We start from the raw sequence: 457,476 nt of genomic DNA, 5'->3' as shown, positions 1-457,476 counted from the left end.
TATAGTTGTTGACCAGCACGGCCATCAAAATGACGATGCCGAGGAAGACCTTGAACCAGTCGGTGTCGATGCCGGTGTAGAAGATGCCCATCTGCACCAGGCCGAAGATCAGCGCGCCGAACAGCACGCCATAGACGGTGCCGTAGCCGCCGGTGAGCAGCACGCCGCCGATGACCGCGGCGATGATCGCCTCGAATTCCTTGAGCAGGCCGCGCGTGGTGTCGGCGGAGCCGGCCTCCATCACCTGGATGGTGGCAAGCAAGGTCGCGGCACAGGCGGTGTAGATGAACAGCGCGATCTTAACCCGGTCGACCGGCACGCCGACATTGCGGGCGGCATTGAGGTCGCCGCCGGTGGCGAAGATCCAGTTGCCGTATTTGGTCTGGGTCAAGACATAGCCGGCAAGCGCTGTCAGTCCGAGCCACCAGACGATCGACATCGGAATGCCGACGACGAAGGGAATGCCGTCGGTGCGGGTGGCGATCCAACCTTGCGTGCCCATCCATTGGAAGAAGCCGGTCAGGAGATGGCCGTTGAACAGGCCCGCGGTTGCCGGGTCCGGCGCGCCGTCGAGTATATAGGGGATCTGCGTGCGGCCGGTGACGGCGCGGGTGATGCCGATCGACAGGCCGCGCAGGATGTAGAGCGACGCCAGCGTCACGATGAAGGAGGGCAGGCGGGTCTTCACAACGATCAGGCCGTTGACGTAGCCGGTGAGGATGGCGACAGCGAAGGCGCAGGCGATGCCGCCCCACAGCGGCAGGCCCCAGTATTTCACCGTCAGCCCGATGACGACGCCGGCGAAGCCGACCATCGAGCCGACCGAGAGATCGAACTCGCCGGCGATGATGAGAAGGGCTGCGGCAGTGGCGATGATGCCGAGTTCGGCCGCCAGCGTCAGGAAGGTCATCGACCCCTGCAGCGAATAGAGGTTCGCTGCACCCGGCAGCAGGGCGAAGATGATGATGGTGGCGATAAGGCCGCCGGCGGCACCGGCTTCGGGCCGGCGCAGCCATTGAGTCAGCCGGCCGGTGCTGGCCAGCCGCTCGTCAGCGCCGGCCGCCCGTTTCGACGTCATGCCGAAACGGTCCTTGCCCAGTACCCCGGGGGCCGGCGCTTCTGGAGGTATCGCCTTGTCTTCCACAACAGCCATTAGGCTCCCCAATCGCTCACTTCGCAATCTCGACCAGAGACGGGGAGCGCATGGCGGCTCCCCGATCCGTTTTGGTCTTGCCTTAGCGGATGCCGTCCTTGGCGAGCGCCAGGATCGCCTTGGCCTTGTCGGGCGAGTCGATGAACAGCGGCCCGGTGTAGGCGTTGTTCTGCGGCCAGAAGCCATGTGTGGCATGCTCGACCAGATAGATCACCGGCAGGTATCCCATCAGATATTGCTGGGCGTCCATGCCGAAGCCCATTTCGCCGGCGACGACGGAATCCAGGACTTCGGGGCTGATGTCGAAGGTGTAGAGCTTGATCTTGCCGAACAGTTCCTTCTGCCGGAAGAACGGGATCAGCGGATTGGCGGCGGTGGCGCCGAGCGCAAACACCGCCTGGGTGTCGGGATGCGCCGACAGATAGGCCTCGGTGCGGCGCTGGATGTCGGCCGGATCGGGCGACACGGTAAGCACCTCGGTGCCGCCGCCTGACGGCTTCAGCCCGTCATTCAACCCCTGGCAGCGCTGGTCGAGGCTGACATTGCCGACCTCGTGGTTGATGCAGACGACTTTGAGCGTGCCTTCCTTGGCCAGCCGCTCGCCGGCCTTCTTGCCGGAATCATATTCGGAGACTGTGCCGACGTAGAGAGAGGTGCCGAGTTCGGCGCCTTCCTTCTCGCCGGAATCCAGAACGACCATCGGAATGTTGGCGGCAAGTCCGGCCTTGACCGATTTACCAAGCGCATTGGCGTCGGCAATGGAGACGGCGATGCCGTCTGGATTGGTGGCGATGGCCGCGTCGAGCAGGCGAGCCTGCTCGACCACGTCGAACACTTGCGGCGCATAATATTCGACCTTGGCGCCGGTGAGCGCCGCCGCATCGTCGACGCCGCGCTTGACCACCGACCAGTAGGGATCGGAGGCCGAGCCATGCACCACGAAGGTGATGCGGACATCCTTCGGGTCCTTCAGGCCCGCGGCTTGCACGACATCCGCCAGCATACTCATCGAGACAAGCGCGCCGAGCGCCAGTTTCAGAACAGTCTTCATGTCATTCTCCCATTGTCGTTGCAGTTCCAATTCCCTCTTTGCGCCTCGGCCGACCGGATCGGCTTACGGTGCTGCCCGGGTGGCCGCTTTGCGGGCCTTTGCCGGTGTCGATGCCCCGAGCCGTGCACGAAGCTCCTCGCGCAGCGGCTTCATGCCGATGATGTCGATGTCCTGCACGCCGAGCCAGTCGCGAAAACCCTGGTCCCGGAAGAGTTCATATTCCTCGGTGCGGACATAGGCGGAGCGCGGCTCGATCAGTTCGAGCTCGCCCGGCGCGTTGAAGTGCAGGCAAAAGAAGGTCAGGCCTTCGCGCACCCCTTCGACCAATGCCTTGTAGGCGGGCTCTATCGGCTTGGAGCGTGGACGGCCCCAGGTCGTCTGAATGGCGGCGTCGAAGATGACAAAGCCCTTAGCGCGGGCTTCAGTGACGCCGCGCTGGAACGCCGCTTCGGTGACGCCGACGAGATTGTCATTGGGCGAATAGGCCGACAGCGTTTTGGTCAACAGCACCGGCAGCCGATATTCCAGGCCGAGCTTGATGTAGACGTCGCAAAACTCGGGCGACAGCGCTGCCCCCATATGGGCGTCAAGATGAGTGACGTCGATGCCGGCGCGGTAGGCGGTGTCGATCTGGGCGCGAAGCTCGGTTTCCACCGCTTGCGGTGCTGCCTTGCGGCGGGTGGTCGCGACATCGGGCCAGAAATAGCCGAACTCGTCCGTCAGGCCGGCCGCGCGCGACGGCGACGTCAGCGGCCGCCATTTGTAGTGCTGCTTTTCGCTGTTCAGCGTCAGGTGGACGCCGAGATCGAGCCGGGGATTGGCGGCTGCCGCTTCGGCCATCTCAGGGAACCATGGGCACGGCACCATCACGGCGCCGGAGCTGCAGGCGCCCAATGCGGTCAGTTCGAGGAAGGCGCTGTTGGCGCCATGGCACATGCCGACATCGTCTTCATGCAGGACGAGCTGTCGCGTCATGGACGGCCACCGTTTTGCCGGCCACCATCTTGCCGGCCACCATCTTGCCGGCACGCCGGTTTCGAGGGTCTTCCAAAGTGTGTCCCGTGCTGCATGGAACCGACCGTTTGCCCAACTGGACGCGATGGAACGCCCAATGCGGGCTTTCCGACAGGGCCACTTCAGCGAATTCGGATGGGTACGATTTTTCCGCGGGCCTGCGTTCTGGAATGCCGATTTCATTCGCTATGCCCACATTCGGCGTCAAACCCGGCCATCAAGCAACCGGGATGGCTTGGTCAGATCGCAGCGGAGTGGTTCTTTCAAACAGCGGCCGCAGGCGTACTGCTTTCATACCATCAGCGATGTGGAGACTTGCCATGTACACTGCCGGCGAAGAAGAGATCGAAGCCATTGCCAGGGTGATCCGCTCGGGTGCGCTGTTTCGCTATGGCGAGAACAGCGAGTGCAACCGCTTCGAGGCCCGCTATGCCAGGCATCTCGGCGTCGAGCATTTTGCGCTGGCCGCCAGCGGCACCTATGGGCTCGCCGCCGGCCTGATCGGCCTCGGCATCGGCCCGGGCGATGAGGTGCTGGTGCCGGCGCACACCTATATGGCGACTGCCACAGCAGTGCTGTCGGTCGGCGCCATTCCGGTCATTGTCGATATCGACGAGAGCCTGACCATCGACCCGGCCGCTCTGCGCGACGCCGTCGGCCCGCGCACCAAGGCGGTCATCCCGGTACATATGTGGGGTGCGGCCTGCAACATGAACGCCATCATGGACATCGCTAAAAAACGCGGTCTGCTCGTGCTGGAAGATGTCTGCCAGGGCATTGGCGGCGGCTATGAGGGCAAGAAGCTCGGCTCCATCGGCCATGCCGGCGCCTACTCCTTCAACTACTTCAAGAACATCACGTCGGGCGAGGGCGGCGGCATCGCCACCAGCGATCCGAAAGTGGCCGAGCGCGCGCGCTGCGCCATCGACCCCTGCCACTTCTACTGGCAGGGCCGCAGCGACAGCATCAAGCCGTTCGCCGGCATCGGGGCGCGCGCCTCGGAATTGATGGGCGCGATGCTCAATGTCCAGCTCGACCGTCTGGACGGCATCATCGAGGCGATGCGGGCGGAGAAGAAGAAGGTGCTGGCCGGCACGCGCCATCTCGGCAATCTCGGCCTGACGGTGTCGCCGATGAACAGCCCCGACGGCGATTGCGCGGCACAGGTAATGTATCTGCTGCCCAGCGAACAGGCGGCGCAGACTTTTTCGAAGACCATTCCGAGCGTCATTGCCGGCAAGACCGGCCGCCACAATTTCACCCAGTGGGACCAGGTGCTGATGCATGAGGGCGCGCATCATCCGGCGCTCAATCCGTACACGCTGCCGGAAAACAAGGGCCTGCGGCTGACCTATGCCGACGACCTCGGCAAGGGTTCTCTCGACATCCTCAACCGCACGGTGATGATCGCGATGAATCCGGCGCATGGCGACGCCGACATCGCCGACATGATCCATAACATCGATGCGGCGGCCCGTGTGGCACTGGAGAATGCTTCGCTGGACGATGTCGAGGTGCGCAAGGCAGCGCCCGTCGATCTGCAGAAATTCGATAGTGTGAATTGAAGCGCTCAGGATCGGCCTATTGCCGGTCCAGCCGCATGAAGGCAGCGCGCAACGCCAGCACCGCGCGCAGGATCTGGCGTTCGTCCATCGCGGCGTAGCCAAGCAGCAGGCCGTGTTCCGGCTCGCTCGAATGGTAGTTGATCGAGATGCCCTGCACGTCGAGGCCCTCCTTGACGGCGGCGGCGACGACGTCGCTGTCCTTGTAGGGTCGGACAAAACTGGCCAGCAGTTGCATGCCGGAATCGTTCTCGGTCACCGTCAGCCATTCGGCCAGATGCTCCTGGCACAGCTTGACGAAATTGGCTTGCCGGCGCGCATAAAGGCGGCGCATGCGTTTCAGATGTGTGGCGAAATAGCCTTGCGTGATGAAGTCGTTGACCGTCGCCTGCAGGATCAGCGGCGCGAACTGGCCGGTGATCGAGACGGCACGGTCGAAGGGCACGGACAGTTCGCGGGGTACGATGAGATAGCCGATGCGCAGCGCCGGGATCAGCGTCTTGCCGAAGGAACCAATATAGACGACGCGGTCGGCATGATCGAGGCCGCGCAGCGCCGGCACCGGCCGGCCGCGATAACGATATTCGCCGTCATAATCGTCCTCGACGATCCAGGCGCCGTGGCGTTCCGCGATGTCAAGCAGCTGCAGTCGTTCCTCGATGCGCATGATGGTGCCGAACGGCCACTGGCAGGATGGCGTCACATAGATCAGGCGCGGCGGCGGCAGCTCTGGGTCTGCGAGATGCCATCCAAGGCGATCGACCTTCAAGGGCGCAAGCTGCGCGCCGCTGGCGAGAAAGGCGCTCTTGGCGCCGAGATAGCCGGGCTCCTCCATCCAGACATGGTCGCCTTCGTCCATCAGCACGCGCGAAGCGAGGTCGAGTGCTGCCTGCGCGCCGGTGACGATGATGACCTGGTCGGCGGTGCAATTGATGCCGCGCGACAGGCTTATGGTCGAGGCGATGGCCTGGCGCAGGCCGGGATGGCCGGCAAAGGAGATATAGCCGAGCAAATTCTCATCGCGGCTGCGCGCATTGCGCACCAGAAGGCTCGACCAGATGGTGAAGGGAAAGGATGCCGATTCCGGCACGCCCGGATGGAAGTTGATGACGCCGGCATTGCGTGGCGGCTGCGGGCCGTTGACGATGGTCTGACCGCGCCGCGAGAGTTTTTGCGGGGCGGCGAGGCCGGCGCGCAGCGCGGCCGGCGGGCGTTTCTGCTGGATCGGCGCCACCCAGGTGCCGGACCCGGCGCGCGCCTCTATAAACCCTTCGGCGAGCAGCTGGTCGTAGGCGGCGATCACCGTGTTGCGGCCGACCTTGAGATCCTCGGCCAGCGAGCGTGTCGAAGGAAGCAGCGTGTTCTGCTGGATCTGGCCGTCGAGGATGAAGCGCCGCAAGGCGCCGTAGATCTGCCGGTGCATCGGTTCGTCCGAGCCGCGGTCGACCGACATGATGTCGAGGGAAAGGCGCATATGGTCGGCCAAGCTAGTCTCCGACCAACCTGGCGGCGCGGGCGATCTTCTCTTCGTTAAGCAGGCAGACAGTCTCCAGCACCAGCCGTCTGGTTTCGGGACGGACCTCGCGGCTGTTCTTCAGCGCGCGGTGAACGGTTGCCGCGCCGAGTTCCGCCTTCTCGGCGATCTCACGGATGGTGCAAAGCCGTTCCATGCCGAGTGCCGCCTCGAATGCCATGTCGCTCCTCCATCTGCATCAAGGCATGCCTCGTCCCCAGCCTCAAGCTGGAAACGCCGGGCCGGCAACTCGGGGGCAAAAATTTCGATGCCAAGAACTGTGCGATCCGCGCCGCCAAGGGAGGGCGGCGGCGCGGATCGCCGGGCGCTTTCGCGTCGCTACCCCTACCGAGGCGCGCGCCCAACCGGCCCAACCACCAGCCCCCCGGCGGTGGTTAGGCCATGTCTCGTATTGCCACGTCGAACCCGGCCGCGCAGGCCGTTTTGAGAAGCGAAGCGTAACCTTTCGTGGCATAGGTCAAGGGGTGTGCCTTGGCCGGATCCTGCTCGGCCTCGACGACGATCCAGCCTTCGAAGCCATGGCTGGCCAGAGGCTGCAGCAGCGACAGGAAATCGACGGAGCCATCGCCGGGCACGGTGAAGATTCCTTCCATCACTGCCGCCATGAAACTCATGTCCTCGCGCCGTGCCTTCTCCAGCACGGCCGCGCGGACGTCCTTGCAATGGAAATGCACGATGCGGTCGAGATGCCGGTTCAGGAGGGAGGCCGGGTCGCCGCCTGAGAACAGACAATGGCCGGTATCGAACAGCAGGCCGACGCTCTTGCCGGTTGCGGCCATCAGCCTGTCGACCTCGTCATCGCTCTCGACGATCGTGCCCATATGGTGATGGAAAGCCATGCCGACGCCGAAGGCAGCCATGCGGTCGGCGAGTTCGGTCAGCTTCTCGCCATAGGCGGTCCATTCGCCGTCAGCGAGGCGCGGACGCTGTGAGATCGGCGCGAAAATGCCGTCATGACGGCCGCGCGAGGTGTCGGCATAGACGACGACCTTGGCGCCGAGGTCGCGCAGCAGGGTCAGATGCGAGGTGAGGGCGGCGAATTCCTCGTCGACCGTGCGGTCCAGAATGCGGCCGTCATACCAGCCGGAGACGAGTTCCAGTCCGTAAGAAGACAGGATCGGTCCAAGCTCGTCGCTTCGCCTGGGGAATTTGCCGCCGAGTTCGGTGCCGCGATAGCCGGCCTGCCTGGTTTCCGACAGGCATGTCGCGAGCGGCGTATCGCCGCCGAGTGCGGGAACATCGTCATTGCTCCAGGTGATGGGATTGATGCCGATCTTGACCGTCATGCCGCTACTTCAAAGGGCTCGGGGAAACACAAAGCCGAGGCCGCAAACTGAGGGGAAAGAGGACCTGTCACTAGGTCCAGTTGAGGTGAATTTGGTAGAGCCAATCGGGAGCGCTAAAGCGCGTCCCGTTTGAACGGACTAAGTCGACGCGCTTAGGTCTTTGCATGTCGTTGTCTCAAAACCGGCGCCACTTTTGAGCGACATGCATTAATCCTGCTGCGGCCTTCCGAAGGCCGCGCGCAGTTCGTCCTTGGCGTCCTCGAGCACTTTCCGGCGCGCCTGCGGCAGGTTCTTGCCGGCGCGGTTGATGTAGAAATTCAGCATCGACATGGCCGACTGAAACGGCTCGGCCTTGCGGCGGTCGCTGTGCTCGGCCGAGCGCTTGAGCGAGGCCGCGATCTTCCTGGCGTCGTCGGCTTCGAAGATGTGGTCCTCGAGGTCCATCGCATCGCTGTGCTCGGTCACCTCGGCCGACCATTTCTTTTTCGCGGTCATGACAAACTCCTTCCTGTCGCAAAAACTCGAGCAGGCCGCCGCCGGTTCCCGAGAAAGTCGCCGGGCCGCTGGAGCCACGGATCATGGCCCTGTGGCGCTGCCCGTCGCGGTGAATGCGCCGATAGTGGCGACACAACGGTCGACTTCCCAGGACCGTAAACAGGAAACGCCTTGACCCCGATCGTCGCCAATCAGGCGGATAGCCCCGGCATCGACAGCAGCTACGCCTGGATGCGGCTTGCCATCTCCATGCTGCTGGCGACGATCGGTGCGGTCGGCATGTGGGCCGTCGTCGTCGTGCTGCCGGCCGTGCAGGCCGAGTTCGGCGTTGACCGCGCCGCGGCATCGATGCCCTACACCGCAACCATGGTCGGCTTCGCCGCCGGCAATGTGCTGGTTGGCCGCGCGGTCGATCGCATGGGGTATTGGATCCCGGCACTGCTATCCTCGGTGGCTCTCGCCGCCGGCCTGCTGCTCGCCGCGCTGTCGACCTCTATCCTGCAATTCACCCTTGCCCAGGGCGTGCTGATTGGTGTCGGCACATCGGTGATCTTCGGGCCGCTGATCGCCGACATCTCGCACTGGTTCAACCGTCGGCGCGGCGTCGCCGTCACAGCTGCGGCGGCTGGCAACTATCTCGCCGGAGCGCTCTGGCCAACCATCATGCCGACACTGATCAAGGCGGAAGGCTGGCGCTTCACCTATACCGGCATCGGTGTCTTCTGCCTGGTCACCATGGTGCCACTGGTGCTGTTGTTGCGGCGCGCTGCTCCGGCGGCGGCTGCCGCCGGTTCACCCGGAAGCCGGACAGTGCAGTCGATTTCGCTGTCTCCGGCGGCGTTACAAGTGCTGCTGATCGTTGCCGGTCTCGGCTGCTGCGTGGCGATGTCGATGCCGCAGGTGCACATCGTCGCCTATTGCATGGATCTTGGCTACGGCATTGCGCATGGCGCCGACATGCTGTCGATCATGATGGCGGCGGGCGTCGTCAGCCGGCTCGCCTCCGGCTTTGTCGCCGACCGCATCGGCGGCGTGAAAACCCTGCTTATCGGTTCCGTGCTGCAATGCCTGTCGCTTTTGTTTTACATCCCGTTCGACGGGCTTGCCTCGCTCTATGTCGTGTCGCTGGTGTTCGGCCTGTCGCAAGGCGGCATCGTGCCTTGCTATGCCATCATCGTGCGCGAATACCTGCCCGCCAGGGAGGCCGGCCAGCGTATCGGCATCGTCATGATGGCGACCATCTTCGGTATGGCGATCGGTGGCTGGATGTCGGGCTGGATCTACGACCTGACCGGCTCTTACGCCGCCGCGTTCCTCAACGGGATCGCGTGGAACTTGCTGAACATAGTGGCGATCGGGCTGCTGCTGTGGAAAGCAAAACGCAGTGCTGCCCTGATGGCTTAGGAAGGCAGGATTGCCCTGTTGCTTGACAAGGGCGATTGGCTGCGCGACGCCAGCAGGCGAGTGGGTGCGGCAGCAGCCGGTTGGCATGGTGGCGGTGGAAAAGCTGAACATGGTTTCGCAAGGGCGCAGCGGCCGGGGCCCGGCACGTGGAGGATGTCCATGACCAAGCCGCGCTCGCGTCGTGGGGGCGGCCGCCCGACCCTATCAGATGTGGCGCGCAAGGCCGGCGTCGGCGCCATCACCGTGTCGCGGGCGCTGCGCGAACCGGAACGCGTCAGCCAAGATCTGCGGCGCCAGATCCAGGCCGCCGTCGATGAACTCGGTTATGTCCCGGATCCCAATGCACGGGCGCTGGCCTCGGCGCGCGCCGATGTGTTCGGCGTGCTGGTGCCGTCGCTGACCAACAACGTCTTCGCAGAAGTGGTGCGCGGCATCTATGACAGCCTGTCGGACGGCCCGTTCCGCGTCCAGCTCGGCAACACCCATTATTCCGGCCTCGAGGAGGAGCGCCTGCTGCAGGTGTTCGCACCGCAGCGCCCGGCGGCGCTGATCGTGGCCGGCATCGACCAGACGCCGACCTCGCGAAAGCTGCTGGAGAGCGCGGGCTGCCCGGTGGTGCAGGTGATGGAGACCGGGTCCGATCCGGTCGACATGCTGGTCGGCTTCTCGCATTTTGACGGCGGCCGCACCGCGACCGAGCATCTGATCGAGGCCGGCTACCGGCGGATCGGCTTCATCGGCGCACGCATGGACCCGCGCTCGCAGCGGCGGCTTGCCGGCTATCGCGCGGCAATGGAGAAGGCCGGCCTGTTCGACCCGCGGCTGGTCACCACCACGCCGCTACTGTCCAGCGTGACGCTCGGCCGCGAGCTGCTTCGCGATGCGCTGGCCAAGATGCCGGCGCTCGACGGCGTCTTCTGCAACAATGACGACATCGCGCTCGGCGTTTTGTTCGAATGCCATAGCGCCGCGCTCAACGTGCCGAAAACAATCGGCATTGTCGGCTTCAACGACCTCGAAATGATGCAGGCGGCGTTCCCGCCGCTCACCAGTATCCGCACCCCTCGCTATGAAATCGGCCGTCGGTCTGTTGCCATGGCGCTGGCGGCGATCGCAGGACGAAGGCCTGAGCAGCGGGTCGTCGATCTTGGTTTCGAACTCAAGCCCCGCGAGAGCACCGCACGCTGAACACGCTTTGGCCGGCCTCAGCAAATGGTGCTTTACACAACGTCATGGTAGCGCTACCATTTTCGTCGGGCAGACGTTTTGATGAGAGGCCGTGCCTGTTTATTATACATAAGCAACAGCTCATGCTTGTTTATTATGTATAATATGCTAGTTTCGTTTCTCGCCTGTGAAGCGGCGAGGGGGAGGGGATCGGGCCGGCTTCGGCCCTTGAGACGCGGCGCCGGCCAGGCTGGAGGGCCTTCGGCAGGCGTGGAAAACACACCACGACAAACAGCATCAAATTAACAAGCTGCAGCAAATAAAACTACAACTGGGAGGAAATCGATGATCAAGTCACTTGTTGGTGGCATCGTTGCCGCCACTGCATTCGTCATGCTGAGTTCGTCGGCCATGGCCGACCCGGAAGTTGTCAAGGGCCCGTCGGCTGAGCCGGATTGCTTTGCGCCTTGGGCGGCTGATACGCAGTTCTTCAAGTTCCCCAAGAAAGACGGCCCATACCGCATCGCGCTCGCCAATGGCTATATCGCCAACACCTGGCGCATCCAGATGGTGCAGACCGCCAAGGCCTATGCGGCCCAGCCGGAGGTCGCCGCGAAACTGAAGGAATTCAAGGTCGTCTCGACCGGCGAGGACGTGCCGGCTCAGATTTCGGCAATCAACAACTTCATCGATTCCGGCTATGACGCGATCGTCGTCAACGCCCAGAACCCGACCGCTTTCGGGCCGGTCATCAAGCGCGCCAAGGAAGCTGGCGTCATCCTCGTCGCCTTCGACAATATTCTCGACACCAAGGACGCCATCAACGTCAATGTCGACCAGAAGGGCCTTGGCGAATTGTGGGGCAAATGGCTGGTCGGCCATGTGCCGAATGGCGGCAAGGTGCTCGAAGTGCGCGGCGTTGCCGGAACTTCCGTCGACACCGACCGTCACAACGGCATCCATGAAGCGCTCGATGCCTCCGGCAAGAAATGGGACGTCACCGAGGTGGTCGGCAAATGGGACGACGGCGTGGCGCAGAAGGCCACGGCCGACGCCATTGCCACCAACGGTCCGTTCGACGGAATCACCGGGCAAGGCGGCGACACCGGCATCGTGCAGGCGATGATCGATGCCAAGCATGCTTTCGTGCCGTTCGGCGGGGAGACCGAGAACGGTTTCCGCAAGTTCTGCGCGGCACATGCCGGCGACGGGCTGAAATGCTCATCGGCCGGCACCGGTCCGGCGCAGGTCGCGGTCGCCATCAAGACGGCGATTGCCGCGCTCGAAGGCAACGTCGTTCCGCAAGCGGTGAAACTGCCACTGGCGATCGTCGAGGATCCGAACTTCAAGGCCGGTCAGGATTTCTTCCCCGACCAGTCCGACAATTTCTTCGTCGGCAATTCCTTCCCGACCTGCGGCATCAATTTCACCGCGCAGGAAATTATGGGCCAGACCAAAGCTGACCAATAGGGGCTGACCAATAGGCGGCATATCCGGCGCCGCGGGATCTCCGCGGCGCCGGCCACTCGATATCCCTTGAAGTCAAACTGCCTCGGGAGGGCCGATGGACGGTGCGGTTCCGCTCTTCCGGATGGAAGGCATATCCAAGCGCTATGGTGGTGTGCGGGCGCTGGAAAAGGCCGAGCTTTCGGTCTCGTCCGGTAGCATCCACGCCATTCTCGGCGAAAACGGCGCCGGCAAATCGACGCTGATCAAGGTCATGGCGGGCGTCGTCGCGCCCGACGAAGGCCGCATGATGCTGAACGGCAGCGAGGTGACGTTCGCTTCCCCTGCTGCTGCAAACAAGTCCGGCATCGTCTGCATCTTCCAGGAGCTGTCGCTGGTTCCCGAACTCAGCGTTGCCGACAACATCGTCATCTCCGATCCGCCGAAGCGTTTCGGCATGATCGACCGCAAGGCGCAGCGCCGCATTGCCGAGGATGCGCTGGCACGCGCAGGTGCGGCCGATATCCATCCATTGGCGCTGGTCAAGGATCTTCCGCTTTCAAGAAGACAGATGGTCGAGATTGCCAAGGCATTGGCCAGGAAGCCGCGCATCCTGATCCTCGACGAGGCGACCTCGGCGCTGACCGCGACGGACGTCGCCAGGATATTCAGCGTGCTCAAGCGGTTGCGCTCGGAAGGGTTGGCGCTGCTTTACATTTCGCACCGCATGAACGAGATCGCCGAGCTTGCCGACCACTGCACGGTGTTTCGCAACGGCCGCAATGTCGCCAGCTACAAGGCAGGCACAAAGAGCGACAACGAAGTCGTCGAACTGATGATCGGGCGCGAATACAGCCATATTTTCCCGCCCAAACCCGCGCGCACCGCAGCCGCCGCCGTTCCTGTGCTGGAGGCGCGCAAGCTGTCCTGGACGGACCGGCTGGACAATGTCTCGCTGACGGTCGGGGCAGGCGAGGTCGTCGGCCTTGGCGGCCTGGACGGCCAGGGCCAGCGCGAATTGCTGCTTGCCTTTTTCGGTGTGCTGCGCGGCCTCGGCGGCCAGATCCTTATCGACGGCAAGCCTGTTTCGATCGCCAGCCCCCAAGCGGCGCGCGACGACCGCATCGGCATGGCGCTGATCCCGGAGGACCGCAAGACCGAAGGCCTGATGCTGCCGATGACGGTGCGCGAGAACCTCTCCTTTGCCGCCCTAGACCGGCTGTCCAAGGCCGGCATCATCGACCGCGCCGCCGAACAGCGGCTGATCGACGACATGGTCGGGCTGCTGGCGATCAAGACGGGCGGCCTCGACATTCCGGTCGGTGCGCTGTCGGGGGGCAACCAGCAGAAGGTGGTCATCGCCAAATGGCTGATGCGCCAGCCGCGTATCATCCTGCTCAACGATCCGACGCGCGGCATCGACGTCGGCACCAAGCAGGAACTCTATCAACTGATGCGCAAGCTGGCGGATGCGGGGGCGGCGATCCTGTTCTATTCGACCGACTATGACGAACTGATCGGCTGCTGCGACCGCGTGCTGGTGCTCTATGACGGCGCGGTCAAGCGCGAGCTGGTCGGGGCCGAGATCACCGAGCGGGCGCTCATTGCAAGCGCGCTCAACATCCACGGCGATGACGGCGCGAGAGACGATGCCGGCGCAAGACAGGGAGCGGACGCGTGAAAGAGTGGCGCTACTGGCTGGCCGAGCAGCGCGGAACACTGATGGCACTCGGCATATTCATTGTCATGTTCGTCATCTACACCTCGAACCATCCGGCGGGCTTCACCGCCAATGTCGTGCAGACGGCGTCCAACAAGGGCGTGCTGCTCGCCTTCGTCGCCATGGCGCAGACACTGGTCGTGATCACCGCCGGCATCGACCTCTCCGTCGGCATGATCTTCACGCTGACCAATTGCCTCGCCTCCTGGCTAGTCATCGGCACCGGCCTCGAGACCGCTTTCGGCGTCATCGCCGTGCTCGGCACCGGGTTCCTGTGCGGGGCGATCAACGGCGCCATCGTCATCTACGGCCGCCTGCAGCCGATCGTCGCCACGATCGCCACGGGTGCGGTCTATTTCGGCATCGCGCTGCTGCTGAGGCCGTTTCCCGGCGGTTCGGTCAACGAAGGTCTCGCCGACGCGCTGACCGGACGCCTGTTGGGCGTGGTGCCGGCGAGCCTGGTCGTGCTGCTCGCCGTCGTGCTCGTGGTCTGGGTACCGTTCAGCCGCTCGGTGCTCGGGCGCGCGGCCTATGCGGCCGGATCCTCGGAGACGGCGGCCTACATGTCCGGTGTGCCGATAAGGCGCGGCAAGTTCGCTGCCTACGCGCTCGCAGGCCTGTTGGCCGCGATCGGCGGACTGTTCCTGACCTTCTTCACCTATACCGGCGATGCAGCCTATGCCAGTGGCAACGCCTATACGCTGTTTTCGATTGCCGCGGTGGTGCTGGGCGGCGTCTCGCTGTTCGGCGGCAAAGGCAGCGCCATCGGCGCCATCTTCGGCGCGCTGGCCTTCCGCACCATCGGCGACCTGTTGTTCGTGTTCGATTTCGACCCGCTATGGCAGCCACTGTTCCAGGGCGTTATCCTGCTGGTTGCGGTCAGCCTTGGCGCGTTTGCGCTGTTTCGGGTCCGCAACCGGCTGGAGTGGTTCCTGTGAGCGAAACGACATTGGGCGGTATCGCCGGCCGCGTGCCGAAATTCATCCGCCGCGCCGATCCGGCGGTGCTGACGGCCTTCGCCTGCATCGTGCTGTTGCTGTTCCTAGGCAGCCTCTATTCCAGGAGCTTTCTGTCGCCTGAATATCTCTTGCAGCAGCTCAAGGTGGCCTCGTTCCTCGGCGTCATCGCCACAGGCATGATGCTGGTCATCCTGCTAGGCCAAATCGACCTGTCGGTGCCGTGGGCGGTGGCGGCGGGCGCGATGATGGCGTGTGCGGCTGCGGCCTATGGCCCGATCGGTGTGGCGCTGGCCATCCCGTTCGGCATCTTTTGCGGGGTGCTGATCGGCATCGTCAACGGCTTTGGCGTCGCCTATCTGCGCATACCCTCGATGATCATCACGCTCGCAACCAACGCTGTCGCGCAAGGGCTCATGGTCGTTTATACCGGCGGCTACTCGCCACAGGATTCGGCCACCGGCGCCATGCGCTATCTTGCGACAGGTTTTACCATTCCTGGCGTGCCTAACGCCGTCATCATCTGGGCGCTGATTGGTGCCGCGATGGTGTTCGTGCTGTCCCGCACCAGCTTCGGCCGCACCGTCTACGGCATCGGCAACCGCGAGCGTGCCGCCTATCTCTCCGGCATCGATACAAGGCGCGTGGTGATGATCGCCTTCGCTATCTCAGGCGGGCTGTCCGCCTTTGGCGGGGTGCTTCTCGCCGGCTATGCCTCCAAGGCGGCGCAATCGATGGGGGATGCCTATCTCCTGCCGTCGATCGCCGCCGTGGTTCTGGGCGGCACCTCCATCCTGGGTGGCCGCGGCTCCTATCTCGGCACCGTCGCCGGTGTCATTCTGATCACGCTCCTGCAGTCCATCCTCTCGGTCATGCAGATGCCGGAGGCGGGGCGGCAGATCGTCTATGGCCTGGTCATCGTTGCCATGCTCCTGCTCTACGGCCGCGCGCCGGCAAGCCGCTGACCGTGGACGAAAAGACGGCACAGGCGCCAATGGGCGCTACCGGCTCAGTGCCTCGGGCCATTGTGGTGATGGGCGTCGCCGGCTGCGGAAAGTCGGCTGTCGGCAAAGCATTGGCAGCAGAGGAAGGGGCCGTCTTTGTCGAAGGCGACAGGCTGCACCCGCCCGAAAACGTCGCCCGCATGGCGAGCGGTGAGCCGCTCACAGATCAACTGCGTGAGGGCTGGCTCGATGCCATCGGCGAGCGGATCGCCGACCTGACCGGCAGCGGCCAGAGCGTGGTTGCCGCCTGCTCGGCGCTGAAGCGCAGCTACCGCGATCGTCTGCGTGGCTTCCGCCGGGATATCGTTTTCATCTATCTGAAGATCGATCCCGCAACCGCCAAGCAGCGTGTCGCCAGCCGCAAGGGGCATTTCATGCCGGCAAGCCTGGTCGAAAGCCAGTTCGCCATCCTTGAACCGCCTGGCGCCGACGAGCGGGCGCTGACGGCCGACGCCACACTTCCAGTGGCTGAAATCGTCACCGCCGCTGCCAGCCTGCTGGCCGGCGCAAAATCATGAACCACCCTCGTCGGGCAAGGCGGTTTCCGGCCGTTCGGTGAACCGGTCGGCGCCGGACCAGACCATCATTTGCTCGGGATAGAGTTTCAGCGCCTCCAGCAAGCGGTCGCGCTTGAGCAATATGTACTCGGCCTGCAGCGCCATGTTCTTGGCGCTGGCTCTGGCCGCGCGCTCGCCGGCCTCTGCCGGGGCCGGCACCAGTTCGGGACTTAGGACGGCGCGGTATTGGCGGAACGGATCGGTCTCAAAGGTCGACATGGAAAACAGCGCCGCCTTGCCTCTGGCAGCGAAATTCGTCGGCGCCGAAGCCAGGTGGGTCCAGCCGCTCTCGCCAAGGCCGACTTCGGTGAATGTCGAGCCGGCATGCACCGTGTTGGTCACCAACACCACGCCGTTGCTGCCAAGGATCTTCTGGATCCGGCCGGTGACCTGGTAGGCGTCGTTGCGGTCGAACACGATCCGGCTTTTCAGGAAACGGTTCTCGACCCGAACCATCGGCGGGTTCAGGAAGCGCAAGCCGAAGGTCGAATCGGATATGCCGTGAGCCCTGACGCTGAGCTGGTGTGTCTCGATGCCGGCTTCATGGAGAGCGCGTTTGCCGATGATGGTCTGGGTCGTGAACTGATCGCACCAGATGATAGCGCCGTGGCCGCGCTTCAGCGCCGCTTGCAGGCCTTCCCGGCCCTCCAGCCGGATATTAGGTGACCAGCGGCGGCCGATGAGATGCGCGGCAAGCAGCAGACGCCGGCGGTGGTTGGCGCAGAGCAAGGCCCTGAACTGCCTTTGCGCATCGATGCCATTGCCGAGCACGGCGCGCGTCGCGGCGGCGTAGCGCACGAAATCCTTGCGGATATGGCGCTTGAGGCGCAGCCCCGATACGCGGCTGCAGATCGCGGCCCACCAATCGACCGGCAGCAATGCCGCGACCCCGAGATAGAAGGCGGCCAGCAGCAGCTCGCGGAAATCCCTGTTGTTGAAGGTGCGCAACTTGCCGGCGCGAACCTGCTTGCGGCTGAAGAAGCGGACATGCTCGGCGCGTTCGGGCACCAGGATGTCGGCGATGATTTCCGTATGATAGATGACGGCGGAAGATGGTGTCCGGTCGGCTTTCCGGGATTTTCCCAACCACGGCAGCCTCATCCGATCGGTGTCCACCTGTTCTTGCGTGCGTCCGGAAATCGCTTTACTGCGTCTGCCACGGGCGCGCAATCGGCGCCGGCAAGGCCATGGTGAACGCCATTCAGGGTTCGAACTTGAAACAGGCCCTATCGGTAGCACTTCCCCAACGGGCGCCCTGGCGGCCGGCTGCGGTGGCGCTGATGGCGCCGGACCGGCCGTCCCTGAGCTTTGCCGGCCTCGCCAATCTTGTCGACAAGCTCTGCGGCGATCTCGCCAGGCGTGGCGTTCGCCGCGGCACGGCCGTCGGCATCGTCTTGCCCAATGGCCCGGAAATGGCGGCCTGTTTCCTGGCTGTCTCGGCGCTAGCGACGGCTGCGCCGCTCAATCCGGCTTACGGCGAAGACGAATTCCGCTTCTATCTCGGCGATCTCGATGTGAAGCTGCTGCTGTGCGGACAAGGCATGGGCGATGCCGCGCGCAACGCCGCAAAGGGGCTCGGCATTGCGGTGCTCGACGTCGTCGTGACCGACGGCGCCAAGGCCGGCGAGTTTCTGCTGGCGGGCGACGCCGAGGTGGAGGCTGCCAGCGAGGCTCGCCTCGACGATATGCAGCTCAACGGACCCGACGATTTCACGCTGGTCCTGCACACGTCGGGAACCACGGCGCGGCCGAAGATCGTCGGCTTGCGGCAGCGCAATCTGCAGGCATCGATGGCCAACATCGCCAGCACCCTGGCGCTGTCGGCAAACGATATCTGTCTCAACGTGATGCCGCTGTTCCATATTCACGGGCTGATGGCGGCGCTCAGCGCGCAGCTGGCAGTCGGCGGCGCTGTTGTCTGCACGCCGGGCTTCAACCCGCTCAAATTCTACGGCTGGCTGGGCGACTTCAGGCCGAGCTGGTACAGCGCGGTGCCGACCATGCATCAGGCGATCCTGGCGCGCGCCGCGCGCAATGGCGACACCATCGCGGCTGCGAGGTTGCGCTTCATCCGCTCGTCTTCGGCCGCACTTCCCGACACCGTGTTCCGCGACCTCGAGCGCGTCTTCGGCTGTCCGGTGGTCGAGGCCTATGGCATGACCGAGGCGGCGCACCAGATGACATCCAATGGCTTGCCGCCGGCGCGCCGCAAGCCAGGCTCGGTCGGCCTGCCTGCGGGTCCGCAGGTGACGATCCTGGACGACAAGGGGACGATCCTTCCGGCGGGTGAAAAGGGCGAGATCGCGGTGCGCGGCGCCAACATTCATGATGGCTATCTCGACAATCCGGTGGCCAATGAAGCTGCCTTCAGCGATGGCTGGTTCCGCACCGGCGACCAGGGTCTGATCGACGAGGATGGCGATCTGAAGATCACCGGGCGGCTGAAGGAGATCATCAACCGCGGCGGCGAAAAGATCTCGCCGCTCGAGGTCGACAATGTGCTGCTCGATCATCCGCTGGTGGCGCAGGCGGTGACCTTCGCCGTGCCGCATGCCATGCTCGGCGAGGAGGTGGGTGCGGCTATCGTGCTGGCCGAGGGCGCCATCGCCGACGCCGATGAGATACGCGATTTCGCGCGCAGCCGCATCGTCGAGTTCAAGGTGCCGCGCCACATCTTGTTTCTTCAGGAGATACCCAAGGGTCCCACAGGCAAGATCCAGCGCGTCGGCCTGGCCGGCAAGCTCGGCCTGGTCTGAGCACTCTCATTTGAGCATGATCTTGTCCGAAAACCGGTTCCCACTTTTCGGGACCATGCTCTAATTTAGATCTGCGATGTCAGCTCGACCGGAAAATCATCATTGTCGGCGTCGCGCATGGCGGCGAGGCTGCGATTGTCCAGCACTTCGGCGATCGCCTGGCGCACTTCCAGCATCATGTGCCGGACCTGGCAGGTCGCCTCGTCGCAATCCTCGCAGCGCTGGTATCGCGTGCGGCTGGCGCAGGGTATGGGAGCGAGCGGGCCGTCCAGCACGCGCACGACGTGGCCGATCTTGATTTCGGAAGCCGGCCGGGCGAGGCGATAACCGCCTTCCTTGCCCTTGCGACTGAGGACGAAACCGGCATTGCGCAGCTCGCCCAGAATGGCATCCAGAAATTTCTTCGGGATGTTGTTGGCGATCGCGATGTCGTTGACGAATGCAAGCTGGCCGACCGGCAGGCCGGAAAGATGCACGAGGGCCTTGAGGCCGTATTTGCCTTTTTTGGTAAGCATGCCCGCTTCAGTTCATGAAAACCCCAACCACCCGCATCTGGCGGTTGTTTGTGTGCAAATCATGACGTTTCGCCTGAACAACCCGGTTTCGCGTAGAACAAGCCGCCCGGTTGAGACGTTAGGCACAAAGGCGTTGATTCTTTGTAACGTTTTCGCCGATCGCGACAGATTCCGCCTGAAAGCCGTTTGTCGGCGCGCGAAATCGAAAAAGCCGGCAAAGCGCCGGCTTTCTTGTGAGGTGAGGTCGAACGCTGCTGATATCAGCGGCTGCCATAGGTCTGGTCGAGCAGACCGCCGGCGGCGAAGTGCTCCTTCTGTACCTTGTCCCAGCCGCCAAAGACGTCTTCCACCGTCAGCAGGCGGACATCGGGGAAGTCGGCCTTGTATTTTGCCGCGACTTCAGCGTTGCGGGCGCGCAGGCCATTTTCAGCCGCGATGGTCTGGCCCTCGGGCGTGTAGAGGAAGTCGAGATAGGTCTTGGCGAGGTCACGGCTGCCGTGCTCGTCGGCGACCTTGTCGACGATCGCCACCGGGAATTCGGCGAGCAGGCTGACCGTTGGCGTGACCTGTTCGAACTTGTCGTTGCCATACTCCTTGCGGATGCCGCGCGTTTCCGACTCGAAGGTGATCAGCACGTCGCCGATCTCGCGTTGCACGAAGGTGGTGGTGGCGGCGCGCCCGCCGGTGTCGAAGATCGGCACGTTGTTGAACAGCTTGGTGACGAACTCCTTCACCTTGGCGTCGTCGCCCTTGAAGGCTTCCTTGGCGTAGGCGGTTGCGGCCAGATAGGTGTAGCGCGCATTGCCCGAGGTCTTGGGGTTGGGGAAGATCACCTGCACGTCGTCGCGCACGAGGTCGTTCCAGTCCTTGATGTGCTTGGGGTTGCCCGCGCGGACGAGAAAGGATGGGAGCGAATAGAAGGGCGAGGCGTTGTCGGGGAAATCCTTCTGCCAGTCGGCGGCGACGAGGCCTTTCTTGACCAGAAAGTCGATGTCGGTGACCTGGTTGAAGGTGACGACATCGGCGCCGAGGCCTTCGGCAATGGCGCGCGCCTGCGCCGAGGTGCCGGCGTGCGACTGGTCGACGGTGACGCCCGGATGGCCGGCGACGAAAGCCTTGTTCACCTGGGCGAACAATTCGCGGCCGACATCATAGGAAGCGTTGAGCAATTTGTCGGCCGACCAGGCCTGCGAACAGGCGAGGATCAGGCCGGCGACAGTGGCGACGCTGAGCAAAAAACGCTTCATGAAAACAGGCTCCGATGTGCAATGCGTTGCCAGAACATAGCCGGGCCGGAGGGTGTACTGCGAGGCACACGGGGCAGACGTATGGCGTTGCAGCGAGAAAGAAATCGCTGAAGCAGGTTATCGGCGAAAATTCATTCCAGCCGAAATGCCGGTGCGTTGGGGTTTTCTGTGGGTTTGCAATTCGAAGCCGAGTGGCATATACAAATGGCATATACAAGTGGAACAGACAGGGGAGGCTGCCATGCCGCGGCACCGTCACTCAATACCACCGCCCAGGGAGGCGAAGTTGTTTCGCAACAACCGCAGTCAGGCGGTTCGCATTCCTGTCGAGTTCGAGCTGCCTGGGGAGAAGGTCCTGATCAGCCGCGATGGCGACCGGCTGATCATCGAGCCGGTCCGTAAACCGGGACTTGTCGCGCTGCTTGCCCAATGGGCGAAAGAGCCGCCGCTTGGTCCTGAAGACGACTTTCCCGAGATCCATGATGCGCCCGTGGGACCCGAGGATATCTTCTGATGCGGTTCATGCTGGACACCAACATTCTCAGCGACATGATCCGAAACCCTGCTGGCAAGGCTGCCAGTACGGCGGTTTGCGCGGGAGACGGTGCCCTCTGCACCAGCATCGTTGTCGCCTCGGAGTTGCGTTATGGCTGCGCCCGCAAGGGATCGGCCAAGCTGCTAGCCAAGGTCGAGCAATTGCTCGCCGAGTTACCTGTGCTGCCGCTCGACGTGCCGGTGGATGCCGAATACGGCGCACTTCGTGCCGAACTGGAAGCAAGGAGCCAGGTCATCGGCCACAATGACCTTTTCATTGCTGCCCACGCCTGCGCGCTGGGGACGACGCTGGTTACGGCCAACACCGGTGAGTTCAGCCGGATCAAGGGCCTGAAGGTCGAGAACTGGCTGGAGTAGCGCCGGCTCAGGTCGCCGGGAAAAGCTTCCAGCGCCTTGGCCTGAACGCCACCCGGCTCTTCTGCGCCGCAGGATGGTCCACAGGCAGTTCGATCTCGACGCGCTGGCGCTCGCCGCCGATTTCCAGTTCGACGCGTCTTGTGCCGGCGACGCGGCGGCTGGCGGCGACCGTGCCGGCGATGCAGCCGCTGCAGCCGTCGAGCAGTTCGATATCGTGCGGGCGGAAGTACAGCGTCGCATCGCCCTCGGGTGCGTGCGGCGCCGACACGCCGATCGGACGGTCGGCGAGCCAGATCTCGCCATTCTCAACCTTGACCGGCAGCATGCTCGATTCACCGATGAAGGAGTAGACGAAGGGCGAGTTCGGCGTGTCGTAGATCTCGTCGGCGGAGCCGACCTGCTCGATGCGGCCCTGGCTCATCACCACGACGCGGTCGGCAAGCTCGAGCGCCTCTTCCTGGTCGTGGGTGACGAAGACGGTGGTGTGGCCGGTACGGTCATGGATCTCGCGCAGCCAGCGGCGCAGTTCCCGGCGCACCTGCGCATCGAGCGCGCCGAACGGCTCGTCGAGCAACAGCACCTTGGGCTCGATGGCCATGGCCCGGGCGAGCGCCACGCGCTGGCGCTGGCCACCCGAAAGTTGCGCCGGATAGCGCTTTTCCAGGCCGGAAAGCTGAACGAGATCGAGCAGTTCGGAGGCGCGTCGGCGGATTTCGGCCGCCGGTGGTCGCGACGGTCCATGCCGCACCTTGAGGCCGAAGCCGATATTGTCGGCGACCGTCATGTGCCGGAAGAGCGCATAGTGCTGGAAGACGAAGCCGACATTGCGCTCCTGGATCGAGCGGTGCGAGGCGTCCTCGTCGCCGAAGAAGATCTTTCCGCGCGTCGGCCGCTCCAGGCCGGCGATAAGCCTCAGCAGCGTCGTCTTGCCGGAGCCGGATGGCCCAAGCAGCGCGATCAGCTCACCCGACTTGATGTCAAGCGATACGTCATGGAGGGCCGGAAACCGGTCAAACTCCTTGCGTACGTTGGCAACGCGAACTTCCATGTAGATCCCTCAGTAATTTGGTGCATGTCGTTGTCGCAAAACCGGTTCCCAGTCTTGGGCGACATGCATTTAGTCAGTGCCCGCGCGTCGCGGCGATCTCGGCGCCGTAGCGCATCTCTAGAAGTGTTTTCAAGACCAGCGTGACCAGCGCCAGGCCGGCAAGCAGCGAAGCGACGGCAAAAGCGCCGACGGCGTTGTACTCGTTGTAGAGGATTTCGACATGCAACGGCATGGTGTTGGTCAGCCCGCGTATGTGGCCCGACACGACCGAGACCGCGCCGAATTCGCCCATCGAGCGGGCGTTGCATAAAAGCACGCCGTAGAGCAATCCCCATTTGACGTTGGGCAGCGTCACGTACCAGAAGGTCTGCCAGCCATTGGCGCCCAGAGAGAGCGCGGCTTCCTCGTCGCCGTTGCCCTGTTCCTGCATCAGCGGGATCAGTTCGCGGGCAACGAAGGGGAAGGTGACGAAGATGGTCGCGAGCACGATGCCGGGCACGGCGAACAAGATCTGGATGCCGTGCGCCTTCAGCCATTCACCGAACAGTCCCTGAGCGCCAAACAAAAGCACATAGACCAGGCCGGAAATGACCGGCGAGACCGAGAAGGGCAGGTCGATCAGCGTGGTTAGAAAAGCCTTGCCCTTGAACTCGAACTTGGCGATCGCCCAGGCAGCCGAAATGCCGAAGACGACGTTGAGCGGAACGGCGATCACCGCCACCAGCAGCGTCAGCCGGATCGCCGAGCGCGTATCGGGATTGGAGAGCGATTCCGTGTAGGCGCCAATGCCTTTCGCCAGCGCCTCGTGGAAGACGATGATCAGCGGCAGCAGCAGGAAGATGGCGAGGAAGGCGAAGGCCACCGCCATCAGCAGCAGCCGCACCGGCCGGCTTTCGGTCACCGCCGCCGACCGGCTCTCGTGATGCGGTTCGTAGGATTTGATCTCGGGGTCAGCCATAGCGCTTGCGACTCCATGACTGCGCCAGGTTGATGACCAGCAGCATCACGAACGACAGCAAAAGCATGATCGCCGCGATCGCGGTGGCCGCCGGATAATTGTACTCCTCGAGCCGGATGACGATCAGAAGCGGTGCGATCTCCGACTTGTAGGGAAGGTTGCCGGCGATGAAGATGACCGAGCCGTATTCGCCGACGCCGCGCGCGAAGGCGAGTGAGAAGCCGGTGATGATGGCCGGCGCCAGGCCGGGAAACAGGATGCGGGTGATGATCTGGAAGCGGTTGGCGCCGAGCGTCGCGGCGGCTTCCTCCACTTCCTTGTCGATCTCCTCCATGATCGGCTGCACCGTGCGCACGACAAACGGCAGGCCGATGAAGACAAGCGCCACGACAATGCCGAGCGGCGTGTAGGCGACCTTGATGCCGAGCGGCGCCAGGAGATGGCCGATCCAGCCATTGGGCGCATAAAGAGTGGTCAGCGCAATGCCCGCGACCGCAGTCGGCAGCGCGAAGGGCAGGTCGACCATGGCGTCGACGACGCGGCGGCCGGGGAAGCGGTAGCGCACCAGCACCCAGGCGACGAGCGTGCCGAAGACGACGTTGACGGCGGCTGCGATGAAGGCTGTGCCGAAGCTGATTTCGAGTGCGTTGATGGTCCGGCGGTCGGTGGCGATCGCCCAGAAATCGGTCCAGCCGAGGGCTGCCGAGCGCCAGATCAGGCCCGACAGGGGGATGAGGATGATGAGCGTGAGGTAGGCAAGCGAGAAGCCGAGCGTCAATCCGAAACCCGGAATGACACTCGGCTGTCTGAATCGCCACCCCGCCTTGGCGGGTGCTATGGTCATGTCGTCCTGATCTAAATCCTACTGGGCCGGCTTGTAGATCTGGTCGAATATACCACCATCGCCGAAATGATAAGGCTGTGCCTTCTTCCAGCCGCCAAAAAGCGGATCGTCGATGGAGATCAGCTTGATTTCGGGCGTCTTCGGAATGTCAGCCGCATCCACCAGCTCGGGCTTGGCCGGACGATAGTGGTTCTTGGCGATGATCGTCTGGGCTTCCTTGGAATAGAGCCAGCCGAGATAGGCTTCGGCGACCTTGCGGGTGCCCTTGGCATCGACATTGGCGTCGACGATCGCCACCGGCGGCTCGGCCAGGATCGAGGTCGGGGGATAGACGATCTCGAAATTGTCGGCTCCGAATTCATTGAGCGCCAGATAGGCGTCGTTTTCCCAGCCGATCAGCACGTCGCCGATGCCCTTTTGCGCGAAGGTGACCGTCGAGCCGCGCGCACCGGTGTCGAGCACCGGAGCATTGGCGTAGAGCTTGCCGACGAATTCCTTGTTCTTGGCCTCGTCGCCGCCATCATTGGCGTTGGCATAGGCCCAGGCGGCAAGGTAGTTCCAGCGGGCGCCACCCGACGTCTTCGGGTTCGGCGTGATCACCTGGACACCGTCCTTGACCAGATCGCTCCAGTCGTGGATGCCCTTCGGGTTGCCCTTGCGGACCAGGAAGATGATGGTCGAGGTGTAAGGCGCCGAATTGTTCTCGAACTTCTTGCGCCAGTCCGGGTTGATCTTCTTCGACTTGGTGACGATGGCGTTGATGTCGCCTTCGAGCGCCAGCGTCACCACATCGGCATCGAGGCCGTCGATCACGGCGCGGGCCTGGGCGCCGGAGCCGCCATGCGATTGCTGGATGGTGACCGTCTCGCCGGTCTCGGCCTTCCAGTGTGCGACGAAGGCTTCGTCATAGGCCTTGTAGAGTTCGCGTGTCGGGTCGTAGGACACGTTCAGAATGGTCGTATCGGCAAACGCGAAACCGAGCGTTCCGAACTGGATCGATGTGGCGACCAGTGCGCCGAGCAGTTTCTTGAAATGAGGTTTGGTCATTCCCGCCTCCGTTGATGACGGCTGAACTCTATCGAATTGATAGAAATTAGATGCATTCAACGTTGCCTTTTTTGTCCATTCGAAGGAAATTTTCGCCGATATTGGGGTTTCGGAAGGAAATATTTTCCTCATATTGGTCTAACCCAAATCCGCCGGTTTGACGCTATCTAGGAGCCGACACCGCAGAAGCAAGGCCGAGCGAGGGAAGGCTCGGTGTTGCACCGGGCGGTTCAGCCCGCAGTGATAGGAAAATCGAAGCGCAGCTTTGGAAACGGCTCATCCCGAAGCGTGTAGTGCCACCACTCTCGCGCATAATTCTTGAAGCCGCCGGCGCGCATGGCGTCGAGCAGCCTTTTGCGGTTTGCCGCCGCTTCTGCCGCCAATGGGCGATGTGCGGTTTCGCTTGCCGGGTCGAAACAGTCGAAGCTGGTGCCGAAATCGAGCGTGCCGGCGCCGGCCGCGCCGCAAGCGGCGGATGACTTATTCTTGCCGTCGCTGCGGGCGATGGCGATATCGACGGTCGAGCCGCGCGAATGGGTGGACAATTCGCCGATATAGCCCTTGGCGATGAGGTCGCCGCGCTGCACCTGAGGGTACCATTGCGGATCGGGCGGGCCGCCCTCTCTGGTCCATTTGCCCATGTCGGCAACGGCGCGGGCCGGGCGGTAGCAGTCGAAGACGACCAGCGTCAGGCCATCGGCGGCGAGCGCTTTCTGGACACCGGACAGCGCTTGCGCAGCTTGCTTCGTGAGGATGCAGATTGGGGCGTCGTAGCCATCGGCCTTGCGATGCAGGAAATTTTCCAGGCCGGCATAGCGGATGTCCTGGCGGATCGAGGGATCGACATCGGCCAAGCGGACGAAGCCGGCGGGCAGGGGATCGGCGTCGGCGGGGGAGCAAGTCGAAACGAACATGGATAGGGCTAAGGCCAATCCTCGATGCAAGCGCTTCGGCACACCCCCCTCTGGCCTGCCGGCCATTGGCCGGCAGGCCAGAGGGGGGTGCCTCGCGCCGGGTTTCAGGCGAAGAAGCCCAATCCCCTGAATCGCTTGGCGCCATCTATTCAACGAACACCTTCACGCTTGCCGCGCGTCCCACGGCGTCGATTACGGTGAGCGTTGAATAGCCGGCGCCGTCGGGCAGCCAGGTCGCGCTGCGGCGGCGGTCGATGCCGACGAGCGGCTTGCCATTGGCCAGCCAGCGGAACGGCGCGCGGCCGCCTTGCAGTTTCAGCACCAGCGGCGAGGCCTCGGCGGAATTGGTGGCGAGATCGACGCGGGCGCCGTTGGGCGGGAAAATGATCGTTGGCGCCGGTTCCGTCGGGCCTGCCTGCACCAGTCCGTCGGCGCCGGCGCCGAAGCGCCCCAATGTCACCGGCAGGTCTTCGCGCCTGGCCTTGAGGACACCGGCCGGCTGGCTGGGCAACGGGACGGCGGTGAGGCCGGAGCGGACGAAGCCCTCGAACAGGATGGGGGCGGCCGAGACATAGCCGGACAGGCCGGGCACCGCACCGGCATCGGCGCGGCCGACCCACACACCCAGCACGTAGCGGCCGTCGAAGCCGACCGACCAGGCGTCGCGGTAGCCGTAGGACGTCCCAGTCTTGTAGGCGATGCCGCGCTGCAAGGCGCCCTCGGGCGGCTTTACGCCCGACAATATGTCGGTGATCTGCCAGTTCGCCTGGGCGTCGAGGATCGTGGCGGTGGTGCGCTCGGCATTGGCCGGCTCGGTGCCGTCATGCAGCGTGTTTGCCTTGCCGCCATTGGCGAGGCCGGTATAGAGCTGGACGAGATCGCGCAGCGTTACGCCGACGCCTCCGAGGCCGATGGCGAGGCCCGGCGCCTCGTTGACCGGTAGCACCGGGCTGACGCCGGCCTGGCGGAAGCGCGCCATCAGCCGTGCCGGGCCGACCGAGTCGAGCACGCGGATCGCCGGAACGTTGAGCGACAGCTGCAGCGCCTGGCGGATCGAGACATCCCCCTGATAGCCCATGTCGAAATTCTTTGGCCGGTAGCCGCCGAAATCGACCGGACTGTCCTCGATCAGCATTTCCTGCGCCACCAGCCCTTGCTCGAAGGCGAGGCCATAGATGAACGGCTTCAGCGTCGAACCGGGCGAACGCACGATCCTGGTCATGTCGATCCAGCCGGAGCGGCTGGCATCGAAGAAATCGGCCGAGCCGACTTCGCCAAGAATGTCGCCAGTGCGTGCGTCCGCCATCACCATGGCGACCGACAGGCGCGGGCCAAGCTTGATCGCGGCATCGCGCGCCACCTGTTCCAGCCCTTGCTGGACGCTTTTGCGGATCGTAAGCTGCAGTGGCTTGCCGGGCACGGCCTTGGGCAGCATGGCGTAGGCGGCGTGCGGCGCCAGCGCCGGCAATTTGCGGCGCAGGCCCGAGACATCGTCGAGGGCGGCGCGCGCGGCCTCGCGCTCGCCAAGCAGGCCTGCCGAAACCATGCGGGTCAGCACGCGGTCGCGGGCGGCATGAGCGATGGTGAGATTGCGGTCGGGCCGGCGCTTTTCCGGCAATTGCGGCAAGGCGACGAGCAGTGCTGCTTCCGAGACCGTCAGCCGCTTCGGCTCTTTGCCGAAATAGGCGAGCGAGGCGGCGCGCACACCTTCAAGATTGCCGCCATAGGGCGCCAAGGTCAGGTAGCGTTCGAGGATCTCCTGCTTGGACAGCCGCCGCTCGATCTGGATGGCACGCAGCATCTGCTTGATCTTCGAGCCGAGGCTGCGGTTTTCGCGTGGCTCGATCAGCCGGGCAAGCTGCATCGACAGGGTCGAGCCGCCGGAGACGATACGGCCGCTGGTGGCGAACTGGCCGGCGGCGCGCGCCAGCGCCAGCACATCGACGCCATCATGGTCCCAGAAGCGCTTGTCTTCATAGGTGACCAGCATGTTGACGAACTGCTTGTCGACCTGGTCGAGATGAGTGTCGAGCCGCCAGTAACCGTCCGGCGTGGCGAAGGCGCGCAACAGCTGGCCGTCGCGGTCCTGGACCTCGGTGGAGACGGTGAGCCTTCCGGGCAGCGGCGGCGGAAAAGCGCGGTCGAGTTCCCAGAGAGAAGCGGCAGCGATCGCCGCAAAGCCGACGAGGGAGGCGGCGGCGATGCCTGTTCGACGGAGAAATTTTCTGGAGAGCATGGTGGTGCCCTTCATCCGCCTGCCGGCTCCTTCTCTCCGCATAGCGGGGAGAAGGAGATGGTCGCGGACATCGGCGTGTTCATCTTCGTCAAGGCGCCTTACGGCGCCTTGATCTCCATCATACCGGTGGCGGTGCGGGCCGAATATTGCGGCCGGTACATGTCCTCCACCGTGGCCGCCGGATGGGCGTAGGTGCCCGGCGTCACCGCACGCACGACATAGGCCAGCATGATGTTGCGGTCGCCATCGCCGTCATTGGGATTGAATGCCGCGACGAAACGGTCGTCGCGGAATTCGAGATGGGCGGCGTCGGTTTGCGCCAGCCAGGTGAAGTTCGACAGCTGGGCGCTGGAAACAAGGCCCGGATTGTCGATCTCGAAGCCGGCCGGCAACAGGTCGGTGATCAGCAGGCGCGAAGGCCAGCGGTTCTGCTCGTAAACCTTGAGCACGACCACGTAGCGTTCGTTCTGCGTCGCCTCGGTGACGTTGGCTTCGGTGCCATCGAGCTTGTAGTAGGTGCGGTCGATGGTGAAGCCGTCGCCGCCGGCCGGCAAGGGCTCTACCGGCGAGGCGACCGTGGTGACGACCGCCTGCAGCGGCGTGGCGCCGGTGTTGGCGATGGTCAGCGGGCTGTCGGCAATGTCGGTGCCGCTGAGGTGGTTGGAATACCCACCGGCATGCGGCGCGCCGTTGACCGAGAGCGTGATCGAGTCGTTGCCCGACTTCAGCGCGCGGGCCGCCAGAAGCATCCAGGACTCGTCCTGCGTGCTGGTCCAGCGGGCATCGGCGCGTTCCCTTGCCACCAGCCGGATCAGCTCCGGCACGATGGTCGGCACCGGCCTCGATTCGGCGGCGAGCGCCAGGATCGCGGCGCCATCACGCAGCCGCGAGCCATAGTCGGACCGGTAGTAGTCGTATTCGGTGGTCGACTTGGCCAGCTGCAGCGCCGTCTGGAAGGTTGCTTCCGAACGCTGCGCGTCGCCGTAGAGCGCCAGGCTCGCCGCCAACTGGGCGACGGCCATCGGGCTCGAGAAGGCTTCGAGCTTGGTGTCGGCGTAGTAGCGCAGATCGCCGACCGAGGCCTTCTTGTTGCGGGCCAGAACATAGAGCGCGTAGGCGATTTCGCTGCCGCGATCCTGGACGTCCTGGTCGTAACCGACCGAGTTTTGCAGATTGCTCAGCGCCTGGCTCATCGCCAGGGCCGGCACGTTGTAGTTCTGCTCGCGCGCCCGGGTCAGGAAGTCGGTGACGTAAGAGTCGAGCCACAGATCGCCGGAGCCCGGACCCCACAGGCCGAAGCTGCCGGCCGAAGCCTGGTAGCTCAGCACCTTGTAGATGGCGGCCTGCACGCGGCCGTGCAGTTCGGGATCGCTTTGCATGCCAACGCCGGACGCCAGATCGTTGACGTAGAGAAGCGGCATGGCGCGGCTGGTGGTNATCGCTTTGCATGCCAACGCCGGACGCCAGATCGTTGACGTAGAGAAGCGGCATGGCGCGGCTGGTGGTCTGCTCGGCGCAACCATAGGGGTAGCGGTCGAGCGTCATCAGCAGCGACGGCACGTCGAAGGCGGCAGCCTGTGAAACGCCGACACTGATCGAGGCGCCGTCGAGCAGGCTTGCCGCGAGCAGCTCCTTGTCGACGCGCAGCGAGCCGCCACTGCCCTTGAGGTCGACGACCAGACGGTTGGTGACCGGCAATTGCGCCGGACGCACCGGAACATACAGCGTCTGCTCGACGGAGGTGCCGTCGCCATGGGCGAGCTTGATGGTGATCGAGGCATTACCCGCCGTCTGTGCAATCAGCGGCACGGTCAGCGTCTGGCGCTTGCCCTTGGCGAGAGTCAGCTTTTCGGGCAACGGCTTGTCGCCGGTCGAGAGGTCGCCGGTCGTGGCGATCGACAGGGCATAGTCGCCCTCCGGACCGTCGGTGTCGGCGACATCGAGCCGCATGATCGCTGCATCTCCAGGCGCCAGGAAGCGGGGCAGGCCGGCGGTGATCACCACCGGATCGCGCACGATGACATCGGTCGTGGCATGGCCGACGGCCTCCTTGGTCCAGGCGACGGCCATGACGCGCACGGTGCCGTTGAACTGCGGGATGTCGAAGTCGATCCTCGCCTTGCCGTCGGCGTCGAGCTGGACCGGGCCGGAGAAGAAGGCGACCAGCTTTTCGGTCGGCGGACTGCCTTGCGGCTGCATCGAGGCGCCGTCGCCGCCGGTCCTGAGCTTGCCGGTGGTGCCGAGCGAGCCGTCGATGAGACGGCCATAGATGTCGCGGACTTCGAGCCCGAGCATGCGCTGGCCGAAATACCAGCCCTCCGGATCCGGCGCCTTGTAGTTGGTGAGGTTCAAAATGCCGACATCGACGGCAGCGACCGTGACATAGGCATTGCTGCCCGGCGCTACGCCGGCGACCGAAACCGGGATCGACAGCTGCTGGCGCGGCATCGTCTTGTCCGGCGGCGTCAGGGTGACGGCGAGCTTTTTCGAGCCTGGGTCGACCGTCAGCCATTTTACGCCGATGGCGCGCGCCGGCATGCGGGTTTCCTGCGCATCGCCGGGCCGGAACAGGGTTGCGGTGATGTAGGCGCCGGCGCCCCAGTCGTCACCGACCGGGATGTCGACCGTGCTGCCGCCGGCCGGCATGGTTGCCGTGACGGTCTTGAGCAGCTTGTCGGCGCCGATGGTGACCAGCAGTTCGCCGGCAAAATGCGGCGACACTTTCAGCTTGGCCACGTCGCCGACGGCATAGCTGTCCTTGTCGAGAGCGATCTCGAGCCCGTCAGGCGTTTCGGTGGAGGTCGAGGAGACATACCAGCCGGCGTCGAACTCATAGCTGGTCGCCGGGCCTTCGGGGTCGGTAGTCTCGATCTCGAGCCGGTACTGGCCCCAGTCGACCGGCATCGTCACGGTCGCCTCGGCATCGGCGCTGAGATCGACCTGGCCGTTGGCGATCGACTTGGTGAAGGTGACCGGTTCGTAGTTCCACGAGTTGTTGTTGCGGTACCACTGGTAATTGCGTTCGACCTTGACCAGCGACCACTGCGCGCCCTTCAGCGTCTCGCGCTTGCCGTCGGGGTCGACCGCGATGAGGCTGAACTTGGCGGTGCCGCCCTGCGGCACCTCATTGTCGGCGAAATCCGGACGAATGCCGATCATGTGGCCTTGCGGGCGGATGCCGATGTTGAGCGAGCGCTCGATGGCGCGGCCTCCGGTTTCGCGCATGCGAACCGTGACCTTGGCGTCGACCAGCTTGGTGGTCGCGGGCAATTGGTCGACCGTGACCGGGAAGGTCGCCTTGCCGTCGTCGCCGACCACCGGCAGACCGGTGAACGGGGTGACCGAAGGCTCGGCCGACTGCTCGTCGGCAAGGCCGAACGAATAGCCGGCGAAACGGTCCCAGTCGCGCGCCGTCGACAGCGTCAGCTCGCCTTCGAGCGCGAGGCCGGCGGCCGGCGCGCCATAGAGGAAGCGGCCGTCAATGTCGATGTTGGCGGTTTCGCCCTGTGCGATCTCCTGCTTGTCGGACTTCATGTCGAACTCGATGCGATCCGGCACGAAGTCTTCGACCAGGAACATCTGGCTGGAAACGGCCGCCTGCTTGGGATCGGTATAGATCGACACCGTCCAGGTGCCGCGCATGGCGTTGGCTTCCAGCGGCAGGTCGACGGCATAGCCGCCGGCCGAGACGCCATCGGCAACGATGCGGCGGTTCTCGACGCCGTCGGGACGGGTGAAGATGAAGGTCAGCGGCAGGTTTTCCACCGCTTTGGAGGCGCCGTCGCGGGCAAGGGCTGCGACATGCACATCCTCGCCGGCGCGGTAGATGCCGCGTTCGGTCCAGGCATAGACATCGAGCGCGCCCGGTGCGGCGCGTCCGGCGACGCCGCGATCGGACAAATCGAAGCCGGCGCGGCCCATGTCGAGGAAGACGAAATCGTTGTCGCCCTGCTTGGCCATCAGAACGGCCGGCACCATGCCGCCGTCGCCGCGCGTCAGGCCGGGGTTGAAGACAGCATGGCCTTCGGCGTCCGACGTGGCTGTGCCGAGGATTTCATTGTTCCTGGCCAGCAGCGTCAGTTCGGCGCCGGCGATCGGCTTGGCGGTTCCAAGCGAGCGGGCAAAGACATTGAGGCCATCCTGGCCGGTATAGGTCGACAGGCCGATGTCGGAGACGACGAACCACTGCGTGGCAAGCGAATTGTAATTGTCCTCGTCGTTTTCGTTTACCGCTTGCGCGGTCAGCACGTAGACGCCGGGCTTGCGCTGCGGCAAAGCTTCGTCGACCGGGAACGACGTCGTGACGTCCTTGTTGAGGTCGTTGGCGATGTCGAGCTGGCCCTGCCAGACCGGCTCACCCATCTGGTCGGAAATGCTGGAGATATCATAGCCGTCGAGCTGCTTCAGGAACTGATAGCCGGACAGAAGCTGCGCCAGCGAACGATCGCCGATGCGGTAGAGCTTCATCTGTGCGGCATTCATGTTGACGGTGACGACCGGGATGCCGCGGCGGGCGCCGGCGGGCAGCACGAAGCTGTCGCCGGTGAAGCGGGCGGACGGCGCGCGGTCCTGCACATAGATCGACAGCACGACCGGAGCGGCGGTGACCTCGCCAATGGCGGCCGGCAGACCGGCGCGGAAGGTCACTTCGTAATGTTGGCCGTGCTCCAGGCCTTCGACGCAGATCTGCTTGTCCTTGGCCTCGACGCCCTTGGGCGGCTGGTTGTCGACGGTGACGAACTGGGCGTAGTCGACGCCGGTCTTCACCAGCTCCTCGGAAAACTGCGCGCAAATGCGCGGCGCGCTGGTGTCGGCGTCGATCGAGTGATCGATGACGCGGAAGCCCTTGCGGGCCTTGAGATCCTCATATTCGGCCTTGACCGCCGGCGAACTGACCAGCGCGAGGCTGGCTTCATAAGCCTGCAGGGCCGGACGGTAGAGATCGCGGCGGTCGAGGCCGTTGCCGAGCAGCGCCAGCACTTCGGCGCGGGTCTTGGTGGTGCGCAGCAATTTGTAGGCGTTGATGGCGGCGGAGGTGCCTTTGACCGGCAGATTGTAGGATTCGGAGGTGCCGCTGGCCGGCTGTATGGCAAGCGTTTCACGCGCCAGACCGAGCCAAAGCTGGCCGTCGTCAGGCAGGACCGAGACCGCGGCCTCGTATTTGTTCATGGCCTGGCCATGGTCGCCGGTCAGTGCAGCCTGTTCGGCGGCGGCGCGGAGTGATTCCAGCCCGTCGGTCGGCTTGTCATAGGCCGGATCGGTCAGCTTGTTGCGGTATTGCTGGGCCTGGTCGGCCATCCAGTTGGGGAAGAAGGCGAGTTCCGGCGGGGCGCCGATATCGGGGTCGCCATCGACATTGACGACCTTGCCCGCGACCGCGCCGCTGAAGGGTTTCAACTGGTTATAGTCGGATTTTAGGAAGCACCATTTGGCCTTGTTGTTGTAAGTAAAGGCGCGGCAGGCGGGGTCGCCGAGGCATGTCGTCTTGCACTGATCGAGGCTGACATTCTGGTCCGATCTGAGATCGAAGCCGAAATAGTCGGAATTATTTGAGGTCACCACCCGGCGGGCTTCGGCCGCTTGCGCTACAGACCCCCAGGCGAAAATGAGAAGAATCAAGATCGACAGACCACGAGCCGCCGCGCGCATCGCCATAACACCCTCCAGACACTGCTACGTCCGCGGCATGTTCAAGCTTCAGTCAAGCTTGTCAACACGAGGACGGGCAGGTTTCCGCCCGCCAACGGTTCCCAAACCGGCCAATGACCGGTATGCCGATAGTTCATCCACGGGAAAGGGATCACGCTTTCTTGCGAAAACGCAGAAGGTGTGAATTCCAAGCCCTGCCTATTTCAGACAATTGGATTGTGGCCCCTTTACGAGCGCTTCAAAACTTCATTCCAATTTTAGTTTTGTAACCTAGGTTGTCCTGATGCCGGCGTATGAAGCGCAGATGTCGAAGGTAAGTGCGCCACGGCGCACGCTTTCGCGCGCGCTGATTGTGGCGTTGGCGTGCTCGACCGTGCTCGTTGCCGAATCGGGGTCGGCGGCCGCCTTCGAGCTCTTCGGCATCAAATTGTGGGGCTCTTCGAATGACGAGGACGCCGATATCGTCGACCCGCTGCGCTATGCGGTGACCATCGAAGCGCCCGATGCCGACAAGGACTTGGTTAAGAAGCTCGAAAACGCCTCGTCGCTGAAATCCGACGAGGACCGCCCGGTTTCCGGCTCGCTCGGCCTTTTGGCCAAGGCGCGTAGCGACCGCGAACAGCTGGTCGCCGCGCTTTATGCCGACGCCCGTTATGAAGGCGTCGTCACCATCACCATCCAGGGCAAGGCGCTGGACGATTTGCCGCCCGATGCCGAATTTACGGGTCCGCAGCCGATCCCGGTGGTGATCAGCATCTCGAGCGGGCCCAAATTCACGCTCGGCAATATTCGGCTGGAGGGCGATGCCGCCGGGCTGGCGAGCGCCGATTTCGGCCTGATAGCCGGCGGCGATGCCGGCTCGGGCGCCGTGCTCAAGGCCGAGGCGCTGATCGTGCGGGCGCTGAAGCAGGAGGGCCGGCCGCTGGCCCGGATCACCGACAGGCAGGTCGTGGCCGAGCACACCACCTCGACGCTAGACGTGACGCTGACGGTGGCCGCCGGGCCGGTTGCCGGTTATGGCGACACCACCGTCGATGGCACCGAGAAGGTCAATCGCGAGTTCACTGAATATATGACCGGGCTGAAACGCGGCCGGCAATATTCGCCCGACGAGATCGACGATGCCCGCGACCGGCTGCTGAGGCTCGAAGTGTTCAACAGCGTGACGCTGAAGGAAGCCGACAGTCTCGACGCCGACGGCAACATTCCGATCGGCGTTCAGGTCAGCGAGCGCAAACCACGCTATTTCGGCGTCGGCGGCACTTTCTCCAACACCGAAGGGCTAGGCCTGGAAGGCTATTGGGGCCACCGAAATCTGTTCGGCCGGGCCGAAAAGCTGCGCATCGAGGGCAAGATCAGCGGCATCGGCAGCAACGATCTCAGCGAGCTCAACTACAATGCCGGCATCATGTTCGAGAAGCCGGGCGTGATCGGGCCGGCTTCGAAATTCATCGCCAGCGTCAAGACCGTCCTCGAACATCCCGATGCCTACGACCATTTCTCGGTCAAGGGCAGCACCGGCCTGTCCTATGAGATCGACAAGAAGCAGACGGTTTCGGCTGAAATCGCGCTGGACTATTCCAGGATCACCGACGCCTTCGGCAAGCACAAATACCTGATCGCCAGCATTCCGCTGCAATATGTCTATGACAACAGGGACAACCGGCTCAACCCGACCAGCGGCTTCAGGGTTCTGGCCTATGCCGAACCGAGCTACGACATTCTGAGCGGCGCCGCCTTCCTCAAGCTCAGGGGCGAGGGGTCGGCCTATCAGTCGCTCGACACGGCCTCGAAATTCGTGCTTGCCGAACGCGTCGCGCTGGGTTCGATCGTCGGCACCGGCCTTCAGAACGTTCCAGCCGACAGGCGCTTCTATTCCGGCGGTGGCGGCTCGGTGCGGGGCTATGCCTATCAGGGCATCGGACCGAAGGACATCGACAACCAGCCGATCGGCGGGCTTTCCTTCTTCGAAACATCGGTCGAAATGCGCATTGCGCTGACCGACACGATCGGCATCGTGCCGTTCGTCGACGCTGGCACTGTCTCGACCACAGCGACGCCGGACTTTTCCGACGTGAAGGTCGGCGCGGGCGTTGGCCTGCGCTACATCACGCCGTTCGGGCCGCTGCGCATCGACGCCGCCGTGCCGCTCAACCGCGACCGTGGCGACCCGCGTTTCGGCATCTATGCCGGGATCGGACAGGCGTTCTGACGATGAAGATTTTGAAACGCATCCTTCGCCTGTTTTTCTACACGCTGCTGATCGTGGCGGCGGCGGGCATCGGCGCGCTGGTCGTGCTGACCAAGACCGAGCGCGGCCGCGAAAATCTCGCCGGCATCATCTCTGACATGGCCTCGTCAAGGGACAGCAAAGTCACGGTCAGCGGCATTAACGGTATCTGGTCCGGCGCGCTGACGGTCGACCATGTCGTGCTGGAAGACCGCGAGGGCGCCTGGCTGGTGGCCCGCAAGGTGGCCATCGACTGGTCGCCGCTGGCGCTGCTGTCGAAGAATTTCAGCGCCGACCGCATAGCGGCCGAACGGATAGAATTGGCACGGCTGCCTGTGGCGAGCACCGAGCCGAGCAAGAGCGGGTCGGGCGGCCTGCCGGTTTCGCTTGATATCAGAGCGATCGATTTGCCGGAGATCGCGCTCGGCCAGCAACTTGCCGGCAGCGGCATTGCCGAACTTGCGGCCAAGGGATCGGCCAAGGTCGATGCGTCGCCACTGGCGATCCAGACGGTGCTCAACGTTACCCGCCATGACGGCAAGCAAGGCAATGTCGACGCCAACATCCACTTCGCGCCGGATGAAAACAAGCTCGACCTCGATCTCAAGGCTTCCGAGCCGGCCGGCGGCATCATCGCCAACCTGCTCAAGCTACCCGGCGCGCCGCCGGTCAACATCGTCGTCTCGGGCACCGGGCCGCTGGCCAACTGGAGCGGCATCGGCACCTTCATGGTCGACGGTCAGATCGTTACCCAGCTCACCGGCCGGCACCAGCTCACCGACAAGGGCAACCGGATCGAGGCCAAGGGCGACGGTTCGTTCGAAGGCTTCCTGCCGGAACGGTTCAAGTCGCTGTTTGCCGGCAAGACCAGCTTCGACCTAGCCGGCACCGCGACCGCGGCCGGCGGCGTCGACATCGAGCGCGCTGCGATCGAGAGCGACGCAGTTCATGGTACCGCTGCCGGCATGGTCGACCCCAACGGCGCCAGCGACCTTTCGGTCGAACTCGTGGTCAAAGCCAAGCCGGTCACGGTCAATGCCGGTACCCAGGCGCAGCCGATCATGGTGGCCATCAACAATGTGACCGCGCGCGCCTTCGGTGACGGCAAGGCGCCGATGATTGACGCCAGCGCTTCGCTCGTCTCGGTGGTTGCGGGCGGTTCTCAGGTGAACAATCTCGATGCGCGGATCCATTCCGACGGTTTCGACATCGAGAACCGCAGCGGCCCGGTCAGCGTGTCGCTGGCGGCGGCCGGGCTGAAGACCGACGTCGCGACGCTGGCCCCGCTGGTCACCGGCAAGCTGACGGCCTCTCTTTCCGGCTCGATCAGCAAGGATGAGATCTCGCTCGATGAGGGTACGCTGCGCAGCGATGCGCTCAATGCCGGGCTGACGGCCAAGGTGGCGCTGGCCGACCTCGCCATGACGCTCAAGATGAATGCCGATGCGGTGTCGACGGCGCTGCCGCCGCAGATCAGTTCACTGCTTGGCGAACGGGTCAAATTCTCGGCGACCGCGACGCGCGATCCGCAGGGCTCTTTCGCCGCCAACTCGATCGAACTCACTTCCGGTTCGCTGAGCGCCAGCGGCACCGCCAGCGCGCAAGGCAGCGATATCCAGGCCGACATCAAGGGCAAGCTCGGCGACGTCTCGGTGCTGTCTTCGCTGGTCGGCGTGCCGATCGCCGGCGGGGTCGATTTCGCGCTGACGGCAAGCGGCGCGCGCAACGCACCGGATTTCTCGGTTTCGGCCGACAGTGCCAGCCTGACGGCCTCCGGCCGCACCGTCAAGGACATCAAGCTGACCGCATCGGGCAAGGCCGACATTGTGAGCCCGGCCGCAGATGTCTCGCTGACCGGCGCGGTCGACGAACAGCCGCTCGCCATCAAGGCGGCGCTGGTGACGAGCGATGGCAAGCGCTCCATCAAGGGGCTCAGCGTAGCGCTGGGCGACAACAAGGTGTCGGGCGACCTCACGCTCGATGAAAAATTCCTGCCGCTGGGGACGCTGACGATCTCCGCCCCCGATATCGCGCCGCTGGCGTCGCTGGCCGGGCAGACGGCGGCCGGCGATATCGGCGGCACCGTGGTGTTCGCCAAAGACGGCGAGGCTCCCACTGTCACCATCAATGCAGCCAGCGTGTCGATCGCGCGCGGTGATGTGGCAGCCAAGGCAGTCACCGTCAGCGCACTGATCGCCAACTATCTCAACAGCCCTGCGATCTCCGGCACGATCAAGGCCGAGAGCGTGACCTCGGGAACGACCGTCGTCAGTGGCATCGGCGTCGACCTCAAGCGTGACGGCGACTGGACGAATTTCACCGGCGGCGCAACCATATCAGGCATTCCGGCGACAGCTGCCGGGCGGGCGAAGATTGCCGGGGGCGCGACCAGCGTCGAGATCGCGTCCGGCGAGGCGACGGTGCGCGGCATCAAGGTGGCGATCGCCGAGCCGTCGAGCCTGACCATTGCCGATGGCATAACCAACATTCAAAGGCTGGTAGTCGATCTCGGCGGCGGCTCGGTGACGCTGTCGGGCACGGTGGGCCAGACGCTCGATCTGGCGGCGACCTTCTCGGCGCTGCCGGCTGCGCTTGCCAATGGCTTTTCGCCCGGCCTCGATGCCGCGGGCACGCTCGACGGCACGGCGCAAATCACCGGGCCGTCAGCAAATCCCGACATTCGCTTTAATGCAAAACTGGCCGGCGCCGAGACCAGCCAGACCCGTCAGGCCGGGCTCGGACCGCTCGATGTCGATGCGGCCGGCAGCTATTCGACGGCCGGCGGCGTCGTGCTGGATCAGGCGACGCTGTCGGGCCAAAAAATCTCCGGCAAGGCCGCCGGCACCGTCAACCCGAACGGCGCCAGCGATTTCGCGCTCGATCTGACATCGTCCGGTCCGAGCCTGCCGTTGACGCTGGGCAGCGCGGAAAGCCCGATCAAGCTCGAATTGCAGGCGCTGTCGGTGAAGGCGGCCGGGCAGGCTGCGCAAGCCAAGCTCGACATCTCGGCGGTACTGCCTTCGGTGGCGACGGATGACGCCAAGGTCGAGGGCATTGCGCTTGCGCTGCATTCCGATGCATTTGATCTGAGAAGCCGCACCGGTCCGATCTCGGGCACGGTGACGGCGGACAAGATCGGTCTGGACAATCCGACCATCGCACCGCTGATCGCCGGCAAAGTCACCGCCAAGGTCGCGGGCAGCCTGGCGGCCGATGCGATCACCATCGACAGCGGCTCGGTGCAGGGCGATGCGCTGGGCAGCGCCTTCAATGGCCGTGTCGGCTTTGCCGATGGAGCAATCGACCTCAACCTCAACGCCGACGTGCTGTCGGCGGCGTTGCCGGCGGCGGCGCGCAGCGTGCTGGCAGAGCGCACGCAGCTCAGCGCCACGCTGAAGCGGGATGCCAATGGCAATGTCAGCGCCAATCCGGTCACGCTGGCGTCGGGCGCACTGACCGCGGACGGTCAGGCCAGCCTCGCCGACAACAAGCTTAGCGCAAATATCAAGGGTGCACTGGCCGACATCTCGCTGTTGTCGAAAGATGCCAAAGGCGCGATCAGCTTTGCACTCAACGCGCAGGGGCCCAGCCTGGCCCCGGATCTGTCGCTGACGGTCAGCAGCGACCGGCTTCTCGTGGCGGAACGCGAAATCACCGGGTTGAAGCTGACCGCCACCGGCAAGGCCGATGCCGCCAATCCGGCGGCCAATGTGCAACTGACCGGCAATGTTGCTGGGCAGGCGCTGCAAGGCAGCGCGGTGCTGGCGACGGCGGACGGCAAGAGCGCCATCAACGGCCTGCTGCTGTCGCTCGGCAAGAACAAGATTTCCGGCGACCTTGCGCTCGACGAGGCTTTCGTGCCGGTCGGCACCATCGCGCTCGACCTGCCGGATATCGGGCCCCTGGCGGCGCTGGTGCTGGAAAAGGCCGAAGGCGACGTGCGCGGCACCATCGCCTTCTCAAAGACCGCGGATGGCCCGAACGTCGCCGTCAAGGCTGCGACCGCTTCGATTACGCGCGGCGACCTGCAGGCGAAGACGGTGTCGATCGATGCGCTGGTCGCCAACTATCTCGCCGCGCCGGTCATCTCGGGCAAAATTCGCGCCGACAGCGTCATTTCCGGCGGCACCGCCATCAGCGGCATCGATGTCGATTTGAAGCGCGACGGCGACTGGACCGGGTTTTCCGGCGGCGCCACCGTCAAGGGCATTCCGGCGAAGGCTGCGGGCAGGATAAAGGTGGCTGGCGGCACCACCACCATCGAACTCGCTTCCGGCCAGGCCACGGTGCAGGGCATCAAGGCGGCCATCGCCCAGGCCTCGACCGTCAGCATCGCCAACGGCACAACGACGCTGGACAAGCTGGTGCTCAATCTCGGTGGCGGCACGGCGACGGTGACCGGCAAGGTCGGGCAGGCACTCGACATCAGTGCCGCGCTGTCGAAGGTGCCGGCTTCGCTGGCCAACAGTTTTTCGCCGGGCCTCCAGGCCGCCGGTTCGATTTCAGGGACTGTGAAGGTGACGGGCGCGTTGGGCAATCCGGCTGTCGCCTTCGATATCGATGCCGGCGGGGTGCAGACCTCGCAGACGCGCAGCGCCGGTCTTGGCGGCATGAATATCTCTTCGTCGGGAACATTTGCCGGCAAGAAGCTCACCTTCAACGCCGACATCAGCGACGGCGCCGGGCTTGGCCTCAAGGGCGGCGGTACGGTGACGACGGCCGGCACACCAGCGCTGGTGCTCGACTTCAACGGCAAGGTGCCATTTTCCTTCCTGGCCGCCAAGCTTGCGGCGCAAGGCCTGTCGCTCAGCGGCACCGCCAACGTCAATATCCAGATGCGCGGCCCGGCGGCGTCGCCGGTGATCGGCGGCACGGTCAGCACGTCGGGCGCCCGCCTGGTCGACGCGCGCTCCGGCCTTGCCGTCAACGACATTGCCGCCGACATTTCGATCGGCAACGGCGTTGCCCGGATCAACCGGCTGACCGGCACGCTGTCGACACGCGGCAGCCTGTCGGCCTCCGGCACCCTCGGCATCAATCCGGCGCAAGGTTTCCCAGCCGATTTGTCTATCAAGCTGGTTGACGGCCGCTATACCGACGGCAGGGTGGTGACAGCCAATCTCGGCGGCGACCTGACCATCAAGGGGCCGCTCACCTCGGCGCCGGTGATTTCGGGCACCGTCAATCTGGCCAAGACCGTCATCACCGTTCCCGATAAGCTGCCGGGCTCGCTGGCAGCGCTCGGTGTCAAGCACAAGAACGCGCCCGCCTCCGTGCGGGCGCAGGACAAGGCCTTGCGACCGGCGGCGGCCAGCGGTGGTGGCGGCAGTGGGCTTGTCCTCGACGTCACGGTCAATGCGCCGAACCAGATCTTCATCCAGGGCAGGGGCGTCGATGCCGAGTTCGGCGGTTCGCTGAGGCTGACCGGCCCGGCGGCTTCGCCGCAGGCGGTCGGCACCTTCACCTTGCAGCGTGGGCGGCTGTCGATCCTCGGCAAGCGGCTGACCTTTACCGAAGGCACGGTCGGCTTTTCGGGCTCGCTGGTGCCCTACCTCAACTTGACCGCGACATCGACCACGACCAGCGCCACCGTCACCATCGTCGTCTCGGGCGAAGCGACCAATCCGAAATTCGACTTCTCATCGGTGCCGGCGCTGCCCGAGGACGAGGTGCTGGCGCAGCTGATTTTCGGCCGCTCTATGTCGAACCTGTCGCCGCTGCAGATCGCGCAGCTGGCCGAGGCCGCCGGCCAACTGGCCGGCGTCGGCGGCTCGACCTCGCTGCTCGAAAACCTGCGCAGTGCAATCGGCGTCGACGACCTGGATGTGACCACCGATGACCAGGGCGGCACCGCCGTGTCGGCGGGCAAGTACCTCAATGACCGCACCTATGTGACGATCCAGAAAGGCGACAGGCCAGGGTCGGGCAAGGCGACGATCGACCTCAATGTCGGACGCGGCGTCAAGCTGCGCGGCGAGGCCAATGATGGCGGCGAGGCCAAGGGCGGCATATTCTACGAAAAGGAATATTGAGTTCCTGGCCCTTACCGCCACCGGAACTGGCGCTGTCTCAACCCGCCCAAATGTATCAATTACTCGCCTAAGCAGATTCCGGCGGAATCTGGGCGCGCTAGCACTTTTGCGCCAAGTCTGTCGTTATCACGCGAACCGCTCCCTTTTCAAAGTTGCACATTCCCTAACAGGTTCCGTAGCCATGCCGTCTTTGACATCACGGCAGGGATGCGGAATGTTAAAAGGCGGAAAGCCAACAATGGGAGTTAAGGTATGACAAATTACAAGAGTAATGGCGATCGCGTTCCCGATCACATCCTGGCCATGGCCGAAGAAGCCAAGGCAGGCAAAGTCGATCGCCGCGAGTTCCTCGCCATGGCGAGCGTGTTCGGCGCGTCGACTGCGATGGCCTACGGCATGCTCGGCGTAGCCGTGCCGACCCAAGCCAGGGCCGAAGAGGTGCAGGGCAAGAAGGGCGGCATCCTTAAAGTCGCGCAATGGGTCAAGGATCCCAAGGATCCGCGCAAGGCCGACTGGTCGGAAATCGCCAATGCCGAGCGTCAGGCGCTTGAGCCGCTGGTCAAGTACACCAGCGAATACACGTTCCGCCCGTACCTTCTGGAGAGCTGGGAGGTCAACGACGACGCCACCGAGTACACGTTGCATGTGCGCAAGGGTGTGACCTGGTCGAATGGCGATGCCTTCACCGCCGATGACGTCATCTTCAATCTCAAGCGCTGGGCCGACAAGAAGGCCGAGGGCAATTCCATGCCTGGCCGTCTCGGCACGCTGGTCAAGGACGACAAGCTCGACGAAAGCGCCGTGACCAAGGTTGACGACCACACCGTCAAGCTGAAGCTCGGCAAGGCTGACATCGCGCTCATTCCGAACATGTGCGACTATCCCGGCCTCATCGTGCACAAGAGCTTCGACGAGAAGGGCGGCGACTTCAAAGCCTGCCCGATCGGTACCGGCCCGTTCGAGCTCGTCTCCTACGATGTCGGCCAGAAGGTGGTCTACAAGCGCCGCGAGGACAACAAGTGGTGGGACGGCGAGGTGTTCCTCGACGGCATCGAATTCGTCGACTACGGCACCGATCCGGCAGCCATGGTCAGTGCCTTCGAGGCCGGCGAAGTCCATACCAATTTCGAGACCTCGGCCGACTATGTGTCGATCCTCGACGGACTGGACCTGGTCAAGTCCGAAATCGTCACCGCGTCGACCATCGTGTGCCGCACCAACATCAACAACAAGCCTTACGGCGACCAGAAGGTACGCAACGCGCTGCAACTCGCGGTCGACAACAATGTCGTCCTGCAGCTTGGCTACGGAAATGCCGGCACGGTGGCTGAAAACCACCATGTCTGCCAAATCCACCCGGAATATTACGAGCTGCCCAAAGTCGCTCGCGATCCGGCCAAGGCCAAGGCGCTGATGGCGGAAGCCGGCCAGGCCGACTTCGAGCATGAGCTGATCACGGTCGACGAAGACTGGCACAAGAATACCGGCGACGCCATCGCCGCGCAGATGCGCGACGCCGGCCTCAAGGTAAAGCGCACGGTGCTGCCGGGCTCGACGTTCTGGAACGACTGGACCAAGTATCCGCTGTCGATGACCAACTGGAACATGCGCCCGCTCGGCGTCCAGGTTCTGGCGATCGGCTACCGCACCGGCGAGGCGTGGAACGAGTCGGCCTATTCCAACCCCGAATGGGATGCCAAGCTCAATGCAGCATTGGCCGTTGCCGATGCGGCCAAGCGCAAGGAGATGATGAAGGACATCGAGCAGATCCTGCAGGATTCCGGCATCATGATCCAGCCATACTGGCGCAAGCTCTACAGCCACTCGGTCAAGGCGGTGCAGAATTACAAGATGCATCCGACCTTCGAGCGCGACTACGGCAAGGTCTGGCTCGACCAGGCGTGATTGGAACGTCAGGGAAGGGGCGCTTCGCTCCTTCCCGTCACGCCTCGCATGGCCCAGAACCGGAAGCCGCCGCAGCAAAAAGTTGCGGACTCTCCTGAAAGACCGTTCAATAAACTGGGTTGATTGCATCCGAGTGCCGATTTGACGGCCAACTCTGCCGGCAACGGCAAAGCTGGTTTTTCGAACTGGCTCCAACCCCAACCAGACCGGCAGGGGACCGCCATGCTTTCTTTCGTAATCCGGCGTCTCGGCACCATGGCATTGACGATGCTGTGCCTGACGATGATCGTCTTCTTCCTGATCAACCTCGAGCCGAATTTGAAGAAGCTGGCGATCAGCCAGACCGAAATGCACACATCGGCCGAACAGCTCGAAAGCTGGCTGGTCAACCATGGCTACCGGCAGAACTTCTTCGTGCGCTACGGGCAATGGCTGGGCGTCGTCCCGAAGCAACCGGTGACCGATCCGGCGACCGGCAAGCCGACGCAGCGTTTCTCCTTCTGCAACGAACCGCTGGAGCCGAAATTCTCCGGCATCCTGGAAGGTGATTTCGGCTGCTCGACCAAGTTCAAAACCTCCGTTGCGTCAAAGCTCTTCCCCGCACTCGCCGCCACCGGTATCCTGATGCTCTGCGTGCTGTTGGTGATGGTGCCGATTTCGCTGCTGATCGGCATCCTGGCCGGCATGCGCGAGGGCTCGCGAACGGACCGAACGCTGTCCGTCGCATCGATCGCGTCGACGGCGACGCCCGAATATGTGTCGGGCGTCATCTTCACCGTCATCTTCGCCTCCTGGCTCGGCTGGCTGAACGGTTCGGCCGCCTCGGCAAGCCAGGGCATCACCTTCTACAATTTCACCCTGCCGGTGATGACGCTGGCGATCTACGGCATCGGCTACATCGCCCGCATGACGCGCGCCTCGATGGTCGAGGTGATGACGCAGCAATATATCCGCACCGCCCGGCTGAAGGGGCTTTCCTTCGGCAGCGTCGTCGTCAAGCACGCGCTGCGCAATGCGCTGATTGCGCCCTTCACCGTCATCATGCTGCAATTTCCCTGGCTGCTTACCGGCGTCGTCATCGTCGAGGTGATGTTCCGCTACCAGGGCTTTGGCTACACGCTGGTCGAGGCCGCCGGCAACAACGACATCGATCTGCTGCTTGGCTGTTCACTGGTCTCGGTGTTCATCGTGCTGATCACGCAGCTCATCTCGGATGTCGGCTACGCGTTCCTCAATCCGCGTATCAGAGTTCAATAGGGGGCTGGGGCAGATGCAGGTCGAATATATCGGTGCCTTCAATGTCGTGCTCGGCGTGATTGGGCGTTTCTGGCCGGTCTGGTTAGGGCTTGCCCTGGTGATGGGGGTGAGCTTCACCTACAAGAAAAGGCTCGGCCTCTACGGCCAGTTGTTCGATAGCGGCGTCGGCATAGTCGGTGTCGGCATCTGCCTGTTCTGGCTGTTCACGGCAATCTTCGCGTCGACCGTCGCGCCCTTCGATCCGCTCGCCCAGGTCCCGATCATGAAGGATGCGCTGCCGGGCGCGCTCGAGCCGGTATCGAAACTCATCTACTATTTCGGCGGCGACAAGCTCGCCCGCGACGTCTTTTCGCGCATGGTCTATGGCAGCCAGATCGTGCTGATCATCGCACCGGCTGCGACCGGTTTCGCGCTGATGGTCGGCATCACGCTCGGTCTGCCCGCCGGTTACTATGGCGGCCGGATCGACACCGTGCTGTCCTTCCTGGCCAATCTGGTGCTGGCCTTCCCGGTGATCCTGCTGTTTTACCTGCTGGTGACGCCGGGCATCATGGATACGCCGATCCCCTACGCCATGGCCGGGCTGTTCTTCCTGTTCCCGATCATCTTCTTTTCGGTGCTGTTCTGGACGCGCTACAAGAACCGGCCGGACCGACTCTATATATTGCTCGGGCTGACGCTGATCATCGGCGGCTGGGTCTATGCCGGCCTGGTGTTCGACGCCGATCCGTTCAAGATCATCCACATCGATCCCAACCAGCTCAACATCTTCGTGGCGGTGGTGTTCGCCTCCAGCCCCGGCGTATTCCGCATCGTGCGCGGCCTGGTGATGGACATCAAGACGCGCGACTATGTGGCGGCGGCGCAGACGCGCGGTGAATCGCCCTGGTACATCATGCTGTGGGAGATCCTGCCCAATGCGCGCGGACCGCTGATCGTCGATGCCTGCCTGCGCATCGGCTACACCACGATCCTGCTCGGCACGCTCGGCTATTTCGGGCTGGGCCTGGCGCCGGAGAGCCCGGATTGGGGCACCGCGATCAAGGACGCCAGCCGCCTGCTGCGCTCATTCATCCACCCGGCGCTGCCGCCGACAATCGCGCTGATGTCGTTCGTGCTGGGCTTGAACCTGCTTGCCGACTCGCTGCGCGAACAATCGATGAAAGACTGATCTGCGGGTTTCGGCGCCGCGAGCATGAAAATAGGATTGGAGCGACCCATGAATGAGGCAGTTCGAAATCCCGGCAACCCGACCCTTGGGCCAAGCGCTGCGCCGATCATCGAGATCGAGAACCTGTCGATCTCCTTCTTCACCCGCAAGGGTGAGATCCCTGCCGTCATGGACTTTTCCTGCACGGTGATGCCGGGCGAAGCCATGGGCATCGTCGGCGAGTCCGGCTGCGGCAAGTCGACCGTGTCGCTCGGCATCATGCGCGACCTCTCCAACATCGGAAAGATCGTCGGCGGCAAGATCAAGTTCCAGGGCAAGGACATGGGCGAGCTGTCCGACGAGGAGTTGCGCTCCATCCGCGGCAACAAGATCGCCATGATCTACCAGGAGCCGATGGCGAGCCTCAATCCGGCGATGAAGGTCGGCCAGCAATTGATGGAAGTGCCGCTGATCCACGACAAGGTGTCGAAGGAAGAGGCTTACAAAAGGGCGCTCGAAATGGTGCGCTCGGTGAGATTGCCCGATCCCGAACGCATGATGCGTTCCTATCCGCACCAGCTGTCCGGCGGCCAGCAGCAGCGCATCGTCATTGCCATGGCGCTGCTGTCGAAGCCGGCGCTGCTTCTGCTCGACGAACCGACGACGGCGCTCGACGTGACGGTGGAGGCCGGCATCGTCGAACTGGTCAAGGGGCTGGGCGAGAAGTTCGGCACGTCGATGATCTTCGTGTCGCACAATCTGGGCCTCATCCTCGAGACCTGCGACCGCATCACGGTGATGTATTCGGGCGAAGCGGTCGAGACCGGCAAGATCAAGGACGTGTTCGACCGGATGCGTCACCCCTATACGCAAGGGCTGTTCCGCTCGATTCCGCTGCCGGGCGCCGACAAGAATTCGCGGCCGCTGATCTCTATCCCCGGCCAGTTGCCGCTGCCGCATGAGCGGCCCAAGGGCTGCAATTTCGGCCCGCGCTGCCACCATTTCGTTGAGGGCGTCTGCAATGCCGCCGAAATCCCGATGATCGAGGTCGCCGGTCACGAAGGGCATTTCTCGCGCTGCGTGCGCTTCAACGAGATCGACTGGGAAGCGCTGCCTCCCGGCGCCAAGAAGGTCAATGAGAAGGTTGTGCCCGGCGCGCCGGTGCTCAAGATCGAGGATTTGAGAAAATACTACAAGGTCGGCGGCAGCGAAGTGTTCGGCTCCAGCGAAGGCCGCGTCGTCAAGGCCAATGAGACGATCTCGTTTATGGCCCGCGAATCCGAGACCGTCGCCATCGTCGGCGAGTCCGGCTGCGGAAAGTCGACGCTGGCCAAGGTCCTGCTCGGGCTGGAGACGGCAAGTGCCGGCACAGTGACGCTGGGCAACAAGGAGATCCAGTCGACCGGCATCGAGAAGCGCAGTGTCGAAACGGTGTCATCGATCCAGATGGTGTTCCAGAACCCGTTCGATACGCTCAATCCCAGCCACTCCGTCGGTTCGCAGATCATCCGCACGCTGGAAAAATTCAAAGTCGGCAACAATGTCGCGGAGCGGCGCAAGCGCATGCTGGAGCTGCTTGACCTGGTGAAGCTGCCGCGGGCCTTCGAGACGCGCAAGCCGCGTCAGCTCTCAGGCGGCCAGAAGCAGCGCATCGGCGTGGCGCGTGCCTTTGCCGGCGATGCCAAGGTGGTGGTGGCCGACGAGCCGGTGTCGGCACTCGACGTCTCGGTGCAGGCGGCGGTGACCGAGCTCCTGATGGACATCCAGCGCAAGAACAAGACGACGATGCTGTTCATCAGTCACGATCTGTCCGTCGTGCGCTACATCGCCGACCGGGTCGTCGTCATGTATCTCGGCTACATCGTCGAGCAGGGTACGACCGACCAGATCTTCGCGCCGCCCTACCACCCCTACACCGAGGCGCTTCTGTCGGCGATCCCGATCGCCGACACCAGCGTGGTCAAACGGCACATCGTGCTCGAAGGCGACATCCCGTCGGCGATGAACCCGCCGAGCGGCTGCCCGTTCCAGACGCGCTGCGGCTACAAGAGGCTGGTGCCGGACAATCTGTGCGAGACCAAGGTGCCGCCGGTGAAGCATCTCGGCGATGGCCATATGAGCCTGTGCTGGCTGTCGGACGATGTGCTGGCGACGATGGAGCCGGTGATCAAGTTCGACAGGGAACACGCAGCGCATGAGGGCGTGCCGGAAGACGCACCGGATGGGATCGGCCCCGGTTTCGCCGGCGAACCGCCGAAGCGCCCGCATGGCAAGAAGCCGAGCTGACCAGCCATAGAGGCAATGCCGCTCGTTGGCGCATTGCCGCAGCGTCGCCATAGCTCAAGGAACGACAGGCTACGTTCGCTTGAATATTGCTGTCCATTGCTTTATGTGATGCGTGATGTTTGATGCGCGATAGGGAGCATATTGTGAGAACCACACTTGCAATCGATGACGATGTCCTACTTGCGGCCAAGGCCATGGCGCGACAGCAGGATCGCAGCGTTGGCGATGTCATTTCCGATCTGGCTCGCCGCTCACTGCGCAGGCCACCGACCGGCGGTGAACGCAACGGCATCCCCTTGCTTGCATCGCGGCCCGACGGCCCGATGGTCGATCTCGAAATGGTCAATGCGCTTCGCGACGAATTGCCGTGACCTTCCTGCTCGACGTCAATGTCTTGATTGCGTTGATCGATCCGGCTCACGTCGCGCATGAAGATGCCCATCGGTGGTTTCAATCCACCGGGCATTTATCATGGGCAACATGTCCCATTACCGAGAATGGCGTCATCAGGATTGTAAGCAACCCGAAATACCCCAATTCTCCGGGTTCGCCCGCCGTGGTGGCGCAGATTGTCGGCAAGCTGCATGCCCTTTCAGGACATCAGTTCTGGCCTGACGAGATCAGCCTTGTCGGTTCCAACGACATCGATGCAGCCAGGATCCTCACCCCGGCACAGGTAACGGATAGCTATTTGTTGGGACTCGCCAAGGCGCGTGACGGCCAATTGGCGACGTTTGACCGAAAGCTGTCGACGGCAGCGGTAAAGGGAGGGAGGTCGATCCTCCACCTGATCCCAAGCGAATGAATGGCTGAGTTCTGCTTCGATCGCAAACTGCGTGGCTGCAAGACCGCTTGGCAACGTCAGCTGCCGCATTGCTGCAGCTGTTCGGCATAGTCGCGGGCCATCTTTTCGGTCGCCCTGGCATAGCCCTGCACGCCGGCATCGCCACGGTTGCCGCGGCCGTAGGCGGTCCAGCCGAGATAGTAGGCGAGATAGAGATTGTAGGTGTCGTTGCGGGCGACGCCGAACGTGTCTGATGTCTTGGAATGATACCAGCCGACGAAATCGACGGCATCGGCAAACTTGGTCCGCCGCGCCGCCCAGCTGCCGGTTTCGCTCTGATATTGCGACCAGGTGCCGTCGAGCGCCTGCGAGAAACCGGTGGCCGACGAGACATGTTTCCACGGAATGAAGCCGAGCAGTTTGGTACGCGGCGGCCTGGCATTGCTCTTGAAACCGGATTCCTTGCGCACCGTCGCCATCAGCACGGGGACAGGGACGCCGTATTTCTGCGAGGCGCGCTCGGCGGCCGACTGCCAGTTGTCGAACCAGCCGTCGTTCTGGTCGAAGACGGCGCAGACATTGTTGATATGGTTGGGCGGCGTCGCGCAGGCCGGCAAAGCCAGCAGCACGCCAACCGCTACAATTTTACTCAAATTCGAACTACGCATGGAAGACGGATAGGCTGAAATCATAAAGGGAATCTTGCGGCGTTTCTTAACGGCTTGCCGGCCCGGCTCCGCTGAGTGGGACCTGTATCATTATTCCGACCTTTTGCGTCGCCTCTGTCTCCATACGAATTCAAAAATGCCGCCTTGGCTAAAATCACGCCCGCGAAGGGCGGATTTCTGACAGCGATATCCGGATGCCGGCGCTCTGATGCCAGGCATGAATGAACCAAGACGAAAGCGCGGCGCGGAGCGAACCAGCAACCGGGGGCCCGCCGCCATCCCGCAACTTCCACTGCGGCGGGTGACCAATCCCTATCCGCCGATGGCGATGCTCTCAGTCGACCAGGTCGAAACGATCCACCAGGCGTCGATGCATATTCTGGAAAATTTCGGCATCGAGGTGATGTCTCAGCGGGCGCTGGCGCTGTTCGAGAAGGCGGGCGCAAAAGTCGACCATGCGACCGCGAATGTCCGCATCGACCGGGGCCTTGTCGCCGAGGCGCTGAAGACCACGCAGTCCAGCTATCGGCTGACGCCGCGCAACCCCGCCAACACCATTCATCTCGGCGGCAACACGATCAATTTCACCCTCGTCGCCGGGCCGCCCAATGTGCACGACATGGAGCGCGGCCGGCGCGCTGGAAACTTGCACGACTATGCCGATCTGACCCGGCTGGCTCAGCATTTCAACTGCATCCACATGCTCGGCAACCAGGTCTGCGCGCCGGTGGAACTGCCGGCGAACACCAGGCACATGGATACCTATTTCAACAATCTGACGCTGACCGACAAATCTTTCCATGTCTCGGCGATCGGACGAGGCCGGGCGCTGGACGGCATCGAGATGATGGCAATCGCGCGCGGGCTGACGCTGGACGAGATGCGCGATGATCCCGGCATTGCCACCATCATCTCGGTCAACTCGCCGCGGCGTTTCGACGAGATGATGGCCGAAGGGCTGATGACCATGGCTGAGTTCGGCCAGTCGGTGGCGGTGACGCCGTTCACGCTGATGGGCGCGATGAGCCCGGTGACGCTCGCCGGCGCCCTGGCGCAACAGAATGCCGAAGCACTGTTCGGCGTGGTGCTGACGCAACTGGTGCGCCCCGGCGCGCCGGTGATGTACGGCGCCTTCACCTCCAACGTCGACATGAAGTCGGGCGCGCCGGCCTTCGGAACGCCGGAGAACACCAAGGCCAACATCGCCTCGGGGCAATTGGCGCGGCGCTACAATCTGCCCTACCGCACGACACCGGGGTCGGCATCGAATGCGGCGGACGCGCAAGGCGCCTACGAGACGCTGATGGCGCTGTGGGGCGCTGTGCTTGGCCACGGCAACCTCGTCTATCATGCCGCCGGCTGGCAGGAAGGCGGGCTGACGGCATCGTTCGAAAAGCTCATCATCGATGTCGAGATGATCCAGCACATGATGGAATTCCTGCGCCCGATCGTCGTCGACGAGGCGGAGCTTGCTGTCGAGGCGCTGGGCGCGGTGCCGACCGGCGGCCATTTCTTCGGCGAACCGCACACGCTGGAACGCTATGCCACGGCCTTCTACCAGCCGATGCTGTCCAACTGGCAGAATTACGAGGCCTGGCAGGAAGCCGGCGGCCTCGACACCACGGCGCGCGCGACGCGGCTGTGGAAGAAGGCGCTGGAAGATTATGTCGAGCCGGTAATGGATATCGCCGTGCGCGAGGCGCTGGAGGCGTATGTGGCCAGGCGCAAGGAAGCGATCGGGCAGGGCGAGCCGTGACTTTTTCAGCGTCGGCGCGCGGCGCTGCCTTTCTGATTCACCTTATCTCCTCAACTCATTGATAACAGAGCAAAACTCATGAAATCGCATGCAAAGGTCGTGGTCATTGGCGGTGGCGTCGTCGGGTGTTCGGTGCTGTTCCATCTGGCCCGCCATGGCTGGACCGATGTCGTGCTGCTGGAGCGCGACGAGCTGACCTCGGGCTCGACCTGGCATGCGGCCGGCGGCATGCACACGATCAATGGCGACCCCAACGTCGCCAAGCTGCAGAAATACACGATCTCGCTCTACAAGGACATCGAGGAGCTGTCGGGACAGGCGACCGGCGTACATCTGACGGGCGGCGTGCTTCTGGCGGCGACCGAGGCGCGGCACGACTGGCTGCGCGGCGTCGTCGCCAAAGGGCGTTACCTCGGCATCGAGCTCGAAGAAATATCGGCCAATGAAGCGGCCGAGCTGATGCCGCTGCTCGACCCGAAACAATTCGTCGGCGCCGTCCGCAACAAGGAGGACGGCCATCTCGATCCCTCCGGCGTGACCCATGCCTATGCCAAGGCCGCGCGGAAACTGGGCGCCGAGGTCGAGCGCTTCACCAAGGTCGAGGACATTGTGCGCCGGCCCGACGGCATGTGGCGCGTCGTCACCAACAAGGGCGAAGTGGTGGCCGAGCATGTCGTCAATGCCGGCGGGTTATGGGCGCGCGAGGTCGGCCGCATGGTCGGGCTGGAGCTGCCGGTGCTGGCAATGGAGCACATGTACCTGATCACCGAGGATATGCCCGAGGTGGCGGCGTGGAACGCCAAGACCGGGACCGAGATCATCCATGCCGTCGATTTCGATGGTGAGCTGTACCTGCGCCAGGAGCGCGGCGGCATGCTGATGGGCACGTACGAGAAGGCCAATAAGGTCTGGTCCGAATTCCAGACGCCGTGGAATTTCGGCCATGAATTGCTGGAGCCGGACATCGACCGCATCGCGCCGTCGCTCGAAGTCGGCTTCAGGCATTTCCCGGCCTTCGAGAGGACCGGCATCAAGCAGATCATCAACGGGCCCTTCACCTTCGCGCCGGACGGCAATCCGCTGGTTGGGCCGGTGCGTGGCCTTCCCGGCTTCTGGGTCGCCTGCGGCGTCATGGCGGGCTTTTCACAAGGCGGCGGCGTCGGCCTGGCGCTGTCCAACTGGATGATCGAGGGCGATCCCGGCGCCGACATCTGGGCGATGGATGTCGCGCGCTACGGCGACTGGGCGACGATGGCCTACACCAACGCCAAGGTGCGCGAGAACTACTCGCGCCGCTTCTCGATCCGTTTCCCCAATGAGGAGCTGCCCGCCGGGCGGCAGCTGAAGACGACGCCGATCTACGATTTGCTGTCGGCCAAGGGCGCGCAATGGGGCGTGTCCTATGGGCTGGAAGTGCCGCTCTGGTTTGCGCCCGAGGGTGTCAAGGACGAGTTCTCGTGGCGGCGGTCCAGCGATTTTTCCCATGTCGCCAATGAGGTCGCGACGGTTCGTGAGAGCGTCGGCCTGGCGGAGATTTCGAACTTCGCCAAATACAAGGTGACGGGAGAAGGGGCGGCCGCTTGGCTCGACCGGATCTTCGCCTGCAAGTTGCCCAAGCCAGGCCGCATGACGCTGGCGCCGATGCTGAAGGATGACGGCAAGCTCATCGGCGATTTCACGCTGGCCAATATCGGTGCCCCCAATTCCAACGGGACCGAGTGGTTCATCGCCGGCTCCGGTATCGCCGAGCAGTATCATATGCGCTGGTTCGAGGCGCATTTACCTGCGGATAGCTCAGTGCGCATGGAGGCGCTGGGGCAGAAACTGACCGGTCTGGCGATCGCCGGACCCAAGGCGAGGGAGGTGCTGGCGAAGGTCAGCCGCGCGGATATCTCCAATGCAGCGTTCCCCTTCATGGCGGTCGCAAAAATGGACATCGGCGCGGCGCCATGCCTGGTCGACCGCGTCAGCTACACCGGCGATCTCGGCTACGAGATCTGGGTGGCGCCGGAATATCAGCGCGCTGCTTTCCAGGCGTTGATGGCGGCAGGCGCGGAATTCGGCCTCGGCCTGTTCGGCTCGCGCGCGCTCAATGCGCTGCGGCTGGAGAAAAACTACGGCTCATGGGCGCGCGAATACCGGCCGATCTACGGGCCGCTGGAGGCCGGGCTCGACCGTTTCGTCGCCTATGGCAAGGATGCCGATTTCATCGGCAAAACCGGCGCTCTTGCCGAGCGCAAGCAGGGCGGCAAGCTCAGGCTGCGCACATTTATCCTCGATGCCGACGATGCCGATGTCATCGGCGACGAGCCGATCTGGTACGATGGCGCGGTGCGCGGCTGGGTGACGTCGGGCGGCTATGCGCATCACTCGAAGAAATCCGTCGCCATCGGCTATGTGCCGAAGGAGATCGCAGACAAGAGCGACGGCTTCGAAATCGAACTTTTGGGCAAGCGCCACGCGGCGCGCGTTCAGGCAGCGCCGCTCTTTGACGCGAACTTCGAGCGAATGCGCGCCTGAAGCGCTTCGGCTTCGCCGAGGCGCTTCAGATTCTTGTTTTGTGCAAGTCGTTATCCCAAAACCGCTGCGCACTTTTGGGCGACATGCATCAGGCGCGTCAGGTGCTGCGGCGGTTGTCGAGCGCGAAGGCGCCGGCGCCGGCAAACACCAGATAGAGGAAGATGAAGCAGAAGGAGATTGCCGCGTCGCCGCTGTTGTTGACCGGGAAGAAGTCGCGCGGGTAGTGCGCCATGAAATAGGCGATGGCCATCTCGCCGGCCAGCAGGAACGCGACCGGGCGGGTCAACAGACCGAGCGCCAGCAAGATGCCACCGGCGAATTCCAGGATGCCTGCCGTCGCCGTCAGGCCGCTAAGAGCGTGAGGCTCGGCGCTGACCGGAAAATTGAACAGTTTCTGCGAGCCATGCTCGAGGAACTGCAGGGCCGTCATGATGCGCAGGACGCCGAGTGCCTGCGGCTGAAATCTGGCGAGACCGTCAAAAAGCTTCATCTAAACTCCATTTTTCCAACCATGTGGCCCGGCCATAAATCATCACCCGGCGCTGGACCATTCACTTCCCATGGCCTGTCATCAACAATCGGTGATTGCAATTATTTCCAGTCTGACTTCGAAATTTGCTCTCGTTATGGTTGCATACATCTCGTTGAGGTTGTATATCTGCGTGTAGACACTCCAAACCATTCGGGTTCCTTCGCCATGAAAAAAGTCGCCATCAGCCTGTTCGCAATCCTCGCAAGCACCAGTTTCGCCATGGCCGCTGATGCTGGCTGCGATGCCTTCAAATGGCCGGTGACACGCGAGCAGGAACTGTTTCCGGCAGCGCCCGCCGCGCAGTCCGGTGCCTCTCTTGCTTTCGGCGAAGCCGCGGATATGGCGCTGGAGCCGGTCGATGCGGTCAGCTTCACGGTCTCACCGCAACGCGCGCCGGCAGCCGGCACGTTCGGCGCGACGGCAAACGTGGCCGTGCCAACGGAAGGAGAGCTCCAGATCAGCCTGTCCGATGAGGCCTGGGTCGACGTCATTCAGGATGGCCAGGCCGTGAAATCAGCCGGTTTCAGCGGCGTGAAGACCTGCCCCGGCATCCGCAAGAGTGTGCGCTTCAAGCTGACGCCTGGCGCAGCCACGATCCAGCTCAGCGGCGCCAGGAAAGAGAACCTCAAGGTTGCGGTGCTGGCGCCAGAGTGACCGCGCCCCGACGCGCCTCTCATCGGGGCGGCGCGATGAGAGCAGTTCCGTGCAGGCGAGTACCGGAGGGGATCAGCGGCCCGGCGCGATCAGCGCGAAATAAGCGCCTTGCGGATCGGTGAACTGGGCAATCCATTGGCCGGTCGGCACCGGCATCGGACCCATGACAATTTTGCCGCCATTGTCGGTGACGCGTTTGGCGGCTGCGTCGATGGCGTCGACATTGAAGTAGAACAGCCAGACCGGCACCGGCAGCTGTTGCGGCTTGTTCATGATGCCGCCGCCAGATTCAGGGCCGGCCGAGAAGGTCTGATAGATGCCCATCTCGCCGACGTCCATGCTACCGGCATCGGTCCAGCCGAACTGGCTTGAATAGAAATCGAAGGCCTTCTGGCGGTCGGCCGCATAAAGCTCGTGCCAGCCGACATGGCCCGGCGTCGTTGCCGGAAGGACGGGCTGGTCGGGACCATTGGGCTGCAGGAACATGAAGGCGGCGCCTTGCGGGTCGGCGACGACGGAGAAACGGCCGACGCCGGGAATGTCGTCGGGTTCGCGGTGAACAGCCCCGCCGGCGGCTTTCAGTGCCTCGGTCGAGGCATCGGTATCGCTGGTGTGGATATAGCCGAACCAGGCCGGCTTCAGACCCGTCCTGGCTGCTTCCTCGGGCAGGGTCATCAGCCCGCCGACGCCACGCTCGGCGGAGTTCACCACGATATAGCGCGGCATGCCGGGCGCCTTGTCGAAGGGCTCGGCCCGCCAGCCGACCACGGTGGTGTAAAATGCTTGCGCCGCATCGAGGTCGCTGGTCATCAACTCGTACCAGAAGAAGGGCATTGGGGATTTCGGCATTTTCGGTCTCCTCACCTTCATGCATAGATCGTCGTCCGATCCATCAAAGGACGTTTTCAGCGACGCAAATCCGACAGCGAAGCGGAGAAAGTTCAACGGCTGCGTTGACACGTCGTTCCGCACTTCGGCCCACCGGCGGCTTGCACATGCGGCGGTTTTCGACTTTCCTTGGGCAAACGAGGGGTAGTCGTTTCATGCGCCTTATGTCGCTCACGCCTGAGCTTGTGTCACTGTGTCATCGCGAAGAGGTCGATCCCGGACCCGACTGCAGTTGGACGCAGCTGAACGATGAGGATTACCGGACCTTGGCCTTGCGGCTGTCTGAAGAAGCAGACGAGGGGCCTTTGTGGGTGTTCGCCTATGGCTCGCTGATCTGGAAGCCGGCTTTCGAATTCGTCGAACGCCAGCGCGCCACTGCTTTCGGCTGGCACCGCTCCTTCTGCCTCGACATGGTGCGCTGGCGCGGCAGCGTCGCGCAGCCGGGGCTGATGATGGCGCTCGAACGCGGTGGCCGATGCGACGGCGTCATCTACCGCCTGCCCGACGGCGACAAGCCGCAGCAGATCGAAAGACTGCTGCGGCGCGAGATCGACGATCATGAGAGTGTCAGCTCGGTCCGGTGGGTTCCCGTGCGCACCCAGCAGGGCCGGATACGGGCGCTCGGCTTCTGGGTCGGGGTGACGGGCAGGGGAACCTCGCTCGGGCAGCCGCTGGACACGGTGGCGGGGGTGCTTGCCAGAGCCTGCGGCCATGTCGGCTCAGGCGCGGAATATCTCTACAACACCGTCAGCCACCTCGAGGAATTCGGCATCCGCGACCGCAATCTGTGGCGGCTGCAGCAACTGGTTGCCGACGAGATCCGGTCGATCCATGGCCGCTACGAGCTCCGGCCTTTCGCCCGTGCCATAGGCTGAAAGCCATAACATGAGTAGTCAAATCATATTATGAGCTAGTCTTTTCAATGGCTTGCGGCGAAAATTGACCAATTGATAAAAAAATAAAACGTGCTAGCCTTCCCCAAAACGAAAACGTGGGGAACTGACGATGCCAGAAGGCCAGTTCAAGGACGGCATTGCCGGCGGCCGGCTTGCCGCCGACCAGTACGCCGAGAATTTTTCCGACCTGCATCCGCCGCTCGATCACCACGAGGCGCTGGTCGAATCCGACCGCTGCTATTTCTGCTACGATGCGCCGTGCATGAATGCGTGCCCGACCTCGATCGACATTCCGCTGTTCATCCGCCAGATCTCGACCGGCAACCCGATCGGTTCGGCCAAGACGATTTTCGACCAGAACATATTGGGTGGCATGTGCGCCCGCGTCTGCCCGACCGAGACGCTGTGCGAAGAGGTCTGCGTGCGCGAGGTGGCGGAAGGCAAGCCGGTGCAGATCGGCCGCCTGCAGCGCTACGCCACCGATGTCGCCATGGCCGAGCACAAGCAGTTTTATCCGCGCGCTGAAACAACCGGCAAGTCGGTCGCCGTGGTCGGCGCCGGGCCGGCCGGCCTCGCCGCCGCGCACCGGCTCGCTCGCCACGGCCATGACGTTACCATTCTGGAAGCCCGCCCGAAGGCCGGCGGCCTCAATGAATATGGCATCGCCGCCTACAAGAGCATCGACAATTTCGCCCAGGCCGAGGTCGACTATGTCACGGGGATCGGCGGCATCGATATCCATAACGGCAAGGCGCTCGGCCGCGACTACCAGCTGTCGGATCTGATCCTGAATTACGATGCCGTCTTCCTCGGCATGGGGCTTGGCGGCGTGAATGCGTTGCGCACGGATGGCGAGGACGCCGATGGCGTTGTCAATGCAGTCGAATTCATCGCCGAACTGCGCCAGGCCAGCGATCTCTCGAGCCTGCCAATCGGCCGGCGCGTCGTCGTCATCGGCGGCGGCATGACGGCGATCGACGCCGCCGTGCAATCGAAGCTGCTCGGCGCCGAGGAGGTGACGATCTGCTACCGGCGCGGCCAGGAACACATGAACGCTTCCGAGTTCGAGCAGGATCTGGCTGCCGCCAACGGCGTCACCATCCGCCACTGGCTGCAGCCGAAGCGGGTCATCACTGAGGCCGGCAAAGTGTCGGGCATCGAACTCGAATACACCGCGATGAACGGCGACAGGCTTGCCGGCACCGGCGAGCGGCTTACGCTGGCCGCCGACCAGGTGTTCAAGGCGATCGGCCAGAGCTTTGTGCCGGCGGCACTTAACGGCAGCGGTGCTGCGATCGAACTCGAAGCCGGCCGCATCAAGGTCGACGCAGAAGGGCGCACCTCGCTCGCCAATGTCTGGGCCGGCGGCGACTGCATTTTTCGCGGCGACGATTTGACGGTATCGGCCGTCGCGCAAGGCCGCGATGCGGCGGAGAGCATCAACCGGAGTCTGGCACAGGGATAGAGATCATGGCCTCAGTGGAATCAGGCATCGCGCGTCACTACGACGTCTCGGATCTTGAGCAGCACATTCTTGCCGTGCTCGCCGATACCGGCGTGGAAATTGCCCATCTACGCGCTGGCGATCTCGAAGCGGTCGACGAGTTCCACATTGGCGGTATCGCCGCCACCAGGGAACTCATCGGCCAGATGGGTTTGAAGCCGGGGGCCAGGCTGCTCGACATTGGTTCCGGCGTGGGTGGTCCAGCCCGCTTCGCCGCCAACAATGCCGGCGCCGATGTCACCGGCATTGATCTGACGCAAAGCTATGTCGACATCGCGACCAGCCTGTCGAAGCGGGTGGGAATGGCCGACAAAGTCCGGTTCGTGCAGGGCAGCGCGCTGGACATGCCGTTCAGCAACAAAAGCTTTGATACGGCCATGATCCTGCATGTCGGCATGAATCTTCCCGACAAGAAAAAGCTGATGAGCGAGGCGGCGCGTGTGCTCAAGCCGGGCGGCGTCTTTGCCGTCTACGATGTGATGCGGCTCAAGGCAGGTGCGCTGACGTATCCGCTGCCATGGGCATCCGACGAGAGCATGTCCTTCGTCGCCACGCCCGACGACTATCGTTCGGCTGCCGCTGCCGCGGGGTTCTCTGTAACCGCCGAGCGCCCTCGTGGCGCCTTCGCCATCGAATTTTTCGACACGATACGGGCGCGCATGGCTGCGGCGCAGGCGGAAGGAAAAAAGCCGCCGCCTGGCGTTAATCTTATCATGGGCGAGAACGCCGGCACCAAGATCGGCAATCTCACCCCCGCGCTTAAAGGCGGCATTCTCGCACCCGTGGAAATGCTCCTTCGTCTCGGTTAAAAGGGACCTGTCATGGCAGACATCCGCAACAATTTCGTCGGCATCAAATCGCCCAATCCGTTCTGGCTGGCTTCGGCGCCGCCGACCGACAAGGCCTACAATGTCATCCGCGCCTTCAAGGCGGGCTGGGGCGGTGTCGTGTGGAAGACGCTGGGCGAAGAAGGCCCGCCGGTGGTCAACGTCAACGGCCCGCGCTATGGCGCCATCTGGGGCGCCGACCGCCGCCTGCTCGGGCTCAACAATATCGAGCTGATCACCGACCGCGATTTGCAGGTCAACCTGCGCGAGATCAAGCAGGTCAAGAAGGACTGGCCCGACCGCGCCATCGTCGTCTCGCTGATGGTGCCATGCGTCGAGGAAAGCTGGAAGGCGATCCTGCCGGTGGTCGAGGAGACCGAAGCCGACGGCATCGAGCTCAATTTCGGCTGCCCGCACGGCATGTCGGAACGCGGCATGGGCGCGGCTGTCGGCCAGGTGCCGGAATACATCGAAATGGTGGTGCGCTGGTGCAAGGCCAACACCCGCATGCCTGTCATCACCAAGCTGACGCCGAATATCACCGATGTGCGCAAGCCGGCGCGCGCCGCGCACGCCGGCGGCACCGATGCGGTGTCGCTGATCAACACCATCAACTCGATCACCGGCGTCAATCTCGACAGCTTTGCGCCAGAGCCCACTATCGACGGCAAGGGTTCGCATGGCGGCTATTGCGGCCCGGCGGTGAAGCCGATCGCCATGAACATGGTGGCCGAGATCGCCCGCGACCCCGAGACCCACGGCCTGCCGATCTCCGGCATTGGCGGCATCACCACCTGGCGCGACGCCGCCGAGTTCATGGCGCTCGGCGCCGGCAATGTGCAGGTGTGCACCGCGGCGATGACCTACGGCTTCAAGATCGTGCAGGAAATGATCGCCGGTCTCGAAAACTGGATGGACGAGAAGGGTCATGCCTCGCTCGACGATATTGTCGGTCGCGCCACGCCCAACGTCACCGACTGGCAGTATCTCAATCTCAATTACATCGCCAAGGCGCATATCGACCAGGACGCCTGCATCAAATGCGGCCGCTGCCACATCGCCTGCGAAGACACCTCACACCAGGCGATCACCAACATGGTCGACGGGGTCAGGCATTTCGAGGTGATCGAGGCCGAATGCGTCGGCTGCAATCTGTGCGTCAATGTCTGCCCGGTCGAGAACTGCATCACCATGGAGCCGCTGGCCGCCGGCGTCATGGACCAGCGCACCGGCAAGCCGGTGTCGCCGGTCTACGCCAATTGGACGACGCACCCGAACAACCCGATGGCCAAGGTGGCCGCGGAGTAGGGGACGGGTCGAAGAAAAAACCGGCGCTTTCGAGCGCCGTTTTTCATTTTCCTATTGCAGATAAAATTTATCTAGGATAAAAGATATCCATGAATAGGAGCGCAACATCGTGAAGCTGGGCGAGGGTGTAGAAGCGGCCATCCATTGCGCGGCCACACTGGCCAGCGTGGAGGGCAACAGCACGATACCGGGTGCTGCTTTGGCAGAGTCCTTCGGCCTGTCGCCGAGCTATCTGCTGAAACATCTGAACCAGCTGACTGCTGCGCGCATCCTGGAATCGGTGCCGGGACCGGCGGGCGGCTACCGGCTGGCGCGTCCGGCCGAGCGCATCACGCTGCTCGATATCGTGCTTGCGGTCGAGGGTCGCGAGCCGGCCTTCCGCTGCGGCGAGATCCGCCAGCGCGGCCCGGTCAAGATCGATGCTTCGGCCTATGTGAAGCCGTGCGGCATCAATGCCGCGATGCTGAAAGCCGAGCGTGCCTATCGTGCCGCTCTCGCGGAAACCCGGTTGTCCGACATCGTGGCTGACTACAAGGCCGAAGGCGATCCGCGATCGTTTGCCGCCAGCTGTGCCTTTGTGGCGCGCCATCAGCGGCCGCAGAAACCCGCTTCGACCAAACAGATTTAATCCCCCGCCAAACAGATGTGAAAGGAAAGACGATGAAACAGAGACTGCAATTCTTCGCCAAGGCGCCTGAGATCATGAAAGCCGTGTCGGCGCTTAACAAGGCGGTCGACGAATGCGGGCTTGAAGTGAGCCTGCTGCATTTGATCAAGCTCCGCGCCTCGCAGATCAATGGCTGCTCCTACTGCGTCGAGATGCATAGCCGCGAGGCGAGGCGCGATGGCGAAACCGAGACACGGCTCTATCTGGTTTCGGCCTGGAAGGAATCGCCGCTGTTTTCCGAGCGCGAACGCGCGGCGCTTGCTTGGACCGAGGCAACGACCCTGATCGCCAACAATGGCGTTTCGGACGAACTCTATGCCCGCACGCTAGAGCACTTCTCGGAAGAGGAACTGGTCAAGCTGTCGGTCGCGATCGGCATGATCAACACCTGGAACCGGCTCTGCATCCCGTTCCACGCCATTCACCCGATGCCGGCTGCCAAAGCAGCCTGACCGTCCGGTTAGTCATGGAGCGCCGTGGAAAGGGCGGCGCTCCACCTGTTTCATGCTTAAGTACGGGGAAGATTTCATGCCTGTCGATTTGCCTTCGACCTTTTTGTTTCTCGGCCGCCTGTTGCTCGGCGGCGCCTTCGTTTTCGCCGGCCTGCGCAATGTTCAGAACGAGGCGTTCCTGACCGGGCTGATGGCCGCGCGCGGCGTGCCGCAGGCGAGATTGGCGTTGTGGGCCGGCATCGTCCTACAGACCGTTGCCGGGGCGCTGGTGATGGCCGGCCTGTGGACCGCGATCGCCAGTGCTGTGCTGGTGCTGTTTCTCATTGTCGCGACGCCGGTGTTCCACAATTTCTGGGACCATCAGGGCCCGGACCGGGCCTCGCGCATCAACGGCTTCGTCGGCAACGTCGCCCTGGCCGGAGGCTTTCTCACGCTGATCGCACAGTCGCTGTAAGGTCACGCCGCGAAGCGCAAACCGCCATCGCAGGTCAGCACCTGGCCGGTCATGAAGCCGTTGGAGACGAGGAACGCGATTGCGCCGGCGACGTCTTCGGCCTGGCCGATCCTGCCCACCGGGGTTTTGCCGGCATATTCGCTGAATACCGCCTGCCGCTGGTCTTCGGCCAGAAAATCCCACCATGGCGTGTCGATGACGCCGGGCGCCACGACGTTCACGCGCAGAGGCTTCAGTTCGACCGCCAGGATCGGCACCACCGTCAGCAGCATGCCGTTGACGGCGGCAATGCCAGCCACGCCGGGCGCCGACAATTGTGCCGACACCGCCGAGATGAAAGTGACCGATCCCGATCTGTCGAGCGTCGGCAAGGCTGCCTGCAGGCAGGACAGCTGCGGCCGGACTTTCTCGTCGACCCCGCCGGCGATGTCTGAGAGGTCGAGGGTTTCGAACGGCCCAAGTGCCTTGCCGCCGCTGGCAGCCAGCACGAGGTGATCGAACGGTCCGAGTTCCCCAAAGAACTGGCGGACTTCGTCCGGCTTCGAAGCATCGAAGGCAGCTTTTTCGGCGGCGCCGCCGAGGCTCTTCCAGGCGCTGGTGAGCTTGTCCTGATTTCGTCCGGTGATGGTCACCTTCATGCCTGGGCCCAGCAGTTTTCGCGCCGTTGCCAAGCCGATGCCGGATGAGCCGCCGATGACGACCGTGTGTTCGATCTTGCCGGTCATGAATGCTGTTCCTTCGATTGTGGGGAAGCCTGGCCGACGAAGTCGAGGCTCAGGGTTCGCAATTGCTGTCTGGCCTTGGCGTCATAGGCTTGTGCGTTGGCGCGGGATTCCTTTTGGCCATCGAAATAGAGGCCACTGCGGCCCTCCAGGGCGGGCGATGTCGCGAGGTTGAGAATGGCGTCGGCGCCGGTCTCGACCGAACTCCATGGCGTCACGCCGGCCCGGCGGACCATGGTGGTGTTCATGTAGCTCGCCGGATGCAGAGCGTTGACGGTGACGCCGCTGCCTTTCAACTCTCCGGCCAGGTCGATGGTGAACAGGATCTGCGCCAGCTTGCTCTGGCAATAGGCGCGCACGCCGTCATAGGAACGTGTCAGCATGACATCGCCGAAATCGATCGCCTGCTGGCCGGCCGAAGCGACGTTGATGATGCGCGCCGGCGAACTCGCCTTGAGCAGCGGCAGCAGTTCCGAGGTCAGCAGGAAACCGGCGAGATAGTTGACCGCAAAGCGCAGTTCGAAGCCTTCGGCGCTGAGCTGTCGCTTGGCGCCGGCCGTGCCGATGCCGGCATTGTTGATGAGGATGTCGAGCCGGTCGGTTTTTGCGCGTACGGCCTCGGCAAGGCGGCGGACCTCGGCTAGCGAGGCGAGGTCGGCGGCGAGGAACTCGGCTTTGCCGCCGGCGGATTCGATTTCTGCGACGGTTGCCTTGCCGCGAGCCGCGTCACGGCCATGCACCAGCACGCGCGCGCCGCCGGCGCCCAGCCTTTGCGCGACGACACGGCCGACGCCGTCGGTCGAACCGGTGATGAGGATTGTCTTGTCTTTCAGATCCATATTCAGAGCCTCCATCTCTCTGGATGGAAGATGGGGCGCCTGACCCAGCCCAAACAGTTCAAACTTTATCCTGGTATCAATACTGCTATAATAGCTCTCATGGATGCTCCCACGCACTCCGCTGAAGACAGCCGCCGGCGCGAGCTTGGCGCCTTCCTGCGCTCGCGCCGCGAAAGATTGACGCCGTCCGCCACCGGCATCGCGACCGGCCTGCGGAGACGCACGCCAGGCTTGCGTCGCGAGGAAGTGGCGATGATCGCCGGCGTCGGCACCACCTGGTACACATGGCTAGAGCAGGGGCGCGAGGTCAGACCCTCGGTGGAGGTGCTAGCGGCGCTCAGCGAAGCGCTGCGCCTCGACGCCGTTGAAAGGCGGCATCTGTTCATCCTGGCAGGCCGCCAGCAGCCGGAGAACCGCGTGGCTGCGCCGGAAAAGGTCGATGGCCCGCTGATGCATATGCTGGAGAGCCTGGTGCTGCAGCCGGCCTATGTCGTCGGGCGGCGCTGGGACGTGCTGGCCTGGAATCCGGCGGCGGTAGCGGTGTTCGGTGATTATGGCCTGCTAGAGGGCGACGCCCGCAACATCGTCCATATGGTGTTCACCAATCCGCATCACCGGCGCCTGCTGGTTGACTGGGAGCAATTGGCGCGCACCGTGCTGGCCTCGTTCCGGGCGGAAAGCGCCCGCTATGTGGGCGATGCGGATTTCGAGCGGCTGATCGTGCTTATGACGCGCTCAAGTCCGGAGTTTCGCGACTGGTGGCCGCAACGCGACGTGGCACGCCGATTGTCGGGGGTGAAACATGTCCGACATCCGAGAGCCGGCGCCATGACGTTCGAGCATATGAGCCTGTCGATCGACGACGGCTCGGACATGAAGCTGATCGTCTACACGCCGCTGGCCGAACAGAATTCGATCGAGAAGCTGCAGAATTTGCTTGAGGCGATGCCGGCGGAGCGCCGCAGCGCCTGACGCCCAAGGTCAGCCCTTCGGCTTCAGCCCATCAATGAACAACTGCTCCAGAAACCGCGCCGCATCCTCGAAGCGGCCGTCGCCGCCGCGATCGGCGCCGAGCACGGCACGGACCTGGACATCGAAATCGGCATAGTGCTGCGTCGTCGCCCAGATCGAAAAGATCAGGTGCCAGGGATCGGTGCGGGCGATTTTTCCCGCGCGCATCCAGCCCTTGATGACGTTGGCCTTCTCGTCGACCAGTGTCTTCAGTTCACCCGCCAGCAGCGGCATGATGCGTGGCGCGCCTTGCAGGATCTCGTTGGCGAACAGCCGGCTCTCCCTAGGAAAATCACGCGCCATTTCGAGCTTGCGCCTGATGTAGCTCCTGAGCTCGGTCAGGGGATCGCCGATATCGTCGAGTTCGCGCAGCGGCGCCAGCCAGGTCGCCAGCAGCCGCTCCATCAGTGTCTCGTGAATGTCTTCCTTGCGGCGGAAATAATAGAGCAGGTTCGGCTTCGACATCCCGGCGGCCTCGGCGATCTGGTCGATGGTCGAACCGCGAAAGCCGTTGGCGGAGAAGACTTCGAGGGCTGCCTCCAGGATCAGTTCGCGCTTTTCCTGCTGGATGCGGGTGCGGCGAGGGGCTGAGCCTTCCATGGCGCCGCTCACCCCTGCAAGCCTTGGCTGAGCGGGTCATCTGGACCAATTCTCTGGACCAGTTTTTCTCTTACCCGTGGAGCGCACTTCGCAGGCCGCATTTCCGCTAGTAATCCCTTGACCGCCGACAGGGCGGTGCTAACGTTTGTCCAATCGGTCAAAAATTTGCGTAGCATGAAAACGCAGCAAAGACCAAGCTTTGGAAAGACCAAGCGTTAGCCGCACCGAAACAGGTTACAAGGGGAAGTCTTGGTCATGTCCAACCGGCTGAAAGTCACGCCGAACGATCTCAGCGCATTCTGGATGCCGTTCACCGCGAACCGGCAGTTCAAACAGGCGCCACGCATGTTCGTGTCCGCCAAGGACATGCACTACACCACCAGCGACGGCCGCAAGGTGCTCGACGGCACCGCCGGCCTGTGGTGCGTCAATGCCGGCCATTGCCGTCCCAAGATCACGGAAGCGATCCAGCATCAGGCGGCCGAACTCGACTATGCGCCGGCCTTCCAGATGGGACACCCGATCGTGTTCGAACTGGCAAACCGCCTGGTCGATCTCGCGCCCAAGGGCATGGACCATGTCTTCTTCACCAATTCCGGTTCGGAATCGGTCGAAACGGCGCTGAAGATGGCGATCGCCTATCACCGTGTGAAGGGCGAGGGCGCGCGCACCCGCCTGATCGGCCGCGAACGCGGCTATCACGGCGTCAATTTCGGCGGCATCTCGGTCGGCGGCATCGTCACCAACCGCAAGATGTTCGGCACGCTGCTCGGCGGCGTCGACCACATGCCGCACACGCATCTGCCGGAAAAGAACGCCTTCTCCAAGGGCGTGCCGGAATATGGCGCGGAACTCGCCAACGAGCTGGAGCGCATCGTTGCCCTGCATGACGCCTCGACCATCGCCGCCGTCATCGTCGAACCGGTCGCCGGCTCCACCGGCGTCATCCTGCCGCCGAAGGGCTATCTGCAGAAACTGCGCGAGATCTGCACCAAGCACGGCATTTTGCTGATCTTCGACGAGGTCATCACCGGTTTCGGCCGTCTCGGCGCGCCGTTCGCAGCGGATTATTTCGGCGTCACGCCCGACATCATGACCACCGCCAAGGGCGTCTCCAACGGCGTCATCCCGATGGGCGCGGTGTTCGTGAAGAAGGAAATCCACGACGTCTTCATGACCGGCCCCGAGCACATGATCGAGTTCTTCCACGGCTACACCTATTCGGGCAATCCGATCGCCTGTGCCGCCGCACTCGGCACGCTCGACACCTACAAGGAAGAGGGCCTGCTCACCCGTGGCGAGGAACTGGCGCCGTACTGGGAAGATGCGCTGCATTCGCTGAAGGGCGAGCCGCATGTCATCGACATCCGGAATATCGGCCTGATCGGCGCGATCGAACTGGCGCCGATCGCCGGCAGCCCGACCAAGCGGGCCTTCTCGGCCTTCGTCAAGGCGTTCGAGCGCGGCGCGCTGATCCGCACCACCGGCGACATCATCGCGCTGTCGCCACCACTGATCATCACCAAGGGCCAGATCAACGAATTGATCGACCATGTCAGAGAAGTGCTGAGGGCGATCGATTGACAAACCGGGCGCGGATATCCCTCCCCCTCGAGGGGAGGGTGGCCGCGAAGCGGTCGGGTGGGGTCGGTGCGACCGGACGCCGACCTGCTCTTTTGTTCCAAGGCCGCTCCTGATGCCCCGTACCCGCGTGAGCTTCGAAATGCGCCAAAAGGCGCGAGCGCTTCGAGTTCACGCGACCAAGGGAGAATCGCTGCTGTGGTATGAACTGCGGGACCTGAAATCAGCCGGCATCAAGTTTCGCCGTCAGTGCCCGATTGGGCCGTACATCGTGGATTTTGCCTGCTTGGCGGTGAAGCTGATCGTTGAGGTCGATGGCGACATGCACGAACACGACAGGGGTATGCGGCACGATGCCGTTCGCGATGCTTATCTGCGATCGCTCGGATTTGAAGTCTTCCGTGTTGACGAGCCCGATGTCATAAACAGCGCTTGGCACGTCGCGCAGGTGGTCAAAGAGAAGGTCGCGCGCGTCGCGGGCGACCCCACCCGACCGCTTCGCGGCCACCCTCCCCTCGAGGGGGAGGGGGACGCCGCCGCCCCGCAACCGATGAGGTTCTAGAGCATGGCCGCCCCAGGCGAGAATCTGCGAATCAATTCAGACCGTTTGTGGGATTCCATCATGGAGATGGCGAAGATCGGCCCCGGTATTGCCGGCGGCAACAATCGCCAGACCGTGACCGACGAGGACGGCGAGGGACGGCATCTGTTCAAGCGCTGGTGCGAGGCGGCCGGGCTCGAAATGGGGCTCGACGAAATGGGCACCATGTTTGCCCGGCGGGAAGGTGCTGATCCCAGCTTGCCGCCGGTTTATGTCGGCAGTCATCTCGACACGCAGCCGACCGGCGGCAAATATGACGGCGTGCTCGGCGTGCTCGGCGGGCTGGAGATTATGCGCTCGCTTAACGATCTCGGCATCCAGACCAGGCATCCGATCGTCGTCACCAACTGGACCAATGAGGAAGGCTCGCGCTTTGCCCCGGCGATGATGGCGTCCGGCGTGTTCGCCGGTGTGCTCGAGCAGGCGGACGTGTATCAGCACACTGATAAACAGGGGAAAAAGTTCGGCGAGGAGCTGGAGCGCATCGGCTGGAAGGGAACCGAGAAGGTCGGCGGTCGCAAGATCCACGCCTTCTTCGAACTGCATATTGAGCAGGGGCCGATCCTCGAGGATGAAGGCATCGATATTGGCGTCGTCACCCACGGCCAGGGCCTGAAATGGCTGCAGGTAACGCTGACCGGCAAGGAGGCGCATACCGGCTCGACTCCGATGCCCAAGCGCCGTAATGCCGGTCTAGGCATGGCGCGCGTGATCGAGCTGGTGCATGAGATCGCCATGGACTACCAGCCCGACGCCGTCGGCGCGGTCGGCCACATGGAGGTGTTTCCGAACTCGCGCAACATCATTGCGGGACGCACCGTCTTCACCATCGACATCCGTTCGCCCGAGAAGGAAGTGCTGGACGCGATGGATGGGCGCATACGCGAAGGCATCGACACGATCTGTGAGGCGCTCGACATCCAGTACAAGGTCGAGCAGGTCGGCGCTTTCGATCCGGTCACCTTCGATGCCGGCTGCGTCAAGGCGATCCGCGACGCCGCCGAGCGGCTCGGCTATTCCCACCGCAACCTCGTATCCGGCGCCGGCCACGACGCCTGCTGGATCAACCGCGTCGCGCCGACCGCCATGGTGATGTGCCCCTGCGTTGACGGGTTGTCACACAACGAGGCCGAGGAAATCACCAAGGAATGGGCCGGCGCCGGCGCCGACGTGCTGTTCCATGCGGTGGTAGAGACAGCGGGGATCGTGGCGTGAACTAAGATCTGTATTCAAAACGACGCTCACAAGAAGCGCGAAGAGAACAAGGGAACACGACAATGACCAAAGTCATCCGAAACGGCACCATCGTCACCGCCGACCGCACCTGGAAGGCCGATGTGCTGATGCAGCACGGCAAGATCGTCGCCATTGGCTCGAACCTGCATGGCGACCATGAGTTCGACGCCAGCGGCTGTTACGTCATGCCGGGCGGCATCGATCCGCACACCCATCTCGAAATGCCGTTCATGGGCACCTATTCGGCCGACGATTTCGAGTCCGGGACGCGTGCGGCCCTTTCCGGTGGCACCACGATGGTGGTCGATTTCTGCCTGCCGGCGCCGCAGCAATCGCTGCTGGAAGCGTTGCAGATGTGGGACAACAAGACCTCGAAGGCTGCCTGCGACTACTCCTTCCACATGGCGATCACCTGGTGGGGCAAGCAGGTGTTCGACGAGATGGCCACCGTCGTCGACAGGGGCATTACCTCGTTCAAGCATTTCATGGCCTACAAGGGCGCGCTGATGGTGGACGACGACGAGATGTACGCGTCGTTCCAGCGCTGCGCCGATCTCGGCGCGCTGCCGCTCGTTCATGCCGAGAATGGCGACGTGGTTGCGGCGCTGTCGCAAAAGCTGCTCGCAGCCGGCAATAATGGCCCCGAGGGACACGCCTATTCGCGGCCGCCGGAAGTGGAGGGCGAGGCGACCAACCGCGCCATCATGATCGCCGACATGGCCGGCGTGCCGCTCTATGTCGTGCATGTGTCCTGCGAGCAGAGCCACGAAGCCATCCGCCGCGCCCGCCAGAAGGGCATTCGGGTTTTCGGCGAGCCGCTGATCCAGCATCTGACGCTGGATGAAAGCGAGTATTTCGACAAGGATTGGGACCATGCGGCGCGCCGCGTCATGAGTCCGCCCTTCCGCAACAAGCTGCACCAGGATTCGCTGTGGGCCGGCCTGCAGGCGGGATCGCTGCAGGTGGTGGCGACCGACCACTGCGCCTTCACCACCAAGCAGAAGCGCAACGGCGTCGGCGATTTCACCAAGATCCCGAACGGCACTGGCGGGCTTGAAGACCGCTTGCCCGTGCTGTGGACGACGGGCGTCAACACCGGGCGGCTGACGATGAACGAGTTCGTCGCGGTGACTTCGACCAACATCGCCAAGATCCTCAACATGTATCCTAGGAAGGGCGCCATCGTCGAAGGCGCGGACGCCGACATCGTGGTGTGGGACCCCAGCGCCAAGAAGACCATCACCTCGAAGAAGCAGCAATCGGTGATCGACTACAACGTCTTCGAAGGTTTTGAGGTGACCGGCCTGCCGCGCTTCGTCTTTTCGCGCGGCGAATTGTCGGTCGAGGAAGCGGAGGTCAAGGCCAAGCCCGGCCATGGCGAATTCGTCGCCCGCGAGCCGAACGCGGCGGTCAACCGGGCTCTGTCGACCTGGAAGGACATTACCGCGCCGCGCAAGGTGGAACGCACCGGCATTCCGGCGACAGGCGTTTGACGTTGCGGAGCCCGGGGGCGCTCATTTCACTGGTCGTGGCGTTGGTCGCTGGTCCGGCAACAGGGGCCGAGAGGCTGGCCGGCTCCTGGGGCAACGATACCGGCTGTGTCTTTGCAAAGGCCGGTTTTCAGGGCCGGGACGATTATATCGTGCTGACCGCCGAAGGCATCGAGACCTATGGGAGCGGCTGCCGGTTCGCGCAGCAATTGACGTGGGCGCCGGGCACGCAATCGCTTGATGCGACCTGTTCCGCCGAAGGCGAGGCGGGGACGACGGCTGAAACCGTTGTGGTCACCAACAAGGGCGAGGGTGGGTTCTTCGTGACCATTCCCGGTCTTGAAGAAATGGGGCCGTTGCAACCGTGTTCGTGACGTTGGAGCTGGGGGAATGAGCGCGCGCGGTTTGGGGCCGTCTGTTGCGATGGTAGTCGTTCTGGCTGCGGGTCAGGCCCTTGCGGCAGGCATCGACCTGACGAAACCCTATGGGGACAAATATGGCTGCATCAACCGCAACGGCCAGGAAGTCGCCGCCGATCGGATGCTGCTTTTGACCGACGAGGCATTGATCACCGCCGCCAGCGCCTGCACCTTCACGGACAAGCAGGCGCAGGCTGATGGGTCGCTGGTGGTGACGGCAACACGCGAGGCGGAAGGCGAAGAAGGACAGGAGCCGACCAAATTCACCATCAAGCGCAGCGCCAAGAACGCCAAGAAGCTGACGGTCGCCGACGACGACGGCAATGTCATGGGCGAAGTGGCGCGGTGCAAATGACGGCAGTCCCGTCAGCGTCAGGCCACCAGCGCATCCAGTTCCGGCAACAGGACGACGCTTTCCTGTTCGTTGGGATCGGTGCGGGCGATGACGGCCGAGGACGGGGCGTTGCTCAGATTGGCCGGCAGATGCGGTACGCCGGCCGGGATGTAGAAGAGGTCGCCGGCCTTGACGACGATGTGGTTCTCGAGCCTGTCGCCATACCATGTGTGGACCTCGCCCGAGAGCACATAGATCGCCGTCTCATGGCTTTCATGCAGATGCGCCTTGGCGCGGGCGCCGGGCGGCAGGGTGAGCAGATGCATGCAGATGCCCGACGAGCCGACCGTCTCGGCTGCAATGCCGGCAAAATAGGTCAATCCCTGCTTGCCTTCATAAGTGCTTTCAGGACGGATAAGGTGACAAGTGGGTTTGGGCGACATCGGCAAGGCTCCGGGCGTCGATTGGGTGGGATTGGACGAGTGGAAAGCAACATCAACGCGAATGCAACGGCATTTCATCCTGGGCGGCTGCGAGAGGCAGGCAGCAAGCGATGACGGGACAATCGCCAGCCGTCGTCTCGGCAAGCAGACTTGGCCTTACCTTTCAGACCAATGACGGTCCGGTAGAGGCGCTCTCCAAAGTCGACCTGACCATCGGCAGGGGCGAGTTCGTCTCCTTCATCGGCCCATCTGGCTGCGGCAAGACCACCTTGCTGCGCGTCATCGCCGATCTGGAAAAACCGACATCGGGCACGATCTCGGTCAACGGCATGACGCCGGAACAGGCGCGCGAGAAACGCGCTTATGGCTACGTCTTCCAGGCGGCAGCCCTTTTCCCGTGGCGTACGATCGAGCGTAACGTGGCGCTGCCGCTGGAGATCATCGGCCTTTCGAGAGCGGAGCAGGCCGAGCGCATCAAGCGCACGATGGAGCTCGTCAACCTCTCCGGCTTCGAGAAGAAATACCCCTGGCAGCTTTCCGGCGGCATGCAGCAGCGCGCTTCGATCGCCCGCGCGCTCGCCTTCGACGCCGACCTGTTGCTGATGGACGAGCCCTTCGGCGCGCTGGACGAGATCGTGCGCGACCATCTCAATGAACAGCTTCTGGAATTGTGGGCGCGCACCAACAAGACGATCTGCTTCGTCACCCATTCCATCCCCGAGGCGGTGTATCTGTCGACGCGCATCGTCGTCATGTCGCCGCGCCCAGGTCGGGTTACCGACATCATCGAATCGACGCTGCCAAAGGAGCGGCCACTGGACATCCGCGAGACGCCGGAATTTTTGGCGATCGCGGCCAGGGTACGCGATGGCTTGAGGGCAGGGCACAGCTATGATGATTGAGGGGGCGAACGACCGGCTGGCTCCTCTCCCCAACGGGGAGAGGGTGGCCGGAGCGAAGCGGAGGTCGGGTGAGGGGGCGGCGCCGACGGATCCGACCAAGAGAAATGTCGGGGCAACCGCTCGCGCCCGAAAGCTGCGGTTTGACGAGACCGAAGCTGAATACCGGCTTTGGGGGGAATTGAGAGGACGTCATCTCAACGGCTACAAATTTGTGCGGCAAGTGCCGCTCGGACCTTTCATCGCGGACTTCGTCTGCCGCGAGCAGGGGCTGATTGTCGAACTTGATGGCAGCCAACACGCGGATTCACTGACCGATCCCGCCAGGACAGCCTGGCTGAACGGACAAGGTTATTCGGTTCTGCGCTTCTGGAATCACGAAGTTTTGGCTGAGCGCCGAGCGGTCCTGGATACGATCTTGGCTTGTCTCGACGGAAAGATTTCTACCCCCTCACCCGACCTCCGCTTCGCTCCGGCCACCCTCTCCCCGTTGGGGAGAGGAGGGCGCCCCGCTGGCGAGGCGCGCTAGATGGACACCTTCCGCGAAAAATTCATCCCCGTGACCTCCATCCTCCTCGGCGTGGTGGTGCTCTGGTATGTCTTCGCCGTCATCCTAAACGCGCCCTTCCAGCGCGACCTCGACCGGCGCGCCGGCGAAACCCATACCTTGAGCGAATTCATCGGCAAGACGCTGTCGCAGCCCAAGCCGACGCTGCCGGCGCCGCATCAGGTGGCGGTGAACTTCTTCGAGAACACCTTCCTGCGGCCCATCACATCGAGCCGAAGCCTCGTCTACAATGCTTGGGTGACCCTGTCGTCGACGTTGCTCGGCTTTGCCTTCGGCACGGCGCTCGGCATCGTCATCGCGGTTGGCATCGTGCATGTGGCGACGCTCGACCGCAGCCTGATGCCGTGGATCATCGCCTCCCAGACGATTCCCATTCTGGCGGTGGCGCCGATGATCATCGTCGTGCTGGGGGCGATCGGCATCAGCGGTCTGATCCCAAAGGCGATGATCTCGACCTACCTGTCGTTCTTCCCGGTGACGGTTGGCATGGTGAAGGGCCTGCGCTCGCCCGAACTCATGCATCTCGACCTGATGCACACCTACAATGCCAGTGTCTCGCAGACCTTCTGGAAGCTGCGGGTGCCGGCCTCGGTGCCGTTCCTGTTCACCTCGATGAAGGTGGCGGTGGCGGCGAGCCTGGTCGGCGCCATTGTCGGCGAACTGCCGACCGGTGCTGTCGCCGGCATCGGCGCCAAGCTTTTGGCAGGCGCCTATTACAGCCAGTCCATCGACATCTGGTCCGCCCTTGTGGCGGGCTCGGTGGTGGCGGCCCTTCTGGTCATGGTGGTCGGCATAGCCGGGCGCCTCGTTGACCGCGCGATGGGCGGGAGGCCGGCATGAACTGGCTGAAGCCCTCCTGGCAAGCCGTGCTGGCCATTGCGCTGTGCCTCGTCGCCGTCGCGCTCGGCGCGATGTCGAAGCCGGAAGCGGCCACCCTTGCAGACCCGACGGCAAGTTTCGACTACCCCTATTTCGGTATAAAGACCCCGATGATCGGCCTGGCCGTGCTGGCGGGGCTGATCTCGATGATCAGAATTTCGGCGGTAGCCGAGGCTGCGGTGCTGTTTATCGGCGCTCACCTTGTCGCCTGGATGCTGATCTCGGGCATTACAGGGTTCGAAGGCACGGCAATGGCGCCTTATTTCCTGCTGCTCGCGGCTGCCTGGCTGCTGGCCTGGCGCTGCGTGGCGGTGCTGTCGGGGCTTCGGCCTATGGCAAAAGGGGCGCGGATGGCGCTGCGCCTCATCATCCCGGCGATCTTCGGCGCCTGGATCCTGATCATATGGGAAGCGGTGACGCGTGGCGCCGACATTCCCTTCATCCTTTTGCCGCCGCCGAGCGCCATCGGTGTGCGCATCGCCAGTTCCCTGCCGGTGCTCGGCGCCGATATCAGGCAGACCATCTTCAAGGCGGTGATCTTCGGCTACATCGTCGGGAGCGGCGCCGGCTTCCTGGTGGCCATCGCCGCGGACCGGGTGCCGTTCCTGCGCCGCGGTCTGCTGCCGATCGGCAATATGGTCTCGGCGCTGCCGATCATCGGTGTGGCGCCGATCATGGTGATGTGGTTCGGCTTCGACTGGCCGTCCAAGGCCGCGGTCGTCATCATCATGACCTTCTTCCCAATGCTGGTGAACACGGTTGCCGGTCTTGCCGCCTCCGGCCATATGGAGCGCGATTTGATGCGCACCTATGCGTCGGGCTACTGGCCAACACTCTTGAAGCTCAGACTGCCGGCGGCAGCGCCCTTCATCTTCAACGCGCTCAAGATCAACTCGACGCTGGCGCTGATCGGCGCCATCGTCGCCGAGTTCTTCGGCACGCCTGTGGTCGGCATGGGCTTTCGCATCTCGACCGAGGTCGGGCGGATGAACATCGACATGGTCTGGGCCGAAATCGCAGTTGCAGCACTGGCGGGTTCGGTCTTTTATGGCGTGGTCGCTCTCGTCGAGAGAGCCGTCACGTTTTGGCATCCCTCTGTCCGTGGTGGATAGGGCGGTGGGTTCGGGTGTTAACTTCAGAGGGTAAAAACATGAAAAGACTGATCATTCCGATGCTGGCCGGCGCGATGTCGCTGGCCGCGTTCCAGGCAATGGCCGCCGACAAGGTGACCTTGCAGCTGAAATGGGTCACGCAGGCGCAGTTTGCCGGCTACTATGTCGCCAAGGCCAAGGGTTTTTATGAAGCCGAAGGCCTCGACGTCGACATCAAGCCGGGCGGTCCCGATATCGCACCCGAGCAGGTGATCGCCGGCGGTGGCGCCGACGTCATCGTCGACTGGATGGGCGGGGCACTCGCCGCGCGCGAAAAGGGCGTGCCGCTGGTCAACATCGCCCAGCCGTTCAAGAAGGCCGGTATGGAGCTGGTCTGCCCGAAGGATGGCCCGATCAAGACCGAAGCCGATTTCAAGGGTCACACGCTCGGCGTCTGGTTCTTCGGCAACGAATATCCTTTCTACGCCTGGATGAACAAGCTCGGCCTGAAGACCGAAGGCGGCCCGGATGGCGTCACGGTTTTGAAGCAGAGCTTCGACGTGCAGCCGCTGATCCAGAAGCAGGCGGATTGCATTTCGGTCATGACCTACAACGAGTACTGGCAGCTGATCGATGCCGGCTACAAGCCGGACCAGCTCACCGTGTTCAACTACTCGGCGATGGGCAACGACCTGCTTGAGGACGGGCTCTATGCCTCGGAAGACAAGCTCAAGGATCCGGCTTTCGAAGACAAGATGGTGCGTTTCGTGCGCGCCTCGATGAAGGGCTGGAAATATGCCATCGACAACAATGACGAGGCCGCGGGCATTGTCATGGACGGCGGTGGCCAGGACGAAAACCACCAGAAGCGGATGATGAGCGAAGTCGCCAAGCTGATCGACAATGCCGACGGCAAGCTCGACCCGGCGACCTACGAGCGCACCGCCAAGGCGCTGCTCGACCAGAAGATCATCACCAAGGCGCCGACCGGCGCCTACACCACGGCCATCACCGACAAGGCGATCAAATAAGCCTGGCCAGGCAATTTCGACCTCGAGAGCGGCGCCTTTGACCAAATGTCAGAGGCGCCGTTCCTTTATGGTGTTCATGACGAAGCTGGTCTCGATCGAAGCGACGCATTTCAGCCGCGCGATCTTTTCCTTGATGAAGCGCTCGTACTGTTCGAGGCTGCCGGTCACCACCTTCAGCACATAGTCGCGCGAACCGGTGACGAGGTGGCATTCCAGCACCTCCTCCCACCCGCGGATGGCGTCCTCGAACATGACGATCTCGTCCTCGTTCTGGCGGCTGAGCCGAACGGTGGCGATGGCGACCATGTTCCAGCCGAAGGCGGCCGGGTCGACCAGCGTGGTATAGCCCCGGATAATGCCGGCCTCCTCCAGCCGGCGTACCCTCCTCAAACATGGCGACGGCGACAGGCCGATGCGCTCCGCAAGCTCATTGTTGGTGATGCGGGCGTCGGCCTGCAGCTCGCGCAGGATCTTGCGGTCGAAATCGTCGGCTATCTTCTGCTGCACTTTTGCTCTCGCTCGGCAATTTGTTGCCGGGATGCAGCCATGCGAGGCCGAAAATAGCAAGGACTGGTGGACCGGGATCGCATAAATTGCTGCACGAGACTCCTCCAGATGCAGGAAAAGCCATGACCGCGCCGCGCCCGTCGAAAACCCACATCGGCAACCACAAGCTCCATCCGGAAACGTTGATGTTGAGCTATGGCTTCGATCCGCAGCTGTCGGAGGGCGCCGTCAAGCCGCCGGTGTTCCTGACCTCGACCTTCGTGTTCAAATCGGCGGAGGAGGGGCGCGACTTCTTCGACTACACATCCGGCCGCAAGGAGCCGCCGAGCGGCACGGCGTCCGGCCTGGTCTATTCGCGCTTCAATCACCCCAACTCGGAGATCGTCGAGGACCGGCTGGCGGTCTATGAGGGAACGGACGCCTGCATCCTGTTCTCGTCGGGCATGTCGGCGATCGCCACGACGCTGCTCGCCTATGCCCGCCCGGGCGATGTCATCCTGCATTCGCAGCCGCTTTACGGCGGCACCGAGACGCTCTTGACGCGCACGCTGTCCGGCTTCGGCATCGGCGCTGTCGGCTTTGCCGACGGCGTCGACGAGAAGGCGGTGCGCTCGGCTGCGGATGCTGCGGTGGCAAAGGGGCGTGTCTCGGTCATCCTCATCGAGACGCCGTCAAATCCGACCAACAGCCTGGTCGATATCGCGCTGATCAGGAAGATTGCCGACGAGATCGGCGCAAGCCAAGGATCAACGCCGATCATCGTCTGCGACAACACGCTGCTCGGCCCGGTGTTCCAGCGGCCGATCGAACATGGCGCCGATGTCTCCGTCTATTCGCTGACCAAATATGTCGGCGGCCATTCCGACCTGATCGCCGGGGCGGCCATGGGCAGCAAGGCGGTGACCAAGCCGATCAAGGCGCTGCGCGGCGCCATCGGCACGCAACTCGACCCGCATTCCTGCTGGATGCTCGGCCGCTCGCTGGAGACGCTGTCCATCCGCATGGAGCGCGCCAACGACAATGCGCGGCTCGTGGCCGAATTCCTGCGCGATCACGCCAAGGTCGAGAAGGTGCATTACCTGCCGTTCCTGGGCGAGGATACGGCAGCGGGACGGGCCTACAAGGCGCAATGCAGCGGCGCCGGGTCGACATTTTCTTTCGATATCAAAGGCGGAGAGAAGGCGGCCTTCGCATTTCTCAACGGGCTGCAAATATTCAAGCTGGCGGTGAGCCTCGGCGGCACGGAGTCACTCGCCAGCCACCCGGCCGCGATGACGCACTCCGGCATCCCCTTCGACGTGCGCCAGCGCATCGGCGTGCTGGACACGACGGTCAGGCTGTCGATCGGCGTCGAGCATCCGGACGATCTTATCGCCGACCTGACGCAGGCGCTGGCAGCGGTCTGATAGCTCGCTTGTAGATATCAGGAAAGGGGCGATCGCCTTGGCAGCGTCGGCGGGACAGCACCCCCCTCTGGCCTGCCGGCCATCTCCCCCGCAAGGAGGGAGATTGGCAGCTTGACCGCCGGCCCTCATCTTCAACGTTGGTGATTGGCAAAGGCCGATGTGACTTCTGATCTCCCCCCTTGCGGGGGAGATGTCCGGCAGGACAGAGGGGGGTGTGACGAACTCGGCTTTCGCTACGAAGTTCTTAGGCCTTGTCGCGGATCTGCGTCATCGTCCGCGTCGGCGTGATCGCCTCGGGATCGAGCCTTATCTCGACGATCGCCGGCTTGCCGCTGGCGCGGGCACGCTCGAAGGCAGGGGCAAAATCTGCCGTGTTCTCGACCGTCTCGCCGTGGCCGCCATAGGCGCGGGCAAGAGCGGCAAAGTCAGGGTTCTTCAGATCGGTGGCGACGACGCGGCCGGGATAGTCGCGCTCCTGGTGCATGCGGATGGTGCCGTAGATGCCGTTGTTGACGACGATGACGATGATCGGCAGGTCGTATTGCACGGCGGTAGCGAATTCCTGTCCGTTCATCAGGAAGCAGCCGTCGCCGGCAAAGGCGATCACGGTGCGGTCGGGATGGAGCGCCTTGGCGGCGACCGCGGCCGGGGTGCCGTAACCCATCGAACCGGAGGTCGGCGCGCCTTGGGTGGCGAAGCGGCGGAAGCGGTGGAAGCGGTGCACCCAGGTGGCGTAATTGCCGGCGCCGTTGGTGAAAATGGCGTCATCGGGCAAAATCTTTTCCAGATAGTTCATGATCGGCCCCATCTGGACCGTGCCGGGGCCGGTCTCAGGAGGCGTCGACCAGTCGAGGTAGGCAGCGTGTGCTTTCGCTGTCTCATCCGCCCAGGCTGGCGTGGACGTTGGCTTGCGCTTGGCGAAGGCTTCGACGAAGGCTGACGGCGCAGCGTTGATCGCCAGGGTCGGCCGGTAGACACGGCCGAGTTCGCCGGCATCGGCATGGACATGGACCAGCGTCTGGTCGGGGTAAGGGCTCTTCAGCAGCGTATAGTCGGAGGACGGCATCTCGCCCATGCGGCCGCCGATCAGCAGCACCAGGTCGGCCTGCTTGATGGCGGTGGCCAGCTTCGGATTGATGCCGATGCCGACATCGCCGGCATAGTTCGGGTGCAGATGGTCGAACAGCATCTGGCGGCGGAAGGAGCAGCCGATCGGCAGCGACCAGGCCTCGGCAATGGTGCGCATGCGCGCCACCGCTTCCTCGTCCCAGCGTGTGCCGCCGAGGATGACGAAGGGACGCTTGGCCTTGGCCAGAAGCTTTTCCAAAGCATCGAGTTCGGCTCCGCCGGGGCGGGTTTCGACCGGCGTGTGCGGCAAGGCCGCAGGCGCGTCGACCAGGCTGGTCAGCATGTCCTCCGGCAGCGAGATGACCACGGGGCCGGGGCGGCCCGATGTCGCGACGGCGAAGGCGCGGGTGACGAGTTCGGGGATGCGCGCGGCATCGTCGATCTCCACCACCCATTTGGCGATGTCGCCGAAGAAGCGCTTGTAGTCGACCTCCTGGAAAGCCTCGCGCTCCTTGGCGTGGCTGGCGACTTGGCCGATGAACAGGATGACGGGTATCGAATCCTGCATGGCAATGTGAATGCCGGCCGATGCATTGGTGGCGCCGGGGCCGCGGGTGACGAAGCAGATGCCTGGCCGGCCGGTCAGCCGCCCCTGGCAGTCGGCCATCATGGCGGCGCCGCCTTCCTGTCGGCAGACAATGGTGCGGATGGGCGAGTCATGCAGCGCGTCCAGCACAGCGAGATAGGATTCGCCAGGCACGCAGAAGATGCGGTCGGTGCCGTTCGCCTCGAGTGCGTCGACAATCAGTTGTCCACCGGTCTTCATCGTCCAGACTTCTCCAGTTCGGCAAGGATTTCTTCGGTATGTTCGCCAAGGCGAGGCGAGGGACGCTCATAGATGAGCGGCGTGCCCGACATCACCATCGGCGCGCGTACCGAGGGCAGACGATTGCCATGGCCATCGTCGAGGTCGAGGCGCATGCCGCGTGCGATCGTCTGCGGGTCGGCAAACATCTGGCCGATATTGTTGATCGGGCTCGCCGGCACGCTTGCCGCTTCGAGCTTGGCCAGCAACGGGTCTCGGTCCCAGTTCTTCAGCGTCTCGATCATGTGCTCGCGCAATTTCACCCGGTTGGCGACGCGGGCCGGATTGGTGGCGAAATCGGGATTCGCTGAGAGATGGTCGAGCCCGACGGCGGCGCAGAATTTGGCGAACTGGCCGTCATTGCCGACCGCCAGGATTATGTGACCGTCCCTGACCGGGACAACCTCATAGGGCGCAATGTTCATATGCGCATTGCCCATCTGCACCGGCGCCTTGCCGGAGACGAGATAGTTGAGGTTCTGGTTGCCGAGTGCGGAAATCTGCGTGTCGAACAGGGCCATGTCGATATGCTGGCCTTCGCCGGTCTTTTCGGCATGGCTAAGCGCTGCCTGGATGGCGATCACCGAATAGAGGCCGGTGAAGATGTCCGATATGGCGACGCCAGCCTTTTGCGGCTCGCGCCCGACCTCGCCGGTGATCGACATCATGCCGGCCATGGCCTGGATGATGAAATCATAGCCGGCGCGTGGGGCGTAAGGCCCGTCCTGGCCGAAGCCGGTGATCGAGCAGTAGACGAGCTTTGGATTGATCGCCTTCAGGCTCTCGTAATCGAGCCCGTATTTCTTCAGGCCGCCGAGCTTGAAGTTCTCGATCAGAACGTCGGCCGTGGCAACCAGCCGGCGCACCGTCTCGGCCCCTTCGGGCGTCGAGAAATCGACCGCGATGGAGCGCTTGCCGCGATTGCAGGAGTGGTAATAGGCGGCCGACAGGTTCTCGCCATCATGGCTCATGACGAAGGGCGGACCCCATTTGCGGGTATCGTCGCCGCCATCTGGGCTCTCGACCTTGATAACATCGGCGCCGAGATCGGCCAGCAATTGTCCTGCCCACGGGCCGGCCAGGATGCGGGCGAGTTCGACGACGCGGACGCCTTTCAGCGGAGGTTCAGCCATAAATCACCAAAAACGGGTCGGAACCGCAGCCTCTATCAACCCGGGATGCCGCTGTCACGGGCCTTGCGGTGGGCCAGCGATGTCAGCGTTTCAACACACCATCGGCCCACGCGGCAAAATCGGTCATGACGGAGTCGCGGTTCACCTCGTTCAAGCTTTCGTGGCGGGCGTCGGCGTAAACCTTTGAAACCAGATTCGAAAAGCCCATCGCGCGCATGCGCTTGGCGAGATGGTCGATGCCCTTGCCATAGTCGGAGGCCGGATCCTTCTCGCCGCCGACGATGCTGACGGGCAGGTCGCGCCTGATGCCGGCAAAGCCCGCATCCTTGCCGCCTTTCTGCGCCATCTCCACGACATCGCGCCACATCGAGATCGAGGCATCCCAGCCGCACAGCGGGTCGGCAATGTATTTCGCCACTTCTGCCTCGTCGCGCGACAGCCAGTCGAAGAGCGTCTTGTGGCTGGGCACCGCCTTGCCCCAGGCCTGGAAGGTCAGCCTGGGCAAGATGCGTGAGGGGACATCGGAGCCGAGCCTGAAGCGCTCATAAGCGAGGATGGCGAGCGCAAGCCGGCCGAGCAAGCCTTGTGAGAAATTGCCGTTCCAGATCGCCGCGGCGTGGACGCGCGGCGAGTGCGCCAGGAGGTAGTTGAGCGCCACCGACGCACCCATCGAATGGCCGAACAGGATGACCGGCAGGCCGGGCTGCTCCTTCGCAATCAAATCGTGGACTGCGTCGACATCGGAGATCACCTTGGCCGGGCCGCCTGTGCCGGCGAACCTGCCGAGCGGGGCATCGGGCGCCTTGGTCGCGCCATGGCCGCGATGGTCGTGGACGTAGACGTGAAAACCGCGGGTGCTGAGGTAATCCGCGAAGCGGGCATAGCGCGCGGCGTGTTCGGCCAAGCCATGGTTAATCTGGACGACGGCCCGTGGAGAGCCGCTCGCGTGCTTCACATAGAGGTTGAGCGTGGCCCCGGTCGGTGAGGCCAGCGTCGTCTGCTTGTCAAATGCCATGTCTCGCTCCCTCGGCGACTGTTGAGCGACGCGGGACCGACGTCAAGGGGAGGTCGAAATCAGCCGGGGCAACTATTGACAGCTTGCTGTCAATTTGGCTATATGACAGCATACTGTCAATTGGATCGGAGCATGACCATGAAAACCGTTTCGCGCCGCGCGTTTCTGCTGGCGAGCCTTTCATCCGCAATGCTCCTGCCCGGCATTGCTTCCAGCCAAACCAGGGAGATGACCATGAAGACCATTGCCGGCCCGCAGGGCCAGCTTGCCGGCTACCACATCAAATCCGGCGACGGCCTGCCGATCCTGTTCGCGCATGGTGATTGCAGCCGCGCCACACAGTGGAACCGGGTGATGCAGCTCACCGCAGGTGGCCGTGAGGCGGTCGCCTTCGATTTTCGCGGCCATGGCGCATCGGCGCCTGCAACTGATGCCGACTACGGCTATGACGGCCGTGCCGACGATATTGGTGCGATGGCCGATGCGTTCGGCCTGAAGCGGTTTGTCCTCGTTGCACATAGCGGCGGCAGTGGGGCCGCGCTCGCCTATGCCGCCGGCCATGCCGACCGTGTTGCCGGCATCCTGCTGGTCGATCCGGCGACCGATCCGCGCGCCCTGCCCAAAGAGATTCGCGACGGGTTCGTGCGCGATCTGGTGGGGCCAAACGGCGGCGGTGTCCTGAGCGCTTATTACACCTCGATCGCCGGCTCCAATGAAGATGTCCGCAAACAGGTCCTCGCCGATGCGGCGGTGGTCGATCCGGCGGCTCGGGCAGGCGTCGGCAAGGCGCTGGCGGAATGGAATCCCGAACCGACGCTCGATGCCTATCACGGGCCGATCTTCGTGCTGGCCACGGAGGCCAATGACAATGCGGCGGCCCTGTTTCGGCTGCGCAGCGGAATTGGCCACAGAACCGTCGCCGGTTCCGGCCACTGGGTGATGCTTGACAAGCCGGAGGCGGTGGCTGAAGCCGTCAACACTTTCGTTTCCACCATCGAGGCCGGCCAGAAATGACAAGCAGGACCGAAGCCGGAGATGTGCTCACCGAACTGGTGCTTGCCGTGTTCCGGCTGAATGGCGGGTTTCTCGACGCGGCCGACCGGCTGGCCGAGCCTGCCGGGTTGACGGCGGCGCGCTGGCAGGTTCTGGGCGCGGTGCTGAAGGAGCCGAAATCGGTGGCCGACATTGCCCGCGACATGGGGCTTGCCCGCCAGAGCGTGCAGCGCCTTGCCGACATTCTGGCCGCCGAAGGGCTTGCCGCCTATGCGGACAACCCGGCGCACCGCCGCGCGAAGCTCCTGGCGATGACCGATGCCGGCCGGGCCGCGATCCGGGATATCGGCACGCGCCAGCATGTCTGGGCCAACCGCATCAGCGAGGGCATCGAGGCTCGCGCGCTCGAGACAGCGCTTGATCTGCTGCGTATGTTGACGAAGCGGGTCGAGGAGGGCGGGGTCTGATCGACCGAGCGATTGTTTTTTGCGGCGGACGAAAGAAATCGTAATTCTGACATGTCACACGTTTCTAGCTTGCGCTATGAAACGCTAGGAGTGCTGGAATGCGGATATCGGCGATATGGGGTGCGGTGTTGGTGGCGCTGGCCGGTGTCGGCCTAGCGCGTGCCGATGTGAAGATGAGCGGCTCCTTCGTGGCCGATGCCGCCTGTCCAGCAACGCAGGCGATCAAGAGCGGCAAGAACCCCGGCAATATCGCGACAACGGCTGGACAGAGCTACGATCTCCTGGCCGGCAACAAGGATGCGCCGACGCATTACCTCATCCGCGTGCCGGGCGCCGATCCTGAGCGCCGTTGGGTCAAGATCAGCTGCGGCCATGTCTCAGGCGGCAGCGCGTCGACTGAGCCGGCCGCGCCCGCCGATCAGGGCAAGCCTGCGGCGCCGGCTTCAGGAAAACCCGAATATGTTTTCGCGCTGAGCTGGCAGCCGGCCTTCTGCGAAACCAAGTCGAGCAAGCCCGAATGCCAGGCGCAGACGGCGGGCGGCTTCGACGCGTCGCATTTCACGTTGCATGGGCTCTGGCCGCAGCCGAATGGCAATTTCTATTGCCAGGTGCCGGCGAGCGACAAGGCCAATGACAATCCGGCCCATTGGGCAGACCTGCCGCCGGTCAACCTCGATGCCAATACGCGCGCCGAGCTCGACCAGGTTATGCCGGGCACCGCCTCCAAGCTCGAACGGCATGAATGGATCAAGCACGGCACCTGCTACGGCAAGAGCCAGCAGGAGTATTTTGCCGAGGCGCTGAACCTGATGCGGGCGGTGAATGCCTCGCCGGTGCGCGAGCTCTTCACCAGGAATGTCGGCAAGCAGCTGACTTCGGACCAGATCCGCAGCGCCTTCGACAGCGCCTTCGGCGCCGGGTCGGGCGCGCGGGTGCGTGTCTCCTGCCTGGTCGATCCGTCGAGCGGCAGGCGGCTGATCGGCGAGCTGACGCTCGGCCTGACCGGCCCGATCGGCCCCGACAGTTCGCTGAGCACTCTCATGCTCGCCTCGGCGCCGACGACCAAGGCGGGCTGTCCTAAGGGCTCGGTCGATGCGGCCGGGTTCCAGTAGGATATCCGTCTGTCGCTTGGCAGTGACGCGGTGATATGGTCTGGATGTGTTTCATTCGGCGGGGGTGGCGATGAGTGGCATGACATCAGGCGCGCTGGCGCGGCTGGCTTTCTGGGCCAGGGGGATGACCGCCATTAAAGACGGCCGCATGGAATGGCCGGGCTTTTCCTATACCGATGCCGAGTGGGCGCGCATGCGCGTGCTTGCCGCGCCGATCGGGGCAAGCCGCTACCAGCTGTTCACTTGGGTCAATGCCGCGATCTTCATCGCCATTGCCGCGCTCGGCATCGTCTGTGTCTTCCTGCCGCTGGCGACACTTTTGTTTCCGGTGCCGGCCGACACCAGCGCGCTCAAATTCTCGGCTCTGCTGGCGGCGTGTGCCTTCCTCATAATCGGGCTCGGCTTGCCGATCTCCATGCGCCTGTCGAGCGCGTTGGCCATCTCTCGGGAGATGCGCGCCGGTCTTGTCGGCGAAGCCGGTGACGAAGCGCTGGCAGCAAAAGTGTCTTGGCAGATCAACCGCATCATGCTGGTCATGTGCGGCCTGCTGGTGCCCGGCATTCTGTTGTTCATCGCTTATGACATCGATGCCAGTCCGATCATCACCGTGCTGAAATGGCTGGCCATCGCGCTGATAGCCGTTTCAGTTGCGGTCGGCGCGTTGCAGCAGCGCAAGCGGAGCTGACAGCCTTATCCGCTGACGCCACGCGTGGGCAATGTCCACGCAGTTAGGTCTTCGGCATCGTCATGCGCTTCGCCGACGACGCGGTCACGCCCGGTGGACTTGGCCCTGTAGAGACGCTCGTCGGCAAGGGCGAAGAGATCGGCAAGCGAGCCTACGGTCTCATCGACAGTGGCGATGCCGGCGCTGACGCTGATGTCGAACCGGTTTACGCACGCTTTGACGGCCTGGCGGAGGTTTTCTCCGAGCAACCTGGCGACCGCATGCGGCTGCGAGCAAAGGATGGCGAACTCCTCGCCGCCGATCCTGAAAACCTGATCGTGTGCGCCGGCCGCCTGGGTCAGCACCTGGGCGATCGATCTCAGCACCCTGTCGCCCTCGGCATGGCCGAAGCGATCGTTGATCGACTTGAAATGGTCGACGTCGACGATCAGCAGGCTGAGCGGTTGGGCCGTGCGCAGGCTGACGGCAACCAGACGTTCGCCGTCGCTGTCAAAGCGTCCCCTGTGCAACAGGCCGGTGAGGCCGTCGCGGCCGACATGTTCGACCAGGGCTTCGTAGCGCTCGCGATAGGTCAAGGTGTTGAAGACGTCGGACAGCCCGCGCGGTGCCACGACCTGACGCGTTTCGAACCATCTGAGGTAGGCGACAAGCATGGCGCTGTAGGCAAAAGCGGCACCCATCTTCGCGAACCAGCCGCCGAAGAAGACCGCGATCGGTGCGCCGGCGACGAAATGCAGGGCGGTGAAAAATCCGGCCTGGTCGAAGGTGAGCACGCAGGCGACGCAAATCAGGATGCGGGAGAACGGCGCCTTGCGCAGATAACGCCCGAGCTTTTCGTAAAGCAGGATGATCAGGATGGCGTCGATGAAGAGCAGCGTCGTGCCCCATACCATCAACCAGCCCATCTGGTCGATGAAGCCGATATCGGGAAGCTTGCCGTCGGAAAGAGCTGAAATATCGTGCAGGCGCAGGATCAGGACCAGCCCGATCATCAAGGCGTTGCCGAGCAGCAGGCCATAGATCGGCTGGCGCACCGTGGCCGCATCTTCCTTCATGTAGAGCAGAAGCAGCATCACCAGCTTGCCGGAAAACAGCACCGCCGAGCCTGGCGAGACCATGCCGAAGGGCAGGGCGACATAGAAGACGCTGGCGAGATAGGTTTCGAGGAAATGCATGGCGCCCAGCGCGCAGACGAAGACGCCGAGGCCGATGCGATCCCTGAAGCGGAACAGCGTGACCATGACGCTGAAGTAGACGACCGCTTCGGCAAGGAGCAGGAAACTGTTCAGCACTACCTTCGGTCCGATCTTTACTTTCGATCGCGACAGGCCAGCGATCGATCCTGTTTTGACGCTGAAGGGTTAACCGGGGATTTCAACGCTCCCCACAACCGGCGGAAAACATAACGTGCGGTGTACACCCGGCTTGAAATGGCAAAAGCGATTGCCGTTCGGCCCGGCATCGCCTACATAGCGGCCAACCTCCATTCAATCCGACATTTTCGGTCAATCATCAAGGAAAGCGCGCGTGGCACGCCAGTTCATCTATCACATGGCCGGCCTCAACAAGGCCTATGGCACCAAGAAGGTGCTTGAGAATGTCCATCTCTCCTTCTATCCCGACGCCAAGATCGGCATCCTCGGCCCCAACGGCTCGGGCAAGTCGACGATCCTCAAGATCATGGCCGGGCTCGACAAGGAGTGGAACGGCGAAGCTTGGCTCGCCGAAGGCGCCACCGTCGGCTATCTCGCGCAGGAGCCGGCGCTCGATGCCAACAAGACGGTGTTCGAGAACATCATGGAAGGTGTCGCCGCCAAGACCGCCATCATCGAGCGCTACAACGAATTGATGATGAACTACTCCGACGAGACGGCCGATGAGTCCGCCAAGCTCCAGGACGAGATGGACCGGCTCAATTTGTGGGATCTCGAACAGCAGGTCGAGATGGCGATGGAAGCGCTGGGCTGCCCGCCCAAGGATTCCGAAGTCACCAAGCTTTCGGGCGGTGAGCGCCGCCGCGTCGCGCTCTGCCAGCTGCTGCTGCGTCAGCCCGACCTCTTGCTGCTCGACGAACCGACCAACCATCTCGACGCCGAAACCACGGCGTGGCTCGAAAAGCATCTGCGCGCCTATCCGGGCGCCGTGATGATCATCACCCACGATCGCTACTTCCTCGACAATGTCACGGGATGGATCCTCGAGCTCGATCGCGGCCGCGGCATTCCCTATGAGGGCAACTACACCAAATACCTCGAAGCCAAGGCCAAGCGCCTCAAGCAGGAAGGCCGCGAGGACGACGCCCGCCAGCGTGCTATCGGTCGCGAACGCGAGTGGATCCAGTCCAGCCCGAAAGCTCGCCAGACCAAGTCCAAGGCGCGTATCCAGGCGTTCCAGGAGCTGCTGGATGCAGCCGACAAGCGGCGTCCGAGCGATACGCAGATCGTCATTCCGCATGGCGAGCGGCTCGGCAACGTGGTGATCGAGGCGGAAGGCTTGTCGAAGGGCTTTGGCGACACGCTGTTGATCGAAGGCCTGGAATTCAAGCTGCCGCCAGGCGGCATCGTCGGCGTCATCGGCCCGAACGGCGCCGGCAAGACGACGCTGTTCCGCATGATCACCGGCCAGGAAACGCCGGATGCCGGCTCTGTCCGCATCGGCGAAACGGTGAAGCTCGGCTATGTCGATCAGAGCCGCGATGCGCTCGATCCGTCAAAGACCGTCTGGGAAGAAATCTCGGGCGGCGCCGAAGTGGTCAAGCTCGGCAAGTTCGAAGCCAACACGCGCGCCTATTGCGCGTCGTTCAACTTCCGTGGCGGCGACCAGCAGCAGAAGGTCGGCAACCTCTCCGGCGGCCAGCGCAACCGCGTGCATCTGGCAAAAATGCTGAAGACCGGCGGCAATGTGCTGCTGCTCGACGAACCGACCAACGATCTCGACACCGAAACGCTGGCGGCGCTCGAAGACGCGCTGGAAAACTTTGGCGGCTGCGCCGTCATCATCTCGCACGATCGTATGTTCCTCGACCGTCTGGCCACCCACATCCTGGCCTTTGAAGGTGACAGTCATGTCGAATGGTTCGAGGGCAATTTCGAGGATTATGAGCAGGACAAGATCCGCCGGCTCGGCCCCGAAGCCGTCAACCCGCACAGGATGACCTACAAGAGGCTGACGCGGTAAGGGAGCAACCGGGGCGGCGAATTTCTCAACTGATACGAGGAAAGCTTGAATGACCGACTGGTCAGCCGCCCAATATCTGAAATTCGAGGATGAGCGCACGCGGCCCGCGCGCGATCTTGTTGCGCAGGTGCCGGTGGATTTCCCGCGCCGGGTGGTCGACATCGGCTGCGGCCCGGGCAACTCGACCGAGCTGCTGGTCGAGCGCTGGCCGGATGCTGAGGTCATCGGTTTCGATACCTCTCCCGACATGATCGAAAAGGCGAGGGCGCGCCTGCCCAGCGTCAATTTCGACCTCGCCGATGCCTCGACATGGCGGCCTGCCGAGCCGGTCAACGTCATCTTCGCCAATGCGGTGTTCCAATGGCTGCCCACCCACCCGGTAGTGTTCCAGCGGCTGATGGGCTTTCTCGCGCCGGGCGGTGCGCTCGCCGTCCAGATGCCCGACAATCTGCTTGAGCCGTCGCATCGGCTGATGCGCGAGACGGCCGCCGAAATGCCGTTCGCCGCCAAGATGGCAGGTGCTGCGCGCGGACCGCTGCCGGCGGTGTCGTTCTATTATGATCTCTTGTCGCCGCTCTCCATCCGGGTGGATATCTGGCATACGGCCTACAATCAGCCGCTGACCGACGCCGAGGTGATCGTCGAATGGGTGAAGTCGACGGGGCTGAAGCCGTTTCTCGATCCGCTCGACGCCGGCGAGCGCAAGATATTCCTCGACAATTACACGGCCAAAATTGCCAAGGCCTATCCGAAGACCGCAAACGGCAAGGTGCTGCTGCGCTTCCCGCGTATCTTCATCGTCGCCAAGCGGGCCGGCTAGCACTCCCGATGACATCCCGCCACAGCCTAGGGTTTAAGCCGGCGTAAACCGGTGGGGTGAGAAAAGTGTTGTGTCGCGCCCCCTCGTCGTTCACATGAGAACGACAACGCCTGCGCATGGACGGACTGGATATGCATCGCGTCATCATCAGCGGCATTGGCGTTGAAATCCCTGAAGCCAAGATCACCAATGAAGAACTGGTCGCCAGCTTCAATGCCTGGGTCGACACCGAGAATGCGCGCCGGCAAGGCACGGATGAGACGCTGCTGCAGAAATCCGACAGCGCCTTCATCGTCCATGCCTCGGGCGTCCAGACCCGCCATGTGATCGAGCGCGAAGGCATTCTCGATCCGACCCGCATGGCGCCGCGCATTCCGGCGCGGCCCGATGACGCGCTGTCGCTGCAGGCCGAGTTTGGCGTGGCCGCGGCCCGGAAGGCGCTCGACTATGCCGGCCTGAAGCCGTCCGACATTGACCTGGTGATCTGCTCGGCCTCGCACCAGCAGCGGCCTTATCCGGCGATCGCCATCGAAATGCAGGAGGCGCTGGGCACCAAGGGCGCCGGCTTCGACATGGGGCTTGGTTGTTCATCGGCCGCGGCCGCCTTGCACATTGCGGCCAATCTGGTGCGGGCGGGTGGGCACAAACGCGTGCTAGATCGGAAGAGCACACGTCTGANGGTTGTTCATCGGCCGCGGCCGCCTTGCACATTGCGGCCAATCTGGTGCGGGCGGGTGGGCACAAACGCGTGCTGGTGGTCACGCCGGAGATCATCACCGGCCATCTCAATTTCCGCGACCGGCAGACGCATTTCATCTTCGGCGATGCTTCGGTGGCGATGGTGGTCGAGGGGCTGGCCAAGGGCGAGAAGCGGCCGGGGCGCTTCGAGGTGCTGGACACGCGCACCTGGACGCAGATGTCGAACAATATCCGCACCAATCTGGGCTATCACACCCGCACCGCCCAGGACGATCCTTACATGATTAACCTTGAGGGCAATCTGATCAAACAGGTCGGCAACAAGGTGTTCAAGGAAGTCACCGTCGCCGGCCACAAATTCATTGTCGAATTCCTCGCCGAGCACGGGCTGACGCCGCAAGCCATCAGGCGCTTCTGGCTGCATCAGGCCAATGCGCGCATGAACGCCATGATCCTGAAACTGGCCTTCGGCCACGAGGTCGACCACGACCGCGCGCCGATGGTGCTGGAGCGGCTCGGCAACACCGCCGGCGCTGGCGCCATCATCGCGCTGTCGGAAAACCACGCCGACATGAAGCCCGGCGATTTCGGCGTGCTGTGCGCCTTCGGCGCCGGCTATTCGATCGGCGGCGCGCTTTTGCGGATGCTGTAATCAGGCCGGCATGAACGGCACCAGCATCGGTACGCTGCGGGCATAATCGTCATAGGCGTCGCCGAGTTCGCCGCGCAGAAAGCGCTCCTCCAGCCTTGCCTTCATGACGATGCCGATTGACGCCATCAGCCGGTTTGATCGAATCATCATCGCTTTCGACTGGACCCGAGCCCACGGCTACGGCTATTTGCGACGTCATCCTGCAGAAGGAACGAAGCCATGCTGGACCTCTTCCCGGAGTCTGAGAAGCCGGTCGACATCATCCCCGCCAGGAAGCTGTCCGCCAAAGTGGCCGCTTTGTACGTCGCACCGTCGAATCACTTCCAGACGCGCCCGGTGGAAGCATTGCAGCTCGGTTTCGAAGGCATCGACGGCGACTTCCACGCCGGCGCCACCCGTCGTTCGGGCGGTCGCGAACCCTGGTATCCGCGCGGCACCGAAATCCGCAACGAGCGGCAGATATCAATCGTAGCAGCGGATGAACTCGCCGTCATTGCCGAGCGGATGGGGCTGGCCGAGATCAAGCCGGAATGGATCGGCGCCAATCTGCTGATCGAAGGCGTGCCGCATCTCTCGATGCTGCCGTCAGGCACGCTGCTGTTCTTTAGAGGTGGCGTGACGATCAAGGTCGATGCGCAGAACGGGCCTTGCCGGCTTGCTGGACGTTCGATCGCCGAAAACGCCGGGATGGCCGATCGGGAGGCCGGCGCGCTGGCCTTCCCGAAGGCGGCGAAACAGCTGCGCGGCCTCGTTGCCTGGGTCGAGAAACCGGGTCGTATGACAACAGGGGAAGAGATCTCGGTGCGCGTGCCCGAGCAGTGGATTTATCGATCCTAGTACCGGGCTAGGGCACGGGCTGCGCCGCCGGGGCGACGCAGCCGAATTTCAAGACGCGCTCAGGCCGCCTTGCGGTTCTTCTTAGCGCCCTGCGCCTCGACGGAAACGTGGTCCCACTTTTCCCAAAGCGCGATGCGGTTGGCGTATTCCTGCTTGATCATCGGCAGGCCGCCATCGCCGAAGAAGACGCGCAGCGGCGGCTCGGCCGCGTCGACGATTTCAAGCATCGCCGGTCCGGTGGCCTCGGGGTCGCCGGCGACCGAGTTGGCGCGGCGTTCCGCCATCTTGGCGCGGGCCGGCGCGTAAGCCTCGATTGCTTTGGAGACCTTGGCCGAGGCGCCGGACCAATCGGTGGAGAAGCCGCCCGGTTCGACAAGCGTCACATGGATGCCGAATTCGGCGACCTCGATGCTGAGCGACTGGCTGAAGGCTTCGAGCGCCCATTTCGAGGCATGGTAAAGGCCGAGCGAGGCAAAGGCGTTGACGCCGCCGATCGACGAGATCTGGATGATATGGCCGGAGCCCTGCGCCCGCATGATCGGCAAAGCCGCCTGGGTGACCCAGAGCGCGCCGAACACATTGGTTTCGATCTGGTCGCGGGCTTCCTGTTCGCTGACTTCCTCGATGGCGCCGAAATGGCCATAGCCGGCATTGTTGATGACGACGTCGAGCCGGCCAAAGCGCTTGTGCGCCTCGGCGATGGCCGCATCGACAGCCTTCTTGTCGGTGACGTCGAGCTTGATCGCGGCGACATTATCGCCGTATTTCGCGACGAGATCGGCGAGCGTGCCGGCATCGCGCGCGGTTGCGGCGACACGGTCGCCGCGAGCGAGTGCGGCCTCGGCCCAGACTCGGCCAAAGCCTTTCGACGATCCGGTGATGAACCAAACCTTGCTTGTCATGACGTGGAATCCTTGCCCATGCGCGCCGTGAACTGGGAAGCGGAGGCTTCTCCGCTTCCGCGATATACGGTGCGTCGAGCGATTTTCCAGAGGCGAGGGGGAATCTTTTTGGTCACGACATCGTGTGGAGCAGGACCTTCGCCGGTCAGGGATAGCGCACCGGGCTCGACCAGGCCGGGTCGTCATGCTTTTGCCAGTAGAGCGCCATCAAGCGCTTTGTGATCGCGCCTATCTTGCCGTCAGCGACAGCAGCGCCGTCGATCACTGTCACAGGCATGATGCCGCCGGCGGTGGAAGTGATGAAGACTTCGTCGGCAGCCTTCAGCGCGGCAACGCTGACGTCGACGGCCGTGGTGGGAAGCGCTGCTTCGGCGCAGAGGTCGAAGACGGTGCGCCTGGTGATGCCGGGCAGCACGCCGGCGGCTGGCGTCGACAGCCTGCCGTCCTTGACGCAGAACACGTTGAAGCCGGGGCCTTCGGCGACATTGCCGTTGAAGTCGAGAATCAATGCGGTTTCGGCCCCACGGTCATAAGCGTCGTAGAGGCCGCGCACGAGGTCGAGCCAGTGGTAGTTCTTGATCGCCGGATCGATCGAGACCGGCGGAATGCGCACCTTGTCGCTAATGGCGACATGCAGGCCGCGCCGCAACTGCTCGGCATTGGCGACCGAGCCGAAGGGAACTGCGAAGGCCATGAAGCGGTTGACCGCCTGGCGCGGATCGCGGCTGAAGGTCGGCGAGGCGCCGCGTGTGCACAGCATTTCGACATAGGCGGCGCGATGGCCTGACAGCGCCACGCAATTGTGCAGAATCTCGGCCACACCATCGCGGTCGGACGGGATCGTCATGCGCAGTTTTTGCAAGCCGGCGAAGAAGCGGTCGAGATGCAGGTCGAGTCGGAAGAAGCTCCCGTCCCAGACATGCACGGTGTCGTAGGTGGCGTCGGAATGCAGAAAGCCCCAATCCAGCACCGAGATCTTGGCCTGCGACATCGGCAGATACTGGCCGTCGAGGAAGGCGATGCCGTCGGGATAGGAATGCGGATCGATGTGGCGGTCGGACATGGAAGGCAATGGCACGATGCTACCCGCTGCTGAGCTTCGGTTCATGGCGATTGGTCCCTTCGGCTTGATACGGCAGAGTCAAGCTAATGGTCCCCTGCAGGCGGCATAGGGCCACCCAACCATCGCTGTTTGTCCTAGGTAGCACATTCGATATGCCCTATGGTCCGGCTTGAAAATATCCGGCCGGGAGGGGCAAAATGGGCAGATCTTTTCGGACCATCAGCTTTGCAATTTTCCTCGTCTTCGTCACTGGCCATGCCTTCGCGCAATGCGCTCGCGAGGGCGAGGCGCTGTGCCAGAACGGCCAGACCTATCGTTGCGAGAAGACGGGCAGCGAGCTGACGCCGATCTTTCAGAACGTGCCTTGCGTGGTCAACGCGGCGGGGCTCAACGGCGTCTGGACCGGCAGCGGTCATCAAAGTCCGGCCGGTGCTGCCGGCGCCGATTGGGCGATCGCAATGACAATCGGCGATGGCGCCGCGTCGATCGACTATCCGTCGCTCGGCTGCGGCGGATCGTTGACCCAGATTTCTCGCGACGACAGTTCGGCGGAATACCGGGAAAACATCAGCTACGGCCAGGACAAGTGCATCGACGGTGGCGGCATCACCGTCCGATTTTTCAAAGGGAACCTGTCCTGGACCTGGGTTGGCCAGGCCGACGGCCAGCCCTACAATGCGGTTGCCGTATTGAAGCGACGGTAGCTGAAGTTATTCCTCTTCGTCCTCTGCATCGAGCAGGCGCGTGGCGCGCCAACGGGTCAGCACCATGTTTGTTTGCTCGATGACGAAGAACCGCGCCGAGTCGCGGTCATAGCCCTCGGCCAGCAGCTTTTCATAGTCGGTATGGCCGTGCCTGATATGGGCGATCGTCGCCAGCCAGACCGCGATGCCCGGCGGCAGCGTCTTCATGTGCACGGCGCCGGCCTCGGTGCGGATTTTCTCCATATCGGCATAGGGCGCCAGGGGCAGCAGTGCGGTCAGCGCCTTGGCGATGGCGCGGCGGCGGCCGGTGGGCGCGCTCATTTTTCGTCACGCCCGGCAATGGTCGCCTCGGGAAAGGCGTCGGTCGAGGCGAAATAGGGCTTGATGTCGATCACCGGGGTGCCGTCGAGCACATCGATGGCGTCGATGGCGATGCGGCCGTGGTCGATGTCGACGGCGATCAGGCCGGCGATATGCAGCCCGACTGGGTTCGGCCGGGCAGGGGAGCGCAGCGAGAAAACGCCTTTCGGCTCAGCCGCATGGCGGGGTCTCTGGACAATCAGTGCCCGCGGCGCGTGATGCAGCCAGGACAGGATGACGATGTGGCTGGCCCGCTCCAGCGCAAGCAGGCCGTCGCGATAGGCAGGGTCGATGAGAACCGTGGCCGCCTGTCCGGCCTCGCGCGCCGCGCGCATGTTCTTTGGGCAGGTTTGCCTGGATGTCCATGGCGAGGCGATGCGGCCGATGAACACGATATGGCCATCCGCCGGCATGTCAGCCGGGTCAGTCTGCAGGAGCTTTTCGCCGTCGCGCTTCTCGAACATGGCTTTCGCCCTAGCACAAGTTTCCAGCCGATCGTCAGGGAAAAGCGGTTCTCTCAGGCGGGGATCATGTGTGCGGCATTTTCTTGTCAGGAAGCGACATAGGCCTTGCCATGTCGTCAAAGCTGACATAAACATATGTTTATATCTTTTTCAACGAGAACGCGCCGATGCATGTTTCGCTCGATACGATGGTTGATACGTTGAAGGCTGCGGCCGAATCGAGCCGGCTCCGCATCCTGGCGCTGCTGTCGCGCGGCGATCTCACCGTGTCCGACCTCACCGAGATCCTCAGCCAGTCGCAACCGCGGGTGTCGCGGCATTTGAAGCTGCTGCTGGAGGCCGGGTTGATCGGCCGCTACCAGGAGGGCTCGTGGGCCTTCTTCCGGCTGTCGGATACGGATTCCGCGCGCGACTTCGTCATGGGGCTGGTCTCGGGCATTCGCGGCGCCGATCCACAGGTCGAGCGCGATCTCGAGCGGTTGGCATCGGTCAAGCGCAAGCGCCAGGACCGTGCCGCCGAGTATTTCTCCGAGAACGCCGCCAGCTGGGATCACATCCGCTCGCTGCATGTGCCGGACCGCGCGGTGGAAGCCGCACTCCTCAAGCTGGTCGGGAAGCGGCCATTCCAGTCGATGCTAGACCTCGGCACCGGTACCGGGCGGCTGCTGGAGATATTTTCGCCGCTCTACCGGCGCGGTGTCGGCATCGACATGTCGCGCGAAATGCTGACGGTGGCGCGGGCCAATCTCGACAAGGCAGGCATCGCCAATGCCCAGGTCCGCCAAGGCGACATTTTCGCGCCGCCGGTCGAGCGCGACGCCTTCGACCTCGTCACCATCCATCAGGTGCTGCACTATCTGGACGATCCCGCCCGCGCCATCCGCGAGGCGGCAAGGCTGCTGCGCCCGTCGGGCCGGCTGGTGATCGTCGATTTCGCGCCGCATGCACTGGAATTCCTGCGCGACCAGCATGCGCATGTCAGGCTGGGCTTTTCCGACCGCCAGATCTCCGAATGGTTTGCCGATGCCGGGCTCGATCTCGAGGATGCCCAGGAATTCGAGCCGCGCGGCGGCAACGAAGCCAGGCTCACCGTCAAGCTGTGGCTCGGCCGCGACCGCCGCATGCTGATCGCCGAGCCTTCAAATGACACCCAACCCACCACAGCGTACCCTATGGGGGAAATCGCCTGATGAACCAGTTCCGCTTTTCCCGCCGTCCCGACATTGGCGACAAGGTCCGCGTCTCCTTCGAGTTCTTCCCGCCGAAGACCGACGAGATGGAAGCCAGGCTCTGGGACACCGTCACCAGGCTGGAGCCGCTGAAGCCGAGATTCGTCTCGGTGACCTATGGCGCCGGCGGCTCGACGCGGGAGCGCACGGCGCGCACGGTCAAGCGCATCCTGAACGAGACGGCGCTGACGCCGGCGGCGCACATGACCTGCGTCGACGCCGCCCGCCATGAGGTCGACGCCGTGGTCCGCGAATTCGCCGATATGGGCGTGAAGCGCTTCGTCGCCTTGCGTGGCGATCCGGCGGCGGGTGTCGGCACCGCCTACCGGCCGCATCCCGATGGCTATGCCAATGGCGCCGAACTTGTCGGAGCGCTGAAGGACGCCGGCGATTTCGACATCTCGGTCTCGGCCTATCCCGAAAAGCATCCGGAAAGCCCCGACTTCGCCACCGACTTCGACATGCTGAAGCGCAAGGCCGACAATGGCGCGACGCGGGCGATCACCCAGTTCTTCTTCGACAACGATCTCTACGAGCGTTATGTCGAGAAGGCGCGCCGTGCCGGCATCTACATCCCGATCGTGCCTGGCATCCTGCCGGTGCACAATTTCACCCAGGTCGCCAATTTCTCGGCACGCTGCGGCGCGCTGGTGCCGGCATGGCTGGCCGAGCGTTTCGAAGGGCTGCACAACGATCCGCAGACGCATGCGCTCGTGGCGTCTGCCGTGGCGGCCGAGCAGGTGCTCGATCTCGTCGAGCGCGGCGTCAGCGACTTCCATTTCTACACCATGAACCGGGCCGACCTGGTGTTTGCCATCTGCCATATGATCGGCATCCGCTCCCACGAAACAGGGGCAGCTGGATCCGCCGCCGCCTGAGCTTCATCGTGGTATGAAATCTGAAATGCAAAAGGCCGGGCGAAACACCCGGCCTTTCGAATTTGTGGGCTATTGCTGCTGTTTTCTTCCGCTCCGGCGGTTACGGAAGAACACCTATGATAAGGGCGCCAATGAAGGCAAATGCAGCACAGATCATCAATGCGTTGATTGGCCTCGTAAGTCCCATGTCATAGTCTCCTTCTTCAAGAGCTATGGGTGGGAGTCTAGGGGCATTTGTGCCACAGGCAAGCGGAAAATATGCTGCAATGCGACGCGATTGTGGAATTTGCGACCTGCCACCTGTCGTTAGGCATTGAAACTCTTCGGCAAAAGCCGCTGGCAGCCTGTGAATAAATTGTGACGCGGCCGTGGCGAAAGCGAGGCATGGCAGCGCTACCGTCTGAACAGCCGGCCATCGATCGTCACCAGGCCAAGCGCGATCAGTGCCATGCCGCAGAACTCGAACAGAGCGAGCCGCTCGCCGAGGAACAGGAGGCCGAGCAGGATGGCGCTGGCCGGGACGATGAGCGTGACCAGCGAGGCGTTGGTGGCGCCGGCCGAGGCGACGAGGTTGAAATAGAGGATGTAGGCGAAGGCGGTGGAGAGCAGCGCCAGCGCCAGCACCGCCGTCCAGACCGGCGGCGAGGCCGAGAACAGGCCGGCCGGGCCATAGGTGAGCAGCACCACCGGGATCATGATGATGGTCGACGCCGTCAATTGTCCGGTGGCGATGACCGGCGAGGGCACGCCCTTGAAGCGGCGGGCAATCATCAGCGCGACGGCGTAAGACAGCGAGGCGCCGATCAGCGCGAATTTCGCCCAGACCGGGCCGCCGAGCCCGGCCAGCAGGCCGGGGCCGATCATGACAGCGGTGCCGGCGATGCCGAGCCCGATGCCGGCAAGCTTGTTCCAGGAGAGCTTTTCGTCCGCTGTCAGCGCGTTGGCGAGGATCAGCGTCCAGAACGGCGTCGTCGCATTGAGCACCGAGGCGACGCCGGCGCCAAGCGCGGTCTGGCCGGCAAAGATAAGCGAGAACGGGACGACATTGTTGGCGAGCGCCAAAAGGAAAAACAGGCCGGCATGCGGGAACGCGAGGCGGAAGGACGGACCGCGAATGCCGAGATAGAGCTGCAGTGCAATGGCCGCAATGGCAACGCGAAACAGCACCAGCACCAGCGGGTGCATTTCGGCAACGGCGATGCGGGCAAAGAAGAACGAGCCGCCCCAGATGGCGCCGAGCAGCAGAAGCTGTCCCCAATCTTTTGCCGTCATCGGCCCGCGCTGCACGGCTGTCGTGGCTATTGCCATCGTGAACGTCCTCCCCCGCGGCATCAATGCCAGCCACTCAGGCAGAAGGCATATCGGGTCCGGCGACAAGAGCCACCCGAAACCTGATTGCTGGCAACAGTGCTGCCAGAAGGGTGCGCCGCTGGGTCAGTGCCCGCCAGACACAGAATTGTTTTCTTTGGCCGCCAGCTTGGATTAATTGTGCGCAGCCGAGAAGTCAGGGGATTCGTCCATGCAGCGATTCGAGAATGCCCGCGAGGCGGCGCTGGCGCTTCGGCCGGACGATCCGGTCTACTGCTTTCGCCCGCAGGTGCTGAAGGCGGATGCCAAACAGTTCATGGGCATGTTTCCCGGCAAGACAGCCTACGCAGTCAAGACCAATGGCGAGCAGATCGTGCTGAAGGCGCTGGTCGAAGCCGGCGTCACCGCCTTCGATGTGGCCTCGCCCGGCGAGTTCGCCGCAGTGCGCGCCGTCTCACCCGACGCCGAGATGCTCTACATGCATCCGGTCAAGGCGCAGTCGGACATCAAGCTTGCGCTGGAAAAATACGCCATCCGCGTCATTTCGCTCGACCATGAGGACGAGATCACCAAGCTGACGCGGGTGGTGCGGGCGCTTGACATCGATCCGGGCTCCATCAGCGTGTTCGTGCGAATCCAGACCAAGGGTTCGGCGGCCTATGAACTGTCGAAGAAATTCGGCGCCGGGCCGGCCTATGCGGTGGAACTCGCCGAGCGGCTCAACCGCACCGGCTACAAGGTCGGCCTATGCTTCCATGTCGGCAGCCAGATCGAGGATCCCGACACCTATGAACGGGCGCTGGCCTCCGCCGATTGGGTGCGCAACCGGCTGACCTTCGACATTGCGGGGCTCGATGTCGGCGGCGGCTTTCCCGCCGAGTACGGCCATGACCCCAATCGCAAGCAGATCGAGATGCCGTCGCTCGGCCAGATCATGTCGCGGCTGTCGGGCGACCTCAGGGAATACCAGTTCGACCAGATCCCGTTGGTGGCCGAGCCCGGCCGGGTGATCGTGGCGCGCTGCCTCTCGCTGATCGTGCGGGTGCTGCTGCGCAAGGGCAAGCGGCTCTACATCAATGACGGCATCTGGGCGTCGCTGTCGGATTCTTGGACCGGCAAGATCACACTGCCGGCCCGCTTCATCCCCGATCCGGCGATCCGCTCGCGCAATGGCGAGGAGAAGAACATCGTGCCGTTCAAGGTCTGCGGCGCGACCTGCGATTCCGTCGACATCCTGTCGCGGCCGTTCTGGCTGCCGGAAACCGTCGACACCGGCGACTGGATCGAGATCGGCCATATCGGTGCCTATTCGCTGTCGCTGAGAACCCGCTTCAACGGCTTTTATCCCGATACCTTCGTCGAGGTGACGACACCCTTCGATGAAGGCGATGCGCCGCAGGGATTCGCGAGTTTGGAGACGATGGCGGATTAGGTTTCTTCCTTCTCCGCTTCAGCGGACGAAAAGCCAATTGCTTGGCTTTTCGAGCCTTCGACGCCCTGAGCTATGCGAAGGGCCGGGGTGGTGGCCGATCCACCTGCCGGGTCCCGCTGCTTCGCAGCGTCCCGGCGTTCGCCAGCCTTCATGCCGATGAATTCGCTCCGCGAAACCGGCTGCTCACCCCACAAGGGGAGAAGGCAAGGAGCGCTACAGTTTCCCCAAAAGCTCCGGCGTCGGCCAGCCGTCTACCGGCATGCCGAGCCGCATCTGTTCCTTGCGGATGGCTTCGCGGGTGTTGGTGCCCAGAATGCCGTCGACGGTGCCGACGTCATAGCCCCTGGCTTCGAGCTTGGTCTGCAATTCCTTCATCTGGTCGCCATTGAGCCCGGTTTCGGGATTGCGCGGGTCGAACTGCTTTGCCCCGGCCAGCCGGCTGGCGAAGTTGGCGGCGGTTAGCGCGTAGGTGAAGGACTGGTTCCATTCGAGATAGACGTCGAAATTGTCGTAGGCGAGGAAGGCCGGACCTTTGCGGCCCATCGGCAGCGCCAGGCCGGCCTTCAGGCCATTGTCGATCAGCGGCGTGCCATCGGGATTGGTGACGCCCCAGGCGGCCCATTGCGACAGCGGCAACTTGTTGGTGCGGCCGGTCTGCTCCCAGGGCATGTCCTCGGGCACGCGCACTTCCTCGATCCAGGGCTGGTCGCGTTTCCAGCCGCGCGACAGCACCTTGTTGGCCGTGGTCATGATCACGTCGGGTACGCTGCGCCTGAGGTCGACGATGCCGTCGCCGTCGCCGTCGACTCCGCGCGCGAGATAATCGGAAGGCAGGATCTGGGTCTGGCCGATCTCGCCGGCCCAGGCGCCGGTGACGTCGGCCGGAACGACGCCGCGATCGATCAGCGTCAACAGCGGCACCAGTTGCGGCCGAAACAGCTGCGGGCGGCGGCAGTCATGCGACAGCGTCACCAAGGCGCTCAGCGTGTGGAAATCGCCCTGTACGGCGCCGAAATCGGTCTCCAGCCCCCAGAAGGCGGTGATGATCGGCGCCTGGACACCGAACTGCTGGTCGGCGCGCGCAAAGATTTCGGCGTATTTCTTCAGGTTGGCCGCGCCCTGCTTCAGCCGGTAGGCCGAGATCATGCGGTTGGAGAACTGGATGAAGGTCTGGGCGAAGACGCCCTGGGCGCGGTCACGCGCCAGCACCTTGTCGTCGATGGCGGCGGCTTCCAGCGCGTCAAGGCCGACAGCGCCGACACCGGCCGCCTTGGCTTCCGCCGCCACGCCTTGCTTCCAGGTTTCGAAGTCGCCGCCGCATTCCTGCGCCGCCGCCGGCACGACCGCGGCGCCGAGCAGCAGGGCCGCGAGCAGCCCGGAGCGCAGGCGGCTCTTCGACTGTTTCCGGCGTGGATATCCCAGTGGTTGCAGGTAGGTGCGCATGGGACGTCGAAAAGCAGGCGGCAGAGCCGGTGTCAACGGGTGTTCTGCCGCAGCCACTTTTTCCAGGCTGCCTCAGTGCCGTTGAAGACGTTGATATCGGACTTGCCGGTCATGCCGGGAACGATACCGGTTCCGGTGTATTGCCAGAAGGTGAAAGGGTGGCTGCCGTACTTCTGGCGGGGGTGGCCGGCCACCGAGCGCAGCCAGTAGGGATAGCCGCGGAAGGTCGAAAGGTCGTTATCGTCGAAGAAGTCGACCGAGGTGTAGATGATCGGCTTCTTGCCATAGTGCCGCTCGATCATCTCGAGAAAGGTGGTCATTTCGGCCCGCACCGTCGCCGAATCCGGGCGCAGCCGGCAGGTCGGCGATTGCGGGTTCCACTCCATGTCGAGCACCGGCGGCATGGCCGAGCGGTCGACGGGCACGTTCTGGATGAACCAGCGCGCCTGGGTGGCGGCCGGCGTGCAGAAATAGAAGAAATGGTAGGCCGCGCGCGGAATGCCATTGGCCTTGGTGCGCGACCAATGCTCGTTGAAATACTCGTCGAAACGGTCGCCGCCCTCGGTCGCCTTGATGAAGGCGAAGGAGATGCCACTGGCCTTGGCCGTCGGCCAGTCGACCGAGGTCTGGTATTTGGAGACGTCGGTGCCGTGAACGGCATAGTTCCAAGGAGCCCCGCTATCCCATTCATGCGGCTTGGAATCTTCGAAACGCGGTGCGCGCACGGCAACCGTCGGGCTGCTGGATGGCGACATCGAGGGCACGAGATCGCCGGCGGTCGAGCAGGCGGCCAGCAGCGTCAACGTGATGAGGGCCGCGAAACGGCGCATCGCATTTCCCGAGCCGGAATCAGCCGGTCGCTGTTGGGTTGTCGTTGCAGGTGCCCCTCAGGCGATCGCCCCACAGCATCGCCTGATACGCTATTTTCGTGCATGTCGTTGTTCCAAAACCGCTGCGCACTTTTGGGCGACATGCACCAGTGATCGCCGATCATGGTTGATAACAGGTTGACGGCGCTCGACAAGAACACCGATTTTGCGGAAGCAATGGCGGCAAATCGATGACATAAATCGGGCCGCAAGCCACGGGCAGCGGAAAAGCAGGGACGGAAAGATGCGGATCGCCCTGAAGATCATCAAATGGCTGCTCGGCCTGGTCGTGCTGGCGATAGCCGCGCTGTTTGCCTGGCTCTACATCGCTCCGCCCGACCTGATCCGCGTCGGTTCCGGCTATTCCGCCAAGATCGTCTGCTCGAATGTTTTTATCGCCGGCCGTGATCCCAATGAGGTGCTTGCCATCGACGTGCAGGCGCCCGGCCATCCGCTGCTCAGGCTGATGAAGGTGTCGGTCGACAAGAACAGGGGGACCGTCTCGGCCGGGCTGCTTGGCTTCCTCGGCAAGAGCGTTGCCGTTGCGCGCGCCGGCCTGGGTTGCGCCTCGGTTCCCGATGGCGACGTCGGCAAGGCACGGCGCACGTCAATCCCTGCCGAGGCGTCGGCGGCCACCAAGGGCGATCTGTGGCCCGAGGGAGATCGAGTCGATGCCTCGCAAAATCCCGAAATCAACAAGATCCTCGACGGTGCGGCGATGACCGGCATCGGCATGCGCGCCGTGGTGGTGGTCAAAAATGGCCGCATTGTTGCGGAGCGTTATGGCGACGGCTTTTCGGCGAAAACGCCGCTGCTGGGCTGGTCGATGACCAAGACAGTCAACGCCGCGCTCGTCGGCACGCTGGTCAAGGACGGCAAGATGGCGGTGACCAATCAGGGCCTGTTCGGCTCATGGAAGGCGGACGGCCGCGCCGCCATCAGCCTTGCCGATATGATGGCGATGTCGAGCGGACTCGAGTTCAACGAGGATTATGGCGACGTTGCCGATGTGACGCGCATGCTCTACCTCGAACCGGATATGGCGGGCTTCGCCGAGGCCAAGCCGCTGACCGGCGACGTCGGCAAGGTCTTTTCCTATTCGAGCGGCACGGCGGTGATGCTGTCGCGGCTGTGGCAGGATGCAATCGGCGACAAGGACAAGGCGCTGATGTGGCCAAGGACAGCGCTGTTCGGGCCGCTCGGCATGCAAAGCGCGGTGCTCGAAACCGACGAGGAGGGTACCTTTGTCGGCTCATCCTACCTCTATGCCACGGGGCATGACTGGGCGCGGTTCGGCCAATTCCTGCTGCAGGGCGGCGTCTGGAACGGCAACCAGATCCTGCCGGCCGGTTTCGTCGACTGGATGCGCGAACCGGCACCGGCCTCGAAAGTCTACGGCAAGGGGCAACTTTGGATCGAAGCCCCGGGGGACGAAGGAAATCCCGGCGCCGGCGTCGCCGCCGGCCTGCCCAACGATACCTACTGGATGGAGGGCCATGACGGCCAGACGGTCGCCATCATCCCGTCGGAGCAACTGGTGGTGGTGCGGCTGGGGTTGACGCCGGCCAAGCTCGGCTACCGGCCGCAGGTGGTGGTCGGCGCGCTGATGAAGGCACTGCGCTAGCTCCCTTTACCCTCCCCTTGATGGCGAGGGTCGGCGCTTAGCGCCGGGGCGGGGTGCCTGGCCACCCGCGCCTTCGGCGCGACCTCCCCCATCGAGGGGGAGGTAAGAGTGCGCGATCTTGACGACCGCCAGCCAGGCATAGCCGCGATAAAGGGCGCGGAAACAGAAGCTTGCGCCGGTTCGCCGAGATTCCGATTCCAAGACTTCGCGCAATGATTCACGTGGCGTGACATGGAATTTCTTGAGCCAGCCGCGCAGCAATGTCCGGAACCAGTTGGGCAAGCCTTCCTGCTGGCCGAAATCGACGACATGCAGCGAGCCGCCGGGCGCGAGTGCCGCAAGGGCTGCCGAAACCGTCTTTTCCCAACCGGGGATCATCGACAGCGAATAGGACACGAAGATGCGGTCGAAGCGCTCGACGCCGAACAGCGTCTTGGCGTCGAAATCGGTGGCGTCGCCGCGCGCCAGCACGGCGCGGCCGGACAGGCCGTCGCGGCCGATCGCCTTGCTCGCCGTCTCCAGCATCTCGGCCGAGATGTCGAGGCCGTAGAGGCGGGCGTCGGGATAGCGGCGGGCGGCAAGCGCGATGTTGCGGCCGGTGCCGCAGCCAAGTTCGAGCACTCTGCCATTCGCCGGCACATCCAGCCCGACTATCATCTGGTCGCGGCCAAGCAGATAGTATTTGCGGGTCAGGTCGTAGATATGGCGTTGCCAGCGATAGACGCCGTCCATCAGTTCGGCATGGTCGGCCGGCAGCTCGCTCGCGCTCATGCCGCGCGCTTCACATAGAGGTGGAAGCCGCCATAGATGGCCGAGCGGTCGCGGGCCGAACAGTCGCGCGAGGCCTCGTCCTCGTAGGTCCACTGGTCGAGCAGCGAGATCGAGACGCGGCCCGGCAGCAGGCTGGGCTCGGCGGCGGTACGGAAGATGGCTCGGGCGCCGACCGAGGCGGTGCGGGTGATCTCCGACCAAAGGGCATTGAGCTGGTCGTTCGTCATCCAGTCCTGCGCGTCGAGCAGGACGAAACGGTCGACGGTGCCTGCGTCCTTGCCGGCCAGAAATTCGATCAGATTGGCGTGGTGGATGCCGACGCGATCGACATTGTTGCGGATCGCCTTGTAGTTGGCCTCTTCTAGATAGGCGGGCAGGGCGGCCTCACCCGGATTGGGATAGCGACGGGCGAAGGCTTGCCAAGCGAAGTAGTTGTTCTTCAGCGGAAAATCGCAAGCGAGCTTTTCCAGCCGGGCCTTCAGCACGCTGGCCATCGAACCATCGCCCGAGGTGATCAGCGAATCGTACTGCGCCGGCGGAATGCCGAGGCCGAACAGCGAAGCCTTGCGCGAGGTAGCCCAGCGCAACAGCTTCTTGTCGAAGACCGGCGCCAGCTCTTCGTTGAAGAAGCGGCGCTGGTCGGCGAGGCTCTTCGACGCCATGATACCGGCGGGATCGACGCCGAAGAATTTGGCGATGCGGTGGCCCATGGCGATGAACAGGCCGAGCAGGCCGGTCTGGTAGAAATTGCGGTCGAAGACGGTGATGCGCCGGCGGCCGCGCCAGCTGCGACGCTCCCAATAGTGGCGGCTGACCGGGTCGAGATGCGGCGCGATGAAGCGGTCATAGGCTTGCGAATTGTGGTTGGTGTCGGCGGCGCCGAAGAAACGGAACAGATCGCCCTGCGAGGGCAGATGCCGCACCGCCTCCAGCTTCATCCGGTTCAAGGCGATGTGGGCGGCGTTGAGGTCGACCGCATCGACGCGTTCAGGCGAGCGGGTGAGGTAGGCGAGGATGTTGCAGCCGCCCGACGCTATGGTGACGACGCGGTGGCCCTGGCCAAGCTGCATGGCCTCCATGTCGACTTCAGGGTCTTCCCAGATCTGCGGATAGACAAGGCCGGAAAACAGCAGCGCAAACAGTCGTTCGGAAAGGCCGGCCTGCGAAAGCGGGCGGTTCTGGTAGACGGCCTTTCCAACTTCCTTGCCGCGGCGAAAAACGAGATCCGAGGAGACGTCCGTCATGGCAAAGTGATTCCCCATTTGCTTTGCCGCAAGCGGGTAACTCAGGGGCATGACAGGCGGGTGACAGGCTGTTGACGCGAGTTCAGGCCTTGCCAAATCCCCCCGGCGTCGGCGTTGTCAGGATGACGGCGTCGCCGGCGTCGAGCACGGTCTGGTCGCAGGCCTTCAGCGTCTCGACGCTGCCGTCGTTGCGGCGGACCTTGGTCGAGCCGACCTCGCCGTCACTGCCGCCATCGAGGCCTTGCGGCGGGCGGTTGCGGTGCGAGGACAGGATGGCGCATTCCATCTTTTCGAGGAAACGGATCGTCCGCCTGGTGCCGTCGCCGGCGCTCCATTTGCCTTTGCCGCCGGAGCCATCGCGAATGTGGAAATCCTCGAGCAAAACGGGAAAGCGCAATTCCAGCACCTCCGGGTCGGTCAGGCGCGAATTGGTCATGTGGGTGTGGACGCCGGATGTCCCGGCAAAGCCGCGGCCGGAGTTCATCCGGCCTGCCGGCGAGCCGGAGCAGATGGTCTCGTAATACTGGTACTGCTTGTTGCCGAAGGTCAGGTTGTTCATCGTGCCTTGCGCATTGGCCATGGCACCCATGGCGCCGAACAGGGCGTTGGTGACATGCTGCGAGGTCTCGACATTGCCGGCGACGACGGCGGCGGGGTAGGCGGGCTTCAGCATCGAGCCGTCGGGGATGATGATGTTGATCGGCCGCAGGCAGCCGGCATTCATCGGGATCATGTCCTCGACCATGACACGGAAGGCATAGAGCACGGCTGCGCGGGCGACGGGCTCGGGCGCATTGAAATTGTTCTTCTCGACCTTCGACGTGCCGGTGAAGTCGACGGTCGCCTCGCGCTTTTGCCGATCGACGGTAATCTTCACCTTGATCACCTGGCCGGTGTCGGTCGGGTATTCGTACTCAGAACTATCGGGCAGCCGCTCCAGCACGCGGCGCACGCTTTCGGCGGCGTTGTCCTGGACATGACCCATATAGGCTTCGACGACGTCGAGGCCGAAATGGGTGACCATCTTGCGCAATTCCGCCACGCCCTTTTCGTTGGCGGCGATCTGCGCCTTTAGGTCGGCGATGTTCTGATGCGGGTTGCGGGCGGGATAGGGGTGGTCGGTGAGCAGCGTTTGCAACTCCGCCTCGCGGAATTTTCCACGATCGACAACCCGGAAATTGTCGAACAGCACGCCTTCCTCGTCGACCGTGGTGGCAAGCGGCGTCATCGAGCCCGGTGCCGTGCCGCCAATATCGGCATGATGGCCGCGTGAGGCTACGTAGAAGATTACTTCCTCCCCCCTTGAGGGGGAGGTGGCGGCGGAGCCGCCGGAGGGGGTCGTTGCGGCAGTGCTCGACGCTCTTGTGGTGCCTTCTGAGAGGACCCCACCCGGCCGCTGCGCGGCCACCCTCCCCTCAAGGGGGAGGGAAAACACCGGCGTCACCACGGTGATATCAGGCAAATGCGTGCCGCCATTGTAAGGGGCGTTCAGCGCAAAGACGTCGCCGGGATGGATGTCGCCGGAGTTCAGCCGGATGATGGTTTCGACCGAGCGGTCCATGGAGCCGAGATGCACCGGCATGTGCGGCGCGTTGGCGACCAGCGCGCCGTGGCGGTCGAAGACGGCGCAGGAGAAATCCAGCCTTTCCTTGATGTTGACGGAATAGGCGGTGTTCTGCAGCGTAACGCCCATCTGTTCGGCGATCGACATGAAGAGGTTGTTGAAGACCTCCAGCATCACCGGATCGGCTTCGGTACCGAGGGCAGCCGTGCGAACTTTCCGTTCGGTGCGGCGGATGACGACGTGATTGAGGTTGGTGATTTCGGCCCGCCAGCCCGGCTCGACGACGATGGTCTGGTTCGGCTCGATGATCAAAGCGGGGCCTGCGACCAGGTTGGATGGGCGCAGATTTTCGCGACGATGGATGCCGGCTTCGAGCCACCGGCCCTCGGTGTAGATGCGCCGCGTTCCAGACGCGCTGGCCTCAGCCCTTGCCGGTCCGGCGGGAGCATAGGCTTCGGCCCTGGTCTCGACGATCTCGGCGCCTTCCACGGCAACGGTCTCGACGATCATCGGCTTGTCGTCATAGACGAAACCGAACTGCGCCTTGTGGGCCAATTCGAAATCGCGCCTGGCCTGGAAGATAGAGTCCTGTTCGAAATTCACCGGCAGCGTGGTGTCGGTGCCGTCATAGCGGATGTGCAGCACCGGCTTTGCCGCAATCTTGTCCTCGGCGATGCCTTGCGCTGCCAATTCGGCGATGACGGCTTTTTTCAACGTGCCGATGAGGCTGGCGATCTCGGTCCTGGATTCTTCGGCAAGCGGCTTCAGGAGTGCCTGCTGGCGCGACGCGAAAACCGACGACAGGCCGATACCATAGGCTGAGAGCAGACCGGAGAAGGGGTGGATCAGTACCGCCTCCATGCCGAGCGCGTCGGCAACCAGGCAGGCATGCTGGCCGCCGGCGCCGCCAAAACAGTTCAAGAGATATTCGGTGACATCGTAGCCGCGCTGCACGGAAATCTTCTTGATGGCGTTTGCCATGTTTTCCACCGCGATGGTAACGAACCCTTCGGCGACGGCTTCCGGCGTGCGGCCATCGCCGATTTCGGCGGCCAGCGCAGCGAATTTTTTATGCACGGCGGCGACGTCCAGCGGCTGGTCCTGGCCGGGTCCGAAAATCGCCGGAAAGAAATCGGGCTGCAGCTTGCCCAGCATGACATTGGCGTCGGTGACGGCAAGCGGGCCGCCGCGCCGGTAGGCGGCGGGGCCGGGATTGGCGCCGGCGGAATCCGGGCCGGCGCGGAAACGGCCGGCTTCGTAATGCAGGATCGAGCCGCCGCCGGCAGCGACGGTATGGATGCGCATCATCGGCGCACGGATGCGCACCCCGGCAACCTCGGTGTCGAAGGCGCGCTCATACTCGCCGTCAAAATGGGCGACATCGGTGGAGGTGCCGCCCATGTCGAAGCCGATGACTTTCTCGAAACCGGCGAGTTTCGCCGTTTCGACCATGCCGACGACACCGCCAGCCGGGCCGGACAGCAGCGCGTCCTTGCCCTGAAACATGTCGGCGGCGGTGAGCCCGCCCGACGACATCATGAACATCAGGCGAGGGTTTTCCCTCCCCCTCGAGGGGAGGGTGGCGGCGAAGCCGCCGGGTGGGGTTGGATCCGGGCTCAGCGCATTGGCGGTGCCTTCCGAGAGGACCCCCCCTGGCCGCTTTGCGGACTGCCCTTCGCTATGGCTCCGGGCGTTCGTCGCTGAAAAAGCCAAATCGTTGGCTTTTCCTCGGCCTTTGGCCGACCGCTCCTCACCCCCCACAAGTGGGGAGATTGGCGTCGCGCCCAGTTCTCCCGCCACCCTTTGCACATAGCGCGACAGGATCGGCGACAGATAAGCATCGACCACGGTAGTGTCGCCGCGGCCGACCAGCTTGATCAGCGGCGAGACCTCATGGCTGACCGAGACTTGGCTGAACCCGATCTTGCGGCAGACTTTCGCCACCGCCTTCTCGTGGTCGGGATATTTCCAGGCATGCATGAAGACGATGGCCGCCGCATCGATCCCGTCAGCCTTCGCCTGTTCGATGGCGGGGCGGCAGGCGGCGATGTCGAGCAAGCGCTCGACCTCGCCATTGGCGCGCACGCGTTCGTCGATCTCGATGACCCGCTCGTAGAGCTGTTCCGGAAGGATGATCTCCTTGGCGAAGATGTCTGGCCGCGCCTGATAGGCGATCTTCAGCGCATCGCGAAAGCCCTTGGTGATGAGCAAAAGCACACGGTCGCCCTTGCGCTCCAGCAGCGCATTCGTGGCAACGGTGGTACCCATCTTGACGTCACCGACCAGGCCCGGAGGAATAGCGGTGCCGGATTTCAGCCCCAGAAGCTCGCGGATGCCGGCTATGGCCGCGTCGGGATAGGCTTCGGGATTTTCCGACAGGAATTTCCTGGGATGCAAACCGCCTTGCGGATCACGTCCGATCACGTCGGTGAAGGTGCCGCCGCGGTCGATCCAAAAATCCCATTTCTTGTCCACGCAGAACTCCGGCATTGCATTTGGGTCCAGACTGTTAGTTCGGCATCGCCCGGCCCGCAATCGGTAGTGCGCGGATGTTACATCAGGAAACGCAACGTTACGAAACTCATGGCCGTTTGATGCATTTTGCCTTCGACCGTTCACCGCAACGTGAGCGTGTGTTGAAGGAGAGATGTCATGAAAAAGCTCATTCTTGCTTCCGTTTCCGCCCTGGCCCTGTTCGGCGTTGCCGCCTGCAGCGACAGCGGTACGGATAACACCACCACCCAGAGCACCAATCCGCCAGCCGCCGAGCCCATGAAGCCGGCGACGCCGGATGCACCGAAGCCTGCAGAACCGGCTCCGGCAACACCTGCTCCTGCCCCCGCGCAGTAGCAGCAGTCCCGGTCACTTTGACGTGACGAGAGAGGAGGCCGGCTCCGCGCCGGCCTTCCTGCGTTTAGGTCGATTCGGGGCTCAAGGGCCTTGAACCGGCTCTTTTCTACGGTTTGGGATCTGGCGCGTCGGTTGCTTGCGCAAATCGATCCACTCTGCGGCGCTGTCTTGGCTTGATAGCAATGGCCGGCGGCCCTAATAAGCGCTCATGTCGATTTGGGATCGCCTCGGCGACTTCATCAACCGCGTTTCATCTTCAGCCACGTCCGGTGTAGCCGATGTGGTCGAGGCCGTGCGCACGGTTTTCTCCGGTGACGCTGATCTGCGCCGGCGCGTCGCCTTCTCTGTGGCGATGATTGCGCTGTCGGCCAAGATGGCCAAGGCCGATGGCATCGTCACCCAGGACGAGGTTCGCGCGTTCCAGGAAATATTTGAGGTGCCGCGAGAACAGACCCGCAATGTGGCGCGGCTTTACGATCTGGCCAAGCGCGACGTCGCCGGGTTCGAGACCTATGCCGAGAGTATGGCGCAGATGTGCGGCTCGGGCCATTCGAACTGCGTCATGCTGGAAGACATACTCGACGGTCTGTTCCATATCGCCAAGGCGGACGGGCTGGTGCATGAGCGCGAAGGGATTTTCCTGCACCGTATTGCCGAGATTTTCCGCATCGACGAGGTGCACTACGAGGCCATCATGGCCAGGCACGTCAATCTCGGCGCCGGCGATCCCTATATCGTGCTCGGCATTGAGCGCGGCAAACCGTTCGAGGAGGTCAGGAAGCGATACCGCAAGCTGGTCTCCGACAATCATCCGGACCGGCTGATCGCGCGCGGCCTGCCGCAGGAATTCATCAAGATTGCAACGACCAGGGTCGCGGCGATCAACGCGGCCTATGAAATGATCGAGCGGGGCCTCAGGCACGCATGAGCGGCTTCCCGCCCGACGAGCCAAGCGCGGAGGTCAGGGTATCGCCGAATTTCGGCCCGCGGCGCGAAACGCTCAGGCCCGACATGATCGTGCTGCACTATACCGGCATGGCGACGGGTGCTGCCGCCGAAGCCTGGTTGTGCGACCCCGCAAGCGAAGTCTCGTCGCACTACCTCGTCCATGAGGATGGCCGCATCATCCAAATGGTGCGCGAAAGCGACCGCGCCTGGCACGCCGGTGCAAGTTCCTGGTTCGGTCGTCGCGACATCAACTCCTGTTCGGTCGGCATCGAAATCGTCAATCCCGGCCATTCGCTCGGCTATTCGGCCTTTCCCAAGCGGCAGGTGGAAGCGGTGATCGGGCTTTGCCTTGGTATCATCGAACGCCATTCCATTGCGGCGCAAAGGGTGCTTGCCCATTCCGACATCGCGCCGGGGCGCAAGATCGACCCGGGCGAGAAATTCCCCTGGAAGGCGCTGTTTGCGGCCGGGGTCGGCCATCTCGTGCCTGCGGCGCCGGTCCGGCGCGGCGCGGCGCTGAAAGCCGGCGATACCGGCGCCGATGTCGAGACACTGCAGTCGATGCTGGCGCTCTATGGCTATGGCGTCGAGATATCAGGTGTCTTCGACCGCCAGACCGAAATCGTCGTCGAAGCTTTTCAGCGGCATTTCCGACCGCGCCTGGTGGATGGTGTCGCCGACGGCTCTACGTCTAGCACGCTGCAAAGCCTGCTGACTTCCCTTACGTCAGTTGCCTCTAAATAATCTTTTTCTGATATTCAAGTTACAGCCTGTCACTGAAAGTGAATTGCCTCGCCTTGTTCGACACAAATTCCGCCCTCAAAGGCGGTTCGTGCAAGTTATCGGACCTCCAGCCCCCCGGATGCTCCGATATTGATTAGGCGTTGCTGCGTGAAGATCTTCGCGCGGCCAAACAGAACGGGACCACATGCAGAAATTGACCGTTGTAACGGCAGCTATTGCTGCCGGCGTAATGACTTTTACCTTCAGCACGGCCGATGCCGCACCACTGAGCCAGAGGGCAGACCAGGGCTTCATCGCCGCACCCGCCAAGGCCACCATGACGAAAGCAAACCCGAAAGCAAAAAGAGCAACCACCGCGAATGTGCGCAAAGCAGCCGTGGTGAAGGCCAGAAAAGCCACGGCCAAGAGGCATTTTAAGCGCAACAGGAAGAGCGTCGACCTGACGACGACCGCATCGATCCGCCCAAGCACCGCTGCGGAGTCGACTGCGGCAGCCGCGCTTGGCGACCAGTATTCGGCAATCATTGCCCGCTATGCTGCGGCCGAAGGCGTGCCGGTGTCGCTGGCCCAGGCGGTCATCAAGATCGAGAGCAACTACCGGCCGAACATCGTCGGCAGCGCGGGTGAAATCGGCCTGATGCAGATCAAGCCGGCAACGGCGCGGATGATGGGGTATAGCGGCTCGGCCAAGGGTCTATTCGATCCCGACACCAACATCAAATACGGCATGAAGTACCTTGCCATGGCGCGCAATCTCGGCGGCGGCACCACCTGCGGCACGATCCTGAAATACAATGCCGGCCATGCCGCGACGCGGATGAACCCGGTGTCGGCGGCCTATTGTGGCAAGGTCAAGGTGCAGTTGGCGGCATTGGGATCGCCGGCATAAGTCTGCTTTTTCATTTGCGTTTTGGAACGTGAACCCCTTTATACGCTCTGCCAGCTGGCCGGGCGGCCGCACCCGCAAAGCCGAAAGGCTGCGGGTGAGGAAAGTCCGGGCTCCATGGAGACACGGTGCCGGTTAATGGCCGGCGGGGGCGACCCCAGGGAAAGTGCCACAGAAAGCAAACCGCCACGATTTATCGGGGCAAGGGTGAAAGGGTGGGGTAAGAGCCCACCGCGCGACTGGCAACAGGAGCGGCACGGTAAACCCCACCGGGAGCAAGACCGAATAGGGACGGTGCGAGGGGAAACCTTCGAGGGCTGTTTCCGGCTCACCGTCCGGGTAGGTTGCGTGAGGCGCATGGCAACATGCGCCCAAGATGAATGGCCGCCACGTTCTCGCCCCGAAAGGGGCGAGGGCCATACAAAACCCGGCTTACAGGCCAGCTGGCAATTTCTCCCCCATATCGCGATTAATCCTTTGGATCAGCAGTCTGCGCCTTCGGGCGCAGCTGGCGATTCAGGTGCTTGAGCGATTGAATCAAGTACGCATGCTGGGGTCGAGACAAACGCATCCTTGAAGCTGGTACGATTTAATCGTACCATGATTGTCATGGTTTGATCAGGAGCGCATCATGGGTCACGTCGACAAACGCAGTATCACGCTTTCGCCGGAACTGGCGGCGGCGGTCGACGATGTCGTGGCCGCCGGCGAATATGCCTCGGCCAGCGAAGTCATCCGTGATGCGCTGCGGCAATGGAAAGACCGCCGCGATCTTCTCGGCTACACGGTCGAGGAATTGCGCAGGCTGGTTCAGGAGGGGATCGACAGCGGACCGGCGGTGGACGGCCAGCCCTTCATGGACCGGCTGCGAGCCAAATATCAGAGGATGTCGGAAGCTGCAGGCTCGGAAGAGTGAAATATCGGCTGCTTCCTCAGGCGATATCAGATGTCGAAGGCATCGGTGACTACATTGCGGAACATAGCCCAAAGGGAGCCATGCGCCTTGTGGACGCTTTGGAGAGGCGCTGGACACTGCTCACCTTGCACCCGTTCTCAGGTGCGCCGCGCGATGATATCGCGCCCGGCATTCGTCATCTGATCGTCGGCGAATATGTCACTCTGTATCGCATGGGCGAAGACGCGATCGAGATCGTCCGCGTTTTGCACGGCAGGCGCGATATTGGCGCCGACGACTTGGTGACCTAACCGCCAGCTCAGATGCCGATGTTGTCCAGCGATGCCTCGATCGCCTGCCAGAGTTCTTCCACCGGCTCGCAGCCCACCGACAGGCGCACGAAGCCGGGCGGAACCGAATCTCCTCGCTTGGCCCGCCGCTCGGCGGAGGTGTGGACACCCCCGAACGACGTTGCCGCCTGCATCAGCGTGCAGTTGTTGATGAAATCCTCGGCCTTTTCCTGGGAGAGGAGTTCGAAGGACATGAGGAAGCCGAAGCGCTCCATCTGCGCCCGGGCGAGGTTGTGCGACGGGTCGCCCTCCAGCCCGGGGTAGCGCAAGCCGCTAACGGCGCGATGGTTTTTCAGGCGCTTCGCGATCACCTCGGCAGAAGAACACATGCGGTCGAAGCGTACCTCCAGCGTCTCCAGGCCGCGATGCACCAGCCAAGCCTCGAACGGGCCGGGAATGCCGCCCGCGGTCTCGCGCCAGCCGGTGACGTCCGCGATGATGTCTGGATTGCGGCTGGCGACATGGCCGAACAGCACGTCGGAATGCCCGTTGGCCGCCTTGGTGTCGGCAGCAACGACGATGTCGGCGCCGAGATCGAGCGGGCGCTGGCCGAACGGCGTCATCGTGGTGTTGTCGACGACGACGATCGCACCCGCTTGGTGCGCGACTTCGGCGACGGCTGTGATGTCGCAAATGTCCAAGCGCGGATTTGACGGGGTTTCAACGTAGACAAGGCGGTAGCCGTCGAAGCCGCCGTCGAGGAATGTAGATGTCGGCCGCAGATCATAGGCGACGCCGAAGGGCTTGAGGAAACGTTCGGCCAGCGCGCGTGTGGCATGGTAGCCGTCCGAAGGCAAAAGCACGCGGTCGCCGGATTTCAACAGGCCGAAAAACACCGCCGAGATTGCCGCCATTCCGGATGGGAAGCTGACGCATGGCGCGTCTTCGAGATGCGCCAGCATGTGCTCGACTGCATCCCAGGTGGCGTTGCTGTAACGGCCGTACTGACTGTAGCCGGCGCCGTCGCCCGGGTTGTGGAAAATAGCGGCCATGGTCAGCGGCAATGGGATGGGGTCGCCTTTGGCAAGTCCGTCGCGCCGCAGATGGGCAAGGGAGGCCGCGCGGGACCTGGCTGTTTCGGGCATGGATTTCTGACCTTGTTGCTCAGCGAAAAGACTGACGACGCTATTCGCGGCAGTGATGCGCGGCAAGCCGCTTCCGCTTGGGCCAGCCCGCTCTAAACGGTTCGTTAGGCTTAATGGGAGATAAAGACGGGAGTGTTGTCAGAGCTGCTCTCACCGGTTGTGGCGCGCGCGTTTGTGAAGCCTGTTCCCGTTGACGCCCATAGTGCCCCATGATATCCCATTTCGATACCAAAGCCTTCGTTCCGCGTCAGGGTAAAGCGTACGCCAATCGGGCAGCTGCGGCGGCTGTGCGTTTGCGGGGTTTTGCCGCTGGGATCGAAGCGGATTTTCGGCAGGGGACGCGCTTCGGCGCGGACGAAAACATGGAGAGGGGTGCGGCGGCGGAAGCGGCTGCAGCGTGTCATGGACCGGTTTCTGTCAAGCGCGGTGAACAGGATCGATGCGAAGGGGCGGGTCTCCGTTCCGGCGCATTTCCGCGCGGTCGTGCAGAAGCGCGGCTATTCGGAGCTCTACGCGCTGCGCGGACTGGACGTGCCTGCGATGGATGTCGGCGGGCTCGATCTGCTCGACCGCTACGAGCAGCGCATCGCGCTGGAAGACCCTTTTTTGCAGACGGCGGACGATATGTCGTTCTTCTGCCATGGCGACGGGACGTTCCTGAAGCTCGATCAGGATGGCCGCATCACGATGAGCGATTTCATCCGCGAGCATACGGGCATCACGAGCGAAGTGGCCTTTGTCGGCCGCGGCAATTTCTTTCAAGTTTGGGAGCCTGGACGGCTGGCCGCCTATGGGGCGCAGGCGCGAGCCAGACTTTTGCAGCTTCGGCAGGGGACGAAGGCTCACGAGGGCAAGGCTGGGGAGCGACCGGAGTGATGGCGGATCACGGCGATGATCTCAGCGCCGTTGGCGGACCGGTCCGCCACATTCCGGTCCTCCTTGCCGAAGTGTTGGAAGCGCTCTCGCCCAAAGCCGGCGATGTGATCGTCGACGGCACGTTCGGCGCTGGCGGCTACACCAAGGCGATCCTGGCGAGCGGCGCCTCGGTGGTGGCGATCGATCGCGATCCCGATGCGATTGCCGCCGGGCGCGGCCTGGAACAGCAATCCGGCGGCAGGCTAAGGCTGGTGCAGGCGCCGTTCTCGACGCTGGACGAGCAGGTCGAAAGCGCCGACGGCGTTGTGCTCGACATCGGCATTTCCTCCATGCAGGTCGACCAGCCCGAGCGCGGCTTTTCGTTCCGCACGGACGGGCCGCTCGACATGCGCATGGCGCAGGCGGGCTTGAGTGCTGCCGACGTCGTCAATTCGTTCAAGATAGGCGACCTTGCCCGCATCTTCGGCTTCCTCGGCGAAGAGCGGAATGCCGGGCGCATCGCCCGCATGATCGAGTCACGCCGCGAAAAACGCCCGTTCGAGCGCACGCTCGATCTCGCCGACGCCATCGAAACGCATATCGGCCGCGCGCCGAAGGACAAGATTCATCCGGCCACCCGCGTCTTCCAGGCGCTGCGCATTTTCGTCAATGACGAGCTGGGCGAATTGGCCAAGGCTCTGGTGGCGTCCGAGCGGGTATTGAAGCCCGGCGGGCGGCTTGCCGTGGTGACGTTCCATTCGTTGGAAGACCGCATCGTCAAGCGCTTCATCGCCGACCGCGCCGACGTCGCCACCGGCTCACGTCATTTGCCCGAGGCGCACGCGCGCACCGCGACCTTCCGCAAGGCCGGTGGCGGCGTGACGGCAGGCGATGCGGAAGTCGCTGCCAATCCGCGGGCGCGCTCGGCCAGGCTGCGTGCCGCCATCCGCACCGAGGCGCCAGCGCGCGCCGGTGATCTCACCATTTTCGGACTTCCAAAACTTCCCGGCATCCAGGCGCCGCGAGAGAGGTGAATACGTGTTTCGAACCAGCGACATAGTCCTGATCGCCGTCATGGTCTCGGCCGCGGCCCTGACCTACAAGGCCAAGCGTGAGGCCGAGGAACAGCTGGCTTCGGTGCAGAAGATCGAGGCGCAGATCCGCTATGAGGAGGACACGATCGACCTGCTCAAGGCCGACTGGAGCCTGCTGACCCAGCCGTCACGCCTGCAGAAGCTGGCTGAAATCTACAAATCGCAGCTCGCACTCGAGCCGGTCAATGCGCGGCAGATCGTCGGGCTCGACGACCTGCCGGCAAAACCGCTCAACATCGAGGACCTGTCGTCGCAGCGGCTTGGCGGCATGGCCGACAATTCCGGCAAAGGACCAGCCGACAAGGATCCCGTGGTGACCGGAGCCATCGTCCAATGATCGCTGGATTTCCAATGCGCGCCAAACTTCCGTCGGTCGGCAAATTGCTGAAGCGCCGCGCACGGACCGGCGAGGACGGCTCCATCGTGGTCGAAGGCGCGCGCAAGGCGACCGGCGGCAAGGCCAAGACCCGCATCGTGATGACGATGGCGGTGTTCTTCGGCATTTATTCGACCATCGCCGGGCGGCTGGTCTATCTCGGTTTCCAGTCCCCCGACATGTCGAATGGGCCGCAAAGCCGGGTGACGGCGTCGCGTCCCGACATCGTCGACCGCAACGGCGAGGTGCTGGCGACCGACATCAAGACGGCATCGCTGTTTGCCGAGCCGCGCCGCGTCGTCGATGCCGACGAGGCGATCGAAAAGCTGTCGACCATTCTGCCAGATATCGACCCCGAGCAGACCTATCACAAGCTGAAAAGCGGCGCCGGCTTCGTCTGGCTGCAGCGGCAGCTGACGCCCAAGCAGCAGGCCGACATCATGCAGCTCGGCATTCCCGGAATCGGCTTTCGCACCGAAAAGCGCCGCTTCTATCCTGCCGGCGTGACCTCGTCCTACATTGTCGGCCTCACCAACATCGACAATCAGGGCATCTCCGGCATGGAGAAGTACATTGACGAGCAGGGCCTGAGCGACCTGCAGGCCTCAGGCTTGGCGATCGCCAAGGACCTGAAGCCGGTTCAGCTGTCGATCGACCTGCGCGTCCAGCATGTGGTGCGCGACGAGATTGCCGCCGGCCTCGAGCGCTATCGCGCCATGGGCGCCGGCGCCGTCGTGCTCAACATCAAGACCGGCGAAGTGGTGGCGATGGCCTCGGTGCCGGATTTCGATCCGAACAATCCCTTCAATGCGCAGGACAAGGATCGGCTGAACCGCATGTCGGCCGGCCTCTACGAGATGGGATCGACCTTCAAGAGCTTCACCTCGGCCATGGCACTCGATTCCGGCAAAGCGAATATGAACAGCCGTTTCGACGCCTCGCACCCAATCCGGGTCGGCCATCAGGCCATCCACGATTTCCACGGCAAGAACCGCGTGCTGTCATTGCCGGAGGTGTTCCTTTACTCCTCCAATATCGGATCGGCCCGTGAGGCCGAAATGGTCGGCATCGAGGGGCACCGCGAATTCCTGCATCGTCTTGGCCTTCTGGACAGGATGCAGACCGAACTGCCTGAAGTCGCCCGCCCGACCGAACCGAAGGTCTGGAAGCAGGTTAACTCCTTCACCATCGCCTTCGGCCATGGCGTGTCGACGACGCCGCTGCAGGCGGCCGTCGGCTGCGCGGCGCTGATGCAGGGCTACCTGATCCCGCCGACTTTCCTGGTCCGCAGCGAGCAGGATGCCATGGCGGTGGCCAAGAGAGTGGTCAGCGAAAAGACTGTGGAGGGCATGCGCTACCTCTATACGCTCAATGCCGAGAAGGGCTCGGCCAGAAACGCCAGGGCCCCCGGCTACCGCGTTGGCGGCAAGACCGGAACCGCCGAGAAGGTGATCAATGGCCGCTACTCGAAGGAACTGAATTTCAACACCTTCGTCGCTGCCTTCCCGATGGACGATCCGCAATATCTGGTGTTTACGATCGCTGACGCTCCGCACCCGGAAAAGCCCGGGATGACCGACGTTGCCGCCAACAATGCGGGTGTCATGGCCGGAAACATCATCAGGCGGGCAGCCGCCATGCTTGGCGTGAAGCCAGATTTCAGCCATGAAAATGGCGCAACGCTGGTTTCCTATCAGTGATTCTTAGGGCGCGCCGGCAACTGCGCGCCATTTTGTTGAGATAAACGGGGTTCGATGCACCTGAGAGATTTAGCCGGTGTCCTGCCTGTCGAGGGAACATCTTCCCGCGATGTGGAGGTAACCGGGATTTCGTCGGATTCCCGCACGGTCAAGACCGGCGTGGTCTTTTTCGCGCTCGCCGGCAGCAAGGCGGATGGTTCGGCCTATGCCGCCGATGCGGCAAAGCGCGGCGCAGCGGCGGTTGTCGTGGGCAAGGCCAGCGCCGTTTCCGGCCTGTCCGTCCCGGTGCTCAGCGTCGACGACCCACGCCTGGCGCTGGCGCTGAGCGCGGCACGTTTCTTCGGCAGCCAGCCGGAGACCATGGTCGCGGTTACCGGCACCGCAGGCAAGACCTCGGTCGCCGCCTTCACCAGGCAGATCTGGGAGCAGGCCGGCTTTGCCGCCGCGTCCATCGGCACCACCGGCGTGGTGGCGCCGGGCCGCAACGATTACGGTTCGTTGACCACACCCGATCCAGTGGCTTTGCACCAGTTGCTCAAGGAATTGGCGGAGGCCGGCGTCACACACGCCTCGATGGAGGCTTCCAGCCATGGTCTCGACCAGCGCCGTCTCGATGGCGTCAAGCTCGCCGCGGGCGGTTTCACCAATCTCGGCCGCGACCATATGGACTATCATCCGACGGTCGAGGACTACCATCGCGCCAAATTGCGCCTGTTCGACACGCTGCTGCCGAAAGGCGCGCCGGCGGTCATCTTTGCCGACGATCCGTGGTCGGCGCCGACCATCCAGGCTGCGCAGGCCGCGGGGCTCAATGTGCTGACTGTCGGCCGCCATGGCGATTTCCTGCGCCTGAAGCGGGTCGAGCACGAGCGCCACCGCCAGCGCGCCGAGGTCGAAGCCGACGGCGTGCTCTACGAGATCGACCTGCCGCTCGCCGGCGACTTCCAGATCGCCAACGCCCTGGTTTCGGCCGGGCTGGCCATTTCCACTGGAACGCCGGTCGCCAAAGCTTTGATGGCATTAGAGAAACTTCAGGGGGCACCGGGACGGCTCGACCTTGTCGGCGCCACCGCCAATGGCGCGCCCGTCTATGTCGACTATGCCCACAAGCCGGATGCGCTGGAAAATGTGCTGGCCGCCGTGCGCCCGTTCACCACCGGCCGCGTCATCGTCGTGTTCGGCTGCGGCGGCGACCGCGACCGGGGCAAGCGGCCGATCATGGGCGAGATCGCCACGCGGCTCGCCGATGTCGTCATCGTCACCGACGACAATCCGCGCTCGGAAGTGCCGGAAACGATTCGTGCCGCGATCCTGGCAGCCGCACCCGGCGCCATTGAAATCGGCGACCGCCGCAAGGCGATCCACGAAGCGGTCGCCATGCTCAAAGCGGGCGATACGCTGATCGTTGCCGGCAAGGGCCATGAAGAGGGCCAGACCATCGGCGCCGAGACGTTTCCGTTCTCCGACCACGAAGAAGTCCGCTCGGCGCTGCGGGAGCGGGCCGCATGAGCGTGCTCTGGACTTCCGAGGCGCTGGTCGACGCCATGGGCGGTCGGCCGCTTGGGCCGATGCCGGAGGGAATTTCGGGGATCTCGATCGACAGCCGCAGCCTGCAGCCGGGCGACGCCTTCTTCGCCATCAAGGGCGAGGCGATGGACGGCCATGACTTCGCGACCGCGGCGATCAAGGCCGGCGCCGGCGTTCTGGTCGTCGCCGAAGGCAAATTGCCGTCGCTTGGGCGGCTGACGGCGCCGATGATCGTCGTGCAGGATGTGCTGGCAGCACTGGAGAAACTCGGTGTTGCCGCCCGCGCCCGTTCCAACGCAAAAATCATCGCGGTGACCGGATCGGCCGGCAAGACCACCACCAAGGAGGCGCTGCGTCATGTGCTGTCGGCCGTCGGCACGGTGCATGCTTCGGCGCAGTCCTTCAACAATCATTGGGGCGTGCCGCTGACGCTGGCGCGCATGCCGGATGATTGCAACTATGCTGTGTTCGAGATCGGCATGAACCATCCCGGCGAGATCCGGCCGTTGGTCAAGATGGTCCGGCCGCATGTCGCCATCGTCACGATGATTGCCGCGGCGCATCTCGGCTTCTTCAGAAATCTCGACGAGATCGCCAAGGCCAAGGCCGAGATTTTCGAAGGCATCGAGCCCGGCGGTGCGGCCTTGCTCAACCGCGACGATGCGCGCTGGAAGCTGCTCGACAAGATGGCGCGGGCCGCCGGCGTCGAACATGTCTTTGGCTTCGGTGAGAACGCCCGCTCGACCTACAAGCTCACCAAATGCGAGCTGCATGCTGATCATTCCGACATTGCCGCCAGGATCGGCGGGCAGGATGTCGTTGCCCGGATCGGCGCGCCCGGCCGCCACATGGTACAGAATGTGCTCGCCGTTCTTGGCGCGGCGTATCTCGTTGAAGCTGACATCGCAAAGGTGGCAGAAGCGCTGGCCGATCTCTCTGCGGAGCGTGGCCGCGGCAAGCGCCATGTGCTGCGCCATCCCAAGGGACCGATCACACTGATCGACGAGAGCTACAACGCCAATCCGGCCTCGATGGCTGCTGCCATGGCGCTGCTCAATGCGACGCCTGTCACGGGCGAGGGCCGGCGCATCGCCGTGCTCGGCGACATGCTCGAACTCGGCGACCATTCGGCCAAGCTGCATGCAGCCCTGGCCGAGTTGATCGTCGGGACCGGCACGCACACGGTCTTTCTCGGCGGCCCGGAAATGCGGGCGCTGGCAGACATCCTGCCCGACGAGATCAAAACGGAATACCGCGCCGGCGCCGAGGAATTGAAGCCGCTGCTGCTGTCGACGCTGGAGGCCGGCGACGTGGTGATGATCAAATCGTCGAAAGGCATCGGCTTTTCAAAGCTGGTCGAGGCCTTGCTCGGCAAATATCCGGCGGAAGCCGCAGGCACGAAACAGAACTAGTCCGGGGAACGGAATCGTATGTTTACATTGCTCGTCGATTTTGCGGACAAGGTCTCGGTCTTCAATGTCTTCCGCTACATTACCTTCCGCACCGGCGGTGCGCTGATCACCTCGGCGTTGATCGTCTTCATCTTCGGGCCGACCATCATCAATTCGCTGAGGCTGCGGCAAGGCAAGGGCCAGCCGATCCGTGCCGATGGCCCGCAGACGCATTTCAAGAAGGCCGGCACGCCGACCATGGGCGGGCTGATGATCCTGTGCGGCATCGTCGGCTCGTCGCTTCTATGGGCGAACCTCTCCTCGATCTATGTCTGGGTGGTGCTCTTGGTGACGCTGGGCTTCGGTTCGATCGGCTTTTACGACGACTATCTCAAGGTAACCAAGCAGTCGCATCTCGGCTTTTCCGGCAAGGCGCGGCTGGCGTTGGAATTCGTCATCGCCGGCATCGCCGCCTGGGCGATCATGCATAATGGCCAGGCGCCGTTCTCGTCGTCGCTGACCTTCCCCTTCGCCAAGGAATTCATCATCAATCTCGGCTGGTTCTTCGTGCCGTTCTCCTGCTTCGTCATCGTCGGCGCCGGCAATGCGGTGAATTTGACCGATGGCCTCGACGGGCTGGCGATCGTGCCGATCATGATTGCGGCGGCATCCTTCGGCGTCATCGCCTACCTCTCCGGCAATGCGGTGTTCGCCGAATACCTGCAGATCCATTTCGTGCCCGGCACCGGCGAGCTGGCCGTCGTGCTCGGCGCCGTCATCGGCGCCGGCCTCGGCTTCCTCTGGTTCAACGCGCCACCGGCGGCGATCTTCATGGGCGACACCGGTTCGCTGGCCATGGGCGGCCTGATCGGCACGGTCGCGGTCGCTACCAAGCACGAGATCGTGCTGGTCATCGTCGGCGGATTGTTTGTCGTGGAAATCCTGTCGGTCATCATCCAGGTCGGCTACTTCAAGATGACCGGCAAGCGCGTGTTCCTGATGGCGCCGATCCATCATCATTTCGAAAAGCTCGGCTGGACCGAAAGCCAGGTGGTGATCCGCTTCTGGATCATCGCCGTCATCCTGGCGCTGGTCGGCCTGTCGACCCTCAAGCTGAGATAGGAACCCGCTTGATTCCCGCCGCATCCTTTTCGGGCAAACGCGTTTCGCTCTTCGGGCTCGGTGGCTCGGGGATCGCCACGGCGCGCGCGCTGATCGAGGGCGGCGCCGACGTGTTGGCGTGGGACGACAATCCCGATAGCGTCGCCAAGGCCGCTGACCAAGGCATTGCGACCGCCGATCTGCGCGGCGCCGACTGGTCGAAATTCTCGGCCTTCGTGCTCTCGCCCGGCGTGCCGCTGACGCATCCCAAGCCGCACTGGACGGTGGAGTTGGCGCGTGGTTCCGGCGTCGAGGTGATCGGCGATATCGAATTGTTCTGCCGCGAGCGGATTGCGCGCGCGCCTGATGCGCCGTTCATCGCTATCACCGGCACCAACGGCAAGTCGACGACCACGGCGCTGACCGCGCATATCCTCAAATCGGCAGGGCGCGACACGCAGATGGGCGGCAATATCGGCCGGGCCATCATGACGCTCGATCCACCGCAGGCTGACCGGGACTATGTCGTCGAGTGTTCGTCCTACCAGATCGATCTCGCGCCCTCGATCAACCCGACGGCCGGCATCCTGCTCAACCTGACGCCCGACCATCTCGACCGCCACGGCACCATGCAGCATTACGCTTCGATCAAGGAGCGGCTGGTTGCCGGCAGCGAGACGGCGATCGTCGGCGTTGACGATTCCTGGTGCGCGCAAATCGCCGACCGGCTGGAGAGGGCGGGCCGGGAGGTGATCCGCATCTCCAAGCGGCTGCCGCTGACCGACGGTTATTTCGCAGACGGTTCCGATCTGATGGAAGCCGTCCATGGCCGCTACAGCCGCGTCGCCTTCCTCGAAGGCATCGGTTCGTTGCGCGGCCAGCACAATGCGCAGAACGCGCTTGCCGCTGTTGCCGCCTGCCTCAGGGTCGGCTTGAGCCTGGGCGAGATCCAGGCGGGACTGGAGAGCTTTCCAGGCCTCGCGCATCGCATGGAGCAGGTCGGACGCAAGGACCACGTGCTGTTCGTCAACGATTCCAAGGCGACCAATGCCGATGCGGCGGCACCCGCGCTGTCGAGTTTTTCGCGCATTTACTGGATCGCCGGCGGACTGCCCAAGGAAGGCGGCATCGAGCCGCTGCGCGGTTTTTTCCCACGCATCGCCAAGGCCTATCTGATCGGCGAGGCGGCGCCCGCGTTCTCGGCGACGCTCGGCGAAGCCGTGCCCTATGAAATCTCGGGCACCCTGGCCGCCGCGGTCGACCATGCCGCGAAAGACGCGGCCAAGGATGACAGCGGCGAGGCGGTGGTGCTGCTGTCGCCGGCCTGCGCCAGTTTCGACCAGTTCAAGAATTTCGAAGTTCGCGGCGAAGCCTTCAGGCAAGCTGCGAATGCTATCGAGGGTGTCAAACCCATCGGAGGGGCACGATAATGCAAAGCCGTCTCGACAAAAGCCCGGTTGCAACCTGGTGGTGGACGATCGATCGCTGGTTCCTGGCGGCGTTCCTGTCGCTGATGGGGCTTGGCATCGTCTTGTCCTTTGCGGCAAGCCCGGCGGTGGCCGAACGCATCGGCCTCGATAGTTTCCACTTTGCCACCAGGCAGATCATCTTCACCGTGCCGGCGCTCGGCGTGATGCTGGCAGTGTCCTTCCTGGAATCGCGGCAGATCCGGCGCATGGCGCTGATCATCCTGGGCATCATGCTGGTGCTGATGGTGGCCGTGCTCTATATCGGCGTCGAGGTGAAAGGCGCTCGGCGCTGGGTGTCGTTTGTCGGCATGTCGATCCAGCCGTCGGAATTCCTGAAACCCGCCTTCGTCATCGTCTGCGCCTGGCTGTTCGCCGAACACAAGCGCCAGCCCGACATCCCGGGCAATTTGTTTGCCATGCTGCTGCTGATCCTGGTCATCTCGCTTCTGGTGGCGCAGCCCGATCTCGGCCAGACCATGCTGGTGACCGGCACCTGGGGCGTCATGTTCTTCATGGCCGGCCTGCCATGGCTATGGATCATCGCGCTTGGCGCCACCGGCGCCGGCGGCCTATTTGCCGCCTATACGGTGTTCCCGCACGTCGCCGCCCGCATCGACAAATTCCTGACCGGCGAAGGCGACACGTTCCAGGTCGACATGGGCCGCGAGGCGCTGATCAACGGCCACTGGTTCGGCGTCGGCCCGGGCGAGGGCACGGTCAAGCGCGTCATCCCCGACGCGCATGCCGACTTCGTCTTTTCGGTCGCCGGCGAAGAGTTCGGGCTGATCATGTGCTTCTTCATCATGTCGATCTTCGCCTTCATCGTGCTGCGCGGCCTCAGCACGGCGCTGAAGGAACATGATGATTTCACCCGCTACGCCGTCGGCGGTCTCGTCACCGTGTTCGGCCTGCAGTCGGTCATCAACATGTGCGTCAACCTGCAGCTGATGCCGGCCAAGGGCATGACGCTGCCTTTCATCTCCTATGGCGGCTCCTCGCAGATCGCCATTGCCATCTCGATGGGCATGGTGCTGGCGCTGACCCGCAAGCGACCGGAAAAGCGCAAGCAGATGGGCTTTGCCCTGTCGCAGCGCGCCCTGCCGGCGGAGTGATATGGCGCGGGGTGTGATCCTTCTCGCGGCTGGCGGAACCGGTGGACATCTGTTTCCGGCCGAGGCGCTGGCGCATGAGCTGATCGAGCGCGGCTGGGGCGTGCATCTGGCGACCGACGACCGCGCCGAGCGCTTTGCCGGCCATTTCCCGGCCGCCGCCATCCATCCGATCCAGTCGGCGACGATGGGCTCGAAAAACCCTGTCGCGCTGCTTGGCGCGTTCTGGAAGATCTGGCGCGGCGTGCGCCAGGCCTCCGCCGTCATCGCCAGGATCAAGCCTGATGCGGTCGTCGGCTTTGGCGGTTATCCGACCTTGCCGCCGCTCTATGCCGCGACGCGGCGCAAGCTGCCGACGCTGATCCATGAGCAGAACGCAGTGATGGGCCGCGCCAACCGGGCGCTGTCCGGGCGCGTCGATGCCATTGCCGGCGGCTTCCTGCCGCAAGATGAAAGCGCCACAGGCGCCAAGACTGTGACGACCGGCAATCCGGTCAGGCCGCCAATCCTGGAGGCGGCAAAGACGCCCTATAAGGCGTCCCAAGGGGCGGATCCGTTCAGGCTCCTGGTGTTCGGCGGCAGCCAGGGCGCGCAGTTCTTTTCCGATGCCATGCCGGCGGCGATCGCACTTCTGCCGGAGGCGCAGCGCAAGCGGCTGGTGATCACCCAGCAGGCCCGCGCCGACGACGTGGCGCGGGTGAAGGCTGGCTATGCGGCACTCGGCGTCCATGTCGAGGTCTCGCCCTTCTTCACCGATATGGCACAGCGCATGGGCGCGGCGCATCTGGTGATCTCGCGCTCCGGCGCCTCGACGGTTTCGGAGATCGCCGTCATCGGCCGGCCGGCGCTGCTGGTGCCTTATCCCTATGCGCTGGATCACGATCAGGCGGCGAACGCAGCCGCCCTTGCCGCGGCGGGCGGCGGCGAGGTGCATCCGCAATCGTCACTGTCGCCGGAGCGCATCGCGGCTCTCATTGGCGGGCTGATGGACACTCCCGAGCGGCTGACGGCCATGGCTGCCGGAGCGAAGTCGGCTGGCCGGCCGAACGCGGCACGGTTGCTCGCTGATCTCACAGAGGCTATTGCGTCCAGAAAAACCGTTTCGGATTTCAGGAAAGGGACGCATTGATGAAGATGCCGCAGACCATCGGCCTTGTGCATTTCATCGGCATTGGCGGCATCGGCATGAGCGGCATCGCCGAGGTTCTGCACAATCTCGGCTACAAGGTGCAGGGTTCGGACCAGGCCGACAGCGCCAATGTCCAGCGGCTGCGCGACAAGGGCATCGAATGCTTTGTCGGCCACAAGGCCGAGAATATCGGCGCGGCCGAAGTGGTGGTCGTCTCCACCGCGATCAAGAAATCCAATCCCGAGCTGAAGGCCGCGCGGGAGAAGTTGCTCCCAATTGTCCGCCGGGCCGAGATGCTGGCCGAACTGATGCGCTTCCGCCAGGCGGTCGCGATCGGTGGCACGCATGGCAAGACAACAACCACGTCGATGGTGGCGACGCTGCTCGATGCCGGCGGGCTCGACCCGACGGTGATCAATGGCGGCATCATCAATGCCTATGGCACCAATGCCCGTATGGGCGATGGCGAGTGGATGGTGGTCGAAGCCGACGAAAGCGACGGCACCTTCCTCAAGCTGCCGGCCGAGATCGCCGTCGTCACCAACATCGATCCCGAGCATCTGGACCATTATGGCAGTTTCGACAAGGTGCGCGAGGCGTTCCGGCAATTCGTCGAGAACGTGCCGTTCTACGGTTTTGGCGTGATGTGCACCGACCATCCGGAAGTACAGGCGCTGGTCAGCCGCATCGAGGACCGCCGCGTCATCACCTATGGCGAGAACGCGCAGGCCGATGTGCGTTTCACCAACCACCGCATGGCCGGTGCCGTCTCGGCATTCGACGTGGTGATCCGCGACCGCAAGACCGGCGGCCAGACGACGATATCTGATCTGCGGCTGCCGATGCCCGGCCGCCACAACGTCTCCAACGCCACCGCCGCAATCGCGGTCGCGCATGAACTCGGCCTGTCGGCCGAAGCGATCAAGAAAGGGCTGTCGTCCTTTGCCGGCGTCAAGCGGCGCTTCACCCACACCGGCTCGTGGAACGGCGTCGACATCTTCGACGATTACGGCCACCACCCGGTCGAGATCACGGCGGTGTTGAAAGCGGCGCGCAGCGCCACCAAGGGCCGCGTCATCGCCATTGCGCAGCCGCACCGCTTCACCCGGCTGCACGATCTGTTCGACGAGTTTTCGGTCTGTTTCAACGATGCCGACACGGTGATGGTGGCGCCGGTCTATGCGGCGGGCGAGGAGCCGATCGACGGCGTGACCTCGGAGGCGCTGGTGTCGCGCATCCGCTCCGGCGGCCATCGCGATGCGCGCTACGTCGAAACCCCTGCCGCGATTTCGCCCGTCATTCGCGCGTTGGCGAAACCGGGCGACTTCGTCATCTTCCTGGGCGCCGGCAACATCACCCAATGGGCCTATGCGCTGCCTGGGGAACTCGGCGGTACCGTCTCATGATGCGCGGCCAGGACCTGCTCGACAAACTTGGCGACCGGCTTGCCGGCCTGCGCGGCCGCATCACGCCCAATGCCGAGATGGACAAGATCACCTGGTTCCGCGCCGGCGGTCTGGCGGACGCCCTGTTCCAGCCGGCCGACGAGGAGGATCTGGCTGCCTTCCTGCGCGCCGTGCCGGAGGACATCCCGCTCACCATCGTCGGTATCGGCTCCAACCTCCTGGTGCGCGACGGCGGCATTCCGGGTTTCGTCATCCGGCTTTCGGCAAAGGGCTTTGGCGAGGCCGAGGTGGTTTCGCCGACCGTCATCAAGGCCGGTGCTGCGACGCCCGACAAGCGCGTCGCGGCCGTCGCTTATGAGGCCGGTATTGGCGGCTTTCATTTCTATCACGGCATTCCCGGCGCCATCGGCGGGGCGCTGAGGATGAATGCCGGCGCCAATGGCGTCGAGACGCGGGAACGTGTCGTCGAGGTGCGGGCGCTCGACCGCAAGGGCAATCTCCACACACTCAGCAATGAAGACATGGGCTATGCCTATCGTCACTCGGCCGCACCTGCCGGGCTGATCTTCACCTCCGCCGTTTTCGAAGGTGTTCTGGAAGACCCAGAGGCGATCAAGGCGGCCATGGACGCCGTCCAGACGCATCGCGAGACGGTGCAGCCGATCCGCGAGAAGACCGGCGGCTCAACCTTCAAGAATCCGGAAGGCACCTCGGCCTGGAAGGAAATCGACAAGGCGGGCTGCCGCGGTTTGATGATCGGCGGCGCGCAGATGTCGCCGATGCACTGCAACTTCATGATCAACACCGGAACAGCGACCGGTTACGATCTCGAATATCTCGGCGAGACGGTGCGCGCTCGCGTGCTTGAAAAATCGGGCATCCGCCTGCAGTGGGAAATCAAGCGCCTCGGCAATTTCCGCCCCGGCCATGCCGTGCAGGAATTCCTCGGACAGCTTCTTTAGCGCAAGCTGAAGTTCATGTGATGCTTGAACTTCAAAGGTCTGAAACAACAGCGCCACCGTTGCTCCAAAGACTCACAACACGCTTTTTCCGGCCGTTTTCGCGGAAAGTGAATCTGTCGGAATCATAAGCACTTGCCAGCGAATCAACTCTCTGATTCTCTGCCTTAAAGCGTTTCCTGATTTGAGTCGTTCGACGCGTCGACCGCGTTTTCCGTCTGGGGGGGCAACCTGCCGGGAGACTCGGACTCAATCTGGTCGCTGAATGCGTGGTTGCGGGCCCGCCGTGAGAGGGATGACGGGATATGAAGAACAAGCATGTGGCTGTCCTCCTGGGCGGATTCTCGTCCGAGCGGCCCGTGTCTCTGTCTTCGGGAAAGGCGTGTGCGGATGCGCTTGAGAATGAAGGCTACCAGGTTACCCGCGTCGATGTTGCGCGCGATGTCGGCGCCGTGCTCACCGAACTCAAGCCCGATGTCGTCTTCAACGCACTGCACGGCCCGTTCGGTGAAGACGGCACCATCCAGGGCATCCTCGAATATCTGGCCATTCCCTACACCCATTCGGGCGTGCTCGCCTCGGCGCTCGCCATGAACAAGGAGCAAGCCAAGAAGGTCGCCAAGGCTGCCGGCATCGCGGTGGCGGAATCGAAGGTTGCCAGCCGCTTTGCCATCCAGAACAAGCATCCGATGAAGCCGCCCTACGTGGTCAAGCCGGTCAATGAAGGCTCAAGCTTCGGCGTCGTCATCGTGCATGAAGGGCAGTCGCATCCGCCGCAGGTCATCGGCTCGTCCGAATGGAAATATGGCGAGACCGTCATGGTCGAGCGCTACATCCATGGGCGCGAGCTGACCTGCGCCGTCATGGGCGACGTGGCGCTCGGCGTCTGCGAGATCATTCCGACCGGCCATTCCTTCTACGACTATGATTCAAAATACGTCGCCGGCGGATCAAAACACGAAATCCCTGCTAAAATTTCATCAAATATTTACCAAAAAATACAGACACTGGCGCTCAAGGCACATCTGGCTATCGGCTGCCGGGGCGTTTCCCGATCGGACTTCCGCTATGACGACCGTCACTCCGAAAACGGCGAGATTGTCTGGCTCGAGATCAACACTCAGCCGGGCATGACGCCGACGTCTTTGGTGCCTGAAATCGCCGCCCAGGCCGGGCACTCGTTTGGCGAATTGTTGAGTTGGATGGTGGAGGACGCTTCGTGTCTGCGTTGAAATGGGGGCAGGACAAGGGCAGGGGCGGCGCCGGGCCGGCGCTGTTCGGCATGCCGTTGTCGTTCGACCATTTCGTGCTGCCGCGCGTGCTGCGCCGGCCGGTGCGCGTGCTGGCGCGCCTGGGCGGCGGCGACTTCGTCGCGCCGCGCTTTTCCGCGGCCATCCTGTCGGCTTCGCTCATTGCATCAAGCAGCCTCTATGGCGCCATTCTCGGCGGTCATGCCGACGACATCGTCCAGAGCATCACCGCCCGGACCGGCTTTGCCGTCGACCAGATCAAGGTGGTCGGCAACCGCCAGACTTCGGAGATCGACATACTGGACCGGCTCGAGCTCGACGGCTGGACGTCACTGATCGGCTTCGATGCCGAGGCCGCGCGTGAACGTATTGATACCTTGCCCTGGGTCGAAGTGGCGGCGGTGCGCAAGGTCTATCCACATACGCTGGAAGTGCGTGTCGAGGAGCGCGAGCCCTTCGCGCTCTGGCAGCAGGGCGCGGAGCTTTCGGTCATCGAACGCTCCGGCGCGGTGATCGCGCCGTTCTCCGGCGGCAAGCAGGCGCTGCTGCCGCTGATCATCGGCACCGGCGCGCCGGCCAAGGCCCCCGACTTCGTGGCCAAGATCAACAAATTTCCCGAGCTCGCGGCTCGGGTCAAAGGCTATATCCGCATCGGCGAACGGCGCTGGGACCTTAAGCTGGAAAACGGCATCACGATCAAGCTGCCCGAGGATGGCGAGGATCAGGCGATCGCCGATCTGGTTCGGATGGACCACGACAACGGGCTTCTGACGCGGGACATCGCCGCCGTCGACATGCGCATCTCCGATCGCCTGGTGGTGCAGCTGACGCCGGAAGCGGCGACGCAGCGCCAGGCCGCGCTCAATGAAAAGCCGCAAAATCTGAAGCGCAAGTCGGGGACGAAGATATGAGCTGGCTTGGCGGCAACAGCGATGCCTCTTCGCGGCGTTCCGGCACGCTCACCGTGCTGGATGTCGGCTCAAGCAAGGTTTGCTGCGTGGTGGCGAAACTGAAGCCGCGCGAGGACGGCAAGCTGTTGCGCGGCCGCTCGCACCGCATCCAGGTGATCGGCATCGGCCACCAGAAATCGCACGGCGTGAAGTCGGGCGTGGTCGTCGATCTCGACCGCGCGGAGCACGCCATTCGCCTGTCCGTCGACGCAGCCGAACGCATGGCGGGACTGACCGTGGATTCGCTGATCGTCAACATGACGGCCGGCCGGCTGAAGAGCGAAACCTATTCGGCCACCATCAATCTCGGTGGCCATCAGGCCGACGAAGCCGACATCAAGCGCGTGCTTGCCGCCGGCGCCAAGCAGGCGCTCAAGGCCGAACGCGACGTGATCCATTCGCTGCCCGTCGGCTTTTCGCTGGACGCCGAGCGCGGCGTGCGCGATCCGCGCGGCATGGTCGGCGACCAGCTCGGCGTCGATATGCATGTGCTGACGGGCGATGCCGCGCCGCTGCGCAATCTGGAGCTCTGCATCAACCGCTCGCATCTTTCGGTCGAGCGCATGGTGGCGACGCCCTATGCCAGCGGGCTTGCGGCCCTGGTCGACGACGAACTGGAAATGGGTGCGGCCTGCATCGACATGGGCGGCGGCACGACGACCATCTCGGTGTTTTCGGAAGGCAAATTCGTCCACGCCGATGCCATTGCCATCGGCGGCAATCATGTGACGCTCGATATGGCCAAGGGCCTGTCGACCTCGCTCGACGCCGCGGAGCGGCTGAAGGTGATGCATGGTTCGGCGCTGCCTGGCAGTGCCGACGATCGCGACCTGGTCTCGATCCAGCCGATCGGCGAAGACGGCGAGATGCCGCTGCAGATCCCGCGCTCGGTGATGACGCGCGTCATCCGCGCCCGCATCGACGAGACGCTGGAACTGTTGCGCGACCGGCTGAACAAGTCGGGCTACGGCAATGCCGTGGGAAAACGCGTCGTGCTGACCGGCGGCGCCAGCCAGCTTGCGGGTCTCCCCGAGGCGGCGCGCCGCATTCTGGGACGCAATGTGCGCATCGGACGCCCGCTCGGCGTGGCGGGCCTGCCGGAAGCTGCCAAGGGGCCGGCTTTCTCGACGGCGGTCGGGCTGCTGATCTATCCGCAGATGGCGAGCTTCGAGAGCCATCCGGCGAAAGGAATTTCCGGTCTCAGGATGACCGGGACGGGCGGAAAACTGCATCGCATGAGTCAGTGGTTGAGAGACAGTTTCTAATTGACGGGGACAGCCCCATAGGCGGCCGCGGCGGCGAAGCGGCGGGAAAGGCAAAGGACGGAGACAATGACGATCAATCTGCAAAAGCCGGACATCACCGAGCTCAAGCCGCGGATCACCGTATTCGGTGTCGGCGGCGGCGGCGGCAATGCCGTCAACAACATGATCACCGCGGGCTTGCGCGGTGTCGAGTTCGTCGTGGCCAACACCGATGCACAGGCGCTGACCATGTCGAAGGCCGAGCGGCTGATCCAGCTCGGCGCGCATGTCACCGAGGGGCTCGGCGCCGGCTCGCAGCCTGAAGTGGGCCGTGCGGCGGCGGAAGAGTGCATCGATGAGATCATCGATCATCTCTCCAACACCCATATGTGCTTCGTCACCGCCGGTATGGGTGGCGGCACCGGAACCGGTGCGGCTCCCGTGGTTGCCCGCGCGGCGCGCGAACGGGGTATCCTCACCGTCGGCGTCGTCACCAAGCCGTTCCATTTCGAAGGCCAGCGCCGCATGAAGACGGCGGATCTCGGCATCGAGGAGCTGCAGAAATGTGTCGATACCCTGATCGTCATCCCCAACCAGAACCTGTTCCGGCTGGCCAATGACAAGACCACCTTTGCCGACGCCTTCGCCATGGCCGACCAGGTGCTCTACTCCGGTGTTGCCTGCATCACCGACCTGATGGTCAAGGAAGGTCTGATCAATCTCGACTTCGCCGACGTGCGTTCGGTGATGCGCGAAATGGGCAAGGCGATGATGGGCACCGGCGAAGCTTCGGGCGAGGGCCGCGCGATGGCCGCCGCCGAGGCGGCGATCGCCAATCCGTTGCTCGACGAGACCTCGATGAGGGGCGCCAAGGGCCTGCTGATCTCGATCACCGGCGGCCGCGACCTAACCCTGTTCGAAGTCGACGAGGCCGCGACCCGCATCCGCGAGGAAGTCGATCAGGACGCCAACATCATCCTCGGCGCCACCTTCGACGAGGAACTCGAAGGCGTCATCCGCGTCTCGGTGGTCGCCACCGGCATCGACAAATCGGCAGCTGAAATTGCCGCGGCGCCGATCTCGATCCGGGCCGTACCGCCGCAGCAGAAGCCGGTCAGCCGCCCAGCGGCTCCGGGGGCGGAAGGCCGTCCGGCACCGGTCCAGCAGCAGACCTATGAGCAGCGCGCGGCCGATCCGGTGGCCGAGGCGATCCAGCTTGCCGAGGCCAATGCGGCGGCAATGGCTCGTCCGGCGCCGATGGCCCAGGCGGAAGATTTCCGCCCGCAGAGCAAGATCTTCCAAGCCCCGCCTGCCCAGCCGCAGCCTGTCGTGCAGCAGGTGATGCAACCGGCGCCGATGCGGGAAATGCCGCAGCCGGTGGCTGCCGCACCGCAGCGCATGCCGCGGGTGGAGGATTTTCCGCCGGTGGTGCGGGCCGAGGTGGAAGCCAAGGGCCGTCCGGCCGACCATGAAAACAGCGGGCCGATGGGGCTGCTCAAGCGGCTGACCAACGGGCTGACGCGCCGCGAAGAAGAGCCGGCCCGGTTGCAGCCGGCTCAGCCGCGCGAACCGAAACTGCGCCAGGCGGCGCCGGAAATGCGCCGCCTTGCCAGCCAGGATCCGCAGCTTTACGCGCCGCGCCGCGGCCAGCTCGACGATCAGGGCCGGTTGACGCCGCAGACCAGGTCGACCCAGGAAGACGACCAGCTGGAGATACCGGCTTTCCTGCGCCGCCAGGCCAACTGAGCCGTTAACGGTATGTAACACTTGTTAACAGGCAGACGAGAGATTGTCTGCCTGTTAACATTTAAAGTGGTTTAATAACAAGGCGTTACGATGTGACGCTCAAGGTCTGTCGCGGTTACACAGAGTAAGAAACCGTGATTTGGAGTCTCCCTGACAGACCATTATCTTTGCCGCAGCACTTTCGGTGTGCTGGGATTCGGGGAAGTGGCCCTGCCTGCCGATAAAAAAGAGCCGCGCCTTTTGGGTTAAAGCGGACTTAGGCGTTTGGGCTATGGGGTTTGTCTTGCAAGACTATCAGACGACACTGAAATCGCGTGCAACGCTGATCGGTACCGGCGTTCACAGCGGCAAACCGGTCACCGTCAATTTCCTCCCTGCGGACGCCGACACCGGCGTGCTCTTCCACCTTTCGAACGGAAGCGAGAGCCGCGAGTTCCGCGCGCTGGTTGCTGAAGTCGGCGCGACCGATCTCTGCACCATGCTCGGCGATCCGGCAGGCGAGCATATCGCCACCGTCGAACATCTGATGGCGACGCTTTTCGGGCTCGGCATCGACAACATCGTCATCGAGATCGACGGTCATGAGGTTCCGATCCTCGATGGCAGTGCGGTGGCGTTCGTGGAAGCCATCGACCAAGCCGGCATCGAGACGCTGGCGGTCAAGCGCCGCTACATCAGGGTGGTCAAGCCCGTCCGCATCGAGAATGGCGCGTCCTGGGCCGAGTTCAGGCCCTATAGCGGCACGCGCTTCGAGGTCGAGATCGATTTCGAAAGCCCGGCGATCGGCCGCCAGCTATTCGCCTCCGACATCAACCCCGACATCTTTCGCCAGGATATCGCGCGCGCCCGCACCTTCGGCTTCATGAAGGATGTCGAGCGGCTGTGGGCGGCCGGCTATGCGCTGGGCTCCTCGCTGGAGAACTCGCTGGTGATCGGCGACGACAACCGGGTGATCAACATGGGTGGCCTGCGCTATCCCAATGAGTTCGCTCGCCACAAGACGATGGACGCGATGGGCGACCTGGCGCTGGCCGGCGCCCGTTTCATCGGTTGCTTCCGCTCCTATCGCGGCGGTCACCGGATGAATGCGGCTGCTTTGCGGCGACTTCTGTCCGACCGTTCGGCCTTCGAGGTCGTCGAGACCACGCGCCGCGAGCGCGGCCGCACCGCCGAGATGAGCGCCGTCACCGGCCCTGTCTTTGCACCCTGGGTGATCTGATTCTTAACGTATTTCTGGCTTTCTGAACGCTGGCCGGTGTTGCACGGATGCATCACCGGCGGTGAAAGTGCATAGCTTTCCGGGCAACACCAAGCCGCCACAAAAATGTGCGATTGGCTAGACATAGCGTTGCTGGGCAAGGCAGTTATGGTTTATGGCTGCTGCCGTCTGTTAGGCGCATGTCGCTCAAAAGTGGGGATCAGTTTTGAGGGAACGCCATGCGAAAGGCATTGAACTAACGCCGAAAGGGCGCAATCCAATCATGTTCTTCAAGCGAGTTGGTCAATCGAAAGCGCCGTATCGGGCTGTTTTCCTGGCGCTTTCGGTGGTTGTGCCATCGCTGTTCCTCTCGGCCTGCATGTCGTCCGAGAAAGACGTCGACCTGTCGACCTATGTCGACCAGACCGAACCGGCCGACGTCCTTTACAATCAAGGCCTTGCCAATCTCAATGCCGGCCGCCTGGATGAGGCGAGCAAGAAGTTCGACGCCGTCGACCGCCAGCACCCCTATTCGGAATTCGCCCGCAAGTCGATGGTGATGGGCGCCTTCGCCGACTACCGCGCCGGCCGTTATGACGAAGCGATCGGCTCGGCAAAGCGCTATCTGACGCTTTATCCGTCGACCGACGACGCGGCTTACGCCCAGTATATTATCGGGCTGAGCTACTACAAGCAGATCAAGGACGTCACCCAGGATCAGAAGGAAGCACGCCAGACCGTGCAGACGATGCAGGATCTGGTGACGCGCTGGCCGACGTCGGAATATGTCGACGACGCCAAGGAAAAGATCCGTTTCGCCAACGACCAGCTGGCCGGCAAAGAGATGCAGATCGGCCGCTATTATCTCGAGCGGCGCGAATACATTGCTGCCGTCAAGCGCTTCCGCAACGTGGTCGAGAACTATTCCAACACCCGCCATGTCGAAGAGGCGCTGGCGCGTCTGGCCGAAAGCTATTACGCCATGGGCTTGACCTCGGAAGCGCAAACCGCCGCTGCTGTGCTCGGCACCAATTATCCCGACAGCCAATGGTACAAGGATACCTACAAGCTGTTGCAGAGCAACGGGCTTGAGCCGCGCGAGAATGCCGGATCGTGGATATCCAAGGCCGGCAAGCTGATCACCGGCGCCTGACGCCCGAGCATCGACTGAGGCGGAACGCGCTTTTCGGATTGATCCGACGCTCAAACAAAAAGATAGTGCGGCGCTGCGACTCCATCGGTCGCATGCCGCTTCACAGCGGTTCAGCGGTTTGATTGAGGCGCTGAACCGTCCTAACTTTTTGTTCTACGCAATTCCGGACGGAAAACCGCTACGCACTTTTCCTGGAATTGCTTGAGGTCCGGGTTCTGATGCTTTCCAGACTGTCGATCCGCGATATCGTCCTGATCGAGAAGCTGGATATCGACTTCCAGCCCGGCCTTTCCGTGCTGACCGGTGAAACCGGCGCCGGCAAGTCCATCCTGCTCGACGCGCTGTCGCTGGCGCTTGGCGCGCGCGGCGACGCCTCGCTGGTGCGCCACGGCGCGGCTCAAGGCCAGGTCATTGCCGTCTTCGATGTGCCGCGCAACCACCCGGTGCGCGCGCTGCTGGCCGAAAACGCCATCGAGGATGACGGCGACATCATCCTGCGCCGGCTGCAGACCGCGGATGGCCGCACCCGCGTCTTCGTCAACGACCAGCCGTCCAGCGTCACCCTGATGCGCGACATCGGCCATGCGTTGGTCGAGATCCACGGCCAGCATGACGAGCGGGCTCTGGTCGACCCCGGCGCGCATCGCGAATTGCTGGACAGTTTTGGCGGCCATCTGGGCGCTGCCCGCGCGACCGGCGAGGCGTGGCGCTACTGGCGTGGCGCCGAGCAGGAGTTCGTCAGGCACCGCGCCAAGGTCGAGGCAGCGGCGCGTGAGGCCGATTACCTCAGGGCCTCGGTGGCGGAACTGGCAAAGCTCGATCCGCAGCCCGGCGAAGATACGCAACTGGCGGAGTTGCGTGCAACGATGATGCGGGCGGAAAAGATCGCCTCGGAAATACACGACGCACAGGATGTGCTGTCAGGCCCGTCCTCGCCGCTGCCGCAACTGGCCAGCCTGTTGAGGCGCCTGCAGCGCAAGGCCAGCGAAGCGCCGGGACTGCTCGAGGATGTGGTGAAGTCGCTGGACGAGGCGATGCTGTCGCTGGATGCGGCGCAATCGGGCGTCGAGGCGGCACTGCGCGCTACCGAATACGACCCGCAGCGGCTGGAGAAGGCGGAGGAGCGGCTGTTTTCGCTGCGTGCGGCCTCACGCAAGCACAGTGTGGCCGTCGACGATCTGGCGCAACTGCGCGACACCATGTCCGCCGATCTCGCCGATCTTGATGCCGGCGAGGGGCGCCTGCATCTCTTGGAAAAGCAGGCCTCAGCGGCGCGCGAAGCCTACGATATTTCCGCAGCCCAGCTCTCCGCCCTTCGCCATGCGGCCGCGGTCGGCCTGACCAAGGCTGTGATGGCCGAATTGCCGGCGCTGAAGCTGGAACGGGCTGAGTTCATCGTCGAACTGGCCAGCGATGGCGAGAACCGCATGGAAGAAGGCATCGACCAGGTCGAGTTCTGGGTGCGCACCAATCCCGGCACCAGGCCTGGGCCGATGATGAAGGTCGCCTCCGGCGGCGAGCTGTCGCGCTTCCTGCTGGCGCTCAAGGTGGCGCTGGCCGACCGTGGCTCGGCGCCGACATTGGTCTTCGACGAGATCGACACCGGCGTCGGCGGCGCCGTGGCCGATGCGATCGGCCAAAGGCTGGCCAGGCTGTCGAAGCGCGTGCAGGTGCTGTCGGTCACGCATGCTCCGCAAGTGGCGGCACGTGCTGCGACGCATTTCCTGATCTCCAAATCCGGCGGCTCGGACAGGGTCGCCACCGGCATCGCCGAAATGGACCGGGCGGCGCGCCAGGAAGAGATTGCGCGCATGCTGGCCGGCGCCACCATCACCGAAGAGGCGCGCGCAGCCGCCGAACGGCTGCTACGCGAGAATATTGCTGCAGCGTAGTCGTCGCAAGGCTTTCGGACAGAGTCAGTAGATGGCTCCATCCCGCTGTTCAGGAATGATTTTTCCGAAATCCTGATTTATGGTGTCGCGCCACTGTCCAGGGACCGCTGCATGTCTGAAAAACCAGTCGAATCGTTGAGCGAAAGCGAAGCCGCGGATGAGCTCCAGCGGCTGGCCGAGGAGATCGCCGGTCATGACAGGCGCTATCATGCCGAGGACGCGCCGACGATTACGGACGCGGAATATGACGCGCTGCGGCGGCGCAATCTTGCCATCGAGGAGCGGTTTCCCGGTCTGGTGCGCGAGGATTCGCCCTCGCTGCGGGTCGGCGCCGCGCCGGCGGAAGGCTTTGCCAAGGTGCGCCATGCGGTGCCGATGCTCAGCCTCGCCAAGGCCTACACAGACGAGGACGTCACCGATTTCATCGAGCGTGGCCGGCGCTTCTTCGACCGCGACAAGGATCTCGACATCGCGTTTACGGCCGAGCCGAAGATCGACGGCCTGTCGGCGTCGCTGCGCTATGAACGCGGTGTGTTCGTGCAGGGTGCTACGCGCGGCGACGGCACTGTCGGCGAGGACATCACCGCCAATCTCAGGACCATCGCCGACATCCCCGCCAAGCTCAAAGGATCGGGCTGGCCCGAGACCATCGAGATCCGCGGCGAAGTCTACATGACCTATGCGGAATTCGAGGCATTGAAGGCCCGCTCGGCGGCGGTAGGCGGCCAGGACTATGTCAATCCGCGCAATACAGCAGCGGGCTCCTTGCGACAGAAGGATGCGTCCGTCACCGCCAGCCGCAATCTTAAATTTTTTGCTTATGCCTGGGGCTACACGACAGCGGATCCGGCGCCGACCCAATATGATTCGGTGCAGAAATTCGCCGAATGGGGGTTCAAGGTCAGCCCATTGATGGTGCGGGCGAAGTCGGTCGAGGAGCTGATCGCGCACTACCACAAGATCGAGGAGCTGCGTTCGTCGCTCGGCTACGACATCGACGGTGTCGTCTACAAGGTCGACCAGCTGGAATTGCAGCGTCGCTGGGGCTTTGTCACCGGTGAACCGCGCTGGGCCGTTGCGCACAAATTCCCGGCCGAACAGGCGATGACGACGGTGCAGAAGATCGACATCCAGGTCGGTCGTACCGGTACGCTGGCGCCGGTGGCGCGGCTGGCGCCCGTCACGGTCGGCGGCGTGGTGGTCGAAAACGTCACGCTGCACAATGAGGACTACATCAAGGGCTTCGACAGCAACGGCCTGCCGATTCGCGACGGCATCGATGTCCGCATCGGTGACACGGTTGTCATACAACGGGCGGGCGATGTCATTCCGCAGATCGTCAGCGTCGTCGTCGACAAGCGGCCGGCTGATGCGGTGCCTTATGAATTCCCGCACGTTTGTCCGGTCTGCGGCTCGCCGGCGACGCGCGAAATCAACGAGAAGACCGGCAAGGAGGATTCGCGCCGGCGCTGCACCGGCGAGCTGATCTGCGCCGCGCAGGCTGTGGAGCGGCTGCGTCATTTCGTGTCGCGCGGCGCGCTCGACATCGAGGGGCTGGGCGCCGAGAATATCGACCTGTTCTTCAATTCGGGACTGGTCAAGACCGCCGCCGATATCTTCACCCTCAGGGATCGCCGCCCGGCCGTCACCAGGGCGCTGGCCGAGCGGCGCGAGGAGCAGGCGCGGCTGCGCGAGGCGGCATCGGGCAAGGCGCGCAAGAATGTGCGCGGTGTCGAGGACCGCAATTATGAAGGTCTCGACAAGCTGTTCGCGGCCATCGATTCGCGCCGCCAGCCGGAGCTCGACCGCTTCATCTTCGCACTCGGCATCCGCCATATCGGCGAAACGACGGCGGCCGTGCTTGCGCGGACGTTTTCGACCATCGAGGAGCTGATCCGCGTCGGCAAGGAAACGGCGGCGGCTGAGGATCCGCACAGCGTCTTCCCCTCCATCAACGGCATTGGCGATACAGTGATCGATGCGTTGCGCGATTTCTTCGGCAATGAACGCAATGACGACGTGCTCGACAGACTGCTCGAACAGGTCAAGCCGAAGCCGTATGTCGTCACCGTGTCGACCGACAGCGAGGTTGCCGGCAAGACCATCGTCTTCACCGGCACGCTGGAAAAGATGACACGCTCCGAAGCCAAGGCGATGGCCGAACGGCTCGGCGCCAAGGTGGCGGGTTCGGTGTCGGCGAAGACCGATCTGCTGGTGGCCGGGCCGGGCGCCGGCTCCAAACTGAAGCAGGCCAGCGAACTCGGCGTCGAAGTCATCGACGAGGACACCTGGCTGCAACGGGTCGGCAAGGCGTGATGGCCGGTTCGTTCAAAGGGTTCGGGCAAAAGGCCATACCGTTCCTCAAGGCGCTCGACTTCCACCAGAGCCGCGAATGGTTCCAGGAAAACCGCGCGCTTTACGACAGCGAGTTGCATGAGCCGTTCTGCGATCTGGTCGAGACGCTGACGGAGCGCTTCGCGGCGGCGGGTCTGGGCTTGCGCGGAGACCGCAAGAAGTCACTGTTTCGCATCAACCGCGACGTGCGCTTCGCCAAGGACAAGCGGCCCTACAACCAGCATTTGTCGGCCATGCTGTCGCCGGATGGCACCAAGATGGAGCAGGGCGTGTTCTTCGTCTATGTCGGGATCGACCGCTGCTTTGCCGATGTCGCCTGGTGGAATCCGGAGCCGTCCCTGCTGCTGGCGATGCGCAAGGCGATCATCGCCCGGCCGGCCGACTTCCGAAAACTGCTTTCAACCCTTAGGAAAAACGGCTTCGAACTCGAAACCGAGGGCCGCATGAAGCGCACGCCGCGCGGCTTCGAGCAGGTCAACGAACCCGATCTTGTCGACGCCATCCGCAACCGGCACTTCTATGTCCAGCACATGATCGATCCGGCTGGAATTCACGCGCCGACGCTGGTCGACGAGCTTGTCGATTTCGCCTTGCGCGCCAAGCCGCTGCTTGACTGGGGCAGGGCGATCCAGGGCACGGCACCGCGGAGCTAAATCAGCCCGGCGCACTGCACGGCTACATCCGCATCAAAAGACCACCGTCGACTGCCAGTTCGATGCCGGTGATGTAGCTTGCCGCATCGGAAAGCAGGAATAGCGCGGCATTGGCCATGTCCTGCGGCGTGCCGATGCGGCCGAGCGGCGCATAATTGGCAACGGCCGCGCGTTTCTCCTCGGTGTCCCAGCGCGCCTGCAGCGGCGTCAACGCCATGCCCGGGCAGATCGAATTGGAGCGGATGCCATCGCCCGCCAACTGCATGGCGAGCGACTTCGACAGCGCACAGACGCCGGCCTTCGATGCCTGGTAGGCATCCTGCGGGGTCGGATCGCCGCGATACCACTGGATGGTGGAGAAGTGCACCATGGCGCCGCCGCGCCCGCCAGCGCGCATGTGCGGAACGACGGCACGCGCCGTGTGCACGAAGGATTTCAGATTGATGTTGAAGACCTGGTCCCAGACATCAAGGTCCATCTCGAGGGCCGACTTGTCGCGGCCGAACCAGAGCACGCCTGCGACATTGGCGAGATAATCGATGCCGCCGCGCTTGCGGCCCGCGGCGTTGATGGTCTGCTCGACAAAGGCGGCGTCGGTGAGGTCGCCCTGGGCAAAGGTGAGCCGGTCGTCATAGGCGGCAAGCGACGCCGGACGCGGCTTGACGTCGATGGCGGTGACCGAGGCGCCGGCCTCGAGCAGCGCCAGCGAGATCGCCTCGCCCATACCGCCACCGGCGCCGGTGACGACCGCGTGCCTGCCGGTGAAATCATAAGCGATCATCCGAATCCCTCATTTTTTACAACATCAGTTTCGCTGATTTGTTGGCTCAAGCGAATTCGTCTGACTTTTCAAACGCCGGCTCCTACATAGCAGCGCGAGATGGGAATGTGACATGTCGGCAGAGACCTTAAGCGAAAATTCTGTGGCCAGCGACTTCTGGGACGGCGTGCGGCTGTCGATGCCGGTGGTTGTCGCCGCGGCGCCATTTGGGCTGCTGTTCGGCGCCATCGCCGTCGACAACGGCTTTTCCGTTCTCGAAGCTTTCTTGATGAGCGCGCTGATCTTCGGCGGCGCGAGCCAGATGGTCGGCATCGAATTGTTCGGCCAGCATGTCGCGCCATGGCTGATCGTGCTGTCGATCTTCGCGGTAAACTTCCGTCACGTGCTTTACTCCGCCAGCATCGGCCGGCGAATCGCGCACTGGCCGATTATCAGCCAAGCGCTGGGCTATTTCGTGCTCACCGATCCGCAATTCGCGGTGGCCGAGCGCAGGGCCGAAGCCGGCGAGACCGTCGGTTTTGCCTGGTATATGGGCCTTGGCCTGCCGGTCTATGTGTTCTGGGGGATTGAAAGCGCGTTGGGCGCGGTGTTCGGCAAGCTGATCCCCGACACGCATGCGCTGGGCATCGATTTCCTGCTGCCGATCTATTTCCTCGGGCTGGTCATGGGCTTTCGCAACCGGCCACTGTGGCTGCCGGTGGTGATCGCCAGCGCCGCGGCGTCGATCATCGCCTACAAAACTGTGGGATCGCCATGGCACGTCTCCATCGGCGCCGTTGCAGGCGTGCTTCTGGCCGTCATCCTGCCGCCGCACCATAGCGGTGTGGAGGCAAAACGATGAGCGCGACTTTGTGGATCATCATTGCCGGCGCGATCGCCACCTATCTCACCCGCGTCGGCGGCCATCTGGTGATCTCGCGCTTCGACCACATCCATCCACGCGTCGAGGCTGGCTTGAACGCCGTGCCGGCGGCGGTGTTGACGACGCTGGTGGCGCCCGCCGCACTCAGCGCCGGACCGGCGGAATGGGCGGCGCTGGTCGTCGCCGCTGTGGTCTCGCTACGTGGCGGACTGATGGCGATGTTTCTGGCAGGGGCGGTGGTGCTGATCCTAGCGCGGCAGTTTGTGGCATAGGGCGCCTGCCGGCAGAACAGTTTCGAACTGTCGGCGCCGCCCCTCATTGCCCTGCCGGGCGTTCGTCACTCGAAAAGCCAAGCAATTGGCTTTTCGTCCGCTTCGCGGACCGCTCCTCACCTCCCCGTATAGTGACGGGGAGAAAGAAGCTCATTTCAAATCTTGGCGTCGTGCGGTAGCGGCGCTGTTGCCTTCTCCAGCCAGGCCAGCGTCTCGTCGTCGAGCATCGGGCCGATCTCGGCCAGCACCCCGGCATGGTAAGTATCCAGCCAGTGCAACTCGTCGCGCGTCAGCAGGTCGGTGCGGATCAGCCTGACATCGATCGGCGCCAGTGTCAGCGTCTCGAAACCGTGCATGGCAATGTCGCCGCCTTCGACCTGTTCGGCAGGCGTAACCAGGATCAGGTTCTCGATGCGGATGCCGTAGGAGCCTTCCTTGTAATAGCCGGGCTCGTTGGACAGCATCATGCCGGCCAGCAGCTTTTCGGTGCCGGTGCGGGCGATGCGCTGCGGCCCTTCATGCACGGCCAGATACGAGCCGACACCATGGCCGGTGCCATGGGCAAAGTCGCAGCCATGCTTCCACAGCGCCATGCGCGCCACCGCGTCGATTTCCGAGCCGCGCGTGCCGGCGGGAAAGCGCAGCGTCGAAATGCCGATCATGCCCTTCAGCACCAGCGTAAAGCGCTCGCGCATCTCCTCGGTCGGCTGGCCGATCGGCACCGTGCGGGTGATATCGGTGGTGCCGTCCTGATACTGGGCGCCGGAATCGAGCAGGAACAGCTCGCCCTTTGCCAGCTCGCGGTTGGTGGCGCGCGACACGCGGTAGTGCATGATGGCGCCGTTCGGACCGCTGCCGGAAATGGTGTCGAAGGAGACATCGCGCAGCGGCATCTGCGTTTCCTCGCCGGTCTGCCGGCGCACCTCCTCCAGCTTGGTGACAACGGTTATTTCGTCGAGCGTGCCCGGCTTCTGCCGTTCCAGCCAGCACAGCAGTTTCGCCACCGCCGCCCCGTCTCGGCGGTGCGCGGCGCGGCTGCCGGCGATTTCCGCCTGGTTCTTGGTGGCGCGCGGAATGCGGGCGGGATCGGCCGCTGAAACAAATGCGCCGCCATTGTCCTCGACCAGCATTCTCAGCTTCTCCGCCGCCAGCACCGGGTCGAGCGCGATCTTGGCGCCGCCCTTGGCAAGGGTAACGACCGCCGCCTCGAATTCGCCGGGCTCGTGCAGATCGGCGAGTTGGGTGAGATAGGCGGCGACCGTGCGCGAAAACTTGCGCTGGTCCATGAACAGCTGGTGCTTGCCGTCGGCGGCAAGGATCGCGAAGCCGAGCGCCAGCGGCGTGTGCGGCACGTCGCCGCCACGGATGTTGAAGGCCCAGGCGATCGAGGAGGGGTCGGTGAGCACGGCGTGCGTCGCGCCCTCCTTGCCGATTGCCGCCGCCAGCCGCGCCAGCTTGTCCTTGGCGAGTTCCCCGGCAAAGCCGATCGGGTGGATTTCGACCGGCGCCACGGGCGGCGCCGGCTGATCCTTCCAGATGATGTCGATCGGGTTCCTGTCGAGCGGCACCAGCGTCGCGCCGGATTGCTCGGCCGAGGTTTTCAGCGCCTTGACCTCAGCGATCGTGTGCAGCCACGGGTCGAAGCCAAGCCTGGCGCCCTTGCCGAGATTGTCCTTGATCCAGGAGGCCGGCGGGTTGTCGACGAGACTCTCGATCGCAAAAATGTCGAGATCGACCTCGTGGCGCACTTGCAAGGTATAGCGGCCATCGACGAACATGTAGGCGCGGTCACGCTGCACAAGTGCTACGCCGGCCGAGCCGCTGAATCCGGTCAACCATTTCAGCCGCGCCGAGCGATCGGCGACATACTCGCCCTGGTGCTCGTCGGCGCGCGGCACCAGGAAACCGTCGAGGCCATTATCCGCCAGCCATCGCCGCAGCAACGTCACGCGCGGCTTGCCGACGCTGGGGTCGCCTGCGGAATCGAAGGTCTGGAACATGGTATGCCTCCTGTATCGGGCGCGACCGTAGCGCATGACCCGGAAAACCGGAATCGATTTTCGCCAACCGCAACAGGCTCGGATGGTCCAAAGCGCGTTGCGTCTCAGTGCTTCAGGTGGATCGTCACCCAGCCTTCGCGATGCAAGGTCCTGACATGCCGGAAATTCTGGCCGACATAGGCCGAGATCACCGCATTGCATTGGCGCTCGAGGATGCCGGACAACACGATCGAGCCGCCGAGGCTGATGTGCCTGGCCATCTCAGGCGCCAGCCGCATCAGCGGCCGCGCCAATATGTTGGCGACGATGAGGTCGAAAGGCGCGCGCTTGCCGAAGATCGGGTGGTGGAAACCGGGCGCCGTCACCGTTTCGACCAGCGCCTTGACGTGGTTGAGGCGGGCATTGGCGGCGGCGACCCTGACGGCGATCGGATCGATGTCGGTCGCCAGCACCGGAATATGCGCCAGTTTGGCGACGGCGATCGCCAGCACCGCGCTGCCGGTGCCGAGGTCGAGGGCATTCCTGGGACGTTCGCGGCGCACGACCCGCTCCAGCATTTCGAGGCAGCCGGCCGTGGTGCCGTGATGGCCGGTGCCGAAGGCAAGGCCGGCCTCGATCTCGATGGCCAGTTCGCCGCTGTGGCGCTTCCTGCGGTCATGCGCGCCATGGACGAAGAAACGTCCAGCGCGCACCGGCTTCAGTCCCTCCAGCGAGCGCGCCACCCAGTCGATGTCGGGCAAAACCTCGCGCTCGATCGGCTTCGACAGGGACAGTCCGGCAAGGCTGTCCCTTAGCCGCGCCTCAACCGCGTCGACATTGCCGTCGGTGTAGAGCGAAACCTCATAGATGTCGCGGTCTTCATCGACTTCGAGCACGGCGATCGGCAGGCCTTCATCCTCGAAAGCCGGCTCGAGCGCGGCAAAGATGCGGTCGGCCTCGATCTTCCCAGCGATGAAGTGGAGCCTGGTCTGACCCATCAGTTGGTCTCTTGCTTGAGCATGATCTCTGGACAACACTTTTCTGTCCGAGAAAACCGGAATCCACGTTTCGGGATCATGCCTAGCCTGCCGCCAGCCGCTTCAGCTTGGCGATAGCGGTATCGGCGCTTTCGCCATAGGCTATGGTGCCCGAAAACTCGCCCTTGGCGTTGAGCAGCAGCGCGGAGGCGGTGTGGTCCATCGTGTAATCGCCGTCGCCGGTGTCGACCTTCTTCCAGTAGATGTTGAAGGACTTCGCCATGGCGTGCACCTTGTCGGGATCGCCCGATATGCCGACGATGCGGTCGGAGAAATTGCTGACGTAAGTGTTCATCACCGGCGGCGTGTCGCGCTCTGGATCGACTGTAACGAAGTAGGCGTTGAGGTTCTTGCCGTCGTCGCCCAGCGTCTTCAGCCAGCCGGCCATTTCGAACAAAGTGGTCGGGCAGACTTCCGGGCAATGGGTGAAGCCGAAGAAGACGATGCTGGGTTTTCCCCGAAAGGCGGCTTCGGTGATTGGCGCGCCTTTCTGGTCGACCAGCGTGAATGGCGCGCCATACGGTTCGCCACCATAGTGGCCGCGATAGAAGTCAAAGGTGAGCCAGCCGATGCCCGCCGCCATCAGAACGAGAATGCCGACCAGAATTGAACGCATCATCAGGAATTGTCCGTAGCAGAAATCATCGAGCGCCGGATCGGCGCCTCTCTGCCGGCAGTCTTAGCCGGTCGCAGGGGGCAAGGCAAAGATGCCGCGTTGCCGCAACCGGGCTGGGCGCTACCTTGCAAACAGCTGGCCCTTATCCCACCTGAGACCGGCAAACTGAACCTGAGGAGGCTCCCTTGCAAAGACGGACTGGGCAGAGACGGATTGGGCAGAAACTGATCGGCGGCGCGCTGGCCGCATGCATTGCCCTTGGCGCCGGTGCCGCAGCGGCAGAGGAAGTCGGCAAGGTCGGCGTCGATTGGGTCGGCAACGACATCATCGTCGAGGCGATCAAGGATCCCAAGATCGACGGCGTGACCTGCCATGTCTCCTATTTCGACCGCAGCGTCATCGACCGGCTGCACAAGGGCAACTGGTTCGAGGATCCGTCTGATTCCTCGATCTCCTGCCGCCAGACCGGGCCGATCACCATCGGCGACATCGACACGAGCGAGGGCGGCGAAGAGGTGTTCAAGCAAGGCATCAGCCTGATCTGGAAGAAGCAGGTGGTGAACCGCATCTACGACAAGAAGAACGAGACGCTGATCTATCTCTCGCATTCGCGCCAGGTGCAGGACGGCTCGGCGAAAATGTCGGTGACGACCGTGCCGCTGTTCGGCCAGAACGTGGTGTGGACCGGCGGCAAGCCGAAATAGCGGATTCTCCGGGCGCAACGCGACAATTGCTTCCGCAATTGTGCGGGGGTAAATCCGCCAGATGGACCGTACCGAAAACCTCGTCCTGAAAGATCCCGAGCCGCGCATCCATCCGACCGCGGAGCTCAAAGCGTGCAAGCTTGGCCGCTATGCCTCGATCGGCGAACGGGTGGTGCTGCGCGAGGTCAGTGTCGGCGATTTCTCCTATTTCGAGCGCCACGCCGAGGCGATCTACACGACGATCGGAAAATTCTGCTCGATCGCCGCCAACAGCCGCATCAATGCGCTGGAGCATCCGATCGAGCGGATCACGCAGCACAAGCTCAGCTACCGGCCGAACGAGTATTTCCGCTGGCTGGGCGTCGACGCGGCGTTCCGCGCGCGGCGGCAGGCCAAGGCGGTCAGCATCGGCAACGATGTCTGGATCGGCCATGGCGCCGTCATCATGCCCGGCATCAGCATCGGCAATGGCGCCATCGTCGGCGCCAATTCGGTGGTGACGCGGAATGTGCCGGCCTACACAATCGTCGCCGGCGTACCGGCGAAGCCGTTGCGCATGCGCTTTCCCTCCGAGATCGCGGCGCGGATCGAAAGCCTCGCCTGGTGGGACTGGCCGCCGGAGAAACTCGCCAAAGCGGTTCCCGACATGCAGGCTTTGCCGATTGAGGATTTCCTCGATCGCTGGGAGCAAGAGCATTCCTGAGAGCTCGCCGCGCGTGCGCGGTTTCATCGACTGGCTGGCCGAAATCCTGGCGCCAAAATTCTGAACGGCACGTGTCGGGAAGAGTTCCGCCGGTCTGCGGCAACGCAACGGACCCCTTCCGCCATGCGGGGGTGGCGCAGCGGAAGGGGCTTGGAGACAAATCCGCCGTGAAGCGGAACGAACAGGTTTTGGCCTGCATGGTGACTAATGGCAACAAACCGATAAGGCGGCTTTTCACGGCGCTGCGCCTTTGGCGTGCATACAATTGCACCAGCGATGCCCTCTGCGACAGGGAACCGGAAGCGGCTGCCGGTTGTTTATTGTTGGAGCGATGAATGCGGCCTTGGTCAGCTCGTCGCGCTTTGAACGGTTGAGGATGTGAATGATCGAAAAGCTGTTTACCAGAATCGCCAACACCGTTTCGCACTTGGCGGGCCTGCCGCCGACTTTCATCGCCTGTTGCGCCATCGTTATCGTCTGGGCGGTAAGCGGGCCATTCTTCGGCTTCTCCGATACGTGGCAGCTCGTCATCAACACGGGAACGACGATCATCACCTTTTTGATGGTGTTCCTGATTCAGAACACCCAGAACCGCGACGGCGCCGCGGTTCAGGCCAAGCTCGACGAACTGATCCGCGTCAGCGAGGGCCACAATCATTTCATCGGCATCGAGCACCTGACCGAATCCGAGGTCGAGGAGATCAGAGACAAATGCGAGCGGGCGGCAAAACGCCATGACCACGAGCTCGCCGAACTGGCGGGCAAGAAGGCCGTCGCGCAAAAGCGCACCGCGAAAAAACGCGCGCCCGCCTGAGTCTCGGCTTTGGCTGAGTTCGACGATCAGTTTCCCATAAAGGCCGCGAAAGCGTCCTTATGGTCGGGGTGCCAGCGCGAGAGAGCAGGCCGGTTCTCGATGATGTCGCCGATCGCCCAGGCCATGCGCTTTTCATCGGTCGGCCGCATCACCTCATTGTCGGGGCACAGGATGTAGAAGTCCCCGCGCGCCAGCGAAGCCAGCATGAAGTCGACCACCTGCTCGCCGGTCCAGGCGCCAGCCGGTTTTTCGACCGCTCCTTCGGTGAGGCCGGTGAAGGTGAAGCCGGGAATGAGAAGATGCGCCGCGACCTTCGCGCCCGGCTCGTTGCGCAATGCGTGCGCCAGGCCTTCGGTGAACGTCTTCAATGCCGATTTGGATACGTTGTAGGCGAGATTGCCGGGTGGCGTGGTGATGCCTTGCTTGGAGCCGGTGTTGATGATCAGGCCCGGCTCTCCGGAGGCCAGCATGGCCGGCGCAAAGGCCTCGACGCCATGTACGACGCCCCAGAAATTGATGTCGATCAGCCGCTTCCAGGCGTCGCCGTTCTCCCACGGTTTTCCCGGATTGTTGCCGACGCCGGCATTGTTCATCAGCAGCGATACGGCGCCGAAAGCGGCATGCGTCTTTTCCGCCAGCCGGCCGAGTTCGTCGGCCTTCGAGACGTCTGTGGCGACCGCAAGCACGGCATTCTCGCCGGCGATCGCGGCGACTGCCTGGCGGGCCGCATCGAGGCGCGCGCCGCCAATGTCGGCCAGCACCAGTCTCATGCCCATAGCCGCCAGCCTTTTGGCGGCGGCAAGCCCGATGCCGCTGGCGCCCCCGGTGACGACGGCGACGTTGCCTCGGCTGAGGGCGGGCAAAGCGGATTGGATTTCGGCGTCGGAGGTCATGATCTTTTTCCTAGGGTTCGGGTGGCGCCGAACTTAGCGCGGGCCGCGCATCGTGCAAGGCCGTCCCGCGTGTTCGGGTTGACCGCATCAACGGCGGCTGTGCATGCTGCGGCTGAACAGGAGACTGCCGATTGACCGACTGGGTTGCGATCCTGAAGGAGCAGACCGCCACCGGCGACCAGATGGGCCGCGAGGTGCCACAGATGCTTGCCAATCCGGACATAAGCGAAGCGCAGGTGAAGACCTTGTTTTCGGCACTCGAAAAACAGGCCGAGTTCGTCGAGAAATTGCGCATGGCGCTGGAAAAATTCGGCCATGATTTTTCGATCATCAAGGCGGCCGAGCGGCTGGAGGAGCGCTATGCCGACCTTGCGGCGTCGGTTGCCGAAAAGCTGAAGGCGATGCGCAAGTAGACGCGTCCTACGCTACTTTTCCAGCACCCGCGAAAAACGCGTGTCCGGCACGAACCAGACGGCGGCCACCAGCACGAAGATCGCAACGCCGATCCATTGGTTGACGAAGGCAAGCGGGACGGCGGCGGCGTAGAGGGCCACCGAGATCTTGCCCTTGCGGTCATTGCCCAGCGCCTTGGCGAAGGCGGTGTCGTTGCCGTGCAAATGGTGCAGCTTGGTGGCGAGAAAGGTGTAGGCGACCGCGCACAGCACCAGGTCGATGCCATAGACGGCGACGGGGACCGGCGCGAAATGGTTCTCGCCCATGAAGGCCGTCGTTGCCGGCATCAGCGACAACCAGAACAGAAGGTTGAGGTTGGCCCACAGCACGCGGCCGTCGACCCTTTGGACGGTGTGGAACATGTTGTGCAGATTGTTCCAGTAGATGCCGACATTGATGAACGACAAGACATAGCTGAAAAAGATCGGCCACAGCGGCAGAAGCGCTGAAAAATCCTCGCCATGCGGCACTTTCAGCTCCAGCACCATGATGGTGATGATGATGGCGACCACCCCATCGGTGAATGCCTCGACTCTACCTTTTCCCATGGTTTCTCCCTCTCGATGGAAAGACGTTAAGCGAGGACTTCGGGCAAGACCATCCTGACAAGGTTGTCAGGATGAAGTTCGGCGCGTGGAACGGCCATCCTTACATGGACGTTGGGGCGCAATTGGGCGTTGGGCGATTGGCCGGAGGTTGCCATGACCAGCTATGCCGAGACCACGACGCGCGACAACGGACTCGATGGCCGGCCCGCGATGGCCGCGGTTGCCGCCATGATCGCCGCGCTGTTCGCCGGCAGCACGGTGCTGACGCCGCTTTACGTCATCTACAAGCAGGCCTTCGGTTTCTCGCAGATCACGCTGACGCTGGTCTACGCCGTCTATGTCGTCGGCAATCTCGGCGCATTGCTGATGTTCGGGCGCTTGTCCGACGGCATTGGCCGCCGTCCTGCGGCGCTGGCGTCGATGGCCATAGCGGTGGTCAGCGCGGTGGTGTTCCTGCTGGCCGAGAATGTCGCATGGCTCGATGTCGCCCGCATATTGAGCGGCCTTGGCATCGGCGTCGGCGCTGGAACCGGCACGGCCTGGCTTGCCGAATTGATCGAAGGTAAGGACAAATCGCGCGCGGCAATCATCGCCACCAGCACCAACTTCGTTGGCCTTGGCCTCGGCGCGCTGGCATCGGGCCTGCTCGCCGAATATGCGCCCTGGCCGTTGAGACTAACGTTTGCGGTCTATCTTGCCTTGCTGGTGGTGGTGACGCTGCTGATCTGGCGTACCCGCGAAACCGTGTCCCGGCCGGGCAGGCTGACCGACGTTTCGTTGCGGCCACGGCTATCGGTGCCGAGCGATATCCGCGCTGCCTTCGTGGCGCCGGCGGTCACCGGTTTCGGCGCCATGGCGCTGGTCGGCTTCTATGCAGCCCTGGCGCCGAGCATCCTGGCGCAGCAACTGCATGTGGCCAACCATGCCGAGGCCGGCGCGCTGTTCTTTGAACTGTCGATCGTTGCGGCCGCGACCATTCTGGCCACGACCCGACTGTCCAGCCGCGCCGGCATGCTGGCCGCGCTGGCGCTGATGATCCCGGCCGTAGGGCTGATGGTTGCTGCTCAGTTTTTCGCGTCGATGTCCCTGATGGTTGCCGCCACCGCTGTGTGCGGCGTGGCGGCGGCGCTCGGCTATCGCGGCGGCCTGCAGGTGGTGAACCAGATCGCACCTGCCGAGCGTCGCGCCGAATTGGTGTCGGCGTTCTTCATCTGCTGCTTCTGCGGCAATGCGCTGCCGGTGATCGGCATTGGGCTGCTGTCGAGTTGGGCCACTCCGACGACGGCAAGCCTGGCCTTCGCCGGCATGATCACGCTGTTCTCTGTCGTAGCGCTGGGGTTCGGCGTCAAATACGCGCGCTGAGCCTCACCCGTTTGGCGTCTCGGGCGCCATGTTTGCCCGTCCGCGCGGGATGCCGAGGCCGGTGTCGGGCGGCTCGCCGGCGGCCGGGCGGTCCTCGATCATGTGCATGGTGCGCCAGCGGCCGAAGCGATAATAGGCGGCGGCCAGCACCAGCGAGGTGATCGATCCCGCCGGAAAACTCCACCACAGCGCTTCCTCGCCGATGTAGCTCCTGAAGAAGTAGGCAAAGCCGGTACGCACGACCAGCACGGAAATCACCAGAATGATCAGCGGCGGCATCACGGCACCGGTGGCGCGCACGGTGGCGAACAGCACGATGGTGACGCCGAACAGGATGAACGACCAGGACGCCACCTTGTTGATGTGGGCTGCAATGTCGATTGCGATGCTGTCGCGGCTAAGGAACAGGCCGAGCACCGGCCTGTCGAAGAGGAACAGCAGCGCCACCAGGGCGCCGGTGAGCACCAGGTTGAAGCCGACGCCGGACGCCGCGATGCGACCGATGCGGTCCCAGCGCCCGGCGCCGACATTCTGGGCCGCCATCGACGAGACTGCGGCTCCGATCGCCAGTGCAGGCATCTGGATATAGGTCCACAGCTGCGCCGCGATGCCGTAGGCGGCGGCGACCTGCGAGCCGTAGGAGTTGACGATGCCCATGACGGTCAGCGCCGCCGCCGAAATGACGATCATCTGCAGGCCCATCGGCACGCCCTTGAAGACGACGATCCTGAGCAGCGCCGGATCCGGCCGCAGCAGAGCGAGGTTGGCGCCGGCGAGCCGCAGCGGATGCTTTCTGGCATAAAGCACGACGAGGATGGCGATCACGCTCACTGTCTGGCCGATCAGCGTCGAGGTGGCGGAGCCGGCGATGCCGAGCTCGGGGAAGGGGCCGATGCCGCGAATGAGCAGCGGATTGAGGATGATGTCGAGCACGACGGCGAGCGCCATGAAGAAGAATGGCGTGCGCGAATCACCCGCACCGCGCAGCACCGTCATGACGAAGGACAGAAGATTCATCATCGGCACGGCGACGAAGATGATACGCAGATAGGAGCGCGCCAGCGGCAGCGCATCGGGCGGGGTGCCCAGTGTGTTGAGGATGGCGTCGACCCAGATCCAGCCGCAGACGGCGAAGATAGCCGAGACGAGGAAGAAGAAGCTGGCGCTGGTGCCGACGATGCGCCGCGCCTCGGGCAGGTCGCGGGCGCCGACCGATTGCGCCACCAGGATGGTCGCGGCCATGCCGATCCCGAACACGGTGCCGAGAATCAGGAACAGCACCAGATTGGCGTTGGAGGTGGCGGTCAGCGCCGATTCACCGAGGAAGCGGCCGACCCAGACGGCGTTGATCGAACCGTTGAGCGATTGCAGCACGTTGGAGCCGAGCACCGGCAGAGCGAACAAAAGCAGCGTGCGCGGAATCGGGCCGCTGGTCAGGTCGCCGGTGCGCCGGCGCGGTGGTATTTTTTCGTCCATGGGCTGTTCGGCGAAGGTTCATCTCAAAGTCCGCCCGGCAATGATCGCCGATTTGACGGACAAGGTCGATGCGGCATTGGAACATGCCACCTGGCGGCTTCACGCTAATCAGTTCTCAAAACATCCGGAATGGGATATGGGTCGTCGCCGCGTGGGGTCGCATATCCTGTTGGATATGATGAATAGGCTGGGGGGATCATGTCCGACAATCCGCTTTTTTCCGAGCGCCTGAACCGGCGCGCGTTTCTTGGAATATCCGCTTTGGGTGCCGCTTCCATGGCGCTTTCAGCCTGCACCACGACCGATGTCGTGGTGCCGCCAACGCCCGCCCCGGCGCCTGAACCGGCTCTGGGCGATGCCGCCACCATGTATTCGGCGCGCGTCGATGAGGGCTTTTCATTGCCGGCAATCCCCGTGGCCAAGCTCGATCCGAAGTTCGTGCGCCAGATCGTGGACGATCCGACCGGCGAAAAACCCGGCACGATCGTCGTCGATACATCCGAGCATTTTCTCTATCTGGTGCGCGACGGCGGCAAGGCAATGCGCTATGGCGTCAGCCTCGGCAAGGCCGGGTTTGGCTGGACCGGCAGCGCCGTGATCCAGGCGCGCAAGAAATGGCCGGTGTGGACGCCGCCGCCGGAAATGATCCAGCGCCGGCCGGAACTGGCGAAATACAAGGACGGCATGCCGCCCGGACCGCAGAGCCCGCTCGGCGCGCGCGCGCTCTATCTGTTCCGCGACGGCAAGGACACGATGTACCGGCTGCACGGCACGCCGGAATGGGATTCGATCGGCAAGAACGCGTCGTCAGGCTGCGTGCGCTTCATGAACCAGGACATCATCGACCTCTACAGCCGGGTCAACGGCGTAGCCCAGGTCTATGTGCGCCCGAACCTGTCGGCCGCGGGCAAGATCATGGCTGTGTCGAGCCGGACCGCCGAGCCGATCGATGCCGGCGTGCCAAGGGATGCGGAGATTTTGAAATAGGTGCCTTCACGGCATCGCTGATCGCCGACAAACGGTAAAGGCGGACGCGCCGGGCGCGTCCGCCTTTCCGTATACGGCTACTTCTTGGCGAGGCCCGGAAGCGTGACCTGATAGACCAGGAACATGGTATCGACATCGGCGCCGTCTTCGGCCTTGTAGGGCGCGCCGACCTGAAAACCGTCCTGGGTGAGAAAGTCGTTATCGTTGCCGACGAACAGGAAATAGTCGTCGGGCAGCGCCGGATCGAGCACGCTGACCACCGACATTGCTTCCCACTTCTCCGACAGATTGTTCTTGTCGTTGGGCTTGCCGTCATGCAGGCCGAAACGGCCGAGTTCCTTGTTGTCGTTGATGTCGATGAACGGCGTCAGCTTGGCCGGGGTCACCGAGGGGTCGAGCACGCCCTTGGGCGCCAGCGGCTTGTCGGCGGCATCGAAGGCGCCGCCGGCAATGTCGGTGGCGCCAGAGACGTCGACGACGAAAATCTGGCGCAGCAGCGAAGTATCGCCCTTCGCCCCCTGGCCGTTTCCGCTGTCGCGCGCCAGCATCACGAAGGTCTTGTCGGACAGCGCCACGATTTCGCTCTGCGCGGCGACCTTGGTCTTGTCCTTGGCGTCCTTGAACACCGGCAGCGGCACGGCATATTCATGCACCAGCTTGAGATGGGCCGGGTCGGAGGCGTCGTAGACCAGCGCACGGGTGTTCTGGCGCGTCGCGGGCGAATCGCCGCCATCCTGGCGGGGCGCCGACTGCAGCACAGCGATCAGCGACTTGCCGTCCGGCGTCAGCGCCATGCCTTCGAGGCCTTGATTGTTCTGGCGGCCGGTTTCGGGATCCTTCGGATCGGGTTCGGCTGCACCGGGGCCCGGATTGTCGGAGGCGAAGTTCGGCGCGCCCTTGCGCATCGGCACCAAAGCGGCGGGCGGCTGCGTTGCCGACAACAGATGGCCGTCGGCCGAGAAGCGGTAGATGTTGGGGCCGTATTCGTCAGAGATGAACATGGTGCCGTCGGGCAGCCGCGCGATCGCCTCATTGTCGAGCGCCAGCTTGCCATTGGCCTCGGGCAGGATCGGCAGGTCGCCATTGGCCGCGCGCACGCCGTTGAGCGGATCGAGGCCGGTGGCGTCAGCGCCCTTGTCGTCGGTGAGGAGCAGGGAATCGGCAAGCGTCGCCTTGACGCCTGTCTGTTCCTGGCCGGAGGTGGGCGTGGCGCCCAGTGCGGTCGGCGTGAATTCGATATGAATAGTGTTGAGGCGCGGCCGGTAATCGGTGGTGCCGACGACATTGTAGCCACGGTCCGGCAGCAACCAGAGCGAGCCCTTGTAGCCGTCCGCGCCACGGGTCCAGCTTGCGGCGTCGATGGACATGCCGGAGCCGGAGCCGAAGGTCTCGCCGAACTTGTCCTTCTGATCGGCCGGGATGCGGCCGACGCCGACCAGGCCCTTGTTGACGAAGCCGCCAACGGTGGCGGTGCTGTCGGCAAGGGCAGGGGTCAGGGCGGTAAACAGCGCCAGCGCGGCGCCGAGCGACACGGTTCGGTGCGAGATTTTCATGGAGATCCTCTTTGTGACAAGCCTTGAGCGGCGCAAAGGGGCCACCGCATCGCATCGACGATGTCGCCCTCTCGCAAAGCGGTCTAGGACGCGAACATGATACTTGCGTGACAGAGAGGGCCTCTTCCTTCTCCCTTGTAGGAGAGGGAAGAGCGCAATGATCAATCGCTGTCGCGGGCGATCAGCTCCAGCGGCCAGACTTCGCGGATGATGCGCGGACCTTCCGGGCCGGCAAAGGCGGGAAGCGAGGCCAGCAGCATTTCGGCCAGCCGCCGGCCCATCGGCTCCAGCGACGGACGGAAGGCGGTCAGCGCCGGCGAGAAATAACGGCAGAGCGGCGTGTCGACGATGACGATCACCGCGATGTCGTGGCCGGGCCTGATGCCCATCTCGGCCAGTGCTTTGCAGCCGCCGAGCGCCATTGCGTCATTGTTGAAGATGATGGCTGTGGGCCGGTCCTTGGAGAGCATCACGCGCGGCGTCACCTGGTAGCCTCCGGCCTCGTTGATGAAGCCGTCGGCGATCAGGCCGGGGTCGACTTCGATACCATGCCGCTTCAGCGCCTTGCGGTAGCCGTCGAGGAACAGGTAGCCGAAGTTGAGATCAAGCGAAGGGCGGATGGCGGCAATGCGGCGGTGGCCGCGCGCGACCAGCCGGTCGACGGCTTCATCACCCGCCCTCTCGAAATCGATATCGAGCGAAGGATAGGTGTCGTCGCCGGATTGACTTCGGCCAAGCGTGGCGAAGGGAAAGCCAGCCTTGCTGAGATAGTCGATCCGATCGTCTTCCCGCCGTGTATTGGCCAACACGACCGCGTCGGCTCGGCGCGTCTCAACCACGCGGCGCAGCCTGTCCTGCTGATATTGACCGGGCTCACCCATGACGACCATCAGATCCAGGCCATACTCGGCAAGCCGGCCTTGCAGACCGATCAGGAACGGGATGAAGAACGGTTCGCCATATTGCTGGTCCCCCGGATGCGGTTGCAGCATGAAGGCGATCGAATGGGTGGCGCCTTGCCGCAGGCTGCGGCCGGACTGGTTGGGTGAATAGTTCAGCTGCTTGGCGGCGGCGAGCACGCGCTGGCGGGTGTCGGCATTGACGTCGGCGCGGCCGTTCAGCGCCCGCGACACGGTGCCGATCGAAATGTTCAGGTGACGCGCGAGGTCATGGATGCTGGACGCCAAGGACTTCTCTCCCCCGACCCTTGGCTAGCACCGGCTGCCGCTCAGGCCAAGGCTTCGGGATGATTTTCGCGGGCAGCCGATTGACATTCTAGGCCATCGGGTGTGTTCTCGTAAACGTTTACGGAGAAACGTTTACGGTGATGCCGGAAATGCCGTGACATTCGGTCTGGAGGGACCGGACGGGAGGAATGCCGGATGATGAATGCCGTCCTCGTCGGCTGTGGTGCGATGAGCAAGGCCTGGCTCGATGCCGCGAGGCAGATCGACGGGCTGGCCATTGTCGGCCTTGTCGATCTCGACGCCGAACGGGCGAAGGCGAGGGCGCACGAATACGGGCTCGACGGCGCGGTAATCGGCACCAGCCTCGACGCGGTGCTCGACCAGACCAAGCCCGACGCGGTGTTCGATGTCGTGGTTCCTGCCGCCCGCCGCGACGTCGCCTTTTCCGCCTTTGCCCATAATTGCCATCTGCTCACCGAAAAGCCGCTCGCCGACACCCCGGAAAATGCCCGCGCCATTGTCGACGCGGCGCGCCAGGTAGGGCGAGTTCATGCCGTGGTGCAGAACCGCCGCTACGTCGCCAATGTCCGGCGCATCAGGCGCTTTCTCGACTCCGGCGCCATCGGCAAGCCAACCAGCATCCATGCCGACTTCTTCGTCGCGCCGCATTTCGGCGGCTTTCGCGAGGAGATGGCGCATGTGCTCTTGCTCGACATGGCGATCCACACATTCGACGCCGCCCGCTACATGGTCGCAGGCGATCCCGCCGGTGTTTTTTGCCAGGAATGGGAGCCGGCCAATTCCTGGTACCGGCAGGGATCGTCGGCCAGCGCTATCTTCGATCTCGGTGGCGGCAAGCGCTTCACCTATGCAGGCTCCTGGTGCGCGGCGGGCTTCCGCACCAGTTGGGAGAGCACATGGCGCATCGTCGCCGAGCACGGCAGCCTGCTCTGGGACGGCGAGGACGGGCTGAAGGCCGAGGTTGTGTTGTCGGTCCGCGACGGCCTGTTCGACCTGACCCAGCCCATCATCGTGCCGCCGCTCGATCCCGCCGACCGCGTCGGCGGTCATCTCGGCATCATCAAGGATTTCATCCACGCCATCGAGACCGGCAGCGAGCCGGAAACCCGTGGCAGCGACAACATCAAAAGCCTGGCCATGGTTTTTGGCGCCATCGAAAGCGCCGAGACCGGACGGCGCGTCGCAATCACACAGGAAGCATCATGATGCCAAACCCGCTTCTCGACATCCGGATCGGCACCATGGTGCGGGCCAATCTCGAAGACCCGGCCGCCTACATCAAAGAGATTCTGCCGCTCGGCTTCGAGAGCATCCAGCCCTTCTTCTGGCAGACGCTGGGCGGCAAGGATTTGGCGCGGCTCGCCGGTGAGATTGGCGAGGCGATCGGCGATGCCGATGTCGCCGTGTCGTCGATCGGCGTGTTCGGCAATCCGCTGGAGGACGGCGAGGTCGATCGCGGCGTGCTCGCGGCCTGGGAAACCGTCATCGACAATGCGCATCTGTTCGGCGCCTCGACGGTCAGCGGCTTCACCGGCCGCCTGCGCGGCAAGAAGCTGACCGACAGCCTGCCGCGCTTCCGTGAGGTCTGGGGGCCGCTGGCCAAACGCGCCGCCGACAAGGGCGTGCGCATTGCCTTCGAAAATTGCGCCATGGATGGTAACTGGGCGGCCGGCGACTGGAACATCGCCCACAATCCCGATGCCTGGGAGTTGATGTTCAACGAATTGCCCGACGACAATCTCGGCCTGGAATGGGAGCCCTGCCATCAGCTGGTCTATCTCATCGACCCGATGCCGCAGATCCGCAAATGGGCGCCGCGCATCTTCCATGTCCACGGCAAGGACGCGACGGTGCGCTGGGATGTGATCCGCGAGCACGGCGTGTTCGGCAAGCTGCCCTTCGTGCAGATGCGCACGCCCGGTTTTGGCGACAGCGACTGGACGCGGGTGATCAGCGAATTGCGGCTGGCCGGTTACAAGGGCGCCATCGACATCGAGGGCTGGCATGACCCGGTCTATCGCGGCGATCTCGAAATCACAGGCCAGGTGCGCGGGCTGGAATACCTCAAGCAATGCCGGGGAGGAGCGACCTACCTGCCGAACCCAGCGTGACCGAGGGCCGGTGGGAGGAGCCGGCCTGACAGATTGCCAAGCACTGCCGACAAGCACTGCCGAAAAGCGAACGACGAACCCCTCGGCTCACCGAGGACAAAAGGGAGGAACGTGCATGAGCATCGCAATGAGAACGACACTTCTGCGCTCGACCGTCGTGGCCGCCGCCACGGCGCTGTGCGCTGCCATCTCCACTCTGCCGGCGCAGGCGCTCGACGCCCAGTGGTGCAAGGATGTCCACATCCGCTTTTTCGTCGGCGGCGCCGAGGGCGACGCTTTCGGCACCATCGTCTACAATGGCGCCAAGCAGGCGGCGTCCGATCTCGGGCCGAAGGTCGACTACATCTTCTCGCAGTGGGACGTCGAGAAGATGGTGCAGCAATTGCGTGAGGCCGTCGCCGTGAAGCCAAACGGCATTGCCATGATGGGCCATCCGGGCGACGCCGCGATCATGCCGCTGGCCGAACAGGCGCATAAGGACGGCATCAAGATGATGTACCAGAACGTGCCGGTGCCGAAGGTGGTGGACGCGTTCGGCGGCGGCTATGTCGGCGCCCAGCAGGAGCAGCAGGGCCGCGCGCTCGGCACTGAGGCGTTCAAGCTCGGGAAGCTCAAGTCCGGCGACAAGGCAATCATGATCGGTCCGTTCGAGAACGAGGCCCGCGGCGCGCGCGAGCGCGGCACGGTGGCAGCACTCAAGGAAGCCGGCGTCGAGGTCATCCAGCTGTCGTCGCCCCCGAGCGGCGAATGGGCGTCCGACCCCAATCTGGCGATACCGGTGATCACCGCGGCCCTGCTCAACAATCCCGACGTCAAGGCGGTCGGCTATCCCGGCGGCCAGATGCTGGGCAACGTCGCCACCTACATGCAGGCGGCAGGACGCAAGCCCGGCGACATCTTCAACTTCGGCTTCGATACCAGCCCGCAGATCGTCGAGGCGTTCAAGGGCGGCTGGGTGCAGCTGACGGCTGATCAGCAGCCGTTTCTGCAAGGCTATCTGCCGATCCTCAGCCTTTGCCAGCAGGTGGTGCTGGGCCTGGCGCCGATGAATGTCGACACCGGGGCGGGCTTCGTCACGCCGCAGAATTACGAGATCGTCGCCGAGCTCGCCAAGCAGGCGCTGCGCTGACCTCCCAAACTGCCGGCTGGGCGCAAGCCCGGCCGGCAGGACCGCCGGCACCAGGCCGGGATGATACCACAGGAGCGAGGATCGCCATGGCCGAACGCATCATCGAACTGCGCGACATCAGCAAATCCTATGGCCAGGTCTATGCGCTGGGCGGGGTCAATCTCTCGGTCGACCGCGGCGAGGTGGTTGGCTTGATCGGTGACAATGGCGCCGGCAAGTCGACGCTGATCAAGATCCTGTCGGGCGTCGTCAAGCCGACCAGCGGCGAGATCCTGGTGCGCGGCAAGCCGGTGACCGGCTGGAGTGCGGCACGCTCGCGCGACGCCGGCATCGAGACGGTGTTCCAGGACCGGGCGCTGGCCGTGCAGCAGACCATCGTGCGCAACATCTTCATGGGCCGCGAACTCACCGGCTTCATGGGCTTTCTGAAGGTCAATAAAGAGATAGAGGAGGCGAGCCGGCTGATGCGCGAGATCGGCTTTACCTCGAAGGTGTTCACGCCGCATTCGATCGTCGGCCAGCTCTCCGGCGGCGAACGCCAGGGCGTGGCGATCGCGCGCGCCATCTACAAGCAGGCGGAGCTGATCATCCTCGACGAGCCGACGACGGCGCTGTCGCTGACCGAGACCGCCAAGGTCTTCCATTTCGTGCGCCAGGTGCGGGCGAGCGGGCGCTCGATCCTGTTCATCGGCCACAACATCCATCACGTCTTCGACATCGCCGACCGCTTCGTTGTGATTGACCGCGGCAAGGTGGCGCTGACCGCCGATCGCACCGAGGTCAAGTCGGCCGAAGAGCTGATCAACTTCATGGAAGACGTTGCGCATCCCGGCGGATTGCCGGGGCTGCACGAGGCCGGCGACGCGGAGAGGGCAGCACGATGAGCAAGACCATGGAACCCGATCTGCAGAGCCCTCTTGGCGGCAAGGCGGCCCGACCTGAGTGGAAGCATCCGTCCGACCATTGGCTGCGCGGTTTCGTCATCGACAACCGCGCAGCGCTCGGCACGCTCGCCGTGTTCATCATCATGATGGCGGCGTTCCTGATCGCCAACCCGACCGTGTTCACCACCTGGTATCTCTACAGATCCGTGCTGACCACGCTGCCCGTTGCGCTGTTCGTGGTGGTGCCGCTGGTCTTCGTCGTCACCTGTGGCGAGATCGACCTGTCGTTTCCCGCAACCATGGGCTTTGCCTCCTGGGTGTTCGCGCTGGTGGTGCAGGCCGGCTATGATCCGTTTCTCGGCATCGCTGCCGCACTCATCACCGGCACGCTGCTCGGCTTCCTCGTTGGGTCGCTCGTCGTTTATGGCGGGCTGTCGTCGCTGATCGCCACGCTCGGCATGAATTTCCTGCTGCGTGGGCTGATCCAGATCATCAACGAGGGCAGATCGACGGCATTGACCGGTCTCAGCGACAGCTGGGCGTACACCATCTTCTCCGGTCAGGTGTGGGGTTTTCCGGTACAGGTCTTCTGGGCACTCGCCTTCGTCATTTTGTCGGCAATGCTCTACAACCGGCACCGCTTCGGCGCGCAGGTGAGGGTGGTCGGCGACAACCCCGACAGCGCCCAGCAGATGGGCATCGACGTCAAGCGCGTGCGGGTGAAAGTGTTCATCTTCACCGGCATCGGCGCGGCGATCGCCGGCACGTTTTCGGTGATGATCAACTTCACCTGGTGGCCGACCGCGGGCGACGGCTATCTCTTGCCGGTGCTGGCTTCGGTGTTCGTGGGCGGCACGCCGACCTGGGGCGGCATCGGCACGGTTGCCGGCGGCGCCATCGGCGCGGTCACCGTGTCGTTCATCCAGACCGGCGTCGTGGCGGCGGGCTTGAGCGGCTTCTACGTCCAGTTCTTCAACGGCCTGATCATCATCCTGTCGCTGTTGGGGCACAAGTGGAACCAGGCGCGGTACAGGTGAGGGGCGGGCTAAATTGACGGGGACGCTCATGTTGCGGACCGCATGCCCCGACGACTGGGCAGACGCCCGTCGCTTCGTCATTCTAGGGCGGAGCAGGAGCGAAGCTCCGTCGCGTAGACCCTGGAATCCATTCCGCGACCTTGGAGTGCAGCTGCGCAGGATTCCGCACCGTGGCAACGCGTTGAAGACGCGGGATGGATCCTCGGGTCTACGCTGCGTCGCTACGCTCCTTGCTCCGCCCGTGGATGACGAGGCGGGGAGGGCTCCGCCAGACTACAACAATGTGGTCGCTTGTAGGACAATAGGACAAGCGGGCGCTCACACCGCCGCCACAAACCCGTCCAGCACGCGTTTCTGGCCGGCCTTGTCGAAGTCGATGGTCAGCTTGTTGCCTTCGATGTTGGAAATGTTGCCGTTGCCGAATTTCTGGTGGAAGACGCGGTCGCCGACACTAAAGGCTGACGGCGTGTCGGCGACGGATTTGGCGACCAGTTCGCCGTCGATGGTGCGGCCTTTGATCGAGGTTCGGCCGGCGCCGTAGCCGGAGTCGGTCTCGCCATAGCCGATGCGCTCGACCTGGTGGCCGGAGCGCGAACCCCAGTTGCGGTCGGTCGCCTCGGTGCGGTTGGCCTGGGCGCGCTGCCAGCCCGGCGTGGCATAGGTGTTGGAAAAGGCGCCGGATTTTTCCGCGCCGACATTGTCGAAGCGCGAGGCGCCGTAGGGGTTCTGCCGTCCTGCGCCCTGGCCGCCACGGCCCGACGCGAACGAACCGCCGCCATAGGAATTGCCGTAGCCGCCGTAGGAGTTGCCGCTTTCGGCGACCTCGACATGGGCTTCCGGCAGTTCGTCCAGAAAGCGCGACGGGATGGTCGACTGCCACAGGCCGTGGATGCGGCGGTTGGAGACGAACCACAAATGCAGGTTCTTCTTGGCCCGGGTCAGGCCGACATAGGCGAGACGGCGCTCTTCCTCCAGGCCGGAGCGACCGCCTTCGTCCAGCGCGCGCTGGTGCGGAAACAGGCCTTCCTCCCAGCCGGGCAGGAAAACCGTCTCGAATTCGAGGCCCTTGGCCGAATGCAGCGTCATGATGTTGACGGCGTCGAGCTCGGCGTTCTGCTCGGCGTCCATGACCAGCGCGACATGTTCGAGGAAGGAGCGCAATGACTCGTATTCCTCCATGGAGCGGATCAGCTCTTTCAGGTTTTCCAGCCGGCCCGGCGCCTCGACCGAGCGGTCGTTCTTCCACATGTCGGTGTAGCCGCTCTCCTCCAGAATGGTCTCGGCGAGTTCGGTGTGCGGCGTGGTTTCCAGCGCCTTCTGCCAGCGCTCGAAATTGGCCGCCACTTCGCGCAAGGCCGCGCGGGGCTTGGGCTTCAGCTCGTCGCTTTCCGCAAGCTTGGCGGCTGCCTCCAGCATCGGGATGCGCAAGCTCCGCGCCGTGTCGTGGATCTGGCGGATGGTGGCTTCACCCAGGCCGCGCTTGGGGACATTGACGATGCGCTCGAAGGCGAGGTCGTCGGCGCCCTGCGCGACGACGCGGAAGAAGGCCAGCGCATCGCGGATTTCCATGCGCTCATAAAAACGCGGGCCGCCGATGACGCGGTAATTGAGGCCGAGCGTGACGAAGCGGTCTTCGAATTCGCGCATCTGGAAGGAGGCGCGGACCAGGATGGCCATGTCGTTGAGATTGTGCTTGGCACGCTGGTAGGTCTCGATGGTTTCGCCGACGGCGCGCGCTTCCTCCTCGGAATCCCAAGCGGCGTGGACATGCACCTTCTCGTCGTCCTCGGCGACCTTCTCGGTGAACAGCGTCTTGCCGAAGCGACCCTCATTGTGGGCGATGAGGTGCGAGGCGGTGCCGAGGATGTGCGCCGTCGAGCGGTAGTTGCGTTCCAGCCGGATGATGGTGGCGCCCGGGAAATCCTTGTCGAAGCGCAGGATGTTGTCGACCTCGGCGCCACGCCAGCCATAGATGGACTGGTCGTCGTCGCCGACGCAGCAAATGTTTACGGTGGCGCGGGTTTCGGCCGAAGAGCGCCCAATCTCCCCCCTTGTGGGGGAGATGTCGGCGGAGCCGACAGAGGGGGGCGCTGTCCCGCCGGCATTTGCATTTTGATTATCGGAGACGCCGCGATCTTTCGCGCCCCCCTCTGTCCTGCCGGACATCTCCCCCACATGGGGGGAGATCGGCTTGCCTTCAGGCCTTTGCGCCAGCAGCCGCAGCCACATGTATTGCGCGGTGTTGGTGTCCTGGTACTCGTCGACGAGGATGTATTTGAAGCGCTTGTGGTAGTCCTTCAGCACGTCCGGATTGGCGCGGAAGATGCGGATCGGGTGGCAGAGCAGATCGCCGAAGTCGCAGGCGTTCAGCGTCTTCAGCCGCTCCTGATAGGCCTTGTAGAGTTCCCGGCCCTTGCCGTTGGCGAAGCTGCGCGCGTCGCCCTCGGCAATGTCGGCGGGGCCTTGGCCCTTGTTCTTCCAGCCGTCGATCATCTGCGCGAACTGCTTGGCCGGCCAGCGCTTGTCGTCGAGGCCTTCGGCCTGGATCAGCTGCTTGATCAGCCGTACGACATCGTCGGTGTCGAGGATGGTGAAATCGGATTTGAGCCCGGCCAGCTCAGCGTGGCGGCGCAAGAGCTTGACGCCGATGGAGTGGAAGGTGCCGAGCCACGGCATGCCCTCGACGGCTTCGCCGACGAGATGGCCGATGCGCTGCTTCATCTCGCGCGCGGCCTTGTTGGTGAAGGTCACCGCCAGGATCTGCGAGGGGAAAGCCCTGCCGGTGGCCAGGATATGGGCGATGCGGGTGGTCAGCACGCGTGTCTTGCCGGTGCCGGCGCCGGCCAGCACCAGGACCGGGCCTTCGGTGGTTTCCACCGCCAGCCGCTGCTCGGGGTTGAGGCCGTTGAGATAATCGGGCGCGCTGTTGGGGCCGCTGCGGGCCGCCATGGCGCGCGCGGCTATGCCCGACGGGGCCGCGGGCCGCGCATTGGGTTCGTCAAAAAAGGGCATGTCTTCCGCAAAGCCGGACATCTCCCCCGAATGTAGTGATTCGGGAGCGAAAGACCAGAAGTGTCTACGTTTTGTTCTGGTTTGGAAGTGAGATTCTGGGGCGCAGTGCGAATTTCATCGTCCCGACGTCCGACAATGTCGTGGAGGTGCTGCAGCGTGGGAGCGGAATGAAGTCGAGCGTTTGCTCTCGCCTTATGCTGGCAGGGCCAGCTTGACACACGCGGCCTGGGGGAGAAAGCTGGCGACAGGGCAGGGGCGGCTGCCCGTGAGGCGCTGCAAAGCGCATCAGTCGAAGGAGTATCGTCTTGGCTGTCGTCATCACCTCCCTCATCCTGTTCCTCATCGGCCTGGCACTTGGCGGCGGCGGCGTCTGGCTCGCGATGCTGGGCGGCAGCTGGTACTATGTCATCACCGGTCTCGCCTTCCTGATCGCCGCATGGCTGCTCTTCCGGCGCAAATCGACGGCGCTCTGGCTCTACGCGGCGATCGTGCTCGGCACTCTGGCCTGGGCGGTGTGGGAAATCGGCTTCGACTGGTGGGAACTCGGACCGCGCGGCGGCATCATCGTGCTTCTGGCGCTCTGGCTGCTGACACCTTGGGCAAGGCGGGGCCTGACCGGCCCCGACGCGCGAGCGCCGCTCATTCTGGCCGTGCTGGCTTCGCTCGCCGTCGCCGGTTATTCGATGACGGCTGATCCCAAGGACATCGCCGGCGACCTCAGCGCCGACAAGGTGACGCCGACTGCCGATCTCGGCGGCAATGTGCCTCCCGGTGAATGGCACTTCTACGGCCGCACGCAATTTGGCCAGCGCTATTCGCCGCTCGACCAGATCACGCCCGACAATGTCGCCAAATTGCAGCCGGCCTGGACCTACCAGACCGGCGACGTGAAAGGGCCGGACGATGTCGGCGAAACCACCTACCAGGTGACGCCGCTGAAGGTGGGCGATGCGCTCTATATCTGCACGCCGCACAATTTCGCCATCGCCATCGATGCCGCCACCGGCAAGGAGAAATGGCGTTTCGATCCCAAGATCAAGCTCGACAAGGACCGCCAGCACCAGACCTGCCGCGGCGTGTCCTACTATGCCGATGCCAAGATCGCCGCCGGCCAGCCTTGCGCGACTCGCGTCTACCTGCCGACATCGGATGCGCGGCTGATCGCGCTCGACGCCGCCAACGGCCAGGTCTGCCCGTCCTTCGCCGAAGCCGGCACGCTCAATTTGTTGACCAACATGCCGTATCCGAAGTCGGGCTATTATTACTCGACCTCGGCGCCGCTGATTGCGGGCGGCAAGATCATCATCGGCGGCGCGGTCAACGACAATTATTCGACGCAAGAGCCGTCCGGCGTCATCCGGGCCTTCGACGTCGACACCGGCGCCCTGGTGTGGAACTGGGATTCCGGCAATCCGGACCAGACAACGCCGCTGGCGGCAGGCCAGACCTACACCCACAACTCGCCCAACATGTGGTCGACGGCAAGCGCCGACGAGAAGCTCGGCCTGCTCTATGTGCCGCTCGGCAACCAGACGCCGGACCAGCTCGGGATGGGCCGCAGCGCCAATGTCGAGAAGTTTTCCTCCTCGATCACCGCGCTCGATCTGGCCACCGGACAAGTGCGCTGGGTGCGGCAGACCGTGCATCACGACCTCTGGGACATGGATGTGCCGGCACAGCCGACCCTGGTCGACATCACCACCGCTGCCGGCGTCGTTCCGGGCCTGGTTGGACCGACCAAGCAGGGCGACCTCTACGTGCTCGACCGGCGCAGCGGCGAGCCGATCATCCCGATCAAGGAAGTGCCGGCGCCGGGCGGCGCTGTCGAGGGCGATCACACGTCGCCGACGCAGCCGGTCTCGGATCTCTCCTTCAATCCGAGGCCGCTGACCGGCGCCGACATGTGGGGCATCACCATGTTCGACCAGCTGGCCTGCCGGATCGAATTCCAGGGTCTGCGCTACGAGGGCCGCTATACCCCGCCATCGGTGCAGGGCTCGCTGGTCTATCCCGGTAATTTCGGCACCTTCAACTGGGGCGGCGTCGCCGTCGATCCGGTGCGGCAGGTGATGTTCGGCATGCCGACCTATCTGGCGTTCAAATCGCAGCTCATTCCGCGCGACCAGGTGCCGCCCCCGGATGAGGGGCGCGGCAGCGAGCAGGGGCTGAACCGCAATGAGGGCGCACCCTATGCGGTGGTGATGGGGCCGTTCCTGTCGCCGCTCGGCGTGCCCTGCCAGGCGCCGCCATGGGGCTATGTGGCGGGAGCGGACCTTAGAACCGGCAAGATCGCCTACAAGCACCGCAACGGCACCGTCTATGACATGACGCCGTTGCCCTTGCCGCTGAAGGTCGGTGTTCCCGGCATTGGCGGGCCGATGATCACCGCCGGCGGCGTCGTCTTCCTGGGCGCGGCGGTCGACGACTATCTGCGCGCCTATGACCTGACATCGGGCAAGCAGCTCTGGCAGGCCAGGCTGCCGGCCGGTGGGCAGTCGACGCCGATGACCTACACCGTCGCCGACGGCCGCCAGTTCGTGGTCATCGTCGCCGGCGGCCACGGCTCGGTCGGCACCAAGCCGGGCGACTATGTGATGGCCTATACGCTGCCGAAGTAGCAGCGATGCGACTTAGGTAGGTGATCGGCCCGGCAGATATTCTGGCAATGTCGCGCCGCCCCTCATCTGCCTGCCGGCATCTATACGGGGAGAAGTGCCCGGCAGGGCGATGAGGGGCAGCAGCAGCCTTGGTCAGCTTGCGTAAGAGATGGCCTTTGAGGCTGGGCACGGAGCCCAGTACTTCATTGGTTAGCTGCGGCCCTGTTTCGGCCTGCTGGATCAGCGTGGTGCCGGCCGACGCCGGTCGACGCGGACCTTCACCATCCGAGCGGCGGCTGCGGCAGCAGCGGAGCGCATTGCCAGCAAGGCAGCAACAGCAAGCACGAGCGCGCTTGCAAGGATCGGAGTGGACAAGGTCATGGCGTTGTTCCTTCTCGTCGGGCTCGCCGCTACGGGCGAGACCATCATCAGCTTCCTTCCATATTGTGGCGGCACCATCGACATTCTCTGAAATGACCAAAATGTGATGCGCGCGTTCGGCGGGGCGGCCGCATCGTTCGATGGCGCAAGCGTCACCCATCCGAGACTGGACCGTGCGAGCTTGCACCCTATCTTGATCCGCGAGTCATCCCGGAGTGACCGCGAGGTCTTCCCGGAGTGACCGTGAGATCATCTCCTAACGAGGAGCACGCCATGACGAAACCCACCGCCGAAGCCGTCAAACCTGCCATCACCCAGGCGATGATCGATGCCTATGACGAATACACGCATCTGACGCTCGACCGCCGCCGCTTCATGGAGCAACTGACCAGGCTTGCCGGATCGGGCGCGGCGGCGGCCGCGATCGCGCCGCTGCTTGCGGCGAATTCGGCGCAGGCGGCAATCGTCGCCGACAACGATCCGCGCGTGAAGGCTGAAGATATCACCTATTCCGGCAGCAGCGGTGAGATGAAGGGCTATCTGGTCAGGCCGGCGGACCAGTCCGGCAAGCTCGGCACCGTCATCGTGGTGCATGAGAACAGGGGGCTCAACCCGCATATCAAGGATGTGGCGCGGCGCGTTGCGCTGGAAGGGTTCGTGGCGCTGGCGCCGGATTTCCTGTCGCCGCTCGGCGGCACGCCCGCTGACGAAGACAAGGCGCGCGACATGTTCACCAAGCTCGACGCCAGCCGGGTCACCGCCGATGGCCTGGCGACCATCGCCTATCTCAAGGGCGAGAAGGGCGGCAACGGCAAGGTCGGTGCTGTCGGCTTCTGCTGGGGCGGCGGCACGGTCAACAATCTGGCGGTCAACGCGCCCGATCTCGCCGCAGGCGTCGCCTATTACGGCATGCAGCCGAAGGCCGAGGATGTGGCGAAGATCAAGGCAGCGCTGTTGCTGCACTATGCCGGCCTAGACGAGCGCATCGACGCCGGCATCGATGCCTACAAGAAGGCGCTCGACGCCGCCCATGTCGAATACACGCTCTATGTCTATGACGGCGTCAACCATGCCTTCAACAACGACACCTCGGCCGCGCGCTACGACAAGAAGGCAGCCGATCTCGCCTGGGGCAGGACGATCGCTTTCCTCAAGGAGAAGCTGGCGTAGGCTTCAGGCCGCCGACGACGCCCATACGCTCTCATAGGCCGGCGACAGCGTAAAACCGGCCGGCAGCACCGAGACCGGGGGCGGGCGCCGCACGCCTTCCTGCAGATAGCGCAACGCCGAAACCAGTCCGTTCATCGTGTAGGGCTTGGCGATGACGCCGATCGCGCCGGCGAAATGGTCGGGGATGCGTTTTGGATTGGCGGTCATGAACACCACCATGGAACGGTTGCCCTCGCGGATATGCTCGGCAACCTCGACCCCGGTTGGTCCGTCGGCGAGGTGGATATCGACAAAGGCAATATCGGCGTCGGCGGTATCAATCATACCTCTTGCTTCGGCCAAGGATGTCGCCCAACCCACAACGCTGTGGCCGGCTTCCTCGACGAGGCTTTCCAGTTCCATCGCCAGCAACGCCTCGTCCTCGACGATCAGGACCTTGAGCGGTTCGTTCATGACAGCTTCCCTTTCTGCTGCGGTTCGTTCGGCATCGAGATGACGACCTTTGTGCCCGGGCCGGCGTCGCGCCATTCGATGTCGGCATGCAACTGACGGGCAAGCGACTTGATCAACCGCATGCCGAAGGAAGCATCGCCGCTGGCCTCGGCCATGCCGACGCCGTCATCGGAAACCTCGATGTTGAAGTGGCCGTCGGGCTGGCTCATCTTGATGCCGATGCGCCCCGCGGTGGTGCCGTCCGGCTTTGCCTTGAAGGCGTGCTTCAGCGCGTTGGTGACAAGCTCATTGACCATCAAGGCAACAGGCGTGGCTTTTTCGGCCGGAATGACGATGGGTTCGAGGTCCAGCGTCGGCTTGATCTCGGCGCGTCCGGATGCGGTCAGCAGGTCGGTGACCAGATCCCTGGCGAAATCCGAGACATCGAAGCGGCTGACATCCTTTGACTGGTAGAGACGGCGATGCACCGTGCTCAGCGCCTCGATGCGCTCCAGCATGGTGGTCAGGGATCGCTTCGTCGCTTCATCCTTGATTGCCCGGCTTTGCATGATGATCAGCGAGGAGATCATCTGCAGGTTGTTTTTCACCCGATGGTCGACCTCGTGCAGCAGCGTGGTCTGCGCCTCAAGGGCGGCCTCAAGCTCGCGCGTGCGTTCCTTGACAGCCTTTTCAAAGCGGTTCTTGTCGGCGGTGATGCGATCCTCGGAGCGCTTGCGATCGGAGACATCGAGCTGTGAGGCAAAGAAGAACAGGAGTTCGCCTTTGTCGTTGGAAACCGGGCTGATGTAGAGCGCATTCCAGAATGTCGAGCCGTCCTTGCGGTAATTCAACAGATCGATGGCGATATCCGTTCCGGCTGCTATCGCGTCGCGCACGCTAGCCACAGCTGCCTTGTCTGTCTCTGGCCCCTGCAGGAAGCGGCAGTTCTTGCCCATGACCTCGTCGCGCTCGTAGCCGGTCAGGCGCAGGAACGCGTCATTGGCAAAGACGATCGGATTGTCCGCCTGACGGGGATCGGTGATGACCATCGACATGCGGGTGGCGCGGATGGCGGCCGCGAACGGATCGCCCTTGCCGTGCTCGGCATGCAGATTGTCCGTCATGTGCCATGCGTCGGCCGGTTCCCTGGTCCTTTTCCAGTCCATGCTTTCACTCCAAGCCGTTTTTCAGGGGTCACAACGGCTTAGACGTGGAATTGGTTCAATCTTGATCTTCTTGTCGCAGGCAGCCGTTTGCGAAACCGAATCGCCGGTTGCGCAAACTGTCGAAATGAACGGTTTTTGAAGGTTGTCGGATGCAGCCGATTCGCTGAAAGCGGGGCTGGCGCAGACCTTTGGAAATAATCAGATCGCACTTGTCCGTGGCGGCGCTCGCCGGTGTCGGCTTCTCAGAGCAGGGGAAACGTCAGGCGTGGCCACGCTTCATGCGCGCCTGCTTCAGGATGGCGCGCCAGCGGATCATGTCGAAGGGGATAGGCTCGTTGTTGTTGGCGATGTGGAAGATCTCGTTGTTGACGTTCTTCAACGAGCGCCAGAAATCATAGTCGGTGATGCGCGGATCGGCAGCCAGCCTGTCCACCTCGACCTTGATGTCGGTTTTCATGCACGTTCCTCGAACCGCCTGTTGCCCGCCGCCCGCGTCGCAACTCGCATGGCACCGTTCTCAAACGGTCAGCTGAGTCGTTCAATGGCCCAAATGGCTTGTTCACGTTAAAACCTTGGTAAGGTTAACGCGGGCGCGGCAGCGCTTCAAGCGGTCCTGCGGCGAATACCGATCGAACGGCCGGCGCGCTCGGGCATCGGCAGTGCAGAATGGGCGGCGCGCATGGCTTTCACCTTGGCCTGCACATCGGCGGGGAAGGGCGCGACTTTCGGCCCGGACATGTCGACATGCAGCGACAGGGTTTCGGAAGTGGCGGCGAGCCAGCCATCGACATGGCGGATTTCCTGGTAGGCCCGCAGCCGCTTGTCGTCGTGATCGATCAGCTGGAAGGATACGACGACCTTGTGTTCGAGGTGCAGTTCCTGGACATAGCAAACATGGACTTCGGCCGTGTAGATGGTCAGGCGCCGCTCTTCGACATAGTCCAGCCCCATGCCCATCGCCTCGAACGCCTCATCCGAGCAGCGGTCGAACAACACGTTGTAATAGGCCATGTTGAGATGGCCGTTGTAGTCGATCCAGTCCTTCTCGATGTCCATCGGTTTGGAAACGAAGGGGGCAGGGATGGGCATGGAAACTTCCTTGTTCTGGTGCTGGACAGAGCGCGGCAGTCGAGACTACGCATCCATAATCGCATAACAAGCGTGGACGCTGGTCCATTCGCGGAGGAATTCATGGCTCTGAGCGACCTCAATCCGGTCGAACGCAACGAGGAAGGCATCGCCGCCGTGCTCGGCATTCTCAAGCAGCAGCTCGGCGAACGCTTCCAGACAGGCGCGGCGATCCGCTCGCAGCATGCGCATACCACCACCTATATTCCGACGCAGGCGCCTGACGGTGTCGCGTTCCCGGAGACGACAGAAGAGGTGCAGGAGATCGTACGTGCCTGCGCCGCGCACCGCGTGCCGGTCATCGCCTTCGGCGTCGGTTCCTCGCTGGAGGGCCACACCAACGCGCCGGGTGGCGGCATCTCGGTCGACACCTCGCGCATGAACCGCATCCTGTCGGTCAACCCCGAGGATCTCGACTGCACGGTCGAGCCTGGCGTAACGCGCGAGGATTTGAATCGGCACCTGCGCGATACCGGCCTGTTCTTCCCCATCGATCCCGGCGCCAATGCTTCGCTCGGCGGCATGGCGGCAACGCGGGCCTCCGGCACCAATGCGGTGCGCTACGGCACGATGCGTGAAAACGTGCTGTCGCTGACGGCCGTCATGGCCGATGGCGAGACGGTGACGACCGGCAAGCGGGCGAAAAAGAGTTCGGCCGGCTACGATCTGACGCGGCTTCTGGTCGGCTCGGAAGGCACGCTCGGCATCATCACCTCGCTGACCTTGAAGCTGCAAGGCATTCCGCAGGCGATCTCCGGCGGCGTCTGCCCGTTTCCAACCCTCGAGGCGGCCTGCAACGCGGTCATCGCGACCATCCAGATGGGCATTCCGGTGGCGCGCATCGAACTGGTGAATGGACTGCAGATGCGGGCGATGAAGAATTACTCGAAGCTCGATTACCCCGAGAGCCCGTGCCTGTTCGTCGAGTTCCACGGCAGCGATGCCGGTGTCGCCGAACAGGCCGAAACCTTCGGTGCCATTGCTGAAGACAATGGCGGCGGGCCATTCCTGTGGACGAGCGTCGCCGAGGAGCGCACGAAACTCTGGAAGGCCAGGCACGATGCTTATTGGGCGTCGCTGACGCTGCGGCCGGGCACCAAGGGCCTGTCGACCGATGTCTGCGTGCCGATCTCGCGGCTGGCCGAATGCGTTGCCGAAACCGAGGCCGACATTGCCGAGATGGGCCTGGTTGCGCCGATCGTCGGCCATGCCGGCGACGGCAATTTCCATGTGCTGGTGCTGATGGATGTCAACGACCCCAAAGAGATCGCGCTGGCGGAGAAATTCGTCTCGCGGCTGAACATGCGGGCGATCGCCATGGACGGCACCTGCACCGGCGAACACGGCATCGGCCAGGGCAAGATCGGCTTCCTGCGCCATGAGCTCGGCCATGGTGTCGACATCATGCGCTCCATAAAAAAAGCGCTCGACCCGCAAGACATCATGAACCCAGGCAAGATATTACCTGCATAGCCGAAATGTGAGGAGCGGCAATGGATACCCTGATTATAAGGGCATCGCTTGGCAAGACACTGTTATTGCTGTCGGCCAGCCTCTTCTTTGTCCTGGCCTGCGCTTTCCTGATTTATGTCTCCGAGGACGGCGACACCGCCGGCCTTTGGTGGTGCGTGGCCTTTTTCGGGCTGGTCGCGTTGGTGTTTGCCTGGCAGCTTGTGCGGCCGCAGATTCTGGTGCTGAACGGACAAGGTTTCAGTCTCGGCGGAGGCCTTGTTCGATCGCCCAAGCTGGTCCCCTGGAAGGATATCGAAAGCTTCTTCGTCGTCCATCGCCGGCGCAGAATCGGCAATATGATCGGGTACAATTTCGCACCGGGGGTCAAGAAAAGCTCCGTCATGGGCAGCGTGACCAAAAGCCTCGGCGCCGAAGCCGCATTACCGCAGGGCTGGACATTGTCGCCCGAGGAGATGGTAGTGCTGCTGAACGAATATCGCCGACGGGCGGTGGCGGGTTAGTCTGTTGCATGTCGGCCGGCACGCAGTCACAGGCGTCCGAAATCTCTGCTCGTCCAGATACAGAGATCAAGCAACTCTGGATGAATTGCCTCTTTATCGACACGCTGATGCGGTTAGAGTGCGGCTGACTTTCAATCAACCCGTTCGGAGCTGATGCTCGCACGCCTGTTCGTGATCTTCGGTGGCTTGTTTGTGCTGGTGCTGGTTGCGGCGCTGGTGGTGCCGTATTTTGTCGACTGGACCGGGTACCGCGCCCAATTCGAGCGCGAGGCGAGCGCCATTCTCGGCCGCAAGGTGACGGTGCAAGGCGACGCCACGGCGCGGCTGTTGCCGTTCCCCTCGGTGACCTTCTCAAACGTCACGGTCGCCGGCGGCCCCGGCGGCCAGCCGGCAATGACCGTCGAGACCTTTTCGATGGACGCGGAACTGGCGCCGTTCCTGCGCGGCGAAGTGCTGATTTTCGATATGCGGCTGGTGCATCCGAAGGCGACGATCGACATCGCCGATAACGGCACGGTCGACTGGGCGATACGGCCGTCCTCGCCCTTCGATCTCAACCAGATCTCGATCGAGAAGCTGACGGTGACGGAGGGAGAAATTGCGCTCCGCCATGCCGCAGGCGGGCGCAGCCATCTGATTTCCGAGATCAATTCGACCATCTCTGCCAAGTCGCTGGCCGGGCCGTGGCGCATGGACGGAACGTTGCTGCTCGATGGCCTGCGTTCGACGGTTGCGGCTTCGACCGGCAAGGCCGAAGGCAGCGGCCAGATGCGGCTGAGGCTCAAGGTCGATCCCGATGCCTATCCACTGGTCATCGAAACCGACGGCAATGCCGGCATCGTCAATGGGGCTGCCGTCTATTCCGGCCAGTTCAAGATTTCCGGCAGCGACAAAAACAGCGCCGAACTGCGCGGCAGCGATGGCGAGAGCGTCAAAATCAGCGCCGGCAAACCCGATCCGGGCTTCCGGCTGAACGGCAAGTTCTCGCTCGACCACCAGAAGCTTGGCGTCGACGAATTCCGCTTCGAGACCGGGCCGCTCGACAATCCCTACACGGCCGACGGCAAGGCTTCGGTCGATCTCGGCCTTAGGCCGAACTTCGCCATCGAGGCCAATGGCGCGCAGGTGCAACTGGATGAAGCGGTGGGCGCTGAGAAGGGCGCCGGCCTGACGCTGGACCAGCGCATTGCCGGAATCGAGCAGGCGCTGCTCGAACTGCCGAAGCCGAGCATCCCCGGCACTGTCGAGGTCAAGCTGCCGGCGGTGGTAGCTGGCGACACCACGGTGCGCGACGTGCATCTCTCGGCCGAGCCGGTCGAGGGCGGCTGGTCGGTGAAATCGCTGGCCGCGACCTTGCCCGGGCGCACGACGCTGGAAGCCAGCGGCATGCTCAGCGTCGAAGATCATTTCGGTTTCAGCGGCTCCATGCTGCTGGCGGTGGCGCAGCCTTCCGGCTTTGCTGCCTGGTTGTCCAAAGATGTCGACGAGGCGATCCGCCGGCTGCCGGCCGCCGGCTTCAAGGCCAAGGTGGAGCTGTCGGAGAAGCGCCAGGCGTTCAGCGATCTCGAACTGATCCTCGGCAAGTCGAAGTTCACCGGCCGCATCGATTCCAGCCAGCCCGACGACGCCAAGTCCTCGGTGCTGATGCGGCTCGAGGGCGGCGAACTCGATGTCGACGGGCTGACGGCCTTCGCCTCGATCTTCGTCAGCGACAAGGGCGCCAACCGCTTTTCCGACCGTGACCTCGATTTTCAGATCAAGGCAGGGCCGGTCAATGCCGGCGGGCTCACCGCCGACACGGTCGATACCGCGCTCCGGCTCCGCGACGGGCTGCTCGAAATCGACCGGCTGTCGATTGGCGGCCTTGCCGGCGCCTCGATCAGCGCCACCGGCCGGATCAAGGATTTTCCGGCAAGCCCGACCGGCAAGCTCGATGCCTCGGTGGTCGCCGTCGATCTGAAGCCGCTGATCGACATTGCCGCGCAACACTATCCCGACAATCTGATGCTGAAGGGACTGGCTGGCCGCACGGCCGCCTATCCTGAACTGTTCCAGGACGCGCGCGTCGATCTGGTGGCGAGCGCCGCCGACAATGGCGACGGCACGACCGGGCTGGCGGTGAGCGGACAAGGCAAGGCCGGCGGTTCGGCCTTTTCGGCGTCGCTGTCGGGCAAGGGTGCCGTCGGCCAGTTGCTCGACGCGCCGGTGACGCTGACCTTCAACGCCAAAAATCCCGACGCCACCGTGCTGCTGGCGCTCTACGGCCTGCCGGCGCTGCCGCTCGGCATGCTCGGCCAGGCAAGCACCGATATTTCGGCCAAAGGCACGCTCGGCGGCGGCCTGGCGACGAGCTTCAATTTCGCCGCCGATGACTTCAAGGCGACGTTCGACGGCACCGTCGCTCAGACGCCGCAAGGCGCCACCGCCAAGGGCAAGATCGGCCTCGACGCTTCCGACATCGAGCCCTGGCTGATGACGACCGGCGCCGGCCTGCCGGGTATGGGAACGGGCACCTCGACCTCGCTCAGCGCGGATGCCGATTTCGGCAACGGCCTGCTGGTGTTGAGCGGCCTCAGCGGATCCATCAACGAGTCGGAGATTTCGGGCGACGTCAACATCGATGCGAAGCAGGGGCTGCCGCATTTTGCCGGTGCGCTGGCGCTCGACGAACTGGACCTCGACCCGATTGCGGTTGCGCTGTTCGGTGACCAGTCGTTCCTCAGCAGCAACGCGAACTGGCCGACGGCGCCATTCAGCCAGAAATCCAGCCTGCCGTTCAGCGCCGATCTCGACCTGGCGACGGCGACGCTTGCCGCCGGACCGCTGGCGACAGCCTATGACGCGTCGCTGTCGTTGAAACTGGACCAGGAAGGCATCCGCGTTTCGGACCTGAAGGCAAAACTGCTCGGCGGCGCGCTCACCGGATTGTTCGAGTTGAAGAACACGGACGGCACGGGGCTGTTCTCCGGCCAGATGAGGCTTGCCGGCGCCGACCTGGCGACTGTGCTGCCGGCTGCCGGCTTGAGTGGCAGCGGCGACTTCTCGACAGGGCTGTCGACCAGCGGCAAATCGGTCGACGCGATGATTGCCGCACTCTCCGGCTCGGGCACGGCGGCGCTGAAAGGCCTCACCATTGCCGGCGTCAATCCCGATGCCTTCGGCGCGTTGATTGCCAAGGCCGATGCGATCGGGCGCGACATCGACGTGGCCAAGACTGCGGGCTTTGCACCTGAGATCGCTGGCGACGGCAGCTTTGCTGCCGGCGATGCCGACATCGCCTTCACGGTCGCCGGCGGCACGTTGCGGGCACCACCGATCAAATTCGAAAACCAGGCGGCGACGCTGTCTGCCGACATCACGGCCGACCTCAACACCGGCACCGTCGCCACCAAGGGCGCGGTCACCTACAAGCCTGGCGACGAGGCGCTGGTCGGCTCCGATCCGACGGTCAATTTCAGCGTCGATGGGCCGTTCGGGGCGCTGAAAAAGCAGTTCGACAGCGAGCCGCTGGCGCAATTTTTGACCCAGCGCGCGCTGGAAAAGGAGCAGCAGCGGGTCGAGGCGATGCAGGCCGCACTGCTCGAGAAGCAGCGGCTGCGGCGCGAGGTGCGCTATTACGCCGCCTTGCAGACCGAGCGCGACAACGCCGCCGAGGAATTGCGCAAGCAGGAGGAAGCGGCACGGCTCAAAGCCGAGGCCGACGCCAAGGCGAAAGTGCAGGCAGATGCGAAGGCACAGGCCGAAGCGGATGCCAAGGCCAAGGCGGATGCCAAAGCAAAGGCCGATGCCGATGCGAAAGCGCAGGCAGAGGCTGACGCCAAGGCCAAGGCGGATGCGGACGCGAAAGCGCAGGCCGAAGAGCAGGCTGCCGAAGACGCCGCCAAGGCCGAGGACGAACGGAAGAAGGCCGAACAGGCTCGGATCGCTTCGCAGGAAAAAGCCAGGCTGGAGGCCGAGCGCAAGGCTCAGGAGCAGGCGCCGAAGGTCGACCGCTCACTTCCCGGCGTCAGTGACGGTTCGGCCCCGGCGCCGCCGAAGCCCAGGACAAATCCGTTCTCGGTCGACAATTTGCTGAAGTCGCTGGGCAATTAAGAACCATTCAGACGGCGTCGCGCTTGGCCCAGTCCAGCACGTGGAGCCTGAGCGCCGAGGACAGATTGGCATCGCGCGGTCTTGTCTCGTCGATCTCCGCGACCAGGGCAGCAAGGGTCAGCTTGCGCGCGGCGGCGATGGCGACGAGATCGTCATAAAAGGGTTTTTCGAGGGAATAGCTGGTGCGATGGCCGCGGATGGTCACGGAGCGTTTTTCGACCGGGCTCACCGCAGGCGGTCCATCAATCGCCCTGGTCTTCCGGGCGTTCGCGGCGGTGGCCGGCGACGAATTTTTCGGCCTTGTCCGATGTCAGACGGTCACGAGTTCTTTCGGCTTTGGAACGGCCGTGCAGAGCGCGGTTCTCGCCGGCGAGCTTTTCCTTTTCGGTGCGCGCCTTCTGCTTGCGGACCTGGCGAAGGTTGACGATTTCGCCCATGTCGCGCCGACCGTCCCGCTACTTCTTGCGGAAGGCGTCGAGCGACACGACGTCGGCGCCCTTGCCGGCGGCGGCATCGGCCACGGCGGGCTTTTTCTCCGCCTCAGTGGCAGCTGCCTTCTTCTCGGCCTTCGGCTTTTTCTCGGAGACGATAGTCAAAGGCTCGGCAGCCGGCTGGGCGGCTGCATCGTCTTCCGCCGGGACGTCGGTCTTGACGTCGAATTCGAGTTCGAAATTGACCGATGGGTCGTAGAAGCCGCGTACGGCCGAGAACGGAATTTCCAGCTTCTCCGGCACGTCGGAGAAGGACAGCCCGACCTCGAAGCCGGTATCGGTCACCTTGAGGTCCCAATACTGGAACTGGATGACGATGGTCATCTGTTCGGGATAGCGCTCGCGCAGCCTGGAGGACACCCGCACGCCCGGCGCGCCGGTCAGGAATGTGATGAAGAAATGATGATTGCCGGGAAGGCCGGTGCGCGCGACTTCGGCCAGGACCTTGCGCATGACGCCGCGCAATGCCTCCTGGGCCAGAATGTCGTAGCGGATGTGGTCGTCGGCCATGTGCTGGTCGGGTTCCGTTGAATCGTCCGCATAGCTGTAATCAAGCTTGAGCGCGGCGTAAACCGGATATAGATCGCTGATGCGCCGAAGCGAAGCCCGTAACGGACGATTTGATCGCCTGCTTTGGCGTTCAGGCGCTGGCCAGCTGTTTTTCCACCGCTGCCGCTGATCTGCGCTTGCCGAAGGCGCGCAGGAATGTGCGCACGCCGTGGGTCGCGGATTGCAGCACTTCATCTTCCGACGGCATGCCGCCGAGCATGAAGGTGGTCTGCAGTTCGGCATTTGCCAAGGCCAGGAACTGGCGCGCGGCGACATCGGGATCGTCGACCGCGAGATGGCCGGCATGGGCGAGGCGGGCAAAACGGGCGGCAAGTGCGGGCCAGGTCCGGCCCGGCCCCTGGTCGCGCCATTCTGCGAAGAGCTCGGGATAGCGCTCGCCTTCGGTCTGGATCAGCTTGCGCAGGAAGCGTCCGTCGCGGTTGCAGATGCAGTTCTGATTCAGGCGCACGGCAAAGCCGATCAGGTCGGCTTCCAGATCCTTCGGCTGGTCTGGGAAAGAGGCGAAGGTGGCGAAGATGCCGGCATTGCAGCGCTCCGTCAGATCCCGCACCACAGCCATGAAGAGCCTTTCCTTGTCGCGGTGGTGATTGTAGATGGTCTGGCGCGACACGCCCGCCTCCACCGCGATCAGGTCGATATTGGCGCCGGCAAAGCCTTCCCGGCAGAAGACCGAAGCCGCCGCATCGATAATCGACATACGCTTGGCCTCGTGGCCGCGTGGCGGGAAAATGTCAGGAGAAACGGCAAGCTTCATAGAAATCTATATAGAGGTGATTGACGAATTAGACAAGGCTGTCTAAATTTGTGGACACAATAAATGGTGAATTCGCTCCGTAGAGACGAATAATCTCGCTCTGAGCCGTCGGATTTCAACGGGATGGAACGTCCTAGGGTTAGTCGTCGCGTTGGCGGCGCCAACCAGACTTGAAAGAAGCCTTTATCATGAGTCCCAAATTCCTCCGCATCGCGGTCGTGCTCGGCCTGTTGTCCGCTATCGGCCCCTTCGCCATCGACATGTATCTGCCGGCGTTGCCTTCGATCGGCGAAGATCTGCATGCCGGCACCGCCGCCGTTCAGATGAGCCTTTTGATCTTCTTCCTGTCGATGGGCTTCGGCCAGATCGTCGTCGGACCGATCTCCGACATGGTCGGCCGCAAGCTGCCGCTTTACGGCGGCCTTGCGCTGTTCATGGTCGGCGGTATCGGTTCGGCCATGAGCCCGACCATCGAATGGCTGATCGCCTTCCGCTTCCTGCAGGGACTGGGCGCCAGCGCCGGCATGGCGGTGCCGCGCGCCATCGTGCGCGACCTGCACACCGGCACCGAAGCCGCCAAGCTGATGTCGCTGCTGATGCTGGTGTTTTCGGTGTCGCCGATCCTGGCGCCGCTGACCGGCAGCCAGATCATCGAGAATTTCGGCTGGCGCGCCGTGTTCTGGACGGTGACGGGCGCGGCCCTGCTGGCCACCATTCTGCTGGCGACCTCGCTGAAGGAGACGCGGCCGGCGGAAGAACGCGTCGGTTCCTCCTTCGGAACCGCACTCGCCGGCTATCGCTTCCTCATGGGTGATCGCAATTTCCTCGGCCTGGTGGCGATCGCCGGCTTCGGCATCGCCAGCTTCTTCGTCTACCTCTCGAGTTCGTCCTTCATCCTGATCGACCATTACGGGCTGTCGCCTTCCGTCTACAGCGTGTTCTTCTCGATCAATGCGGTGGCCTTCATCGGCATGTCGCAACTGACGGGGATGCTGTCGGAGCGCTTCGGGCTGAAGCGCGTCGTCTGGGTGGCGGTAACCGGCTATGCCACGACGATGGTTGTGCTGTTCGCAGTCATGGCGACCGGCGTCGACCGGCTCGATGTTATGGCGGCACTGCTGTTCGTCGGCTACGGCTTCCTCGGCCTGGTCATCCCGACGACGTCGGTGCTGGCCATGGAAGAGCATGGCGAGATCGCCGGCACGGCCTCGGCGCTGATGGGCACCCTGCACTTCGCCATCGGTGCGCTGGCGATGGGCGTCGCCGGCATCTTCTTCGACGGCACCCCGCTGCCCATGGTGGCCGGCATCACGCTCTGCGCGGTGATCTCGTTCACGCTGGCCAAACTGACGCTTGGCCGCTCGCGCGAAGCCGTTGAAGCGCCGGCCGAGTAAGCTGACCGCAATCGACCGGAAAGGCCGGGTCATCCCGGCCTTTTTCACGTCTGGGGTAATCCGGCCCCGGCCAGAACCACGGCCTTCGACCGACGCCAGCGGCAAATTGCACCAGCTCATGGCTCAATTTGGTGTAGGCTTCGCGGCCCATCGTCATGCGAAATCCGGCCAGCGGCAGCCGGCATTGAGCGTACGATATCGAGGAGGGGAGAAGTGGAGGTTTCTGTTGCCAGGTACCTCCGAACCCCGCCTAGAAGTGCGAACCTCTAGGGCTTGATTTGAAGCTATCGCACCGCTTACGCGGCGAGACGTGCTTCCGCATAGTTGTCATTTGCAACTACAGGTTTAGCCCGATGACGGTGGTACCATGCCGGGCAAAAGTACGATCTTTACACCTTCGTCGATCCTATTTCGCCCCCAGCAACAGCCGCTCTGATCACAGAACGGTTCTTGGTGGAGGCGCCGGGTACCGCCCCCGGGTCCGAACGGCTTATTACATCGCCCATTTATCGCCATAGTCGGTCAAGCCGACAAAACGAATATAGGGGGCGGGCGCACAAAATGAAAGGCCGCAATGACACTTCTTGGCCGCACCAAACTGCGGCGCCGAGGGTTGACTCGCGGGCGGTCTCAACCGAAGCTTTGCGATGGTGAGGAGTATCGACCGAGCGCACAAGTTGCGGCAGCGCGCCACAGCCCTCATCGATCGGATCCCGTGGCGCCGACATGGGGAAATTTGATGGCCGATTATCTCGCAGACGTGAAGAAATACGACGCCGCCGCAAATGCCGATGTGGTTGCCAAGATTGTGAAACATCTGGGCATCGCGCTGCGCAACCGCGATTCCTCGCTGGTATCCTGCACCGACCCCAAGGAATTGGAGCGCGTCAAGACCAACTGGGTTGCCAAGAAACTTGGCGTGACCGACGGGGCGAAAGCCCACTCAGCGATCGAGAAGACCTGCAAGGCGTTGGCCGCCGACAGCTCCAAGAGCCGCGTGACTTTCTACTATCTGGTCGCCAAGGATCTGGGCAAGCTCGGCTCTTTGTAGAGATTATTGCCGATAGGCAGAGCGCGCGTTTGATTTTGCTCCTCACCGGAGGTCAGCACCGCCCCTCATTGCCCTGCCGGGCATTTCTCCCCGTATAGTGACGGGGAGAAAGGGCTGACCGCAGCCTTGGCTCTCTCTCTCGAACGCTTGTGATTGGCGAAACCGCTGATCACAGCGCCCCTCTCCCCGTCCCTATACGGGGAGAGGATGCCGGCAGGCAGGTGAGGGGCAACGCTAACCCTTGAAGAGTGATGGGGCAAGCCGCGTTCTGGTCCTTTTGCTGTGTTCGGCCGGCGGCCAGTCGGTTATGATGGCGGTAACCCCGAATCGAGGCGAAGCCGATGCGCCAGTATCTCGACCTTTTGCAGCATGTGCTGGACAATGGCGCCGACCGTGGCGACCGCACGGGCACCGGCACGCGTGGGGTGTTCGGGTACCAGATGCGCTTCGACCTGTCGCGCGGCTTTCCCGTCACCACCACCAAGAAGCTGCATCTGAAGTCGATCATCCATGAACTCCTGTGGTTCCTGGCCGGCGACACCAACATCAAATACCTTAGAGATCATGGCGTTTCGATCTGGGACGAATGGGCCGACGAGAATGGCGATCTCGGCCCGGTCTATGGCAAGCAGTGGCGCTCCTGGCCGGATGGCCATGGCGGGTCGATCGACCAGATTGCCAATGTTCTGAAGGAGATACGCAGGAATCCGAATTCACGCCGGCTGATCGTTTCGGCGTGGAACCCGGCCGAAGTGGAGGCGATGGCGCTGCCGCCCTGCCACTGCCTGTTCCAGTTCTACGTCTCGGACGGCAAGCTGTCCTGCCAGCTCTACCAGCGCTCGGCCGACATTTTTCTCGGCGTACCCTTCAACATCGCTTCCTACGCGCTGCTGACCCTGATGGTGGCGCAGGTGACCGGGCTGAAGCCCGGCGAGTTCGTCCATACGCTGGGCGATGCGCATCTCTATTCCAACCATTTCGAGCAGGCGCGCGAGCAATTGCGGCGCACACCCAAGGCGCTGCCGACGCTGTGGATCAATCCGGAGGTGAAGGACCTGTTCGCCTTCCGCTTCGAGGATTTCCGGCTGGAAAACTATTTTGCCGACGCTTCGATCAAGGCGCCGATCGCGGTCTGATCCGTCCACCGTCAATCAATTCCGACCCTCAATCGATGTCGACCATGACGTCGGTTGCCTTGATCATGGTATAGGCTGCTTGCCTTTTTCGAGCTTGAGATCGGCAACGGCCTCGTTGGTGATCGAAGCGTGACGACGGAGCCGGCGACATCACCGCGGACAGGCGAGGTGCTTTGACGATCTCGACGATCGTTCCCTTGAGGATGTTGCGGGCGCTGATCTTCATCGGAGTTCCTTTCCGGGTTTCGGTGCACGTCCAAACCAGAACAATCGATGCCGAACATACGCTTTCGCAGGAGGCGGCCTTCCCTTGTTATATTCATCCAGATATATCGGTCGGCAGGAGTCGAGCCAGCAGATTTCAAGCCCAGGGAGAGTTTTCATGTTGGGGCACAAAGGTTTTGGTATGAGGGCAATCGCGATTGGCGGCTTTGCCGTAGCTCTGATGGCCGTGATGCCGGCGGCTCACGCGGGAGACAAGGTGATCGTGTTTGCCGCAGCCAGCCTCAAGGACGGGCTCGACGCCGTCACCAAGGCCTGCGAAGCCGATGTCGGTGAAGCGGCGACCGTCTCCTACGCCGCGAGCTCGGCGCTGGCCAAGCAGATCGAAAGCGGGGCGCCCGCCGATGTGTTCATTTCGGCCGATCTCGACTGGATGAAGTACCTCTCCGACAAGAGACTGACCAAGCCGGAAACCGAGGTGAAACTGCTCGGCAACCAGATCGTGCTGGTGGCGCCACAGGATTCCAAGGTTGAGACCAGGATCGAGAAAGGCTTCGACCTGGCCAAGCTGGTTGGCGACGGCAGGCTTGCCATGGGCGACGTCAAGGCGGTGCCGGCCGGCAAATACGGCAAGGCGGCACTTGAATCGCTCGGCGTCTGGTCGTCGGTCGAAGGCAAGGTGGCGCAGGCCGAGAATGTGCGCGCCGCGCTCAAGCTGGTTTCAACGGGCGAGGCCGCGCTCGGCATCGTCTATGCCACCGACGCGCATGCCGACAAGGGAGTCAAGGTGGTCGGCACCTTCCCGGAGGATTCGCACCCGCCGATCATCTATCCGGTTGCCGAGACCACCGATTCGAAGGACAAGGATACGCCGGCCTTCCTGAAGTGCCTGCAGTCCGCCAAGGCGGCGGAACTGTTTAGGGATCAGGGTTTCACCGTGCTCACGCCGAGCAATTAAGGTAGCGGCTGAGTATGAACTGGCTGCTGGACCTCACTCCCGACGAATGGAATGCGGTCCGGCTGTCGATCAAGGTGGCGACGGTGGCGATGCTGTTCAGCCTGCCGCCGGGCATCTTGATCGCGCTGCTGCTTGCCCGGGGAAAATTCTGGGGCAAGACGCTGCTCAACGGCGTTGTTCATCTGCCGCTGATCCTGCCGCCGGTGGTGACAGGTTATCTCTTGCTGCTTACCTTCGGCCGGCGCGGGCCGGCCGGCGCTTTTCTCGCCGAGCATTTCGGCATCGTCTTTTCATTTCGATGGACCGGCGCCGCACTGGCCTGCGGCATCATGGGCTTTCCGCTGATGGTGCGGGCGATCCGGCTGTCGATCGAGGCGGTCGACCGCAAAATGGAGGCAGCGGCGGGAACGCTCGGCGCCAACCCGATTTGGGTCTTCGCCACCATCACGCTGCCGCTGATCCTGCCCGGGCTGATCGCCGGCTCGATCCTGTCCTTCGCCAAGGCGATGGGCGAGTTCGGCGCCACCATCACCTTCGTCTCCAACATTCCCAACGAGACGCAGACGCTGCCTTCGGCGATCTACACCTTCACGCAGGTGCCTGGCGGCGATGACGGGGCGCTCAGGCTGACGCTGATCTCCATCGTCATCTCGATGGCCGCATTGGTCGCCTCGGAAGTGCTGGCGCGGCGCGTCGGCCGGCGGATGGACATCGAATGAGCGTGCTGGTGGACATCAGCCATCGGCTCGGCGGTTTCGCCGTCGACGCGCGTTTCGAAAGCGCCGGGCGGCTGACGGCGCTGTTCGGGCCATCGGGCTCCGGCAAGACGACGCTGATCAACGTGATCGCCGGCCTGATCCGACCGGACAAAGGGCGTATCGCGGTCGATGGCCGCGTGCTGGTCGACACCGATGCCGGCATTTTCGTGCCGAAGCACAAGCGCCGGATCGGCATGGTGTTCCAGGACGCGCGGCTGTTTCCGCATATGAGCGTGGCCGGCAATCTGCGCTATGGCCGCTGGTTCACGCCACCGGCGGAGCGCTATGCGGATATCGACGCGGTCGTCGAACTGCTCGGCATCGGTCCTCTGCTCGACCGGCGACCGGCAAAGCTCTCGGGCGGCGAAAAGCAGCGCGTGGCGATCGGCCGGGCGCTGCTTGCCAGCCCGAAACTGCTGTTGATGGACGAGCCGCTGGCCTCGCTCGACGATGCGCGCAAAGCCGAGATCCTGCCCTATATCGAGCGGCTGCGCGACGAGACCAAGCTGCCCATCGTCTATGTCAGCCACTCCGTCGCCGAGGTGGCGCGGCTGGCCAGCGACGTGGTGGTGATGGCGCAAGGCAAGGTCGCTGCCTCAGGCCCGACCGGCGCGATCATGCAACGGCTCGAATTGCTGCCGGCGGAGGAACGCGGCGAGGGCGGCGCGGTTCTCGACACCAAGGTGCTGCGCCATGATGAGATCTTCGGGATGACCGTGCTCGGCTCGGCGGCGGGCGAAATCCGGGCGCCGCAATTGGCGGTCTCGGTCGGCGCGCCTGTGCGCATCCGAATCCGCGCCCGCGACGTGATGATCGCCACCGAACAGCCGAAAGGTCTCAGTGCGCTCAACATCCTGCCGGGCGCCATCGTCGCAATCGGCTCGGGCGAGGGGCCGACGGTCGAAATCGGCATCGACTGCAATGGCGCAACCGTGCTTGCGCGCATTACCGAACAATCCAGGCAGGTACTGAACCTTCAACTCGGCGGCAAGGTCTTCGCGGTGATCAAGACGGTCAGTTTCGACCGTGCCAACACCGGCGCCGGGCTGCCGGCCGAAGCGGATGGCTGATAACCGCTATATCGTTTTGGAATAGCGCTATGGGTCGAGAGGGGCTAGTGTGACTGTGGAGGACAAGAGATGCCGTCGCTGAGCCTGCGGATAAATCTCGATCCGGACGGGCGCATAGGTCCGGGCAAGATCGAATTGCTGGAGCAGATCGCCACTTTCGGCTCGATCTCGGCTGCGGCACGCGGCATGGAGATGTCCTACAAGCACGCCTGGGATCTGGTGGAAGATATGAACCGTGTGTTCGGCAAGCCACTGGTCGCGGCGCAGACCGGCGGCAAAAAGGGTGGCGGCGCACAGCTGACCTCAGTTGGCCTTGCAGTTGTCAGCCGTTTTCGCGCTATCGAGCGCGCTGCGGCGGCAGCGGCGGCCACGCATATGGACGCCTTGCAGGCGGAGATCGATGCTGGGTGAGGGTTGAAGCTTGCGATCCGTCACACCCCCCTCTGTCCTGCCGGACATCTCCCCCGCAAGGGGGGAGATCAGCTAGCCCGTAGACGGGCGCTAATCTGTTAGGCGATTGGCGAAATCCTCCGTGACGGCCAATCTCCCCACTAGAGGGGGAGATGTCCGGCAGGACAGAGGGGGGCGCGAAGGAACTCGACCTTTGAGCGCGCTATTCCTCGGGCTCTCCTGCTTTACGCAGCAGATAGGTGTCCATGATCCAGCCCTTTCTTTTCCGGGCTTCTTCTCTCGTCCTCTCAATCTCCTCGCCGACATCACCCAGGCGACCGGAAACGATGATCTCGTCCGGTGTGCCGAGATAGGCGCCCCAATGGATGATCAGATCCTTGTCTGCCAGCGTGTTGAAGGCGCATTTGCCGTCGAGCATGACCACGGCGCTGCCGGCATTGTGCGGCATGCCTTGTTCGGCGAGGCGGCGGCCGGTGGTGATCAGCACGGGGTCGCCGATGCGGTTCAGCGCCATCTTGTGGCCGGCGGCGAGCGCCTGGACGGCGGTGATGCCGGGAATGACCTCCAATTCGAATGCGACATTGCCTCTGAGCCGTACGCGCTTGAGAATGCGCAGCGCGCTGTCATAGAGCGAGGGGTCGCCCCAGATCAGGAAGGCGCCGCAGCCGTCCTCGGCAAGTTCGTCGCGGACCAGGCTCTCATAGATCTGGGCGATGGCCTCGTGCCAGTCATCGACGGTCGAGCGATAGGAAGGCGCCGGCTCGGCGCGCACCGGCACGTCGAACTCGACGCGGCGCGATTTCGGATTGCTGACGAAACGGTCGCAGATATGGCGGCGCAATTCGGCAAGGTCGTTCTTCTTCGCCCCCTTGTCGGGGATAAACAGGACGTCCGCCCGGTTTAGGCCTGATATGGCCTGCACGGTCATATGGTCGGGATTGCCGGCGCCGATGCCGATGACGAGAAGCTTGCGCATGACGCGAACTCCTGCCCGATCGAAACCTGTTAGTCCAGACCGCCGATTGGCGTGTCCAGACACTGTGGCGTCCTGCTGGGAGACGGAAGGCTTTGAAACGCCACATTGAAACGGCTAGGGTCGCGGCATTCTTGGCGAGGGGCTTCGATGTTGCAATATGTTCTGTCCGTAGCGCTGGCGCTTTTAGCCGTGCCCGCGCTGGCCAATGATACGACCGCCGAACTCGGCACAGGTGGCCTGATCCTGTCGCGTAGCGACGCGGTGTCGATGCAAAGCGAGGACCTCTATATCTCGCCGGAAAAGATCACGGTCGACTACGTCTTCCACAACAACACCGACAAGGATGTAAATGCCATCGTCGCTTTTCCGCTGCCGGACATCGAAGGCAATCCGGAGGAAATGCCGGCCATCCCGGAAAACCAGAGCGACAATTTCCTTGGCTTCGAGGTGACGATCGACGGAGCGCCGGCAAAGCCGCAGCTCGAGCAGAAAGTGTTCGCTGTCGGCATCGATATCGGCGCCGATCTGAAGGCGCAGAACGTGCCGTTCAATCCGTTCGGCGATGCGGCCAAGGCGGCCCTGGCGAAGCTGCCGAAAACGGTCGCCGAGGATTGGGAAAACCGCGGCATCATCATCGAGGATACGGGCAGCGACGGTACCGAGGCGAACAAGGTCTATACGCCGTGGTGGCAGTTGCGCTCGACCTATTGGTGGCGCGCGATATTTCCGGCCAACAAGGATGTCCACGTCTCGCACCGCTACAAACCGAGCGTCGGCGGCACGTCATCGGTGAGTTTCTTCTATGACGGCAAGTTCACCGAGGGCAGCCAGTACACGACCTACAAGACCCGCTACTGCATGGACGACAGCTTCGAGAATGCGGTGCGGCAGGCCGCCAAGGCCGACGGTTATCCGCATTTTTACGAGAACCGCATAGCCTATATCCTGACCACCGGCGGCAACTGGGCCAATGGCAGCATCGGCAAGTTCAAGCTAACCGTCGACAAGGGCAATCCGAAAGCGCTGATCTCGTTTTGCGGCGACAATGTCAAGAAGGTCGGGCCGACGACCTTCGAGACGGCGGCGCAGGATCTCTATCCCGAGCACAACATCGACATATTGCTTTTGGAGCCGTCGGATGACGGCGCCGGGGGAGCCAACTGATGGACGTCGCGATCTATGTCGCCATTGCGCAGAACGGCGTCATCGGGCGCGACGGCGGCTTACCGTGGCGGCTGTCCACCGATCTCAAGCGCTTCAAGGCCGATACGATGGGCAAGCCCGTCATCATGGGCCGCAAGACTTATGAAGGCATCGGCCGGCCGCTGCCGGGCCGATTGAACATCGTGGTGACCCGCGACAAGGCCTGGCGCGCCGAGGGCATAGAGGTGGCGCACTCGCTGGAGGCAGCGATCCAGCTGGCCACGGTGCGCGGGCGTTGCATGGCCGGCGTCGACGAAATCTGCATCATCGGCGGCGGCGAGATCTATGCGCAGGCGCTGCCGCTGGCAGACCGGCTGCACGTCACCCATGTGCTGGCGGCGGTCGATGGCGACGCGCATTTTCCCGACATCGATCCGGATTTGTGGCGCCTTGTCAGCGCTCAGGACGTTCCGGCCGGTGAAAAGGACAGCCATGCGACGCGCTATTCGGTTTACGAGCGACGCCGCGGCGTGCATTGAGACGATAAAAGGGTCGCGAACGTCCAAAACGGACATGCTCGGCAGCGGATCGCGTTGAAAGCGCATCGCTGCGTCCCTATAGAAGAACAACTGGATTTTGCGCCGCAACGTCGGCGCTGAGGGAATCCCAAGCGAAAGGACATTCATGCCCTGGAACGACAAGAGCGGCGGCGGCGGCCCATGGGGCGGCGGCGGCAACAATCAGGGACCCTGGGGGCAGGGACCGAAGGGGCCTAGCGGCCCGCCGGGGTCACCTCCCGATCTCGAAGACATCATCCGCCGCGGCCAGGACCGGCTGCGGCGCGCGCTGCCCGGTGGCGGCGGCGCCAGCCCGGCCGTCTTTGCGCTGATCGCAGCGGCTCTGATCGTGCTGTGGGCGTTCAAGGCGGTCTACACCGTGCAGCCGGACGAGGTTGCGGTCGAGCTGCGCTTCGGCAAGCCGAAGGCGGAGCTGTCGCAGCCGGGTCTGCATTTCCATTGGTGGCCGGTCGAAACCGTCGAGACGGCCAACATCGCCGAACAACTCGTCGATATCGGTGGTGGCGGCGCGACGAGCGGCAACTCGTCGGGGCTGATGCTTACCGGCGACCAGAACATCGTCAACGTCCAGTTTTCGGTGGCCTATCAGGTCTCCGATCCCCGGGCCTATCTGTTCGACGTCTCCGATCCCGAAGGCATGCTGCAGCAGGTCGCAGAGAGCGCCATGCGCGAAGCGGTTGGCCGGCGTCCGGCGCAGGACATCTTCCGCGACGACCGTCAGGGCATCGCCGCGTCGGTGCGTGAAATCATCCAGACGACGCTGGACGGCTACAAGGCCGGCCTGAATGTCAACGCGGTTTCGATCGAGGACGCGGCGCCGCCGCGTGAAGTGGCCGACGCGTTCGACGAAGTGCAGCGCGCCGAGCAGGACGAAGACAAGTTCGTCGAGCAGGCCAACCAGTATTCCAACCAGAAGCTTGGCCAGGCGCGTGGCGCCGCGGCGCAGATCCGCGAGGACGCGGCAGCCTACAAGAACCGTGTCGTCCAGGAAGCCGAAGGTGAGGCGCAGCGCTTCATCTCGGTCTATGACGAATACGCCAAGGCGCCCGATGTTACGCGCCGGCGGCTTTATCTGGAAACGATGGAGAAGGTGCTGAAGGATTCCAACAAGGTGATCGTCGAACAGGGCAATGGGCAAGGGGTCGTTCCCTATCTGCCGCTGCCGGCACTGCAACCGAAGGCGCCGCCGCCTGCGACCACGGGAGGAGCCCAGTGATGGCCAATCGTCTTCCCATCATCGCGGTCATCGCGGCCGTGCTTCTGTTCCTGCTCTACTCCTCGGTCTTCGTGGTCAATGCGCGCCAGCAGGCACTCGTGCTGCGGTTCGGCGAGATTGTCGACGTCAAGAATGAACCCGGCATCTATTTCAAGGCGCCTTTCGCCTTCTTCGACGCCGACAGCGTGCAATTGATCGAAAACAGGGTGCTGCGCTTCGATCTCGACAACATCCGCGTCCAGGTTTCGGGCGGCAAGTTCTACGAGGTCGACGCTTTCATCGCGTACCGCATCTCGGATCCGCGGGTGTTCCGCTCAGCCGTGTCCGGCCAGATCACACTGGCCGAAGCACGACTGAGGACGCGTCTCGATGCGGCGCTGCGCCGTGTCTACGGTCTGCGCGACTTCGAGGCGGCGCTCTCGGAAGAGCGGGCCGTGATGATGCGAGAAGTGCGCGATCAGCTTCGGCCCGACGCCACCTCGCTCGGCCTGCAGATCGAGGATGTGCGCATCCGCCGAACCGATCTGACGGCTGAGGTTTCGCAGCAGACCTTCGACCGCATGAAGGCCGAACGTTTGGCCGAGGCCGAACGGCTGAGAGCGCGCGGCAAAGAGGCCGCGCAGCGCATTACCGCCCGCGCCGACCGCGAAGTGGTGGAAATCGTCGCCGAGGCGCGCAAGGAATCGGAAATCCTGCGTGGTGAAGGTGAAGCCCAGCGCAGCGCGACCTTTGCCGACGCCTACAAACGCGATCCGGCGTTCTTCGACTTCTACCGGTCGATGAATGCCTATGGCACGGCGCTGGACAACTCCGGGACGACGATGGTGCTTTCGCCGAACTCGGAGTTCTTCCGCTTCTTCCGCAATCCGGACGGGACGGACGCGAAGCCGGCGACACCTGCGGCTCCGGCGACGGCACCTGCCGCGCCGGCGACGGCACCTGCCGCGCCGGCTGCACAACCTGCACCCGCCCAGTAGGGCGGTGCAGGATTTCCTTGCGGCCATAGGCCTGGTCCTCGTTGTCGAGGGCCTGGTCTATGGCGGCTTTCCCGGCCTTGCCAAACGTCTTGCCGGCGAAGTGCTGTCGACGCCGGAAATTGCGCTGCGCATCGTCGGGCTGGTGGCGATCGCCATCGGCGTCGGCATCGTCTGGTTGGTGCGTGGCTGAGGACCGCTGATCTGCAATTCCAGGAAAGTGTGAGCGGTTTTCCGTCCGGAATTGCGTAAAAGCAAAGGGATTGAACGGTTCGCCGTTTCCGCGAAACGGCGAACCGCTCTAAGGTGTAACGGAGGATTTATCCTCCTGATGTGGCCATAGCCGCAAACGTGCCGTATTTCTTGCCAACATGACGCGACGCGGCGTTTTGCCGAAGCGCTTTTTCTTTTCAGATTCCGGGAGGCTTTCGATGACATCCAACACCCTTCTGCGCGCGGCGCGGCGGACGTTCATCGCAGGTGCTGCGGCACTTATGGTCGGCGCGCTTGCCGTTCCCGCTTTCGTGACGCCGACGGTGGCCGCGGACGGACCGGCTTCGGTTGCCGACCTCGCCGAAGGCCTGCTCGGTGCGGTGGTCAACATCTCGACCTCGCAGACCGTGAAGGGCACGGAAGGTCCGGGCGCGGTGCCGATGCCGCAGCTGCCCGAGGGTTCGCCGTTCCAGGATTTCTTCGACGACTTCTTCAAGAACCGTGGCGGCGACAAGGATGGCGGCGCGCAAAAAGTGCAGTCGCTGGGCTCCGGCTTCGTAGTCGACGCCGAGCAAGGCATTGTCGTCACCAACAACCACGTCATCGCCGATGCAGACGATATCGAGGTGAATTTCTCCGACGGCGTGACGCTGAAGGCGACGCTGGTCGGCACCGACACCAAGACCGACGTGGCGGTGCTCAAGGTCGACCCGAAGGGCCACAAGCTGACGGCGGTGAAATTCGGCGATTCCAACAAGATGCGCGTCGGCGACTGGGTGATGGCGATCGGCAATCCGTTCGGCCTTGGCGGCACGGTGACGGTCGGCATCGTCTCGGCCCGCAACCGCGACATCAATTCCGGCCCCTATGACGACTTCATCCAGACCGACGCCGCCATCAACCGCGGCAATTCCGGCGGGCCGCTGTTCAACAGCCTGGGCGAGGTCATCGGTATCAACACGGCGATCATCTCGCCGTCGGGCGGCTCGATCGGCATCGGTTTCTCAATCCCCTCGCAGCTTGCCTCGGGCGTCGTCGACCAGCTGCGCCAGTTCGGCGAGACCCGTCGCGGCTGGCTCGGCGTGCGCATCCAGCCGGTGACCGACGACATCGCCGAGAGCCTCGGCATGGCGACCGCCAAGGGCGCGCTGGTGGCCGGCGTCATCAAGGGCGGACCGGTCGACAACGGCACAATTCTCGCCGGCGACGTCATCATCAAGTTCGATGGCAAGGACATCCATGAAATGCGCGACCTGCCGCGCGTCGTGGCGGAAAGCCCGGTCGGCAAGGCGGTCGACGTGATCATCGTGCGCAAGGGCGTCGAGCAGACGGTGAAGGTGACGCTCGGCCGGCTTGAGGACGGCGAGAAGGTCGCTGCCGGTGAGGACGGCACTACCGATGAGGACAAGGGCGGCGACAAGGCGCCCGCGGTCTCCACGGCCTCGGTGCTCGGCATGACCGTCGGCGAGCTCAATGACGACACACGGAAAAAATTCGGCATCGCGGCCGACGTCTCCGGCGTCGTCATCACCGACGTCACCAAGGATTCGGCCGCCGCCGAGCGCGGCATCCAGGCCGGCGAGGTGATCACCGAAATCGCCCAGGAATCGGTCGCGACCCCGAAGGACGTGATGGACCGGATCGGCGCGCTGAAGGAGCAGGGCCGCAAGAATGCGCTCTTGATGCTGGCGTCCAAGACAGGCGAGTTGCGCTTCGTGACGATCCGGATGGATTGAGTCCGGTCAGGCCTGCAACGATCTGATTTCGAAATGAAAAGGGCGGCTAGTTAGCCGCCCTTTTTCTTGCCTGCCAGTCCTTGCGCGACAGGGTGTAGAGGACATGCCGCTTGAGGTGCGGGTGGCTGTCAGGGATGGATGGGTGGTCGAAATCGCGAGCCGGGTCAGGGCTCATGCCAAGACGCTCCATGACGGCCGTCGAGCGGCGGTTGGCCGCGACGGCGAAGGAGACGATCTCGTCCCGGTCAAGCGTCTCGAAGCCATAAGAAAGCCATGCCTCGGCTGCCTCGGTGACGTAGCCCTTGCCCCAGAACTCGGGCGCCAACCGCCAGCCGATCTCGATCGTATCGGAGGGCAGGGACGGCACGTGATCGGTCTTTAAGAGGCCGACGAAACCGATGCATTCCCCAGTCGCAGCGATCTCGGCGGCGGCAAAACCAAAGCCGTCCTCGGCGATCCAGCCCTGAAACTCGTCCATCTTGGCATCCGTCTCGGCGCGGTCGCGGCGGAACGGAAAGAATTCCATCACCCGCTCGTCCGAATTGATGCGGTGGAAGAGTTCGCGATCGCGGTCTTCCCAGTTGCGCAGGATGAGGCGCTCGGTGCGCATCGGTTTCATTGGGCGAACTCTTCCTGGCGGTAGCCCTGGAGATAAAGCAGCGCGGTGAGATCGCCATGGTCGATGCGGACCTTGGCTTCGGCAGCAACGGCCGGCTTGGCGTGGAGCGCGACACCGGTGCCGGCCAGGCGGATCATGTCGAGGTCGTTGGCGCCGTCGCCGACCGCAATCGCATCGAATGGCGTCAGGCCGAGGCGGGCCGAGATATCGTTCAGCGCATCGGCCTTGGCGGCGCGGCCGAGGATCGGCTCGGCGACCAGGCCGGCAAAGCGCCCGTTCTCCTCGATCAGGCGGTTGGCACGGTTTTCCTGGAAGCCGAGCATGGCGGCGACACGGCTGGTGAAGACGTCGAAGCCGCCGGAGACAAGCGCCGTCCAGGCGCCATTGGCGCGCATCGTCTGCACCAGGGCGTGGCCGCCCGACGCCAGCGTCAGGCGGTTCGCGATGATGCAGTCGACAACGGCCGTATCGAGGCCTTTCAGCAACGCTACGCGTTCCCGTAAGGCGGGCTCGAAGGCGATCTCGCCGTTCATCGAGCGTGCGGTGATGGCGGCGACGCGGTCCTTGACGCCGATCTCGTCGGCGAGTTCGTCGATGCATTCCTGGTCGATCATGGTTGAATCCATATCGGCAAGCAGGATTGTCTTGCGGCGGCTTTCGGCCTGCTGAACGATCACGTCGACCGGCTCGGAGCCAAGTGCCAAGCGCAAGGCGGCACTTGCCTCAGCGGCTTCCGCACCCTCGGGTAGCACCAGATCGCAGGCGACGCCTTCGCCCAGCCAGCGAACAGCGCTTGCGCCGACCGACCGTGAGGCCATATTCGCAAGCGAGGCCGACATCGCGCGGCGGACGGGGTGAGACACAAGCGTGGCAATGAGCGGCATCGAGGCTTCCAAGCAGCTAGGCGAGGGCGGGCAGGCGGGCGAGGGCCGCGTGAAGGACGCGATCCTGATAGCCGGGCCGACCGCCAGCGGCAAGTCGGCGCTGGCGCTCGATCTCGCCGAGCGCAAGGGCGGTGTCATCGTCAACACCGATTCCATGCAGGGCTATTCGGTGCTCGATGTGCTGACTGCGCGACCGAATGCCGCCGAACTCGGCCGCGCGCCGCACTATCTCTATGGCCACGTGCATCCCTCCACCGCCTATTCCACCGGCGCCTGGCTGCGCGACGTGATGAAGCTGATCGATGACGGCACGCTCGCCCGACAGCCCGATGACGCCGGCTTTGAACGTCCGGTGATTTTCGTCGGCGGCACCGGGCTCTATTTTCGCGCACTTGCCGAGGGCATTTCGGAAATGCCCGACATTCCGCAGCAGGTACGCGACCGCTGGCGCTACGAGTTAAAGGAGCAAGGCGCAGCCAAGCTGCACCGCATCCTGATGCATGAGGATTCGGCGGTCGCCATGCAGCTGAAGCCGACCGACGGCCAGCGCATCGTGCGGGCGCTGGAGGTGCTCGACGCATCTGGCCGCTCCATCCTCGAATGGCAGGCAGCGCGCGGCCGGCCGCTGATCGACCGCGACAGCGCTCGGTTCTTCGTTATCGAGCCGGACCGCGCCGCCCTTGTCGAGCGGATCGAAACCAGGTTCGACCGCATGCTCGATCTCGGCGCGCTCGATGAGGTCAAACGGCTTGCGGCGCTTGGCCTCGATCCCGACCTGCCGGCGATGAAGGCGATCGGCGTTCGCGAACTTTCGGCTGCCATGGCGGGTGACATCAGCTTTCCTCAGGCCATCGAGCGCTGCAAGGCAGCGACGCGGCAATATGCCAAACGGCAAACGACGTGGTTTCGCCATCAGCTGGGACCGGAATGGCTGAGATTGCAGCCCGGCGACGGCCTGCAAGCCGTGATTTGATTTTCGTGCTGCTAATACAATTAAAGAAACAGAAGTAGGAATGAACATTCCCGCTCCGGTTGTCTGGATTAACCGTCCGTAAGGCGCCGGCATGCCATAGATCCGGGGGGTACTTTTCCAACGGGGAGCAGATGCGTTTCCACAAGGCGGAATCCGCATTTTTCGTCTTTATTTTCGTGATCCTGGCCGCAGGCCTGGTGACGCTTTATGCCTATGGTCAATTGCAGTCCATCGCGGTCGGTCACGATACGACTTCCCGGGTCGAGAGGATCGCCTATCTCAACACGCTGCTGTTTGTCACCGGGGTGCTGCTGGCGACAGCGCTGTTCTTCGGCGTGTTCTTCATCTACCCGCTGATTCGTAGGCAGGCCACGGAAGAGGGCAAGCTGCGCGCCATGACGGTTTCGCTCAGCGCCCGCTCGGAAACGCTGCAACATGCGGCATTGACCGACGGCCTTACCGGCATGCAGAACCGGCGCTATTTCGATGATGCGCTGAAGGAATATCTCGAGGAATTCCGCCGCATCGAAAAGCCCGTCGGGCTCATGATCCTCGACCTCGATCATTTCAAGCAGGTCAACGACACGCATGGCCACGATGTCGGCGACGAGGTGCTTAGGGCAGTCGCCAATTGCCTCAAAGGCATGACGCGCTATCACGACGTGGTGGCGCGGCTTGGGGGCGAGGAGTTCGCCGTCGTTACGCCCAACATGGATGCGGAGCTGTTGGGCAAGTTCGCCGAACGCATCCGCAAGGCGATTGCCAACATGTCGGTGCTGTCGGGCAATGTCCGCCTCAAGATCACCACCAGCGTCGGTCTTGCCGTCTGGGATCGGAAGGAAACGGCCGAGGAATTCTACCGCCGCGCCGACCGCCAGCTCTACGAGGCGAAGAGGCAAGGCCGCAACCGCGTCTGCGCCTAAAATCCCGAAGAAGAATTCATGAGGCCGGTTGCCTGACGTGGCTTTCTCGACTTCCGGTGCTCACGGACTAAATGTCCGCTCCGCTCCGGCTTCTCGAAAGCCACGCCATTCAATCCGGCCTGATGAATTCCCTTTCGGGATTTTGCCCAAGTGGGCCAACGAAGCCGAGCCCTGGCGCTCCGGCGGCTTCTCAATTGGCCGGCAAAAAAGTCGCTACGCTGAAGGTCAATCGTTCTGCGGGCGCATGCCGAAGGTTGTGGGCTTGAGGCCGTAGCGCAGGTCGAAATCGTCGTCGGGCTGGACGCGCTGGGCGGTGGCCGGCTTGCGGTAATCGGGATCGCCGGCCTGGCGGCCGGAGTCCACGACCTCGGCGAAGGCCATCTGCTGCTGCGGTTTCGGCACGTTGCGCAGCCGCTCGACGATGGCGGCGAGATCGACGTCGTTGCCGTCCTGCGAGAACTCGTCCTGCTCTCGCTTGGCGGTGCCGGGGATCAGGTTCTCCGCCAGTTTCTCGAACTTCAGCCGCATGGTCGTCGCCACGCCTTCACCGAAGGCGATGGCTTCGCGCTGGCCCATGGAGGACAGGAAGGCCAGCGTCGAGGCGGAGGAATCGGCGATCGCCGAGCGGATGATCGCCTGGTCCTGCTCGTTGGCCAGCCGCATGGCGAAGAAGGTCGAGCATTGCGACAGGATGGTCGGATCGAGTTCACCCGGGCGCTGGGTGACGACGCCGAGATAGCAGCCATATTTGCGGCCTTCCTTGGCGATGCGCGATAGTGCATGCCTTGTCGGGGCGAAGCCTAGGCGCGGATCGGCCGGCATATAGCGGTGCGCTTCCTCGCACAGCAGCAAAAGCTTCAGCCGGCCCTCGCTCCACAGCGCAAGGTCGAAGGCGAGCCGAGCCAGCACCGAACAGACGGAATTGACCACTTCGGACGGCATGCCGGCCATCTCGAAGCAGGTCACCGGGCGGTCATGATGCGGCACACGGAAAATATTGCCGATCGTCTCGTGGATCGTGTCCTCGATCAGCCGCGAATTGAACATGAAGCGATAGCGCGGGTCGGACGCGGCGGACTCGATGCGCGTCTTCAGCGATTTCAGCGTCGGGCGGTCGTTCTTGCTTTCCAGGAGGCCCATGCGCTCGTCGATCTGCTTGATGAGATCGACCATTCGGTAGGGCACCGGCGTGTCGGCGGTCAGCGCATCGCTGCCGCGGCGCACGTAAGAGCCTGAATTGGGATTGCGATAGAGGTTCTTGGCGGCGGGGATCAGGTCGCGCAGGACATCGACTTCTTCCGGCACGACCTCTCGGCCGCGAAACAGCACTTCGGCGAATTCTTCGAGCCTGAACATCCAGAACGGCAGGTCAAGCGTCTTGGAATCGACCCGGACGCAGAACTCAGGCAGCGACGCCGCGAATTCATTGTGCGGATCGAGGATGAGGATTCGCAGATCGGGCCGGGCCGCGATCGATTTGCGCAGCAGCAGCGAGACGGCGGTGGATTTGCCGACGCCGGTTGTGCCGACAACGGCAAAATGGCGCGCCAGCGTGTCGTCGATAGCGATGTTGGCGTCGATCGACTCATCCTGCGACAGCGTACCGATGGTGATCGAATGACGCCCGGCGAGATCGTAGACCGCCTGCAGGTCACGGGTACGGATGCGGTGCGCTATGGCGCCGATATGCGGATATGTGGTGATGCCGCGGTCGAACACCGGTTTGTCCCCTGGTTCGGCGCCGTCGCGCACTTCGCCGATCAGCTCGACGCTGACCTCGATGGGGTTTTGTCCCTCATTGCTCCAGGCGCGATCCGATTTGCCGATTTCGTAGACCAGACCAACGGTGCGCGATGTCCCGAGATTGATGGAGATCATCTTGCCGACCGTCCACAGGCCGGTGACCGCGCCTTCGATGTCGTCGGCATAGGCGCTGATGGTGGCGCGCGCACCGTCGCACTGCACGACGTTGCCGAGAATGCGCTTGTCGTTCTGCTCTGCGCGGCGGCGCTCCTGCGAGGTCGGTTCGCCGACGGAGGCTTCGCGCTCGACAAACATACGATCCGATCCCCATTCCCGTGGAGCGTCGATCCTACACAGACGGGGTTAAGGTGGCGTGATGCGGAATGGTGTAGCAGGGGTTAACCGGTCAGCGAAAATTCAACCCGCCGGCCTCTTTTCCGAATCCAAACATTCGATATATTGGACGAATGACTGATATAGCGAATGACATGTCGGCTACGATCGGCAGACGGATCCACGCCGAAAGAGCCTTGCGGGACTGGTCGTTGGCCGACCTGGCGAACCGCTCCGGCGTCTCCAAAGCCATGCTCAGCACTATCGAGCGCGGCATGACCAGTCCCACGGCGGCGCTGCTGGTGCGCATCGCCGCTGCTTTCGGCATGACGCTGTCGACGCTGATTGCACGCGCCGAGCAGCAAGGTGGCGGCCTGTTGCGCGAGAGTGAGCAGCCGGTTTGGCGCGACCCCGGTACGGGCTATGTCCGTCGGCATCTGTCGCCGGTTTCCGACACGCCGCTCGAATTGATCCGGGTGCAACTGCCGGCGGGCGCCAGTGTGAGTTTCCCGGCGGCGTCCTATGCCTTCATCAAGCAGCAGATGTGGCTGATCTCCGGGCGACTTGAGTTCACCGAGGGTGATATGGTGCATAGTCTCGAGCCCGGCGACTGCCTGGCGCTCGGCGCGCCGTCGGACTGCACGTTCCATGCCGTCGGACCGCAGCCGGCCGACTATCTGGTTGCGCTGGTCAGGGGCTGAAATCGTGGCAAGACGTCCCAAGCGCTCCGACAATGGCGGACCGCCGCTCGATGATTACAAGGGCCCGCCATGGGGCAAGGGCGATCCCTACATCTTCCTGGCCTGGCAGGCAGCGCATGCCAAGGCGTGGAAGGCGCCAAGCCGTGACGTGATGCTGATGCGCATGGAAAAGGCCGAGCGGCTTGGCCTGACCTATGAGGAATACACGCTCGAAATCCTCGAACGCGGGCTGCATCTGCAGCCGAAAGACACCGAACGCATCGCCGCGATCAAGGCGAGACGAAAGCGGCGCCGCGTCGCGCGTCTGGATTAGCAAGGGAAAGTGCAGGTGAGTCCCATCGAAATCAGGTCGCTGACTGCGGGAACATGCGACATGCTGGCCGACCTCCTGATCGAGACGGTCGCGGCCGGCGGCTCCGTCAGCTTCATGCATCCCTTATCCAGGCAAGCGGCGGAGGCCTTCTGGGGCAACTCGTTGGTGGCAGCAGAGACAGGTGAAAGAGCGGTGCTGGGTGCATGGAAGGGCGAGGTTCTGGTCGGCACCGTGACCGTGCTGCTCGACTTTCCTGATAATCAGCCGCACCGGGCCGAGATCGCCAAGCTGATGACCCGCGTCGAACACCGCGGCAAAGGCATAGCGAGCCGGCTGATGCGGGCGGCAGAAACGCTCGCCGTCGAGAAAGGCCGCACGCTTCTGGTGCTGGACACCGCAACCGAGGAGGGCGCTTCCGGCCTTTACGAAAAACTCGGCTTCACGCTCACTGGCGAAATACCGGACTTTGCCTTGAAGCCCCATGGCGGGCTGACCGGCACGCTCATCTACTGGAAGCGCATCGGCGGCGCTGCCTAAGCCTTGTGATGAACCTCTTGCAGCGCGTAGACCGGCGTCGCGATGCCTTCCATGCGGGCCTTCAACTGCAACGCCAGGAACTGCGAATAGTGGCGCGACTGATGCAGATTGCCGCCATGGAACCACAGCGCCTCCTGATGCGTCGGCTTCCACATGTTGCGGAGCTCGCCTTCCCAGGGGCCTGGGTCCTTGGTGGTGTTGGAGCCGAGGCCCCAGCATTTGCCGACCTTGTCTGCGACCTCCCGTGAGATCAAATCGGCCGCCCAGCCATTCATCGAACCGTAGCCGGTGGCGTAGACGATGAGATCGGCCGGCAGTTCCGATCCGTCGGAGAGCAGAACGGAGTGCTCCTTGATCTCCTTCACGTCGACACCGCTTTTCAGCTTGATCGACCCGTCGATGATCAGGTCGGAGGCGCCGACATCGATGTAATAGCCCGAGCCGCGCCGCAGATATTTCATGAACAGGCCGGAGCCATCGTCGCCCCAGTCAAGCATGAAGCCGGCCTTTTCCAGGCCCTTGTAGAATTTGTCGTCGCGCTTCTTCATCTCGGCATAGGCCGGGATCTGGAATTCGTGCAGGATCTTGTAGGGCAGGGAGGCGAAGACGAGGTCGGCCTTGGCGGTGGTCATGCCGCTCGCGACCGCCTTTTCCGAATAGAGCGAGCCCAGCCCGATCTCCATCAGCGTGTCCGACTTGACGATATGCGTGGTCGAGCGCTGCACCATGGTGACGTCGGCGCCGGCCTCCCAAAGGGCTGCTGCAATGTCGTGGGCGGAGTTGTTCGAGCCGATGACGACAGCTTGTCTGCCGACATAGGCATCGGGTCCCGGATGCTTCGAGGAGTGATGCTGGTCGCCCTTGAATGTGTCCATGCCCTTGAAGTTCGGCATGTTGGCCTTGCCGGATTGCCCCGTGGCCAGCACCAATTGTTTCGGCTTCAGCGTGATGTCCTTGCCGTCGCGGCGCACGACAACGGTCCATTCCTTTTTCTTGTCGTCATAAACGGCGCTCTTGGCCTCGGTCGATGACCAGTAATTCAGCTCCATCACCTTGGCGTACATTTCCAGCCAGTCGCCGATCTTGTCCTTGGGCGCGAAGACCGGCCAGTTCTTGGGGAAGTCGATATAGGGCAGATGGTCGTACCAGACCGGGTCGTGCAGGCAGAGCGATTTGTAGCGCTTGCGCCAGCTGTCGCCGGCACGCTCGTTCTTCTCGACGATGATGGTGGGCACGCCGAGTTGCCGCAGCCGGGCGCCGAGCGCGATGCCGCCCTGGCCGCCGCCAATGATGAGCGTATAGGGCTGCGTCTTGAAGCCGAGTTCGGCGGCTTCCTTCTCGCGCTCCTCCTTCCAGGTCGGGCGGTTCTTGCCATGGCCGTGCTTGGCGCCGAGCGGGCGGTCGAAACCGGCCGGCTCCTCATGGCCCTTGAGCTCGACCATAGTGGTGAGCAGCGTCCAGATCTTGCCGTCCTTCAGCCGGATGTGGCCGAAGCCGCGCGCGACAGACGTTTCGAAACTGATCCAGCCGTCGAGCACGCCGTCGCTTTCCGTGGCATCCTCGCCCTTGGCGATCGCCCAGTTCGACGGTTTGGTCCTGGCCAACTGGCTGACCAGCATGTCGCGCACCTGATCGCGGCCTTCCATCGTCTTGATGTTCCAGGTGAAGGTGACGAGATCGCGCCAGTAACAATCCTCCTGGAAGCAGGCGACCGCCTTGTCGATGTCGCCGGCGGTGAGTGCCGCGCCGAAGCGATCGAGCAGGTCGGAAAGCTTCTTGTTGGGGGCCTTGTCGAGCATTGAATTTCCTCCGCGATTTTTCCTGGCCGCCTGTAGCGAGCGGAACCCTGCCGAAGCTTGACGTCCGGCCTGGCGCAGTATCGCGACAAATTATGCGCCGCGTCACGTCGTCCAATAGTTTGCCGCGTATTCAGGGGCTTATCGGGAAATCGGGACGCCGAAGACCGTCACGAACCAGCGGCGGACCGCTTCTTCGGCAGGGCTCAGATGCGCGCCCGAGGGTGCGGTTAGATAGTGGCCGGCACCGCTCGACAGAGCGAAGCCGGAAAGGGTGACAAGCGATCCGTCGCGCAGTGCCGCGTCGGCCAACGGTCGCGATCCCAGCACCATGCCGGCGCCGTGCTTCGCCGCCTCCAACGCGGTAACGAAACTGTCGAATTTGTGCGTCGGCCCCAGCGCCGGCTTCATCCGGGCGACGGCGAACCACTCGCCCCACATTTCCCGCGCGCCGACCACTGTAAGTCTCGGCAATCCTGTCCAATCCTTGGCCTTGGCGAGATGCGGCGACGCCATCGGCGTCAAGGTTTCGCGGGTCAGGCGGTCGGCCTGCCGTCCGGCAAAAGAGCCGGGGCCAATGCCGAAACGGATGTCGAGACCCACAAAGCGCTCGCCGTAATCGGCCGGTGTGTGGATGGTCTCGATCTGCAGCTGGACGAAGGGCAGGTCCTTGGCCATTTGCGGCAGCTTTGGCGCGATCATCAGCACGGCAAACGAGATCGGCGAGCGTATCGTCACGCTCTGGACGGTCTTGGGTTCGAACAGCTCGCGCGTGCTGTTGGCGATCACGGCAAAGGCCGATTGCAGATGCGGCAGGTAGGCGGCACCCTCCGGCGTCAATTCGACACCGCGCGCCAGGCGGATGAACAGCGGCTGCTTCAGCCGCGCTTCGAGAGAACGGATGTGCTGGCTGACCGCAGCCTGGGTCAGGCCAAGCTCGGCCGCGGCGGCGGTGAAATTCGACAGCCGCGCGGAGGCCTCGAAACTGCGCAGCCAGTCAAGCGGGGGCAAGGGCAGGGTTGTTTCAGGCATAAACCGTTTAGGGCCTTTGGCTGCAAAATGATAATTTGGGTTATGCCTTCGACATCACCATGATGCAACCGGAAACCCTGCGGAGTTGGCTGCGGGGCGCAGCGGACAGGAACGGATCCCCATGCTTACCCAGGCGCTGATCGGCGACGAAGGAAGGACGATCGACCTCGGGTGGAAGGATGGCGCGCGCACTCGCTTTCACGCAGTGTGGTTGCGCGACAATGCGCTCGACGACAAGACGCGCAGCGCCGGCAACGGCCAGCGGCTGATCACCATTCTCGACATTCCCGCGCAGACATGGATCGGCGCAGCCGCGATCAAGGGCGATGCGCTTGAAGTCAGTTTCGAACCGGAGGGAAAGACGGTGCGCTTTCCTGCGGCATGGCTGAGCGCCAATGCCTATGACCGCGATGCCGCCCGACAGCCCGGCTGGACAGGCGAGGGCACCGTGCGATGGACCAGGGCCTCTATGCAGAATTCGGTGCCGCGCGCCGGCTATCTCGCTGCCAGCCGCGACCGCGCCGTCTTGCGGCAATGGCTGTCGGCGGTGAAGACCTACGGCTTCGCGGTGATGGACGATTTGCCGCCCGAATCCGGGGCGCTGTGCAAAGTGTCCGATCTGTTCGGCTATATCAGGGAGACCAATTACGGCCGCTGGTTCGAGGTGCGCGCCGAGGTCAATCCAACCAATCTGGCCTACACCAATCTTGGCCTGCAGGCGCATACCGACAATCCCTATCGCGATCCGGTGCCGACCTTGCAGATCCTGTCCTGTATCGAAAACACCGTGGAGGGCGGCGAATCCAGCGTCGTCGATGGTTTTGCCGTGGCGGCCGCGCTGCAGGCAGAAAACCCCGAAGGCTTCCGGCTGTTGAGTTCATACCCGGCGCGTTTCGAATATGCGGGGTCGTCGGGCGTGCGATTGCAGGCCAAACGGCCGATGATCGAGCTCGGGCCGGATGGCGAACTCATCGCCATCCGCTTCAACAACCGCTCGCTGGCGCCGACCGTCGATGTGCCGTTCGCGGAGATGGAGGCCTACTACGCCGCCTATCGCCGGTTTGCCGAACTGATCGAGGATCCTTCCTTCGAAGTCACCTTCAGGCTCGAGGCGGGCGAGGCCTTCATCGTCGACAACACCCGCGTCATGCATGCCCGCAAGGCGTTCTCCGGCGCCGGCAAGCGCTGGCTGCAGGGCTGCTACGCCGACAAGGATGGCCTTTTGTCGACGCTGTCGGCGATCGAACACAGCTTCAAGGAGGCTGCGGAATGAGCGGCCAGGATTTGAACGCGGGCAACATCGTCGAATTCATCGCCGATATTTTCGAACGCCGAGGGGCGGAATCCTATCTCGGCGAACCCGTCACCATGTCGGAGCACATGTTGCAGGGCGCCTGGTTCGCCGAAAAGGACGGCGCGCCCGATGTGCTGGTGGCGGCAGCACTGCTGCACGATATCGGCCACTACACCAGCGAGTTCGGCACCTATTCGCCCGACGATGTCGAGGACAAGCATCATGACGAAGCCGGCGGCGAGGTGCTGGCGCCGTTCTTTCCACCGGTGATCGTCGAATGCGTCAGGCTGCATGTCGCGGCCAAGCGCTACCTCTGCGCCACCGACCCGACCTATTTCGGCAGGCTGTCGCAGGCCTCGGTCCACACGCTGTCGCTGCAAGGCGGGCCGATGAACGCCGAAGAGGTGGCCGAGTTCCGCAAGAACCCGTTCCACGAGGAAGCGGTTCGGGTCCGCATCTGGGACGAGGCCGGCAAGATCGCCAACATGAAGACCCGGGCATTTCGCGACTACATGCCGCTGCTGCAACGGGTTGTCCGCGACTTCGCCAATCGCGCCTGATCATAATCCGGAGAAGGACCGGCATGTGCTACCGCTTCGACGGCGAGCATGCGCTAACCGTATGCCGGAGACCTGCCGCAAGCGTCTGCGTGCCGCAGGCGCTCGCGCCTCGCTGCCGATCCCTACCGGTGACGAGCCTTGTCACCGCGGATTTTATTGCGACATCCGTCGGCGCGGCCAAGATCAGGAGGTCAGACTTCGGTGTATATTTGACTCAGACGAAGGTCTGAGAATCGAGCTGCAAGCACGAAAGGAGAGTTTCCTCAGCGTTTGTGAGCCGCAATTTTGGGCTGTTCATTCTTGAATACCGTGACACATCATGATGTGATGGTGGCATGAATGGAGAAAGGCAGCCCCTGTTTTCATCCGTGCGTCGCCGGGCGTACTTTAGCTTGCGCGTATTCGCGGCGGTTGCGGTGACGATGCCGGTGCTTGGTCTGCGGTTGAGCCATGTCGACGGTTACAAGATCGAATTCGCCGCTGCCAGCGCCAAGAGCGGAAACAATGGCAATGGTAACGGTGGTGGCAACGGTAGTGGTAACGGTAATGGCTCAGGCGGCAACGCCGGGAATGGCAACGCCAACGGAAAGGGAAAAAATGGTGCCGGCGACAACGCCGCCGGTAGCCAAGCTCCCAGTAGCCAAGTCAATGCCGCTGGCGACACGGTGACGGTACAGGGCGCCAAAATCCAGGTCGTGCATCGCGATGGATTCAGCGAAAGCATCGAGGCCGGCCGCTTCACTATGAAGGATCCGCTTGGAAGGACAATTGTCGAACGCGCCGTAAGGGCCTCCGACATTGCTCGTCTGAAAGGGCTGTAACTGTTGGTTCGCCAACCAGCATCCGACCTTCAGACAAGCCCCGATCTCCCTATACAAGACCCGTTTTGGGCGCGTGCATAAGAATGGCTGCTTCGGTGCGGTTTCGCACCTTTAGCTTTTGAAATATCCGAGTCATGTGGTGTTTTACCGTTTTCTCCTGCAGGTTGAGACGTTTGGCGACTTCTTTATTGCTCAGTCCTTCGCCTACCAAGGAGATTATCCCAAGCTCGCGTCCCGAGAGATTGGCAACGAGATCGGTTGTGCGCTTTTCCGGCCGGATCAGTTCATTCAAAAGCTGCGCTGACAGGGTCGGCGAAACATATTTTTTTCCTGCGGCTATATAAGTCAGCACCTCGGCCAGCGATGCCGCCCCAATCCCTTTCAGCACATATCCGCGTACGCCCAGCCTGAGCGCCGTTGCCAAATCGGCGTTCGCCTCCGAGACGGTGAGCATGACGATCTTGCAGTCAGGCTGAGTTGCAAGAATATTTTCCGCTGCCGCCAGACCCCCTCCCGGCAAACTGATGTCTAGCAGCAATATGTCGGGATTTGCCAAGGCCGCAAGCTGTTCGGCATCCGTCGCGGTTTCGCCCGCACCAACGACTTCGAAGCCGCCGATTTCGGCGAGGCTGCGAGCCACACCCTCGCGAAACAGCGGATGATCATCAACAATGGCAATCCTTATGGGAGCGGTCATTTCTGGTCCTCGATGTTGAGCGTTATGGTCAGCCGGGTCCCCCTGGGGCTCGAAAAGGTCTCGAAGTGACCTCCGATACTTTCGATACGTTCCCTCATACCGGCGAGTCCAAGTCCTTCACACGATCCCGACTGGAATCCAGGGCCGTGATCAAGCACTTGAATGAGGAGCTTGCCCTGCGTCACTCTCGCCTTGACAGCCTGCCCCTTGCCCAGACCGTGTCGCCAGGCATTGTTCAGCCCCTCCTGCGCGAAGCGAAAGATGCTTATTTTCTCGGACGTCCCCAGGTCGGGCAGGCGAGATGGCAGTGAAAGCGATACGGAGGAGGCCGTCCGGCGTTCATGTTCGGCAACTGCAAGCCGCAATATCTCCGCGACTGTCGAAGCTTCGATCTGTGGCAGCACGAGGCCGGTGCAGATGGCGCGGATCTCCCGCATCGCCTCGTCCAACGTATGATGGATATCGGCGATCTCGGTCTTCCGGTGGCTTGGGGATGCGGCGGGATCGAGCAGCAGAGGGCTGTCCATGCGCAGCGCAGCCAGTGCGACCAGCTGAGCTGGACCGTCATGCAAATCAGACCCGATGCGACGCAAGTAACGCTCGTTGATTGCCGTTGCGCGGCGCGACGCCTGCTGGACGCGCTCCCGCAAAGCGGAATTCTGCTCCAAAAGCAACTGAAGTTCGGCCACTTGTGTCTCAAGCGCTGAACGCTGCGTTTCGATAGTGCTGCTGCCGCGAAGCACGATTCCCGAGAGCATCGCCAAGGCGACCGCGGTCGCGCCAGCCACGAGCAGCCAGCTCGACCATAGTGCCGAGTTTAAAGTGCCCTGAAGATCGTCGGCTATCTCGTAGAACTCGGAAACGGCCACAACATCGCCCGACCACGGCTCTCGAACCGGATTGTAGATCTCGAGCAGCGAGGCGGTGGGGCTCTTCCGTTCCTTCCTTTCATTTTCGTCCAGATCATTGAATTGCGCCACCACGTTTCCACCGAACGCATGCAGCAAGTTCGCATTTGGCTCGAAGGTCTGGCCGATAAGAGCCGCGTCTTTGGCGTACAGCACCTTGCCATCACGCCGCCAAAGCACGAACGACGCCAGTTTTTTGCCGAGAGCACCCTGGTCCAGGGTTTCATCGAGCGCCCGTTTAACGGTGTCGCTGAGCTGCTGGCTTTTGCGCATATCCGGCAGGATTGGCGCGATGACACTGTCGACGTAAAGCGCGGTCGTGCTTGCAGAGTTGCGGATCACTCCATCTCGTATTTGCGAGGTGACCCATAGGCCGACGACCAGCATCAGCGACAGCAGCCCAATGCTTCCGACTATGATGAACTGCCAAGCCAACGATAGCCTGTTCCAGTTTTGATAGAGACTATCAATGTAGCGCACGTCTCAACCGACCCCGCGACTTTGGCCGCGCCAAAATGCCTAAGCCATCCTACATCTAGAACGGTCGATGGTGCGAGCAAGCGCTAGGTTGAATTGCCGGGGAAACCGCAATTTCAGGGCATGATCCCACCGCCACCCGCGGGGAACGGCGGTGGGATCAGCGTTACTGTATGATCTTGACGATCTTCCGCGTGCCGGGGTCGACCAGCACGGTTCGCCCGTCGACCACAACGTAGCGATACTTGACGCTCGGCACTTCATGCAGTTCCACCGTGTCGGGAATGGCGGTCCCCACGTTCAATTCGACACCTGGAATCTTCACCGACGCAAGGGGCTGCTTTTTCACGTATTCGCGCACAACCGTTTCCTGCTCCGGCGCGATGATGACGTCTTGAGCGGCAACTACGCCCGCGCTCGCGAGCAGCAAGAATCCGGCAATTGCGGTCGACTGGTACATGGTCGTCATGATTCTCTCCTTCATCAACGCTCATGCATCTTGCGCGAGCTCGATTCCGATACGGTGGTTGTTGGTGAGGTTGATGCACACCGCAAGCCGAACGGGCTTTTCGCGGCTGCGTTCCCGCGTGGGGCTTCGGTCCGGGCGTCATCGGGCCAATGGACTATAGGGAGAGGGACCAAAGTCTGGTGCCAGGCTGTAGAGGTCCTAGAGCCTCCTCAGGGCGGAACACAGGGTTCTCGGCATCGTTGAGATCAGCACTTGTGGGAGGCGTTNGGAGGCGTTAATGGACAACAGCGTCCATCAGGCACGATGGTTGCTCTTGCCTGTTTTCGGGGTAGCCATCCTGGTCATGACGACGGGAGTACTTCTAAGCTTGTGAGGCTGGTGTCATCGCTATGGGATCGCAAGCTCAGGAGAAAATAAAATGTTGCGTTGCATTAATTTTTTGATGCAATTTGTAGCTGATTGTTGGCAAAACTACTGCCTACATTTATTGGTCTTCTTAGAAGCCCGATTTTATTCGCAAAATGCGGAACAAAGTATTTTTGACAGAGTTGGCTAGGCTGAGGGACCGACTCTTTAAGGAGAAAGCAGATGAAACATGTGTTGATCACGAGCATGATTGCGCTTGGCGTCGGGTGCGGCGCCGCGATCGCCCAGACCCAGGCTGTGCAGCCGAGCGGCGGCGACAACTGCGCCGCTGGCGCGGCCGATTGCCAGAAGGGCGGCAAGGCCGGCGAACAGGCGCAAGGCAAGATGAAGTCACAGACCGATCAGAATGCACAGGGCCAGGCTGGCGCCACGACCGATCAGCAGGCTCAGGGCAAAGCCAAGCTCAAGACGGATGAACAGGCACAGGGCAAGGCCGGGACCAGTACCGAGCAGAATGCTCAGGGTCAGGCCGGCGCCACGACCGATCAGCAGGCTCAGGGCAAGGCCAAGCTCAAGACGGATGAACAGGCCCAGGGCAAGGCCGGGACCAGCACCGAGCAGAATGCTCAGGGCCAGACCGGCACCAGCACCGAGAAGCAGGCTCAGGGCAAGGCCAAGCTCAAGACGGATGAACAGGCCCAAGGCAAGGCCGGGACCAGCACCGAGCAGAACGCTCAGGGCCAGACCGGCACCAGCACCGAGAAGCAGGCTCAGGGCAAAGCCGGGACCAGCACCGAGCAGAACGCTCAGGGCCAGACCGGCACCAGCACGGACCAGCAGGCCCAGGGCAAGGCCGGGACCACCACCGAGCAGAACGCTCAGGGCAACACAAACGTCCAGACCGACCAGGGCAATACGGCCTCGATCAACAACGTGACCGTCGAGCAGAAGACGCAGGTCACGCAGATCATCCACGAGACCAGGGTTGAGCCGGTGAAGAACGTCGACTTCGACATTTCGGTCGGCATCGAGGTGCCGCGGCACAAAGTGCGCCTGCACCGTCTGCCGGCGCGCATTGTCAAGATCGTCCCGGCCTACGAATCCTATGAGTACTTCGTGCTGGCCGACGGGCGCATCGTCATCGTCGACCCGGATACGTACAAGATCGTGCTGATCCTGACGTGACACGGCAGTGACTCTTGTTCCCGGCGCGGTGCGATTGAGGGGTATCGTATGCGCCGCGGTGGCCCGCCGACCAGAGGCGGCGGGCCACTTGCTTTGTCTTTCGCATCGCGCGTTTTTCCCGTTGACACCCTGCCTTTCACCCTCGTAGTGTCCGCCACGATGAAAAAGGCACTCATTCTCGTAGGAAAGCGCGTGGGCAAGGCGGTGTAACCGCCGGGCGAAAACCTCCCATGCGCAACACACAGGCTCCCATCGGGGGCCTTTTTTATTGCCCGAAACACGACTAAACGACCAGCAATCGCCTCATGGCTAGAAGTACGGGACCAGACCGATGAGCAACGGACAGAACGAACGGCGCGAAATGCCAAACAGGGAAATGACTGGCGCCGAAATGGTGGTGCAGGCGCTGAAGGACAATGGCGTCAAGCATGTCTTCGGCTATCCCGGCGGCGCGGTGCTTCCGATCTATGACGAAATCTTCCAGCAGGACGAGGTCGAGCATATCCTCGTCCGCCACGAGCAAGGCGCAGGGCATGCGGCCGAAGGCTATGCCCGCTCGACCGGCAAGGCCGGCGTCATGCTGGTGACCTCCGGCCCGGGCGCCACCAATGCGGTGACGCCGCTGCAGGATGCGCTGATGGATTCGATCCCGCTGGTCTGCCTGACCGGGCAGGTGCCGACTTCGCTGATCGGCTCCGACGCGTTCCAGGAGTGCGACACGGTCGGCATCACGCGCCCCTGCACCAAGCACAACTGGCTGGTGAAGGACGTCAACGAATTGGCCGCCACCATCCATGAGGCCTTCCATGTCGCGACGACCGGCCGCCCCGGCCCGGTGGTGGTCGACATTCCGAAGGATGTGCAGTTCGCCAAAGGCATCTATGTGCCGCCGCAGGCGGCGCCGCGCACCAGCTACCAGCCGAAGGTCCAGGGCGACCTGGAAAAGATCAAGGCCGCCGTCGAACTGATGGCCAGCGCCAAGAAGCCGATCATTTATTCCGGCGGCGGCGTCATCAACTCCGGTCCGGAGGCCAGCCATTTGCTGCGCGAACTGGTCGACCTCACCGGCTTCCCGATCACCTCGACGCTGATGGGCCTCGGCGCGTATCCTGCATCGGGCAAGAACTGGATGGGCATGCTGGGCATGCACGGCACTTACGAAGCCAATATGGCGATGCATGATTGCGACGTGATGATCTGCATCGGCGCGCGCTTCGACGACCGCATCACCGGACGGCTGACCGCCTTCTCGCCCAATTCGAAGAAGATCCACATCGACATCGATCCATCGTCGATCAACAAGAACGTGCACACGGAAGTGCCCATCATCGGCGATGTCGGCCGGGTGCTGGAGGACATGGTGCGGCTGTGGCGGGCGAGCGCCAAGGCCGACAAGAAGGCGCTCCATCCCTGGTGGGAGCAGATCGCCAAATGGCGCGCGCGTGACTCGCTCGCGTTCAAGATGAACCACGATGTGATCATGCCGCAATATGCCATCCAGCGGCTCTACGAACTGACCAAGGACATGGACACCTACATCACCACCGAGGTCGGCCAGCACCAGATGTGGGCGGCGCAGCACTATCATTTCGAGAAGCCGAACCGCTGGATGACGTCGGGCGGGTTGGGCACGATGGGCTACGGCCTGCCGGCGGCGCTCGGCGTGCAGATCGCGCACCCGGATGCGCTTGTCATCGACATCGCAGGCGATGCCTCGGTGCAGATGACGATGCAGGAGATGAGCGCGGCGGTGCAGCACAATGCGCCGATCAAGATCTTCATCCTCAACAACCAGTATATGGGCATGGTGCGCCAGTGGCAGCAGCTGCTGCACGGCAACCGTCTGTCGCATTCCTACACCGAAGCGATGCCCGACTTCGTCAAGCTGGCCGACGCATATGGCGGCCATGGCATTCGCTGCGAGAAGCCGGACGAGCTGGACGATGCGATCAAGGAGATGATCGCGGTGAAGAAGCCGGTGCTGTTCGATTGCCGGGTGGCGACGCTCGCCAACTGCTTCCCGATGATCCCGTCGGGCAAGGCGCATAATGAAATGCTCCTGCCCGACGAGGCGACCGACGAAGCCGTGGCCAACGCCATCGACGCCAAGGGCAGGGAACTGGTCTAGGTCCAAGCCGGGGCAGGGCTGTCGCGAGAAGCCGTGCGCAAACAGAGAATTAGCTCAAAGTCTGAAATCGAGATTCATGTCATGAACGCACAGCTTCAACCGACCGGCTCCGCCTATTTCATCGCCAAGGAAACGGAAAAGCCGGAGAACCACACGCTCTCCGTGCTGGTCGACAATGAGCCCGGCGTGCTTGCCCGGGTCATCGGCCTCTTTTCCGGCCGCGGTTATAACATCGAGAGCCTCACCGTCTCCGAGACCGAACACGAGAAGCACCTGTCGCGCATCACCATCGTGACGCGCGGCACGCCGCATGTGCTGGAGCAGATCAAGCACCAGCTCGAACGCATCGTGCCGGTGCATCGCGTCGTCGATCTCACCGTGCGCTCGCACGAGTTCGGCCAGGAGCGGCCGCTGGAACGCGAGTTGGCGCTGGTCAAGGTCGCCGGCACCGGCGAAGCCCGCGTCGAGGCGCTGCGTCTGGCGGACGCTTTTCGCGCTTCGGTCATCGACGCCAACACCGAGCACTTCATCTTCGAGATTACCGGCAAGGGTTCGAAGCTCGACCAGTTCATCGCCATCATGAAGCCGCTCGGCTTGGTCGAGATCTGCCGCACCGGCGTGGCGGCGATGAACCGCGGCCCGCAAGGGATGTAGTCTCAGTCCAACTATTTTACCGGCTTGGGATCGACCTTGCCGTTCGCCAGATTCTTACTCTCCCTTTTGATCGGGCGCGATACCGGACAGACGTCCTGGACGAAGCCGTTCAGCGTGTTAACCAGATTGTTCTGGACCAGCGAGTAGCGGATGAATTGTCCCTGCCGCTCCCTGGCGATGAGGCCGGCCGTCTCCAGGATGCTCAGATGCTGCGAGATCGACGGCTTCGACATGTCGAAGCGCGCCGCGATCTCGCCCGCGGTCAGCGAGGAGTGGGCGAGATAGGCGAGGATCTTGCGCCTCGGCTGCGATGACAGCGCCTCGAACACGCGCTGTATGGCGCTGCTTGCCCCGATAGCCGTGTCGCCATGCGCTGCATTGTCTTCGATCACCGCCTGCCTCTGTCGTTTCGCTTCCGGTATTTAGTCTATTGCCTAAATACCTAAATCGGAATAGTAGATAGTTAGCTTATTGCCTAAATAAGCGCCGGCGCGCCGGAAGGCAAGGCTCTTTGGTCCGGAAATGTTTCCTGCAGAGGAGGGGTGCCGATGAAGACCATATCCACAGGCAGAATGATCTCGCAGCCCTTGAGCGATGCCGAAGATGGCGAGGTCGCCTGGATGCCGGCCAAGTCGATCTGGGTCGGCGCGATGACGCTGATTGCGTTGGTGTTCGGGCCGCTGACCTTCAGCTGGAGCGCTTTCGCCCTGTTCGTAGCGACGACGGCGGTGACGATCTGCGCCGGACACTCGGTCGGCATGCATCGCCTGCTCATCCATCGCTCGTTCAGCGTTCACATCTGGCTCGAACACGCGCTGGTCTATCTCGGCACGCTCGTCGGCATGGCCGGTCCGTTCGGCATGATCTATGCGCATGACATACGAGACTGGGCGCAGCGCCAGACGGCTTGTCACGACCTGCACGCCCACCGCCGGCCTTTCTTCACCGACGCTTTCTGGCAAATGCATTGCGCCGTGGCGTTGCGCAATCCGCCTGACTTCGTCATCGAGCCGTCGATCAGAAACGACCGCTTCTACAAATTCGTCGAGCGGACCTGGATGCTGCAGCAACTGCCGTGGGCGATCCTTTTCTTGCTGCTCGGCGGGTGGAGCTGGGTGGTCTGGGGCATTGCGGTGCGTATCTCCGTGTCGCTGACCGGGCATTGGCTGGTCGGGCATTTCGCACATCGCAGCGGGCAGCAGGGCTGGCGTGTCGATGGCGTTGCCGTGCAGGGCTACAACCTGCCGCGTTTCGGCCTGGTGACCTTTGGCGAGAGTTTCCACGGCAATCACCATGCGTTTCCCGAATCCGCAAAGCTCGGCCTGGAACGCGGGCAGATCGATCTCGGCTGGCTCTTCATCCGCATCCTGGCTGCCCTCGGCCTCGCGCATGGCGTGAAGCTTCCCGGGAACACGCCGAGGCGCAAAGGCCTGCGGCGTGTGGCTGGCCGTCAGGAGGCGGCCGCCGCTCCCAGCCTGTTGTCGGCGCGGCCCCACGGCAGGTAGACTGTGCCGGCGTGGCTGGCACGGATAGACGGATCACGGCGGAGCGCTTTGGACCAATCGAATGAAGTTGCGTCCAGCGCCCTGTCGATTTAAGTCAGCATTGCTGACCTTTGTGAGCCGTCATGACCCTCGACGCTTTCCTTGCCCTTTTGGTCTACGCCTTCGTGACCTCGATCACGCCGGGGCCGAACAACCTCATGCTCTTGGCGTCGGGCGTGAATTTCGGCCTCGTCAGAACCATTCCGCATATGCTGGGCATCAGCATGGGTTTCCTGGTGCTGTTGCTTGCCGTCGGCTTCGGCCTGGGCGCGGTGCTGACGGCGTTTCCGGCCTTGCACACCGGATTGAAGATCGCCGGCGCTGCCTATCTGCTCTATCTCGCCTGGAAGATCGCCATGTCGCGCTCGCTGTCCAGCAAGGGGGAGACGGAGGCACGGCCGATGCGCTTCATCGAGGCAGCCGCATTCCAGTGGGTCAATGCGAAAGCCTGGGTGATGGCGATCACCGCCATGGCCGTCTACTCCAATCCGGACCACCCGTTCCTGTCGGTGGCGCTGATCGCGATCGCCTTCACCGTCGTCAACCTGCCGAGCGTCTCGGTGTGGGCCGGTTTCGGCACGGCGCTGCGCGGGTTCCTGTCGGATCCGGTGCGGCTGAAATGGTTCAACATCGCCATGGGTGTGCTCTTGGGGGCGACGCTCTGGCCGATGCTGAAGTAGACGCATCCCGCCTGAGATCTCAACCGCATCCTGGCTGGTTTTCCGACTGCTGAGCCGGCTGCATAGTCATTGTGCAGTGCACATTAAATCTTCGTAATGCCGTGTTTTGGCCCTTTTCCGACAAATGTGCGTCCTATCTACTTCGGCGAGATCGCGGCAAGACGCCGTGATTGGGTAGAATGAGACCACCGGGTTCGGCGTGTCGGATCATAGGGCTTTCAGTCGATGCGCGGAAAAGTCGTTCTGGCGGTGGTGGTGGCAGCGGCCTGTGTCGCCGCGGCATGGGTCTATTTTTCGCCGGCGGCAATGAGCAGTCTGCGGCAGATGCTGCCGGGCGCCAGGCAGGCGGCAGCAACGGACAAGCCGGCTGGATCGGACAAGGCTTCGGCCGACAAGGCTGGGGGCAAATCCGGCGCCGGCGGTAATGCCGCCCGTTCGGCCTCGATCGTCTCGGCCACCGCGACAATGGCCGATTTTCCGATCCGCCGTTACGCCATCGGCTTCGTGTCTTCGCCGGCCGTGGTCAACATCAACGCCCGCGTGTCCAGCCAGATCGTATCGATCGACGTCAAGGACGGCCAGATGGTGAAGGCCGGCGACCTGCTGTTCTCGCTCGACGACAGGGCGCTCAAGGCGCAGCTTGCCAAGGATCAGGCGACGCTCGCCAAGGACCAGGCGCTGCTAACCAGTTCGGGCTCCGACCTTCAGCGCGCCAAGGATCTCGTCGCCAAGCAGGCCGGCACGCAGCAGACTTACGATCAGGCGGTGGCGGCGCAAAAGGCTGCGGCGGCGACGGTCGATGCCGACAAGGCGACGATCGACGCCGACAATGTCCAGCTCGGCTTTGCCAGCATCAAGGCGCCGATTGCCGGCCGGCTGGGCGCGGTCAACGTTTCGGTCGGTGACCTGGTTACCTTGAGCAACGGCAACTCGAGCACGGCCACGCCGCTGGTGACGATCACCGAGATGGATCCGCTGCAAGTCAACTTCAACCTGCCGGAGAGCAACCTGGCGCTGCTGCACAAGGCGCTGGCCAACCCGCAGCAAGGCGCGGTGACGCTGACCAAGGATGGCGATCCGATGCCGATCGGCAAGGGCACGCTCGACTTCGTCGATTCCAGCGTCGACACCGCGTCCGGTACGATCGCGACACGGGCGAGCATTCCCAATGCCGATCTTTCGCTGTGGCCCGGGCAATATGTGAATGTCGTGCTCGACGCCGGCATCATGCCGCAGATGACATCCATCCCGACCGTGGCCGTGCAGCCTAGCCAAAAGGGACCGTTCGTCTATGTCGTCAAGCCCGACAACACGGTCGAGATGCGGCCTGTGCAGGTGGCGCTGACCGAAGGCGAAAACAGCGCCATCAGCGAGGGCGTCAAGTCAGGCGAGAAGGTTGTCGTCGAGGGCCAAACCAGGCTGAAGGACGGCGCCAGCGTGCATGAAGGCAAGGCGGCCGGCGGTGACCAGGCCGCGCCCAAGGTCGCCGAAGCGGCTAAGGCCGGTGGGGCCGCCCAATGATTTCCGAATTCTGCATACGCAGGCCTGTCGCGACGCTGCTGATGTCGTTCGCCCTCGTGCTGGGCGGGCTGTTTGCCTACAAGTTCCTGCCGGTGGCGGCGCTGCCGAGCGCCGAATTCCCGGTCGTCAACGTCTCGGCCAACCTGGCCGGCGCGTCACCCGAAACCATGGCGACATCGGTGGCGACGCCGCTGATCAAGCAGTTCGCCACCATTGCCGGCATCGATTCGATCTCAACCAGCAATTCGCTGGGACGCACGTCCATTGCCATCCAGTTCGTGCTCAACCGGGATATCGACGCGGCGGCCGCCGATGTGCAGGCGGCGATCGCGCGCACGCAGCGGCAGTTGCCGCCGGAGATGACGTCGCCGCCGAGTTATCGCAAGGTCAATCCGGCCGACGCGCCGATCCTTCTGATGTCGCTGGTCAGCGACACGGTTCCGCTCACCGACCTCGACGCCTTCGCCGAAAATGTCATCTCGCCGTCTCTGTCGACCATCGACGGCGTGGCGCAGGTGTCGATCTTCGGCCAGCAGAAATATGCGGTGCGCGTGCAGATCGACCCGACGGCGCTGGCGGCGCGCGGCATTTCGATCGACCAGCTGCAGACGGCAATCGCGTCGGCCAACTCCAACACGCCGCTCGGCGTCTTGCAGAACGACAAGCAGCAGCTGACCATCACGGCCAATACGCAGCTCACCGATGCCGCCGGGTTCTCCAACCTCATCATCGCCACCAAGAACGGCCATCCGGTGCGGCTGGGCGAGGTGACGCGCGTCATCGACTCGGTCGAGACCACGACGACTGCAAGCTGGTATGACGGCACGCGCGCCATCATCCTGGCGGTGCAGCGCCAGCCCGACGCCAACACGGTCGACGTCGTCGACAAGGTCAAGGCGATGCTGCCGTCGTTCAAGGACCAAATGCCGGCCGCCGCCGACATCAAGCTGCTCAACGACCGTTCGACCTCGATCCGCCAGGCCGTCGACGACGTCCAGTTCACGCTGCTTCTGACCATCGCTTTGGTGGTGATGGTGATCTTCGTCTTCCTGCGCCGGGTGACTGCAACCATCATTCCGGCCGTGGCGGTGCCGATCTCGTTGATCGCGACGCTCGGCGCCATGTTCCTGTTCGGCTTTTCCATCGACAACATCTCGCTGATGGGCCTGACGCTAGCCGTAGGCCTCGTCGTCGACGACGCCATCGTCATGCTGGAAAACATCTTTCGCCACATGGAGGAGGACGGTCTCTCGGCCTTCGACGCCTCGCTGAAAGGCGCGCGCGAGATCTGCTTCACCATCATCTCGATCTCGATCTCGCTGGTGGCGGTGTTCATCCCCGTGCTTTTGATGGGCGGCGTCATCGGCCGCATCTTCAACGAATTCGCCGTCGTGGTGACGGTCGCCATTCTGGCTTCGATGTTCGTGTCGCTGACACTGACGCCAATGCTGTGTTCGCGCCTGCTGTCGGTGACCAAGGCCGATCGCGACAAGCATGCCCCCGGCCACAAGCAGGATATCGTCACCCGCGGCTATGACCGGCTTTTGACCTTCTGCCTGCGCCACACTTTTCTGGTGTTCCTCGTCTTCGTCGGTACGGCGGCAGGGTCGGTCTGGCTGATCGAGGTCTCGCCGAAAGGCTTTTTCCCGCAAGAGGATATCGGCCAGATCTCGGTTACGACGATCGCCAGGCAGGACATCTCCTACGACGCCATGGTCAAGCTGCAGAACCATGCGGCAAGTGTCTTCTCGCATTCGCCCTATGTCTCGCATGTCGCCTGGTCAGCCGGCGGCGGCAACAATGCGCTGAACCAGGGCCAGCTCTATGTGCAGCTGAAGGACAAGAGCCAGCGCCCCGACATCGACAAGGTGCTGTCGGATCTGCGGCGGCAACTGGCCACTGTGCCGGGGATCGATGCCTATATGCAGCCGGTGCAGAACCTGCGGCTTGGCGCGCGTTCTTCCGCCAGCGCCTACCAGCTCGTCGTTCAGGGCCTCGATACCGGCCTGACCGACACATGGGCGCAAAAGCTCAACGATGCGATGGCGGCCGATCATGCGAATTTCACCGACGTCACCAGCGATCTGCAGAACAATTCATTGCAGGCGACGCTGGTGGTCGATCGCGACAAGGCGGCCTCGCTCGGCATCGACACCGACACGCTGCGCTCCAGCCTCTATGGCGGCTTCGGCACGGAGCAGGTCTCGACGATCTTCGGCTCGGCCGACAGCTACGAAGTCATCATGGAGCTCGATCCCAACATCGAATGGTCGCCCGAGCGCATGCTGGCCATCCAGGTCAGGACGGCAAGCGGCAGCCTGGTGCCGCTCGGCGCCTTTGCCCGCGTCGACCGCACCGCCGGCGCGCTGACGGTCAACCAGCTCGGCCAGCTGCCCGCGGTGACCATCTCCTACAACCTGCCGCAAGGCGTGGCGCTGGGCGACAGCACGGCCCGCATCGCCGCGCTGAAGGAGCAGATCGGCATGCCGCCGGCGATTTCGACCAGCTTTGCCGGCACCGCCAAGACCTTCCAGGACTCGCTGGCCAATCAGGGCCTGCTGATCGGCGGCGCCATTCTGACCATCTATATCGTACTCGGCATCCTCTATGAGAGCTTCATCCATCCGCTGACCATTCTGACCGGCCTGCCTTCGGCGGTGCTGGGCGCCGTGGTCGCGCTGCGCTTTGCCGGCATGGACCTGTCGGTGATCGCGGTGATCGGCATCCTGATGCTGATCGGCATCGTCAAGAAGAACGGCATCATGATGGTCGACGTCGCGCTGGAGCTGCGACGAGAAGGCATGTCGGCCAAGGAGTCCATACACAAGGCGTGCCTGATGCGTTTCAGGCCGATCATGATGACGACGTTGGCGGCGCTGATGGGCACGTTCCCGATCGCGCTCGGCACCGGCGCCAGTGCTGAGCTGCGCCAGCCGCTCGGTGTCGCGGTCGTCGGCGGGCTGCTCGCTTCCCAGGCGCTGACGCTGTTCGTCACCCCTGTCATCTATGTCTATTTCGAGAATTTCTCCGGGTGGCTGGTGAGCTTCTTCTCTTCGAAGAAGAACAAGCCGGCGCTGCATGCGGTCGAGAGCGGCGAGCAGGCGTCGCTGTTCGGCCCCGAGGACCGGCTCATCGAACCCCAGAAGGCCGCCGCCGAATAGGGGATAGCCCGTGGCCCAAGCTGTCATGCTTGCGGCCATGGGCCGCCGATCCTAATCTGAGATCATGTCCCATGATCATGACCACGACAATGAGCTCGACCCGTTTGCGGCGCGCGTGCGCGCGCTGGAGACCATCCTCACCGAAAAAGGCCTGATCGATCCGGCCGCAATCGACGTCATCGTCGACACCTATGAGACCAAGATCGGACCGCGCAACGGCGCCAGGGTGGTGGCGAAAGCCTGGAGCGATCCGGCCTTTGCCGAGTGGCTGAAGCGCGACGCGACTGCGGCGATCACCTCGCTGGGCTACACCGGCCGCCAGGGCGAGCACATGCAGGCGGTGTTCAACACGGACGAGACGCACAACCTCGTCGTCTGCACGCTGTGCTCCTGCTATCCGTGGTCGGTGCTCGGCCTGCCGCCGGTCTGGTACAAGGCGCCGCCCTATCGCTCACGCGCCGTGATCGATCCGCGCGGCGTGCTGGAGGAGTTCGGGCTGACCTTGCCGGCGGAGAAAAACATCCGCGTCTGGGATTCGACTGCCGAACTGCGCTATCTCGTGGTGCCGATGCGGCCTGGCGGTACCGAAGGCTGGAGCGAGGACCAGCTCGCCGAACTGGTCAGCCGCGATGCGATGATCGGCACGGCGGTGGCCAAAGAACCCGGGACAAAGAAGGTACCGGCATGAACGGGCCGCAGGATCTCGGTGGGCAGATGGGTTTCGGGCCGGTCGCGCCCGAAAAGGACGAACCGTATTTTCATGCGGATTGGGAGAGGCGGGCGCTCGGCGTCACGCTGACTGCCGGCGCCATGGGCGCGTGGAACATCGACGAGAGCCGGCACGCCAGGGAATCGCTGCATCCGGCCGTCTATTATTCCTCGAGCTACTACCAGATCTGGATCAAAGCGCTCGAGGTGCTGCTGAAGCGCCATGGCTTCGTCAGCGAGCGCGATCTGACGGAGGGTAAGGCGGTCGATCCGGCGGCGACGCCCAAAAGGGTGTTGAAGGCCGAAAACGTGCCGGCGGTACTGGCCAAGGGCAGTCCCTGCGACCGGCCGGTCGAGACGGCGCCGCGCTTCAAGGCCGGCGACCCGGTGCGGACAAGGAATTTCAATCCCACCGCCCACACGAGGCTGCCGCGTTATGCGCGCGGCAAGCACGGAGTTATCGAGGCCGTGCGTGACGGTTTTGTGTTCCCCGACAGCAACGCGCATGGCAACGGTGAAAACCCGCAATGGGTCTATACCGTGGTCTTCGATGGCTCGGAAATCTGGGGCGAGGGCGCCGACCCGACGCTGACCGTCTCGATCGATGCCTGGGAGAGCTATCTTGAGCCGGCCTGAAGGTGCATTGCCGGCGGGTCTGGACGAACCGGTATTCGCCGAACCCTGGCAGGCCGAAGCCTTCGCCATGACGGTGGCGCTGCATGACAAGGGCCTGTTTTCGTGGAGCGAATGGGCCGATGCGCTGTCGGCGCAAGTGAAGAAGCCGGGCGCCGCAAGCGACGGCCACGACTACTACGAGCATTGGCTGGCTGCGCTGGAGACGCTGCTGGCGGCCAAGGGCGTCGCGGGAAAAAGTGACGTCGACACGCTCGCCGCCGCCTGGGAACGCGCCGCGCATGCAACCCCGCACGGCAAGCCGATTTTGTTGGAGAACGATCCGGGGCCGACCAGAGGTAGCGGCGGCGGCGCGAACATATAGTCCGCCTGTGGTTGGTGTTTGAAATCTGGCGGCCGATGCAACTAATTTTCGACGACCATGCCTTCGTCGTCCCCATAGACAAACGCCTCAACGACGGCGAAGCGGCCACGGTTTTTGGAAATGGCGACGAAGTCGTTGTCACCCAAGTGGAGGATCACTTGCTCGTCGCTGATGGTAACACGTTCTATGGTTCTGGCATTTTCGTCACTCAGACAGGCCGTGACCTCGGTATATATCGCGAACCCTGCGTCATCCGACAAGGAGACAACGATGCCATAACCAGGTTCGCCGATTTCGATCTTCTTTATCGACTTTCCGATCAGCCTGTCTGCGAACGACCTCATCAATATCCTCGCTTATAGGTGTCTGCGCCGATCTGCATCTCGATCATGTCCGTGATAGTGGCATTGCCCGATCTAGGTTCAAGTGCCTGAACTCAAATCGTTCGTTATCCGCTTGCATGTTCACTTTACGTTCGCATTTGCGCCTGCTAGTTTGTCCCGTTGAAGGTGAGGCAATCCCATCGTTTTAAGCGGTGGTTGGCACCAAGCTTGTCTTTCTCTCGCGAATCCGGTCTGTCGAACCGATGGAATTCTCTCCCCAACAGGATGAGGCGTTGAAGGCGGTGGCGCGCTGGCTGAAAGAGGGCCGGCCGCAGGTCTTCCGGCTGTTCGGCTATGCCGGCACCGGCAAGACCACGCTGGCGCGCTATTTTGCCGAGCATGTCGACGGGCAGGTGCAGTTCGCCGCCTTCACCGGCAAGGCGGCGCAGGTGCTGCGTTCCAAGGGCGCGGTCAATGCCCGCACCATCCATTCGTTGATCTACCGGCCGAAGGGCGAGGAATCGGTGTCGGACGAGGTGACCGGCAAGACCTCGATGTCGCCGACCTTCTCGCTCAATCGCCAAAGCCCTATTTCACGGGCGAAGCTGGTGGTCATCGACGAATGCTCGATGGTCGACGAGCAGCTTGGCCGCGACCTTCTGAGTTTTGGCACGCCGATCCTGGTGCTTGGCGATCCGGCGCAGCTACCGCCGATCTCGGGCGGCGGCTTTTTCACCGAGCATGAGCCGGATGTGCTCTTGACCGAAATCCACCGCCAGGCGCGCGACAATCCGATCATCCAGCTGGCGCTCGACGTGCGCGAGGGCCGCGAGTTCATGCGCGGCGACTACGGCAGCGCGCAGGTCATCGGCAAGGAGGACGTCACCCAGGAGCTGGTGCTGAAGGCGGACCAGGTGTTGGTCGGCACCAACCGCACACGCCGCCGCTACAATCAGCGCCTGCGCGAGCTGAAGGGTTTCAATGCCGATTATCCGCAGGCCGGCGACAAGCTGGTCTGCCTGCGCAACGACCCCGCCAAGGGCCTGCTCAACGGTTCGCTGTGGAAGGTGATGACCTCGTCGCGCGAGACGGTGAAGCCGGGCATCAACCTTCTGGTCTCGCCCGAGGAGGACGATCCCGACCGCGGCGTCGCCAAGATCAAGCTGCTCAAGTCGGCTTTCGAGGATCCGGACGCCGATATCCCCTGGCAGCAGAAGAAGCGCTTTGACGATTTCGACTATGGCTACGCGCTGACCGTGCACAAGGCGCAGGGTTCGCAGTGGAACGATGTCGTGCTGTTCGACGAGAGCTGGGCGTTCAAGGAAACCCGCCAGCGCTGGCTCTATACTGCCATCACGCGGGCGGCAGAGCGGCTGACGATTGTTAGATAGCTGGCGTTAGATAGCCGGCGTCAGGTAGCAGCCGGCGCAGCAGGGCTGAGTGGCGTCGCACCCAGCCATTGCCAGGCATCCGCTTCATCCTCGGCCGCGAAGTGCCTGAACTCGATGGGTGGCGAAGCCGGAAGGAAGTTCCGCGCATCCGCTATCCAGTCGGGCTCACCGATCGTCGCGCACCGGGCGATATGCTCCAGGGCGTGCACCGTGCCCTGTTTCAGCGTCTCGTCGTCCATATCGATCCAGTCGACGCCCTCATGATCAACCAGCCGCACCAAGACATCGATCCTCGGGTGCAGCGCGTAGGCAGCCTCCAGCAATCCGAACAGATTTTCGCCGTCGGCGGCCGATACATGGCCGACGACGTCGATGGCGAAAAGGTCCTCACGGTCGGTTTCGAGGCGGCGGATCGCGGGCACGGATTGGAGAAAATTCATTGGCTGGGTTCCCCCTTGCGAGCAGATGTCATCACTGGAACACCCGAAAGCCCCTGTCTGTTCCCATCAAAGGCAGTATAGATGCGCTGCACAAACAGCCGGACCTCACGCCATGCCCGCGAAACTCTCGGTCAATCTCAACGCCATCGCCATGCTGCGCAACCGCCGCGACCTGCCGTGGCCGAGCGTCACCGGGCTCGGCCGCCTGGCGCTGGCGGCCGGCGCGCACGGGCTGACGGTTCATCCGCGGCCCGACGAGCGCCACACCAGGCATTCCGACCTGCCGGAGATCCGGGCGCTGATCGACGACGAGTTTCCCAAGGCGGAGTTCAACATCGAGGGCTACCCGACCGAGGATTTTCTGGCGCTTGTGGAAAGGCACCAGCCGGAGCAGGTGACGCTGGTGCCCGACGATCCGGCGCAGGCGACATCAGACCATGGCTGGAACTTTGCCGCCGAGGCGGCGTTCCTTAACCCGATCGTCAAGCGTCTGAAAAAAGGGGGCTTCCGCGTGTCGCTGTTTTCCGATCCGGATCCCACCGGCGTCAATGCCGCGCGCGACACCGGCGCCGACCGCATCGAGCTCTATACCGGGCCCTACGGCAGCTACCATTCCGATTCCGCCAAGGCGCGGAAGGAGCTGGAAAGATTGGGAAAAACCGCGGATGCCGCACTCGCCGCCGGGCTCCAGGTCAATGCCGGGCACGATCTGGTGGTGAACAACCTTCCGGCATTGGCAAAGCGCATTCCGGCATTGGCCGAAGTGTCTATCGGACACGGGTTGACAGCCGATGCGTTGGAGTATGGCATGGCCGGCACGGTGGGGCGGTTTCTGAAGGCTTGCGGTTGGTAGCGGTGGAAGGCTCGTGTCGAAGGTGATATCGCATGACAGCAAGCAAGGCGCACCGCGCGGTGATCGGGGAGTAGTCGATGGCTCTTTCCAGCATCGGTAGCGAGGCTGAACCCGTCGAACAACCGAACCACTCCCACACTGAACAGCACAGCACCAAAGTTCTGATGCTGGGCGCGCTTGGCGTCGTCTATGGCGATATCGGCACCAGCCCGATCTATGCCTTCCGCGAGGCGCTTCACGCTTCGCCTGGTACCGACACGCGCATAGATGTCCTGGGCGTGCTGTCGCTGATCGTCTGGGCGCTGACGATTATCGTCACCATAAAATACGTCGCTTTCGTGCTTCGCGCCGACAACAAGGGCGAGGGCGGCACGCTGTCCCTGATGGCGCTGGCGCGCAGCGCCTATCCAAAAGGCGCCAAGCTTATCCTCGGCATCGGACTTTGCGGGGCGTCGCTTTTTTTCGGAGACGCTATCATAACTCCGGCCATTTCCGTGCTGTCGGCAGTTGAGGGCCTGGAAGTGGTGACACCGACGCTGGAGGCCTATGTCGTTCCGATCACCTTGGTCATCCTGGCGTTTCTGTTCTCCGTGCAGCGCTTCGGCACGGGGAAGGTGGCGGCAGTATTCGGGCCGGTGACGGCGCTATGGTTCCTGGCCATCGGCGTTTCCGGGCTCTACCACCTGATGGATGATCCTTCGGTGCTGTTGGCGATCAACCCGTATTATGCGATCGCCTACTTAGCCGGCACGCCGACCGCCGCTTTCGTGACCGTTGGTGCAGTGTTCCTGGCGGTAACGGGGGCCGAGGCGCTTTATGTCGACCTTGGACATTTCGGGCGCAAGCCGATCGTGCTCGCGTGGTTTTCCGTGGTGTTTCCTTGCCTGCTGCTCAACTACTTCGGCCAGGGCGCCTTTGTGTTGGCGAATGGCGGCAGGCCGACCAATCCATTCTTCGAGATGTTGCCGGATTGGGCGCTGATGCCAATGGTCGGCTTGGCAACGGCCGCCACCGTGATCGCCAGTCAGGCGGTGATCTCGGGTGCTTTTTCGCTGGCACGTCAGGCAGTGCAACTCAACCTGCTGCCCCGCATCGAGGTGCAGCACACGTCCGAAATGCAGAGCGGCCAGATTTATATGCCGCGCGTCAACCTGCTCATCGCCCTGGGAGTGATGCTGCTGGTTGTCGGCTTCGGCAGCTCGAGTTCGCTGGCTTCCGCTTACGGAATTTCGGTGACCGGCGAGATGCTGATGACAACCATTCTGCTGTTCGTTGTCATGCGCAATTTGTGGAAATGGCAGCTTGGGCTCGCCCTGGCATTGGCGCTGCTGTTCGGCACCATCGACATGGGTTTCTTCCTGGCGAATGTCGTCAAGATCGTGGAAGGCGGATGGGTGTCAATATCCGTTGCCTGCCTCATGGGGCTGATCATGACCACCTGGATACGCGGCAGCCGCTATCTGTTCGACAAGACCCGGCGCAACGAAATCCCGCTCGATTTCCTCGCCGGCAATCTGCTGAAGAAGAAGCCGCAGCTGGTGTCCGGCACCGCCGTGTTCCTGACCAGCGATCCGCAAAGCGCGCCGACAGCGCTGATGCACAGCCTGAAGCACTACAAGGTGCTGCACGAGCAGAACGTCATTCTGTCGGTGGTCACCGCACCGCAACCGCTGGTGCCCGACAGCGAGCGGGTCAAGATGGAGACAGTCAACGAGTTGTTCATGCGGGTGACGCTGACCTTCGGCTATATGGAGCAGCCCAACATTCCGCGCGCGCTGGCGATCTGCCGCAAGCAGGGCTGGAAGTTCGACATCATGACGACGTCGTTCTTCCTGTCGCGGCGCTCGCTCAAAGCATCGCCCAATTCCGGCATGCCGGTGTGGCAGGACAAGCTGTTCATCGGGCTCGCCCGCTCGGCGGCCGATGCGACGGAGTATTTCCAGATCCCGACCGGACGTGTGGTCGAGATCGGCACGCAGGTGGCGATCTANGGCGGCCGATGCGACGGAGTATTTCCAGATCCCGACCGGACGTGTGGTCGAGATCGGCACGCAGGTGGCGATCTAAGGGGTCTCGAAGGGATAAATCGTTGAGGAGGCTAATATGAGCGGCGAATTGGTGCTGGTCACCGGCGGGTCCGGCTTCCTCGGCGCTCACTGCATCCTCGAACTGTTGAAGGCCGGCTACCGCGTCCGCACCTCCGTGCGATCGGCCAGGCGCGAAGCCGATGTGCTCGCCATGCTCAAGGCAGGTGGCACGGAGCCCGGTGACGCCCTTTCATTCGCCCATGCCGATCTGATGGCCGACGCAGGCTGGCCGGCGGCGGTGGCCGGCTGCGATTACGTGCTGCATGTCGCATCGCCTTTTCCGCCCGGCGTGCCCACGCATGAGGATGACCTGATCCTTCCGGCGCGCGAGGGCGCGTTGCGCGTGCTGCGGGCGGCGCGGGATGCCGGGGTCAGGCGCGTCGTGCTCACCTCATCCTTCGCGGCCGTCGGCTATGGCAAGATGCGCGCGGATGGGCAGCCTTTCAACGAGGAAAACTGGACCGATCCGGCAGGCAAGGTCAGCGCCTATGTGAAGTCCAAGACGCTCGCCGAGCGCGCGGCCTGGGATTTCATCGCCGAGCAGGGCGGCGCGCTGGAGCTTGCGGTCGTCAATCCCGTTGGCATCTTTGGACCGGTGCTCGGCGCGGACCATTCGACCTCGACCGAATTTGTCCAGCGCATGCTGAACGGCGCCGTGCCTGGGCTGCCGCGCCTGTCCTTCGGCGTCGTCGACGCGCGCGACGTGGCGGATCTGCATGTTCGCGCCATGACCCACCCCGCCGCCAAGGGCGAACGGTTCCTCGCTGTCGCCGGCGATTTCATGACAGTGCGCGAGATCGCGCAGACCCTGAAGACGCGGCTCGGGCCGGCGGGGTCGCGCGTCTCGACGCGGGAGTTTCCCGATTGGCTGGTGCGCATCATCGGGCTGTTCAATCCGGAAGCGGCACAACTCGCAACGGAACTGGGCAAGATCAAGAACGCCACCAACGCCAAGGCGGTGCGCGTGCTCGGCTGGGCGCCACGCTCGCGCGAAGATGCGTTGACTGCCACGGGCGAAAGCCTGATCCGGCTGGGACTGGTCAAGCGACGTAAGTAATTGTGCGGGAGGCCGAACCTTAAGGGCTCGGCGTCCCGCAACGGCAGCTTTCAGCCGGCCAGTGCAGCCTTGTTCGTCTCCAGAAACTGCTTCAGCGGCACCGACTTTCGGCCGGAGAGTTTTTCGACCGCGTCGGTCACCATGCCGAGGTCACCGGCGCGGGCGGCGGCGTCGAATGAAACCAGCACCTTGGCGAAGGGTTCAGGCAGGCCGGCCGACTTCATTCCCTCGGTCAGGGCTTCGTCGGAAAGCTGGATGACCTTGATCGGCTTGCTGGTGACCTCGGTGACCAACGCCGCCACTTCGGCAGCCGTATACGCACTGGGGCCGGTGAGCGTGTAAGTCGCGCTTTCGCTGCTGTCCGAGGCGAGCCCCGCTGCGATCGCCGCCGCGAAATCGTCGCGCGTGCCGTAGGAAATGGCGCCGTCGCCGGCGGAGGTGTACCACTGACCCGACGCCAGAACCTGCGGCAACGCCATGAACAGGTTCTCGTTATACCAGCCGTTGCGGAATATCGTGTAGGGGATCCCGCTCGCCTTGATCGCCTGTTCGGTGTCGTAGTGGTCGGGCGCGAAAACAACCGGCGAACCAGGCTCGGGGTTGGGCATCGAGGTGTACAGCAGGTGGCCGACGCCAGCCTGTTTGGCCGCCGTCACCGCCGCAAGCTGCTGCTCGCGCCGCTTCCCCTGTACCTCAAGTTCGTTGGTCGAGATGACGAGTGCCCGGTCGGCTCCCGCGAAGGCCTCGGCAAGCGATTGCGGGTCGTTGAAGTCAGCGGCTCTGACGACGACGCCGCGCACCGCCAGATCGGCAAGGTTGGCGGGTGTACGGGTGGTGGCGATGATGCGGTTTGCGGGGACCTTTAATGTGTCCAGCAGGTGGTTGATGACGCCGCGGCCAAGCTGGCCGGAAGCGCCGGTGACGAGAAGGGTTGCGGTCATGGGGGATCCTGAAATTGCGCCGGGTGGCGGGTGCTTCTGACAGTCTCAAAAAGAGACCAGCACTAAAATAAGAATTGACCGGCCACCGTAAAGAAGGCAGTTTTTAGGGAGGTAGGCACCGCCAGGGAACCAGCAGCCATGGACGGCAAGGTCGTCAATCTGAGAACCAAGCTCAATATACTCAAAGCCACCAGCGATGGCGCAAACATTGCCGATTGCCCGGTTCGCGACGTGATGCAGGGCGTGAACGGCAAATGGAGTTCGCTGCTGATGGCGGCGCTCGCAGAGCAGCCCTATCGTTTCGGCGAGTTGCGGCGCCTGGTGCCCGACATCTCGCAGCGCATGCTCACCCAGACGCTCCACGATCTGCAGCGCGACGGCTTTGTTCATCGCGAAGTGTTCCCGACCAAGCCGCCAAGCGTCGAATACAGCCTGACCGATCTCGGCCGTTCGATGTTCGGCGCCTTGCATCAATTGATCCTGTGGGCCGAACTCAACCATGGTGCGGTGCGCACGGCGCGCGCTTCCTTCGACGCCGGTGGCTGATATTTTGGTCCATGCAGCAAAGGCTTGATTTGACAATGGCGCTGAAGGATTGTCCGGCCAGTGGTTGGGCGGGCAATGGAAAAATCTCTCGACATCGCGATTGCGGGCGCCGGCCCGGCGGGGCTCGCCACCGCGCTCTATCTCAAGCGCGCGGGCCACAACGTCACCATCTTCGAACGTTTCGAGGAACCCAAGCCCGTCGGTTCCGGACTGATCCTGCAGCCGACCGGGCTGAGCGTGCTCGCCGATCTCGGCCTGCTCGACGACATTCTGGCGCTGGGGAGCCGCATCGAGCGTCTGCATGGCGCCGATGCCTCGACCGGCCGCACCGTGCTCGCCGTGCGCTACGATGCGCAGCCTGGCGGCCGTTTCGGGCTGGCGGTGCACCGGGCGGCATTGTTCAACGTGTTGTTTCGCGCCGCGCAGCGCCAAGGTATCGCCATCGAAACCAGTGTCGAGATCGAGGCGCTGGACGTCGGTGAGCGGGCGATCCTGATCTTCGACAAGAGCCGAACGGTGGGGGGCCGCAGGGCAGGGCCGTTCGACCTCGTGGTCGACGCCAGCGGCTCGCGTTCGAAGCTGCGCCGGTGCCTCAACGATCCGGCCCAGCCGCGGCAGCTCACTTACGGCGCGTTCTGGGCCTCGCTCGGCTGGCGCGAAGGCTTCGACGAAAATGCGCTGCTGCAGCGCTACGACAAGGCCAGCGTGATGATCGGGGTCCTGCCGATCGGCCGACCGGAGCCGGGCGGGGAAAAGATGGCGGCGTTCTTCTGGAGCCTGAAGCCGGCGGATGCCGAAAACGTGCGCGCGGCAGGGCTCGACGCCTGGAAGGCGAGACTGGTCTCGCTGTGGCCACAGTGCGAGGCGTTCACCAGCCAGATCGACAGCTTCGACCAGCTGTCGCTGGCGCGCTACGGCCACCACACGATGAAGCTGCCGGCCGGCCGCAGGCTGGCCGTCATCGGCGATGCCGCGCATTCGACCAGCCCGCAGCTCGGGCAAGGCGCCAACATGGCGCTGCTCGACGCGGCAGCACTCAGCCATGCCTTGGCACAAACGGGCAACGTCGAGGCAGCGCTGGAAAGCTACGCCCGGGCGCGGCGATGGCATGTCCGAATCTTCCAGCTGCTGTCGCTGGCGCTGACGCCGTTCTACCAGTCGGACGGCACGATGCTGCCCTTCTTCCGCGACAGGCTGGTGGCAACCATCGCAAAGGTGCCGCCACTGCCAAGCGTGCTCGCCTCGATGGTGGCCGGCACTTTGATCGATCCGTTCAGGCGGATCGGGCTAGAGGAGGTGCACTGGCCAGATCATCCGGCGAGATCAGGGTCGAGAGAAACGAATTTCTCGCACGCAGGAATAGACGCAGCCGCTGCGGATAGTCCGGCGCCACGGCACCCTTGATCGAGGCGCGTTCGCTCAACGCCTTGCGCCAGGCCTGGACCAATGGCTTGCCGTCCAGAATGCCGAAATTGCCGATCCGGTCGAAGGCGTCGAGATAGCGGAAGACCGGGCCGTAGACGGCATCGACGAGGCAAAAGCGCTGGCCGCTGAACCACGGTCCGGCCTGGTCGGCCAGTTCGTCCTCCAGACGATCGAACATGGCCGAAAGTGCCGTGGACTCTGCCAGGAAGGCGGCCTCCGTCGAAGCCGAGTAGAACCGGCCGATGGTGTTCAATGTCGCCGAGCCGAACTCGATCCAGGCGCGATGCCGGGCACGGGCGTAGGCGTCGGCCGGATGCAGAGGATTGGCTTGCGTCTCCTCGAGGAATTCGAGAATGACGGCGGATTCGAAGATCACCGTCTCCTCGCCATTTGCCTGGACGATCAGCAGCGGCACCTTGCCCAGCGGCGAGATCGCCTTGAACCAGTCCGGCTTGTTGGCGAGGTCGATGGTGACGCGTTCGAACGGCACGCCCTTCTCAGTCAGCGAGATCGCGGCGCGCTGGACATAGGGGCACAGATGATGGCTGACCAGAATGAGCTTGCCAGTCATTTCATTCTTCTCAGGCATGTCACTCTCCCCAGACATAGTTCAACGCGCCGTCCTCTACGCGCGTCGACAGGAACATCAGTCGCGACGCTTTTGGCGCCGGACCTTCAAGCCGATCGCCGCTTTCCATATCGAAGGCGGCACCGTGCCATTGGCAGACCAGCTTGCCGTCCTTGCAGTCGAGCGGCCCGCCGAAATGCAGGCAGACATTGGCGGCGGCACGGACACGCTCGCCGCTGCGCCAGACATGGACCTCGCGGCCGAAGAACGGTGCGATCAGGCTGCCCGTCTGTGGGACGTCGGCGACTTTGCAAATTTCGTGTTTCATGGATCTTTCCCGGATCGATGCAGTTGCATGCATATAGATGCAAGTGCATTGACCGTCAAGCTTGATGCAACTGCATCTACCGCCTAGGATGGGTCATGACCAAAACAACCACGCCTTCGCCCGAAGCCGTCAAGGCCTGGGCCCGCCTGATGCGGGTTTCGCGCCAGCTCATCGAAAAGGCGGAAGAGGCTTTGAAGACTAGCGGCTTGCCGCCGCTCGACTGGTATGACGTGCTGCATGAACTCGCCGAGGCGGGTGAGGGCGGGCTGCGGCCATTCCAGCTGACTGAGCGCACACTGTTTGCGCAGTATAACATCTCGCGGCTTCTGGCGCGCCTCGAGGCAGACGGACTGGTCGAGAAGCTCAGGGCTGCCGATGACGGCCGCGGCCAGACCATCCGCATCTCGGCCAAGGGCCGTCAGACGCGGCGACGGATGTGGGCTGTCTATGGACGGTCGATTGCGGAATTGGTCGGCGCAAAACTCTCCGCGGAGGAGCTGAAGATACTGGCGAGCCTGCTTGGAGAGCTGCGCCATCCGCCCGCCGATGATTGATCCGTCAGAATCTCGTGGTTTGCTCGGCGGCTCTCACGTCGACGATTTTTCTACCTGACCCCTTGCGTCGAGCATAGGATTGCGCAATATGCCGAACCGTAACGTACGGTACGCCGTTCGAGGCGACCCGGCGACCTCATCGAATGGGCAGGAAATTGTTGCAGGCAAGGGCCGAGATCGATACCAGCGAAGTGCTGACAGAGCGGCAAAAGGCCGTCTTGGACGCGGCTTTGCGGCTGCTGGTCGAGGAGGGCGACAATCTGACCATGACGGCGGTGGCGCGCCGCGCCAGCTGCTCGAAGGAAACGCTCTACAAATGGTTCGGCGACCGCGACGGACTGCTGACGGCGACCGTGCAGTGGCAGGCATCGAAAGTGCGCGTGGTGCCGGTCGACGGTGAGCGGCTGGATCTTGCCTCGCTGACGGCAAGCCTGGAAGGCTTCGCCTCGGACTGGCTGAAGGTGATTTCGAGCGATACCTCGATCGCGCTGAACCGCGTCGCGGTCGGCCATGCCGGATCCGGAAAGGACGATCTCGGCGCCATCGTGCTGGAGAATGGCCGTTTCGCGCTGGCCAGACGGCTGAAGCCGGTGCTGCTTGCCGGCAAGCAGGCCGGGCTGCTCGACTTTACGGACGCCGAAATGGCGTTCCGGACCTTTTTCGGGCTGGTCGCCCGCGACGTGCAGATCCGTCTCCTGCTCGGCGACAGGCTGGAATTGACTGAAGCGGCGATCGGCGGCGATGCCGCCCGGGCGACGCAGCAGTTTCTCGCTCTTTATGGAGCAAAAACCGGGCCGCAAGGCCTCTAATCTCTACGGGAAGGAAGCAAAAGATGCGTGTCTATTACGATCGCGACGCCGATCTCAATCTGATCAAGGGCAAGAAGGTCGCCATTATCGGCTATGGCAGCCAGGGCCGGGCGCACGCGCTCAACCTCAAGGATTCCGGCGCCAAGGAAATCGCCATCGGCCTCAAGGCGGGATCGGCGACCGCCAAGAAGGTCGAGGCTGACGGGCTCAAGGTGATGAGCGTGGCGGACGCTGCCAAATGGGCCGATTTGATGATGATGGCGACGCCTGACGAATTGCAGGCCGACATCTACAAAAACGAAATCGCGCCAAACATTCGTGACGGCGCCGCGATTGCCTTCGCGCACGGCCTCAACGTGCATTTCGGCCTCATCGAGCCGAAGTCGACCGTCGATGTCGTCATGATCGCGCCGAAAGGCCCCGGCCACACGGTGCGCGGCGAATACCAGAAGGGCGGCGGCGTGCCGTGCCTGGTCGCCGTCAACCAGGATGCTTCCGGCAACGCGCTCGATCTCGCTCTGTCCTACGCCTGCGGCGTCGGCGGCGGCCGTTCGGGCATCATCGAGACCAATTTCCGCGAGGAATGCGAGACCGATCTGTTTGGCGAGCAGGTCGTGCTCTGCGGCGGCCTGGTCGAACTGATCCGCGCCGGTTTTGAGACGCTGGTGGAAGCCGGCTATGCGCCCGAAATGGCCTATTTCGAGTGCCTGCACGAGGTCAAGCTGATCGTCGACCTGATTTATGAAGGCGGCATCGCCAACATGAACTACTCGATCTCGAACACCGCCGAATGGGGCGAATATGTCTCGGGCCCGCGCATCATCACCGCCGAGACCAAGGCCGAGATGAAGCGCGTGCTGAAGGACATCCAGACCGGTAAGTTCACCTCGGAATGGATGCAGGAATACCGCGCCGGCATGTCGCGCTTCAAAGGCATCCGCCGCAACAATGACAGCCACCAGATCGAGGAAGTCGGCGCCAAGCTGCGCGCCATGATGCCCTGGATTTCCAAGAACAAGCTGGTCGACAAGGCCAAGAACTAACCCGCAGTCGTCGGGATTGGGAGCAAAGAGCCGGCGGAGCGATCCGCCGGCTCTTTCATGCCGGTTTATCGATCAGGATACTCAGCCATAGTGCCAATGGGGCTTCGGCTCGGTGCCGGTGAACTCGACGCCGATACGGTCGTCGCGGCGCCAGCGCACGATGGCCTTGTAGCCGATGCCGTCGACCGGCACATAGAGCAGGAACTCGTCCGGGACGCGCGCGTCTATAGACACTTTCAGCTCGGCGCCGCCGGCATGCATGTTGCGCACCGTGCACTTGACCTCGGAATTGGTGAGGCCGGTCAGAATCGTCGCGCCTTTCAGCACGCGCTGCCGGTGTTTGTTTCGCAACTCGTTGTCGGCCATGACGGCGTCCTTCGCAACCGGATCGGCGCGATCGTCAGATGGGGCACCGTATCATGGATAGGCTGAGCCGATAAACATATGGTTAGCGGTGACCGAATCCAGCCGTCTTTCCCAAATGAAAACGGCGCCGCGATGGGGCGGCGCCGTCGTGTATTGTCGTTTATAGTTCAGCTGTAGGGCGACCAGCATTGCTGGCGCGGGCCACCATAGGGCTGGAACGTGTTGTCCCAGGCCCGATAGGACCGATAGCGGTCGTAGCACCACTGGACATGGGCGCTGGACAGACGCTGCGTGCGGTAATAGCGCCGGGGCGCCGGCTGCACGTAGTAGCCGTCATTGTAATAGCCGTTATTGTAGTAGCCGTTGTTGTAGATGCTGCCGAGGCCGAGACCCAGGCCGAGGCCGAGAACTGCTGCGGCGCCGCTGTCAAAATCACGGCCGCGATGGTGGCGGTGATGGCGCCAGCGCCAGTTGTCGCCGCCGTTCCAGTTGCCGCCATTCCAGTTGCCGTTGTTCCAGTTGCCTGACCGGGCAAAGCGACGGCCGTCGTGGCGGCGCCACTGCCAATCGTTGAAGGAGCGGCGGTCATTGCCGCCCGCCCAGCTGTCGCGAACCGGTGTGATGTCAGACAATGTGGTGCTTGTCGGCACCGCCAGGTTTGGCTGCAGGATCGGGCCCGCGGCGGATGGCGCCGTGAGACCTGAAAAAAGACCGAGCGCTAACAGCCCGGATTTGACGGTGGACGAAAAGAGCGAGCTCATTGCACTCTCCAAGTGATACAGGCCCCACGCCCGGATACCCCAGGGAAGTGGCCTATTGATGGACCTTTGCGTCTGAACGGAGGATGAACGGAAAGGTTCCATCCGCCATGACGAGCAGCCCTTGTTTTCATGGGCGCTTGCAGGCAAAGGTCAGCCCATGTCGCTGCGCCTCGCCACTTTCAATGTCGAAAACCTGATGAACAGGTTCGATTACTCGGGCTTCCGCAACCAGCTCAACGAAGACCGCACGCTGGCGCTTTTCGACATCCAGAGCGAAGCCGAATACCGGATGCTGGAGCAGGCGCGCGCCATCGCGCAATCCGACGATACGCGCCAGTTGACCGCGCTCGCCATTGCCGCCACCCGTGCGGACATCATCTGCATGCAGGAGGTCGACAACATCGAGGCGCTGAAGGCCTTCGAGTACGGCTATCTCTTCAAGATGGTGGGCGAGGGTTACCGGCAGAAATACACCACCGCCGGCAATGATTCGCGCGGCATCGACGTTGCCGTGATGATGCGCAACGAGACCGCGCAAGGTCAGCCGATCGAGTTCGTGCGCATGACCAGCCATGCCTATGTCACCTTCGAGCAGTTCGGATTGCACACGCCTGAACTCGAGGCGCTCGGCAACCTGGCCAATGAACGCATCTTCCGGCGCGACTGCCTGGAGGTCGACATCAAGGTCGGCGGCGTGCCGCTGACGCTTTACCTCGTCCATTTCAAATCGATGGGCTCGCCGCGCAATGGGCTCGACGGCCGAGAGGCGACGATGCCGGTGCGCATCGCCGAGGCGCAAGCGGTGCGCCGCATTATCGACGAGCGCTTCGGCAAAGAGCACGCAGCCGACAAAAACTGGGCGATCTGCGGCGACATGAACGACTACCGGCAGCGGGTGAAGATCGAGGGCGACGCTATCGACGGCTACCGCTTCCAGGTGATCGACGAGAGCCAGTCCTGTATCGATGTGCTCACCGCCGGCGGCTTTTGCGAGAATGTCGTCGAACGCCGGCCGGAGATGGACCGCTGGAGTTTCTACCACACGCGCGGGCCGAAGGAGCGGCATCTGTGCCAGCTCGACTACATCCTGCTGTCGAAAGGGCTGGCGGCGAAGAATGCGACGGCGGTTCCCGACATCATCCGCAACGGCCAGCCCTGGCGCACCATCTTTCCGGCCGGACAGGCGGTGGAGCGCTTTCCGCGCGCCGGCTGGGACCGGCCGAAGGCATCGGACCATTGTCCCGTCGCAATTACCCTGGACATGGCTTGAGCACGGTGAGCTTCGACCTGCCGCGCAACGTCATCCTGCCCGTCGACGAAATCGACGTCCGGCTCGACCCCGGCCCGCATCCGTTCGAGCGCGACAACGCGCAGGCGATCACTGACAACTGGCGGCGCGAGGTCACGGCCAATCCGGCGTTGTTCGACGGCACGGTGGTGCTGCTCTCGGCGCTCGCCTGGCGCGACAACCGGATCGTCGGGCGTTGTCACGCGGTGAAGTACTCGACCTTCCTGCTGTGGCGAAAGAACCGGCAGGGGACGGGCGCCGAGCATGCCTATGGCCACGCCATGCTGGTCGCCGGCGACAACGCCCTGGTGGCGATCCGCATGGGCGCGCACACGGTCCCGGCCGGCAGTGTCTACTTCGCTGCCGGCTCGTTCGAGCCGATCGATTTTCGCGATGGCCGCGTCGATGTCGATTTCAACATGATCCGTGAAGTGCGCGAGGAGACCGGGCTTGACCTGACAGGCGCTGCGCGCGGCAAGCGCTACCATGCGCTGTCGACTTCGACCGGCACGGTCCTCTTCCGCCGCTACCACGTCGATGCGCCGGCCGACGAGATTGCGCGGCGCATCGGCGCCTTCGTCGCGACCGAGACCGAGCCGGAGATCGAGGGGCCGGTGATCATCCGCCACGCCGCCGACCTGCCGGAAGGGCTGGCACCGCATATGAAGCCGCTGGTCGAGTGGCATTTTGGCGGTGGCGGGGGCTAACGGCGCGGATTGTTCTGCGCCGCCTTGCGGTCGTTGCGGGCGGCGACGAGGAACAGGATGACGCCGATGCCCAGCAATCCACCCATGACCATGCCCATCGTCTGGCCGACGACTGCCTGAAAATCGGCGGTGACACGATCGGGATTGGCCATGCCGTAGCGGGCGAGATACCACCAAAGTCCTGCAAGGGCGCCTTCGATGATCACCATCGTCAGAATCAGCCGCGCCTTCTTGCTCATTGCCACTCCTTGACCAGATGCTTTGCTCTAAAATTAGCATCGCAGACCGGACGACAACAAGTATTGCCGATGCCGACAAGCACCCATCCTTGTGGATAGCGGTTGGTTGCGGTGGAGCTGATCTGGCGCTTATTCGTGGCGCAGCGCGTCGATCGGGTCGAGCCTGGCGCCGCGCAGCGCCGGGAAGAAGCCGAACACCATGCCGATCAGCGCCGAAAAGCCGACGGCGAGCAGGATGACCGCCGGGCTTGGCGCAAACGGTATGCCCAGCGTCACCGAGGCGAGGCCGGCCAGCGCCAGGCCGATCAGGATGCCGATAATGCCGCCGAGCAGCGACAGCACCGTCGCCTCGACCAAGAACTGGATGAGGATGTGCTTTTCATGCGCGCCGATGGCGAGCCTGATGCCTATCTCGCGGGTGCGTTCGGTCACTGACACCAGCATGATGTTCATGATGCCGATGCCGCCGACCAGGAGGCTGACGCCCGCCACGGCTCCGAGCATGCCGGTCATGGTGGTGGTGGCGCTGGCCATGGCATCGGCGATCTGGGTCATGTCGCGGATCGAGAAATCGTCTTCGCGGTCGGGCGTGATGCGGCGTGTGTCGCGCAAAATGTCCTCGACGCGTGGCTGCAGTTCGGTGGTCGGCGTGCGGTCGTCGGCGGCGACATAGATGTTGTCGACGTCGCGGTTGCCGGCAATGCGGCGCTGATAGGCGGCAAGCGGCATCAAGACGACATTGTCCTGGTCCTGGCCGAAGCCGGTATAGCCCTTGGGTTCGAGCAGGCCGATGATCTTGCACGAGGTGCGGTTGACGCGGATGATCTCGCCCTCGGGTTCGCCGGCGCCGAAGAATTGCTGGCGCACCGTTTCGCCGATCAGGCAGACGCCGGTGCCGGAGCGTGTTTCCGAATCCGAGAACGGGCGGCCCGACACCAGCTTCCAGTCGCGGGCGTCGAGATAGGCGCTGTCGGTGCCGGTGACGCCCGAGGTCAAGCTCTCGGTGCCGAAAATGACGCGGACTTGTTTCTGCGACGCCGGCGCAATGGCGCGCGCTCCGGTCAGGTGGGCTACGAGGGCGGCTACATCCTTGTCGGCCAGAGGCCGTACCGCCTGGTCGAGCCCGCCTGGTCCGCCGGTGCCTGCCGGGCGGCCGGAACGGACGACGAGCAGGTTCGAGCCGAGCTTGGCGATGTCCGACTTGACCTTGGCCGTGGTGCCCGAACCGATGGTCAGCATGGCGATGACGGCGGCGACACCGATGACGATGCCGAGCAGCGTCAGGAACGAGCGCAGCACATTGCGGCGGATGGAGCGCAGAGAGAGGCGGACGGTTTCCCAGATCATGACGCCAACTCCGACTTGGCCGTGTCGGACGCGACGTGGCCGTCGAGGAAGCGGATGGTGCGCTCGGCATAATCGGCGACATCGGCCTCGTGGGTGACCATGGCGATGGTCAAGCCGAGCTCCCGGTTCAGCCGCGTCAACAACTCCATGATCTCATGCGTGCGGGCGGTGTCGAGATTGCCGGTCGGCTCGTCGGCGACGAGCAGCGTAGGCCTGGTGACGATGGCGCGCGCGATCGCCACGCGCTGCTGCTGGCCGCCGGAGAGTTCGGCCGGCGTGTGGTGTTCGCGCCCGACCAGGCCGACCTCCGCCAGCGCCTGCATGGCAAGATCGCGGCGCTCGCGGGCCGGCGCGCCGCGATAGATCAGCGGCAGCTCGACATTTTCCGCCGCCGTGGTGCGCGGCAACAGATTGTAACCCTGGAAGACGAAGCCGATATAGAGATTGCGCAGAAGCGCCCGGCGGTTGCGGTCGAGCCGCCCGGCGTCGATGCCCATGAAGGAGTAGGTTCCGGCCGTCGGCGTGTCGAGGCAACCGATGATGTTCATCGCGGTCGATTTGCCCGAACCGGACGGGCCCATGATGGCGACGAATTCGCCACGCTGGATGGCGAGGTCGACGCCGGCAAGCGCATGGACCTTGGCTTCGCCCTGGCCATAGCTCTTCCAGACCGAGTCGAAACCGATGAGGCCCGCGGCCATGGCGTCAGCTCCGCAGCTGCGAGGTCGTGATAACCTCTGCACCTTCATCCAGCCCGGAGGTGATCTCGGTCAGTTCGCCGTCGGTGGAGCCGATCTTCACGTTGACCGGGTGCGGCCGGCCGTTCTCCAGCACATAGAGCGTGCGTGAGCCGTCGGTGGGCGCCTTCACCGGCTGGCGGCGGTTGCCGCCACGGCCCATGCGGCCGGTGAACAGATCGCTGAGGCTCCACGCGCGGGCAGCAGGTGCCGATGGCCGATAGCGAAACGCTGTTGAAGGCACGGTGAGCACGCTCTTGGCCTGCCTGGTGACGACCGAAACCGTGGCGGTCATGCCGGGCCGCAGCAAAAGCTCGTTATTGTCGACTTCCAACCGTGCATTGTAGGTGACGACGCCGTCGGTGGTGACCGAGGCGTAGGAGATGTCGCGGATCTCGGCGTCGAACGGCCGCTCGGGAAAGGCATCGACGGTGAAGCGTGCATGCTGGCCTGGTTTGACCGCGCCGATATCGGCCTCGTCGACCGCCGCCACCAATTCCATGTTCCTCAAATCGGCGGCGATGATGAACAGAACCGGCGCCTGCAGCGAGGAGGCGACCGTCTGGCCGGGGTCGACGGAACGCGTCAAGACGATGCCGTCAATCGGCGCATAGATGGTGCTCTTGGCAAGGTCGGTCTGCTGCGCCTTGAGATCGGCCTGGGCGATGGCGAGATTGGCCTGCGCACTATCGAGCGCCGCCTTGGAGCGGTCGCGCGTGGCAGTCGCCGCCTCGAGCGACTGATCGGTCGCCATGCCACGCCTGGTCAGTTCGGCCGCGCGGGTGAGGGCGCTTTCGTTCTCCTTCAGGGTTACCGTGGCGTCCTCGACATTGGCGGCAGCGGCCTTGGCCGAGGCTTCGGCGCGTTCGATCTGGACCTCGAGTTTCACCGTGTCGAGCGTCGCCAGCACGTCGCCCTTCTTGACCTGCTGGTTCTCTTCGGCCGAGACCGAGCGGATGATACCGGACAGCTCGCTTGAAATGTCGACCTGGGTGAGGGGCTGCAGCGTGCCGGTCGCCGAAACCGCGACGGTGAGGTCGGCAATGGTAGCCGGCGTGGTGGTGTAGTCGATCTTGGCCGGGGAGCCGGCAAACCACTGGTAGCCAGCCAACCCGGCGGCAAGTGCGATCAGCGCCAGCAGCGCGTAAAGCCAGCCCCGGCGGCGCGTCTTGCGCACGCCGCTCTGATCAAGCCCGAGCGCCGCCTCGATGGCGGAATCCGATTCCGTCTTTGGCAGATTGACAAGCTGGTCCACGCCGGACCCCTATGAAAGCGTAATGTCCCTTGTTGCGCACAGATCAGGCTTGGTGGTTCGAATATCAAATTAAATTTCGGCCATGTTCGGATTGAGGCGGAAGGTTTCCAAGATGCAGATGCGCAATTACTTGCTTTACGATGTGTTTACGACGGAACGGCTGGCCGGCAATCCGCTGGCCGTCGTGCTCGACAGCCAAGGGCTGGATACAGCCGCCATGCAGGCCATTGCGCGCGAGTTCAACCTGTCCGAATCGGTCTTCGTACTGCCGCCGGACAATCCAAAACATCGCAACCGCATCCGCATTTTCACGCCCGACTATGAGATGCCGTTCGCCGGACATCCGACAGTTGGCGCCGCGATCGCGCTGGCCGAACTGACAGGCGAGGGCGAAGCCGGCATCTTCGTGCTGGAGGAGAATATCGGCCCGGTGCGCTGCGCCGTCAGCCGGCACGATGGCGCCACCTTTGCCGAGTTCGACCTGGCGAAGCTGCCGGAGCCGCTGAAGCTCGATGCCGACCCGGAGGCGATCGGCGCCGCCCTCGGGCTGGCGCCGCACGAGATCGGCTTCGAGAATCACCTGGTGTCGTTCTGGTCGGCAGGCGTGCCTTACGTCACCATTCCGGTTGCCAATCTGGAGGCTGCCGGCCGGATCAAGCTCGACAACCAGGCCTGGTCGGAACTGGCGCCGCGCAAGAGCGAATGGGCCTTCGCCAGCCCGTATGTCTATTGCCGCCAGACGGTGAACCATGACAGCGCCTTCCATGTCCGCATGATCGTGCCGGGCACGCCGTCCTATGAAGACCCGGCGACCGGGTCGGCGGCGGCGGCCTTTGCCGGCGCCATCATGCATTTCGATGCGCCCACCGACGGCATTTCGCAGCTGTGGATCGAGCAGGGGCTGGAGATGGGCCGCCCGTCACGTATCCGCTTGGAACTCACTGTCGAAGGCGGAAAACTGGCCTCCGCGCGCATCGGCGGCCATGCCATCAAGGTGGCGGAAGGCAGGCTGTTCGTGTGACCGCCTGCGGCAGTTCAGCGATTTGTCGGGAAATGATTCCGGCAGGGCTGGACAGGACCGGTATCGGCGGCTATATGCCCGCCAACGCCGGTTTTACCGGTCGAGTGGGTGCGTAGCTCAGTTGGTAGAGCAGCTGACTCTTAATCAGCGGGTCCACAGTTCAATCCTGTGCGCACCCACCAAATTTCTAGAAGAGTTGGTGGAAGACCTTGGAATGCCGGACGCGTTGACGCGCCTCGACATGCCTCAATCATGCGGCAGGTTTGCCTTAAACTCGGCGGCCGGTAAGCCGGTGCGCTATTTGGCGAAGGAGTAAAGGCCGCGCTGGATTAAGAAAAGCCCGGAAGCCGAAGCCGCCATCAATTAAAGCCAGTTTGAAACCACGGACTGGTGTCATACCCTAAGCGCGGATTATAATGATCCAGGAAGTTTTCGGCCCTATTTGACGGTCGCGCAACCACGGTGCCTGTCGATTTGCAATCCGGTTTCGCGGTCGGCTTGCTGCCAGCCTTCTTATGAGCTGTAGAACACGAGGTTGTAGCCTGAGCGGTGGCCACCTTTTTCTTCTCTTTCGCAACAGCTGCTCCGGTAGCGGCCAATACTATTGCTACGCCAAAGACAACGAGTTTCATTGAAAACGCCCTCACCCTGCACAATCCGTAATGATTGCGCCTGGTCACCGTTACGTCAATCACATTTTGTCGGCAACGGCGGCGAATAGTGCCAGTAAAAAGAGCCCACCACAGAAGCAGCGGGCCAACCCCCAGGTGGGGAATCTTTCAGCGGCCGTGCTGTTCGAGCCACCAGCCCGGAATGCCAGTGATCGGCCCGACGATGGTCAGTGAAGGTTCGGGCCGGCGCCCTCCCGTCAAATCGCTCTAGCTACTTCTCCGAAACACCAGCCTCGGCAAAGCTCGCCATGCCCGTGTGGCACTCCAGCGCCGAGCGGACGATGTTGACGGCTAGGCAGGCGCCGGAGCCTTCGCCGAGCCGCATGCCGAGGTCGAGCAGCGGCGGCAGGCCGAGCGCTTCGAGCAGGCGGCGGTGGCCGGATTCGGCCGAGACATGGGCGGCGATGGTGTGGGCGAGGCCAGACGGGTGCAGCCGCGCCAAGGGCGCTGCCGCGGCCGTGCAGACGAAGCCGTCGAGCAGCACCGGGACGTTCTTGCGGCGGGCGGCGAGCGTGGCGCCGAAGATGGCGGCGAGTTCGCGGCCGCCAAGGGCGGCGGCGATCTTCAGCGGGTCGGACAGCGCGTCGGCATGGCGCTTAAGGCCGGATTCAATGGCGGTGACCTTGCGCTTCAGCCCGGCATCGTCGACGCCGGTGCCGCGCCCGGTCCATTTTTCAGCGCCGCCGCCGAACAGGGCGGTCGAGATGGCGGCCGCCGGCGTGGTGTTGCCGATGCCCATCTCGCCGAAACAGACGAGGTCGAGGTCGTTCGTCACCGCGTCATAGCCAGCCGAGACGGCGGCGAGGAAGTTTTTTTCGTCCATTGCCGGCACGTCAGTGAAGTCGCCTGTCGGATGATCGAGATCGAGCGGGATGACGTCGAGTTCCGCGCCGGCGATGCGGGCAAGCTGGTTGATGGCGGCGCCGCCGCCGGCAAAATTCGCCAACATCTGCACGGTCACTTCCGACGGGAAGGCCGACACGCCCTGCGCGGTGACGCCGTGATTGCCGGCGAACACGAAGACTTTGACGCGATCGAGTTTCGGCATGTCGCGGCCCTGCCAGCGTGCCAGCCAGGCGGCGAGGGTTTCCAGCCGGCCCAGGCTGCCTTGCGGCTTCGTCAGCGTGTCCTGGCGGCGGGCGACTGCATTGGCGGCGGTATCGCTGCCGGCAGGCAGATCGAAACAGGCGGCGCGCAGTTCATCGAATGATTTGAAGGGCATGGGGAAGGAATCTCCGGGGAAGAATCAGGACAGGGAAATGGAAGCGACGAGCAGGACAGTGATCTCGCCCAACTGCTGCAGGGCGCCGATAGTGTCACCGGTGTGGCCGCCAATCTGGTTGAGGCAGAGCGCGCGCAAGGCGCTGAACACGAGAGCGAGCAGGATCAGTGCGGCAAAGGCGCCGCCGAGCCCCAGAGTCAGAAGCGGGATGGCCCCGAGCACGGCGCCGAGAACAGTTGTCTGGGTCGAGACGGTCCCGGCGCCGGCAGACAGGCCGTCACTGCGCGCCGCCGGCGCCAAATGCATGAACGCGCCGAGCAGGCCGCGCGATGCGGCGTGGGCGGCGATCAGCGCGAAGAGCACGCCTGTCGGATTGGCCAGTTGCGACAGCGCGCTCCAGCGGATGAGCATCGACAGGCCAAGAGCTGCTGCGCCATAGGCGCCGATGCGGCTGTCGCGCATGATCTCCAGTTTTTTATCGCGTGTCTTGCCGCCGCCAAAGCCATCTGCGACATCCGACAGCCCATCCTCATGCAGGCAGCCGGTGGCGAGCAGGGTTGCTGCAAGCGCAAGTGCGGCCGCCGGCCCAGCGGCGAGACCGAGCTTTACCCCGATGGCGTAGACGACGGCGCCGACCAAAGCGACCGCGAGGCCGGCGGCAGGCGCCGCCCAGATCGCATCGGCCAGGCTGCGGCCACGAAAGTCGAAGACCGGCAGCGGCAGCCGGGTGAAGAAGACGAGGCAAAGCGCGACGTCGTCGAGCGCTTGCCGGGGTGAGGGCACGGCGGTCATGCACCCCTCGCAATGGCGTGGAAGAAGGTGCCGCTGACAAGGCCGCGGCGATAGCCGGAGGCGCCGAGCGGATTGCCCTGGCCATCGGCTAGGTCGGCCAGCGGCTCGTCATTGCCGGTGGCGATCATCTGCGCATAGTGGAATTCATGGCCGCGGATCAGCGCGCCTTGCGGCCCCAGCGGACAGGCGGCGCGCAGGCGTGCCTCGCGGTAGCCGAGGTTCATCTTGCGCTTGGCAAAGCTGGTGGAATGGCCGAGCAGGCCAAGCATGGCGTGCGTCTCGCCGGCCGCGTCCTCCAGCGCTTCGCCCAGCACCATGAAGCCACCGCACTCACCATGGATCGGCTTGGTCTCGGCAAACCAGGCCATGCCAGCTCGAAAATTGGTTGCCGCGGCGAGGCTGCCGGCGTGAAGCTCGGGATAGCCGCCGGGCAGCCAGCAGACATCGCAATTCTGCGCCGGTGCTTCGTCGGCGAGCGGCGAGAACGGCACGATCTCGGCGCCGGCCTGACGCCAGTGGCCGGCGACGTGCGGATAGAGGAAGGTGAAAGCGGCGTCTTCGGCGAGCGCGATTCGTTGGCCGGGCGGCTGCAAGGCATGTTCGAAACTGCCTGATGCCGGCGAAAACGGCGCGGCCAGCGCCATGATGGCGTCAAGGTCGAGGGATTTCTCGACCATGTCGGCGAGGCGGTCGAGATGCGTCATCAGGTCGGCATATTCGCCGGCCTGGACGAGGCCGAGATGGCGCTCCGGCAAATTGAGCGTGGGATCGCGCAGGATGGCACCGACGACCGGCAGGCCGAGCGTTTCGATCGCCTCGCTGCACAGCTTGCGGTGGCGCTCGCTGCCGAGACGGTTGAGCACGATTCCGGCCATGCGCACATCCGAGTCGTAGGTGGCAAAACCCTTGGCGACGGCGGCCGCCGTCGTCGACTGTCCCGAGACGTCGAGCACCAAAAGCACCGGCAGGTGGTAGAGCCGCGCCAGATCGGCGGCCGAGCCGGTGCGGCCTTGTCCGGCCGGGATGCCGTCGAACAGGCCCATGGCGCTTTCGAGGAAGATAAAATCGGCGTCCTCGGTGGCATTGCCGGCCAACGCGTTGAGCAGGTCAGGCGACATCGCCCAGCTGTCCAGGTTGACGCCGGACAGGCCAGTGGCGGCGGTATGAAAACCCGGATCGATATAGTCGGGGCCGGACTTGGCGCCGCGCACCTTGATGCCGCGCCGGGCGAGCGCGCGCAAAATGCCGATGGTGACGCTGGTCTTGCCGGAGCCGGAACGCGGCGCGCCGATGATGATGGCGCGGGTCATGCATTACCCGCCAGTGCTGCGCGCATGGCGACGATGCCGCCGACGACAATGAGGGCCGGCGAGGCCAATTCCGCCGCGGCGGCCGCTTCGGAAATGGTGGCGAGTGTCGCGACGACGGTCCGCTCCTGCGGTGTCGTCGCCGAAACGATGACAGCCGCCGGCGTCGACGGCGCCAGCCCGCCTTCGAGCAGCGACGCGGCGATAACAGGCAGATTGGCCATGCCCATATAGATGACCACCGGCTGGCCGGTGCGGGCGATCGCGCCCCAGTCGAGATCGTCATCTGTGCCGGCGGCATGACCTGTCGCCAGGATGATCGCCTTGTTGATGCCGCGCATGGTTGCGGGAATGCCGGTGGCGGCCAGCGCGCTCAGCCCCGATGTCAGGCCGGGCAGGACGCGGAACGGGATTTTTTCGCGCGCCAGCGCCAGCGCCTCTTCGCCGCCACGGCCGAAAATATAGGGATCGCCACCCTTCAGCCTGATGACGCGGCGGCCATCGCGCGCCAGCCGCACCAGCAGAGCGGTGATGTCGTCCTGCTTCATCGACGGCTTGCCGCCGCGTTTTCCTGCAAAGAACAGCTGGGCATTGTCCGCAACGGCGACAACGTCAGAGGAGACCAGCGCGTCATAGACCACGGCGTCGGCCTCGGCCAATGCCGCCAGCACTTCCAGCGTCAGGCAGCCGGGATCGCCGGGGCCGGCGCCGGCCAGCCAGACATGGCCCGGCTCAAGCCGGCGCGGCTTGAAGTTCAGCCGGGCAAGGGCCTGTTCGAGCGTGGTGTTTTCGCTTTTACCGCTCACAATCCGTCCCGTCCCCGGAAACGCCGCTGATAGTGGGCGTCGTACAATGAACTCTCGCCAAAACCTTCCGCTGCCAGCGAGCGGCCGACGAAGATGATCGCCGTGCGCTCCATCGGGTCGGCGGCGAGCAGCGCCTCGATGGTCGCTAGCGTGCCGGTCAGCACGCGCTCGTCCGGCCATGAAGCGCGAAAGACGATCGCCACCGGGCAATCGCCGCCATAATGCGGCGACAATTCGGCGACGACTCGGTCGATGGCGTGGATGGCGAGATGAATGGCCAGTGTGGCGCCGGTGCGGCCGAAGCCGGCCAGCGTTTCGCCCGGCGGCATTTTCGAGGCGCGGCCGGAGACGCGGGTCAGCACCAGGCTTTGCGCCACCTCGGGAATGGTCAGTTCGCGGCGAAGGGCTGCGGCTGCGGCGGCGAAAGAGGGAACGCCCGGCGTCAGCGTGTAAGGAATGCCGTGTTTTTCCAGCCGGCGGATCTGCTCGGCCACGGCGCTCCACACCGAGAGGTCGCCGGAATGCAGGCGGGCGACATCGTGGCCGGCCTGGTGGGCTGTCACATATTCGACCTCGATTTCGTCGAGTGACATCGGCGCCGTATCGATCAGTTTGGTCCCCGGTGCGCAGTGTTGCAGCAATTCCGGCGCGACGATCGAGCCGGCATGCAGACAGACCGGGCAGCTTGCCAGCAGCTTGGCGCCGCGCAGTGTCATGAGGTCGGCGGCACCGGGACCGGCGCCGATGAAATGCACGGTCATGGCGCGTCTCCGCTGATAGCGATGGCGCAGGTGACCGGGCCGAGCACGGTGCGTGGACCAAGCAGCTTTGCACCGGGGCCGGCAACGGCAAGGGCGGAGGCTTCTGAGACTGAGGGTGTCCCGGCGAGATCCTGCGAGAGATCGGATTTGCTGAGTGCCTCCGACGAGACGGCCTGAAGTGCTGCGTCATCAACGATGATGACGGGAAGGTGAAGCGTGCGGCCAGCGGCAGAGATCGCTTCTTCGTCTTTCTTGAGCGCGGCGGTCGCCAAGGCCGACAGCGCCGTTATCGCCAGCCCGTGCGCTTCGAGGGCGGTTTCGATCGCCGCGAGCACGTCTTCGACGCTCACGCCCTTCCGGCTGCCGATGCCCGCCACCATCATGGCTTCACCCAGCTCCACTGGGTGACCGGCATGGCCGGGCGCCAGGCCTGCATCGAACCGACAGGAGAAGCGCGGGAAATGGTGATGCGGGTAAGGTCGCCGCCGCGCTTGATGTGCTCCGCGAGAAGCAGCGCCTCCATCTCCAGCGTCACCGCATTAGCAACGAGACGGCCACGGGATGGCAGCGCCTTGATGGCGGCGTTCAGTACGCCGGCGTCGCTGCCACCTCCGCCGATGAAGATCGCATCCGGCGTGTCCAGCCCGGCCAGTGCCTTGGGCGCCGACCCTTCCACCACCACAAGACCGGGCACGCCGCAATGCGCGGCGTTGCGGATGATGCGGGCGGCGCGGTCGCTGTTGGCCTCGATGGCGATAGCGCGCATCGAGGGGTGAGCGAGCATCCATTCGATGCCGATGGAGCCGGAACCGGCGCCGATGTCCCACAGCGATTCGCCACGCCTCGGCGCCAGCGCCGCAAGCGTCATGGCGCGGATGTCGTGCTTGGTGATCTGGCCGTCGTGCTCGAACAGATGGTCGGCGCGGCCAACGGTCAGCGGCAGGATGGGGGCCTCTTGTGTTGATTCAAGCTCAAGCGCCAGCACGTTGAGTGGATTGATGTCTCTGAGATCGAAAGCGTCGGCACGTGCCGAGCGAAGCTTCTCGTTCGGTCCGCCCAGCGCTTCCAGAACGGTCAACCGCGAACCGCCGAAGTCGAGCTCTACGAGCAGGCGCGCTATTGTCGCTGGTGCGTCGCCGTCCGATGTCAGCGCCAGGATGCGCGCCCTGGGATGCAGCAGCGGCCGGATCAGGTCGAGCGGCCTTCCATGCAGCGAGATCGTCTCGATGTCCTGCAACGCCCAGCCGAGCCGGGCGGCAGCCAGCGAAATCGCCGATGGCGCGGGGATGACATGCATCTCTTCAGGCTTGACCTTGCGGGCAAGGGTGGCGCCGACGCCGTGGAAGAATGGATCACCGGAGGCGAGCACGCAGACGCGCCGGCCGGCCAGCGCCAGCACGTCTGCCATGCCGGCATCGAAGGGCACCGGCCATGGGCGCTGCTCACCCTTGATGAGCGAAGCCACCAGCGCCAGATGCCGCTTGCCGCCGAAGACGGTCTCGGCGTCAGCGATCTGCCGCTTGGCCTCGTCGCCGAGACTCGCTAAACCGTCCTCGCCGATGCCGACGATTGTAAGCCATTTTGGCGTGGGCTGTTTTTTTGACATGTCGCGCCGCCCCTTATCCGCCTGAGGCGTTCGTCGTTCGAAAAGTCAAGTAATTGACTTTTCGTCTGCCAGCCAGACCACTCCTCACCTCCCCGTGTAGTGACGGGGAGAAGGGAGAAGCTCCGGCGCTGACGCCTCCCTCTCCCCGTTCTTCACGGGGAGAGGGTAGGGGTGAGGGGCAGCGCCGACGCTGTTCAACATGGTGCTCATGAAGAAGATACTGATCCTTGGCGGCACGACAGAAGCGCGCCAATTGGCCGGAAACCTGGTGGAAGATTTCCTCGTCACCCTGTCGCTGGCCGGCCGTACCGAAAGCCCGGTCGCGCAAGGCGTGCCGGTGCGCAGCGGCGGATTTGGCGGCAGTGAAGGGTTGGCCGCCTATCTCAAGGAGACGCGAACCGATCTGCTGATCGACGCGACGCATCCCTATGCCGCGCGAATTTCCGCCAATGCGGCGCAAGCCGCGCGCCTGACCGGCGTGCCGATCCTTGCTTTGCGCCGCCCCGGCTGGGAGCCTGTCGATGGCGACCGCTGGACGCATGTCGATACGACAGGCGATGCGGTGCACGCGCTTGGATCGACGCCGCGCCGCGCCTTCCTGGCGCTCGGCCGGCAGGAGGTTGCGGCTTTCGAGGCGGCGCCGCAGCATCATTACCTTGTTCGCAGCGTCGATCCGGTCGAGCCGAAACTGGCGGTGCCGGATGCGGCCTACCTGCTGGCGCGCGGGCCGTTCCGCGAGCCGGATGAACACGCACTGCTCGAGGAGCACCGCATCGATGTCGTCGTATCCAAGAACAGCGGCGGCGAGGCCACCTACGGCAAGATCGCCGCGGCGCGGGCGCTTAGCATCGAAGTGGTCATGGTGCGCAGGCCCTTCCTGCCGGAGGTGCCGTCGGCCGAAACTGTCGAAGCATTGGCCGCGATGATCGATCATGGTCTCGACCCCGTCGCGGAGCGCGGCGTGTAGACCAGCGCCGGTTTGTCGCCGCGCTTGATGATCCGTGTTTCCGGCGAACCGATGATGATGCAGGTCGCCATGTCGGCTTTTTGCGCGTCGACATCGGCCAGCAGAAAGACCTCGATGCGCTCGTCCGGGCGGCCGGCGGCGCGGCCGAAGATGACCGGCGTGGTGCCGGGCAGGATGGCGCGCAGGCATTCGAAGGCGCGGCCGAGCTGCCAAGGGCGCGCCTTGCTGATCGGATTGTAGAGCGCGATGACGAAGCCGGCGCCGGCCGCCGCCAAAAGGCGCAGCTCGATCAGATCCCACGGTTTGAGATTATCGGACAGCGAGATGGCGCAGAAATCATGGCCGAGTGGCGCGCCGATGCGGGCGGCAACCGCCAACATGGCGGTGACGCCGGGCACGACAGTGACATCGACGGTTCGCCATTCGGCCGGGCCGGCCTCGATCGCCTCACAGACCGCGGCGGCCATGGCAAAGACGCCGGGATCGCCGCCGGAAACGACGGCGACGTCATGGCCCTCGGCAGCCCTGACCAGCGCGTCCTTGGAGCGGGCGAGTTCCTCGCGATTGTCCGAGGCGACGCGGGTTTGGTCGGTGCGAAGATCAAGCCGGTCGAGATAAGGTTTGTAGCCATAGAAGAATTTTGCCTGCGCCACGGCCCGGCTCGCCTCCGGCGTCACCTGATCGGCATTGCCTGGCCCAAGGCCGATGACGGTGAGCCGGCCGCTCATGGCTTGGCTTCCATAACGCCAGGCCGGCCGGACCAGCCGGCGACCAGCACGATGGCGAAATAAGGCGCCTTGTCGTCCGGCTTGTCGGCAAGCTTCATCGAGATGCTACCGGCCATGGTGCCGCGCTCGACATAGACGGCGCGGGCGAGCTTGCCGGTGGCCTCCAGCGCCCGCCTGATCTTGGGCAGATTGCGGCCGACCTTCATGATGACGGCGGCGTCGGTGTCGGCGAGACGGCGCGTCAGCTCGAACTCGCTCATCGTGCCGGGCAAAACCGTCAGGACATCGTCGCCCTGGACGATCGGCACGCCGGTCTGCGACCAGCAGCCCGACATGGCGGTGACGCCGGGGATGACTTCGGTCGGGAAGCGATGGGCGAGGCGGACATGCAGGTGCATGTAGGAGCCGTAGAACAGCGGGTCGCCTTCGGAGAGCACGGCGACCATGCGGCCGGCTTCGAGGTGTTCGGCGACCTTCTCGGCCGACTGCTCGTAGAAATCGGTGATCTGCGAACGGTAGTCGTCGTGATCCTTGTCGATCTCGGTGGTGACGGGATAGAGAAGCGGCAGTTCCAGCATATCCGGCCGGAAACGCGCCTCGACGATGGCGCGCGCGTTGCTGTTGTTGCCGCGCTTGGCGAAGTAGGCGACGACATCGGCCTCGGCCAAGATGCGGGCAGCCTTCAGCGTCAAGAGCTCGGGATCGCCGGGACCGGTGCCGACGCCGACGAGGCGGCCTTTTGCCAGATCTTCTTTGACAGTTGCGTTCACAGGCCGGGCCTCGCCAGCGAATTGAGCGCGGCGGCGGTCATGGCGCTGCCGCCGAGCCGGCCGCGCACGATGGCGTAGGGCACTCCATAGGAGTTTTCGGCCAGCGCATCCTTGGATTCGGCGGCACCGACGAAGCCGACCGGCATGCCGATGATGGCGGCCGGTTTCGGCGCGCCATCGCGCAGCTTTTCCAGGAGATAGAAGAGCGCTGTCGGCGCATTGCCGATGGCCACGACCGAACCGGCCATGCGTTCGCCCCAGAGGTCGATCGCGGCGGCCGAGCGGGTGTTGCCGATCTGCTTGGCGATGTCGTGCGTGCGCGGGTCGCGCAAGGTGCAGATCACCTCATTGCCGGCCGGCAGCCTGGCGCGGGTGACGCCATGCGAGACCATTTCGGCATCGCAGAAGATCGGCGCGCCGGCCGCCAAGGCGCTGCGGGCGGCGGCGACGAAATCGCTGGAGAAAACAAAATGACTTGATGCTTCGACCTGGCCGCAGGCATGGATCATGCGGATGGCAACGTCGGCCTCGGCCTCGGAAAAGCGGGACAAATCGGCCTCGGCGCGGATGATGGCAAAAGAGCGCTCATAGATGGCGTTGCCGTCATGGATGTAGTCGTAGGCGGCCATGCTTATTCCTGTCGGTAGCTTTCGGCGATTGCCGCCGGCCCGAGCCTCGTCAGGCAAGCGGCGGCGGTTTCACCTGGATATCGATCGCTGCGGACCATCGCTGCGACGCGACCGATGCCGCGCGCGGCGTCATAGCCCGGCCTGTAGCCCGCAGGAAGGGCCTTTGCCGTCGCGTTCACGACAAGTCCGGCTCCGTTTTCGCCGCCGACGATTGTTAGCGCGGCAGAGCCGGGGTGAGCGCAGCCCTTGGCGCAGCCGGAAATGTGCAGTGTGAAGTCGAGGATATCAGCGTTTTCGGCGGCGATTGTCTCGGCGATGTCGCGCGTGGCGATGCGGCCGGAGGCACACGCAGGGGTGCCGGGGCAGGCGGCGATGCGGGTGCGCGGGTCGGCGGCGGTGGTGACGAAGCCGAGCGCGGTGGCGGTGGCTTGCAGGAGGGGGTTCGCGGCTGGTGCTTGGCCGAGGAACAGCAAGGCGCGGCCGGGTGCGAGGCGGATTTCGGCGGTGCCGAGGGACAGGGCGCTTTGGGCGAGGGCGATGAGTTTTTCGGCCGGCATGCTGCCATAGGGGAGGGCTATGCCGAGAGCGGTGGTGTCGTTGGATAAGGGGAAAAGACCGATAGGCCGGCGATCCTGCACACCCCCCTCTGTCCTGCCGGACATCTCCCCCTCAAGGGGGGAGATCGGCAGCTTCGATGCCGGCTTTTCCTTAACAACACCGGAGATTAGCGAAATCATCGGTGAAAGCGTAATCTCCCCCCTTGAGGGGGAGATGTCCGGCAGGACAGAGGGGGGCGCCTCGCGCAAACTTGTCAAACATAGCCAATCGGCAAGAGATGCCAATTGCCTCTCAGACAAATCCTTTGCATGGGCGTCGCGGCCCTTCTCTGCAACCATTCGAAGAGCAGCGACAGTGATATCGCGCGCTGCATCGTCCCCAACCGTCGCAAGCAGTCTCGCGCTTTGGCCGTCAACAGCGACAGATACAGTCCACAGAACGCTAGCGCTGAATCGCACCGCCTTCAGCCTGACATCGGCCGTCACCCCATCCATCGTCAACTGCCCGCCGCCATCGACAACCACCGAAACCTTCGGCCCGAGCCTTGGCGTCAGCCCAGCTTCCTCGACCGCAGCCCTGACCCGCTCAGCCAAAGCTCGCGGATCGGCAATCTCCCGCGGATCGATGCCGGCCAGCGGCCCGGTCTCGACCGGCACGCCGGTGCGCACGGCGATGCCCAGCGCATCCACCTCCGCCGCCAGCAGCCCAGCACTTTCCGCTGTCAGGCCGCGTATCTGCAGGCTGCCTCGTGCGGTCACTTCCATGATGCCGTTGCCGTGCCGCAGGGCGGATTCGGCGAGTCGGATCAAAAGCTTGGGCGAAAGACCTCCAGCTACAGGATTAAGCCGCACCAGCAGGCCATCGCCGGTCTGCATCGGCGCCGAGAGAGCCGGACAGGCGCCGCGGCGCGAGAAGGCGTTCATACCGCGACCCCGAGCGCCTCGGCCTCGGCGATCAACGCCGCGAGATCGTCGTCGATCGAGTTGCGCAAGGGATGCCACAGCCCACGCCGGCGCGCCGACAGGAAGCGTTCGGCAATGACTTTGGCCGCCGCCGGATTTTCGCGCAGGATGAAGGCGCGAACCGTGGGATCGCCGACATAGGCATCATGCACGGCCTCGATCAGCGCCCCTGATATGGCGTGGGTGGTTTCGGCGAAGCCGATGAGGCGGTCGACGGTTTCGGCAAATTCGGAAGCGCCGCGCGGGCCATGGCGCATCTGGCCGGCGATGAAACGGGCATTGACGGCGCGCGCCCGCACAACCCGCGACACAGCCTCGCCGACCGAGCGCGGCTTCGGCTTGTGCGGGTCGGTGGTGTCGAGCACGATGACGTCGGCATTTCGGCCGAGCGTCGCAAGTGCAGCCGAAAAGCCGCCGATGAAGGCGACGTCGGCGGAGCCCTCGAGAATGTCGCGGCCGGGATCGTCGCCGGTGTGGACGAGCAGATCGGCCTCGGCGATGCGGGTCTCGAAAGCGCCGGGGGAGGCAATGCCTTCGCCCTCGGCGCCGCCATAGGCATGCGATGTCGCATCGAGATAGGCGCGGCCGATTTCTTCGCGCCCGACCCAGTCGCCGCTGGACAGCAGGTCCTCGACGCCGGCGCCGTAGGTGCCGGGCGAGGTGCCGAAGATGCGCGGGCCGATCTTGCCATCGGCACGGGTTCTGGCGGCGAGCGGGTTTTCCGAATCGTCCTCGTCGCGCGCGGCAACGGCGTTGGCGGCGGCGTCGATCAGCGCGATCTGGGTCGGGAACATGTCGCGGAACAGACCCGAAATCCGCCAGGTGACATCGACGCGCGGGCGACCGAGCGTGGCCGGCGGCAGCACTTCGATGCCGGTGATGCGGCCGGTGGCCGAATCCCATTGCGGCCGGCAGCCCATCAGCGCCAGGCCTTGCGCGATCTCCTCGCCGCCGGTGCGCAGCGAGGCCGAGCCCCAGAGGTCGATGACCAGCGAGCGCGGCCAGTCGCCATGCGACTGCATATAGCCGCGCACGACTTCTTCTGCCGCCGCCTTTCCCAGATCGTAGGCGGTCGGCGTCGGCATGGTGCGCGGGTCGGAGGTGAACAGGTTGCGGCCGGTGGGCAGCACGTCGGAGCGGCCACGCGCCGGTGCGCCCGCCGGACCCGCCTTGATGTGACGGCCGTCGAGCGCGGCAAGAAGTGCTGCTTTCTCGGCCTCCGCGCTTTGCACGCGCATGGCGTCGGGCTCGTCGTCGGGAGCGCGGCCATAGATGTGCAGGCCGTCCTTGATGGCGAAATCCTTGAGGTCGCAGAGCCAGGCGTCGATGCGGCGCAGCGCCTCGTCGGGCGCGTCGGTTTTGGCGACGCCGGCTTCGGAGGCGAGGCCGGTCTTTTGCGCGGTGTCGACGATCAGCTTGGCCAGACGATCGCGCCGGCGGCGGTCGAGGCCGTCGGCCTGGGCGTATTCGTCGACGAGGCGCTCGAGCTTGTGCTGCTCTTCATCAAGGCCAGCAGCTGCCAGTGGTGGCGGCAGATGGCCAAGCGTGACGGCTGCTATGCGCCGCTTGGCTTGCGCCGCCTCGCCGGGATTGGAGACGATGAAGGGATAGATGACGGGCAGCGAGCCGGTGGCGATCTCGGGGAAGCAGTTTTGTGAGAGCGCAACCGTCTTGCCGGGCAGCCATTCCAGCGTGCCATGGGCGCCGACATGGATGAGAGCATGGATGCGGAGCGATTTGCGCAGCCACAGGCCGAAGGCCAGCAGATCGTGGCGCGGCGGCAGCGTCGGGTCGTGGTAATCGGCGCGCCGGTCGGCCGAGCGGCCACGGTCGGGGGCGAGAGCGACAGTGATGTTGCCGAAGGTGGCGGCGCGGAAGGGGAAGCCGCTCTTACCCTCCCCCTTGTGGGGAGGGTGGCCCGNGGGGGGGGGGGGGGGGGGTGGTGCACCGCTACCCCCACCCCGTTTCGCGCCATCCGCTTCGCGAATGTCGCGAACCGACCCTCCCCACAAGGGGGAGGGTGAAGGAGCGCCCCATGCCGCCTCGACTGCAGCCAGTGCCTCAGCCGGCAAATCCTTTGAGAAGTCCAGATACTCATCCAGCCCCAGCCCACCATCGCTCCGCTCCAACGCGTCCAGCAGCGCACGCGGCGTTTCTGGAATCCCGTCAACGCGATAGCCCTGCTCCTTCAGGTCATGCAGCATGGCCAGCACGCTGGACGGCACATCCAGGCCCACGGCATAGCCAGTGCGGCCGGGCGCACTCGGATAATCCGGAATGAGGATCGCCAACTTACGCGTCGCGCGGGGCGTCTGCTGCAACCGTGTGAACGCCGCTAGCCTGTCCGCCACTTGCGCCACGCGATCCGGTTCCGGCCGGTTGGCGAAGGCGCGGTGGCCGAGCGCCGGGTCGGTCTCGCTCTCGCCCTTGAAGGAAATCGCGCCGGCGAGGATGCGGCCGTCGAGTTCGGGCAGCACGACATGCATGGCGAGGTCGGCGGGCGCCAGGCCGCGCTGGTTGTTGTCCCAGACGTCGCGGCGGGTGGTGGCGACGATGACCTGGAAGACAGGCACGCCGGCGCGGTCGAAGAGCGTTTCGACGCCGGGTTCGGCGCCGGAAGCGAAGGCGGTTGCGGTGATGATGGCGGTGGGCTTGAGCGTGGCCAGCGCGGTTCCGACGAAGGCCAGGGAGGTCGGGTCTTTGAGGCTGGAGACGAAGATCGGGATCGGTCTCATGCCGCGCTGGCGGAGTGCATCAAAGAGGGCATCGATTGGCGCGACATCGGCGGCCAGCAGCATCGAGCGGTAGAATAGGATGGGGATGATGGGAAGGTTGATGTTGTCTGCGCCGAGTTCCCGCCCACCCCCCTCTGTCCTGCCGGACATCTCCCCCGCAAGGGGGGAGATTGATCTGTCGTCAACGATTTCGCCAATCTTAGATGACCCAGACAGCTTCCTGTTCAACGGGGCCGAAGAGGAGCCGGCTTTGGTGACGGCTGATCTCCCCCCTTGAGGGGGAGATGTCCGGCAGGACAGAGGGGGGTGTGACGGAACGCCGACATCGGCAAATTCGACCACGCCGCAGCCAGGCTCATAAAACCCGGCTTTCGGCACGCTGACCGGCTCAGCCGCCGCCGCATCCTGCCCAGCCAACCCCGCCAGCCGCTGCATCAGCGCTGCCATATTCTCCGGCCCGCCCTCGCGGAAATAGCCCAGCAGGCCGTCCAGCTCCGCGCGGGGCAGCGTCGAGGCTTCGATCAGCCTGAGATCCTCGTCGTGGCTCTCGCCCGGCAGCAGCGCCAGCTTGATGCCGTTCGCACGGGCAGTCGCGGCAAGCTGGTCGCAGCCATAGCGCCACCAGTCGTAGCCGCCGAGGATGCGCACCAAAATCACCTTGGCGTGGCGGGCGACGCTGTCGATCCAGAGGTCCACGGACATGGGATGGCGCAGGTCGCGCAGCGCCGCCAGCCGCATCGACGGCAGGCGGGCGGCATCGGCCTTCCACGCCGCCGCGAGGCCGGCGAGGTCGCTGTCGGTGAAGGACAGCGCCACGATATCCGCCGGCGTCTGCCCGAGATCGACGGGCTCGGCGAGATCGTCGAGCGAGGCGGATGTGGTGGTGAGTATATGCATTTCGGCTCGTGGTTTGGATCAGCCGGCGAGTATACGCTCGATCGCCGGGCGGTTCAGTCCTTTCAGGCCAATGACGACAAGACGCGAGCGGCGGTCGTCCTCAGCCGCCCAGGCGCGGTCATAGTAATGATTGACGCGCGGGCCGACGGCCTGCAGCAAAAGCCGCATCGGCTTGCCGCCGACATCGACGAAGCCTTTTACACGCAACACGTTTTCCTGTTCGGCGGCGGTGGCGACGCGCTTGGCCAGGTCGTCGGGATTGGCGATCGAGGGGATGTCGACGATGAAGGTGTCGAAATCGTCATGCTCATGATCGAAAGCGCCGTCGTGATGCGACTTGCGGTTCTCGATGTCGTCTTCGACGGTGAGACCGAGGCCAAGCAGCACCGACGGGTCGACCTTGCCATGCGCAGTCGGCACGATTTTTACCGCGCGGGCGGAATGTTCATTGATGATGGCGTTGGCGCGGGCCGAACCGGGGGCGTCCATCAGATCGCTCTTCGACAGGATGATCAAATCGGCGCAGGCGATCTGGTCCTCGAACACTTCTTCGACAGGATCGTCATGGTCGAGCGTCTCGTCCTGAGCGCGCTGTGCCTGCAAAGCGTCCATGTCGTTGGCGACGCGGCCTTCGGCCAGCGCCGGGCCGTCTACCACGGCGATGACACCGTCGACGGTTACCCGGCTCTTCACGCTCGGCCACTGGAACGCCTGGACCAGCGGCTTGGGCAGAGCCAGGCCCGAGGTCTCGATCAGGATGTGGTCAACCTTCGGTGTCAGCGCGAGGATCTTGTCGAGGGCGGGCACGAAATCGTCGGCGACTGTACAGCAGATGCAGCCATTGGCCAGTTCGACGATGTTTTCCTCGGGGCAGGTGTCGATGCCGCAGCCTTTCAGGATTTCCCCGTCGATGCCGATGTCGCCGAACTCGTTGACGATGATGGCGATGCGCTTGCCGCCGGCATTTTCCAGGAGATGGCGGACCAGCGTCGTCTTGCCGGCGCCGAGGAAGCCTGTAACGACAGTGCAGGGAACACGGGAGAGGTTGGCGGCCGGGTTTGAAGCGTTCATCGTCAGTCCTTCAGCATGTCGAGGGGTGGGATGCGGGCAACGAGGCCGCGCTTGAGGCTATCGGGCCGGCCGCGCCACGGGATGAGGCCGTCGGCCGAAGTCGCGAAGAGCTTTGCGCCGGTAACGAGGTCGGCGCCGCTGGTTGCGGTCAGATCGCCGAAGACATAGCTCCAGCAGCCATCGCGCAGGATCGCGGCGCTGAGGCGGCGCTTGCAATTGCCGAGACATTCGGCGGTGCGGACCCGGATATCGCCGGCAGCGGCGCGGCCTGTGTCCTCAGCCAGCAATTCGCCGGCGCGCGGATGGGCGTCGGAACCGGTCTCATCGCGGCAGGAGGCGCAGACGATGACGGTCACGCCGGTCAGGGCGTCGTTGTCGCCGGACGCAATGTCCGTTGTGCCAGCCGAAAAACTGCTGTTCTGGTCCAAAAACCGTGCTCCTTGCCCGGAAACCCGCCAGGCGATCGGATACTTTGTCTCAGACGGCAGGTCTCCTGGCTCGCGAGTCATTGCCTTGGTTAGCCGCCTTCCCGGTGTTACCCAGTGGCTTTCGGCCTTGGCTCTTCGCTTACAGTTGCGGGGACAGCCGCGGATTTGGGATTTTTTCGTCCCGCACCGCATTCCCTCTTGGCCCTTGCCGTTGCGGGCAGGGGACCGTCTGGAGCGGATTTAGGCTTTTGCAGGCAGCGGTGTCAACGCACGGCTACGACATGGCGATGTCGGCAGGGGCTGTCATGTCCCGGCTTCCGGCAGTGCCAGGATGACCTGTCGGATAGCTTGATAGCCATCGCTATAGTCCCAGTCATGACCGACAGCCAGATTCTGTCCCTCATGCCAAACCGCGTTGTCCAGAAGGACTTCGGCACTAATCAGCGTGCCCTTCAAGCCTGCCAGAAAGGTCCGGACAAAATGGCTTCCGGGGGGTACCGAAGCTGTGAACAGCTTTTCCAGCTTGGCATAGAATGCTGGATAGCCTGGTGTCAGCGAGCATAGCTCGGTTGTGGCCTGGGAAATGACCGGGCCGCTATAGATTTTCCAGCGGGCATCTTTTCGCCAGATCTTCCAACTGGCGCTGCTTCGCTGCCAAAGCTCTATTTCGGCCTGCATGTTCTCGCAGACGTGATCGGCCAGTCCCTCAATGGCCACATGGAAAACACCACGGAGAAACTTTTCAAACGCCTGGTTCAGTTCCTGTTCGCGCGTGTCGCCGAAGCCAGCAAAGGATTCAATGACCGGCTGAACATCAAGCAGCGGAGAAAAAATGTAGATTTCCAGGACCAGCCGGTCAGAACTCGTCTCGAACACCTCAGCCTCAAACCGAAGCTGCTTCGATTGGAGCATGACGTCCCTATCTCTGCGGACTGCATCTATTCCATGCGCAATGAGGGCGCCATGGATCATGTCGAGCACTTTGTCCGATGCCATTGCACAACCTACGAGGCTTATTGAGGCGTCTATGACAGACGCTGCAAGGGTTGGCCATCTCTCTCGCTAGCCAATGCCGGCCCCAGATTGCCGGCCGGCGTCACTTCGATGCGCTCAAGGCCAAGCCAGCCCTGCATCTCCTTTAGTTCCTCGAAAAGCTGTGCGGTGGTCTCAGGCGGTGCGCCTGCTTCGGCATAGGCGGCGTGGACGCGTAAGACACTCGCAGGCCGGTCGGCCTTGAGGTCGACGCGGGCGACGATCTTGTCGCCGAGCAAGAAAGGCAGCACGTAATAGCCATATTGCCGCTTGTCGGCCGGAGTGTAGATCTCGATGCGGTAGCNCGAAGAGACGCTCGGTGCGCGCGCGCTCGAAGACCACCGGATCGAAGGGGGCCAGCAAGGCGCGGGCCTCGATCTTTCGCGGCAGGCGGGCGTCCCTATAGAGGTAAGCCGGCTTGTCCCAACCTTCGACGTTTACCGGCAGCAACTCGCCCATCTCGACCAGTTCCTCCAACCGGCCCTTCATGTCGGCCGGCGACAAGCGGAAATAATCGCGCAGGTCACCCGACGTCGCGATGCCGTGGGCGCGGGCAGAAATGCGCAGCAATTCGCGGTGCGCGTCCTCGGCGGTCGGCACCGGCAGATCGAGGATCGCCTGCGGCAGCACGCGCTCGGGCAGGTCATAGAAGCGTTCGAAGCCACGGCGGTGCGCCGTGGTGATGCGTCCGGCCCAGAAGAGCCATTCGAAGGCGTGCTTGGCGTGGCTCCAGCCCCACCAGCCGCCCGAACCTTTCTGGCCTTCCAGTGCCGAAGCGGCAATCGGGCCGCGCTCGGCGACCGCGCGGTAGATCTCTTCGATATAGGCGGCGTGCTCGCGGCCCCATTTGGCGAGGCCGAGATACATTTCGTCGCCTTGCTCGGCCCGCTGCATGCGCCAGCGCATCAGCGGGTAGGTCTCGACCGGCAGGAACGAGGCCTCATGCGCCCAGTATTCGAACACCGTGCGTTTGCGGGTGATGGCCGCATTGTCGAGCAAAGCCAGCGGGTAGGGGCCAAGCCGCGAATAGAGCGGCATATAGTGGGCGCGCACCACCGCGCTGACGGAATCGATCTGCAGCAAGCCGGTGCGCGACAGCACGCGGGCGAGGTGGCGGCGATCGGGCGTGCCGACCGGGCGGGGATCGAGAAATCCTTGCGCGGCGAGCGCGATGCGCCTGGCCGCGGGGAGTGAGATTTTGTCCTTCGTCAAAGTGTCTTGCCTCGAACCATTTTCCCGACTTTAGCCGGCGATTCCGGTCATGCTAGCAGGCAAATGGCGGGAGATGTGTCAGGAGACAAAAGTGGAGTGAAAGATGAAGGAAATCAAACAGGAGGAGATCGGACCAGTTTTTCCCGGCCTGCCGTCCAGCACTGTCTTTTGAACAAGGTTTGACTTGCTTCGCTGAAAGCCGTGCGCTAACCCTCGCCGCGTTGCAGCAAAGGCACCTAAAACGGTTCAGCGGTTAAACTGTCGCGCTTCCGCATTAGGGTTGGTTGCTGTAATCAAAGTGGATTGGCCGCCAACGGAAAGCCGAGCATGAACGTACTCCTCAGTTCATACCTGCCCATCGTCCTCTTCATCGCCGTGGCCGCAGTTGTAGGCCTGGCGCTTATCATCGCGCCGTTCCTGGTGGCTTATCGCAATCCCGATCCGGAGAAGCTTTCCGCCTACGAGTGCGGGTTCAACTCGTTCGACGATGCCCGGATGAAATTCGACATCCGCTTCTACCTGGTGTCGATCCTGTTCATCATCTTCGATCTGGAAGTGGCCTTCCTGTTTCCGTGGGCGGTGTCGTTCTCGAAGATCGGCATGCTCGGTTTCTGGTCGATGATGGTGTTTTTGGCGGTGCTGACCATCGGCTTTGCCTATGAGTGGAAAAAAGGAGCGCTGGAATGGGATTGAACGACAGTTCCGGAACGCTCGTCGCGCCGAAGCCCAAAGGCCTGATCGACCCCAATACCGGACGTCCGGTCGGTTCCGACGATCCGTTCTTCCTCGAGATCAACAATGAACTGGCCGACAAGGGTTTTCTGGTCACCTCGACCGAGGCGCTGATCACCTGGGCACGCAGCGGCTCGCTGATGTTCATGACCTTCGGTCTCGCCTGCTGTGCCGTCGAGATGATCCACACCTCGATGCCGCGCTATGATTCGGAGCGGTTTGGCGTGGCTCCTCGCGCGTCGCCGCGCCAGTCGGACATAATGATCGTGGCGGGAACGCTGACCAACAAGATGGCCCCCGCTTTGCGCAAGGTCTACGACCAGATGCCGGAGCCGCGCTACGTCATCTCGATGGGCTCCTGCGCCAATGGCGGCGGCTATTATCACTATTCCTATTCGGTGGTGCGCGGCTGCGACCGCATCGTGCCGGTCGACATCTATGTGCCCGGCTGCCCGCCGAGCGCCGAAGCGCTGCTCTACGGCATTCTTCTCCTGCAGAAGAAGATCCGCCGCACCGGCACGATCGAACGGTAGACCCATGGCCGCATCCCTGAGCGAACTGTCGACCTATCTCGGCGAAAAGCTGCCGGGCCGCGTCACCGATGCGGTGCTTGCCTATGGCGAACTGACGATCTCGGTTGCTACAGACAATCTGATCGAGGTGACAAGCTTCCTGCGTGACAATTCGGGCTGCCAGTTCATTTCGATCATCGATATCTGCGGCGCCGACTACCCGTCGCGCGTCAAGCGTTTCGATGTCGTCTATCATTTGCTTTCGCCGAAGCAGAATTTGCGCATCCGCATCAAGGTGCAGGCCGACGAAGAGACGCTGGTGCCGTCGCTCACCGCTGTCTATCCCGGCGCCGACTGGTATGAGCGCGAGGCCTACGATCTCTATGGCGTGCTGTTCTCCGGCCATCCGGACCTGCGCCGCATCCTCACGGACTACGGTTTCGAGGGCCATCCCCTGCGCAAGGACTTCCCGCTGACCGGTTTCGTCGAGGTGCGCTACGACGACGAAGCCAAGCGCGTGATCTACGAGCCGGTGGAATTGAAGCAGGAATTCAGGAACTTCGATTTTCTCTCGCCATGGGAAGGGACGGACTACGTCCTGCCGGGCGATGAGAAGGCGAAACAGTGAGTAGGAAGTAGTGAGTAGTCAGTAGCAAAAGATTTGGAGCAACGGATCGAATCTTATCGCGACTTGAAGGTGTGGCAATCGGCGATGACGCTTGCTGAGGATTGCTACCGTTTCACCAAAGAGTTTCCGAGGGATGAGATTTACGGCATGACCTCTCAGATGCGCCGATCGGCGGTTTCGGTCGCAGCGAACGTCGCGGAGGGATACGGTCGGGAGAACAGAGGGTCGTTCGTTCAATTTTTGCGCATGGCGCAAGGCTCGTTGAAGGAACTGGAGACACACATACTGCTGGCATGTCGGGTTGGCCTGCTGCGAAAAGACAATGAGATTGAGCTGCCGCTGCGATGCGAAGAGATTGGAAAAATGATGAGATCTCTTATCCGAACGGTGCAGGCCAAGCAGGCGGAATGAAGCAGGCATTGAGATTGATGATCACTACTCACTACTCACTACTGACTCTTCGCCAGAGGCGCCAGAATGGCTGAAACCTCCGTCCGCAACTTTAACATCAACTTCGGACCGCAGCACCCTGCGGCGCACGGTGTTTTGCGTCTTGTGCTGGAGCTTGACGGCGAGGTGGTCGACCGCGTCGATCCGCATATCGGCTTGCTGCATCGCGGCACCGAAAAGCTGATCGAGCACAAAACCTATCTGCAGGCAGTGCCCTATCTCGACCGGCTCGACTATTGCGCACCGATGAACCAGGAGCATGCCTTCGCGCTCGCCACCGAGCGGTTGCTCGGCATCGAAGTGCCGAAGCGCGGCCAGTTGATCCGCGTGCTCTATTCCGAGCTCAGCCGCATCATGTCGCACATCCTCAATGTGACGACGCAGGCGCTGGATATCGGCGCGCTGACGCCGCCGCTGTGGGGTTTCGTCGAACGCGAAAAGCTGATGGTGTTTTATGAGCGCGCTTCCGGTTCGCGCATGCATGCGGCCTATTTCCGTCCCGGCGGCGTGCACCAGGATCTGCCGGCGAAGCTGGTCGAGGACATCGGCAAGTGGATCGACCCGTTCCTGAAGTCGCTTGACGACCTCGACAGGCTGCTTACCGGCAACCGCATCTTCAAGCAACGCAATGTCGATATCGGTATCGTGTCGCTTGCCGACGCCTGGGCCTGGGGCTTTTCCGGCGTCATGGTGCGCGGCTCGGGTGCGGCCTGGGATTTGCGCAAGTCGCAGCCTTATGAATGCTATTCCGAGATGGATTTCGACATCCCGATCGGCAAGAACGGCGACTGCTACGACCGTTATCTCGTGCGCATGGAAGAGATGCGCCAGTCGGCGAAAATCATGCGCCAGTGCGTCGACCTTCTGCTCGGCAAGGAGAGCACCGGGCCGGTGTCGAACCTCGACGGCAAGGTGGTGCCGCCGAAGCGCCAGGCGATGAAGCGCTCGATGGAAGCGCTGATCCATCATTTCAAGCTCTACACCGAGGGCTATCGCGTGCCGGCCGGCGAGGTCTATGCTGCCGTCGAGGCGCCGAAGGGCGAGTTCGGTGTCTATCTCGTCTCCGACGGCACCAACAAGCCCTATCGCTGCAAGCTGCGCGCGCCCGGCTTCGCGCATCTGCAAGCCATGGATTTCCTCTGCCGCGGCCACATGCTGGCCGACGTCACTGCCGTCCTGGGTTCCCTCGATATCGTCTTCGGGGAGGTTGATCGGTGATGGCGGCAGCCAATCCTACAGTGCGCTCTCAGGTCGGTGTTCGAGGGAATGCCGACGCTGCCCTACCGCGGTGGCGCGAATTGGCAAAAGCCATGCTGCCGGTCGAGTTCGCAGAGGCTTCTTACAACTCGACTCAGCACTGTTCGATCTATGACTTCTTTTTTACCCTGCTACCCAAGACGCGCCTTGCCCACCGCGACAATGACGTCGACAAGCTGGGTAGAATGCACGGGTTCGCCCAATGGGCTGCCGTTCACCCGAACAAACAGATTTGGAATGCGGCTGGTGTCGCTTTTTACGAGCACTTGTTCGACGATGACATCGACGCTGATGCGGTCATGGCATGGATCTCGCCTCAAGTAAGGCAAACTGTTCTGGGGCTGTGGCAATACATGTTGCCCGCAGAGCGATTTGCGAGTGTTGCTCGATCTGCCGAACGCATTCCGTTTTCTCATCAGAAAGAATGTGAAACCGCAATAGCTCTCGTAGCAGAGCAGGGGCCCGATCGCTAAATGTCAGTCCGCCGTCTCGCAGAAGCAAGCGTCCAGCCAGCCTCCTTCGCCTTCAACCGGGCGAATGCGGCGGTTGCGAAGCAATGGATCAAGAAATATCCGAAGGGCCGCGAGCAGTCGGCGATCATTCCCTTGCTGATGATTGCGCAGGAGCAGGAAGGCTGGGTCACCAAGGCGGCGATCGAGACGATTTCGGACATGCTCGGCATGCCGCGCATTCGCGGCCTCGAAGTCGCGACCTTCTACACGCAGTACCAGCTCAATCCGGTCGGCACGCGCGCACATATCCAGGTCTGCGGCACCACGCCCTGCATGCTGCGCGGCTCGGAAGCGCTGATGGATGTGTGCCGCTCGAAAATCCATCACGACCAATTCCACACCAACGACAAGGGCACACTGTCGTGGGAGGAAGTCGAATGCCTCGGCGCCTGCGTCAACGCGCCGATGGTGATGGTCTTCAAGGATACGTTCGAGGATCTCACCCCCGAGCGGCTGGCCGAAATCATCGATCTTTACGATGCGGGCAAGGGCGCCTCGGTTCCCACGGGACCGCAAAACGGCAGAACCGGCTCGGAGCCGGCGCCTGGCCTGACGACGCTGAAGAGCGAAAAGGCGATCCTCAAAGCAACGCGCGACAAGGAAGCCAGGGCGGCGAGCAAGGCTGCCCACGCGGCGCCCGACGCAATCATTGCGGCGCCTGTTCCGGCTCCTGCCGCTCCTGCAGCGGCCGCCCCGGTCGCGCCATCCAACGCCGGCAAACCGAAAACCGATGCGCCGGAAACCAGCTCGGCGTTGAAGTCGCCCTCCAGGGCCAAGGTTGCACCGGCGGCGGAAAAAGCGGCGAGCGTCCCGGCGCCCCTGCATTCGGCCGCCAACGCCAACACCGCGGCGCCTGAAGTCGAGAAGGTCGCCAAGCAGCGTAATGGCCCGAAGACCACCTCCACGCCGGCAGCTGCCTTCATCGCTCCGGAATTCAAGGCGCCAGCGGCCAACGCCCCGGTGGCCCCGACCGTCAAGGCGCCGACAGCCAGACCCGCAAAGCCGTCGCTCGAGGACAAGAACCGTCCGGCCGGAATCGACAGGCCGGCTGCGGTCGACGATCTCAAGCTGATCTCGGGCATTGGCCCGAAGATCGAGGGCATCCTTCATTCGCTTGGCATCTTCACCTTCACACAGGTCGCATCCTGGAATAAGGCCGAGCGCGACTGGGTGGATGGATATCTCGCTTTCCAGGGCCGCATCGAGCGCGACGACTGGGGCAAGCAGGCCAAGGCGCTCGCCAAGGGCGGCGTCGCCGAATACATCCGCGTCTTCGGCAAGGAGCCACGTTGATGGCTGAAGCGCAAAGCACCGGATCTTTGCTGTCGCTGCGCAGCATTGTCATCGGCGTTGTCTGCATCGCTGCTGCCAACATCCTTCTGGAGGGGCTTCGGCGCCTCGTCGAATTGCCGTTTTCGGATACCCTGGAATCGATGGCCGCGACCGGCATAGGCGTGCTGGTGTGGGTCTCGATCGTCTTGCGGGGAAAGAGGTAAGTCATGCTGGCTGACAAAGACCGCATCTTCAACAACATCTACGGGCTCTTCGACAAGTCACTGGCCGGCGCGATGGCGCGCGGCGCCTGGGACAACACGCCCGGCATCATCGCCAAGGGGCGAGAGTGGATCGTCAATGAGATGAAGGCGTCCGGCCTGCGCGGCCGTGGCGGCGCCGGCTTCCCGACCGGGCTGAAATGGTCGTTCATGCCCAAGCAGAGCGATGGAAGGCCGAGTTATCTCGTTGTCAACGCCGACGAGTCCGAGCCCGGCACGTGCAAGGACCGCGATATCCTGCGCAACGATCCGCACACCCTGGTCGAGGGCTCGTTCATCGCCGGCTTCGCCATGGGCGCGGTCGCCGCCTACATCTATGTGCGCGGCGAGTTCATCCGTGAGCGCGAGGCGCTGCAGCGCGCCATCGACGAGGCCTACGAGGCCAGGCTGATCGGCAAGAACAACACGTCCGGATACGATTTCGACATCTACATGCATCACGGCGCCGGCGCCTATATATGTGGCGAGGAAACAGCACTTCTCGAAAGCCTCGAAGGCAAGAAGGGCCAGCCCCGGCTGAAGCCGCCATTCCCAGCCAATGTCGGCTTGTACGGTTGTCCGACTACCGTGAACAATGTCGAGTCAATCGCGGTCGCGCCGACCATTTTGCGCCGTGGCGCCGCCTGGTTCTCGTCCTTCGGCCGCCCCAACAATGTCGGCACCAAGCTGTTTTGCATCTCGGGCCATGTCAACAATCCGTGCACCGTCGAAGAGGCGATGTCGATCCCGTTCCGCGAGCTGATCGAGACGCATTGCGGTGGCATTCGCGGCGGCTGGGACAATCTCCTCGCGGTCATTCCGGGCGGCGCTTCGGTGCCGCTGGTGCCGGCCGAGCAGATCATCGATGCGCCGATGGATTTCGATGCTTTGCGCGACCTGAAATCCGGCCTCGGCACGGCGGCTGTCATCGTCATGGACAAATCGACCGATATCGTGAAGGCGATCGCCAGGCTTTCCTATTTCTACAAGCATGAGAGCTGCGGCCAGTGCACGCCATGCCGCGAAGGCACCGGCTGGATGTGGCGGGTGATGGAGCGGCTGGTGCGCGGCGAGGCGCAGAAGCGCGAGATCGACATGCTGCTCGACGTCACCAAACAGGTGGAGGGTCATACGATCTGCGCGCTGGGCGATGCCGCGGCATGGCCGATCCAGGGCCTGATGCGGCATTTCCGCGGCGAGGTGGAGCGGCGCATCGACGAGTTTTCGCGCAACGCGCACCGGGCCGAACCGGTGATGGTGGCGGCTGAGTAGATTTGAAATACGGGCGCAAGCCCGGGACTGACACAGCGGGGCGGGGCAAGCGAAGAAACGACCAGGAGATGTCTATGGCGCAGTATTCGAACCCTTTGATGCCCAATTTGGACCAGCTTGAAAAGATGAACCAGGATTTGACCAGGATGATGCCGAAGGAGATGGCCAGCGCCGTCAACCTTCTCGCGCATCCTGTCGCTGGTGCCGCCGCGATGTCGGCGCTGGGCTTCGGCCTTGCCAACCATGCATTTGGCGTGTGGCTCGGCGCCTTGTCGGGTGCTGCCGAGGCATCGCAGCGGATTTTCCAGCCGATCATCGACGATTTCGAGCAGCGCACCCAAGAGTTCTCCGAGACCGCGCCGGCCACCAAGGCGCGCGCGGCGACCAGAACCCTGATCGCCGAGGCGCAGAGTTTTGCCCAGGATGTGACCGATATTGCCGCTCGCACCGTCGATGCCGAGCCGGAGAAGACCGATGCCGTCGCCGAAGGCGCGACGATCGGATTGATGCCGGAGGATTTCAGACAGCCCAAGGCCATGGCGCGTCCGGCCAAGCCGTCGGATCTCAAGGCGATCACCGGCGTTGGGCCGAAGCTGGAAAAGGTGCTGAACGGCCTCGGCATCTGGACCTTTGCCCAGATCGCGGCGTGGACGCCGGAAGAGATCGCCTGGGTCGAGGACTACCTGTCGCTCACCGGCCGCATCGGCCGCGACGAGTGGACCCGCCAGGCCGCGGCGCTGACGCTGGCTGCCAAGGCGAAGAAGTAGGGGTGGCAGGCATGGAGATCCACGACAGGAGCGATGTTCTCGATGTGCGCAATGCCATCGTCAGCAACTCCAGATTTGACGATGTGAACTTGTCGAACACGCAGTTTCACAACGTCGACCTGTCGGCGGCCGTGGTGGACGACGCGAACCTCTCGAACGCGTTTTTCAGCAATGTGAATATGAGCAATCTGAAGATAGAAAACGCTGAAGTCGCCGGCATGATGATCAATGGCATCAGGCTGAGCGATCTGTTTCAGGCATATGAGACGGCGCAGACCGCCGGGGGCAATTGATGGCAAAGCTCAAGGTCGACGGGAAAGAGATCACTGTACCCGACCACTACACGCTGCTGCAGGCGGCCGAGGACGCCGGCGCGGAAGTGCCGCGCTTCTGCTTCCATGAGCGGCTGTCGATCGCCGGCAATTGCCGCATGTGCCTGATCGAGGTGAAGGGCGGGCCGCCCAAACCGCAGGCCTCCTGCGCCATGAATGTGCGCGACCTGCGTCCGGGTCCGAATGGTGAGGCGCCTGAAATCTTCACCAACACGCCGATGGTCAAGAAGGCACGCGAAGGGGTGATGGAATTCCTCTTGATCAACCATCCGCTGGATTGCCCGATCTGCGACCAGGGCGGCGAATGCGACCTGCAGGACCAGGCGATGGCCTTCGGCGTCGATTCCTCGCGCTATCACGAGAACAAGCGCGCGGTCGAAGACAAGTATATCGGCCCATTGGTCAAGACGGTTATGAACCGCTGCATCCACTGCACGCGCTGCGTCCGCTTCACCACGGAAGTTGCAGGCATTTCCGAGCTTGGCCTGATCGGCCGCGGCGAGGATGCCGAGATTACCACCTATCTCGAAAGCGCCATGACCTCGGAGCTGCAGGGCAATGTCATCGACCTTTGCCCGGTCGGCGCGCTGACGTCGAAGCCTTTCGCCTTCCAGGCACGGCCGTGGGAGCTGACCAAGACCGAATCCATCGACGTCATGGACGCCGTCGGCTCGGCAATCCGCGTCGACAGCCGCGGCCGGGAGGTGATGCGCATCCTGCCGCGCGTCAATGAAGCGGTGAACGAGGAGTGGATTTCCGACAAGACCCGCTTCATCTGGGACGGATTGCGAACGCAGCGCCTCGACCGCCCCTATGTCCGCAAGGACGGAAAGCTGGCGCCGGCCAGCTGGGCCGAAGCGTTCGTTGCGATCAGGGATGCGGTGTCGAATGCCGCGCCCGAGAAAATCGGCGCGATTTCGGGCGATCTTGCCGCCGTCGAGGAAATCTACGCACTGAAGCAGCTTATGGCTGCGTTGGGCTCAAGGAACACCGATTGCCGCCAGGACGGCGCCGCACTCGATCCGGCGCTCGGCCGCGCCAGCTACATCTTCAACCCGACCATCGAGGGCATCGAGCAGGCCGACGCGGTGCTGATCATCGGCGCCAATCCGCGCTTCGAGGCCTCGGTGCTCAATGCCCGCATCCGCAAGCGCTGGCGGATCGGCAATCTGCCGGTCGGCGTCATCGGCGAGGTCGGCGACACGCGTTACGACTACGAACAGCTCGGCGCCGGTCCGGAGTCCTTGAAAGATCTGGCCGACGGCAATGGCAAGTTCTTCCAGGTGCTGAAGAAGGCGACGCATCCTCTGATCATCGTCGGCCAGGGCGCGCTGTCGCGTGCCGACGGCGCGGCGGTGCTCGGCCAGGCGGCGAAACTCGCCACGGCCGTCAACGCTGCGCGCGCCGACTGGAACGGCTTTGCCGTGCTGCACACTGCGGCCGCGCGCGTCGGCGGTCTCGATGTCGGCTTCGTGCCTGGCAAGGGCGGCAAGAACGTTGCCGGCATGCTGGGGGAGAGCGAGGTTCTGTTCCTGCTCGGCGCCGACGAGGTCGACATGTCCAAGACCGGCGGCGCCTTCGTCGTCTATGTCGGCACGCATGGCGACGCCGGTGCGCACCGCGCCAATGTCATCCTGCCGGGAGCCGCCTACACCGAAAAGTCCGGCACCTATGTCAACACCGAGGGACGCGTGCAGCAGACCAACCGCGCGGGCTTCGCGCCGGGCGACGCGCGCGAAGACTGGGCGATCCTGAGGGCATTGTCCGATGTGCTGGGCAAGAAACTACCCTTCGATTCGCTGCAGCAGTTGCGCGCCAAACTTTATGGCGAATACCCGCATCTCGCCCGCATCGATCATGTCGAAGCCGGCAATGCCGATGACGTCGCTAGGGTGGCGAAGCTCGGCGGGCGGCTGAACAAGGGCACTTTCACCTCGCCGGTCACGGATTTCTATCTGACCAACCCGATCGCGCGGGCCTCCGCCGTCATGGCGGAATGCTCGGCGCTGGCGAAAAACGGCTTCAGGCAGGCGGCAGAGTAGACATGGACACCTTCTTCTCCTTCTACGTGCTGCCGACGCTGATCATCCTTTTAAAGTCGGTCGTGCTGATCGTCGTTTTGCTGATCGGGGTTGCCTACCTGCTTTACGCCGACCGCAAGATCTGGGCGGCGGTGCAATTGCGCCGCGGCCCGAACGTCGTCGGCCCGTGGGGCACGCTGCAGGCTTTCGCCGATCTGCTGAAATTCGTCTTCAAGGAACCGGTCATTCCGTCCGGCGCCAACAAGGGCGTGTTCCTGCTGGCGCCGCTGGTGTCGGCCGTGCTGGCAATCTCGGCCTGGGCGGTCATTCCCGTCAATGCGGGCTGGGGGATCGCCAACGTCAATGTCGGCATCCTCTACGTCTTCGCCATCTCCTCGCTCGAGGTCTATGGCGTGATCATGGGCGGCTGGGCGTCCAACTCGAAATACCCGTTCCTCGGCGCGCTGCGCTCGGCGGCGCAGATGGTGTCCTACGAAGTCTCGATCGGCTTCGTCATCGTCACCGTGCTGCTCTGCGTCGGCTCGCTCAACCTGTCGGACATCGTGCTGTCGCAGCAGGATGGGCTGGGCACCAAGCTTGGCCTGCCCAACAGCTTCCTCGACTGGCACTGGCTGGCGCTGTTCCCGATGTTCGTCATTTTCTTCATCTCGGCGCTGGCCGAGACCAACCGCCCGCCCTTCGACCTGGTGGAAGCCGAGTCGGAACTCGTCGCCGGCCATATGGTCGAATACTCCTCGACGCCGTTCCTGTTGTTCTTCCTCGGCGAATACGTCGCCGTGGTGATGATGTGCGCGCTGGCCACCATCCTGTTCCTCGGCGGCTGGCTGCCGCCCTTCGACTTCGCCCCCTTCACCTGGGTGCCCGGCGTGATCTGGTTCGTGCTCAAGATCTGCCTGATGTTCTTCATGTTCTCGATGGTGAAGGCCTTCGTGCCGCGCTACCGCTACGACCAGCTGATGCGGCTGGGCTGGAAAGTGTTCCTGCCGATCTCCCTGTTCATGGTCGTTGCCACCGCGGCCTTCCTCAAAATCACGGGGTTTGCGTGATGTCCGCTTTTGGCCAGGCCGCAAAATCGCTGCTGCTGCAGGATTTCGTCAGCGCCTTCTTCCTGTCGATGCGCCAGTTCTTCGCGCCGAAGGAAACGATCAACTATCCGCACGAGAAAGGGCCGACCAGCCCGCGCTTCCGTGGCGAGCACGCGCTGCGCCGCTATCCCAATGGCGAGGAACGCTGCATCGCCTGCAAATTGTGCGAAGCGATCTGTCCGGCGCAGGCGATCACCATCGAGGCCGGCCCGCGCCGCAATGACGGCACGCGCCGCACCGTGCGCTACGACATCGACATGGTGAAGTGCATCTATTGCGGCTTCTGCCAGGAAGCCTGCCCGGTCGACGCCATCGTCGAGGGGCCGAATTTCGAGTTCGCGACGGAGACGCGCGAAGAGCTTTACTACGACAAGGACAGGCTGCTGGCGAATGGCGACCGCTGGGAGCGCGAACTGGCGCGCAACATCTCGCTGGACTCGCCTTACCGCTGACATTTGACGCATGGACGGGGCGAGGGCCCTCGTCTAAGGACAACGCAACTTGCCGGCCTGAGGCGGTCGCAGAAATCAAACAGGACGGATGTCCTGTTTGGACAGGAACCCGGGGGATCCCCAATGCTGAGTGGACTAGAGGCGGCCTTTTTCTACCTCTTCGCCTTTGTCGCGGTGGCGTCGGCCTTCATGGTCATTTCGTCGCGCAACCCCGTGCATTCCGTGCTGTTCCTGATCCTGACCTTCTTTAACGCCGCCGGCCTGTTCATGCTGACCGGCGCCGAGTTCCTGGCGATGATCCTGCTTGTCGTCTATGTCGGCGCGGTCATGGTGCTGTTCCTGTTCGTCGTCATGATGCTCGATGTCGACTTCGCCGAGATGAAGGAAGGCGCCCTGCAATATGCGCCGATCGGCGCGCTGGTCGGGCTGATCCTGGCGGCCGAGCTGATCGTGGTGCTCGGCGGCTACACCTTCGCGCCGCAACTGGCCTCGACGGTCTCCAAACCCATCCCGGATCTTGCCGCGCGGACAAACACCGCAGCACTCGGCGACATCCTCTATACCGACTACCTCTACTACTTCCAGATTTCGGGCCTCATCCTGCTGGTCGCCATGATCGGCGCCATCGTGCTGACGCTGCGCCACAAGGAAGGGATCAAGCGGCAGTTGATCGCAGCCCAGGTCGGCCGCACGCCGACGACAGGCATGGAAATCCGCAAGGTCAAGTCGGGCGAGGGGCTCTGACGATGTTCGGTCGTTTGAAGAAAAAATACTGGGGAGAGCAGGTTGCCTCTTGGCGGGTTGATTCGACTGAAAAGGCCTGGGTATTCGTCTGGAATCGCGACGGGAATCTTACGCTGAACATCAAGAGCGAAGATTTCACATACGTTCAGGGGGCAGGCCGGAATGATGCAACAGTTATCTTCGAGCCTTCTGCCATAGACAGCCTTTTGGACGCCATCGTATCCGCGCGTTCAATGATTCAACAAATGCCGGGAAAGGTTTGATCTGGCCATGGTCGTCGGCATCGCACATTACCTGACCGTATCGGCGATCCTGTTCACGCTGGGCGTGTTCGGCATCTTCCTGAACCGCAGGAACATCATCGTCATCCTGATGTCGATCGAGCTGATCCTTTTGGCGGTCAACATCAATTTCGTTGCCTTCTCGGCGGCATTGGGCGATCTCGTCGGCCAGGTGTTTGCCCTGTTCGTGCTGACGGTCGCCGCCGCCGAAGCGGCCATCGGTCTTGCCATTCTCGTCGTCTTCTTCCGCAACCGCGGCTCGATCGCGGTCGAAGACGTGAACCAGATGAAGGGTTGACGGGGCTAACATGTATCAAGCGATCGTCTTCCTTCCGCTGCTCGGCTTCCTGATCGTCGGTCTGTTCGGCAATTCGCTGGGCGCCAAGGCATCGGAATACATCACCTCGGGCTTCCTGGTGATCTCGGCCGTGCTGTCCTGGGTCGCCTTCTTCTCCGTCGGCTTCGGCGAGGGCGAGGTGTTCACCGTGCCGGTACTGCGCTGGATCCAATCCGGCGGGCTCGACGCGTCCTGGGCGCTCAGGATCGATACGCTGACGGTGGTCATGCTGGTGGTGGTCAACACGGTGTCGGCGCTGGTCCACATCTATTCGATCGGCTACATGCACCACGATCCGAACCGGCCGCGCTTCTTCGCCTATCTGTCATTGTTCACCTTCGCCATGCTGATGCTGGTGACGGCGGACAACCTCGTGCAGATGTTCTTCGGCTGGGAAGGGGTGGGTCTCGCCTCCTATTTGCTGATCGGCTTCTGGTACAAGAAGCCGTCGGCCAATGCTGCTGCCATCAAGGCCTTCGTCGTCAACCGCGTCGGCGATTTTGGCTTCGCGCTCGGCATTTTCGGCGTCTTCGTTTTGTTCGGCTCGGTCAATCTCGGCACCATCTTCGCCAATGCCGCGACGTTCATTCCGGCCGAAGGCGCGCCGCAAGGGGCCGCCGTGCTGACCTTCCTCGGCTATGCGCTGGACAAGCAGGCGGCCATGACCATCGTCTGCCTGCTGCTGTTCATGGGCGCCATGGGCAAGTCGGCGCAGGTGCCGCTGCACACCTGGCTGCCGGACGCGATGGAAGGCCCGACCCCGGTCTCGGCACTGATCCATGCCGCCACCATGGTGACGGCCGGCGTGTTCATGCTGGCGCGGCTGTCGCCGCTGTTCGAATTGTCGCATTCGGCGCTGACCGTGGTGACCTTCATCGGCGCCTTCACCGCCTTCTTCGCGGCGACCGTCGGCCTGGTCCAGAACGACATCAAGCGCGTCATCGCCTATTCGACCTGCTCGCAGCTCGGCTACATGTTCGTCGCGCTCGGCGTCGGCGCCTATGGCGCGGCGATCTTCCATTTGTTCACGCATGCCTTCTTCAAGGCGCTGCTGTTCCTGGGCTCCGGCTCGGTCATCCATGCCGTCTCCGACGAGCAGGACATGCGCAAGATGGGTGGCCTGCGGAAGCTCATTCCGAAGACCTACTGGATGATGGTGATCGGCACGCTGGCGCTGACCGGCGTCGGCATTCCGGTGACCGTCATCGGCACCGCCGGCTTCTTCTCCAAGGATGCCATCATCGAGGCTGCCTTTGCCGGCCACAATTCGGTCGCCGGCCTCGCTTTTGTCCTGCTGGTCATCGCCGCCTGCTTCACCTCCTTCTACTCCTGGCGGCTGATCTTCATGACCTTCCACGGCGAGCCGCGGGCGAGCCACGACGTCATGCACCATGTCCATGAATCGCCGCCGGTGATGCTGGTGCCGCTGTTCATCCTGGCCGCGGGCGCGCTGTTTGCCGGCGTTATCTTCCATGGCGCCTTCATCGGCGAAGGCTATACCGAATTCTGGAAGGCGTCGCTGTTCACGCTGCCGGACAACCACATCCTGCACGATATCCACGAATTGCCGCTGTGGGTCGAGCTGGCACCGTTCGTCGCCATGATCATCGGCTTTGCCGTCGCCTGGAAGTTCTACATCCGCTCGCCGGAACTGCCCCGGAGCGTCGCCGCCAACCATCGGCTGCTCTATGCCTTCCTGCTCAACAAATGGTACTTCGACGAGCTCTACGACGTCCTGTTCGTGCGGCCGGCAAAGGCGCTGGGCAGGTTCTTGTGGAAGACCGGCGACGGCACCATCATCGACGGGCTCGGCCCTGACGGCATTTCGGCGCGCGTCGTCGATGTCACCGACCGCGTCGTCAAGCTGCAGACCGGCTATCTCTATCACTATGCCTTCGCCATGCTGATCGGCGTGGCCGCACTCGTCACCTGGATGATGCTCTGATGACCGCCTGGCCAATCCTCTCGCTGGTCACCTTCCTGCCGCTTGTAGGTGTGCTGCTGATCCTGTTCATCAGGGATGACAGCCCGAATGCGCGTCGCAACATCCGCGCCATCGCGTTCACGACGACGGCAGCCACCTTCATCATCTCGCTGTTCATCTGGACCGGCTTCGACAATTCGCAGGCCGGCTTCCAGTTCGTCGAGAAATTTGCCTGGCTGGATTCCGGCATCTCCTACCATATGGGGGTCGACGGCATTTCGATGCTGTTCGTCATCCTGACGACGTTCCTGATGCCGCTCTGCATCCTGGCGTCGTGGGAAGCGATCGACAAGCGCGTCAAGGCCTACATGATTGCCTTCCTGCTCTTGGAAACGCTGATGATCGGCGTGTTCTGCGCGCTCGACATCGTGCTGTTCTACGTCTTCTTCGAGGCCGGCCTGATCCCGATGTTCATCATCATCGGCGTCTGGGGCGGCAAGCGCCGCGTCTATGCCTCGTTCAAGTTCTTCCTCTACACGCTGGCCGGCTCGGTGCTGATGCTGCTCGCCATCATGGCGATGTTCTTCCAGGCGGGCACCACCGACATCCCGACGCTGTTGACGCACAACTTCCCGGCCCACATGCAGACATGGCTATTTCTGGCCTTCTTCGCCTCCTTCGCGGTGAAGATGCCGATGTGGCCGGTGCACACCTGGCTGCCCGATGCGCACGTCGAAGCGCCGACGGCGGGCTCGGTGATCCTGGCGGGCATACTGTTGAAAATGGGCGGGTACGGCTTCCTGCGCTTCTCCCTGCCGATGTTCCCGCTGGCGTCGGAAATGTTCGCACCGCTGGTGTTCACGCTGTCGGTCGTCGCCATCATCTACACCTCGCTGGTGGCGCTGATGCAGGAGGACATGAAGAAGCTCATCGCCTATTCCTCCGTCGCCCATATGGGCTTCGTCACCATGGGCATCTTCGCCATGAACCAGGAAGGCGTGCAGGGCGCGATCTTCCAGATGCTGAGTCACGGCCTCGTCTCGGGCGCGCTGTTCCTGTGCGTCGGCGTCATTTACGACCGCATGCACACACGCGAGATCGACGCCTATGGCGGCTTGGTCAACAACATGCCGAAATACGCCACGGTGTTCCTGATCTTCACCATGGCCAATGTCGGCTTGCCGGGCACGTCAGGCTTCGTTGGCGAGTTCCTGACCATGCTCGGCGTGTTCCGGGTCAACACCTGGGTGGCGTTCTTCGCCGCCACCGGCGTCATCCTGTCGGCGGCCTACGCGCTCTGGCTCTACCGCCGGGTGATCTTCGGCGCGCTGACCAAGGAAAGCCTGAAGGGCCTGCTCGATCTGTCGACGCGCGAGAAGGCGATCATCTACCCGCTGGTCGTGCTGGTCATCTTCTTCGGCGTCTATCCCGCTCCCGTCTTCGATGCCACGGCCCAGTCGGTCAAGGCGCTCGTCACCAATGTCACCGCATCCATCGGCGCCGCGCAGACCGCGGCGGCGAACTGACCAGAGGTTTTGCGAACCATGACGCCGGACCTTTACTCCAGCCTTTCGCTCTCGACGCCGGAGCTGATCCTCGCCATCGGCGCGCTGGCGCTGTTGATGGTGGGCGCCTATTCGCGCGCCAACACTGCCATTCTGGTGACTGTCCTTGCCGTCGCCGTGCTGGTGATCGCAGGCCTATGGCTGATCTTTCCCACGGGACAGGGCGCAGCCTACGGCAACGCCTTCATCCAGGATCCGTTCTCCCGCTTCATGAAGGTGCTGTCGCTGATCGGTTCGGCGGTGACGCTGGTGATGTCGATGCGCTTCGCCAGGCAGGAGCATTTCGACAAGTTCGAATACCCGGTGCTGATCCTGCTCTGCACGCTCGGTATGATGCTGATGATCTCGGCCAACGGCATGATCGGGCTCTATCTCGGCCTCGAGCTGCAGTCGCTGGCGATTTACGTGCTGGCCGCGATCAATCGCGACAATCTGCGTTCGACCGAGGCCGGTTTGAAGTATTTTGTGCTGGGCGCGCTGTCGTCGGGCATGCTGCTTTACGGCATCAGCCTCATTTACGGCTACACCGGCAATGTCGGCTTCCAGGAAATCGCCTCGGCGCTTGGCAGCGGTGAGCGCCAGCTCGGCCTCGTCGTCGGCCTGGTTTTCGTTTTGGCCGGCCTTGCCTTCAAGATTTCCGCGGTGCCGTTCCACATGTGGACGCCCGATGTCTACGAGGGCGCGCCGACGCCGGTCACCGCCTTCCTGGCGGCTGCCCCCAAAATGGCGGCAATGGCGCTGATCGTGCGCGTCACCATGGGCGCCTTCAAGCCGATCGCTTCCGACTGGCAGCAGATCATCGTCTTCATCTCGATCGCCTCGATGGCGCTCGGCTCCTTCGCCGCGATCGGCCAAACCAACATCAAGCGGCTGATGGCGTACTCCTCGATCGGCCATATGGGCTACGCGCTGGTCGGCCTAGCCGCCAACAGCCAGGCCGGCGTGCGCGGCGTCGCCATCTACATGCTGATCTATCTCGTCATGACGCTCGGCACCTTCGCCTTCATCCTCGCCATGCGGCGCAAGGAAGGCAATGTCGAGCAGATCAGCGATCTCGCCGGTCTGTCGTCGACCAACCCGATCATGGCGACGATCCTGACCATCCTGATGTTCTCGCTGGCCGGCATCCCGCCGCTCGCCGGTTTCTGGGGGAAATGGTACGTGTTCCTCGCCGCCATCAACGCCAATCTCTATGCGCTGGCGATCATCGGCGTGCTGGCCTCTGTGGTGGGCGCTTTCTACTATCTGCGGATCATCAAGATCATGTGGTTCGACGAACCGGCCGGCGGCTTCGTGCCGATGGCGGTTGAGCTGCGCCTCGTGCTTGGTGTCTCCGGCGCTTTCGTGCTGTTCTATGTGCTGATCGGCGGGCCGATCGCGACCTACGCCGAAGCCGCCGCCAAGACATTTTTCTGAACGGATGGCATTTCGGCTGGCTCCGACCTCTGAGACGGAAGGGTTCCGGCTCGAGGCCCATGACAGCGTGGGTTCCACCAACACGCTGGCGCTGGACCATGCAAGGGCAGGCGATCCCGGCAAATTGTGGGTCGTTTCCAAGAAGCAGGAAAGCGGCCGTGGCCGCCGCGGCAGGGCCTGGGTATCGCCCGAGGGCAATCTGGCGGCGACATTGCTGGTCATCACCGGCGGTGAGTTGCGTCTGGCGGCGACGCTGGGCTTCGTCGCCGGCCTGTCGCTGGCCGATGCGCTCGACGCCGTGGTGCCGAAGGGCAGGATCGCTATCGGCCTCGACGGCGCCAGCCAGGGGCAGAATCGCTTCGAGCTGAAATGGCCGAACGATGTGCTGGCCTCCGGCGCCAAGCTGGCCGGCATCCTGCTGGAATCGGCCATTCTCGATGGCGGCCGTTTCGCGGTGGCGGTGGGCATCGGCGTCAATGTGGTGGCGCATCCGCCGGATTTGCCGTATCCGGCGACATCGCTTCAGGCGCTGGGCGCGACATGCGACGCCGAAACGCTGTTCTTGGCGCTGTCTGATGCCTGGACCGACAATGCCCGGCTGTGGGATGACGGACGCGGGCTCGACGCCATCCGGCGTCGCTGGCTATCGCGCGCGGCGGGGCTTGGCGGCGAGGTTGCTGTCAGGATTGACGGGAATGTGGTGCGCGGTACCTTCGAAACCATTGACGCGGACTGCCGTTTCGTGATCCGCGATGATGAGGGGTCGGTCGTGACGGTAGCCGCCGGCGACGTGCATTTCGGCGCCGTCGCGTCGGCAAAGATTTAGGGGCTGGCCGCAAGGGCCGGGAAGGGAAAATTGATGGCGAAAGCGCAAAACGCCGAACTCGTCTTCGTGCCGCTCGGCGGCGTCGGCGAGATCGGCATGAACTTCGCCCTTTACGGCTATGGGCCGCCTAGCGCGCGCGAGTGGATCGTCGTCGATGTCGGCGTGACTTTTCCCGATGCGGCGCATCCTGGCGTCGACCTGATCCTGCCCGATACGCGCTTCATCGAGGAGAACCTCGCCGGCCTGCGCGGCATCATCATCACCCACGCGCATGAAGACCATTACGGGGCGCTGCTCGACATCTGGCCGAAGCTGAAGGCGCCGGTGTGGATGACACCGTTCAGCGCCGGACTGCTGGACGCCAAGCGCCAGGGCGAGCAGGGCGCGCCGAAGAAAATTCCGGTGACGATCTACCGGGCAGGCGAAACATTCACTGTCGGCCCGTTCTCGATCGAGGCCATTCCGGTGGCGCACTCGATCCCCGAGCCGATGTCGCTGGCGATCACCTCGCCGGCCGGCACCGTCATCCATACCGGCGACTGGAAGATCGATCCGGAACCGACGATCGGTCCGAAAACCGACGAGGCGCGGTTTCGCGCCTATGGCGACAAGGGCGTTCTGGCGCTGGTCTGCGATTCCACCAATGCGCTGCGCGAAGGCGAATCGCCGTCGGAAGTGGCGGTGGGCGAAGGCCTCAGGGGCGTCATCCAGAGCGCTGTCGGCCGTGTCGCCGTCACCACCTTCTCTTCCAATGTCGGGCGCATCGTCTCGATCGCCAAGGCGGCGCGCGATGCCGGCCGCCAGTGCCTGGTGCTGGGCCGCTCGCTGAAGCGGGTCATCGATGTCGCCGGCGAGCTCGGCTACATGGACGGGCTGCCGGAGTTCATCGCCGAAGAGGATTTCGGCTTCATCCCGCGCGAGAACCTCGTCATCATCTGCACCGGCAGCCAGGGCGAGGCGCTGGCGGCACTGGCAAAACTTTCGCGCGACGAGATGAAATCGGTGTCGCTGACGGCCGGCGACACGGTGGTGTTTTCCTCACGCACCATTCCCGGCAACGAGAAGGCGATCCTCGAGATCAAGAACCGCCTCATCGACCTCGGCATCAAGATCATCGAGGATGGCGACGCGCTTGTGCATGTCTCCGGCCATCCCCGCCGCAGCGAATTGCGCAGGATGTATGAATGGGTGCGGCCGCAGATCGGCGTTCCCGTGCACGGCGAAGCCGCGCATCTGGTGGCGCAGGGGTCGCTGATGTCGACGTCGGGCATCGGCCAGGTGGCGCAAGTGCGCGACGGCGACATGCTGCGGCTGGCGCCGGGTCCGGCCACGATCATCGACCAGGTGCCGTTCGGCCGCATCTACAAGGACGGCAGGCTGATCGGCACCGACCAGGCGATGGGCATACGCGACCGGCGCAAGCTATCCTTTGCCGGCCATGTCGCGGTCAATGTCGTGCTCGACGACAAATATGAGCTCGCCGGCGATCCCGATCTGGTCGCCATCGGCGTCGCCGAGGCCGATGCCCGTGGCGAAAACATGGAAGATCTGATGCTCGACGCGGCCGTCGGCGCGGTCGACTCGATCCCTCGCCAGCGCCGCAAGGACCTCGATCTGGTGCAGGAAGCGGTGCGCCGCGCCGTGCGCGGCGCCGCCAACGAGGCCTGGGGCAAGAAGCCGCTGGTGACGGTGTTTGTGACGAGGTGAGGGAATAGGCAGTAGGCGGTAGGCAGTGGAGAAAAATGCAGATGTATCACTACTGCCTACTGCCCATTCCCTACTCTCTTAACTTGTGGAGCACTTCATGCTCGGACGCCTGAACCATATAGCGCTTGCCGTGCCGGACCTGGCCGCGGCGATTGCGGCCTATCGCGATACGCTTGGCGCGAAGGTCACCGCGCCGCAAGCGCTGCCCGAGCATGGCGTTACCGTGGTGTTCGTCGATGTCGGCAACACCAAGATCGAACTCCTGGAGCCGCTGGGCGAGGGGTCGCCGATCGCGGCCTTTCTGGACAAGAACCCCTCGGGTGGCATGCATCATGTCTGCTACGAGGTCGACGACATCCTTGCCGCGCGCGATCACCTCAAAGCGAGCGGCGCCCGCGTGCTGGGCGACGGCAATCCCAAAACCGGCGCCCACGGCAAGCCGGTGCTGTTCCTGCATCCCAAGGATTTCTTCGGCACGCTGGTCGAACTGGAGCAGGCATGAGCTGGATTTCGTTTGCCGCGCTGTTCTTCATCACCTGGTGGCTGATGCTGTTCATCGTGCTGCCGTTCAGCGTCAAGACGCAGGATGACGACCAGGACGTGACGCTGGGCACGGTTGCGAGTGCGCCGCGCGGGCCGCATATGCTGCGCGCCGTGATCCGCACCACCATCGTCACGGCTGTCGTCATGGGGGTTTTCTACAGCCTGACGCACGGGCTGGGCTACAGCCTCGACGAAGTCCCGCACATCATCCCCGAAGCCAGCCAGGCACCGGCTAACTAACCACTTTCCCGCCGGCAGATCGGCTGGGATGTTTGTGCCTGTTTCGGAGCGCCAAACTCAGATTTTGTCTCGCCAGCCTGCGATGCGCAATAGGCGGCCAGGCATGGCCCACCCGCATTAGAATCACGCCTTGGTGTCAGGCTGACGCAAGCTCACGTGATTTGGGAACAGGTTGATCTAACCAGATGATCGGGCAAAAAAAATGCAAGGCACAAGGCCTTGCAATTTAAACGCGTTCCGATCTGTTTTCCGGTTTCCGGCGGCAGCGGGTAACCGCGCCTAGATCGCATCCTCCCAAGACTTTGACCGCGTAGGAGAGCAGATTTTTCTCCACCCTCTCGGTTATCGGGGCACACTAGCCTAACCCTGATGAAATTGTCACGCAGAATTTTGCCCGCAATCGGGCAATCTGTGCTGCAGTGCACAATAGTGCGGCAGGCTTTGCTTGCGAAACGAACAACGCCGGGGCTGCCGCATTAATGGGGCCAGGTGTGCCGCGTAGCCCGGACGCGCAAAGCGTGTGTGAGGACTTTGCAGTCAGGCGATCACTTTGCGTCAGAAGCATTATCGTTTTCGGTGCGAAGGTCTTTGGAAGAAGAATCGATTTTTGCGATTTCGGACCGATGCGACCGGTCGGGTTTCCATTCCGTCACGAAATAGCTATGAAGCCGGGGCAAGCAAGCCAGCCGCGCCGATTCCGGCGCAGCCTCCTCTCTCACGGACCTGTCCATGCGTTTGTCGCAGTTTTTCCTGCCCATCCTGAAAGAAAATCCGCGCGAGGCCGAGATCGTCTCGCACCGGCTGATGCTGCGTGCCGGCATGATCCGCCAGCAGGGGCAGGGCAGCTTTTCCTGGCTGCCGCTGGGCAAGCTGGTGCTGGACAAGGTCTGCCGCATCATCCGCGAGGAGCAGAACCGCGCCGGCGCTCTGGAAATCCTGATGCCGACCATCCAGTCGGCCGATCTGTGGCGCGAAAGCGGCCGCTATGACGATTACGGCAAGGAGATGTTGCGCATCAAGGACCGGCAGGACCGCGACATGCTCTACGGTCCGACCAATGAGGAAGTGGTCACCGAGATCGTGCGCGCCTACGTCAAGTCCTACAAGGACTTGCCGCTAAACCTCTACCACATCCAGTGGAAGTTCCGCGACGAGGTGCGGCCGCGCTTCGGCGTCATGCGCTCGCGCGAATTCCTGATGAAGGATGCCTATTCCTTCGACCTCGATTTCGAGGGCGCCAAGGCCGCCTATAACCGCATGTTCGTATCCTATCTCCGAACGTTCACGCGCATGGGGCTGCAGGCCATTCCGATGCGGGCCGACACCGGGCCGATCGGCGGCGATCTCAGCCATGAATTCATCATCCTGGCCGACACCGGCGAGAGCCAGGTCTATTGCGACCGCGAATATCTGTCGCTGCAGGTGCCCGGCGAGAAAACCGACTTCGGCAATGACGGCGAGATCGCCGACATCGTCAAGACGTGGACGATGCCTTACGCCGCCACCGACGAGATGCATGACGAGGCGGCCTGGGACAAGCTTGGCGAGGCCGACCGGGTCTCGGCGCGCGGCATCGAGGTCGGCCACATCTTTCATTTCGGCGACAAATATTCCAAGCCCATGGGCGCCAAGGTGACCGGGCCCGACGGCAAGGATCATTTCGTTTCCGGCGGCTCCTACGGTATCGGTCCGTCGCGGCTGGTCGCAGCGATCATCGAGGCCAGCCATGACGATAACGGCATCATCTGGCCGGAAGCGGTGACGCCGTTCGACATCGGCCTGATCAACATGAAGGCCGGCGACGCCGAGTGCGACCGCGTCTGCGGCGAGCTCTACGCCGCCTTCACCAGCGCCGGCAAGGATGTGCTTTACGATGACACCGACCAGCGGCCGGGCGGCAAGTTCGCCACCGCAGACCTGATCGGCCTGCCCTGGCAGGTGATCGTCGGGCCGCGCGGCGTGGCCGCCGGCGAGATCGAGATCAAGAACCGCCGGACCGGCGAGCGCGAGACGCTGCCGGTCGCAGAGGCCAGGAAACGCTTCGGTGCAACCGTATGAGCGAAGCCGCGGCAGCGAAGTCTTCGGTAGCCCAGTCTCCGGTTGGCAAGTCTCCGGTCGCCAAGTCTCCGGTCACCAAGTCTCCGGTCGCCGGCCCGTTCTCCATGTTCGAACGCATGGTCGCCTGGCGTTATTTGCGGTCGCGCCGCAAGGAGACGGTGATCTCGGTCATCGCCTCGATCTCCTTCCTCGGCATCATGCTGGGCGTCGCCACGCTGATCGTCGTCATGGCTGTCATGAACGGGTTTCGAGCCGAACTTCTGACCCGCATCCTCGGCGTCAACGGCCATCTGATCGTGCAGCCGCTGGATTCGCCGCTTGAGGACTATGCGCAGGTCGCAGCCCGCATCAACGGCGTGGCCGGCGTCAAATACGCGATCCCGCTGATCGACGGCCAGGTGCTGGCGCAAGGCAATGTCGGCGGCGGCATGGGCGCGCTGGTGCGCGGTATCAGGGCCGAAGACCTCGGCAAGATCGCCATCGTCGCCCAGAACGTCAAGCAAGGCACGCTTGACGGCTTCGACTCCGGCGATGGCGTCGCCATCGGCAAGCGCATGGCGGAGAATCTCGGCCTTGTGCTCGGCGACACCATCACGCTGATCTCGCCGGACGGCGATGTGACGCCGATGGGCACGACGCCGCGGCTGAAGGGCTACAAGGTGGCGGCGATCTTCGAGGTCGGCATGTCGGAGTATGACAGCTCCATCGTCTACATGCCGTTTTCCGAAGCGCAGCTCTATTTCAACATGGACGGCAGGGCGCAGACGATCGAGATCTATGTCGACAACCCCGATAATGTCGACGCGCTGAAACCGCTGGTCGATGCGGCGGCGCAACGCCCGATCGACATGGTCGACTGGCGCCAGCGCAACGAGACGTTCTTTTCGGCGCTGCAGGTCGAGCGCAACGTCATGTTCATGATCCTGACGCTGATCGTGCTGGTGGCGGCGCTCAACATCATCTCCGGCCTGATCATGCTGGTGAAGGACAAGGGCCACGATATCGCCATCCTGCGCACAATGGGCGCCTCGCGCGGCGCCATCCTGCGCATCTTCCTGATGACGGGTGCTGCGATCGGCGTCACCGGCACGCTGGCCGGCGTGCTGCTCGGGGTGCTCATCTGCACCAACATCGAATCGATCCGCCAGTTCTTCTCCTGGATGACCGGCAAGGTGCTGTTCAACCCGGAGCTCTATTTCCTCAGCCAGCTGCCGGCAAAGATGGACCCGCGCGAGACCACCTATGTCATCATGATGGCGCTCGGCCTGTCCTTCCTAGCAACGGTGTTTCCGGCATGGCGCGCCGCACGGCTCGATCCGGTCGAGGCCTTGAGATACGAATGAAGTCCGAGATCATTATCGAGCTGAAGAGCGTCGAGCGGCACTATGTCCAGGGGCCGCGCAAGCTCACCATTTTGAACGGCGCCGACTTTTCGCTGAAGCGCGGCGAGATGGTGGCGCTGGTGGCGCCGTCGGGCACCGGCAAGTCGACGCTGCTCCATACGGCGGGCCTGCTCGAGCGCCCCGACGCCGGTGACGTCATTCTGGCCGGCCGCGCCTGCGGACGGCTCTCCGACGACGAACGCACGGCGATCCGCCGCAACGATGTCGGCTTCGTCTATCAGTTCCATCATCTGCTGCCGGAGTTTTCGGCACTGGAAAACATCATGATGCCGCAGCTGATCAAAGGGCTTTCGCGCAAGGAGGCGTCGGAGCGCGCAGCACAGCTGCTCGACTATATGCAGATCGGCAAGCGCGCGTCGCACCGGCCGTCGGAACTGTCCGGCGGCGAGCAGCAGCGCGTCGCCATTGCCCGCGCGGTCGCCAATGCGCCCTTGCTGCTGCTCGCCGACGAGCCGACCGGCAATCTCGACCCGGTCACCGCCTCCTATGTCTTCGAGGCGCTTGGCGCGCTGGTCAAGCAGTCCGGCCTTGCCGCGCTGATCGCGACCCACAATCACGAACTCGCCTCGCGCATGGACCGCCGGGTGACGTTGGCGGATGGCAAGGTCGTTCCGTTGTAGGCCCCAACTTCCTCATCCTAGGGTCTGCGCCGCGTCGCTGCGCTCCTTGCTCCGCCCTAGGATCACGAAGTGATTGGTGCGTGTCCCGATCGCAAAGGCATGCGATGCGCCCTGCGTCAGCACCGCCGTCACCCCGTCAACCTTTCCTTAACCCTGCCCAAACCGGCTGTCAGGATTCGTCGGCATGCCGCTTTCCGCTCATTGACTTTCGAACAAAGTTAGAACAAAATACGAACATATCAACAACAGGAGAGAGTTATGAGCGATCTTGTTCAGGACGTCGTTTCGTTGGTGTGCATGAGTGCGTTTCTCGTTTCCATGGCGGTCTGGATCGGCGCCATGTGATGCAACTGCTGTTCGCCGCACTGTTTTAGGCGGGCAGGAGGGGCGTTGTGCCGTTAAGCCTTTCTTGCCGCCGTGCCGCTAGGGTGCCCTGCCAAATACAGGGAGCAAAACCTCAGGTGTCGCCGATCGTGACGGCCCTTCTCGTGGCCGGTAATCTCGGATTGATTTTCCTTTTGATGACCGCGCCGCTCGGTTTGCGCACGGTGAGGCTCAGCCGCGTGGTCGCAATGGACCGGCAGCGCCTCTGGCAGGCGCTGTGGCCGCTCGGCAGCGATGCCGGCTGGTCCGGCGAGATACTGAAGGCGCAGCCGCTGGACGGGCAGGGCACGACCCGCATCCTGCTGTCCTGGGAAGGCCGCGACGGCCAGCCGATCGAGCGCGGGTCGCGCTTCGAGGACGTCGTCGAAGGCAGTCGTTTTTCGATGCGGGTCATCGAGGATACCGCGCTCGACGCGTCGTTCTGGAAGGATTTTTATGAGACCACCGAACTCACCTCGGAAGGTGCCGGCACGCGGGTGACGCTCAGCCAGACCGATCGCTATCGCGGCGTCGCCTTCCTGGTGTTCCGCTACTTCGCCATGCGCCGCGAGCTCGGCAAGCTGGAGGTCTGGGCGAGGACCGGACAATATCGCAAGGGCGGTTGGTTCGAGCATCCGCTGAGCCAGGTCGGTTTCGCCGTTCTTTCGGCTTTCATCCTGTGGCCGTTCTTCGGGCTCAATCTCGGCGGCCTGGCGCTGGCCGCGATCCTGACCTCGGTGGTCGCCCTGCATGAGTTCGGCCACATGGCGGCCTTCCGGCTGACCGGTCATCGCAAGGCGCGGATGATCTTTATCCCGCTGCTCGGCGGCATCGCCATTGGTGGCCGGCCTTATGACAGCCGCTTCGAGGTCGCCTTCGTGGCGCTGATGGGCGCCGGCTTTTCCGCGTTCCTGGTTCCGCTGCTGATCGTCGCCAGCGGGCTCGCGTCCGGCGAGGGACATCGGCTCGCCGCGGCCCTTCTGGCGACGCTCGCCGGCGTTGCCGCATTGTTCAACATCGCCAATCTGGTGCCGGTGTGGAAATTCGACGGCGGTCAGGTGCTGCGCCAGATCTGCCCGGGGCCGGCCGCCCTGGCGCTCGCCTCGTTTTCCCTGCTCTCGGCCTTGCTGTGGCTTGGCTGGCTGGCCGGCTTTTCCCAAAGCTTTCTGCTGGTGGCGGGCGCCGTCTTTGCCATCCTCAGCCTGATGACAGTGGGTAGCGGGGTAAAACCGCGCCACGAATTGAAGCCGATCCGCATCTTCGATCGTTTCGCCATGGCCGGCGCGCTGCTGGCCGTCTTCGCCATTCACGGTTTCGGGCTGTTGTGGGCCTCGGCGCGGTTGCTTTGAGCGTTGGTCGAGGCGAGACTCAGCCGGCCTTGCGAGCCGGTTCTGTAGAAGTTGACTTCGCTGCCCCGAAAACATCCTCGAAGGCGGATTTCAGCGCCAGGTCGAAATCGGCCATGGTTACGGGCAGGCCGAGGTCGACGAGGCTGGTGACGCCGTGATCCGGCACGCCGCATGGCACGATGCCGCTGAAATGGCTGAGATCCGGCTCGACATTGACGGCAATGCCATGAAAGCTCACCCAGCGCCGCAGCCGGATGCCGATGGCCGCGATCTTGTCTTCAGCCGGCGAGCCGTCGGGCAGGGACGGGCGCTCGGGCCGCACCACCCAGACGCCGACGCGGTCCTCGCGGCGTTCGCCGCGCACATTGAAGGCGGCAAGCGTGCCGATGATCCACTGCTCGAGCGCGGCGACGAAGGCGCGCACATCCTCGCGCCGGCGCTTCAGGTCAAGCATGACATAGGCAACCCGCTGCCCCGGCCCGTGATAGGTGTATTCGCCGCCGCGCCCCGCGGCAAAGACCGGGAAACGGTCGGGGTCGATCAGGTCCTCGATGCGGGCGCTGGTCCCGGCGGTGTAAAGCGGCGGATGCTCGACCAGCCAGACCATCTCGGCGGCTGCACCCGCGCGGATCGCCTCGGCGCGCGCTTCCATCAGGGCCAGCGCATCGGTGTAGCCGGTCAGGCCGGGCTCGATGCGCCATTCGACCGGCGCCGAACCCGGCAAGGGCAGGAACGACGTGGCGATCTGGCTGCGTTCGGTCATGGCTTTTTCGTTTTTCGCGTGATGCACGCCGGCTTGGCGAAACCGCCTTGCGCTCTGGGGCCAAATGCATTTGCCCTTCATATGGCGGTATCCGGCTGAAACGTCCAGTTCGCCACGCATTTCGGCCTTCGCGCACGACCCCGAAGATAGGAACGATCTTCGGAAAGGATCATGCGCCAAATCAAAGTGCTGCAGCGTCCTTTGCGCGTCCCACAGGAGGCGCGGCGCTGTAGAGGCCGATATGCCAATTCGCGGCGATTATTGCGCGCCGCGCCCTTGTTTCGCAGGAAACGATTTGCTACACGCCGCGAGCCGGTTCGTTCCGGCTCCTACCACGGGCGGTCGTGGCGGAATTGGTAGACGCGCAGCGTTGAGGTCGCTGTGGGGCAACCCGTGGAAGTTCGAGTCTTCTCGACCGCACCATAATTTTTCGGCCATTGAAATCATTGCGGCTTCTCAGGCCGTCGACGCCAAATCATCGCCTTTGGCGCTTGAACCGGCCGCAGCAGAGTTGCAACAAGAGGTCGCAGAGCCGCACGCGAACGCCGCTTGGCTCGCACCGGCCAGCCTCCTGCACCTGAGTCCCCGGCTTTGCCGGTGGCGGGGCAGGGGATGTGGTTGACCTAAGCGGCGCGTCGTTGCGGGAAATGGAGACCCGGACGGGCTCGACGAGGGTCAACGGCCGTCACGACGGTGTGGTGGTGATCGCAGTAGACGCGATCCGGCGACGTCGGCCCGGCACAAAACCGGTAACCACCGGGTACCGACCGGTCTTCGCTCACCGGGAAGCGGCACTGGTGCAGGCCTAGCTGAATGAGGGGGACGTCTCTCGACGCTGGTCTGATATTTTCACGCATGATGGTTTTCAGTTTCCTGGTTCATAGCCATTGCCGGCTGACGGCCGCGATGCGACCGGTCGGAGCGAGCTTCTCTCGTTTTGGAGGGCTGTGGACCACATATGGTGCTGATAGCACCGTCAAAGAAGCCCGGCGCCCCGCTTCTGCAGCCAAATCGTTTGCGACTTAAGGCCACACCCGCGAGCGCCCGAAGCACCTGTCCGGCCGGGATTTGCCGGCGCGCCGTTGCATAGCCTCAGTCCGTCGCCGCCGATCGCTTGAAGACGATGGTGACCCTGGTTCCCTCGCCGGCACTCGACTTGACGTCGAATTGCGCCTTGGCATTTTCGGTCAGCGACCGCGCGATCAAGGAGCCGAGCTTGCCGGGCCTGGGCCAGGTCTCACCCGTCGGCAGACCGATCCCATCATCGGCGACAGTCACCCGGCAACCATCGCCGCTGACGACGCTGTGCAGCGTGATCGTGCCGCCATCGCGCCCGACGAATGCATGTTTGAGAGCGTTGGTCAGCAACTCATTGACGACCAGGCCTGTCGGCATGGCAACGTTGATGGATACCGGATAGGTATCCACCTTAAGGTCGAGGCGGATACCTTCGACTGCGTGCGACGCCATGACGGCGGACGCGATCTGGCTAAGGTACACGCCAAGATCCACCTCATCCTTCTGCTGGTCAGCCGACAATGTCTGGTAGAGGATTGCCAATGCGTCTACCCGGCCGGCAAGCCTTTCGAAACGCTTCTGGTCCGGTTCGGTGGCGTTGCGGGTTTCCATCCGGATCAAAGCGGTGATCATCTGCAGATTGTTTTTCACCCGATGCTGCAGTTCGCGCAACAGGGTGTCCTTCTCCCGGATGAGCTCCTCCGCGGGTCGCGCGTCCTCGGTCTCACCGTGTGCCGTGACGTCGACAAGCGCCACCAGCCGGAAGCAGAGCTTGCCGTTGTCGTCCTCGATAACGTTGGAATAAACGTCGACGATTGCCGGCTTGTCCTCGCCGCGCTCGAGGCGAAACGTGCCGACGAAATCGGTGTCTTCAACGACAGCCTCGGCGAGCGGCCTGTCCTTCTGCCGATGAAGCCCCCTGCCGGAAAGGGCCGCCCAGTTTTCCCGCGCAAGCTTCGGCGCCTTGAGGTCCGAGAGCTTCTCGAATTCGGGATTGGCGTAGACGACACGTTCCTTCGCGATCAATTCCGAGACGGCGATCGCGATCGGCATCTGGTCGAGAAATTTCTTGAACTGGTCGCTTTCCAGCGCGGTGGCGAGGTCAGGCGTATCGAGCAATTGCTCGACAGCGTCAGCCTTATCGGAGTCTGTCATCTCGGCGCCTGCGTGATGCGTGGAAGCCATCAATATCAGGCATGCAATTCACCCGCCATCTCCAATATCGAAGGGGATACGACAGCGTCACTACTGGTGCGGGCCGCGTCGCGCAGCGCTCCACCGCCTGCCGCTCACGAACGAATTGGACAGAAGGCATTTTTCTCAGGGCCGCCGAACTTTGAAAAGAAATGTCTATGGAATTTGTAGAATTACGCTTTGAATGGGATCTCGGTACTGCTCGCAAGCCTTGGCGGCCTTCGCCTCCTGAGTTGAGATCAGTGCTCTCGTTGCCAAGCAAGTCGGCTCCCGATGAGGGAGTTGCTCCGCCGATCGCTATGCGGCCGGCAGACGGCGGAGCATTGCCACCAGCCCGCGGCTTTAGAGGAAGAGGTTCCCATGACCAGACTTACCCCCGTAGAGCAGATCATCCCGGATGCCGATATTGTCCCGCTTACCGGACGCGTCGGCGCAGAGATCAGGAACATTCGGCTCTCCGGCGACCTGCCGCAGCAGACGGTCGCGGCGATCAACCAGATCCTGTTGCGGCACAAGGTGGTGTTCTTCCGCGACCAGGCGCATCTCGACGATGCCGAGCAGGAGCGCTTTGCCCAGCGTCTCGGCGACCTCGTCCCGCATCCGACCCAAGGTCCCGTCAAGGGAACGGCGTCCATTCTCGAACTCGATTCCAGCCGTGGCGGCGGTCGCGCCGACCAATGGCATACCGATGTCACCTTCGTCGACGCCTATCCGAAATTCTCCGTTCTTCGCGGCGTCGTCATACCGCCGGCCGGCGGCGACACCATCTGGTCGAACACCGCGGCCGCCTATCAGGACCTGCCCGAGCCGTTGAAGCTGCTGGCCGACAATCTCTGGGCGGTGCACAGCAACGCCTACGATTACGCCGCGGTGCGGCCGCGTGCGAGCGCCGCGGAAAAGAAGCACTTCGAGGAAATCTTCACCTCGACGATCTACGAGACCGAGCATCCCGTTGTCCGCGTCCATCCCGAAACAGGCGAGCGCTCGCTGCTGCTCGGCAATTTCGTGCAACGGCTGATCGGTCTTTCCAAAAGCGATTCGGCGAAGCTCTACGAGGTGTTCCAGTCCTATGTCACGGCGCCGGAGAACACCGTGCGCTGGCGCTGGAAGGCCGGCGATGTGGCGATCTGGGATAACCGCGCGACGCAGCACTACGCCGTCAACGATTACGGCGACCAGCACCGGGTGGTGCGTCGCGCCACGGTCGACGGCGACGTTCCGGTCAGCGTCGACGGCCGCCGCAGCGCCACCCGCACCAAGGTCGCGAAGCCGGCAGCCGACAAGGCTGCCTGAGGCGCGGTCGAACGCGAAGGCCGCTGTTCAGGCGGCCTTCTTCATACGTGACAGCGTATCGGCGACCACCTCACCAAACGAGGACGGCGTCGGCACGATGATCACACCGGCCTCCTTCAGGATTTCGACCTTTTCCTGCGCCGACTCGCCGAAGGCCGAGATGATGGCGCCGGCGTGGCCCATGCGGCGGCCTTTGGGGGCGGAGAGGCCGGCGATGTAGGCGATCAGGGGCTTGCGCATATTATCGCGCGCCCAGATCGCGGCTTCGGCTTCCTGCGGTCCGCCGATCTCGCCGATCATCACCACCGCGTCGGTGTCGTCATCCTGTTCGAACAGTTTCAGCATGTCCTTGAAGGACGAGCCGTTGATCGGGTCGCCGCCAATGCCGACGCTGGTCGAGACGCCGATGCCGAGCGACTTCATCTGCGACGCCGCCTCGTAGCCCAGGGTTCCCGAGCGGCCGACAATGCCGACGCGGCCAGGCAGATAGATGCTGCCGGGCATGATGCCCATCAGCGCCTGTCCGGGCGTGATGACGCCGGCGCAGTTCGGCCCGATCAGCCGCATGCGGTCCTCGTAGCGGTAGCGCAGCATGTAGCGCTTGACCTGCATCATGTCCTGCGACGGGATGCCGTCGGTGATGCAGACGCAGAGTTTTATGCCGGCGTCGGCCGCTTCCATGATCGAATCGGCGGCAAAAGGCGGCGGCACGAAGACGATGCTGGCCTCCGCGCGGGTCTCGCGCACCGCGCCCTTGACCGTGTTGAAGACGGGCAGGCCAAGATGCTTCTGGCCGCCTTTGCCGGGCGTAACGCCGCCGACCAGCTTGGTGCCGTAGCGCTTCATGTCCTCGGCATGGAAGCTGCCGATCTTGCCGGTGAACCCCTGGACGATGACGCGGGTGCTGCGGTTGAGCAGGATTGCCATTTTCTCGACCTCCCTAGAGCATGATGCCGAAAAGTGTGAAGCGGTTTTCGGACGACATCATGCTCCATCTGTTTGATTTTAGAGACGGATTCAGATTTCAGGTCGATTCGACCTGAAATCATCCGGCTCTAGGCTGCTTTTTTCTTGGTGGCCGCGCGCCAGGCAGCGACGGCTTTTTCGGCGGCTTCGGCCAGCGTGTCGGCAACGATTACCGCCTCGCCGGAATCGGCCAGGATGCGGCGGCCTTCCTCGGCCTTGGTGCCGGAGAGACGGACCACCAGCGGCACGTTGACGCCGACCTCGCGTATCGCCTTGATGATGCCTTCGGCGACCCAGTCGCAGCGGTTGATGCCGGCGAAGATGTTGACCAGGATGGTCTCGACATTCTTGTCGCCGAGCACGGCGCGGAAGGATTTCGCCACCCGCTCGGGCGAGGCGCCGCCACCGATATCGAGGAAGTTGGCCGGTTCGCCGCCGGCGATCTTGATCATGTCCATGGTCGCCATGGCGAGGCCGGCGCCATTGATGATGCAGCCGATATTGCCGTCGAGGCCGACATAGGAGAGGCCACGGTCGCTGGCGAAGGTTTCGCGCGGATCTTCCTGGCTCTTGTCGCGCAGCTCGGAGATTTCCGGCCGTCGGAACAGCGCGTTCTCGTCGAACGACATTTTGGCGTCGAGCGCGATCAGATTGCCGTCGCGGGTCACCACCAGCGGATTGATCTCCAGCATCGAGGCGTCGTAGTCGCGGAACACCCGGTAGCAGCTGAAGATGGTCTCGGTCGCCTTGCCGATCAGATTGTGGTCGAGGCCGAGCCCGAAGGCGATCTCGCGCGCCTGGAAACGCTGCATGCCGACGCCGGGATCGACCGATGTGCGCAGGATGGAGTTCGGCGCCTTTTCGACGATGTCCTCGATCTCCATGCCGCCGGCAGCCGAAGCCACGATCATGACGCGCTCTTCCTTGCGGTCGAGGACGAAGCCGACATAGAGCTCCTGCGCTATGTCGACGGCTTCCTCGAGATAGAGGCGCGAAATCAGCTTGCCGCGCGGGCCGGTCTGCTGTGTCACCAGCTTGCGGCCGAGCATGGCTTCGGCGGCGTCGGAGATCTCCTCGTCATTGGCGCAGAGCTTGATGCCGCCGGCCTTGCCGCGGGCGCCGGAATGCACCTGCGCCTTCAAGACCCATTTGGCGCCGCCGATCTCGCGCGCCCTGTAGGTCGCCTGCTCGGGGCTGTAGGCCAGCCCGCCGCGCGGCACATGCACGCCGTGGCGTGCCAGCAGTTCCTTGGCCTGATATTCGTGGATGTCCATTTTGTCCTCCCTGAACGGTCAATGCGCGGCGACGCGCGGCTCACTCGAGAATTGACCGGCGCGTTCGATTGCCTCGTTGACCACCAGAACATTGCGCGCCATGCGTTCCGACGCGGCGTCGATCATCTTGCCGTCGAGGGCGGCTGCTCCCTTGCCCTGCGCCTCCGCCTCCTTCAGCACTTCGAGGATGCGCCGGGCGCGGGTGACCTCTTTTTCCGGTGGAGAGAAGACGTCGTTGGCGAGCGCGATCTGCGAGGGATGGATTGCCCATTTGCCTTCGATACCCAGCGCCGCCGCGCGTCTGGCGCCGGCGACGTAGCCCTCCGGATCGGAGAAGTCGCCGAAAGGCCCGTCAATCGCGCGCAGGCCATAGGCCCGGCAGGCGACGGTCATCCGCGACAGAGCGAAATGCCACTGATCGCCGGGATAGTCGGGGTTGAGGCCGCCGATGTTGACCGTGCGCGCCTTGCAGCTTGCCGCATAATCGGCGACGCCGAAATGCATGGCTTCCAGCCGGCCGGGTGTCGCGGCAATCGCCTCGACATTGGCCATGCCGAGCGCGGTCTCGATCAGCGCTTCGAGGCCGACGCGGGTCCTGAAACCCTTTGCCATCTCGATCTGGTTGACCATGGCCTCGACCATGTAGAGGTCGGCCGGCACGCCGACCTTCGGCACCAAAATGGTGTCCAGCCGGTCGCCGGCCTGCTCCATGACGTCGACCACGTCGCGGTACATGTAATGGGTGTCGAGCCCGTTGATGCGCACCGAGACGGTCTTGCCCTTGGCGCGCCAGTCGATGTCGTTGAGCGCCTGGATGATGTTCTTGCGGGCGCGCTCCTTGTCGGGCGGGGCGACGGCGTCCTCGATGTCGAGGAAGATGAAGTCGGCGGCGCTGTTGGCCGCCTTGTCGATCATTTCCGGACTGGAGCCGGGAACCGCCAGTTCGCTGCGCTGCAGGCGGAGTTTCTTCAGATGGTTGATGGTGTGGCTCATCGTTGGCTCCCTCAGGCGGCTTCGGCGACCGGCACGGCGGCCGAGGCGCGGAAGTGCTGGATGGCGGCGCCGACGCCGGAGCCGGGCGCCAGCCGTACGCCGCAGTCGAGCAGCGCCATTTCGGCGGCCGAGAGCGAGGCCAGCACCATCACCTCGTTCACCCAGCCGAGATGGCCGATGCGGAAGACCTTGCCGATCACCTTGTTGAGGCCGCCGCCGAGCGAGGTCTGGTATTTCTGGTAGGCGCGCTTGACCACATCGCCGCTGTCGACGCCGTCCGGCACCAGGATGGCGCTGACGGTGTCGGAGTGCCATTTAGGCGTCTTGGCGCAGAGCTTCAGGCCCCAGGCGTCGACCGCCTTGCGCACGCCTTCGGCGAGGCGATGGTGGCGGGCGAAGATGTTTTCCAGCCCTTCCTCGGCGATCAGGTCGAGCGAGGCGCGCAGGCCGCGCAGCAGCTGCGTAGCCGGCGTATAGGGGAAATAGCCGGCGTCGTTGGCGCGGATCATATCTTCGAAGGAGAAGAAACAGCGGCGGTGGGTGGCGCTCCGCGAGGCCACCAGCGCCTTCTTGCTGACGGAGAGGAAACCGAGGCCGGCGGGCAGCATGAAACCCTTCTGCGAGCCGCTGACCGCGCAATCGACGCCCCATTCCTCCTGGCGAAAGTCGATCGAGCCGATCGACGAGACGCCGTCGACGAAGAGCAAAGCAGGGTGGTTGGCGTCATCGAGCGCGGCGCGGCAGCCGGCGACGTCGCTGGTCACGCCGGTCGCGGTCTCGTTCTGCGTGCAGAAGACTGCCTTGATGCGGTGCGCCTTGTCGGCCCTGAGCCGCTCCGCATAGAGCTCGAGCGGCACGCCGGTTCCCCATTCGCAGTCGATGACATCGACCTCGAAGCCGAGGCGCTCGGCCATGTCGACCCACAGATGCGAGAACTGGCCGAAGCGCGACATCAGCACGCGGTCACCGGGGCTGAGCACATTGGTCATCGCCGCTTCCCACGCGCCGGTGCCGGAGGAGGGGTAGATGAAGACGCGGCCGGTCTCGTTCTTGAACACCGTCTTGATGTCTTCGAACAGCGGCAGCGTGAGATCGGGGAAGGATGCTGCACGCATGTCTTCCATCGGCAGGTTCATCGCCTGCCGGACCTGTTCGGGGATGTTGGTCGGTCCGGGAATGAAAAGATGGATGAAACCGGCCATGTCGCGAACTCCTCCTGATCCAGCAAAGCGGTGAGGGGAGTTTCGTCTCGACGGCTAATGGCAACAACACCTCAAGGGGTAACATCTTGCCGCGCGCGGGTGGGGGTTGCCTACCCGGGTGACCTACCCGCGGCCAGTCGCTCGCCTACCCCAACGGCTGCTTCTGGGTACGCCTCTCCCGCGCGTAGAGCGCGACTGCCATCGCCCGGTTGCGGACGTCGAGCTTGTCGTAGAGATTCTTGAGGTGGTATTTCACCGTGTTCTCCGAAATCCCGGTGCGCGTCGCGATCTGCAGATTGGTCCAGCCGTCGGACAGCACGGCCAGCAGCTCGCGCTCGCGCACGGTGAGCAGCGACAAGGGTGTGTCGTTGACCTTGTTGATGTCGATGTAGGGGATGCAGATGCGGCCATGCGCGACGGCCAGGATGGTCTCGAAGATGATCGCCGGATCGTCGAACTGGAAGCAGTAGCCCTGGGCGCCGAGCCGCACGCACTGCTTCAGGATGCCGATGTCGTGGTCGTTGGAAAACACCGCGATGCGCACGCCCAGCTTGCGGCTGTGAACCTCGGCCAGCACATCGGCGCCGTCCATGTCGGAGAGCTTCCAGCCGATAACGGCGACGTCGAATTCCGCTTCGGCTGCCAATTCCAGAAAATGCCTGCCGCTTTGCACGCAGGCCCTGAGATCGAAGCGCCCGTCGCAGTCCAGCATGTCGCGCAGCGCCGATATGACGAGCGGATTGCGTTCGGCGACGACCACGCGCACGCGCCGTTCCTCGATTGCCTTCTGCGTCTGTGACCTGATCTTCAAGGGCTTCCGGCTGTTCTGGTTCCTGGCCTGGGCGGGTCCGGCAGATGGCAGGACCTGCATCATGACAATTCTGCCCCAACCGTGCTCGGGTGCTCTTTCCCCAGCGACATGTGCTGTCGCGCCGCCTGAATCCTGGGCGGCGTCATATCCTGATGAAATCGCTCTCTCGCCCATATGCAGGGCGGGGCGCATTTCGTTTGATATTCCCGTGCGTTGCGCGCTAGACCTGACAGGCACCTTTTCCGAAATTCCCATGGCGGGAGCCGCTGGTGGAACGCCAGGACGACCACACGACCGGCGCCAAAGCCGCTGACGATGCCCACGCCGACATCTATGGCGAGGACGGCGCCGTCCTGTCATCATTCCTAGCCCAGATCGGGGCGGCGATCGCCGATCGCGATACGCTGACGCTGAAGCGCGAAGTCGACGACCTGCACCAGTCGGAACTTGGCGATCTGCTCGAGGCACTGCACCCCGAACAGCGTCGCGCCCTTGTCGAACTGCTCGGCGCCGACTTCGACTTCTCGTCGCTGACTGAGGTCGACGAGGCGATCCGCCGCGATATCGTCGACAATATGCCCAATGAGCAAATTGCCCAGGGCATGCAGGACCTCGATTCCGACGACGCGGTCTACATTCTCGAAGACCTTGAAAAGGAAGACCAGGACGAGATCCTGTCGCAGCTGCCGTTCACCGAGCGGATCAGGCTGCGCCGCTCGCTCGACTACCCGGAAGAGACCGCCGGTCGCCGCATGCAGACCGAGTTTGTCGCCGTGCCGCCGTTCTGGACCATAGGCCAGACCATCGACTACATGCGCGAAGACAAGAACCTGCCCGAGCGCTTCAGCCAGATCTTCGTCATCGATCCAAGCTTCAAGTTGCTCGGCGCCATCGACCTCGACCAGATCCTGCGCACCAAGCGCACGACCAAGGTCGGAGACGTGATGCACGAGACGAGGCACGCCATTCCGGCCACCATGGACCAGGAAGAGGCGGCGCGGGACTTCGAGCAATACGATCTTCTGTCCGCCGCCGTCGTCGACGAGAACGAGCGGCTGGTCGGCGTGCTGACCATCGACGACGTCGTCGACGTCATCCAGCAGGAGGCCGAGGAAGATCTGCTGCGCATGGGCGGCGTCGGCGACGAAGAGCTCTCTGACAGCATTCTTTCGACCTCGCGCTCGCGCGTGCCCTGGCTGCTGGTCAACCTGTTGACGGCGTTCCTGGCGGCTTCGGTGATCGGCCTGTTCGACCGCACCATCGAGCACATCGTGGCGCTGGCCGTGCTGATGCCGATCGTGGCCGGCATGGGCGGCAATGCTGGTTCGCAGACCATGACCGTCACCGTGCGCGCGCTGGCGACCAGGGATCTCGACATCTACAATGCCGGCCGCATCATCCGCCGCGAAATGGGCGTGGGTTCCATCAACGGCATCATCTTCGCCGTGCTGATCGGCATCGTCGCGGCCGTCTGGTTCCGCGATGCCAATCTGGGCGGCATCATAGCGGCGGCGATGATCATCAACATGTTCGTGGCAGCCCTTGCCGGTATCCTGATCCCGCTATTGCTCGACCGGTTCAAGATCGACCCGGCGGTGGCGTCGGCGGTTTTCGTCACTACGGTCACCGACGTCGTTGGCTTCTTTGCCTTCCTCGGGCTGGCCACCTGGTGGTTCGCTATCCCTTGAGAAAGTGGCGTTGCGGGTTTAATTGACTTTTACGTAAATGTGGTGCGAGGCTTGCGCGGGGTTTCATGCCGAGTCCGGCTTGGAACGGGGTTGATCGGAATGCGTTGGAAATCCCGGGCGACCGGGCGTTTTCCGATGTTCCGACATTTGGAGCAAAGATGCGGGAATATTATTCGATCACCGAACTGACCCGCGAATTCGACGTGTCGACGCGGACGCTGCGCTTCTACGAGGATGAGGGGCTGGTGCAACCGGTCCGGCGGGGCCGCACAAGGCTGTTTCGCCCATCTGACCGGCATCTGATCCGCCAGATCATGCGCGGAAAGCGGCTCGGCTTCTCGATCAACGAGATCCGCGAAATCATCCAGATGTACAAGGAACCGCCCGGCGAGGTCGGTCAACTCAACCTGATGATCAAGCGCATCGAGGAAAAGCGCGAGGATTTGCGCCAGAAGCGCCGCGATCTCGAGGAGACGCTGGCGGAGCTCGACCAGGCGGAGGAGTCTTGCGTCGAGCGGCTGGTGGAGTTGGGGGTTAATACCTGAGCGGACCGTCGAGCGTTTGCGCGCGCCCGTCGCAAACGTTCGCGATTAGCCGGAGCCCTTCCACACTTCGTCATTCTAGGGCGAAGCAGGAGCGAAGCTCCGTCGCGGAGACCCTAGAATCCATTCCGTGACATCGGTCGTGGAGTGCAGCGGTAGAGAATTCTGGACCATAGCAACGCTCTGGAGTCGCGGCATGGATCCTCGGGTCTGTGCTGCGTCGCTACGCTCCTTACTCCGCCCGTGGATGACGAAGAGATGGGCGTTTCGGCTAGTCGCCAAGGCGTGCGAACCCTGCCAGCGATCACACCCGCCTCAAATCCAGCGCCTGACCCGCTTCGCATAGTCGCGGTACTTCTTGCCGAATTTGGCGAACAGCACCTTCTCCTCGCTCTCGATGGCGACCTTCTGCGTTGCAAAAGCCGCGATCAGGGCCAGCGGCAGGAACCATACGATCCCCGAGACGAAGGCGACGCCGATCAAAAGCAGCGTGTTGGCCAGATACATCGGGTTGCGCGTGACGCCGAACGGGCCGGACGTCACCAGATGCTCCGGCACGCCATTGGGGTTCATCGTCGTTTTGGCCCGGATCATGGTGCGGATAGCGGTGAACCAGAGGGCTGCGACGGCAAACAGCACCACAAAGCCGGCGGCAAACAAAAGGTCGCCCAAGAGGTCGCCGATCCAGGGCAGGGGATAGAACAGGCCGAGCACGATGCTGATGCCGATGGCGGCGATGTAGATCAGCGGCGGCCACGGGATCAGCCGTGGTCTCGATAGATCGGGTTTTGCCAGCCCGGGTTTTGTGAGCTTGTCGGTCATTGTTGCCCTCCCTGCGTCATCGGACTCTCCTCCGTCTTGGCGGTGCAGATGCTGGCGAGTTCACCGAGATGCGCTTTGAACTCCGGGGTCTGGTCGCCATTGTAGAGCCGGTCGAATGCCGCTTCGCTTTGCAGCGTGTCCAGCATGCACACACAATAGCTGGTGCAGAACTCCGTGTCGCGCTGCTGTTCGCAGGATACCTGGCATTCCTTGAGGAAGACCACTTCCCGTGTCTCGACCGGCGCCGGCGCGATCTGCGAGAACAGCCAGACGCAGCCGAACAGCAGCGGCTGGTGGATCAGATAGAAAGCCAGGCTGTGGCGGCCGATGAAGGTGAGCGGCCTGGTCCAGCTTCCCGATGCCAGCGTGGCCAGCCGCGCCAGCAGGCCGGTGGTGGACGCAAACTTTGCCGCGGCGATGCCGAGAAGCACGGCGCCGAACCAGGGAAAAAGCGGCACGTAATCGTTGGAGCGCGGGTTGATCGCCGACAGGCCGACCCACCACAGCGCCGGATGATCGAAGGCTTCGGATCTGAAATAGATCGGCCCGGCGATCACCACCGCCGCCACGACCAGCGTCAGCCAGGAAGGCAGCCGCAGAAACAAAAGGCCGAGCAGGCTGGCCAGCGCGATCTGATGCAGGATGCCGAAGAAGATGAAGCTGTCCGGCGTNAGAAACAAAAGGCCGAGCAGGCTGGCCAGCGCGATCTGATGCAGGATGCCGAAGAAGATGAAGCTGTCCGGCGTGATGAAGTACGTGACCGCCGATATAGCGGCGGCCGCGACGGCGACCATGGCAAAACGTTTCCAGAAGCCGGTCCAGCGGATCTGCCTGCCATGAGCGAGAAACAGGCTGACGCCGACCAGGAACAGGAAGGTCGAGGCGATGCAGCGCGCATAGATCTTCCACCAACCGACGGCGGTGAGGCCGGGGTCGGTGTAGTGGAAATTTTCGAGATCCCAGGTGAAGTGGTAGCTCGCCATGGCGATCAGCGCGATGCCGCGTACGACATCGATGGCGACGATGCGCTTCGGTTGATCTCGCTTCAGTTGATCTCCAGGGGGTGCGGTATGGATGCTCATGGTCTCGCGATCTGATTCAGCCCCAAAGACGACTATCACGGTTGCACCGGACAAAAGAAGGCCGCCCTCTACGCTCCGGGTCGCGCCGTGCGGCTGCATCGGGCGGCGCTTTAGGCCAGAGCCGGAAAGCCTTTGGCCGAATTCGCTTTTTGCCGGGAAGGGGTCGGTTTCCTGTTACCGGCGGAGGAAGCGCCAGCGCAGATTTGGGCTGCGAGTCTGATTTGGGGATCAAATGTCCACCCATGTGCGCCATCCGATCTGGCTGCCAGCCCTGCGTCCGGCGGATGCGCGCACCTTTGCCTCGCTCTATGCGGTCGAATCCTTCGCCCGCGCCACGGTATCGAGCGTCATCCCGATCCAGGCCTATGAGATTCTGCACAACGAGCAGATCGTCTCGATCCTCTACACCATCGTGGCGCTGCTCGGCCTGTCGGTGACCTTGTTCATGCCGATCTTGATCCGCAGGTTTGCCCGGCGCTGGGTCTATACCGCCGGCGCCTGCCTGCTGGCGATAGGCTCGCTGTTCTTCGTCACCCACACGCTTGCCGGGCAACTGACAGGCATGCTGTGCCGCGTCATGGGGGCGAGCGCGCTGTCGATCACGCTCAACCTCTACATCATGGATCACATCCGCAAGACCGATTTCATGCAGGCCGAATCGCTGCGCATGGCGTGGTCGATGCTGGCCTGGACCGGCGGGTCGACACTCGGCATCTTCCTCTACACACGCTACGGCATCTATGCCGCGCATGGCGCGGTCGCGGTGTTTGCGTTGGCCTTGCTGGCGCTGTTCTGGACCTACAGGCTGGGCGACAACCGGTCGATCCGGCCGGGCAAGACACGGCCGGCCAATCCGCTGGCCAATATCGGCCGCTTCGTAGCACAACCCAGGCTCAGGCTGGCCTGGCTGATCGCCTTCGGCCGCTTCTGCTTCTGGACGACGTTCTTCGTCTACGGGCCGCTGTTCATGGTGATTACCGGCGAGGGCAAGCTTGCCGGCGGCCTGCTGGTTTCGGCCGGCAATGCGCTGTTGTTCATGGCGATCTTCTGGGGCAAAGCGGGAAAACGCTTCGGCGGCCGGCGCACCATGACCTTCGCCTATTTCGCGATGTCGGCGACGCTGCTTGCGGCGGGCGCGGTCGGCACTACCGCGCCGCTGCTTACGGGATTTTTCCTGCTCTGCGGCGCCTTCTTCGCCATCGCGCTCGATGCACTGGGCTCGACCGCCTTCATGCGCTCGGTGCGGTCCTATGAGCGGGCGCAGATGGCCGCGGTCTACCGCACCTATCTCGACTTTTCCGAGCTGACGCCGCCGCTGGTCTATTCGGTGGTGCTGGCGTTTTTCGGCCTCGGCTCGGTGTTCGTGACGCTGGGCATTCTGGCCGCGGTTTGCGGCTTTATCACCTGGCGCTAGCTGCCGAAGTCGCTTTAGTCGCCGATCAGGCGGTTGCCTCGAGCGCTGCATGCCGCTCGCGCACCCAGTTGTGGAAGCGGTGCAGATCGTACTCCTCCGGCATCAGCACGCCGGCCTGGTGGCGCATCGAGCGCAGGCCTTTCTGATTGATCTCGCAGATCGCGGCATCCTCCTCCAGCACCTGGGTGCCGAAGGCGACGACATTGTCGATGTCCGTCTCAGCCAGCGCGTCGGGCGCGAACAGCCATTCGGCGGTCAGCTCGGTCTGCTCCGGGCCGAGCGGCACCAGCCGCACCGTTCTGATATAGTCGACATGGCCAACGATGAACATCGAGGGCAGGCTGGTGGCATAGGTCTGTCCGGCCGCACGCTCGGCTGGCGTCAGGCCCGGGAAGACCGGGCCATGGGCATGTCCGTCGCGCGACCAGGTCTCGGCGCCGGCGCGCAGGCCACCCGAAAACTCTGGCGCGTCATTGTCGGCATGGCGGACCCAGTCGGGGTCGTCGTGCCGGCTCATCAGGCCGCGGCCATAGATCGGCACCAGCCGAGACAGGTCCTTGTGGACGCCCGGGCAATGCAGGCACTCGTTGAAGTTCTCCCAGAAGATCTTCCAGTTGCAGTTCATCACCTTGCGCAGGACATGGCCTGATACCAGCGTTTCCAGCGGCCAGTTGGCGAGGTCGCCGGATGCGGGATCGAAGGAGGTCCCGGCGGAGCCGGCCGCAGCCTGCTGAAGGTTCACAAAGACAAAGCCGCGCCACACCGACAGCGCCACCCGGTAGAGCGGATGATCTGCCTTGTCGAAACCATCTGGCAGCGATTTCGAGGGAACGCGCACGAGATCGCCGCGCAGCGAGTAGGACCAGGCATGGTAGGGGCAAGTGATGAGCCGCGCTTTCAGCCGGCCCTCGCTTTCCTGGCAAAGCTGCGAGCCGCGATGCCGGCAGGTGTTGTGGAAGGCGCGCAACTCGCCGGTCTCGTCGCGCAGAATGACGATTTCCTGCGTGCCGACGCGGAATGTCCTGAACGCCAGCGGCTGGGCGAGGTCGGCCTCGCGGCAGACGAGCAGCCAGCTTTTGTGCCAGATGGCGTCGAGATCGCGCTGGTAAGCCTCGCTATCCCAATAGGCCGACGACGGTAGCGTCGGTTCGGCCCTGCTCAGGCCGTTATAGGGGTCGCGCTCGCTCGGGTTGGGATGCATGGCTGGCTTCCTATGAAGCGTCAGCCGACACCCCGGCAAATCGTTTGTCAATCAGAGTGCCGCATTGCCGGTTGCAGGCGCGGCGAATAATCATGTCGTGAACATGGGACATTCGGAAATTGGGGGATTCGGAACGTGGCCGCACGACAGATGTCGCTTACGCCGGAGCTGGTCGCGCGCTGCTGGCGCGAGATCAGGGACCCCGGGCCGGATCCGGACGCGATGCATCTCGATGAAGCCGACTATGACGCGCTGCTGGATGAATTGCAGGTCGAACTCCCGGACAGCGAACCGCTATGGCTGTTCGGCTATGGATCGCTGATCTGGAAACCGGAAATAGATTATGTCGAGGACCGCGTTGCCTTGGCGCGCGGCTGGCATCGATCCTTTTGCATGAACATGACGCGCTGGCGCGGCACCAAGGACAGCCCCGGCCTGATGATGGCGCTGGACCGTGGCGGACAATGCAAGGGCGTCGCCTTCCGGCTGACCGACAGTAACCGGCGCGAGCAGTTGGGCCGGCTTTTCCGGCGCGAAGTCACGCTGAAGCCGACAAGCTACCGGCCGCGCATGCTGAAGCTTGCAAGCGAGGTCGGACCGCTCAGGGCATTGGCCTTCGTCATCAACCGCAACGGCCTGACCTATTCAGGGCCGCTCGACGAGGGCAAGGTCGTCGAAAGGCTGGCAACGTCCTGCGGGCACTGGGGGTCGGGCGCCGACTATCTCTACAACACGGTGAAAAACCTTGAAGAGCGCGGCATTCACGATCGCCATCTGTGGCGACTGCAGCGGCTGGTTGCCGAGCGGATCACCGCGTTGAACCCGTAACGCCGCATGGCGCATTCGCGCTGTTGGCCGGCGGAATTTGGTTTGCCGGATGCGGCCGTTTCAGCCTATAGTCATGCATGTCGTCGGTTCCGTTAGGGACCAAGAGGGAATGCGGTGAGGGCTGACTTGTTGCCCAATGCCGTGGCTGCCCCCGCAACTGTGTGCGGTAGTCCTCTCCAAGCCACTGAGGATTTTTTCTTCGGGAAGGTGGGGAAGGGCGCTGATCCGCGAGCCAGGAGACCTGCCGGCGACAGGGAACTGACTTCGATGCCCTCGGGTGGAGGGCGAAAGGACAAGATATGAATACCGCTTCCGTCTCCCTCGGCGCTTCCGTCTCCTCGCAGTCGCGCTTCATGCAGCTCGTGCTTAGCGCGTTTCTGGGGATTTTCGTCGTCGGCGTTGTCGGTTTCTCGCATATCGATGCGGTCCACAATGCGGCGCACGACTATCGCCATTCGATGGCGTTTCCCTGCCACTGACGAGGATCTGACATCATGAACCTGTTTCGCAACGTCGTGTTCATCGCGGCGATCGCAGGGCTCGTGGCCGGTGTCGCTCTCGCCTGCATGCAGGCCTACGCCACCGTGCCGCTGATCCTCAAGGCGGAGGTCTACGAAAAGGCTGGTGGCGGCCACGAGCATCAGCATGCCGCGGCGCCCGCCGCCAACGCTACGGACACCAATGCCATGAGCACCGCCGCGCCGGCGGAAAATGCGGTGAGCAGCGCAGCACCGGCTGAAGCAGCCGCGCCGGCGGAGGACGAAGGCTGGGCGCCGGCCGACGGCTTCGAGCGTTTCGCCTTCAGTGTCGTCGCCAATATCGTCACCGGCATCGGCTTCGCGCTGGTCCTGGTGGCGGTTTCCGAGTTCGCCGGCGGCATCGGCAGCTGGCGCCAGGGCGTGTTCTGGGGTCTGGCGGGCTTTGCCGTGTTCACGCTGGCGCCGGGACTCGGCCTGCCGCCGGAACTGCCGGCAATGCCGGCGGCCGATCTCATACAGCGCCAGATCTGGTGGTGGGCAACGGTGATGGCAACGGCGATCGGTCTTGCCCTTATCACCTTCCGCACGTCGGCGCCCCTGACCGTGCTCGCCGTCGTCCTGATCGTCGCCCCGCATATTGTCGGCGCGCCGCAGCCTGACAGTTTCGTAACGCCGATCCCGGAAGGCCTGCATCATCAGTTCGTGGTGGCGGTGACGCTGACCAATCTGGTGTTCTGGCTGGTGCTCGGCGCAGTTGTCGGCATAGTGCGCGCGCGCTTCACCGGCACCGCGACCAGCCTGCGCGACAGCTTTGCCTGATCGCAGTTTGACCTTCATCATCGGCGGTGCGCGCTCCGGCAAGAGCGCGCATGCCGAAACTTTGGCGACGGCGTTGCCGCAGCCATGGGCCTATATCGCCACCGCGCAAGCCTATGACGGCGAAATGCGCGAGCGCATCGCGCAGCACCGCTCGCGCCGCGGCGAGGGATGGGCGACCATCGATGCCCCGCTTGATCTTGCAGGTGCGCTCGAAGCATTGCCGGACAACCGGCCGGTGCTTGTCGACTGCCTGACGCTTTGGCTGACCAATCATATGCTGGCCGATCATGATCTAGAGGGGGAGTGCCGGCGGCTGGCCGATGTGCTTTCGCGGCCGCGCGGACCGTGGTTCGTGGTCTCCAACGAAGTCGGACAAGGCATCGTGCCCGACAATGCGCTGGCACGCCGGTTCCGCGATGCCGCCGGCCGGCTCAACCAGCAGATCGCGGTGGTAGCTGATATGGTGCTTCTGATGGTGGCGGGGCTGCCGCTCAAGGTGAAATGAGATGACCGATATCGACGCAAAAGACGAAGAACGCCATCGCGCCAAGATGGCCAAGCGCAAGGCGGTGCAGGACGCCGAGGTCGCGGAAAAGACGGTCGAGAAGGGGCTGCTGATCGTCAACACCGGACCCGGCAAGGGCAAGACCACGGCTGCCTTCGGGCTGGCGCTGCGCATGCTCGGCTATGGCAAGCGCGTCGGAATCGTCCAGTTCATCAAGGGCAAATGGCACACCGGCGAGAAGGATGCCTTCGCGGCGTTTGGCGGCCGCGTCGTCTGGCACACGATGGGCGAGGGTTTCACCTGGGAGACGCAGGATCTGAAGCGCGACATTAAGGCGGCCGAAGCCGCCTGGGCCAAGGCGCTGGAGTTGATCGCCGATCCCTCGATCAGCCTCGTCGTGCTGGACGAACTGAACATCGCGCTGCGTTACGACTATCTCGATCTCGACAGAGTGGTGGCGGCGCTGAAAGCGCGGCGCGAAGGGCTGCATGTCGTCGTCACCGGCCGCAACGCCAAGCCGGCGCTGGTCGAGGCGGCGGATCTGGTGACGGAGATGGGCGTGACCAAGCATCATTTTTCGGCCGGCGTGAAGGCGCAGCAGGGGATCGAGTTCTGAGGGGCTATCCTCACCTTTTACCCTCCCCCTTGTGGGGAGGGTCGNACTTGAGGGTGGTGACGTCTTTACCCTCCCCCTTGTGGGGAGGGTCGATCCGCGAAGCGGATCGGGGTGGGGGTCCTCGTAGGGCGCTGTCCCCCACCGCGGCGCTTCGGGCCGACCCTCCCCACAAGGGGGAGGGTAAAGGAAGGCGACGGTAAGCTCTCAGAACGTCACCGCGATAAGCACCGCCGACAGCAACCCGAACAGCCCAATCAGCAGATAGTCGGCGACCTGATAAAGTTTCAGCGCCCGCCTGATGTCCAGACTTTCCGCCTCGCGGCGGCCGCCTTCGCCCATGAAGGCATCGTTGACGACAACGCCGCCATAGCTGCGCGGGCCGGCGAGCGCCAGGCCGAGTGCGCCGGCCATTGCTGCTTCCGGCCAACCGGCATTGGGTGAGCGGTGCTTTTTGGCGTCGCGCCGCACTGCTTGCCAGGCGTTGCGGGGATCGGCGCCGTCAACGAGAAAGGCGGCGGCAACGATCAGCAACGCGGTCAGCCGGGACGCCGGCAGGTTGATCCAGTCGTCGAAGAGTGCCGCCGCGCGGCCGAAGGCCTCGTGGTGCGGGGTGCGGTGGCCGATCATCGAATCGGCGGTGTTGGCGGCCTTGTAGGCGACGCCGCCGGCCAGACCGCAGACACCTGTCCAGAAGGCGGGCGCAACGATGCCGTCGGAGAAATTCTCGGCCAGGCTTTCGATGGCGGCGCGGCTGACGCCGGCGTGGTCGAGCTTCTCTGGATCGCGGCCGACGATGCGCGCAACCGCAATGCGGCCGAGCGGCAGCCCGCCGGTATCCAGCGAATCGGCCACCGCCTCGACATGTTCGGTAAGGCTCTTTTGCGACAGCAGCGACGAGGCCAGGATTGCCGTGATGATCATGCCGGCAGGAAAGAGCTGCCAGAGCAGGATTTGCACGATGAAGGCGATTGCCGCCGGCACCAGCACGATCACCAGCAGCGCCTGCGCGCCGCGGCGGCGACGCAGCGCGTCGGAATCAGTGTCGCGGTTGAGCCTGAGGTCGAGAAAGGCTATCAGCCTGCCGAACCAGGTGACGGGATGGCCGACGGCACGGAACAGCCAGTCCGGGTAACCCAGGATGCGTTCGATGGCCAGCGACAGGAAAGCGATCAGGATCGACATGAAGCTTTCTGATGGAGCGATTACTGTGGTGGATCACGGTGGATCCCTTGGCCGGGCGAGGGCGCTCTTCCCTCACGCGCCACAACCTTTCGTCGATCTCTCGACAGGTATCAATCCGCACTCCTACCCGCTTTTCGAGCTGCCCGCCACCGCCCTGTCACGATTGCCGGAGGCCGCGCGCCTGCGTGAGCTGGCCAGGGTCGCGGCCGGCGCCTATGGCGCGCCTTCGGCCGAGAATGTGGCGGTCGCCCCGGGCACGCAGATCCTGCTGCCGCGCGTCGCCTCGCTGGTCAGCCCCGGCAAGGCGCTGGTGCTCGGGCCGACCTATGCCGAGCATGCCAAGGCCGCCGCGATTGCCGGCCATGCGGTGGCGGAGGTCGACGATTTCGAGGCGCTTGCCGGAGCCGAAATTGCCATCGTCGTCAATCCCAACAATCCCGACGGGCGAGTCGTGTCGCGGGAAAGGCTGCTTCGGCTTGCCGAGACATTGCGCGCCATAGGCGGTCTGCTGGTCGTCGACGAAGCCTTCATGGATGTCGGCCCGCACGCGGAAAGCCTGGCCGGCGATGTCGGGCGGGGCGGCATCGTCGTGCTGCGCTCGTTTGGCAAGTTCTTCGGTCTCGCCGGCCTGCGGCTCGGCTTCGCACTTTCCGATGCAGCGACGGTCGAAAGGCTTGAAACGCAATTCGGCCCTTGGGCGGTCGCCGGCCCAGCGCTCGAATACGGCATCCGCGCGCTTGCCGACAGCGGCTGGCAGGCCGACATGCGGCGGCGGCTGGCGCAGGATGCGGCGCGGCTCGATGCGCTGCTTTCGCGCTTTGGCGTTGCTGTCGCCGGCGGCACGACGCTGTTTCGCTATCTCCGGCTTGCCGATGCACCGGGGCTGTTTTCGACGCTCGGCGAGCGCGGCATATTGCTCAGGCATTTTTCCGAGCGTCCCCAGGTGCTCCGCGCGGGGCTGCCTGGACGTCAGGAGGAATGGCAGCGGCTTGAATCGGCGCTTGCCGACTGGGGCGCACGGCGCGACGATGGGTCGAAGGAGATCGCGCCATGATCCATATCTGTTCGCTGGCAAAGCTTGAGGAGACGGTGGCCAAAAGCGGCGCCGAGCGCGTGCTGTCGCTGCTCGCTGCCGGCACCGAGGTGACGCGGCCGGCCTCAATCGCGAGGGAAAACCACCTGCATCTGGTCATGCACGACATCGCGGTGGCGCAGGACGGCATGACCATGCCCGGCGAAGACCATGTGCGCAGTCTGCTCGATTTCGCCCGGAAATGGGACCGCGCCAAACCCATGGTCGTCCATTGCTATGCCGGCATCAGCCGCTCGACCGCCTCGGCCTATATCATTGCGGCGGCGCTCGCCCCGAAGCGCGACGAAGTCGAACTTGCGCAGACATTGCGGAAGCTTTCGCCCTCGGCGACACCCAATCCACGGTTGATCGCCGTCGCGGATGCTCTGCTCTCACGACAAGGCCGCATGATCGAAGCGATCGAAGCGATCGGGCGGGGCGCCGATGCTTTTGAGGGTACGCCTTTCGTGTTGAAGATCGACGGCTAAGGCGGCCCGCTATGCCAGCCAGTCGGCAAGCTTCGCCTTGCGCACATCCTTCAACAGGGTGATGAAGCCGTCGGCCTGATGCTCCGCCGTCAGTCGGCCTTTCTCGGCCGTGGCAATGCTGGCATCGCCGACCACGCCGTTGGGGTTGAGATCCCCAGCGATCCAGGCGAAAGCGTGCGTTCCGGTGTGGCGCAGCAGCGCAAATTCGGTTTCGGCGCGGGCGACCTTGGAGGCGAAATTGTCGGCCTTGGCCATGTCGACTAACTCCGGGCGAAAATGCAGCATCAACGAGGTCTCGACGTCGCCGCCATGGATGCCATGGCGGTCTTCCAGCTCGGTGTACATGCCGGCGGGGCGGCCGAAGCGCTGCCAGCTGGTCTTCACCGCCAGCATCCTCTCACGCACGCGCAGCTCGCGCGTGACGATGCCCATGATCTCTTCATTGCCGCCATGCGAGTTGACGACGATCAGTTTCCTTACGCCTGCGCGGGCAACGGACAGGCCAAGCTCGGTCCAGGCATCGACCAGGGTGGCCGCCGGCAGGGTGAGCGTGCCCGGCGCCTGCAGATGCTCGTTCGACTTGCCGACCGTTTGGACCGGCAGGATGCGGATGTCGAGATCGCCGGGCAGGCGGGCGATGACCGTCTCCAGCATGCCGTTCATGATCGAGGTATCGGTTGATACAGGCAGATGCGGGCCGTGCTGCTCGATCGCCGCCACCGGCAGCACGGCAATCGTCGCCTCCGGATCGATCGCGGCGTATTCGGTGGTCCGGTAGTCGCCCCACCACACGCGTCTGTTTGCAACGGTCATGTCATGCCTCTTGACTGTGAGGGAGACCTAGCGCGCCAAACGTCGCCTGTCGATCACCCAGCCGCAATCGCCTCGACCTCGACCTTGAACTCCGGCCGCGCAAAGCCTGACACGATCATCAGCGTCGAGGCGGGCGCGGGGCTGGCAAACAAGCGGTCGCGGACGTCCATATAGGGCCGCAGAAAGGCGCGGTCGGTGACGTAGGCGTTTATGCGCACGATGTCGCCTAGCCCCAGCCCGGCTTCAGCCAGAATCGCCGCTATGTTTTGAAAGCAGAGCTCGGCCTGCGCGCCGGCATCCTCGGGGATCTGGCCGTCCGCCGTGATGGCGACCTGGCCGGAGCACAGAACCAGCCGCTTGCCTGGCGGCACCTCGACGCCGTGGCTGTAGCGGGCGAAAGGCGGCTTGATCGACTTCGGCGCGAGGTATCTGAACATGGCAATCTCCTGTCTGCGAGACCAGCCTAAGACGTGACCGATAGTACGTTCAAGATGTGGTGCATGGCACAAGGGCGATTGTGGACAGGCGTCCAAAAAATAGGCACGATGCCTCCCGCACAGCATGACCCGTCCGGTGTTGGCAGTGACTGCCGCGCAAGCAGGCGGCCCGGGCGGTGGCATGTGTCTTGCTTCTTGGATCAATGGTGTCGAGCCCGGCGCGTGACGCTCCGGAGCCAACAAAGGGTGGTGTCGATGTACGGAAAACAGAAGATTTCAGCGCTTGCGGTCGCGCTGCTTGGAGCCGGCACGTTCGGCGCGGCAGCAAACGAGAAGGTCACCTTCGGCACCAACTGGCTGGCCGAGCCCGAGCATGGCGGCTACTACCAGGCCGTCGCCGACGGCACCTACGCTGCATGTGGCCTCGACGTGACGATTTCGCAGGGAGGTCCGCAGGTCAGCGGGCGGCCGCTGCTGCTGGCCGGCAAGCTCGATTTCTACATGGGCGGCAATCTGCTGTCGGCTTTCGACGCCGTCCAGCAGGGCATCCCGATGCGCGTCGTCGCCGCCGATTTCCAGAAGGACCCTCAAGTCATCATGTCCCACCCGGGGCAGGGGCTGGACAAGTGGGAGGATTTGAAGAACGCCGACCAGTACATTCTCGGCGACGAGGGCGTCCAGACCTTCTTCCAGTGGATGGTCATCGAACTCGGTTTCGATGCCGCCAAGCGCGTGCCCTACACCTACAACACCGCTCCATTCCTGGCCAACAAGAAGTCGATCCAGCAGGGTTACGTCACCTCGGAACCTTTTGCGGTCAAGAAGGAAGGCGGCTTCGTGCCCAACCAGTTCCTGCTCGCCGACTATGGCTGGGACACCTATTCGACGACGATCGAGGTGATGCAGGACACGATCGACAAGCGGCCGGAGGTGGTCCAGTGCTTCGTCGATGGCTCGGCCAAGGGCTGGTACAACTACCTCTACGGCGACAACAAGGCCGCCAACGAGATGATCAAGAAAGACAATCCCGACATGAGCGACGAGCAGATTGCCTTCTCGATCGAGCAGATGAAGAAGTTCGGCCTGGCCGATTCCGGCGACACCGAAAAGCTCGGCATCGGCGCCATGAACGAAGACCGGATCAAGAGCTTCTATGACAAGATGGTCAAGGCCAAGGTCACGCCCGAGGGCATCGATATCAAGAAGGCCTATACGCTGGCCTTCATCAACAAAGGTGTCGGAATCGAGCTGAAGAAGTAATCGTGAAGCTGGAAAAGATGGCGCAGGCGCCCATGACGGCATCGGGTGAAGGCCCGATGCTGCTGACGCTGCGCCATGTCGGCAAGGTGTTTTCCAATGGCGTGACTGCATTGAGCGACGTCGATCTCGCCATCCGCGAGGGCGATTTTGTCAGCCTGCTCGGGCCGTCCGGCTGCGGCAAGTCGACGGCGTTGAGGCTGATCGCGGGCCTGTCGACGCCGACATCCGGTCAGCTCGACTGGGGCGGTTCGATCGACCGCGCCAATATCGGCTTCGTCTTCCAGGAACCGACGCTGCTGCCTTGGGCCGATGTCTTCGACAATGTCTGGCTGCCGCTCAGGCTGAAAGGCGTGTCGCGTGCCAAGGCGGCGCCGGTGGTGACGGAGATGCTGGAGCGGGTGCACCTGACCGGTTTCGAAAACGCCGTGCCGCGCGAGCTTTCCGGCGGGATGAAGATGCGCGTCTCGATCGCACGCGCGATGGTGACGAAGCCGCGCATTCTGTTGATGGACGAGCCGTTCGCCGCCCTCGACGAGATCACCCGCTTCAAGCTCAACAACGACCTTCTGGAGCTGTGGCAGGACGAGCGCTTCACCGTCGTCTTCGTCACCCACAGCGTCTTCGAAAGCGTGTTCCTGTCCAACCGCGTCGTCGTCATGGCGGCGCGGCCGGGCCGCGTCCATGCCGAGCTTGCCATCGACGCCTCCTATCCGCGAGACGAGGTTTTCCGCACTTCGCCCGACTATGCCGCGCTCTGCCGCCAGGCCTCGGACATCCTGGTCAACGCCATCAACACATCAGCCGGACCGCACCATGACGGCCATTGACCAGAATGCCGCAACGCTCGACGCGGAAGAGGCGGGCCGCGTACGCCAGGAGCGGCTGGAGCGGATCGGCCGGTGGGTCTTGCCTTTGGCGATCATGATCCTGGCGATCTGGCTGTGGGACCGCATTTGCGTGTGGAACGCGATCCCGCAATATATCCTGCCGCGCCCCGGCGTGGTGCTGTGGACGCTCTATAGCGATGCGGGGCTCCTGTTCTCCGCGCTGCTGGTCACGTTGCGCATAACCTTTCTCAGCCTGCTGCTCGCGGTCGTCGGCGGCGTCGGACTGGCGGTGCTGTTTGCGCAATCGAAATGGGTGGAGATGTCGTTCTTTCCCTTCGCCATCGTGCTGCAGGTAACACCGATCGTGGCGGTCTTCCCGCTCATCAACATCTATGTGGACAACCAGACGGTGAAGCTTTTGCTTTGCGCCTGGATCGTCGCGTTCTTCCCGATCCTGTCCAACACCACGCTCGGCCTCAATTCGGTCGACCGCAATCTGCGCGACATGTTCAAGCTCAACGGCGCGACGCGCTGGCAGCAATTGCGCTATCTCAGACTGCCGGCGGCCATGCCGTATTTTCTAGGAGGCTTGAAGATAGCCGGCGGCCTGTCGCTGATCGGCGCCGTGGTGGCCGAGTTCGTCGCCGGCGCGCAGGGGCAGTCGTCGGGGCTGGCGTCGCGCATCATCGAGGCCGGCTACCGCCTCAACGCGCCAAGGCTGTTCGCGGCGCTGATCCTGATCTCGCTCACCGGCATATTGATCTTCCTGGTGCTGTCGCTGGTGTCGCATCTCATCCTGCGCCGCTGGCACGAGAGCGCGCTGAAGCAGGAGCGGTAGGGGGTTGGGTGACGTGATTGAGATGCTGGCGCGAAACACCCCCCTCTGGCCTGCCGGCCATCTCCCCCTCAAGGGGGGAGATTGGACGTCATCCGGGATTTCGCCAATTATCGACGTTGGAAGACGGGTGCTGTCGGAAAAGCTGCCAATCTCCCCCCTTGAGGGGGAGATGCCCGGCAGGGCAGAGGGGGGCGGTCCTTGATACCGACCTCTGGCTCGTACCATCTCACAAACGTCCGCCTTCACCGGTCGCTGACATCAGGCCTTGCCGCCACTTACGACAGCGACGGCTTCGCCCTGGCCGACATAACGGTCGCCGATGGCAAGACCTCAGCCATCGCCGCGCACAAGAAATCAAAAGCGCCAGCCACCGCCATCGACCTTGCCGGCCGCATCGTGCTGCCGTGCTTCGTCGACTGCCACACCCACATCGACAAGGGCCATATCTGGCCGCGCAAACCCAATCCCGACGGCAGTTTCATGGGCGCGCTCAATGCCACCGGCGCCGACCGTGCAGCGCGCTGGAGCGCCGAGGACGTGGCGCGGCGCATGGATTTCTCGCTGCGCTCGGCCTACGCGCACGGCACCAAGGCGCTGCGCACGCATCTCGACAGCGTGCCGCCACAGGAGGAAATCTCCTGGCCGGTGTTCGAGGCGATGCGGGAGAAATGGCGCGGCCGCATCGAATTGCAGGCAGCCTGCCTGCTCGGCATCGAAGGCGTGCGCGACAGAAAGTGGTTCGAGAGGCTGGCCAAGCGCGTGGCTGCGGCCAAGGGCGTGCTCGGCGTCGTCACCTATATGGTGCCGGATCTCGAAGAGCTTCTCGACAAGGTGTTCGCCGAGGCGAACAGGCACGGGCTCGATCTCGATTTCCACGCCGACGAGACCGACGACATCGCGGCGATATCGCTGAAGAAGATCGCCGAGGCGGCACTGTGGAACGGTTTTGAGGGCAACATGCTGGTGGGACATTGCTGCTCGCTGGCGCGCCAGCCGGATCTCGACGTGCTCGATACACTCGACAAGGTGGCCAAGGCGCGGCTGGCGGTGGTGTCGCTGCCAATGTGCAATCTCTATCTGCAGGACCGGCGTGCCGACCAGACCACGCCACGCTGGCGCGGCGTGACGCTGCTGCACGAGATGAAGGCGAGGGGCATCCCGGTCGCGGTCGCCTCCGACAACACCCGCGATCCGTTCTATGCCTATGGCGATCTCGACATGCTGGAGGTCTACCGCATGGCGACGCGCATCCTGCATTTCGATCATCCGGTCGGCGACTGGCCGCAGACGGTGGCGGCGACGCCGGCCAAGGTGATGCGGCTCGACGGTGTCGGGACACTGGCAGCAGGTGGCAGCGCCGATTTCATCGTCTTCAAAGGGCGGAGCTGGACGGAATTGCTGTCGCGGCCCGAATCGGATCGCATCGTCGTGCGCAACGGCCGAGCGATCGACAGGCAATTGCCCGACTATGCCGAGCTCGACGAACTGATGGTGGAATGATGGATGTTTCGGCGCTCAAACGCGATCTCGACGGGATAAAGCTCGACGACAATCCGGCCATCGTCCAGCAGAAGAGCCGCGACTTCTACTGGTACAGCCCGGTGCTGAAGCAGCAGCTCGACCACGTCACCGGCGACCTGATCGTGACGCCCAGGAACGAGGCCGAACTGATCCGCGTGCTTGCCGCTTGCCACCGTCATGGCGTTCCGGTGACGCCGCGCGGCAGCGGCACCGGCAATTACGGCCAGGCGATGCCGCTGTCGGGCGGCGTGGTTTTGAACCTCGCCGAGATGAACGAGATCAAGGCCATAGCGCCGGGCCGCGTCGTCACCGGGCCGGGCGCGATCCTCGCCGACATCGACAGAGCGACGCGCGCGCATTCCGGGCAGGAACTGCGGCTGTCGCCGTCGACCTACAACACCGCCTCGATCGGCGGCTTCATCGCCGGCGGCTCGGGCGGCGTTGGCTCGATCAATTTCGGCGGTCTGCGTGATTTCGGCAATGTGCTGCGCCTGCGCGTCGTCACTATGGAGGCGGAGCCGAAGGCGCTCGAACTCGCCGGCGAGGACCTGCACAAGGTCACCCACGCCTATGGCACCAACGGCATCATCACCGAGGTCGAGATGCCGCTGACTGCAGCCTATGAATGGACCGACGTGATCGTCGGCTTCGACGCTTTCATGCCGGCAGCCCGCTACGGCAACGCGCTGGCACGCCAGGACGGCATCCTGACCAAGCTGATCACGCCGATCGCCGCGCCCGTGCCGCAGCTCTATTTCAAGCGCCACCAGAAGTTCTTCCGGGACGGGCAAAGCATCTGCGTCGTCATGGTTGCCCGGCATGGGCTAGACGCGTTCCTCGCCTTCACCCGCCGCGCCGGCGGCGAAGTCATCTTCAATGCGGCGACGGGAACGGACGAAGAGAAAAAGGGCCTGCCGCCGGGCTTCGAACTGGCGTGGAACCACACCACGCTCAGGGCACTGCGGGTCGATCCCGCGATCACCTATCTGCAATCGCTCTATCCGTTTCCCAACCAGCTGGCGCTGGTGGAGAAGATGGACGCGATGTTTCCGAACGAGGTCTTTTCGCATCTCGAATTCGTGCGCCTCGACGGCAACATCACCTGCTTCGGCCTGCCGCTGGTGAAATTCACCACCGAGGCGCGGCTCAACGAAATCATCCGGCTGCATGAGGAGAATGGCTGCCCGATCTTCAACCCGCACCGCTACACGCTGGAAGAGGGCGGCATGAAGCAGACGGATGAAATCCAGCTCGCCTTCAAGCGCGAGACCGATCCGGAAGGCCTGCTCAATCCCGGCAAGATGATCGCCTGGGAAAATCCGGATTACGACTATCGCTCGGGCCGGACTTTTTTGTTCAGGGGTTTGCAGAAAGCAGAATGAGCAGAGGTTTGAGCTTGAGCACCCCCCTCTGTCCTGCCGGACATCTCCCCCGCAAGGGGGGAGATTGGCAGCCTGAACGCCGCGGCCCGGCAGGGCAGAGGAGGGTGCCTCGCGCCCACCTCGCAAGTATTTCCCCATGAAAGTCCTCGTCCTCTACGCACACCCGGTGGAGACCAGCTTCAATGCAGGTCTGCACCGCACGATCGTCGAGCGGCTGACGGCCGCCGGCCATGAGGTCGACGATTGCGACCTCTATGCAGAGGATTTCGACCCCAGGCTGACGCGCGGGGAGAGGCTGGATTATCATAACCAACGCAGCCCTGCGGACCCGGCCGCGCCCTATGTCGAGCGGCTGCTCAAGGCCGAGGCGCTGGTGCTGTCATATCCCGTCTGGAACTACGGCTTCCCGGCCATCCTGAAAGGCTTTTTCGACCGCGTGTTTCTGCCCGGCGTGTCGTTCAAATTGGTCGACGGCAAGGCGCAGCCTTCGCTCCACAACATCCGCAAGCTGACCGCCGTCACCACCTATGGCGGCAGCCGCTTCCGCGCCATGCTGATGGGCGATCCGCCACGCAGATTGGTCAAGCGGATGCTGCGCGCGACGATCAGGCCCGGCGCCTCGGTGTCCTACCTCGCGCATTATTCGATGAACCTGTCGACCGACGAGACGCGGGCAGCCTTCATGGCCAAGGTCGCGGCCGGGATGGATGAATTCTGATGCGCGTGCTGGTGGTCTATTGCCATCCGGTGCCCGAAAGCTTTTGCGCCGCCATCAGAGATGCCGCAGTCGATGTGCTGAAGGCACGCGGCTGGGAGGTGCGGCTGCTCGACCTCTATGCGGAGAAATTCGATCCGGTGATGGGCTGCGAAGAGCGACGCGCCTACAATGAGCGGGCGCCGGAGGATCCGGCCCTAAAACCGCATTTCGAGCATCTCGCCTGGGCTGAGGCGATCCTGTTCATCTATCCGACCTGGTGGTACGGGCTGCCGGCCATGCTGAAGGGCTGGCTCGACCGGGTCTGGGCGACCGATGTCGCCTTCAAGCTGGGCAAGGGGCGCATCACGTCGCTGATGACACATGTCACCAGGGTCGGCGTCATTACCACCTGCGGCGCGCCGACCTGGTGGAGCGTCGTCGTCGGCCAGCCCGGCCGCAAGACCTTGCTGCGCGGTATGCGCGCGCTGTGCGCCCGCCGCTGCCGGACGTTTTTCCTGGCGCACTACCTGATGGACGCCTCGACGCCAAGGACGAGGGCGGCGTTTCTGGTGAAAGTGCGGGCGAAGCTGGAGCGGTTTTAAGCTTCTTCACCCTACCCCTTGTGGGGAGGGTCGCGCAGCAAATGCCGCAAGGCGGCTTTTGCGAAGCGGGGTGGGGGGTCTCGTAGGGCGCACCCCCACCCCGTCTCGCAATCGCCGCTTCGCTCCGACTGCGAGCCGACCCTCCCCACAAGGGGAGGGTAAAAAGGTGCTACATCCTCGTCCGTTCCGCCTTGGGATCGTACATCGGCTTCAGCGATGCTTCCGCCGCAAAACGCTCGCCGGCGATCTCGATCTCGTAGGACGAGGCCAGCACATCCGCCTCGCTCTCGCCCTGGCAGGGCACATAGCCCAGTCCGATCGCGCCGCCGAGATGGTGGCCGTAATTCCCCGATGTGATCGGGCCGACGATCTTGCCGTCGCGCAGGATCGCCTCGTTGTGGAAGAGCAGGGGTTCAGGGTCTTTCAAACGGAACTGCACCAGCCGGCGCGACAGGCCGGCTTCTTTTCTCTTCAGCACCGCATCGCGGCCGATGAACTCGCCCTTGGCGGTTTTGACCGCAAAGCCGAGGCCGGCCTCCAGCACATTGTCCTCGTCGGTGATGTCGTGGCCGAAATGCCGAAACGCCTTTTCGATGCGACAGGAATCGAGCGTATGCAGGCCGCAAAGTTTCGGGCCGACATCCGCCCCCGCCTCATCGATCGCCTCGAAAACATGGGCAGCCTGGTCGGTAGAGACATAAAGCTCCCAGCCGAGTTCGCCGACATAGGTGACGCGGTGGGCGCGGGCGAGGCCCATGCCGATCTCGATCTCCTGGAAGGTGCCGAACGGATTGTTCTCGTTGGAGAAATCGTTAGGGCTGACTTTCTGGATCAGCTTTCGCGCATCCGGACCCATCAGGCAGAGCACGCTTTCTGCCGCCGTCACATCGGTGATGACAACGAATTCCTCGCCGACATGCCGCCGCAGCCAGGCGAGATCGCGTTGCAACGTCGCGCCCGGTACGACGAGGAAATAGGCCGTGTCCGACAGCCGCGACACGGTAAGATCGCTCTCGATGCCGCCGCGCTGGTTGAGCATCTGAGTGTAGACGATCTTGCCCGGCGCCACGTCCATGTCGTTGGCGCAGAGCCTTTGCAGGAACGCGCAGGCATCGCGGCCCTCGACACGGATCTTGCCGAACGAGGTCATGTCGAACAGGCCGACCTTGTTGCGGACCGCCAGGTGTTCCTCGCGCTGGTTGTCGAACCAGTTCTGCCGCTTCCAGGAATAGCGGTATTCGCGCTCTTGCCCTTCGCGGGCGAACCAGTTGGCGCGCTCCCAGCCGGCGACTTCGCCGAAGACCGCGCCGCGCGCCCTCAGGTGTTCATGCAGGGGCGATCGCCTGACATTCCTGGACGTTGCCATCTGCCGGTAGGGGAAATGGTCGGCATAGAGCAGGCCGAGCGTCTCGGAGACCCGCTCCTTGAGATAGCGGCGGTTCTTCTGGAATGGCTGGGCGCGGCGGATGTCGACTTCCCAGAGGTCGAAGGGCGCTTCGCCGTCATTGATCCACTGCGCCAGCACCATGCCGGCGCCGCCGGACGACACGATGCCGATCGAGTTGTAGCCGGTCGCCATCCAGTAGCCCGACAGCTCCGGCGCTTCGCCGAGATAGTAGCGGTCGTCGGGGGTAAAGCTTTCGGGGCCGTTGAAGAAGGTGTGAATGCCGGCGGTTGCCAGCATCGGCATGCGGTTGACGCCCATCTCGAGGATCGGCTCGAAATGCTCCATGTCCTCCGGCAACTGGTCGAAGCAGAAATCCTCGCTTATGCCGTCCATGCCCCAGGGCTTGGCCACCGGCTCGAAGGCGCCAAGCATCATCTTGCCGGCGTCTTCCTTGTAGTAGGCGCACTCATCCGGCACGCGCAGCACCGGCAGCCGGCCAAGGCCGGGGATCGGCTCGGTGACGAGATAAAAATGCTCGCAGGCATGCAGCGGGATGGTGACGCCGTTCTGGGCGCCGAGTTCGCGCGCCCACATGCCGGCGCAGTTGACGACGATGTCGGCCTCGATCGTGCCCTGGTCGTCGCCTTGCGCCCACGACACGCCGGCGACGCGACCGGCCTTGGTGTGGACCTTGGTGACCTTCACATTCTCGACGACTGTGGCGCCGCGCTGGCGGGCGCCCTTGGCCAGCGCCATGGCGATGTTGGCCGGATCGCATTGGCCGTCGAGCGGCAGATGCACGGCGCCGACCACATCGGACACGTTGAGATGCGGGTACATCTCCTTGACTTCACCAGGCGAAATCTCGCGCACATCGACATCGAAGGCGCGGGCGAGCGAGGCCTGACGGTAAATCTCGTGCTTGCGCTCCTCGGTCAGCGCCACGGTGATCGAGCCGACCTGGCGCATGCCGGTGCCGACTTCGGTCTCGGCCTCCAGCTTGACGTAGAGGTCGGCCGAATATTTCGCCAGCCGCGTCATGTTCTGCGAGCCGCGCAGCTGGCCGATCAGGCCGGCGGCGTGCCAGGTCGTTCCCGAGGTCAGCTGCTTGCGTTCCAGCAGCACGATGTCGGTCCAGCCGAGCTTGGCCAGGTGGTAGGCGACCGAACAGCCGGAGACACCGCCGCCGATAATAACCGCGCGGGCCTTGATGGGAATGCTTCTGGTCATGCGGCCTCGCGGCGATAGCCGGATGCGAAGCGGCGCAGGCGTTTTGCGGCTTCCTGAAGCACCGGTTCCGGTTGGCAGAGGCTGATGCGGATGTGGCCGGCAGCGGCCTTGCCGAAGCTGGAACCCGGCATGACGCCGACACTCTCCTGGTCGAGAAAGGCCCAGGCGAATTTCTCGTCGTCGGGCTCGACGGCGGAGATGTCGAGCATGACATACATGCCGCCCTCGGAGCCGTGCACGCTGACATTGTTCATGCCGCGCACGGCGTCGAGCAGGACGGTGCGGCGCGCCGCATAGCGTTCGGCGATCTCCTTGACGCCAAAGCAGTTCTCCAGCGCCTCGGCGCAGGCGATCGAGATGAAGGCCGGCAGGCCGTAGGTCGTCACCAGATTGAGATTGGTCAACAGCGTGATCATCTGCGTCGGGCCGGTCAGCCAGCCCATGCGCCAGCCGGTCATGCCGTGGCTCTTGGACATCGAATTGATGACCAGCGTGCGCTCGGCCATGCCGGGCAGGCCGCGCGGCGAGATGTGCTCGCCGCCGCCGAGCGTCCAGTAGACCTCGTCCGACAGCAGCCAGAGATCGTGCTCGCGGCAGATCTCGGCCAGCTCTTCCAGACGCTCACGCGAATAGACGGCGCCGGTCGGGTTGTTCGGCGTGTTGATCAAAATGGCGCGCGTGTTGGGCTTGAGCGCCGCGCGGATCATCTCGGCGTGCGGCTGGAAACCGTCTCCGGCCGGCGTCTCGACGACGGTGAAGCTGGCGCCGGCGGCGCTGAACGTGTTGGGATAAGTCGCGTAGTAGGGCGCCACCACGATAGCGTGATCGCCCTGGTCGAGAACGGCCTGCACCGCCGCGTAAAGGGCGGCCTGACCGCCCGGCGTGGCGATCACCTGGTCGGGGCTCGTCTCGACCCCGGTGCAAGCGGTCGAGGCCGCCGCCATCGCCCTGCGAAGGCGCGGAACGCCGGAAAGCGGGGTGTAGTGATGGTTGCTGCCGCGAACCGCCGTCACGCAGGCTTCGATCGTCTGGCTCGGCGTATCGAAATCATGGTCGCCGACCGACAGCATGATGATGTCCTGGCCGGCCTCCTTGCGGGCCCATGCCTCGGTGTGGACCTCCCAGCCATCCTTGCCCGAAGGCACGATGCCGGAAATGCGCGATGACGGTCTGGGCATCAGGATACTCCCGAGATTTCGTGGCCGGCCTGTTCGAGCTGGTCGCGCAAGGCAGCGATGTGGGCCGGGCCGACTTCGCAGCATCCGCCGACGATGGTGGCGCCGGCGGCGACCCAGCCGAGCGCCTGGTCGGCATAGGCATCCGGATCAAGGTCGTGGCGGGCGTGCAGCACTTCGACCGTTCCGCCATGCTTGAGCGCTTCGACAGAGGTGAAGCCGTTGGCATAGGCGCCGACCGGGCCGCCGAGAGCAATCAATTCGGGCAGTGCCGCGGCGATCGCTTCTGGCCGGCAGCAATTGACCAGGCGCGCTGCAACCGTCAGGCCGTCGAGGGCGTCCGCCGCTGCCGCTATTGTTTCGCCGCTGCGCAGGCGCGGCGCGCCGTGATCGGCGAGCGTCCAAGACACCCAGACAGGTTTGCCGCTTTCCGACGCAGCCGTAACGGCCGCACGGCCTTCCTCGGCTGAGGCCATGGTCTCGCACAGGAACAGGTCGACGCCATCGCCCTGCTCGGCGACGATGCGGCGATAGATGTCCAGCGTCTCCTGGAACGATATGGTCAGCGCCGGCGCATAGCTGCCGAACAGCGGTGACAGGCAGCCGGCGATCGCTGCATCGCCTGCCTCCTCGCGTGCCTGTCTTGCCAATTCGATGCCGCGCTTCTGCAAGGGCTTGAAGAGGTCTTCTGCTCCTTCCCGCGCGAGACGCTCCGGCGTTGCCGAATAGGTGTTGATGGTGATGACGCGAGCGCCGGCCCGGATGAATTCGGCATGCAGGTCACGCACCAGATCCGGCTCGTCGATCAGCACCCTGGCCGACCAGAGCGGCGTCGGTTCGGAGCTGCTGCGGCGGACCAGTTCCTGGCCCATGCCGCCATCGGTGAGAATGACTTTCTTCATGCTCTCAGTCTTTCGTTTTTCGGATCCCACAGCGGCTCGTCTTTCTGCACGACTGCCTTGAAACGATCGCCAAAAATTTCAATCTCGATCGCGGTATCGGGTTCAGCCAGGTCGGCGCGCAGCATGCCGAGCGCGATCGATTTGTCGATGCGATGCCCCCAGCCGCCGGACGTCGTCTCGCCGACGATCTTGCCGTCATGCCAGAGCGTCGACACGGACGGCGCGTCGCAATCGCCTGGGTTTTCGACCACCAGCGTGACGAAGCGCTTCTTCACGCCTTGCTGCTTTTCGTTCTGCAGGGCTGCCTTGCCGCGGAAGTCGGGCTTGTCCCATTTGACGAAGCGCTCGAGCCCGCCCTGCAGGACCGTATAGTCGGTCGACAGGTCGCCCTTCCAGGTCCGGTAGCCCTTTTCGAGGCGCAGCGAATCCAGCGCATACATGCCGAACGGTTTCAGACCGTGTTTTTGTCCCGCCGCCCAGATGGCGTCGAAGATGGCGGCGGTGTCTCCCACCTTGGTGTGGATTTCCCAGCCGAGTTCGCCGGCGAAGGATACCCGCACCAGCTTCGCCCAGCGGCCGGCGATGGTGGTTTCCTGATGCGTCAGCCAGGGCAGCGAGAGATCCGCGCCACAGACATCGGCCAGGATCTTGCGCGAATTGGGGCCGGCGAGGATTTGCGTCGAATAGTCTTCGGTCCTGTCGGTGAGGGTGAAAGCCGCGTCCTTCGGCAGGCGCGACTTCAGCCATTCGAAATCGTGCCACTGCGCTACCGCCGCGGTGATCAGCGTCATCTGCTCTTCGCCATGGCGCACCACCGACATCTCGGTGACGATGCGGCCCTTGTCGTCGGCGAAATAGGCGAGGCCGATTCGGCCGGGCTTGGGCACCAGACCGGTGACCTGCAGCGCCAGCCATTCGGCTGCGCCAGGACCTTCGAGGTTGAAGCGCGAGAAGCCGGGCAGGTCGAGAATGCCGGCGGCGTCGCGCACCGCCAGGCATTCTTCGCGCACGCGGTGCTGCCACGGCCCGTCGCGGCGGAAGGTGAGTGTTGCTTCTTCCGACGTGTCGTCACCGGGTTGCGCATACCAGGTGGCACGCTCCCAGCCATTATAGGCGTCGAACTGGGCGCCGAGCGCCTTGATGCGATCGTGGATCGGCGACAGCTTGCGGTCGCGCCCGGCCGGCCAGGCATGTCGCGGAAACTGGATGGCGTATTCGTTGCCGTAGATCTCGATGCCCTTGGCGACGCTATAGTCGGGGGCGGCCGCAAATGAGGTGAAGCGGCGCGGATCGCAGGACCACATGTCCCATTCGGTCTGGCCCTGCGTCACCCATTCGGCCAGCACCTTGCCGGCGCCGCCGCCCTGGGCAATGCCGAAGGTGAAGACACAGGCCTCGAACGCGTTGGGAACGCCGGGCATCGGACCGATCAGCGGATTGCCGTCCGGCGCGTAAGGGATCGGCCCGTTGATCACCTTGGACAGGCCGGCAGTGCCCAGGATCGGCACGCGGGCTACGGCATCGGCAAGGTAGTGCTCGAGACGGTCGAGATCGTCGGGGAAGAGCTGGAAGGAAAAGTCCTCCGGCATCGGGTCGTTGTGGGTTGCCCAATGCGCGCGGCAATTGCGCTCATAGGGACCGAGATTCATGCCGTTCTTTTCCTGGCGCAGATAGTAGGAGGTGTCGACGTCGCGCAGCAGCGGCAGCTTCTTGCCCTGCTCCTTCGACCACGCCACCAGTTCGGGGATTTCCTCGAACAAGATGTACTGATGGCTCATCACCATCATCGGGACGTCGCGGCCGAACATTTTGCCGACTTCCGCGGCTCGGTAGCCGGCGGCGTTGACGACGATCTCGCAACGGATCTCGCCTTGCGGCGTCTCGACAACCCATTCGTCGTTCTCGCGGCGCACACCTGACACCGGACAGAAGCGGACGATTCTGGCGCCCATGTCGCGCGCACCCTTGGCCAGTGCCTGCGTCAGCTGCGCGGGGTCGATGTCGCCGTCGTTTGGATCGTAGAGCGCACCTTTGAGGTCATGCGTCTCGATGAAGGGATAGCGGCGCTTGATCTCGTCGGGGCCGACGATGTCGATGTCCATGCCCTGGTAGCGGCCCATGCCCTTGGCGCGCTGGAACTCCTGCATGCGCTCCTTGGTGTGGGCGAGGCGGAGCGAGCCGGTAACGTGGTAGTTCATGGGATAGTCGACGGCATCAGCCAAGCCGCGATAGACCTCGGTCGAATAGCGCTGCATGTTCATCAGCGACCAGGACGACGAGAAGGTCGGCACATTACCGGCGGCATGCCAGGTCGAGCCCGATGTCAGCTCGTTCTTTTCAAGCAGCACGCAGTCGGTCCAGCCCGCCTTGCACAGATGGTAGAGCGAGGAGGCGCCGACGATACCGCCCCCGATGATTACCACGCGCGCCGTGGTCGGCAAACCGGCCATATTCTTCTCCCAAACCTGAAGCGCGCTGCGCTTCTATCTTTTTGCTTGATGCATGTCGTTTCCCAAACCGCTGCACACTTTGGGCGACATGCATTCAATAAACAGGCGGTGAAACCACCCAGATGACCACGGCCGGCTCGCTGCCGGGATTGCGCCAGCGGTACGGCTTGCGCTCGAAGCGGAAGGAATCGCCTTCGCCGAGCCGGTGCCAGACGCCGGCTATCTCGATCTCGAAAATGCCAGAGGCGATGTAGCCGGCTTCCTCGGTCGGCCGCAGCTGCTCGCTCTTCATCTCGGCGCCCGGCGCGAAGATCGAACGCACCATCTCGAAACTTCCGCCGAGATCGGGCGACAGAAGCTCCTCCACCAGGCCGGATTCGCTTGTGCCAAGCGTGCGCCGGCTGCCGGCGCGCACGACAACGCCGCGCTCCTTCTCGATCGGCACGTCGTGGCTGAAGAACAGGCTGAGCGGCACGCCGAACAGGTCTGCGAAGGCCCTGAGGTCGCCGAGCGAAGGAATCGACAGGCCGCGCTCGACCTGGCTGACCCAGCCGACAGAGCGGCCAAGCTTCAGCGCGATCTCAGCCAGCGTCAGCCCACGCGCCTTGCGCAGCGCACGGATGTCGCTTGCCAACAGGCGCTCGTCAGGTCCCTGCAATGTTTTGGGGATAGCTGGGGGCAAAATGCTCACTTGATGAAAAACTAGAAATGAATTTCATGAGAGCTCATGTCCGTGAAAAAATCAAGCGAATTTTCATGGGCACACAAGATTTGCTTGCGCGATTTTGGAGGTTCATGCAAAGGCTCTGGCACGAGCGGCGGGTGTGGGAATGCGGGTCGGCGACCAAGGATTGAAATCTGCGCAAGGTCTTCTCCGATAGCCGGTTCGGCTTTCGAAGTGTGCGCAAAGGGACGGCCCATGCTGGAAAAAAATGGCCTGGCAGCGCAAAACGCGGCTGTTGTCGACGAGGCGATCATCTCGCGCCGTTCAGTGCGCGCCTTCCTGCCCGACATGGTCGATGACGAGACGATCCGAGCCATTCTTGGCGTCGCCGCGCGCGCGCCTTCGGGCACCAATATGCAGCCTTGGCGGGTCTATGTCGTCAAGGGCGAGGTCAAGCAGCAGATCACCGATGCCATCCTGAATTCCGGTATCCGCGCCGAAAAGGCCGATTGGGACGAGTATCGCTATTACCCCACCCAGTTCTTCGAGCCGTATCTCACCCGCCGCCGCGCCAACGGTTTCGGGCTCTATGGGGCACTCGGCATCGGCCGCCGCGAGGTCGACAAGATGCGCGCCCAGCACGACCGCAACTTCGTCTTCTTCGACGCGCCGGTCGGCATGATCTTCACCATAGACCGGCGGCTGAACCAAGGCTCGTGGATCGACTACGGAATGTTCCTGCAGAACATCATGGTGGCGGCGCGAGGCAGGGGCCTGCACACCTGCCCGCAGGCCGCCTTCGCGCCCTATCACCGGCAGATCCGGCCGGTGCTCAACATTCCCGACGAGGAGATCGTCGTCTGCGGCATGGCGCTAGGCCTCGAGGACACCTCCAAGCCCGAAAACGACTTCCGCACCGACCGCGTGCCGCTGGAAGAGTGGGTGACGTTCAGCGAATAGGGCTCGGCTAACGGCGCCTTATTCCACGTTCATCTGCGCGCCATGGCCGCTGACATGGGCGCCGTCCTGCGGTGTCAGTCTGAGATAGGCGATCAGCGCGCACAACGTGATGACGCCCTCGACCACGAACAGGATGCGGAAATCGTTGGTCACCGCCGGCCTGCCGCCAGCCAGGAACGACAACAGCGCCGCCGCCAGGCCGACGCTGATCGCTACCCCCAACTGCCACAGTATGTAGTAGAGCGCGCTGAAGCGGGCGAGCTGGTCGGGCGCGATGTCGGAATAGGCGAGGTTGCCGGTCGAAGCCCACTGCGCCGAGCGCAGAACGCCGAAGGCAAAGATATAGACGAGCACGATCCAGACCGGCGTTGTCGCCTCAATCAAGGCGAAGCCCGCTACCATGGCAGCAACGATCGGCGTGTTGACGACCAGCACGCGGCGAAAGCCGAAACGGTTGAGCAGGCGCGGCATGAAGACACGCATGATCAGCGAGCCGATTGCGGCGACGAAAGTCAGCGATCCCGCCTGCACCGCGCTCATGCCGAAGCCGAGCTGGAACATCAACGGCAAAAGGAAAACGACCGAGCTCAGGCCGATCGTGTCCAGCCCACCACCGGTGAGGAAGGAGATGCGAAAGGTGCGGATGCGCAGGAGTTTCAGGTTAAGCAAGGGGTTGCGGGCGCGCAGGCAGTAGAAGGAGGCAAGCGTCAGGATGACGATCGCCAGCGCCAGCTCGGCCGCGATCATGCTGCCGGCGGCGTCTTTGGCCGCAAGCGAATCCATGCCGAAGACCAGCAGGACCATGCCGCCGCCGACCAGCAGGAAGCCCGGAAAATCGAACGGCGTGCGCACCGGCTTGGTGACCGTCGGAAACAGCGAGGCGGCAAGGACGGCGGCCGCCAGCGCGAACGGCACGTTGATGAAGAAGATCCAGCGCCATGAAATGTAAGTCGTCAGCGCGCCGCCGACGAGCGGGCCGACCAGCGGTCCGGACTGGCCGGCCAGTGAGATATACATGTTGATCTTCAGCGTGCGGCTGCGCGGGAAGGTCGACAGGATGACGACCTGGCCGAGCGTCCCGATCAAGGCGCCGCCGAAGCCTTGCAGCGCGCGGGCGCCGACCAGCGTCCAGATGTCGTTGGACAATCCGCACAGCGCCGATGACGCGGCGAACACCAGCAAGGCGAAGCAGTAAACGTTGCGCAAGCCGAAGCGGTCGGCCGCCCAGCCGCCGAGCGGCATCGAGATGATCAGGCTGGCGACATAGACGGTGATCAACAGGCCGAACTGGCTCGGCGGCCGGCCGAGGCTGTCGCTGATGCCGGGCAGGGCGGTGACCACGACATTCTGGTCGAGGCTGGTCATGAACACGCCGCAGGCGACCGTGAGCGGCAGCAGGAGCAAGGCTCTGGCCGACACATCGGCGCGATCCGTGGCGCCGGCGGATAGATCTGCGGTCATGGGGATGTTCGAACCAAACGACGATGCCGACTCTGAGACGGGATCTTTTTAATCCCCTGGGCCGGTTGGGCCACGTTCCCCACCATGGGCTTCCATTGGAGCATTCTCTAGCGGCAGAACCGGCTGGCCTTGAGGCCAGAACGGCTGTCGGCCCTACTGAACCTCGTAGCCGACCTCCTCGCTGGCAAGGCAGAGCGCCTTCCAGAACGAGCGGGCGAAGGAGCGGAAGACATAGATGTCGAACTGGTCGGCGCCGGTGCGCTGGATCTGCGCAAAGACGTCGTGATGGGTGGTCGAACGGCCGGAGCCTATGGGGAAGGCGGGCAGCGCAAAGTCGATAGCGAAGAATTTCGCCAGCACCCATTCGGCCTTAGGGCCGGCGATGCGGATTGCGGTGCGACCATGCGACAGGTCGGTGATCGTGCCGATTGCCGGGGTTACGTCCCCGGCAAAACGCGCCGCCAGGCCCTCGGCATCGTCGACGACCGTGAATTTTCCAGGCGCGAAACCGAACACGGCCTTGCCGTCCTTGGCGAGACCGCCGCCGGCACCGTCGGGCAAAGCGAGGCCGGTGACCTTGCCGACCGCCTCGATCAGCTGCTTTTCCGCGCCCGGCCATGCGGCCAGCTGCAGGATCGAGCCTGGCCTGATTTCGGTCAGGATGACATCGACGCCATGCTCGAAATTGCCGTGCGAACCCGGATGGAACACCGGCTCGAGCGGCGAGAGGCGCTCGGGTGATTGGCGTTCGGTTGATTGGCGCTCAGCCATGCATGCGGCTCCCGTCCGGGTCGTAGAAATGGTTGGAGACGATTTCGACCGGCCCGAACCGGTTGCGCAGCGGATCGGAGACAAACGCGCGGGTGCCACGGCGCGCCTTGCCGCCTTCGACCAGGGCCAGCGCGATGTGCTTGCCCAGCGCCGGCGAATAGCAGCAGGCGGTGATGTGGCCGATGGAATCGTGCGGATTGGCTTCGTCCAGTTGCTCGACGAGGTGGGCGCCGCCATTGAACGGCCGGTTGTCGAGCGAGACCAGACCGACCAGCTGCAGCCGCTCGGGCGCGATCAGGCCTTCGCGGTCCATCATCGCCGAGCCGATGAACGGCTTCTTCTTCGACAGCATCCAGTCGAGATGCAGGTCGCGCGCCGTGGTGCGCCCGTCGATCTCCGCGCCGGTGACATGGCCCTTTTCGATGCGCATCGTGCCCAACGCCTCCAGCCCGTAGGTGACCAGGCCGAACGGCTTGCCGGCTTCGAGAAGGGCTTGCCAGACATGGGTGCCGTAGCCGGCGCCGCAATAGACCTCGAAGGCCATCTCGCCGGAGAAGGACAGCCGGCAAATCATCACGGGCACGCCTGATATCTCACCGCGCACGATGCCCATGAAGGGCAGGGCTGTGTTGTCGACGGCGGTGCCCGTGACACAGGCGGCGAGGATGGCCCGCGCCTTCGGCCCGCCGATGGCCGCGCCCGCCCATTCGTCGGTTACCGAGGTGACATGCACTTTGAGTTCCGGCCAGATGACGTCGAGGAAATATTCCAGATGCTGCATCACCTTGCCGGCATTGGCCGTGGTGGTGGTCATCAGGAAGTCCCGTTCGCCGAGCCGCCATGTGGTGCCGTCGTCGAAGGCCAGCCCATCCTCGCGCAGCATCAGCCCGTAACGGGCCTTGCCGACGGGGAGGGTAGAAAACATGTTGGTGTAGACGCGGTCGAGGAATTCGCCCGCATCCGGTCCCTGAACGGCGATCTTGCCCAGCGTCGAGACGTCGACGATGCCGGCGCTTTCGCGCGTCGCCCTGGCTTCACGGACATAGGCCTGCTCGACCGTCTCGCCGGCAAGGCCGTAGATCATCGGCCGGAACCAAAGGCCGGCCGAATACATCGTCGCGCCATTGACGAGGTGCCAATCATGCATCGGCGTCAGCCGCTCGGGCTTCAAATCGCCGAAGCGCTCGGCCGCCAGCGAGCCGATCGACACCGCGGAATAGGGCGGACGGAAGCGCGTCGTGCCGACTTCGGGGATCGGTTTGCCCAGCGCCTCGGCCATGATGGCAAGGCCCGGGACGTTGGAGTTCTTGCCCTGGTCGGTCGCCATGCCGAGCGTGGTGTAGCGCTTCAGATGCTCGACGGAGACAAAACCCTCGCGATGCGCCAGCCGTACGTCTTCGGCAGTCACGTCATGCTGGAAGTCGACGAAGCTTTTTCCCTTGGCTTTGATCTCGAACACCGGCGCCGGATCGGGGTTTCCCGGGGCTGCTTCGACATCCGGCAAGGCTGCCGGCGCAGCCGCTCCGCCCGCGGCGGACAGGCCGGCTGCACGGCCCTCGGCAAGGGCTTCGAGCGTGGAAAAGCTGCCGTTGAAGGCGCCCGCACCAATCCATTGCTGATTTGGCCAGCGCTGTTGCGTTTGCTTTGGCGGCAGGAAGGCCTGGCGGGCAGGGTTCCATTCGGCTCTGGCACCGGCCTGGCTGGCGAGATGGATGGTCGGCGACCAGCCGCCCGACATCAGCAGGCAATCGGCGTGGATGCTGCGGGCGTCACCGCTGAGCGTGCCCGAGGTCATGTCGAAGCGCTGCACCTTGAGGCCGGAGAGCGCCTTGCCGCCCTCGGTGGCGACTACGGCATGGCCGGAGAGGATTTCGGCTTCGGCCTCGGTGGCGAGACTGCGCATCTCGGCCGACAGTTCGGGGCGCACGTCGACGATGGCGACAATGGCCGCGCCGGCCTTCTTCAGCGCCAGAGCCGAGCGATAGGCGCTGTCATTGTTGGTGAACAGGGCAATCCTGTCGCCGGGCAGCACGCCATAATCATTGGCGTAGCGCTCGCCGGCATGCGCCAGCATGATGCCCGGCCGGTCATTGCCGGGAAACACAAGCGGCCGCTCGAAAGAGCCAGTGGCCAGCACCACCGTTTTGGCTCGGATCGCCCAGTAGCGATGGCGCGGCTCGCCCTTGCCGGGCGTTTCCTTGTGGTCGGTGATGCGCTCGAGTGCCGCCAGCGTGTTGCCGTCGTAATAGCCCCACACTGTGGTGCGCGGCAGCAGGCGGACCGTGCCATGGCCCTCAAGCTGGCTGACGGTGCGCGCCGCCCAGTCGGCGGCCGGCGCGCCGTCGATGGCCTCGCCGGACCAGTTGGCGGAGCCGCCGAAACGCGGCTCGAGTTCGGCCAGGATGACGCGCGCGCCCTGGTCGGCAGCGGCCTTGGCGGCTGACAGGCCGGCCGGGCCGGAGCCGACCACCAGCACGTCGCAAAACGCGTTCATGCGCTCGTAGCGCGAGGTGTCGGCGGCAATACCGGCGCGGCCCAGGCCGGCGGCGCGGCGGATGAAATGCTCGCAGAACATCCAGAAGCGGGTGCCTTTCAAGGGGCCGAAGACAGGGCCCATGAAGGTCTTGTAGTAGAAGCCGGCGGCCAGGATCTTGCCGCCGAACTGGTTGACGGCGTTGATGTCCCAGGCGAGCGAGGGAAAGCGGTTCTGGCTGACGGCCACCAGCCCGTCATAGATCTCGACCATGGTTGCGGCGATGTTGGGCTCGCGCACTTCGCCGCGCAGCACCGTCACCAGCGCGTTCGGTTCCTCGACGCCGGCCGAGAGCAGGCCGCGCGGGCGGTGGTATTTGAACGAGCGGCCGAAAAGCGTCACGCCGTTGGCAAGCAGCGCCGAGGCCAGCGTGTCGCCGCCATGGCCGGTGTAAGGCGTGCCGTCGAAGGTGAAGCGGATGGTGCGCAGGCGGTCGATGCGGCCGCCGGTCTCGGTGCGGCGCGGGCTCACGACTTGCCTCCGGCTTTGTGCCGGGCACCGGCATTGTGGTCGCGGGCGAAACCGGTGCTGGAAATCTCATGCGTGACCGTGTTGCGCACCATCCTCAGATGGGTGCGGCAACCGCCGGAATGCTGCCAGATCTCATTGTGGTCGCCGGCCGGGTTCAGGCGGTCGTAGACATAGGCGTTCCAGGCGTCGAGGTCCTGCGAGTTGGGCTGCGGGCGCTCGCGGTTGCCGTCGCCCTGATAGGTGAACTCGATGACGTCGCGCGGGCCGCAATAGGGACAAGTGATAAGCATTTGTTTGAACCCTAATGCAGCCGGGGCGTTGCGCCCTGGCCCTTGTCGTCGATCACCAGGCCGCGATAAAAACGGTCGAGCGTGAACGGCGCGTTGAGCGCGTGCGGCTCGTCCTTGGCGATGGTGTATGCAAAGCACCAGCCCGAGGCCGGCGTCGCCTTGAAGCCGCCATAGCACCAGCCGCAATTGAGATACATGCCCGGCAGCGGGCCGGTGGTGATGATCGGCGAACCGTCCATCGACATGTCGCAGACGCCGCCCCAGGAGCGCAGCATGCGTACACGCGCAAGGCCGGGAAACAGCGCCAGCATCTCGCTCATCACCTCGTCGACGATGGGCAGATTACCGCGCTGGGCGTAGCTGTTGTAGCCGTCGATATCGCCGCCATAGACGAGGCCGCCCTTGTCGGACTGCGACATGTAGAAATGACCCATGCCGAAGGTCAGGACCGTGTTGCAGAACGGTTTCAGCGACTCTGTCACGAAGGCCTGCAGCACATGGCTCTCGATCGGCATGCTATCGATGCCGGCAAGCTGCATCACCCGTCCGGTGCTGCCGGCAACGGCCACGGCGACTTTCTTGCCGCGGATCTCTCCGCGCGTCGTCTGCACGCCGGTGATGCGGTCGCCGTCGCGCAGGAAGCCGGTGACCTCGCAATTCTCGACGATGTCGACGCCGCGTCGGTCGGCGCCGCGCGCATAGCCCCAGGCAACCGCATCGTGCCGGGCGGTGCCGGCGCGTGGCTGCATCAGGCCGCCGACGATGGGAAAGCGCGCGGAGGCCGACATGTCCAGCGCCGGGACCAGGCGCGCGATCTCGGCGGTGCTCATCAGCTCGGCATCGACGCCGAGATGGCGCATGGCGTTGCCGCGCCTGGCCAAGTCGTCGAACTGGCCCGGCGTGTGAGCCAGGTTCAGGCAGCCGCGCTGCGAGAACATGACGTTGTAGTTGAGGTCGTGCGACAGGTTCTCCCACATCTTCATCGAATGTTCGTAGAAGCGGGTGTTGGACGGCAAAAGGTAGTTGGAGCGCACCGCCGTGGTGTTACGGCCGACATTGCCGGAACCCAGCCAGCCCTTTTCCAGCACCGCGACATTGGTGATGCCGTGCTCCTTGGCCAGATAGTACGCCGTCGACAGGCCGTGGCCGCCGCCACCGATGATGATGACGTCATAGGAAGCCTTGGGGTCGGGCTTGCGCCAGGCCGGCTTCCAGTCCTTGTTTCCCGTGAGCGCGTTCGTGAGAAGCGAAAGGGCTGAATATTCCGCCATTCTTCATGTCATCCCTAGAGCATGATGCCGAAAAGTGTGAAGCGGTTTTCGGACGACATCATGCTCTATATCTTTGATTTTTAGAGCCGGATGATTTCAGGTCCAACAGACCTGAAGCCATCCGGCTCGGGTGCGATGCGGCAGACTATAGAGCAGGCGGCGTGCGCAAAGCCAAGATTGCGCCATGGCTTTTCGACTGGCCGACTCCCGCAAGGCGCCCAACTGTCATGACTTCGCCACGACTTGCCCCACGGGATGAGCGTCTCTATCAAGGACCGCTTTAGAGGCGGCCTTTGCCGCCCTTTGAGTCGCCACCATTATGTTTTTTCGCTTCTTTCGCCTGATCCTGGTCCTAGCGCTCGTTGCCTTGGCGCCGCATTCGTTCGGCGCCATGGCGCAGGGGCTGGGTCAGGCGCCTGCCGGGCTGGTCGCCGACCAGCAGAAAATCCTGCAGGGTTTGGCGACGAAGACCGACGCTCTGGAGAAGAAGGTCCAGGAGGACGGCGTCGACGACACCACCCTTGTCGAGATCCGCCTGCAGCTGGAAGAGCTGTCGCGCGCTGCGCTGAACAGCGCGCTGGCGTTTCGTTCGCGGCTGGGAGAGATCAATTCGAGGCTCGAGCAGCTTGGCGCACCGCCGGCTGCCGGACAGCCCCCTGAACCGGACATCGTGACCGGCGAGCGCCAGGCGCTGGCGTCGGAAAAGGCGGAGATCAACGCCGTCATCGCCGGCGCGCAGAACCTGTCGATCCGCATCAATGCGCTGATCGAGAAGATCGGCAATATGCGCAGCGAGCTGTTTCGCAGCGGGCTGACCAAGCGCTACGTGCTGTCCGATGCACTGAGCCCGCAGGTGTTTTCCGACGCAAGGGACGAATACGCCAATTTTTACAGGGCGGTGTCGTCGTGGCTGAGCTTTGCCTTCAAGTTCAAGTTCCAGGCGATGCTCGCGGCGACCCTCATGGCGCTTGCGTTGGCCGTGGTGCTTCTGGTCGGTGGGCGCCGCCTGTTTGGGCGCATCTTCGAGCCCGACGCGTCGGTTGAAGATCCGACATATCTCAGTCGCCTGTCGGTGGCGTTCTGGTCGACCTTGCTGCCGACGCTGGCGGTCAGCGCCTTCCTCGCCTCGACGGTGTTCCTGTACAATTATTACAATGTGCTGCGCGGCGACATAGGCGTGTTCCTCAACGCTCTGGCAGCCGTCATCGCCATAGTGTTCTGTGTCAACCGCCTGACCAATGCGGCGCTGTCGCCCAGCATGCCGAACTGGCGCCTGATCCAGGTCGAGACCGGCCCGGCGCGTTGGCTGGTGCGGCTGACGACGGCCATGGCAGTCGTCATCGGCATCAACAATTTCCTGTCGATCGTCAACGACAAGATGGGCTCGCCTCTGTCGCTGACGGTGGCCAGGAGTTTTGTCGCCACCGTGATCGTCGGGGTCATCCTGATCCTGATGGCGCTGCTGAAGCCTTACAAGGACGTCGCTGGGCGCTGGCGCCGCTGGCCGGCCTGGCTGCGCTACACCTGTGTCGCGCTCGGCCTGTTCACGATTGCGGCGGCGCTGTTCGGCTATATCGGTCTTGCCATCTTCGTCTCGTTGCAGGTCGTGGTCACCGGCACCATCCTGCTTACCGCCTATATCGGCTTCCTGTCGGCGCGCGAGATCGGCGAGGAGGGTGGTTTCGCCGGCACCTCGATTGGGCGCTGGCTGAAGACCAACTCCAGCTATGAGGACACCGCGCTCGACCAGCTCGGCCTCGTCGTCAGCGTCGCCATCAACCTGATGATCGTGCTGGTGTTCCTGCCGCTGATCCTGTTGATGTGGGGCTTCCAGCCCGGCGATATCCAGGCCTGGGGCTATAAATTGGCGACAGGCGTCACCGTCGGTTCGGTGACGATTTCGGTCACCGGCATCCTCACCGGCATCGTCGTCTTCATCATCGGCTATTTCCTGACCCGCTGGTTCCAGGGCTGGCTCGACGGCTCGGTTATGGCGCGCGGCAAGGTCGATACCGGCGTGCGCAACTCGATCCGGCTGGCGGTCGGCTATGCCGGCGTCGCGCTCGCCGGCCTCGTCGGCATCTCGGCGGCGGGCATCGATCTCTCCAACCTGGCGCTCGTTGCCGGCGCACTCTCGCTGGGTATCGGCTTTGGCCTGCAGAATGTCGTGTCCAACTTCGTGTCGGGCCTGATCCTTCTCGCCGAGCGGCCGTTCAAGGTCGGCGACTGGATCGTCGCCGGCGACACATCAGGCACGGTCAAGAAGATCAGCGTGCGCGCCACCGAAATCGAGACCTTCCAGCGGCAATCGGTGATCCTGCCCAATTCGAACCTCATCAACAACGCCGTCGGCAACTGGACGCACCGCAACAAGCTCGGACGTGTGGAGATCAAGGTCGGGGTCGCCTATGGCAGCGACGTCAAGCGGGTACACGCGGTTCTGCTTGAGATTGCGCGCGGCCATGCGCTGGTGCTGAAGAACCCGGAACCCTTCGTGCTGTTCACCAATTTCGGGCCGGCAGCACTCGAGTTCGAGATCCGCGTGTTCCTGGCCGATGTGCTGAACGGCGCCATCGTTCAGAACGATATCCGCTTTGCCGTTCTCGATGCTTTTGACGCCGAGCACATAGAAATCCCCTCGACGCCGCGCGCCGAGGTCAAGGTCAAGAAGACCGACGCATGGCCGATCGACGACGACAAGATCGAGGTCGAGTTCGCCGAGAAGGAGCAGGCGGAGGCCAGAGCCGCCGCCGAGGCGAAGCGGCTGGCCAAAACTGGTCGCAAGGCCCGCAAACCCGATCCCAGCTAAGGCCCCAAGCTCCTCCCAAACCAATTGCGGCATGAATGCGGCATTCAGTTGCGGTTCAGCTTGCATCTCATATAAGCTCACATGCAAAGGCGAGAATGCCTTGCGAAATGCAACAGAGGCGGTGTGGAAACACCGATATTGCAAAATGTGGAAGTCGCTCGTCGTCGCCATCGCTCTTACCGCAGCGAGTGGCTCGGCCTTTGCCGCTAGCGCGGTCAACAAGGATGCTGAGACCCGTACGCTGATCGTGACCGAAGGCGGCGGCAAGACGGAGCTGGCGCTGGCCGCCGGCGAAACGGTGGAATTCTGCCCGAACGGCTGTTTCGTCACCTTGCCCAATGGTGACCTCGAGGCCCTGACCGGCTCGGAAACGGTCGAAATCTCGGGTGGCGTTGCCCGCATCAAGTAAAGTCGGCAAGCAGATGTAGTAGAGGCCGGGCAATGCCCGGCCTTTTATTGTCCGCGGTAGCGATTGCTTAACAATGACGCGGGAAATATCGTGGCGCCTACCGGCTGCAACCGTGCGTTTTAACGTTCAATACGCCGTTCCGCCGCTATACCGGTGCGAAGACGCCGAAACACGGCGCAACCGGTTATGAATAGGGCAGAACGGACATGGATGCGCGGTCGGACAAGAACGCAATCCCGCTTGCGGTCGACCTCGACGGCACGCTGATTGCGACCGATCTTCTTTGGGAAGGCCTGTTCATCCTGCTTAAGAAGAATCCGCTCTATGTTTTCCTGGTTCCATTCTGGCTGGCCGCCGGCCCGGCGCGGCTGAAACAAGCGATTGCTGACCGCATCGACATCGATCCGGCCTCGCTGCCCTATCGCGAAGCGCTGCTGCAGCGGCTGCGCGCCGACCATCGCGACGGACGCAAGATCGTGCTGGCGACCGGTACGCCACGCAAGTTCGCCGAGACGATCGCCGCGCATCTGGGCGTCTTCGACTATGTGCTGGCGACCGACGGTCCCCACAACATGACCTCGGGCCGCAAGCGCGACGCGCTCATCGCCGCCTATGGCGACGGCGGTTTCGACTATGCCGGCAACAGCCGGCACGACCTCAAGGTTTTCGGAGCCGCACGCAACGCCATCGTCGTGGCGCCCGACCGCCATGCGAGGCGCTGGCAGGCCGCGCATAGCGCCGAAAGGATGCCGGCGCCGAAAAGGACATTGAAGACATTCGTCAAGATGCTGCGGGTGCATCAGTGGCTGAAGAATTCGCTGATAGCGGTGCCGATGGTGCTGTCGCATGAATACTTCAACATCAACATGATCTGGCAATGCCTGCTGGCGTTCGTCGCCTTCAGCGCCGTGGCTTCCGCCATCTACATCCTCAACGATTTCTTCGACCTTGCGCTTGACCGCAAGCACCCGACCAAACGCAACCGGCCTTTCGCCAGCGGCGCGCTGTCGATACCGTTCGGTCTCGGCGCGATGGCCGCTCTGCTGACGATCGGCATTGCCGCCGGGCTTCTGTTGCCGATCGAGTTCCTGGGCGTGCTCGCCGGCTATCTGGTGGTGACCACAGCCTATTCGCTGTCGTTCAAGCGCATGCTCCTGGCCGACGTACTGACGCTGGCGGGGCTCTACACGGTGCGTGTGCTGGCAGGTGCTGCGGCGACCGGGGTCGAAGTCTCGTTCTGGCTGCTCGCCTTCTCGATTTTCTTCTTCCTGTCGCTGGCGCTGGTGAAGCGCTATGTCGAACTGCGCACCACAGCCATTCCGGTGGGCGAGCGCATTGCCGGTCGCGGCTACCGCATCGAAGATCAGGAGATCGTCGCCCAGGCGGGCATGGCGTCGGCCTTCTCCTCGGCGCTGGTGCTGGCGCTCTACATGGACAGCGTCTCCGTGCGCGAACTCTATCCGCATCCCAGGCTGGTCTGGCCGCTGGCGCCGATCGTGCTGTATTTGACCATGCGGGTCTGGATCCTGGCGCGCCGCAACGAGATGAATGATGATCCGGTCATCTTCATCATTCGCGACTGGCGAAGCCAGATCGTCGTGGTGATCGGCGCCGCCCTTCTGGTCGCGGGAGGCTGGTAGGGCATGGCCGGCGAACGGTACCGGAGTTTTGGCCTCGCCACGCCGGCCGCAAAGCGAGCCATCGCGGCCGACGATGCCATCGCGCTGATGCGAAGCGGCAAGGCGACAAAGAACGCTCTGCTCGCCTATGGCAATGGCCGCTCCTACGGTGATTCCTGCCAGAACGGGCCAGGTGCGGTCGTGGACATGCGGCCGCTGAACCGCATCGGCGCCTTCAATGCCGAGACCGGCCTGCTCGAGGCGGAGGCCGGCGTGTTCCTCTCCGATATCATTGCGCACACTGCACCTTACGGTTTCTTTCCGACTGTCGTCCCAGGCACCCAGTTCGTCACCCTTGGCGGCGCGATCGCCAATGACGTCCATGGCAAGAACCATCACCGGCGCGGCACCTTTGGCTGCCATGTCGAGTCGTTCACGCTGCTGCGCTCGGACGGGCGGACCTACACCTGCTCGGCAACCGACAATGCAAGGCTGTTTGCGGCGACGATCGGCGGCATGGGGCTGACCGGCCTGATCCTGTCGGCCTCGATCCGGCTGATGCGGGTGCATTCGCTCGATATCGCCGAGAAGGTAACGCGGTTTGCCGATCTCGGCGAATTCTTCGAACTGGCCGAGGCCGCCGACCAGGCCAATGAATATGCCGTCGCCTGGATCGACCAGCTTGCCGGCGGCCATGGCCGCGGGCGCGGCCTGTTGTTGACAGGCAATCATGCCGAGTATGGCTCGCATGCGGCGTCTCGCGCCGGCTCCCGTTTTTCAGTGCCGTTCCAGCCGCCGTTCAATGTGCTCAACCGGCCGTTCCTCACCGCCTTCAACGCCGCCTATCGGTGGAAGAAGGGGCGCTCGCCGGGGCCGAGCCAAACCGGCTACCAGGGCTTTTTCTTTCCGCTTGATGGTGTCGGCGACTGGAATCGGCTGTATGGCCCGAAAGGTCTCTACCAGCACCAGAGCGTGGTGCCGGGAAATGTCGCGCGTCAGACCGTGCCGGCGCTGCTCGACGCGGCGCGTCGGGCCGGGCAGGGCTCTTTCCTCACCGTGTTGAAGCGCTTCGGCTCGATCCGCTCGCCGGGGCTGCTGTCCTTTCCGCGGCCAGGCTTCACGTTGACGCTGGATTTCCCCAATCGCGGCGACAGGACGCTGGCCCTGCTCAGCGAACTCGACCGCATCACGGTCGCGGCCGGCGGCGCGGTCAACCCGTACAAGGATGCGCGCATGGGCGCTGATACTTTCGCGGCCTCCTTCCCGAATTGGCAGCGGCTTGAAGCGCTGCGCGACCCGGCGTTCGTGTCCAGTTTCTGGCTGCGGACGGCGAAAAAGCTCAACGTCCGGCCAGGGCGTGTCGAGGCAGCTGAATAGGTACAATCCGAATAAGTCTTGGTGAATAGATCGTGAGTTCCGTGGTTTACTCAAAGCATTGTCGTGACTTCACGAAATGTTTGCAGGTTAGTAATAGGATCGTTGCGAGTGGCGGGTGCAAAATATGAAATACATCGTCTTCATTCTGTTCACGGTCATGACCAATGCCGCCGCGCAGCTGATGCTGAAGCAAGGCATGATGTCGCTCGGTCCCATTTCGTTCGAAGGCACCAATCCGCTGTTGAAGCTGTTGCAGGTCGTTTTCAGCCCATGGGTGTTTCTCGGCCTGTGCACCTTCGTCATCTCGATGGCTTCGCATCTCTATGTGCTGTCCAAGGTCGAGCTCAGTTTTGCGTATCCGTTCCTCAGCCTTGCCTATGTCGCGGTTGCGATCTTCGCCTATTTCATCTTCCGCGAGGACCTCAATGCCTGGCGCATTGCCGGCATCGCCTTCATCTGCGTCGGCACCGTGCTGATCGCGCAAAGCGGTCGAGACTTGGGCGGGCGCGGGCATGACGACCAAACCGCTTCCATCATCCCCGACAAGACCAGCGAGATCGTTCGATGAGACATGTTATTTTCGGCGGCGACGGCTTCGTCGGCCGTCATCTTGCCCCGAAGCTTGTGGCCGATGGTGAAGAGGTTGTCGTTGCCGACATCGTCAAGAGCGACCTGACGCACTATCGCAACGTTCGCTTCGTCACCTGCGATGTCACGGATACGGCCTCGGTGGCCAACATCGGATTGAAGGCCGACGACATGATCTACAACCTGTCGGCCAAAATGCTGTCGCCGATCCAGGTGCGGGCCAAGCGTCACGACTTCTTCTTTCCGGTGAATTTCCACGGCACCGAACACATCATGCAGGCGATGGACAAGGCCGGCGCGTCCAAGCTCGTCCACTACACCACCGACATGATCTACGGCCATACGGTCACCCAGCCGATGACCGAGGAACATCCGGTCGCGCCGCTCGGCGAATATGGCTGGTCGAAGCAGAAGACCGAGGAACTCGCCGCGCAATGGCGCAAGCGCGGCATGTCGATCTCGCTGTTTCGCCCGCGTCTGATCATCGGTCCCGGCCGGCTCGGGATCCTGGAAAAGCTGTTCAAACTGATCGACTGGAATTTTCCTGTGCCGATGATCGGCTCGGGCAAGAACCCCTATCAGTTCATCTCGGTGTTCGATTGCGCGGAAGCTGCCCGCTCGGCCTGGAAGGCAGGCGTGCCCAACCAGGCTTATAATCTGGGCTCCCTCAATCCGCCGCCGGTGAAGAAATTGCTGGGCGACCTGATCAAGCATGCCGGCTCGAAATCGCTGCTGATCCCGACGCCGGGCTGGGCGGTCAAGCGCACTCTCGACCTGCTCGATCTCATGAACATGCCGATCATGGATCCCGAACAATATCTGATCGCCGATGAGGAGTGCGTGCTCGACGTATCCAAGGCCGAGCGCCAGCTCGGCTGGGTGCCGCAATATCGCGACGAGGACATGCTGATCGCCGCCTACAGCGAATACCGCGCCAAGAAAGACGGGCTTGCCGTCACCGCCAATCATGTCCCCGCCGAATAAGTGGGACGACCAGGAGAACTCCGAAATGACCGTCATGGCCAAGCCTGAGCAGACGAACGCGCGCACCATGGTCGGCGCGCCGGCGTTGTCGCCTACCGCCATCGCCAAGCCCGACCTGATCAGCGTCGAGCAGGCGAAGGCGATGGATGTCGCGCGCATGACCGACCTGTTCAAGGCGCATCTCAATCCGGGCCAGCTGCATTTCATGAAGCTGCTCGGCTTCCACAAGATCAAGATCGAGCGTGCCGAAGGCATGTTCTACATCGACCAGAACGGCCGCAAGATTCTCGACTTCTTCGGCGGCTTCGGTTCGCTGGCCTTCGGCCACAACCATCCGCGCATCCTGGAGGCCAGGCGCAAATTCCAGGAGGAGAAGCGCCAGGAAATCGCCATCGCCTTCATGTCGCAATATGCATCGGCGCTGGCGCACAACATCGCCAAATGCTCGCCCGGCGATCTCGACATGGTGTTTCTGGGCTCGTCGGGTTCGGAAGCGATGGAAGCGGCGGTGAAGCTCGCCGAGCGCGCCGCCGGGCCGAAGCGGCCGAAGGTCGTCTATGCCGAGAATTCCTTCCACGGCAAGACCAAGGGCGTGCTCGGCATCACCGACGGCCAGCTCTACCGCGCGGACTTCAAGATGGCTGAGAACACCGTGCGCATTCCGTTCGCCGATATCGAAGCGGTCGAGCGGCTGTTCCGCTCCGACCCGGAGGTCGGCGTTATCGTACTCGAGACCATCCAGGGCGGCGGCGGCATCATCCAGGCAGAGGCGCAATACTGGCAGAAATTGCGCGCGCTCTGCGACCACTATGGCGTGCTGTGGGTGGCTGATGAAGTGCAGTGCGGCTATGGCCGGTCCGGCCGCTTCTACGCCTTCGAACATTATGGCGTCGTGCCCGATGTGACGGCGCTGGCCAAGTCGCTCGGCGCAGGCAAGGCGGCGGTCGGCGCGATGGTCGCCCGGCGCGAGGTCTATATGAAGGCCTATGGCACGCCGAAGACGGCGATGATCCATGCCATGGCCACCTTTGGCGGCATGGGCGAGGCCTGCGTCACCGCGATCGAGGGCATCAACGTGCTCTATGATGAGGGGCTGATCGACAACGCCGCCACTACCGGCGACTATCTGCTGCAGCGCCTGCAGGCGCTGAAGGAGAAGTACCCGAAGATCATCAAGGATGTGCGCGGCAAAGGCTTTATGGTCGGGCTCGAGTTCCACGACTTCTCGCAGACCTTGCCGATGGTGCTGCGTCCGATCGTCAGCGTGCTGGACGACAAGCTGAAGGGCTCGCTGTCGGGCTTCGTCGGCGCGCTGTTGCTGCGCGACTATGACGTGCTCGTCGCCTTCACCGAATACAACCGCAACGTCATCCGTCTCGAGCCGCCGCTGATCTGCCAGCGCGAGCATGTCGACCATTTCGTCGATGCCTTCGATAGCCTGCTGTCGCGCGGCATCGTGGGGATCGTGAAGGATTTCGTCAAAAGCCAGGTCCGTTAAAGAAGTCCGTTGAGCGAAGTCCCGAGTCCGACAATGCTGAGCAAGTTTCCCGCCCCGCAAAACACACTCGACCGGCTGACCGCGGCCGCTCTGGCGCGGGGCGAGGGGACTTATGCGCGATGGGCCGCGCCAATCGGCGCGATCGCGTTTTCGCTCTATATCCTGCTGACGGCGTTTACCGCCTGGACGATGCCCGATGCCAATTGGGACATGCTGCCTTATCTCGCAATCGCCGAGGAGGGCGCTTACCCAGATGCGCAGGCGCTACATGACTATGCCTACAGAACGGTCCAGGCCGGCGTTTCGGCCGCCGACTACAAGGCGCTGACAGACGATGGCGGCGGCTTCCGCAGCCATATGGCGCAAAATGCCGCCGACTTCCACTCGCTGCTTGGCATGTACCGGATCAAGTTCCTCTATGCCGAGATGCTGTCGACGATGAGTTCGGTGATGTCGCCGGTCGAGGCGATGCGGGTGCTGCAGGTGGTCTCGGTGCTGCTGTTCGGGATGATCACGCTGCTTTGGCTGCGAACCGAAGGCGCGCTTGCGCTGGCGCCTGTGGTCGGCGCGGTGCTGATCATGGCCGATTTCGGCGATGCCGCACGCGCCTCGACCCCGGATCTGTTGTGCTCGGCGCTGTTCCTCGGCGGGCTGCTTGCCTATGTGCGCGGCCGCGAGGCAGCGACCGCTGTCCTGCTTTTCCTGGCCTTCATGGCGCGGCCGGACAACATCGTGTTCCTGGCCATTTTCGCCGTGCTGCTGCTGGTCTTCCGGCAGCGGGCGTGGGGCGCGCTGGCCGGCTTTGCCGCGTCCTTCGTCGCCTATTTCGCGATTTCGCACTGGGCCCAGCATCCCGGCTGGTGGCCGCATCTGTGGTTCTCCAGCATCGAGCAGCACTACAATATGGATGGCTTCGAGCCGCCGTTCTCGGTTGGCGCCTATCTCAAGGCGTTTGCCGCATCCTTCATTCGCGCTATCAGCATCAACAGCTGGGTCGGGGTCTCGGTTCTGGCGCTGGCCGCGTGGTTTGCGCTCGGCCTCGCCGGCTTCCGGCTCGATCGTCGCGCCGGCATCCTGCTTGCAGCACTGGTGCTTGGCGTGCTGGCGAAATTCACCGTCTTTCCGATCCACGACACCCGCATCTACTTCCCGAACCTTCTGCCGCCCTACCTTTTGCTCGTCGGCCCGATCATGGCGCTGTGGGCGTCGGCAAGCCTGAATGGAAGGCGGCCCATCGCCTTGCAGGCCATACCTGGAGATAAGCCATGAGTTCCATTTCCGGCCTGGCGCGCATCGCCCTTTCGCTCGGCCTGCCCGCCGGCCTGCTCGATCGCGGGCCGGCGTTGCGTGGCACGAAATTCCTGGCCAAGGCGGCGCTGAAGGCGCGGTTTGGCGGTGGGCAAGCCTTCCAGATGGTCAATGTCGGCGCTTGCGACGGCGTGCTGTTCGACGACGTCACGCCGTGGCTGCACCGCATTCCGCGGGCGCGGGCCGTGCTGGTCGAGCCGATCCCGTACAATCAGAAGCGGTTGCGCGCCAACTATCCCGACACGGAACGCTTCGTCATCGAACCGGTCGCGGTGACGAAGACCAAGGGCACGATCACCGTCCACACTTTCGATGCCGCGGCACTCGAGGCCGGCACGCTGCCGATCGAGTTCATCGGCTGCTCGTCGGTCACCGACACCAATCTGATGTCGGGCAAAAATGCCTGGGGCGAGGCCGACGTCAATTTCAACAAGTTCGCGCCGCATCTCAGGGACATCGAAGTGCCGTCGGAGACGTTGCAGACACTGCTCGACCGCAACGGCATCACGCATATCGACGCCTTCCTGGTCGATTGCGAGGGCGCCGACTGGATCGTCTTCGAACAGCTCGATCTCAAGCGCTATCGTCCGGGCATGATCAAGGTCGAGGTCGGCGCGCTGCCGGCCGCCGAAATCGGCCAGGTCGTGGTCAAGCTGAAGACATCAGGCTATCAGGTCGGCTTCCAGGCCGAGGACATCTGGGCCTTCGCCTGAGATAGATCGCCACTGGCGGCACGCCGGCGCGCCGGGTCGCGTCGCATCCGCGACGTGTCGCAAACAGGCGGTAGCTCCATCCACGTCCTCTGCATATTGTGCGCCATCCGAACGGGCGCGGACACGCCTGCTTTATCCCTTGGAGTCGCGGCAATGGCAGAGTTTCCGAAACAGGCGAAGGTCGTCATCGTCGGCCTGGGTGGCATTGTCGGCGCGTCGATCGCGCATCATCTGATCGAGCGCGGCTGGACCGACATTGTCGGCATCGACAAGTCGGGCATCCCGACCGATATCGGCTCGACCGCGCATGCCTCGGACTTCTGCTACACCACGAGCCATGATTTCCTGTCGTGCTGGACGACGCTCTACTCGATCGATTTCTACGAAAAGATGGGCCATTACGCCCGCATCGGCGGTCTCGAAGTGGCGCGCGTCGGCGACGACAGCCGCATGGACGAGATCAAGCGCAAGATCGCCTCGGCCAAATCCTTCGGCACCCGCGCCCGGCTGATCGAACCGGCCGAGATCAAGGAAAAATTCCCGCTGATCGAAGAGTCCATGGTGCAGGGCGGCCTGTGGGATCCGGACGCCGGCCTGGTCATCCCGCGCTCGCAGACTGTCGCCGGCAAGCTGGTCGACCAGGCGGAAGCGTCGGGCAAGTTGAAGTCCTTCGCCAACACGCCGGCCAAATCTCTCATCGTCGAGGAGGGCCGCATCAAGGGCGTCGTCACCGACCGCGGCACGATCATGGCCGATTATGTCATCGTCTGCGCCGGCATCTGGGGCCGGCTGATCGCCGAGATGGTCGGCGAAGACCTGCCGGTCATGCCGATCGATCATCCGCTGACGTTCTTCGGTCCCTACAATGAGTTTGCCGGCACGGGCAATGAGATCGGCTGGCCGCTGCTGCGCGACCAGGGTAATTCGGCCTATATGCGCGACACCGGCGACCCCAGGACCGCCGAAGGCGGCCAGATCGAATGGGGTTACTACGAAGAGACCAATCCGCGTCTTTGCCATCCGCGCGATTTGCTGGAAAAGGATCAGGCGCGGCTGTCGCCGTCGCAGCGCGATCTCGACATGGAGCAGATCCTGGCGCCGCTGGAGCGCGCCATGGAACTGACGCCGATCCTGGGCGAACTCGGCTACAACGAAAGCCATTCCTTCAACGGCCTGTTGCAGGTGACCGCCGATGGCGGCCCGTCCATGGGCGAGAGCCAGAAGGTGAGGGGCCTCTGGTACGCCGTCGCCATCTGGGTCAAGGACGGCCCCGGCATGGGCAAGCTGATCGCCGACTGGATGACGGACGGCCGCACGGAAATCGACCATCACGCCATCGACTATGCGCGCTTCTATCCGCACCAGACGAAAGAGCAGTTCATCTGGGATCGCTGCACCGAGACGGCGATGAAGGTCTACAATCCGGCGGTGCATCCGCGCGAGCCGTTCTCCAAAGGCCGCAACATCCGCCGCTCGCCATTCTGGGAGCGCGAGAAGGAGCTTGGCGGTTACTTCATGGAGCTGGGCGGTTGGGAGCGCGCGCATGGCTATGCCGCCAACGAGCATCTGCTGGAGAAGTATGGCAACCGGGTTCCCATACGTGAGAACGAGTGGGACAATCGCCATTTCTGGCGGGTGTCCAATGCCGAGCACCTGGCGATGAGCGAGGATTGCGGCATCGTCAACCTCTCGCATTTCTCGATGTACGACATCGAAGGGCCGGACCATGTCGCGCTGCTGGAGTGGCTGTGCGCGGCCAAGATTGGTGGCGACAACAATATCGGCAAGGGTATCTACACCCACTTCCTCGACGAGGAAGGCATGGTGCGCGCCGACTTCACCGTCATCCGCATGGCCGACCGCTGCCGTCTGATCGACGGCGCCGACGCCGGTCCGCGCGACTTCCGCTACATGCAGCGCACCGCGCAGGACAAAGGCTTTGACGTCACCATCACCGACGTGACGGAAAAATACGTCACCATCGGCATCTGGGGACCGAACGCGCGGGCGACGCTGCAGAAAGTGGTCGAAAATCCGGATGGTCTCTCGCTCGAGAACTTCCCGTTCGCGGCGATCAAGCCGGTCAGGATCGGCGGCAAGGACGTCACCGCCTTCCGCATCTCTTATGTCGGCGAGCAGGGCTGGGAACTGCACATGCGCTACGAGGACGGCCTGGCCGTTTGGGACGCGCTGCGCTCGACCGGCGTCATGCCGTTCGGCGTCGAGACCTATGCCAACACGCGGCGCATGGAAAAGAGCCTGCGCCTGCAGAACGCCGACCTTCTGACCGAGTACAATCTGCTTGAGGCCGACCTTGCCCGACCGAAGGTCAAGGAGAACGATTTCTGCGGCAAGGCCAAACATGTCGAATACCGCGCCCGCGAGCACCAGCCGGCGATCCTGTGCACGCTGGTGATGACCGAGAACGTCGATGCGAAAGGCGTTGCCCGCTATCCCGTCGGCACCATGCCGGTGATGGATCCGAAGACCGGCGAGACGCTGGTCGACGAACTCGGCCGCCGGTCTTTCACCACGTCGATGGCCTATGGCCCGACCATCGGCAAGAACATCGGCCTCGCCTATCTGCCCTGGGCCCATGCCCAGGAAGGCCGCAAGTTCGCCATCGAATATTTCGGCGAGACCTACCCGGTCGAGGTGGCTGCCGTCGGCTACAAGCCGCTCTACGATCCAGAGAATCTGAAGCCGAGGAGTTGAGCTTCATCGGTTCCAACCAACATATCGAAAAGCCGGCACCTCGCCGGGCTTTTTGCTTTGTCAGCAGCCGGTTTTCGCTTACCTTCGGGTATGTCTGCTTTTTCTTGCGCACGACATTTCCTTTCAGGCAGCGCCGCGCTGGCGCTGGGGCTCTGGCTGGTGCCGCCGGTTCAAGCCGCCGAGCCGGTCGACGTCGAGCTGGTGCTGGCCGTCGACGTGTCGCTGTCGATGTCGCCGGGCGAACTTGAAATCCAGCGTCACGGCTATGCTGCTGCGCTGACGCACGACAATGTTCTGCAGGCCATCGCCGATGGCGCCTACGGCAAGGTCGCCGTCACCTATGTCGAATGGGCGGGAGCGACCACGCAGCAGGTCGTCGTGCCGTGGACGGTGATCGCCAGCCGGGCCGATGCCGAGCGGGTGGCCGCGCAGCTTTCCGCCCATCCGCCGGCCAGCGCCCGGCGCACCTCGATTTCCGGCGCGCTGGAATTCGGCAGCGATCTGTTCGCCGAAAGCGGTTTTCAGGGGACAAAGCGCGTCATCGATATTTCCGGCGACGGGCCCAACAACCAGGGCGCGCCCGTCGACATCACCCGCGACGCGGTGGTCAAGCAAGGCATCATCATCAACGGCCTGCCGCTGATGACGCGCGGCGGGTTCGGCGGCGCCTATGACGTCAACAATCTCGACCGCTACTACAGCGACTGCGTCATCGGCGGTCCCGGATCCTTCATGATCCCGGTCAATGACTGGACGCAGTTTCCCGAAGCCATCCGCCGCAAGCTGGTGCTGGAGCTGGCCGGCGCCGCTTCGCCGCAACGGGCGCGCGAGGAGGCCGGGCATCCGCCGGTGGTGCTGGCGCAGGACCGGCCGACCGACTGCCAGGTCGGCGAAAAGATGTGGCGCGACCGCAGCTGGATGTTCGATGCCCGTTAGCGTTCGCATCATCACGCTGCCGTGAAGGGCCGGTTTCATTGACAAGCCCATGGGCGTCTGTGACACAATTCGGCATCCGAAAAAACAACGGGAACCGACATGAACAAGACCATCGTCGCTGCCGCGGTATTGGCGCTTGCGGCTGCAATATCCGTGCCGGCCGAGGCTGCCACATCGGTCACCATCGGCATCAGCGGATGGACCGGCTTTGCGCCGCTGACGCTCGCCAAGCAGGCCGGCATCTTCGAGAAGCATGGCCTCGACGTGACCCTGAAGAAGGTGCCGCAGGCCAGCCGGCCGCTCGCCATCGCCAGCGGCGATCTGCAATGCGCCGCCACCACGGTCGAGACCTGGCTGGTGTGGAACGCCTCAGGGGTGACCACCAAGCAGATCTTCCAGCTCGACAAATCCTATGGCGCCGACGGCATTGTCGTGCGCAACGACATCAAGACCGTCGCCGACCTCAAGGGCAAGAATGTCGCGTCCTCGGCGCCGGGCACGTCGCCCTATTTCATGCTGGCCTGGGTGCTGAACAAGAACGGCCTGTCGACCAAGGATGTGACCGTCGTCAACCTGGAACCGGATGCGGCGGCGCAAGCCTTCCTCGCCGGCCAGAACGATGCGGCGGTCACCTATGAGCCGTTCATCTCGGCGGTGCGCGACAAGTCCGATCAGGGCCACATATTGGCGACCACGCTCGACTACCCGATGGTGCTCGACACGGTCGGCTGCACGCCTGAATTCCTCACCGCCAATCCCGACGCCGCCAAGGCGCTGGCCGACAGCTATTTCGAAGCGCTCGACCTGATCAAGAGCGATCCGCAGAGATCCTACGAGATCATGGGCGCCGACGTGAAGCAGTCTGCGAAAGAATTCGAGGATTCGGCGAAATACCTGAAATGGGCCGACAAGGCGGAGAACAAGCAGTTTTTCACCAAGGAATTCCAGGACTTTTCCAAGACCGCCGGCGAGCTTCTGCTGCAGATGGGGTTGATCAAGGAAGCGCCAGATGTTGCAGCGCTTGCCGATACCAGCGCGGTGGCGAACTGACAGGCCTCGCCTTTGACCATTGTGCGGCGGCGCCTAGGGCCGCCGCTCTCTCCTGGACAAGTGATGATTTGACGATGCGGACGATCTGAAGATGCGCCCCTTGCATCCGGTGTCGCCGGGCATTCGAACCGTGCTTGGCATTTCCTTCTTCGTGCTGTTCGTCGCCTTCTGGGCGTGGATCACGCTTGGCGGCCACGTCAACCGCATCTTCCTCGCCGACCCGCTGTCGATGCTGCGGGATGGTTGGCGGCTGCTGGTCGAGGACCGCTTCTGGCTCGACATATTGATCACCATCTGGCGGGTCTTCGGCGGGTTCCTGCTGGCGTCGATCGTCGCCGTGCCGATCGGCATCGCCATGGGCGCCTGGAAACCAATAGAGGCGTTTCTGGAGCCGTTCGTCTCCTTCGCCCGCTACCTCCCGGCTTCGGCCTTCATTCCGCTGCTCATCCTGTGGGCCGGCATTGGCGAGCTGGAAAAGCTGCTGGTCATCTTCGTCGGCTCGGTGTTCCAGATCATCCTGATCGTCGCGGTCAAGGTGGGCTCGACGCGGCGCGACCTGGTCGAGGCGGCCTATACGCTGGGCTCGACCAACAGCGGTATCGTCAAACGGGTCATCATGCCGGCCAATGCGCCCGAGATTGCCGAGACGCTGCGGCTGGTGCTCGGCTGGGCTTGGACCTATGTCATCGTCGCCGAGCTGATCGGTTCGTCCTCAGGCATCGGCTACATGATCATCAACAGCCAGTCGCGGCTGGCGACAGGGCAGATCATCTTCGGCATCATCGTCATCGGGCTGATCGGACTGTTGTCCGACTTCGCCTTCAAGGCGTTCAATCGCTGGCTCTTTCCCTGGAGCCTGGCATGAGCAAGTTGCTTATCGAAGGCGTCTCGCGAACCTTCGCCGGCGTGCGCGGCGGGCAGCCGGTCAAGGCGCTGATGCCGGTCGACCTTGCGGTCGCGGCCAACGACTTCATCACCATTCTGGGGCCGTCCGGCTGCGGGAAGTCGACGCTGCTCAGGATCGTTGCCGGCCTGGAAGCGCCGAGCGAAGGCCGTGTGCTGCTCGACGGCAAGGCGGTGACGCGGCCGGGACCGGATCGCGGCATGGTGTTCCAGTCCTACACGCTGTTTCCGTGGCTAACGGTGGCGCAGAATATCGCCTTCGGCCTGCGCGAACGTGGCATGGCCGAAAAGGAGCGAGACGGGATCGTCGCTTCCTATGTCGACCTCGTCGGGCTCAAGGGCTTCGAGAACCATTGGCCAAAGCAGCTGTCCGGCGGCATGCAGCAGCGCACGGCGATCGCCCGGGCGCTGGCCAACGACCCCGAAATCCTGTTGCTGGACGAGCCGTTCGGTGCGCTCGACAACCAGACGCGCGGACTGATGCAGGAACTGCTGCTCGGCATCTGGGAGCGGCGCAAGAAGACAGTGCTGTTCGTCACCCACGACATCGAGGAGGCGATCTTCATGGCTTCGCGGGTGATCGTGATGAGCGCGCGGCCAGGCCGCATCAAGTCGGATGTCGCCATCGACCTGCCGCATCCACGCCACTACACGCTGAAGACCAGCCCGGAATTCTCGGCGCTCAAGGCGCGGCTGACCGAGGATATCCGCGTCGAGGCGATGCGGACGGCGCAGGCGCAGCCCGCCGAAGCCTGAGTGCGTTTTCGGATCAGGCCGCCAGCAATTGCTTGCGGTCGACGCGCTCCTGCTGCGGCGAGCGGGCATAGAGTTCGCGGTAGCATTTGGAGAAATGCGACGCCGAGACGAAGCCGCAGGCGACCGCTACCTCGACCACCGGCATCGATGACTGGATCAGCAGATGCCGGGCACGGTCGAGGCGAATCTCGAGATAGTAGCGGGCAGGGGAGCGGCCCATCTCGGTGCGGAACAGCCGCTCGATCTGGCGGCGCGACAGGTCGACATGGTCGGCGATCTCGATCAGCGACAGCGGTTCGGAGAGATTGCCTTCCATCAGTTCGATGATGGTCAGCACCTTGGAATTCTGGACGCCCAGGCGCGCGCGCAGCGGCAGGCGCTGGCGGTCGGTCGGGCTGCGCACGCGGTCGGTCAACACCTGCTCGCAGACGCGGTTGACCAGATTGTCGTCGAAATCGTCGCCGATCAGCTTGAGCATCATGTCGAGGGCGGCGGTGCCGCCGGCGCAGGTGTAGATGTTCTGGTCGATCTCGAAGAGGTCGGCAAAGACGTTGGCCTTGGGAAAGGCCTCGGAAAAGCCCGGCAGGTTTTCCCAATGGATGGCGCAGCGCTTGTTGGAGAGCAGGCCGGCGGCGGCAAGGATATGCGCGCCGGTGCACAGGCCGCCGACGGCGACGCCTCTGTTGTATTCCTCGCGCAGCCAGGCGAAGGCCGACCTATTCTGGTAGCGCTCGACATTCATGCCGCTGCAGACGATGGCCATGTTCGGCCGATCCGGCCCGGCCATTTTCTTGCGCTCTTCCTCGAGCGAGGTGTTGACGGCGCATTCGACGCCGTTGGAGGCGCGCACCGGCTTGCCGTCGATGCTGGCGAGGCGCCAGCGATAGGCCTCATAGCCGAGCATGCGGTTGGCCGAGCGCAGCGGGTCGAGCGCCGTCGCAAAGGCGATCATGGTGAAGTCCGGGACAAGGAAGAATACAAACGATCGCTTGATCGGATGCTTTACGGCGTTCAAGGGAACCTCACGCGGCCATGGCGCGAACAGGATGTCGCGAACAGCACAGCGACATCAGGAAAAGCCATTCCTGTCAATTGGCTAGGGGGCTAAGCGGAAACTATATTTGCGACATGGGTCGCAAATGAGCAATCGTCCGGGATGACAGGCACGGGCTGCCGACGGATTGGGCGTGGTGGCGGCGGCATAGGTGCCAAAAATGAGAAACGCCGCTTCGGTCAAGCCGAAGCGGCGCTGTTATCGACTGTCGGCAGCGGCAGGGAAGCGCTGAGCGCTAGCCGTTATCTCAGGCAACGAAACCGAGGCGCACCGCATTCATGGCACCGGTCTGGCCGGGCATGGTATTGGCAAGGCGCTGGCGCTCGAGAGCGGTCGTCAGGTTCATTTCGCGGCGGGCAAAGAGGCGGGCAAAAAGCTTCATCATCATCTCCTATCGGTTGCTCAGACGGGTCGCCTTCGCTTGATGGAGTGGGGCAGCTCGTTTGCTGACGGTGATATAGGCCTGCGTGAGCAGAAACTAAATCGCAAATGCGAAGCGCTTGAATGGAAATGCGACATCGTTTGCGACATTATTGGGCATGGTGCCCAAAATTTACGATTACTTACAGTGTGTTACCGGCGACATTGAGGCGCCATGCAAGTGACGCATATGCGCCATGCAGCGGCGACACGGCTCTGAAAATCATTTGAGTGCAAATAAGTTGGAGAAAGCCTGCAGGGCGAATAGAGAAGGCCTGCCGGGCTGGTCTGCGCGGCAGGCCTTCAGCACAAGGTACACAATGGTTTACTTTGCTCCAGCCTAGGATCCGACGCCGTGGCGTGCACCGGTCTTGGTGTCGGCAGCTTCAGGCCAGCCGATATCCTTCTGCAGTTCGATCGGCAGCGAGCGGATCGCACGTTCGGTCTGGAAGCGGGCGCGGGCCGCGCTCAATTCGGTCGCAAGCCGACCGATGGATGACAGGATAGACATTTCATTCTCCTTTGGTTGTGGCACGTCCCGCATGAACGCGTTCCGTCGCCTGGATATTCCGCATCGAGTGCAATTCCGTGTCAGGAGCGTTGGGGCCATGGCACGTCCTGCCTTCGATGGAGTTGACTATCCTCCCAATCTGATGTTCAATCAAACGAAATGGAATGATGCTTCACATCAGAAAAATTGAAGGTCGATCCCGATGAACGCCCCACTCAATCATCCGCTGCCGCTGCTCGATCTCGACGTTTTGCGCACCTTCGTGGCCATTGCCGAGACCGGCAGTTTCACCACGGCGGCCAATGCGGTGTTCCGCACGCCGTCGGCGGTCTCCATGCAGATCAAGAAGCTCGAGGACATTCTCGGGCGCTCTGTTTTCGCGCGGGATGCGCGCTCGGTGACGCTGACCACGGATGGCGAGATGCTGCTCGGTTATGCCCGCCGGCTGTTGTCGATCAACCGCGAGGTGGTGTCGAAGTTCATCATCCCCGAGATCGTCGGCGTGGTGCGGCTCGGCTCGCCGGACGACTATGGCGAGCGCGTGTTGCCGCATGTGCTGAAGCGTTTCGCGCAGTCGCATCCGTCGATTGCCGTCGACGTCACCATCGACCAGAGCAGCAATCTGCGCCGCCGCATGGATGACCGGGCGCTCGACATCACGCTGCTGACCAATTCCTACAAGACCAGCGCACTCGGCGCCGAGGTGCTGCTCACCGAGCCGATCGTCTGGGCCGGCGCCAAGGGCGGCAGCGCGCATCTGCGCGAGCCTTTGCCGGTGTCGCTGTGGGAAGAGGGCTGCGCCTGGCGGGCCGGCGCGCTCGATGCGCTGAGCCGTGAAGGCCGCAATTACCGCATCGCCTATATGAGCGCCCACACGGCAGGCCAGCGCGCCGCCATCATGTCGGATCTCGCGGTTGCACCGTTGCCGAAGTCGTTCCTGGGCAACGACATGGTCGAGCTTTGCCCGAAGGACGGCATGCCCGATATCGGCACCTACAATCTGGCGATGGTGGTGTCGCCGGACGCCAGCGCGCCGGTCAAGGCCGTCGCCGACCATATCCGTGCGACGTTCGAGCTTTTCCGCGAAACCGGCAAGTTCTAGAGCGGTTCACCGTTTCACGGAAACGGCGAGCCGCTCTAACTCCTTGTTTTGACTCAATTCCCAAGGGAAAGCGCTACACGCTTTCCCGGGAAAACCGTTTTACACTTTTCCTGGAATTGCTCTGCTATTCCGCTGCTTGGGCGGGGCGCGCCGCGAGAGCGGGTCGCGCCGTGCGCCGCGCAGTTGCGCGCCGCTTGGTGGGCTCACCTTCAAGGAAGGCGACGATGCTGTCCCTGGCGCGACGCGCCTCCGGCATCTCGATCAGCGGCCAGACGTGGAACATGCCTTCCTCATAGACGACGTCGATATCGACGCCGGCAGCGCGTGCCTTTTTGGCGAAGATCAGATTGTCGGGGCTGAGCAGGTCGTGCGAGCCGGTCAGAAGCAGGGTCTGCGGCAGCACCGAGAGGTCGCCATAGAGCGGACTGATATGCCAGTCCCTGCGATCGATGCCGGCACTGTACATGCGGATCGCTTCCAGCCCGCCGGAAATGCCGAGCCACGGATCGTTGCGTTCCGCCTCGAACACTTCGGGGTTGGACAGCGACATGTCGAGGCCGGGTGAAATCAGCACGTGGCGCGACGGCAAGGGCAGGCCTTCCTCAGCCGCCATCATGGTCAGCACGACGGCCATGTTGCCGCCCGCGGAATCGCCCATGAAGACGATGTCTTCAGCGTCGGTCTCATCCAGCATCTGCCGGTAGACGTCGCCGACCATGCCGAACATGGCGTGGAAATCATGCTCCGGCGCGATGGGATAGATCGGCACGGTGATGCCGAAACCCAAGCGCTCGGCCACCTCGGCGATCAACCCCCAATGATAGGATGTGATCTGGAAGACATAGGCGCCGCCATGCATGTAGAGGATGCGCCTGCGTTCGCCGGCCTTCGGCGCGATTTCATAGACAGGGAAGCCATCGACGCTGCGCTCGGTGATATCGAGCTGCTCCCGCAGCAATGCCGGGGGATGATGATCCTCGGTCTTGCGGGCATAGGCGATCCAGCGCTGCAGGTTTTCCGGGCTGGCAAATGCCTTCTTGCGGCTGTGCCGGAGGATGAAGGAAACGAGGTGGCTTTTGAAACTGGGCATTCGCGTACACAAGCTCGGCCGCAGCCGACTAAGAGAATTCCCCCACTGTCTCGAAGATCGTACCTCCAGCCGAAATGTCAAGATTCTGGCCCAAGCCAACACGGTTGTTTGATCAGCCAGGTCCGCTGTTTTGCGCAGCGCGGCTCAGCGCCGGGGCAGCAGCGCGGCGCGCAGCTTGACGTCGGTCGCAGCCGGGACCATGCGGCGGCCCCGGCGCTTGGTCAGCAATTTGCACTTGTCGGCGAAGGTCATCAGCGGCCCGAGCCCAGGATCAGACGCGACAGGTTGGTCTGGGCGTCGATGCGCGGCGACACGGGCCAGCCGATGTCCTTCTGGATTTCGGGTGGCAGGTTGTTCATGGCGCGCACGGCCTGTGCATTCTTCATGGCCGCACGAAAACGGCCCAGGGTCTCGAACATCTCTATTCTCCTTTGGAGCGTTGTGGCGGCGGAATAGTCCGGTCCGCCATTCGATGTCCGTTAAATGCTTCACGTCTGTATCGGACGGATTGCGCCAAAACAGCGTTTCGGTTTCCAGATCGGTGCGATCTGGAAACATTTGCATACAAATGAAGTTGGGCGAATTGGCGGCCTTCGTAAGGCGGCTTATTCCCGGCTGCGCCTGGCGGCATGGCCTTCGCGCGAACGCCGGCGCGGGGCGGCGTCGCCGGCGACGCCATCCTCGCTGACGGTCTTGCGTGGCGGCAATTTCACCGCCGCCGACAGTTTCGGGAACGGATCGACCTTGTTGGGAAGCGCCATGGCGTAGACGAAATGCTCCTGGAATTTCGGCTCCAGTGCGGTCTCAATCTTCTCGATGTGGCTGACCGTGTCCTCGATCTCGCGGCGATAGCCGCGGTTGAGCAGCGCCATCCGCGCACCGGCGCCGGCGGCGTTGCCGACGGCCGAGACCTTGTCGAGGTCGCAGTCCGGGATCAGGCCGAGCACCATGGCGTATTTCGGATCGATGAACGAGCCGAAGGCGCCGGCGAAATGGATGCGGTCGACGTGTTCGGTGTTCTGCTTTTCCATCAGAAGCTTGGTGCCGGCATAGAGCGCCGCCTTGGCAAGCTGGATGGCGCGCACGTCGGTCTGCGTGATGGTGATCTTGGGTTCGCCTTCCTTCAAGACATAAGAGAAGGTGCGGCCGTTGACCGTGACGCGCGGCGACCGCTCGGCCAGCGACCCGTCGATGACGCCATCCTCGGAGATGATGCCGGCGAGGTACATTTCGGCCACGATCTCGATGATGCCGGAGCCGCAGATGCCGGTGACGCCGGTCGCCTGCACGCTATCGAGGAAGCCGGGATCGTCGGACCAGAGTTCAGAGCCGATGACGCGGTATTTCGGCTCGAGCGTATCGGGGTCGATGCGCACGCGCTCGATTGCGCCGGGGGCGGCACGTTGGCCGCCGGAGATTTCGGCGCCCTCGAAGGCCGGGCCGGTAGGCGAGGAGGCTGCGACCACCCGCTTGCGGTTGCCAAGCACGATCTCGGCATTGGTGCCGACGTCGACGATCAGCATCATCTCGTCCTGGCGGTGCGGGCCTTCCGACAGCGTCACCGCCGCCGCATCGGCGCCGACATGGCCGGCAATACAGGGCAGCATATAGAGGCGGGCGCCCTGGTTGAGCTTCAGGCCGATATCGGAGGCCTTGATGCGCACCGCGCCCGAGACGGCGAGCGCGAAGGGCGCGCCGCCGAGTTCGGTCGGATCGATGCCGAGGAACAGATGGTGCATGATCGGATTGCCGACAAAGACGGAATCCAGGATGTCGTTGCGCTGGACATTGCCTTCCGCGCAGACCTTGTCGACCAGGCCCGAGATCGCCTCGCGCACGGCGACCGTCATGCCTTCGCGGCCGTCCGGGTTCATCATCACATAGGAGACGCGGCTCATCAGATCCTCGCCGAAGCGGATCTGCGGGTTGGAGGTGCCCGACGAAGCGGCGACGCGGCCCGACAGCAACGACACCAGATGCATGGCGATGGTGGTCGAGCCGATGTCGCAGGCCAGTCCATAGGCCTCGTTCTTGAGGCCGGGCCAGAGTGCTATGACGCGGGCGATGTCGCTTTCGGCATCCTTGTGGATGGCCGCGGTCGCGGTCCAGTTACCCTTGCGCAGTATGCCTTGCATCTGCGGCATCAGGTAGAAGTCGAATTCGAGGTTTTTAAAGCCCCAATCCTTCATCAAGGCGATCTTGAGGCGGTCGAGATCGCCCAGCGGCTTGTGCATGTCGGGCTCTTCGATCTCGACATAGCACATGCGGATCGCCGCATCGCGGGCGATGACGCGCGTGTCGGCATCCTTGCGGATGGTCTGGGCGTTGATAACCGTGTCCTGCGGCACGTCGATGACGAGGTCGCCGAGAATCTGCGCCGAGCAGGACAGGCGGCGCCGCTCGGGCAGGCCGCGGACGCGCTCATAGCGCTCTTCCTTGGCGCCCTTGGGCGAGATGTGGTCGTTGGACGAGACGATCTTGTGCTTGGCGAAATTGCCTTCCTGCACTTCGATCTGGCAGCGACCGCAGGTGGCGCGGCCACCGCAGACGCTCTCGACATAGACGCCGAGCTGACGCGCGGCATCGAGCACCGGTGTGCCGACGGGAAACCGCCCGCGCTTGCCTGACGGCATGAACAGCACGAGCGGATCAGTAATGTTTGCAGGCGAGTTCACGATTGCGCGCTTATCCCCTGGCCATGCGGGCTTCACGGCCGCCGCGACGGCGACCGCCATTGCCATTGCCGCCGCCTTCGCCCGGAGCGTTAACCGCGGTGGGCGCTGCGACCGCCTGACCGCCTTCGGCCGGCTTGTAGTCCTTGTAGGTCCTGATCCAGTTGGTGCAGTTCTCGTCGGTGCCGTTGAGCACATTGGCGCCGCGCACGGCTTCCATTTCCTGCGGGCGCACCGGGTTCATGATCGCCGAGGTCATGCCGGCGCCGATCACCATCGGGATGAAGGCGGCGTTGATGCCGTGGCGGTGCGGCAGGCCGAACGAGATGTTGGACAGGCCGCAGGTGGTGTTGACCTTGAGCTCTTCACGCAGGCGGCGCAACAGCGCGAAGACCTGGCGGCCGGCATCGCCGAGCGCGCCGATCGGCATCACCAGCGGGTCAACGACGACGTCATGCGCCGGAATGCCGAAATCGGCGCAGCGCTGCACGATCTTCTTGGCGACGGCGAAGCGCACATCCGGATCCATCGAAATGCCGGTCTCGTCGTTGGAGATGGCGACGACTGGAACGTTGTACTTCTTGACCAGCGGCAGGATGGCTTCGAGCTTTTCCTCTTCGCCAGTCACGGAGTTGACCAGCGGCCGGCCCTTGGCGACCTTGAGCGCTGCCTCGATGGCGGCGGTCACCGACGAGTCGATCGACAGCGGCAGGTCGACCAGGCCCTGGACGATCTCCAGCGTCTGCACGAGCAGGCCGGGTTCGGTTTCGTTCGGATTAACGGAGGTGACGCCGGCATTGACGTCGAGCATGGTGGCGCCGCAGGCGGCCTGTTCCAGCGCATCCTTGATGACGGTCTCGAAATTGCCGGCGATCATCTCGGCGGCCAGCTTCTTGCGGCCGGTTGGGTTGATGCGCTCGCCGATGACGCAGAAAGGCTGGTCGAAGCCGATGATGATCTCTCGTGTCGCCGAGGCGACGATGGTCCGGGTCATGAAGTTTCTCCGCCTGATATAAAGATTTCTTTATATCGTTGTCTGGTTTCATTCAAGCGAATGGCTGGCCGTCCGCGCTGTCAGTGCGCGGTCTTCACCATATCCACCTGCGTTTCGGTAATGTCGTCGTGCAGTATGCTCTCGAGCCGGTCGGCGACCATCTGATCGTCGTGGCGGATCTCACGTTTCCATGGCTGGCGGCCTTTCAGCACACCCGATTCATCGACGATCTCGGCGACATATTCCTCCTGGCGGTAGGCCATCACATGGATGCCGGAGACACCAGGAATTTCCTTCACCTCGTTGATGATGTCGGTGCAGAGCTGCTTGCCTTCCTTCTTCTGGTCCTGCGCGCCTTCCAGCCGCTTGATGATGGTATCGGGAATATGAATGCCCGGCACGTTGGAGCGGATCCATTTGGCCGTCTTGGCCGAAGCCAGCGGGCCGACGCCGCACAGGATGAAAACTTTTTCCGTATGCCCCAAGTCCCGCGCCCTCTGCATGAAGGTTCTGAACATCGGCACGTCGAAGCAATACTGCGTCTGCACGAACTGCGCGCCGGCGGCGATCTTTTTGCCGAGATGGATCGGGCGGAAATCGAAGGGTGGCGCGAAGGGGTTGACGGCGGCGCCGAGGAAAATTTGCGGCGGCGTCGTCAACTTGCGGCCGGACAGGAACTTGCCGTTGTCGCGCATGATGCGGCAGGTTTCCAGCAACGACATGGAATCGAGGTCGAAGACAGGCTTGGCGCCGGGCTGGTCGCCGGCCTGGACGCCGTCGCCGGTGAGGCACAGCATGTTGGCGACCCCCATGGCGGCACCGCCCAGCACGTCGCCCTGGATGGCGATGCGGTTCCTGTCGCGGCAGGCGATCTGCATGATCGGCGCGTAGCCCATGCGGGTGAGCAGCGCGCAAATGCCGACCGACGACATGTGGCAGTTGGCGCCGGAGGCATCGACGGCATTGATGGCGTCGACCCAGCCGTCGAAGATTTTCGCGCGGTTATAGACGTCTTCGGGATCGGCGCTGTCGGGCGGGTTGAGCTCGGTGGTGACCGCGAATTCGCCGCGCCGCAGCACACGCTCCAGTCGGCCACGTGAGGAGTGGCCGGGCAGGGGATCGAGCGGCAGATGGATGCCGGCCGGGTTTTCGTCGCGCTGGCGGCCGATCACGCGGCCGCTCCAGTGTTGGCTTTGGCAGCGGCTTCACGGGCCGCTGCCGACTGCGCCGTCACCCGCAGCCAGGCCGAGGTTTCGCGCAGCGACTGGTCTACGGGCTTCTGAACGGTCAGGATCCTGTCGCCATGCTCCATGTTCCGCGAACCTTCCCAGGCCTTGACCCAGACGCAAGGCATGTCGGGCTCGACCTCGCAATTGCCGTTGGCGCGCACGCCGCCACACGGGCCGTTGCGCAGCTGTTTGGGGCAGTTCATCGGGCACGACATGCCGGTCGAGGACAGGATGCACTGGCCGCACATGCGGCAGTCGAACATGAAGCCCTTGACGCGCCTTTCGACAAACTTGATCGGCGCCTCGACGCGCCCATAGCCGAGGCCTTTCCAAAGCGGATGAAGAAGCAGGAACATGTCGGCGAACCTGGAGTAGAACCATTCGAGCAATCGCGAGTGGCGGATCGACCACAGCCTGATCGCAAACGAGCGCTGCACGCGCCGCTGCGGCGATACGTCGGCCGGCTTGTAGTCCGATTTCGGCGCTGCTTTCTTGACCTGAGTGGCCTGGGTAACCGGCTGGGTAACCCTTGGCCCCTCTTTGGCAGGAGTGGTTTCAGACATTTTCTTTCCCGCCTGCCTTGACCAGAGCGACCAGCCGCTCGCGGTCGTATTTCGCGTCGATGTCGCTGAATGCCTTCTCGACCTCGGCTTCGAGGTCGTCGCCGACCGGGATCGGATCGGCCTTGCGCCATTCGGCGAGGTAATCGTCGGTGCCGCCGGCGCCGGTGCGCATGGCGCACATATCGATCGCCTCGGTGAAGCGCAGCGGCAGTTCGCGCTTGGCGTTCTGCCGGCCCTTCTTGACGATGACCTGGGCGGGGATGTCGCGCCAATAGACGACGATCAGATCGGCCATGAATTCTCTCACTCCCTGTAGAGCGCCGTGCGTCCACGAGGGAAACGACGCTCCACCACTTTGTCCAGCAGGTGCGAGCATTGCCGGATGCGCAGTGGGGCTGCTTGTTATGGGACGACGCGCGCGCATTCAAAAGCGACGCTATTGGACGTCGCAAAAAGAAAGGCGAGATTCCGAGGGAAGGCTGGCTACCAAACCCGCTTGGTCAGGCCGGTCCAGAGATAGAACCAGATCGTCGGATGGTACCATTGTTTCGACGGCAGGCCGGGGTCGATCGTGGCCAACTTTCCGTCCAAGGCGTCGCGGACCGCCTCGACGCAGATGTCGCGCGAGAACGCCGCCTGGCGCAACGCATAGCTCGAAATGATGTCGCCGGGCTCCGGCTTGCCGCGCGCCTGTTTCAACACGCCGCCGGTGTCGACGCCGGCGTCGACCAGATGCACGGTGGTGCCGAAATTCTGGAGATCGCCGGAGGCCAGCGCCCAGTAGCCGCCATTCATGCCGCGGTATTTGGGCGCGATGCCGGCGTGGTAGTTGAGCACCGGGCAGGGCATTTGCGCCAGCGTCTGCCGGGACAAAATCCGGCAGCCGGCGAGCAGCACCACGCCCGGGCGGATGTCGGCGACCGCCTGCAGGCAATCGGGCCCGTCGGCGGAGGAGACGTGGATGATCTTTTGTCCCGGCCTCGGCTCTGTCTGCAGTTTTTGCGCTGCGATCAGCCGCTCCGCGTGCCCGGCGAAGAAGCGTTTGCCGAGCCTGGTCAGCACCATCGTGCCAAGCTGGCCGATGGCCGAAAACAACCCCTGGCGGCGCGCCCGGCCGAGCAGCAATTGTTTTTTGGATTCAGGGCTTTCGAGGATGACGCTGACAGGACCGAACTGGTCGGCGATGGCGTTGACGATGGCCCAGATGTGCGGCCCGCCTTCGGTGACGATGACGATCGCAGCACTTTTTTCAACCGCTGATGCCATGGCGCGCTTTCTTGCCGGCGCGCAACCATTTGCCGTGCGCCGCCCGGCTCAATTCTGTGCCGGGCGAGGTTAAATCTTGATGAGCGCCGGGCCAGCGAGAGACCAACGGATCAGCGCTTGAACTCGATGATGTCAAGTTTCGATTCGTAGTAGGGCGCCGGGAATTCGATGCGCCATTCATTGGCGCTGGTGCGGAAGGCATAGCCGACCTGGTCGCTTTCCGGGCCGCTGCCATAGGGTTTTGGCTTGTTGTCATTGACATAGCCGGAGCCGAGATAGATCGCGCGTTTTTCGCTATCGTCGAAGAAACGGCCCTTGGTGCGTTGCGAGCCGCTGACCTTTTCCAGCTGCCAGCCGGAGCCATCGTCCGTGACCTTGCACTTGAACCAGCCATAGATGACCAGCGGGCCGGTCAGGCCCACCTTGATGGTTCGGCATTGCCAGTTGCCGCTCAGGTCCTTGTCGGAAAAGGCCACTATCGGCTTTGCCAGCAGCGCGTCGAGTTGGCTGACCTCAGCCGGGTCTCCCGCTTTTGCCTCGGCCAGCGCCGCCTTGCGGGTCTCGCCATATTTGTCGAGGCGAACCTTGTCGGCAGGCGTGATGATCTTCTGCACCTCGCCGTCGGCGCGAGCGGGCAAGACGAGGCAGAGGAGGCCAAGGGCGGCGAGCAGGACGCGAGGGGTCATCGGTGGTATCCATGTTGGCGCGGCTGGAGCAGCCGATTCTATCTTCCAGTGCACACTTACCCATTCGCGGCGGCCTGTCATCCGTGCTTAAACAGCGGTATGTTCCGCGGGAGGTGCGCGTGGGGGTTACAATCCATTTTGAGGGACAACTGCGCGGAGAGGAACAATATGTTGCGCTGTTGCAGGAAGTTGAAGCGCTTGCCATCGCTCGAGACTGGCGATTTCGGCCGATAGACGAGGCCGAAATGGTTCTCAACCGGGTCATCGACGAACGCAGCGTTGACTATATCGGCCCGGTCTTGGGGATAGAATGCCAGCCGCATCCCAAGTCGGATCGCCTAAGGTTCGAGTTCGACAGGGACCTCTTCATGCAGCAATATTGCAAGACCCAGTTTGCGGGGTCGGAGGCGCATATCGAGATCATCGAGTTGCTTCGCAAAGTTGCTCCTTTTTTCGACAAGTTCGACGTCTTCGATGAAGGCGAGTACTGGGAACTGGGCGACCGCACAATTCTGCAGGTCAATCTCGACACAGTCGACGCTCTGCTTGCAGAGGCTTTGCGCAAGGATCCAACTGCAAGAGGGCCGATCCGGTTAGACAACGGCCGCGTTGTCGATTTCGTGTCGGATCCGCAACCGGAGAGCAAATAATCCGAAGTCGGGCGCCTAACGCAATTCTTCTGGATGTGCCGCCACCCGCGCCAATTCAGCCGTCAGGTCGCCATAGCCGGTCGAGCGGCGCTCATAGGCGAGGCCAAGCATCTTCGCGGCCTTCTCGGCGACCTTGTCGAGTTCCGGATCGTCGGTCTGGGCGATGTAGATCAGCTTCTGGTAGTTGCCGAAATAGTCCTTGATCAGCTCCGGGTGCTTGTCGAGGCCGAGCGGCTTCATGAAGAAGGCGTCGAACTGGCGGCACAGGAAATCGGTCATGTAGAACGACATCATGTCGTCGTCGGCGACCTTCGCATAGGCGTCCATGCCCTGGTAGAAGGCAAAGCAGTGCGGCCCGGCCATGCGCTCGACGCCGTGCTTCTCCAGGACCCGGTCGAGCATGCCGCCGGTACCGCAATCGGCATAGCCAACGAAGATGTTGCTATAGCCTTCCGCCTTGGCCTTTTCGATCGCCTTGTCCATCGCCGGTGCGATGCGGTCGGGGTAGAAATGGAACTCCGCCGGCAGGCAGGTCAGGTCGAGATGGTCGAGCTTGAGCTGCTCCTTGACGGCCAAAACTTCGCGCGCAATCATTCCGCAGGCGATGACTAGCAGCCTGTCGTCCTGATTCGGTTTCGTTTTTTGCATTCTGGCCATGGAACCCGGTCGAAGCGGCCTTCGTTGCTGTGGGGCGAATCTATCGAGAGAGGGATAAACCGTCCATGAAACTGTTACGCCTTGCGCCGATTGCAATCCTTGCCTGCATCCTGGCGCTTACGGCCTGTGCCAACACCGTCCGTGGTGTCGGCCGGGATATCAAATCGACTGCGAAAGCCGTCGACGACACCGTCACCAAACCCTGACGCAGCCATCCGTTCCAATAGCTGGAACAAAAAAGCCGCGCTGCAAGGCGCGGCTTTCGATTGTGGCCCAGACGCCTTGCGTAACAGATCAGGCTGAAGCGCGCACGTTATGCTTGCGCTTCATGAAGTCCTTGGCGGTCTCGACCGCCACAGCCGCGTCGCGGCAATAGGCATCGGCGCCGACGGCCTTGCCGAATTCCTCGTTTAGCGGCGCGCCGCCGACCAGGACGACATAGTCGTCGCGGATGCCCTTTTCCTTCATCGTGTCGATGACGACCTTCATGTAAGGCATGGTCGTGGTCAAAAGCGCCGACATGCCGATAATGTCGGGCTGGTGCTGCTCGATGGCGTCGAGGTATTTTTCCACCGCATTGTTGATGCCGAGATCGATGACGTCGAAGCCGGCACCTTCCATCATCATGCCGACGAGGTTCTTGCCGATGTCGTGGATGTCGCCCTTGACGGTGCCGATCACCATCTTGCCCTGCTTCGGCGCGCCGGTGGCGGCCAGCAGCGGGCGCAGGATGAACATGCCGGCTTTCATCGCGTTGGCCGACAGCAGCACCTCGGGAACGAACAGGATGCCGTCGCGAAAGTCCTCGCCGACGATGCGCATGCCTTCGACCAGAGCTTCGGTCAGCACCTTGTAGGGCACCCAGCCGCGCTCGAGCAGGATGTTGGTGCCTTCCTCGATCTCTTCCTTCAGTCCGTCATAGAGATCGTCGTGCATCTGCTGCACCAACTCGTCGTCGGAAAGCTCGGAGAGGATGATCTCGTCGTCGGCCATTTTTCTCGGGCTCCTTGCCGCGCGGATGCGATCACGGCGGCTTAAAATAATCGCGTCAATACCTAACCCGGCGGGGGCAGGTATCCATAGCTGATTTGCGACTTCCCGCAAAAGGAAAGCGACCGCAAATCTATTGGAATTCTTGTCGATTTTGCGACAGGCGTTGGCGCTGGCGGGCCGTTTCGAATAGGGTGCATGGCTACGATCCGGGCGAGAAGCCGCCTACGCGGCCGCAAACGGTTTTTAGGGAAAAACGATCATGAGTGAAAACGCGTCAGTCGACCAGGAAGCGTCCAATGCGCGACGTGGACGTGCTGCCAGCGGCGGCGCGGCTGCAAGGCGGGCGGCGCGCTCGGGCGGCGGACCGGGCACCCAGCTCACCTATATCAAGCGCAAGATCAACATCTATGAGGTCCTCAACGAGGAAGGCCTGGCGATTATCGAAAACAACACCGATACGGTGCTGGAAGAGATCGGCATCATCTTTCGCGACGACGCCGAGGCGCTGCAGCTTTGGAAAGAGGCGGGCGCCGACGTCAAGGGCGAGCGCGTGCATTTTCCCAAGGGCCTCTGCCGCTCGCTGCTGAAGACCGCGCCGCCCATCTACACCCAGCATGCGCGCAACGCCGAACGTTCGGTGCAGATCGGCGGCAACGCCACGGTCTTCGCGCCGGTCTATGGTCCGCCCTTCGTGCGCGATCTCGACGGTGTCAGGCGCTACGCGACGATCGAGGATTTCCGGAATTTCGTGAAGCTCGCCTATATGGCGCCGTCGATTCACCATTCGGGCGGCACGGTTTGCGAGCCGGTCGACGTGCCGGTCAACAAACGCCATCTCGACATGATCTACAGCCACATCAAATATTCGGACAAACCGTTCATGGGTTCGGTGACGGCGCCAGAGCGGGCCGAAGACACCGTCGCCATGGCCAAGATCGTGTTCGGCGACGATTTCGTCGAAAACAACACCGTGCTGACCAGCCTGATCAACGCCAATTCGCCGATGGTGTTCGACGAAACCATGCTGGGCGCGCTGAAGGTTTATTCGCGTCACAACCAGGCTTGCATCGTCACGCCGTTCATCCTTGCCGGCGCGATGAGCCCGGTCACGGTGGCCGGCACGCTGACGCAGGTTCTGGCAGAGGTGCTGGCCGGCGCCTCTTTCACGCAGTTGATCCGTCCCGGCGCGCCGGTGCTGTTCGGCACCTTCGCCTCGTCGATCTCCATGCAGTCTGGTGCGCCGACCTTCGGCACACCGGAGCCGTCGCTGGTTTCCTACGGCGCCGCACAGCTTGCCCGCCGGCTCGGTCTGCCGTTCCGCACCGGCGGCTCGCTCTGCGCCTCCAAGGTTCCGGACGCGCAGGCCGCCTATGAGAGCGCCAACACGCTCAACTCGACCATTCTTGCCGGCACCAATTTCGTCCTGCATTCGGCCGGCTGGCTCGAGGGCGGACTGGCCTCCTGCTACGAAAAATTCATGATGGACATCGACCAGCTCGGCATGACGCAAAAGTTTTCCGAAGGCGTCGACCTCTCGGAAAACGGCCAGGCGATGGACGCCATCCGCCAGGTCGGCCCGGGCAGCCACTATCTCGGCTGCGACCACACGCAGGCGAATTTCCAGACCGCCTTCTATCGCTCCAGCATCGCCGACAACAATTCCTACGAGCAGTGGCTGGCCGAGGGGGAGAAAACAGCGCCGCAGCGCGCCAACGAACTCGCCCGCCGCTGGCTGGAGACCTACGAGGCGCCGTATCTCGATCCGGGCATCGACGACGGGCTGAAGGACTACATCGCGACGAAGAAGGCGTCGATGGCTGACGCCTTCACCTGAAAGGAGCCCGAGTCAGGCGGGGCTAAAGTCGCCAACATCATCCACAAGGAAGTCTGGCGGAGCGCTTTCTCCGACCCGGACAAGAAGGGATGATTGCGCGGCGCCGGGCTGACGAGATAGCGGCCGCGCTTTCCGCCGACGGCCTCATCCTGCGCGGCGGCTTCAATTTCGCAACAAGCGAAACGCCGCCGCATGGCCCTTCAGTTGCCCCCGCCAAATCCGTGCTGTTGGTGGGGCAGGCGGGAGCGGCACCCTGGCCGCATTTCCTGCGCTGGCGCGACCGGCAACCGCAAACCATTGCTAATCCGCTCGACACATGGTCGCGCGAAGTGATCGGCGCGGTGGCGGAAAAATTCGGCGCGCGCGGCGTTTCGCCTTCGGACAGACCTTATCTGCCGTTCCAGCAATGGGCGATGCGAGCGGAGGGGCTGAGACCGTCGCCGCTGGGCATCCTGATGCATCCGCAGTACGGGCTCTGGCATGCCTATCGCGGCGCGTTGCTGTTCGAGGATGAGATCGCGCTTCCTGAACGTCGCGAAGCGATTCACCTTTGCGACGCCTGTGTTGCAAAACCTTGCCTGAAATCCTGTCCGGTTGACGCCTATTCCGCGGATGGTTTCGCTCATCAGGCTTGCCTGGCGCATGTGCGGGGATCGAAGGGCGAACCATGCCGCGGCGGCGGCTGCCTCGACCGCAACGCCTGTCCGTATGGCACGGCCCATCGCTATCCGCCTGAGGTTCAGGCCTTTCACATGACGGCGTTTGCCGGCCTGTAGCCGGGTCGAAAGCCCGCACAAAGTGTTGAACGGGATTGTCAGGGAACGGCTTGCCCTGACAATGCCTGCTTATATGTATCGCACGACATTTAACGGAGCGGGCCATGGCGAAGCAGGACATTGAGATCAAGACCGGGGACGGCGTGGCGAAAGCCGGGCTGTTCCGCTCGGCGACCGCTTCCTCGTCCAGGGCCGGCATCATTCTCTATATGGACGCTTTCGGTCCGCGACCGGCGCTCGACGCAATGGCGGAACGGCTGGCAGGCGAGGGCTATGCCGTGCTGGTGCCGGATCTTTTCTATCGCAAAGCACCCTACGGGCCGTTCGAGCCCAAGACCGCTTTCGTCGTCGAGGAGACCAAGGTCGCGCTGACGGCGTTGGTCCACGGCACGACACAGGACATGACCATCCGCGACAGCAGGGCGTTCCTCGACACGCTTACCGCTGAAGGTGTCACCGGACCGGTCGGTGTCGTCGGTTACTGCATGGGCGGGGCGCGGGCCTTGAATGCGGCTGCAACCTATCCCGATCGCATCGTGGCGGCGGCGAGCTTCCATGGCGGCAATCTGGCCAGCGATGCCGCCGACAGCCCGCACCGCAAGGCCGCAATGATCAAGGCGCGCGTCTATGTCGGGACATCGGGCGTCGACCGCAGCTTTCCGCCGGAGCAGTCGGCGCGGCTGGTCGAGGCGCTGCGCGTGGCGGAGGTCGACCACGCCATCGAAAACTATGCCGGCATGGCGCATGGCTGGTGCGTGTCGGACCACAGCGTCTTCAACGCGGCCGGCGCCGAACGTCATTGGAAGCGACTGACGACGCTGTTCGCCGAGACGCTGATCTAACGAGGCGTTGCCTGAAGTCGCAACGAACGGGTAGAGACTGCACGATTGGCGCGGCCTGTTAAAACAGCGCCGGTCGAGCGGGAACGAACAGCCTGATGGAATCCTATGATGTCGTGGTGATCGGCGCCGGTGCGGCCGGAATGATGTGCGCCATCGAGGCGGGCAAGCGCGGCCGCTCGGTCCTGGTGCTCGATCACGCGGCAAAGCCCGGCGAGAAGATCCGCATCTCCGGCGGTGGCCGCTGCAATTTCACCAACATCCATGCGAGCCCGAAGAATTTCATCTCGGGCAATCCGCATTTCTGCATCTCGGCGCTCAGCCGCTACACGCAGCGCGATTTCATCGAGTTCGTCGAACGCCACGGCATCGCCTATCACGAGAAGACGCTGGGACAGCTGTTTTGCGACGGCTCGGCGCGGCTGATCATCGACATGCTGGTTTCCGACATGCAGGATTGGGGTGTGGAACTGGCGTTGTCGACCGAGGTGAGGAACGTCAGCAAGACCGCGGACGGGTTTGTGCTGACGCTCTCCGCTGGCAGCGTCGCTTGCAACTCGTTAGTCGTGGCTTGCGGGGGCAAGTCGATCCCCAAAATGGGCGCGTCCGGTTTCGGCTACGAGCTTGCGGCGCAATTCGGCCTTGCGGTGGTGGAAACACGGCCGGCGCTGGTGCCGCTTACCTTCGACGCAAGAACGCTGGAGCGGCTGGCGCCTTTGGCCGGCAATGCCGTCGATGCCGAAGTCGCCTGCGGCAAGACGCGGTTTTCAGAAGCGATGCTGTTTACGCATCGCGGCTTGAGCGGGCCTTCCATCCTGCAAATATCGTCCTATTGGCGCGAGGGCGACGAGATCCGCATCGCCATGCTGCCGGGGAGGGATGTGGCGGAACTGCTTCGCGCCGCCCGGCGCGTCAACGGCAGGCAAGCGGTGCAGACGGTGCTTGCAAACCATTTGCCGAAGCGCCTTGCGCAAGCAGTCGCCGAGCGCAGTGGGATCGATGGCAATCTCGCTGATTTGACAGACCTGCAAATGAAAACCGTCGAAGCCGCCGTCAACGACTGGCGCATCAAGCCGGCCGGCTCCGAGGGTTACCGCACGGCGGAAGTGACGCTTGGCGGTGTCGATACCAACGGGCTCGATCAGAAGACGATGCAGGCGAAATCCGTGCCGGGGCTGTTTTTCATCGGCGAAGTCGTCGATGTCACGGGCTGGCTGGGCGGCTATAATTTTCAGTGGGCTTGGTCGTCCGGCTGGGCCTCGGGCCAGGTGTGCTGATATTCAGGTGAGGCCGGCCTGCAAACGACGGCTTTCAGTGCTTCCGGTGCTCGCGTACCAAAAGTACGCTCCACTCCGGTTCTCGAAATCCATCGTTTTCGGCTCGGCCTCACCTGAATCTCAGCGCACCTGTTGCGCGTGCATCCGTCGCCTCGGAAAAAAATCTTTCCATAACCCCAAGGATTGGCCATTAGCCTTCGTCCAACAGGCAAATGATGGCGATGATGCTGGATGAAAGCGAAGCCTCCGACGCCGAATTGATCGGGCGGGCGAAGGGCGGAGACAGGGGTGCCTTCGGCAAATTGCTGGAGCGGCACTACGACTTCGTCTATCGCGCCGCCTATCGCTGGTGCGGAAAGAAGGCCGATGCCGAAGACATCGCCCAGGAGGTCTGTGTCCGTCTCGGCAAGGCGATCCGCGACTATCGCGGCGGCGGCGCGTTCACGACATGGCTCTATTCCGTGACGCTGAACGCGGCGCGCGACATGATGCGCAAGACCACGCGCGAAAACGTCAAGACCGAGGCTTTCGGCGCCTACAGCATGATTTCGGGAGAGGCCTCGGCCGAGCCCGAAGATCCGACTGAGGCGCTCTGGGCAGCGGTGCGGCAATTGCCGGACAAGCAGCGCGATGCAGTACTTCTGGTCTATGGCGAAGGTTTGAGCCACGCGGCCGCCGCCGAGGCGATGGCAATCTCGGAGACGACGGTTTCCTGGCACATCCATGAAGCGAAGAAACGGCTGAAGACGTTGATGCGTTCAGCCGGGGAAGTGTGACCATGGTCGACGACAACGAACTCAACAGGCTGCGCGACGCAGCAGTACCGGCGCCGGGCGAAAGCGCGAAGGCACGCGCCTTCGAAGCCGCCATGAGCGCCTATGATCAGGAAAATATTTCTGCCGTCACCCAAGGATCGGTCGGCGGGCTTCGTCTCACAGAGCGAGCACAAAAGCTCTGGAGCGAGATCATGCAAAAGAAACTCATCGCCACGCCGGCCATTGCCGGGCTCGTCGCCCTGCCGATCGCCGGATACGCCACCTTCCATATGCTGAGGGAACAGCCGTTGCCGTTCGGCGGCGACGAGAAGATCACCGAGACGCTGGCCGACAAGCCGGCAACCAATGGGCCGGCGATCAACGCGCCGGTAAAAGAAAAGCAGGCGCCTGAAGGCGACAAGAAGACCGACGCCGATGTGCGAAGCCGCGACACCACTACGCCGCTTACGCCACCCGCGCCGCCGAAGCCCGAATCGACCGTTGCTGTCGCCCCGGCGCAGCAGGATGCGCTGGGACGCGGCGTGTTGGCCGAGCCTGCGCCAGTTGAGAGCCGCGAGTTTTCGCTTGACGGCAGTGCTGCTCCGGCCGGCGGCGCGCGGGTCAACCGCATGGCCGGCGCGACCGAATCCAAGTACCTGGCACAGCCTTCGACGATGCCGGCCGACCAGATTGCGCCGCAGGAGCCAAACCGCGACCGCGTCGAGGATTTCAAGACCAATCCGGTGCATGCAGCCCTTCAGGATCCGGTCTCGACCTTCTCGATCGACGTCGACACGGCTTCCTATTCCTTCGTCCGCGGCTCGCTGAAGCAGGGCTACCTGCCGCAGGCCGATACGGTCCGCGTCGAGGAGATGGTCAATTACTTCCCCTATGACTGGAAGGGTCCGGACTCGGCTTCGACGCCGTTCAACTCGACCGTCAGCGTCATGCCGACGCCGTGGAACGGGCACACCAAGCTGATGCACGTCGCCATCAAGGGCTTCGACATCAAGCCGGTCGAGCAGCCCAAGGCCAATCTGGTGTTCCTGATCGACGTCTCGGGTTCGATGGATGAGCCGGACAAGCTGCCGCTGCTGAAGTCGGCTTTCCGGCTGCTGGTCAGCAAGCTCAAGGCGGACGACACCATCTCGATCGTCACCTATGCCGGTGACGCCGGCACCGTGCTGATGCCGACCAAGGTCACCGAGAAGGACAAGATCCTCAACGCCATCGACAATCTGCAGCCGGGCGGCTCGACGGCCGGCGAGGCGGGTATCAAGGAAGCCTACAAGCTTGCCCAGCAGTCCTTCGTCAAGGACGGCATCAACCGTGTGATGCTGGCCACGGACGGCGACTTCAATGTCGGCCAGACCGATGACGACGATCTGAAGCGACTGATCGAGCAGGAGCGCAAGACCGGCGTCTTCCTGTCGGTGTTCGGCTTTGGACGCGGCAATCTGAACGACCAGATGATGCAGACCATCGCCCAGAACGGCAACGGCACCGCCGCCTATATCGACACGCTGGCCGAGGCCGAGAAGGTTCTGGTCGAGGATGCCTCCTCGACGCTGTTCACCATCGCCAAGGACGTCAAGATCCAGGTCGAGTTCAATCCGGACAAGGTCTCGGAGTACCGGCTGATCGGCTATGAAACCCGCGCCTTGAACCGCGAGGACTTCAACAATGACCGCGTCGATGCCGGCGATATCGGCTCCGGTCATTCGGTGACGGCCATCTACGAGATCACGCCGAAGGGCAGTGGCGGCGAGCAGATGGATCCGCTGCGCTACGGCCAGGCCGCGGTCGACAATGGCGGCGTCGCCAACGCCGACGAATATGCCTTCGTGAAAATCCGCTACAAGCTGCCGAACGAAGACGTCTCGAAGCTGATCACCACGCCGGTGACGTCGGCCAACGAGGTCGCGTCCTTCGACCAGGCCAGCACCGACCAGCGTTTCTCCGTCGCTGTCGCCGCCTTCGGCCAGAAGCTGCGCGACGAGGATGCGACCGCGAAGTTCGGCTACGACAAGATCATGGAGATTGCCACCGCCGCCCGAGGAGCCGACCCGTTTGGGTACAGGTCCGAGTTCCTTTCGCTTGTGCGCCTTGCCTCGGCGCTCGGCGGTAACCGGTAGTGGCAATACAGCCGGTTCCTTTCAGACGGGGGTCGTTCTGATACGGGGAACCGGCTACGGGCGGGTGAGGCAGGCCGGCGGGGGAAACCCTGCCGGCCTTTTTTCGGATCGATTGATCCGAAGCGCACAGATGATCCGCCTGATCGTTAAATTGCGCGGCTTTTCCGGAACGTCATCGCAATGCCCTGCTATTATTGCATGGGGTCGGGACTGGGCTTGGGGAGCCGGGAATTGCAGATCATGAACATTGGAAACACGACGCCGGCGGTGAGACACACGCAGGCGTCGGGAACGCTGTCGCCAGAATCCAGGCGCATCATGGATGACGTCGACGCAGCCCGGAATACCGCAAAGTCGGCGCTGACCAATGACCGCTTTCGTGTCATGCTGGAGCAGATCGGCAATCCGCAGTCGTCGGGTGACCTGGTGACGATGAATGAAAGCGCCGACAGCACCGCCCTGGATTTCAAGACGGCGCTATCGCGTTACGCTGAAAACAGCGAATAAGTTCGATATCAGGCCCGGGTGCGGCGGCGTTCGCGGCGGGCTTCGCTGGTCTCGGCGGTGTTTTCCGTCGCCACCTTGTTGCGCATCGGACCGATGCGCTCGACGATCGCCGCGACGGTCGGGCGTTCGGATTTGGTGTGCGCGTCGAGCGCCTTGCGCATGGCGGCAAGGTGCTGGAACGACGTGCCGCAGCAGCCACCGATGATCTTCGCGCCGCCATCCACCGCCAGCCGGACATAGTCGGCCATCAGCTCCGGCGTGCCGGAATAATGGATCTCGGTGCCACGAAATTCGGGAATGCCGCAATTGCCCTTGACGATCACCGTCGCTTCCGGCTTCGCCTCGGTCATGTCGAGCAGCGAGGCCAGGATGTCGGAGGCGCCGACACCGCAATTGGCGCCGACACCGAGCGGTGTCTCTGAAAGTCCGTCGACGACGCCGTGGATATCCTTGGGCAGCAAGCCCATCATGGTGCGGCCGGCAGTGTCGAACGAACCGGTATAGGTGTAGGGCAGGCCGACGCGGATGGCGGCCTCCGCCGCGGCGCGGATTTCGTCCGGCGCAGACATGGTCTCGATCCAGGCGACTTCGGCGCCGCCTTCCTTGAGACCCTCGATCTGCTCGGCAAAAGCCTCGACTGCTTCGTCATAGGTCATGGCGCCGAGCGGCACCAGCAACTCGCCGGTCGGACCGACCGAGCCGGCGACGATGACTTTCCTGTCGGCCTTGTCGGCGACCGCGCGGGCAATCTCGGCGGCGCGCTTGTTCAGCGCATGCACGCGGTCCTGCGCATGATGCAGCTTCAGCCGGTGGCGGGTGCCGCCGAACGAGTTGGTGAGGATGATATCGGCGCCGGCGTCGACGAAATTCTGGTGCAGGCTGGTGATGGTGTCGGGCGCTGCCTCGTTCAGCAACTCCGGCGCTTCGCCGGCCTCCAGCCCCATGGCGAACAGATTGGTGCCGGTGGCGCCATCGGCGAGCAGCACGCCCTTTTCGGCCAGCAGAGCATCGATGGGATTGTTCGCGGTCATCGGATCGACTTTCAGTATTTGAATGGAATAAGGATATAAAGAAGTCTTTATGTCCAGTCAATGTGTTTGCGACCGGCAATTGCCGGGCGGCGCACCTTTCCGGGGCGTTGGGGATCAGGCAGAACCCGATGGAAATGACGCGCCGGCCAGATTGCGCGCGTAGGCGGCGGCCTCATGCGGGTTGATGTCGGCGGCGCGGATCAGATTGTCGAAATGCTGGGTCAGCGCTTGGACCGGCTGGGTGGCGTTCAGCACGACATACATGTCGCCGACATATATGGCGGCGCGGTAAGGGCCGAAGATGGTCAGCGGGATGGAATAGCGCATGCGGCCGTCATAGAGGAACAGGCGGAAGGTGGGGTAGAGATCGTCAAGCAGCGTCGCCATATGGGCAAGCTGCTGCCGGCGGTCAGCCTCGGGAAAGCGGTCCCAGACGCCCAGGCCGCGGGCGAAAATCTCCAGCGTGTGGCGCGGCATGCAGACCTCCATGTCGGTCTCAGGGCGCCGGTTGTACTCGATGCGGTACTGCGTCTCGCTCGCCTGAGCGAGGCGGCTGCGGTTGGTGATGTTGGCTTCGTAGTCGACCAGCTGGCGTGTGCGCAGGAGGTCGGGAATGCCGGCCGGCACATAGCGGATCTTGGTGCCTGCGGCCTCGGCGAACCATTTGGCGAGCAGCGTGCGGTCGAAGCCGTCGGGCGCCTCTTCGATCTCCAGGCTTTCGCGGATTTCGCCGGTGACGCCTTCGTCCTGGGAGAGGCCGAGGAGCCAGTCCAGCGAGATCTTGAATTCGGCGGCGATGTTGAGCAGCGTTTCGGCGCGCGGCAGGCGCGTCGAGGCGCCGGACATCAGTTGCGACAGCGCCGACCGATCGATGCCGACTGCTGACGCGAAGGCCGACTGGTTGAGGTCGGACCGTGTCAGGAGCAGCTTCAGACGCTCCCGAAAGATTGCCGACAGGTCCCGTTTGTCCACTGTTCGTTCTCCGCGCTCACTTAGGAAAAATTTGCGCATAGCCGTCGAATCAGCACTCCAGGCGTAAATGAATCCCTAGGGTTGTTTACAATGTGTAACATCTGCGGTCAAAAATGCGCAAATGCAACATTTTGTACACTTTGTCTCGTTGAGTGGAATCGCTTCTCCTGACACTATGTTGTCAGGAACCAATTGGGGTTTCGGCGGCTGAGGGACAGTGGTCGATAGCATGACAGGCAAGAGCATCAAGCGACGCAACGCAGCAGCCATCGAGTGGCCGACCGTGGTTCTCGCTTTCTTCTGTTACGGAATGTGGCTCGCTGCCGGGCTCCTGCTCTGGCCCTCTTATCCGATCCTGGCACTTCTTCTCCTCGGCTTCATCCTGGCCTTGCAGTCGTCGATCATGCACGAAGTGCTGCATGGCCATCCGACGCGCAGCGCGCTCATCAACGAAGCCTTCGTCTTCCTGCCGATCGGCCTGGTCTGGCCGTTCCGTCGCTTCAAGACGCTTCATTTGCGCCACCACGCCGACGAGCGCCTGACCGATCCGCTCGACGATCCCGAGAGCTATTACCAGGCGCTGTGGATGCATGACGATCTGCCGCCGACGATGAAATTCCTGCTCAAGATAAACAACACCATGGCCGGCCGTTTCTTTCTCGGCCCTTGGCTGTCCTGCATCGGTTTCTTCGTCGACGACGCCAGGCATGTGATTGCCGGCGACAAGGTGATCGGCAAGGCATGGCTGCTGCATGCGATCGGCCTCGCCATCGTAGTGCCGATCGTGCAGTTCGGCTTCGGCATTCCCGTATGGCTCTACATTCTGGTGCCGGTCTGGCTCGGCCAGTCGCTGATCGCGGTCCGGACTTTCGCCGAACATCAGTGGTGCGAGCACCCTGAAGGACGCACGGTGATCATCGAGCGCTCGCCGCTGTCGTTCCTGTTCCTCAACAACAATCTGCACTTCGTTCACCACAAGACCCCGACCGTTGCCTGGTACAGGCTTCCAAAACTGTTTGCCGACCGCCGCGACGAGTGGCTGCGGATGAACAATGGCTACGCCTATCCGAACTATTTCGCACTGATCAAGGCCTACGCATTCAAGGCCAAGGAGCCGATCGTGCACCCGGTGCTGCGCCGCCAGCCCGAGCCGGGCAGGGCATTCAAGCCGCGCATCAGGGCGCGCAGCATCAGCGGGCTTGGCAGCGCGCCGGTTCCGGCCGAGCCGCCGAAGGAATAATCCCCGGACATCCCGGTGTCGGCCAATTCTGATTGAACGCCGCGTTTTTGCGATCCTTTCCCGAGCCATGATGATTGAGTGTCGGCATGAGTGAATTGATTGCGGCATTGCCGATGTACGACTGGCCCGAAGTGCGCGGCGAGGTCGACGCGCAATGGGCAGCGTTGCGCGAGGCTTTTCGGCACAAGGGCATCGATGCGCCGCAGACAATCGTGCGCCGCAGTGGCGACCTGCCGCCGGTGCCGGGCGGTATCCGGGACGCCGAGGGCAAGCTAATCGCGCCCGATCCGGCGACACTGCCGCCGAACGAACTCGACCATCACCAGCTTTGGCTGCATCCGGCGCTGCTGTTCGCGCAGACCTGCTGGGGGCCGATGGAACTCGGCCTGAACAAGCATGTGCAGGTGGTCGGCCAGCCGAGCTACGACGCTTACGAAGGCGGCCAGGGCGAACTCTATTCCAGCGCGCTGGTGATGCGCACAGGCGAGGGATCGGAAGTTCGCTCGCCCGCGGATGGCAAAGCCTTGCTGCCGCTCGATCTGATGCGTGGCAAGCGTTTTACCTACAACAGCCTCGATTCGATGTCGGGCATCATTGCACTGGCGCGCGATCTGCAGGCCGCCGGCGAAAGCCTGGATATCTTTTCCTCGCGCAGCGAAAGCGGTGGCCATCGCGGCTCGATCGTCGCGGTCGCCGAGGGCAAGGCGGATATAGCTGCCATCGACTGTGAGAGCTGGGCGCTGGCGCAGCGTTTCGAACCTGCGGCAAACGCCGTGAAGGTCGTCGGCTGGACGGCAAGGCGCAAAGGCCTGCCCTACATCACCGCCAGGACGACGCCGGAAAAGACGCTCAAGGCTCTGCGCGAGGCGCTTGCCGGATCAGCCGAGCAGCCTCGCATCCAACGGGTAGGTTGAAAGCTGCTCGTTACCGGTCTCGGTGATCAGGATCTGTTCCTCGATCTTGACGCCCTCATGGCCGCCGAGACGGCCGATATAGCTTTCCACGCACAGGACCATTCCCGGCTCCAGCACGCCGTCGGGCGTGTCCGGCGTCCAGTCGCTGGCATGTGGCAGGGTTGGATACTCGTCGGCGAGGCCGACGCCGTGATAGAGCACGCCGTAGCGCGCCGGGAAGCAATCTCCCGGCGGCACCACGGAGCGTTCGACCAGGTCGCGAAAGGACATGCCGGGCTGCATCAATTGCGTGTTGTGGGCGATCTGGTCGGCGGCAATGCGGAACAGGTCGCGCTGCTCGTTCGACGGCCTGGCGTCACCGCAAAGCCAGGTGCGCGAGAGATCGGCGCAGAAGCCGTAGGGACCGATCAGGTCGGTGTCGAAGGCGACGAGGTCGCCTGCTTCGATCACGCGCGATGAGCATTCCTGGAACCACGGATTGGTGCGCGGCCCCGAGGCCAGCAGCCGGGTTTCGATCCATTCGCCGCCGCGCGCAATGTTGCCGCGGTGGAGTTCGGCCCACAATTCGTTTTCGGAAATGCCCGACGTCAGCGCCTTCTCCATTTCACCCATCGCCGCTTCGCAAGCGACGATTGCGCGGCGCATGGCGAGGATCTCGTCCGGCGATTTGATCAGCCGCGCATTTTCCATCACCGCTTCGCCATTGCCAATCGAGATGCCGAGCCGGGCGAGTTCCTCGACGCCTTCCGGGTTGATGTGGTCGACCGCAATGCGGCTGTTGCCGCCGCCATGCTCCTTGACCAGATCGGCGATGCCGGCCGCCCAGCGGCGGACTTTGTGCTCGGTCAGCTCACCGCCATAGAGGTACATCCACGACACTGCCGGCCGCACCTCGTCAACGACGCCGGAATGGTCGGACAGATGCTCGCAGGAGAAATAGTCGAACAGCACCACGGGTCCCTCAGTGGCGACGAAGCAGTGGCGGGTCGGATTGTGCGCGACCCACAGCTGCATGTTGGTCGAATCGGTGGCGTAGCGGATGTTGACGGGGTCGTAGAGCAGCGCGCCGGCGTAGTTTCGGCGCCTCAGTTCGGCGCGGAGGCGCTCGAGCCGGTATTTGCGCATCGCGGCAAGATCGGGCGCGGCGATGCCTGCCGCTTGCCATTCGGCTTCAGCCAGCGCGCCATAGCCCAGCACATGCTGGTTCAGCGACGCCGCCTTCTGGCGCGATGTTTCGCGCAAGGCTTCGACGGAGCCGGGCTCGAACGGCATGATCTTGCGATGACGACCGAACCCTTGTTTCTCCACCCGACGCCTCCCTGCCGACTTACTGTGGCGCTGCGCCCGCGGCCGCTTTCTTCAGCCGCGTGACCGTCAGCGTGCGGGTGGGCGGCTCGCTGTCGAACAGCATCGGAACGACCAACTGCTGCGGCGAGCCGTCAGCGACATAGCCGGCCTCGCTCAAGGCCCGCAGGATGCCCTCGGGAGGTTCCTTGTCATTGGCCATCACGAGCACCGCCGGCTCGATCAGCAAATGGCCGAAGTCCGGCATCTCGTCGTCGAGCACGACCAGATCGGGATCGACAAGACGCAGATTTCCCACCCAGTGCCAGCTCGATATCGCCGTGCGAACCGGACCGTTTGCCGTCAGCTGGCCATAGAGCGACTGGTAGTCGACACGCACGATGCTGCCGCGGCTGTCGCCGCCATTGAGGTGCGTGTACCAGGTCACCGGCAGCACGAGGATGGCAAGCGTTGCGCCGACAAAGACGACGACGTCCTGCACCTTCCTTCCCTTGTCGCCTCTGGCATCCATCCGCAAGGCCAGCGCGACCGGCAGCAACACAAGGATGGGAAGCATCCAGCGATCGCGAAATTGCGTCGTCCCGCTCGCCAGGACGAGCACGATGGTCATCGCCAGGGCAAAAGCGATGGTGCGCCACACCAGTTTCTCGGTCCATGGCGCCGGTTGCAGAGCCGGCGCCGGCTTTTTCCATGCGATGAGCAAAGCCGCGACGAATATGCCGGCCGGCAACACGGCGAAATACAGGATAGCCTTGCCCAGTCCGCGCATTCCGTAGAATGCGGTTTGTATGGCGCTTTCTCCTCTGCCCATGCCGAAGCCGCCGCTGTGCGACAGCAACTGGTCGGTGTAGGTCAGGTTCCAGTAGAGCGTCGGCAGGCAAAGCAGCACCGCCACGACAAGGCTGATCGAAAACCGGCGGTTGAGGATGACGCCGCGCGTTTCGCGCAGCGACAGGGTGGACAGCATCAGCGCGCCGAGAAAGATCGCGTTGTTGTATTTCGACAGGATGGCGGCGGCCATCGCCACGCCAAACAGCACATAGGTGGCCAGCGAACGCCGCTGCACCAGTTCAACGAGCGCAAGAAACAGCACCACTGAAAAACAGAAAGCGGCGATCGAGTGGGTGAGGGCGTGCTGCATCTCCCACACCATCTGCGGAAACAACAGCAGGCCGAACAATGCGGCGGCGCCAGCGCGGCTGGAATAGCCTAGGCGGCGGACAGCGATGAAAACCGACGCCAGCGCCGCTCCGATCAGCAGGTACTTCACGATCTTGAGCGCCAGGATGTTCGTTCCGACCACGGCGGCGACGAGGCGGGCAAGCCAGGTGTAGAGCGGCGGCTGCGAGCCGCCATAGCCAGCCCAGAGGTAGGGCATGTACATCAGCTGTTCGGAATCGTCGACGCCGACACCGGTTCCCACGACATGGGACAGCAGCGCCATCACCACGATCTGGACGACGCAATAGACCGCGACGCAGACCAGTGCGGCGTTGAAGGGACCGACCTTGCCTTCGCAGAGCCAGTCCGTCCATTTCTCTAGATACTGCAAGGGGATCGTCTTCTCATCGAGGGAAAATGCCTGCGGCCAACTGCCGAAGGCCCCTTACACGATCTCACGCTCCCTGTCGCCTTTTCAGGTCCGCATCTTCTCGCCGCTGGCGTCGAAGGGCGCCTCGACATTGATACGCGCCGGACGCCGGTGGCCGAGGATCTCGATCTCGAACAGTCCGGCACTTTCGTCCTCGGCGAGTGCCGCCGGCACATAGCCCTGCGCCATCGATTTCTGCACATAGTGCGCATAACCGCCCGAGGTGACCCAGCCGACCACGCGCCAGTCGCCGTCGACGATGCCGCGCACGGCGGAAGCGCCTTCGGCAGCCTTCGAGCCACGCACTTCCTTGCCCGCCATGTCGAAGCGCGGCGCGCCATAGCCATGCGGCTTTTCCACCGTGCCATAGTCCTTGCCGACCTTGGCCCAGATCGGCTCGTCGCCCATGACATCGGCGTCGGCCGCATCGACGATGAAGGAGACACGGCGCAGTTTCGGCCCTTCCGCCTGTTCCTTGGCAGCGGCCTCGCGGCCGATGAAGTCGTTCTTCTCCAGCTTGATGAAGCGGTCCATCGCGCCTTCGAACGGGCCGTAGATCGGCCGCAGTTCGCGGTACCAGGTCGGGAAGTTCTTCTCCAAGCGCATGGAGAGCAAAGCGCGCATGCCGAAATCGACGAGGCCGAACTCCTCGCCGGCGTCCTTGATCGCCTTGTAGACCAGGCGCTCATAGGCCGGCGCCATCCAGATTTCATAGCCGAGATCGCCGGTATAGGTGATGCGGTTGACCATGCAGGGCGCGCCGCCGACCGCCATTTCGCGGAAATCCATGAAGCGAAACGCCTTGGTCGAGATGTCGACATCGACCAGCTTCTGCAAGAGGTCGCGCGATTTCGGACCGGCGATCGACAGGCCGACCAGCGTCTGATCGAAGCGGTGGATACGCACCGAACCATCCTTCGGCAGATGCGTCTCGAACCAGCGCATGTGGTATTTCTGCGCGGCGGACGAGCCCCAGATCATGAATCTGTCTTCGCCTGCCTTGGCGATGGTGAAGTCGCCGATCAGCTTGCCGAATTCGTTGATCATCGGCGTCAGCACGATGCGGCCGGTCTTCGGCATGCGGTTGGTCATCAGCCGGTTGAGGAAATCCTCAGCCGCAGGTCCCGACACTTCGTATTTGGCGAAGTTGGCGATTTCGGTGACGCCGACGCGTTCGCGCGTGGCGCGCACTTCCTCGCCGATAGGACCGAAATCGTTTGAGCGGTGGAAGGAGACGACGTCCTTCGGCTCCTTGCCCTTCGGCGCGAACCACAGCGGGGTCTCCAGGCCCCAGCTATCGCCCATGACGGCGTTGTTGGCGAGCATGGTATCGTAGAGCGGCGTCGTCTGCGCCGGACGCGCAGCCGGCAGCTCTTCATTGGGGAAGCGGATGGAGAAGCGGCGCGAATAGTTTTCGCGCACCTTTGCGTTGGTGTAGCGCAGGCCGGCCCACTCGCCGAAGCGGGCGACATCCATGCCCCAGACGTCGAAGCCGGGATCGCCATGCACCATCCAGTTGGACAAAGCGAGGCCGACGCCGCCGCCCTGGCTGAAGCCGGCCATGACGGCGCAGGCGCACCAGAAATTGGTCAGGCCCTGCACCGGCCCGACCAGCGGATTTCCGTCGAGCGCAAAGGTGAAGGGGCCGTTGATGATCTGCTTGATGCCGGCTTTCTCGATGCCGGGGAAATGCTTGAAGCCGATCTCCAGCGACGGCGCGATGCGGTCGAGGTCGGGCGGCAGCAGTTCATGGCCGAAATCCCACGGCGTGTTGACCGGCGACCATGGCTTGCAGGCCTTTTCATAGGTGCCGAGCAGGATGCCGTTGCGCTCTTGTCGGGTGTAGATCTCGCCCTTGAAGTCGAGCACGCCGATCATCTCGCGGCCGGTCGATTTGTTGAACTCCTCGACCTCGGGCATCGGCTCGGTGAGCAGGTACATGTGCTCCATGGCCAGCACCGGCAGTTCGACGCCGACCATGCGGCCGATCTCGCGCGCCCACAGGCCGCCGCAGTTGACGACATGCTCGGCGTGGACGGTGCCCTGTTCGGTGACGACGTTCCAGGTGCCGTCAACTTCCTGCGTCAGTTCGACGACGCGGTTGCGCAGCACGATCTCGGCGCCCAGCTTCTTGGCCGCCTTGGAGTAGGCGATCGTCGTGCCGGAGGGATCGAGATGGCCTTCGACCGGATCCCACATGGCGCCGACGAAATTGGTCTCGTCCATCAGCGGGAACATCGCCTTGGCTTCGGATGGCGTGATCAGCTCGGTGTCCATGCCGAGATAGCGGCCCTTGGCGTGGGCCAGGCGCAGAAAATCCATGCGCTCGGGCGTATCGGCCATCATCACGCCGCCGGTCAAATGCAGCGAGCAGGACTGGCCGGAGATTTCCTCGATCTCCTTGTAGAGCTGCACCGTGTAGGCCTGCAGCTTGGCGACGTTGGGATCGCCGTTCAGCGTGTGGAAGCCGCCGGCCGCATGCCAGGACGAGCCGGAGGTGAGCTCGGAACGCTCGATCAGCATGATGTCGGTCCAGCCGGCCTTGGCGAGGTGATAGAGCACCGAGCAGCCAACGACGCCGCCGCCAATGACAACCGCTTTAATGTGAGATTTCATGAGAGATAGGTCCGTTTTTTAAGAGATTGAATCGAATGGGCGGGGCGTGAAAACAAAGCGGAGATCGGCCGCAGCGACGTTCTCGGCCAACCTGCCATCAAGTGCGGCAAGGATGGTCTCGCAGGCGGAAGTGCGATGGTTCAGGACGTCATGGTTCCAGAGACGCAGGATCGAATAGCCTTGCGCGCCCATGAAATCGTCACGGCGACGGTCATAGGAGCTGCCGGCGTGTTGATGGCCGTCGATTTCCACGACAAGCCATTTTTCGCGGCAGGCGAAGTCTGCAAAAAAGGGTCCGATGGAAAACTGGCGGGTGAAGCGATAGCCGCCAAGCTTGCGCGCCTTCAATTCAAGCCATAGCAATGCTTCCGCCTGATTGCCGCCTTGCCTCAGCGTTCGCGCGCGTTGGGTGGTGCCCATCTTGCGGCGACTGCGGGTTTCATGAGCGCCGTCCCCCACTCCGTCGCCGCTTCGCGGCGCCACCTCTCCCCCCTCCGGAGGGAGAGGAAGGGAGCCAGCCCGCATAAATTCGCGCCCTTGCATAGGCTCGCGCCTTTCCTCTCCCCCGTCGATCGGGGGAGAGGTGTCGAGCGAAGCTCGACGGANCGCGCCCTTGCATAGGCTCGCGCCTTTCCTCTCCCCCGTCGATCGGGGGAGAGGTGTCGAGCGAAGCTCGACGGAGTGGGGGTCGATTGTTCATCAACAACATCGATCAAAAATCGGTCGGCGCGCCGCCTTCGGACGTGCGCCTTTCGACGAAGTCGTTGAGCTCTTCGCGGATCGCCGGGTCCATATAAGGTTCCTCGTAGGATGCCAGCCGCTCCTTCCAGACCTTGTTGGCCTTTTCCAGCGCGGTCGGCGATCCGGCTTCGGCCCAGGTCTCGAAATTGCGCCAGTCGGAGAGGATGGGCGAGTAGAAGGCTGTCTTGTAGCGGTCCTGCGTGTGCTGGGTGCCGAAGAAATGGCCGCCGGGGCCGACCGACTGGATGGCGTCGAAGCCGAGCGCTTCGTCGGACAGGTCGAGCGGGGTGAGGAACTCGGCCACCATCTGCAACAGGTCGATGTCCAGGATGGTCTTCTCGTAGGAACAGCGCAGGCCACCTTCGAGCCAGCCGGCGCCGTGCATCATCAGATTGCCGCCGCCCTGGATGGCGCCCCACAGCGAGAACACGCTTTCATAGGCTGCCTGCGCGTCGACCGTGTTGGCGGCGCAGGTATTGGAGGTGCGGTAGGGGATCTTGTAACGGCGGGCAAGCTGGCCGCCGACAAGCTGCGCCTTCATATATTCAGGCGTGCCGAAGGCCGGCGAGCCTGACTTCATGTCGACATTCGAGGTGAAGCCGCCATAGCCAACCGGCGCGCCCTTTCTCACCATCTGGGCAAAGGCGATGCCGGACAGCGCCTCGGCATTTTGCTGCACCAGCGCACCGGCGATGGTCACCGGCGCCATCGCGCCGGACAGGGTGAAGGGCGTGATGACGACGACCTGACCCTTGCTCGACATCTGGATGATGCCTTCCATCATCGGCACATCCAGTTTCAGCGGCGAATTGGTGTTGATGATGGTGAAGACGGACGGCTCTTCGAGCATCTGCTCATGGCTGATGCCGCGGGCGATCCTGGCGATCTCGATGCCGTCGACATTGCGCTCCTTGCCGAGCGAATAGATGTGGAACACCTTGTCGGTCAGCGTGGCGAGGTCGCGGATGCATTCGAGGTGGCGCACGGAAGGATGGATGTCGGTCGGCTCGACCGGATAACCGCCGGTGCAGTTCAGGATGTTGTGCATCTGCGCCAGACGCAGGAAGTTGCGGTAGTCCTGCTGGTTGCCCGGACGGCGGCCGCGATCGAGGTCGGAGCAGTTCGGTGCCGACGCCATCATCGACAGGATCACATTGTTGCCGCCGAAGCGCACATTGTGCGCCGGGTTGCGGGCATGGAGCGTGAATTCCGACGGGCAGTTGGAGATGAGATCGAGGATCATGTCGCTGTCGAAGCGCACGCGCTCGCTGCCCTCGCGGACATCGGCGCCGTTTTCCTTCATCATGCGGCGCGCTTCGTCATGCAGCACGTCGACGCCTATTTCCCTCAAGACGCGCAGCGAGGCGAGGTGGATCGATTCCAGCTCGTCGTCAGAGACCAGCTTGGTCGGCGTTAGCGGATTTCTCAGTTGCCGAAAAGCCGGCTGTTCGAAGGCGGCCGAGCCGCCGGCGCGCTTGCCCGCACGGCCACCGCGACGGGCCCGGTCGGTTGCCAAAGGCGGTTCGGCTGGATGCAGGGCGGCGGTCATGATGGTCCTCGTACGATGCTGGTAGCGGGCGGCATAATGGACCGGCGGCTGTCCGACCATTGCGGAGGCGGCGACCACTAGGACGAGGGAAGCGACATGCCCGAACGGCAGTCCGATAGTTGACAACCTTGCCGGGGATTAGCGGACAGGACGCGCCCACTGCGGCTCTTGGCGCAAGGGGATTTCAGGCGCGGCCCTTCCTTTCCCTAAATCGAACCGCTAGCTCAGTGGTTTGCCGCTGGATGGGCCGGCAATTCATGTGGAAGGCATCATGGCTGCGACCGGTTCGAGCGATGGCGAAGCGGGGACGCAATGGGCGGCGCTTGCCGGCGTAACTGCCGCCCTCGCGATGTTCGGTGCGGCGCAAGGGCTGAGCTCGCCGCTGTTTACGCTGCTGATGCAGAAGCAAGGCATGTCGCCGGCGCTGATCGGCTTGTCGGCAGCGATGATGCCGCTTGGCCTGATCCTTTCGGCCTCGTTCGTGCCGGCAGCCATTCGGCTGGTCGGCGCGCGCAACCTGGCTGTGGGTTGCTCATTGATTGGGGCGCTGTGCTTCCTCGGCATCGGCTACCTGCAGGACTGGGTGGGCTGGTTCGTCATCCGCTTCATCATCGGTATCGTCATCAACCCGCTCTATATACTGGGCGAAGTATGGGCGCTGTCGCTGGCGCCGCCGTCGCGCCGCGGCAGGGTGATGGGGGCATTCAACACCGTGCTGGGCGCTGGCTATGCTGCGGGGCCTTTGGTCCTGACCGCGGTAGGGATATCGGGCTGGGTTCCTTTCCTGGTCGGCATGGCCGGCTTCATCCTGTGCGCCGCGATCCTTCGTGCTGTTTCCTCAAGCCTCGCCGGCTTCGAGGATGACGGCCAATTGCCCGGCGGCTTTTTCGGTTTCGCCAGGCTGGCGCCGGCGCTGTTGTTTGCCGTGCTGGTTTCGGCGGCGGTCCAGCAGGGCACCTACGCATTGATGCCGGTCTTCGGTGCTGCCTATGGCCTGCCCGAAAGGACGCTGGCGGCCCTGGTGATGGCACTGTCGCTGGGAAACATCTTCCTGCAAATCCCGCTCGGCCTGCTTGCCGAGCGTTTCGGCGGGCGGGCGATGATCATCTTCTGTGCGTTGGCGACAACGGCCTGCGCGGTTTTGCTGCCGTTGTTGATCACGACGCCGGCGATCTGGCTCGTCCTTCTCGTCATGGGAGCGGTCGGCTATGGCGTCTACACCATGGCGCTGGTGGAGCTCGGCAGCCGCTTCAAGGGAACCGTGCTGGTCGCCGGTAACGCCGCCTTTGCCTTGATGTGGGGCGCCGGCGGCATTGTCGGCCCGCCCGGCGCCGGTGCGCTGATGCAGGTCATCGGTCCGCTCGGCCTGCCGGTGGTGATCGCCGGACTCGACGCGCTGCTGGTGAGCTTCGCGCTTTACCGATCGTTCAAGCGCCAAACTCCTGACAGGCCCAAAAACTCCTGACAGGCCCAAACTCATGACAGGCCTTGTCTGGAGCAAACGGTTTTTACCGGGGCGGGGCTTACCCGCGTCGGACAGAAAAGCTAGTCCTGAGCCTGGTTTAGGTGCCAATGATGAACCTGGCGGAAGCTGACAACGAGAAGATGCAGTGGACGGCGATCAGCGGCGTGATCGCGACCGTCTCGGTGTTCGCCATCGCGCAAGGCCTGTCCTATCCGCTGCTGAGCTTCATCCTGCAACGCCAAGGCGTTTCGCCGGCCATCATCGGGCTCTCGGCGGCAATGACGCCGATCGGCTTCATTGTCTCGTCGCCGCTGATCCCGGCACTGGCGCGCCGGTTCGGGGCAGGGCGCACCGCGCTTACCTGCGCGGCGCTTTCGGCTATTGTGCTTGCGCTGATCGGCTGGACCCAGAATGTCTATCTGTGGTTTCCGCTGCGCTTCTTGATCGGGGTGGTGACCAACCCGCTCTATGTCTTGAGCGAAATCTGGGTCATTGCACTGGCGCCGCCATCGCGCCGCGGTCGCGTCATGGGTGTCTATTCAACCATCATCTCGGCCGGCTTCGCTGCCGGGCCGCTCTGCCTGCTCGTTGTCGGCACCGTGGGATGGCCGCCATTCCTGGTGGGGATCGCCGCCTTCATCTTCTGCGGCGCCTGCCTGGCGCTGGTGCTGCCGCAACTGCCGAAGGTCGACGAAGCCGGGCGCAGGGTTTCGGTCATGGGCTTCATGCCACTGGCATGGCTATTGCTGTCGGCGGTGGTCGTTGCCGCCGGTTTCGAACAGGGCGTGCTGGCGCTGCTGCCGGTCTACGGCACGCACTATGGCATCGCGGAAGCGCGCATGTCGGCGCTGCTGTCGGTGATGATCGCAGGCAACATCGCCATGCAGGTGCCGCTCGGCTTGCTGGCGGAACGGCTGACGGCGCGTCTGGTGCGATTCATCTGCGTCGTGGTGACGGTGCTGGGCTGCGCCCTGTTGCCGCTGCTCATCGAGACGCCGCTGATCTGGCCTTGCGTCTTTATCTGGGGCGCGGTCTCCTATGGCATCTACACCATGTCGATCATCGAGCTCGGCGAGCGCTTTACCGGCTCGGCGCTGGTCGCCGGCAATGCCGCCTTCTCCCTGATGTGGGGCATCGGCGGCATCGTGGTGCCGCCGCTGGCGGGTGGCGTCATGGATGTGATCGGCGCCTCCGGTCTGCCGATCACGCTGGGCGCGATTTGTCTGGCACTGGCTGTGGCCACGGTCCTGCGCCGGCGGATGGTTTGAGGCCGCATTCCCCCGATGACCTGACGTACCATCTTGAATAAAACCGCTTGCAACGCGATGTAGGCAGGGCTGCCCGCCACTAGCCTGGAGACCATGCGTGACCCAATCGACGACAAAACGCCAGACGGATGCCACCGCGGAGGACAAGTTCCTCTGGCTGGAGGACCGGACCAGCAAGGAATCGCTCGACTGGGTGCATCGCCAGAACCAGATCACCGTGGCCGAACTACAGGGCGATCCGTCCTACCAGGCGGCCTTCGAGACGGCGCTCGACCTGATGACGGCCGAGGACAACATTGCGGTCGGTGCCGCGCTCAACGGCCAAGTCTATAATTTCTGGCAGGACAAGACCAATGTGCTCGGCCTCTGGCGCCGCACGACGGTTGCTTCCTACAAGACCGAGAAGCCTGTGTGGGAGACGATCATCGACTTCGACGTGCTGTCGGCCAAGGAGGGGGTGAAGTGGGTGTTCAGCGGCGCCAGCCGCCTTTACCCCGATTTCAACCTTTGCCTGGTGGCGATGTCGCCGGATGGCGGCGATGCGAGCGAGATGCGCGAATTCGACATCGAGACCAAATCATTCATCGAGGGCGGCTTCCGCGCTCCCGCCTCGAAATCCGGCTTTTCCTGGCTGGACAGGGACACGGTCATTGTCTCGGCTGCCTTCGATGAAGACGACAAGACCCAGTCCGGTTATCCGCGCGTCGTCAAGCTGTGGAAGCGCGGCACCCGGTTGGAGGAGGCGACGCCGATCTTCGAGGCCGAGAAGCAGGATCTCGCGGCCGGCGCGGGGGTCGAGCATGATGGCGACAGGCAGTATTTGTTTCTGGCCCGCACGATCGCCTTCTTCTCCTCGCACAGTTTTCTGCGCCTGCCGTCGGGCGAAAACCGGCGCATCCCGCTGCCGGACGATGTCACCGACACCGCGCTGTTCAAGGGCCGGTTCGTGTTCGGGGTGCGCAGCCCATGGACGGCGCCGGGCGGCACTGAGTGCTTGCCGGACGGCCTCTATTCCTTCGATTTCGAACACTGGATGGACACCGGCGACCTGGGCCCTGTTGAAACCATGCTCGCGCCAGCGCACCGTGTTTCGGTCGCCGGCATTGCCCGCACTCAGGACCGGCTGTTCATCAATCTGATGGACAATGTGCGCGGCAAGGTCGTTGTCGCCGAGCGCTGCGGCGACCGCTGGTCGCTGAAGCCGGTGGCGCTGCCCGAGAACGGCAATGTCGGCATCGCGCATGCTGAGCATTTCGGTTCCAGCGTCTCCTTCTCCTTCACCGATTTCCTGACGCCGAGTTCGATCATCTGGTCGGATGATAACGGGGCGACGCTGGCCACCGTGAAATCGCAGCCGGCTCGGTTCGACGCCGCGCCGCTGGTCTCCGAACAGTTCGAGGCGCGCTCGAAGGACGGCACAATGGTCCCGTATTTCGTCGTCAGGCGGCGCGACCAGAAGGGTCCGGTGCCGACGCTGCTCTACGGCTATGGCGGCTTCGAAATACCGCTGCTGCCCGGCTATGCCGGCGTGCGCGGCAGGCTGTGGCTGGAAAAGGGCAACGCCTATGTGCAGGCCTGCATCCGCGGTGGCGGCGAGTTCGGGCCGGCCTGGCATCAGGCGGCGCTGAAGGGCAATCGCCAGACTGCCTTCGACGATTTCGCCGCGGTGGCTGAGGACGTCGTCAGGCGCGGCATAGCCACGGCTGCTTCCCTCGGCATCCAGGGCGGCTCGAATGGCGGCCTGCTTACCGGCGTTTCCCTGACGCAGCATCCCCAACTGTTCGGCGCCGTCATCATCGAGGTGCCGCTGCTCGACATGCTGCGCTACACCGAACTGCCGCCAGGCGCCTCGTGGATCGGCGAATATGGCGATCCGGCAAAACCGGAAGAGGCCAAGTGGCTCGCCGCCTATTCGCCGTACCATCATGTCTCGGCCGATGCCGACTATCCCCCGGTGCTGCTCACGACATCGACCGCCGACGACCGCGTCCATCCCGGCCATGCCCGCAAGATGGCGGCGAAGCTGCAGGAGGCAGGTCACGGCAAGACCTTGTTCTTCGAGGAGACGGAAGGCGGCCATGGCGGGCGCGGCGACCGCCGGCCGCAAGCGGCGCAAACCGCCATGAAATACGTGTTCCTGCAAAGGGTATTGAGCGGCACCGCTTGAATTCCGGGCCTCGGGCGGCATAGACTGCAGCCATGGTCTACATGAGCACATCCGGCGCCTTCGGGGTCGCGGTGACACCGTCGCCGCGCACGCTGCGCGCCGAACTGCTCAGGCTGTGCGCCCGCATCGGCTATTCGCCGCCCGCCGTCCTCTGACGAAGTCGCCCCGGCAGCTTGCCGGTTTGATTCCAGAGGAAAGAGCAAACCCATGACTTACCAGAACTATTCGCTGAAGCAGCTTCAGCAGATTGACGCCGCGCATCATCTGCATCCCTTCACCGACCACAAGGAATTGCGCGAGACCGGCTCGCGCATCATCACCCACGCCAACGGCCCGTTCATCTACGATGCCGACGGCACCGAAATACTCGACGGCATGGCCGGGCTGTGGTGCGTCAATGTCGGCTATGGCCGCGACGAGCTGGCCGACGCCGCTTACGCGCAGATGAAGGAATTGCCCTACTACAATTCCTTCTTCAAATGCTCGACGCCGACGCCCGTGCTGCTGTCGAAGAAGCTGGCCGAGCTGGCGCCCAAGGGCATCAGCCAGGTTTTCTACGGCTCCTCCGGCTCGGAGGCCAACGACACGGCGCTGCGGCTGGTGCGCCACTATTGGGTGCTGGAAGGCAAGCCGGAGAAGAACCGCATCATCTCGCGCAAGTCGGCCTATCACGGCTCGACCGTCGCCGGGACGTCGCTGGGCGGCATGGATTTGATGCACAAGCAGCTCGGCGGGGCGGTTCCCAACATCGTCCATGTCATGATGCCCTATGCCTATGAGCTGGCGCTGCCCGGAGAGAGCGACCATGATTTCGGCCTGCGCGCGGCCAAGGCCGTCGAGGACGCCATCCTTGAAGCCGGTGCCGACAAGGTCGCGGCCTTCATCGGCGAGCCGGTGATGGGCGCGGGCGGGGTGAAAATACCGCCGATGAGCTATTGGCCGGAAGTGCAGCGCATCTGCCGCAAATACGATGTGCTTTTGATGCTGGACGAGGTCATCACCGGCTATGGCCGCACCGGCGAATGGTTTGCGGCGCAGACCTTCGGCGTCGAGGCCGACACCATCACCACGGCCAAGGCACTGACCTCGGGCTATCAGCCGCTGTCGGCGCTGCTGGTCGGCGACCGTATCGCGGCGACGCTGGTCGAAAAGGGCGGCGAATTCTACCACGGCTATACCTATTCGGGTCACCCGGTGGCCTGCGCGGTGGCGCTGAAGAATCTCGAGATCATGGAGCGCGAAGGCCTGGTCGACAGGGTCAGGAACGATACCGGACCTTACTTCGCCCAGGCGCTGCAAGAGCGCATTGCCGGCCACGAACTGGTCGGCGAGGTGCGATCGATCGGGCTGATGGGCGCGATCGAGATCGTCAAGGACAAGGCGACCAAGGAGCGCTTCCTGCCGGCGGGCAGTGCCGCCGTCACCGTCCGCGACCACGCCATCGCGCAAGGCCTGATGCTGCGCGCCACCGGCGACACGATGATCCTGTCGCCGCCGCTGATCTGGACCCGCGCGACGATCGACATGGCTTGCGATCGCATCGCCAAAGCGCTGGATCTGGCGCAAGCGGATTTGCGCAAGAAGTAGATGGAACGACAGCCGGACGCCTTGCAATCAGGGCGCCCGGACTGTGCGCCTGCTTATCGTCAGGGTCGAAGGGGTCAGCGCACCGATCGTGCTGGTCAATGAAGACCATCAGGCAATTCCGAACGCTGTAATCGGAATATAATTCAGACCGAACAGTATACGACTGCAAAACGCAAAAACCGCGCTCCATCGGAACGCGGCTTTGCCAGATACGCATGGCATTTCGCCAACAATACACTTGCGAAACTTACGGGCTCCGGTACGCGAGACCTGATCCGGAGCGCCGGGCGGATGCGATATGTCCGCCTCGCCATCCGTTATATAGGCACATCGTTACCGCCGGGTTATCGAGAGCTTAAGCAAATCTAAATTTGCAATTTTTCCGCGCAATAAAAATCGAGAAAAGCGCTGTCAAATTCGAAACTTATAGAGAACTGCCGCGAAGGAAATTTATGATGCCGGAAAAATCGTCGCCGCCATTTCCCTGGGCGTTGAACAGCGCATAAAGCTGGGCCGCTTCGGCCCCCATCGGCGTCACCGCGCCGGCGCTTTGGGCGGCTTCCTGCGCCAGTTTCAGGTCCTTCAGCATGAGTGCCGCGGCAAAGCCCGGTTTGTAGTCGCGGTTGGCGGGTGAGGCCGGCACGGGACCCGGCACCGGGCAATAGGTGGTCAGCGACCAGCACTGGCCCGACGAGGTCGAGGCAACGTCGAACAGGGCCTGATGCGAGAGGCCGAGCTTTTCGGCCAGCACGAAGGCCTCTGCGACGCCGATCATCGAAATGCCGAGCATCATGTTGTTGCAGATTTTGGCTGCCTGACCGGCGCCGTCGTCGCCGCAATGGACGATGCGGCCTGCCATCGGCTTCAGGACCGGTTCGGCCTTAGCGAAGGCATCCTTGGCGCCGCCGGCCATGAAGGTTAGCGTTCCCGCAGCAGCACCGCCGGTGCCGCCGGAGACGGGGGCGTCGATCGAATGCAGCCCTTGCTTCCTTGCTACGGCATGCGCCTTGCGGGCCGACTCGACATCGATGGTCGAGGAATCAATGAACAGGGCGCCTGGTTTGGCCTTGGGTGCGATGTCCTCGTAGACCGAGAGCACGTGCTTGCCGGCGGGAAGCATGGTGATCACGACATCAGCGTCTTTCACCGCCGCCACGGCATTCGCCGTGACAATGACGCCATGCTCGCGGGCGACGGTGAGGTTTTCCGGCATCAGGTCAAAGCCGTGCACCGCGTGCCCCGCCTTGACGAGATTGGCAGCCATCGGGTTGCCCATATTTCCGAGACCAATGAAGGCGATGGTGGTCATCAATCTCTCCTGAATTGTTGCCGTCAGCGTCCGATCAACGCCCGCGCGATGATGACGCGCATGATCTCGTTGGTGCCTTCGAGGATTTGGTGGACGCGCAGGTCGCGCACCAGTTTTTCGATGCCGTAATCATGAAGATAGCCGTAACCGCCATGCAGCTGCAGCGCCTCGTTGGCGACGTTGAAGCCGATGTCGGTGACGAAGCGCTTGGCCATGGCCGACCATTTGCCGGCGTCCGGCGCCTTGCGGTCTAGCTTCGAGGCGGCAGCATAGAGGAAAATGCGTGCCGCCTGCAGTTCGGTTTCCATGTCGGCCAGCCGGAACTGCAGCGCCTGGAACTGGTTGATCTTCGAGCCGAAGGCTTTGCGTTCGCCCGTATAGGCCAAAGCCTTGTCGAGCGCCGATTGCGCGCCGCCGAGCGAGCATGCCGCAATGTTGAGGCGGCCGCCGTCAAGGCCGGCCATGGCGATGCCGAAACCTGCGCCTTCCCCCGACAGCAGGTTTGCAGCCGGCACCTTGCAGTCCTCGAAGATCACCTGGCGGGTCGACTGCATGTGCCAGCCCATCTTGTGCTCGTTGGCGCCGAAGGACAGGCCGGGCGCATCCTTCGGCACGACGAAGGTGGAAATGCCCTTCGGCCCGTCGGCGCCGGTGCGCGCCATGACGACATAGAGGTCGCTGTCGCCGGCCCCGGAGATGAACTGCTTGGCGCCGTTAAGCACATAGTCGTCGCCGCTCTTCACCGCGCGCGTCTTCAGCGCCGCGGCATCCGAGCCTGAGCCCGGCTCGGTCAGGCAGTAGCTCGCCAGCCATTCCATCGAGGTCAGCTTCGGCAGGAAGCGTTGGCGCTGCTCGTCGTCGCCGAAGCGGTCGATCATCGACGCCGCCATATTGTGGATCGAGATGAAGGATGAAAACGCCGGATCGGCGTGCGACAGTGCCTCGAAGATCAGCACGGCGTCGAGCCGGCCGAGCGCCGAGCCGCCGACATCGTCCCTGACATAGATGCCGCCGAGGCCGAGCGGGCCGGTCTCGCGGATTACATCGGCGGGAAAGTGTCTTGCCCGGTCCCATTCGAGCGCATTGGGCGCAACGCGATCGGCGGCGAAGGCCTGTGCCATCTCCTGGATGGCGCGCTGCTCCTCATTGAGTTCGAACTGACTGGTGCTCGCATCGACCGCGGCGTCCATGGCGTGCTCCCTGTGCTTCCCAGCTGGGGTTGGCTTGCTGGCCTGTTGTTTTTGGCTTTGCGCGCCGCTCAATCTAGACCAATGATGCCGCCGCGCAACCCGGCTCGCCGCGCAGCCGCTGTGCATGAATGGATCAACGGAGCATTGCGTGCCGACATATTTCGACGAATTGCTCGACCGCTTCCATGCCTATCTCCGGGGCGTGGACAACGCGCTGGTGCGGGACGCCGTGACCCGGATCGGCTGGAATATGACGGCGCGCGTGCTCGAAGCGCATCCGCTGCCTTGCCTTGGTCTGCTCGACCGCATTGTCGAACTGGCGCCGCCGGACCCGCAGCCTCTGGTGCAACTGCTGGCGGAGCGTCGTGACGATCTGTGCTGGGGGCAGACCTACAACGCGAGCGATTTTGGTGAAGCGTTCTTGCAGAACTACGGCTGGCTGGAGGTGTTTGGCACGCGCGGCCATTTCGCCAATGAAGAGGTCGCGGCCGGATTGCTGATCCTGGGGCCCGGCATCACCTATCCCGACCATCATCACATTGCCGAGGAGATCTACATTCCGCTGACCGGCGGCACCGAGTGGCGCATGGGCGAAGGCGGCTTTCACACCCGCCAGGCGGGCGAAATTATCCATCACGCCTCCAATGTCAGCCATGCCATGCGCACCGGCAGCGAAGCGTTGCTGGCGCTCTACATCTGGCGCGGCGGGCCGCTGGCGCAGAAATCGACCGTTTCCGGCGCGCAGGGCAGGGGCTGAGCATGGCCAAGGCGNGGCCAAGGCGATCATGCTGCAAGGCACGGGTTCGGATGTCGGCAAGACGGTGCTGGTGGCGGGGCTCTGCCGCGCGGCCAGGAATCGCGGGCTGAAAGTCAGGCCGTTCAAGCCGCAGAACATGTCGAACAATGCCGCCGTCGCCGACATTCCGGGCGACAACCGCCCCGGCGGCGGCGAGATTGGCCGTGGGCAATGGCTGCAAGCGCTGGCGTGTGGTGCTCAGCCGACCGTGCATATGAATCCGGTGCTGCTCAAACCCCAGAGCGACATCGGTTCGCAGGTGATCGTGCAAGGCAAGGTGTTCGGCGAGGCGCGAGCGCGCGACTACCAGACAATGAAAGCGGGGCTGATGGACGCCGTGCTGGAGTCCTGGACGAAGGTCGGTGAGGGCGCCGATCTGGTCGTCGTCGAGGGCGCCGGATCGCCGGCCGAAATCAACCTGCGCAGCCGCGACATCGCCAATATGGGCTTTGCCACGCGCGCCGACGTGCCGGTCATCCTGGTCGGCGACATCGACCGCGGTGGCGTCATCGCTTCGGTCGCCGGCACGCATCTGATCCTGCCGGAGGAAGACAGGCGCATGATCGTCGGCTACCTCATCAATAAGTTCCGCGGCGATGTCTCGCTGTTCGACGACGGCATCCGGTCGATCGAAAGCTTCACCGGCTGGCGCTGCTTTGGCGTCGTACCGTGGCTGAAGGCGGCGGCGCGATTGCCTTCGGAGGATTCGGTCGTGCTCGAACGCCTGGCATCGGGCGAGAAGCGGGCGTTGAAGGTCGCCGTGCCGATGCTTGGCCGCATCGCCAATTTCGACGACCTCGACCCGCTCAAGGCCGAGCCGCAGGTCGAAGTGGTGTTCGTGCCGCCGGGGCAGCGCTTGCCGGAGGATGCCGGCCTGGTGGTCATTCCCGGTTCCAAATCGACGATCGGGGATCTCATGAAATTCCGCGAGAATGGCTGGGATCGCGATCTCCTCGCGCACCGCAAACGCGGCGGCCATATCGTCGGCATTTGCGGCGGCTTCCAGATGCTCGGCCGCCTGGTGCGCGATCCCGATCGCATCGAGGGCAGCGTCACCGAGGCCGAGGGACTCGGCCTGCTCGACATCGAGACGGTGATGGAGCCGGAAAAGACGGTGCGCAATGTCAGCGCCCGCTCAGCGCCGTTCGGCCTGGCGCTCGAGGGCTACGAAATTCATCTCGGCCGCACCACCGGGCCGGACATGGCGCGGCCGTCGGCTGTGATCAACGGCATCGACGACGGTGCGATTTCCGCCGACGGCAAGGTTTTTGGCACCTATCTGCACGGCCTGTTTTCCGCCGACGCTTTCCGGGCGAGATTCCTGGAAAGCCTCGGGGTGAAAGGCGGCGGCATCGACTATCGCGCGGACGTGGAAAAAGCGCTGGACGAGATCGCCACCGAGCTGGAGCGCCATCTTGAGTGCGATGCGATTTTTGGGTTAGCAAGGTAGGACCGTCCACCGTTTCGCCATCCTCGGGTCTGCGCGTCCGCTTCATTTCCACTCCGTGGATGTCGAAGTTCGGGCGCTTTCGCCGACCTTCGACGCGGCGCTGAAGGACCAAGGCCGATGGCGAAGGATTCTGCGAAACTGATCACCAGCGGGACGGTGAGCGAGGCGTATTCGACATTGCGAAAATGGCCGGGCGCCGTTTCGCGATAGCCACAAATGTCGGTGACCGCGTTCTGCAGCCGCAGGCCCGGCGCGCGCCGCACCATCTCGAACCGGTCGGCTACCGGGCGGTGCTGTTGATCGTGGCGCTCCGTCTCGCCGGACATGGTCATCCTTCCGCGCGGAAGAGCCTAACGGACCATGCATCCAAAGCAAAAGCGCCCGGCTTTTGACCGGGCGCTTCGAATTGCAGAAGTCGCGGGCGCCTAGGCGCCGCGCATCAGGCAGGCGGCGGCAAGCACGATGTATGCGATGAGGACAATCCACACCGCAGCCAGAGGAATGAACGCAAGAACGCCGAGCGCGGCGAGCACGCCGATGATGGCGATGACAAGGGATATGATGAAAACAAGCTGAGTGGGTGCACTAAGATTCATGTGTGGTCCCTCCAACATGATTCGTACAACGGCACTCTATCAGGCGTGAGGCTTATACACCAATCAGCTGGCGCAATGGGTTCGCCGGGTCGGCCAGCAGCTTCACCGCCAGAGCCAGGCAGATGATCACCAGCAGCGGCTTGATCAGCCGGGCGCCGATGCGGATGGCAAGGCTGGCGCCGAGCCGGGCGCCGAGGAACTGGGCGACGCCCATCATCAGCCCGATCTTCCAGTAGACGACGCCGGCGACGGCAAAGACGATGAAACCGCCAATGTTGGAGGCGAAATTGAGCAGCTTGGTGTGTGCCGTGGCCTTGAGCACGCCGAAGCCGGCGAGGCTGACGAAGGCCAGCATGTAGAAGGAGCCGGCTCCCGGCCCGAACAGCCCGTCATAGAAGCCGACCAAAGGGGCGATGACCAGCCCGAACAGGAAGGGCGACAGGCGCTCGGCGCGGTCGACATCGTTCATGTTGGGTTTCACGGCGAAGTAGATCGCGATGGCGATTAAAAGCAGCGGCAGCAGCGCCCGCAGGAGATCACCCGGCACGAATGCCGCCAGCAAGGCGCCGACGGCACTGCCGGCAAGGGCCAGAAGCGCCGATGGCAGCTGTCGGCGCAGATCGACATGGCCATTCATGGCGTAGTGGATGGTCGCCGAAGCGGTGCCGAAAATGCCCTGCAGCTTGTTGGTTCCAAGTGCTGCGACCGGCGGGAAGCCGGCAAGCAGCAGGGCCGGGATGGTGATCAGCCCGCCGCCGCCGGCTATCGAATCGACAAAGCCGGCTGCAAAGGCGGCGAAGGCAAGCATGATGACGGTCTGGGTAGCGAGGTCGAGCATCGGGATTTTCTGAACATTCCGGCGGGAAAGGTGGTGCCGCGCCTTCTCATGGCCATCCGGTTTGCGCAAGGCCGATTCCGCGCTACGTCCATCCAAGCGCGTTGCGCTTGGATTTCCTGTGGTGCATGTCATTATCTCAGTACCGCTGGCAGTTTTGGGTCATGTGCGCTGGGCGGGCTCGGGAAAGGGACACTGTTGGCGATGGCATTGCTCGACCAGATACGCTCGATCTTCGATGGTGACCCCGGCGTGCGCAAGGTTGCCGACGACCCCGTGCTGTCGGCGGAACTCTTGATGCTGTTTCGCATGATCCTGGCCGACGGCTCGGTTTCGGAGAGCGAAATGGTCGCCTTCCGGCGCATCTGCAAGGACGCCTTCGGCATCCCGGAAACCAGCATCGACGCGGTCATCGAATATCTCAATGATTTCGGCTACGAGACCAACGGTTCGCAAGCCATGGCGCTGTTCCGCGATCTCGATGTCGAACGGCGCAAGTTGCTGGCGCTCCACATGGCGGAGATCGCCAAAGCCGATTCCAAACTGGCCGAGAGCGAAGTGCGGCTGTTGCGCCGCACGCTCGATTTGCTCGACATCAGCCCGGTCGATGTGGTGAAGCCGGAGGAGTGAGGCAGACCAGGGGCAACGGCCGCCCAGCCGGGTCCCCGCTGCTTCGCAGCGTCCCAGCGTTTGTGACCTTTCATCGTGCCACTGGCACGATGAATTCGCTGCGCGAACCGGTCACTTACCCCTGTTCCTGCATACGGTGAGCGATCGCCCGATGCAGATCGGGCGCAGCCGCGACCAGCGCCCTGGCCGCCTCCGACTGCGGATGATCGAGCACGTCGCCGGTCTTGCCGCGCTCGACGATCCTGCCGTCATGCATGACCAGCACCTCATCGGTGATGGCGCGGGCGACGGTCAAATCGTGGGTGATGAAGAGATAGCCGATGCCGAGCTTCTGGTTGAGCTCTGCGAACAGATCGAGGATCTGGGCGCGGATCGAGACGTCGAGCGCCGAGACCGGCTCGTCGGCGACGACCAGCTTCGGCCTAGTGATGATGGCGCGGGCGATCGACAGGCGCTGGCGCTGGCCGCCGGAAAACTCATGCGGATATTTGTCCATGTCGCTGGTGCCGAGGCCGACCTCGTGCAGCGCATGCGCCACCATCTCGCGCCGCTCGGCCGGTGTCGGCTTCGTCTCCAGTACATGCAGCGGCTCGGCGACCAGTTTTACGACCTTCTGGCGCGGGTCGAAAGAGCCGTAGGGATCCTGGAACACGACCTGCATGTCGCGCCGCGCGGCTTTGAGCTCCGCCTCGCTTTTGCCGGTTATGGTCTCGCCGCGAAAGCGGATCGTTCCCGATGTCGATTTGTCGAGCGCCAGGATCATGCGGGCAAGCGTTGACTTGCCGCAGCCGGAGCGGCCGACCAGCGCCACCGATTGGCCCGGCGCCAGCGACAAGGACACGTCGTCGACGGCGCGGATCGGAGCCGCTGACTTGAACAGGGAGGTGCGCCGGCCCGGATAGTCCCGTGTCACGCCTTCGACCTCAAGCAGCGGTTTGCCCTGGCCGGCGGCGTGAACCTTGGCGCGCGCGGGCACGTGCATGGAGGCCAGCGCCAGCTGGCGCGTGTAGGGATGCAGCTGTTCCGACAGCGTGCGTGCGGTGTCGCCGGCTTCCATCACCTCGCCATGGCGCAGAATGGTGATGCGGTCGGCCATTTCGGTGACGACCGCGAGATCGTGCGAGATCAACAGCAGGCCCATTCGGTTTTCGCTGACAAGGCCGCGCAAGAGGTCGAGGATCTGCGCCTGCAGCACCACGTCGAGCGCCGTGGTCGGCTCGTCGGCGATGAGCAGCTTGGGTTTCAATGCGCAGGCAATGGCGATGACGACGCGCTGGCGCTGGCCGCCCGACAGTTCGTGCGGATAGCGCGACAGCGGGAATTTGGCCTCCGGCAGGCCGACGCGGTCGAGCATTTTGCGCGCGCGGTCTTCGGCGTCGGCACGGCTTGCCCTAGTGTGCCAGCGTATGCCTTCGGCGACCTGCTCGCCGATGGTCTTGACGGGGTTGAGCGCCGTCATCGGCTCCTGGAACACCATGCCGATGTCGTCGCCGCGCAGCGCGCACATCTGGTCCTCGGTTGCGGCCAGAATATCGATGCCGTCGAAGGTCACGCGGCCGGTGGCGCGCGCCGCATGCGGCAGAAGCTGCATGATGGTCAGCGCCGTCATCGATTTGCCGGAACCGGATTCGCCGACCAGGCCCATCACCTCGCCGGGCGCGACGGAGAGCTCGACCCCTTTCAGGATCGGCGTGTCGCCGACGGCCAGCGACAGGTTCTCGATCTGCAGCAGGCTCATCGCTGCCGCCGCGATTTCGGGTCGAGTATGTCGGCGATGCCGTCGCCGAGCAGATTGAGCCCAAGCACGGTGACGACAATGGCCATGCCGGGGAAGATCGCCATCCACGGCGCCACCACCATGCGCGTCTGCGCGTCGAACAGCATGCGGCCCCAGCTCGGCATTGGCGGCTGGGCGCCGAGGCCGACATAGGAGAGACCGGCTTCGGCCAAAATGCCGAGCGCGAACTGGATGGTGCCTTGCACCAGAAGCAGCGTGGCGATGTTGGGCAGCACGTGCTCGATTGTAATCTGCGTCTTGCTCTTGCCGGCGGCGCGCGCGGCGAGAATGAACTCGCGTGGCCAGATCGCCAGCGCGCCGGCGCGGGCGACGCGCGCAAACACCGGGATGTTGAAGATGCCGATGGCGATGATGGCGTTGATCGCGCCCGGTCCGAAGATGGCGGTGATCATGATCGCCGACAGCAGCGCCGGGAAGGCGAAGACGAGGTCGTTCAGCCGCATCAGCGCCTCGTCGACCAACCCGCCGCGCGCCGCGGCGAAGGCGCCGAGCGGCACGCCGACGCCCATGCCGATGCCGACCGCGACCAGCGCCACGGCGATCGAGTTGCGGGCGCCGACCATGATCATCGACAGGATGTCGCGGCCGAAATGATCGGTGCCGAACCAGTGCGCCGCAGAGGGCGCGAGCGTCTTGTCCGAGATCACCAGTTTGGTCACGTCGTAGGGCGTCCAGACGTAGGAGATGACCGCTATTGCAGCCACCAGCACCGTGATGGCGAAGCCGATGAGGAAGGAGCGGTTGCGGAAGGCCTTGGCCAGAATGCTGCCCAACGTCTCCTGCGGGATGTCGATGTGCAGCGTCATTGCCGGCCTCGAAGGCGCGGATCGACGATGGCGTAGGAGACGTCGACGACGAGGTTAACGGCAATGACGGCGACGACCAGCAGCATGACGATGCTTTCGACGACGATCAGGTCGCGCTGAGTGATCGCCTGGAACACCAGCCGTCCGAGGCCGGGGAGATAAAAGACGTTCTCGATGATGATGGTGCCGGCGAGCAGGAAGGCGAATTGCAGGCCCAGAATGGTCAGAACCGGGATCATCGCGTTGCGCAGCGCGTGCCGCCATAGTACGGCACGATAGGGCAGGCCCTTGGCGCGGGCGGTGCGGATATAATCCTCGTTCAGCACCTCGAGCAGCGCGGAGCGGGCAACGCGCGCCAAGATCGCCGCCTGCGGCAGCGCAAGTGCTACGGCCGGCAGCAGCAGCGATTTCAGCGCCGGCCAGACACCGGCGCTCCAGCCGGGAAAGCCGCCGGCCGGCACCAGCCGCAGCCAGACGGCAAAGAGGTAGATCAACATCAGCGCGAACCAGAAGTTCGGGATGGCAACGCCAAGCTGGGCGGCGCCCATGGCGATCGTATCGCCGGCCCGGCCGCGCCGGCTGGCGGAAAAGAGCCCGACGGGAATGGCGATGACGGTAGAGAGCGCCAGCGCGATCAGCGCCAGCGGCAGGGAAACCGCCATGCGTTCGCGGACAAGGTCGATGACCGGCACCGAATAAGTGTAGGAGCGGCCGAAATCGAGGCTGAGCAGACCGCCGACCCAGTGGAGGTAGCGCAGGAAAAGCGGCGCGTTGAGGCCCATCTGGTTGCGCAGGAGTTCGACCTGCTCGGCGCTGGCGTTGAGGCCAAGCATCAGCCGCGCCGGATCGCCGGGCAGGATTTCGAGCACGGTGAAGACGACCATCGAGGCCAGGATCAAGGTGGCGATGGCAATGGCGAGGCGTTGGAGGAGGTAGGCGGTCATGGTGGAGGGAATGGTGCGTTGCCAAGTGCGATGACTGAGCAAAGGCAGCGTTCTGTCACACCCCCCTCTGTCCTGCCGGACATCTCCCCCTCAAGGGGGGAGATCAGCAGTTTCAGCGCCGGGCTTTCCTTTGCGGCGCTGGCAATTGGCGAAAGCAGAGATGAGAGCGCAATCTCCCCCCTTGAGGGGGAGATGTCCGGTAGCACAGTGGGGGGTGTGAAGGAATGCACACTGTTGCCTGTCGGGCGCCGCCTCAATTCGCCCACTTCACCTTGGTCAGGTCATTCGCCTGGATCGGGGCGTTTTCCCACAGGCCCTGCAGCTTGGCGTCCCAGACGCCGACCTTCGGCAGTTCATAGAGGAACCCCACCACGGCGTCGTCGGCCAGGATCTTCTGTGCTTCGCCGAGCAGCGTGTTGCGCTTGGCGTCGTCGGAGGTGAGGTTCAGCTCGGCGATGATCTTGTCGAAGGCGGGGTTGTCGTAGTTGAAGTAGTAGTCCTTGCGCGAGTAGATATCGATGTCGTTGGGCTCGGTGTGGGAGACGATGGTCAGGTCGTAATCCTTCTTGGTGAACACCTGATCCAGCCACTGCGCCCATTCGACCGGAATGATTTCCAGGTCGATGCCGACATCGCGCAGCTGCGAGGCGATGATCTCGCCGCCAAGCCGTGCATAGGAAGGCGGCGGCAGTTTCAGCGTCGCCTTGATGCCGTTTTCGAAGCCGGCTTGCTTCAGCAGCTCCTTGGCCTTGTCGACATTGTGCGGGTACAGGCCGGTGAGGTCGACATAGGCCTTGCTGGCGGGCGACATGTGCGAGCCGATCGGCACGCCGAGGCCGGCCGAGGCGCCGTCGATGATCGCCTTGCGGTCGAGCGCGAAGGCAATTGCCTGCCGCACCTCGAGCTTGTCGAAAGGCGGCTTCTTGTTGTTGATCGCCAGAATGGTCTCGCCCTCAGTCGAGCCGATCACCACCTTGAAGCGCGGATCGTCCTTGACCTGCGCGACGCTGTCGGGATCGAAGAAAGGGAAAGCCTGGATGTCGCCGGAGAGCAGCGCCGGCACGGCGGCAGCGGCGTCGGGAACGATGCGGAACTCGGCCTTGTCGAGGAACACCGGGGCGCCCCAGTAAGTGTCCGATTTCACCAGCGTGATCGACGAGCCCTTGGCCCAGCTCTGGAATTTGAACGGGCCGGTGCCGATGGGCTTTTCCTTGTTGGTGTCGGCGCTCTCGGGCGCCACGATCACCGCGTCGCCCCAGCCCAGATTGTAGAGGAACGACCCCTGCGGGTTCTTCAGCGTCACCTTGACCGTTGTCGGATCGACGACTTCGACCGTATCGATGGCGGCGAACAGGGCCTTTTGCGCGTTTACGGAATTGTCGGCACGGGCGCGGTCGAGCGAGAACTTCACGTCGCCGGCGTCGAAATCGCTGCCGTCATGGAATTTGACGCCGGTGCGCAGCTTGAAGGTGTAGACCTTGCCGTCGTCGGAAATGGCCCAGCTCTCGGCGAGGTCGGGCAGCACTTCGCCATTCGGGCCGATGCGGGTCAGGCCCTCGAAGACGTTGGCGTAGAGCACTTCGTCGATCGCCGCGGCAGCACCGGCGGTCGGATCGAGATGTGGCGGCTCGAGCGGAATGCCGATCACCAGGTCGGTGCGTGCGGCAAATGCCTGACTGCCGGCCAGTGCCAGCACCGCGGCGGCAAGAATGGTTTTCCACAATTTCATCGTGCAACTCCCAAATGCTCGAACCCTAGTGCGATAGAAGCGTGATTTCGAGGTGGAGTAAATTGCGTTTCGTGCTCTGCAGCGGCGCGGGGAGGAATGTTTTTTCAGCGAAGTCGATGGTTCAGCCCGCGGCCGTGCCCCTGAGCAGCACATTGAGCCCGATCGCCATCACCTTGGCCGACTCCACCATATCAGAGATACCGACCCATTCGTCGGGCCGGTGGGCGAGGTTCAAAATGCCCGGGCCATAGGCGATGCAATCATAGATGTGGCCGATGCGGGCGATGTGCTTCTGGTCGTAAGTGCCTGGTGAAATGACATAATCCGGCTCGCGGGCGAAGATCGCCATGATGCCTTGCGCCACCGCCTTGACCACCGGCGCATCGCGCTCGGTCATCAGCGGCAGCACCTCCATCAGGTCGCGAATCTCGTAATCGAACTTTTTGCGCTCGCGCTTCAGCCGGTCGAGGATATCGGTCACCTCGCTCTTGACCGTGGCAAGGTCCTCCTCGAGCAGGAAGCGGCGATCGATGGTCAGCCGGCAGGCGTCGGGCACGTTGGGTGAGGGCAGGCCGGGGCGGAAATCCTCAGTCTGGCCGCCATGGATCGAGTTGATGTTCATGGTCGAGCGCTTTGCGCCTTCGGGCACGACAGGCATGCGCGTCACCTTGCGATCGAGCGCCGGAAACAGTTCATCCTCGAAGGCCTGCAGCACGGCGCCCATGTGGCGCACGGCATTGTCGCCGAGGAACGGCATCGAGCCATGCGCGATCTCGCCCTTGGTCTCGATCTCCGCCCACCAGACGCCGCGATGGCCAAGACAGATGCGGTCCTTGTTCAGCGGCTCGGGGATGATGACGTGGTCGACCTTGGGTTTCGAGAAATAGCCAAGCTTCGCCAGATGGGCGACGCCGCCGAAGCCGCCGGACTCTTCATCGACGGTGCCGGAGATTTCGATGGCGCCAGGAAAGTCGGGGAATACCTCCATGAAGGCTTCCGCCGCGATGATCGAGGCGGCCATGCCCCCTTTCATGTCGCAGGCGCCGCGCCCGTAGACCTTGCCGTCCTTCACCACGCCGGCAAAGGGATCGACGCTCCAGCCCTCGCCGGCTTCGACCACATCGATGTGCGAGTTGAAATGGACGCAGGCCCCAGGCGAGCGGCCGTCGAAGCGGGCGACGACATTGACGCGGGGATAGCGGTCGGTATCGCCGGGCGTGCCTTCGGCGCGGATGAATTCGGTTTCGAAGCCAAGCCTGCCTAGGCGCGCACCTATATATTCGACGCAGGGGCGATAGGCTTCGCCAGGCGGGTTGATGGTCGGGAAGCGGATCAGGTCGGCGGTCAGTGCGACCAAGTCATCAACACGGGCGTCTATCGCTTTGAAGAGTCGTTCGTTCATTCCCGGATTTGAGCAGGCAAGGGGGTGGTTTTGCAAGCATCGCGCCACTGGCGCCGAAACTTCGTGTCGCAGCGGCAACTACGGCGGGAAAATCGTTCAAATTCGCTGCTTTAGATTGGCGAATTTATCAAGGAGTGTGTGTTAGATCACTCACCTGTCGTTAAAAAGATGAAAAACCGCGTGATGACAGGGCAGGCAAGGGGCATCAAAGGGGTTTGATCTCATGACTAAAATCGTTCTCATGGCAGCTGCTTTTGCGGCGATGCTGTTCGGCACGTCCATCGAAAGCAGGGCTGCCTCGCTGGTGGCCAGCATCGACGTCTCGTCGCAGACCATGACCGTCAGCCAATACGGCCAGGTGCTTTATCGCTGGAGCGTGTCGACCGCCCGCAGTGGCTATTTCACGCCGCGCGGCACCTATCGGCCGCAACGCACGGCGAGGATGTGGTATTCGAAAAAATACCACATGTCGCCAATGCCTTACTCGGTGTTCTTCCATGGCGGCTACGCCATCCACGGCACCGGCGCGGTCAGGCAGCTAGGGCGTCCCGCATCGCATGGCTGCGTGCGGCTGCACACCGCCAATGCCGCGATGTTCTATGCGATGGTGCGCGAAGTCGGCTTCGGCAATACGCGGATCGTTGTTACGAACTGAGGCTATCGACGACTTAAGATTGACGCTGCCGCTGGCCGGTGGCGTTGGCCTGTCCGCGCCGGCGCCGACGCCGGCCCGAGATTTCCCACCTTTTGTGGAACCACATCCACTGTCCCGGATCCTCGCGCACCCAGCGCTCGACCACGTCGGCGAGCAGTTGGGTGGTGGCCGCGACATCGACGCTGCCGCTTTCATTGCGCGGCAAGGTCAGCTTGTCCTCGATCTCGAGGCGGAAGCGGTTGCCTGGCAGCCGCACACATCGCGCCGGATAGACGTCGCAATCATAGTGACGGGCGAGCATGCCCAGAACCGGATTGCTCTGGCACGGGCGACCGAAGAAGATCGTCTCCAGCCCGCTGGAGAATTTCTGGTCGACCAAAACGCCGATATTGCCGCCTTTCTCCAGAATCGACGCCAGCGCGAAGGAGGCGCCGGTCGAAGACGGCAGCAAGGCGCCCATGCTCGAACGCCGCGTCGAATGGATATAATCGGCGAGGTAAGGATTGTTCGGGGGACGAAACAGCGCCGTGATCTTCATGCCGAACGTCGCGGCTGCCACGGGCAGCAGTTCGAAATTGCCGAGATGGCCGGTGAACAGGATATGCGGTTTGTCCTCGCCAGCTATCTGATGGAAATGATCGGCGCCACCGACTTCGACGCGGCCGGGCGTCGCTGCGTTCGGATCATAGTCGAAGAGCGCGTCGAGAAAGATGTATTCGGCGGCGAGCCGGGCCATGTTGCCCCACATGTCGGAGGCGATGGCCTCGATCTCGACATCGCTCTTTTCGGGATAGGCAAGGCGCAGATTGTTGATGGCGACGCGGTGACGCCCGACCCACGGACCGATGCGCCGGGCCGCCCGGTCGGCGAAATTGAGCGCCCTGTCCGCGGGCAAGAGGCGCAGCAGCGAGATGATCGTCATCGCCACGCGCGCCACCAGCCAGTGCTCCATCTGGCGCAGTCTTCGGCCATAGCGGAACATGAAGTCCCGGCGGGCTTTCTTGAACACCTTGCCGACCATAGTCCTAAGAAACGCGCAGGATGATCTTGCCGAACACGTCGCGGCCTTCCATGCGCTTCAACGCGGCGTCGATGCCGTCGAAGCCGACCTCGGTGTCGATGACAGGTGCGACCTGTCCCGCCGCCATCTTCTGCATGGCGTTGGCCATGTTCTCCATGCGGCAGCCGAAGGACCCAAGCAGCTTCAGCTGCTGCTGGAACAGCTGCATCAGATTGATCTGCGTCGACACGCCGGAGGTCGAGCCGCAGGTGACCAGGCGGCCGCCGCGCTTGAGGCACAGCATCGAGGCGGCAAAGGTGTCGGCGCCGACATGCTCGAAGACGACGTCGACGCCCTTCTTCCTGGTGAGCTTGCGCACGACGCCTTCGAAACGGTCGTCGCGGTAGTTGATGACGTGATCGGCGCCGAGGGCCTTGGCCTTGTCGATCTTGTCGTTGGAGCCGACCGTGGTGATGATGGTGCAACCCATGCGCCTGGCCAGCTGGATCGCCGCCGAGCCGATGCCGGAGCCGCCGGCATGGATGAGGATGGTTTCGCCGGGCTGCAGCTTGGCATTGTCGAACAGCATGTGCTCGACGGTGCCGAAGGTGACAGGGGCGACGGCAGCGCCGACGTCGGTCACGCCGGGAGGGGCAGGGACCAGCAGGCGCGCCGGCAGGTTGATCTTCTCCTGCGCAAAGCCGTCGAGATGGAAGCCGTGGACGCCCGAGACATGTTCGCAGAGATTGTCACGGCCTTCGCGGCAGGCGCGGCAAAGGCCGCAGGTGCGCGCGCCGTAGATCGATACCAATTGTCCGGGCAGCAGGCTGGACACGCAGGGGCCGACAGCCTCGACCTCGCCGGAGGCTTCGGCGCCGACGACCAGCGGCAGCTTGCGCTTGGCGAACGCCATGCCGCGCCAGCCCCAGACGTCGATATGGTTCAGCGCCACCGCCTTGATGCGCAGCGTGACTTCGCCCAATGCGGGGGGCGGCGGGGGCGGCAGGTCCACCGTTTCAAGACGGCGGTCCTCGATAAGTTGCAGTGCGCGCATGGAGCCTGTCAGTTCAGTCTGGCTGAAAAAGGTCGCTTAGACCGGTTCCCGCGCCATGACAAGGCAAGTGTTCTGGCCGCCGAAGCCGAACGAGTTCGAGAGCACGGTGCCGACTTCGGCATTGCGCTTCTTGTTGGGCACCACGTCGAGCACGATTGCCGGGTCGGGATTGTCGTAGTTGATGGTCGGCGGAATGACGCTTTCGCGCATGGTCATCAGCGAAAACGCCGCTTCGACAGCACCCGCCGCCGACAGCGTGTGGCCGATCATCGACTTGTTGGACGAGACCGGCATCGAGCCGATGCGATCGCCGAACACGGTCGACAGCGACAGATGCTCCATCTTGTCGTTTTCCGGCGTCGAGGTGCCGTGAGCGTTGACGTAGTCGATCTCGTCCTTGCTCAAGCCGGCATCGGCAAGAGCGGCGCGCACTGCTGCGATCGCCGGGGAACCGTCGGGCTTGGAACGGGTGCGATGGAAATCGTCGGCCTTTTCACCGCAGCCGCGCAGGATGCCGAGAACGCTGGCGCCCCGGGCAAGGGCTGCCTCAAGCGATTCCAGCACCAGCGCGCCGGAGCCTTCGGCCAGCACAAAGCCGTCGCGGTCCCTGGAGAAGGGTTTTGACGCCTTTTCAGGGATGTCATTGTGGGTCGACAGCGCCGAGAGCAACGAAAAGCGGATCAGCGCCTCGGCGGTTGCCGAACCGTCGGCGCCGATCGACAGCGCCCGGTCGCATTCGCCGCGGCGGATCGCCTCGACCCCGAGCTGGATTGCGGTGGCGCCCGAAGCGCAGGCCGTCGACAGCGTGATCGGCAGGCCGCGCGTGCCAAAGCGGTCGGCCAGCCGGTCGGCGATCGCGCCGAACTGCGTGCTTGCGAACGTATCTGTTTCCTTCAGCCCGCGCGCCACCCTGAGCAGCCTTTCGGCGCCGGCGCCTTTGCCGTCGGAATTGTAAAGCGCGAAGCGGTCGTGCCAGTCGAGTTCGACCGGCGGCGAGGCGAGGAAGAGCGGGCCACCGAAATCAGAGGAATCGAGGCCGGATTCGGCCACCGCCTCATTCGCGGCGGTTTCGGCCAGTTCGTAGGTCAGCAGGCTGGCGCCTTTCGAGCTTGAGTCGAGGAAATCGACCATGCCGGAGATGCGGGTGTTGAGGTGGTCGACGGGAAAGCGGGTGATCGGGTGGATGCCCGATTTGCCGGAGGTCAGTGCCGCCCAATTGTCTGCCTTGCCGACGCCGAGCGAGGTTACCACGCCGATGCCGGTGACGGCGACGATCGGCCTGCCCATGTGATCTCTGAGATTGGCCATCCGGAACCTCTTAACTTTGCAGCATGATCGCGCAGCGCTGCTTCAAGCAGCGTTGACCAGCGCCATGCCCTCGAATTGGTGATAGCCGATCGCCGTTGCGAGCACGGTTTCGGGAATGCCTTCGAACGGCTTCTCGGCCGCGGCGTCGAATACGGGGTAGGCGGCCTTGCGGTCGACGGCCAGGGCGGCGAGGGCGACCGCGAATGGAAACTGCGCTTCCTTCATATGCCCGGTCAGCGTGGCGAAGCCGCGCGCCGATATCGCCGGATTGGCATCCAGCGCTGACTTTTCGGCTGACGTTGCGGTATGCGCCCCGGAGGCGCCCGACAGGGCCAGCAACTTGCCGTTCGGGAGAGTTGCCTGTTTGAGCAGTGTCGCGATCTCGGCGTCAAGCTCGCCGCGCGAACGCCGGGCGCGGCCTGAGACGACCGGTCCGAGCTCGGCATAGATTTTGCGGCCGCGGCTTTGCGCGTGTTCGCGCTGCTCCAGCACCAGGAACGCGCCGCCGGAGCCGGAGACCAGGCCGCCGCCCTCGGCGCCCTGTCTCTGCCAGACCGGCTTCCATGGGCCGCGATGCAGATAGCCGGCCAATTCATAGCCGAGCAGCATGTCGGAATGTTCGGTCTGGAAGGCGCCACCGACCAGTATGTGCGTCGACTGTCCGGAGCGGATGCGCGCGGCGGCGGTCTCGACGGCGGCGACGCCGGCACCTTCCTCGCCCATGAAGGTCCTCGACGATCCCGTCACCTTGTGGACGATGGAGATGTTGCCGGCGAGCAGATTGGAGAGCTGGGCCAGGAAAAGCGTCGGCCGCAATTCGGTGGTCAGTTTCTCGTTGAGCAGCACGTCGCGGTCGTTGCGGCTCTCGGACGCTGCGAGGATGGCGGCATCGACCGCCTCGTCTCGCTCGCCGCCGCCGGCAGCGACAACCATGTCCATGGTCGTGCAGAGCTCGTCATTGCCCTTGATGCCGGCGTCGTCCAGCGCCATGCCGGCGGCATAGGTGCCCAGCCTCTGCCATGTTTCCATCTGCCGCTGGTCACCGCGCTTGGCGATCTGCAAGTTCCAGTCGATCTCCGGCAGGGGATGCACGGTGTAGGGCGCAAAGCGCGCGGATTCGAGCACCGGCTGCAGGCCCGGCTGCGCCAGCTTCTGCCAGTGGGTATCCGGACCCTCTCCCAGCGAGGAGACAAGGCCGATACCGGTGATGACGACGTCGCGAGGGCTGCTCATGAGCGGCTTTGTGGGTCAGGCGGCGCAGCCCGTCAAGGCCGCGCGCCAGCCGATATCAGGCGGTCTTGGCGGCGACCAGCGCGTCGATCTTGGCGCACAGGTTCTTCATGACGAAGTAATCGTCGGTCGAAGCCTTGCCGTCATTGACTTCCTGGGTCCACTTTTCCAGCGGCACCTTGATGCCGAATTCCTTGTCAATGGCAAAGACGATATCGAGGAAATCGAGACTGTCGATGCCGAGATCGTCGATCGTGTGGCTCTCGGGAGTGATGGTGTCGATATCGATCTCGCTGGTGTCGGCAATGATCTTGGCGACTTTGTCGAACGTGGTGGACAAGGGCTCTTCCTTCGGTTGCGGGCGGAATCTGTCCGCATCTGGTTTGGGCGCTGTCTAATCGGTTTTTCCCGGCAGGAAAAGGCCTGATGCGCGGGGCGCAGATGGGATGGCCCTCCCGTGAAGACAAGAAGGGCCGCCCGACAAGCTGGTGGCCCTTCCAGTTGACGTTACGTCAGCTCAGTTTTCACGGAGCTTGACCACTGGCTCTCTCAGAACGTGACGCGGCCGAGCACGCGCAAGCCATCGCCCTGCGGCTCGACCACCACCGCTTCGCCCTCGCGCGGCGAGACGCCGGTCAGCGCGACGATGTTTTCGAGATGCGTGACCATGACCAGATTGTCGGAACCGGTGTAGGCGCGGATTTCCTTCATCACCGCGTCGAGCTGCGCGGCCTTCTCGGTCGGATCGCTCCTCAGGAGGTCGAGCGGCGCAAAAAGCTCCGGCTCCGCCTCGAAGGCGATGCGGGCGGTGTCGAGGCAGCGGCAATATCGGCTGGACAGCACCCGCTCGATGGGGGCGGCACGGGCGCCGAACAAGGCGCCGATCTTGCTCGCCTGCTGCTTGCCGCGCGCCGATAGGTTGACCTGGGTGGCGCAGTTGTCGATGACGAAATTGGCGGGGTCGGTGGTGCCGGTGACCAGTGCGTGGCGAAGCAGCACGACATGGCCGCCGTCACGCAGCAGCGCCCAGCCGGCGTCGGTCGCGTGGGCGACGGCGGGAACAGCAAGCAGGAACAGCGACAGCACAAATCGAATCATCGAAACCTTTCCGGGAGCCGGATGCCGCTCCGGTCATTCTGATATAGGGATCGGAAAGCCGGCACAAAGACAAGCGAAAGGCGAACCCTCGGTTCGCTTCACATTTTCGCCATTTGCTTCTTCGCCAGCTCGATCTTCTGATCGGTGAGCGGGATAGGGATCGTGTAGCCGGCTTCGGTGAAGCCCTGCTTGGCGTTCTCGAAGAATTCGATCGCCTTGAGATATTCCGGCTTGCCCGCGCCATAGCTGGCGCGGTTCCAGTGGACGTCGCCGATATTGTTCTGCTCGAAGGCCCACTGCAGCGGCTGACTTTCGCGCGTAAACACCTTCAGCGCCGCCGTGAACGCGGCTTCGGCGTCGTTGAGATATTTGTCGGTCCGTTGGAGATTGCCGAGATTGAGCAGGCTCATACCGATGCCATTTTGAGCGTTGGCCCAGTCGACCGGCGCGGCCTCGATGGTGAGTATTTCGAGCGCGGCTCGCCGCGCCGCAATCGAATCCTGCAGCGTCTTGGCATCGCCATTGCTCATGCTCAACCAGTGCAGCGTCGAGCCCAGGCCGGCCTGGGCCATTGCCCATTGCCGCGGGTTGGTCTCGCGCTTGTACTCGCGCAACGCATTGCCGTAGGCGTCGACCGCCTCGCTGTAATGCTCGGGCTTGTCGGTGACGCCGCCGAGAAGCTGCAGCGTGTTGCCGAGATTGTAGTAGCTCATCGCCCAGTCCTGCGGGAACTTCCGCCTGACATAGACCTGCCGTGCCGCCTGGAAGGCTGCCGCCGACTGTTCCAGCTTGGCCGCATCACGCGTGCGCTGGCCCAAAGTCTGATAGATCGAGCCGAGATTGTTCTGGGCTGACGCCCAGTCCATCGGGAAGCGCTTGCGGGTAAACACCGTCAGAGCGTCGTCATAGGCAGCAGCAGCTTCTTCGAGCGTAGCCGTGCCCATATCGAAGCGGGCGATACCGCTCAGCGCATTGCCCAGGTTGAGGCGGCTGGTCGCCCAGGACACCGGGAAAGTTTCGCGGGTTCGCACTTCCAGCGCGGCGCGAAACGCGTCGGCCGCCTCGTTGATCTTCGCCTTGTCGTTGAGCTGGATGCCAAGCGTTACAAGCGTGTTGCCGAGATTGTTCTCGACCATCGCCCATTCCACGGGTGCTTTCTCGCGTGTGTATTCCTCAAGCGCCAGCCGGTAGGCTGCTTCCGCCTGGGTGAGATGCTCGCCGGCAGGCTCACGCTCGGAGAGTGCATAGAGCGCGAGGCCTAGATTGTTCTGCGAACCGGCCCAGTCCAACGGCAGCTTGTCGCGCGGACGCTTCTCAAGGGTGGCGCGCGTCGCCGCCACCGCTTCATTGAGACGCTTCGGGTCGCTCTCGCGTTCGCCGATCTTCAGAAGCACGTTGGCCAGGTTGTTCTGCGCCGCGGCCCAGTTGCGGTCGTCCTTCTCGCGCTCGAACACCACCAGCGAATCGCGGAAAATCACCGCTGCTTCTTCGAGATGCGCAGTCTCGGTTTCGCGCTCTCCAATGGTCTGCAGCACCACCGCCATGTTGTTGCGGGTGATTGCCCAGTCGCGATTCTGTTCGCCGTTGGGGATGAAGTTCAAGATGGTGCGATAGGCCTCGATGGAGTGCTGCAGCGCATCGAGGTCGCCGGTGGCGTAGCCATGAGCGTTCAACGCCTCGGCCTCCTGGTTCTTGTAGTTCCAGCGCAGCTTTTCGTCCCACTTCTCGACCAACGAATACGCCTTGGCATAGTCGTTGGCGGCGGATTTGTAGTCGAAGACCAGCGCGGCGGCGTCGGCGCGTTTGGCATAGATGGCGGCGTCGGCGATGCGCTTTTGCCGGAGCAGGTCCTCGGCCTCGTCGACCGCACCGCTGTTTTCCTCGATCCGGCCGACCGCGTCGTCGAGGAATTTGCGCGCCGTCACCATGGCGCCCTGGCCTATGGCCTTGTCGGCGGATGCGACCAGGCGACTGATCTCGGGATCGTCGGTGCGTAATGCGGCGCGCTCGGCCATCATCTTCTTCAGACGCTCGGCCTGGCTGTCCAGCACCTTCTGCAGGTCGTTCGGGTCCTCCGGGATCTTTTCCGTGCCGAGCGCCTTGAGCACGCCGTAGAGCGCGTCAAGGGGCACGCCGTCCTGCAGAGAAGCCAACTCCACCTGAGCCCGTTTGGGATCGGGCAGGTCGGAAATGGTCAGCAGCAATTGCCGCCGCTCACCGGTGATCAGCCCGTCGTCGCCGGTCGGTTCCGGCGGCGCGACGCCGAAATAGAGCAGGCGACGCAGACTCTCGCTGACCCAGGGGCGCTGCTTTGCCTTGGTGTCGAGATAGACCTCCTCGGTGACCATGCGCATGACCGAGCCGAATTCCGTGCCTTTCATCGCGGTGAGGTGGCGCAGCAGGGCGGCGGCGTAGGGGCTGTTTTCGCCGGCTGCGCCATCAAGCGCGGGTCGGCCCGGCTCGGCGGCGAAGCCGACCACGGTTCCCAGGCTGGCATCATCCACTGAGGCATCGGCGAGGGCCTTGGCGCCGCGCACCGGCTCCAGCCCACCGGCGCCCACAGGCTCGGCGGAAGCCGTCGGCCCGCGGCGCACGACCGCGTCCGGCGGAAACGGGTTGGTGCGGCAGGCGTCAAGCAGCACGATCGTCATCGGCACGGTCTTTTTCAGCTCGTCCATGACGGCTGAAATCGGCACCAGCGCCTCACCGGCATTTTTCAACGACGAGACGTCGGCATCGACCGGCACCAGATAATTCTCGCCGCCCGCCTCGATGCCGTGGCCGGAATAATAGATGAAGGCGACGTCGGCGCCTTCGGCGTCCTCGACAAACCGATCGAGATCGCGCTTCAGCTTGGCGGCATCGCGATCGGTGACGTTGCGGGCGTCGAAGCCGAGGTCGGTCAGCATCTTGGCCATGTCGCGGGCGTCGTTGGCCGGGTTGGCAAGGGCTGCGATGTGTTCGTATTTCGACTGGCCGATGATCAGCGCCACGCCCTTGAGACTTTTGGTCTCGGCGGCCTGGGCCACAAATACGCCAAGGCAAAGCAGTATAGCGACGAAAGCCGCCAGCCACTCCTGTCTGACCAGCCACTCCTGTCTGAAATGACGCTGTTTCGGCGTCGCAACCATTCGCTGTGTGTCCGCCCTGATGATCCCAAGCCTGTATAGCGCTGCCACCCGACCATGATCAAATTCAGGCGCCGGGCGGATCGAGGATCAGTTTCTGAAGATCATGACGATTGCGCTGGAATCCGGGCTCGCCTATCCCTGAAAAGATGTCTCCGCTTACCGAAACCGTTCTTTTCGTCTTCAGCCTCGTCGCGCTCGGCTATGTCACCGGGCTCACCGGCTATCTGAAACCGGCCAGCGGGGACGGCATCTCCGAATTCGCCATCAACGTGGCGATGCCGCTGCTGCTGTTTCGGACGATGGTGAATTCGGATTTCCACGGCGTGGCGCCCTGGTCGCTGTGGGGTGCTTATTTCGCGGCAGTTGCAATGACATGGGCCGCCGGCCATCTGGTGACGACACGGATCTTCGGGCGGGACGCGCGCACCGGCATCGTCGGTGGAGTGTCGTCATCCTTCTCGAATGTGGTGTTGCTGGGCATTCCCTTCGTTCTCGGCGTATTCGGGTCCAGCGGATTCGAAGTGCTGTCGCTGCTCGTTTCCGTGCATCTGCCGACCATGATGATGGCTTCGATCATCATGTTCGAGATATTTGGCCGCGGCGGCAGCGAGCCCGTACACCCGCTGCGCATCATCCAGAGCTTTCTGAGAAGACTGTTCACCAATCCGTTGATCATCGGCATCCTGGCCGGGCTGGCATGGCGCCTCACCGGCGCGCCGCTGCCGAACCTTGCCACGCGGCTGGTCGATGCGCTGGCTAACACCGCCGGGCCGGTGGCGCTGTTCGCCATGGGGCTCAGCCTGCGCCGTTTCGGCATTTCCGGTAACATCCGACCGGCGCTGGCGCTGTCGACGCTGAAACTGTTCCTGATGCCGGCGCTGGTCCTCGGCCTGGTCTGGCTGTTTGGCCTGCCGCCCTTGACGGCCAAGGTGGCGGTCGTGGTGGCGGCGCTGCCGTCCGGCATCAATTCCTATCTCATCGCCGTGCAGTTCAACACCGGCCAGGCGCTGGCGTCGAACCAGATGACCATCGCCACGGCAAGCGCGGTTGTTACAACCGCCTTTTGGCTGACGGTGGTGGTTCATGTCTTTGGGTAAGCTTGGTCTTTGGCAAGGCTGGGGGCCAAACTAATTTACACGTGAATTTTCTCTGGCGTTTGGCTGGCCCAAAGCCTATATGCCATCTTGCAATTGCTTGCCGAGCTTGCCCTAGGTAAAGAGCAGTGGCTCAGCGTGTCGGGCATCCAGGCCATTGTGCGCGCGCTCATCGAAGACATCCACAGACCGGCCCGTCAGTGCGCCGAACGGAGGCTAGACCATGCTGCAGAAAACCAGCCATTTCATGCGCCAGGCCAATCTCATCAATGGCGAATGGGTGCAGGCCGACAGCGGCCAGACGGTCGACGTCAACAACCCGGCCACCGGTCTCAAGATCGGCACCGTGCCGAAGTCGGGCAAGGCGGAAACCCGCCGCGCCATCGAAGCCGCAAGCGAAGCCTTCAAGACCTGGCGCAAGACGACCGCGCTGGAGCGCTCGAAGCTTCTGCGCAAGCTGCATGACGCGATGATGGACAATCAGGATGTGCTGGCCGAACTGCTCACCATCGAGCAGGGCAAGTCGCTCGCCGAATCCAAGGGCGAGATCGGTTCGGCTGCCGCCTACATCATGTGGTTTGCCGAGGAAGGCCGCCGCACCTATGGCGATGTCGTGCCATCACCATGGGGCGATCGCCGCATCCTGGTGACCAAGGAGCCGGTCGGCGTCATTGCCGCCATCACGCCGTGGAATTTCCCCTCCTCGATGCTTGCCCGCAAGCTCGGCCCCGCGCTTGCCGCCGGCTGCACCGCCGTGGTCAAGCCGGCTTCGCAGACGCCGTATTCCGGCCTCGCATGGGGCGCGCTCGCCGAGGAAGTCGGCTTCCCCAAGGGCGTCATCAACATCCTGACGGGTGCTGCCGGCGAAATCGGCGACGAGATCTGCGCCAATCCGCTGGTTTCGAAGATCACCTTCACCGGCTCGACCGAGATCGGCAAGCTGCTGATCCAGAAGTCGTCCGTCACCGTCAAGAAGGTCTCGATGGAACTCGGCGGCAATGCGCCGTTCGTGGTCTTCGACGATGCCGACCTCGATCGCGCGGTCGCCGGCGCCATCACCGCCAAATACCGCAATTCAGGCCAGACCTGCGTGTGCACCAACCGCTTCCTGGTGCAGGCCGGCATCTACGACAAGTTTGTCGAGAAGCTGGCGGCTGCCAGCAATGCGCTGAAGGTTGGCTCGGGCCTGGAAGAGGGCGTGCAGCAGGGACCGCTGATCGATGTGAAGGCGGTCGAGAAGGTCGAGGAATTCATCGCCGACGCCACGTCGAAGGGCGGCAAGGTCGTTGCCGGCGGCAAGCGCCACGCGCTTGGCGGCTCATTCTTCCAGCCGACCGTCATCGCCGATGCGAAGCCTGACATGCGCTTCATGAAGGAAGAGATTTTTGGCCCGATCGCCCCGGTGTTCAAGTTCGAGACCGAGGAGGAAGCCATTGCGCTTGCCAACGACACCGAGTTCGGCCTTGCCGCCTATTTCTACACCAGCGACCTCGGCCGCGCCTTCCGGGTCATGGAAGGCCTGAAATACGGCATGGTCGGCGTCAATGAAGGCCTGATCACCACGCCGGAAGCGCCGTTCGGCGGTGTCAAGGAATCGGGCCTCGGCAAGGAAGGCGGACATCAGGGCATCGAGGATTATCTCGACACCAAATATGTCTGCATTGGCGGCCTCGGCCTCTAAATCATTGACGGGCAGGGCAGGGCAGGCCGCGGGCCGGCCCTTGCCAGACGACATTCAGCCGGACTGGAGCGGTTCAGCGTTTCACGGAAACGCCGAACCGCTCCAGTTCTTTGTTTTTTGCAATTCCGGACGGAAAACCGTTTCACACTTTTCCTGGAATTGCTCTAAGTCGATAGATCGACGAATTAGCATTTGGACATAGCGATGAAGGACGGCGAAGTCTTCGGCACGACGCAGGCAGGCGAACCCGTTCGCCGTTTCACCATCCGGGGCGGCGGCGTCAGCGCCAACATCATCGGGCTCGGCGCAATCATCCAGGATCTGCGGCTCGCCGGTCACGACGCGCCGCTGGTGCTGGGCTACGACCGCTTCGAACCTTACGAGACCGACCGGGCCTTCTTCGGCGCGGTCGTCGGCCGCTATGCCAACCGCATCCGCGACGGCCGCTTCACCATTGCCGGCCAGCGCTACCAGACCGAGCGCAATTTCCTCGGCAAGCACACGCTGCATGGCGGCTCGGAGGGCTTCTTCCACCGGCCGTGGACGGTTTCGCTGCACGGCCGGGATTTTGTCACGCTGACCCTGCACGATCCCGAGGGCACGATGGGCTTTCCCGGCGCGCTCGACGTCACCTGCACCTACCGGCTGAAGATTCCCGGCACGCTCTCGATGGAACTGACCGCCACTTGCGAGGAGCCGACGCTGTGCAATCTGGCGCAGCATTCCTATTTCAATCTCGACGATGGCGGCACCGGCGACATTCTCGACCACCGGCTGATGCTGAACGCCGGCGCCTATACGCCTGTCGATGGCGAGATGATCCCGACCGGCGTCGTCAAACCTGTCGACGGCACGCCCTTCGACTTCCGCCAGGCGCGGCCGCTGCGCATGGAAACGGAAGGCGAGCAGCTTCCCTACGACGTTAATTTCTGCCTGGCGTCAGCCCGGGGCCCGCTTCACCAGGTGGCGTGGGCGCAAGGCGCCAATTCCGGCGTCGAGATGGAAGTCTGGACCACCGAGCCGGGCCTGCAGCTTTACACCGGCCAGTATGTCGCGCCGACCTCGGGCGGCCTGGACGGACGGCGCTACAAGGCGTTTTCCGGCTTTTGCCTGGAAGCGCAGACCTGGCCCGACGCGCCGAACCGGCCCTATTTCCCACAGGCCACGCTGTGGCCGGGCCAGATCTATCATCAGGTGACGGAATATCGTTTCAGGCTTCCCTAAGGTCTTAGCCCTCGAAAGCGGTTCTTAGAACCTCGAACGGCGCCAGCGCGCCTCGCACCTGGACGACTGTGGCGGCGACGCGATGCGCGCGCTGCACGGCATCCGCCGGGGCATGGCCGGCCAGCCGGGCGGCGAGATAGCCGCCATTGAAGGAATCGCCGGCGCCGGTGGTGTCGACCGGGGTGGCGACATGCTGGGCCGGAACCGGCTGCAGGGCTCCGCCAGTGGCGATCAGCGCGGGTTCCTCGCCATTCTTGACGACGACTTCGCCGACCAGTTTTCCGAACCGCTCGGCGGTCGCTTGCGGTGCCGAGTCGCCGAACAGCATCTGCTCGTCGGGAAAGGTCGGTAGCGCGATGTCGGCGACGGCAAGCGCGTCGAGGATCGCGGCTTGCGCCTCCTCGCGGCTCTGCCACAGGCGCGGCCGGTAGTTGGGGTCGAAGGCGACGAGCGAACCGGCAGCCCGCGCCTTGGACACTTCCGCCAGCAACGTCTTGCGCGCGGCGGCATCCAGAATTGCCAAGGTGATTCCGGAAAAATACACAAGAGCTTGGTTTTCAAGGCTTTTTGCCAAGGCGGGCGGGTCCGAGGCGAGCCGCCTGGCCGCCGCGTCGCTGCGCCAGTAGGTGAAGGCGCGTTCGGCGCCGGTCAAGGTGATGGCGTAGAGGCCGGGCCGCGCGCCTGGGATGACCGGGCTGGCGCCGATGTCAATGCCGTTTTCGGCGAAGAACGAAATCTGGCCCTGCGAGAAGGGATCGTCGCCGAAGGCCGAGACATAGGTCGCCGGCCGCTCGCCGCTCAGCGCATGCAGCGCCCACAGCGTGTTGAACGTGTCGCCGGCAAAGCCCATGCGCCAGTTCGGCCCGGCCTGGCCGGACAGTTCGAGCATGCATTCACCGATCGAAGCGACGCCGTCTGCTGCCATGTATCTGTCTCCGGATCAGTTCGCTGCTGTAGCTTTTTGCGGCCGGCAGCGCCATGCTTGGCGGCGGCGGTTTTTTGCGCCAGAAGCGTTTTCCCACAGAAGCGGGGACGCGAATTGCTTCCCGAGACGTTATGCCCAGAAGAGGAACCGGTTTGGCATCGATATGGCGTTATCTTCTTGCGGGCGTTGGTCTGGCCGCCTTGCTGGCTGGCATATTGGCGATCGTCTATCTGACCGCGCCGCAGTCGGCGCCGGGCCCCGATGTTTCGCGCTCGAAGAAGACGGCGAACGGCTTGTTTGTCGCCAGCATTCAGCCGGAACGCGGCGTTATCCGGCAAGGCGAACTGCAATCCTGGTTGCTGACCCTGAAGACGGTCAACGGCGATTCCGTGGAAGGTGCGGCGATCTCGGTGTCCGGCGGCATGCCGCAGCACAATCACGGCTTGCCGACCAGTCCGCAGGCGACCGATTATCTTGGCGAGGGGCGCTACAGGATCGAGGGGCTGAAATTCACCATGAGCGGCGTGTGGCAGTTGCGCTTCGCCATTTCGGCGGCGGCCGGTTCCGACACGGTCGTCTTCAACGTGGTGCTGTGAGCGGATGAACGGCCTGTTGCGCCTTCTGGCATTGGCGGCGGTCGTGCTCGTTGCCGGCTGCGGCAAACCGGATTTTTCCGATGCCGAGAAGAAGACCATCGCTTCGCTGGCGCTGAACACCTTGCCGGCGCTCAAACCCGACACCACCAACCGGTTCGCCGACGTGCCGGCCGCCGCCGCCTTGGGCTCCACTCTGTTCTTCGACCAGGGCATGAGCCGCGACGGTAACGTATCCTGCTCGACCTGCCACAAGATCGACCGGCAGTTCCAGGATGACCTGCCGCAATCCGTCGGCGTCGGCCGAACCAACAGGCGCTCGATGCCGCTGGCCGGCATTGCCCGCAATCCGTGGTTCTTCTGGGATGGACGGCGCGACAGCCTGTGGGCGCAGGCGCTGACGCCGCTGGAAAACCCGCTCGAGCAGGCGGGGAACCGCGCGGCCTTCGCGCATTACATCCAGAAGCGGTTCGGCGAGCGCTACGAGCGCATCTTCGGGCCACTGCCGGATCTTTCCGCCGTGCCGGCCAACGCCAGCCCGCTTGGCAACGAGGCCGAGCAGGCGGCGTGGAAGGCAATGACCGCGGCCCAAATGGACGACGTCAACCGCGTCTTTTCCAATATCGGCAAGGCGATCGCCGCCTTCGAACGGTCGATCGAACCGGCACAGACGCGCTTTGACCGCTTTGCCATCGATCTTGCGTCAGGCGCCAAGCCGAAAGCCGACGATGCCTTTTCGCCGGAGGAGATGCTCGGGCTGAAACTGTTCATCGGCAAGGCCAATTGCGTCACCTGCCATAACGGCCCGCGCTTCACCGACAACGCTTTCCACAACACCGGCGTGCGGCCGGTCAGGGANGACGATGCCTTTTCGCCGGAGGAGATGCTCGGGCTGAAACTGTTCATCGGCAAGGCCAATTGCGTCCCCTGCCATAACGGCCCGCGCTTCACCGACAACGCTTTCCACAACACCGGCGTGCGGCCGGTCAGGGATTTGCCATTGGATCGCGGCCGTTTCGATGCGGTGGCCCAGGTTCAGGCCGACCCATTCAACTGCTTCGGCGCCTTCCGCGATGGCGACGCCGGCGCCTGCGGAGAACTGCGCTTCATCGTCAAGGCAGCACCCGAACTGATGCGTGCCTACAAGACGCCGTCGCTGCGGGGCGCGGCGACACGGCCGCCCTATATGCATGCCGGACAGTTCTCCACGCTGGAGGAGGTGGTGGCGCACTACGCGAAGGCGGAGGCGGCCGTTGAAGGCACCTCCGAAGTGCACCCGTTGCAACTGTCGGACCGCGAACGCGCGGCGCTGGTGGCGTTTTTGAAGACGCTGTCGGAGTGAGCTAGCGATCCTTCACCGTCTCCATGGCCACGAAGGTCGAGGTCTGCGCAACATGCGGCAGTGCCGAGATGCGCTCGCCGAGCACGCGGCGATAGGCGGCGATGTCGGTGGTACGGACTTTCAGGAGATAATCGAAGCTCGACGCCATCATGTGGCACTGCTCGATCTCCGGCACGGCCTGCACCGCGCGATTGAAAGCATCGAGCGCGGCCGAGCGTGTGTCCGACAGTTTGACCTGGACGAAGGCGACATGGCCTTCGCCCATGCGCTCGCGATCGATGATCGCCTGATAGCCCCTGATATAGCCGTCCTTCTCCAGGCGCTTCACCCGCGCCTGCACCGGCGTCTTCGACAGGCCGACCTTGCCGGCCAGTCCAGACATGGATAGCCGCCCGTCGCGCGCCAGCGCCGACAGGATGTTTCTGTCGATGCGGTCCAATTGGTCTTCTGTCACGGATATCATAGTCCACCTGATAACGATTCAACCGTAATGATAGACCGATCGGCCTGCCATGTCGATTTCTTTGGACCGGCCGAAAATGCGGCTCTGTGCTAGCTTGCGCCATTCGGTCCGGCGACCGCCGGCCCGCTCCCAGATGCNGGCCGAAAATGCGGCTCTGTGCTAGCTTGCGCCATTCGGTCCGGCGACCGCCGGCCCGCTCCCAGATGCTTGCTCAGCAGGGACCGCCATGCCGCTCGACACCATTCGCCAGCAGATCCGCGCCAACTACCTGCCCGACGAAGACGCGGCTGTGAAGCGCCTGGCTGCGGCGACAGAACTTTCGGCCGATGACCGCAAAGCCGTCTCGGCCCGTGCCGCGGATCTGGTGCGCGCGGTGCGCGGCTCGTCCGACCCGCGGCTGATGGAGGTTTTTCTCTCGGCCTACGGCCTCTCCACCAAGGAAGGCGTGGCGCTGATGTGCCTGGCCGAGGCACTGCTGCGCGTGCCTGACACCGAGACCATGGACGACCTGATCGCCGACAAGATCGCACCGCATGACTGGTCGGCGCATTCGGGCGGTTCGAGCTCGATCTTCGTCAACGCCTCGACCTGGGCGCTGATGCTGACCGGCCGTGTGCTCGACGAAGGCGAGGGCGGCATTGAAGGCACGCTGCGCTCGATGGTTCGCCGGCTGGGCGAGCCGGTTATCCGCAAGGCGGTCGCCGCCGCCATGCGCGAAATGGGCGAGCAGTTCGTGCTCGGCCGCACCATTGCGGAAGCCGTCAAGCGCGGCAAGTCGATGATCCAGAAAGGTTATCTCTATTCCTTCGACATGCTGGGCGAGGCCGCCCGCACCGAGGCCGACGCGCTGCGCTACCTCAAAGCCTATGCCGATGCGATCTCCTCGCTCGATTCAGGCTCCAACGGTCCCGATATCCGCCAGAACCACGGCATCTCGGTCAAACTGTCGGCGCTGCATCCGCGCTACGAAGAGGCACAGAAGGAAAAGATGCTGCCGGTGATGGCCGAGCGGCTGCTGTCGCTGGCGCTGGCCGCACGCCATTCGCGCATGGGCCTCAATATCGACGCCGAGGAGGCCGACCGGCTCGACCTGTCGCTCGACGTCATCGAGCGTGTGTTGTCCGAGCCGGAGCTTGCCGGCTGGAATGGCTTTGGCGTCGTCGTCCAGGCCTACGGCCCGCGCGCGGCCTTCACCATCGACTGGCTCTATGCGCTGGCGAAAAAGTACGACCGCAACATCATGGTGCGGCTGGTCAAGGGCGCCTATTGGGACACCGAGATCAAGCGGGCACAGACGCTCGGGCTTTCCGGCTACCCTGTCTTCACCCGCAAGGCCAACACCGATGTTTCCTACATGGCCTGCGCCAGGAAGTTGCTGTCGATGACCGACCGCATCTATCCGCAATTCGCCACGCACAACGCCCATACAGTCGCTGCCGTCCTGTCGATGGCTGACAACCGTGACGCTTTCGAATTCCAGCGCCTGCACGGCATGGGCGAGGCGCTGCATGAGACGGTGCGCCAGGCCGAAGGCACGCGCTGCCGCATCTATGCGCCGGTCGGCGCGCACTCCGACCTCTTGGCTTATCTGGTGCGACGTCTGCTGGAGAATGGCGCCAACTCCTCCTTCGTTCATCAGCTCACCGATGAGGATGTCGAGCCGGAGGATATTGCGCGCGATCCGCTCGAGACGGTCGAGAGCCAGGGCTCCGCCGCCAATCCGGCAATCGCTCGTCCGGCGACGATCTTCGGCACTGGGCGGCGCAATTCGAAGGGATTCGACATCACCGACCCGGTGACGCTGGCGGCGATCGACAAGGCCAAGGCGGCCTTTGCCGGGCCCGAGCGCTGGCATGCCAAGCCGATCACGCGCGCCGCCGGCTACGGCAAGCAGCGCCCGGTGGTCAATCCGGCAAAGCCTGCCGAGATCGTCGGCACGGTCGCCGAAGCCGCTGCCAAGCAGGTAGCGACCGCGGTGCGCTTCGCGGTGGAGGCGCAGCCGGCCTGGGCAAAACGCCCCGTCGCCGAGCGCGCCGCCATCATCAACCGCGCGGCCGACCTCTATGAGGCCAACGCGGTCGAGTTCTTTGCGCTGGCTACCAGGGAAGCCGGCAAGTCGCTGGCCGACGGCGTGGCCGAAGTGCGCGAAGCTGTCGACTTCCTGCGCTACTACGCTGCCCAAGCGGCCAACAACGAAGCGGGCACCGAGGCACGCGGCGCGATCGTGTGCATTTCGCCGTGGAATTTCCCGCTCGCCATCTTCACCGGCCAGATCGCGGCAGCGCTCGTCACCGGCAATTCGGTCATCGCCAAGCCAGCCGAACAGACCCCGCTGATCGCCTTCCGCGCCGTCGAGCTGCTGCGCGAGGCCGGCGTGCCGGAAGATGTCATCCAGCTTCTGCCGGGCGACGGTCCGTCGGTCGGCGGACCGCTAACTGCGGATCCGCGCATTGCCGGCGTCTGCTTCACCGGCTCGACCGAGGTTGCAAAGCTGATCGAGAAGCAACTGGCCGAGACGGCCGCGCCGGACGCCATGCTGATCGCCGAGACCGGCGGTCTCAATGCCATGATCGTCGATTCCACAGCACTGCCCGAACAGGCGGTGCGCGACATACTGGCATCGGCTTTCCAGAGTGCAGGCCAGCGCTGTTCGGCGCTTCGCGTGCTCTACGTGCAAAAGGATGTCGAGAAGAAGATGCTGGAGATGCTGAAGGGCGCCATGGAAGCGCTCACCATCGGCGATCCCTGGCAGATTTCGACCGATGTCGGGCCGGTCATCGATGACGAGGCGCAGAACTCGATCCGCGAGTATTGCACCAAAATGGGGCTGCAGGGCCGGCTGATCGCCAAGCTCGAAGCACCCAAAGATGGCCGCTTCGTTGCGCCGCATGTGTTCCGGGTCAAAGGCATCGAGGAGATGGAGCGCGAAGTGTTCGGTCCGGTGCTGCATGTCGCCAGCTTCGACGCCGACGGGATCGACGCCGTCATCGCCGCCATCAACCGCAAAGGCTATGGCCTGACCTTCGGCCTGCACACCCGCATCGAAGGCCGCGTCCAGCATTTCGTCGACGGCATCCATGCCGGCAACATCTATGTCAACCGCAACCAGATCGGCGCCGTCGTCGGCTCGCAGCCCTTTGGCGGCGAGGGGCTTTCGGGCACCGGGCCGAAGGCCGGCGGGCCGCATTATCTCCGGCGGTTCCGCAAGGGGCCGGAGGCGGGCACGGAGATTGCCGAGGGCCACAAGGTGACGGCGACCGAACTGGCCGACAATCTGCCCGATCCGACGCTTGGCGGCTGGTCGACGCGGCCGGACCGCATCGCCATTTTGAGAAAGCATCTGCGCGGCAAGGGCGCTGCAGCGATCGGCGCTGCAGCCGCCATCGATTTCGGCCAGGTCGACCTGCCGGGACCGACCGGCGAGGCCAACACGCTGTCGCTGTCGCCGCGCGGCCGGGTGCTGTGCCTCGGTCCGGACGCCGAAACGCTGCTTGCCCAGACGATCCAGGCGCTGGCCGCCGGCAATGCGGTGCTGGCCGTGGCGCCGGGCGCGCCGGCAGCACTGTCGGCGCTGACCGGCAAGGGGTTGCCGCTGGCGGCCATAGACGGTCGGCCAGACCCAGTCGAAGCGCGTTCGCTGCGCGTCGATGTCGTCGCCTTCTCGGGCAGGCCCGAGGCGGCGCGGATCGTGCGCAAGGTCATTGCCGACCGCGGCGGGCCGATCGTGCCGCTGGTCAGCGAGGTGCTCAACCCGGCGGCCTATGCGCATGAACGCGCTGTCTGCGTCGACACCACGGCTGCCGGCGGCAATGCCAGCCTGCTCGCGGCGGCCTAGGGGGCTTTTCGCGGCTCGCTTGCCTGCGTCGGGTTGCAAGGGTATGCGCAAGGGATAGAGAGCAACTCGAGCGGGGCAGCCGAACAGATGGAAGACACGTCCCGACCGTTTGAGCTGCCGCGCGTGGCGGTGGTCATCACTTGCTTCAACTATCGGCCGTACGTCGAACAGGCGATCCGCTCGGTGCTTGCGCAGACCTACCGGAATTGGGAATGCGTCATCGTCGACGATGCCTCGACGGACGGCTCGGCCGACCATGTCCGACAGCTTCTAAGGGATATAGACGACCCGCGCCTGCGCCTGTTGGCGCGCACGGAGAATGGCGGCCAGACCGCGGGATTCCGCGACGGCTTTGCCGCAACCGACGCGCCCTTCGTCGCGTTTCTCGACGCCGATGACGTGTGGCTGCCGGATTTTCTCCTCGCGCATCTGTCCGCCCACCTCAACACGACGCATTCGGCCGCACTGTCGAGTTCCGATGTGTTCCTTGTCGATGGCGACGGCACCTTGCTGGGCGGTACCTTCCTTGCCTTGCGCAAACCGCGGTCCGGAGCGGATCGCAGTGGCGTCGCCATCGCGCCCGGTGGCCGGCTTGCCGGCATGGCGCCCGGGATCGCCTACGCATCGGAGCATCCGGTAACCTATTTCACACCTGCGGTGACGGGCTGGCTGTGGTCGCAATGCTCGGCGATCATGTACCGGCGTGGCGCGCTGGAACCGGTATTGTCCTTCCCGTTCAAGGCCAAGGTCGGGACGGATTATCTGACGGCGACACTCGCGCACCAGGCCGGCGGCAGCCTCATCCTGTCAGAAGGTCTCGGCCTCTATCGCCTGCATGGCTCCAACCTGTCCACCGGAACTGCCTTTGCTGGCGGCAATGTGCGGCAAACGCCTGCATACAGGAGCTACAGGAGCGTGTTGGCGGCGGATGCCGCAGACTATTTGCTGGCGAATTCTGCCTGGCTCAGCGATCTCAACGGGCGCAATTTCATACCTGCATTCCTGACGCAGCATGTGCGCCAGTTCCCGGAGTTGGCCGGTGATCCGCGGTTGGCGCGCTACCTGACACGCGGACAGCCCTGGCGGCGGCTGCGCCTGCACATTGCCCAGTGGCTTCGGCGACTGGGCGGCCGGAATTCAACCGGAACCTGACGGCATCTGCCCGTCGTCAGATCTCGTCGACGGGTGAAATCTCAATCAGGCGCCTTCGACGACCGAAAAGCCTTCGAACTGCGGATGGCCGAGATAGTGCACCTTCGACGTGCCGGCGTTGCGGTGGGCGGCGCGAAAATTCTCGGATTTGGTCCAGGCGACGAAATCCTCATGGCTTGCCCACACCGTGTGCGAGGCAAACAGCGTGTAACCCTCGGCCTCGTTGACCGGGCCGCGCAGCAAGTGGAATTCTCTGAAGCCTTTCATCTCCGAGAGGCTCGAATCGCGGTTCTTCCAGACATCCTCGAAAGCGGTCTCCGAGCCGTTCTGGACCTTGAAGCGGTTCATGGCGATGTACATTGGGCTTCCTCTTGAATTGATGGACGATTTGGCGAAGGTCTGCGAGCTGGTTAAAACGGACCGATCCGCGCCCTGAACACCCAACTTGATAATCCGGTCTCGGGTGGAATGGGCGGGAACGGGGCTTGCTGGCGCACCAGTTTCAAAGCGAATTGGTCTAGTTCGGCAGACCCTGAACTTTCGACAAGCTGCAAGTCGCTGACGCTGCCGTCGGCCATGACGACGAAATAGACCCTGGCATTGTTGCGAGCCTTGGCTTGAATTTCCTTCGAAACGCGCCGGTTAGCGCGGGCAAGCTTCTTTTGAATTTCACCGCCGTAACGAGATTCCATCGCATTGCCAGCCGCGTCCTGGTTTTTACCCTTGCTGGCAACCGCCGGTGCGTCGCGTTCTTCGCCATCTGCCGCACCGCGGGTATCTCCAGATCCGGCTGGAGGGGTCGGCCGCGGGCTCGGGACTGGTGGTTTGGCAGCAGGCAAATCAACGGCGGGCTCGTCGGCGGGCGGTGCCTCTGAACTTTGCGTTTGAACCCCTGGCGGAGTCGACGTCTCAGCGCTTGGGGCGACAGTTTGATCATTCGGGATGGCGGCCGTCAGTGTATCTGGCGCGGCGGTCGCCTGTTCGGCGGCTTCCGGCGCAGGCTTGGGCGCCGCCGGCTCCTTTACCGGTTGAGGCGCCTCGGTCGGCGGCACGGGTCGAACGGCCTCGGGCTTGGCCGGCCGCGGATCGGTTACCAAGGTAACATCGACCGCGTCGGGAGCCTGGCTGTCCAAGGCGCTGCCGACCACCTCGGCGCCCGATTGCTCGGTGCCTTCGGATTGTATCGCGTTACTGGAATCGAATGTCCCTGCGGGTCCGATGAAGAACGCCGCTGCGGCAGCGGCATGGAGCAGGCAGGACGCGACGATCGCCACAGTCCATTTGCGGTCCGCGGCTGCCGGCTGTGCGAGCTCGTCCATCGTAATCGCCGGTTCGTTGCCGGCGTCGGGGAGGGGGGTGATGTCCTGCATGGTTCGCGGCGAGACCTGCCGCGAGCGGGGTGGGATTGTCAAATCAAGATCGGTTGCCGGCCATGACGGCGGAGCTGCGACGGGTCGTGTCGCATTGTCGTGCAGGAAGGCGGGATGCAGGCCCACCTCAGACGCCGAATGCGATACCGGTCTTGGTCTGCGTCTTCAGGCCGCGCATGCAGGCGCCCGGTTTGACGCCGGCGCATTCGGTGGCGCTGTTGATCAGCACGCGGCTGAGTTTGGTGCACTCGGTGCCGGCGAGGTCGAAGCGGATCACCTTGGTCTTGCCGGCCGGCAGGTCCTTGAAGTCGAGCACGCTCAGGCGGTCGACAATGCCGGCCTCGTTGAACAGCGCGATTTCGAATGCCGCCTTGGAAAGATCGGCGCCGAGCGCATTGTTGACCACGAAGGTCAGCCGGCAACCCTTGTCCGAGGGCTGCACGGCATTGAGCTCGAGGCTGAGTTGCGGAGCCGGCGCGGACTGAGCCCACGCCGGCATCAAGCCAAGCGACATCGCCAGCGTCGAGGTCAGGAGGCGAAGCGATGCCGTCAAACTTGTCATCGGTGTCAGCCTCCAAAGCGCATGGTTGCGGCCAGCTTCAGCGTGATGCCGGGTTCATAGATGACGGCGGTGGTGCCGCCGTTCAGCGGGTTGGTGTATTTGACGTCGAACAAATTGTCGGCGCGGAAGTCCACCTTCAGATTGTCGGTGGCCTGGTAACTGGCGAAGGCGTTGACCAGAGTATAATCCTTGGCTACGGGGTTGCCCTTCGGCTTGCCGTTGTACTGCACCTCGCCGCCGACGGTCAGCTTGTCCTGAAGGAAGCGGAAGCCGAGCTGCCCGGTGACCTGCGAGGACGGGATGGTGGCAAGGTCGGCGCGCTCACCTTCATCGGAGATGGTGTGGCCGTTGGTGATCGAGGCGGAGAGCCCGGCATAACCCCAGGCGGCATCGTAGACGCTTTCCAGTTCGAAGCCGTTTATCTTGGCCTGGGCGACGTTCTGGTACTGGAAGCAGATCGGAATGCCGGGGCCGAACGGGCAGCCGCTGGTCGGGTCGAATGCCGACAGTGTGACGCCTTCTATGTAGTCGTCGACATCGTTGTGGAAGTAGGCGGCCTTGAGCCGGAACGCGTCGCCGGCCTCGATAAGGTCGTTCAGCTTGTAGTTGACGCCGAACTCGGTGGTCTTGCCGGTTTCAGGCCGCAGGTTTGGGTTGGGCAGGAACGGGAAGGTGACGCCTGCCGGATGGTTGCCGCTGATCAGCGTTTCGGTCAGCGACGGCGAGCGGTAGCCTTCCGCGTAGGTGCCATAGAACTGCAGGCCCGCCAGGCTGGCGCTTTCGAAAGGCGTGACACCAACGGTGATGCGCGGCGACAGACGATCACCTGACGTTTCGTGGGTGCTGTCTTCGAGGCTGTAATTGTCGTAACGCAGCCCGGCAATGACCTCGAGCCAGTCCCAGGTGAGCTTGTCCTGGATGTAGGCGCCCGAAACACTACGCTTGCCCGATGGGGTGTAGAAGCTGTCGCCGCCGGCGGTGCCGCCGGTCTCGACATCGTCACCCACCCAGTCGCCGCCATAGGTCAATTCGTGCGCAACACCGGCTGTTTCGAAGCGCGACGTGTTCCAGATGTCGACGCCGGCCGTGCCAACGTCGAAGGTCGAGGTCGAACCGACGGGCAGCAGCACGGGAAGGCCGGTCGACGGATCGAAGCGGTTCTGCGGGACCAGCGTGGTGAGGTCGAGATTGGTCTTGTTGTAGGAGGCGTTGATGTGGAGATCGAGCCAACTCCTGGCGTCGTCGGTGATGTTGTAGCGGGCGGTGAAGGTGTTCGACTTCAGGTCGACGTCGTTGGCCGGCACGCCGCCGCTGGTTTCCGTCCAGCCGTCGCTCGAGCCGACCCAGCCGAGCTTCAATTCGCTGTCTTCGCTGGGGCGGATTGTGGTCTTGAGCAGGCCGCTCAGCAGGTCGAAGCCGGTGCCGTCGACGGTGTCGCCGCTGCCATTCTTGTAGTCGCCGTAGTCGCGGTAGACGATGTTGCCCAGCACATCCAAATCGTCGTTGAATTTGTAGGCGCCGCTGGCACTGGCGGTCCAGCCCTTGCCGTTGCTTTCATAGCGCCCGGTGACGGAGCCGGCCCAGGTTTCGCCCGGTCTGAGGAAATCCACCGCATCCTTGGTGTCGAAGAAGACGACGCCGCCAATGGCGCCGGAGCCGTAGGTGTTGGCGGTCGGTCCGCGAATGACGTCAACGGATTTGATGAGCTCGGGATCGACATAGAAGGTCGACTGCGTGCCGTGGTCTGAGCGCTGGAAATTCTGCCTGGCACCGTCGACGATGACCGCGACGCGACCGAAATCCTGCAGGCCGCGGATGTTGATGCTGGAGCTGACGCGTCGCGCATCGGCCTGCACGGCGACACCAGGCACACCGAGCAGCATTTCGTTCGGCGTCGTCGCCATGCGGCGGTCGAGCTGATCCTGGTCAACATGGCTGGCCGAAGCCAGCGATTCGATTGCCGTCTCGCCGGTGCGGCTGATGACGAGGATCTTGTCCAGCAGGGTCGCGCCGGCGGGCGCCGGCTTGGTGTCCTCGGTTTTCCTGGTCTGGTCGGCCTGGTCAGCGGCCGGTTGAGCGCTGGCCGGCGATGTCAGCAGCGCGATCGTCGCTGCCCCCGCAAGCAAGGCTGCCATTGCCTTTGCCATAGGCCGATGCACCGGATCGGCGTTCGCCAGACCCAGTCGTCCACAATTTCCCAAGCCCATGCCCCAACTCCAAAATTCCAGGTTCGATGCTGGCTGGCTTGGTGCTCGCTGGCATTTTTCATTCTGTCCGGCGTCTTAAATGTTGACTCATTTGGTCCGGTATTGCACTGACTAATAAACATGATAATCCGAGTCAAGAAATGAATCGGCATTTTTGCAACGCCTAGCCAGTTGCCCGGCACAGGAAAGGGATCGAAAGAGATGAACACCCACAATCCCAACGACTTCCGTTACCGCGTCCGCCGTTCCGAGGAGACGCCGACCCGCTTCGACCGGGTGCCGCTGGCGGTGCGGACGCTGTCCTCCAACACGCTGTTCCAGGGCGAGCACGAGATCGGCATCGAGCACCATGGCGCGCTCTATCGGCTGAAGATCACCCGCCAGGGCAAGCTCATCCTCAACAAGTGACGAAACGACCAAACACGGCAGACAGGTAAGCAGGACATGGACCAGCGCGCAAAACCCGCCCCGCATGAAATCCGGCGGGCGCGGGCAGACAATCCGAAAGCGCGCGAGCGCGATCTTGCCGCCGAGCTCGGTATTTCCGAGGCCGAGCTGGTGGCCGCGCATTGCGGCGACGGCGTCGTGCGCGTCGAGCCCAGGGTCAACGATCTTCTGACCGGCCTCGACGCCGTCGGCGAAGTGATGGCGCTGACCCGCAACGAAAGCGCGGTGCACGAGAAGATCGGCGTCTACGACAAGGTTGTCACAGGCACGCACAACGCCATGGTGCTGGGCGAAAACATCGACCTGCGCATTTTTCCCAAAGTCTGGGCGCATGGCTTTGCCGTGGAAAAGCGCGACGGCGGCGACATCCGCCGCAGCCTGCAATTCTTCGACGCGGCCGGCGATGCGGTGCACAAGGTGCATCTGCGGCCGGCGTCCAATCTCTATGCCTACCAGAAGCTCGTGGCCGCACTCGAATCGCCGAACCAGGAGGCGACCGTGTCTATCGCAGGCTTGGCCGACGACGACGCGGAGACGTCGGGCGTTGCCGCAGACATCGATGACCTGCGCGACCGCTGGAGCCGGCTGACCGACGTCCACCAGTTCTTCGGCATGTTGAAAGAGCTGAAGCTCAGCCGCCGCCAGGCCGTGCGCATGGTCGGCCAGGACTATGCCTGGCTGCTCGACAATGACGCCGTCAGCGCCATGTTCCATCATGCCGCCGCCGACGGCATGCCGATCATGTGTTTTGTCGGAAACCGCGGCTGCATCCAGATCCATTCGGGTCCCGTCAAGTCGATCAAGCCGATGGGTCCGTGGATCAACGTCATGGACGAGACCTTCCACCTGCATCTGCGCACCGATCACATCCAGGAGGTGTGGGCGGTGCGCAAGCCGACCAAGGACGGTCATGTGACGTCGCTCGAAGCCTATGGCGCCGACGACGGCAAGATGATCATCCAGTTCTTTGGCAAGCGCCATGAAGGCGAGGGCGAGCGTGACGACTGGCGGTTCCTCGCCGAAAACCTGCCGCGCATTCCAAGCCCGACCGCAGCCTGAGGATCACGACGATGATTTCACTGTTCAGGCGCCCGACGCTTGCCGCAGCCATGGGCCTGTCGCTGGCTCTTGCCGCGCCCGCGCCAGCCAGCGAAAACCTCGCCGTCTTTGACGACACGTCGCGGATCGCGGCGATCGGCGGCTCGATCACCGAGATCGTTTACGCGCTTGGCGAAGAAGGCCATCTCGTCGCCCGCGATTCGACCAGCCGCTACCCCGCGGCCGCGGTCGCGCTGCCCGATGTCGGCTATATGCGCCAGCTGTCGCCGGAAGGTGTGCTTTCGGTCAATCCGTCGGGCATCCTGGCGCTGCATGGCAGCGGCCCTAGGGAAGCGGTCGACGTGCTGAAAAAGTCGAGCGTTCCGTTCATCGACGTGCCCGAGCACTACAGCCATGACGGCATCCTGGAAAAGATCCGCATCGTCGGCAAGGCGCTTGGCGTCGACGCCAAGGCCGAGACGCTGGTGGCTGAGACCGACGCCAAGCTGAAGGCGGCCGAGAAGCAGACGGCGTCGATCAAGCAGCGCAAGCGCATCCTGTTCGTGCTGTCGATCCAGGGCGGCAAGATCCTGGCCGCCGGCACCGACACCGCCGGTGACGGCATCATCAAGCTCGCCGGTGCGGTCAACGCCGTCGAAGGTTTTTCCGGCTACAAGCAGATGTCCGACGAGGCCGTCGTAACCGCCAGGCCGGACGTGATCCTGGCCATGAAGAATGCCGGCCCGCCGATTGCGGAGGCCGAGCTTTTCGCCATCCCGTCGATCACCTCGACGCCGGCGGGTGAAGGCCGCAAACTGACCCTGATGGATGGCAGCTATCTCCTCGGCTTCGGGCCGCGCACGGCCGATGCCATCCACGATCTGGCCGCCTCGCTCTATGGCAGCCAGGTCACGGACTGAGCCGATGGTGGATCAGTCGATCGCCGGCGCGGCGGGCAAGGTGGCCGAGGGCGATCGCTCCGGGCGCGCTCGCCTGGTTATTGTGCTCCTGTGTGTGGCGCTTGCCCTTTCGATGTTCCTGTCGCTGAGGACGGGCGCTTCCGATGCATCGGCCGTTGGTGTCATTCGTGACTGGCTGACCGGCGCCATGCCGGACGACGCCGCGCTTGGTGCCCGCGACCGGTTGATCGTCTACGATATCCGCATGCCGCGCGTACTGCTCGGTGTGCTGATCGGGGCGGCACTGGCCGTATCGGGTGCGGTCATGCAAGGCCTGTTTCGCAACCCGCTCGCCGATCCCGGCCTGATCGGCGTTTCCGCCGGGTCGAGCCTCGGCGCGGTCGCCGTCATCGTGCTCGGCACGACGTGGCTGGNGGGCTGGCCTTGCCGCTCGCCGCTTTCTGCGGCGGCCTTGCGGTCACGCTGGTGCTCTACCGCGTCGCCACGCGGCAGGGGCGCACCTCGGTCGCCACCATGCTGCTTGCCGGCATTGCGCTCGCAGCCCTTGCCATGGCGCTGACCGGTATCCTGATTTTCATGGCCGACGACCGGCAGTTGCGCGACCTGACCTTCTGGCAGCTGGGCTCGCTTGGCGGCGCGACCTGGCCGAAGATCGCTTCCGTCGGGCCGATCATCGTGCTGGCGCTTGCGGTAATGCCGTTCCTGGCCAAAGGCCTCAACGCCCTGGCGCTCGGCGAGGCGACGGCCGGACATCTCGGCATCCCGGTACAGCGGCTGAAATACACCGCGATCGTCGGCGTCTCGGCAGCGGTCGGCGCCTCTGTCGCAGTCAGCGGAGGCATCGGTTTTGTCGGCATCGTCGTGCCGCATCTCTTGCGGCTGCTGATCGGTCCGGACAATCGCTATCTCTTGCCGGCATCGGCGCTGCTCGGCGCCTCGATGCTGCTGATCGCCGATGCCGTTGCCCGCGTGGTCGTGGCCCCGGCCGAACTGCCGATCGGCATCGTCACCGCGATCGCCGGCGCACCGTTCTTCCTCTGGATCCTGCTGCGCAAGCGCGGCGTAATCGACTTGTGAGATTTGAAACCTATGAGGCCGGCATGATCGAAGCACGCGATGTCTCGGTAGCGATCGGCGGCAAGCGCATTGTTGCCAATGTCGATTTCGTCGCGCGGCCGGGCGAAATTGCGGCAGTCGTCGGACCCAACGGCTCGGGCAAGACGACGTTTTTGAAGGCGTTGTCGGGCGATCTGGCGTTTGTGGGGACAGTGGCCGTCAACGGGCGCGATCTCACGGCGATGAGGCCGGTGGAGGCCGCCACCGTGCGTGCCGTGCTGCCGCAGGCCGCGACGCTGTCCTTTCCCTTCACGGTGCACGAAGTGGTCAGGCTCGGCCTTATCGGCGGCCGTTCCGGCGTTCTGCCGGGCGAAGATGATCGTCTGCCCGAGCGGGCGCTGGCGCGGGTCGACCTCGACGGCTTTGCCGGCCGCTTCTATCAGGAGCTTTCGGGCGGCGAACAACAGCGTGTGCAGCTGGCGCGCGTGCTGTGCCAGGTCTGGGCGCCGGTGCTGGACGGCAAGCCGCGCTATCTCTATCTCGACGAGCCGGTCTCCAGCCTTGATATCAAGCACCAGCTGATCATCATGAACATCGCCCGCGATTTCGCCCGGCGCGGCGGCGGTGTGATCGCCATCCTGCACGACCTCAATCTGACGGCCATGTATGCCGACCGGATTTTCGTGATGCATCGCGGCCGGCTCGCCGCCGACGGTTCACCGCAGGAGGTGCTGAGCGACGATCTGATCGAAAAGGTGTTCGATTGTCGGCTAAGGGTCGGTGTGTTGCCGGCGGCGAACATGCCGTTTGTCTTGCCGCAGTCAGCCGCCTAAAGCGCGTCGCGTTTGAACGAACTCAGGCGACGCGCTTTAGGTCTTTGTCTTTATGCATGTCGTTGTCTCAAAACCGGGGCCACTTTTGAGCGACATGCACTAGAAAACTCAGGCGGCCGGTGCTCGCTGGACCAGCATGTCGATGCCGAGCAAATGACGCACATTCGGGCGCGCCGCCACCATATCGGCGATGGTGTAGCGGGAGAGTACGGCAAAGAAGGCGTTGAGCGCCTCGCGCAGCGCCGAATTCAGCTGGCAGCTGTCGACCAGCGGGCATTCGGCGGCGTCGTTTTCGAAGCACTCGGCCATGGCGAAGCTCTCTTCGGTCACCCGTACGACGTCGAACAGGCTGATCTGCTCGGCGGGGCGGCCGATCCTCACGCCGCCATTCCTGCCGCGCACCGTCTCGACCAGGCCATGCTCGACCAGCGGCTGCAGGATCTTGAACAGGAAAAGCTCCGACACCGAATAGGCGGCCGCAATCTCGGGGATGCGGCTCAGGCGATCGTTGTTGGCGGCGCAATACATCAGGATGCGCATGGCGTAGTTGGTCTGGCGCGTCAGCCGCATTTAATTCCTCACCCGAGTGCTGGCGCGCTGGAACTGCACCAGATTTTAGATTGTGCTGGTGCGGCTTTCTCACCCGGAGTTTCGGATTCGCCCACACTGGCCTGATCGGAATATGGCCTATACCTTGGAACAATTCCAGACTGGGATTGCATGATAGATGAACATTCTTGTCAACTTTGCGTGCGAAACCGGCAATCCCCGGACGAAATCGGCCCATCCGATCATGCTACGGGCCCAAACACCCCCTAAATAGCCCATGCCAGATAGCCAAGAGATCGATGAGGAGCGGCGTATCATGTCCCAATCGGCTTCGTCCCTGGCGCCTGGCGGTTTTGATGCCGAGACGGGCGCCAAGCTTTTCGCGTTGCGGCGGACAAAGTTCCTCGCCACGGCTGCGCTGGTGCTTTGCGTCGTGGTTTTTGCCGTGGCCAAATCGTCCGAGGCCAAGTATCCGTGGCTGGGCTTCGTGGCGGCCTTCGCCGAGGCGGCGACCATTGGCGGCCTGGCCGACTGGTACGCGGTGGTGGCGCTGTTCAAGCGGCCGCTGGGCCTGCCGATCCCGCACACCGCCATCATCCCAGCGAACCAGAACCGCATCGCCGATAATCTGGGCCGCTTCATCGAGGTCAATTTTCTGGCGCCGGAGCCGGTGCGGGAAAAGCTGGCCGAGGTCGATTTTGCAGCACTCGTCGCCGACTGGCTGACTGACGCCGAACGCTCTGCCGGCCTGTCACGCTTCGTCGTACGGCTGGTCCCGCAGACGCTTGCGGCGATCGAGCAATCCGGCCTGCGCGGCTTCGTCACCAGCCGCATGCTGGAGCAGATCGACAAGGTGCCGCTGGCGCCGCTCGCGGCCGAATTGCTGTCGGCACTGACCGACGACCGCCGCCACCAGAAACTCTTCGACGAATTCACCAGGGTGATCGGCCGGTTCCTGAACGATGAAGAGGCGCTGGCGACCATGCGCGAGAAAATCCGCGAGGAATTGCCGTCGCTGTTCAACCTGTTCAGAGCCGACGCCTATCTGCTGAAGAAGATAGTCGCTTCCGCCGGTTCGCTGCTTGACGAGGTGCGGGCCGACCCCGACCATCCGATGCGCGCCGAATTCGACCGTTTCGCGCACAGCTTCATCGAGCGGCTCAGAACCTCGAAGCAATACGCCAAACGGGCCGAGAAGCTGAAACGCGATTTCCTGGCGCGGCCGGAAGTGAAGTCGCTCGCCGGCGACATGTGGCAGAGCCTCAGCCTGTTCATCGAACAGGACGCCAAGGCGGAGAATTCGATTGTTCGCGCGCATCTCGCCAACATGTTCGTCGAGGTCGGCCGCCATCTCTCAGGCGATCCGCAGATCAGGGCCGACATGAACCAGGGCTTTGTCGTGGCGCTGTCGTCGTTCGTCGAGAGCCAGAAGAGCGGTGTGTCGACATTCATCGCCGACCAGGTCAAGCGCTGGGACCTTGCCCAACTGACGAGGCTGATCGAGATGAACATCGGCAAGGACCTGCAATATATCCGCTTCAACGGCATGATTATCGGCGGATTGGCGGGTATCGTGCTCTACACGGCGGAGAGGCTGTTTCTCGCTGGCTGATGCTGCATTTGCCGCTGAATTGCTTGGGCGTCCGAATGGACACACGGCGCGCGAGTGCTATTGTCCAGAACAGGGTTCAGCATTTGCGACACTGGGGAGCACGAGCAATGGCCAAACAACCCGACTCCGATTCGTTCCTTGACATGTTCAGCCGGTTCGGCCGTGACCTGAAGGTGCCGAATGTCGAGGCGATCCTCGCGCATCATCGCAAGAACCTCGAGGCCCTGGAAAGATCGGCGCGGGCGGGAGCTGCCGGCGCGACCTCATTGTTGTCCAGACAGCGCGAGATGCTGCAGGACACGCTGCGTGAAGTCAGCGACATGGCGCAGAGCTACAAGGCGCCGGGCAATCCCCAGGAACTGATGACAAAACAGGCGGAGTTCGCCAGGAAATCCTTCGAAGCCGCCCTGAAAAATGCCGGCGAAGTGGCCGAGCTGGTCAAGAAATCCGGCACCGAATCGATCGAAATCCTGCGCAGCCGCATCAAGGAAGCGATGGAGGAAATCCGCTCGGGCTATGACAAGAAGTGACTCTCAACGCAACCATGAGAGGAGCGGGCCGGTTGCGGCGCATGAGCATGGACGAGGGACGCTGTTTGGCGGAAAATGGCGGAACGGAATCGCAACGGGCGAATTGACAGGAGCCGTCCGTTCGTGGTCCGAGGCACTGGGAGCCACCGGGAAAGCAGGAATGACGGAACTACGGCCGAAAACGCCGCCGACCTTCGAGCAGTTAAGGGCGATGGCCGGGCAGGAGCTCGGCGTGTCGGAATGGACGACCGTCGACCAGAACCGCATCAACCAGTTTGCCGAATGCACAGGCGACCATCAGTGGATCCACGTCGATCCGGAGCGGGCGAAGCGGCAGAGCCCATTTCGCACCACGATCGCGCATGGCTATCTGACGCTGTCGATCATCGGCGCGCTGGCGCTGGGCATGGGCATCGTCCCCGAAAACACGCAAGCCGCCTTCAATTACGGCTTCGACAAGGTGCGGTTCCTGGCGCCCGTCAGGGTCGGCGCACGCATCCGGCTGCGCACGACGCTGTTGTCGGTGGAGGACAAGGGGCCGGGCCAGTATCTGATGAAGGCCGCCAATACGGTCGAGATCGAGGGCGAACAGAGGCCGGCGCTGACCGCCGAAACGCTGGTCATGCTTTATGAGCGGCGCAAGCGGGCGGGAGCGTAAGCTCCCTATCTTCGGTCATGATGGCTGTTGCCGCACCGACAGCCTGCCGCCGGCGCGGGTCGAGAGCAGTGCCAGCAACAGCGCAGCCACCGCCAGGACCGTTGCCGTCTGAAAGGTAACCTGCATGCCGTGCGCGGCTGCCGCTGAGGTCAGCATGTCCTGCCTTTGCCGTTCTCCCGTCGAGGCAGCCGCAAAAATGGCGCCCATAAGCGATGCGCCGGTGATCAGGCCGAGATTGCGCGACAGATTGAGCAGGCCGGACACCACGCCGCGCTCGCCGGCAGCGACACCGCTCATGACGGCGGCATTGTTGGATGTCTGGAACAGGGCGTACCCGAAGCAGGTGACGGCGATCGGCACGATATAGCTGGCAATGCCGAGTTTTGTTGCGGCGAGCGACAAAAGCAAGGTGCCGTTGACCAGGCCGAATAGTCCGGCGATCATCATCCTGTTGGTACCGAAGCGATCGGTGAGGCGGCCGGCGATAAGTGCCGAGAGCGCGGAGACCAGCGGACCTGTCGACAGGACCACGCCGACCATCGCAGCATTGAGCCCCAGCCCTCGCGACAAATAGAACGGAGCGACCACCAGGGTCGCCATCATCACTGTGGCGACAACGAGGTTCGTGGCGAGGCTGGCGCTGAGCCGGATGTCGTACAACCGGGCAAGCCGGATCAAGGGATTCTTCGCCCTCTTCTGCGCGACGCCGAACAGAACGACGCCGATGCCGGCGGCAACCAGCAGGCCGGTGTTGAGGGCGCCGAAATGGCCGTGGCCGAGCGTCATGGCCAGTGCATAGGCGGCGAGCGTCAGGCCTAGCAAGACCGTCCCGATCGCGTCGAACCCGCCTTGAACGCCCGCAGCCTTGCCGCGGGCAGGCAGGGCCAGCCAGGCGAGGGCAAAGGTCAGGAGGCCGAGCGGCACATTGACGAGGAAGAGCGCCCGCCAGCCAAAGCCGGCGATCAGCAAGCCGCCGAGGGAGGGTCCGAGCGTCGTGCCGATCGCCGACATGGCGCCGAGCAGGCCCATGGCGCTGCCGGTTCTCTCCTTGGTCACGGTCTCCGCGACAAAGGCCAGCGTCAACGCCATCATCAGCGCGGCACCCAGCCCTTGCACGGCGCGCGCCGCAATCAGCAGCCAGAGCGTCGGCGCCAGGCCGCAGAGCACCGAGGCCAGTGTGAACAGCGCGATGCCGCCGAGCAGCAACGGCCGGCGGCCGACCATATCGGCCAGCCGGCCGGCGCTGACGATCAGGGCCGTGATGGCGAGCAGATAGGCGAGAACCACCCATTGCACGGACTGGAACGGCGCACCGAACGCCTGCATGAGGGAAGGCAGTCCGACGCTGGCAATGCTGGTTCCAAGCGACGACAGCAGCGTGGCGAGCGACAGGCTGGCCAATGCCAAGACAGGAGAGTGGGCCAGGCCTGCGGACCGGGTGTTCTGCGGCGCCGATGCGCACTCGTTCTGCTCGGCAGTTGCCATGGCGATTTCCTCCTTGTCAGTCCCGCAACCGGACCTGTCGGAGATCTAGTCGTCAGGGTGGAATGGCGGAAGCCGCAGCATTTGCATCTTATTCGTGCACCAAACGCCATGGCATGTGCTACAATCCGCCAATGACATCGCCCGACCTCAATCTGCTGTTCGCTCTCGACGTCCTGCTGACCGAAGGTAGCGTGGCTCGCGCGGCAACCCGGCTGCGGCTCAGCCCTTCGGCGATGAGTCGCACCCTGGCGCGACTGCGCGAAGCGACCGGCGACCCGCTGCTGGTTCGGGCCGGTCGAGGCCTTGTGCCGACGCCGCGCGCGGAGGCATTGCGGCAGCAGACCGGCCGTGTCGTCCAGGAAGCAGAAACGTTGCTGCGCCCTGCCAGGCCTCTCGATCTCGCGAAGCTGAACCAGATCTTCACGCTGCGCACCAATGAAGGGTTCGTCGAGGAGTTCGGGCCGCGTCTTGTCGCTCGCATCCAGGCCGAGGCGCCGGGCGTGCGGCTGCGATTTGCGCCGAAAGCCGACAAGGATGTCGCCTCGTTGCGCGACGCAGCGATCGATCTGGAAATCGGCGTTGCCGGCGAGACCGGACCTGAAGTGCTGATACAGGCGCTGTTCCGTGACCGGTTCGTCGGCGCCGTAGGAGCCGGCCATCCCTTGAGCGAAGGCGCGGTGACGCCTGAACGCTACGCGGCCGGCCGCCACATCAGCGTTTCACGGCGGGGTCGGGAAAGAGGGCCGATCGATCAGACTTTGGCGCTGCTCGGCCTGCAGCGAACCGTGGCGTGCATGGTCTCCGGCTTTTCGGCTGCACTCGCCATGGCGCGCGCTTCGGACCTTATTGCCAGCGTGCCCGAACGGCACACGCAAGGCGCACGCGCCGGCATGGTCAGCTTTCTGCTGCCGGTCGCCACGGTGGAGGTCACCATCTCGATGCTCTGGCATCCACGGCTCGATGCCGATCCGGCGCAACGCTGGCTGCGAGATTGCGTTCGGAAGGTCTGCGCGGCCTCCCGCTGAGCGCTCAGCGCGCCATTGCCGCCTTGAGCACCCTGAAAATCCGCTCGTCTTGGCATTGGGCAACGTTGAAGCGCAGGAACCGGCTGGCGGTTCCCGACAGGCTGAATGCATTGCCGGGCGCCAGCACGATGTTGTCGGCCAATGCACGGCGAGCAATTTCAGCCGCATCCACGCCATCCGGCAGGCTGCACCACAGGAACAAGCCGGCCGGTTGGTCGATCCAGGGCGTGATGCCGATCGCCTTCAGGCGCGCGCCCGTCTCACCCATGGCGCGGGAAAGCCGCGCGCGCAGCAATTCCATGTGCTTGCGGTAGCTGCCGTCCCTAAGCAGCGTCAGCACCAGTTCGGCCGCCAGCCGGCCGCCGCCGAAGGTGGTGGCAATCTTGAGGTCGGTGAGTTGCTCGATCCAGTCGCGCGGTGCCGCGATGAAGCCGCAGCGAACCGATGCCGATAGCGTCTTGGAGAAGCTACCGATATGGACGACGCGGTTGAGGCCGTCGAACGCCGCCAGCCGGGGCGCGGGACTGTGCTCGAAATCGGCGAAGATGTCGTCCTCGACGATGGTCAGGTCCGACTGGTCGGCGAGCTTCAGCAGCCGGTGCGCGGTGACCGGCGACAGGATCGCGCCGGTCGGGTTGTGGATGGCGGAATTGGTGATGTAGAGGCGCGGCCTGTGCTCGGCGAGCGCCTGCGCGAACAGCTCGATATCAGGCCCCGATGGCGTGTAGGGCACGCTGACGACCTTGGCGCGGTGGGCGCGCAGCAGCGCGTGAAAATTGAAATAGCAGGGGTCGTCGACCAGCACGGTATCGCCCGGTTGGATCAGGAAGCGGCACAGAAGATCGATGGCCTGCGTGCCCGATTCGGTCAGCATGATCTGTTCGGGCGAGACCTCGATGCCGTGGCCAGCCATGCGCCGCGCGAGCAATTGCCTGAGCGGCGGCAGGCCGAGCGGCGTGCCGTAATCGGCTAGGTCGACATCGTCGGCGCGCGCCACGGTGCGCAGCGCCCGGCGCAAGGCCCCCTGCGGCATCCATGAGGCCGGCATCCAGCCGCAGCCGGGTTTCAGCATCTCGTCGCCGGCTTCCAGTGACTGGCGCGAAACCCAAAGCGGATCGACAGCGCGGTCGAGCCGCGGGCCTATCTCGGCCAGCGACAGTGGCGCCAGCGATCCGGCGGCATAAAAACCCGAACCCGGCCGTGAGCGTATCGCGCCTTCGGCAGCGAGCCGCTCATAGGCTTCGACCACGGTCGACTTGGACACCTGCATGGCCTTGGCAAAGGCGCGGATCGAAGGTAGCCGCGCGCCTGGCGTCAGGCTGCGCGCCGATATCCGCTGGCGGATGGTCGCCATGACAGTTTCCACAAGCGTGGTCGCGACAGGAGGGTGCGCATTGCCGGTTTCCAAAATGAGTTCGGTCATCTGTATTGCTCTGATAGCCATTACAGTTTTGCGGAATTGTACTGCATTGTCTCTGGCTGCACCATAGGCACTTGCCCGATAGAGGGCGAAAGCAATGGAGCCTGGAATGGACAAAACCGCGAGCGGCTGGATGAACGGATTCATCGGCGTGCTGATCTTCTCAGGCTCGCTGCCGGCAACGCGCGTGGCCGTGGCCGATTTCGATCCGATATTCCTGACCTCGGCCCGCGCCGCGATTGCCGGACTTCTCGGTCTCGCCATGCTGATGCTGTTTCGGCAGAAACGCCCGGAGCGCGGCGATTTTCTGTCGCTGGTGATCGTCGCCCTTGGCGTGGTTGTCGGCTTTCCCTTGCTCACCGCGCTGGCGCTGAAGCACGTCACCTCCGCCCATTCCATCATCTTCGTCGGCCTGCTGCCGCTGGCCACCGCGATCTTCGGCGTGCTGCGCGGTGGCGAGCGTCCGCGCCCGGCCTTCTGGCTGTTTTCCTGCATCGGCAGCGCGCTGGTCGCCGGTTTTGCCCTGATGCAAGGCGTGACGGCCTCACCTGTCGGCGACGGCCTGATGCTGGCCGCCATCATCGTCTGCGGCCTGGGCTATGCCGAGGGGGCGGCATTGTCGCGCAGGCTGGGCGGCTGGCAGGTGATCTGCTGGGCGCTGGCGATCTCGCTGCCGATCATGCTGGTTCTGACCTTTGCGACGCTGCCGTCGTCCTTCGCCGGCATCGGCTCTCACGCCTGGATGGGTCTCGCCTATGTCTCGCTGTTCAGCATGCTGATCGGCTTCGTGTTCTGGTATCGCGGCCTGGCCCAAGGCGGCATCGCTGCCGTCGGGCAGTTGCAGTTGCTGCAGCCCTTTTTCGGCCTGGCGCTGGCAGCGTCGCTGCTGCACGAGCAGGTCAGCCCGCTGATGGTGGTCGTGACGCTCGGCGTGGTGGCTTGCGTGTTCGGGGCGAAGAAATTTGCGCGCTAGGAGTTTGGTGGTGGAGGGCGACTCCGCCCTAGAACTTCGTCACCACCCCAATGCCAATCCCCTCGAACCCGCCCATTGCCACCAGCGCCGCAGGCGCCTCATCAAGGCTGATCTTCTTGCCGACCAGCAGTTCGGGCTTGAGCTTGCCGGTGCGGATCATCTCCATCATGGCGGGGTAGCGGTGGGCCTGCATGCCGTGGCTGCCGAGGATTTCCAGCTCGAAGGCGATCACCTTGTCCATCGGCACTTGCGGGCGGGCGTGTTCGCCCAGCATCAGGCCGACCTGCACATGGCGGCCGCGCCGGCGCAGATTGGCAATCGAGTTGAAGGATGTCGTGGGGTGGCCGAGCGCGTCCATCGACATATGCGCGCCGCCATTGGTGATTTGCTTGACCGCCTTGACCACGTTCGGCGTGGTCGCGGCGTTGATGGTCGCCACGGCGCCGATCTTTTTGGCGAAGTCCAGTTTCTCGTCGGTGAGGTCAATGGCGATGACATTGGCGCCCATGGAACTGGCGATCATGATCGCCGACAGGCCGACGCCGCCGCAGCCATGCACCGCCACCCATTCCCCCGGCGTCACCCGGCCCTGGTCGACAATGGCGCGAAACGAGGTGACGAAGCGGCAGCCGAGGCTGGCGGCGGTGGCGAACTCCATCTCCTCGGGCAGGCGTACGAGATTGGTGTCGGCATGCTCGATGGCGACATATTCGGCAAACGATCCCCAGGCGGTGAAACCCGGCTGCGTCTGGTGCTCGCAGACCTGATGATTGCCCGAATTGCATTCGAAACAGCGGCCGCAGCCGACGCAAAACGGCACGGTGACGCGTTCGCCGGCCTTCCAGCGGGTCACCTGCTTGCCGACGGCGACGACGATGCCGGCCAGTTCATGGCCCGGCACATGCGGCAGTGTGATGCCATCGTCATGGCCCATCCAGCCATGCCAGTCGCTGCGGCAGAGCCCGGTCGCCTCGACCTTGATGACGACGCCGTCGGCGGCCGGTTTAGGATCCGGCACGGTCTGGATTCTCGGCGCTTCGCCGAATTTTTCGAAGACGACGGCTTTCATCGGCAACTCTCCGTGCTCTGCTCCGGCATTGTGAGCCTATTCGGCATCTATCTGATTCTCCGGCGCTGCCTTCTGAAAGGCCGGCAGCGCCATGCAGGCGGCGTGGATGCGCGAGATCTCGGGGTAGGGTGTCAGGTCGACTCCGAAGCGGGCGTTGCTGGCGATCTGGGCGACCAGGCAGATGTCGGCGAGGCCCGGTGCGTCGCCATGGCAAAATGTGCCGGTCTCATCCGATGAAGCCAGAATCTTTTCAAGCGGCTGGAACCCTTCGTTCACCCAGTGGCGAAACCAGTGGATGACATCCTGGTCGCCGGCGCCGAACAAAGTGCGCAGCGAGGTCAGCACGCGCAGATTGTTCACCGGGTGGATGTCGCAGGCGATCATCTGCGCCAGCATTCGCACGCGCGCCCGGCCGAGCGCGTCCTTCGGCAGCAGCGGCGGTTCGGGGTGGGTCTCGTCGAGATATTCGATGATCGCCAGCGACTGCGTCAAAAGCGTGCCGTCGCCCAGGATCAGCGCCGGCACCAGCCCCTGCGGATTGACCGCCAGGTAAGCCGGCTCCAGATGGTCGCCATGACGCAGATGATGCGGCACGTAATCGTAGCCCAGCCCCTTCATCTCGAGCGCAATGCGGACGCGGTAGGAAGTGGAGGAGCGGTAGTAGTTGTGGAGGACGAGGTCGCTCATCGGATCACGGCTTGCCGGTGGAATTTTGGCCGATCGAATCTTGGCCGACAGTGATCTCGATGGTGCCGATGCCGTCGACACCGCCGGTCATCGTCTGTCCCGGCGCCACCGCGCCGACGCCGGCCGGCGTGCCGGTGAAGATCAGGTCGCCCGGTTGTAGTACAACCGCACTGCTGCAGATCGAAACGATATCGGCGATCGGCCAGATCAATTCGGCGAGGTCGCCCTCCTGTTTCACCGTGCCGTCGACGGCGAGCCAGATGCGGCCCTTTTGCGGGTGGCCGGATTTGGCGGCTGATACCAACGGGCCGCAGGGCGCCGAGCGGTCGAAGGCCTTCGACCAGTCCCAGGGCCGGGCTGCTTTCTTGGCCTCGTCCTGCAGGTCGCGGCGGGTGAGGTCGATACCGACGCCGTAGCCCCAGACATGGTCGAGCGCCTGCGCGCGAGGAATGCGGAAGCCGGCCTTGCCGATCGCCGCGACCAGCTCGATCTCGTGGTGCAGGTTCTTGGTCAAGGGCGGGTAGGGGATCGTGGTGCCGGAATCGACCACCGCATCGGCCGGCTTGGTGAAAAAGAACGGCGGGTCGCGCTCGTCATTGCCGAGTTCGCGGGCGTGGGCGGCGTAGTTGCGGCCGACGCAGAAGATGCGGCGCACCGCAAAACGCTCGGCCGAGCCGGCGACGGCGACCGATGGTGTTGCGGGCAGGGGAAGGACGAAGTCTGTCATGCGCGGGTCTCTGCTTGGGATCTTGACGGCACATTTGACCGATTTGAACCCCCGGGCAAGGCATCAGCGTCCGCAAAAGCACGAGCTGCGCCTTGATTGTCGGATAAAGTCGGCTTCGCCTCCGGGGGTTAAGATGGCGATAGACTATTTGCCAATAAGCTGGCCATACCAGCGGGAGTATCGTGCCCACGGAGAACTGAAACGAACACCATGACCGCAATCAACGATCGCGCCCGGTTTCTGATCATCGACGACCATCCGCTGTTTCGCGAGGCGCTGCACAGCGCCGTGCAGATGGCGTACCCGGAAGTCGACACGGTGGAGGCGCGCTCGATTGCCGAAGCGCTCGATCTCCTGGGTGGGATAAAACCGTTCGATCTGGCGCTGCTCGATCTCAACATGCCCGATGTGCATGGCTTTGACGGGTTGCTGCAGCTGAGGACCCGCCATCCGCGGCTGCCGGTGGTCGTCGTCTCGGGCTATGAGGAGCCGAAGATCATCTCCGAGGCGCTTTCCTATGGTGCAGCCGGCTTCATCCCGAAATCGGCGCGCAAGAGCGATCTCGCCGCCGCCATCCGCTCGGTGATGGAGGGCGCGATCTATGTGCCGGAGACATATGAGGGACAGCCGCCCGACGCCGACAGCGCCGACCGCGCCGACATGGTGCAGCGGCTGGCCAAACTGACGCCGCAGCAGCTGCGCGTGCTGCAGATGCTGCGCCAAGGCCTGCTCAACAAGCAGATCGCCTACGAGCTGCAGGTCGGCGAGACCACGGTCAAGGCGCATGTCTCGGAGATCCTGCGCAAGCTCAACGTCTACAGCCGCACGCAAGCGGTGATCGAGGTGTCGAAGCTCGACAATGCGGAGCTGTTTCGCGATCAGGCCGGGTTTTGATCTTTACCCTCCCCCTTGTTGGGAGGGTCGATCCGCGAAGCGGAGCGGGGTGGGGGACCTTGGCGCTGCACCCCGCCCCGGCGTTGCGCGCCGACCCTCCCCATCAAGGGGAGGGTATGGGGCTCAAGCCAGCAGATGCGCCAGCAGCGCCCTTAGCTGCGCCGGTTTCAGCGGCTTGCGCATCAGTTCGATGCCGGCGGCGCGGGCGGCTTTGGCGACGGCCTCCGATCCGTCGGCGGTGACGATCAGCGCCGGCACGGCGCGGCCGAGATAATCGCGCACTTCGGCTATTGTTGCGGTGCCGAGGTCGCCGTCGTCGAGATGCTGGTCGGCAATGACGATGTCGGGCACCCAGTCGGTGTCGCCGAGCAGGCTGAGCGCATCCTCGGTCGAGGTCGCGGCACGCACCAGGCACTGCCAGCGCTCGAGCAGGAAGGTCATCGCCTGCAACACATCGGCGTCGTTTTCGACCAGCAGCACCTTGGTGCCGAACAGGCCGTAGCCGCGCGGCCGCTCCATCTCGGCAAGGCTGGCGATGGCGTCGGCGCTGGCGCCGATGCCGACCGGCACATCGATGTGGAAGATGGTGCCGCGCCCGACTTTCGACGAAAACGTCACGGGGTGGCCGAGCGCGGCGGCCATGCGCCGCACGATGGCAAGGCCCAGCCCCAGCCCGCCGCCGGAAATTCCGGTATCGGCCGGAATGGCGGAGCCGCGATGGAATTCCTCGAACACCGCCTCGCGCTGGTCGTCGGGAATGCCGCAGCCGGTGTCGGCGACATCGATGCGGATGGTGTCGCCGCGATGCCTGGTGCCGACCAGCACGCCGCCCGAGCGGGTATAGCGCAGCGCATTGGACAGGATGTTCTGCAGGATGCGGCGCAAAAGCGTGCGGTCCGAACGCACCACGGCGCTGACCGGGCGGAATTTAAGTGTCAGCCCCTTCAGCTTGGCAACCGGCTTGAAATCCGAGCGCAGCGACGAAAACAACGTCTCCAGATTGACGTCGCCAATGTCGGGCTGGACCACGCCGGCGTCGAGCTTGGAAATGTCGAGCAGCGTGCGCAACAGGTCTTCCATCGTCTCCAGCGAGCGCTCGACCTGACGGACGAGTTTCTTGCCCTCGTCGCTGGTCTGCACTTCGGCCAGTGCCGAGACCGAGAGGTGGGCGGCGTTCAGCGGCTGCAGCACGTCATGGCTGGCGGCGGCCAGGAACCTGGTCTTGGACAGGTTCGCCAGCTCGGCGTTTTCCTTGGCGGCGCTGAGGTCGATGTTCGACTGTTCCAGCCGGCGCAAGGTCGAGTGCAGTTCCTCGGTGCGCATGCGCACCCGGTTTTCCAGTGAAATTGCAGTCTGGAACAGCGAGAAGGCATTGCCCTGCTGGTCCATCGAGCGCTCGACGCGGCTGACCAGAGCGGCGTTGATCTTCTTCAGCCTGTCGACGTCGTCGATGTCCCTGAGCGGCATGGGCTATTCCGCCGCCTGGCATTCGCCGAAGGCGATGCCGGTGAAAGTCTGGTTGAGGTGCATCGAACGATACTGTTCGCCATAGGTGCCGAAGCCGATGACATTGTTGACCCGGTAAAGCTCCGAAATGTCGCGGAACACCTGGCGGTTGCGGGCGTCGAGCCGGCGCAGCACGCAATCGAAGCCGAGGATCATGTCGATGCCGCCGAGCCGCTCCTCGACGTCGCGCAGTGCGGCGCGCGTCGATTCCACCATGTCCTTGGGCTGGGCGATGGACAGCACGACGCCGTCGTCGATGGCGCAGAAGAACGACAGCGAGCCGTCGGGATGCATCTTCTGGATCGAGCGGCAGTAGTATTCGCCGCCCACCTTCACCACAACGGGGTGAGAGGCGAAGCTCAGCGGCGTCAGGTTCTGCGCAACGATGCCGACCGAGGCTGCATATTCCTCGGCCGCATTGGTGGCGTTGAACTCGCGCACGGTGCGGTGGTCCGGGTCGGATGCCGTCACCACCAGCTTTTCGTCGGTGGGGATGAAATTGTCGGTCTTGAAGACGTGGAAGGGAATTTCGGTAGCAATCAACACGATGATGGCGCTGTCTGACGCCACCTTGCCGTTCGAAATCAGACTGGTGGTTTCGAATTTGAGGTCGTCGCCCGCCGAACCGCCGAGCAGCGGGATGTCGTCCAGCCCCCAATGGATGGCCGAGGTCACCGCTTCCTCGGCAAAGGACAGGCCGTCGATGAAGCAGAGCGCGAAGGTGCTTTTGGTATGGCAACAGCCGAGGCGCCCGCGCAGTAGGCGCCGCAGGGCCTCGACTTCATCAGTGATCCTGTCCATGCCCGACGAGGAGAGATTGTCGACCATGGTGCTGACCGCCGAAAACGACGCGGAGGGAAAGAGCAGCGCCAGCACATGGCCTTCCTCCAGGCCCTGGGGGGTAATCTCGCCGGCGGTCGAGCAGGCGGCGTAGGCCAGCGTCGGCGCGTGGGTCTTCAGCCCTTGCGAAAGGACGCTCGCGTCAAACAGGCTCTGGGAGAAGAACAGCAGGGCAAAGCCGGCATCGATGGCTGCGGCCTCGACGGCGACCGCCAGGGCGAATGCATCGGCGTCGGGCTCGTCGGTGGTGAGCGCCGACAGACCGGATGCATAGCTCGTCCGTGAACTGGCCAGAGGCTTCCTCCCGATATCCTCCGACGCTTCCTGCGCGCGCCCGTTTTATGTCTCTCGGCGCGCTGGCGTCGAGGGCATTGTTGCCCCCTATTCGCTCTTTGGCAATGGGGCGGACAGGCCCATGATTTTCGTTTTCTCCATGACCGAAAGTACAATGAGCGCCGTGTGTTTTTTGCGCTTTGTGCAGTGTACCAATAGCGCATGGCCGAGCGCCAAAGCCGCATCGGCAGCATGACTACCAAGGTCATACCCAGGGAGGATGCATGTCGGACGTTTCGTTTGTCGTGAACGGAAAACGGATCAGCGGCGCTGCCGAGGACCGAACGCTTCTGGTTCATTTCCTGCGCGAAAATCTTGGTCTCACCGGAACGCATGTCGGTTGTGACACCTCTCAATGCGGCGCCTGCGTCGTGCATGTCGACGGCAAGGCGGTGAAGTCCTGTTCGATGCTGGCCGTGCAGGCCTCCGGGTCGACCGTGGTGACGATCGAAGGGCTTGCCAATGGCGGCGACCTGCATCCGATGCAGGCCGCGTTCAAGGAACATCATGGGCTGCAATGTGGCTTCTGCACGCCGGGCATGATCATGACCGCGACCGACATGGTCGCGCGCCATCCCGAAGGCCTCGATGAGGCGACGGTGCGCGCCGAGCTCGAAGGCAACATCTGCCGCTGCACCGGCTACCACAACATCGTCAAGGCGATCCTCGCCGCATCGCAGACTATGGCGAAGGTGCCGAAGGGCAGGGCGAAACAGGCAGCGTAAGAAAGAAGCGAGTAGCGAATAGGGAGTAGCGAGTAGTCGGTTTAGCCGAACCGCTCCGAGCACAATTCCCTACTCACTAATCACTATTCGCCACTCACTATTCGCTATTCCGGAGGAATTCCTATGGGCATTGAAGGCATCGGCGCTCGGGTCGTGCGCAAGGAAGACAAACGCTTCATCACCGGCGCCGGCCGCTATGTCGACGACATGGTGGTTTCCGGCATGAAGCATGCCGCTTTCGTGCGCAGCCCGCACGCGCATGCTCAGATCAAGAAGATCGACGTCAGACGAGCGCAGGCGATGCCCGGCGTCATCGGCGTCTTGACCGGCAAGGAGCTCAAGGCCGACGGCATCGGCAACCTGATCTGCGGCTGGATGATCCATTCCAAGGACGGCTCGCCGATGAAGATGGGCGCGTGGTCGCCGCTGGCCGTCGACAAGGTGCGCTATGTCGGCGACGCGGTCGTCATCGTGGTGGCGGAAACCAAGGGCCAGGCCCGCGACGCGGCCGAAGCGGTCGAGATCACCTACAAGGAATTGAAGGCGGTGGTCGATGCCACTAAGGCGCTGCAAAAAGGTGCGCCGCAGGTCCATGCCGAAGCCGAGGACAATCTTATCTTCGACTGGGAGATCGGCGATGCCAAGGCGACCGACGCGGCGATCCAGGCGGCGGCCCATGTCACCCGCATGAAGATCGTCAACAACCGGCTGGTTCCCAACGCCATGGAGCCGCGCGCTGCGCTTGGCCATTACGACAAGGCCGAGGACCATTTTACCTGCTGGACGACGTCGCAGAACCCGCATGTCGCGCGGCTAGTGATGAGCGCCTTCTACAATGTCGCGCCGGAAAACAAGCTGCGCGTCATTGCGCCCGATGTCGGCGGCGGCTTCGGCTCGAAGATCTACATCTATCCCGAAGAGATCGTCTGCCTGTGGGCGTCGAAGAAGACCGGCGTGCCGGTCAAATGGGTTGCCGACCGTACCGAAAGCTTTCTCACCGACGCACATGGCCGCGACCATGTCTCGACGGTCGAAATGGCGTTCGACAAGAACAACAAGATCACCGGCTTCAAAGTCGACACCATCGCCAATCTCGGCGCCTACATGTCGCTGTTCTCGTCTTGCGTGCCGACCTATCTCTACGCGACGCTGCTGTCGGGCCAGTACAACATCCCGACGATCCACGCCAATGTGCGCACCGTCTACACCAACACGGCACCCGTCGATGCCTATCGTGGGGCAGGGCGGCCGGAAGCGACCTATTTGCTCGAACGCACAATGGAGACCGCCGCACGCGAACTCGGCGTGTCTCCGGCGGAGCTTCGGCGCGCCAATTTCATCACCGAGTTTCCGCATCAGACGCCGGTCATCATGAACTATGACGCCGGCGACTATGGAGCTTCACTCGATGCGGCGACACAGGCGTCCGACTATGCCGGCTTCGCCAAGCGCAAAGCGGCGGCCGCCAGCCAGGGCAGGCTGCGCGGCATCGGCATGAGCTGCTATATCGAGGCCTGCGGCATCGCGCCGTCGGCGGCGGTCGGTTCGCTCGGCGCCGGCGTCGGTCTGTGGGAATCGGCCGAGGTGCGGGTCAATGCCGTCGGCACGATCGAGGTGCTGACCGGCTCGCACAGCCACGGCCAGGGCCATGAGACGACCTTCGCGCAACTGGTCACCCAGCGCTTCGGCGTGCCGCTCGACTCGGTGTCGATCGTCCATGGCGACACCGACAAGGTGCAGATGGGCATGGGCACCTACGGCTCGCGCTCGGGCGCGGTCGGCATGTCGGCAATTGCCAAGGCGCTCGACAAGGTCGAGGCCAAGGCCAAGAAAATCGCCGCCCATCTGCTCGAGGCCGACGAGGGCGACATCGTCATCGAGAATGGCGAGGTCAAGGTTGCCGGCACCGACAAGAGCCTGCCCTGGTTCCAGGTGGCGCTTGCCGCCTACACCGCTCACAATCTGCCGGCAGGCATGGAGCCGGGACTGAAGGAAACAGCCTTCTACGATCCGGCGAACTTCACTTTCCCGGCGGGCTGCTACATCTGCGAGGTCGAGATCGATCCGGAAACCGGCACGACCGAGATCGTCCAGTTCGTCGCGGCGGACGATTTCGGCAACATCATCAACCCGATGATCGTCGAGGGTCAGGTGCATGGCGGCATCGCCCAGGGCATCGGCCAGGCGCTGCTGGAAGGCGCGCACTATGACGATAGCGGGCAGCTGCTAACGGCGAGCTACATGGACTACACCATGCCGCGCGCGGACGACCTGCCGTCATTCAAGGTGTCGACCTCGAACACGCCGTGTCCGAGCAATCCGCTCGGCATCAAGGGCTGTGGCGAGGCCGGCGCCATCGGCTCGCCGCCGGCGGTCATCAACGCCATCACCGACGCTTTGGGGATTGTGGACATCGCCATGCCAGCCTCGCCGTCAACGGTGTGGGCGGCGATTAGGGCGAAGAAATGAGTGAGTAGGGAGTAGTGAGTAGGGAATGGGCATTACCGGAGATGACAGCGTCCCTATTCCCTACTCACTACTCACTACTGCCTAACCACTTCAGGGGAGGATCCCATGTACGCAGTCAACTACCACCGCGCCGCCTCGGTCGCCGACGCCGCCAAGCTGGTGAAGAGCGGCGACGCCAGGCTTTTGTCAGGCGGCATGACGCTGATCCCGGCGATGAAGACGCGGCTCGCCGCACCGTCCGACCTGATCGACCTGTCGCGGATCAAGGAGCTGCAAGGCGTCAAGGTGTCGGGCAAGACCGTCACCATCGGCGCCGCCACAACCCATTACGACGTCGCCAATGACGAGAAGCTGCGGAAGGCCTGTCCGGCGCTTGCCCACCTTGCGTCGCTGATTGGCGATCCGGCGGTGCGCCACAAGGGCACGATCGGCGGCTCGGTCGCCAACAACGACCCAGCCGCCGATTATCCGGCGGCGCTCTTGGCGCTGGGCGCCACCATCGTCACCAACAAGCGCGAGATTTCAGCCGCGAAATTCTTCACCGGCCTGTTCGAAACGGCGCTGAAAGAAGGCGAGATCATCACCGCGGTGAGTTTTACCGCGCCGGCCAAGGCTGCTTACGAAAAATTCCGCAACCCGGCCTCGCGCTATGCGATCGTCGGCGTGTTCGTGGCAAAGGGCAAGGACGGGGTCAGCGTTGCCGTTACCGGCGCCGGCGATGACGGTGTGTTCCGCTCGAAGGAGATCGAAGCAGCACTGGCGAAGAATTTTGCCGCATCGGCGCTCGACGGCGTGAAAGTGCCGGCGAAGAATTTGATGACCGACCTCCACGCTTCGGCCGAATACCGTGCCAATTTGATCGCCGTGATGGCCAAGCGCGCGGTGGCGGCAGCCAACGCCTGACATCATAAAGCTACTGACAAGGAAAGGGGCCATCGCGGCCCCTTTGTTCGTCTGTGGCGGGCTGTAACTGCCCAGTCCTTGCGGGTTCGCTGCCACGCGCAAATCCGTTGTTTCAGGAAATTCCCGTGCAAGAACAGGCGCATACTTCCCAAGGGACTGCCCAGCCCCATTCTCGCACTTGCACAATCTGATATTGCACCGCAATATGTATAGCTTGGCGGAACACGGGGTGGATTCTGCGCGCGGCGGTGTGAGCTGCGCCAAGATCTTGCGTCGTAGAGGATCGGCATGGCCGACATCTCCGCAGCGTCTGTTGCCCTGCCGCGGGCCACAGCCGACAAAGCAGCCAGAGCAAGACTGGCCTATCTCGATGGTTGGCGCGGGCTTTCGATCGCACTGGTGCTGATCGGCCATTTCTTCCCCGTTCCCGGGATCAATCTCGGCGTGCTCGGCGTCGAGTTCTTCTTCGTGCTCTCAGGCCGGCTGATGGGCGAGATACTGTTCATCGAACGCTTTCCGCTGAAAAAATTCTTCAAGCGCCGCTTTTCGCGCATCTATCCCGCGCTGCTGGTGTTCGTGACATCAGCCATGATCGGGCTCTCCGGCACCTTTATCGGCTTCAAATGGAAGGCGGCGCTGACGGCGCTGACATTCACCTACAACTATGCCGGAATTCTCATCACCCGCGCCGGCGCGCTCGACCACATCTGGCCGCTATGCGTGGAAGAGCATGCCTACATCATCCTGGCGCTGATCAGCGTGGTGGTGACCGGGCGGGGTAATGTCGTTCGGCTGCTGGTGACGCTGTCGCTGCTGGCGATGGCCAATGGCGCCATTTCGTACTGGGCACTCGGCATGGATTACGAGCACAGCTATTGGCGCACCGATGTGCATATCGCCTCGATCCTGCTGTCGGCATCGATCTGCCTGCTCAAGCACGATGACCGGCTGCCGGCATTCCTGACGAGCCCCTATGTCAGCCTCGTGTCGGCGGCGGCGGCTATATTGCTGTTCCTCGATCCGGTGCCGACGCCGATCCATTACCTACTGGCGGTGCCGTTGCTGGCGCTTGCCGTCAATACGCTGGACACCAGCAACTGGCATCTTACCGGCCTGCTTTCATCCAGGCCGATGGTGATGATCGGGCTATGGTCGTACTCGCTCTATCTCTGGCAACAGCCCTTCTACAAATTCGTCGCCGAGCAGGGCAGTGCACCGATCCCGATGCTGGCGGC

General features: G+C 63.5%; 414 protein-coding genes, 2 tRNA genes, 2 other RNA genes, 8 pseudogenes and 2 riboswitches (2 of these 428 running past the window's edge). Of the genes and pseudogenes, 251 read left to right on the top strand and 175 right to left on the bottom strand.

The window, feature by feature from the left end; all coding sequences use genetic code 11:
• The 3 genes from X750_RS157065 to X750_RS22945 all read right to left on the bottom strand — a co-directional run.
• Positions 1-1,078: the 5' portion of an ABC transporter permease gene (locus tag X750_RS157065; RefSeq protein ID WP_023746972.1), read on the bottom strand. It extends 38 nt beyond the left edge of the window; only the first 1,078 of its 1,116 coding nucleotides appear in the window; the start codon lies at positions 1,076-1,078; its stop codon lies beyond the left edge, outside the window.
• A 157-nt stretch (positions 1,079-1,235) separates the two neighbouring features.
• The gene (locus X750_RS157070; RefSeq protein WP_023705619.1) at positions 1,236-2,204 is read right to left on the bottom strand and encodes a sugar ABC transporter substrate-binding protein; all 969 of its coding nucleotides are present in this window, start codon (positions 2,202-2,204) and stop codon (positions 1,236-1,238) included.
• A gap of 63 nt (positions 2,205-2,267) precedes the next feature.
• Positions 2,268-3,179 (bottom strand): polysaccharide deacetylase family protein, encoded by a 912-nt coding sequence (locus X750_RS22945; RefSeq protein ID WP_023746971.1) that lies wholly within the window; start codon positions 3,177-3,179, stop codon positions 2,268-2,270.
• Between the two features lie 359 nt (positions 3,180-3,538).
• On the opposite strand from X750_RS22945, the gene X750_RS157075 reads away from it, so the two are divergent.
• The gene (locus X750_RS157075; protein WP_023746970.1) at positions 3,539-4,783 is read left to right on the top strand and encodes an aminotransferase class I/II-fold pyridoxal phosphate-dependent enzyme; all 1,245 of its coding nucleotides are present in this window, start codon (positions 3,539-3,541) and stop codon (positions 4,781-4,783) included.
• A 16-nt stretch (positions 4,784-4,799) separates the two neighbouring features.
• On the opposite strand, the gene X750_RS157080 is transcribed toward X750_RS157075, so the two are convergent.
• The 4 genes from X750_RS157080 to X750_RS157095 form a co-directional block, all read right to left on the bottom strand.
• Positions 4,800-6,266 carry a PLP-dependent aminotransferase family protein gene (locus X750_RS157080; RefSeq protein ID WP_023696197.1) on the bottom strand — a complete coding sequence of 489 codons (1,467 nt, stop codon included), beginning with the start codon at positions 6,264-6,266 and terminating at the stop codon, positions 4,800-4,802.
• A gap of 1 nt (position 6,267) precedes the next feature.
• The gene (locus X750_RS157085; RefSeq protein WP_023673063.1) at positions 6,268-6,474 is read right to left on the bottom strand and encodes a LacI family DNA-binding transcriptional regulator; all 207 of its coding nucleotides are present in this window, start codon (positions 6,472-6,474) and stop codon (positions 6,268-6,270) included.
• A gap of 214 nt (positions 6,475-6,688) precedes the next feature.
• Positions 6,689-7,600 carry a myo-inosose-2 dehydratase gene (iolE, locus tag X750_RS157090; protein WP_023673064.1) on the bottom strand — a complete coding sequence of 304 codons (912 nt, stop codon included), beginning with the start codon at positions 7,598-7,600 and terminating at the stop codon, positions 6,689-6,691.
• A 207-nt stretch (positions 7,601-7,807) separates the two neighbouring features.
• The gene (locus X750_RS157095) at positions 7,808-8,095 is read right to left on the bottom strand and encodes a DUF3175 domain-containing protein (protein ID WP_023673065.1); all 288 of its coding nucleotides are present in this window, start codon (positions 8,093-8,095) and stop codon (positions 7,808-7,810) included.
• A 231-nt stretch (positions 8,096-8,326) separates the two neighbouring features.
• On the opposite strand from X750_RS157095, the gene X750_RS157100 reads away from it, so the two are divergent.
• From X750_RS157100 to X750_RS157130, 7 genes are all read left to right on the top strand, one after another.
• Positions 8,327-9,499 carry an MFS transporter gene (locus X750_RS157100; RefSeq protein WP_050588752.1) on the top strand — a complete coding sequence of 391 codons (1,173 nt, stop codon included), beginning with the start codon at positions 8,327-8,329 and terminating at the stop codon, positions 9,497-9,499.
• A 159-nt stretch (positions 9,500-9,658) separates the two neighbouring features.
• Positions 9,659-10,687 (top strand): LacI family DNA-binding transcriptional regulator, encoded by a 1,029-nt coding sequence (locus X750_RS157105; RefSeq protein ID WP_023746968.1) that lies wholly within the window; start codon positions 9,659-9,661, stop codon positions 10,685-10,687.
• 324 nt (positions 10,688-11,011) lie between these two features.
• The gene (locus X750_RS157110; protein WP_023682221.1) at positions 11,012-12,136 is read left to right on the top strand and encodes a sugar ABC transporter substrate-binding protein; all 1,125 of its coding nucleotides are present in this window, start codon (positions 11,012-11,014) and stop codon (positions 12,134-12,136) included.
• 94 nt (positions 12,137-12,230) lie between these two features.
• The gene (locus X750_RS157115) at positions 12,231-13,793 is read left to right on the top strand and encodes a sugar ABC transporter ATP-binding protein (protein WP_023746967.1); all 1,563 of its coding nucleotides are present in this window, start codon (positions 12,231-12,233) and stop codon (positions 13,791-13,793) included.
• Positions 13,790-14,770, top strand: a complete 981-nt coding sequence (locus X750_RS157120) for an ABC transporter permease (protein ID WP_023733121.1) — start codon at positions 13,790-13,792, stop codon at positions 14,768-14,770. The genes X750_RS157115 and X750_RS157120 overlap by 4 nt, the downstream gene beginning before the upstream one ends.
• Positions 14,767-15,753 (top strand): ABC transporter permease, encoded by a 987-nt coding sequence (locus X750_RS157125; RefSeq protein ID WP_023696194.1) that lies wholly within the window; start codon positions 14,767-14,769, stop codon positions 15,751-15,753. The genes X750_RS157120 and X750_RS157125 overlap by 4 nt, the downstream gene beginning before the upstream one ends.
• Positions 15,754-15,755: 2 nt before the next feature.
• A complete protein-coding gene (locus tag X750_RS157130) occupies positions 15,756-16,310 on the top strand; it encodes a gluconokinase (protein WP_023746966.1) in 555 nt (184 codons plus the stop codon).
• Here X750_RS157130 and X750_RS157135 read toward each other — a convergent pair.
• Positions 16,305-17,450, bottom strand: a complete 1,146-nt coding sequence (locus X750_RS157135) for a hypothetical protein (RefSeq protein WP_023746965.1) — start codon at positions 17,448-17,450, stop codon at positions 16,305-16,307. The genes X750_RS157130 and X750_RS157135 overlap by 6 nt on opposite strands.
• 113 nt (positions 17,451-17,563) lie before the next feature.
• Here X750_RS157135 and X750_RS157140 point away from each other — a divergent pair, with 113 nt between their 5' ends.
• On the top strand, positions 17,564-19,105 hold the full coding sequence (locus tag X750_RS157140; protein WP_032904397.1) for an acyl--CoA ligase: 1,542 nt from the start codon (positions 17,564-17,566) through the stop codon (positions 19,103-19,105).
• 65 nt (positions 19,106-19,170) lie between these two features.
• On the opposite strand, the gene X750_RS157145 is transcribed toward X750_RS157140, so the two are convergent.
• Together X750_RS157145 and X750_RS157150 are read right to left on the bottom strand one after the other, a co-directional pair.
• Positions 19,171-19,620, bottom strand: a complete 450-nt coding sequence (locus X750_RS157145) for an Rrf2 family transcriptional regulator (RefSeq protein ID WP_023746963.1) — start codon at positions 19,618-19,620, stop codon at positions 19,171-19,173.
• Between the two features lie 260 nt (positions 19,621-19,880).
• The gene (locus X750_RS157150) at positions 19,881-20,867 is read right to left on the bottom strand and encodes a sulfate ABC transporter substrate-binding protein (protein ID WP_023746962.1); all 987 of its coding nucleotides are present in this window, start codon (positions 20,865-20,867) and stop codon (positions 19,881-19,883) included.
• 241 nt (positions 20,868-21,108) lie between these two features.
• On the opposite strand from X750_RS157150, the gene X750_RS157155 reads away from it, so the two are divergent.
• Both X750_RS157155 and X750_RS157160 read left to right on the top strand, forming a co-directional pair.
• The gene (locus tag X750_RS157155; protein WP_023746961.1) at positions 21,109-21,381 is read left to right on the top strand and encodes an AbrB/MazE/SpoVT family DNA-binding domain-containing protein; all 273 of its coding nucleotides are present in this window, start codon (positions 21,109-21,111) and stop codon (positions 21,379-21,381) included.
• Entirely contained in the window at positions 21,381-21,779 is a 399-nt protein-coding gene (locus X750_RS157160; RefSeq protein WP_023696188.1) for a type II toxin-antitoxin system VapC family toxin, read from the top strand. The genes X750_RS157155 and X750_RS157160 overlap by 1 nt, the downstream gene beginning before the upstream one ends.
• A 7-nt stretch (positions 21,780-21,786) precedes the next feature.
• Here X750_RS157160 and X750_RS157165 read toward each other — a convergent pair whose 3' ends face one another.
• The 7 genes and pseudogenes from X750_RS157165 to X750_RS01000000162715 all read right to left on the bottom strand — a co-directional run bounded on the left by X750_RS157165 (position 21,787) and on the right by X750_RS01000000162715 (position 34,481).
• On the bottom strand, positions 21,787-22,827 hold the full coding sequence (locus X750_RS157165) for a sulfate/molybdate ABC transporter ATP-binding protein (protein WP_023739911.1): 1,041 nt from the start codon (positions 22,825-22,827) through the stop codon (positions 21,787-21,789).
• A 73-nt stretch (positions 22,828-22,900) separates the two neighbouring features.
• On the bottom strand, positions 22,901-23,785 hold the full coding sequence (gene cysW / locus X750_RS157170) for a sulfate ABC transporter permease subunit CysW (RefSeq protein ID WP_023690809.1): 885 nt from the start codon (positions 23,783-23,785) through the stop codon (positions 22,901-22,903).
• A complete protein-coding gene (gene cysT, locus X750_RS157175) occupies positions 23,778-24,629 on the bottom strand; it encodes a sulfate ABC transporter permease subunit CysT (protein WP_023687973.1) in 852 nt (283 codons plus the stop codon). The genes cysW and cysT overlap by 8 nt, the downstream gene beginning before the upstream one ends.
• Positions 24,630-24,647: 18 nt before the next feature.
• Complete coding sequence (locus X750_RS157180) at positions 24,648-25,676, bottom strand: sulfate ABC transporter substrate-binding protein (RefSeq protein ID WP_023673082.1); 1,029 nt, start codon at positions 25,674-25,676, stop codon at positions 24,648-24,650.
• 230 nt (positions 25,677-25,906) lie between these two features.
• Positions 25,907-26,590, bottom strand: a complete 684-nt coding sequence (locus X750_RS157185) for a M15 family metallopeptidase (RefSeq protein WP_023746960.1) — start codon at positions 26,588-26,590, stop codon at positions 25,907-25,909.
• A gap of 145 nt (positions 26,591-26,735) precedes the next feature.
• Positions 26,736-28,841, bottom strand: a complete 2,106-nt coding sequence (pbpC, locus tag X750_RS157190; protein ID WP_031242664.1) for a penicillin-binding protein 1C — start codon at positions 28,839-28,841, stop codon at positions 26,736-26,738.
• A gap of 83 nt (positions 28,842-28,924) precedes the next feature.
• Positions 28,925-34,481, bottom strand: a pseudogene (locus X750_RS01000000162715) (alpha-2-macroglobulin family protein).
• Positions 34,482-34,758: 277 nt separating this feature from the next.
• Here X750_RS01000000162715 and X750_RS157195 point away from each other — a divergent pair.
• The 8 genes from X750_RS157195 to X750_RS157230 all read left to right on the top strand — a co-directional run bounded on the left by X750_RS157195 (position 34,759) and on the right by X750_RS157230 (position 50,140).
• Entirely contained in the window at positions 34,759-36,687 is a 1,929-nt protein-coding gene (locus tag X750_RS157195; RefSeq protein WP_023746958.1) for an autotransporter assembly complex family protein, read from the top strand.
• Between the two features lie 2 nt (positions 36,688-36,689).
• Positions 36,690-42,737 carry a translocation/assembly module TamB domain-containing protein gene (locus X750_RS157200; RefSeq protein WP_023746957.1) on the top strand — a complete coding sequence of 2,016 codons (6,048 nt, stop codon included), beginning with the start codon at positions 36,690-36,692 and terminating at the stop codon, positions 42,735-42,737.
• 252 nt (positions 42,738-42,989) lie between these two features.
• A complete protein-coding gene (locus tag X750_RS157205; RefSeq protein ID WP_023668187.1) occupies positions 42,990-44,642 on the top strand; it encodes an ABC transporter substrate-binding protein in 1,653 nt (550 codons plus the stop codon).
• A gap of 222 nt (positions 44,643-44,864) precedes the next feature.
• The gene (locus X750_RS157210; protein ID WP_023746956.1) at positions 44,865-45,899 is read left to right on the top strand and encodes an ABC transporter permease; all 1,035 of its coding nucleotides are present in this window, start codon (positions 44,865-44,867) and stop codon (positions 45,897-45,899) included.
• Between the two features lie 13 nt (positions 45,900-45,912).
• On the top strand, positions 45,913-47,070 hold the full coding sequence (locus X750_RS157215) for an ABC transporter permease (protein WP_023690814.1): 1,158 nt from the start codon (positions 45,913-45,915) through the stop codon (positions 47,068-47,070).
• A gap of 48 nt (positions 47,071-47,118) precedes the next feature.
• Positions 47,119-49,335: an ABC transporter ATP-binding protein gene (locus X750_RS157220; RefSeq protein WP_023668190.1), complete on the top strand. Its 2,217-nt coding sequence runs from the start codon at positions 47,119-47,121 to the stop codon at positions 49,333-49,335.
• A gap of 143 nt (positions 49,336-49,478) precedes the next feature.
• The gene (locus X750_RS157225; protein ID WP_023668191.1) at positions 49,479-49,706 is read left to right on the top strand and encodes a hypothetical protein; all 228 of its coding nucleotides are present in this window, start codon (positions 49,479-49,481) and stop codon (positions 49,704-49,706) included.
• Positions 49,703-50,140: a TA system VapC family ribonuclease toxin gene (locus tag X750_RS157230; RefSeq protein ID WP_023682204.1), complete on the top strand. Its 438-nt coding sequence runs from the start codon at positions 49,703-49,705 to the stop codon at positions 50,138-50,140. The genes X750_RS157225 and X750_RS157230 overlap by 4 nt, the downstream gene beginning before the upstream one ends.
• Positions 50,141-50,196: 56 nt before the next feature.
• Here the strand turns inward: X750_RS157230 and X750_RS157235 are convergent, their stop codons facing one another.
• Positions 50,197-50,787: a transglycosylase SLT domain-containing protein gene (locus X750_RS157235; protein ID WP_023682203.1), complete on the bottom strand. Its 591-nt coding sequence runs from the start codon at positions 50,785-50,787 to the stop codon at positions 50,197-50,199.
• Between the two features lie 217 nt (positions 50,788-51,004).
• Between X750_RS157235 and X750_RS157240 the strand changes: the two genes are divergently transcribed.
• A complete protein-coding gene (locus X750_RS157240; RefSeq protein WP_023746955.1) occupies positions 51,005-52,543 on the top strand; it encodes a trimethylamine methyltransferase family protein in 1,539 nt (512 codons plus the stop codon).
• Positions 52,544-52,621: 78 nt separating this feature from the next.
• Entirely contained in the window at positions 52,622-55,063 is a 2,442-nt protein-coding gene (locus X750_RS157245) for an FAD-dependent oxidoreductase (protein WP_023746954.1), read from the top strand.
• A gap of 97 nt (positions 55,064-55,160) precedes the next feature.
• On the opposite strand, the gene X750_RS157250 is transcribed toward X750_RS157245, so the two are convergent.
• On the bottom strand, positions 55,161-55,553 hold the full coding sequence (locus tag X750_RS157250; RefSeq protein WP_023746953.1) for a DoxX family protein: 393 nt from the start codon (positions 55,551-55,553) through the stop codon (positions 55,161-55,163).
• Between the two features lie 207 nt (positions 55,554-55,760).
• On the opposite strand from X750_RS157250, the gene X750_RS157255 reads away from it, so the two are divergent.
• Positions 55,761-56,249 (top strand): hypothetical protein, encoded by a 489-nt coding sequence (locus X750_RS157255; RefSeq protein ID WP_023746952.1) that lies wholly within the window; start codon positions 55,761-55,763, stop codon positions 56,247-56,249.
• 72 nt (positions 56,250-56,321) lie between these two features.
• Here the strand turns inward: X750_RS157255 and X750_RS157260 are convergent, their stop codons facing one another.
• The gene (locus X750_RS157260) at positions 56,322-57,098 is read right to left on the bottom strand and encodes a VOC family protein (RefSeq protein ID WP_023741729.1); all 777 of its coding nucleotides are present in this window, start codon (positions 57,096-57,098) and stop codon (positions 56,322-56,324) included.
• Between the two features lie 194 nt (positions 57,099-57,292).
• Here X750_RS157260 and X750_RS157265 point away from each other — a divergent pair, with 194 nt between their 5' ends.
• The 7 genes from X750_RS157265 to X750_RS157295 all read left to right on the top strand — a co-directional run bounded on the left by X750_RS157265 (position 57,293) and on the right by X750_RS157295 (position 63,245).
• Positions 57,293-58,012: a gamma-glutamylcyclotransferase gene (locus tag X750_RS157265; RefSeq protein WP_023746951.1), complete on the top strand. Its 720-nt coding sequence runs from the start codon at positions 57,293-57,295 to the stop codon at positions 58,010-58,012.
• Positions 58,013-58,142: 130 nt separating this feature from the next.
• On the top strand, positions 58,143-59,498 hold the full coding sequence (locus tag X750_RS157270) for an NAD(P)-dependent oxidoreductase (RefSeq protein WP_023682196.1): 1,356 nt from the start codon (positions 58,143-58,145) through the stop codon (positions 59,496-59,498).
• Between the two features lie 5 nt (positions 59,499-59,503).
• The gene (locus X750_RS157275; RefSeq protein ID WP_023705589.1) at positions 59,504-60,346 is read left to right on the top strand and encodes a methyltransferase domain-containing protein; all 843 of its coding nucleotides are present in this window, start codon (positions 59,504-59,506) and stop codon (positions 60,344-60,346) included.
• A gap of 12 nt (positions 60,347-60,358) precedes the next feature.
• Positions 60,359-61,672: an NAD-dependent dihydropyrimidine dehydrogenase subunit PreA gene (gene preA / locus X750_RS157280; protein ID WP_023746950.1), complete on the top strand. Its 1,314-nt coding sequence runs from the start codon at positions 60,359-60,361 to the stop codon at positions 61,670-61,672.
• Positions 61,673-61,781: 109 nt separating this feature from the next.
• A complete protein-coding gene (locus tag X750_RS157285; protein WP_023668205.1) occupies positions 61,782-62,300 on the top strand; it encodes an Rrf2 family transcriptional regulator in 519 nt (172 codons plus the stop codon).
• A 32-nt stretch (positions 62,301-62,332) separates the two neighbouring features.
• Positions 62,333-62,791: a carboxymuconolactone decarboxylase family protein gene (locus X750_RS157290; RefSeq protein WP_023668206.1), complete on the top strand. Its 459-nt coding sequence runs from the start codon at positions 62,333-62,335 to the stop codon at positions 62,789-62,791.
• Positions 62,792-62,867: 76 nt separating this feature from the next.
• A complete protein-coding gene (locus X750_RS157295; protein ID WP_023746949.1) occupies positions 62,868-63,245 on the top strand; it encodes a DoxX family protein in 378 nt (125 codons plus the stop codon).
• Positions 63,246-63,247: 2 nt separating this feature from the next.
• Here X750_RS157295 and X750_RS157300 read toward each other — a convergent pair whose 3' ends face one another.
• Together X750_RS157300 and X750_RS157305 are read right to left on the bottom strand one after the other, a co-directional pair.
• Positions 63,248-63,970, bottom strand: coding sequence for an SDR family oxidoreductase (locus X750_RS157300; protein ID WP_023746948.1), 723 nt, complete (start codon positions 63,968-63,970; stop codon positions 63,248-63,250).
• On the bottom strand, positions 63,967-64,806 hold the full coding sequence (locus X750_RS157305) for an SDR family oxidoreductase (RefSeq protein ID WP_023746947.1): 840 nt from the start codon (positions 64,804-64,806) through the stop codon (positions 63,967-63,969). Before X750_RS157305 ends, X750_RS157300 begins: the two co-directional genes overlap by 4 nt.
• A gap of 99 nt (positions 64,807-64,905) precedes the next feature.
• On the opposite strand from X750_RS157305, the gene X750_RS157310 reads away from it, so the two are divergent.
• Positions 64,906-65,778 (top strand): helix-turn-helix transcriptional regulator, encoded by an 873-nt coding sequence (locus tag X750_RS157310; protein WP_023729382.1) that lies wholly within the window; start codon positions 64,906-64,908, stop codon positions 65,776-65,778.
• Between the two features lie 9 nt (positions 65,779-65,787).
• Here X750_RS157310 and X750_RS157315 read toward each other — a convergent pair whose 3' ends face one another.
• Positions 65,788-66,417 (bottom strand): TetR family transcriptional regulator C-terminal domain-containing protein, encoded by a 630-nt coding sequence (locus X750_RS157315; protein WP_023697053.1) that lies wholly within the window; start codon positions 66,415-66,417, stop codon positions 65,788-65,790.
• A 255-nt stretch (positions 66,418-66,672) separates the two neighbouring features.
• Here X750_RS157315 and X750_RS157320 point away from each other — a divergent pair, with 255 nt between their 5' ends.
• The 6 genes from X750_RS157320 (at position 66,673) to X750_RS157345 (ending at position 72,099) form a co-directional block, all read left to right on the top strand.
• Entirely contained in the window at positions 66,673-68,001 is a 1,329-nt protein-coding gene (locus tag X750_RS157320) for an aspartate aminotransferase family protein (RefSeq protein ID WP_023746946.1), read from the top strand.
• Between the two features lie 112 nt (positions 68,002-68,113).
• The gene (locus tag X750_RS157325) at positions 68,114-68,560 is read left to right on the top strand and encodes an endonuclease domain-containing protein (RefSeq protein ID WP_023746945.1); all 447 of its coding nucleotides are present in this window, start codon (positions 68,114-68,116) and stop codon (positions 68,558-68,560) included.
• 3 nt (positions 68,561-68,563) lie between these two features.
• A complete protein-coding gene (locus X750_RS157330; protein WP_023746944.1) occupies positions 68,564-69,814 on the top strand; it encodes a Zn-dependent hydrolase in 1,251 nt (416 codons plus the stop codon).
• A 62-nt stretch (positions 69,815-69,876) separates the two neighbouring features.
• The gene (gene hydA, locus X750_RS157335) at positions 69,877-71,328 is read left to right on the top strand and encodes a dihydropyrimidinase (protein WP_023699634.1); all 1,452 of its coding nucleotides are present in this window, start codon (positions 69,877-69,879) and stop codon (positions 71,326-71,328) included.
• Entirely contained in the window at positions 71,325-71,699 is a 375-nt protein-coding gene (locus X750_RS157340; RefSeq protein WP_023746943.1) for a hypothetical protein, read from the top strand. The genes hydA and X750_RS157340 overlap by 4 nt, the downstream gene beginning before the upstream one ends.
• 16 nt (positions 71,700-71,715) lie before the next feature.
• Positions 71,716-72,099: a hypothetical protein gene (locus X750_RS157345; protein ID WP_031242658.1), complete on the top strand. Its 384-nt coding sequence runs from the start codon at positions 71,716-71,718 to the stop codon at positions 72,097-72,099.
• 17 nt (positions 72,100-72,116) lie between these two features.
• Here the strand turns inward: X750_RS157345 and X750_RS157350 are convergent, their stop codons facing one another.
• Entirely contained in the window at positions 72,117-72,527 is a 411-nt protein-coding gene (locus X750_RS157350; RefSeq protein WP_023668218.1) for a cupin domain-containing protein, read from the bottom strand.
• A 104-nt stretch (positions 72,528-72,631) separates the two neighbouring features.
• On the opposite strand from X750_RS157350, the gene X750_RS157355 reads away from it, so the two are divergent.
• The 5 genes from X750_RS157355 to X750_RS157370 are packed head-to-tail and all read left to right on the top strand — an operon-like array spanning position 72,632 to position 76,989.
• On the top strand, positions 72,632-73,423 hold the full coding sequence (locus tag X750_RS157355) for an ABC transporter ATP-binding protein (RefSeq protein WP_023746941.1): 792 nt from the start codon (positions 72,632-72,634) through the stop codon (positions 73,421-73,423).
• Entirely contained in the window at positions 73,413-73,949 is a 537-nt protein-coding gene (locus X750_RS01000000162710) for an endonuclease domain-containing protein (RefSeq protein ID WP_023705579.1), read from the top strand. The genes X750_RS157355 and X750_RS01000000162710 overlap by 11 nt, the downstream gene beginning before the upstream one ends.
• Positions 73,950-74,828 (top strand): ABC transporter permease, encoded by an 879-nt coding sequence (locus tag X750_RS157360; protein WP_023746940.1) that lies wholly within the window; start codon positions 73,950-73,952, stop codon positions 74,826-74,828.
• Entirely contained in the window at positions 74,825-75,979 is a 1,155-nt protein-coding gene (locus X750_RS157365; RefSeq protein WP_023746939.1) for an ABC transporter permease, read from the top strand. Before X750_RS157360 ends, X750_RS157365 begins: the two co-directional genes overlap by 4 nt.
• A 38-nt stretch (positions 75,980-76,017) precedes the next feature.
• Complete coding sequence (locus X750_RS157370) at positions 76,018-76,989, top strand: ABC transporter substrate-binding protein (protein WP_023682178.1); 972 nt, start codon at positions 76,018-76,020, stop codon at positions 76,987-76,989.
• A 48-nt stretch (positions 76,990-77,037) separates the two neighbouring features.
• Here the strand turns inward: X750_RS157370 and X750_RS157375 are convergent, their stop codons facing one another.
• On the bottom strand, positions 77,038-77,496 hold the full coding sequence (locus tag X750_RS157375; RefSeq protein WP_023682177.1) for an Lrp/AsnC family transcriptional regulator: 459 nt from the start codon (positions 77,494-77,496) through the stop codon (positions 77,038-77,040).
• 122 nt (positions 77,497-77,618) lie between these two features.
• Between X750_RS157375 and X750_RS157380 the strand changes: the two genes are divergently transcribed.
• Positions 77,619-78,902 (top strand): cystathionine gamma-synthase family protein, encoded by a 1,284-nt coding sequence (locus tag X750_RS157380; protein ID WP_023746938.1) that lies wholly within the window; start codon positions 77,619-77,621, stop codon positions 78,900-78,902.
• A gap of 244 nt (positions 78,903-79,146) precedes the next feature.
• On the opposite strand, the gene X750_RS157385 is transcribed toward X750_RS157380, so the two are convergent.
• From X750_RS157385 to X750_RS157395, 3 genes are all read right to left on the bottom strand, one after another.
• Positions 79,147-80,796, bottom strand: coding sequence for a thiamine pyrophosphate-binding protein (locus tag X750_RS157385; RefSeq protein WP_023746937.1), 1,650 nt, complete (start codon positions 80,794-80,796; stop codon positions 79,147-79,149).
• Complete coding sequence (locus X750_RS157390; protein ID WP_023746936.1) at positions 80,793-81,968, bottom strand: CaiB/BaiF CoA-transferase family protein; 1,176 nt, start codon at positions 81,966-81,968, stop codon at positions 80,793-80,795. The genes X750_RS157385 and X750_RS157390 overlap by 4 nt, the downstream gene beginning before the upstream one ends.
• 82 nt (positions 81,969-82,050) lie before the next feature.
• Positions 82,051-82,983 (bottom strand): alpha/beta hydrolase, encoded by a 933-nt coding sequence (locus X750_RS157395; RefSeq protein ID WP_023746935.1) that lies wholly within the window; start codon positions 82,981-82,983, stop codon positions 82,051-82,053.
• Positions 82,984-83,115: 132 nt separating this feature from the next.
• On the opposite strand from X750_RS157395, the gene X750_RS1000000163625 reads away from it, so the two are divergent.
• The 4 genes from X750_RS1000000163625 to X750_RS157410 all read left to right on the top strand — a co-directional run bounded on the left by X750_RS1000000163625 (position 83,116) and on the right by X750_RS157410 (position 86,240).
• Positions 83,116-83,997, top strand: coding sequence for an alpha/beta hydrolase (locus X750_RS1000000163625; protein ID WP_023746934.1), 882 nt, complete (start codon positions 83,116-83,118; stop codon positions 83,995-83,997).
• Positions 83,994-84,443: a MarR family transcriptional regulator gene (locus tag X750_RS157400; RefSeq protein WP_023690845.1), complete on the top strand. Its 450-nt coding sequence runs from the start codon at positions 83,994-83,996 to the stop codon at positions 84,441-84,443. The genes X750_RS1000000163625 and X750_RS157400 overlap by 4 nt, the downstream gene beginning before the upstream one ends.
• A 98-nt stretch (positions 84,444-84,541) precedes the next feature.
• Positions 84,542-85,555 (top strand): ribonuclease, encoded by a 1,014-nt coding sequence (locus X750_RS157405; protein WP_023746933.1) that lies wholly within the window; start codon positions 84,542-84,544, stop codon positions 85,553-85,555.
• 70 nt (positions 85,556-85,625) lie between these two features.
• Positions 85,626-86,240, top strand: coding sequence for a hypothetical protein (locus tag X750_RS157410; RefSeq protein ID WP_031194875.1), 615 nt, complete (start codon positions 85,626-85,628; stop codon positions 86,238-86,240).
• Between the two features lie 5 nt (positions 86,241-86,245).
• Here the strand turns inward: X750_RS157410 and X750_RS157415 are convergent, their stop codons facing one another.
• Positions 86,246-87,532, bottom strand: a complete 1,287-nt coding sequence (locus X750_RS157415) for a GGDEF domain-containing protein (RefSeq protein ID WP_023746932.1) — start codon at positions 87,530-87,532, stop codon at positions 86,246-86,248.
• 235 nt (positions 87,533-87,767) lie between these two features.
• On the opposite strand from X750_RS157415, the gene ettA reads away from it, so the two are divergent.
• The 3 genes and pseudogenes from ettA (at position 87,768) to X750_RS01000000162700 (ending at position 91,588) form a co-directional block, all read left to right on the top strand.
• Positions 87,768-89,417, top strand: a complete 1,650-nt coding sequence (ettA, locus tag X750_RS157420; protein WP_023725379.1) for an energy-dependent translational throttle protein EttA — start codon at positions 87,768-87,770, stop codon at positions 89,415-89,417.
• A gap of 49 nt (positions 89,418-89,466) precedes the next feature.
• A complete protein-coding gene (tam, locus tag X750_RS157425) occupies positions 89,467-90,237 on the top strand; it encodes a trans-aconitate 2-methyltransferase (RefSeq protein ID WP_023746931.1) in 771 nt (256 codons plus the stop codon).
• A gap of 131 nt (positions 90,238-90,368) precedes the next feature.
• Positions 90,369-91,588: pseudogene (locus X750_RS01000000162700) on the top strand (ketoacyl-ACP synthase III).
• Here the strand turns inward: X750_RS01000000162700 and X750_RS1000000164185 are convergent.
• The gene (locus X750_RS1000000164185; RefSeq protein ID WP_245271810.1) at positions 91,589-91,735 is read right to left on the bottom strand and encodes a hypothetical protein; all 147 of its coding nucleotides are present in this window, start codon (positions 91,733-91,735) and stop codon (positions 91,589-91,591) included. It lies immediately after the preceding pseudogene.
• 72 nt (positions 91,736-91,807) lie between these two features.
• Here X750_RS1000000164185 and X750_RS157430 point away from each other — a divergent pair, with 72 nt between their 5' ends.
• Positions 91,808-92,425 (top strand): MOSC domain-containing protein, encoded by a 618-nt coding sequence (locus X750_RS157430; protein ID WP_023746929.1) that lies wholly within the window; start codon positions 91,808-91,810, stop codon positions 92,423-92,425.
• 59 nt (positions 92,426-92,484) lie between these two features.
• Here the strand turns inward: X750_RS157430 and X750_RS157435 are convergent, their stop codons facing one another.
• Positions 92,485-93,327 (bottom strand): SDR family oxidoreductase, encoded by an 843-nt coding sequence (locus X750_RS157435; RefSeq protein WP_023690853.1) that lies wholly within the window; start codon positions 93,325-93,327, stop codon positions 92,485-92,487.
• 145 nt (positions 93,328-93,472) lie between these two features.
• The gene (locus X750_RS157440; protein WP_023746928.1) at positions 93,473-94,435 is read right to left on the bottom strand and encodes a D-amino acid aminotransferase; all 963 of its coding nucleotides are present in this window, start codon (positions 94,433-94,435) and stop codon (positions 93,473-93,475) included.
• A gap of 152 nt (positions 94,436-94,587) precedes the next feature.
• Between X750_RS157440 and X750_RS157445 the strand changes: the two genes are divergently transcribed.
• Positions 94,588-95,094, top strand: a complete 507-nt coding sequence (locus X750_RS157445) for a hypothetical protein (RefSeq protein WP_023682159.1) — start codon at positions 94,588-94,590, stop codon at positions 95,092-95,094.
• A gap of 6 nt (positions 95,095-95,100) precedes the next feature.
• Here the strand turns inward: X750_RS157445 and X750_RS157450 are convergent, their stop codons facing one another.
• Complete coding sequence (locus tag X750_RS157450; protein WP_023668245.1) at positions 95,101-95,415, bottom strand: DUF2293 domain-containing protein; 315 nt, start codon at positions 95,413-95,415, stop codon at positions 95,101-95,103.
• Entirely contained in the window at positions 95,412-95,918 is a 507-nt protein-coding gene (gene tsaA, locus X750_RS157455; protein WP_023690854.1) for a tRNA (N6-threonylcarbamoyladenosine(37)-N6)-methyltransferase TrmO, read from the bottom strand. Before tsaA ends, X750_RS157450 begins: the two co-directional genes overlap by 4 nt.
• A 167-nt stretch (positions 95,919-96,085) precedes the next feature.
• Between tsaA and X750_RS157460 the strand changes: the two genes are divergently transcribed.
• On the top strand, positions 96,086-97,108 hold the full coding sequence (locus X750_RS157460; protein WP_023690855.1) for a metalloregulator ArsR/SmtB family transcription factor: 1,023 nt from the start codon (positions 96,086-96,088) through the stop codon (positions 97,106-97,108).
• Complete coding sequence (gene metF, locus X750_RS157465) at positions 97,108-98,025, top strand: methylenetetrahydrofolate reductase [NAD(P)H] (protein ID WP_023746927.1); 918 nt, start codon at positions 97,108-97,110, stop codon at positions 98,023-98,025. The genes X750_RS157460 and metF overlap by 1 nt, the downstream gene beginning before the upstream one ends.
• Positions 98,026-98,418: 393 nt before the next feature.
• Here the strand turns inward: metF and X750_RS157470 are convergent, their stop codons facing one another.
• Complete coding sequence (locus X750_RS157470; RefSeq protein ID WP_023746926.1) at positions 98,419-99,333, bottom strand: DMT family transporter; 915 nt, start codon at positions 99,331-99,333, stop codon at positions 98,419-98,421.
• Between the two features lie 211 nt (positions 99,334-99,544).
• On the opposite strand from X750_RS157470, the gene X750_RS157475 reads away from it, so the two are divergent.
• Entirely contained in the window at positions 99,545-100,765 is a 1,221-nt protein-coding gene (locus X750_RS157475; RefSeq protein WP_023668250.1) for an alanine racemase, read from the top strand.
• A gap of 213 nt (positions 100,766-100,978) precedes the next feature.
• Here the strand turns inward: X750_RS157475 and X750_RS157485 are convergent, their stop codons facing one another.
• Positions 100,979-102,208, bottom strand: a complete 1,230-nt coding sequence (locus X750_RS157485; protein ID WP_023746924.1) for a lytic murein transglycosylase — start codon at positions 102,206-102,208, stop codon at positions 100,979-100,981.
• 32 nt (positions 102,209-102,240) lie between these two features.
• Positions 102,241-102,963, bottom strand: a complete 723-nt coding sequence (locus X750_RS157490; protein WP_245259982.1) for a glycoside hydrolase family 25 protein — start codon at positions 102,961-102,963, stop codon at positions 102,241-102,243.
• 358 nt (positions 102,964-103,321) lie between these two features.
• Between X750_RS157490 and X750_RS157495 the strand changes: the two genes are divergently transcribed.
• On the top strand, positions 103,322-104,701 hold the full coding sequence (locus tag X750_RS157495) for a serine hydrolase (protein ID WP_023746923.1): 1,380 nt from the start codon (positions 103,322-103,324) through the stop codon (positions 104,699-104,701).
• A 6-nt stretch (positions 104,702-104,707) separates the two neighbouring features.
• Here X750_RS157495 and X750_RS157500 read toward each other — a convergent pair whose 3' ends face one another.
• The 3 genes from X750_RS157500 to X750_RS23385 are packed head-to-tail and all read right to left on the bottom strand — an operon-like array spanning position 104,708 to position 110,755.
• Positions 104,708-105,472: a class I SAM-dependent methyltransferase gene (locus X750_RS157500; RefSeq protein WP_023746922.1), complete on the bottom strand. Its 765-nt coding sequence runs from the start codon at positions 105,470-105,472 to the stop codon at positions 104,708-104,710.
• Entirely contained in the window at positions 105,469-106,767 is a 1,299-nt protein-coding gene (locus tag X750_RS157505; RefSeq protein WP_031242649.1) for a DUF3419 family protein, read from the bottom strand. Before X750_RS157505 ends, X750_RS157500 begins: the two co-directional genes overlap by 4 nt.
• 31 nt (positions 106,768-106,798) lie before the next feature.
• Entirely contained in the window at positions 106,799-110,755 is a 3,957-nt protein-coding gene (locus X750_RS23385) for a hydantoinase B/oxoprolinase family protein (RefSeq protein ID WP_023746920.1), read from the bottom strand.
• Between the two features lie 177 nt (positions 110,756-110,932).
• On the opposite strand from X750_RS23385, the gene X750_RS157510 reads away from it, so the two are divergent.
• The 7 genes from X750_RS157510 to X750_RS157535 all read left to right on the top strand — a co-directional run bounded on the left by X750_RS157510 (position 110,933) and on the right by X750_RS157535 (position 114,914).
• Positions 110,933-111,130: a hypothetical protein gene (locus tag X750_RS157510; protein ID WP_023668260.1), complete on the top strand. Its 198-nt coding sequence runs from the start codon at positions 110,933-110,935 to the stop codon at positions 111,128-111,130.
• 208 nt (positions 111,131-111,338) lie between these two features.
• A complete protein-coding gene (locus X750_RS157515; protein WP_023705557.1) occupies positions 111,339-112,058 on the top strand; it encodes a DnaJ family molecular chaperone in 720 nt (239 codons plus the stop codon).
• Entirely contained in the window at positions 112,055-112,822 is a 768-nt protein-coding gene (locus tag X750_RS157520) for an N-acetylmuramoyl-L-alanine amidase (protein ID WP_023746919.1), read from the top strand. Before X750_RS157515 ends, X750_RS157520 begins: the two co-directional genes overlap by 4 nt.
• 184 nt (positions 112,823-113,006) lie before the next feature.
• Positions 113,007-113,711: a transglycosylase SLT domain-containing protein gene (locus X750_RS157525; RefSeq protein ID WP_023705555.1), complete on the top strand. Its 705-nt coding sequence runs from the start codon at positions 113,007-113,009 to the stop codon at positions 113,709-113,711.
• A gap of 50 nt (positions 113,712-113,761) precedes the next feature.
• Positions 113,762-114,159, top strand: an RNA gene (gene rnpB, locus X750_RS1000000163630) — RNase P RNA component class A.
• Positions 114,160-114,339: 180 nt separating this feature from the next.
• Entirely contained in the window at positions 114,340-114,624 is a 285-nt protein-coding gene (locus X750_RS157530; protein WP_023688026.1) for a type II toxin-antitoxin system ParD family antitoxin, read from the top strand.
• Complete coding sequence (locus X750_RS157535; protein WP_023668265.1) at positions 114,621-114,914, top strand: type II toxin-antitoxin system RelE/ParE family toxin; 294 nt, start codon at positions 114,621-114,623, stop codon at positions 114,912-114,914. Before X750_RS157530 ends, X750_RS157535 begins: the two co-directional genes overlap by 4 nt.
• A gap of 8 nt (positions 114,915-114,922) precedes the next feature.
• Here the strand turns inward: X750_RS157535 and X750_RS157540 are convergent, their stop codons facing one another.
• A complete protein-coding gene (locus X750_RS157540) occupies positions 114,923-116,038 on the bottom strand; it encodes a cystathionine gamma-lyase (protein WP_023705554.1) in 1,116 nt (371 codons plus the stop codon).
• Positions 116,039-116,440: 402 nt separating this feature from the next.
• On the opposite strand from X750_RS157540, the gene mraZ reads away from it, so the two are divergent.
• The 21 genes from mraZ to X750_RS157645 all read left to right on the top strand — a co-directional run bounded on the left by mraZ (position 116,441) and on the right by X750_RS157645 (position 142,595).
• A complete protein-coding gene (gene mraZ / locus X750_RS157545) occupies positions 116,441-116,914 on the top strand; it encodes a division/cell wall cluster transcriptional repressor MraZ (RefSeq protein WP_023690870.1) in 474 nt (157 codons plus the stop codon).
• Complete coding sequence (rsmH, locus tag X750_RS157550; protein ID WP_032904364.1) at positions 116,914-117,927, top strand: 16S rRNA (cytosine(1402)-N(4))-methyltransferase RsmH; 1,014 nt, start codon at positions 116,914-116,916, stop codon at positions 117,925-117,927. Before mraZ ends, rsmH begins: the two co-directional genes overlap by 1 nt.
• A 4-nt stretch (positions 117,928-117,931) precedes the next feature.
• Complete coding sequence (locus X750_RS157555) at positions 117,932-118,324, top strand: hypothetical protein (protein WP_023682142.1); 393 nt, start codon at positions 117,932-117,934, stop codon at positions 118,322-118,324.
• Positions 118,325-118,338: 14 nt separating this feature from the next.
• Positions 118,339-120,063 carry a penicillin-binding protein 2 gene (locus X750_RS157560; RefSeq protein WP_023746917.1) on the top strand — a complete coding sequence of 575 codons (1,725 nt, stop codon included), beginning with the start codon at positions 118,339-118,341 and terminating at the stop codon, positions 120,061-120,063.
• Positions 120,064-120,117: 54 nt separating this feature from the next.
• The gene (locus X750_RS157565) at positions 120,118-121,572 is read left to right on the top strand and encodes a UDP-N-acetylmuramoyl-L-alanyl-D-glutamate--2,6-diaminopimelate ligase (RefSeq protein WP_023746916.1); all 1,455 of its coding nucleotides are present in this window, start codon (positions 120,118-120,120) and stop codon (positions 121,570-121,572) included.
• Positions 121,569-123,002: a UDP-N-acetylmuramoylalanyl-D-glutamyl-2,6-diaminopimelate--D-alanyl-D-alanine ligase gene (locus tag X750_RS157570; RefSeq protein WP_023746915.1), complete on the top strand. Its 1,434-nt coding sequence runs from the start codon at positions 121,569-121,571 to the stop codon at positions 123,000-123,002. Before X750_RS157565 ends, X750_RS157570 begins: the two co-directional genes overlap by 4 nt.
• 18 nt (positions 123,003-123,020) lie before the next feature.
• Positions 123,021-124,103: a phospho-N-acetylmuramoyl-pentapeptide-transferase gene (gene mraY, locus X750_RS157575; RefSeq protein WP_023668273.1), complete on the top strand. Its 1,083-nt coding sequence runs from the start codon at positions 123,021-123,023 to the stop codon at positions 124,101-124,103.
• Between the two features lie 8 nt (positions 124,104-124,111).
• Complete coding sequence (gene murD, locus X750_RS157580) at positions 124,112-125,512, top strand: UDP-N-acetylmuramoyl-L-alanine--D-glutamate ligase (protein ID WP_023733073.1); 1,401 nt, start codon at positions 124,112-124,114, stop codon at positions 125,510-125,512.
• Positions 125,512-126,663, top strand: coding sequence for a putative lipid II flippase FtsW (gene ftsW, locus X750_RS157585; RefSeq protein WP_023668275.1), 1,152 nt, complete (start codon positions 125,512-125,514; stop codon positions 126,661-126,663). Before murD ends, ftsW begins: the two co-directional genes overlap by 1 nt.
• A 1-nt stretch (position 126,664) precedes the next feature.
• On the top strand, positions 126,665-127,789 hold the full coding sequence (gene murG, locus X750_RS157590) for an undecaprenyldiphospho-muramoylpentapeptide beta-N-acetylglucosaminyltransferase (protein ID WP_023733072.1): 1,125 nt from the start codon (positions 126,665-126,667) through the stop codon (positions 127,787-127,789).
• Positions 127,789-129,195: a UDP-N-acetylmuramate--L-alanine ligase gene (murC, locus tag X750_RS157595; protein WP_023668277.1), complete on the top strand. Its 1,407-nt coding sequence runs from the start codon at positions 127,789-127,791 to the stop codon at positions 129,193-129,195. Before murG ends, murC begins: the two co-directional genes overlap by 1 nt.
• On the top strand, positions 129,192-130,157 hold the full coding sequence (murB, locus tag X750_RS157600) for a UDP-N-acetylmuramate dehydrogenase (protein WP_031238034.1): 966 nt from the start codon (positions 129,192-129,194) through the stop codon (positions 130,155-130,157). Before murC ends, murB begins: the two co-directional genes overlap by 4 nt.
• A gap of 302 nt (positions 130,158-130,459) precedes the next feature.
• A complete protein-coding gene (locus tag X750_RS157605) occupies positions 130,460-131,386 on the top strand; it encodes a D-alanine--D-alanine ligase (RefSeq protein ID WP_023668279.1) in 927 nt (308 codons plus the stop codon).
• Entirely contained in the window at positions 131,374-132,315 is a 942-nt protein-coding gene (locus X750_RS157610; protein ID WP_023688033.1) for a cell division protein FtsQ/DivIB, read from the top strand. The genes X750_RS157605 and X750_RS157610 overlap by 13 nt, the downstream gene beginning before the upstream one ends.
• Complete coding sequence (gene ftsA, locus X750_RS157615; protein ID WP_023697016.1) at positions 132,312-133,619, top strand: cell division protein FtsA; 1,308 nt, start codon at positions 132,312-132,314, stop codon at positions 133,617-133,619. Before X750_RS157610 ends, ftsA begins: the two co-directional genes overlap by 4 nt.
• A gap of 66 nt (positions 133,620-133,685) precedes the next feature.
• Entirely contained in the window at positions 133,686-135,344 is a 1,659-nt protein-coding gene (gene ftsZ, locus X750_RS157620; RefSeq protein ID WP_023705548.1) for a cell division protein FtsZ, read from the top strand.
• Between the two features lie 271 nt (positions 135,345-135,615).
• On the top strand, positions 135,616-136,563 hold the full coding sequence (gene lpxC / locus X750_RS157625; protein WP_023733071.1) for a UDP-3-O-acyl-N-acetylglucosamine deacetylase: 948 nt from the start codon (positions 135,616-135,618) through the stop codon (positions 136,561-136,563).
• 262 nt (positions 136,564-136,825) lie between these two features.
• Positions 136,826-137,695: an outer membrane protein assembly factor BamD gene (locus tag X750_RS157630; protein ID WP_023668284.1), complete on the top strand. Its 870-nt coding sequence runs from the start codon at positions 136,826-136,828 to the stop codon at positions 137,693-137,695.
• Between the two features lie 218 nt (positions 137,696-137,913).
• Complete coding sequence (gene recN, locus X750_RS157635) at positions 137,914-139,587, top strand: DNA repair protein RecN (protein WP_023733069.1); 1,674 nt, start codon at positions 137,914-137,916, stop codon at positions 139,585-139,587.
• A gap of 111 nt (positions 139,588-139,698) precedes the next feature.
• Positions 139,699-141,903: an NAD-dependent DNA ligase LigA gene (gene ligA, locus X750_RS157640; RefSeq protein WP_023746914.1), complete on the top strand. Its 2,205-nt coding sequence runs from the start codon at positions 139,699-139,701 to the stop codon at positions 141,901-141,903.
• Complete coding sequence (locus tag X750_RS157645) at positions 141,903-142,595, top strand: TIGR02453 family protein (RefSeq protein ID WP_023668287.1); 693 nt, start codon at positions 141,903-141,905, stop codon at positions 142,593-142,595. Before ligA ends, X750_RS157645 begins: the two co-directional genes overlap by 1 nt.
• A gap of 22 nt (positions 142,596-142,617) precedes the next feature.
• Here X750_RS157645 and X750_RS157650 read toward each other — a convergent pair whose 3' ends face one another.
• Complete coding sequence (locus X750_RS157650; RefSeq protein WP_023688040.1) at positions 142,618-143,376, bottom strand: SDR family oxidoreductase; 759 nt, start codon at positions 143,374-143,376, stop codon at positions 142,618-142,620.
• 112 nt (positions 143,377-143,488) lie between these two features.
• On the opposite strand from X750_RS157650, the gene X750_RS157655 reads away from it, so the two are divergent.
• Both X750_RS157655 and X750_RS157660 read left to right on the top strand, forming a co-directional pair.
• On the top strand, positions 143,489-144,217 hold the full coding sequence (locus X750_RS157655; RefSeq protein WP_023705544.1) for an AzlC family ABC transporter permease: 729 nt from the start codon (positions 143,489-143,491) through the stop codon (positions 144,215-144,217).
• Positions 144,214-144,510: an AzlD family protein gene (locus X750_RS157660; protein ID WP_023690882.1), complete on the top strand. Its 297-nt coding sequence runs from the start codon at positions 144,214-144,216 to the stop codon at positions 144,508-144,510. Before X750_RS157655 ends, X750_RS157660 begins: the two co-directional genes overlap by 4 nt.
• A 155-nt stretch (positions 144,511-144,665) precedes the next feature.
• Here X750_RS157660 and X750_RS157665 read toward each other — a convergent pair whose 3' ends face one another.
• From X750_RS157665 to X750_RS157675, 3 genes are all read right to left on the bottom strand, one after another.
• A complete protein-coding gene (locus tag X750_RS157665) occupies positions 144,666-146,510 on the bottom strand; it encodes an aminopeptidase P family protein (RefSeq protein WP_023746913.1) in 1,845 nt (614 codons plus the stop codon).
• 104 nt (positions 146,511-146,614) lie between these two features.
• A complete protein-coding gene (locus X750_RS157670) occupies positions 146,615-147,487 on the bottom strand; it encodes a 50S ribosomal protein L11 methyltransferase (protein ID WP_023682125.1) in 873 nt (290 codons plus the stop codon).
• Positions 147,488-147,569: 82 nt separating this feature from the next.
• On the bottom strand, positions 147,570-148,145 hold the full coding sequence (locus X750_RS157675; RefSeq protein WP_023697009.1) for an SCO family protein: 576 nt from the start codon (positions 148,143-148,145) through the stop codon (positions 147,570-147,572).
• 182 nt (positions 148,146-148,327) lie between these two features.
• Here X750_RS157675 and X750_RS157680 point away from each other — a divergent pair, with 182 nt between their 5' ends.
• The 3 genes from X750_RS157680 (at position 148,328) to X750_RS157690 (ending at position 150,363) form a co-directional block, all read left to right on the top strand.
• On the top strand, positions 148,328-148,846 hold the full coding sequence (locus tag X750_RS157680; RefSeq protein WP_023750939.1) for a CreA family protein: 519 nt from the start codon (positions 148,328-148,330) through the stop codon (positions 148,844-148,846).
• A 61-nt stretch (positions 148,847-148,907) separates the two neighbouring features.
• The gene (locus X750_RS157685) at positions 148,908-149,549 is read left to right on the top strand and encodes a DapH/DapD/GlmU-related protein (RefSeq protein ID WP_023705541.1); all 642 of its coding nucleotides are present in this window, start codon (positions 148,908-148,910) and stop codon (positions 149,547-149,549) included.
• Positions 149,550-149,931: 382 nt separating this feature from the next.
• Entirely contained in the window at positions 149,932-150,363 is a 432-nt protein-coding gene (locus tag X750_RS157690) for a low affinity iron permease family protein (protein ID WP_023750938.1), read from the top strand.
• Positions 150,364-150,389: 26 nt separating this feature from the next.
• Here X750_RS157690 and X750_RS157695 read toward each other — a convergent pair whose 3' ends face one another.
• Positions 150,390-151,256, bottom strand: coding sequence for an SDR family NAD(P)-dependent oxidoreductase (locus tag X750_RS157695; protein WP_023746912.1), 867 nt, complete (start codon positions 151,254-151,256; stop codon positions 150,390-150,392).
• Positions 151,257-151,387: 131 nt separating this feature from the next.
• On the opposite strand from X750_RS157695, the gene X750_RS157700 reads away from it, so the two are divergent.
• Positions 151,388-151,669, top strand: a complete 282-nt coding sequence (locus tag X750_RS157700; RefSeq protein ID WP_023668298.1) for a hypothetical protein — start codon at positions 151,388-151,390, stop codon at positions 151,667-151,669.
• Between the two features lie 12 nt (positions 151,670-151,681).
• Here the strand turns inward: X750_RS157700 and X750_RS157705 are convergent, their stop codons facing one another.
• Positions 151,682-152,257, bottom strand: coding sequence for a TMEM175 family protein (locus X750_RS157705; protein ID WP_023682120.1), 576 nt, complete (start codon positions 152,255-152,257; stop codon positions 151,682-151,684).
• Positions 152,258-152,410: 153 nt separating this feature from the next.
• Between X750_RS157705 and X750_RS157710 the strand changes: the two genes are divergently transcribed.
• Complete coding sequence (locus X750_RS157710) at positions 152,411-153,619, top strand: MFS transporter (protein ID WP_023690889.1); 1,209 nt, start codon at positions 152,411-152,413, stop codon at positions 153,617-153,619.
• 3 nt (positions 153,620-153,622) lie between these two features.
• Here X750_RS157710 and X750_RS157715 read toward each other — a convergent pair whose 3' ends face one another.
• Positions 153,623-155,095, bottom strand: a complete 1,473-nt coding sequence (locus X750_RS157715) for an MATE family efflux transporter (protein WP_023746911.1) — start codon at positions 155,093-155,095, stop codon at positions 153,623-153,625.
• A 198-nt stretch (positions 155,096-155,293) separates the two neighbouring features.
• Between X750_RS157715 and X750_RS157720 the strand changes: the two genes are divergently transcribed.
• Positions 155,294-156,082 (top strand): L,D-transpeptidase, encoded by a 789-nt coding sequence (locus X750_RS157720; protein ID WP_023668302.1) that lies wholly within the window; start codon positions 155,294-155,296, stop codon positions 156,080-156,082.
• A 77-nt stretch (positions 156,083-156,159) separates the two neighbouring features.
• Here the strand turns inward: X750_RS157720 and X750_RS157725 are convergent, their stop codons facing one another.
• Positions 156,160-157,635: an esterase-like activity of phytase family protein gene (locus X750_RS157725; protein WP_023746910.1), complete on the bottom strand. Its 1,476-nt coding sequence runs from the start codon at positions 157,633-157,635 to the stop codon at positions 156,160-156,162.
• A 161-nt stretch (positions 157,636-157,796) separates the two neighbouring features.
• Positions 157,797-158,822 (bottom strand): LacI family DNA-binding transcriptional regulator, encoded by a 1,026-nt coding sequence (locus tag X750_RS157730; protein ID WP_023746909.1) that lies wholly within the window; start codon positions 158,820-158,822, stop codon positions 157,797-157,799.
• A 195-nt stretch (positions 158,823-159,017) separates the two neighbouring features.
• On the opposite strand from X750_RS157730, the gene X750_RS157735 reads away from it, so the two are divergent.
• From X750_RS157735 to X750_RS157755, 5 genes are all read left to right on the top strand, one after another.
• Positions 159,018-160,049 carry a Gfo/Idh/MocA family oxidoreductase gene (locus X750_RS157735; RefSeq protein ID WP_023746908.1) on the top strand — a complete coding sequence of 344 codons (1,032 nt, stop codon included), beginning with the start codon at positions 159,018-159,020 and terminating at the stop codon, positions 160,047-160,049.
• Positions 160,046-160,954, top strand: a complete 909-nt coding sequence (locus X750_RS157740) for a sugar phosphate isomerase/epimerase (RefSeq protein ID WP_023750934.1) — start codon at positions 160,046-160,048, stop codon at positions 160,952-160,954. Before X750_RS157735 ends, X750_RS157740 begins: the two co-directional genes overlap by 4 nt.
• Before the next feature lie 115 nt (positions 160,955-161,069).
• On the top strand, positions 161,070-162,083 hold the full coding sequence (locus tag X750_RS157745; RefSeq protein WP_023699592.1) for a substrate-binding domain-containing protein: 1,014 nt from the start codon (positions 161,070-161,072) through the stop codon (positions 162,081-162,083).
• Between the two features lie 86 nt (positions 162,084-162,169).
• The gene (locus tag X750_RS157750; protein WP_023668308.1) at positions 162,170-162,967 is read left to right on the top strand and encodes an ATP-binding cassette domain-containing protein; all 798 of its coding nucleotides are present in this window, start codon (positions 162,170-162,172) and stop codon (positions 162,965-162,967) included.
• The gene (locus X750_RS157755; protein WP_023746907.1) at positions 162,964-164,004 is read left to right on the top strand and encodes an ABC transporter permease; all 1,041 of its coding nucleotides are present in this window, start codon (positions 162,964-162,966) and stop codon (positions 164,002-164,004) included. The genes X750_RS157750 and X750_RS157755 overlap by 4 nt, the downstream gene beginning before the upstream one ends.
• 318 nt (positions 164,005-164,322) lie before the next feature.
• Here X750_RS157755 and X750_RS157760 read toward each other — a convergent pair whose 3' ends face one another.
• Positions 164,323-167,037: a UvrD-helicase domain-containing protein gene (locus tag X750_RS157760; protein ID WP_023746906.1), complete on the bottom strand. Its 2,715-nt coding sequence runs from the start codon at positions 167,035-167,037 to the stop codon at positions 164,323-164,325.
• Between the two features lie 284 nt (positions 167,038-167,321).
• Between X750_RS157760 and X750_RS157765 the strand changes: the two genes are divergently transcribed.
• Positions 167,322-169,634: a glucose/quinate/shikimate family membrane-bound PQQ-dependent dehydrogenase gene (locus X750_RS157765; RefSeq protein ID WP_023746905.1), complete on the top strand. Its 2,313-nt coding sequence runs from the start codon at positions 167,322-167,324 to the stop codon at positions 169,632-169,634.
• 219 nt (positions 169,635-169,853) lie between these two features.
• Here X750_RS157765 and X750_RS1000000166330 read toward each other — a convergent pair whose 3' ends face one another.
• A complete protein-coding gene (locus X750_RS1000000166330) occupies positions 169,854-169,994 on the bottom strand; it encodes a hypothetical protein (protein ID WP_023713551.1) in 141 nt (46 codons plus the stop codon).
• A 273-nt stretch (positions 169,995-170,267) separates the two neighbouring features.
• Between X750_RS1000000166330 and X750_RS157770 the strand changes: the two genes are divergently transcribed.
• Positions 170,268-171,164 carry a dienelactone hydrolase family protein gene (locus tag X750_RS157770; protein ID WP_023746903.1) on the top strand — a complete coding sequence of 299 codons (897 nt, stop codon included), beginning with the start codon at positions 170,268-170,270 and terminating at the stop codon, positions 171,162-171,164.
• A 3-nt stretch (positions 171,165-171,167) separates the two neighbouring features.
• On the opposite strand, the gene X750_RS157775 is transcribed toward X750_RS157770, so the two are convergent.
• From X750_RS157775 to X750_RS157790, 4 genes are all read right to left on the bottom strand, one after another.
• Positions 171,168-171,617 carry a response regulator gene (locus X750_RS157775; RefSeq protein WP_023668313.1) on the bottom strand — a complete coding sequence of 150 codons (450 nt, stop codon included), beginning with the start codon at positions 171,615-171,617 and terminating at the stop codon, positions 171,168-171,170.
• On the bottom strand, positions 171,614-172,762 hold the full coding sequence (locus X750_RS157780; protein WP_023667428.1) for a histidine kinase dimerization/phosphoacceptor domain -containing protein: 1,149 nt from the start codon (positions 172,760-172,762) through the stop codon (positions 171,614-171,616). Before X750_RS157780 ends, X750_RS157775 begins: the two co-directional genes overlap by 4 nt.
• Positions 172,763-173,021: 259 nt before the next feature.
• The gene (locus X750_RS157785) at positions 173,022-173,219 is read right to left on the bottom strand and encodes a hypothetical protein (protein WP_013531006.1); all 198 of its coding nucleotides are present in this window, start codon (positions 173,217-173,219) and stop codon (positions 173,022-173,024) included.
• Positions 173,220-173,365: 146 nt separating this feature from the next.
• Positions 173,366-173,851, bottom strand: coding sequence for a thioesterase family protein (locus X750_RS157790; RefSeq protein WP_023688057.1), 486 nt, complete (start codon positions 173,849-173,851; stop codon positions 173,366-173,368).
• A gap of 102 nt (positions 173,852-173,953) precedes the next feature.
• On the opposite strand from X750_RS157790, the gene X750_RS157795 reads away from it, so the two are divergent.
• The 3 genes from X750_RS157795 (at position 173,954) to X750_RS157800 (ending at position 179,955) form a co-directional block, all read left to right on the top strand.
• Positions 173,954-175,363: an FAD-linked oxidase C-terminal domain-containing protein gene (locus X750_RS157795; protein WP_023746902.1), complete on the top strand. Its 1,410-nt coding sequence runs from the start codon at positions 173,954-173,956 to the stop codon at positions 175,361-175,363.
• Between the two features lie 65 nt (positions 175,364-175,428).
• Positions 175,429-175,863: a hypothetical protein gene (locus X750_RS23680; protein ID WP_156932367.1), complete on the top strand. Its 435-nt coding sequence runs from the start codon at positions 175,429-175,431 to the stop codon at positions 175,861-175,863.
• Between the two features lie 153 nt (positions 175,864-176,016).
• Complete coding sequence (locus X750_RS157800) at positions 176,017-179,955, top strand: AsmA-like C-terminal region-containing protein (protein WP_023746899.1); 3,939 nt, start codon at positions 176,017-176,019, stop codon at positions 179,953-179,955.
• Between the two features lie 7 nt (positions 179,956-179,962).
• Here X750_RS157800 and X750_RS157805 read toward each other — a convergent pair whose 3' ends face one another.
• The 4 genes from X750_RS157805 to X750_RS157820 all read right to left on the bottom strand — a co-directional run bounded on the left by X750_RS157805 (position 179,963) and on the right by X750_RS157820 (position 181,770).
• Entirely contained in the window at positions 179,963-180,184 is a 222-nt protein-coding gene (locus X750_RS157805; protein ID WP_023712463.1) for a ribbon-helix-helix domain-containing protein, read from the bottom strand.
• A 13-nt stretch (positions 180,185-180,197) separates the two neighbouring features.
• Positions 180,198-180,392, bottom strand: a complete 195-nt coding sequence (locus tag X750_RS157810; RefSeq protein ID WP_023667420.1) for a DUF4169 family protein — start codon at positions 180,390-180,392, stop codon at positions 180,198-180,200.
• An 18-nt stretch (positions 180,393-180,410) separates the two neighbouring features.
• Positions 180,411-180,956: an SspB family protein gene (locus tag X750_RS157815; RefSeq protein ID WP_023746898.1), complete on the bottom strand. Its 546-nt coding sequence runs from the start codon at positions 180,954-180,956 to the stop codon at positions 180,411-180,413.
• A gap of 130 nt (positions 180,957-181,086) precedes the next feature.
• Positions 181,087-181,770, bottom strand: a complete 684-nt coding sequence (locus X750_RS157820; protein ID WP_023746897.1) for a TetR/AcrR family transcriptional regulator — start codon at positions 181,768-181,770, stop codon at positions 181,087-181,089.
• Between the two features lie 188 nt (positions 181,771-181,958).
• Between X750_RS157820 and X750_RS157825 the strand changes: the two genes are divergently transcribed.
• A complete protein-coding gene (locus X750_RS157825; RefSeq protein WP_023682099.1) occupies positions 181,959-183,164 on the top strand; it encodes a multidrug effflux MFS transporter in 1,206 nt (401 codons plus the stop codon).
• 212 nt (positions 183,165-183,376) lie between these two features.
• On the opposite strand, the gene ssrA is transcribed toward X750_RS157825, so the two are convergent.
• Positions 183,377-183,735, bottom strand: a transfer-messenger RNA (tmRNA) gene (gene ssrA, locus X750_RS1000000164180).
• A 168-nt stretch (positions 183,736-183,903) separates the two neighbouring features.
• Between ssrA and X750_RS157830 the strand changes: the two genes are divergently transcribed.
• Together X750_RS157830 and X750_RS157835 are read left to right on the top strand one after the other, a co-directional pair.
• Positions 183,904-184,215 carry a DUF2853 family protein gene (locus X750_RS157830; protein WP_023746896.1) on the top strand — a complete coding sequence of 104 codons (312 nt, stop codon included), beginning with the start codon at positions 183,904-183,906 and terminating at the stop codon, positions 184,213-184,215.
• A gap of 341 nt (positions 184,216-184,556) precedes the next feature.
• The gene (locus X750_RS157835) at positions 184,557-185,351 is read left to right on the top strand and encodes a thymidylate synthase (protein ID WP_023688064.1); all 795 of its coding nucleotides are present in this window, start codon (positions 184,557-184,559) and stop codon (positions 185,349-185,351) included.
• Positions 185,352-185,379: 28 nt separating this feature from the next.
• On the opposite strand, the pseudogene X750_RS0132345 reads toward X750_RS157835, so the two are convergent.
• A pseudogene (locus tag X750_RS0132345) lies at positions 185,380-185,577 on the bottom strand (TOBE domain-containing protein).
• A 159-nt stretch (positions 185,578-185,736) separates the two neighbouring features.
• On the opposite strand from X750_RS0132345, the gene modA reads away from it, so the two are divergent.
• The 4 genes from modA (at position 185,737) to X750_RS157855 (ending at position 188,770) form a co-directional block, all read left to right on the top strand.
• Positions 185,737-186,531 carry a molybdate ABC transporter substrate-binding protein gene (modA, locus tag X750_RS157840; RefSeq protein ID WP_155927182.1) on the top strand — a complete coding sequence of 265 codons (795 nt, stop codon included), beginning with the start codon at positions 185,737-185,739 and terminating at the stop codon, positions 186,529-186,531.
• 14 nt (positions 186,532-186,545) lie between these two features.
• Complete coding sequence (gene modB / locus X750_RS157845) at positions 186,546-187,250, top strand: molybdate ABC transporter permease subunit (RefSeq protein WP_023746895.1); 705 nt, start codon at positions 186,546-186,548, stop codon at positions 187,248-187,250.
• Positions 187,247-188,359 carry a molybdenum ABC transporter ATP-binding protein gene (gene modC / locus X750_RS157850; RefSeq protein WP_023746894.1) on the top strand — a complete coding sequence of 371 codons (1,113 nt, stop codon included), beginning with the start codon at positions 187,247-187,249 and terminating at the stop codon, positions 188,357-188,359. Before modB ends, modC begins: the two co-directional genes overlap by 4 nt.
• 69 nt (positions 188,360-188,428) lie before the next feature.
• Positions 188,429-188,770, top strand: coding sequence for a winged helix-turn-helix domain-containing protein (locus X750_RS157855; RefSeq protein ID WP_023667411.1), 342 nt, complete (start codon positions 188,429-188,431; stop codon positions 188,768-188,770).
• A 202-nt stretch (positions 188,771-188,972) separates the two neighbouring features.
• On the opposite strand, the gene cobF is transcribed toward X750_RS157855, so the two are convergent.
• Positions 188,973-189,746, bottom strand: coding sequence for a precorrin-6A synthase (deacetylating) (gene cobF, locus X750_RS157860; RefSeq protein WP_023746893.1), 774 nt, complete (start codon positions 189,744-189,746; stop codon positions 188,973-188,975).
• 147 nt (positions 189,747-189,893) lie between these two features.
• On the opposite strand from cobF, the gene X750_RS157865 reads away from it, so the two are divergent.
• From X750_RS157865 to X750_RS157890, 6 genes are all read left to right on the top strand, one after another.
• The gene (locus X750_RS157865; protein ID WP_023714745.1) at positions 189,894-190,910 is read left to right on the top strand and encodes a DUF4424 domain-containing protein; all 1,017 of its coding nucleotides are present in this window, start codon (positions 189,894-189,896) and stop codon (positions 190,908-190,910) included.
• On the top strand, positions 190,910-191,428 hold the full coding sequence (locus X750_RS157870; protein ID WP_023667408.1) for a dihydrofolate reductase: 519 nt from the start codon (positions 190,910-190,912) through the stop codon (positions 191,426-191,428). Before X750_RS157865 ends, X750_RS157870 begins: the two co-directional genes overlap by 1 nt.
• Positions 191,429-191,573: 145 nt before the next feature.
• Positions 191,574-192,683 (top strand): FtsH protease activity modulator HflK, encoded by a 1,110-nt coding sequence (hflK, locus tag X750_RS157875; protein WP_023682090.1) that lies wholly within the window; start codon positions 191,574-191,576, stop codon positions 192,681-192,683.
• Positions 192,683-193,660 carry a protease modulator HflC gene (locus X750_RS157880; RefSeq protein WP_023668332.1) on the top strand — a complete coding sequence of 326 codons (978 nt, stop codon included), beginning with the start codon at positions 192,683-192,685 and terminating at the stop codon, positions 193,658-193,660. Before hflK ends, X750_RS157880 begins: the two co-directional genes overlap by 1 nt.
• 4 nt (positions 193,661-193,664) lie before the next feature.
• Positions 193,665-193,850, top strand: coding sequence for a DUF2065 family protein (locus X750_RS157885; RefSeq protein WP_023668333.1), 186 nt, complete (start codon positions 193,665-193,667; stop codon positions 193,848-193,850).
• Between the two features lie 238 nt (positions 193,851-194,088).
• On the top strand, positions 194,089-195,606 hold the full coding sequence (locus tag X750_RS157890) for a DegQ family serine endoprotease (RefSeq protein ID WP_023682088.1): 1,518 nt from the start codon (positions 194,089-194,091) through the stop codon (positions 195,604-195,606).
• A gap of 46 nt (positions 195,607-195,652) precedes the next feature.
• On the opposite strand, the gene X750_RS157895 is transcribed toward X750_RS157890, so the two are convergent.
• A complete protein-coding gene (locus X750_RS157895) occupies positions 195,653-196,225 on the bottom strand; it encodes a GNAT family N-acetyltransferase (RefSeq protein WP_023740245.1) in 573 nt (190 codons plus the stop codon).
• Positions 196,222-197,109 (bottom strand): phosphoserine phosphatase SerB, encoded by an 888-nt coding sequence (gene serB / locus X750_RS157900; RefSeq protein WP_023746892.1) that lies wholly within the window; start codon positions 197,107-197,109, stop codon positions 196,222-196,224. The genes X750_RS157895 and serB overlap by 4 nt, the downstream gene beginning before the upstream one ends.
• Here serB and miaA point away from each other — a divergent pair.
• Positions 197,099-198,082 carry a tRNA (adenosine(37)-N6)-dimethylallyltransferase MiaA gene (gene miaA, locus X750_RS157905; RefSeq protein WP_023740243.1) on the top strand — a complete coding sequence of 328 codons (984 nt, stop codon included), beginning with the start codon at positions 197,099-197,101 and terminating at the stop codon, positions 198,080-198,082. The genes serB and miaA overlap by 11 nt on opposite strands.
• A gap of 131 nt (positions 198,083-198,213) precedes the next feature.
• A complete protein-coding gene (locus X750_RS157910; protein WP_023690907.1) occupies positions 198,214-199,005 on the top strand; it encodes a GGDEF domain-containing protein in 792 nt (263 codons plus the stop codon).
• Positions 199,006-199,230: 225 nt separating this feature from the next.
• Here X750_RS157910 and X750_RS157915 read toward each other — a convergent pair whose 3' ends face one another.
• Positions 199,231-201,063, bottom strand: coding sequence for an ATP-binding protein (locus X750_RS157915; protein WP_023746891.1), 1,833 nt, complete (start codon positions 201,061-201,063; stop codon positions 199,231-199,233).
• A gap of 152 nt (positions 201,064-201,215) precedes the next feature.
• Here X750_RS157915 and X750_RS157920 point away from each other — a divergent pair, with 152 nt between their 5' ends.
• From X750_RS157920 to X750_RS157930, 3 genes are read left to right on the top strand one after another with little or no spacing between them, the layout of a single operon-like run.
• Positions 201,216-201,782, top strand: coding sequence for an XRE family transcriptional regulator (locus X750_RS157920; protein WP_023668339.1), 567 nt, complete (start codon positions 201,216-201,218; stop codon positions 201,780-201,782).
• 4 nt (positions 201,783-201,786) lie between these two features.
• The gene (locus X750_RS157925; protein WP_023746890.1) at positions 201,787-202,095 is read left to right on the top strand and encodes a hypothetical protein; all 309 of its coding nucleotides are present in this window, start codon (positions 201,787-201,789) and stop codon (positions 202,093-202,095) included.
• Positions 202,096-202,110: 15 nt separating this feature from the next.
• On the top strand, positions 202,111-202,632 hold the full coding sequence (locus X750_RS157930) for a GNAT family N-acetyltransferase (protein WP_023746889.1): 522 nt from the start codon (positions 202,111-202,113) through the stop codon (positions 202,630-202,632).
• Here X750_RS157930 and X750_RS157935 read toward each other — a convergent pair.
• Both X750_RS157935 and X750_RS157940 read right to left on the bottom strand, forming a co-directional pair.
• Positions 202,629-204,431 (bottom strand): NAD(P)/FAD-dependent oxidoreductase, encoded by a 1,803-nt coding sequence (locus tag X750_RS157935; RefSeq protein ID WP_023746888.1) that lies wholly within the window; start codon positions 204,429-204,431, stop codon positions 202,629-202,631. The genes X750_RS157930 and X750_RS157935 overlap by 4 nt on opposite strands.
• A 138-nt stretch (positions 204,432-204,569) precedes the next feature.
• Positions 204,570-205,460 carry a LysR family transcriptional regulator gene (locus X750_RS157940; protein WP_023746887.1) on the bottom strand — a complete coding sequence of 297 codons (891 nt, stop codon included), beginning with the start codon at positions 205,458-205,460 and terminating at the stop codon, positions 204,570-204,572.
• Positions 205,461-205,581: 121 nt separating this feature from the next.
• Here X750_RS157940 and X750_RS157945 point away from each other — a divergent pair, with 121 nt between their 5' ends.
• From X750_RS157945 to X750_RS157955, 3 genes are all read left to right on the top strand, one after another.
• Positions 205,582-206,733 (top strand): gamma-butyrobetaine dioxygenase, encoded by a 1,152-nt coding sequence (locus tag X750_RS157945; protein ID WP_023746886.1) that lies wholly within the window; start codon positions 205,582-205,584, stop codon positions 206,731-206,733.
• Positions 206,730-207,314 (top strand): HD domain-containing protein, encoded by a 585-nt coding sequence (locus tag X750_RS157950; protein WP_023707197.1) that lies wholly within the window; start codon positions 206,730-206,732, stop codon positions 207,312-207,314. Before X750_RS157945 ends, X750_RS157950 begins: the two co-directional genes overlap by 4 nt.
• Before the next feature lie 392 nt (positions 207,315-207,706).
• Positions 207,707-208,135 carry a hypothetical protein gene (locus X750_RS157955; RefSeq protein ID WP_023731683.1) on the top strand — a complete coding sequence of 143 codons (429 nt, stop codon included), beginning with the start codon at positions 207,707-207,709 and terminating at the stop codon, positions 208,133-208,135.
• 49 nt (positions 208,136-208,184) lie between these two features.
• On the opposite strand, the gene X750_RS157960 is transcribed toward X750_RS157955, so the two are convergent.
• The 3 genes from X750_RS157960 to X750_RS157970 form a co-directional block, all read right to left on the bottom strand.
• On the bottom strand, positions 208,185-208,832 hold the full coding sequence (locus X750_RS157960; RefSeq protein WP_023668347.1) for a response regulator transcription factor: 648 nt from the start codon (positions 208,830-208,832) through the stop codon (positions 208,185-208,187).
• Positions 208,829-210,220, bottom strand: coding sequence for a sensor histidine kinase (locus tag X750_RS157965; RefSeq protein WP_023690914.1), 1,392 nt, complete (start codon positions 210,218-210,220; stop codon positions 208,829-208,831). Before X750_RS157965 ends, X750_RS157960 begins: the two co-directional genes overlap by 4 nt.
• Before the next feature lie 163 nt (positions 210,221-210,383).
• Positions 210,384-210,677, bottom strand: coding sequence for a DUF1236 domain-containing protein (locus X750_RS157970; protein ID WP_023668349.1), 294 nt, complete (start codon positions 210,675-210,677; stop codon positions 210,384-210,386).
• Between the two features lie 597 nt (positions 210,678-211,274).
• Between X750_RS157970 and X750_RS157975 the strand changes: the two genes are divergently transcribed.
• The 3 genes from X750_RS157975 (at position 211,275) to ilvN (ending at position 215,019) form a co-directional block, all read left to right on the top strand.
• Positions 211,275-212,237 carry a DUF1236 domain-containing protein gene (locus tag X750_RS157975; RefSeq protein ID WP_023668350.1) on the top strand — a complete coding sequence of 321 codons (963 nt, stop codon included), beginning with the start codon at positions 211,275-211,277 and terminating at the stop codon, positions 212,235-212,237.
• 331 nt (positions 212,238-212,568) lie between these two features.
• Positions 212,569-214,365 carry an acetolactate synthase 3 large subunit gene (locus tag X750_RS157980; protein ID WP_023668351.1) on the top strand — a complete coding sequence of 599 codons (1,797 nt, stop codon included), beginning with the start codon at positions 212,569-212,571 and terminating at the stop codon, positions 214,363-214,365.
• Positions 214,366-214,446: 81 nt separating this feature from the next.
• A complete protein-coding gene (ilvN, locus tag X750_RS157985) occupies positions 214,447-215,019 on the top strand; it encodes an acetolactate synthase small subunit (RefSeq protein WP_023668352.1) in 573 nt (190 codons plus the stop codon).
• An 11-nt stretch (positions 215,020-215,030) separates the two neighbouring features.
• Here ilvN and X750_RS157990 read toward each other — a convergent pair whose 3' ends face one another.
• Entirely contained in the window at positions 215,031-215,411 is a 381-nt protein-coding gene (locus X750_RS157990; RefSeq protein WP_050588749.1) for a metalloregulator ArsR/SmtB family transcription factor, read from the bottom strand.
• A 156-nt stretch (positions 215,412-215,567) separates the two neighbouring features.
• Between X750_RS157990 and X750_RS157995 the strand changes: the two genes are divergently transcribed.
• The 7 genes from X750_RS157995 (at position 215,568) to X750_RS158025 (ending at position 223,630) form a co-directional block, all read left to right on the top strand.
• Complete coding sequence (locus X750_RS157995) at positions 215,568-216,524, top strand: acyl-CoA desaturase (RefSeq protein ID WP_023746884.1); 957 nt, start codon at positions 215,568-215,570, stop codon at positions 216,522-216,524.
• Positions 216,525-216,646: 122 nt separating this feature from the next.
• Complete coding sequence (locus X750_RS158000) at positions 216,647-217,243, top strand: LysE family translocator (protein WP_023735940.1); 597 nt, start codon at positions 216,647-216,649, stop codon at positions 217,241-217,243.
• 225 nt (positions 217,244-217,468) lie between these two features.
• Positions 217,469-218,764, top strand: coding sequence for an efflux RND transporter periplasmic adaptor subunit (locus X750_RS158005; protein ID WP_023746883.1), 1,296 nt, complete (start codon positions 217,469-217,471; stop codon positions 218,762-218,764).
• Positions 218,761-221,925, top strand: coding sequence for an efflux RND transporter permease subunit (locus X750_RS158010; RefSeq protein WP_023746882.1), 3,165 nt, complete (start codon positions 218,761-218,763; stop codon positions 221,923-221,925). The genes X750_RS158005 and X750_RS158010 overlap by 4 nt, the downstream gene beginning before the upstream one ends.
• Before the next feature lie 64 nt (positions 221,926-221,989).
• Positions 221,990-222,613 (top strand): nitrile hydratase subunit alpha, encoded by a 624-nt coding sequence (gene nthA, locus X750_RS158015; RefSeq protein WP_023702993.1) that lies wholly within the window; start codon positions 221,990-221,992, stop codon positions 222,611-222,613.
• Positions 222,610-223,269 (top strand): nitrile hydratase subunit beta, encoded by a 660-nt coding sequence (nthB, locus tag X750_RS158020; protein WP_023725320.1) that lies wholly within the window; start codon positions 222,610-222,612, stop codon positions 223,267-223,269. Before nthA ends, nthB begins: the two co-directional genes overlap by 4 nt.
• Entirely contained in the window at positions 223,256-223,630 is a 375-nt protein-coding gene (locus X750_RS158025; RefSeq protein WP_023725319.1) for a nitrile hydratase accessory protein, read from the top strand. The genes nthB and X750_RS158025 overlap by 14 nt, the downstream gene beginning before the upstream one ends.
• Before the next feature lie 41 nt (positions 223,631-223,671).
• Here the strand turns inward: X750_RS158025 and X750_RS158030 are convergent, their stop codons facing one another.
• The gene (locus X750_RS158030; RefSeq protein WP_023668360.1) at positions 223,672-223,974 is read right to left on the bottom strand and encodes a hypothetical protein; all 303 of its coding nucleotides are present in this window, start codon (positions 223,972-223,974) and stop codon (positions 223,672-223,674) included.
• Positions 223,975-224,216: 242 nt separating this feature from the next.
• Between X750_RS158030 and X750_RS158035 the strand changes: the two genes are divergently transcribed.
• A complete protein-coding gene (locus X750_RS158035; protein ID WP_023682070.1) occupies positions 224,217-225,344 on the top strand; it encodes an ATP-dependent RecD-like DNA helicase in 1,128 nt (375 codons plus the stop codon).
• 20 nt (positions 225,345-225,364) lie between these two features.
• Here X750_RS158035 and X750_RS158040 read toward each other — a convergent pair whose 3' ends face one another.
• Positions 225,365-225,784 (bottom strand): STAS/SEC14 domain-containing protein, encoded by a 420-nt coding sequence (locus X750_RS158040; RefSeq protein WP_023682069.1) that lies wholly within the window; start codon positions 225,782-225,784, stop codon positions 225,365-225,367.
• 112 nt (positions 225,785-225,896) lie between these two features.
• On the opposite strand from X750_RS158040, the gene X750_RS158045 reads away from it, so the two are divergent.
• The 3 genes and pseudogenes from X750_RS158045 to X750_RS158055 all read left to right on the top strand — a co-directional run bounded on the left by X750_RS158045 (position 225,897) and on the right by X750_RS158055 (position 229,781).
• Positions 225,897-226,637: a pyridoxine 5'-phosphate synthase gene (locus X750_RS158045; protein WP_023702989.1), complete on the top strand. Its 741-nt coding sequence runs from the start codon at positions 225,897-225,899 to the stop codon at positions 226,635-226,637.
• 77 nt (positions 226,638-226,714) lie between these two features.
• A pseudogene (locus X750_RS158050) lies at positions 226,715-228,625 on the top strand (potassium transporter Kup); the annotation flags it as partial.
• Positions 228,626-228,740: 115 nt separating this feature from the next.
• Positions 228,741-229,781, top strand: coding sequence for an aldehyde reductase (locus X750_RS158055; protein WP_023746880.1), 1,041 nt, complete (start codon positions 228,741-228,743; stop codon positions 229,779-229,781).
• 50 nt (positions 229,782-229,831) lie between these two features.
• On the opposite strand, the gene X750_RS158060 is transcribed toward X750_RS158055, so the two are convergent.
• Positions 229,832-230,722, bottom strand: coding sequence for an SDR family oxidoreductase (locus X750_RS158060; RefSeq protein WP_023668371.1), 891 nt, complete (start codon positions 230,720-230,722; stop codon positions 229,832-229,834).
• Positions 230,723-230,860: 138 nt separating this feature from the next.
• On the opposite strand from X750_RS158060, the gene X750_RS158065 reads away from it, so the two are divergent.
• Both X750_RS158065 and X750_RS158070 read left to right on the top strand, forming a co-directional pair.
• On the top strand, positions 230,861-231,268 hold the full coding sequence (locus tag X750_RS158065) for a helix-turn-helix domain-containing protein (protein WP_023746879.1): 408 nt from the start codon (positions 230,861-230,863) through the stop codon (positions 231,266-231,268).
• Between the two features lie 75 nt (positions 231,269-231,343).
• Positions 231,344-232,576: pseudogene (locus tag X750_RS158070) on the top strand (NAD(P)/FAD-dependent oxidoreductase); the annotation flags it as partial.
• Here X750_RS158070 and X750_RS158075 read toward each other — a convergent pair.
• Both X750_RS158075 and X750_RS158080 read right to left on the bottom strand, forming a co-directional pair.
• On the bottom strand, positions 232,542-233,282 hold the full coding sequence (locus tag X750_RS158075) for a glutathione S-transferase family protein (protein ID WP_023746878.1): 741 nt from the start codon (positions 233,280-233,282) through the stop codon (positions 232,542-232,544). The pseudogene X750_RS158070 and the gene X750_RS158075 overlap by 35 nt on opposite strands.
• A 1-nt stretch (position 233,283) precedes the next feature.
• Positions 233,284-233,589: a Rieske (2Fe-2S) protein gene (locus tag X750_RS158080; RefSeq protein ID WP_023668375.1), complete on the bottom strand. Its 306-nt coding sequence runs from the start codon at positions 233,587-233,589 to the stop codon at positions 233,284-233,286.
• A 95-nt stretch (positions 233,590-233,684) separates the two neighbouring features.
• On the opposite strand from X750_RS158080, the gene X750_RS158085 reads away from it, so the two are divergent.
• The 3 genes from X750_RS158085 to ilvC all read left to right on the top strand — a co-directional run bounded on the left by X750_RS158085 (position 233,685) and on the right by ilvC (position 235,995).
• Positions 233,685-234,143 (top strand): MarR family transcriptional regulator, encoded by a 459-nt coding sequence (locus X750_RS158085; protein ID WP_023668376.1) that lies wholly within the window; start codon positions 233,685-233,687, stop codon positions 234,141-234,143.
• Between the two features lie 143 nt (positions 234,144-234,286).
• Complete coding sequence (locus X750_RS158090; protein WP_245271367.1) at positions 234,287-234,952, top strand: TetR/AcrR family transcriptional regulator; 666 nt, start codon at positions 234,287-234,289, stop codon at positions 234,950-234,952.
• A 23-nt stretch (positions 234,953-234,975) separates the two neighbouring features.
• Positions 234,976-235,995, top strand: a complete 1,020-nt coding sequence (gene ilvC / locus X750_RS158095) for a ketol-acid reductoisomerase (RefSeq protein ID WP_013531065.1) — start codon at positions 234,976-234,978, stop codon at positions 235,993-235,995.
• An 81-nt stretch (positions 235,996-236,076) separates the two neighbouring features.
• On the opposite strand, the gene X750_RS158100 is transcribed toward ilvC, so the two are convergent.
• Both X750_RS158100 and X750_RS158105 read right to left on the bottom strand, forming a co-directional pair.
• Positions 236,077-236,361, bottom strand: a complete 285-nt coding sequence (locus X750_RS158100; RefSeq protein ID WP_023685169.1) for a PilZ domain-containing protein — start codon at positions 236,359-236,361, stop codon at positions 236,077-236,079.
• 167 nt (positions 236,362-236,528) lie between these two features.
• The gene (locus X750_RS158105) at positions 236,529-237,122 is read right to left on the bottom strand and encodes a BA14K family protein (protein WP_023741654.1); all 594 of its coding nucleotides are present in this window, start codon (positions 237,120-237,122) and stop codon (positions 236,529-236,531) included.
• Between the two features lie 157 nt (positions 237,123-237,279).
• Here X750_RS158105 and X750_RS158110 point away from each other — a divergent pair, with 157 nt between their 5' ends.
• Both X750_RS158110 and X750_RS158115 read left to right on the top strand, forming a co-directional pair.
• Positions 237,280-238,392, top strand: coding sequence for an endonuclease/exonuclease/phosphatase family protein (locus tag X750_RS158110; RefSeq protein ID WP_023746877.1), 1,113 nt, complete (start codon positions 237,280-237,282; stop codon positions 238,390-238,392).
• A gap of 5 nt (positions 238,393-238,397) precedes the next feature.
• Positions 238,398-239,117, top strand: a complete 720-nt coding sequence (locus tag X750_RS158115; protein WP_023668380.1) for a hypothetical protein — start codon at positions 238,398-238,400, stop codon at positions 239,115-239,117.
• On the opposite strand, the gene X750_RS158120 is transcribed toward X750_RS158115, so the two are convergent.
• The 4 genes from X750_RS158120 to X750_RS158135 form a co-directional block, all read right to left on the bottom strand.
• Positions 239,114-239,356, bottom strand: coding sequence for a hypothetical protein (locus X750_RS158120; RefSeq protein ID WP_023690325.1), 243 nt, complete (start codon positions 239,354-239,356; stop codon positions 239,114-239,116). The two genes, X750_RS158115 and X750_RS158120, sit on opposite strands and share 4 nt — an antisense overlap.
• A 129-nt stretch (positions 239,357-239,485) precedes the next feature.
• On the bottom strand, positions 239,486-240,703 hold the full coding sequence (locus X750_RS158125; protein ID WP_023746876.1) for an ABC transporter permease: 1,218 nt from the start codon (positions 240,701-240,703) through the stop codon (positions 239,486-239,488).
• Positions 240,700-241,404: an ABC transporter ATP-binding protein gene (locus X750_RS158130; RefSeq protein ID WP_023744655.1), complete on the bottom strand. Its 705-nt coding sequence runs from the start codon at positions 241,402-241,404 to the stop codon at positions 240,700-240,702. Before X750_RS158130 ends, X750_RS158125 begins: the two co-directional genes overlap by 4 nt.
• Before the next feature lie 4 nt (positions 241,405-241,408).
• The gene (locus X750_RS158135; RefSeq protein ID WP_023706151.1) at positions 241,409-242,695 is read right to left on the bottom strand and encodes an efflux RND transporter periplasmic adaptor subunit; all 1,287 of its coding nucleotides are present in this window, start codon (positions 242,693-242,695) and stop codon (positions 241,409-241,411) included.
• Between the two features lie 112 nt (positions 242,696-242,807).
• Between X750_RS158135 and X750_RS158140 the strand changes: the two genes are divergently transcribed.
• Both X750_RS158140 and X750_RS158145 read left to right on the top strand, forming a co-directional pair.
• Positions 242,808-243,716 (top strand): PhzF family phenazine biosynthesis protein, encoded by a 909-nt coding sequence (locus X750_RS158140; RefSeq protein WP_023746875.1) that lies wholly within the window; start codon positions 242,808-242,810, stop codon positions 243,714-243,716.
• A gap of 106 nt (positions 243,717-243,822) precedes the next feature.
• Positions 243,823-243,898 (top strand) — tRNA-Lys (locus X750_RS158145).
• A gap of 177 nt (positions 243,899-244,075) precedes the next feature.
• On the opposite strand, the gene X750_RS1000000165665 is transcribed toward X750_RS158145, so the two are convergent.
• The 8 genes from X750_RS1000000165665 to X750_RS158180 all read right to left on the bottom strand — a co-directional run bounded on the left by X750_RS1000000165665 (position 244,076) and on the right by X750_RS158180 (position 250,881).
• Positions 244,076-244,348 carry a hypothetical protein gene (locus X750_RS1000000165665; RefSeq protein WP_155922523.1) on the bottom strand — a complete coding sequence of 91 codons (273 nt, stop codon included), beginning with the start codon at positions 244,346-244,348 and terminating at the stop codon, positions 244,076-244,078.
• 250 nt (positions 244,349-244,598) lie between these two features.
• Positions 244,599-245,609, bottom strand: coding sequence for a nicotinate-nucleotide--dimethylbenzimidazole phosphoribosyltransferase (cobT, locus tag X750_RS158150; protein ID WP_023746873.1), 1,011 nt, complete (start codon positions 245,607-245,609; stop codon positions 244,599-244,601).
• Between the two features lie 24 nt (positions 245,610-245,633).
• A complete protein-coding gene (gene cobS, locus X750_RS158155; protein WP_031242630.1) occupies positions 245,634-246,401 on the bottom strand; it encodes an adenosylcobinamide-GDP ribazoletransferase in 768 nt (255 codons plus the stop codon).
• Positions 246,398-247,711, bottom strand: coding sequence for a cobyrinate a,c-diamide synthase (locus X750_RS158160; RefSeq protein ID WP_023746871.1), 1,314 nt, complete (start codon positions 247,709-247,711; stop codon positions 246,398-246,400). Before X750_RS158160 ends, cobS begins: the two co-directional genes overlap by 4 nt.
• Positions 247,708-248,514, bottom strand: a complete 807-nt coding sequence (gene cobA, locus X750_RS158165; protein WP_023746870.1) for a uroporphyrinogen-III C-methyltransferase — start codon at positions 248,512-248,514, stop codon at positions 247,708-247,710. Before cobA ends, X750_RS158160 begins: the two co-directional genes overlap by 4 nt.
• Complete coding sequence (gene cobM / locus X750_RS158170; RefSeq protein WP_023698346.1) at positions 248,511-249,275, bottom strand: precorrin-4 C(11)-methyltransferase; 765 nt, start codon at positions 249,273-249,275, stop codon at positions 248,511-248,513. Before cobM ends, cobA begins: the two co-directional genes overlap by 4 nt.
• Positions 249,272-249,658 carry a cobalamin biosynthesis protein gene (locus tag X750_RS158175; RefSeq protein ID WP_023712695.1) on the bottom strand — a complete coding sequence of 129 codons (387 nt, stop codon included), beginning with the start codon at positions 249,656-249,658 and terminating at the stop codon, positions 249,272-249,274. Before X750_RS158175 ends, cobM begins: the two co-directional genes overlap by 4 nt.
• Positions 249,655-250,881: a bifunctional cobalt-precorrin-7 (C(5))-methyltransferase/cobalt-precorrin-6B (C(15))-methyltransferase gene (locus tag X750_RS158180; RefSeq protein ID WP_023746869.1), complete on the bottom strand. Its 1,227-nt coding sequence runs from the start codon at positions 250,879-250,881 to the stop codon at positions 249,655-249,657. Before X750_RS158180 ends, X750_RS158175 begins: the two co-directional genes overlap by 4 nt.
• A gap of 208 nt (positions 250,882-251,089) precedes the next feature.
• Between X750_RS158180 and X750_RS158185 the strand changes: the two genes are divergently transcribed.
• Entirely contained in the window at positions 251,090-251,848 is a 759-nt protein-coding gene (locus tag X750_RS158185) for a cobalt-precorrin-6A reductase (RefSeq protein WP_032904389.1), read from the top strand.
• Here X750_RS158185 and X750_RS158190 read toward each other — a convergent pair.
• The 9 genes and pseudogenes from X750_RS158190 to X750_RS01000000162695 all read right to left on the bottom strand — a co-directional run bounded on the left by X750_RS158190 (position 251,812) and on the right by X750_RS01000000162695 (position 262,870).
• Positions 251,812-252,576: a precorrin-3B C(17)-methyltransferase gene (locus X750_RS158190; protein WP_023731243.1), complete on the bottom strand. Its 765-nt coding sequence runs from the start codon at positions 252,574-252,576 to the stop codon at positions 251,812-251,814. The genes X750_RS158185 and X750_RS158190 overlap by 37 nt on opposite strands.
• On the bottom strand, positions 252,573-253,346 hold the full coding sequence (locus X750_RS158195) for a precorrin-2 C(20)-methyltransferase (protein WP_031242627.1): 774 nt from the start codon (positions 253,344-253,346) through the stop codon (positions 252,573-252,575). Before X750_RS158195 ends, X750_RS158190 begins: the two co-directional genes overlap by 4 nt.
• Positions 253,343-253,975: a precorrin-8X methylmutase gene (locus tag X750_RS158200; protein WP_023746866.1), complete on the bottom strand. Its 633-nt coding sequence runs from the start codon at positions 253,973-253,975 to the stop codon at positions 253,343-253,345. The genes X750_RS158195 and X750_RS158200 overlap by 4 nt, the downstream gene beginning before the upstream one ends.
• A gap of 2 nt (positions 253,976-253,977) precedes the next feature.
• Positions 253,978-255,456, bottom strand: coding sequence for a precorrin-3B synthase (cobG, locus tag X750_RS158205; RefSeq protein ID WP_023746865.1), 1,479 nt, complete (start codon positions 255,454-255,456; stop codon positions 253,978-253,980).
• Positions 255,453-259,127 carry a cobaltochelatase subunit CobN gene (gene cobN / locus X750_RS158210; RefSeq protein ID WP_023746864.1) on the bottom strand — a complete coding sequence of 1,225 codons (3,675 nt, stop codon included), beginning with the start codon at positions 259,125-259,127 and terminating at the stop codon, positions 255,453-255,455. The genes cobG and cobN overlap by 4 nt, the downstream gene beginning before the upstream one ends.
• Positions 259,128-259,145: 18 nt before the next feature.
• Positions 259,146-260,198, bottom strand: coding sequence for a cobalamin biosynthesis protein CobW (gene cobW / locus X750_RS158215; RefSeq protein ID WP_023685190.1), 1,053 nt, complete (start codon positions 260,196-260,198; stop codon positions 259,146-259,148).
• Positions 260,199-260,200: 2 nt separating this feature from the next.
• Complete coding sequence (locus X750_RS158220) at positions 260,201-260,626, bottom strand: DUF1636 family protein (RefSeq protein ID WP_023685191.1); 426 nt, start codon at positions 260,624-260,626, stop codon at positions 260,201-260,203.
• Positions 260,627-260,663: 37 nt separating this feature from the next.
• Positions 260,664-260,871, bottom strand: a riboswitch (cobalamin riboswitch).
• 58 nt (positions 260,872-260,929) lie between these two features.
• Positions 260,930-261,622: a DUF6348 family protein gene (locus tag X750_RS158225; RefSeq protein WP_023690307.1), complete on the bottom strand. Its 693-nt coding sequence runs from the start codon at positions 261,620-261,622 to the stop codon at positions 260,930-260,932.
• Positions 261,623-261,651: 29 nt separating this feature from the next.
• Positions 261,652-262,870: pseudogene (locus X750_RS01000000162695) on the bottom strand (winged helix-turn-helix domain-containing protein).
• 327 nt (positions 262,871-263,197) lie between these two features.
• Between X750_RS01000000162695 and X750_RS158230 the strand changes: the two are divergent.
• The 28 genes from X750_RS158230 to X750_RS158360 all read left to right on the top strand — a co-directional run bounded on the left by X750_RS158230 (position 263,198) and on the right by X750_RS158360 (position 289,819).
• Positions 263,198-263,563, top strand: coding sequence for an NADH-quinone oxidoreductase subunit A (locus X750_RS158230; RefSeq protein ID WP_023670825.1), 366 nt, complete (start codon positions 263,198-263,200; stop codon positions 263,561-263,563).
• Positions 263,554-264,135, top strand: a complete 582-nt coding sequence (locus X750_RS158235) for an NADH-quinone oxidoreductase subunit B (RefSeq protein WP_023670824.1) — start codon at positions 263,554-263,556, stop codon at positions 264,133-264,135. The genes X750_RS158230 and X750_RS158235 overlap by 10 nt, the downstream gene beginning before the upstream one ends.
• A 4-nt stretch (positions 264,136-264,139) precedes the next feature.
• Entirely contained in the window at positions 264,140-264,742 is a 603-nt protein-coding gene (locus X750_RS158240; RefSeq protein WP_023685194.1) for an NADH-quinone oxidoreductase subunit C, read from the top strand.
• Between the two features lie 33 nt (positions 264,743-264,775).
• The gene (locus X750_RS158245) at positions 264,776-265,153 is read left to right on the top strand and encodes a four helix bundle protein (RefSeq protein ID WP_031196361.1); all 378 of its coding nucleotides are present in this window, start codon (positions 264,776-264,778) and stop codon (positions 265,151-265,153) included.
• 66 nt (positions 265,154-265,219) lie between these two features.
• On the top strand, positions 265,220-266,410 hold the full coding sequence (locus tag X750_RS158250; protein ID WP_023685196.1) for an NADH-quinone oxidoreductase subunit D: 1,191 nt from the start codon (positions 265,220-265,222) through the stop codon (positions 266,408-266,410).
• A complete protein-coding gene (locus tag X750_RS1000000163620; RefSeq protein WP_023700376.1) occupies positions 266,410-266,922 on the top strand; it encodes a hypothetical protein in 513 nt (170 codons plus the stop codon). Before X750_RS158250 ends, X750_RS1000000163620 begins: the two co-directional genes overlap by 1 nt.
• Positions 266,923-268,254, top strand: coding sequence for an NADH-quinone oxidoreductase subunit E (locus tag X750_RS158255; RefSeq protein WP_023670821.1), 1,332 nt, complete (start codon positions 266,923-266,925; stop codon positions 268,252-268,254).
• Positions 268,254-268,457, top strand: a complete 204-nt coding sequence (locus tag X750_RS158260) for a hypothetical protein (RefSeq protein ID WP_023670820.1) — start codon at positions 268,254-268,256, stop codon at positions 268,455-268,457. The genes X750_RS158255 and X750_RS158260 overlap by 1 nt, the downstream gene beginning before the upstream one ends.
• A gap of 3 nt (positions 268,458-268,460) precedes the next feature.
• Positions 268,461-269,765, top strand: coding sequence for an NADH-quinone oxidoreductase subunit NuoF (gene nuoF, locus X750_RS158265; protein WP_023670819.1), 1,305 nt, complete (start codon positions 268,461-268,463; stop codon positions 269,763-269,765).
• 74 nt (positions 269,766-269,839) lie between these two features.
• Positions 269,840-270,532, top strand: a complete 693-nt coding sequence (locus X750_RS158270) for an NADH-ubiquinone dehydrogenase subunit (protein WP_023685199.1) — start codon at positions 269,840-269,842, stop codon at positions 270,530-270,532.
• Between the two features lie 11 nt (positions 270,533-270,543).
• Positions 270,544-270,825, top strand: coding sequence for a pentapeptide repeat-containing protein (locus tag X750_RS158275; protein ID WP_023685200.1), 282 nt, complete (start codon positions 270,544-270,546; stop codon positions 270,823-270,825).
• The gene (gene nuoG, locus X750_RS158280) at positions 270,825-272,906 is read left to right on the top strand and encodes an NADH-quinone oxidoreductase subunit NuoG (RefSeq protein WP_023698336.1); all 2,082 of its coding nucleotides are present in this window, start codon (positions 270,825-270,827) and stop codon (positions 272,904-272,906) included. The genes X750_RS158275 and nuoG overlap by 1 nt, the downstream gene beginning before the upstream one ends.
• Before the next feature lie 2 nt (positions 272,907-272,908).
• Positions 272,909-273,952 carry an NADH-quinone oxidoreductase subunit NuoH gene (gene nuoH, locus X750_RS158285; protein ID WP_023685202.1) on the top strand — a complete coding sequence of 348 codons (1,044 nt, stop codon included), beginning with the start codon at positions 272,909-272,911 and terminating at the stop codon, positions 273,950-273,952.
• Positions 273,952-274,443, top strand: coding sequence for an NADH-quinone oxidoreductase subunit NuoI (gene nuoI / locus X750_RS158290; RefSeq protein ID WP_023685203.1), 492 nt, complete (start codon positions 273,952-273,954; stop codon positions 274,441-274,443). Before nuoH ends, nuoI begins: the two co-directional genes overlap by 1 nt.
• Positions 274,444-274,566: 123 nt before the next feature.
• A complete protein-coding gene (locus tag X750_RS158295) occupies positions 274,567-275,187 on the top strand; it encodes an NADH-quinone oxidoreductase subunit J (RefSeq protein ID WP_023746863.1) in 621 nt (206 codons plus the stop codon).
• A gap of 2 nt (positions 275,188-275,189) precedes the next feature.
• Positions 275,190-275,450, top strand: a complete 261-nt coding sequence (locus X750_RS158300; RefSeq protein WP_023670811.1) for a hypothetical protein — start codon at positions 275,190-275,192, stop codon at positions 275,448-275,450.
• A gap of 7 nt (positions 275,451-275,457) precedes the next feature.
• Complete coding sequence (nuoK, locus tag X750_RS158305) at positions 275,458-275,766, top strand: NADH-quinone oxidoreductase subunit NuoK (RefSeq protein WP_023670810.1); 309 nt, start codon at positions 275,458-275,460, stop codon at positions 275,764-275,766.
• A gap of 10 nt (positions 275,767-275,776) precedes the next feature.
• Entirely contained in the window at positions 275,777-277,750 is a 1,974-nt protein-coding gene (gene nuoL / locus X750_RS158310; RefSeq protein ID WP_023746862.1) for an NADH-quinone oxidoreductase subunit L, read from the top strand.
• Positions 277,750-279,255 (top strand): NADH-quinone oxidoreductase subunit M, encoded by a 1,506-nt coding sequence (locus X750_RS158315; RefSeq protein ID WP_023670808.1) that lies wholly within the window; start codon positions 277,750-277,752, stop codon positions 279,253-279,255. Before nuoL ends, X750_RS158315 begins: the two co-directional genes overlap by 1 nt.
• 18 nt (positions 279,256-279,273) lie before the next feature.
• Positions 279,274-280,710: an NADH-quinone oxidoreductase subunit NuoN gene (nuoN, locus tag X750_RS158320; protein WP_023706136.1), complete on the top strand. Its 1,437-nt coding sequence runs from the start codon at positions 279,274-279,276 to the stop codon at positions 280,708-280,710.
• A gap of 4 nt (positions 280,711-280,714) precedes the next feature.
• Entirely contained in the window at positions 280,715-281,536 is an 822-nt protein-coding gene (locus tag X750_RS158325; RefSeq protein WP_023709242.1) for a biotin--[acetyl-CoA-carboxylase] ligase, read from the top strand.
• Positions 281,537-281,569: 33 nt separating this feature from the next.
• A complete protein-coding gene (locus tag X750_RS158330; RefSeq protein WP_023690300.1) occupies positions 281,570-283,243 on the top strand; it encodes a ribonuclease J in 1,674 nt (557 codons plus the stop codon).
• Between the two features lie 97 nt (positions 283,244-283,340).
• Complete coding sequence (mce, locus tag X750_RS158335; RefSeq protein ID WP_023698333.1) at positions 283,341-283,745, top strand: methylmalonyl-CoA epimerase; 405 nt, start codon at positions 283,341-283,343, stop codon at positions 283,743-283,745.
• Positions 283,742-284,026 carry a DUF1467 family protein gene (locus tag X750_RS158340; protein WP_023670803.1) on the top strand — a complete coding sequence of 95 codons (285 nt, stop codon included), beginning with the start codon at positions 283,742-283,744 and terminating at the stop codon, positions 284,024-284,026. The genes mce and X750_RS158340 overlap by 4 nt, the downstream gene beginning before the upstream one ends.
• Positions 284,027-284,755: 729 nt before the next feature.
• Positions 284,756-286,084, top strand: a complete 1,329-nt coding sequence (gene proS, locus X750_RS158345; protein ID WP_023714314.1) for a proline--tRNA ligase — start codon at positions 284,756-284,758, stop codon at positions 286,082-286,084.
• Positions 286,081-287,427 carry a lipoprotein-releasing ABC transporter permease subunit gene (locus tag X750_RS158350; RefSeq protein WP_023698329.1) on the top strand — a complete coding sequence of 449 codons (1,347 nt, stop codon included), beginning with the start codon at positions 286,081-286,083 and terminating at the stop codon, positions 287,425-287,427. The genes proS and X750_RS158350 overlap by 4 nt, the downstream gene beginning before the upstream one ends.
• Positions 287,424-288,107, top strand: coding sequence for an ABC transporter ATP-binding protein (locus X750_RS158355; RefSeq protein ID WP_023685211.1), 684 nt, complete (start codon positions 287,424-287,426; stop codon positions 288,105-288,107). The genes X750_RS158350 and X750_RS158355 overlap by 4 nt, the downstream gene beginning before the upstream one ends.
• A gap of 461 nt (positions 288,108-288,568) precedes the next feature.
• Positions 288,569-289,819, top strand: coding sequence for a peptidase M50 (locus X750_RS158360; RefSeq protein WP_023746861.1), 1,251 nt, complete (start codon positions 288,569-288,571; stop codon positions 289,817-289,819).
• Between the two features lie 19 nt (positions 289,820-289,838).
• Here X750_RS158360 and lipB read toward each other — a convergent pair whose 3' ends face one another.
• A complete protein-coding gene (gene lipB / locus X750_RS158365) occupies positions 289,839-290,582 on the bottom strand; it encodes a lipoyl(octanoyl) transferase LipB (protein WP_023735909.1) in 744 nt (247 codons plus the stop codon).
• Positions 290,583-290,920: 338 nt separating this feature from the next.
• Here lipB and X750_RS158370 point away from each other — a divergent pair.
• Positions 290,921-291,005 (top strand) — tRNA-Leu (locus X750_RS158370).
• 669 nt (positions 291,006-291,674) lie between these two features.
• On the opposite strand, the gene X750_RS158375 is transcribed toward X750_RS158370, so the two are convergent.
• Positions 291,675-292,754, bottom strand: a complete 1,080-nt coding sequence (locus X750_RS158375; protein WP_023685214.1) for a histidine kinase dimerization/phosphoacceptor domain -containing protein — start codon at positions 292,752-292,754, stop codon at positions 291,675-291,677.
• Positions 292,755-293,153: 399 nt separating this feature from the next.
• On the opposite strand from X750_RS158375, the gene X750_RS158380 reads away from it, so the two are divergent.
• Positions 293,154-294,086 carry a TauD/TfdA family dioxygenase gene (locus X750_RS158380; RefSeq protein WP_023739133.1) on the top strand — a complete coding sequence of 311 codons (933 nt, stop codon included), beginning with the start codon at positions 293,154-293,156 and terminating at the stop codon, positions 294,084-294,086.
• Positions 294,087-294,113: 27 nt separating this feature from the next.
• Here X750_RS158380 and sucD read toward each other — a convergent pair whose 3' ends face one another.
• The 5 genes from sucD to X750_RS158405 all read right to left on the bottom strand — a co-directional run bounded on the left by sucD (position 294,114) and on the right by X750_RS158405 (position 299,287).
• Positions 294,114-295,013 (bottom strand): succinate--CoA ligase subunit alpha, encoded by a 900-nt coding sequence (sucD, locus tag X750_RS158385; RefSeq protein ID WP_023670795.1) that lies wholly within the window; start codon positions 295,011-295,013, stop codon positions 294,114-294,116.
• A 128-nt stretch (positions 295,014-295,141) separates the two neighbouring features.
• Entirely contained in the window at positions 295,142-296,326 is a 1,185-nt protein-coding gene (locus X750_RS158390; RefSeq protein WP_023746860.1) for a malate--CoA ligase subunit beta, read from the bottom strand.
• A gap of 18 nt (positions 296,327-296,344) precedes the next feature.
• The gene (locus X750_RS158395; protein ID WP_023746859.1) at positions 296,345-297,319 is read right to left on the bottom strand and encodes a CoA ester lyase; all 975 of its coding nucleotides are present in this window, start codon (positions 297,317-297,319) and stop codon (positions 296,345-296,347) included.
• A gap of 11 nt (positions 297,320-297,330) precedes the next feature.
• Positions 297,331-298,521 carry an aminotransferase class V-fold PLP-dependent enzyme gene (locus X750_RS158400; protein ID WP_023746858.1) on the bottom strand — a complete coding sequence of 397 codons (1,191 nt, stop codon included), beginning with the start codon at positions 298,519-298,521 and terminating at the stop codon, positions 297,331-297,333.
• Between the two features lie 145 nt (positions 298,522-298,666).
• The gene (locus tag X750_RS158405; protein ID WP_031203282.1) at positions 298,667-299,287 is read right to left on the bottom strand and encodes a response regulator transcription factor; all 621 of its coding nucleotides are present in this window, start codon (positions 299,285-299,287) and stop codon (positions 298,667-298,669) included.
• Positions 299,288-299,601: 314 nt separating this feature from the next.
• On the opposite strand from X750_RS158405, the gene mgtE reads away from it, so the two are divergent.
• Both mgtE and X750_RS158415 read left to right on the top strand, forming a co-directional pair.
• Complete coding sequence (gene mgtE, locus X750_RS158410; protein ID WP_023670790.1) at positions 299,602-301,020, top strand: magnesium transporter; 1,419 nt, start codon at positions 299,602-299,604, stop codon at positions 301,018-301,020.
• Between the two features lie 158 nt (positions 301,021-301,178).
• On the top strand, positions 301,179-301,565 hold the full coding sequence (locus tag X750_RS158415) for a MerR family DNA-binding transcriptional regulator (RefSeq protein WP_023685221.1): 387 nt from the start codon (positions 301,179-301,181) through the stop codon (positions 301,563-301,565).
• 312 nt (positions 301,566-301,877) lie between these two features.
• Here the strand turns inward: X750_RS158415 and X750_RS158420 are convergent, their stop codons facing one another.
• The gene (locus X750_RS158420) at positions 301,878-302,384 is read right to left on the bottom strand and encodes an isoprenylcysteine carboxylmethyltransferase family protein (protein ID WP_023746857.1); all 507 of its coding nucleotides are present in this window, start codon (positions 302,382-302,384) and stop codon (positions 301,878-301,880) included.
• Entirely contained in the window at positions 302,381-303,466 is a 1,086-nt protein-coding gene (locus tag X750_RS158425; protein WP_023746856.1) for a DUF1624 domain-containing protein, read from the bottom strand. The genes X750_RS158420 and X750_RS158425 overlap by 4 nt, the downstream gene beginning before the upstream one ends.
• Positions 303,467-303,698: 232 nt before the next feature.
• On the opposite strand from X750_RS158425, the gene X750_RS0132325 reads away from it, so the two are divergent.
• Positions 303,699-304,880: an MFS transporter gene (locus X750_RS0132325; RefSeq protein ID WP_031242620.1), complete on the top strand. Its 1,182-nt coding sequence runs from the start codon at positions 303,699-303,701 to the stop codon at positions 304,878-304,880.
• 25 nt (positions 304,881-304,905) lie between these two features.
• On the opposite strand, the gene X750_RS158430 is transcribed toward X750_RS0132325, so the two are convergent.
• Positions 304,906-306,081, bottom strand: coding sequence for an aromatic ring-hydroxylating dioxygenase subunit alpha (locus X750_RS158430; RefSeq protein ID WP_023746855.1), 1,176 nt, complete (start codon positions 306,079-306,081; stop codon positions 304,906-304,908).
• A gap of 135 nt (positions 306,082-306,216) precedes the next feature.
• Here X750_RS158430 and X750_RS158435 point away from each other — a divergent pair, with 135 nt between their 5' ends.
• The 5 genes from X750_RS158435 to cobO all read left to right on the top strand — a co-directional run bounded on the left by X750_RS158435 (position 306,217) and on the right by cobO (position 309,328).
• A complete protein-coding gene (locus tag X750_RS158435) occupies positions 306,217-306,909 on the top strand; it encodes a gamma-glutamylcyclotransferase (protein WP_031242617.1) in 693 nt (230 codons plus the stop codon).
• A gap of 67 nt (positions 306,910-306,976) precedes the next feature.
• A riboswitch (cobalamin riboswitch) is annotated at positions 306,977-307,173 on the top strand.
• Between the two features lie 35 nt (positions 307,174-307,208).
• Positions 307,209-307,388, top strand: a complete 180-nt coding sequence (locus X750_RS158440; protein ID WP_023670784.1) for a CbtB domain-containing protein — start codon at positions 307,209-307,211, stop codon at positions 307,386-307,388.
• Between the two features lie 15 nt (positions 307,389-307,403).
• Positions 307,404-308,207, top strand: coding sequence for a CbtA family protein (locus X750_RS158445; RefSeq protein WP_023746853.1), 804 nt, complete (start codon positions 307,404-307,406; stop codon positions 308,205-308,207).
• Positions 308,200-308,712 (top strand): bifunctional adenosylcobinamide kinase/adenosylcobinamide-phosphate guanylyltransferase, encoded by a 513-nt coding sequence (gene cobU, locus X750_RS158450; RefSeq protein WP_023746852.1) that lies wholly within the window; start codon positions 308,200-308,202, stop codon positions 308,710-308,712. The genes X750_RS158445 and cobU overlap by 8 nt, the downstream gene beginning before the upstream one ends.
• 1 nt (position 308,713) lies before the next feature.
• Positions 308,714-309,328 carry a cob(I)yrinic acid a,c-diamide adenosyltransferase gene (gene cobO / locus X750_RS158455; RefSeq protein ID WP_023741616.1) on the top strand — a complete coding sequence of 205 codons (615 nt, stop codon included), beginning with the start codon at positions 308,714-308,716 and terminating at the stop codon, positions 309,326-309,328.
• Between the two features lie 204 nt (positions 309,329-309,532).
• Here the strand turns inward: cobO and cbiB are convergent, their stop codons facing one another.
• Positions 309,533-310,510, bottom strand: coding sequence for an adenosylcobinamide-phosphate synthase CbiB (gene cbiB, locus X750_RS158460; RefSeq protein ID WP_023746851.1), 978 nt, complete (start codon positions 310,508-310,510; stop codon positions 309,533-309,535).
• Here cbiB and cobD point away from each other — a divergent pair.
• Complete coding sequence (gene cobD / locus X750_RS158465; protein ID WP_023746850.1) at positions 310,509-311,564, top strand: threonine-phosphate decarboxylase CobD; 1,056 nt, start codon at positions 310,509-310,511, stop codon at positions 311,562-311,564. The genes cbiB and cobD overlap by 2 nt on opposite strands.
• Complete coding sequence (locus tag X750_RS158470; RefSeq protein WP_023746849.1) at positions 311,561-312,070, top strand: tyrosine phosphatase family protein; 510 nt, start codon at positions 311,561-311,563, stop codon at positions 312,068-312,070. The genes cobD and X750_RS158470 overlap by 4 nt, the downstream gene beginning before the upstream one ends.
• Before the next feature lie 9 nt (positions 312,071-312,079).
• Here X750_RS158470 and X750_RS158475 read toward each other — a convergent pair whose 3' ends face one another.
• Both X750_RS158475 and X750_RS158480 read right to left on the bottom strand, forming a co-directional pair.
• Positions 312,080-312,883: a creatininase family protein gene (locus X750_RS158475; protein WP_023670776.1), complete on the bottom strand. Its 804-nt coding sequence runs from the start codon at positions 312,881-312,883 to the stop codon at positions 312,080-312,082.
• Between the two features lie 53 nt (positions 312,884-312,936).
• A complete protein-coding gene (locus X750_RS158480; RefSeq protein ID WP_023731928.1) occupies positions 312,937-313,320 on the bottom strand; it encodes a RidA family protein in 384 nt (127 codons plus the stop codon).
• A gap of 255 nt (positions 313,321-313,575) precedes the next feature.
• On the opposite strand from X750_RS158480, the gene X750_RS158485 reads away from it, so the two are divergent.
• The 7 genes from X750_RS158485 to X750_RS158515 all read left to right on the top strand — a co-directional run bounded on the left by X750_RS158485 (position 313,576) and on the right by X750_RS158515 (position 320,447).
• Positions 313,576-314,580, top strand: coding sequence for an ABC transporter substrate-binding protein (locus X750_RS158485; protein WP_023670774.1), 1,005 nt, complete (start codon positions 313,576-313,578; stop codon positions 314,578-314,580).
• A 2-nt stretch (positions 314,581-314,582) separates the two neighbouring features.
• On the top strand, positions 314,583-315,407 hold the full coding sequence (locus X750_RS158490) for an ABC transporter ATP-binding protein (protein ID WP_023706113.1): 825 nt from the start codon (positions 314,583-314,585) through the stop codon (positions 315,405-315,407).
• On the top strand, positions 315,394-316,245 hold the full coding sequence (locus X750_RS158495) for an ABC transporter permease (protein WP_023670772.1): 852 nt from the start codon (positions 315,394-315,396) through the stop codon (positions 316,243-316,245). The genes X750_RS158490 and X750_RS158495 overlap by 14 nt, the downstream gene beginning before the upstream one ends.
• Before the next feature lie 198 nt (positions 316,246-316,443).
• Entirely contained in the window at positions 316,444-317,745 is a 1,302-nt protein-coding gene (locus tag X750_RS158500; RefSeq protein ID WP_023706112.1) for a cytosine deaminase, read from the top strand.
• Positions 317,745-319,148, top strand: a complete 1,404-nt coding sequence (locus X750_RS158505) for an FAD-binding oxidoreductase (protein ID WP_031242615.1) — start codon at positions 317,745-317,747, stop codon at positions 319,146-319,148. Before X750_RS158500 ends, X750_RS158505 begins: the two co-directional genes overlap by 1 nt.
• 136 nt (positions 319,149-319,284) lie before the next feature.
• Positions 319,285-319,866, top strand: a complete 582-nt coding sequence (locus X750_RS158510; RefSeq protein ID WP_023700354.1) for an NAD(P)H-dependent oxidoreductase — start codon at positions 319,285-319,287, stop codon at positions 319,864-319,866.
• Entirely contained in the window at positions 319,866-320,447 is a 582-nt protein-coding gene (locus tag X750_RS158515) for an NAD(P)H-dependent oxidoreductase (protein ID WP_023690990.1), read from the top strand. Before X750_RS158510 ends, X750_RS158515 begins: the two co-directional genes overlap by 1 nt.
• 169 nt (positions 320,448-320,616) lie before the next feature.
• Here the strand turns inward: X750_RS158515 and X750_RS158520 are convergent, their stop codons facing one another.
• From X750_RS158520 to X750_RS158540, 5 genes are all read right to left on the bottom strand, one after another.
• Complete coding sequence (locus tag X750_RS158520; RefSeq protein ID WP_023690991.1) at positions 320,617-323,064, bottom strand: FAD-dependent oxidoreductase; 2,448 nt, start codon at positions 323,062-323,064, stop codon at positions 320,617-320,619.
• Positions 323,061-324,242, bottom strand: coding sequence for a pyridoxal phosphate-dependent aminotransferase (locus X750_RS158525; protein ID WP_023746847.1), 1,182 nt, complete (start codon positions 324,240-324,242; stop codon positions 323,061-323,063). Before X750_RS158525 ends, X750_RS158520 begins: the two co-directional genes overlap by 4 nt.
• The gene (locus tag X750_RS158530; RefSeq protein WP_023746846.1) at positions 324,242-325,141 is read right to left on the bottom strand and encodes a homocysteine S-methyltransferase family protein; all 900 of its coding nucleotides are present in this window, start codon (positions 325,139-325,141) and stop codon (positions 324,242-324,244) included. The genes X750_RS158525 and X750_RS158530 overlap by 1 nt, the downstream gene beginning before the upstream one ends.
• The gene (locus tag X750_RS158535; protein WP_023746845.1) at positions 325,138-327,591 is read right to left on the bottom strand and encodes an FAD-dependent oxidoreductase; all 2,454 of its coding nucleotides are present in this window, start codon (positions 327,589-327,591) and stop codon (positions 325,138-325,140) included. Before X750_RS158535 ends, X750_RS158530 begins: the two co-directional genes overlap by 4 nt.
• A 94-nt stretch (positions 327,592-327,685) precedes the next feature.
• Positions 327,686-328,228, bottom strand: a complete 543-nt coding sequence (locus tag X750_RS158540; protein ID WP_023746844.1) for an XRE family transcriptional regulator — start codon at positions 328,226-328,228, stop codon at positions 327,686-327,688.
• Between the two features lie 282 nt (positions 328,229-328,510).
• Between X750_RS158540 and X750_RS158545 the strand changes: the two genes are divergently transcribed.
• Positions 328,511-329,215, top strand: a complete 705-nt coding sequence (locus X750_RS158545; RefSeq protein ID WP_023746843.1) for a nitroreductase — start codon at positions 328,511-328,513, stop codon at positions 329,213-329,215.
• Positions 329,216-329,233: 18 nt separating this feature from the next.
• On the opposite strand, the gene X750_RS158550 is transcribed toward X750_RS158545, so the two are convergent.
• The 5 genes from X750_RS158550 to X750_RS158570 form a co-directional block, all read right to left on the bottom strand.
• The gene (locus X750_RS158550; protein ID WP_023746842.1) at positions 329,234-330,676 is read right to left on the bottom strand and encodes an MFS transporter; all 1,443 of its coding nucleotides are present in this window, start codon (positions 330,674-330,676) and stop codon (positions 329,234-329,236) included.
• Positions 330,677-330,829: 153 nt separating this feature from the next.
• Positions 330,830-331,447: a sarcosine oxidase subunit gamma gene (locus X750_RS158555; RefSeq protein WP_023746841.1), complete on the bottom strand. Its 618-nt coding sequence runs from the start codon at positions 331,445-331,447 to the stop codon at positions 330,830-330,832.
• Positions 331,440-334,451, bottom strand: coding sequence for a sarcosine oxidase subunit alpha (locus X750_RS158560; protein WP_023746840.1), 3,012 nt, complete (start codon positions 334,449-334,451; stop codon positions 331,440-331,442). The genes X750_RS158555 and X750_RS158560 overlap by 8 nt, the downstream gene beginning before the upstream one ends.
• Positions 334,448-334,741: a sarcosine oxidase subunit delta gene (locus X750_RS158565; protein ID WP_023746839.1), complete on the bottom strand. Its 294-nt coding sequence runs from the start codon at positions 334,739-334,741 to the stop codon at positions 334,448-334,450. The genes X750_RS158560 and X750_RS158565 overlap by 4 nt, the downstream gene beginning before the upstream one ends.
• 11 nt (positions 334,742-334,752) lie before the next feature.
• Positions 334,753-336,012, bottom strand: a complete 1,260-nt coding sequence (locus X750_RS158570; RefSeq protein WP_023746838.1) for a sarcosine oxidase subunit beta family protein — start codon at positions 336,010-336,012, stop codon at positions 334,753-334,755.
• A gap of 319 nt (positions 336,013-336,331) precedes the next feature.
• Between X750_RS158570 and X750_RS158575 the strand changes: the two genes are divergently transcribed.
• The 14 genes from X750_RS158575 to X750_RS158640 all read left to right on the top strand — a co-directional run bounded on the left by X750_RS158575 (position 336,332) and on the right by X750_RS158640 (position 353,677).
• A complete protein-coding gene (locus tag X750_RS158575; protein ID WP_023746837.1) occupies positions 336,332-338,821 on the top strand; it encodes a mechanosensitive ion channel family protein in 2,490 nt (829 codons plus the stop codon).
• Between the two features lie 145 nt (positions 338,822-338,966).
• Complete coding sequence (locus tag X750_RS158580) at positions 338,967-339,230, top strand: hypothetical protein (protein WP_023670370.1); 264 nt, start codon at positions 338,967-338,969, stop codon at positions 339,228-339,230.
• Positions 339,231-339,436: 206 nt separating this feature from the next.
• The gene (locus tag X750_RS158585; RefSeq protein WP_023746836.1) at positions 339,437-340,870 is read left to right on the top strand and encodes a UbiA family prenyltransferase; all 1,434 of its coding nucleotides are present in this window, start codon (positions 339,437-339,439) and stop codon (positions 340,868-340,870) included.
• Positions 340,871-340,873: 3 nt separating this feature from the next.
• The gene (locus X750_RS158590; RefSeq protein ID WP_023746835.1) at positions 340,874-342,226 is read left to right on the top strand and encodes an FAD-binding oxidoreductase; all 1,353 of its coding nucleotides are present in this window, start codon (positions 340,874-340,876) and stop codon (positions 342,224-342,226) included.
• A 124-nt stretch (positions 342,227-342,350) separates the two neighbouring features.
• Complete coding sequence (locus X750_RS158595; RefSeq protein ID WP_023699265.1) at positions 342,351-342,794, top strand: EamA family transporter; 444 nt, start codon at positions 342,351-342,353, stop codon at positions 342,792-342,794.
• Positions 342,791-343,798: an NAD(P)-dependent oxidoreductase gene (locus X750_RS158600; protein ID WP_023670374.1), complete on the top strand. Its 1,008-nt coding sequence runs from the start codon at positions 342,791-342,793 to the stop codon at positions 343,796-343,798. Before X750_RS158595 ends, X750_RS158600 begins: the two co-directional genes overlap by 4 nt.
• Before the next feature lie 67 nt (positions 343,799-343,865).
• Positions 343,866-345,296, top strand: a complete 1,431-nt coding sequence (locus X750_RS158605) for an aspartate aminotransferase family protein (RefSeq protein WP_245271816.1) — start codon at positions 343,866-343,868, stop codon at positions 345,294-345,296.
• Between the two features lie 33 nt (positions 345,297-345,329).
• Positions 345,330-346,565, top strand: a complete 1,236-nt coding sequence (locus X750_RS158610) for a glycosyltransferase 87 family protein (RefSeq protein ID WP_023746833.1) — start codon at positions 345,330-345,332, stop codon at positions 346,563-346,565.
• The gene (locus tag X750_RS158615) at positions 346,562-347,317 is read left to right on the top strand and encodes an FkbM family methyltransferase (protein ID WP_023746832.1); all 756 of its coding nucleotides are present in this window, start codon (positions 346,562-346,564) and stop codon (positions 347,315-347,317) included. The genes X750_RS158610 and X750_RS158615 overlap by 4 nt, the downstream gene beginning before the upstream one ends.
• Positions 347,318-347,470: 153 nt before the next feature.
• The gene (locus tag X750_RS158620) at positions 347,471-350,032 is read left to right on the top strand and encodes an FAD-dependent oxidoreductase (RefSeq protein ID WP_023746831.1); all 2,562 of its coding nucleotides are present in this window, start codon (positions 347,471-347,473) and stop codon (positions 350,030-350,032) included.
• 90 nt (positions 350,033-350,122) lie between these two features.
• Entirely contained in the window at positions 350,123-350,968 is an 846-nt protein-coding gene (locus X750_RS158625; RefSeq protein WP_023691008.1) for a DUF1194 domain-containing protein, read from the top strand.
• 99 nt (positions 350,969-351,067) lie between these two features.
• Complete coding sequence (locus X750_RS158630) at positions 351,068-352,018, top strand: ABC transporter substrate-binding protein (RefSeq protein WP_023670382.1); 951 nt, start codon at positions 351,068-351,070, stop codon at positions 352,016-352,018.
• A 91-nt stretch (positions 352,019-352,109) separates the two neighbouring features.
• Complete coding sequence (locus X750_RS158635) at positions 352,110-352,883, top strand: ABC transporter permease (RefSeq protein WP_023688107.1); 774 nt, start codon at positions 352,110-352,112, stop codon at positions 352,881-352,883.
• A complete protein-coding gene (locus tag X750_RS158640; RefSeq protein WP_023746830.1) occupies positions 352,880-353,677 on the top strand; it encodes an ABC transporter ATP-binding protein in 798 nt (265 codons plus the stop codon). The genes X750_RS158635 and X750_RS158640 overlap by 4 nt, the downstream gene beginning before the upstream one ends.
• Before the next feature lie 13 nt (positions 353,678-353,690).
• Here the strand turns inward: X750_RS158640 and X750_RS158645 are convergent, their stop codons facing one another.
• The 3 genes from X750_RS158645 to X750_RS1000000164155 all read right to left on the bottom strand — a co-directional run bounded on the left by X750_RS158645 (position 353,691) and on the right by X750_RS1000000164155 (position 355,662).
• Positions 353,691-354,629: a GlxA family transcriptional regulator gene (locus X750_RS158645; protein ID WP_348524244.1), complete on the bottom strand. Its 939-nt coding sequence runs from the start codon at positions 354,627-354,629 to the stop codon at positions 353,691-353,693.
• 349 nt (positions 354,630-354,978) lie between these two features.
• Complete coding sequence (locus X750_RS1000000167330) at positions 354,979-355,113, bottom strand: hypothetical protein (protein ID WP_023681787.1); 135 nt, start codon at positions 355,111-355,113, stop codon at positions 354,979-354,981.
• Positions 355,114-355,491: 378 nt separating this feature from the next.
• Positions 355,492-355,662, bottom strand: a complete 171-nt coding sequence (locus X750_RS1000000164155; protein ID WP_084567106.1) for a hypothetical protein — start codon at positions 355,660-355,662, stop codon at positions 355,492-355,494.
• 202 nt (positions 355,663-355,864) lie between these two features.
• Here X750_RS1000000164155 and X750_RS158650 point away from each other — a divergent pair, with 202 nt between their 5' ends.
• Complete coding sequence (locus X750_RS158650; protein ID WP_023670389.1) at positions 355,865-356,764, top strand: LysR substrate-binding domain-containing protein; 900 nt, start codon at positions 355,865-355,867, stop codon at positions 356,762-356,764.
• Between the two features lie 124 nt (positions 356,765-356,888).
• Here X750_RS158650 and X750_RS158655 read toward each other — a convergent pair whose 3' ends face one another.
• The 9 genes from X750_RS158655 to X750_RS158690 form a co-directional block, all read right to left on the bottom strand.
• A complete protein-coding gene (locus tag X750_RS158655) occupies positions 356,889-357,854 on the bottom strand; it encodes an alpha/beta hydrolase (protein WP_023688109.1) in 966 nt (321 codons plus the stop codon).
• A 251-nt stretch (positions 357,855-358,105) separates the two neighbouring features.
• Positions 358,106-358,273 carry a hypothetical protein gene (locus X750_RS1000000166325; RefSeq protein WP_196813564.1) on the bottom strand — a complete coding sequence of 56 codons (168 nt, stop codon included), beginning with the start codon at positions 358,271-358,273 and terminating at the stop codon, positions 358,106-358,108.
• A gap of 186 nt (positions 358,274-358,459) precedes the next feature.
• The gene (locus X750_RS158660; RefSeq protein ID WP_032904359.1) at positions 358,460-360,589 is read right to left on the bottom strand and encodes an ASKHA domain-containing protein; all 2,130 of its coding nucleotides are present in this window, start codon (positions 360,587-360,589) and stop codon (positions 358,460-358,462) included.
• A complete protein-coding gene (locus X750_RS158665; protein WP_023688111.1) occupies positions 360,540-361,520 on the bottom strand; it encodes a methyltetrahydrofolate cobalamin methyltransferase in 981 nt (326 codons plus the stop codon). The genes X750_RS158660 and X750_RS158665 overlap by 50 nt, the downstream gene beginning before the upstream one ends.
• Before the next feature lie 80 nt (positions 361,521-361,600).
• The gene (locus tag X750_RS158670) at positions 361,601-362,692 is read right to left on the bottom strand and encodes a methylenetetrahydrofolate reductase (protein WP_023744709.1); all 1,092 of its coding nucleotides are present in this window, start codon (positions 362,690-362,692) and stop codon (positions 361,601-361,603) included.
• On the bottom strand, positions 362,689-363,312 hold the full coding sequence (locus X750_RS158675; protein ID WP_023688112.1) for a methylenetetrahydrofolate reductase C-terminal domain-containing protein: 624 nt from the start codon (positions 363,310-363,312) through the stop codon (positions 362,689-362,691). Before X750_RS158675 ends, X750_RS158670 begins: the two co-directional genes overlap by 4 nt.
• A complete protein-coding gene (locus X750_RS158680) occupies positions 363,305-363,607 on the bottom strand; it encodes a virulence factor (protein WP_023670397.1) in 303 nt (100 codons plus the stop codon). The genes X750_RS158675 and X750_RS158680 overlap by 8 nt, the downstream gene beginning before the upstream one ends.
• A gap of 188 nt (positions 363,608-363,795) precedes the next feature.
• Complete coding sequence (locus X750_RS158685; protein ID WP_023746829.1) at positions 363,796-364,578, bottom strand: formyl transferase; 783 nt, start codon at positions 364,576-364,578, stop codon at positions 363,796-363,798.
• Positions 364,579-364,688: 110 nt separating this feature from the next.
• Entirely contained in the window at positions 364,689-365,264 is a 576-nt protein-coding gene (locus X750_RS158690) for a DUF4893 domain-containing protein (protein WP_023670399.1), read from the bottom strand.
• Between the two features lie 11 nt (positions 365,265-365,275).
• Here X750_RS158690 and X750_RS0132315 point away from each other — a divergent pair, with 11 nt between their 5' ends.
• Complete coding sequence (locus X750_RS0132315; protein WP_023733764.1) at positions 365,276-365,914, top strand: hypothetical protein; 639 nt, start codon at positions 365,276-365,278, stop codon at positions 365,912-365,914.
• A gap of 15 nt (positions 365,915-365,929) precedes the next feature.
• On the opposite strand, the gene X750_RS158695 is transcribed toward X750_RS0132315, so the two are convergent.
• Positions 365,930-366,571: a DUF1638 domain-containing protein gene (locus X750_RS158695; protein WP_023733763.1), complete on the bottom strand. Its 642-nt coding sequence runs from the start codon at positions 366,569-366,571 to the stop codon at positions 365,930-365,932.
• A 65-nt stretch (positions 366,572-366,636) separates the two neighbouring features.
• Between X750_RS158695 and X750_RS24585 the strand changes: the two genes are divergently transcribed.
• Complete coding sequence (locus X750_RS24585; protein WP_023746827.1) at positions 366,637-366,777, top strand: entericidin A/B family lipoprotein; 141 nt, start codon at positions 366,637-366,639, stop codon at positions 366,775-366,777.
• An 88-nt stretch (positions 366,778-366,865) separates the two neighbouring features.
• Here X750_RS24585 and X750_RS158700 read toward each other — a convergent pair whose 3' ends face one another.
• Positions 366,866-367,564, bottom strand: coding sequence for a B12-binding domain-containing protein (locus tag X750_RS158700; protein ID WP_023688118.1), 699 nt, complete (start codon positions 367,562-367,564; stop codon positions 366,866-366,868).
• A 259-nt stretch (positions 367,565-367,823) separates the two neighbouring features.
• On the opposite strand from X750_RS158700, the gene X750_RS158705 reads away from it, so the two are divergent.
• The 7 genes from X750_RS158705 to X750_RS158735 all read left to right on the top strand — a co-directional run bounded on the left by X750_RS158705 (position 367,824) and on the right by X750_RS158735 (position 375,687).
• The gene (locus X750_RS158705; protein WP_023670403.1) at positions 367,824-369,398 is read left to right on the top strand and encodes a trimethylamine methyltransferase family protein; all 1,575 of its coding nucleotides are present in this window, start codon (positions 367,824-367,826) and stop codon (positions 369,396-369,398) included.
• Positions 369,399-369,487: 89 nt separating this feature from the next.
• Complete coding sequence (locus tag X750_RS158710) at positions 369,488-370,174, top strand: hypothetical protein (RefSeq protein WP_023746826.1); 687 nt, start codon at positions 369,488-369,490, stop codon at positions 370,172-370,174.
• Positions 370,175-370,278: 104 nt separating this feature from the next.
• Positions 370,279-371,016, top strand: a complete 738-nt coding sequence (locus X750_RS158715) for a dienelactone hydrolase family protein (protein WP_023691017.1) — start codon at positions 370,279-370,281, stop codon at positions 371,014-371,016.
• A 95-nt stretch (positions 371,017-371,111) separates the two neighbouring features.
• On the top strand, positions 371,112-372,290 hold the full coding sequence (locus X750_RS158720; protein WP_023746825.1) for an NAD(P)/FAD-dependent oxidoreductase: 1,179 nt from the start codon (positions 371,112-371,114) through the stop codon (positions 372,288-372,290).
• A 215-nt stretch (positions 372,291-372,505) separates the two neighbouring features.
• Positions 372,506-373,066 carry an RNA polymerase sigma factor gene (locus tag X750_RS158725; protein ID WP_023696454.1) on the top strand — a complete coding sequence of 187 codons (561 nt, stop codon included), beginning with the start codon at positions 372,506-372,508 and terminating at the stop codon, positions 373,064-373,066.
• Positions 373,067-373,068: 2 nt separating this feature from the next.
• Positions 373,069-375,180, top strand: a complete 2,112-nt coding sequence (locus X750_RS158730) for a VWA domain-containing protein (RefSeq protein ID WP_023746824.1) — start codon at positions 373,069-373,071, stop codon at positions 375,178-375,180.
• Between the two features lie 240 nt (positions 375,181-375,420).
• Positions 375,421-375,687, top strand: coding sequence for a hypothetical protein (locus X750_RS158735; protein ID WP_023753429.1), 267 nt, complete (start codon positions 375,421-375,423; stop codon positions 375,685-375,687).
• A gap of 8 nt (positions 375,688-375,695) precedes the next feature.
• Here X750_RS158735 and bmt read toward each other — a convergent pair whose 3' ends face one another.
• Complete coding sequence (bmt, locus tag X750_RS158740) at positions 375,696-376,718, bottom strand: betaine--homocysteine S-methyltransferase (RefSeq protein ID WP_023746823.1); 1,023 nt, start codon at positions 376,716-376,718, stop codon at positions 375,696-375,698.
• Between the two features lie 114 nt (positions 376,719-376,832).
• The gene (locus tag X750_RS158745) at positions 376,833-377,690 is read right to left on the bottom strand and encodes a helix-turn-helix transcriptional regulator (protein ID WP_023681768.1); all 858 of its coding nucleotides are present in this window, start codon (positions 377,688-377,690) and stop codon (positions 376,833-376,835) included.
• Between the two features lie 229 nt (positions 377,691-377,919).
• On the opposite strand from X750_RS158745, the gene X750_RS158750 reads away from it, so the two are divergent.
• Positions 377,920-378,930, top strand: a complete 1,011-nt coding sequence (locus tag X750_RS158750; RefSeq protein WP_027050294.1) for a fatty acid desaturase — start codon at positions 377,920-377,922, stop codon at positions 378,928-378,930.
• Between the two features lie 86 nt (positions 378,931-379,016).
• Positions 379,017-379,844 (top strand): PhnD/SsuA/transferrin family substrate-binding protein, encoded by an 828-nt coding sequence (locus X750_RS158755; protein ID WP_023746821.1) that lies wholly within the window; start codon positions 379,017-379,019, stop codon positions 379,842-379,844.
• On the opposite strand, the gene X750_RS158760 is transcribed toward X750_RS158755, so the two are convergent.
• The 5 genes from X750_RS158760 to X750_RS158780 form a co-directional block, all read right to left on the bottom strand.
• Positions 379,809-381,116: a Xaa-Pro peptidase family protein gene (locus X750_RS158760; protein ID WP_023746820.1), complete on the bottom strand. Its 1,308-nt coding sequence runs from the start codon at positions 381,114-381,116 to the stop codon at positions 379,809-379,811. The genes X750_RS158755 and X750_RS158760 overlap by 36 nt on opposite strands.
• Before the next feature lie 55 nt (positions 381,117-381,171).
• A complete protein-coding gene (locus X750_RS158765; protein ID WP_023746819.1) occupies positions 381,172-382,701 on the bottom strand; it encodes a glycosyltransferase family 39 protein in 1,530 nt (509 codons plus the stop codon).
• Between the two features lie 84 nt (positions 382,702-382,785).
• Positions 382,786-385,356, bottom strand: a complete 2,571-nt coding sequence (locus X750_RS158770; protein ID WP_023746818.1) for an FAD-dependent oxidoreductase — start codon at positions 385,354-385,356, stop codon at positions 382,786-382,788.
• 18 nt (positions 385,357-385,374) lie between these two features.
• Positions 385,375-385,839, bottom strand: a complete 465-nt coding sequence (locus X750_RS158775; RefSeq protein ID WP_023707856.1) for a DUF559 domain-containing protein — start codon at positions 385,837-385,839, stop codon at positions 385,375-385,377.
• A gap of 229 nt (positions 385,840-386,068) precedes the next feature.
• Positions 386,069-387,646 (bottom strand): trimethylamine methyltransferase family protein, encoded by a 1,578-nt coding sequence (locus tag X750_RS158780; RefSeq protein ID WP_023746817.1) that lies wholly within the window; start codon positions 387,644-387,646, stop codon positions 386,069-386,071.
• A 271-nt stretch (positions 387,647-387,917) separates the two neighbouring features.
• Between X750_RS158780 and X750_RS158785 the strand changes: the two genes are divergently transcribed.
• The 5 genes from X750_RS158785 to X750_RS158805 all read left to right on the top strand — a co-directional run bounded on the left by X750_RS158785 (position 387,918) and on the right by X750_RS158805 (position 394,133).
• Positions 387,918-389,111: an MFS transporter gene (locus tag X750_RS158785; RefSeq protein ID WP_023688132.1), complete on the top strand. Its 1,194-nt coding sequence runs from the start codon at positions 387,918-387,920 to the stop codon at positions 389,109-389,111.
• 110 nt (positions 389,112-389,221) lie between these two features.
• Complete coding sequence (locus tag X750_RS158790; RefSeq protein ID WP_023746816.1) at positions 389,222-390,379, top strand: MFS transporter; 1,158 nt, start codon at positions 389,222-389,224, stop codon at positions 390,377-390,379.
• 97 nt (positions 390,380-390,476) lie between these two features.
• Entirely contained in the window at positions 390,477-392,546 is a 2,070-nt protein-coding gene (locus X750_RS158795; RefSeq protein ID WP_023746815.1) for a prolyl oligopeptidase family protein, read from the top strand.
• A gap of 32 nt (positions 392,547-392,578) precedes the next feature.
• Entirely contained in the window at positions 392,579-392,701 is a 123-nt protein-coding gene (locus X750_RS158800) for a hypothetical protein (RefSeq protein WP_023670422.1), read from the top strand.
• A gap of 52 nt (positions 392,702-392,753) precedes the next feature.
• Positions 392,754-394,133 (top strand): aspartate aminotransferase family protein, encoded by a 1,380-nt coding sequence (locus X750_RS158805; RefSeq protein ID WP_023670423.1) that lies wholly within the window; start codon positions 392,754-392,756, stop codon positions 394,131-394,133.
• Positions 394,134-394,557: 424 nt separating this feature from the next.
• On the opposite strand, the gene mmsB is transcribed toward X750_RS158805, so the two are convergent.
• The gene (mmsB, locus tag X750_RS158810; RefSeq protein WP_023746814.1) at positions 394,558-395,442 is read right to left on the bottom strand and encodes a 3-hydroxyisobutyrate dehydrogenase; all 885 of its coding nucleotides are present in this window, start codon (positions 395,440-395,442) and stop codon (positions 394,558-394,560) included.
• A gap of 23 nt (positions 395,443-395,465) precedes the next feature.
• Positions 395,466-396,632, bottom strand: a complete 1,167-nt coding sequence (locus X750_RS158815; RefSeq protein ID WP_023746813.1) for an isobutyryl-CoA dehydrogenase — start codon at positions 396,630-396,632, stop codon at positions 395,466-395,468.
• A gap of 148 nt (positions 396,633-396,780) precedes the next feature.
• Between X750_RS158815 and X750_RS158820 the strand changes: the two genes are divergently transcribed.
• Positions 396,781-397,389: a dimethylsulfonioproprionate lyase family protein gene (locus X750_RS158820; RefSeq protein WP_023746812.1), complete on the top strand. Its 609-nt coding sequence runs from the start codon at positions 396,781-396,783 to the stop codon at positions 397,387-397,389.
• A gap of 28 nt (positions 397,390-397,417) precedes the next feature.
• Entirely contained in the window at positions 397,418-398,878 is a 1,461-nt protein-coding gene (locus X750_RS158825; protein WP_031242602.1) for a cobyric acid synthase, read from the top strand.
• A gap of 107 nt (positions 398,879-398,985) precedes the next feature.
• On the opposite strand, the pseudogene X750_RS1000000166755 reads toward X750_RS158825, so the two are convergent.
• The 3 genes and pseudogenes from X750_RS1000000166755 to X750_RS158835 all read right to left on the bottom strand — a co-directional run.
• A pseudogene (locus X750_RS1000000166755) lies at positions 398,986-399,204 on the bottom strand (AraC family transcriptional regulator); the annotation flags it as partial.
• A 99-nt stretch (positions 399,205-399,303) separates the two neighbouring features.
• Complete coding sequence (locus tag X750_RS1000000164140) at positions 399,304-399,474, bottom strand: hypothetical protein (protein WP_023670429.1); 171 nt, start codon at positions 399,472-399,474, stop codon at positions 399,304-399,306.
• 52 nt (positions 399,475-399,526) lie between these two features.
• Complete coding sequence (locus X750_RS158835; RefSeq protein WP_023681754.1) at positions 399,527-400,312, bottom strand: TSUP family transporter; 786 nt, start codon at positions 400,310-400,312, stop codon at positions 399,527-399,529.
• A 195-nt stretch (positions 400,313-400,507) separates the two neighbouring features.
• Here X750_RS158835 and X750_RS158840 point away from each other — a divergent pair, with 195 nt between their 5' ends.
• Positions 400,508-400,939, top strand: coding sequence for a TerB family tellurite resistance protein (locus X750_RS158840; protein WP_023691035.1), 432 nt, complete (start codon positions 400,508-400,510; stop codon positions 400,937-400,939).
• 115 nt (positions 400,940-401,054) lie between these two features.
• On the opposite strand, the gene X750_RS158845 is transcribed toward X750_RS158840, so the two are convergent.
• The 5 genes from X750_RS158845 to X750_RS158865 all read right to left on the bottom strand — a co-directional run bounded on the left by X750_RS158845 (position 401,055) and on the right by X750_RS158865 (position 407,618).
• Entirely contained in the window at positions 401,055-402,677 is a 1,623-nt protein-coding gene (locus tag X750_RS158845) for a dipeptide ABC transporter ATP-binding protein (protein ID WP_023670432.1), read from the bottom strand.
• Positions 402,674-403,543, bottom strand: coding sequence for an ABC transporter permease (locus tag X750_RS158850; protein WP_023733741.1), 870 nt, complete (start codon positions 403,541-403,543; stop codon positions 402,674-402,676). The genes X750_RS158845 and X750_RS158850 overlap by 4 nt, the downstream gene beginning before the upstream one ends.
• Positions 403,540-404,487, bottom strand: a complete 948-nt coding sequence (locus X750_RS158855) for an ABC transporter permease (protein WP_023670434.1) — start codon at positions 404,485-404,487, stop codon at positions 403,540-403,542. Before X750_RS158855 ends, X750_RS158850 begins: the two co-directional genes overlap by 4 nt.
• Before the next feature lie 253 nt (positions 404,488-404,740).
• Positions 404,741-406,216: an ABC transporter substrate-binding protein gene (locus X750_RS158860; RefSeq protein ID WP_023746809.1), complete on the bottom strand. Its 1,476-nt coding sequence runs from the start codon at positions 406,214-406,216 to the stop codon at positions 404,741-404,743.
• A gap of 121 nt (positions 406,217-406,337) precedes the next feature.
• Positions 406,338-407,618: an acetylornithine deacetylase/succinyl-diaminopimelate desuccinylase family protein gene (locus X750_RS158865; protein WP_023746808.1), complete on the bottom strand. Its 1,281-nt coding sequence runs from the start codon at positions 407,616-407,618 to the stop codon at positions 406,338-406,340.
• A gap of 223 nt (positions 407,619-407,841) precedes the next feature.
• Here X750_RS158865 and X750_RS158870 point away from each other — a divergent pair, with 223 nt between their 5' ends.
• Positions 407,842-408,273 carry a L,D-transpeptidase gene (locus X750_RS158870; RefSeq protein ID WP_023681747.1) on the top strand — a complete coding sequence of 144 codons (432 nt, stop codon included), beginning with the start codon at positions 407,842-407,844 and terminating at the stop codon, positions 408,271-408,273.
• A 13-nt stretch (positions 408,274-408,286) separates the two neighbouring features.
• Here X750_RS158870 and X750_RS158875 read toward each other — a convergent pair whose 3' ends face one another.
• From X750_RS158875 to X750_RS158905, 7 genes are all read right to left on the bottom strand, one after another.
• Entirely contained in the window at positions 408,287-409,294 is a 1,008-nt protein-coding gene (locus tag X750_RS158875) for a lipid A biosynthesis lauroyl acyltransferase (protein ID WP_031242599.1), read from the bottom strand.
• Between the two features lie 4 nt (positions 409,295-409,298).
• Positions 409,299-410,327 (bottom strand): zinc-binding dehydrogenase, encoded by a 1,029-nt coding sequence (locus tag X750_RS158880; protein WP_023746807.1) that lies wholly within the window; start codon positions 410,325-410,327, stop codon positions 409,299-409,301.
• 36 nt (positions 410,328-410,363) lie between these two features.
• On the bottom strand, positions 410,364-411,635 hold the full coding sequence (locus X750_RS158885) for a beta-ketoacyl-ACP synthase (RefSeq protein ID WP_023746806.1): 1,272 nt from the start codon (positions 411,633-411,635) through the stop codon (positions 410,364-410,366).
• A gap of 42 nt (positions 411,636-411,677) precedes the next feature.
• Positions 411,678-412,868, bottom strand: coding sequence for a beta-ketoacyl-ACP synthase (locus X750_RS158890; protein ID WP_023706060.1), 1,191 nt, complete (start codon positions 412,866-412,868; stop codon positions 411,678-411,680).
• A gap of 55 nt (positions 412,869-412,923) precedes the next feature.
• On the bottom strand, positions 412,924-413,205 hold the full coding sequence (locus X750_RS158895; protein WP_010909964.1) for an acyl carrier protein: 282 nt from the start codon (positions 413,203-413,205) through the stop codon (positions 412,924-412,926).
• Between the two features lie 209 nt (positions 413,206-413,414).
• Positions 413,415-413,963 carry a histidine phosphatase family protein gene (locus tag X750_RS158900; RefSeq protein WP_023670442.1) on the bottom strand — a complete coding sequence of 183 codons (549 nt, stop codon included), beginning with the start codon at positions 413,961-413,963 and terminating at the stop codon, positions 413,415-413,417.
• A 98-nt stretch (positions 413,964-414,061) separates the two neighbouring features.
• Positions 414,062-417,094 (bottom strand): caspase domain-containing protein, encoded by a 3,033-nt coding sequence (locus X750_RS158905; RefSeq protein ID WP_023746805.1) that lies wholly within the window; start codon positions 417,092-417,094, stop codon positions 414,062-414,064.
• A 146-nt stretch (positions 417,095-417,240) separates the two neighbouring features.
• On the opposite strand from X750_RS158905, the gene X750_RS158910 reads away from it, so the two are divergent.
• The 3 genes from X750_RS158910 to X750_RS158920 all read left to right on the top strand — a co-directional run bounded on the left by X750_RS158910 (position 417,241) and on the right by X750_RS158920 (position 421,093).
• Complete coding sequence (locus tag X750_RS158910; protein WP_023670444.1) at positions 417,241-418,191, top strand: AEC family transporter; 951 nt, start codon at positions 417,241-417,243, stop codon at positions 418,189-418,191.
• Positions 418,192-418,411: 220 nt separating this feature from the next.
• Positions 418,412-419,869 carry an NAD-dependent succinate-semialdehyde dehydrogenase gene (locus tag X750_RS158915; protein WP_023746804.1) on the top strand — a complete coding sequence of 486 codons (1,458 nt, stop codon included), beginning with the start codon at positions 418,412-418,414 and terminating at the stop codon, positions 419,867-419,869.
• Positions 419,870-420,067: 198 nt separating this feature from the next.
• Positions 420,068-421,093: an aldose epimerase family protein gene (locus tag X750_RS158920; RefSeq protein ID WP_023746803.1), complete on the top strand. Its 1,026-nt coding sequence runs from the start codon at positions 420,068-420,070 to the stop codon at positions 421,091-421,093.
• Positions 421,094-421,097: 4 nt separating this feature from the next.
• On the opposite strand, the gene X750_RS158925 is transcribed toward X750_RS158920, so the two are convergent.
• A complete protein-coding gene (locus X750_RS158925) occupies positions 421,098-422,018 on the bottom strand; it encodes a sugar kinase (protein WP_023670447.1) in 921 nt (306 codons plus the stop codon).
• A gap of 152 nt (positions 422,019-422,170) precedes the next feature.
• Between X750_RS158925 and X750_RS158930 the strand changes: the two genes are divergently transcribed.
• Both X750_RS158930 and X750_RS1000000166750 read left to right on the top strand, forming a co-directional pair.
• Positions 422,171-422,614, top strand: coding sequence for a FixH family protein (locus X750_RS158930; protein ID WP_023735257.1), 444 nt, complete (start codon positions 422,171-422,173; stop codon positions 422,612-422,614).
• Between the two features lie 4 nt (positions 422,615-422,618).
• Positions 422,619-423,953: a cytochrome c peroxidase gene (locus X750_RS1000000166750; RefSeq protein ID WP_023746802.1), complete on the top strand. Its 1,335-nt coding sequence runs from the start codon at positions 422,619-422,621 to the stop codon at positions 423,951-423,953.
• 1 nt (position 423,954) lies between these two features.
• On the opposite strand, the gene X750_RS158935 is transcribed toward X750_RS1000000166750, so the two are convergent.
• Positions 423,955-424,416: an Lrp/AsnC ligand binding domain-containing protein gene (locus X750_RS158935; RefSeq protein ID WP_023670450.1), complete on the bottom strand. Its 462-nt coding sequence runs from the start codon at positions 424,414-424,416 to the stop codon at positions 423,955-423,957.
• A gap of 226 nt (positions 424,417-424,642) precedes the next feature.
• Between X750_RS158935 and putA the strand changes: the two genes are divergently transcribed.
• Positions 424,643-428,251 carry a bifunctional proline dehydrogenase/L-glutamate gamma-semialdehyde dehydrogenase PutA gene (putA, locus tag X750_RS158940; protein WP_023706055.1) on the top strand — a complete coding sequence of 1,203 codons (3,609 nt, stop codon included), beginning with the start codon at positions 424,643-424,645 and terminating at the stop codon, positions 428,249-428,251.
• A gap of 87 nt (positions 428,252-428,338) precedes the next feature.
• Complete coding sequence (locus X750_RS158945; protein ID WP_023706054.1) at positions 428,339-429,403, top strand: glycosyltransferase; 1,065 nt, start codon at positions 428,339-428,341, stop codon at positions 429,401-429,403.
• A 45-nt stretch (positions 429,404-429,448) separates the two neighbouring features.
• Here X750_RS158945 and X750_RS158950 read toward each other — a convergent pair whose 3' ends face one another.
• The 4 genes from X750_RS158950 to X750_RS158965 all read right to left on the bottom strand — a co-directional run bounded on the left by X750_RS158950 (position 429,449) and on the right by X750_RS158965 (position 433,470).
• Positions 429,449-429,763 (bottom strand): antibiotic biosynthesis monooxygenase, encoded by a 315-nt coding sequence (locus X750_RS158950; RefSeq protein ID WP_023706053.1) that lies wholly within the window; start codon positions 429,761-429,763, stop codon positions 429,449-429,451.
• A 50-nt stretch (positions 429,764-429,813) separates the two neighbouring features.
• Positions 429,814-430,773, bottom strand: coding sequence for an energy transducer TonB (locus X750_RS158955; RefSeq protein ID WP_023706052.1), 960 nt, complete (start codon positions 430,771-430,773; stop codon positions 429,814-429,816).
• Between the two features lie 127 nt (positions 430,774-430,900).
• Positions 430,901-431,335, bottom strand: coding sequence for a hypothetical protein (locus X750_RS158960; protein ID WP_023706051.1), 435 nt, complete (start codon positions 431,333-431,335; stop codon positions 430,901-430,903).
• A 5-nt stretch (positions 431,336-431,340) separates the two neighbouring features.
• Entirely contained in the window at positions 431,341-433,470 is a 2,130-nt protein-coding gene (locus X750_RS158965) for a TonB-dependent hemoglobin/transferrin/lactoferrin family receptor (protein WP_031196347.1), read from the bottom strand.
• Between the two features lie 273 nt (positions 433,471-433,743).
• On the opposite strand from X750_RS158965, the gene hemP reads away from it, so the two are divergent.
• The 5 genes and pseudogenes from hemP to X750_RS158985 all read left to right on the top strand — a co-directional run bounded on the left by hemP (position 433,744) and on the right by X750_RS158985 (position 437,836).
• The gene (gene hemP, locus X750_RS158970; protein WP_023673860.1) at positions 433,744-433,950 is read left to right on the top strand and encodes a hemin uptake protein HemP; all 207 of its coding nucleotides are present in this window, start codon (positions 433,744-433,746) and stop codon (positions 433,948-433,950) included.
• 36 nt (positions 433,951-433,986) lie between these two features.
• On the top strand, positions 433,987-435,048 hold the full coding sequence (locus X750_RS158975; protein WP_023706049.1) for a hemin-degrading factor: 1,062 nt from the start codon (positions 433,987-433,989) through the stop codon (positions 435,046-435,048).
• A gap of 11 nt (positions 435,049-435,059) precedes the next feature.
• The gene (locus X750_RS158980; protein ID WP_031196346.1) at positions 435,060-435,947 is read left to right on the top strand and encodes a hemin ABC transporter substrate-binding protein; all 888 of its coding nucleotides are present in this window, start codon (positions 435,060-435,062) and stop codon (positions 435,945-435,947) included.
• 4 nt (positions 435,948-435,951) lie between these two features.
• Positions 435,952-437,024 (top strand): annotated as a pseudogene (locus X750_RS01000000162690) (iron ABC transporter permease).
• A 23-nt stretch (positions 437,025-437,047) separates the two neighbouring features.
• Positions 437,048-437,836 (top strand): heme ABC transporter ATP-binding protein, encoded by a 789-nt coding sequence (locus X750_RS158985; RefSeq protein ID WP_023707864.1) that lies wholly within the window; start codon positions 437,048-437,050, stop codon positions 437,834-437,836.
• Between the two features lie 108 nt (positions 437,837-437,944).
• Here X750_RS158985 and rirA read toward each other — a convergent pair whose 3' ends face one another.
• Positions 437,945-438,406 carry an iron-responsive transcriptional regulator RirA gene (gene rirA / locus X750_RS158990; protein ID WP_023672640.1) on the bottom strand — a complete coding sequence of 154 codons (462 nt, stop codon included), beginning with the start codon at positions 438,404-438,406 and terminating at the stop codon, positions 437,945-437,947.
• Between the two features lie 295 nt (positions 438,407-438,701).
• Here rirA and X750_RS158995 point away from each other — a divergent pair, with 295 nt between their 5' ends.
• The 3 genes from X750_RS158995 to X750_RS159005 all read left to right on the top strand — a co-directional run bounded on the left by X750_RS158995 (position 438,702) and on the right by X750_RS159005 (position 441,185).
• Positions 438,702-439,997: a DUF445 domain-containing protein gene (locus tag X750_RS158995; protein WP_023691056.1), complete on the top strand. Its 1,296-nt coding sequence runs from the start codon at positions 438,702-438,704 to the stop codon at positions 439,995-439,997.
• 107 nt (positions 439,998-440,104) lie between these two features.
• On the top strand, positions 440,105-440,527 hold the full coding sequence (locus X750_RS159000) for a phasin family protein (protein ID WP_023672638.1): 423 nt from the start codon (positions 440,105-440,107) through the stop codon (positions 440,525-440,527).
• Positions 440,528-440,687: 160 nt separating this feature from the next.
• Positions 440,688-441,185 (top strand): MaoC family dehydratase, encoded by a 498-nt coding sequence (locus X750_RS159005; RefSeq protein ID WP_023681725.1) that lies wholly within the window; start codon positions 440,688-440,690, stop codon positions 441,183-441,185.
• A gap of 15 nt (positions 441,186-441,200) precedes the next feature.
• Here the strand turns inward: X750_RS159005 and X750_RS159010 are convergent, their stop codons facing one another.
• On the bottom strand, positions 441,201-442,670 hold the full coding sequence (locus X750_RS159010) for an MFS transporter (protein WP_023746801.1): 1,470 nt from the start codon (positions 442,668-442,670) through the stop codon (positions 441,201-441,203).
• 131 nt (positions 442,671-442,801) lie between these two features.
• Here X750_RS159010 and X750_RS159015 point away from each other — a divergent pair, with 131 nt between their 5' ends.
• On the top strand, positions 442,802-443,695 hold the full coding sequence (locus tag X750_RS159015; RefSeq protein WP_023691058.1) for a LysR family transcriptional regulator: 894 nt from the start codon (positions 442,802-442,804) through the stop codon (positions 443,693-443,695).
• Between the two features lie 4 nt (positions 443,696-443,699).
• Here X750_RS159015 and X750_RS159020 read toward each other — a convergent pair whose 3' ends face one another.
• Positions 443,700-445,118, bottom strand: a complete 1,419-nt coding sequence (locus X750_RS159020; protein ID WP_023746800.1) for a PLP-dependent aminotransferase family protein — start codon at positions 445,116-445,118, stop codon at positions 443,700-443,702.
• A gap of 106 nt (positions 445,119-445,224) precedes the next feature.
• Here X750_RS159020 and X750_RS159025 point away from each other — a divergent pair, with 106 nt between their 5' ends.
• Complete coding sequence (locus X750_RS159025) at positions 445,225-446,088, top strand: DMT family transporter (protein WP_023706042.1); 864 nt, start codon at positions 445,225-445,227, stop codon at positions 446,086-446,088.
• A 28-nt stretch (positions 446,089-446,116) separates the two neighbouring features.
• On the opposite strand, the gene X750_RS159030 is transcribed toward X750_RS159025, so the two are convergent.
• Genes X750_RS159030 through X750_RS159040 form a run of 3 tightly spaced genes read right to left on the bottom strand, consistent with a single transcriptional unit; the run spans position 446,117 to position 448,571 of the window.
• Positions 446,117-447,157, bottom strand: a complete 1,041-nt coding sequence (locus X750_RS159030; RefSeq protein WP_023746799.1) for a zinc-dependent alcohol dehydrogenase family protein — start codon at positions 447,155-447,157, stop codon at positions 446,117-446,119.
• A gap of 36 nt (positions 447,158-447,193) precedes the next feature.
• Positions 447,194-447,844: a maleylacetoacetate isomerase gene (gene maiA, locus X750_RS159035; protein WP_023746798.1), complete on the bottom strand. Its 651-nt coding sequence runs from the start codon at positions 447,842-447,844 to the stop codon at positions 447,194-447,196.
• A 4-nt stretch (positions 447,845-447,848) separates the two neighbouring features.
• The gene (locus tag X750_RS159040; protein ID WP_023746797.1) at positions 447,849-448,571 is read right to left on the bottom strand and encodes a fumarylacetoacetate hydrolase family protein; all 723 of its coding nucleotides are present in this window, start codon (positions 448,569-448,571) and stop codon (positions 447,849-447,851) included.
• A gap of 210 nt (positions 448,572-448,781) precedes the next feature.
• On the opposite strand from X750_RS159040, the gene X750_RS159045 reads away from it, so the two are divergent.
• The gene (locus X750_RS159045; protein ID WP_023672627.1) at positions 448,782-449,465 is read left to right on the top strand and encodes a response regulator transcription factor; all 684 of its coding nucleotides are present in this window, start codon (positions 448,782-448,784) and stop codon (positions 449,463-449,465) included.
• Between the two features lie 123 nt (positions 449,466-449,588).
• Here the strand turns inward: X750_RS159045 and X750_RS159050 are convergent, their stop codons facing one another.
• Together X750_RS159050 and X750_RS159055 are read right to left on the bottom strand one after the other, a co-directional pair.
• Complete coding sequence (locus X750_RS159050; protein ID WP_023672626.1) at positions 449,589-450,932, bottom strand: hybrid sensor histidine kinase/response regulator; 1,344 nt, start codon at positions 450,930-450,932, stop codon at positions 449,589-449,591.
• A 3-nt stretch (positions 450,933-450,935) separates the two neighbouring features.
• Entirely contained in the window at positions 450,936-452,027 is a 1,092-nt protein-coding gene (locus X750_RS159055) for an FIST signal transduction protein (protein WP_245271815.1), read from the bottom strand.
• 341 nt (positions 452,028-452,368) lie between these two features.
• Between X750_RS159055 and X750_RS159060 the strand changes: the two genes are divergently transcribed.
• The 4 genes from X750_RS159060 to X750_RS159075 all read left to right on the top strand — a co-directional run.
• Entirely contained in the window at positions 452,369-452,869 is a 501-nt protein-coding gene (locus X750_RS159060) for a (2Fe-2S)-binding protein (RefSeq protein WP_023706035.1), read from the top strand.
• Between the two features lie 123 nt (positions 452,870-452,992).
• A complete protein-coding gene (locus X750_RS159065; RefSeq protein WP_023707866.1) occupies positions 452,993-455,338 on the top strand; it encodes a xanthine dehydrogenase family protein molybdopterin-binding subunit in 2,346 nt (781 codons plus the stop codon).
• Between the two features lie 105 nt (positions 455,339-455,443).
• The gene (locus X750_RS159070) at positions 455,444-456,241 is read left to right on the top strand and encodes a xanthine dehydrogenase family protein subunit M (RefSeq protein ID WP_023672622.1); all 798 of its coding nucleotides are present in this window, start codon (positions 455,444-455,446) and stop codon (positions 456,239-456,241) included.
• A gap of 288 nt (positions 456,242-456,529) precedes the next feature.
• Positions 456,530-457,476, top strand: the 5' portion of a protein-coding gene (locus X750_RS159075) for an acyltransferase (RefSeq protein ID WP_023746796.1). It continues 76 nt past the right edge of the window; the window shows 947 of its 1,023 coding nt (coding positions 1-947); its start codon is at positions 456,530-456,532; the stop codon falls past the right edge of the window.

The sequence above is a fragment of the Mesorhizobium sp. LNJC391B00 genome (assembly GCF_000502535.1).
Classification (GTDB): Bacteria; Pseudomonadota; Alphaproteobacteria; order Rhizobiales; family Rhizobiaceae; genus Mesorhizobium.
The sequence above is the reverse complement of the archived record's forward strand: the minus strand, read 5'-3'. Positions and strand labels throughout refer to the sequence as shown.

What these genes read in the sequence shown, in the direction of transcription:
- X750_RS157070 (WP_023705619.1), bottom strand. Translation starts at nt 2,204, where the DNA reads ATGAAGACTGTTCTGAAACTGGCGCTCGGCGCGCTTGTCTCGATGAGT.
- X750_RS22945 (WP_023746971.1), bottom strand. Translation starts at nt 3,179, where the DNA reads ATGACGCGACAGCTCGTCCTGCATGAAGACGATGTCGGCATGTGCCAT.
- X750_RS157075 (WP_023746970.1), top strand. Translation starts at nt 3,539, where the DNA reads ATGTACACTGCCGGCGAAGAAGAGATCGAAGCCATTGCCAGGGTGATC.
- X750_RS157085 (WP_023673063.1), bottom strand. Translation starts at nt 6,474, where the DNA reads ATGGCATTCGAGGCGGCACTCGGCATGGAACGGCTTTGCACCATCCGT.
- iolE (WP_023673064.1), bottom strand. Translation starts at nt 7,600, where the DNA reads ATGACGGTCAAGATCGGCATCAATCCCATCACCTGGAGCAATGACGAT.
- X750_RS157095 (WP_023673065.1), bottom strand. Translation starts at nt 8,095, where the DNA reads ATGACCGCGAAAAAGAAATGGTCGGCCGAGGTGACCGAGCACAGCGAT.
- X750_RS157100 (WP_050588752.1), top strand. Translation starts at nt 8,327, where the DNA reads ATGCGGCTTGCCATCTCCATGCTGCTGGCGACGATCGGTGCGGTCGGC.
- X750_RS157105 (WP_023746968.1), top strand. Translation starts at nt 9,659, where the DNA reads ATGACCAAGCCGCGCTCGCGTCGTGGGGGCGGCCGCCCGACCCTATCA.
- X750_RS157110 (WP_023682221.1), top strand. Translation starts at nt 11,012, where the DNA reads ATGATCAAGTCACTTGTTGGTGGCATCGTTGCCGCCACTGCATTCGTC.
- X750_RS157115 (WP_023746967.1), top strand. Translation starts at nt 12,231, where the DNA reads ATGGACGGTGCGGTTCCGCTCTTCCGGATGGAAGGCATATCCAAGCGC.
- X750_RS157135 (WP_023746965.1), bottom strand. Translation starts at nt 17,450, where the DNA reads ATGAGGCTGCCGTGGTTGGGAAAATCCCGGAAAGCCGACCGGACACCA.
- X750_RS157145 (WP_023746963.1), bottom strand. Translation starts at nt 19,620, where the DNA reads ATGCTTACCAAAAAAGGCAAATACGGCCTCAAGGCCCTCGTGCATCTT.
- X750_RS157150 (WP_023746962.1), bottom strand. Translation starts at nt 20,867, where the DNA reads ATGAAGCGTTTTTTGCTCAGCGTCGCCACTGTCGCCGGCCTGATCCTC.
- X750_RS157155 (WP_023746961.1), top strand. Translation starts at nt 21,109, where the DNA reads ATGCCGCGGCACCGTCACTCAATACCACCGCCCAGGGAGGCGAAGTTG.
- X750_RS157160 (WP_023696188.1), top strand. Translation starts at nt 21,381, where the DNA reads ATGCGGTTCATGCTGGACACCAACATTCTCAGCGACATGATCCGAAAC.
- X750_RS157165 (WP_023739911.1), bottom strand. Translation starts at nt 22,827, where the DNA reads ATGGAAGTTCGCGTTGCCAACGTACGCAAGGAGTTTGACCGGTTTCCG.
- cysW (WP_023690809.1), bottom strand. Translation starts at nt 23,785, where the DNA reads ATGGCTGACCCCGAGATCAAATCCTACGAACCGCATCACGAGAGCCGG.
- cysT (WP_023687973.1), bottom strand. Translation starts at nt 24,629, where the DNA reads ATGACCATAGCACCCGCCAAGGCGGGGTGGCGATTCAGACAGCCGAGT.
- X750_RS157180 (WP_023673082.1), bottom strand. Translation starts at nt 25,676, where the DNA reads ATGACCAAACCTCATTTCAAGAAACTGCTCGGCGCACTGGTCGCCACA.
- X750_RS157185 (WP_023746960.1), bottom strand. Translation starts at nt 26,590, where the DNA reads ATGTTCGTTTCGACTTGCTCCCCCGCCGACGCCGATCCCCTGCCCGCC.
- pbpC (WP_031242664.1), bottom strand. Translation starts at nt 28,841, where the DNA reads ATGAAGGGCACCACCATGCTCTCCAGAAAATTTCTCCGTCGAACAGGC.
- X750_RS157195 (WP_023746958.1), top strand. Translation starts at nt 34,759, where the DNA reads ATGCCGGCGTATGAAGCGCAGATGTCGAAGGTAAGTGCGCCACGGCGC.
- X750_RS157200 (WP_023746957.1), top strand. Translation starts at nt 36,690, where the DNA reads ATGAAGATTTTGAAACGCATCCTTCGCCTGTTTTTCTACACGCTGCTG.
- X750_RS157205 (WP_023668187.1), top strand. Translation starts at nt 42,990, where the DNA reads ATGACAAATTACAAGAGTAATGGCGATCGCGTTCCCGATCACATCCTG.
- X750_RS157210 (WP_023746956.1), top strand. Translation starts at nt 44,865, where the DNA reads ATGCTTTCTTTCGTAATCCGGCGTCTCGGCACCATGGCATTGACGATG.
- X750_RS157215 (WP_023690814.1), top strand. Translation starts at nt 45,913, where the DNA reads ATGCAGGTCGAATATATCGGTGCCTTCAATGTCGTGCTCGGCGTGATT.
- X750_RS157220 (WP_023668190.1), top strand. Translation starts at nt 47,119, where the DNA reads ATGAATGAGGCAGTTCGAAATCCCGGCAACCCGACCCTTGGGCCAAGC.
- X750_RS157235 (WP_023682203.1), bottom strand. Translation starts at nt 50,787, where the DNA reads ATGCGTAGTTCGAATTTGAGTAAAATTGTAGCGGTTGGCGTGCTGCTG.
- X750_RS157240 (WP_023746955.1), top strand. Translation starts at nt 51,005, where the DNA reads ATGAATGAACCAAGACGAAAGCGCGGCGCGGAGCGAACCAGCAACCGG.
- X750_RS157245 (WP_023746954.1), top strand. Translation starts at nt 52,622, where the DNA reads ATGAAATCGCATGCAAAGGTCGTGGTCATTGGCGGTGGCGTCGTCGGG.
- X750_RS157250 (WP_023746953.1), bottom strand. Translation starts at nt 55,553, where the DNA reads ATGAAGCTTTTTGACGGTCTCGCCAGATTTCAGCCGCAGGCACTCGGC.
- X750_RS157255 (WP_023746952.1), top strand. Translation starts at nt 55,761, where the DNA reads ATGAAAAAAGTCGCCATCAGCCTGTTCGCAATCCTCGCAAGCACCAGT.
- X750_RS157260 (WP_023741729.1), bottom strand. Translation starts at nt 57,098, where the DNA reads ATGCCGAAATCCCCAATGCCCTTCTTCTGGTACGAGTTGATGACCAGC.
- X750_RS157265 (WP_023746951.1), top strand. Translation starts at nt 57,293, where the DNA reads ATGCGCCTTATGTCGCTCACGCCTGAGCTTGTGTCACTGTGTCATCGC.
- X750_RS157270 (WP_023682196.1), top strand. Translation starts at nt 58,143, where the DNA reads ATGCCAGAAGGCCAGTTCAAGGACGGCATTGCCGGCGGCCGGCTTGCC.
- X750_RS157275 (WP_023705589.1), top strand. Translation starts at nt 59,504, where the DNA reads ATGGCCTCAGTGGAATCAGGCATCGCGCGTCACTACGACGTCTCGGAT.
- preA (WP_023746950.1), top strand. Translation starts at nt 60,359, where the DNA reads ATGGCAGACATCCGCAACAATTTCGTCGGCATCAAATCGCCCAATCCG.
- X750_RS157290 (WP_023668206.1), top strand. Translation starts at nt 62,333, where the DNA reads ATGAAACAGAGACTGCAATTCTTCGCCAAGGCGCCTGAGATCATGAAA.
- X750_RS157295 (WP_023746949.1), top strand. Translation starts at nt 62,868, where the DNA reads ATGCCTGTCGATTTGCCTTCGACCTTTTTGTTTCTCGGCCGCCTGTTG.
- X750_RS157300 (WP_023746948.1), bottom strand. Translation starts at nt 63,970, where the DNA reads ATGACCGGCAAGATCGAACACACGGTCGTCATCGGCGGCTCATCCGGC.
- X750_RS157305 (WP_023746947.1), bottom strand. Translation starts at nt 64,806, where the DNA reads ATGGATCTGAAAGACAAGACAATCCTCATCACCGGTTCGACCGACGGC.
- X750_RS157310 (WP_023729382.1), top strand. Translation starts at nt 64,906, where the DNA reads ATGGATGCTCCCACGCACTCCGCTGAAGACAGCCGCCGGCGCGAGCTT.
- X750_RS157315 (WP_023697053.1), bottom strand. Translation starts at nt 66,417, where the DNA reads ATGGAAGGCTCAGCCCCTCGCCGCACCCGCATCCAGCAGGAAAAGCGC.
- X750_RS157320 (WP_023746946.1), top strand. Translation starts at nt 66,673, where the DNA reads ATGTCCAACCGGCTGAAAGTCACGCCGAACGATCTCAGCGCATTCTGG.
- X750_RS157325 (WP_023746945.1), top strand. Translation starts at nt 68,114, where the DNA reads ATGCCCCGTACCCGCGTGAGCTTCGAAATGCGCCAAAAGGCGCGAGCG.
- X750_RS157330 (WP_023746944.1), top strand. Translation starts at nt 68,564, where the DNA reads ATGGCCGCCCCAGGCGAGAATCTGCGAATCAATTCAGACCGTTTGTGG.
- hydA (WP_023699634.1), top strand. Translation starts at nt 69,877, where the DNA reads ATGACCAAAGTCATCCGAAACGGCACCATCGTCACCGCCGACCGCACC.
- X750_RS157345 (WP_031242658.1), top strand. Translation starts at nt 71,716, where the DNA reads ATGAGCGCGCGCGGTTTGGGGCCGTCTGTTGCGATGGTAGTCGTTCTG.
- X750_RS157355 (WP_023746941.1), top strand. Translation starts at nt 72,632, where the DNA reads ATGACGGGACAATCGCCAGCCGTCGTCTCGGCAAGCAGACTTGGCCTT.
- X750_RS01000000162710 (WP_023705579.1), top strand. Translation starts at nt 73,413, where the DNA reads ATGATGATTGAGGGGGCGAACGACCGGCTGGCTCCTCTCCCCAACGGG.
- X750_RS157360 (WP_023746940.1), top strand. Translation starts at nt 73,950, where the DNA reads ATGGACACCTTCCGCGAAAAATTCATCCCCGTGACCTCCATCCTCCTC.
- X750_RS157365 (WP_023746939.1), top strand. Translation starts at nt 74,825, where the DNA reads ATGAACTGGCTGAAGCCCTCCTGGCAAGCCGTGCTGGCCATTGCGCTG.
- X750_RS157370 (WP_023682178.1), top strand. Translation starts at nt 76,018, where the DNA reads ATGAAAAGACTGATCATTCCGATGCTGGCCGGCGCGATGTCGCTGGCC.
- X750_RS157380 (WP_023746938.1), top strand. Translation starts at nt 77,619, where the DNA reads ATGACCGCGCCGCGCCCGTCGAAAACCCACATCGGCAACCACAAGCTC.
- X750_RS157385 (WP_023746937.1), bottom strand. Translation starts at nt 80,796, where the DNA reads ATGAAGACCGGTGGACAACTGATTGTCGACGCACTCGAGGCGAACGGC.
- X750_RS157390 (WP_023746936.1), bottom strand. Translation starts at nt 81,968, where the DNA reads ATGGCTGAACCTCCGCTGAAAGGCGTCCGCGTCGTCGAACTCGCCCGC.
- X750_RS157395 (WP_023746935.1), bottom strand. Translation starts at nt 82,983, where the DNA reads ATGGCATTTGACAAGCAGACGACGCTGGCCTCACCGACCGGGGCCACG.
- X750_RS1000000163625 (WP_023746934.1), top strand. Translation starts at nt 83,116, where the DNA reads ATGACCATGAAAACCGTTTCGCGCCGCGCGTTTCTGCTGGCGAGCCTT.
- X750_RS157400 (WP_023690845.1), top strand. Translation starts at nt 83,994, where the DNA reads ATGACAAGCAGGACCGAAGCCGGAGATGTGCTCACCGAACTGGTGCTT.
- X750_RS157405 (WP_023746933.1), top strand. Translation starts at nt 84,542, where the DNA reads ATGCGGATATCGGCGATATGGGGTGCGGTGTTGGTGGCGCTGGCCGGT.
- X750_RS157410 (WP_031194875.1), top strand. Translation starts at nt 85,626, where the DNA reads ATGAGTGGCATGACATCAGGCGCGCTGGCGCGGCTGGCTTTCTGGGCC.
- tam (WP_023746931.1), top strand. Translation starts at nt 89,467, where the DNA reads ATGACCGACTGGTCAGCCGCCCAATATCTGAAATTCGAGGATGAGCGC.
- X750_RS1000000164185 (WP_245271810.1), bottom strand. Translation starts at nt 91,735, where the DNA reads ATGATTCGATCAAACCGGCTGATGGCGTCAATCGGCATCGTCATGAAG.
- X750_RS157430 (WP_023746929.1), top strand. Translation starts at nt 91,808, where the DNA reads ATGCTGGACCTCTTCCCGGAGTCTGAGAAGCCGGTCGACATCATCCCC.
- X750_RS157435 (WP_023690853.1), bottom strand. Translation starts at nt 93,327, where the DNA reads ATGACAAGCAAGGTTTGGTTCATCACCGGATCGTCGAAAGGCTTTGGC.
- X750_RS157440 (WP_023746928.1), bottom strand. Translation starts at nt 94,435, where the DNA reads ATGAACCGAAGCTCAGCAGCGGGTAGCATCGTGCCATTGCCTTCCATG.
- X750_RS157445 (WP_023682159.1), top strand. Translation starts at nt 94,588, where the DNA reads ATGGGCAGATCTTTTCGGACCATCAGCTTTGCAATTTTCCTCGTCTTC.
- X750_RS157450 (WP_023668245.1), bottom strand. Translation starts at nt 95,415, where the DNA reads ATGAGCGCGCCCACCGGCCGCCGCCGCGCCATCGCCAAGGCGCTGACC.
- tsaA (WP_023690854.1), bottom strand. Translation starts at nt 95,918, where the DNA reads ATGTTCGAGAAGCGCGACGGCGAAAAGCTCCTGCAGACTGACCCGGCT.
- X750_RS157460 (WP_023690855.1), top strand. Translation starts at nt 96,086, where the DNA reads ATGCATGTTTCGCTCGATACGATGGTTGATACGTTGAAGGCTGCGGCC.
- metF (WP_023746927.1), top strand. Translation starts at nt 97,108, where the DNA reads ATGAACCAGTTCCGCTTTTCCCGCCGTCCCGACATTGGCGACAAGGTC.
- X750_RS157470 (WP_023746926.1), bottom strand. Translation starts at nt 99,333, where the DNA reads ATGGCAATAGCCACGACAGCCGTGCAGCGCGGGCCGATGACGGCAAAA.
- X750_RS157475 (WP_023668250.1), top strand. Translation starts at nt 99,545, where the DNA reads ATGCAGCGATTCGAGAATGCCCGCGAGGCGGCGCTGGCGCTTCGGCCG.
- X750_RS157485 (WP_023746924.1), bottom strand. Translation starts at nt 102,208, where the DNA reads ATGCGCACCTACCTGCAACCACTGGGATATCCACGCCGGAAACAGTCG.
- X750_RS157490 (WP_245259982.1), bottom strand. Translation starts at nt 102,963, where the DNA reads ATGTCGCCATCCAGCAGCCCGACGGTTGCCGTGCGCGCACCGCGTTTC.
- X750_RS157495 (WP_023746923.1), top strand. Translation starts at nt 103,322, where the DNA reads ATGCGGATCGCCCTGAAGATCATCAAATGGCTGCTCGGCCTGGTCGTG.
- X750_RS157500 (WP_023746922.1), bottom strand. Translation starts at nt 105,472, where the DNA reads ATGAGCGCGAGCGAGCTGCCGGCCGACCATGCCGAACTGATGGACGGC.
- X750_RS157505 (WP_031242649.1), bottom strand. Translation starts at nt 106,767, where the DNA reads ATGCCCCTGAGTTACCCGCTTGCGGCAAAGCAAATGGGGAATCACTTT.
- X750_RS157510 (WP_023668260.1), top strand. Translation starts at nt 110,933, where the DNA reads ATGAAAAAGCTCATTCTTGCTTCCGTTTCCGCCCTGGCCCTGTTCGGC.
- X750_RS157515 (WP_023705557.1), top strand. Translation starts at nt 111,339, where the DNA reads ATGTCGATTTGGGATCGCCTCGGCGACTTCATCAACCGCGTTTCATCT.
- X750_RS157520 (WP_023746919.1), top strand. Translation starts at nt 112,055, where the DNA reads ATGAGCGGCTTCCCGCCCGACGAGCCAAGCGCGGAGGTCAGGGTATCG.
- X750_RS157525 (WP_023705555.1), top strand. Translation starts at nt 113,007, where the DNA reads ATGCAGAAATTGACCGTTGTAACGGCAGCTATTGCTGCCGGCGTAATG.
- X750_RS157530 (WP_023688026.1), top strand. Translation starts at nt 114,340, where the DNA reads ATGGGTCACGTCGACAAACGCAGTATCACGCTTTCGCCGGAACTGGCG.
- X750_RS157540 (WP_023705554.1), bottom strand. Translation starts at nt 116,038, where the DNA reads ATGCCCGAAACAGCCAGGTCCCGCGCGGCCTCCCTTGCCCATCTGCGG.
- mraZ (WP_023690870.1), top strand. Translation starts at nt 116,441, where the DNA reads ATGGACCGGTTTCTGTCAAGCGCGGTGAACAGGATCGATGCGAAGGGG.
- rsmH (WP_032904364.1), top strand. Translation starts at nt 116,914, where the DNA reads ATGGCGGATCACGGCGATGATCTCAGCGCCGTTGGCGGACCGGTCCGC.
- X750_RS157560 (WP_023746917.1), top strand. Translation starts at nt 118,339, where the DNA reads ATGCGCGCCAAACTTCCGTCGGTCGGCAAATTGCTGAAGCGCCGCGCA.
- X750_RS157565 (WP_023746916.1), top strand. Translation starts at nt 120,118, where the DNA reads ATGCACCTGAGAGATTTAGCCGGTGTCCTGCCTGTCGAGGGAACATCT.
- X750_RS157570 (WP_023746915.1), top strand. Translation starts at nt 121,569, where the DNA reads ATGAGCGTGCTCTGGACTTCCGAGGCGCTGGTCGACGCCATGGGCGGT.
- mraY (WP_023668273.1), top strand. Translation starts at nt 123,021, where the DNA reads ATGTTTACATTGCTCGTCGATTTTGCGGACAAGGTCTCGGTCTTCAAT.
- ftsW (WP_023668275.1), top strand. Translation starts at nt 125,512, where the DNA reads ATGCAAAGCCGTCTCGACAAAAGCCCGGTTGCAACCTGGTGGTGGACG.
- murG (WP_023733072.1), top strand. Translation starts at nt 126,665, where the DNA reads ATGGCGCGGGGTGTGATCCTTCTCGCGGCTGGCGGAACCGGTGGACAT.
- murC (WP_023668277.1), top strand. Translation starts at nt 127,789, where the DNA reads ATGAAGATGCCGCAGACCATCGGCCTTGTGCATTTCATCGGCATTGGC.
- murB (WP_031238034.1), top strand. Translation starts at nt 129,192, where the DNA reads ATGATGCGCGGCCAGGACCTGCTCGACAAACTTGGCGACCGGCTTGCC.
- X750_RS157605 (WP_023668279.1), top strand. Translation starts at nt 130,460, where the DNA reads ATGAAGAACAAGCATGTGGCTGTCCTCCTGGGCGGATTCTCGTCCGAG.
- ftsA (WP_023697016.1), top strand. Translation starts at nt 132,312, where the DNA reads ATGAGCTGGCTTGGCGGCAACAGCGATGCCTCTTCGCGGCGTTCCGGC.
- ftsZ (WP_023705548.1), top strand. Translation starts at nt 133,686, where the DNA reads ATGACGATCAATCTGCAAAAGCCGGACATCACCGAGCTCAAGCCGCGG.
- lpxC (WP_023733071.1), top strand. Translation starts at nt 135,616, where the DNA reads ATGGGGTTTGTCTTGCAAGACTATCAGACGACACTGAAATCGCGTGCA.
- X750_RS157630 (WP_023668284.1), top strand. Translation starts at nt 136,826, where the DNA reads ATGTTCTTCAAGCGAGTTGGTCAATCGAAAGCGCCGTATCGGGCTGTT.
- recN (WP_023733069.1), top strand. Translation starts at nt 137,914, where the DNA reads ATGCTTTCCAGACTGTCGATCCGCGATATCGTCCTGATCGAGAAGCTG.
- ligA (WP_023746914.1), top strand. Translation starts at nt 139,699, where the DNA reads ATGTCTGAAAAACCAGTCGAATCGTTGAGCGAAAGCGAAGCCGCGGAT.
- X750_RS157645 (WP_023668287.1), top strand. Translation starts at nt 141,903, where the DNA reads ATGGCCGGTTCGTTCAAAGGGTTCGGGCAAAAGGCCATACCGTTCCTC.
- X750_RS157650 (WP_023688040.1), bottom strand. Translation starts at nt 143,376, where the DNA reads ATGATCGCTTATGATTTCACCGGCAGGCACGCGGTCGTCACCGGCGCC.
- X750_RS157655 (WP_023705544.1), top strand. Translation starts at nt 143,489, where the DNA reads ATGTCGGCAGAGACCTTAAGCGAAAATTCTGTGGCCAGCGACTTCTGG.
- X750_RS157660 (WP_023690882.1), top strand. Translation starts at nt 144,214, where the DNA reads ATGAGCGCGACTTTGTGGATCATCATTGCCGGCGCGATCGCCACCTAT.
- X750_RS157665 (WP_023746913.1), bottom strand. Translation starts at nt 146,510, where the DNA reads ATGTTCCAGACCTTCGATTCCGCAGGCGACCCCAGCGTCGGCAAGCCG.
- X750_RS157670 (WP_023682125.1), bottom strand. Translation starts at nt 147,487, where the DNA reads ATGGGTCAGACCAGGCTCCACTTCATCGCTGGGAAGATCGAGGCCGAC.
- X750_RS157675 (WP_023697009.1), bottom strand. Translation starts at nt 148,145, where the DNA reads ATGATGCGTTCAATTCTGGTCGGCATTCTCGTTCTGATGGCGGCGGGC.
- X750_RS157685 (WP_023705541.1), top strand. Translation starts at nt 148,908, where the DNA reads ATGGACCGTACCGAAAACCTCGTCCTGAAAGATCCCGAGCCGCGCATC.
- X750_RS157690 (WP_023750938.1), top strand. Translation starts at nt 149,932, where the DNA reads ATGATCGAAAAGCTGTTTACCAGAATCGCCAACACCGTTTCGCACTTG.
- X750_RS157695 (WP_023746912.1), bottom strand. Translation starts at nt 151,256, where the DNA reads ATGACCTCCGACGCCGAAATCCAATCCGCTTTGCCCGCCCTCAGCCGA.
- X750_RS157705 (WP_023682120.1), bottom strand. Translation starts at nt 152,257, where the DNA reads ATGGGAAAAGGTAGAGTCGAGGCATTCACCGATGGGGTGGTCGCCATC.
- X750_RS157710 (WP_023690889.1), top strand. Translation starts at nt 152,411, where the DNA reads ATGACCAGCTATGCCGAGACCACGACGCGCGACAACGGACTCGATGGC.
- X750_RS157715 (WP_023746911.1), bottom strand. Translation starts at nt 155,095, where the DNA reads ATGGACGAAAAAATACCACCGCGCCGGCGCACCGGCGACCTGACCAGC.
- X750_RS157720 (WP_023668302.1), top strand. Translation starts at nt 155,294, where the DNA reads ATGTCCGACAATCCGCTTTTTTCCGAGCGCCTGAACCGGCGCGCGTTT.
- X750_RS157725 (WP_023746910.1), bottom strand. Translation starts at nt 157,635, where the DNA reads ATGAAAATCTCGCACCGAACCGTGTCGCTCGGCGCCGCGCTGGCGCTG.
- X750_RS157735 (WP_023746908.1), top strand. Translation starts at nt 159,018, where the DNA reads ATGATGAATGCCGTCCTCGTCGGCTGTGGTGCGATGAGCAAGGCCTGG.
- X750_RS157740 (WP_023750934.1), top strand. Translation starts at nt 160,046, where the DNA reads ATGATGCCAAACCCGCTTCTCGACATCCGGATCGGCACCATGGTGCGG.
- X750_RS157745 (WP_023699592.1), top strand. Translation starts at nt 161,070, where the DNA reads ATGAGCATCGCAATGAGAACGACACTTCTGCGCTCGACCGTCGTGGCC.
- X750_RS157750 (WP_023668308.1), top strand. Translation starts at nt 162,170, where the DNA reads ATGGCCGAACGCATCATCGAACTGCGCGACATCAGCAAATCCTATGGC.
- X750_RS157755 (WP_023746907.1), top strand. Translation starts at nt 162,964, where the DNA reads ATGAGCAAGACCATGGAACCCGATCTGCAGAGCCCTCTTGGCGGCAAG.
- X750_RS157760 (WP_023746906.1), bottom strand. Translation starts at nt 167,037, where the DNA reads ATGTCCGGCTTTGCGGAAGACATGCCCTTTTTTGACGAACCCAATGCG.
- X750_RS1000000166330 (WP_023713551.1), bottom strand. Translation starts at nt 169,994, where the DNA reads ATGACCTTGTCCACTCCGATCCTTGCAAGCGCGCTCGTGCTTGCTGTT.
- X750_RS157770 (WP_023746903.1), top strand. Translation starts at nt 170,268, where the DNA reads ATGACGAAACCCACCGCCGAAGCCGTCAAACCTGCCATCACCCAGGCG.
- X750_RS157775 (WP_023668313.1), bottom strand. Translation starts at nt 171,617, where the DNA reads ATGAACGAACCGCTCAAGGTCCTGATCGTCGAGGACGAGGCGTTGCTG.
- X750_RS157780 (WP_023667428.1), bottom strand. Translation starts at nt 172,762, where the DNA reads ATGGACTGGAAAAGGACCAGGGAACCGGCCGACGCATGGCACATGACG.
- X750_RS157785 (WP_013531006.1), bottom strand. Translation starts at nt 173,219, where the DNA reads ATGAAAACCGACATCAAGGTCGAGGTGGACAGGCTGGCTGCCGATCCG.
- X750_RS157790 (WP_023688057.1), bottom strand. Translation starts at nt 173,851, where the DNA reads ATGCCCATCCCTGCCCCCTTCGTTTCCAAACCGATGGACATCGAGAAG.
- X750_RS157795 (WP_023746902.1), top strand. Translation starts at nt 173,954, where the DNA reads ATGGCTCTGAGCGACCTCAATCCGGTCGAACGCAACGAGGAAGGCATC.
- X750_RS157800 (WP_023746899.1), top strand. Translation starts at nt 176,017, where the DNA reads ATGCTCGCACGCCTGTTCGTGATCTTCGGTGGCTTGTTTGTGCTGGTG.
- X750_RS157810 (WP_023667420.1), bottom strand. Translation starts at nt 180,392, where the DNA reads ATGGGCGAAATCGTCAACCTTCGCCAGGTCCGCAAGCAGAAGGCGCGC.
- X750_RS157815 (WP_023746898.1), bottom strand. Translation starts at nt 180,956, where the DNA reads ATGGCCGACGACCACATCCGCTACGACATTCTGGCCCAGGAGGCATTG.
- X750_RS157820 (WP_023746897.1), bottom strand. Translation starts at nt 181,770, where the DNA reads ATGAAGCTTGCCGTTTCTCCTGACATTTTCCCGCCACGCGGCCACGAG.
- X750_RS157825 (WP_023682099.1), top strand. Translation starts at nt 181,959, where the DNA reads ATGAGTCCCAAATTCCTCCGCATCGCGGTCGTGCTCGGCCTGTTGTCC.
- X750_RS157830 (WP_023746896.1), top strand. Translation starts at nt 183,904, where the DNA reads ATGGCCGATTATCTCGCAGACGTGAAGAAATACGACGCCGCCGCAAAT.
- X750_RS157835 (WP_023688064.1), top strand. Translation starts at nt 184,557, where the DNA reads ATGCGCCAGTATCTCGACCTTTTGCAGCATGTGCTGGACAATGGCGCC.
- modB (WP_023746895.1), top strand. Translation starts at nt 186,546, where the DNA reads ATGAACTGGCTGCTGGACCTCACTCCCGACGAATGGAATGCGGTCCGG.
- modC (WP_023746894.1), top strand. Translation starts at nt 187,247, where the DNA reads ATGAGCGTGCTGGTGGACATCAGCCATCGGCTCGGCGGTTTCGCCGTC.
- X750_RS157855 (WP_023667411.1), top strand. Translation starts at nt 188,429, where the DNA reads ATGCCGTCGCTGAGCCTGCGGATAAATCTCGATCCGGACGGGCGCATA.
- cobF (WP_023746893.1), bottom strand. Translation starts at nt 189,746, where the DNA reads ATGCGCAAGCTTCTCGTCATCGGCATCGGCGCCGGCAATCCCGACCAT.
- X750_RS157865 (WP_023714745.1), top strand. Translation starts at nt 189,894, where the DNA reads ATGTTGCAATATGTTCTGTCCGTAGCGCTGGCGCTTTTAGCCGTGCCC.
- X750_RS157870 (WP_023667408.1), top strand. Translation starts at nt 190,910, where the DNA reads ATGGACGTCGCGATCTATGTCGCCATTGCGCAGAACGGCGTCATCGGG.
- hflK (WP_023682090.1), top strand. Translation starts at nt 191,574, where the DNA reads ATGCCCTGGAACGACAAGAGCGGCGGCGGCGGCCCATGGGGCGGCGGC.
- X750_RS157880 (WP_023668332.1), top strand. Translation starts at nt 192,683, where the DNA reads ATGGCCAATCGTCTTCCCATCATCGCGGTCATCGCGGCCGTGCTTCTG.
- X750_RS157890 (WP_023682088.1), top strand. Translation starts at nt 194,089, where the DNA reads ATGACATCCAACACCCTTCTGCGCGCGGCGCGGCGGACGTTCATCGCA.
- X750_RS157895 (WP_023740245.1), bottom strand. Translation starts at nt 196,225, where the DNA reads ATGAAACCGATGCGCACCGAGCGCCTCATCCTGCGCAACTGGGAAGAC.
- miaA (WP_023740243.1), top strand. Translation starts at nt 197,099, where the DNA reads ATGAGCGGCATCGAGGCTTCCAAGCAGCTAGGCGAGGGCGGGCAGGCG.
- serB (WP_023746892.1), bottom strand. Translation starts at nt 197,109, where the DNA reads ATGCCGCTCATTGCCACGCTTGTGTCTCACCCCGTCCGCCGCGCGATG.
- X750_RS157910 (WP_023690907.1), top strand. Translation starts at nt 198,214, where the DNA reads ATGCGTTTCCACAAGGCGGAATCCGCATTTTTCGTCTTTATTTTCGTG.
- X750_RS157915 (WP_023746891.1), bottom strand. Translation starts at nt 201,063, where the DNA reads ATGTTTGTCGAGCGCGAAGCCTCCGTCGGCGAACCGACCTCGCAGGAG.
- X750_RS157920 (WP_023668339.1), top strand. Translation starts at nt 201,216, where the DNA reads ATGACTGATATAGCGAATGACATGTCGGCTACGATCGGCAGACGGATC.
- X750_RS157935 (WP_023746888.1), bottom strand. Translation starts at nt 204,431, where the DNA reads ATGCTCGACAAGGCCCCCAACAAGAAGCTTTCCGACCTGCTCGATCGC.
- X750_RS157940 (WP_023746887.1), bottom strand. Translation starts at nt 205,460, where the DNA reads ATGCCTGAAACAACCCTGCCCTTGCCCCCGCTTGACTGGCTGCGCAGT.
- X750_RS157945 (WP_023746886.1), top strand. Translation starts at nt 205,582, where the DNA reads ATGCTTACCCAGGCGCTGATCGGCGACGAAGGAAGGACGATCGACCTC.
- X750_RS157950 (WP_023707197.1), top strand. Translation starts at nt 206,730, where the DNA reads ATGAGCGGCCAGGATTTGAACGCGGGCAACATCGTCGAATTCATCGCC.
- X750_RS157960 (WP_023668347.1), bottom strand. Translation starts at nt 208,832, where the DNA reads ATGACCGCTCCCATAAGGATTGCCATTGTTGATGATCATCCGCTGTTT.
- X750_RS157970 (WP_023668349.1), bottom strand. Translation starts at nt 210,677, where the DNA reads ATGTACCAGTCGACCGCAATTGCCGGATTCTTGCTGCTCGCGAGCGCG.
- X750_RS157975 (WP_023668350.1), top strand. Translation starts at nt 211,275, where the DNA reads ATGAAACATGTGTTGATCACGAGCATGATTGCGCTTGGCGTCGGGTGC.
- X750_RS157980 (WP_023668351.1), top strand. Translation starts at nt 212,569, where the DNA reads ATGAGCAACGGACAGAACGAACGGCGCGAAATGCCAAACAGGGAAATG.
- ilvN (WP_023668352.1), top strand. Translation starts at nt 214,447, where the DNA reads ATGAACGCACAGCTTCAACCGACCGGCTCCGCCTATTTCATCGCCAAG.
- X750_RS157995 (WP_023746884.1), top strand. Translation starts at nt 215,568, where the DNA reads ATGAAGACCATATCCACAGGCAGAATGATCTCGCAGCCCTTGAGCGAT.
- X750_RS158000 (WP_023735940.1), top strand. Translation starts at nt 216,647, where the DNA reads ATGACCCTCGACGCTTTCCTTGCCCTTTTGGTCTACGCCTTCGTGACC.
- X750_RS158005 (WP_023746883.1), top strand. Translation starts at nt 217,469, where the DNA reads ATGCGCGGAAAAGTCGTTCTGGCGGTGGTGGTGGCAGCGGCCTGTGTC.
- X750_RS158010 (WP_023746882.1), top strand. Translation starts at nt 218,761, where the DNA reads ATGATTTCCGAATTCTGCATACGCAGGCCTGTCGCGACGCTGCTGATG.
- nthA (WP_023702993.1), top strand. Translation starts at nt 221,990, where the DNA reads ATGTCCCATGATCATGACCACGACAATGAGCTCGACCCGTTTGCGGCG.
- nthB (WP_023725320.1), top strand. Translation starts at nt 222,610, where the DNA reads ATGAACGGGCCGCAGGATCTCGGTGGGCAGATGGGTTTCGGGCCGGTC.
- X750_RS158030 (WP_023668360.1), bottom strand. Translation starts at nt 223,974, where the DNA reads ATGAGGTCGTTCGCAGACAGGCTGATCGGAAAGTCGATAAAGAAGATC.
- X750_RS158035 (WP_023682070.1), top strand. Translation starts at nt 224,217, where the DNA reads ATGGAATTCTCTCCCCAACAGGATGAGGCGTTGAAGGCGGTGGCGCGC.
- X750_RS158040 (WP_023682069.1), bottom strand. Translation starts at nt 225,784, where the DNA reads ATGAATTTTCTCCAATCCGTGCCCGCGATCCGCCGCCTCGAAACCGAC.
- X750_RS158045 (WP_023702989.1), top strand. Translation starts at nt 225,897, where the DNA reads ATGCCCGCGAAACTCTCGGTCAATCTCAACGCCATCGCCATGCTGCGC.
- X750_RS158055 (WP_023746880.1), top strand. Translation starts at nt 228,741, where the DNA reads ATGAGCGGCGAATTGGTGCTGGTCACCGGCGGGTCCGGCTTCCTCGGC.
- X750_RS158060 (WP_023668371.1), bottom strand. Translation starts at nt 230,722, where the DNA reads ATGACCGCAACCCTTCTCGTCACCGGCGCTTCCGGCCAGCTTGGCCGC.
- X750_RS158065 (WP_023746879.1), top strand. Translation starts at nt 230,861, where the DNA reads ATGGACGGCAAGGTCGTCAATCTGAGAACCAAGCTCAATATACTCAAA.
- X750_RS158075 (WP_023746878.1), bottom strand. Translation starts at nt 233,282, where the DNA reads ATGCCTGAGAAGAATGAAATGACTGGCAAGCTCATTCTGGTCAGCCAT.
- X750_RS158080 (WP_023668375.1), bottom strand. Translation starts at nt 233,589, where the DNA reads ATGAAACACGAAATTTGCAAAGTCGCCGACGTCCCACAGACGGGCAGC.
- X750_RS158085 (WP_023668376.1), top strand. Translation starts at nt 233,685, where the DNA reads ATGACCAAAACAACCACGCCTTCGCCCGAAGCCGTCAAGGCCTGGGCC.
- X750_RS158090 (WP_245271367.1), top strand. Translation starts at nt 234,287, where the DNA reads ATGGGCAGGAAATTGTTGCAGGCAAGGGCCGAGATCGATACCAGCGAA.
- ilvC (WP_013531065.1), top strand. Translation starts at nt 234,976, where the DNA reads ATGCGTGTCTATTACGATCGCGACGCCGATCTCAATCTGATCAAGGGC.
- X750_RS158100 (WP_023685169.1), bottom strand. Translation starts at nt 236,361, where the DNA reads ATGGCCGACAACGAGTTGCGAAACAAACACCGGCAGCGCGTGCTGAAA.
- X750_RS158105 (WP_023741654.1), bottom strand. Translation starts at nt 237,122, where the DNA reads ATGAGCTCGCTCTTTTCGTCCACCGTCAAATCCGGGCTGTTAGCGCTC.
- X750_RS158110 (WP_023746877.1), top strand. Translation starts at nt 237,280, where the DNA reads ATGTCGCTGCGCCTCGCCACTTTCAATGTCGAAAACCTGATGAACAGG.
- X750_RS158120 (WP_023690325.1), bottom strand. Translation starts at nt 239,356, where the DNA reads ATGAGCAAGAAGGCGCGGCTGATTCTGACGATGGTGATCATCGAAGGC.
- X750_RS158125 (WP_023746876.1), bottom strand. Translation starts at nt 240,703, where the DNA reads ATGATCTGGGAAACCGTCCGCCTCTCTCTGCGCTCCATCCGCCGCAAT.
- X750_RS158130 (WP_023744655.1), bottom strand. Translation starts at nt 241,404, where the DNA reads ATGGCCGCGGGCCTCATCGGTTTCGACTCGGTCTGGAAGAGCTATGGC.
- X750_RS158140 (WP_023746875.1), top strand. Translation starts at nt 242,808, where the DNA reads ATGCAGATGCGCAATTACTTGCTTTACGATGTGTTTACGACGGAACGG.
- X750_RS1000000165665 (WP_155922523.1), bottom strand. Translation starts at nt 244,348, where the DNA reads ATGAAACTCGTTGTCTTTGGCGTAGCAATAGTATTGGCCGCTACCGGA.
- cobT (WP_023746873.1), bottom strand. Translation starts at nt 245,609, where the DNA reads ATGCCCTTCAAATCATTCGATGAACTGCGCGCCGCCTGTTTCGATCTG.
- cobS (WP_031242630.1), bottom strand. Translation starts at nt 246,401, where the DNA reads ATGACCGCCGTGCCCTCACCCCGGCAAGCGCTCGACGACGTCGCGCTT.
- X750_RS158160 (WP_023746871.1), bottom strand. Translation starts at nt 247,711, where the DNA reads ATGACCCGCGCCATCATCATCGGCGCGCCGCGTTCCGGCTCCGGCAAG.
- cobM (WP_023698346.1), bottom strand. Translation starts at nt 249,275, where the DNA reads ATGACCGTGCATTTCATCGGCGCCGGTCCCGGTGCCGCCGACCTCATG.
- X750_RS158175 (WP_023712695.1), bottom strand. Translation starts at nt 249,658, where the DNA reads ATGATGGTGGCGGGCATCGGCAGCCGGAAGGGCGTGAGCGTCGAAGAC.
- X750_RS158180 (WP_023746869.1), bottom strand. Translation starts at nt 250,881, where the DNA reads ATGTCAAAAAAACAGCCCACGCCAAAATGGCTTACAATCGTCGGCATC.
- X750_RS158185 (WP_032904389.1), top strand. Translation starts at nt 251,090, where the DNA reads ATGAAGAAGATACTGATCCTTGGCGGCACGACAGAAGCGCGCCAATTG.
- X750_RS158190 (WP_023731243.1), bottom strand. Translation starts at nt 252,576, where the DNA reads ATGAGCGGCCGGCTCACCGTCATCGGCCTTGGGCCAGGCAATGCCGAT.
- X750_RS158200 (WP_023746866.1), bottom strand. Translation starts at nt 253,975, where the DNA reads ATGGCCGCCTACGACTACATCCATGACGGCAACGCCATCTATGAGCGC.
- cobG (WP_023746865.1), bottom strand. Translation starts at nt 255,456, where the DNA reads ATGAACGCCTTCTCGCGCCGCGGCGCCTGTCCGGCTCTCTCGGCGCCG.
- cobW (WP_023685190.1), bottom strand. Translation starts at nt 260,198, where the DNA reads ATGAACGCTTCAAACCCGGCCGCCAACCTCTCCCGTGTTCCCTGCACT.
- X750_RS158225 (WP_023690307.1), bottom strand. Translation starts at nt 261,622, where the DNA reads ATGGCATCGGACAAAGTGCTCGACATGATCCATGGCGCCCTCATTGCG.
- X750_RS158230 (WP_023670825.1), top strand. Translation starts at nt 263,198, where the DNA reads ATGAACGTACTCCTCAGTTCATACCTGCCCATCGTCCTCTTCATCGCC.
- X750_RS158235 (WP_023670824.1), top strand. Translation starts at nt 263,554, where the DNA reads ATGGGATTGAACGACAGTTCCGGAACGCTCGTCGCGCCGAAGCCCAAA.
- X750_RS158240 (WP_023685194.1), top strand. Translation starts at nt 264,140, where the DNA reads ATGGCCGCATCCCTGAGCGAACTGTCGACCTATCTCGGCGAAAAGCTG.
- X750_RS158250 (WP_023685196.1), top strand. Translation starts at nt 265,220, where the DNA reads ATGGCTGAAACCTCCGTCCGCAACTTTAACATCAACTTCGGACCGCAG.
- X750_RS1000000163620 (WP_023700376.1), top strand. Translation starts at nt 266,410, where the DNA reads ATGGCGGCAGCCAATCCTACAGTGCGCTCTCAGGTCGGTGTTCGAGGG.
- X750_RS158255 (WP_023670821.1), top strand. Translation starts at nt 266,923, where the DNA reads ATGTCAGTCCGCCGTCTCGCAGAAGCAAGCGTCCAGCCAGCCTCCTTC.
- X750_RS158260 (WP_023670820.1), top strand. Translation starts at nt 268,254, where the DNA reads ATGGCTGAAGCGCAAAGCACCGGATCTTTGCTGTCGCTGCGCAGCATT.
- nuoF (WP_023670819.1), top strand. Translation starts at nt 268,461, where the DNA reads ATGCTGGCTGACAAAGACCGCATCTTCAACAACATCTACGGGCTCTTC.
- X750_RS158270 (WP_023685199.1), top strand. Translation starts at nt 269,840, where the DNA reads ATGGCGCAGTATTCGAACCCTTTGATGCCCAATTTGGACCAGCTTGAA.
- X750_RS158275 (WP_023685200.1), top strand. Translation starts at nt 270,544, where the DNA reads ATGGAGATCCACGACAGGAGCGATGTTCTCGATGTGCGCAATGCCATC.
- nuoG (WP_023698336.1), top strand. Translation starts at nt 270,825, where the DNA reads ATGGCAAAGCTCAAGGTCGACGGGAAAGAGATCACTGTACCCGACCAC.
- nuoH (WP_023685202.1), top strand. Translation starts at nt 272,909, where the DNA reads ATGGACACCTTCTTCTCCTTCTACGTGCTGCCGACGCTGATCATCCTT.
- nuoI (WP_023685203.1), top strand. Translation starts at nt 273,952, where the DNA reads ATGTCCGCTTTTGGCCAGGCCGCAAAATCGCTGCTGCTGCAGGATTTC.
- X750_RS158295 (WP_023746863.1), top strand. Translation starts at nt 274,567, where the DNA reads ATGCTGAGTGGACTAGAGGCGGCCTTTTTCTACCTCTTCGCCTTTGTC.
- X750_RS158300 (WP_023670811.1), top strand. Translation starts at nt 275,190, where the DNA reads ATGTTCGGTCGTTTGAAGAAAAAATACTGGGGAGAGCAGGTTGCCTCT.
- nuoK (WP_023670810.1), top strand. Translation starts at nt 275,458, where the DNA reads ATGGTCGTCGGCATCGCACATTACCTGACCGTATCGGCGATCCTGTTC.
- nuoL (WP_023746862.1), top strand. Translation starts at nt 275,777, where the DNA reads ATGTATCAAGCGATCGTCTTCCTTCCGCTGCTCGGCTTCCTGATCGTC.
- X750_RS158315 (WP_023670808.1), top strand. Translation starts at nt 277,750, where the DNA reads ATGACCGCCTGGCCAATCCTCTCGCTGGTCACCTTCCTGCCGCTTGTA.
- nuoN (WP_023706136.1), top strand. Translation starts at nt 279,274, where the DNA reads ATGACGCCGGACCTTTACTCCAGCCTTTCGCTCTCGACGCCGGAGCTG.
- X750_RS158325 (WP_023709242.1), top strand. Translation starts at nt 280,715, where the DNA reads ATGGCATTTCGGCTGGCTCCGACCTCTGAGACGGAAGGGTTCCGGCTC.
- X750_RS158330 (WP_023690300.1), top strand. Translation starts at nt 281,570, where the DNA reads ATGGCGAAAGCGCAAAACGCCGAACTCGTCTTCGTGCCGCTCGGCGGC.
- mce (WP_023698333.1), top strand. Translation starts at nt 283,341, where the DNA reads ATGCTCGGACGCCTGAACCATATAGCGCTTGCCGTGCCGGACCTGGCC.
- X750_RS158340 (WP_023670803.1), top strand. Translation starts at nt 283,742, where the DNA reads ATGAGCTGGATTTCGTTTGCCGCGCTGTTCTTCATCACCTGGTGGCTG.
- proS (WP_023714314.1), top strand. Translation starts at nt 284,756, where the DNA reads ATGCGTTTGTCGCAGTTTTTCCTGCCCATCCTGAAAGAAAATCCGCGC.
- X750_RS158350 (WP_023698329.1), top strand. Translation starts at nt 286,081, where the DNA reads ATGAGCGAAGCCGCGGCAGCGAAGTCTTCGGTAGCCCAGTCTCCGGTT.
- X750_RS158355 (WP_023685211.1), top strand. Translation starts at nt 287,424, where the DNA reads ATGAAGTCCGAGATCATTATCGAGCTGAAGAGCGTCGAGCGGCACTAT.
- lipB (WP_023735909.1), bottom strand. Translation starts at nt 290,582, where the DNA reads ATGACCGAACGCAGCCAGATCGCCACGTCGTTCCTGCCCTTGCCGGGT.
- X750_RS158375 (WP_023685214.1), bottom strand. Translation starts at nt 292,754, where the DNA reads ATGACAGACTCCGATAAGGCTGACGCTGTCGAGCAATTGCTCGATACG.
- X750_RS158380 (WP_023739133.1), top strand. Translation starts at nt 293,154, where the DNA reads ATGACCAGACTTACCCCCGTAGAGCAGATCATCCCGGATGCCGATATT.
- sucD (WP_023670795.1), bottom strand. Translation starts at nt 295,013, where the DNA reads ATGGCAATCCTGCTCAACCGCAGCACCCGCGTCATCGTCCAGGGGTTC.
- X750_RS158390 (WP_023746860.1), bottom strand. Translation starts at nt 296,326, where the DNA reads ATGGACATCCACGAATATCAGGCCAAGGAACTGCTGGCACGCCACGGC.
- X750_RS158395 (WP_023746859.1), bottom strand. Translation starts at nt 297,319, where the DNA reads ATGAGCCACACCATCAACCATCTGAAGAAACTCCGCCTGCAGCGCAGC.
- X750_RS158400 (WP_023746858.1), bottom strand. Translation starts at nt 298,521, where the DNA reads ATGGCCGGTTTCATCCATCTTTTCATTCCCGGACCGACCAACATCCCC.
- X750_RS158415 (WP_023685221.1), top strand. Translation starts at nt 301,179, where the DNA reads ATGCGGGAATATTATTCGATCACCGAACTGACCCGCGAATTCGACGTG.
- X750_RS158420 (WP_023746857.1), bottom strand. Translation starts at nt 302,384, where the DNA reads ATGACCGACAAGCTCACAAAACCCGGGCTGGCAAAACCCGATCTATCG.
- X750_RS0132325 (WP_031242620.1), top strand. Translation starts at nt 303,699, where the DNA reads ATGTCCACCCATGTGCGCCATCCGATCTGGCTGCCAGCCCTGCGTCCG.
- X750_RS158430 (WP_023746855.1), bottom strand. Translation starts at nt 306,081, where the DNA reads ATGCATCCCAACCCGAGCGAGCGCGACCCCTATAACGGCCTGAGCAGG.
- X750_RS158440 (WP_023670784.1), top strand. Translation starts at nt 307,209, where the DNA reads ATGAATACCGCTTCCGTCTCCCTCGGCGCTTCCGTCTCCTCGCAGTCG.
- X750_RS158445 (WP_023746853.1), top strand. Translation starts at nt 307,404, where the DNA reads ATGAACCTGTTTCGCAACGTCGTGTTCATCGCGGCGATCGCAGGGCTC.
- cobO (WP_023741616.1), top strand. Translation starts at nt 308,714, where the DNA reads ATGACCGATATCGACGCAAAAGACGAAGAACGCCATCGCGCCAAGATG.
- cobD (WP_023746850.1), top strand. Translation starts at nt 310,509, where the DNA reads ATGAAGCTTTCTGATGGAGCGATTACTGTGGTGGATCACGGTGGATCC.
- cbiB (WP_023746851.1), bottom strand. Translation starts at nt 310,510, where the DNA reads ATGTCGATCCTGATCGCTTTCCTGTCGCTGGCCATCGAACGCATCCTG.
- X750_RS158470 (WP_023746849.1), top strand. Translation starts at nt 311,561, where the DNA reads ATGATCCATATCTGTTCGCTGGCAAAGCTTGAGGAGACGGTGGCCAAA.
- X750_RS158475 (WP_023670776.1), bottom strand. Translation starts at nt 312,883, where the DNA reads ATGACCGTTGCAAACAGACGCGTGTGGTGGGGCGACTACCGGACCACC.
- X750_RS158480 (WP_023731928.1), bottom strand. Translation starts at nt 313,320, where the DNA reads ATGTTCAGATACCTCGCGCCGAAGTCGATCAAGCCGCCTTTCGCCCGC.
- X750_RS158485 (WP_023670774.1), top strand. Translation starts at nt 313,576, where the DNA reads ATGTACGGAAAACAGAAGATTTCAGCGCTTGCGGTCGCGCTGCTTGGA.
- X750_RS158495 (WP_023670772.1), top strand. Translation starts at nt 315,394, where the DNA reads ATGACGGCCATTGACCAGAATGCCGCAACGCTCGACGCGGAAGAGGCG.
- X750_RS158505 (WP_031242615.1), top strand. Translation starts at nt 317,745, where the DNA reads ATGGATGTTTCGGCGCTCAAACGCGATCTCGACGGGATAAAGCTCGAC.
- X750_RS158510 (WP_023700354.1), top strand. Translation starts at nt 319,285, where the DNA reads ATGAAAGTCCTCGTCCTCTACGCACACCCGGTGGAGACCAGCTTCAAT.
- X750_RS158515 (WP_023690990.1), top strand. Translation starts at nt 319,866, where the DNA reads ATGCGCGTGCTGGTGGTCTATTGCCATCCGGTGCCCGAAAGCTTTTGC.
- X750_RS158520 (WP_023690991.1), bottom strand. Translation starts at nt 323,064, where the DNA reads ATGACCAGAAGCATTCCCATCAAGGCCCGCGCGGTTATTATCGGCGGC.
- X750_RS158525 (WP_023746847.1), bottom strand. Translation starts at nt 324,242, where the DNA reads ATGCCCAGACCGTCATCGCGCATTTCCGGCATCGTGCCTTCGGGCAAG.
- X750_RS158530 (WP_023746846.1), bottom strand. Translation starts at nt 325,141, where the DNA reads ATGAAGAAAGTCATTCTCACCGATGGCGGCATGGGCCAGGAACTGGTC.
- X750_RS158535 (WP_023746845.1), bottom strand. Translation starts at nt 327,591, where the DNA reads ATGGCCGGTTTGCCGACCACGGCGCGCGTGGTAATCATCGGGGGCGGT.
- X750_RS158545 (WP_023746843.1), top strand. Translation starts at nt 328,511, where the DNA reads ATGCTGGAAAAAAATGGCCTGGCAGCGCAAAACGCGGCTGTTGTCGAC.
- X750_RS158550 (WP_023746842.1), bottom strand. Translation starts at nt 330,676, where the DNA reads ATGACCGCAGATCTATCCGCCGGCGCCACGGATCGCGCCGATGTGTCG.
- X750_RS158555 (WP_023746841.1), bottom strand. Translation starts at nt 331,447, where the DNA reads ATGGCTGAGCGCCAATCAACCGAACGCCAATCACCCGAGCGCCTCTCG.
- X750_RS158565 (WP_023746839.1), bottom strand. Translation starts at nt 334,741, where the DNA reads ATGCTTATCACTTGTCCCTATTGCGGCCCGCGCGACGTCATCGAGTTC.
- X750_RS158570 (WP_023746838.1), bottom strand. Translation starts at nt 336,012, where the DNA reads ATGGCGGAATATTCAGCCCTTTCGCTTCTCACGAACGCGCTCACGGGA.
- X750_RS158575 (WP_023746837.1), top strand. Translation starts at nt 336,332, where the DNA reads ATGTTTTTTCGCTTCTTTCGCCTGATCCTGGTCCTAGCGCTCGTTGCC.
- X750_RS158580 (WP_023670370.1), top strand. Translation starts at nt 338,967, where the DNA reads ATGTGGAAGTCGCTCGTCGTCGCCATCGCTCTTACCGCAGCGAGTGGC.
- X750_RS158585 (WP_023746836.1), top strand. Translation starts at nt 339,437, where the DNA reads ATGGATGCGCGGTCGGACAAGAACGCAATCCCGCTTGCGGTCGACCTC.
- X750_RS158590 (WP_023746835.1), top strand. Translation starts at nt 340,874, where the DNA reads ATGGCCGGCGAACGGTACCGGAGTTTTGGCCTCGCCACGCCGGCCGCA.
- X750_RS158595 (WP_023699265.1), top strand. Translation starts at nt 342,351, where the DNA reads ATGAAATACATCGTCTTCATTCTGTTCACGGTCATGACCAATGCCGCC.
- X750_RS158600 (WP_023670374.1), top strand. Translation starts at nt 342,791, where the DNA reads ATGAGACATGTTATTTTCGGCGGCGACGGCTTCGTCGGCCGTCATCTT.
- X750_RS158605 (WP_245271816.1), top strand. Translation starts at nt 343,866, where the DNA reads ATGGTCGGCGCGCCGGCGTTGTCGCCTACCGCCATCGCCAAGCCCGAC.
- X750_RS158610 (WP_023746833.1), top strand. Translation starts at nt 345,330, where the DNA reads ATGCTGAGCAAGTTTCCCGCCCCGCAAAACACACTCGACCGGCTGACC.
- X750_RS158615 (WP_023746832.1), top strand. Translation starts at nt 346,562, where the DNA reads ATGAGTTCCATTTCCGGCCTGGCGCGCATCGCCCTTTCGCTCGGCCTG.
- X750_RS158620 (WP_023746831.1), top strand. Translation starts at nt 347,471, where the DNA reads ATGGCAGAGTTTCCGAAACAGGCGAAGGTCGTCATCGTCGGCCTGGGT.
- X750_RS158625 (WP_023691008.1), top strand. Translation starts at nt 350,123, where the DNA reads ATGTCTGCTTTTTCTTGCGCACGACATTTCCTTTCAGGCAGCGCCGCG.
- X750_RS158630 (WP_023670382.1), top strand. Translation starts at nt 351,068, where the DNA reads ATGAACAAGACCATCGTCGCTGCCGCGGTATTGGCGCTTGCGGCTGCA.
- X750_RS158635 (WP_023688107.1), top strand. Translation starts at nt 352,110, where the DNA reads ATGCGCCCCTTGCATCCGGTGTCGCCGGGCATTCGAACCGTGCTTGGC.
- X750_RS158640 (WP_023746830.1), top strand. Translation starts at nt 352,880, where the DNA reads ATGAGCAAGTTGCTTATCGAAGGCGTCTCGCGAACCTTCGCCGGCGTG.
- X750_RS158645 (WP_348524244.1), bottom strand. Translation starts at nt 354,629, where the DNA reads ATGATCGCCTTTGCGACGGCGCTCGACCCGCTGCGCTCGGCCAACCGC.
- X750_RS1000000167330 (WP_023681787.1), bottom strand. Translation starts at nt 355,113, where the DNA reads ATGAAGCTTTTTGCCCGCCTCTTTGCCCGCCGCGAAATGAACCTGACG.
- X750_RS1000000164155 (WP_084567106.1), bottom strand. Translation starts at nt 355,662, where the DNA reads ATGTCTATCCTGTCATCCATCGGTCGGCTTGCGACCGAATTGAGCGCG.
- X750_RS158650 (WP_023670389.1), top strand. Translation starts at nt 355,865, where the DNA reads ATGAACGCCCCACTCAATCATCCGCTGCCGCTGCTCGATCTCGACGTT.
- X750_RS158655 (WP_023688109.1), bottom strand. Translation starts at nt 357,854, where the DNA reads ATGCCCAGTTTCAAAAGCCACCTCGTTTCCTTCATCCTCCGGCACAGC.
- X750_RS1000000166325 (WP_196813564.1), bottom strand. Translation starts at nt 358,273, where the DNA reads ATGTTCGAGACCCTGGGCCGTTTTCGTGCGGCCATGAAGAATGCACAG.
- X750_RS158660 (WP_032904359.1), bottom strand. Translation starts at nt 360,589, where the DNA reads ATGGCGGTCGCCGTCGCGGCGGCCGTGAAGCCCGCATGGCCAGGGGAT.
- X750_RS158665 (WP_023688111.1), bottom strand. Translation starts at nt 361,520, where the DNA reads ATGACCCGGACCATCGTCGCCTCGGCGACACGAGAGATCATCATCGGC.
- X750_RS158675 (WP_023688112.1), bottom strand. Translation starts at nt 363,312, where the DNA reads ATGTCTGAAACCACTCCTGCCAAAGAGGGGCCAAGGGTTACCCAGCCG.
- X750_RS158680 (WP_023670397.1), bottom strand. Translation starts at nt 363,607, where the DNA reads ATGGCCGATCTGATCGTCGTCTATTGGCGCGACATCCCCGCCCAGGTC.
- X750_RS158685 (WP_023746829.1), bottom strand. Translation starts at nt 364,578, where the DNA reads ATGGCATCAGCGGTTGAAAAAAGTGCTGCGATCGTCATCGTCACCGAA.
- X750_RS158690 (WP_023670399.1), bottom strand. Translation starts at nt 365,264, where the DNA reads ATGACCCCTCGCGTCCTGCTCGCCGCCCTTGGCCTCCTCTGCCTCGTC.
- X750_RS0132315 (WP_023733764.1), top strand. Translation starts at nt 365,276, where the DNA reads ATGTTGGCGCGGCTGGAGCAGCCGATTCTATCTTCCAGTGCACACTTA.
- X750_RS158695 (WP_023733763.1), bottom strand. Translation starts at nt 366,571, where the DNA reads ATGGCCAGAATGCAAAAAACGAAACCGAATCAGGACGACAGGCTGCTA.
- X750_RS24585 (WP_023746827.1), top strand. Translation starts at nt 366,637, where the DNA reads ATGAAACTGTTACGCCTTGCGCCGATTGCAATCCTTGCCTGCATCCTG.
- X750_RS158700 (WP_023688118.1), bottom strand. Translation starts at nt 367,564, where the DNA reads ATGGCCGACGACGAGATCATCCTCTCCGAGCTTTCCGACGACGAGTTG.
- X750_RS158705 (WP_023670403.1), top strand. Translation starts at nt 367,824, where the DNA reads ATGAGTGAAAACGCGTCAGTCGACCAGGAAGCGTCCAATGCGCGACGT.
- X750_RS158710 (WP_023746826.1), top strand. Translation starts at nt 369,488, where the DNA reads ATGATTGCGCGGCGCCGGGCTGACGAGATAGCGGCCGCGCTTTCCGCC.
- X750_RS158715 (WP_023691017.1), top strand. Translation starts at nt 370,279, where the DNA reads ATGGCGAAGCAGGACATTGAGATCAAGACCGGGGACGGCGTGGCGAAA.
- X750_RS158720 (WP_023746825.1), top strand. Translation starts at nt 371,112, where the DNA reads ATGGAATCCTATGATGTCGTGGTGATCGGCGCCGGTGCGGCCGGAATG.
- X750_RS158725 (WP_023696454.1), top strand. Translation starts at nt 372,506, where the DNA reads ATGGCGATGATGCTGGATGAAAGCGAAGCCTCCGACGCCGAATTGATC.
- X750_RS158730 (WP_023746824.1), top strand. Translation starts at nt 373,069, where the DNA reads ATGGTCGACGACAACGAACTCAACAGGCTGCGCGACGCAGCAGTACCG.
- X750_RS158735 (WP_023753429.1), top strand. Translation starts at nt 375,421, where the DNA reads ATGAACATTGGAAACACGACGCCGGCGGTGAGACACACGCAGGCGTCG.
- bmt (WP_023746823.1), bottom strand. Translation starts at nt 376,718, where the DNA reads ATGACCGCGAACAATCCCATCGATGCTCTGCTGGCCGAAAAGGGCGTG.
- X750_RS158750 (WP_027050294.1), top strand. Translation starts at nt 377,920, where the DNA reads ATGACAGGCAAGAGCATCAAGCGACGCAACGCAGCAGCCATCGAGTGG.
- X750_RS158755 (WP_023746821.1), top strand. Translation starts at nt 379,017, where the DNA reads ATGAGTGAATTGATTGCGGCATTGCCGATGTACGACTGGCCCGAAGTG.
- X750_RS158760 (WP_023746820.1), bottom strand. Translation starts at nt 381,116, where the DNA reads ATGCCGTTCGAGCCCGGCTCCGTCGAAGCCTTGCGCGAAACATCGCGC.
- X750_RS158770 (WP_023746818.1), bottom strand. Translation starts at nt 385,356, where the DNA reads ATGAAATCTCACATTAAAGCGGTTGTCATTGGCGGCGGCGTCGTTGGC.
- X750_RS158780 (WP_023746817.1), bottom strand. Translation starts at nt 387,646, where the DNA reads ATGACCGCCGCCCTGCATCCAGCCGAACCGCCTTTGGCAACCGACCGG.
- X750_RS158785 (WP_023688132.1), top strand. Translation starts at nt 387,918, where the DNA reads ATGGCTGCGACCGGTTCGAGCGATGGCGAAGCGGGGACGCAATGGGCG.
- X750_RS158790 (WP_023746816.1), top strand. Translation starts at nt 389,222, where the DNA reads ATGAACCTGGCGGAAGCTGACAACGAGAAGATGCAGTGGACGGCGATC.
- X750_RS158800 (WP_023670422.1), top strand. Translation starts at nt 392,579, where the DNA reads ATGGTCTACATGAGCACATCCGGCGCCTTCGGGGTCGCGGTGACACCG.
- X750_RS158805 (WP_023670423.1), top strand. Translation starts at nt 392,754, where the DNA reads ATGACTTACCAGAACTATTCGCTGAAGCAGCTTCAGCAGATTGACGCC.
- mmsB (WP_023746814.1), bottom strand. Translation starts at nt 395,442, where the DNA reads ATGACCACCATCGCCTTCATTGGTCTCGGAAATATGGGCAACCCGATG.
- X750_RS158815 (WP_023746813.1), bottom strand. Translation starts at nt 396,632, where the DNA reads ATGGACGCCGCGGTCGATGCGAGCACCAGTCAGTTCGAACTCAATGAG.
- X750_RS158825 (WP_031242602.1), top strand. Translation starts at nt 397,418, where the DNA reads ATGCTGCAAGGCACGGGTTCGGATGTCGGCAAGACGGTGCTGGTGGCG.
- X750_RS1000000164140 (WP_023670429.1), bottom strand. Translation starts at nt 399,474, where the DNA reads ATGAATCTTAGTGCACCCACTCAGCTTGTTTTCATCATATCCCTTGTC.
- X750_RS158835 (WP_023681754.1), bottom strand. Translation starts at nt 400,312, where the DNA reads ATGCTCGACCTCGCTACCCAGACCGTCATCATGCTTGCCTTCGCCGCC.
- X750_RS158845 (WP_023670432.1), bottom strand. Translation starts at nt 402,677, where the DNA reads ATGAGCCTGCTGCAGATCGAGAACCTGTCGCTGGCCGTCGGCGACACG.
- X750_RS158850 (WP_023733741.1), bottom strand. Translation starts at nt 403,543, where the DNA reads ATGACGCTGCACATCGACATCCCGCAGGAGACGTTGGGCAGCATTCTG.
- X750_RS158855 (WP_023670434.1), bottom strand. Translation starts at nt 404,487, where the DNA reads ATGACCGCCTACCTCCTCCAACGCCTCGCCATTGCCATCGCCACCTTG.
- X750_RS158860 (WP_023746809.1), bottom strand. Translation starts at nt 406,216, where the DNA reads ATGAAATTGTGGAAAACCATTCTTGCCGCCGCGGTGCTGGCACTGGCC.
- X750_RS158865 (WP_023746808.1), bottom strand. Translation starts at nt 407,618, where the DNA reads ATGAACGAACGACTCTTCAAAGCGATAGACGCCCGTGTTGATGACTTG.
- X750_RS158870 (WP_023681747.1), top strand. Translation starts at nt 407,842, where the DNA reads ATGACTAAAATCGTTCTCATGGCAGCTGCTTTTGCGGCGATGCTGTTC.
- X750_RS158875 (WP_031242599.1), bottom strand. Translation starts at nt 409,294, where the DNA reads ATGGTCGGCAAGGTGTTCAAGAAAGCCCGCCGGGACTTCATGTTCCGC.
- X750_RS158880 (WP_023746807.1), bottom strand. Translation starts at nt 410,327, where the DNA reads ATGCGCGCACTGCAACTTATCGAGGACCGCCGTCTTGAAACGGTGGAC.
- X750_RS158885 (WP_023746806.1), bottom strand. Translation starts at nt 411,635, where the DNA reads ATGGCCAATCTCAGAGATCACATGGGCAGGCCGATCGTCGCCGTCACC.
- X750_RS158890 (WP_023706060.1), bottom strand. Translation starts at nt 412,868, where the DNA reads ATGAGCAGCCCTCGCGACGTCGTCATCACCGGTATCGGCCTTGTCTCC.
- X750_RS158900 (WP_023670442.1), bottom strand. Translation starts at nt 413,963, where the DNA reads ATGATTCGATTTGTGCTGTCGCTGTTCCTGCTTGCTGTTCCCGCCGTC.
- X750_RS158905 (WP_023746805.1), bottom strand. Translation starts at nt 417,094, where the DNA reads ATGGTTGCGACGCCGAAACAGCGTCATTTCAGACAGGAGTGGCTGGTC.
- X750_RS158910 (WP_023670444.1), top strand. Translation starts at nt 417,241, where the DNA reads ATGTCTCCGCTTACCGAAACCGTTCTTTTCGTCTTCAGCCTCGTCGCG.
- X750_RS158915 (WP_023746804.1), top strand. Translation starts at nt 418,412, where the DNA reads ATGCTGCAGAAAACCAGCCATTTCATGCGCCAGGCCAATCTCATCAAT.
- X750_RS158925 (WP_023670447.1), bottom strand. Translation starts at nt 422,018, where the DNA reads ATGGCAGCAGACGGCGTCGCTTCGATCGGTGAATGCATGCTCGAACTG.
- X750_RS158935 (WP_023670450.1), bottom strand. Translation starts at nt 424,416, where the DNA reads ATGATATCCGTGACAGAAGACCAATTGGACCGCATCGACAGAAACATC.
- putA (WP_023706055.1), top strand. Translation starts at nt 424,643, where the DNA reads ATGCCGCTCGACACCATTCGCCAGCAGATCCGCGCCAACTACCTGCCC.
- X750_RS158945 (WP_023706054.1), top strand. Translation starts at nt 428,339, where the DNA reads ATGGAAGACACGTCCCGACCGTTTGAGCTGCCGCGCGTGGCGGTGGTC.
- X750_RS158950 (WP_023706053.1), bottom strand. Translation starts at nt 429,763, where the DNA reads ATGTACATCGCCATGAACCGCTTCAAGGTCCAGAACGGCTCGGAGACC.
- X750_RS158955 (WP_023706052.1), bottom strand. Translation starts at nt 430,773, where the DNA reads ATGCAGGACATCACCCCCCTCCCCGACGCCGGCAACGAACCGGCGATT.
- X750_RS158960 (WP_023706051.1), bottom strand. Translation starts at nt 431,335, where the DNA reads ATGACAAGTTTGACGGCATCGCTTCGCCTCCTGACCTCGACGCTGGCG.
- X750_RS158965 (WP_031196347.1), bottom strand. Translation starts at nt 433,470, where the DNA reads ATGGCAGCCTTGCTTGCGGGGGCAGCGACGATCGCGCTGCTGACATCG.
- hemP (WP_023673860.1), top strand. Translation starts at nt 433,744, where the DNA reads ATGAACACCCACAATCCCAACGACTTCCGTTACCGCGTCCGCCGTTCC.
- X750_RS158975 (WP_023706049.1), top strand. Translation starts at nt 433,987, where the DNA reads ATGGACCAGCGCGCAAAACCCGCCCCGCATGAAATCCGGCGGGCGCGG.
- X750_RS158980 (WP_031196346.1), top strand. Translation starts at nt 435,060, where the DNA reads ATGATTTCACTGTTCAGGCGCCCGACGCTTGCCGCAGCCATGGGCCTG.
- X750_RS158985 (WP_023707864.1), top strand. Translation starts at nt 437,048, where the DNA reads ATGATCGAAGCACGCGATGTCTCGGTAGCGATCGGCGGCAAGCGCATT.
- rirA (WP_023672640.1), bottom strand. Translation starts at nt 438,406, where the DNA reads ATGCGGCTGACGCGCCAGACCAACTACGCCATGCGCATCCTGATGTAT.
- X750_RS158995 (WP_023691056.1), top strand. Translation starts at nt 438,702, where the DNA reads ATGTCCCAATCGGCTTCGTCCCTGGCGCCTGGCGGTTTTGATGCCGAG.
- X750_RS159000 (WP_023672638.1), top strand. Translation starts at nt 440,105, where the DNA reads ATGGCCAAACAACCCGACTCCGATTCGTTCCTTGACATGTTCAGCCGG.
- X750_RS159005 (WP_023681725.1), top strand. Translation starts at nt 440,688, where the DNA reads ATGACGGAACTACGGCCGAAAACGCCGCCGACCTTCGAGCAGTTAAGG.
- X750_RS159010 (WP_023746801.1), bottom strand. Translation starts at nt 442,670, where the DNA reads ATGGCAACTGCCGAGCAGAACGAGTGCGCATCGGCGCCGCAGAACACC.
- X750_RS159015 (WP_023691058.1), top strand. Translation starts at nt 442,802, where the DNA reads ATGACATCGCCCGACCTCAATCTGCTGTTCGCTCTCGACGTCCTGCTG.
- X750_RS159020 (WP_023746800.1), bottom strand. Translation starts at nt 445,118, where the DNA reads ATGACCGAACTCATTTTGGAAACCGGCAATGCGCACCCTCCTGTCGCG.
- X750_RS159025 (WP_023706042.1), top strand. Translation starts at nt 445,225, where the DNA reads ATGGACAAAACCGCGAGCGGCTGGATGAACGGATTCATCGGCGTGCTG.
- X750_RS159030 (WP_023746799.1), bottom strand. Translation starts at nt 447,157, where the DNA reads ATGAAAGCCGTCGTCTTCGAAAAATTCGGCGAAGCGCCGAGAATCCAG.
- maiA (WP_023746798.1), bottom strand. Translation starts at nt 447,844, where the DNA reads ATGAGCGACCTCGTCCTCCACAACTACTACCGCTCCTCCACTTCCTAC.
- X750_RS159040 (WP_023746797.1), bottom strand. Translation starts at nt 448,571, where the DNA reads ATGACAGACTTCGTCCTTCCCCTGCCCGCAACACCATCGGTCGCCGTC.
- X750_RS159045 (WP_023672627.1), top strand. Translation starts at nt 448,782, where the DNA reads ATGACCGCAATCAACGATCGCGCCCGGTTTCTGATCATCGACGACCAT.
- X750_RS159050 (WP_023672626.1), bottom strand. Translation starts at nt 450,932, where the DNA reads ATGCCGCTCAGGGACATCGACGACGTCGACAGGCTGAAGAAGATCAAC.
- X750_RS159060 (WP_023706035.1), top strand. Translation starts at nt 452,369, where the DNA reads ATGTCGGACGTTTCGTTTGTCGTGAACGGAAAACGGATCAGCGGCGCT.
- X750_RS159065 (WP_023707866.1), top strand. Translation starts at nt 452,993, where the DNA reads ATGGGCATTGAAGGCATCGGCGCTCGGGTCGTGCGCAAGGAAGACAAA.
- X750_RS159070 (WP_023672622.1), top strand. Translation starts at nt 455,444, where the DNA reads ATGTACGCAGTCAACTACCACCGCGCCGCCTCGGTCGCCGACGCCGCC.